This window comes from Pantoea sp. Lu_F5_004 (assembly GCF_051136245.1).
GTDB lineage: Bacteria > Pseudomonadota > Gammaproteobacteria > Enterobacterales > Enterobacteriaceae > Pantoea > Pantoea agglomerans.
Window position 1 is genome coordinate 112,488 of the sequence record NZ_CP194947.1, and the last position, 460,031, is coordinate 572,518.

The following is a 460,031-nucleotide window of genomic DNA, read 5'->3' on the forward strand; positions in this document are numbered from 1 at the left end:
CACAATCCCATAAGGCACCATGCTGCTCTGAAGCTATGCCGTCAGATACCTGCTGCTAAAACTGTGCACCGCGATGCAGTTATCCGTTGTCAGCAACAGACAGCAAACTCTTACTCCGGTAAAAGCTCCATTCAGCCCAGCAATTTTCAGGGTTGATATCGAAGTAACCGCGACATTCAGCCATGGCGAGAGCAACATCACGCGGCACTTCGATAGTTGTGGCATTATCACGGATGCTACTGACTTCCTGCTCAGTAAGCGGGCTTCCTTTCTCATTCTCAATTCTCATCAGTAATGGGATGAGGGCAGGTATAAAAACTATGCTCATGAGTCATTTCTCATATTATTAAAGGTTTGTGTCGCTACGAAGTCACTAAAATATGACCTCTCCGGAGTGCGATAAGTGGCATTTTGTAAAATTTGTCTTTCTGAAAAATATCAATTCATCGTCGTTTCTTAGTTACAAGGCCTGGAAATCAATTAACACTGCCCAGGCATACAGGCAGGTTTGTATAGCCCGGCTGGCTTGCCATAGATAAGGGTGAACATGTCGGCGCCATATTCTGGCTAACCGGCTGAGCCTGGGGCTGATTTTTATACTGGCTGTCATCGCTGTTCGTTGAGGATTTTCTTGCGGCCTGACGGCCCTTCTCACGCACGTAGGATGACGTGTAGTTATGGGCCTGGTATGCGCCGTAACCTGCTGCGCCCGCTGTAGCATATCTCGCCGTTCGCTTGGCGCTGGAATATCTCTTCTTGATTCTGGGTGTCGTTGTTTGTGATGAATAACCTGAACTAAAACTATGGCTGTAGCTTCTATGCCCACCCCCACCACGATGGCCGCGCGCATCAGCTGTAAACGAGGCCGCAATCAGTGACACTATAGTCAGACTTAAAATAATTCCCTTCATTACGGCTCCAGTATTTTCATATTCATTAATCATGTTCTCGTCAAAAATCACGATATCTTCAGCCAGATAAACAATTTTTTTAGATTTATTTAACTCGTTCAACGCTGCGCTATCCTTATGAGAGGAGGTGCCCATGTGTGGACGGTTTGCGCAGTACAGCAGCAGAGACGATTACTTTGAATCCCTGGAGCTGAAGCCCGATGAAATCACTTATGACCCAGAGCCCATAGACCGCTTTAACGTAGCTCCAGGCACCAAAGTACTCTTGCTCAATGAGCGGGATAATGAACTGCACTTTGATCCGGTTTACTGGGGTTACGGTCCGGAGTGGTGGGACAAACAACCTCTCATCAATGCACGTGGTGAAACCGCTGCGACGGGACGCATGTTCAAACCGCTGTGGGATCATGGCCGTGCCATTGTTCCTGCCAATGGCTGGTATGAATGGAAGCGAGAGGGCGATAAAAAACAGCCTTACTTTATCTACCACATAGAGAAAGAGCCGCTGTTCTTCGCCGCTATCGGCAAAGCTCCTTATGGTAAGGATCATGGGCATGAGGGTTTTGTTATCGTAACGGCAGCGAGCAATAAAGGCATGGTTGATATCCATGATCGACGCCCGCTGGTTTTAAGTGCGGATGCTGTACGCGAATGGCTCAGTGCAGAAACCACGTCGGAACGTGCTCAGGAAATTGCACATGAAGCCGCACTGCCTGAGAAGGACTTCACCTGGCATCCTGTTACAGCCAAAGTCGGGAACATCCACAATCAGGGTGAAGCGCTTATTAAAGAGATCAAGCCTGACTGAACAGGCCGATGAAGTGAGAGATTTACATAGTTTCCCGCACCGTTTCCCGATATAAAAACAGGATCACTCGTTTCTTAATCTGAGAGCGTTTATTTTGCAGCCAGACACTATGCGGTTGTTTCTTCGGCCAGTCACCCCATCAGATGCCGATGATCTTTACAGGATCTACGGCGACCCTGCGACGAATACGTTTAATCCCGCGGGCCCTCATCCGGATATCCAGCATTCACGGGAAGTGCTATCGCGCTCTATCAGTCACTGGGAATCAAATGGCTTCGGCAGTTGGGCTATCTCGCTTCGGGATAATCCAGAAAGAATCATCGGTTTTGGGGGATTGAGCATCAGAAGCTTTGCCGATATCACGATCAATAATCTGGGGTATCGTTTCTCCCCGGAAGCCTGGGGAAAAGGTCTGGCGACGGAATTTGCGAACTATGCGGTTAGTTATGGGTTCGAAGAGATAAAACTGTCTGAAATTTCTGCAGTCGTAAGAGCAAATCATCTGGCTTCACATAAGGTTCTGATTAATGCCGGCCTCCGGCATACCCGGGATATTTATGATGTGGAAAATGCGCCTGAAAGCATGCTCTTTAGCCTGAGTCAGGATGAATGGAATCAAAAACGGGGGTGAGGAGGGCATCTCCGTCCTGCTCAGTACCTATCGTTTCTGGTCAATCAGTGCGAGCTGTAGATGATGCTCTATAAAATTCGCTTTGAGCGCGCTGTAGCGTTGAGCATCGTTGTTACAGAGTGATGCTGCTTACACGTGCACGCGTCGCTATTCTGGAAGGGATTGGCTCCCGGGTTGCGTCTGCTGAGTTAACCTGGCTGTTGATCATGGCATCCCGAAGAAACTCAGTCTCGTCGGAGAATGCAATGGCTCAGGGACGATGGCAAAGAGAACCAGGCTCTGCTGTTCATAATCAGGACATCGGCTTTCTGGGCGATGGGAAAATTGTTAAACGTCTTGCTTCATGTGCAGCCATTTTGGATGCAGGATCAGGCATGGGGAAGTTCACTTGCCAGGGAATAAGCGCGAGCTGGCGGATGGTAGGTTCCTGAGAGTCGCGAGCAATTCTTTTAAACGCGCATTGTGTTAACGGTACATCAAAGGAAAAAATCGCCTTGCCGCGGCAGCATTAAATTACCGGAAATGGGTGTCAGGTAGCCGCTGCTGATTAAAGAGAAACGTGCCACGGCGCCGTTATTTCTCTGCCAGTAATTTTCAGTGACGATGATTATCAATTGTCAGAGTGACGCGGTTTGCCCGGCAGAAGAGCTCTGAATAGTGCACCGGTTTATCGTTCTGATCGTAAGCGATCTTACTGATGCGAAACAGCGGTTCGCCCAGCTCGCACTGCAACCTGAGCGCTTCCGCTTTTGTGGCGGTAAAAATATCGATGGTTTTTTTGTCGCTGACTACGCGACTGTCATATTTTTGCTGGAAAAGTTTATAAGTTGAAGCACCTGCGTGATAAACCTGATCAAAGCCGGGATAACGTGAGAGAGGGATCCACGAACAGTCGATGAACAGCGGCTCGTTATCAAGATACATCACCCGCAGCAGGCGAAACATTTCGCCGTTACCAGCAATATTAAGCCTTTCGCAGAAGGGATCACTACTGACTCGCTCCTGTTCAATCACTTCTTCACGCGTCGGCTTTCCCTGCGAAACACCAAAATCAGTAAAACCACTCACCGTTAGCAGCGCATTTTCAACCTTGTTGCTCTGCACAAAAGTTCCTTTTCCCTGCCAGCGGATCAACACGCCATCTTTAACCAGTTCCGTTATCGCCTTGCGAATCGTAATGCGGCTGACGTTATATAACGTGCATAAGTCGCTTTCGGTCGGGATCTGTTGGCCCGGCAGGTAAATGCCCTGTGCAATATCATCCAGCAGGCGTTGACGTACTGTGGCATAGAGCAGTTGATGTGAATATCGCGCCGTCGCTGGCATGAGTCGACCCTGACAGTTGAAAATAATGAAAGTGATTATAGGAGGCTTTATAGCGGAGTCATAGGGGCTGGCGCGCGGAGTGTCACGCCAACCCAGGTTTTACCAGGCGCCATGATAACTCAATGTCCGGGCGGCACAGTGCGATCCCTGCTTCATGGCCTGTGCGATTGGCTCACCGACAGCAACTGCGCAGAGAAAGCCTGCAATGTAAGAGTCACCCGCCCCCATCGTATCTACCACATCCACTGGTTCAGGCGGCATACGCCAGAACTGTTTTCCATCCCAGGCCAGGCTGCCATTTTCGCCCAGCGTGGCAATCGCGACGCCCGTGCCGCCCTCCACCACGGTTTGCAGCCGGTCACGCAGCCAGGCCGATTCGACATGCGCCGACGCAAACAGGTAATCAAGATGCGGCGGTAAGCTCTGCCACAGTGGGTTTTCCCATTTGTCGGCAAAGTCGAACGAGACGATTTTTCCAGACGCTTTTAGCACCGGCAGCGCCGCCTCAGCGTGTCCCCAGACCGCGGAATGGATCATATCAAAGCCGTTGAGCCATGCTATGTCTTCATGACTCAATGTAAAATCCGCCATAACACCTTCGGTGTAATCGCCCAAAATGCGATCGTTGTTGCGCAGCTCAACCTGGGTTTGCGCGGTCATGCCAGCTTTCGTGTGCAGATGAGAAATATCCACCCCTTGTTGCAGCAGGTCACGCTTCAGTATTGCACCATACGCATCATCACCCACCCAACTCACGCAAGCAGACTGCATGGCATAACGCCTGCTGTAGACTGCGACATTCACGGCATTGCCGCCGGAAAAGGCTTTGTTGAGTTGAGGATAGATATCCACGCAGTTATCGCCCACCGTCGCCAGGCGCATCATTCCGTCAGGTTGCGTTGCTTCACCTGCTGCTGCATCGTCCTTTTTCATTTCGCGTCTCCTGGTAGAAACGCCTGGTCTTCTTCAGACCAGGCAAAAGGATTAATACTCAACTAATCCGCCGTAGTAACGGCGATCGTCTGGGTTGTGATCTTTATAAATAGAGAGGTAATAGCAGAGCCACTCCATTGGGACGAACATCAGGAAAGGTGCCAGCCACGGATGCAGTCCCTGAGAAATTTCCGCGTAATCAATAACAATCACGTTGTCGGTACGCTCACGCACGAAGCGGATAGCCCGTTCGGTGGTATGGCGACTTTCATCGCTGCCAAGCAAAAACAGGAAAGGCACGCCAGGCTCGACGACCTCCAGTGGCCCGTGACGAAACTCGCCACTCTCAATCACGGAACCGTGTGTCCAGGTAAATTCCATTAAGGTAACAATGCCCTCTTTGTAGCCCAGCGGACGCAGCGGACCGGCCGATACGGTATAGATCATTGGCCACTGACTCGCCTGTTCGCCCAGCTGACGGCCTTTATCTTCCCATGTGCGCACCAGATGTCCCAGCGCTTGCGGCAACTTGCGCAGGTCGTTTTTGATTTTGCCGATCTCGGTATGCGGTGAGAGACGGGTAATCATCCCGATCACTACGCTGTAGCAGAGCAGCAGGTGAATCTCCCAGATGCAGTCCGCTTCATAGGCCAGTACATGATCAGCGGCCTGGGTAATCGGGCTGTCGTGATGTTTGGTGAAGGCAGCCGTCAGCGCGCCGCAGGCCGCACCCAGCTCCAGCGCTTTAATCACCTCCTCCGTTTTACCGTAATCAGAAACGCCAATGACCGCGCAACGCGCATCAAGACGATGCGGTGTGTTGTCACAAAATTCCCAGCCGGAAAGCGCATAAACCTGCAGGCTCGAGAAGCGATCGGCAAGGTGTTTTGCCGTCTGGGCCGCATTGAGCGGTGACCCGCAGGCGACGAAGTAGATGCGATCGATACCGCGTTGCACCATCTCATCAACGATGGCGTTAACGCGCGGTACATCCCGTTCCAGAATTTTTTCAACTTCCGGCACCATGTTTTCAGTGACCAGAAAATCCACACTGCGTTTATCAATATTCAACATGAAACAACTCTCCAGACAGGGTTAAGAAACGTGAGCCAGACGGCGATTGCGCTTTTCCCAGAAGGCGTAAGCGGGCAGACCGGTAGCGATGACAATCAGGGCACAAATAAGTCCAGGAACAGGCGCCCATACGAACGTGGACGCCACAAGAATCAGGCTGGAGGCGATAGCGGCGAAGGTCATCAGACCGAAGGCGGGCGTGCGCCACAGCGGTTTGTAATCTTCGCGTTTACGACACCAGATGATGGAACTGAAGGTGAGGGTGTTCTTAAAACACATCACCAGCGTGAAGTAGCCGAGCAGGCTGGTCAGATCGGAGACGAAGATAAAGAAAATGCCGAGTGCACACTGCAAAATGATTGAGACATCCGGCGTGTTGTACCGGGGATGAACGTGAGCAAAGCTTTTAAAAAAGAGATTGTCTTTGGCCATCGCATATTCCAGCCGGGGTTGATACATCACACAGCTGGAGAGCGATCCGAGGATGACAATAATGGCTGTCACGGCAACAAAAATACCTGCTACGCTGCCGAGCGCCGGAATGTAGGTGAGGGCATCGGAGATGGGCGTTTCGGATGCAGCCAGCCTGTCGAACGGCATCAGACCTGAAATCACCAGCGCTAACAGCGAATAGAGCACCAGAACCAGCAGACAGGAGCCAATCAATGCGCGCGGCATCGTTTTGCCCGGATTTTTGATTTCGCCTGTCATATAACAGATCGACGCCATGCCGGTATAGGACCAGCTTGTGGCTGAAATCCCCGCCAGCAGCGCCATAAAGCCTGCTGCAGCACTGGTAGTCGCCGCACTCTCCACTACGACAAAGTTGTCACCTTTTAGCCAGAAGATGCCGATGCCGATCACGATGACAAAAGGAATGATTTTGGCGATGGTGATCAGTGTCTGAAAGGTGGCCCCGCCTTCTACCGAACGCAGATGCAGCACCATAAAAGCCAGTATCAGCCCGGTCGCTACCAGCTTGCCGCTCAGCGGATCGAGGGGTATCAGAAAGCCCAGATTACTGACAATGGCGAGCGCCATGATTGAGAGTGAAGGCGCATCATTCGCCCAGAAGCTGGCCCAGCCGGAAAGAAAGGCCAGCGGACGGCTGCCGGCGTTTTTCAGGTAAATATAATCGGCACCGTTTTCAGGATAGGCTGTGGAGAGTTCCGCATAGACACACATCTGCGGAATGACGATAAGCCCGCCGATGACAAATGCCAGCACAGTAAGCCACGGCGTACCTGCCGCTTTTGCTACTTCACCAACCGAAACGAAGATACCGGAACCGACGGTGGTGCCGATGGAAATTGCCAGCACGGCCCAGAAGCCGAGCTTGCGTTGCAGATCCTGGCTTTCCATATCGCTACCTTTTTTAATTTTCAGGGTTGTAGGGTTAAGAGCAGCTCGTCGAAATAACGCCAGCAGAAAGCCGCATCCCCTTCAACGCCCGGGGGATGGAAAATCCGCCAAATGATGTAATAACGAGATGACTCATAACCAATATAACAACACATGATGAATATAAATGACGAGGGAGATCACAAATTCATCACAAGGAGAAACGGCGAGCGCTGGTTATTGAACAGGCGATTGATTTATAGAAATATTATTTTAAGACGGGTTAAAAAGGATGAGAGAGCGAAGCAGGTGTAAGCGCAGAGGCGCAGCTGACATGCGCGTCATAACACGGTAGATAGAGCAGCAAGAAAAAATGAGTAGGGGCAGGAGGCCGCCCCTGTTGTTTTAATTCAAATCAACGTTAAGCGCTGGTGCACCGAAGCTTATAACTTCAGCATTCGAGGCGGTAAAATAACCCCGCCAGAACGCTTCCAGTTGCTGAAGCATTTTGCCCGATCGATAGTTATTCTTTGCCTCCGTATCGATGAGTCCCGCGCCGGCGACAAAGACTTTTGCTCCCCTGAAATCAGTCAACAGGTTTTGCTGCTTTACCAGTTGCAAAACCTTATCAGGGGAGATCAGCCGCATCGTATTATTACGATAGAAGCTGTCGAAGGCGCTGTTTTCCAGCATATCTGAGATGAGAAAAATCGTTCGCGATGCTGCTTTATCCTGTGCCAGATCGTCACTGATGCGTTTCAGACTGTCCAGAATTTCACTCTTTGCGATGTTGTCCCCTTGCTCAGCGAAACTCTTTGCCATCAGGCCACCAATGGTTTTGCCAAAATAGACTTTTTGCTGACCGAGACACTGATCAAGGCTCTTCAGGCTCTCCATACCCAGGCTGTCGCGAATCTTTTTATCTGCCAGCAAGGGATCGAGCTGCCCATCGAATAGCCGCTGCATAAAATTATTCTGAAGCAGCGCCGAGAACTGATAGAGCACCATCCGATCGCCCGGCTGGGTAAAACGGAGGATTTGTTGCCAGCTGGCATTTTTGATTTCCCGCGGTACTTTTACCGTTTGATCAATAATAATCACCAGTTCGCGTCCGCTATCTGCCGGACGATAGTGACTTAACTTCGCGAAGTCATAACAGGCGGGAATATCATTACGGCTGGCAGCCTGAGCCAGGGCGGTCGCCCCGACTAACAGCAACAAACACCATTTGTTGATTTTCACTGCTTAGCCCCGTGCTTTATTGAGAAGCAACTGCACCTTGCGTCTGCTCAGCAGTGCAGAGAGCGGCAGTTCAAGATCGTCCGCGACCAGGCGTAACTCCTCGTCATCCAGCAGCGTCAAATCGCCCAGGGCCGCGACCCGCGCTTTATCGTCAGCATGGAGTGAGGCCGGCGTCGGCGCGTTCGCAGATTTCAGTGCGGCCATTGCTGGTGCTGTCGCGACGAAATCATGAACCTTAACAGTTTCTGGCTGAGGCTGAGCATTGTCGGTCGCAGCGGCCCTGCTGGCGGAAAACTGTTGATGTTCATCATCCGCTAACGCTTTATCACGCTGCTTACCCCGCACGTAATCATCAAATGTGCGTACATCATTCTGAGCGTTACTGGCGCTGCTGGCACGCTGCATCGCCATACGGTTCTGCAGGCTGGCCAGCTTATCCTGTGCATCTCGCTCAACGCGCTCACGCTGCATAGCGTACCAGGCCGCAAACTCGTCTGAGCTGCTGAAATTACCGATATACTTTGCTGCCAGTCGCGATTCAATCCCCACCAGCGAACGGGAATAACCAATCAGAATACCAATAATCTGCACGCCAATAAAAATCACCGACAGAATAATAAAGGTCAGTTTCGAAGCGAATACACGATTTTCACGGACTTCGCTGGCTGCCTTCTTATCCGCCTGCTGATTATCCTCTACCGCCTGTTGCGGCAGATCGAAGGGCGACGACGCATTAACAGATGCGCTCTGGCTGAATGGTGTTCCGTTTACCGCTTCCGTCTCAGCGGCATTGATGGTCGCAGCACGAATAAAATAGGCTCCCACCGCGAAGGTCATAATCAGTAAGAGTGTCACCACCGTCTGCACATACTGGGGTTTAGCCCCAATCCCATGCTGCACGCGATTCAACATTTGCAGATAGCTGGGGGCATCATCATCAATGCGGCTATTTTCCAGCGAAACTTCCGTGTTTTTCACCAACGCCTGTGCATTACCTTCGAGTCTGGCCTCTTTATGCCAGTAACGAATTTTACTTAGCAGCGTATTTTTATGCAGTTGGGTCCCCATTAAATGCGTTGCAGGAACCAGGATTACACCAATTAGCACTGAGACCACGATTGCAGAGAGTTCAGCCTGGTTCGCCGAAATATTGTTGGCAATAAACGGGGAGAGGACTAACGCGAAAATGAACGCTTCCAGAATCACTAAGGCAATGCTGCAAAGCCATAGCACCACACTGGTCGGCTTGCGCCCGCGTTCATCCACCTTGTTCAGATAATTTACACAGCGCTTATAAAAATCGGCATCCCGGTTTGAGGTACTGTGATGTTGATAATATTTCCCACACAGTGCTTCTTCGGCCGGATGCCATATTAACCCACCTGTGCTTTTACGGCGGGCTTCATGGCTGTGAGAAAGACGCGCGACATGTCCTATCAGCGGTAATGAACAGAAAAAGTTGAGGAAGAAATAACGCACTTCATCCCACCATTTTATGACTGCAAGTGTCAGTGCCAGCAAACCAAACAGTGGCCAGAAAATGTAGCGATAGGTCGCGATGGCCTGCATCAAACTATTGAAAATTTCCATTGATATTATCCGTTATCCACGCTGAGGAGCATATTCGGCCAGCCATGGCTGACGGTGATGGGTATAAAACAGTTGGCCTTGTTGCGCTTGAGATCCACTTTTAGGCAACAGCAGATCCACGCAGGAGAGAGGCTCATCGGCCGCGTTCTCAATATATATCCGGTAAAGAATGCTCTCTTCGCCTTCCCAGCTATTGGCAATCCCCGCCATTGCTTTAACGGACGCGCGGTTGCCTTGCGCATAGTTGGGGGTAATGATCACCTGTGGGTTGCGGGTGATTTCAGCGCCATTCTTCAGAACATAAACCGGCGTCAGCGTGACCAGATTGCCATTCACCAGGCCCGCCCATGCCCGACCATTCATACCAGGCAGATAATCACTCGTGTCATGACTTTCAATCGGTTTCCCGCTGGCCAGGTTTTTCGCCATCCCGCTAACGCGTGGCAGATCACTCATACAACTGCCTGTGACACTGCTGGCCTGCGCCTGATTAATCAGGCTAAAGCCTTGTGACACAGGTTTAAGATTGCTGGCGAGGCCCAGTGTATTGAGTGACGCGGGTTTGCCACCAAAATCGATAAAGTTTGATGGATTACTCTCCACTGATGACGCCGGTTTCGTGGGTTTCCGGGGATGCGCGCTGGCAGATTCCGTTATTGACGGCGCTGGGCGTCTTTTCAGGCGACCAGAAGATGCTTTTTTACTCGCGTCACTTCGTGATGATGAGGCTTTAGCCAGACTACTGTCAGCAGCGGAACTGTGGCGTAAATAGAGCGGATTATTATTTTCCTGCGCCAGACGCTGACGCAGTAACGCTTCGTTTGCTAAAGCAACGATCTCTACGCGACGATTCTGGGCACGGCCACCAACGGAGTCATTATCTGCAAGCGGACGGGCAGAACCGACACCCTGAAAGTAGAGCTGGCTGGCTTTAATGCCGCTCTGCTTCAGGACCAGTCCTACATTATGCGCTCGTGCTTCTGACAGCTGTTGATTGTATTCCGCGCTGCCTGTGGCATCGGTGTGACCGACAACCAGCAGTACGCCCGCATCATTCTGCTGGCCGCTGTTCATCGCCGCTGCAATCTTTTGCACCTGGCGGAAGCCGCTATCGGTCAATTCCGCGCTGCCCGTATTGAACATGGTACTGTCTTCTACCTGAGCGACAATACCCACCTGCGCCGCCTGACTTTTTTCCTGTGCGTTAAGCGCCTGCGTTGAAATCCGTATCTGCTCCTCCTGCGCGACTTTCGCCAGCGCTTGTTCACGGTTCTGCCAGACATTGCCGACCACGCAGCCCGCCATGCCGCCAGCTAATCCTCCCACTAATGCTTTTTTAGCGTCGTGAGTGACAAGATAAGTAATGCCACCGCCTAAGGCCGCACCACCAATACAGCCAGCAGCGGTGCCATAGTCACGGGCAAAATCGTGCATTGTTGAGCAACTTGACGTAAGTGAAACAGCCACTGCTATGCAAGCAGCTTTCCTGAGAAAGGGTAAATTCACATCTGTTCCTTGATTAAATAATCTCTACGGCTAATGAATTTTTAGAATTGGAATGAGAATTAAAAAGCTCAGGGGTTTATCGGCGAGTAGAGGAATAACTTTAGTTTTTCTTTATCTGGCGATGATCTGCTATTGAAAAACAGGAATAAAAGATGTGAGCGTTTTTTTTAAGCATTTATCGTATCCACATTAATAGCTAAGGATAACTGATAAGTGTGGATAAGAAGCCGGAGAGGATGTGAGGATTGCAGAGGACCCTGGAGAGAAGATGGGCGGATGACGAATATATTACCTGTTTCTGCATCGGAAAAATCAGAAGCGAACCCGTTATGGGAAGAACCGAAGTTGAGAATAACTATCTGAGTATTCAACAGCGCTCAGACCGGGTTAAAGAGTCTGATGCTTGTAAGAAATGGTTCTGCGGAATCATCGCTTCTTACCCCTTTCATTACTGTAATTTTATTCCCCGCTGCCGATAACAGATCCAGTACCAGCGAGCCATAGAAGCGGAACGTCGGTGATAACCTATTAATTCAAACATCGGGGTCTCTATGTATCGCAACAAAAAAATAAAATTAAGCGTCATGCTCACTGCGGCATTCCTTACTGTCATCTTAACGGGCGTTTTTGTGACAGGATTTGCCGGATTTAAACTCAATACGGCCAGCGATCAGCAGGAATTGACGCGCGCGCGGCTGGGCGATCTTCAGGCCCTGCAGACGCTAAAAGATAATTTAACTCAGCAAACTGTCCTTTTACTGTCCGTGGCTTCAGACACTCAGCCTCAGACAGAGGCCACTGTAAAAACCCAGTTTTCTGCGTTGCAGACCAACAGTGATAATACCACTGCGCATTTCCGGGAACTGATCAACGGTGCCAAAAGCATTCCGGGGATCAATCTTGCTGAAGTAGAAGAGGCTTCCACGCAATTAAATAAAATCGAAGTGGCAGCGGGTCCGCTTCATCAGGCAGAGCAAAACCTGTTTATGCAGAACGCTACTCCGTTCCCGGAAAAACTCCGTAGTGAACTGATCCCTGCGCTTTCGCACTACCGCAATGCAGTAGATGGGATGGTTGATTATCAGGCGAGGGTAACGAGTAAAACGGCGGAAACGTCCACGCAGGCGCTCTCCGGTGTCTATATGACTCTGGCTGGCCTGACTACCCTGTTTGTTGTGATGGGATTTGTGATGAGTGGGCTGATTACCCGCTGGATCAAAATTCAGCTGGGTGGCGAACCTTCTCATGCGCAGGGCCTGGCCGCTGCGATTGCGGCGGGCGATTTGACGACAAAAGTCACCCTTCGTCAGGGGGATACCGTCAGCATGATGGCTTCTCTGGATAGCATGCAGAGCAATCTGCGCGACCTGGTCTCGCAGATTAAAGACTCCTCCACTTCGGTAGCACTGGCAGCTGATGAAATTTCCCAGGGCAATACCGAACTCTCTTCCCGTACAGAGCAGCAGGCCGCCGCTTTGCAGGAAACCGCAGCCAGTATTGAACAGCTCACGGTTACAGTGAAAAGCAATGCAGCGGGCGCGCAGCAGACTGCGGATTCGGCGCGCGAAACCGCTGCGCTGGCGCGTTCGGGTGAACACGATATGCAGCGCATGTCAGAGACGATGAATGATATTTCAAAAAGCGCGGTGAAAGTCCGGGATATTACCTCCGTTATCGAAGGGATTGCATTTCAGACCAATATTCTGGCGCTTAATGCGGCAGTCGAAGCAGCGCGAGCGGGCGAACAGGGCCGGGGTTTCGCCGTCGTCGCGGGTGAAGTCAGGACGCTGGCGCAGCGCAGTGCAACGGCAGCCAGAGATATTAAACATCTGATCGAAGAGGCTGTGGCGCAGGTTGAAAGTGGTGTTGTCGTGGCAACCGGGACCGGCAAGAGCATTCTTGATATCAATGCTATGGTCGGAAAACTGGCCGTCGCGATGGATAATATCTCACTCGCCTCAGCTGAACAGATGCAGGGCATTTCACAGGTCAGCATTGCGGTAAACGAGATGGATGGTGTGACGCAGAATAACGCCGCGCTGGTTGAGGAATCCTCTTCCGCATCACAGTCGCTTTCAGCTCAGGCACACGCTTTACGTGAAGCAGTGAATGCTTTTCGCATTTAAGCGTCTGGTTGATGGGATACTTTGAAAGATACGGGAGAAGCGCAGCTGATTTATCCGTTTGATATTGACGAAATGGATGACCGGGAGCCATTTCTTTCAGATTAGTACAAGCCCTCCATTGGAGGGCTTTTCTTTTGGCGGACATTCCGGGACGCTCAGAGACTGAAATATTCAATGTAAACACATTGACCTCGCCCGTAAGTTTTAGCCTTTTGAAAAACAGGTTTTTTATGAGGGAAATCATGATAAATCACAAGATTAACCTCTACTTCCATGGGTCGGGCGCGGTTGAATTTAAATCAACACGTGGCATCACTGGCGTTTTACCATCGTAGAAAAATGCAGAGTTTGTGAAGGAGTAAACCTTACCCGTCATTTTAACAAGTATATGGTCATTAACCGCCGTTATGTCCGCATCGGCAGTATCAGCCTGAAGGAAAGGAGCCGTTTTAGTAATTACCTTCATGGGATTATCGAGTTGCTTATTCAGGTAGTAGCGATAAGTGTCGGAGTCAGTGGCACCTGCATCCTGATATTGAGTTATGTATAGCCAGACATCCCCGGAGAGTTGTTTCTGACGGATTAAACGGTCATCACGTGGCGCATTTTCGAAATACCACAGCATCCCAACGGTGATAACAATAATTATCAGGACAAGCGTTAATGTCCGATGCCCCCACTTAATAGCGGTGTCTATTTGCATAATCAATCCCCTGCTGAATCCAATACTGGTCGCGCGGGTCATCTCCATACGGGATATCCTGGTACCAATGCCCCCATCGAGGCTCAACTGTTCCCGCCCGGCTTTGTGCCCAGCCAGCACCCCGTAACAATATTTCTTCAGGTATTCCGGCAACAACGCCCGTGGCACCATAGTTAAAATTACCAAAATTTTGGTAGCTTGCCCCCTGCTGTTTATAGCCCCACGGTCCTTTATTGCGAACCTGCTGATAGAACCAGAAGTAAACAGGCGGTGAAGCCATATTGCGCGGCATGCCGCGGTAACGAGCTTCCTGAAGGTTTTTTGTTAATAATGAGAAGCCTCCAGGGGGCATGAGCGGAATTACAGCCATAATATTGTGTCTTCCTGACAAAATTGATAAGGCAAACTAACCTTATCAGATATCGTCAGACATGGCATCTCTGCCTGACAGGCAATAATACCGGGCTGAACTCTGGATGACATTACCTGTAGAAATTTATGTAAGAGGGAGTTAAGTGGCGGCAGGAATGTTTTTTCCTGCATCGGCCTGTCTGAGACTGGCTTTATCGTTAGTCCGATAAGTGCAGGCATGCGCGACAAAAACAGGGCTGGTCTGTACCCTTCAGCCAGCACTCTCATGAAGCTGAGCCCCCCAGCTAAAAAAAATTAAAATTTTTTGCATCCGTTTTCGCTGCTCATTCGTATTAACAGATAAGGGCGCTCTCGCCCTGTCCGTTAACTCAATGAGGGAAGTGAAAATGAAACCATTCCTGCCAACTCTGATTTTTTCTGCATTAGTCTTCAGTGGCGCCACTTACGCGGCGAGCATGGACAGCGACACGGTGATGGTCGGCGGTGCCGCCATGTACCCATCGAAAAATATTGTTGAGAATGCTGTTAACTCGAAAGACCACACCACGCTGGTGGCCGCCGTTAAAGCCGCCGGGCTGGTCCCGACACTTGAAGGGAAGGGGCCGTTTACCGTTTTTGCGCCCACCAATGCCGCCTTTGAAAAACTGCCTAAGGGCACGGTCGACTCCCTGCTTAAGCCAGAAAATAAACAAAAACTCACCAGTGTCCTGACCTATCACGTGGTCGCAGGAAAACTGGACATGAAAGCGCTGGAGAAAAAAATCAAAGCGGGAGGAGGCAAAGCCGAGCTGAAAACGGTCAATGGCGAATCACTGTGGGTGATGGCAAATGGCCCGCACAACATTCAGCTTAAAGATGCTCAGGGCAATGTTGCCAGTATCACTACGTATGATGTGAATCAGAGTAACGGTGTGATTGACGTTATTGATACCGTGCTGATGCCGTAAAGCGTTACCTATACTGTGTGTAGCCACTGATCGGGTGGCTACACCTTTAACAGGGAAGCCGATGACAAAAAATGTGCCCCATATTCAGGCCGATTTAATGAATCAGATAGCCGTCGGCGATAAAGCTGCTCTTGAGCAGCTTTATCGCGTTCTGTCGCCCCGACTCTATGGGATCATCCTGCGGATGGTGAGACGCCGCGACTGGGCAGAAGAGATCCTGCACGATACGTTTATCCATATCTGGCAGTCGGCAAATTATTACGACGATAAGCGCAGTGAGCCGCATATCTGGCTCAGCCACATCGCCAGAAATCGGGCGATTGACTTCCTCCGTAAACATGAAAACAGAAGCTGTTCCGTGGATGATATCAGCGAAGCGGAAGCGGGTTTCCAGACACCACTTCCTGCCGATGCAAGTCATGCGGAGGCGCGTCGCCTTCAGCACTGTATGGCACACTTACCCTCTGAACAGCGACAAAGCATTTCGCTCGCCTATTATCGTGGCCTCTCACAGAGTGAGATTGCGCTCTCCATGAGTCAGCCGGAAGGGACGGTGAAAAGCTGGATCCGTCGCGCGTTAACCCATCTTCGGGAGTGCATAGGCCTATGACCGGTCAGGAACAACATGATCTTACTGCCGCGGAATATGTGCTTGGTCTTACCGACGATGTGACCCGTCATCGGCTGGATAAACGCCTCAATGACGATTCAGTATTCGCCGCGGAGGTGCTGAACTGGCAGAAAGCGTTCAGCGGCATTGATCTGCTCACTCACGCCGTTATCCCGTCTTCTGCGGTCTGGCAGCAGATTGAGCAGGATCTTGGCCCGAATACTGGCGTCTCTGGCACGACATCAATCCGCAGGCCTCCTGGCTTCTGGCTCGGCTGGGGTCTGGCTGCGGCAATGGCTGGCGTCCTCATTTTCACCCATTTAAGCAAGCCGGATGCCCCACAGTCTCTGCAGCCGATTGCGGTACTCAGCGGCGCACAGCCCGATGCACAGTTTGTGGTGAATCTGGATAAGTCAGCTTCACTCCTTCAGGTTTCGGCACTGAACATCACGCTGCCAGAGAATAAAAACCTGCAGCTCTGGCTGATCAGGGGCAGTGCTCCGCCACAATCTCTGGGGTTGATCAATCACCGCGACAGTAACGTTTTCCGGTTACCGCCTGGCGATTTAGATAATCAGACGGTACTGGCGGTGAGTCTGGAGCCGGTGGGAGGGTCTACGCTCAGCGGGCCGTCCGGTCCGGTAATTTTCCAGGGCAAAGTTACGTTGCTTTAATCTTCAGGGCGCGGGTTCTCGGGCCGGGATTAAGCGGCAAAGGGGAGTGGATGGCTTTTCGAATGGCAAACCTCATCCTCTTGCCTTAACCAAATCAGGGGGAATGACAAAAGAATGGAAATCAGAGCGGCGTTGGAGTCTGATGCGGCAGGCATCAGTGAGCTGATACAGCTTGTGTCTATGCAATGTAATTTTTCAGAGACAGAGCCCTGTCCGCAATGGTTCATCGAGAGCACAAAGCCCGATGTGCTTCAGCCGTTGATTGTTTCAGATGACTATCTCTGGCTGATTGCCGTGGAAAGAGGTGAGGTGACAGGCGTACTCACCCTTTTCGAAGGCAATTTAGTTAAATACCTTTTTGTACATCCGAAATTTCAGCGAAAAGGGGTAGCGAGGGCACTCTGGCAGCGGGCGATTCCCGAACTGCGTTCAGAAATCAGCGTACGGTCTTCACTCTTTGCCATCCCTTTTTATGAGAAAAGGGAATTTAAAAAAGTTGGGGAGGTGAAATTTTTTAACGGGGTATCATTCCAGACAATGATCGCTCAGCTCTGAATTAAAAAAGAGATTTTTAAGTTCTCTGTTTCTGCAATAAAACGGCCCGGCCACGCATTTATCAAACCCGCTTTGAGGGTGAGTGAAACCGGGCCAACCCGCCTTCTTTATTTATACCCGCGTATATTCCCAGTATTCAACTCACTGACTTTCAGCGCCATTGCTGCCCGCTAATGCTATATCGGACGCGTGATTTGCGGCGTTTTTACACTTCATCAGCCTCTTTTTACGCCTTTTTTACAGGCCGTTCGGTTTAATTAAAGGCACCGGGCGTTTACGTGACAACGTTACACGATGGCAGTTAAAACCTGATTTACGCAAAAAGCGTCTGCAGGCATTAAGTGGACGGGGTGCACATTCATGAGTGGTTTTCTCCAGTTTATTATCCGACCTCCGATTAACAGCCGCTGGCTGCCAGGCACTGTTGCCTCTCCGCAGCGGGTTCTTAAGGAACACACCATGTCAGGCCTTATCCTTGTTTCTCATAATCAATGTCAACGATCGACGCTTAATGCAATTTATGACGGCATCCTTTCCCGTCAGGGAGGCGTCTGGATTAGCTGGGATGGTGAAAGCAGGGTGATGCCTCTGGATGCGTCAAGACCCTACGCCGTGCAGCAGATGGGCCAGTATGAAACCGTGACCTTCCCGTATACGCCGGGCGAGCTTAATGAGGGGTACCACAATTATATTCATAAAGGGCTCTGGCCTGTTTTTCATCAGCGTCCGGACATAGCCCGTTTTTCTACAAGCGGCTATCAGGAATATAAAAACATCAATAAAGCCTATGCACGCGCCATCTGCGAAAATGCCACACCCGACGATGTTATCTGGATTCAGGATTATCACCTGCTTGGCTGTGCCACTTATCTTCGTGAAAAGGGGCTGACTAACTCAGTGGGTATTTTTCTGCATCAGCCTTTCCCGGCTGGCAGAATGTTTGAAACCATACCCGAATGGCGCTGGTTCACTGACTCTCTGTTATGTTGTGACCTGATTGGCTTTCAGACCGTGCAGGATATGAATAACTTCCTGGTCTGGCTGGAGAGCGAATTCCGTATAGAACGGCTGGAGGCGCAAAGCTTTCGTGTTCATGGCCGGATTATCAGGGTGGGTGTGTTTCCGGTCGGAATTGACCTTGACGATGTCCAGTCTCTGCGTGAGAGCAACAGCTGTGCTTACATGGAAATGCAGTGCCGCGAAAGCCTGCCCGAAAATACCGTGCTCAGCGGCGGCCATCTTGATGAGAGTTCAGGTCTGCCTTACCGGATCAGCACTATGGAAGTGTTGCTGCGAAGACATGATTGCTATCAGAAAAATATCACGCTGTTGCAGCTGGCGCCTCCGGCAGCCGGACACGCACATGATGCGTCAGAACTCGGTCACGCTCTGGAGGCATTGTGCGGGGAGCTTAATGGCGTGCATGGCACAATGAACTGGTATCCGGTGAACTATCTGACGCACGCCTACAGCCGGGAAGAGCAGGCCGGTATCTATCGTGCCTCGCGCGTCGCGCTGGTGACGCCGTTAATGGCGGGCATGAGTCTGATGGCCAAAATGTATATCGCCTTACAGGACCCGAAAAATCCCGGGGTGCTTATCCTCTCGCAGTTTGCCGGTGCAGCCGAGCAGATGGAGGGTGCCATTATCGTCAATCCTTATGACCCTGATGCAATGGCCAGTGCGGTACATCGCGCATTGCAGATGCCGTTACACGAACGGCGGTCTCTGCATGCCCGTCTGATGAAGGAACTGCATATGCACAACAGCCATCACTGGGCTGAGTCGTTTTTGCGCATGCTGAACGCTGAGCCAGCCGCCCCGGAAGCCTTGCCGTCGCCTGCATTTTTTCCGCACCTGAGCAGTAGCCGGGCGCGGTATTGAGGTTTATAGGTTAAAACGGCGATTTTAAAAGGGATGGTGTGGACGACAAACAGCATCACGCTGATATAGAGCGGGGCAGGTAAAAATTTTACCTGCTTATTCATGTGCTCTTTGAATTTGCACTCGATAATATGAGGTTAAGGTCCTCATCGAACCAGGGTGTCACTACAGGTCTTAGCTTCCCGTGAGTGCAGCTATTCAGGTTCGTTCTGTCATCACGCTACGCAGTTCCTCTCTGAGCCAGCGCAGTGGCAAATCGTTATCAAACCGTTTATGCCAGAGCAGTGACAGGGCTATTTCCGGTGTTTCAACGGGTACCGGGCTACAGCATAAGCCGTAATGCGTTACCCACTCAACCGACAGCCCGGCGGGAACAGTGGCTAACGCGGGTGCGCACGCCAGCAGCGGAGGCAGAGAAGAAAAATGCGGCGTCACGTAGCGAATCGAACGTGCCTTTCCTGATGCCGCAAGCTGGTCATCGATGGCGCTCCAGTTCGCCCCTCGATAGGAAACCAGCAGATGATCATGCGCCACATAATCCTCCAGCGTCAGCGGTGCACGCAACGAAAGCTGTTCCGGGTGCCACAACGTACAAAAGTTGTGTGACACAATCTTCTCGCGCTGGAGCGTGGCGGGTGTGCTCTCGCCAACCGAAATGGCAAGATCGATCTCTCCACGCGCGACCAATTCTGCATCCCGGAAGGGATCGCTGGCCGTGACCTGAAGCGTCACGCCGGGAGCGGTGCGTGTGATGCGCGCATACAGTCCTGGCATCAGCCAGCGTTCAACCCAGTCGCTCATCCCCAGCCGAAAAACATGTGTCGCCTCAGAAGGCGTGAAGGATACTGGCTGAAACAGTACGTTCTGCATCTGTGCCATTAAAGGTCCCAGCTCAGCGATCAGCGCTTCAGCACGCGAGGTTGGCTCCATGCCTTTCGCCGTGCGCACAAACAGTGGATCGCTGAACATGACCCGCAACCGGGCCAGTGCATTACTGACCGCTGGCTGACCCAGATGCAGCTTTTCTGCCGCACGTGACACGCTGCCTTCCCGCTTCAGAACTAACAGCACCGTCAGCAAATTCAGGTCGATTCGATGAAAATCATTTTCTCTGATATTGAACATCAGTTTAATCAATTTGAGTGATACAGGTTGCGTAAGGATACTGCCCACCACGTTGTGATGAAACTTTCTGGAGAGATATTTATGAAAATTTTACTGATGCTGGTGGCGTCTCTTATTGCGTTCAGTCCGGTCTATGCTGCCGAACAGACCTCTGCACGGGATCAGCAAGCTCCGGGTTATTACCGGATGACATTGGGGAAATTACGCATTACCGCAGTTTCGGACGGCACGGTGACCGTTCCCCTGAATAAATTACTGACTAACATTTCGCCTGAAAAACTAAACCAGGAAATGGCCAGAGATTCGATGACGCCGCAGGCCGAAACATCAATCAATGCCTTTGTTATTGATAATGGTAAACAGCGCATTTTAGTCGATACCGGAGCCGGTGAGCTTTTTGGACACAATGGCGGACATCTGCTGACTAATCTGGCCGCCGCTGGCTATCCGGCAGAATCGATCGATGCCGTACTTTTAACCCATATTCATGCCGATCATTCAGGCGGTGTTTCACGCGCGGGCAAGCCTGCTTTTCCAAAGGCCGAAGTGTTCGTAGATAAACGGGATGTCGATTTCTGGCTTAATCCGGCTAACGTCAGCAGGGTAGAGGCGAGTCAGGTTCATACCTTTGCAGAATCTGAACGGACTCTTCGCCCGGTCATCAATGCTGGCCTGCTTAAAACGTTTATGGCACCAGCCACATTACCGGGGGGAATCCGTGCAGAGTCGACAGCCGGCCACACGCCGGGCAGCGTACTTTATCGGGTAGAGAGTGAAGGACAGTCCCTGGTGCTGTGGGGAGATATCATCCATGCCAAAGCGGTGCAAATGCCCGATCCTGAAGTAGCCATCCATTTTGATGTGAATCAGAAGCAGGCTATCACTACACGTGAAAGGGTACTGAAACAGGCTGCAGATCAGGGCTACTGGGTGGCTGCGGCGCATATCGCCTTCCCGGGCCTGGGCCATGTTCAGCATGAAGGTAACGCTTATCGCTGGGTACCTGCTAATTACACCACGCAGCTCGGGCAGTAAGGTTTTTTAATTTAGCGGCAAGCGGAACGGCATCATCGCTCTCTGCTAATCGCCGGACGTCAGCTGTTCTGGTGTTATGCCGCTAATCATTCAGGTCGTCGCAGCGATTCAGGCACATTTTTTCTGAAAGCACGGTAGTCGATTTTCCAGGCATTCAGCTTGTTATATAACGCTGTTCTTGAGATCCCCAGCAGTTGCGCCGACTGGCGCAGATTTCCCTGTTGTTCACTGACAATCTGTAAAATATGCATGCGCTCCAGGTTGTGCAGTGAGGATGGCATATCCCCGGCAACCTCATTAATTGAGATTTTCTGCAGCGATTCGGGCAAATCGGTTCGGGTAATCTCTAGCCCTTCACTCAGATTGACCACACGCTCGATCACATTTTCCAGTTCCCGAACGTTTCCCGGCCAGTTCCAGGATTGCAGACATGCCATTGCGTCTGGCGCGACCACTGGCGGAATACGCTTCAGACGCGTGCAGAGTGCCTGAATAAAAATGTTAACCAGCTCCGGAATATCTTCGCGACGATCGCGCAGCGGCGGGATCTCCAGTGAAATTACATTCAGGCGGTAATAGAGATCGCGCCGGAATGCGTTTTTCTCAACGGCTTCAGGCAGATTACAGTGGGTAGCCACAATAATACGCACATTCACTTTAACCGGCTGCGCCGCGCCGATACGCAGCACTTCGCTCTCCTGCAAAACACGCAACAGGCTGGTTTGCGCTTCGAGCGGCATCTCACCAATCTCATCAAGGAACAGGGTACCGCCGTCAGCCAGTTCAAACTTGCCCGCTGAACCGCCACGACGCGAACCGGTGAAGGCGCCATCGGCATAGCCAAACAGTTCGCTTTGCACCAGGTCGCGCGGTATTGCGCCGCAGTTCAGGGCGATAAATGCTTCATGCTGGCGTGGACTGGCATTATGAATGGCCTGAGCAAACAACTCTTTGCCGGTCCCGCTTTCGCCGCTGAGTAGCACCGTGCTGTCGGTACGGCTGCTGACGCGTGCCTTATGGATCGCCTGCTGCAGGGGCGGCGAGTGGCCGCGGATCATTTCAAAGGTGTAACTGGCGTTCACGCCCATCACCCGCCGCGTAATGGCGCGGATACGCTGATTTTCACGCAGTGACAGCACGCGCCCGCCATCCGGTGCGGGCATTAAAGATATCAGGCAGGATAGGGGATCAAGGCCTTCCGGCCTGAACTGCAGCTCAAGGTCATTGCAAAAAGGCATCGTCAGCAACGATCCGCCCTGCGGTTGCAGCAGTGCGTCAATGGGGGTGTCGTGTGGATCCAGCCCGCTGAAAATCTGGCGTGCATAGCGGTTAAGGGTTTTGATGCGGCCCTGTTTATCACAGACAATGACGCCCTCATTCAGCGTCTCCAGAATGGACTGCTGTTCAGCCAGCAGGCGTCGAAGCGTCAGCTGCTGCCCGACAGCTTCTGCTGCCGCCTGGACCGTTCCCAGAGTATGAGCATTAAAATTCTCCGGCGTGGCGGTCAGAGTCAGCACACCAACCAACTGGCCGCTGTCATCGCGGACCGGTGCCGCCGCGCACTGTCGGCGGCGTTTGCGCAGATCAAACTTCCAGTTCTCACCGCTCAGCACGTACACCAGCCGCTGTTCAATCAGGCAGCGCGCGGTACAGTTAGTGCCCAGTACCTCTTCACGCAGAATACTGCCGACGGGTGTCAGGTCGGCACCGCAAAAATGCAGCGTCACGCCCTGCGCGTCGGTAAGGTTAATGTGACCGTCCGGATTATAGGCGAGCAAATTTTCCATAATGCTACGCGCCACAAGAATCAGTTCGGCATTGTTCTCAAGAATCGTAGTCAGCTCACTGGCCGGCGGGGCGGTATAGATAAAGCGGTGTGGATCAATACCGTACTGCTGCGAACGCTGCCATGAATGCAAAATACTCTGTCGCAGCGCGGGTGGCTGTTCGCCCTGGGTAAAGCTCTGCCAGCTCTGCCACAACAGCGCGTCCCAGCTGTCAGCATCCTCTCTATCCGGCAGGCTGAAAATCGCATCGCTCTCATCTCTTAATAACCGTTGCTGATTCACCGGCCGTTCCCTCTAGGTTAAATGTCCATTTTATTGACATGTGAAGTTGACATGTAAACTTTGTTGCCGATTTGTGATCAGATACCGTGCCCATGCTCACAAAATTTCCCGGATTTTGGTTGGCATCTCCTTTGCAATGGTTGATGCCGTGATGTGAATCAAACAAGCCAAGGGAAATAAGTTGTTATGCGCAAACATAATTTACGCCTGATTCTGTTTATCTGTGCCATTGCCTCACTCAGTGGCGTGATTCTGGGTTATGACGCTTCAGTAATTTCCGGCGTTATCGATCCGCTGACAGAACATCTGAATTTAACTCCCTGGGAAAGTGGCTGGGCGGTATCAAATGTCATTCTCGGCTGCATCGCTGGCGCATGGGGCGTTGGCTTCATTTCAGATCGTATCGGCCGCAAATCAACACTAATCGTCACCGCCATACTCTTTGTGCTCTCTGCGGTGGGCGCGGCGCTGGCCAGTTCTTTGACAGATTTTGTTATCTGGCGACTGATCGGCGGACTGGCGGTCGGGATGGCCTCTGCGATTACGCCGCTTTATATCGCGGAAGTTTCACCGAAAGACTGGCGGGGCCGCATGCTCGGCCTGCAACAGATGCTGATGGTCGGCGGACAGGTGGCGGTTTATATCGTGAATTACCTGATAGCACGCGGTATGCCACATCAGTGGATTGTCAGTGAAGGCTGGCGCTGGATGCTGGCCTCCGGCGTGGTGCCCTGTGCGCTATTCCTGCTGCTGGTACCATTTATGCCTGAGTCGCCGCGCTGGCTGGCGCTGAACGGTAAAAAAGATCGCGCCCTCGACGTGCTGACCCGTCTTTCGAATGCGCAGCACGCCGAGCGACTGTTACAGGAGATCCTGACATCGAGTCAGCATGATAATGCCCGGACCAGCCAGCGCGGCATCCTGCGGGATGCGCGGGCACGCTATATCCTGCTGGTTGGCTGTGCCATTGCCATTTTGCAGCAGATCTCCGGTATCAACATCCTGCTCTATTACGCGCCGTCACTCTTACAAAACATCACCGGCAGTACCCAGTCTTCCCTTTTTCACAGCATCTTCCTTGGCCTTGCGCTGCTGGCTGGCGTGGCCGTTTGTCTGAGTACCATCGATCGTCTGGGCCGGACGCTGCTGCTGCGCTGGGGGGCACTGGGATGTGCGCTCTCTATGGTCTTCACCGCCTGGGCATTTATCGCCGATGCTGGTGGATTGCTGCCGGTGATTGGGCTGTTAGCCTTCGTACTGATATTTGGCCTTTCCTGGAGCCTGGGGGCCTGGCTGCTGATCTCTGAAATCTTTCCTAATCGTATTCGTGCCGTGGCGATGGGCTTTGCGTTTGCCTCAATGTACGTCGCGAATTTTATCGTTACCCAAAGCTTCCCGATGATGAACCGCAGCCGGGTGCTGATGGAACACTTTCATGGTGCCTTCCCGCTGATGTTGTGTGCGGTGGGATCGCTTATCGCATTCTGGTTTGTCCGCCGCTTTTTACCGGAAACCCGGGGCGTTTCACTTGAGCATATTGAGCCACTGATGCTCTCCAAATCCCGTCGTTTCGCCGCTGATGCGCAACGATCTGATCAACACCCGTCCTCGCCCGCCTGGGCTAAAGCGAAATAATAAGGAGTTTTTATGAACCATCAAACAGTGCGTGTGGGTTTAATTGGCGCAGGCCGCATGGGCAGTTTTCATGCCGAAAATCTGGCCTGGCGCGTGCCTGGCGCCACCCTGGCAGCCGTGGCCGATCCGTTCCCCGGCGCGGCGGAAAAGCTCGCCAGCCGGCTTGGGGTCAGCAAAGCGTACAGCGATCTGCATGCGCTGCTGCAGGATGATGAAATTGACGCCATTGCGATTGCGGCTCCTGCCCGGACACATGCAGAGTGGGTGATCGCTGCGGCCAATGCCGGCAAACATGTGTTCTGTGAAAAGCCGATGGCTGTGACGCTGGAGGAGGCCGATCGCGCTATCGCGGCGGCAAAACAGGCAGGCGTTGTGTTACAGGTAGGCTTTAATCGCCGCTTTGATTCCGGCTTTGCGGCGGCGATTGCGGCGGTGAAAAACGGCGAGAATGGGTCGACGCAGCTCAGCCGATCTGTAACCCGTGACCCGGGCCTGAACGATCCCGCCCCGATTCCGCAGTGGACAATTTTCCTTGAAACCCTCATTCACGATTTTGACACCCTGCTGCACTTCAATCACGGCGCGAAGCCGGTTGAAGTCTATGCGCTGGCAGATGCACTGGTGCGGCCAGATTTCAAAGATAAAGGTCTGCTGGATACCTCGGTTGTCACTATTCGCTTTGATAACGGCGCCATCGCGATTGCTGAGGCGAACTTTCAGGCGGTGTATGGCTACGACGTGCGTGGCGAGGTCTTTGGCAGTAAAGGCATGCTTCAGGCGGGCCACATCAATGCCAATCACTGCGTGCGTTACACCGCCAGTGGAATTGCGGTGGAAACGTCACGACTGGATTCAGATCTGCTGCGCGAAGCGTACGTGGCAGAAATGAGTGAGTTTGCCCGCTGTATCCGCAGCGGTGAAACGCCCCGCGCCACCGGCGAAGACGCGCGAAACGCGCTGGAAATCGCGCTGGCCTGTATCGAATCCGTGCAGCGCAACCTGCCCGTTAAGCTGGGAGTTCGCTGATGACCGGTTATCAACTTTCCGTATGCGCTGAAATGGTATTTCTGGAACTGCCGTTTGTTGAGCGCGTAAAACGCATTCATGAACTGGGTTTTGGCGTCGAAATCTGGGGATGGGCCAGCAAGGATATCGATGCGCTGGTCGCGACCGGTGCACGCTTTACCTCTATGACCGGTTATCTGAGCGGTAATCTGACGGATGAGACGGAAATCCAGCAGCTGCTGCAAAGCGCTGAAGCGTCGCTGGCCGTAGCTGCACGTCTCGGCTGTCCGGTACTGAATCTGCATGGCACCGGGCTTGACGAACGCGGTCTGCCGGTAAAACCCGTGACAACGGTAACGGGCGCAATGTGGCTGAAGGCCGCCGATACGTTGCGGCAGGTTGCGCTTCTCGGCGAACGAGCCGGGCGGGTTTTCACTCTCGAAAACCTTAACCTGCCGGTCGATCATCCAGGCACACCCTTTGCCCTGGCGTCTGAGACGCTGGCGCTGGTCGAAGCGGTAAACAGCCCGGCGCTGAAGATGAATCTGGATCTCTACCATGCACAAATTGGCGAAGGCAATCTGATTGAATTGCTGCGGCGCTGCGGCTCCGCTATCGGAGAAATCCAGGTTGCCGATGTACCTGGCCGCCAGCAGCCGGGCACCGGGGAGATCAATTACCGTGCTATCGCCCGGACCCTACAGGAGATGGGTTACAGCGGCACAGTAGCCATGGAAGGCTGGGCCAGTGGCGATAGCACAGCGGCTATCCAGCAGTTCCGCGATCACTTTACGTTGTAAGCGCAGTGCGTCGGGTATCTGCCTGTTGCCCGACGCAAAATAAATTTAATGAAAACAATAACAACCTCAACCCTACAGGAACACACTATGAACATCAGAAACCTCCTTCTTTGCCTATGCGTCCTGCTGTTTAGTGTCGGTGTCAACGCCAAAACCCTCACCGTTGGCGTCGCGCTGGCTAACTTCGATCTTAACTTTGTCTCTATTCTTCGTACCCGCATGCAACAGGAGCTGAAAGCCAGCCAGCTCAACAGCCAGTTTGTCGATGCGAAAGGTGATGTCGCGCTGCAGGTGCAGCAGGTAGATGACTTTATCAACCAGGGCGTAGACGCCATTATTCTTAATCCGGTCGATACCCAGGGCGTTTTACCGATGATCAACGCTGCAAAAAAGGCCGGTATTCCGCTGGTTTTTGTGAACCGGAAACCGGAAGTGAAATTGCCCGAAAACATGGCGTACGTCGGCTCTGATTCGGCGCTGGGTGGTGAAATGCAGATGGAAGCACTGGCAAAAAAAATGAACTACAAAGGCAATGTGGCCATTCTGATGGGGGCACTGTCGAATGAAGAGGCACGTGAGCGCACCCGCGCTGTGGAAGCCGTTATCAGCAAATATAAGAACATGAAAGTCATTGAGAAACAGACGGCGAAATGGCAGCGCAATGAAGCGGTAGATGTCGTGTCAGGCTGGCTGCTGAATCAGCGTCCGATTGATGCCATCGCCGCAAATAACGATGAGATGGCAATCGGTGCCATCATGGCGTTAAGCCAGGCGAAGAATGAAAAAATTCTTGTGGCCGGTATTGACGGAACACCGGACGGTCAGCAGTTCATTAAAAACGGCAAGATGGCGCTGACTATTTTTCAGGATGCCAGAGGCCAGGCCACGGGTGCAGTCCAGGTGACCAAAGCGCTGCTGGATAAGAAGAAAGTTGAGACGCTTAACTGGGTGCCTTATAAGCTGATTACGCCTGAGAATTACCAAAGCTTCTCTGCTGAGAATGCAGGATAATTTCTGGTTCAGAAATAACGTTAACCTCTCCTGTTGTTCACATGAAAGTAAATGACCGCATCTGACAAAAACGGACATGCGCGCGAGTTCAGGACCGCTTTAATTAAAAACGGAAAGCTGGCGTGCATATATTGTCAGTTTGCGGTTCTGATGTGTTCTCGCTTTATTCATTTCAGATGCCGTCGCGATCAGCGCAAAATGGTTTTCCGCTCAGATTTGACCATCTAAGAAAATTTCCCACAACGCTTCTACCGCCCGGGACATCCTCGCTGCGGGTCTGAACAGCCGGATCTCTATGGGTATCCAGAGTGCGCTCTCCTTATTAGCTGCTACGGCAATCGAGCCAGCATCAACATCCGACGCTGCCAGTGTTTCCGGCAGCCATGCGATGCCGTCTCCGGCTTTGACCATGGCGAGTAAGGTGGCAGCAAGATCGGCCGTGAAAGCAATATCCATTCCGCGTCTGGCCCGGTTAACCTGTGAGGTATTAGACAGGATGCGGCCCAGGCCGGATTCAGCAGAATAGGAGAGGAAAGGAAACTTCTTACCGCCTGACGCATGGAATAGAGGCTCACGCGTTGTCGGATCGCATCGTGAATACGGCTGTAAAACTTCCCGTCCAAGCCGGACGCTGAGATATTTCGACTGATCGAGATGGATGTGCATATGAGGATGGTAATAAGAAAGCAGAAATTGCGCGTCACCTTTCTCAATCATGCGCTCGCAGGCACTTAATGTGTCAGACAGCAGGCGAAATGATCCGAAGCGGGCAATTTTTTCGTTGTTCCGCATCAGTGCCGGAAAAAAAGAAAATGACAGCGCGTGCGTGGCGGAAAAAATAACATCCGGCCTGGCTTCTCCTGCGGCCTCGATAGATTCACTCCTCAGTGTATAAAGCGCACGAATAAGTTCCGGCACCTGCTTGACGAAAACCTCTCCGGCGCGGGTCAGGCTGACACCCCGACGGTTTCTTTCAAAAATCGGCGTGCCAAGCCACTCTTCAAGCGAGACGATTCTGCGGCTGAATGCAGGCTGTGTCACATATCGTGAAGCTGCCGCTCGGGAAAAATTGAGTGATTGCGCCAGCGCAATACAGTCTTCAAGCCAGGTTAACTCCAGGTGATGCCGATTTTGCATTACAGGCTGCCTCTTTGGCATTAGAACGGAATCCTTGTACTGCTTAGGATAATAGCAGACAGGACAATCAGGTCCCTTACACTACGTCACTTCATTATGCTGATGAATGCCGATAAACAGATGGCATGACATAACTGATTGCGTAGGTATTTTAGTAAAACAGTCTTTGACTGAGAACTACCGGAGAGATCATGCGCATCCTTGATGTTGTAGAAATTACCAAACCCATTGCTTCCCCTATTCGTAATGCGTACATCGATTTCAGCAAGATGACGACAAGCCTTGTCGCCGTTGTGACCGATGTTGAAGTCGACGGGCACCGTGTAGTGGGATACGGCTTTAACTCTAACGGCCGTTATGGCCAGGGTGGCCTCATCCGGGAACGCTTCCGTGACCGCATCCTGGAAGCCGATCCCGAAAGCCTGCTGAATGGCAAAGGTAACAACCTGGATCCGCATAAAGTCTGGGCTGTGATGATGAGCAACGAAAAGCCTGGCGGTCATGGCGAGCGTTCAGTTGCAGTGGGAACCCTGGACATGGCCATCTGGGATGCAACGGCAAAAATTGCAAACAAGCCGCTGTTCCGCCTGCTGGCCGAAATGAAGGGCGTTGAGGCTAATCCGCGCGTCTTCGTCTATGCGGCTGGGGGTTACTACTATCCGGGTAAAGACCTTGGCGCACTGCGACAGGAAATGCGCGGCTACCTGAACCACGGCTATAACGTTGTGAAAATGAAAATCGGTGGTGCCTCTCTGGACGAAGACCGCCGCCGTATTGAGGCCGTACTGGAAGAAATCGGCAGCGAAGCGCGCCTCGCCGTTGATGCTAATGGTCGCTTTGATCTGGAAACCGGTATTGCCTACGCAAAAATGCTGCGTGAATATCCGCTCTTTTGGTACGAAGAGGTTGGCGATCCGCTCGATTATTCTCTGCAGGCAGCCCTGTCGGAGTTCTATCCAGGCGCAATGGCAACGGGCGAAAACCTCTTTTCTCATCAGGACGCGCGAAACCTGCTGCGATATGGCGGTATGCGTCCGGATCGCGACTATCTGCAATTTGACTGCGCGCTCTCCTATGGGCTGGTTGAGTATCTGCGCACACTGGATGTGCTGGATCAGTTTGGCTGGTCACCGTCACGCTGCATACCTCATGGCGGCCATCAGATGTCCCTGAACATCGCCGCCGGCCTCGGTCTGGGTGGTAACGAAAGCTATCCTGATCTGTTCCAGCCTTACGGCGGTTTCCCGGACTCGGTAAAAGTTGAAGATGGCCATATTATTATGCCTGAACTGCCGGGTATCGGTTTCGAAGGCAAATCAGACCTCATTAAAGAAATGCGGGCGCTGGCTGAATAAGTTTCCGCTTACATTACGGCATGTTTAATGTCACTGCGCCCCTCGTTAAGCTGAGGGGCTGCGGGAAAATATCAATCTCTTAATTAACCTGACGCCTCAGCGAGAATAAGTTTATCTGAATCTGAGAGGAGAGGGCGTTATTGAACTGGCAAAGGGTAGCATTGTTAATAATTTCTGGTTGAAGAGCTGACTTTGATTTAAGCATAAACTCTGCCTGGGGGTATATCAGCCATCCGTTCAATTATCGACATTCAGATAGTCTTGCCGGGTTAAATATGAACTGGAAGTTTTATAAATATCAGTAAGTTAGAACCAACCATTAATTCTGGAGTTTTGCCTGTTTATCCGCGCCTTTTGCTCTAAGACTGCTCATTTCTCCGTAACATTCTTCGGGTAATGAATAAAAAATTTTGACTGATATTTAAAAGGATCTGAAATCAGCATTTCCTCCCCCTGCCACAGTGTTAAATGAGGAAGTTATTATGAGTGAGAAAACTCTCAAGGGTAATGCGCTTATCGGAAATAAACGCTGGACAATTATTTTACCTGCCGTATTCATCATGTATACCATTTCATTTTTTGATCGGGTGAATATAGGTATGGCGCTGCCCCATATAACAGCTGAAATGGGCCTGAGTCCTGTTGAAGCCGGCTGGCTTGGCGGCGCCTTTGCCTGGGGTTACGTCGCCACGCAATTTACCGCAGGATGGCTGGCTCTCCGTTTTGGATCACGGAAAATAATAGGCATCAGCCTGTTTCTGTTTGGGGCCTGCGCAATGCTTACTGGCCTGACGCGTAACTTCGGTGAACTGGTAGCGATCCGTTTCTTACTGGGCATCGCTGAAGGTCCAATTCAGGCCGCCACGGCCATGTTCCTTGCCCAGTGGTTTATGAAGCCTGAACGGGGGCGGGCATTCGGAATCTGGAATCTTAGCCTGGGTGCGGGCGCGTTTCTGGCCGGTCCGATATCTGGCTGGATCCTCGCACATCATAACTGGCGCATGATGATGGTGATTGAAGGTGCACCGGCCTGGCTGTTCTGCATCATCTGGTTTTATCTGGTACCTAAAAGTATTCAGGCCGCTGGCTGGCTGAGTGCCGAAGATCGGGATTATATCCAGAAAGACCTGGCGGCTGAGCAGTCAAACTACAGGAATGAGAAATCCGATCCCTGGTGGACCATTCTCAAAATACCGGCCCTCTGGCTGATGCTGATCGGCTACTCGCTGCATAGCATGCTCGCTTACGGTTTTACGCTCTGGCTGCCGACAGCTCTCAAAGGGTATGGCACGCTAAGTGAATTTATGGTTGGTCTCATCAGCGGGATGCCTTTCCTGATGACGATGCTGGGCATCTGGTATATCACCCGGCGTTCAGATAAGTACAACCAGGAGCGACGACTGCATGCCGCTATTCCCACCGTCCTCTGTGGTGTGGCATTACTGGCTGCCGCTTTTGTGCCGCTGTCATATTACTGGGCTCAGATAGGTTTGTTCATGTTTGTCGGCCTGACAATGAAGATGCTGGTGCCGCTGGTTTACGTCAGGCTGACTGAAATTCTCCCGACAAAGAAAGCGGTTCCTGCGGTGGCTTTTGTCGGCGCATGCAGCAACTTCATTGGACAGTTTGGCGGCCCCCTTGTTGCCGGATACCTCAAGCATCTGGGTGGCGGCACTGATATGACGCTGGCATGGGGTGTTCTGGGGCTGTTCTCAATTGTGGGTGGCGTGCTGTTTGCCCTTGCCGTGGGACGTGAGGAACGTATCCTAGACTTCAGCAAGGCATTCTCTGTGTCTTCAAACAGAGCAGTATCAACACGTCAATAATAAAGCGGAATCTTCACACAGGCATCGGACGCCCGATCAGGCAGGATGCGCGGATCAGCATTAAGTACTCTTGTGCACCTGTGGAATTATCATGCTCATCCCCGGCGTGTATCTCTCTCAACATCTGACAGTTACAGCCCGTACTTTACGGGCTTCAGAATGCCTACAATCCCACCAGCGTGATATGTTTCTTTGTTGTCAGCGCTTTATACAACGCTTTTGCCAGAGTGCCTGGTTCCACACCTGATTGAGCGCCCTCGGAATCGGTCCAGAACGATTTGATGCGCAGTATGGTGTTGATACTCGTTACGCGTTCCATTTCCAGCACGGCCAGCACAGGATGGCGCATTTCGCCATGTTCCTCTGTCGCATCCGCCTGGATCACTGCGGCGCGGGATGCCTGACTGTCAAAGATAACGTGGCAGCGTACGCCGTTCAGGCTGAGTATGCCGATGACTTCATAAAGGCACTGAACAGCCTCTGCACTGTAAGATGCGGGCACAACAAACATAACAGATCCTTCTGAAGTGAAACTTAATGAGCAGCCAGCATAGGCGAACTGTAATCAGAGGAGAAGTTACTGTTTTTGAATGAAAAATGTAGAGTTCAAAGGTTACGATAACGCGCGTTATTTTCACTCCAGTTTTAGCTGGCACTATCAGTAACTGAGGTATAAACCAATCATGGCGGCGGGGCGCGGATTTGACTTAAGGAAAGGCCCGAAGGTGGCAGGTTTATCGTTCCAGTCGGGAATGTATTTATCAATACACGCAACGCGTAAGCTCTGTGCTTCAGCCACTAAACAGGATTAACATCAGATTAAGTTTAAGATTTTTCGCGCTCTTCAATTACTCATCTCTTAATCCTGCCGTCACGTTTAACCAGTAGTCAGCAATCTATAATCAGGTGCTGACTTACAGACAGGTGTTTTCCGTGCAACAGAACCGTTAGCAATAGCAATAGCAATTGACTTTTTCCTGATAAGCCAGGCGAGCCGCAGTGAGGGCCAGCGCACCTCTGCTGCTGCCGGGCCGTCCTCTCGCCGCCTACGCGGTACCTTCGGCTTTAACGTCGCGCCGACGAACCGTTCGGGGATCGACCCTCCCTGGCCAGCCCCTGAGCGGCACCAGACTGCGTTATCAACTGTCGCTTAACTGACTGGCATCAGGGGCCGAGGCCCCATATTTTTTTCAACCGCTATTCAGGTAAGGCGTAAACCACCACCTGATCGCCCACCTGATCCTTCAGAATGGTATTACCGCCTGCGACAAACGCCACATACTGACGGCCTTTGTACTCATAGACTGATGGGTTCGCTACCGCAGGGGCTTCAGCCTGATCGGACCAAAGCTCTTCACCACTCTCTACAGAGTAGGCCCGAACTTTTGCATCCATTGAGGCACCGATGAAAATCACGCCGCCCGCTGTCACAGCCGGGCCGCCGATGGTCGGGGAGCCCCAGCTTTCTGGCATAAAGAAGCCATACTGCTGCGATGCGCCAACAGGACGACGCCATTTGACGTCACCGGTATGCATATCAATCGCCACGATTTCACCAAAAGGTGGCTGCCAGCACGGCATGCCCAGCCAGTTATTGGCAACCATCAGGCGCAGGCCGTAAGGCGCGCCTTCCTGAGGAGCAAAACCGCTTTCATTGCCGGAACCGTTATCCGCTTTTTCATAATCTTCGCGGCTGTAGAGCTTCACATACTGCACAATGTGAGAGGTGTTGACGATCGCAATCTGTTTTTGAGGATCAAACGCGACGCCGCCCCACTGAACGCCACCTGCACTGTCCGGATAGGTCAACGCGCCTTCGCCTTTGGTGGTAGGCGGCGTATACATCCCTTCATAAGTCAGCTTATCCCAGAGTCGTGAACACTGACCGGCACCCACAACATCCGCCAGTTTCCAGATCGCTGGCTTTTTCGACTGATCGAGCAGCGGTGCCGGTTTGGTGGGGAACGGCTGCGTTGGCGAAAGCACTTCGCCCTCTACCGAGCCATCACCCTGTGGCACCGGACGCTCTTCAATCGGCCAGACATCTTCGCCGGTCAGACGGTTCACCACAAACAAAAAGCCCTGCTTGGTGGCCTGAATCAGTGCCGGAATCTGTTTGCCGTTTACGGTGATATCCATCAGCGTTGGCGCAGAGTTGATGTCGTAATCCCACACGTCGTGATGTACCCACTGACGGGACCAGACGACTTTACCGGTATTGATATCCAGCGCAGTAGTCGAGGTGCCAAGCGGAATAGGCGCTGTGCGGTTGCCGCCCCAGTAGTTAGGAGACGGGGATGAGACAGGCAAATAAACCAGACCGTGCGCCTCATCAGCAGACATATGGGTCCAGACGTTAGCCGTACCAGTACGTTTACGGACGTCAGCCGGAATGGCTTCAAATGTCCATTCGCGCTTGCCGGTCTGCGCATTGACGGCAAACACGGTGCCCGGAGGCGCTTCAGCATACGCCCAGTCTTTACCCGCCCAGCCAATCAGCAGGTGGTTGCCAACCACCGTTGGTGGCTGTAATACAGAAAGAGGGTATTTAGCGTTAATGGTGTTCCACTGATTGAGATCTAATATGCCATTATCTGCAAAGTTGTTGCACGGCTTACCTGAGTCGGCATCGAGCGCAAAGAGCTTGCCATCCACGGTTCCCATGTAAACGATCTTCTGACACGCCTGCCCGTCGACCGGATTTTTAGCCTGCCAGTAGGAGACGCCACGGTTTTTCAGAACCGGCTGTGTCAGCGCTTTACGTGAGGATCTAGTGTCATAGTGCCATTTCTCTTTACCTGTACCGGGATCGAGTGCAATCAGGCGATCAAAAGGGGTACCAATGTAAAGTGTCTGGTTGGCAAAAATAGGGGTGGCTGACCAGACGGTAGCTGGCGTGCCGCCTTTACCATCCGAGACATCGCCGGTATGAAATTCCCAGATTTTCGTTAATTTGCTGACGTTGTCAGCATTAATCTGCGTGAGAGGGCTATATTTCTGCGCGTTCAGCTGGCCATGAAAGCTGTCCCAGGTAGCAGAAGAGGGCACCAGTGAGGTCGATGGATGAGTCGCAGAGGCGACGGTCTCTGCGTCTCGCTTGCCCGTTGACGCATCTTTCGTGGTTTTTGTGGTTCCTGGCGCTTGTTGATTAGCCGCATCTGCATTGACTTTTTCCCGCGCGCCCATTGAGGCTTCCGCAGATTTATCCTGCGCCTGAAGTGTCAGCGGGTTAAGCAGCAGCGCCAGGGCCGTGATGCTGATTTTCATTACTGGAAAATATTTAATGTTATGCACGAGTGGTTCCTCAGGCTTTGACGCGATGGTTATGGCGGACGGAATTATTGTTCAGCGTAATCAGACCAACAAGGCCAACCACCATCGCTGCCGTGATGATGTACTGATGCAGTAGTGCGGCTGCAAAACCGATACCGAACAACACAACCAAAGTCAGAATAATTAAAGTAATGCGCGCAGCGCGACCTGATGCACCACGCAAAAGGAAGGTCAGTAACGCCAGCACCACGTTGGCGATTGCGACACCCAGTGCGCCGATGGTGCCAGTGACACCGGTAAGTGGCGTCAGCCACGCATACAAAGCCACCGCGAAACCAATCACGGCCGCCAGTAGCAGCAGTAAGCTGCCCAGGCGAGAGGGTTTAGATTGCAACATACCAGGAAATCCCTTGTGAAATTGATTAGCCATTAAATATGGCGCATTGACAGTTTTGTGCGGCTTTTTTTCACCTGATAGTGATAAAAACATTGCACCATAAAATTGAGCGCACTGCTGGCTGGCTGAATCAGATGCTATGTGTTTTGTTCCAGGCGGGTGATCTCTTTTTGAGCCGCCATTGGGTCAGAAGATGTAATTATGGATGCCTCCTATGATCAAAAGACTGAAGTAACCCGATTCGAAATAGACAGACTTTCATTTTTGATGCGGTTCTGGTTTGTCAGAAGCACTCTTGCCCTCCGGGCTATCAGCCTTGCTCCGGGTTGCGATCAGGCTGGCAGTGAAGATCAACACCAGGCATATCAGCACCTGTTCGCAGCTGTGAATACCGATGATGCCGGTCAGGTCGCACAAGACGGGAGGCGCGTTTTTCCGGGACGTGCATCAGGGCAAGCGGTTGATCCATTCTACCTACCGCCCAGACTGCACACTCACAGACAATGATGCTCAGTGTCTGGCACTTAGCCACCAGAAGCTCATCTGGCGGTATCAATCACTTCAGAAACCCGGTGTGCGGATTTATTGAGTGTCCATCAGTTTAATGCGGGTTAATGCGGGTATTCGTCCACGATGGATTATTCATTTGCAGGGATGTGCCTCATAATTTCACTACCGGCTGCTCAGGATCCGTGCCACATGCCATGGTTCACATCTTGCTGGGCGGTTTGCAGCAAACCTATCATTTTCCTGTCATTTATCGTCTTTACGCTGTCAGCTTTCCCTCATGGATTTTAATATTATGAAAATAAAAACGATTTCTTTGGTTATCAGTTGTGCGCTCTCATTTTCTGGTCTTGCGGCGCAACCTCAGGCTGAGCACTATATCGTCAGTTTTCCGGAAGGTACGCGCGTGAGCTACAGCGGCGCATTCGCCAGTGCGTTTCCGGATGGTTTGCCGGTGGGAATCGGCTCCGGTTTGCTGTTTACCGGTAAGCAGGGGGATGCGCTCACCTTCGCGACCGTCACCGATCGCGGGCCGAATGCCGACTCACCCGATGTGGGCAAACATGAGTCAAAAATTTTCGTCACGCCAGACTTCGCTCCGCTGCTGATGAATATTCGGGTGCAGAACGGCAAAACAGAAGCCACGGATGCCCGACCGCTGCATGACGACAAGGGCAATATTAACGGATTGCCGCTACAGGATGGTGTCATCGGCTCAACCAATGAAATTGCGCTAAGTGACACACTGAAAGTGCTGAAGGGCGATAACCGTGGTCTGGATACGGAAGGGATTACGCCGGACGGGAAGGGCGGCTTCTGGTTGTGCGACGAATATGGCCCGTTTCTGATAAACGTTGATCAGCATGGCAAGATTCTGGCGATTCACGGGCCGCAGGCCATGGCAGGGGAAAAATCCATTGCGGGCGGACTGCCTAATATTCTTAAGTGGCGTCAGCCTAATCGTGGTTTTGAAGGGCTTACCCGTATGCCGGACGGGCGTATTATAGCCGCGGTGCAGAGTACGCTGGATATTAACGGTAAAAGTAAAAAGCAGGCGCGCTTTACCCGCCTGGTGAGCTTCGATCCGGCGACCGGGAAAACCGCGATGTATGGATACCCTATCGACAGCGAGGCTTATAGTAAAAACAGCGACGCCAAAATTGGCGATATCGTGGCGCTCGATAATCAGCATATTCTCCTGATTGAACAAGGCAGCGATAAAAACGACGCGATGCGCAACCTCATCTATAAGGTGGACCTCAGTGCGGCTACCGATCTTGCCGCATTCGATAAGCCTGGTGAGTATCCGGAGTCTGACGACGAGAAAGCGCTGGCGCAGCGAGGCATTAAGCTCGCAGCTAAAACGCTGGTGGTCGATTTACGTCAACTCGGCTGGCAGCAGGAGAAGGCCGAAGGACTGGCGCTAATCGACAGTAAAACCCTGGCAGTCACCAATGACAATGACTTTGGCGTGAAAACGGTCATGCAAAATCCGGTGGAAGGTAAGAAGCGCAAGGATTATCGGCTGAACGAAAAGGGGGAACTTACTGTAGAGGGTAAGCCGGTTGCAACGACGATCGGCGTGAAGCCGCTGAAGAAACCGGAGTCGGACAGCGAGTTGTGGATCGTAACGCTGCCGGAACCGCTGAAATAAACGTTCTCCTTACCCCGGGCTGTCTGCGCTTAGTGCCTGATTTTCTGTAAAAAGGCAGGATTCAGCCCGGATTTGCCAGCGAAAGATCGGTCTGCGCCGTTTTGTTATAGCGGATGACAGCAGACCGATATTCGTTTAAGCAGTTAAACACCTTTGTACCGCGTTGCGGCGCTAAGCGTCACTGGCGAACTTTAAACGCCAGCCTGGCGTTTATTTTTTACTTTCAGTTAGATAACCGCTTCCGTCTGCATCCGAGCGCTTTCGATACCTGGCTACCCGGTCAACTACGGCTCAAGTCGGCAGGTTGCAGAGCGTGATTATAACATTGTGTAATAATGTGTTATCTGCCTCTTCAACAGACCCTCCCCACCGTGTAAGTTCTGGAGTCTCATACGTTTGTTGTCCCCATAATCCGCGGAGGAGAAAGAGAGTGAAAGCAACCGCAATGGCCGCTACAAGTCTGTTAATGCTGATGAGCAGTGTTCACGCTGAAGGTCTGACGACGTCGGCAGAGGGTAAAAACCTCGCCGTCAGCTTCGGCCAGCCCACTATCAAACAGGTGCTGCACTACCGAAAAATGTATGACAAAAAGCCGTTTCCGGATGCTGAGATTTATTATTACGACAACGGCACCTATAAAATCATTTCTCAGGGTGAAAACCACTACGGCGTTTACGTTATGCAGGGCAAGTTTGATGATGAAACTTTCACCGTGCGTTTTATCTCTCTGCCTTCTGCTGACTGGGGCAATAAAACCGCTTTTCATCAGTTAACCTTTATCAGGGGTGACGGGCAGAACGTCTTTATTCAGAATGCAATTGTGGATACGGGTGAAGCCATTGCGCAGCAGAACGGCACCTATACTCAGGAAAAAAACACCGTAACCAACCCGGTTTCTACCAGCTGGGAAAACAAATAATTGTCGGGTGGCAGCGGGTCTGCCACTCTGATCCAAAACCGGTGCCTGCCACGTTCCTCGCTCAGGATCGTATTAAGTTTTGGCTGGCGCACACCTTCACGCATTTATTTTTTTACTCAGAAAATGCATAGCCGCAATTAAATGCTTTATATTTCATAGCCTGATGTACATTTGCCCTGCCGCGCCCACGCCAGCAGTGTGAGCGCGCTGCAACAGGCAGAACCGGTAATCTGCCTGTGAAGGGTAACTCCTGCTTTTTTTGATAATGCCAACACTCATTATGTCAGGTCCTGAGGCGTAAATATGGACAGAGTTTCACCCCTGCTGGATGTGCAGAACGTCGCTTTTTCAGTCGGGGATCGTCAGCTACTGAAACCGGTCTCCCTGCAGTTATATCAGGGTGATTGCGTCTTGCTGACCGGCCCATCCGGAAGCGGAAAAAGTACCTTCCTCAAAATCCTTGCTTCGCTGATTACCCCCACCTCCGGGCAACTTTTTTTCAGGAACAGTGAGGTCACCACGCTAAAAGCAGAGGCCTATCGCCAGCAGGTCTCGTACTGTTTTCAGACGCCGCAACTGTTTGGTCAGACGGTATATGACAACCTGGCGCTGCCATGGCAGATACGCCGTCAGAAACCTCAGCGGGATAAACTTGTTGCTGCGCTGGAAAGCGTAAATCTCTCTCCGGATATGCTGAATAAACCTGTTGAACAACTTTCAGGCGGAGAAAAGCAGCGTGTCGGACTACTACGCAATTTGCAGTTTATGCCTGAGGTGCTGTTGCTGGATGAAGTCACCAGCGCCCTTGATGAAGAGAACAGGCTGTCAGTACTTTCATTGATTAACCGGATCTCAGCTGAAGAAAAGGTAGCCGTGGTGCGGATCAGCCATGATGTTAACGATATTCAGCAGGCTGAGCAGGTGCTTCGCCTTGAGCCGCCAGAAAAGGAGAATAAGCGTGAATCAGCATAATATCAGTGACACCTCGCTGTTGCTGTCACTGACGCTGGTCGTTATAGCGCTGCTTATCAGCCAGAAAGAAAAGCTCGGCATGAGCAAAGATATTCTCTGGAGTGTATCCCGGGCGATAATTCAGCTGGTGATTGTCGGCTTTGTATTGAAGTCGATTTTCGATGTTAATAATAGATGGCTGACGGTACTGATGGTGCTGTTTATCTGCGTTAATGCCGCGACCAACGCCCGTAAACGCGGTCGAAATATTGATAACGCCTTTACGATATCGTTTGTCGCTATTTTTAGTGGCACCCTCATCACGCTTACGATTCTGGTGCTGAGCGGGGCGATAGCGTTTGTTCCGATGCAGGTTATTCCCATCACGGGCATGATCGCCGGTAATGCCATGGTTGCAGTAGGGCTCTGTTACAGCAACCTGAACCAGCGCTTCAGCGACAACCAGCAGAAAATTATGGAGATGCTGAGCCTTGGCGCATCGGTGAAGCTGGCATCGGGCCGCATCATTGCTGACAGCATTCGTACAGCCATGATGCCGACGGTGGACGCTGCCAAAACTGTCGGACTGGTCAGCCTGCCAGGGATGATGTCCGGACTAATTTTCGCCGGAATAGATCCGCTCAAGGCGATTAAGTATCAGATTATGGTCACGTTTATGCTGATAGGGACTGCCAGTCTGTCAACGATCATTGCTGTCTATTTATCCTATCGTCGTTTTTATAATGCCAGGGCGCAGCTAAAAATATCGGATAGATCGCTGGATTAGTGAAACTGATTGGCGGATCTGAAGGTTATAGCTGGTGAGGAAAGTAAGTCTGTTATCAGACGCACTCGGTTGCTTGCGAGCGCTTAACTGACAGCAGAGTGCTCAGGGGATGCTGCAAAAAACTCCCCGCTGAATCTGAAATATCCCTGCAGGGTTCGTGCTTTGATTGTTCATCTGAATGCCTGATACACAACTGGCATTGGTGTTTAATTCTGCCTGTTCTGATAAAGGTCCCAGCGGTTGCCGTACAGATCTTCAAATACCACCACGGTTCCGTACTCCTCTTCACGAGGCTCCTGGGAGAATGTAACCCCTTTCGATTTCATGGCTTTGTAGTCTCGCCAGAAGTCATCCGTCTGCAGAAAAAGGAATACTCTTCCGCCGCACTGATTGCCAATAAAACCTTCCTGTCTTTCATTTGAAGCGCGAGCCAGAAGAAGATTGCAGTCGCTTTCAGGGTCAGGTGTAACTACAACCCAGCGTTTACCTGGCTGCGGTGTATCCTCAACAAGGGTAAAACCCAGCTTTTCGGTGTAATACTCAATTGCCCGATCATAGTCATCAACCACGATGGCCACATATCCCATACATCGCTTCTGCGTTCTCATTTCTGCTCCGTCATGTTTCAGGCCTGGTTGCCTTGAAACATTGTTTTAACACAAACGAGAATCCCGGAGTTGGGTGAATTGATTCAGTCATTACGGTATTCAGCCGTTGCATTAAAGATACATCAGCTGTCATCAGCCTATAATTTTTATAAATTCATGGCGCGGGTATCAAAAAATGTTTGAGGGATTTACTCATACACAAATCAGACTTTCTGAAGCAGTGCTAAATGTTCGCTATGGAGGTAATGGCCCTCCGGTTTTGCTGTTGCATGGTCACCCCCGTACCCACGTAACCTGGTCAAAGGTGGCCCCGCAACTTGCCAAATCTTTTACCGTGGTTTGTCCCGATTTAAGGGGATTTGGCCGCTCATCTAAACCTGCTGATGAGCCGAATCATGCTGGTTCTTCTAAGCGAGCTAAAGCGAAAGATTGTATTGAGTTGATGAGCCAGTTAGGTTTTGATCAATTCGCGCTGGTGGGACATGACAGAGGTAGTTATACAGCATATAGGGCCGCACTTGATTACCCTGAGCGAATTACACGACTTGCTGTAATGGATTGTATACCCATACTTGAAGCGCTCAACCGGTGTAATGAGAAGTTTGCCCGACAGTGGTATCACTGGTTCTTCTTCGCTCAGCCTGAAAAACCCGAGCTGGCAATTTTAGCCGATCCAGATAAGTGGTATGGAGGCCAGCCCGAAACAATGGGGAATGATGAATACATTGAATTCAGGCGAGCTATACACGATCCGGAGACTGTACATGGAATGATCGAGGATTATCGTGCCGGTCTTACTATAGACAAAGAGCATGAGCTTTATGATCGTCAGAATGGGCGATTGATTGAATGCCCGACGCTCTGTTTATGGTCAAAATATGATGATCTGGAAGATATTTACGGCGACGTATTGGGCATCTGGAAATCCTGGGCACCGCATGTTCGGGGTAAAGCGATAGCCAGCGGTCACCATATGGCTGAAGAGGCACCAGAAGAAGTTACGGCAGAACTCCGCTACTTTATGTCGCAGAAGAGTTAACATTCTCGCCTCAGGCAGCCGGAAGCCGTCAGTACAGAACGACTGATAAATTAATTCGTAAAAGAAAATTAATTTATCAATTATATGAACGTTTTATTCGTAATCGTATTATTTATCAAAAATCGACTACCTACCTTTTCTATTATCGCGTTTTTTCCTCTCCACTCGTTAAAAAGTAGAAAGAACTCATCTGCGCTGATGTCAAAATCGATAAGTATGCCTTTATAGTTTCCGCTGGTTAACTTAAGACGTGCATCATCCAGGGTATAAGCCTTCACTGTTTTCATGATGAGCCTGCAATCTGTTATTACTTCAGGGAAAATATTCATACCATGATCTATTTTTCTTAACACGCATGAGGATGTAAAAATAATTGATGTTTCATTACATTTAATGAACCGCTCACAGGTTTGAAGAAATAATAAGCTATAGTACGCATTGCCGCTTTTCATATATTGAGATTGCTCTCACGCAGAGCATGGGTTGTTCTGACATACCACAATAATAGCCCCAGCGTCGGCATTTCCGCCATTGACATCATTCACCGCTGTATCGTTATTGCTGCCTGCCACCGCCCAGTCTCGCAACGGCTACTCTCAGCCGTATTAACTGGCAGGGAAGCGATAGCGTTGATAACTCTGCGGAGTAACCCTTAAGCCGAACGCCAGATTGAAAGGGGGTTTAACAATTAAAGCACATTTTGGTTACACGGTCATAAACACAATGATTATTATTTGCTCGTCGCAGACAATAAGTTTTTCAATCCAAAACGTGAAGGATTATATCGATGAAAACTGTCAAAAATCTGTCACTTGCTACTGTCGCTGCACTCTCTCTGGTTTCCTTTGGCAGCCTGGGTCAGACCATTTCTGTTACCTCATTAACCATGGACGGTGCACAGGCAAAAATTGCCGCTCAGGCCCGTTCCCAGAATGAGCAGTATAAAATTCTGGAGGCCAGTACTAATAATCGCGTGCACATGACTGCTGAGCTTTACAAATAAAACTGCTTTGCCAGATGAAATCTCCGATAAAGCGGTAGCAATATTAATGCCGATCATTTCCGGTGATCGGCGTTTCTGCATTTTATTTTCCTGACACACATCCTGACTATTCCCTCTCTTGATAAGCCTGGCCACAGCCTCCTGTAACAAAAAATTAATCTAAAAAGAGTTTTGGTCAACGATGCGTTTAATCAGCCTGCCTGATAATCATGTTCTTGCATTACTTCTTACACTCCAGCGATGAGTAAAAGAGAGTCCCTATGAACTTCAGGTTTACAATGCTTGCTGCCAACAGGCGTTTGATGCTAAATGCCTGGGATGTTGTGGCATTTCCGCTGATTATCGGCTTGATAGCGATGGCGGCGGTTGGTTTTGATCAAACGTTGTTGCCGATTGAAAGTTTAAAAACTCAGGTTATTTCTCTTAACCCTGTGAATTTACCCGATTACGCCCTGCGAACCACGTTGCGCATGCTGGTGGCCATGCTGGCTTCACTGCTATTTAGTCTGATTTATGGCACGCTGGCTGCCAAAAGCCGCCGTGCTGAAAAAATATTGGTACCCATTCTCGATATTCTGCAATCCGTTCCGGTGCTGGGCTATATCTCTTTTACCGTGACGTTCTTTATTGCGCTGTTTCCTGGACAGGTACTGGGCGTCGAGCTGGCGGCGATCTTCGCATTGTTCACCAGCCAGGCATGGAACATGACTTTTAGCTTCTATCAATCCTTACGCACCGTACCTGCGGATTTGGTGGAGGTTTCCCGCAGTTTCCATCTGACAGCATGGCAACGTTTCTGGAAACTGGACGTGCCTTTTGCCGTTCCGGGGCTGGTCTGGAACATGATGATGTCAATGTCTGGTGGCTGGTTCTTTATCGTGGCCTCCGAAGCAATCACCGTGGGCAATAACGCTTATACACTGCCCGGCGTAGGCGGCTATCTGGCTCAGGCTATTCTGCATAAAGATATTCACGCCATAGGCTGGGTGTTGCTCACGATGGTGATTGTGATTCTGGCCTATGATCAGTTGCTGTTCCGGCCGCTTGTGGCGTGGGCTGACAAGTTTCGAATGGAAAATACCCGTTCGGATCGCGCGCCAACATCCTGGGTGCGCGACCTGATACGCCGAACCCGGCTGATTCAGCAGTTGATCAAACCGCTCCGCCTGTTATTTTCCACGATTGCGCGCATCGGCTGGCGCTGGCCTGTCGTAAGGCAGTTGCCGCCGGAAAAGAACATTCAAAGTGCCTCACGCCTGGCAGATCTATGCTGGGGCGCACTGGTTATTAGCGTCACACTCTATGTCGGCTACCGGGTGATCGCCTATATGCATGGCGAGATCACCCTGGACGATGTCAGCCATGTCTTTACCGCAGGGCTGATTACGCTATTACGCGTCACCCTGCTGATTATCATTTCATCACTGGTATGGGTGCCGCTTGGGGTGATGATCGGCCTGCGGCCTGCGCTGGCAGCAAAAATCCAGCCGGTTGCTCAGTTTCTGGCCGCGTTTCCGGCAAATTTGATGTTCCCGGTCTTCGTGATCGTGATTGTCCATTTTGATCTTAATCCGGACATCTGGCTCTCACCGCTGATCATTCTGGGCACTCAATGGTACATCCTTTTCAATGTCATCGCAGGCACCACGGCCTTTCCTAATGACTACAAGGAAGCCGCGACCAACTTCCATATCCGTGGCTGGCAATGGTGGCGTCAGGTGATGCTGCCAGCCATTTTCCCATACTACATAACAGGCGCTATTACTGCGTCAGGTGGGGCGTGGAACGCCAGTATCGTGTCGGAATTTGTGCAGTGGGGAAGCACCCAGGTTAAAGCACATGGCCTGGGCTCTTATATTGCGCAGATGACTGTCGCCGGGGATTTCCCAAAAATAATTCTGGGCATAGCCGTTATGTCGCTGTTTGTCACGCTGTTCAATCGTCTGCTGTGGCGACCTTTGTACAAATTCGGTGAATCAAAATATCGGGCAAACTAAGGGGAATTCAGATGATAAACAGCCAGGCATTAAAGAACACAGATGTGTCCAAAACAAAAGCAGAAGGTAGCGCTACTGTCCTCTCTGTTAAGGGAATTAAACACGGCTACGCGACCAATCATGAAGAGTTGCTCATCCTCGATGATGTCAATATCACCCTGAAGGAAGGCGAGATCGTGGGTTTGCTCGGGCGGTCAGGCTCAGGTAAATCGACATTACTACGTATTATCTCAGGACTGATTAACCCAGGAGCAGGTTCGGTTGACTATCTCGGCAAGCCGCTTAACGGTCCGGCCAAAGGGGTGGCAATGGTATTCCAGACCTTTGCATTATTTCCCTGGCTGACCGTTCTGCAGAATGTGGAAGCGGGACTGGAGGCGCTGGGTGTTAACGCATTGGACCGCAGAACACGCGCCCTGGCTGCCATAGATTTAATCGGTCTGGATGGTTATGAAAACGCCTACCCGCGAGAATTGTCTGGAGGCATGCGTCAGCGTGTAGGTTTTGCGCGCGCGCTGGTAGTTGAACCGGTGCTATTGCTGATGGATGAGCCTTTCTCTGCGCTGGATGTACTGACCGCTGAGACGCTGCGTACTGATCTACTGGATTTGTGGAATGAAGGGCAGGTGCCTATGAAGTCGGTACTCATCGTCACGCATAACATCGAAGAAGCCGTATTGATGTGTGACAGAATTCTGGTGTTGTCTTCAAACCCTGGGCGGGTGATGGCCGAGATCACGGTACCGTTTAAGCATCCGCGTAATCGACTGGATCCGTCATTCCGCCGTCTGGTCGATGAGGTCTATACGCGAATGACGGCCAAATCAGTTAATGACCCAGTTAAAAAGAGCCTGACCTTAGGCGCCCGCCTGCCTCAGGTATCGACCAACATTATAGCCGGTCTGATTGAAACGCTTGCGGCGGCACCGTATCACGGCAGGGCGGATATGCCGGATGTGGCCCGTTCACTGCATCTTGAAGTAGATGAATTATTTCCGATTGCAGAGATGCTTCAGGCATTGGGATTTGCCGATGTCAGTGAAGGGGATATCGTCCTTACTCCACCAGCGCGAATCTTTGCTGGGGCAGATACACAACCGCGTAAAGTGATGTTTGCTTCTCATCTTTTGCGTTACGTCCCGCTGGCGGCGCTGATAAAAAATGTCCTGGATGAACGTCCAGGACATCGTGCGCCACGTTTGCGTTTTGAGCAGGAGCTTGAAGATTTTCTCTCTGACAGCGCCGCTGAAGAGACTCTGAATAGCGTGATTAACTGGGGTAGATACGCTGAAATCTTTTCCTACAATGATCAGACTGAAATCTTCAGCCTGGAAGATGTGGAGTTCTGAGTTTTAACAAAAGAATGACGGCTGTTGTTTAAAGAAATCATGCGGTTTATGTGTGGGCCTGAAGTTACTCAGGCCCTGAGCTGCGTAATGACGTTTACTCTTTGATTTTAGCGTTAACAATGCTCATGCCTGCCGCATTGCTTCGTTTAGTCACGCGAACCGTTCCGCCGGCAAAATAATTGCCCACGGGTTCACAGACTTTTATCCGTCTTTGCAGGTCCGGGTCGTTAACCTCAACACCCGAACAGTCGTGACGCCCGCCGCCCGAAAACTCGCTATAAGCGGTATAGTTGCTGAGGGTGCCCGGAAGTAGCCAGATAACCGTGGTCAGCAGCATATAGCTAAAAAAGGTAACCAACAGAACTGACCCTGCGAAAAGTTTGATGTTATTCTTTATGCCGTTGACAGCCTCACCTTTACCCCATTTTTTAATAATTAAAAAAATAGACAGTCCCAGAGGCAGGACGGCACTCCATAGTGCATCAAGAGTGGATTGAGTAAGAAATGTATTGCGGTCAATTTCATTGCGCCACACAAAAAAAGTAAATATGCAGCCCAGCACTCCGGTAATTATCAGCACGAAACGGCGGGTTGAATAGGTATCCATTGGCAACTCTCTCCCTGAGTCTTAAGTATGTGGCGCTGATGAGCGGCAGTTCCCTGAACCGGTTAGTTCTCATGGTAAACCAAACGTCAGGCGTAATTGTCGTATCTTCGAAGGTTATCACGTCGGTCTTTCTTAAGACAAAAAGCATGAGCTTTATGATGATCAAAATGGGCGATTGTTTGTATGCCCGACACTCTGTTTATGATCATCTAGCCGGTACGCAATTTATTAAAATTCCATCTTACACCCCCATAGAACGAGTCCGTGTTCCTGCATTGTCATGTTAAGGTTAAAACTCTTCAACAACATGAGGATAGCAACATGATTGTCAGAACATGGCACGGATGCGTACCGGCCAGGCATGCCGAAGGCTTTGCAACTCACTTGCAGAAGACCGGTGTTGAACATTCAGTAGCGACGCCAGGAAATCTGGGAGCCTATGTACGCAGAGAACCCAGGGCGAGTGGGAGCATTTCTTCCTTGCGACGTACTGGGAAGATTCAGAAGCCATCAAAGCCTTTGCAGGCGACCAGTATCAGATTGCCGTTACCTATCCGGATGATGAACAATATGAGTTGTTATCAGATCCCTACGTTTTTCAGCATCATGTCCAGACTGTAATCCCATTATAAGTATTTGCCTGCCGCCGCCAGAAGGCGGCTAATCACTCACCTGTGTTTGTCCGCTGACTCAGCATTAAATTTTATCAGACGAAAAGCATGACTTTTAACACAAGTTTTAGATAAAGCCTTTTAATTGTAGATTGATCGATCTACAATCAATCGTCAGCACAGGAGAACCTTATGAAAGCATCAGCAGGCAGACCCAGAGAATTCGATCCAGAGACCTTCCTCAACACCGCACTTGAATGCTTCTGGCAGAAGGGATATCAGGCAACATCTATGGCTGACCTTATGAAAGCATCGGGTCTGGCAAGTGCCAGCATCTATAAACTTTATCCCGATAAGCGCGCTATCTACCTGGCTGCTTTGCAGCGATACATGGATGCAGGCATTTCAAGGACAGTGAAACGAAATGCAGAAATGTCGCCAGAAGCTGCATTACGAGAAACGCTGGAATTTGTGGCTCAGTTATCATCTGCTCCTGCCGGAGAGAAAGGGTGCTTTACTATTGCGGCAGCCAGCGAGCTTTTACCCGGAGACGAAGAGGTTAAAGGCAAAGTTTCCTGTAAATTTAACTTCTTAATTAACGAGTTAGAGAATATCTTAAAAAGAGGCCAGGATCAGCGGGTATTTCGCCAGGATGAAGATGCGCGAGTCATGGCTCAAAGCATTTTCATGATGCTGGAAGGTATGCGGATATATGGAAAACTCCAGCCAGAGATTGGAGATCTGAGAAAAAGTAATGACTTCATTGTCAGAACGATACTTTCAGACAACCATGACGTAACCGGCAATAGTGCGGTTAAGGCATCCGCATGATTGAAGTGGGCACCATTGTTCGGCGAAAAAAAAGAAGGAGAATAATGGTGGTAATTGAATATGCAGATGGCATGGCATTGTGCGACTGGTTCGATAAAGGACATTTTTTTAAAAGGCGTTTTCCACTGTCTGAATTAAAAATAGGCATACCTTATTCAGATTACTGGTCACTTACATAGAATTGGCATGATAGTGATCATTAAAGATTATTTGAATTTAGTAGCTGGTGTAAGTAATAGAAATTCAAAGCATTTGAGACTGGAAGTCCCGCTCAAAAGGCCTTGCTCTTGATGAGAAGGAGGAGATGAATCTATCGGCTACTCTGACGACTTTTTCAGTCCTGAAACACCTTAAATAGACAAGTCCACGCCCAGCCTGATGAGGAGTGAACCTTCAAAAAGACTAATATGCCTGCTAGCCGTTCTGGCAGTTCTCAGGAAAGCTTCCGTTTGGGCTGTTATAAAATCACTCTCTGGCTCACTATAACAGGGGCAGGCTTGTAGTGAGGGAGCATCTGCCAGAATAGGCGATGCAATGCTTCTTATTCCAGGCATTGCATTACATTGCAGTGCATTAAGCTATCCTCCTCACTTCTGGAGGGAATCATGAATAACAGCAAAATCGTCGTTTCTCTGACTTTGGCCATGTCTCTTTTTTGGGTTAGTGCATCTGAAGCTAAAACATCGAAGCAGTCCGATGATCAAATCCGTCAGCTCATCATCGAAGATTCAATCGCCGCCTATCCTGGTGTCTGCGCATGCCCTTTTAACGCAGCACGCAATGGCAGTAGCTGTGGCAGGCGAAGCGCATGGAGCAAGCAGGGCGGATATGCACCTGTCTGTTATAAAAAAGAAGTCTCAAAGGAAATGGTTGATGACTGGCGTAATAGTCATAACGCTTAAAAAATTTAGCGTCTGAATCTTATAGTCGGGAAGAGCGAAAGGGTAAGCTAAGTAAATTTCCTGAATAACCCGTCATCGCTTAAGTCTGTTGCTATTAATATCGCGGATTAATCATGCTAAAACGCAGTCTACCTGCTATTACATTTACTTATACAGGCATTAGTTTTTGATAAATCATTATTACCGTAACCGTCTGCCCTTAATTCGCCGTACTTTTGTGAGTCAACAGACTCAGGATGGTTATCACTCAGCGATTACCGGACATCACATTGCCCGGTAATCAGCTGATTTACATCGGTGCTACAGCCTCAGCTTATTTTTGAGATTGCTGATTTTGCTCAGCCTCTTTCTGTTTTTTCTTCGCCATATGATGACCGACTGCGCAGCCCGCTGCGGCACCGGCCACACCATGATGAGCAACATGACCTGCGACGCCGCCTACTGCGGCTCCCTTCAGACATCCCTGGGCATTAGCCTGTAAATTCACCGACAGAAACAGTCCGGTAGCAATAACAATAACTGATAATTTTTTCATCACTTAATATCCTGGTAGTTATAGTTGCAGGTTGAACTCAGCAGAGCATAGCCGCACTCTGGGGTGTTTCGCTGACCGGGATACAGGAATCACGACATTAGTTACCTGTCGTTACGCTTTTCACGCAATAAGGAGGCCGGTTGTCCTGCTTTTAATCAGCTGACTGGCTCGCCATTGTTATGAATTGATCAGTTATCATGAGAATGTTTTCCTTCGGCACAACAGATACTGTTGTCAGGCCAGAGTGAGTATCAGGTACTTTCCTGACTGCTCTTCGCAACTGAACTTCCCGCCCGGTACCAGCTTAATAGTTTTAACATTCACCCACCTCAACTTTGTTTCTCTACAAAGATACGAACGAGAGTGACAGGTAAAACCAAATCGCCACATGTTGTCTGAGCTGAAGTCGGATCTCCACCCGTACACTCATCGTTTGCATATCCAAAGAAGCTATCGGCATCGGGTTGATACAAAATCATACCTGTTGCCGGAGCAAAGCAGAGTGGTGCACTCTTCAATAAGGTAAACATCACCTGCCTGTACCCTGGCACATTAACCTGTAATGGAATGTCACAGAACGCAGAAAGGTTTGGGAGAGAACTATTTCCCGGCGGGCAGGGCTTAATTAGTAATAATTAAACGCAGGCTAAACAAAGGTGTGGATTAATTATTTTAATAGTCTTTGTTTAAGTTGCAGCCACTATCTGCATCCTGATTCGTCCTTAATAAATTCTTAATTAAATTCATTTATAAAAATCCTACTAAGTTCACGGAAAAAAATTATAAATAAAGCTTGCTCCCAAATGGGTAAAGTTGTTCAAATCAGACGCTGAACCCAGCGGGGTAAATATATTTGATGCTTCCCCCGCTTTTCCTGAATATAAACAAAATATAAATGAATGGTTTTTACTGAAATAATTACAGTATTGTTGAGCCTGGCGATAATTATCAGCCTGGTAAGGGTCTGGTTTACTGCCTGATAAGTTAGAGACGTGTTAGTGTCGGGTTCAGCAATCACCTGAGTTTTCCAGGTTGCTGATCAAAACTTATTTATCCCAGACTATTCAATTATCGTTTTGATTCTTCCTATTCGTGAAACATTTGTTAATGCTTTCCTTTTATCAACCAGGTCGAATGGCACTCTCATGAAAAATATACTCATTACCGGTTCAACAGGTTTTTTAGGCGGGGCAGTCGTAGCCAGTTTATTGCAGAACAGAGTTAAAGATCGCCTGCTGCTGCTGGTCAGGGACGAAAGCGTTGAAGGGGGATTAAGACGGCTTAAAGCAAACCTGAAAAACTTTGGTTTAAATGAGTCACTAATCAACATGATAGCCCAGGAAAATATTCTCCTGGGCGACCTGGCGTTGACGGAAAACTTTATTACTGACCCGCGGATTAATGACGTTACGCACGTGATTAACTGTGCGGCCGTCGCTTCTTTTGGCAATAATCCCTCTATCTGGAAAGTGAATGTTGACGGAACATTTCAATTTGCCGAACGAATGAGTCGTGTCGCGGGCCTGAAAAAATTTATTCACGTTGGCACCGCAATGTCATGTGCGCCTGAACCCGGCTCGCTGGTCACTGAACGTGAGCCAGGATCCCATCGGGAGCAGCATATTGTTGAGTATACCTGGAGTAAGGCCTCAATTGAAAAGCTGATGACAGAGAAGCTGCCTGGATTGCCACTGGTTATTGCCCGGCCGTCGATTGTGATAGGTCATTCCGATCAGGGGTGTCTGCCTTCAGCCAGTATTTTCTGGGTGTTCCGGATGGTGTTGGCATTGGGGAAGTTTACCTGCGACCTCGACGATCGTATTGACGTGGTTCCGGTTGATTACTGCGCGGAAGCGTTGGTTCTGCTTCTTGATGCAGAAGAGGTCATCAATGAGGTGATTCATATTTCTGCCGGAACACAGAGCAGTGTGACGTTTGCAGAAATTGATGAGGCGATGGCCAAAGCATCAGGGAGCAGGGCACTAGGCGTTAATTACCAGAAGGTGTCTTTTAAACAGCTTTCTGACAGCAGAAGAACGTTTAAGGATCTATTTGGTCCCTGCAACGAAAGGATTATGTTGCGCGCAATGAACCTCTATGGTCATTTCTCAAACCTCAATGTGGTATTTGATAATTCCAAATTGCTGCAACTTGGCATGAACAAGCCCTCCAGATTCACTGATTATCTGGATCGCTGCGTACTGACGACACGTGATTCAACGATTGCCGAGCTGATGCAGGTTGATTTTAAGTAGTTAAAAAAAGAAGCCCGGGAAAAAATGAAGGTTAGTATTTAACCGCAAAAAAAGCGCCTCCAGCCGGAAGCGCTTTAGTCGTTTAAAATGTCATTGTCAGACCCGCGTAATATGCGCGTCCCGGTTCGTTATAGGTTGATGCACCATCAGCTTCGCGATATAGCTGTTTATCCAGCAGGTTATTAATACCCGCATTAGCACGCAGATTTTTGGTGATGTCATAATTAAAATTGACCCCAAACACTGAATAAGCGCCGACTTCGCGATTCGACATTGAATTGTTTTCTGTGCGGGATTCCGCATACTGGCGTGGTTTCTGACGACCATACATTGTCCAGTTCAGATTAGTGGAGAAATCCTGCGTCACCTGCCAGTCCAGCATCGTATTGATAGTGTATTCAGGAATGATCGACAGCGGATTACCGGTCTTTTTATCCTTCGACTCGATCATATAAGTTGCGTTAGTCCGCCACTCCAGCTCGTCACTGACCAGCGGGATAGTGACATTGCCTTCCAGACCTTCCACTACCGCTTTGCCACCGTTACTCCATTGCAGGATATTGTTGCCATTAGAGGCGTAACCCAATACTTCCGTCCCGGAGACGATTTTGTTTTTATAGTCATTGCGGAACCAGGTGATACCCGCAATATAGCCATCCTGACTGAACTCGATACCCAGCTCTTTATTGATGCTGACTTCAGGATCGAGATTTTCATTACCCAGCAGATAGCAACTGCCACGGGTAACGTTGATCGGACAGCCATTTCCCCGCGTCGCCAGCAAATAGCCTTCGCTGGACTGATAAAGGTTAGGGGCTTTGAACGCACGGGCGATACCCGCTTTCAGGGTAAAACTTTCTCCCAGAGCCTGAGAAATATTGAGCGACGGACTCCAGTTCGCGCCAAAGGTGTCGTGATAATCAAAGCGCAGACCGGGGATGACTTCAGTGCTATCGGTCGCAGCAATATTATCTTCAAAATAGAGTGAGCTCAGCGTTGCGCTGTTTTTACTGTTGCGGCTGCCCGCATCACCACTGACACCATCGATGGATACGCCAGGCGCACTGGTGCCGTTCATTGAATTTGGATCGTTCAGCTCATCACGGTTCCACTCGGCTCCCAGCGTAACGGTCTGTTCACGCAGCAGTTCCAGCGGGAAGCTGACTTCGCCTCCAGCCCGGTAACTTTCAAAGCGACTGGTTGAGAACGTATTGCTGTTGATCCGGCCTTCACCCGCACCCGCCGTGCCTTCATTCAGGCGGGTGTTATTGGTTTTTTCATAGTTAAAGGTGAGCTTAGATTGTCCCCAGTCCCAGATGCCATTATGCGCAAGGCCCCAGGTCTGACGATACAGACGGTTGGTTTCTGAACCATCCAGAGATTCGATCAAGGCATTACCGGCACCGTTGCTGTACTGGGTATCACCGGCGTAGATGTTGCCCTGACGGCTGTATCCGTAGCTGAAATCCAGCACCTGTAATGGCGTAATCTTCCACGACAGCACGCTGTTGATGTCTTTATTGCGAACACCTTCGCGACCGGCGGCGGCAGAACCATTGTGCGACTGGTTAATGTCGAAAGCATCGCTGTCGGTTTTGTTGATGTTGCCATAGAGCCGCATGGTCAGGGCATCGCCCGCCAGCGGACCACTCAGGTTAAAATTAGCGCGGCGGGTTGCGCCTTCTTTATCATCTTCCGGCTGGTTGGTATAAAGCGACAGCGATCCGCTCCAGTCATTGGTCGGGCGTTTGGTAATGATATTAACCACGCCACCGGCCGCGCCGGAACCGTAACGCGCTGCCGCCGGTCCACGAATCACTTCAATCCGTTCAACCATTTCTGGTGGTACCCAGTTTGAGTCACCGCGGGAATCGCGCTCGCCACGCCAGCTATAACGCACCGAATTGCGCGAGGTGGTCGGCACACCATCGATCAGAATCAGCGTATTTTCCGGCCCCATGCCGCGAATATCGATCTGACGATTGTTGCCGCGTACGCCGTTGGCGCTGTTGCCGGTAAGGTTTACGCCTGGCATTTTACGGATAATGTCGGAAAGGTCGTTGACCGGTGGGTTTTTCTCAATGTCCTGCGAGGTGATCACCGAAACGCCAGGCTGCTGTTTCAGCTCCTGTTCAGCGGTGACCAGCATCGTCTCATCATCAGCCAGCTTTTCTGTCTCTTCCTGATTAGCGCCGTTAGCAGAGGTACTCAATAAACCGGCCAGCAGTAGCGCAACAGGGCGCTTATGGACACGCATGGTTACATTCACTTAGAAAATCTCCCTGAAGTATTAAGGTATGTAAGCAAATGCGTATGATAATGATAATAGTTATCATTGTATATCGCGGTAAGCCACCTTTACATTCCCTAACAATGGGCTATTTATTCGCCATAACGGTGAGCCAGGAGAGGGAAGTAACGGTAGTTTTACTTGTTGGTCATCACCCGAAAACTTCCTCAGATTTCGTGAAAACGCGTCTTTATGACTCCAGACTTATTAGGTCTGGAGTCACAGATAAACAATGGATAGAATGGCCCGCTCTTCAGTGACTAACAGGTATAAATGTGACCCCAGATCTGACACAGATCCCTGCGCGTTCAGCCCACGTAGGCCGCCATGTACTGATCTGGCTGGAGCAGGTTAAAAAGGCTTCGCTCAGCGAGCTGGATAATTTTGGCGATGAAGGCACGGTGGAGCAGGTCATGAAGGTCTGGGTAAAACTCTCGCTGCTGATCAGCCGGCGCCGTCCTGAGATCGCTATCTCCTCATTGCTGAAACATGTCCTGCCGAACATCGGTTCGCAGCCACTCAAAACGCTGAACCGTTTACGCCTTAACCGGCTCTATAACATTCTGATCGCCGACGGTAAAAAAGAGGAGGCGCGGCGGGTGTTCGCGCTGACTAAACAATTTCTCGCCTGGGCCGAGATGCAGGGCTATCTCGATCATTCACCCATCGCTTCAATGAAAAAGCGTGATGTCGCGGGTCGTGCTACGCCGCCGCGCAGTCGGCAACTCACCGATGCCGAGATCTGGGTGTTCTGGCATGGGCTGGATAACTGGGCGCTCTCGGAACAGGCGCGCTGGGCGCTGCGTTTATGTCTGGTCAGCGCCCGGCGGCCGGATGAAATTGTGCAGGCGCAGAAAGCGGAGTTCGATCTGCAATTAGGATTGTGGATGCAGGGTACGCGCAATAAATCGCAGCGGGAGCATGTGCTGCCCATTTCACCGCTAATGCGTCTGTGCATCGAAGCACTGCTGCGCGCCGCCGATCCGGACTCACCCTGGCTGGTGCCCGCGCCACGCGATCCGCAACAGCCGCTGTCAAAAGGCGCGCTGAATCAGGCACTTCGCCGGATGATCCGCGCTCCCCGTGGGCTGGGACTGGAGGCGTTTACCCCGCGCGATCTGCGCAGGACTGCGCGTTCAAAGCTCTCAGCGCTCGACACGCCTAATGACGTCGCCCGAAAAATCATGAACCATGCGCTGGAAGGAATCGATCGGGTCTATGACACCCATGACTATCTGAGCCAGATGCGCAGCGCCATGACTATCTTTTCGAACGCGGTTGAGCAGATTATTAGATGCGAAAGTTACCATCTGCTGCGTCATCGCTATGATGGCGAAACCCTCACGCTGGACGATCTCTCGGTCATGGCGATGTCACGCTAACGCTTATATCGGCAACTGTCAGAAATGGTAGCGCAGCCAGGCAAAATAGACGTTGCCGTTGTTATGGGTGCCGGGAATATAGGTCATCTGGAAATCGAGAGCGCCATAGCCGACAGAGGCCAGCGGCAATAGTGCAGGCACAGGAATATAATCCCAGTTGTGCCGTGCGGTAAAGCCCGCCGTGTAACCCGCACCCCAGTGAAAATTCTGGTCGGCCAGCGGACGCCATGTTGCCACCCAGCCATAGCCACCAAATGGCTCCCATTTATTAAAGGAGTCCTTAAACGCCATTAAGTAGATGCCGTTCCAGTTCCCTTTTTCATCGTAGCGGGAGATACCTCCGCCCGCGCCCCAGGGTCTTTCATTATATTTATTGATGTGTTCACGATCGTAAGTGGCCCTGTTGTGCCAGGTAATTGCGGGCAGATAAAAGTCGTAACCTTCAGGCTGCTGCCAGGTTGTGGCGACTTTATCACTGAAATTATCCCAGCCCGCACTCACGGTCTCCACAAGTGTGGCGGAGTGGACTGAAAAAACACTGAAAACGGTGGTCGTTATCAGCGTTATAAGTGTTGAAATTTTGCGCACGTACGAATTCCTGCAATATCTGGTGTTAAATAAGGTGATAAAAGATTTAAGGCAGATATTGTGGCATCAGGAGTGACAACTACAGTTCAATGAACGGCCATTACAGGATTTTATCTTTATCAAATAATGATGCAGCAGCCCTCTTTCTCTGACAAGTCAGCAGGCGTGCTGACCCTATAAATGCCTCCCTGCCTTTATCAACTTCAGGTAGCCTTTCACGCGCAGACAATTCCCTGAAAAAATTCGTATTGTTTGCTAACAAAATCTTGCAATGATAATCGCAATGCGTATATTTCTCATTTGTTTTAGAGGTTCATCACACCCGCGCGCATGCGCTCAGGGAAAGGTTTCTGGTTCCTCAAACCATAAGCAGGGCAGCGATGTCCGCAGGAAGCATGGTCGTGACAGTGGCAGCATAAAAACATAAGATAATTGAGGAATTAATGAACGCTTTCGATCTTCAACACCCCGGGGCGACGGGCACCTCTGCTCTGCAACGTCCATTCCGCTTCTCCTTGCTGGCTGTCATCGTCGCCTCGTCGCTGGCGCATAACGCTGCTCATGCCGCAGAGACCGGCACACCCGCTGCCAGCGATAACCAGACTATGACGGTCAGCGCGTCAGCCGATGATGCCGTAGCCGCTTCGCCCGCCACTGATTACAGCGTACCGGTTACCCGTGCGGGCACTAAAATGCTGGGCACCGTACGTGATGTCCCACAGTCAGTCAGCATCGTCAGTAAGCAGCGTATGGCCGATCAGCAACTCCAGTCACTGAATGATGTGCTCGCAAATACCACCGGTATTCGTGGTATCAGTGGTGATATGGATCGTACCAACTACTATGCGCGCGGCTTTATGATCGACAACTACATGGTCGATGGTATCCCTACTGCCTTTGCCGCTCGCTGGAACCTGGGCGATGCGCAGACCGATATGGCGCTCTATGAACGCGTTGAAGTGGTGCGCGGAGCGACCGGGCTGTTAACCGGACCGGGCAATCCATCAGCCGCCATCAATATGGTGCGCAAACACGCCGACAGTAAAGAGTTCGGCGGCACCGTCTCCGCCAGTTACGGCAGCTGGAATAAGCAGCGTTACGTGGCCGATCTCTCGGCTCCGCTCAGTGACTCCGGCAATGTTCGTGGCCGGCTGATCGCCGGCTGGCAGGATAACAACAGCTTCATAGAGCGCTACGGTGCCAAAAAACAGTTCATCTATGGCGTGGTTGACGCTGACCTGACTGACTCTGCCACGCTTTCGGTCGGCTATGAATTCAGCCAGGTCAATACGGATTCCACCATGTGGGGTGGCGCACCGCGCTGGTACACCGATGGCACGCAGATTCATACCCGACGCGGCTACAACACCGCACCTGACTGGGCCTACAACGATAAAGAGAACCGTAAAGTCTTTGTGAATCTGAAACAGGACTTCGATAACGGCTGGAACATCACGCTGAACGGCGCGCACAACGAGATGCGCCTGGACAGTAAGCAGAGCTATCTTGATGGCTATTTCGATCGTAACACCGGGGCGGGCGTCTCTTCCTATGCCAACTATCCGGTGGTAGGCGGGACCGGTTACAACACCGGTAAACGCAAAGTGGATGCCGTTGATGCCTTCGCCAGCGGTCCTTATGAACTGCTGGGTCGTCAGCATGAGCTGATGGTGGGGGTCAATTACACTCGTCAGGATAACAAGTACTTCAGTACCTTTGAGAATATCTCATCGGAGTCGCTGGGCAACTACAACGAGTTTAACGGTCAATATCCGGAATCGGCCTGGACGCCGCGTCTGCCTGCCAGCGACACCCAGCTGGTTCGCCAGAAATCGACTTATATGGCGACCCGTCTGTCGCTCGCCGATCCGCTGCACCTGATTATCGGTGCCCGTTACACCAACTGGAACCGTGAAACGCCAGGCGGTGAAATGGAAGAAAATAACACCACCCCTTACGGCGGATTGATTTATGATTTCGCTGAAAACTGGTCGGCTTACGCCAGCTATACCTCGGTGTTCCAGCCACAGGACTATCGCGATGCCAGCGGCGCTTTCCTGTCGCCCGTTATCGGCAAAAACTACGAGGCAGGCCTGAAATCTGACTGGATGGACAGTCGCTTCACCACCTCGATTTCGGTGTTCCGCACCGAGCTGAATAATGTCGGTGAAGCAACCACTCAGACGATTCAGGGTTCAGGCGATGTTGCCTACATTGGCCGTAAAGGCGTGGTGAGTCGTGGCGTGGAGTTTGAAGTCAACGGCGCATTAACCGACAACTGGCAGATGACCCTGGGCGGCACGCGCTACATTGCGGAAAACCGCGATGGCAGCACCTTTAACCCGCAACTGCCGCAGACCAGTTTTAACCTGTTCAGCAGCTATCGCCTGCCGACGTTGCAGCAGCTGACGCTGGGTGGCGGTGTGAACTGGCAAACACATATCTGGAATGATGTCGGTGGCCCGGAAGGCAATGGCACCTGGCGTGCCCGTCAGGGCAGCTATGCGCTGGTTGATCTCTTCGCCCGTTATCAGGTGAACAAAAATCTGTCGCTGCAGGGCAACCTCAATAACCTGTTCGACAAAGAGTATGACACCAACGTGGCCAGCTCTGTGGTCTACGGCGAACCGCGTAACTTCTCAGTGACCGCCAGCTACACCTTCTGATTTGTGTCGTTGTAAAGCCTGTGAAAAACGCCTCAGTTGAGGATTTTGAATCTTTATACAACAATATGGAATAAAGGATTTTATTTCAATTAACGTCCACATATCGACCACGCTAACAAAAAGCCCTGCATTGCGGGGCTTAGACCTTTGAGCAGGAGTGAATCACATCTGATTATCGCCGTAATGATTTTTAGGGAATGTTTTTGCCGGGATCGGAATGCTGAAGTCGGGTTTTGATTCGGTGATGATGGCATCGACTTCAGTCAGCATGCGGAAGGTGATCCCGCAGTAAAGATTGTTGCACTGATGATAGGCGAGACCTTTTTATCAAGATATTCACTGTTGCGCGTTCGGGCTGACGCGCCGCATTTTGGACAACGATACATGGCATAATCTCCCTTCCGGTTCCCGGGGATTATAGCGTTATGCTTCGGCATTGCTCAATTATTCCTCTGTCGCCGTGACCGTCCAGTCCGTCAGCCTGACTTCAAATTCCAGTGCCGTGTAAAATCCCTGCCGTGTCACGGTTTGCGTGGCCTTTGTGATGGTCTAGTCACCCTCATCAGTGTCTGTCTTGAAGCCGTACATGATCGCGTGCAGCTCCGGGTAAAGTTCTGCACGGCCGCGCGCCAGCTGCATGCTGAATTCTGCCGCACCCGTTTCAGTGACTGCCATTTAGCGACGGCTACTCGCTTTGCGGCAAGCTCTGTTTTAAAGGTCTGGCGCATCACATATACATTGCCTTCGGCACCGTTCAGATAATGGCCTTCACGGCTGCTGGATTTTGGGGCAGTGTTCTTCCTCTGCCCGCGCACCCGGGTTTTTCGCTTCTTCCCGAAATTGAGATCCAGCCAGTACGCTTCAACGCCGGTATAGACGTCACGGTCTGCAACCCGGAAGCTGTGGCTGTCGCCGCTGGCGCGGGTAATCATGACGGAGGGAAGAACGCGCCCGCTTACCGTTCTGCCAGTACCGGGCGTGAAAAACAGCAGCATGCCGTTTTTTATCGTGGTGGAGGCCCCGAGCATTTCAGCCATGCGGGTTAAAAAACTGATGTCTGATTCCTGGGTCTGATCGGCGTGTTCGATTTCCAGATTTGCCAGCTCGGTGCTGATGGCCGGTGTCAGGTTATACCGGCCAGCAATGGCGGACACGACATAGCTTACCGTGCAGTTATGCCAGTTGTATTCGCGCTTAACGTTGATGTCATCGCGAAAATCCGCGCTTTTGGCCGTAATGCTGAGGCGGTCAGGCGGGCCATTGTGGGCGACCTCATCCAAAACAAACTTACCTTTTTCGACCAGCCCGCCATTCTGCCAGCCAATGACGACCCGGATCTCCGTTCCCCGGCGCGGCAGCTGGGCTGACCTTTATACTGGAACATGGGCGGCGCTGTCATTCTGGGACGCGCTGGAATACATCGACGATCCCGAGGCTGCTATTATTCCGTGCTGAAAAATGGCTGTTTGTTTCTATTCCCATTTTTCACAATGCCGCTCATCTGTTGCGGTCGCGCCATTTCAGAAAGGATGAGCACATCTGGTATTTTACTCACGCGGGCCTGCTTCGCTGGTTTGATACGCAGGGCTTTGACTGCCGGGATTGGAACGAGGCTGAGACCGTACTGGGACGTGATGGTATTCATTCCTATGCATTCGAGCGTCGCCATAACCCTGCATAACACCTGACGCAATCATGCACCTGCTGACCGGCCCATTGCGGCCGGTTTTTTATGCCCGTTACCCTCTGAATCTTTACCAAATCCCATCTCGCCATAATCCCAATACTTGCCAGAGATAACAACGCACTATAACGCGTTCTAAGGGCACTTGGTTTTGACAGGGTGCTGCGAATTCCTGCGGAGAAATAGGCCGTACATGGCACAGCCAGCGCGGCAGGCTGGCCGGGCGGGGTGGGGTGGTCTCACCATGCTGCGTAGCGGGCGCGTGTCCCCCACCACACCTGCACGCAGTTTATGCGCGAAATCGTGCAACTTTCATACGTGTCAAAGCCGTGCCAGCGCTGGCGGAACGTGATAACTATAGGGGAAAATTTACTTTCAGAATTGCGTAAAATTGTGAAGCAATTTTAACGTATCTGGCGTTGCTGGTTTTTTATGCTTATAGTGACAATTTTCTACTGTAAGGGACTGCAAATGAGTATCCATTTTTCAGAATTATGGAATGCTCACCCGGAGGTAAAGGGTGATGAAAATCCGTGTCGTCGCAAGGACGGACATAAAGCTTTTGACGATCAATGTGCAATACGCATAGGCACGGCGCTGGCTCGATGTGGTTATGACGTTACTAAGTTACGAGTGCAGTTTTGCTGGCTACATCCTAAAAGCGAAGACCACATACTACGCGCTGAAGAGCTAGCAAACGCCTTAAAAAACGCTCGCATACCAGGCGTTTTTCCAATGGTGAAGGTCAGCGCTGATAACTTTGAGGAGGTGCTTAAAAATCAGCGTGGGATTATCTTCTTTAAGGACTACTGGCGACGGGGAAATGAAAGTTTTCTTAACCGCAGTGGTGACCATATTGATTTATGGAATGGGGACCGGCTGACAACAAAACTCAGTTATCTCCGTATCCAGTGGGGACTGAACGTCGATGGATTATGGTCGAGTTTTGCTAATGCTAAGGAAATCTGGTTTTGGAAGGTGATATGAGGCTTCTAAAGATCACGCTGTTTACTTTGTTTGGGGCTGTCTGTGGCGCTGGGTTAATGTACTTGCTAATGCCGCTAATCAGTCGTGTTTTTGTTGGCACCATATATGGCGAGGATCAGATGTCTCAAAACTTCGCGATCTTCCTTATCGGAGCATTAGTTCTGGCTGTTCTGGGGGCGTTTTCAGGCTGGTACTTTGCCAATAAACTGATTAAGCCTCGTCAATCATAGTGCAGAATGCCTTCATGCGCGTTTTTTAAAAAAAAGAGCCACTTTGAGTGGCCCTTTTAATTAGGTGATGCCTCTAATTGGTTGAATGTAATGTATAATTCTCGCTTTTGAGGCTTATTCATGGCCAGCGTTGCCGTTCATTGTCCCCGTTGTCAGTCTGCTCAGGTTTATCGTCATGGGCAGAACCCGAAAGGACATGCCCGGTTTCGTTGCTGTGAGTGCCACCGCGTCTTTCAGCTCACTTATGCTTATGAAGCCCGCAAGCCCGGGGTTAAAGAGCAGATCACCGTAATGGCTTTCAACGGAGCCGGGGTTCGCGATACCGCCAGGACACTGAAGGTCGGCATCAACACCGTTATCCGGACTTTAAAAAACTCTCGCCACGACGAGTAACATCATCTCCGGTAGTCCATGCTGATGTGGCGCTTATCTGTGAACTCGATGAGCAATGGAGCTTTGTCGGCCAAAGCCCGCCAGCACTGGCTCTGGTACGCGTACAACACAAAAACGGGTGGCGTGCTGTCCTACACTTTTGGTCCACGTACCTATGAAACCTGTCGTGAATTGCCGGCACTGCTCACGCCCTTTAACATCGGAATGCTGACCACAGATGACTGGGGGAGCTATGCCAGAGAGCTTCCGAAAGAGAAGCACCTGACCGGCAAGATTTTTACTCAGCGCATTGAGCGCAATAACCTGACGCTGAGAACACGGATCAAACGGTTGGCCCGCAAAACGATCTGCTTTTCACGCTCTGTTGAGCTTCATGAAAAAGTCATCGGGGCATTCATCGAAAAATACATGTTCTTCTAATTGGAGGCATCACCACCGAATGAATACTGAAGCTATCAGGCTGTCAAATGAGCTCGCTGAAGCGGTGCCGCTGCTGGCTGGCAGCAGTCAGCGCCAGGATTATGAAGAAGCACTGGAACTGGTCGAATATCTGATTGAACATGAGCCGGATAATCCGCTGGTTGACCTGCTTTGCGCGCGCATTGCTCACTATGAAGATAAAGATCCGGAGCTGGCCGAATTTAATGCACGTCAAAGTGAAATCAGCACAGGCCCCGGCATTCTGCGCGTGCTTATTGAGCAACACAATCTTAGCCTGAGCGACTTCGAAAATGAGATCGGTAAAAAATCGCTGGTTAGCCGAATCCTCAGCGGCGAACGTCAGTTGACTGTGTCGCATATCCGGGCATTATGCGCCCGGTTTGGCCTGTCGCCATCTCTGTTTTTTTGATTTAAGCGTGCTGCGATGGACTATTAAGATTCGATAAGTCTTTATATTTTATCGGTCCGTGCTCTGAAGAAACGCCTCAACCGAGGCGTTTTTCATCACCTCCTGAATCTGTACTCAGGTAAAACGCAGTGCCAGGTTAAAACCTTCTGCCGACTCCACCACAATCGCCTCGGGCTGCTCCTGAAAGGCAATGTCACCCGTCACCAGCGCGCGTTTCACCAGGGCGAGATCCTCCGTCTCAAAACCCAGCGCGACCATCCGGGCGCTGCCATCATAGTCTTCCGGCAGTGGGCCAAACCGCTGCTGCGCATAGTCTGCCGAAGCAAAACGAACCGTGGCAGCACCCGCGCGCAGAACAAAGGCCCCTTCGGGACAGGCGAGCACCTTAGCGGCCCCAAACAGGCGGCTATAGACCAGGGCTGAAAGCGCCGGATCCTGCGCGACAATCACAAACTCACTGATATTACGCACGCCATTGGGGTGACGCTGCCATGCCGGCTGCCATACCGCTTCGGGCGTCAGATGCTGGCAAAAAAAGCTGCGGCCATTGGGTACCAGTGAAGGGCGAATCCGCACGGTCCGAAAGCGCGCTTCACTCACCGAACCGTCGGGCAGGGTGACCGGTCGATGAAAAGCCGCTGGCGGATCGCCATCCAGATCCTGCCGTTGCAGATGCTGAAATTCACTCTCTGCATCGCTGCTTTTCCACACCAGACCGCTCAATCCCAGCGGCGTCTGCCAGAGATCGGCGCGCTGGCTCCCTTTGCCCGTCTCATAGCCCAGCAGTTCCAGGTAATTCTCACCAAAAATAGCCAGGTGATTACTCGATCCCAGCGAGTGATGACCCCGTTCAGTGAGCTGAAAGCCGAGCCTTCGGAAGCGCGCGCTGGCGCTGTCGAGCTGGTCGGCTACGTTAATCACCGCATGATCGAGAATCGGTTGTGGAACCTGAACTGACATAGCAGCACTCCTTTTTTTGTCATTGCGCCGCCACAATCTGCAACGCGCGCGGCACCAGCTGCGTGAAGTAGTCAACCGCCGGGCCAATCAACGCTTCATCAGGATCGAAGGCGGCGTGATGCAGACCAAATTCGCTGGCACTGCCGATGCTGACAAACGCCCCCGGCACCTGCTGCAGATAGAAGGCAAAATCTTCTCCGCCCATCTGCGGCGACTCAGCGTGCTCCGCGAGATAGCCACTCTGTTGGGCAACGTCCAGAGCAACATCCACCCAGCCTGGCGTGTTAATCAGGGCCGGCGGTCCTTCAGTCCACTCCAGTTCGGCGGTCGCACCAAACCCGGCGGCAATACCCTGAATCAGGGATCGCATGCGGTGCGGGATCTGCGCCCGGATTTCGCCGTTGTGGGTGCGCACGGTGCCCTCCAGTTCAACGCTTTGCGGCAGCACGTTCCATGTATTACCGGCGGTAAAGCGCGTCACGCTCAGCACCACCGTTTCCAGCGAGCTGAACACCCGGCTCGGCAGGGTCTGCAGAGCCGTTACGATATGGCTGGCAATTACAATCGAATCGATGCCCTCCTGCGGTCGCGCGGCATGGGCGCCTTTGCCCTCAATGCGGATCACAAAGCGGTCTACGTTGGCATAAAACGCACCCGCCCGACTGCGCAGCGTGCCCAGCGGCAGGTCGGGCGCATTATGCAGGCCGAATATCGCCTGAACGCCTTCCAGCGCACCGGCATCAATCAGCTGACGTGCGCCATTAAAGGTCTCTTCAGCGGGCTGGAACAGAATCCGTACCCGGCCTGGCAGCTTGTCTTCCTGCTGTTTCAGCTGCAAAGCCACGCCGAGCATCACGGCGCTGTGAACGTCGTGACCACAGGCGTGCATCACGCCCGGCTGCTGTGAGCGCCACGGGCGTTCGGTGGTTTCTTCAATCGGTAACGCATCAATATCCGCGCGCAGGGCGATCAGGGGTTCGCCATGACCGATTTCTGCCACGACGCCAGTTTTCAGCCCCAGCGGCAACAGCCGGATTCCAGCCTGCTCCAGCCAGCGGGTAATACGTTCCGTGGTGGCAAATTCATGATTCGAAAGTTCCGGATGCTGATGCAGTTCGCGACGCCACTGCACCAGTTGGTCGGTTAAAGGCAAAGTCATGATTATCCCTGTTTTTCCGGCAGAAAAGGTTCGCCCAGCGTCAGCATCAGGCGATTAGCCCAGGCAAAAAAGGCGGTTGATTGAATCAGATCGAGCAGGGCGAGCGTATCCAGACCCTGTTCACGCAGTGCAGAGAGCTGCGACTGTGTCGGCTGGGCAGGGGTCAGCGACAGCGCTGCTGAGAATGCGATGATCGCCTGCCAGCGCGCGGCGTGTCCGTGAGATAACACCGCGCCGGGTGCGACGTTCAGCAGCTTCTGTACCGCTTCATCCTGCTTTGAGAGCTGGCTGGCTTTACGCGCATGGACTGAGGCGCAGTAAATGCAACCGTTGACCTTACTTACCACGGTGGCAGCCAGTTCGCGCTCAGCGCGTGGCAGCCCTCCTGCGGTATAAAAAATGCCTTTATCGGTCAGGGTACGCTGCTCCAGCAACGGCAGATTGCGCGCCAGCAGGCGAAAATAGTCGGAGTCGGTGTGACCGAATTTTGCCAGTGTCGCCTGCTCTTCCTTGCTGAATTCCGTCAGCGGTTTTGCCGGCAGCCAGGGCTCCCAGCCGAGTTCCTGTTGCGTAAACGCGGTCAGGGCAGTTTTGCCGCTGGCGGTATGTAAGGCCTCGTGCCAGTGACCGGCGACTACCGGGGCAACCTCATCCGGTGCCTCATCGCCCTGTAAGCTGCGCAGACCCGCCAGCAACCGGCTCTGAAAACTGACAAACGCCACCAGCTGTGCCATTGTGACAATGCCGCGCAGGCTCCAGCCCGCCTGTTTCAAAGCCTCCAGATGCGCGGGAGCAGCAGTAACCGGCTCAAAGGTCAGGCGATGGGCAAAAGCCTGTGCCGCGTTGATCCGATTACTCCCGGCCAGACTCTCCTGTGGCTGGTAGTGCGCCTGCAGGCCGGGTTGTGCATGCCAGCCGGCAACCTGTGCGGCCAGCAGACGTCGCTCCGCCAGCGGAAAATCCTCATCACCCTGGCTAAACAACAGGGTGTAGCTACCCTGAGCATGTTGTGTGGCGGCGTGACGTGTCTGGCGCGCATGGGCCAGTTCGGAATCAGGATCGATATCTGCCAGTGTGGCGATCAAATCGTCAGGTTGATTCATGAAATTCTCCTGTGAGGTTCGCCAGCGGCACGAAGCGCGGGCGCAAGATGTTGGGCAATCAGTTCAATCGAGCGCAGCGTGTCGGCATGCGAAGGCTCAACCGAATGCACCTGAAATGAGATGTCGGTGACGCGCGCCAGTGCGCTGTCCTGCGCCAGCGAGTGCTGCACCTGATCGATGCCGCCAACATGGGCATCAAACTGCGCCAGCAGGTCATCAAAGCGTTCACCGCGTAATTCACCACGATACTGCGCAGCCTGCTGACGAATTCCCGGTTCAGCTACCTGACGGGCATAGCGGTCAGAATCGGCCACGAATGCGGTACGGGAGGCGAGGATGCGCGGAGGGGTTCCCGCAGGAAGTGCCGCAAGATAGGCATCGATCAGCGGATTCTGCAATGCATCCAGCGGTAGCTCAGGCTGGCCCGCCGGGCGCGGCTGGGTGCGGGACAGCATCAGGCCATGGCCGCCCTTAGCGGCACGGATTGCGCCCTCAACCGAGAAGGTGGCGATCCACACCCGTCCGGCAAGCTGCGGCGCGGCGGGATAGAGATGATTATCAGGATGCCCCAGTGAATCCCCGCGCCAGGCGCTGAGCAGCGTATGCAGATGGTCGGCAAAAGCGGCACCGCGCTCGGCAAAGGTCAGACCAAACGGCAAAAACGAATCCGGCGTGCCACCGGAGCCCAGCCCGATCTCCAGCCGCCCATCTGCCAGCAGATCCAGTACTGCGGCATCTTCAGCCACCCGCAGCGCATTTTCCATTGGCAGGGTGATGATGGCGGTGCCGAGCCGGATGGTGCGGGTCTGCGCGGCGACATGCGCCAGGAAGAGCAGCGGCGACGGCAGACCCCCCTCATCCTGATGAAAATGGTGCTGAGCAATCCACGCATTATCAAATCCGCAGCGTTCGGCATGCTGAATCTGTTCGGTGGCCAGCTGATAGCGCTGTTTCGCCGGCACCTTATCCAGCAGCCGGGTAAAAAATCCGAGACGTCGGCTCATGCTGACTCCTTGTGGGTTAAGGGAATAAGCGGAGGAATGGCAGCCATTAATTCCCGGGTATAAGGATGCTGTGGCGAACTGAAAATCGTGACAACGTCACCTTGCTCTGCGACTTCGCCCGCTTGTAACACCGTGACGCTGTCGGCAATCTGCCGCACCGTTGCCAGGTCGTGCGTGATAAACAGATAGGTCAGACCCAATTCGGCCTGGAGCTGCTGCAACAGGTCGAGGATTTGCGCCTGCACCGTGACATCCAGCGCCGAGGTCGCCTCATCCAGTACCAGAATTTCCGGCTTGCAGATTAGCGCCCGCGCAAGAGCCACACGCTGCCGCTGACCGCCGGAGAGTTCGTGAGGATGACGTGACAGCAGTGAGAGCGGCAGCGCCACCCGCGTGGTTATCGCTTCCACGCGCTCACGGCGCTGACTGCGGCTCAGCCGCTCAAAATTACGCAGTGGCTCTTCGATAATTGCATACAGCGTCTGACGCGGATCGAGCGAGGCAAATGGGTTCTGATAGACAAACTGGATCTTCCGCCGCAGCTGACGCAGCGCCTCGCCGCGTAATCCGTTGACCACGATGCCATCCAGCGTCACCTCGCCGCTGTCGGCGGTTTCAAAACCCATAACGATGCGCGCCAGCGTGGTTTTGCCGGAGCCGGATTCGCCTACCAGGGCATGCGTGGTGCCGCGCGCCACCTGAAAGCTGACCTGGTTCAGTGCCTGCAGACGCTGCTGTTTGCCCAGCGAAAAGCTTTTCATCACGCCGGTTGCCCGGATGGCGGGGGCAGAAAAACGGGCGGTTGCAGATTTAACTCTGGCGGGTCGTTGCGGTGCCGCATCATTCAGTAACTGACGGGTATAAGGATGAGCAGGCGCGCTGATAACCTGTTCAGTGCGGCCCGATTCCTGAATCTCGCCGTGACGAAACACGATAATACGATCTGCGCGTTGCGCCGCCAGCGCCAGGTCGTGGGTGACAAACAGCACGGCGGTGCGGGATTCCTGCCGCAGGTTGTCCAGCAGATCGAGAATGCGCTTTTGCACCGTGACATCCAGCGCGCTGGTCGGCTCATCCGCAATGATGATCTCCGGCTGCAGGGCGAGGGCAATGGCGATCAATACCCGCTGCTTCATGCCGCCCGACAGCTGATGCGGATACTGCTTAACCCGCTGTTCCGGATGGCTGAGGCCGACGCGCGTCAGCAGGTCAATCACCCGCTGCTGGCGCTGCGCTGACGGTAATTTCAGGTGCAGTCGCAGGATCTCTTCCACCTGTTCGCCGACCGTTTTCACCGGGTTCAGGGAATTACCGGGATCCTGCGGTACCAGACTGATGCGCGCACCGCGCAGCGTATCGAAGCGCTTTTGCGACCACTGACTGATATCCACGCCGTTGAGCAGAATCTCGCCCCCTTCGCGGCGGCCATTTTCCGCCATCAGACCCATTATCGCCTGTGCGGTGGTGGTTTTACCGGAGCCGGACTCCCCGACCAGCGCCACCATCTCCCCGGCGTTCAGCTCGAAGCTGACGTTATGTACCACCGGCTGCCAACGGTTGCCGCTGCGATAGCTTAGCGTCAGATTGTTGACCACGAGTAACGGTTGAGCGCTCATCGGCGTCCTCCTGAAAGTTGCTGGCTGATGCGGTTGGCTGCGAGCACCACAGCGACCACCACCACACCAGGAAAAGTGGTCAGCCACCAGGCGGTAGCCAGATAATTACGCCCTTCAGCGATTAACAAACCCCATTCCGGCACTGGCGGCGGGGTGCCGTAGCCGAGGAAACTCAGAGTCGACAGCGCCAGAATCGCCTGACCAAATTGCAGGGCGGCATAGGCGATCACCGGCGTCAGCGCATTGGGAAGAATGTGACGCCACAACACGCTGAAAAAGCGGCCGCCGCTGCCGTAAGCCGCTTCGACATACTCACTGTGACGGATGCGCACCACTTCGGCGCGTGCCAGTCGGGCGAAGCTGGCGATGGAGGCAATGCCCACTGCTAATGCGGCATTCAGGGTGCCGAAACCGAGTAAAATCAGCACGCTCAGAGAGAGCAGCAGCGCCGGAATCGCCAGCAGCACATCCACTGCGCGCATCACAATTGATTCAGTTTTGCCACCGATAGCCCCTGCCACCAGACCCAGCGCGGTACCTGCCAGCAGTCCGATCGCCACCGCCATGACGGCGGCGGAGAGCGAATGGGACGCGCCGTAAACGATGCGGGCAAAGAGATCGCGGCCGAGCTGATCGGTGCCGAGCCAGTGTCCGGCCTGTGGAGCGAGTCGCTGTGCACCCGCGATTCCTTCAATCGGGCTGACCTGGGTAAAAAGGGTCGGGAAAAGTGCTGCCAGTACAACCAGCAGCATGACTGAAACGGCGAGCCACAGGCCCGGCGAGAACTGTAAAGTGCGCCTCTTTGCCGCCACGGGTTGCCGCGCGGCAGCGTAATCAACCAGACTCATGTTGCACCTCGTAACAGCTGTAAGCGCGGGTCAAACAGCGGCATCAGCAGATCCACCAGCTGGTTGATCACCACAAAACCCAGTGCGGAGATCATCACCACCGCCTGCAACACCGCCACATCCTGATTGTTCACCGCCTGCTGCGTCAGCTGTCCCAGACCGCCCAGGCCAAACACCGTTTCGGTAATCAGCGCACCGGCAATCAGTTCTCCCAGCAGCAGGCCCGCCACAGTGAGCACCGGCAGCATGGCGTTGCGCAGGATGTGCCGCCACAGCACAGAGTGCTCGCTGGCCCCTTTGGCGCGCGCCACCGCCACAAATGGCCGGGTTGCAACCTCATCGATGCTGCGCAACAGAATCTGTGCCAGTGGCGCTGAGATCGGAACGGCGACCGTAATGATGGGCAGAATCAGTCCCTGCCACGGTGAGGGATTGATTACCGGGATCCAGCGCAACTGGAATGAGAAAAGCTGAATCAGGGCTATGCCGAGCCAGAAGGTCGGCACTGAGATAAACAGCGCGGGCAGTGACTGCAGCAGATTACGCAGGCCGCGCAGGGCAGGCAGCCGCGACAGTGTCGCCAGCACGAATGCCAGCAGTGTCGCCAGCAAAAAGCCGCACAGGGCCAGTCGCAGTGTGCCAGGCAGATTGCTGGTCAGCAGTTCACTGACCGGCACGCCCGCCTGCACCGAATAGCCGAAGTCGCCGTGCAGCATCGCCGCCAGTGTGTGCAGATATTGCTGCCACAGCGGGCTGTCCGCGCCATAGGCCTGACGCATCTCAGCAATCTGCTGCGGACTCAGGCCGAGATCCGGATTCTGAAACTTGATCAGGACCGCATCGCCAGGCAGCACCTGTAGCAGCACAAACGACAGGGTAAACGCGGCCCACAGGACCAATACACTCAGGCCAGCGCGTTGCAGCAGATAATGACGCATCCTCACCTCCGGTTACTGTTTTTCCAGCCAGGCGCCATAGAGCGTCGGACGGCCTACCGCTTCAAAACTGACCCCTTTCAGCCAGGGCGCACCGGCATAGACCTGCGGCTCTTCGAAGATCGGAATCACATAGGCCTGGTCCAGCAGGTAGCGCTGAACGTCACCGGTCAGCTGTAACCGTTTTGCCGGGTCAACTTCAGCGGAAATCGCAACCAGCAGCTGGTTAAGTTTGTCATCGCGGAAGTTTTTCACTTTGTCGCTGGAGCCGCCTTTCTGCAGCAGGTTGTCGCGGTTAGCCGGGTAGAAACTGCTTTTGATCACGTCGGGATCGGCACGGCCGACTTCGGTGACGTTCAGCGGGGTCTTAAGGGGATCGAGGTTATCCAGCGTTTTGCTGCCGGCATCGCCCGCTTTAACGCTGAGGGCGACGCCCGCCTGGCGCCACTGTTGTGCCACCAGTTGCAGCACCTCTTTGTTTTGCGGTTGCGGCAGCGATTCATAGACGGTTAGCGCCAGTCGCTGGCCTGCTTTTTCACGGATGCCATCGGCACCGGGTTGCCAGCCCGCCTGGTCCAGCAATGCCTTCGCTTTCGTCAGATCAAAAGTGAGTTTGTCCGCCAGATTGACGTAGCCGGCGGCGGTGGTCGCCACGACCGAGGTTGCCTGCGGATAGTTCGGCGAGAAGAGCGTCTCAACCACCTGTTTCGCATTGGTGGCGTGCAGCAGCGCCTGACGCACCCGGATATCGCTGACCAGCGGATTATCCGGACGGAAGCTGAGGCTGTCGTTTACGCCACGGGTCGGTGCGGCATAAACCGGGAAGTTCTGATCTTTAGCCTGCTTCTCATCGTAGGCCTGCACCTGACGGATCAGTCCTGCCTGACCCGCCAGCAGTGCACCGATGCGCACGCTGTCTTCCGGCGTCACGATCACTTTTATCGCATCCAGATTGGCCGGACCTTGCTGCTGAATGTTTTTCGGTCCCCACTGATAATCTTTACGTGCCACCAGATCCACTTCCCGACCGAGCTTCTCATCACTGACCACAAACGGGCCTGAGCCGATAATGTGACGGGCATCGCCCAGCTGATCGAAACTGCGCGCCAGTGTACTCAGCGAGACCAGGCCAGAGCCAATGGTGGCGGTGCCCTGTAAAAATCCGGGCGAGGGTTTTTTGAAATAGAATTTCACCGTCAGCGGGTCGATCACTTCGCTGCGTTCATAGTTATTAATCACTTCCGATACCGGCAGGCGCAGCGCTTTATTTCCCAGCCCGTAGGTATCAAAGTTTTTCGCCACCGCGTTCGCATCTAATGGTGTGCCATCGGAAAAAGTCACGCCAGGCCGTAATTTAAAGGTGTATTCGGTTTTGTCGGCATTGGTGGTCCAGCTTTCCGCAATCCAGGGTTCAACCTGCAGCGTTTCGGGATTCTGCCAGGTTAATTTATCGGTGATCTGATTGAGAATGCCGCCATTAGGGTAAAAGCCGCCGGCAGGCGGATAGAGGTTGGTATGTGCCTGCTGTTCAAGATAAATCAGCGTACCGCCTTTGACCGGTGCAGCCACCGCGTTAAAGGTCAGAGTCCCGGCAAGTAAAGTAAAAACCAGCGTTTGCGCGCGTGGTTTAAGGGGAAATAACGTCTTCATGGTGAATTCCTTTGTTATCAATTGCCTCAGCAGGCGGAATCATCATCGAATGACGCAACACACAGATAAAGTAACGATTTGGTCAAAGCTTATCTGAAAAAAATAAATGCGGGATTGGGTGGTTGATATTAGTCTGAATGGGATGACCTAAGATAAACGTTCAAAGTGTAAATCGGCATCCATTGCCAGAGCAGGGAGCCCATGAATAGAGTGTAAGATGAGGCAGTGTTGAAACAATGGACATGCCAGAAAACGCTGAAGTTTTCCGTTGCATAAGCACTGCCCCGTTTAGCTAAAATCGTACTTAAGTTATCGATAGACTTTTAAGTAGATCCTGCAATGCATATTCAGATAAGTCCTTTTTGGCTAAACGTAATCCGGGTGGCTTCATTCAGATCAATGTTTTTTAAAGCCTCAGGTTCTACCCAGATAATCTCCTGAAACTCTTCATTGAAGGTTATTGTTCGGTTTGCGCTCAGACAATCAAAGATAAGATAGATCATATAAATTTCTTCAGTCATTCCATCAGAATAGGTTTTGATTCTGACATCATCCCGAAACGTCTAGGGTGTGATATTTGTTATCTTGAGCGCCTCGCCTAATTCTTCCCTGATTTCCCGCTTTAATGCTTCTTCGATTGTTTCACCTGGCTCCATTCCGCCGCCTGGCAAAGCCCACTGTCCAGGAAAAACACCCCTGTCAGATGCCATTTTGCATAGCAAATATTTACCCTCATTTTGAATGACTGGGCACACAATGACTCTCTGTCGCATTACTTCTCCTTATTGATGTTAAAAATTCCAGATCTGAAATGGTCGGTTCAGAAGGCCGATAGTTGTTTTGTCATTTTTTTGATCATACTTACCGCTCAACAGCTTAGCGAGACAATGCTTTTGACACCGATGTCACAAAAGTGGCATTCCTGTTATAAAAACCAGGAAGCACTCTTAAGAATCCTCAAATCAGAAAGATTATAACCATGGACTTTGTAAGGGTATGGTGCGGCGATCACGCTTTAATGATGCCGTAATCGGATTCTTTATGGTTAGCAGTGCGGGCAAGTACTATATCGCACTGCTAAATATATTCGATTATTCCGCGCACAATTTCCGCTGGCCTGCACGCAGAAAAGCGCTGACCAGAACCAGCCACAGCAGACCGCAGGTCAGGTTTACCACACTGAAGCCGCCGGTGCCGTAACTAAAATACGCGGTTTTGGCTGCTTCAATGCCCAGCGCAATAATCAGAATACTCACCATGCCGAGCATCGCTGCCACGCTGCCTTTTCCGGCGCTGCTGGAAAAAAGCGTCATGCGATAGAGTCCGGCACTGACCAGCCCGGCACCGAAGCCGTAGAGGCTAATTCCGGCAGTCAGCCACAGATAGCTTTGCGGATTTAGCACGGTAGCGGTGACTGCGATTGCCAGCCCGCAGACCACCGGCCAGGCACCGAGCCGTAACGGCTGTTCAATGGGCAGACGGCTGGATAAGCGTCCCAGCGTCAGGTTGCCCGCAATCATGGCGGCGAAGACCGGCAGCTGTAATAACGCATAGTCGATGCGGCTGAGTCCCGCATCATGAATTAAAATCACCGGCGACAATGCGACCCATGCGATGCAGGGCACGGTGACCAGCCCGATGGCCAGTGAGCCGCGCATCACCTGACGATCCTTCAGCAACGCCGCGTAACCGCTGATGATTGATCGCAGCGACAGCGGTTTCTGCCGGTCACCTGCGGTTTCGGGCATCGCATACCACAGACCCGCCAGTGCCAGCGCTGCGACAGCGCCAATCAGCCAGAACAGTGTGCGCCATTCACCAACAGTAAGAAAAGCCGCGCCCGCCAGCGGACCGGCCAGCGGGGCCAGCAGGGCGACGTTGGCCATCAGCGCCATCATTTTGATGCTGAGCGATTCCGTAAATGCCTCCTGCACCGCCGCGTAGCCTACCGCGCCAATAAAACAGAGGCTGACGCCCTGCAAAAAACGCAGCAGGACGAACTGCTCAATGCTTTGCACCCAGTGCGTCGCCACACACGAGAGCATAAAAAAGGCCACGCCGCTGAGCAGCACCGGACGCCGCCCGATGCGGTCAGAGAGGGGGCCAAGCAGCCATTGCAGCATAATGCCACCGGCCAGATAGGCGGTGAGCGAAGTAGAGACCCACTCCGGCCCGACCTTAAATTCCTGAGTCACCAGCAGCATACCGGGCTGGATCATGTCGTGAGCGATATAGGTGGCGAACTCAAACAACACCAGCGACAGCGGAAAGATCAGATGTCGTCGGGTCAGTTGCGCGACCGGTTCGAAAAAAGCCATTACGGATACCTGCGATAAAGCCATTAAAAAAGCGGCCACCAGGGTGACCGCATAATTTCAGCGTGACAGTGTAACGCTTATTGCCAGCGGGCGATCGGGTTGATCAGCGTTCCGGCGAACTTGAGGTTCTCAGCGGGATCGGCGAGGTTTATCATCTGCTGATTATTCGCCAGCTGCAGGCGGTTCAGGCAGGAGCGGGTAAAGTCCGGCGCGAACATGTCATAGCGCGCGAATTTAGTGGCATGCTCCGGGTGCGCCTGCTGGTAATCCTTCACGCACTGCGCCACCGCCTGCCAGAACTCTTCCTCCGGCAGCGTTCCTGACTGATGCAGGATCGCGCTGATAAAGCGGAAGATGCAGTCAAACACATCGGTGAAGATTGAGAGCAGCTTCAGGTTCTCCGGCACATCCACCGCCAGACGCTGCACGCCTTCCGGCAGCACCGCATCCGGATTCATCACGGCGATCTCTTCGCCGATATCCTTCATGTATGCACTGACCGGCACGTTGTTCTCCAGCAGCATGATGAGGTTTTCACCGTGCGGCATAAACACCAGGTCATGCTGATAGAAGCAGTGCAGCAGCGGGCTGAGATAGCAGGTCAGGTAGCGTTCTATCCACTGCTTCGCGGGCAAACCAGAATCCGCTATCAGCGCAGGCAGCAGTGCCTGCTGATGGTGATCGACGTGCAGGAAAGAGGCCATGGTCATCAGACGCTGGCCGGACTGCAGGCTGGCCGCAGGATTATCCCGCCACAGCGCAGCGAACATCTTTTTATAGGCGGAGTCGCCTTTGATCGCCTGCTCATAGTAGCGGTTGTGATAGCCGACCGCCGCGACTTCGCGCAGGATGCGGAAATCACAGCGATTCAGCCACGCATCGCCAGCAACCAGTTGTTCCAGCCAGCCGTTTATCGCGGGCGTTGTCGCCATATAGTAGGGCGACAGACCGCGCATAAAGCCCATGTTCAGCACCGACAGGGCGGTTTTCACGTAGCGCTTCGCGGGCTGGCTGCGGTTAAAGAAGGTGCGGATCGACTGCTGTGCCTGGTAAGCATCGTCTCCGGTGCCCAGATAAACAATATCGTGACTGGCGATGTCCGCCGCAAACACGGTCAGCAGCTTGTTCTGCCACTGCCAGGGATGCACCGGCATCAGGATATACTCCTCAACCGCCAGTCCTTTATTCACCAGCTGCGCAGTAAACTGCTCCAGGGTGGTGTCGCCCAGTTCATCACGCATCAACTGCTCATAGCTCAGCTCGCTGAGGCTGGAGAAATGGGCGTTGCGGCGATGAACCGCGACCCAGATGAGGTGAACGGGCGCGGCGGCCTCGGGCGCATACGCCAGATAATCATGGGCATCAAAGCCAATACGCCCGTTGTTGGCAACAAAGCAGGGATGGCCTTCGGTCATCGCCGCTTCCACCGTCTGGAAATCGGCTGAGACCAGCGCCTGGCTGTCAGGATTATTCTTCTGCAGCTTATAAACGCTGCTGCATAGCGTGCTGCTGATCTCTTCCATGTAGGTCGCCAGCAGCGCCTGTGTAATACCGATCTCGCCGTTAAACTCCACGATAAACTTCAGCGCATCCAGCGGCAGATCACGACCGTTCTCCTGCTTGCGCAGTGAGCCGGCATCGATTTCCCAGTGATCCAGCGCCAGCCGCGACGCCCGGAAATGGTAGCTCGCTTCACCGCCTGGCACCGCAAGCTGATAGCTGCCGTTGCCCGACTCCTGTGGCGTAATGATTTTTTCATGCGCGAACTCGGCAATCGCTTTACGGATCAGCATGCGGTTTGCCTGCGCCCAGTGGTCGCCCGTCAGATGTGTACCGTTCATCAGCGAAGAGGGGGTGTTCATAGTCTGCGACTCCTGCAGTAACGCATGTTGATAATCTTCCCGCTGGCAAAAGGCCAGCCAGGCGGTTTTATGACCCATGTCAATGGTGTGCTGATAGCGGAACCCGGCACGCTTATTCAGCACATGAATCTTCTCATTGCGCACATCCGGCTCTACCACCACGCGGCGCACCTCGGGGCGGCTGAACATGTAGTCCATCACCAGCGTGAAGACCTGCCAGCTGAAGGCTTTGATCGGCTGGCTGGCGGGGGCAATCAGAATATGCATGCCGTAATCATCGGGTGCGGCAGGATAAAATTTGCCGACCTCGTCGTCGCTGGCGCGGTAGCACTCAATCAGGCAGACCGGCTGGTCGTTGCAGCAACCAATCAGCGCAGCATGGGGATCGGCTGCAGTCAGCGTCTGATAGAACTCAGCGACCTGATTCAGGCTCTGCTGCTGCATGCCCCAGAAGCGGGCGTAATCGCGGGTGACCCAGCTATGAATCAGCGGCGCATCGCTGGCGAGCATGGGCCTCAGGCTGAACTGGCCTGCGGGGCGGGCGGCGCTGAACAGTGTTTGTGAACTCATCTCAGTGCTCCGATTTAGCCGGGAAGGTCTGGAAGGCAATCTGACGCTCGATCGGGTAGACCTCGCGTCCTGTCAGTTCGCGCAGCAGCACCGAGTTGCGGTAGCAGGCCATGCCGAGATCCGGCGTAACGAAGCCGTGGGTGTGCAGTTCGGCGTTCTGCACGAAGATCTGATTGTGATAATCGATGCTGTAGTTGCGCTGTACGTCGTAGCGGCCTTTGTCATCCCAGCGCAGGCGGGCGTTGATGCCCTCTAAAAACATCGGTGGCTGGTAGTGATAGCCGGTCGCCATCACCAGTCCTTCGGTGCGACGGGTGAAGGTGCAATCCTGCTCCTCCTGATGCAGCGTCAGCTCAAACTCTCCCTGCGGCAGCCAGCGCATAGCGGTCAGCGCCGAGTGAGTAAACAGGTTAACGTTCAGATCGCCGTCGAGCTGTTTGACATACATCAGGTCATAAATATCGTTAATCAGGCTGCTGTTGATGCCTTTGTAGAGATTCTTGTGGCGCGCATTCAGTTCGTCACGGGTGCTGGCGGGCAGGGCGTGGAAATAGTCGACCCATTCCGGCGAGGTCATCTCCAGCGTGAGCTTGGTGTACTCCAGCGGATAGAAGCGCGGCGCGCGGGTGATCCAGTTGAGCTGATAGCCAAAGCGGTCTATATCGGTCAGCAGGTCGTAGTAGATTTCTGCCGCGCTCTGGCCGCTGCCCAGCACGGTGATGGAACGCTTCTGCTGCAGTTCGGCTTTGTTGACCAGATAGTGGCTTGAGTGCGTAAGGCGCTGGCGGTGCGGTTGACTGCACTCCGGCATCCAGGCTTTAGGCCCGGTGCCGAGGATCAGATGTCGTGCCAGATAGTTCTGTTTCTGGCCATTTCGGGTGTCGGTCACCTGGAGTTGATAGACGCCAGCCGTCTCATCGTAGCTGACATACTCAACGTGGCTGTTCCAGCGCAGATTAGAGAGCCGTGAACTGGCCCACTGGCAGTACTGATTATACTCTTTGCGCATCAGGAAGAAGTCTTCTCGGATATAAAAAGAGTATAATTTCCCCTTTTCCTTCATGTAGTTAAGCAGGCTGTAAGGGCTGGTCGGATCGGCGAGCGTCACCAGATCGGCCATAAACGGCGTCTGCAGATGGGCATTTTCCAGCATCATGCCGGTGTGCCAGTCAAAGCCCGGGTTCTCATCCAGGAAAAGACCGTTCAGCCCCTCAACCGGCTCACTCAGACAGGCCAGGCTCAGGTTAAAAGGACCGATACCGATACCAATAAAATCGTAAACGGAATTATTCATTTCAGAGCTCTCACTGTTTCGCCGCGTTCAGCGCAGACGCACGTACCTGCTCGCGGCCATAGTGCGCGATCAGGCTCAGCACATCTTCGATGTCGGCGATGGTCGTGGTGGGATTTAACAGGGTGAATTTCAGGTACTGACGCCCATCGACTTTGGTTCCGGCAATCACTGCGTTGCCGGAGCGGAAGAGCGCTTTACGGATAGCGGCGTTGATTTCGTCGATCTGTGCGTCGCTGGCGTTTTTGCCGGGCACGTAGCGGAAAATCTGGGTGGTCAGCTCAGGCGCGTGCAGCACTTCGATAGCAGGATGCGCAGTTAACCGCTCATGAGCCGCCTGTGTCAGCTCTATCAGCGTATCGAAAGCGTCACCCAGCGCCGCCGGACCCATCACGCGCAGGGTCAGCCACATTTTTAGCGCATCAAATCGGCGGGTGGTCTGAATGCTTTTGTTGACCAGATTCGGTGTGCCTTCCTGCTGGGCGCTGAGCGGATTCAGGTAATCTGCATGGTGCGTGACATGCTTCAGGTTGTGGCTGTCCCGCACAAAGAATGCACCGCAGCTGACGGTCTGGAAGAAAGATTTGTGATAATCGACGGTGACGGAATCAGCCCGTTCAATGCCATTCAGGCGTGAGCGATGATTCTCTGAGACCAGCAGCCCACAGCCGTAGGCGGCGTCAACATGCATCCACAAACCATAATCGTCACAGAGACGGGCGATCTCCGGCAGCGGATCGATGCTGCCAAAGTCCGTGGTGCCGCTGGTGGCAACCACAGCAATCGGGATCAGTCCTTCACTGCGACATTTCTCGATCTCCTTAGCCAGGCACGCTACGTCCATACGGTAGTGGTCGTCGTGATCAACGGCGATAACTGCGTCATAGCCCAGCCCTAAAATCGCCATCGATTTCTGGATGCTGAAGTGGCTGAGTTTCGAGGTAAATACCCGCCATTTCGACGCGGTCTCAGGCAGGCCGCGATGCTTAATCAGATGCCCCGGATGATGCGCTGCGCACCAGCTGTCACGCGCCAGCAGCATTGCCATCAGGTTGGATTGGGTGCCGCCGCTGGTGAAGATCCCATCAGATCCGGCAGGCAGACCGATGCGGTCAAGCGTCCAGTCGATCACCTTCTGCTCAATCAGCGTACCGCCTGCGCTCTGATCCCAGGTGTCGACCGAGCTATTCACCGCTGCCATAATCTGCTCAGCCATCAGAGAGGGCAGCACGACCGGGCAGTTCAGGTGCGCCAGGTATTTAGGGTGGTGAAACCAGACGGCGTCACGAAGATAGAGCTGGCTCAGCTCTGTCAGGGCGTCATCGTTATTACCCAGCGGACGATCGAGGTCGACCTCACTGAATTCCGTCGCCAGTTCATGGGGCAGGATACCGCTGAAAGGCTTCTCAACGCCGGTAACGGTACGGGTCATCAGCGCCAGCACCTCCTGAGTCTGCTGCGACCAGGCCGCCAGTTGCTGATCGTTAAAAATAGCCGTTTCGGCACCGCTGGCGTTGGATGCTGGCGCGAGATCCTGTGCCGCCTGAGTGGATGAGCGTAAAAGCATGTTCAGTTCCTGTGCGTTAATACCAGTGACCCTGCCGACGTAAGGTCAGCAGCGTTGGATGTCCGCTCAACAACTCCAGTAAACATAAAACTAACTAACCAGATAAAAACCCTGACCATTAAATAGATTAGAGTTTTCACCTCAAAAAGAGTAAATACCGCATATTATTTGTGGATTTGGCAGCGTTAAACGCTTTGTTATATGCGGATGAGAGTGTAAATGTTAATCATTATCATTCAATTGTTTTGTTGTTAAATTTTATTTATTAGTATGTCTAATGTTGAAAATGTGATGTTGATCACTTTTATCGATCGGAATAGTCCTTTTTTTACGAGGGTTAGTGCCAGCAATTCATTAAGGACTCATCTGTATGTGTTCCATGTTGGAAACATTAGCTTCGTGGGTTAGAATGTTTCCAACATGGAAAGTTTGAGAGAAAAATGCATATCATCTCAAGAGGGCCGTTCAGGGAAGCGGCAATAATTTATCCAAATCATGCTTCCGCACTGGATGCGGCTTATCTGGTCCTCAGGGACGAAAACTTTGCCACGCCAGATGCGCTGAAAATTCGCTTTCAGAGCCTTGACCGCATGAAGTACCGGGAAAAGTGGTGGGTAATCGATGTGGGCGGAAACAGCCTGAGGATCATGTTCTATGCTGACTTTGATCGAGGCAAAATTTTTATCAAGCACATCGTGACGCATGCGGAATATGACAAGCTGGTGAAGAAGTACCGGGAGAGTAAAGAATGATTACCGAAGCAATCCAGGCGACCAATGACCTGGTCAGAATTGTTCCCTTTCTGGGAGGCAGTACCGATAAAAGGGACTACGAGCAGGCGCTGGAACTGGTTGAATATCTGGTTGAGCACCAGCCGGACAGCCCGTTAGTAGAGATACTGTCTGATAAGGTCGCCCGATACGAAAACAGCGCCCCTGAGTTTGCTGCGTTTAACGCGCGTACTGATGCTATGCCGCGCGGAGTGGCACTTTTGCGGGTCATCATGGATCAGCACGGCCTGACTCAATCCTCTTTTGCGGATGAAATAGGGCAGCGCTCTTATGTCAGTCGTATCCTGCGTGGTGATCGCCCCCTGACGGATAAACATAAAGCCCGACTGGCAGCGCGTTTTAACCTGCCGTTTGAAGCGTTCGCTGAATAACTGAGCCTGAACTTATATGAGTGCGGTTGTTTTTCTGGAAATTGAATGATGAAGGTATTCCGCAAACAACCAGAAAGCGCTCATTGCCCTTTCTGGTTGCCATTAAGCGTTACTATTACCCTGCATTCGTTTCTACAGGCGCCTTCTTTTTAGCCGTAAAGTTATAAATCACTAACAAGCCAAAAATGCCGGTGATAATCATGGTGATGGTTCCCTTATCCATAAAGTGAGCCATATTACCCAGCAGGATGCCGGTGACGCCGAAGTCGGTATCCGAGAAGGTGGTGTTGGTCAGCCCTATCTGTCCGAGTACCGGCAGCAGGGCGACAGGCAGGAAGGTAATTAAAAGGCCATGAGCAAAGGCACCGCAAATCGCCCCACGCTTGCCGCCGGTCGCATTACCAAACACGCCAGCCGTAGCGCCACAGAAGAAGTGAGGAACCACACCCGGCAGAATTAATACCCAATGCAGCTGACCGAGAACAAACAGCCCCACCAGGCCACCGACAAAGCTGGAGATAAAGCCAACCAGCACCGCATTCGGGGCGTAGGGGAAGACAATCGGGCAATCCAGCGCCGGTCTGGCTTCCGGAACCAGTTTTTCTGAAAAGCCGGTAAAGGCAGGGACAATTTCAGCCAGGATTAAGCGCACACCCTGCAGAATGATAAAGACGCCCGCCGCAAAGGTAATGGCCTGGATAAAGGAGTAAACCAGGTAGTTCTGACCATTGCTGAAATTAGCCTCTACATATTCTTTACCGGCAGAAACCGACAGGATTAAGTAGATAATCATCATCGTCAGAGAGATCGAGATGGTACTGTCGCGCAAAAAACTGAGGTTTTTTGGCATGTTCATCTCTTCGGTAGATTTAGATCCTTTGCCTGCCAAAGAGCCGATCCAGCCTGATAAGACATAGCCAATTGTCCCGGTATGCGCCAGCGCGACATGGTCGCCACCAATGATCTTACGCATATAGGGCTGAGCGATTGCCGGGAAGGTGGCCATCAGAATGCCCAACAGCAGTGACCCGGTGTAAATAAGCTGAATACCTTCAAAACCAGCAACCGATAAAATAATCGCGATCATACAGGCCATATAGAACGTCACATGCCCTGACAGATAGATATATTTCAGTCGGGTGAAGCGGGCGACAACGATGTTGGCGACCATGCCGAAGGCCATGATCATCGTGGTAGGCGCACCATATTTTGCCAGAGCGATAGAGACCATCGCTTCGTTATTAGGAATGATGCCCTGAACATCAAACGCATGTTTGAAAATGTCGCCCAGTGGCGTCAGTGAACCGACCAGAACAGTCGCGCCACCTGCCAGTACCAGGAAGCCCAGAATAGTTTTTACCGTGCCCTTGATAACATCAGGAAACGGCTTCTTCTGCGCAATCAGTCCGAAAAATGCCACCAGTCCGACTAATATAGAGGGCACTTTCAGCACGTCGACAACGAACTGCAAAAGATTTTGAGTAAACATATTAACCTCGAGGGTAAGGTATTTATCTAATTATCAGCGTCAGTTTTTCTCAAAATACTCGCGTATTTTCTGCTCCACTTCTTTCAGGTCAATGATGTTATTGATGATGATGACCTTCTGTTCAGGAAGGTTTGCGCTATAGGCAATGTCTTTGGCCATAACAAAAACATCCGCCACATCGGGGGTGACAGAGCCGAGATCCGAATGTTCCACTTCAGCTTCAACACCGATTGTTTTAAGCACTTTCTTGATGTTCATTTCCATCATGAAGCTGCTGCCTAAACCTGAACCACATACCGCCATAATTTTCATATCAAACCTCATTAATTAATGATTAAAATTCGGGTTTCAACGGGCAGACTAAACGCCTGATAAAATCGTCATGAGCGCTTCTTTGCTGCTCGCATTGAATATCTGCGCCATGATCTCTTCATCGGACAGCACTTCCGCCAGCTGGGAGATCATTTCGATATGGCTATTACTGTCCGGTGCAGCAAACATGAAAATGGCCTTCACCGGGTCGTTCTCTTCGGAGTCAAACTTCACTGCTGTACCCAGCAGCACAATCGACAACCCCAGTTTGTGTGCGCCTTGTTCCGGGCGAGCGTGGGGCATGGCAATCTGCGGCGCGATGACAAAAAAGGGACCGATCTCCTCTTTTTGCTGAATAATCGCATCAATATAATCTTGCGATATTGCGCCCTCACTAAGCAGAGGACGTCCCGCAATAACTAACGCTTCCTGCCAGTCAGTCACGCTTTCAACATACTGGATTTTCTCGTTATCTAACCACTTAGCCAGGTGTGACATCGTCTTACTCCTCCTGTTTAAATGCGCAATAAAATTTAACTAAACGCATAAACCGTGTGGCGTTTGCTCGCTCCCGGTTGCGCATAACCCATCTCATATAAAATTTTCTCAACCGGAACAGGGTCTGTTGTGCATTCCGATTTTTCATAAATTCCTGAGTATGTACAGTCAGTTTCCCTGAAAACCCCCGTTATCACTTTTTTAGATAAACGTTCTTTCAGCAGATCGACACAAAAATCGAATGTAGTAAAACGACGTAATATCCTAAAAATTCATTATTTTCATTGGGTTATTAAAAAAATATTTTCTCATTGTTCAGATGGGGTTATATTTCACAACGTTCATCACATCTGTACATGTTAAAGGTGTCTAGTCATCCTGATGATGTCCTTCGAGGTGTACGGACACAACATGTAAAGTTAAAATATTGCTTATCAGGCTTAACATCAGTGCCAATTTGATAAGTTGATCACATATTCAGCTAGCGGAAGTGGTACTCATCCGGCAATGTCAGGCAGAACTGTACTGACACGGATTAGAGGGAGTCTGTCCTTCACTCAAACGGGAAGAAAGCCAATGGTTGATGGCATTACTGAAAAACAAAAAGAGGTTGTTGATTACATCCTCAATAAAATTAAGGATGATGGCCTTCGACCCGGAGAGAAACTGGATACCGAAATATCAATTGCCAAAAGCATCGGCATTACTCGCGCAACGGTGCGTGAAGCCACACGCATTCTGGTGGAGCAGCAGAGAATTTACCGGGTTAAAGGGTCGGGTATTTTTGTCGGTTCCACGGAGATGAGTAGCCAGGCGAACCGATATCATGTGCTTTCACCTTTTGATTACCAGGCTCAAAGAAATAGCCATAAAGGTGTAAGGAAAATCATTTCGGTCAGCATCATTAAGGTTCCTTCTGCTGATATAGCTCAGGCGCTGCGTATAAAGAACAGCGATCAGATCTATAAAATTTTACGCCTGATGTGTTTCGATGACATCCCGGTGGCTCTGGAACATATTCACCTGCCGGTTAATATGTTTAGCAGCATGGAGTTCAGCAAGCTGGAACTGTCAAAATATGCCTACATTGAAGAAGTTACCGGTAAGAAAGTGCAGCTAAGGGACCAGCATTTAACGGCCGTCAATCTTACGGATACACAGTCACTTACTCTGCTTAATTTAGCGGAAGGGGATGCTGTCATTCAGCTTAATGAAACCGTTTATCTCGACGACGGCGTTCCCTGTGAAGTGAATGTGGCGCTTATCAACACCCGATTTTTCCCGTTGAAACAAAATTCGCAACGGCCTTAGAAAAATAATCTTGTTTCTGGCCGCAATACTATTGCGGTGCCCGGATATGACCCTATCAGACCGATTCATGCCCGGTTTACACCTCTCATTACAGTAGAGTGTCTTAATTCCGGATAATGTATAAGGTCCTGTAAAACATCTGGCAGTTGCAATAAGTCATCTCTGACTCAATTACATTCTACATATGCTAATTTGCATATCTGGCGGCTCGCGTTTCTCCATCCTGTGAAAAAGGTACTTCAATATACTGTATTCATGCTGTCTGAAATTCCGGGAGCGCCAGCGCAAAAAACGCTTCATACGTAAGACGATTTTCTGCAATCCTTTGCCAGTTCACCGATTTTACTCACCTGAATATCAGGCAACGAATAGCGTTATACGCAAAATATCTGCCTGATTCCCTGTTTCATAGCCCGTTTGCCGCCTTTCACTTCTCACTGTTCTCCATTATGACGAAATCAATAATGCATAAAACAATATGATGTTTTACCAATGATCGACTGCGCAGCACACTGGTCTGCAACCGGAATAAACAAGGACCAGGTGAATGGCATATCGATTAAGTCTGTTAGATAAAGCGCCCGTGCTGCAGGGTGAATCACCCACCGCGGCTCTGCAGCGCACGCTGCAGATGGCGCAGCGGGCAGAGGAGTGGGGTTATCACCGCTTCTGGCTGGCGGAACATCACAACACCGGGCAGCTGGCCAGTCCTTCACCTGAGGTATTGATTGCCTGGATCATTGCCCAGACCCGACATATTCGCGTCGGATCGGGCGGGGTGATGTTGCAGCACTACAGCCCTTATAAAGTGGCAGAGAATTTTAATCTGCTCGCTTCGCTGGCGCCGGGCCGCATTGACCTCGGCGTGGGCAAAGCGCCGGGCGGGCTTCCACTCTCCACCCATGCGCTGCAACAGGGCATTGATGCCGCTAAAAAAGGGAGCTTTGCCGAACAGCTTCAGCTGTTGGATAGCTGGCTCAAGCCCGGTCAGACTGATCCTGACGATGAGGGTTTAGCCGCCACGCCACTGCCGTCACGTCCGGCGAACCGTTTTCTGCTGGGTGCCAGTGAAGAGAGCGCCCGGCTGGCCGCTAGTCTGGGCTGGCAGTTTGTCTTTGCCGCTCACCTCAATGGTGACCGCAAGTTGCTGGAGCATGCGCTGAGTACCTACTCCCGCCTGAGCCAGGGTCAGCGCGCACTGGTGGCAGTACAGGTGGTGGTAGCCGACTCACCCGCCGGGGCTGACCTGCTTGTAGCCAACCTTCGTCACTACCATGTAGCGGTGAAAGATGGCCCGAGCGTCAACGTCGCCAGCCTTGAGCAGGCGGAGCGCTATGTGCGTCAGGGCGGATACCGCGATTATCAGATTGAGCCGCGCACGCCGTCACTTCTGAAAGGCACGGCGGCGCAGGTTCATGCCCAGCTGGACGCGCTGCATCATAATTTTGACATTGATGAATTTGTTATCGACACGCCGATTACCGAGCCGGTTGCACGTCTTCAGTCACTTGAACTGCTGGCCACGCATCATCTGGTCGCAGCCTGAATCCCCGTCAGTGGAGAGTCATCATGAACCCTGAGTCACAACTGATTGAATGGCGACGCGAACTGCACACCTGGCCGGAGCTGTCGGGTCAGGAGTTCGCCACCACCGCGCGACTGCGGGGCTGGTTGCAGGCGGCGGGTATCCGGCTGCTGGACTATCCACTGGAAACCGGCCTGGTGGCAGAAATTGGCAGTGGAGAGACAGTGATCGCGCTGCGCGCCGACATTGATGCCCTGCCGATCCATGAGGCGAGCGGGGTGCGTTTTCACTCCCGCCACCCTGGCGTGATGCACGCCTGCGGCCACGACCTGCACAGTGCGGTCATGCTGGGCGCAGCGTTAACGCTCAACGCACAGCCCGATCTATTACCTGGCCGGGTGCGCATCCTGTTCCAGCCCGCTGAAGAGATAGCGCGCGGCGCGCGTCAGTTTATTGAGGCGGGGGTACTGGATGAGGTGCAGGCTATCTTCGGGATGCACAACGAGCCTTTACTGCCCGTCGGCACCTTTGCCACCCGCAGCGGGGCGTTCTACGCCAACGCTGACAAATTTATTATCCGCGTCACCAGCAAAGGCGCACATGCCGCGTATCCGGAGCAGGGTGTCGACAGCATTGTGACGGCCAGCCAGATTATCCAGGCGTTACAGGGGCTCACCAGCCGCAGTTTCAACGCCCTGGACAGTCTGGTACTGAGCATTACCCGCATCGACGGCGGCAAAAGCTGGAACGTATTACCCGGCGGCGTTGAGTTTGGCGGCACGGCCCGAACCCACGATTTACAGGTGCGCGCCGAACTGGAACAGCGGGTGCGCACGCTGGTTGAGCACTTCGCCGCAGCCAATGGCGCACAGGCAACCCTGAGCTGGCATCCTGGTCCGCCAGTGCTGATCAACGATGCGCACTGGGCGACCTTCAGCAGCGAAGTGGCGCAGCAGGCGGGCTATCGGGTGCAGACCGCCGATCTCCATCTGCTGGGTGAGGATTTTGCCTTCTATCTGCAACAGGTGCCGGGGGCGTTTGTCAGCATCGGCAGCGCCAGTGACTTTGGTCTGCACCATGCCAGCTTTACCCCGGATGAGGCGCTTATTGCGCCCGCCGCCGACTACTTCGCCCGACTGGCCCGCCAGGCGCTGCAACATCTTAATGCGCGATGTCGGGAAGCCATTCTGAACTGAATTCATCTGCAACCCGCTAAATCACGACGGTTCTGACCACCGTCGTCGGGCATCGCTACGACTAAAAAAGAGAGAGCATCATGACCACAAGACAACTTCGGCTGGGTACCATTCTGCATGGTGCATCGGGAAACATGTCCGCCTGGCGCCATCCGGCGGCGCAAGCCGATGCCAGTATTAATCTGGATTACGCCAAAAAAATCGCCCGCAAGGCGGAGCAGGGCAAACTCGATTTTCTGTTTGTCGCCGACGGGTTGTTTATTAACGAAAAGTCGATCCCGCACTTTCTGAATCGCTTTGAGCCACTGACGCTGCTCTCGGCGCTGGCGGGGGTCACTGAACATCTGGGGCTGGTTGGCACGGTATCGACCTCTTACAGCGAGCCGTTCACCGTGGCGCGTCAGTTTGCCAGCCTTGATCATCTCAGCGGCGGGCGTGCAGGCTGGAACGTGGTGACGTCACCGCTGGAAGGCTCGGCCAAAAACTTCTCACGCCAGCAGCACCCGGAGCACGCATTGCGTTACCGCATTGCCGATGAGTATCTGCAGGTGGTGAAAGGATTGTGGGATTCGTGGGAGCAGGATGCTTTTGTCCGTGATAAGGCGAGCGGACAATTTTTCGATCCGGCGAAGCTGCACACGCTCGATCATCACGGTGATTTCTTCCAGGTGCAGGGGCCGCTGAACATCGCCCGCACGCCGCAGGGTCGTCCGATTATCTTCCAGGCGGGCGCGTCCGACGACGGTAAAAAACTGGCGGCGCGTCATGCTGACGCCATCTTCACCCATCAGCCGACGCGTGAAGAGGCGCAGGCATTTTACCAGGATGTGAAACAGCAGCTGGTGGCGAATGGCCGTCAGCCAGACGATTTGCACATCTTCCAGGGTGTCAGCGTGATTGTTGGCGATGATGCAGAGGACGTGGAGCGCCAGTATCAGACCACGGCGGCGCTGGTGTCGATTACCGATGCGCTTAACTACCTGGGGCGTTTCTTCGACCATCACGACTTCTCTCAGTATCCGCTGGATCAGCCGTTCCCGGATATCGGTGACATCGGTCAGAACAGCTTCCGCAGCACCACCGATGAGATCAAACGCAAAGCACAGCAGCATGGGCATACCCTGCGCCAGGCCGCACTGGAAGCGGCAACGCCACGCCCGCTGTTTCACGGCACGCCGGAAGAGGTGGCGGATGGCCTGCAGCTCTGGTTTGAAACCCAGGCTACTGACGGCTTCATCATTAACGGCGGCACGCCCGATACCTTTGAACGTTTTGTCGACCGCGTAGTGCCGATTCTGCAGGCTCGCGGCCTGACGCGCCGCGATTATCCCGGCAGCACGCTACGTGACAGCTTCGCCCTGAAACAACCCGTTAATCAGTTCACCTCACAATAAGAGCACAAGCCATGAACAAAACATCGCGTCTTATCGCCCTGCTTATTCTGGCGGCCAGTAGCCATGCGCTGGCTGAAGATACCAGCGTCTCCTATAACGGCCAGCGCGTCAGCCTTGAAGCTAACAAAGCGCCGATCAATACCGTGAAGAATCCGGAGGCGATCGCGCAACTGCCTGCGGGTCACCATTTTGTGGTGCCGGGTTCCTTTACCGTGGCGGTCGCCGCGCTGAACTCCCCGCCGTTAACGGTGTTTTCCGATGACAACAAAACGCTGCTTGGCAGTGAAGTGGATATTGCCCGGCTGGTGGCTGACAGCCTGGGATTAAAACTCAACGTGGTGCCAGCGTCCTGGGAAGACTGGCCGCTGGGCGTGGCCTCGGGCAAGTATGACGCGGCGATCTCCAATATTACCGTGACCAAAGATCGTAAAGAGAAGTTTGACTTCGCTACCTATCGCAAAGATTCACTGGGCTTTTATGTCAAAACCAGCAGCCCGATAAAGTCACTGACCAAAGCAGAAGACATTGCCGGGCTGAGGATCATTGTGGGATCCGGCACCAATCAGGAGGCGATTCTGCTGGCGTGGGATAAAGAGAATCAGGCTAAAGGTCTGAAAGCCTTCACGCCGGTTTATACCAAAGATGATGCCGCACAGACGCTGGCGCTGCAGGCAGGCAGGGCCGATGCCTACTTTGGTCCCAATGTGATTGGTGCCTGGAAAGCGGCACTGACCGGTAAAACCCGTCTGGTCGGCAGCGTCGATGGCGGCTGGCCCAAAGCGGCGCACATTGCCGTTACCGTGAAGAAAGGCAGCGGTCTGGCGGAACCGATCAGCACCGCGCTGAACGGCGTGATCGGCAACGGTGACTATCAGAAGGTGCTGAACCGCTGGGGTGAAGGCGTTGAGAAGATCGATCGTTCTGAAATCAATCCCGCCGGGCTGGGCGACTAAGGAGCTGACCATGAGTGAATCGACTTTTCGCGAAGTTTCACCCGACGCGCCGGAGTTGCAACCGATCCTGGGCGGCCTGTTTGGCGAATATTCCGCACGCTATGGCGACTATTTTTCCCGTCGTAATGAGCAGGAGCAGGAGCTGACCGAATGGTATCTGCCGCCGCAGGGGCTGTTTATCGTGCTGGAGCGTGACGGAGAGATCATCGCGATGGGCGCTTACAAACCCTATGACCCGCAGACCGCCGAGCTGAAGCGCATCTGGACCCGCAGCGATCTGCGTCGTCAGGGGCTGGCGCTGGTGGTGTTACAGGAGCTGGAGCGTCGCGCCTTACAGGCGGGTTATCAGCGGCTGTTCCTTACCACCGGCTTCCGTCAGCCCGAGGCGGTGCGGCTCTATACCGGTCACGGCTATCAGCCACAGTTTGATCTCAGCGGGGATCTGGAGCGTTACGGCCAGCCGCCGCACGACGGGCGACTGCGTTTTATCAAAGTGATCGGCGTCTATAACGTTGCTGCGGCGAGTTAAGGAGTGACCATGAGCAAACATCAACATCTGCAGGTGGTGCCGGCACGCTACCCGGCACGCACCGCAGGCGCTATCGTTGCGCTGTTTATTCTGGCAGGCGTGGTACAGTCAGTGGCCTTTAATCCGCGCTGGGAATGGAGCGTGTTTGCCCGCTGGTTCTTTGATCCGGTGATCCTGCACGGTCTGGGCCAGACGCTGCTGCTGACGCTGCTGGGTACGATATTCAGTCTGTTTCTGGGCGGTCTGCTGGCGCTGGCACGTCTCTCCTCATCGTGGCTGCTGAGCACGCTGGCATGGGGTTATATCTGGCTGTTCAGGTCACTGCCGCTGATTGTGGTGCTGATCATTCTTTATAACTTCTCCTATCTCTACGACACCCTGTCTGTCGGCATTCCGTTTACCGGACTCTCCTGGGGGGCGTATCAGACGATTAACGTGCTGGGGCAGTTTCAGGCAGCTGTTATCGGTCTGACGCTGGTGCAGGCGGCCTACAGCGCGGAAATTATTCGCGGCGGGATACTCGGCGTCGATCACGGTCAGGTGGAAGCCGCGTCCGCGCTGGGTCTCTCCGCCACACGCCGCACCTTCCGCATCATTCTGCCGCAGGCGCTGCGCGCCATTATTCCCACCGCGTTCAACGAGATCATCAGTCTGGCAAAAGGCACATCCGTGGTTTATGTGCTGGCGATGCCGGAGCTGTTCTACACCATCCAGATGATCTACAACCGCAATCAGGAAGTAATCCCACTGCTGATGGTTGGTGCCGCCTGGTATCTGATTATCACCACCGTGTTGTCCGTGATTCAGTACAACGCCGAACGCTGGATGGCCCGCAGCGTCACCCGTGAACCGCAACCGTCGCGCTGGCGACAATGGCGCAACCGCGCCACGCCACTTCATCCGACCGAGGAGATCAGCCATGTCCGAAGCCATTGATTACCGCACCTCACACACTACCGGTGCCATCAGCATCACCGGCGTCAGTAAACGATTTGGTAAACATAAAGCGCTGGATGATGTATCGCTGTCACTGGCACCGGGGTCCGTCACGGTGATCCTCGGGCCGTCCGGCTCCGGTAAATCCACGCTGCTGCGCACCATCAATCATCTGGAACGGGTCGACGAAGGATTTATTCAGATTGATGGCGACTACATCGGCTATCAGCAGCGCGGCAATAAGCTGTATGAACTGAAAGAGAAGGCGATTCTGCGCCAGCGCATCAACGTCGGCTACGTGTTCCAGAACTTCAATCTGTTCCCACACCTCAGCGTGCTGGATAACCTGATTGAAGCGCCGATTGCCCATCGTCAGTTAACGAAACCGGAAGCGATACAGCGTGCGGGCGAACTGCTGGATATTGTAGGGCTGCGGCATAAAGCCGATGCGTGGCCGCGTCACCTGTCGGGCGGGCAGCAGCAGCGCATCGCGATTGCGCGTGCGCTGATGCTCAATCCACGGGTCATGCTGTTTGATGAGCCGACCTCGGCGCTGGACCCGGAACTGGTGGGCGAAGTGCTGGATGTGATTAAAAAGCTGGCGCGTTCCGGCACCACGCTGGTGATTGTGACACACGAGATCGGCTTTGCCCGTGAAGTGGCGGACAGCGTGGTCTTTATGGTGGATGGCCGGATTGTAGAGCAGGGCAGCACCACCCAGGTGCTCAATAATCCGCGTCATGAGCGCACACGACGGTTTCTGGCGCGCGTGTTATGAGGGCATTAACGTTAACGGTTCTGACGCTGCTTCCGGCGCTGGCCTGTTCTGCGGCTGAGAAGCTCGATGTCCTGCACAACGAGACGCCGATTCATGCACCGGCCAATCCGCAGGCTATCGGTAAAATTCCGGCCAATTACCGCTTTATCGAACCGGGCACCCTGACGGTCGCCACCTCGGCGACCAACTCGCCGCCGCTGTCGCTGCTGGCGTCTGACAACGTCACGCGGATCGGCAGCGATCCCGATATCGCCAGACTCCTTGCTGATAGCCTGGGCCTGAAACTCAGACTGGTTCCGGCTTCCTGGGAGGACTGGCCACTGGGCATCAGCGCCGGGCGCTATGATGTTGCGATGTTCAATATTGCCGTGACCGAAGAGCGTAAGAAGAAGTTCGATTTTGCGACGTATCGCGCCGACAACCATGCTTTTGCGGTGAAAAGCGACAGTAATATCAGCAAAATTAATAGTCCGGCAGATATTGCCGGTAAGCGGATTATCGTCGCCTCGGGCACCAATCAGGAGCGTATTTTACTGAGCTGGGATGAGCAGAACCGGGCTAAAGGTCTGCCTGCGGTAACGCCGGTTTACCTTACCGATGATGCCTCCGCGACGCTGACGCTGCTGTCGGGACGGGCAGATGCGATGTTTGGCCCTCACTCGATGGCGGCCTGGAAAGTGGCGTCACGCGGACAGACAAAGCTGGTTGGCAGCGGACCGTTTCGCGCCTGGGTCGCCGTGACTACCAAAAAGGGCAATGGCCTGGCACCCGCGCTGCAGGCTGCGCTGGATGGCACCATCGCAGGCGGACAGTACCAGCAGGTGCTGGCACGCTGGGGCGAACAGGATGAAGCCATCACTCAGTCCACGGTGAATCCACCCGGTATTGTTTACTGAGTCTGCAGAACCGGCCGCAGCAGGCGGGCCGGTTCTGCGCACTTCAACCTGATGAGCACAGAATTGAACTACACTCTCCAGCGTTAGTGATTTATCCTGCCCGCCTGTTTCCGTAAAATCCTCACTGCGTGGCGGAGTAATTGACCTGGAAGCCCCATGAAAATCAGATTCCTTTCTGCCAATGAGCAAAAGCTGGCGGAGGTGCGCAAAATACTCGAACCTGTCGGGGTCGAAGTTCTGCCCATCGCCCGTCGCATCGAAGAAATTCAGACTGAAAACGAACTCGACCTGGTACGCGACAAACTGACCAAAGCCTTTTCGCTGATTGGGCGACCGCTGTTTGTAGAGCATACCGGCCTCTATCTGGACGGCCTCAATGGTCTGCCCGCCGGCCTGACCCGCATCTTCTGGAACCGCCTGGACGCTGAGCGCTTTACCGCGCTGGTGCAGGGGCTCGACAGCCAGGCCGTGACGGCCAAAACGGTGCTTGGCTACTGCGATGGTCGCAAAATGTACCAGTTTTCGGGTGAACTGCGCGGCACCATCGCCGCGAAACCTGCCGGAACGCGCGGCTTTCAGTGGGACTGCGTCTTTATTCCCGAAGGCTATGAGCAGACGTTTGCTGAAATGGGCGAACTCAAGAATGAGATCTCGATGCGGCGTATCGCGCTGGATCGCTTCGCCACCTTTTTAAAAACCTCGCGGGGCATGGCATGAAACCTGAACTCAAACGCGCCTATGATTCCGGCAAACTGATTCTGTTTGCCGGTGCCGGTATTTCGCGCAATTTTGGCCTGCCCGAGTGGCATGAACTGATTGCGCATCTTGCTAATGAGCTGGGTTACGATCCAAAAATCTTTAATACCTATGGCACGCACCTGTCGCTGGCGGAGTATTACAAACAGAAAAAAGGCTCGCTTGGACCGCTGCGCAGCTGGATGGATCGCGAATGGCATCGCCCCGATATTGATGTCCGCTCTTCTGAAATTCATACCATGATTACGCAGGGTAACTTCTCGCGTATCTACACCACCAATTACGATCGCTGGCTGGAAGCGGCGCATGAAGCGCACGGCGTACCCTATTACAAAGTGGCCAACGCCGCGGACCTGGTCTCTCTCACCGAAGATAAGCGTCACATCATCAAGCTGCACGGTGATTTTGATGATGACACCTCAATCGTGCTCGATGAGAGCAGCTATTTTGAACGCCTCTATTTTGATTCGCCGCTCGACATCAAACTGACTCACGATGTGATGGGCAACTCAGTGCTGTTTGTCGGCTACAGCATTAGTGATTTCAATATTCGCCTGCTGTTTTATCGTCTGACCAAGATGTGGGGCCGCACCGGGCTGGCAACCGCCCGGCCAAAATCGTACCTGTTCACTAACCGGAACAACCCGGTGGCTAAAGAAGTGCTGGGGCAGTGGGGGATCGAGGTGATCGTCTCGGAAGAGGACGATCCCCGTAAGGCGCTGGCGATGTTTCTTGAAGAGCTGCTGGTGTAGTCGCCCGACCTCGCGACGGAGAATGCGTCAGGAAAAATGAAAAAAGCCTGTGCCAGGATAAGGTTAGCCCGCGCACAACCGATAAACTCTATTCTCTGCTGGCAAAGCATGACCGGCATGATATACTGTATGTATACACAGTACCTGAGGGCGAAAAGATGGCTGTTGAAACAAAATTTGTAGTAGTCAGAAAGGGTGAAGAGAAGATGACGTTTGCCAATAAGAAAGAGGCCGATGCCTACGACAAAATGCTCGATATGGCCGAAGCCTTCACCGACTGGCTGTTACAGCATCAACCTGTAATGGAAGAATCTCAGGCGGAAACGCTGGGCCTGCTGATTGCAGAGCAGAAAGATGCGGTTCAGCATATTCTGCGTACCAGCAAACTGCCGGAAGCGGCAGCAGCCGTCTCTCAGCCAGAAGCTGTGTCAGACGATGGCATAGCTGAGCAGTCAGAAGAGCCTCCTGTAAAGAAAGTACGCGCCGTTAAAGCCGCGTAACTGCCCCAACGCCGGAAGCGAACCTTCCGGCGTTGCTGTTTCTGAATAGCGGTTTGAGCTGTTCTCCTGCTAACCTGGCTATAGATCGTTTTTCTTCCCGGCATTTTATCCTGCACAACTGCCTGCGATTTTTCCAGTATGTCATTATGACCCTGAAGTTTTAATCCTCCTGTTCTGTATCAACTTTAACGTCTCTGGCAATCATCTCGCTGGTCGTCATAGAATAAACCGGAAAAAAATAAGCCAATTATACTGCCTGCACTTATCTCTCTGACCTGAAGTTAAAGGCAATAATATTCATTTCATGCCAGTTAGCTCTGAAGCGTCACTGTCTCAGATATTATCATTTCCTTTTTTGACACTATCTAATGCTTTTCATTAAATTCGTTAGTGAGAAAGGTTATCTGACTTGCAGTTATTAATGCTAATGCGCGTGGTGAAATAATGATTGCTGTGAGGGGGGAGGGAATGATCGTCACCATTAAGCGTTAATTAGCTCACACTTTATGAAAATATAAATTTCAGCACTACTCAATATCAAAAGGCAGTGATAGAGTGGCCCTGTTTTCAGCGAAGGGTTGTTACTGGACAACAGGCAAAACCTAAGCGTTCCACGATGTTTACCGTTGTGGAGCGCTTAGGTTTTTTTTTGCCTTAGATTTACTCTTTTTGGGCGCAGTATATTGATAATAAATGGAAATTTAATCGACTGGTTCAGGGTGGGTAAATTATGCATTTGATGACAGGAGACTTGACACTCTCTTGCGAGCTGTTACGCAATTAAAATTAAAGAACAGGTTGCTAAAATGAAAATTAAAAGCATGCTGTGCGCGAGTGCATTATTAATCTTTTCACCTTTATCGATAGCGCAGGAATGGAACGGAAAAGCATTAGGGTTCGAATCCCCGCCAGATCCTATTCTGGGTGAAATGTCTGGCCTGCGTAAAATGCTTAATGATAATGGGTTTGCCTATAACCTGGGCTACCTGAATGAAATTGGCTGGAATGGCGGCGGTGGATACAATCACGACTCACACGTTGCCTATATCGATCAGTTCGCATTAACGTTTAATCAGGATTTGTCGCGCTGGACGCATATTCCCGATGCGCGTATCGAAGCGAATATCGTAAACCGTAATCACAACGACGATCTGACCACCCGACGCGTGCAGGATCCTCGGGTGAATTTTAACGATCTCACACAGGAGAGCTGGGGTGGGCAATCTATTACCCGGCTGGGCTGGCTTACCTTTGCTCGCAGTTTCGATGAGCGGCGTATGACATGGCGTATCGGAATGATGAACAAGGTTCAGACATTCGATCAGATCATACCCTGTGACTTCCAGATGCTTTCGCAGTGTGGCGGAAAATCCGCTAACTCACTGACCTGGAACAACTGGAACGTGCACACGTGGGGAACCACGCTCGAATACCGGTTAACGCCGACTGTAACGTTAAAAGGCGGTGTAATGGAGCAGAATCCCGATGCTTCCAGTCGTCATCACGCCTGGAGTGGCTCCACCAGGGGCAGCAAAGGCGTATTGCTGCCGATGGAAATCGAAGCCCGCCCGGTCATTAACGGTCTGCCTGGTGCCTATAATCTGGGCGTGATATTCACCAACGCCCCGCAAACAGACCTCTATCGCGGTAAGTCTGGCGGCGCAGGGGCAAGTGACCCCAGCGGTTATGATCACCATAACCGAACATGGTTTCTTTACGCCGGTCTTAACCAGCAGTTGACGCATCATCAGCATGACGCGAGTCGCGGATTAAGTACATCCTTCAGCATGAGCCTGGCCGATCAGCGCACTAACTATATGCATTCGGTCTATGCGGCTTCGCTTCGCTATCGGGGTCTGTTTGACGCCCGTCCTGAGGACTGGATAGGCGTTGGCCTGACCTGGACGGTTATGAGCAGTCAGTATGCGCGTAACCAGCGCTATATAAATATGAACAGGGGCGTTTCTGATTATAACGATGCTGCTTATCATCCTGTTCCTGGTCATTCGCTTAATGGTGAATTCTATTACCGATTCCGTCCCTTTTCCTGGCTGGAACTGCAACCCGGGCTTCAGTACTGGCATCGTCCAGCGGGTATCACCCATACGCAGGATGCCTGGGTGACTGAACTCAAAACGGTGGTTACTTTTTAAGTTAATAAGAGGATTTCGATCGCTGTCACGCTTTTTGCCCTGACAGATTGAGGTCACGACGAAAACTGATAGAGTGCCCGAACTGGATTGTTACTGCTTAGGCAGGCAAAACCTGACTTCTGGCCTCTGTCGGATGTCAGGTTTTTTTGTTTCTGGGGTTCCGATGAAAATCGCCAAAATTCTTAATAACAACGTGGTGATGGTTCAGGATGAGCAGGGACGCGAGCAGGTCGTGATGGGGCGTGGACTGGCCTTCCAGAAGCGTATCGGTGACAGTCTCAACGCGGCGCACATTGAGAAGGTATTCGCGCTGCAAAGTGATTTGCTGGTACGTCGGCTTGAGGAGTTGTTACACCAGATCCCTCCTGAAGTGATGACCACCTGCGACCGCATTATTGATCTTGCAGCACAACGTCTGGGGAAATTGCAGGAGAGCCTGTATATCACGTTGACTGACCACTGCTACTTTGCCATTGAACGGCAGAATAAAGGCCTGGCGATTAAAAATGTGTTGCTGTGGGATATCAAACGCCTCTATCCCAAAGAGTTCGAACTGGGTCAGGAGGCCAGGGCTATCATTTTACGTCGTCTGAATGTCGAACTGGCTGAGGATGAAGCCGGGTTTATCGCGCTGCATCTGGTGACGGCGCAGCTCAATAATGAAATGCCGGAAGTGATGCATGTCACCCGGGTTATGCAGGAGATTCTGCAACTGGTGAAGTATCAATTGCAGCTGGAGTACAATGAATCGTCGCTGAGTTACCAGCGCTTTGTCACCCATCTGAAGTTTTTTGCTCAGCGGATGCTGACGCGTACCGTGGTAGACGATGACGATGTGTCGCTGCATGCAGCTGTAAAAGATAACTATCCCAAAGCCTGGAAATGTGCGGTGAAAATCGCGCAGCATCTGCAACAAAGCTATCAGCGTGAGCTGACCGCGGAAGAGATCATGTTTCTCGCCATTCATATCGAACGGGTAAGAAAAGAGGGGCAATAAGCTCCATAAACTGGATTGTTACTGCTTAACGCAGGCAAAACCTGAGCGCGGCTTCTGAAAGGAGGAAGTTCTCAGGTTTTTTCATTTTTGGCTCAGTTAACTGATGTCCTCAGGCATCGGTTGTAAGGAAATCGAGATGGAATATCACACGCTGGCGCAGGATATCCTCAGCCATATCGGTGGCCGGGAGAACATCGTAAGTCTGGTTCATTGTGCCACCCGGTTGCGCTTCAAACTGAAAGACAACCATAAAGCCGATGCTGAAGGACTGAAGAAAAATCCGGGTGTCATTATGGTCGTTGAAAGCGGTGGGCAGTTTCAGGTAGTGATTGGCAACCACGTTCACGATGTCTGGCTGGCAGTACGTACTGAAGCGGGCCTGACTGAGGAACCCTCTTCAGTGAAAGAAGAGGATGCGGTCGCGGGTAATCTTTTGAGTCGCCTGATCGACATTGTGTCCGGCATTTTTACCCCGTTTATTGGCGTTCTTGCCGCCTCCGGTATTCTTAAAGGTTTACTGGCGCTGGCCGTGGTCTGTGGCTGGCTTTCTGTTCAAAGTGGAACGTATAAAATCTGGTTTGCGGCAAGTGATGCCCTGTTTTTCTTCTTTCCACTGGTGCTGGGCTACACCGCGGGCAAAAAATTTGGCGGTAATCCCTTTATTACCATGGTCATTGGCGGGGCGCTGACCCATCCGACGATGATTGCAGCTTTTAATGCCAGCCAGCAATCCGTTGCCATAACGGACGCGTTTCTCGGCATTCCTGTGACCTGGTTTAATTACAGTGCGTCCGTTATCCCGATTATTCTCGCCGCGTGGGTAAGTTGCTGGCTGGAAAAGCAGAGCAGCCGGCGACTTCCGGCATCCATGAAAAACTTTTTTGCGCCACTGATCTGCCTGAGCGTCACTGTACCGCTGACCTTTCTGGTGATTGGCCCACTGGCCACGGGCTTAAGTCAGATGCTGGCGAACGGCTACCAGTGGATTTATGCGCTGGCACCCTGGCTGGCTGGCGCCGCACTGGGCGCGTTGTGGCAGGTCTGTGTGATTTTTGGTTTGCACTGGGGACTGGTGCCACTGATGATCAACAATCTTGCCGTACTGGGGCATGACTCAATGCTGCCCATGCTGTTGCCTGCTGTCATGGGCCAGGTTGGCGCGGCGCTGGGGGTGTTTCTGCGTAGTCGGGATGCGCGGCAGAAGATGCTGGCGGGTTCATCCGTGACAGCAGGGATCTTTGGTATCACTGAACCGGCCGTCTATGGCGTTAATCTGCCGCTGCGCCGTCCCTTTATCTTTGGCTGTGTGGCGGGCGCTATCGGCGGTGCTATTGTTGGCTTCAGTAGCACCCACGTTTATTCATTTGGCTTTGCCAACATTTTTACCATCGCCCAGATGATCCCGCCTGGCGGTGTTGATTCAACCTTATGGGGCGGTATTGCCGGGACGCTAGTGGCGTTGATACTGAGTTGCGGCATGACGCTGGTAGCGGGTATGCCCCGTAAAAGTACGCCAGACGCAGTGAGCCCGGTTATCCCAGGCGAAGATGACATTCTGTCACCGATGACAGGCACCGTACTGGCGCTTGGTCAGATTCCCGATCCGACTTTTGCCAGTGGCTTGCTGGGCAAGGGCGCGGCCATCATACCTTCGGATAATAAAGTCATTGCACCCTTCGCTGGTGAGGTTGCCTCCCTGTTTCAGACCCGACACGCCATAGGACTGCTGAGTCACAGCGGGGTTGAGCTGTTGATCCATGTGGGTATCGATACCGTCCGTCTCGGCGGCAAACCTTTCACGGCACATGTAAAAGTGGGCGACACGTTCAGTGCCGGCGATCTGCTGATGGAGTTTGATCGTCAGGCCATTCTTGATGCCGGATATGACCTGGCAACACCGATCATTATCACTAACAGCGATGAGTATCCTGAGGTGATGACTGTAGCAGGGACCGCGGTCACTGCAGGTACGCCTTTACTCAGCGTCACTCGTCAATAAAAGGAGAACAGGATGAAAACTTTCCCGGATTCATTTTTATGGGGCGGTGCTGTTGCCGCTAATCAGGTTGAAGGCGCATGGCGTGAAGAGGGCAAAGGCCTCTCAACCTCCGACGTTCAGCCACAGGGAATCTTTGGCCCGGTATCGGAGCGCGTTGAGGGCAGCAAAAGCCTCAAAGATCTCGCGATCGACTTTTACCACCGCTACCCGGACGATATCAGGCTGTTTGCAGAGATGGGGTTCAGCTGTCTGCGGGTTTCAATCGCCTGGACGCGCATATTCCCGAACGGTGACGAGCAACAGCCCAACGAGGCTGGTCTGGCCTTTTATGACCGGTTATTCGATGAGCTTGCCGCACATCACATCACTCCACTTGTTACGTTGTCACATTATGAGATGCCCTGGCACCTGGTGAAGCAGTATGGTGGCTGGGGTAACCGTCAGGTGATTGGCTTCTTTGAGCATTATGCCCGCACGGTGTTTGCCCGCTACAGGAAGAAAGTCAGACTCTGGCTGACCTTTAACGAAATTAACATGTCTCTGCATGCGCCGATGACCGGCGTGGGTCTGCCGGAAACCAGCAGCAAAGGTGAGGTGTATCAGGCGATTCATCATCAACTGGTCGCCAGTGCGCTGGCGGTGAAAGCCTGCCGCGAGATTAACCCGGACGCCAGCATTGGCAATATGCTGCTGGGAGGGCTGGTCTATCCACTCAGTTGTAAGCCTGATGATGTGCTGGAAGCGCTGCAGGAGAACCGGAAATGGCAATTTTTTGGCGATGTTCAGTGCCGTGGTGTTTATCCGGGCTATATGTTGCGGTTCTTTCGTGAGAATAATATTCAGCTGGATATCACGGATGCCGATCGTCAGATACTTCAGTCGACCGTCGATTTTATCTCGTTCAGCTATTACATGTCCGGCTGCGTGACCGCCGATGAGGCGCTGAATCAGCAGATGCGGGGTAACATTCTGAGCATGGTGCCCAATCCTCATCTGCAGTGTTCTGAATGGGGCTGGCAGATTGACCCGGTGGGCCTGCGGACCTTGCTGAATATGCTGTGGGATCGTTATCAGAAGCCGCTATTTATTGTTGAGAATGGACTGGGCGCCAAAGACATACCGGATGCAACTGGCGTCGTGCAGGATGACTATCGCATCAGCTACCTCAACGATCATCTGGTTCAGGTGCGTGAGGCCATTGACGATGGCGTGGAGGTCATGGGTTATACCAGCTGGGGGCCTATCGATCTTGTCAGCGCATCAAAAGCCGAATTGTCTAAGCGTTACGGTTTTATTTATGTTGACCGTGATGACAGTGGGGAAGGTTCGCTGGCCCGCAGCCGTAAGAAAAGCTTTTACTGGTATAAAGAGGTCATTGCGACCAACGGGGCTTCACTTAAAGGGTAATTTCCGCGCTCGGGAGTACATCGCGGCGACAGTGATGTACTCCCGGTCAGCAGTCAAAACAGCCCGGCTCAGGGCGTCTCGCGGTTGTTAACCTGATAGCGGGTACTCCTGCCTCCGCCTTCGAGCCGGTAAAGGCAGCCTTTTTCAACCAGATCGGCCAGATGACGGGTCGCGGTTGCTTTACTCACTTTGGCGACCTTCTGATACTGGCTGGCGCTGATCCCCAGTTCGAAACCCTGCTCGCCGCCATCCAGCAGCCGGTTCAGCACTTTCACCTGTTCCGGACTCAACCCCATCCCCTGATGCCGCAGCCAGAAACGCGCTTTCATCTGAGTGCGATCGATGACGTTCATCGCCTGTTGCAGACTCTCATCCAGGATATCAAGAAACCACACCAGCCAGTGGGTGATATCCAGGTCACCTTTCTGCGTCTGCTCAAGGATGCGGTAATAACCGGCACGCTGCGTCAGAATGGCGGGTGACATGGCATACAGCCGGATGCTCTGACTGTCGGCCTGCGCCAGCGCCAGATCGGTTAACGCACGCGTGATACGACCATTGCCATCATCAAAAGGGTGCAGGGTGACAAACCAGAGATGGCAGATGGCGGCGCGCAGTAACGGGTCCAGCATCACATCATGCTGACTGCTGTTGAACCACTCAATAAACTGGTTCAGTTGCGGCTCCAGCCCCTGTCGCGGCGGCGCTTCAAAATGCACCGTGGGACGATCGATGCGACCTGAGATGACCTGCATCGGCTCACTGCCGCGCAGCATGCCGACGCTCAGGCGCTGCACCGTCCACTCATCGGCGGGGAAAAGCCAGCGGTGCCACTGACAGAGACGCTCAGGCGTCAGCGGCTGGCTGCGGTTATTGATGGCATCGAGCATCATGGCGGCCAGGCCTTCTGAACGATCAGAGACCGGATAGGGTTGCTCTTCCGTCACGCCTAACCGACGCGCCAGCGATGAGCGGACCGATTGCACATTGACCCGCTCCTCTTCAATCGCGGAAGAGGAGAGGATATTACTCAGCAGGGTATCCAGCGTCTGGGTTTCACTGTCTGAATGCAGGCTGGCACGTCCCAGCAGCAATCCGCGCTGCTGCTGCAGATGGCGCAGGCGCGGTAACAGCACGGCGTCCTGCCACTGAAAATGGGGCCAGTCCGGCTGTTGCCAGATCCAGGTAACACTCATAATCGGCTCACGCTGAGGATGGATGAGCCGAATAAAAGAGGCTATTCGGCTCACGGAATGAGTCGATAATAGCGAATATTTGGCTCACAGGCCAACCCGGCGGAAGTGAGGGCAAAAAAAAGGACCCGAAGGTCCTGTTTGCTTAGCGGGAGAACTGCATAAAGGTGTCTGAATAGTAGTGAACGATCCAGGCGACATATGCCAGCCAGACAACCATCCCAACAGCTAATCCTGATTTACCGATCATTGTTCTATCTCCACTGCGATAAGGGGGCTACAGCAACTGTTGACATAAACTGACAGTAATAGCGTCCGGCAATATTGTTGCAGATCAAAAAAAGGCCGTTCATTCGCAGCGCCATTTTCCCTTTGCGATCAACTTCCCGTAATCACGCACTCTGAGACCCCTGTCACGGCGAGATCACGCCCATTAAAGTTCAAAAAAACGCCGCCGATAGATGATCTCAGGAGCACCATAACTACAAGGAGGTATTGAACCAGGTAAATTTCAGGGGAAGCACTATGGTCAGTCAGTTAACACATAAGAAAAGAATGAGTACCCGTGCCCAGATGCTGATCATGGGTGGTTTAACGATAGTGCTGGGATTTACCGTGACTATTGGGGTTCTCAGCTGGCAATCGGGCAAAGAACAGAAAGAACTGGCCGAACAATATCTGCAGCAGATTGCGCAGAGCCGTGCCTTACAGGTGCAGCAGGAATTGAGCCATGCACGTGATGTTGCCAGTCATCTCGGACAAAGTCTGATTGCCTTGCCCCACGTCGGTATTACCGATCGCAAAGCGGCTGATAAGGTGATGGAGTATGCGCTGCGTGCTAACCCTGACTATCTGTCGATGTCAGTGATATTTGAACAGAACGCGTTTGATGGCCGTGATGCCGAGTTCGCTTTACAGCCAGGTCAGGCACCGCAGGGCCGCTATGCCTTTTTTGTCGATCGTGACGCGTCAGGTACTTACTCGATGCATCCGCTGCTCTCCTATCTGACACCGGGTCAGGGCGATTACTATCTGATCCCGCAAAAAACACAAAAAGATACGCTCACCGAACCCTATAGCTATGCCTATAACGGCGTACCGACGTTGCTCACCTCCGTCGCCGCCGCGATTATCGATCAGGGCACCTTAAAGGCGATCGTTACCTCTGACATTTCACTGGCATCACTGCAACAGAAAGTGAATCAGATCAAACCCTGGCAGGGAAGCGGCTATGCGCTGCTGCTTTCAGGGGCTGGGAATGTGGTCTCTTCGCCGGTGAAAGATGAAGCCGGGAAGCCCTGGAAAGGCGAAAAAGAGGGTTTTACGTCGAAAGTCGTCCAGCGATTTGATGCCGTGCTGGGTGAAGACGCTTTAGTCACCTGGCAGCCGGTGGTGATTGGTAACAGCGACAAACCCTGGTATCTCGGCGTCGTGGCGCCGGTCAGTCAGGTGATGGCCGCCTCAAACCGGCAACTGATGTGGGCGGTGATCCTGATGGTTGTGAGCGTTCTGCTGGTCGGCGCGGTGCTGGGCATGCTGTTCAGCCGTAAAGTGCTGCGTCCGATTGGCGGCGAGCCGGTTGAAGCGGCGCATATTGCGCTGGCCGTTGCCGATGGCAAACTGGATAACCGGATCGCGGTGAAAAGCGGTGATAGCAGCAGCCTGTTCTTTGCGCTTCACACCATGCAAAGTCAGCTCCGGCAGATTGTCGGGCAGATTAAAGATTCCAGTGAATCGGTACGCCAGGGAGCGGGCGAAATTGCCAGCGGCAACCTCAATCTGGCGTCCCGCACCGAACAACAGGCCGCCGCGCTGGAGCAGACCGCAGCCAGCATGGAGCAGATCAGCGCCACGATTCGGCTGAATGCCGATAACGCGCAGCAGGCGACCAGCCTGACTGAAAACGCTACCCACATCGCCAGTCGTGGTGCCTCGCTGGTGGGTGAGGTGGTGCAGACCATGGCGCAGATCGATGACAGTTCGAAAAAGATCGGCGACATTACCACCATGATCAACAGCATTGCCTTCCAGACCAATATTCTGGCGCTGAACGCGGCGGTGGAGGCTGCACGTGCCGGTGAGCAGGGACGCGGTTTTGCCGTGGTGGCTTCTGAAGTGCGTAATCTGGCCCAGCGCAGCGCGAACGCGGTGAAAGAGATCGGCGCACTGATTGAAGAGTCGAGCGTGCGGGTCGAGAGCGGCGTCCGGCTGGTGAACGATGCCGGTAAAACCATGCAGGAGATGATGCAGGCGGTAAATTCGGTGCAGGGCATTATCGGTGAGATTGTCACAGCATCAAGCGAACAGGCGCGTGGCATCAGCCAGGTAACGATTGCCGTCAATGAAATGGATGGTGTCACCCAGCAGAACGCCGCGCTGGTGCAGCAGATGTCGGCTGCCGCCAGTTCGCTGGGAGATCAGGCGCAGCAGCTGTCACAGACGGTGGAGCAGTTTCATCTGGCGTAAGGAGGCGGCTCAGGGAGCATACGCCTTACGCAAAGACGCAAAAGCGCCATCCGTGGCGGCTCAACGCGGGCCATCCCTGGCCCGCGATGCTTTGCTACAGGCGTTTGCTCCCATCGCTTAAAGCGGTTTTGCCGCCTGCATTCAGTGCTGACTTCAGATTAATCACTGCTCCGTCAGCCGCACACCGCTGCTGGCATCAAACAAGTGCATTTTATCCGGATTAACGGTCACCGGCAGCGTGCCGCCAGGCACGGCATCGCTACGGCCGGTCAGTTGCATATGCAGCGGGAAACCCTGCCAGTTCAGATGTAACAGGGTCGATTCGCCGGTGATCTCAACAATATTGACCGCCGCCGGTTGCCCGCTGGCATCAAAAATCAGATCGTGCGGACGTACGCCAAGCGTGACCGGCTGATCGGCCTGCTGCTGTGCCGCACTGTGCCAGCGACGCGGCAACGGCAGCCACTGCTCGCCACAGCAGACGCCAGGCAGCCCATCGCGTGTCTGGAAACGGGCATCCAGCAGATTCATCGGTGGTGACCCGATAAACCGCGCCACGAAGGTGTTTACCGGGCGGTCATAAATCGCCAGCGGCGCACCCTGTTGCACAATGACTCCTTCTTTCATCACCACAATCTGATCCGCCAGCGTCATCGCCTCAACCTGATCGTGGGTAACATAGACCATGGTGGTTTTGAAACGCTGATGCAGCGACTTAATCTCGGCCCGCAGCTCCATGCGTAACTGCGCATCAAGATTTGAGAGCGGCTCATCAAACAGAAACACCTGCGGATTGCGCACCATGGCGCGGCCCATCGCCACGCGCTGCCGCTGTCCCCCTGACAACGCCCGGGGATAACGCTGCAGCAGCTGATCGATGCCGAGAATGCCGGCAATGCGGGCGATTTTGCTTTTTTGCTCCTCGCGCTTCACTTTTTTCACCTGCATGTGAAACGCCAGATTCTCCGCAACGGTGAGATGCGGATAGAGCGCATAGCTCTGAAACACCATGGCGATATCCCGGTCAGCAGGATCGAGATCGTTAATCTGTTTTTTATCCAGCATGATCGCCCCGTCAGAGACGGTATCCAGACCGGCAAGCAGCCGCAGCAGGGTTGATTTGCCGCAGCCGGAGGGGCCGACCAGCACAGTGAAACTGCCATCAGGGATGGTTAAATCCAGCGGGTGCAGCACGCTCTGTTTACCGTAGCGCTTCGCCACCTGTACAAGTTCAACACTGGCCATGTTCAGCGCACCTCATTTGATAGTTGGAGTTGTTGCCAGCTGGGATAGCGGCGCGGAGAGCTGCTTATCGCCTGTGATGCCACTTCAATGCCCCAGCGCAGCGCCGTGTGCGATGGCTGGTGATAGAGCAGTGCAGTAAGAAAACCGGCATTAAAACTGTCACCGGCCCCAATGGTATCTACCACCGTCACCGGCTGGGCAGCAGCATACTGCACAGAGGCGGAAGACCAGAGACGTGCGCCCTCTGCGCCACACTTAATCACACAGCCGCCGCGACCACTGAGCCGGGCCGCCAGCTGTTTACCGCTTTGATCCAGCAGTTCTGCGCCCGATAAGCCCAGCGCTTCCACCTCGTTCAGCAGCAGCCAGTCACAGTCCGCTAACCAGTTGCCAATCTGTAAGCGAAGCCCATCGCTCCAGCCCGCAGGCGGCCAGCCGGTATCCACGGCGACACAGAAGCCACGCTGTTGCAGCGCGGCCAGCAGCGCCGGATAGTGATCATAGAGTTCCAGACAGAGAAAGGTGCCGCACAGCAGTACGATGTCGCCCGGCGTCGCCTGCGACGGCAACTGGGCCAGCACATCGTCCGCGGTCAGCACGGTAATATGGCCGTGATTGCTGAGAAACGAGCGTTCGTTATCGGGATGGGTCACGCCTACCGTCAGCGAGGTTTCACAGGCATAGCGCGGCCAGTATGCAGCGCTATGAGGAAAGTGACTGGCGAGCCAGTGACTGAAGCCATCGTCGCCCTGATTGGCAATGGCCCGATGCGGCACCTGCATCGCCTCCAGCGCCAGCGCACAGTTACCTGCAGACCCGCCGGGACGTAACTCGCTGTGCTGCAGCATCACTTCCGTGCCGCGCTGCGGCCAGTCGCTGAGCGTACTCATAATTAAATCGACATTAATATTACCCACCACATAGAGGGTGGGCGTGAGGGTAGTGACCATAGTTATCCCTTACTTCCGCCGCTGGTGAGACCGCTGACCAGCGTCTTCTGCAACCAGATGGCAATAAACAGTGGCGGCACCGAAGCCAGAATGCCGATTGCCGCGATCAGCCCGTCATCGGTCGCGCGTCCGGCGGTAAAACCGGCAATGGCGACCGGCAGGGTCTGTGCCGAAATATTGCTGGTGAACAGCAGCGCGTAGAAAAACTCATCCCAGGCGAGCAGCCAGCCGAACAGCGCGGCAGCGCCCAGCACCGGCTTTGCCAGCGGCAGCGTAATGCACAGCAGAACCTGCCAGAAGCGCAGGCCATCAAGCCGTGCCGCCTGTTCTATATCACGCGGCAGCGAGTCGAACTGGTTCTTCAGCATCCAGGTCAGAAACGGCAGGATCAGTGAACAGTAGACCATCACCAGGCCGGGACGGGTGTTGAGCAGCCCCAGTTGTTGCAGCAGAAAGTAGAGCGGCAGCACAAACGCCACGGGCGGCACCATATAGATCGCCAGAGCGCCGGACAGCCATGCATCGCGACCGCTGTAGCGTGAAAAGCTGAACGCCGCAGGTATCGCCAGCAGCAGCGAGATCGCTGTGGCCACCGTCGCCACCAGCAAACTATTGCCCAGCGCGTGCAGAAAAACGTTGCCGGGCTGATTAGGTGCCAGCGAAACCAGCCCCTGATAGCGACTGAAATCCCACTGACGCGGCAGCCACTCCAGCGGCACGCGGGAGAGATCGCTGGCAGAACTGACGCTCATCAGAAACAGCCAGCCCATCGGGGCCAGGATGCTGACAGCGACCAGCAGCGCAGCCCCGTAACGCAGCACCCGTCTCAGTTTAGTTTTCATAAGCGGTACTCCGGCGGCGCTGATGCCATAACATCAGCAGATAGAGCGTGATTAGCAGGGCGCACATCAGGGTCATCAGTATCGCGTAGGCGGCACCGCTGCCGGCACGCAGATAGCTGAACGACTCCTGATAAACGAAAAAGCTCAGGGTTTTGGTGCTGTCCACCGGCCCGCCGCGCGTCATCACATAGATGATGTCGAAGATTTTAAAGGCATCAATGGTGCGTAACACCAGTGCGACGCCGAGCGGAGCAACAATCGCCGGGAAGGTAATCGCCCGAAAACGCCGCCAGGCGGAGGCTCCGTCCAGTCGTGCCGCTTCAAACAGATCCTCGGGGATCGACTGCAGCGCCGCCAGCACCAACAGTGTGACCAGCGGATAGTTTTTCCAGATATCCGCGAACATCACTGCATTGAGCGCCGCCTCCGGCGATCCCAGCCAGCTACGATAGCCGTCAATGATGCCGAGCTGGCTGAGCAGGGCATTGATGCTGCCGTAGTCAGGGTTGAAGTTGAGCCGCCACATCATGGCATTGACGATGGTCGGTAGCGCCCAAGGCAGAATCACCAGTACACGCAAAACGTTGCGCCCGATGAATTTCTGATTCAGCAGCAGCGCCACCAGCACGCCGATAATTCCTTCAACGGTGACCGACACAAGGGTGAAATAGAGTGTGCGCCAGATCGACGCCCGAAAGTCGGGATCGCTAAGCGCATAGAGATAGTTTTCCAGCCCAATCCAGGCAGGTGTTTCACCACTGCCAATCAGCGCAGCATCGGTAAAGCTGAGCCAGATGGTACGCAGCAGAGGCCAGGCGGTTAACAACAGCATTACCAGCAACATGGGTGCCAGCAGCACCCATGCCTGACGCTGTTCGCGTTGACGCAAACTCAGCATCATGACTCCTTAACGCAGCCGGGCGGCGCTTTTATCAACCGTCGCCATCGCGTCCTGCGCCGGGGCTTTACCCAGCAATACCTGCTGTAACTGCTGTTGCAGCTGGTTCGACAGACGGGAATAGTCTGCGGTCTCCGGACGTGACAGCATCACGTTTAGTGATTTGTCCGCCGCGGCAATCAGGCTCTCCTGATCCTTTTTCACCGCCTCATCCTGATAAGAGGATTTCCAGATCGGCAGGCTGAGCTTCGCATACTGATTCTGTACCGGCTGCGAGGTCATGTACTGAATGTACTGCCACGCCTCGTTGGCATGGGTGCTGCCTTTGGTGATCCCCAGGCCCATTGAGCCGTTCACCGCACCGACTTTTCCGGGTGCATCGCCAGGCGCAGGCATGATCCCAACGTCGCCCGCCACTTTGCTCTGCTTCGGATCGTTGGCCATGTTGTACATGTAGGTCCAGTTCAGCGCGAAAGCCGCATCGCCATTAGAAAACGATTTACGTACATCCTCTTCCAGATATTCACGCGACGCCGGGTTACTCAGACCCTCATCAAGCGAGCTTTTCATCAGGTTAAGCGCCTTGAGTGAAGCCGGGCCGGAGAAGTTAAGCTTGCCGTTCTGGTAGAACTGACCACCAAAGCCTGAAACAAGCGTGGTGTAGTCACACACCAGTGCCTCAGCCTGGGACCAGCTCCAGACCAGTGGCCAGGTGACAATCTTTTTATCCTTGATGATCTTCGCGTCATCCAGCACCTGCTGCCAGGTCTGAGGCGGCGTGGTGATGCCCGCTTTAGCCAGCATCGCTTTGTTGTAGTAAAGGTATTTGGTGTCGAGGATCCACGGCATACCCAGCGTTTTGCCTTTGTAAACCACGGTGTTCATCGCGCCCGGGAAGACCTTCTCTTTATCCTGTGGCGTAATGCGTGCGCTGACATCCTGCAGCAGATCGAAACGGGCGAATTCCGCTGGCCAGATGGCATCGAACAGCACCACATCATAGCCATTGCCGCCTGCGCCACGCGCCGCCACAATCTTGTCGTGCAGCGCCTCATAAGGAACAAACTCCAGATTGACGCTGACATCCGGGTGCTGCTTCTGAAAATTTTGCGTCATCGCGCGGATATCATTTTCGCTGTAAGCCGCCTGGGTCATAAACAGGGCATTAATCTGGCTGGCCGCCGCCGCGCTGCCTGCGCTTAACATCAGTAAGGCGGCAAAACCGGCTTTTAGTTGGGGTAGGTAACGTTGTGACATGGTCTTCTCCACTGTGCAGCAACAGGCTGTCGGTTAATTAAATCAATTTGATTGATTTAATCGGGGGCGTAATTTTGGTCAGTGGGTGAACTGACCTGTCTGAATCTAAGCAAACGGCGTGCCAGAACGCCGGAGGGCATAGCAACATAGCCGTAACAACGCTGAAACTCAGACTGCGCTTTTATGGCAAAATTGCCTATCCTGATGCGCGAGAATTGCGTGCAGCATCAAAGATATTGTTTGCCCGAATGCTTTCGGAGACCAATACTGTCGGGTCCCGCTGAAATGGAAAACAACATGAAAACCTCGGGTACCAACCTTGAACATGCGCGGGCGCACAACCGACGTGTGGTGATTGAAGCCATTCGCCTGCACGGTGAACTGACCCGTGCCGAACTGGCCCGCATGACGGCGCTGACGCCGCAGACCGTCTCGAATATCGTGGCGGAACTGGAACAGGCCGAACTGCTGACCAGCCGCCAGCCACGCCGCAGCGGGCGTGGTCAGCCCTCAATTCCGGTTACGCTCAATCCCACCAGTGCCTGGTCGATCGGCATTCATCTTGATCACCAGACGCTGCTGCTGGTTCTGGTCGATCTCAGTGGTGAAGTGCATTTCCGCCGCCTCGTTCTGGTGCAAAAGCCTCAGCCTGCTGCCACCCTGGCGTGCATTGCCAGCGTGCTGGAGGAGATGCGCGCCTTCCTGGGTACTCAGTGGCAAAAAGTGCTGGGGATTGGCGTGGTGATGCCAGGGCCTTTTGGTGTGGAGGGCATTTCATCAGTGGGGCCGACCACGCTGAACGGCTGGGAGCAGGTCGATATCGAGGCTGAACTCGCCACCATTAGTGGTCTGCCGGTGACGCTGGAAAATGATGCTACGGTCGCCGCCATCGGCGAACGCTTTCACGGCACAGCGCGCCACCTGAACTCCTTTATCTATCTCTATATCGGCACCGGCCTGGGGGCGGGGATCTTTACCGATGGCCATATCTATACCGGCCACGCCCATAATGCGGGCGAAATCGGACACATCGTAGTGGAGCCGGGCGGTCGCGACTGCTACTGCGGAAATCAGGGCTGTCTGGAGCGTTACGTCTCGCTGCAGGCCGCCTATGAATTCTGCGGTCTCGATCCGATGCGGGCGCTGCCCGAAGATCTGTTGCAGATTGAACCCGCGCGTTTTACCGCATGGATTGAAAATGTGACGACGCCGTTACGTCAGGCGATCAATATTCTGGAGTCGGTGTTTGATGCCGAAGCGGTGATTATTGGCGGGATGATGCCTGCGCCGCTGCTGGAGCAGATGGTACAGCGATTGCCACCGCTTTATCAGTCGGTGCGCGGACGTTATCTTAATGATATGCGACTAAAAATTGGCATGACCGGCAGCGATACAGCCGCTCTCGGCGCCGCCGCTTTACCGATTTTCGATGAATTTAATCCGAAGTTTCAGGTGCTGATGAAGTAGGCAGGGAAAAGGGCGCTGCTGCAGGCAACAGCGCCACAGGCATTAACCCGGGTAGATACCGCGATCTTTACGCGCCATCAGAATACGCTCACAGGCCACGATATAGGCCGCGGTGCGCAGCGAGCACTCTTTCTCCTTCGACTTTTCCCAGACGTGTACCATCGCTTCCGTCATGATCTTGTCTGAGCGACGATTGATCTCATCTTCGCTCCAGAAGAAGCTGGCCATGTCCTGAACCCACTCGAAGTAGCTGACGGTCACGCCACCGGCATTACAGACCACGTCCGGCACCACGATAATGCCGCGGGTGGCCAGCATGTCATCGGCATCCGGATAGGTCGGGCCGTTTGCGCCTTCCAGCACGATTTTGCAGCTCAGGACTTCAGCACGCTCACGGGTAATCTGACCTTCCAGCGCCGCCGGGATCAGAATATCCATCCCTGTGGTCCAGAACGCCTCTTTATCAATGCTCTGCGCGCCAGGGAAACCGGCAATCTGCTTATTGGCGATTTGCCATTCGCTCAGGTCAGCCATGTTGATGCCCTCGGCATTAAACAGCGTCGCGGTGTGATCCTGAATCACTACCACACGAGCGCCCGCCTCATCAAACAGACGTGCCGCTTCGCTGCCAACGTTACCGAAGCCCTGTACTGCAACGCGTGCGCCTTCAATCTCAATACCTGCACGGCGTGCCACTTCGCGTCCGGTAATAAACACGCCGCGACCGGTGGCTTTTTCACGCCCCAGTGAACCGCCCAGATGAATCGGTTTGCCGGTGACGACGCCGGTAATCGTTGTGCCGTGGTTCATGGAGTAGGTGTCCATCATCCACGCCATCACTTTGCTGTTGGTCCCGACGTCTGGCGCAGGAATATCTTTTTGCGGCCCGATGATGATGCCGATCTCACTGGTGTAACGGCGTGTCAGTCGCTCAAGTTCACCATCGGACAGTTTGAATGGATCAACGCGGATGCCGCCCTTAGCACCGCCATAAGGCAGGTTAACCGCCGCACATTTGATGGTCATCCATGCGGAGAGCGCCATCACTTCATTAAGGTCGACATCCGGATGGTAGCGAATACCGCCTTTACCTGGGCCGCGCGAAAGGTTGTGCTGAACGCGATAGCCTTCGAAATGGCGAATCGAGCCATCATCCATCTGGAGAGGAATATCAACAATCAACGCACGTTTTGGATGACGCAAAGTATCTATCCAACGCGAAAGGTCGCCCAGATAGGGCGCAACCCGGTCGATTTGCTGTAAATAGGTGGACCAGGCAGATGTGCTGCTTTCAGACGCATAAGATAACTTATCCATAAAAAACCTTTCTTAATGAAGTTATTTATTGTGTGGAGCCGTGGATGGAGAGCGCATTGCATTGCGCCGACATAATCTAACACTCCTGAAACAAATAAGATGTGGCATCAGCCATGCGACAACGCAGCAATGCCCTGTTTTAGGGCAGGGTGAGTGAATAGATTAGTATTGCTGACCCGTCACAGGCGAATAAAGATGCGCGTGAAGTGCGTATTTTCTGCATAGGACGGGAAATATCGCTATCTTTCAGATCTTTGAGGGCGTTCAAAAAGTTAAATAATTGGTCGTAACGCTGTTGACTTTGCTGCACCAATTAAGTGCATGAGAATAAGTAATCAAAGGATTACATAAAGTAATGGATTGGGCGTTAATAGCGCAGGCTAATCAGGTATTTAGAAAGGAGAATGGGTCAGGGCTGAGGAAGGGAGAATAACGGCCAGCGCAGGGGCTGGCCAGAATGAGTTTTACTGATGCAGAGCCTGTTCGGCTTCTTTCAGTTCCTGGCGGGCGTCAGCCAGTTTATCTTCGCGCTTCTGGATCTTGCTGGCGCTGCGTCCTTCTGCTTTCGCTTTCGCCAGTTCCTCTTCGCGTTCCTGTACCTTCAACTTTTTCTCTGCCACTTTTTCCTGACGCTGCTTTAGCAGACTGCTTTCGGTACAGTTCTGATTCACTTCGCTCAGCGCTTTTTCAAGGCCGGCAACCTGGTGGGTATTATTGTGCTGGCGGGCAAAAGAGAGCTGAGTCTCAATCTCCTGCTTTTTGGCTGCACAACCTGTCAGGTCAGAGGCCGCGTGCGCAGGAGTATAAGTCAGGGGTAACAGGAGAAGGCTGAAGGTCAGTAAGGTCTTTTTCATCTTAGTCTCGTCAATGAGTCAGGGTTGTGGCACCAGTATACGGAACCACCTTAAGAGATTCTTAACGAAAAAAAATATTTACTGGCGCGGAAAAACGGGGGTAAAGACGGAGCTGCCTGCTTTCAGGCAGCGCTGGAGGCCCTGGATTGGGAAAATTGCAGATTACAATCAGGTCCACTAAGCATTACCGGATGACCATCCTGACTCTGCTGTTCAAAATAGTCCTGCATCTGCTGGCTGATGCCGGCACCACACCACATCACATGATGCTGATGGAGATCAGTTTTAACGGCTGGCTGACCAGAAGCACGCGAGTCAACCTCGACATTAAAGCCCATCGCAGTAAGACGAATGGCTTCAAGCCAGATTTCGGTTTTATCCAGTACGCTCACCGCTTCCAGAAACAGGGGAATGGAGGATTCGTTGCGCGATGAGGCGCGCATGACTTTATCCGCCTGCTGTTGAACAGTTTGCTCAAAACGGTTGAGACGCCGTGACGCTCCCCGACGGAGATCGGTGTAAAGCCAGGCGCTTAGCGGCCGCAGCAGATTAATGACGAAATCATCACCGCTATAATGGCTGGACATTGTGTGCATCTGACGTGAAAGCGACAGCGGTGTGCCAAATTCAAGTTGCCAGAGCAGGTCGCCTTTGCGCGCCGCCCAGCCAAAGGTGGTAACCGTAGAAGCAGACTGCTGACCTTGCCAGATTTCGTCGAGCGTCGCGCCAGTGGCTGTTAAGCCAACCAGGGTCTGGATTTCACTGAGGTGATGTTCACTCCAGCGTTCCTGATACTGCTGCGGCGTCAGTAATCCCTGCTTCATCCAGCTCTTCAGGTTCGCAGGATGGGTGCCGGTTATGGCGCAAACAGTATCGGTGGTATAAGAATGCATATCGTGCCCTCTGTTGAGGGAAAGGCCGCCGGGATTAACCGGGGATGAACCACCACTATGAACCTTATAACAGACGATTAACAGAGGCAGAGTTAAGGCAAACTGGCGCTATGTGCCTGTGACGCTACGCTTATTCGTTGTTATTCTCTGATTAAATTTATGCTGATCAGCAGGTTAAAAGCACTACGATCAGGCAATAAAAACACTGTGTATTTATTCAGTAAATATTCTTTACGCAAATATACCTGGAAATCAGCACATTTAAGCCGTTTTTAAGAGCATGCCGACTCTTCTCCCCCTTACATCCTCCTGCTAAATCGCTAAAATAGCGGGTTCTGATGATCAGGAGAAAGAGTGCCCAATGCGTTATCGTTATACTCTCGCCGTTGTGACGGTTGCTGCTGTGCTGGCCGGCTGCGCGAAGAAAAATGCCGCCAGCGATGCGCCAGATGAATTTGCTGCTGGCCCGACGCAGATTGATGTCTCACACATCAAGACCCGCACAGATGATGGCTCCAGTGTATTCCTGACTGTAGATGGTAAAGACGCCGGCAGATTGCCCAACGGCGAAAGCATGCTGCTGCATGTTCCGGCCGGAAAACACCAGGTGGGCGGCTATGTCCCCACCCTGTTTGGTATGGGTCGGGTGACCATTGCGCCGGTCGAAGTGACCACGTCACCGGACGATGTCAAAAAGGTGGCTTATACGGTCACACGTAATAAAGCGACCTTTGTTGAGAACAAGGACGAGCAGGGCTAAGTGGATGACGGCGGAGAGCCTGGCTCTCCGCTGGAAGGGCTGACGCTATAAGCCCAGTTCGCTCAGTGAAGGATGGTCGTCAGGACGTCGGCCCTGCGGCCAGTGAAACAGCCGCTGTTCTTCACTGATTTTCAGATCGTTAATGCTGGCATAACGCTGCTGCATTAAACCCTGCTCATCAAAAGCCCAGTTCTCGTTGCCATATGAGCGATACCACTGCAGTTGCTCATCATGCCATTCATAGGCGAACCGCACCGCAATCCGGTTCTGGTCAAAACTCCACAACTCTTTAATCAGCCGATACTGCTGCTCCCGCTGCCATTTTTGCTGCAGGAAGGCGATGATTTCTGCCCGGCCGGTCAGAAAGGTATCACGGTTACGCCACTTGCTGTCCGCTGAATAGGCCAGAGCGACTCGCTCCGCATCCCGGCTGTTCCAGCCATCCTCAGCCAGCCGGACTTTTTCTATCGCCTGTGCAGCCACAGTAAATGGCGGTAAAGGCGGACGTGAGTTTTCCAACTTTCTCTCCTTAACAGCGCAGGCAAACGCATTGTCAGCATTCGTTACAGTCGTATCAGAGTTCCAGGGCGTGAATCTGGCAGACGGCACGCGCCGCTTCCTGACCTTTTTTCACGAAATGCTGAGTATAGAAGTCGATAAACTCTGCCGATGGCTGGAAATTATGTGGCGTAAGTGACACAGAGAAGACGGGCACATTGGTTGTCAGCTGCGCCTGCATCAGACCACTTACTACAGCCTGCGCGACGAAATCATGGCGATAGATGCCGCCATCCACCACCAGTGCTGCACAGACAATCGCATCGTATTTGCCGGTCTGCGCCAGGCGTTGCGCCAGCAGCGGCATTTCAAAAGCGCCCGGAACATCCCATGTCTTAATCTCATATGAGGTACCGCGGCTTTCCAGTTCCTGTTCGAATCCGGTCAGAACCTGAGAAACGATTTCGCTGTGCCAGTTAGCTTTAATAAAGGCGACTTTCAACGGCTGCATGACTTACTCCAGTAAAAGGTGACATCCAGTGGTAACGGGCCAGATTGCGCCTCTGCACCCCGAATCAAAAATAGTGAGCCCGGCAGGCCAGTAACCTGCTGACAGCCTTCACTATACTGTAATGTAAAGAGTCTGTGTCCATCATTGTGATTATATGTAAATAACTGAGCGATGGATTACCCGCTTATGCTGTAGCAAAAGCCCGCAACGCCTCCTGCAAGGCATTCCACACGCACTCTTCAGTCCGCAAAACCGCCTCACACCCCGCTGTTTGCGTAACAGCTTCCAGTTACGTTATTGCTTAAATAAAATACTGGATATTTGAACAGGTGTTTGTATAATTAATCGACTGCCCGCCGGGTATTGGTAGCGTTAGCGAGGGGTGAACCCATGATGATTTCAACTGAAAGCCTCAAATCTCTGGAACAATCGGTCACAATGAGCAGCCGTGAACTGGCTCAGATGACCGGTATTACACACGGAGAAGTGAAGCGGTTAATCAAAAGTCTGGAGACGGCTCAGCGTCTCTCCCAGCCGCTCAGCGTGAATGAGTATGAGCGGGAAGGGGAAGTGCGTCAGGAGTACCGTCTGTGCAAGCGTGATTCGCTGCTGGCCGTGGCTCGCCTGTCGCCAGGTTTCACTGCAGAAGTGCTGGATCGCTGGCAGGATCGCGAGAAGACGACCCATCTGCCTGACTTTACCAATCCGGCTGAAGCCGCTCGCGCCTGGGCTGAGCAGTTTGAACAGCGTCAGGCGGCGGAGCAGCAGCTGGCTCTCTCGGCACCCAAGGCGGCGTTCTTTGATAACTTCGTTGAGGTTGATGACTCGCTGGGTTTTCGGCAGCTCTGCAAAATGCTGAAAGTGAAAGAACCTGAGTTCCGCCAGTTTCTGCTGGAGCGCAACATCATGTATCGCGCAAAAGGCACCCTGACGCCGCAGCATTACCATCTGCAGGCCGGCTACTTTACGCTGCATACCGGCACGGGCGAAAATCAGCACGCTTTTTCTCAGGCACGTTTTACGTCTAAAGGGGTGAAATGGGTCGCCAGTCTGTGGGCAGGGCATCTCTCTGCTCAGCCAAAAGGCGCAGCCGCGTAACCCTTCCTGTGACCTTGCGGGCAGGCGCGGATGTAGCGGATGTATAAGTGCTGGCAGATGTGCCGGTAAAAGTGCAGATATAAAAAAGGCCGCAACAGAGTGCGGCCTTTTTTGATCGTTAATGATCGATTATCGGGCGACTTACCAGCCTTTAATCGCATCACCCTTGTAAACTTCTTCGGCTTTGGCCGCGACTTCCGGTGACTGCAGCGCAGACTTCAGCTTCTGAATTTTATCGCTGTCTTTATTATCTTCACGTGATACCAGCGCATTGACGTAAGGCGATGAGGCGCTTTCCATAAATAAGCCATCGCGATGTGCTGATAATCCAGCCTGGGCTGAGAAGTTAGTATTGATAATCGACAGAGTGACGTTTGGATCATCTAAGGTGCGGGTCAGCTGTGGTGTATCCACTTCAACCAGCTTCAGGTTTTTTGGATTTTCGATGATATCCAGTGAGGTCGGTAAATAACCCACATCCGGTTTGAGTTTAATCAGACCCTGCGCCTGCAGCAGCAGCAGGCTGCGTCCCAGCGTAGTGGCTTCGTTAGAGATGGTGATAGTGGCACCATTCTGCAGCTCACTGATGTTCTTGATTTTGTGCGAATAGGCAGCAATCGGGAAGACGAACGTTTTACCCACCACCGCAAATTTGTAGCCGCGCTCTTTAGACTGGGATTCCAGATAAGGCAGGCTCTGGAAGGCGTTAGCATCAACTTCTTTGTTATTCAGCGCTTCATTTGGCAGTACATAGTCATTGAAGTTAAGTACTTCGACATCCAGCTTGTATTTATCCTTCGCCACCTGCTTTACCACCTGCCAGATTGCTTCATCAGGCCCGGTATTAATTGCTACTTTAACTTTGTTATCGTCATCTTTTGAGCAGGCGGATAATAGTAGAACAGAACTGGCGAGTAATGCCGTAAACAGACCTTTCATTATCAGAAATCCCTCAGGTGGTTGATGGCTTCAAAGATAATACAGATCTCACAGGTTGCGTACTGACTGAGGAATATATCTTATAACCACAACGCAAATATTGAACATTAATTAATCAGCGATTCAGCCAGTCCGGTAATGTCCGGTTTTCATCCCTGTGTTCGCTGGCGGAAAATTCCTGTTAACAGGCTTATTAAAACGCAGGCGGGCATCAACACAGTTTTCTTCTAAGCTTACCTATCGGTCACTACTGGCATTCTATTGATTATTAACAGGGATTAACCATGTCGAAGCAAGATAACGAAATTAACGCGGTTGAAGTGATGCGCAGCAGCCAGGCCTGGAACGGTGAAGTGATTGAGGCCTATCCCACCGGCGAACCTGAGCTGACCGTTATGCGGCTGTCACTGCCTGCCCATACGTCATTACCCTGGCACACCCATCCAATGCCTAATGCGGCGTTTATTCTTTCCGGCACCCTGACTGTTGAGGACAAAGAGAGCGGCGAACAGCGCACTTTCCATGCGGGTGAAGCCCTCAATGAGACGGTCAACAGCGCGCATCGCGGTTACACCCTGGATGAGCCAGCCGAACTGGTGATTACCTATGCCGGTGTTAAAGGGCAGGAACTGACCGAGCCATTGCCGGGCGAGCCTGAAGAGTTTTAAACATCCTTACTTCATAATGCACCACAGTAGCGCCACCGGGCAGGCTGAACATATCAGTCACAAGCTTAAGGTGGATTTCGCTAAGCTTTGATGATCTGTGTTTCGCGCCCTTAAAGCGATATGCTGACAGGGCGCAAAGTCATCCGCGACAGAAAAGGCATTTACTCCCCGCCAAACCCCGCTTCCCGCAGCACCGCTTTTGCCTGCTCCGATTCTAAAAAATCCGCCAGCCGACGCGCCTCTGGCGTAATGATCGCACAGGCGTAACGCGCAACAGGATTGAAAGCTGCAGGGATTTCAACGACTGTCAGCCCGGCAATCTGGCTCAGGGCCGCCCGATAGCTGGCATAACCGATAAACAGATCCGCCTGATCCTCCAGGATAATCCATTCTGCCGCCAGCCTGCCTGCGGGAATCGGTCCAGAGTCACGCCCACCCACCAGTGCCTTTGCGCGCTGGCGCACCGCTTCACCAGCGTTGCCCATCCGGGTGAAAAGGGTCTGCGCGTAGTCGCCAGAGGGATCGGCTGTGGGTGTAGAGGTTGCGATCCGCAGTGTGTCGCGGGTCAGTAGCTGATACCAGTCGTCTCCCGCCTGTAGCCGATCGCTGCGAACCGTGATGCAGAGTTTATTGGTCGTGAACGGTATGACTGCCAGCGCTCGCCCAGCGTTCAGCAATTTTTGCGGATGCTCCTCACTGGCTGAAGCAAAGAGATCGCAGGGCTCACCGGCTTCAATCCGTTCGCGGAGCAGACCGGCGGGGCTAAACCGGGTTTCAACTGGCTCAGGAAAGTACGCCATCAGCGCGGGCCAGACCGCTTTCAGGCTGCCCGCCGCCAGTGCGCGCATCACTCTGTTCCCTGATAAGCGGTGCGATAGAAGCGCTGATACCACTTATTGGCCAGCTTATTCATGTCCACATCCTGAAATTTCTGTGGATAGAGTTTTTTCGCCATCCACAATTCGCCAATCCCCATCGCTTCCGGCATTGGATAACCCCATGCTTTGGCGTAGTCCGGCATCAGCCAGACGCGATGATTTTTTACCGCGTCGATAGCCTGCCACTGCGGTGAGCTGTTGATTTCATTCACGACGGAGGGATAGCGAGCCTGCACAAAAATCACCTGCGGATCCCAGGCGATTATCTGCTCCATCGACACGGTTTTGAATCCCTTTACGGTCGCTGCGGCGACGTTGACCGCGCCCGCATGCAGCATCATCAGGCCGGTATATTTCCCTGATCCGTAGGTGGTAAGTTCCGGGTTCGCCATATAGGCGCGAATGCGTTTCTCCGCCGGAACATCCTTCAGGCGATCGCTGACGATTTTGCGGCCCTGATCGGTGGCCGTAATCAGCGCTTTTGCTTCTGCCGGTTTATTGACGATCTCGCCGATAAGCGTAATCCCTTCACGCAGTCCTTTGTCATAGGCCATTTCCTCGTCGCGGATAGACGGGTTCATTTTTGCCTTTTCACCCGGCTCATCATGACGCAGTGAGATAGCCACCACCGGAATGCCCAGCGCGGTAATGCTGTCGATCATCTCATGCGGCGCATAGTTAGTCACAAATACCACCTGCGGATGCAGCGCCACCAGTTTTTCGGGATCAACATGCGTCAGATCCCCCAGTGTCGCTTTCTGATTCAGCTCGGGAGCCAGGCGGGCATAGCTGTCACCAAGTTGCTGCTTCCAGTTCGCCATCACACCGACGATTTTATCGGTCGCGTGCATCTGCACCAGCAGGTTAAGCGTCTGATGCTGAAGCACCACAATACGATCAACACGATCCGGAATCGTGACCTGGCGGCCTGTCTGATCGGTTATCTGGCGCGATGCCTGGGAAGAGAGCGGAAGGAGTATCAGTAAACCGAGTGTGCATGCCTGCCAGAAGCGCTTCATTAACTATCCTCAAAATTCGTTATGCAGTGGATTATATAGCGATAAGTGACAGGCGTCACGGTCCGGGTCTGCATTCCGGCATAGATGTGAGTATGAAAAGAGACTGACTGAGGGTTCTGATATCTCTTGCCTGCCCGGCACTGATTATGTGCAACGCCCGTTACTGACTCACCATCACAGTGCCTTCGTGATTTTCCTCCCTCTATTTATCTGATTTATCATGATTAAATTTCTGGCACGCCATTTGCTGAAGTCTGAACAGTAAGCAGCGTTCGACACAATTGATAGCAAATAGCTGGCTAGGGTTCCGGTTCACGCAGGTGAATGTCTGGTCCGAGAGCTGGCGACCTCTGCGAGGTTACACGGCGGGACAAAAGCCCGGGAGACAGCGGCACCAGATGGTGTCTTGCGCTGCTCCCGTTTTTTTGTGCCAACCAGAGGTCAACCATGAAGAAATCACCCCTCCTGACGCTTATTCTGTCGCTGATGCTGCTGGTCAGCGCGCCATCTTTCGCCGCGGTCAAAAAAGAGTTCAATATCTGCTGGACTATCTATGCGGGCTGGATGCCGTGGGGCACCATCAGCAACGAGAAAATCATCGATAAATGGGCCAGCAAATACGGCATTAAAATTCATATCACCCAGCTCAATGACTATATCGAGTCAATCAACCAGTACACCGCGGGTCAGTTCGACGGCTGCACCATGACCAACATGGATGCGCTGACCATACCTGCGGCGGGCGGCATTGATTCCACGGCGCTGATCACCGGCAGCTTCTCCGATGGTAATGACGGAGTGGTGCTGAAAGGCGTAAACAAAAAACTCAGCGACCTGAAAGGGATGTCTGTCTATCTTCCTGCGCTGTCGGTTTCGCACTACCTGCTGGTTCGCGGTCTGGAGAAGGCCGGTTTACAGGAAAAAGACGTTAAGGTCGTGAACACCTCCGATGCCGATATCGTCTCCGCCTTTGGTACCAGCGGCGTGCAGGCGGCAGTTGCCTGGAATCCGCAGCTTTCAGTGATCAAGAAAACCCCACAAACCACAGAAGTGTTCAGCTCATCGGCCGTGCCGGGCGAACTGATTGACATGATGGTGGTGAATACAGAGACCCTGAAAGATAACCCCGCGCTGGGCAAGGCGCTGACCGGTGCCTGGTTTGAGATGATGGCGAAAATGCAGGCCGGTGATGCGCAGGCGCTGAGCGCGATGGCTGCCGATTCCGGTACTGACCTCGCCGGATACAAGGCGCAGCTGAAAACCACCCACCTGTTCTGGACCCCAGCCGAAACCCAGACATTTGTTTCTTCTCCCGATCTGGCGAAAACCATGCAGCGCGTCGCCGCGTTCTCCTTTGATAAAGGATTGCTGGGCGAGGGGGCACAAAGCGCTGACTTCATCGGCATGAGCTTCCCTGGCAACATCACCGTCGGTGATACAGCGAACATCAAACTGCGCTTTGACGACAGCTATCTGAAGATGGCCGCTGCGGGCAAGCTGTAATCACCGATCTCAGGAGTATTTGCCATGCGCCACATCAACCGCTATCCCCGACAGGGAATGCGCCTGACGCTGATGCTATTACCTTTTGTATTGCTGATCGCCGTCTGGTTTATCAGTTCGGCGGTGCGTCTTGAAGCCAACCCACACGACAAACTGCTGCCCGGCCTGTCACAGATGATCGCCGCCATTGATCGGATGGCCTTCACGCCGGACAAGCGCAGCGGCGAATATCTGCTGTGGGCGGATACGTGGATTAGCTTAAGCCGTCTGCTGACCGGCCTGGCGATCTCTTCACTGATTGGTCTCTGCATCGGTGTTGCTGCGGGCGTCTTCCCGATGAGTCGCGCGGCGCTGTCACCCTTTATGACCGTGGTGTCGATGATCCCACCGCTGGCGCTCCTGCCGATGCTGTTTATCGTCTTCGGGCTGGATGAGCTGTCAAAAGTGATGCTGATTGTTATCGGGATTACGCCGATGCTGGCGCGCGACCTGGAACATCGGGCGCGGGAAATCCCCGCAGAGCTGTTTATCAAAGCACAAACCCTGGGGGCGAACAGCTGGACGGTGGTGCTGCGGGTTGTGCTTCCGCAGCTTTTATCGCGGCTGATCACCTCGCTGCGGCTGTTGCTGGGATCCGCATGGCTTTTTCTGATCTCCGCCGAAGCTATTTCCGCAACCGCCGGACTGGGCTATCGCATTTTCCTGGTTCGTCGCTACATGGCGATGGATGTGATCATTCCCTATGTCATCTGGATAACGCTGCTGGCGTGGCTGATGGATCTCGCGCTGCGTCAATTGCACAAAGCCTGTTTCCCCTGGGCGGAAGGAGGCCGGGAATGAGTTTTATCGATATCAAAAATATCTGGCAGGAGTATGGCGACCACGTGGTGCTGGAACGCATCAATCTGCAGGTCAAAGAAGGTGAATTCTGCTCGCTGGTGGGCGCGTCCGGCTGCGGTAAGTCGACATTTTTACGCCTGCTGCTGGGTCAGGAAAAGCCGACACGGGGATCGATCACACTGGATGGCGAACAGCTGCGCGCGGAACCCGATCGCAGCCGTGGCGTGGTGTTTCAGCGTTACTCCGTTTTCCCTCATCTCAACGTGCTGGATAACGTCGCCATTGGCCTCGAACTTCCGGCTTCACCGTTTACTGGCCGGCTGTTTGGCGCCCGAAAACGCCATGCCCGTGAGCAGGCAAAACAGATGCTGGAGAAAGTCGGGCTGGGCCATTCTCTCAATAAATATCCGGCGCAGCTTTCGGGCGGGATGCAGCAGCGGCTGGCCATTGCGCAGGCTTTTGTGATGCAGCCGCGCGTACTGCTGCTGGATGAGCCTTTCGGCGCGCTGGACCCCGGCATCCGCAAAGATATGCATGCGCTGCTGCTCCAGCTCTGGAGCGAAACCCGCATGACGGTGTTTATGGTCACTCACGACCTTGCCGAAGGCTTCAATCTTGGCACCCGGCTGCTGGTTTTCGACAAAGTGCGCATCGATCCTCAGGCCCCCAATGCCTGGGGCGCGCGTATCACTTACGACATCCCGCTTAATGAAACGCGGCTGTCGCAGCTGGCAACCCGCAACAAAAACAACATTTATCCCCTCAAGGAGACCGCTCAATGACCGCACTTTTTCATTCAGCTCCAAGCCTGCGCGAAGAGCAGCTGCCTGGCGGAGGGCACACCTCGCTGATTTTGCGCAAAGGGCAGATCCTGCGCCTGACCGACATCGAGGGCGGCGCGAACGTCAGCATGATGATGCTAAATCCCCACGAGAAAAGTGAACGCCTGAATCTGCCGGACACCCTGAAAGGCCAGCATACGGCTCGCCTGACCACCGGGCACTGTTTCTACTCCGACATGGGACGGGTACTGGCCGCGATAGTGGCGGATAGCTGCGGCTGGCACGACCCGTTTGGCGGCGTACTCAACGCTGCGGAAACGCACCATAAGTATGGAGCCGGACGCTATCAGGAGCTGCGCAACGGCTTCTACCGCAACGGCACCGATAATCTGTTGGTTGAGATGGGCAAATGGGATCTGGGTCTGGAAGATCTGCTGATGGTCGTCAACTTTTTCAGCAAGGTCACGGTTGATGAGGAGGGCCGCTTCCGGTTCAGCGCGGGCAACAGCCGCGCCGGCGATTTCACTGAACTGTTCGCACCCATGGACGTGCTGATCGTGCTGACCGCGCTGCCACATCCGCAGGATCCCGCCACTGACTATCTCCCGCGACCGGTACAGCTGAGCTGGTATCAGGCCGACGATATGCAGGCCGTCAGCGAAGCGATGGTCACGCGCGGTGAAAACCAGCGCGCGCTTCATAACACCCAACTTTTTGCCCTGTAAGGAGGCTGAGATGACCCTTATCCACTCTGATCGTCGTCCTGAAGATGCCGTCTATCGCCACGTGATCCCGGCAGGCGAACCGTGGCTGTTCGAAGTGAAAAAAGGGCAGACGCTGCGCCTGCTCGACCTCGAAGGGAATCAGGCAATTGATACCCTGTTCTATAACAGCGATAACCCGCGGGAACGCTACGATCCTCAGCGCACGCTGCGTCGTCAGGGAAACGTCTATCTGACCACCGGCAGCGTGCTCTATTCGAATCTCGGCAATCCGCTGCTGACTATCGTCGCCGACACCTGCGGTCGTCACGATACCCTGGGCGGAGCCTGCTCGCAGGAGAGCAACACCGTGCGCTATGCCCAGGATAAGCGCTACATGCACAGCTGTCGGGATAACTTTCTCTGCGCCTGCCTGCACGATGGCCGCCTTCACAAACGTGATATCGGTGCCAACATCAATTTTTTCATGAACGTTCCGGTCACGCCGGAAGGCGGTCTGACCTTTGAGGATGGGCTATCGGCGCCCGGTAAATACGTTGAGCTGGTAGCCGAATACAATGTGATGGTGCTGATCTCCAACTGTCCGCAGCTGAATAATCCCTGTAACGGCTGGAACCCCACGCCTGCCGAAGTGCTGGTGTGGAACTAAGCCAGCGTTGCCATGGCGAAAAGCGGGAATGAGTTTCTCAGCCTTTTGCGCCAGACCTCTCAACACACTACCGGCGCACGCCTGTTACGTGCCGGTCAGCCCCGGGGACGGCCCCAGGGAATATCGAATTTTGCGGGACGACCCGCATCCCTGAGAGTTCGCTTATGTTTGATACCTTACTGATTGCAAATCGCGGTGCTATCGCCTGTCGCATCCTGCGCACGCTGCGTGCCATGCAGGTGAAAGGGGTCGCCGTTTACTCTGAAGCCGACCTGAGCAGTTTACATATACGCGAGGCGGATGTGGCGCTAAGCCTTGGCGAAGGCCCGGCTGCACAAACCTATCTGGTGACGGAAAAGATTATCGCCGCTGCGCAGCAGAGCGGGGCGAAAGCGATTCATCCTGGCTACGGTTTCCTTTCGGAAAACGCCGCCTTTGCTGAGGCGTGCGAGGCTGCCGGTCTGATTTTTGTCGGCCCCACACCGCAGCAGTTGCGAACTTTTGGCCTGAAACACACGGCCCGCGCGCTGGCGAAAGCCGAAGGGGTGCCGCTGCTGGAAGGCAGTGAACTACTGGCGGATATCAGCGAAGCCCGCCGCGCCGCAGAAATGGTCGGCTATCCGGTGATGCTCAAAAGTACCGCGGGCGGCGGTGGGATTGGTATGCGTGTGTGTCGTGATGCGAATGCGCTGTCAGAGGCGTTTGAAACGGTCCAGCGCCTCGGCCAGAACAACTTCAGCGATGCCGGGGTATTTCTCGAAAAATATATCGAACGCGCCCGTCATCTTGAAGTGCAGATTTTCGGTGACGGAAAGGGCGAGGTAATAGCGCTGGGCGTACGCGACTGCTCGGTACAGCGGCGTAACCAGAAAGTGATCGAAGAGACGCCAGCGCCGAATCTGCCCGCAGGTATGGCGGAGGCTTTATGCGCGGCGGCTATCGCGCTGGGAAAAGCGGTGAACTATCGCAGCGCCGGAACGGTTGAGTTTGTCTATGACAGCGTGGCGCAGCAGTTCTATTTTCTTGAAGTGAATACCCGGCTGCAGGTTGAACATGGCGTCACGGAGCAGGTGTGGGGCGTTGACCTGGTGCAGTGGATGATTGAGCTGGCAGCAGGCGATCTTCCTCCGCTTCATGCGTTAGCCGCCACGCTGAATCCTCAGGGCCATGCCGTGCAGGCGCGAATTTATGCGGAAGATCCGGGGCGGCAGTTCCAGCCTTCGCCAGGGCTGTTAACCCAGGTCCTCTTTCCGGCAGCCGACGGTAAAACCCTGCGAATTGACCGCTGGGTGGAAGCGGGGTGCGAAGTCCCGCCATTCTTCGACCCGATGCTGGCAAAAGTTATCACCTGGCGCCCCACCCGCGAGGAAGCCATCGTCACCCTGGCACAGGCGCTGGCGGAGACCCGTTTCTATGGCGTCGAAACCAATCGCCTCTATCTGTTGCAGATTCTGGCCTTCGCGCCCTTTACGGCTGGCGAACCCTGGACCCGCTGCCTGGAGCAGCTCGCCTATCAGGCGGCAACGGTGGAAGTGGTGAGTGCCGGAACCCAGACCAGCGTTCAGGACTATCCCGGACGTCTGGGATACTGGGCGGTGGGCGTGCCGCCGTCGGGGCCGATGGATGATCGCGCACTGCGTCTGGGCAATCGTCTGCTGGGCAATGAGGAGGGTGACGCCGCGCTGGAAATCACCCTGAATGGACCCACCCTGAAATTTAATACTGAGATTCAGGCGGTGATCTCTGGCGCGCCGCTCACTGTCACACTGGATGGCGTCGGGCAGTCAATGAATTCTGTATTTACCATTCCGGCCGGGGCAACGCTGAAGCTGGGCGCAATAAGTGGCGCGGGCGTCAGAAGTTATCTCTGTCTGAGCGGTGGTATTCAGGTGCCGGACTATTTAGGCAGCAAAAGCACGTTCACCCTTGGTCAGTTTGGCGGACATGCCGGACGCGCACTGCGCAGCGGTGACGTGCTGCATCTCGCTCCGCGTTCCGCGAGCGCAACCGGAACGGAACTGCCCGTCGGACTGCACACAGAGCTTGCCACGGTGCGCACGCTGCGCGTCATTTATGGTCCGCACGGTGCGCCTGAATTCTTTGCGCCGGAGTATATCGAGACGTTCTTTGCCACAGAATGGGAAGTGCATTTTAACTCCAGCCGCACCGGCGTTCGCCTGATCGGGCCAAAGCCAATCTGGACCCGCGACAGCGGCGGTGAAGCAGGGCTGCACCCCTCAAACATTCATGACAACCCGTACGCGATCGGCGCGGTCGATTTTACCGGTGATATGCCGGTGATTCTGGGGCCGGATGGCCCGAGCCTTGGCGGGTTCGTCTGCCCGGTGACGGTAATCGAGGCGGACCTCTGGCAACTGGGACAGCTCAAAGCCGGTGACGGAGTGAAGTTTGTCGCGGTGGATATCACGACCGCCCGCCAACTGGCAGAGGGCCGACGCACCGAACTGACCACGCTTCAGCCACAGGAAACAGACTGGCAGCCTGCACCGCTGATTTCGCCCATCGTGATGACCTGCGGCGAAGCGGATAAACGCCTGGTGGCGCGCCTCTCTGGTGATACGCATCTGCTGCTGGAGGCTGGCGAGCCGGAACTGGATCTGGTGTTACGTTTTCGCATTCATGCGTTGATGCAGGCGCTGGAAGCGCAATCCCGCAACGGCATTATTGATATCACGCCGGGGATCCGCTCGCTGCAAATCCACTTTCAGCCGGAGACCCTGACGCCCGACGTGCTGCTGATGTGGGTGCGCGGTGAGTGGGAGAGGGTCTGCATGAGTGATGACCTTCAGGTTCCCACACGCGTAGTGCATCTGCCGCTCTCCTGGGACGATCCGGCCTGTCAGAAGGCCATCGAAAAATATATGACCACCGTGCGGCAGGATGCGCCGTGGTGCCCGAGTAATCTTGAATTTATCCGGCGTATAAACGATCTGCCGGATGAGCAGGCTGTCTGGAACACGGTCTTTGAAGCCAGCTATCTGGTGATGGGGCTGGGCGATGTCTACCTCGGCGCGCCGGTCGCCACGCCGCTGGATCCCCGTCATCGCCTGGTGACGACAAAATATAACCCGGCCCGCACCTGGACAGCGGAAAACTCGGTTGGCATCGGCGGTGCCTATCTGTGTGTGTATGGCATGGAGGGACCGGGCGGCTATCAGTTTGTCGGCCGCACGCTGCAGATGTGGAACCGGTATCATGAAGTCGCCGATTTTGGCGGTAAACCCTGGCTGCTGCGCTTTTTCGATCAGATCCGCTTTTATCCGGTTCCGGCCAGTGAGCTGTTGCAGATTCGCCGCGATTTTCCCCTCGGTCGCTATCCGCTGCGCATCGAGCACAGCACGCTGCGGCTGGCGGAATATCAGGATTTCCTCGCCCGTGAAGCGGAGAGTATCGGTCTGTTTCGCGATCACCAGCAAGCCGCGTTCCATGCGGAACGTGACCGCTGGATCGCCAGCGGCCAGGCCCATTTTGACAGTCAGGATAGTGTGGCCGATGAAGGCGGCGACGCGCCGCTGCAGCCGGGCGAGCAGGGGGTAGAAAGCCCGGTTTCCGGCAATTTATGGCAGGTGCAGGCGACGGCGGGCAGCCGGGTGCGGGAAGGCGATATTCTGGTGGTGCTGGAGTCGATGAAAATGGAGATCCCGCTTCTGGCGCCGTGCGACGGCGTTGTTCAACAGGTCAGCGTGCAGCCAGGCAGCGCTGTACGCGCAGGGCAACGCGTGGCGGTGATTGTTGAGGATAATGCGGAAGGATGATGACACCTGATCACCTTGTGGCGCAGTGATAATCTGCCCCTGCGCCTGCTGAGGGTTCCAGACTGGCGGGCGCAGGCTAGTCCGATCACGGCGACGGGCTATCCGGCGCTCGCGCCCAGTTGGCTTAACCAGCTGATCATCGCCTCACTGCCTGGCTGGCTCAGGGTGCGTTGCGGCCAGACAAGGTAATAAGGTTTGCTCAGCGGCAGGCAAAGATCATCCACTACCACCAGATCGCCCCGCGCCAGTTCCGCCGCGATAAGGCGTCGCTGCCCCAGCAGCACACCAGCTCCCGCGACGGCCGCATCAATCGCCAGCGAGGTCAGATTAAAGGTGAACGCGGGCTGCGGCAGAGGTTCGTCCATGCCTTTAGCCTGAAACCAGCTTCGCCAGTCAGGCAGAAAACGGCCTTCATTACCCCAGTCGAGGTGGATCAGGGGCGCCTGGCTTAAAATCGTTTCCGGCGTAAAGCGATGTAACAGAGCAGGACTGGCCACCGGCAGCACGTCATCATGAAACAACTTCAGCTTATCTGACTGCGGGTAACGATCCTCACCAAAGCAGATCACGAAATCGGCAGGCATCGCGGTGAAATCGACCTGAGAATGCGTACCGTGTAACGAGAGATCGATATTCGGGCAATGGTCGCGCCAGCTCGCCAGCTGGGGCAACAGCCACTTGGACGCCAGCGCCGGTAATGTGTAAACCGTGAGTTTTGGCGCACTGGCCGCATGGCGGATGTTTTGCTGACCGAGATGCAGAATATCAAACGCCTCGGTGACATAGCGCAGATACTCTTTTCCGGTTTCGGTCAGCATCACGCCGCTCTGCGTACGTAAAAACAGGGCGCTGCCGAGTTGCTCCTCCAGCTGGCGAATCTGCTGACTGACTGCCGCCGGGGTTAAGGCCAGTTGAGCGGCCGCTTTTGCCAGGCTGCCCAGTTCGGCAGCCACTTTAAATGACTGTATGACGCTGATCTTTGGCAACCGTGGCAATTGGGCAGGCATTAACTCTTCCTTATCAGGGCATTAAGTTTTTATCGTTACGCAGCGTTGCAGGCGACCGGTAGAGTAACATCACACCTGCTCATCATGAGAATTGTTGCTATGTCTGGTTCCCTTGTTCGTCTCGATCTTCATCCACTGGCCGATCATGGCTGGCGTCAACGTTGTCGTGAGCAGTTAAACCAGTCCGGCGCGCTGGTACTGCGGCAATTTTTAAAACCACATGCTTTAGAGGCGATCATCGAAGAGGGCAATGCACAACGTCACCAGGCTTATCACAACCGCAGCAAGCACAATGTCTATCTGATGAAACCTGATAATGCTTTCAGTGCTGAGCATCCGCGTAACAGGGATGTGATCAGCACCAAAGGCTGTATTACGGATGATGTGATCGCTTCCGCCTCGCCGCTGCGTCAGCTGTATAATGATGAGCTGTTCAAACATTTCCTGTGCGATGTGCTGGGTGAAAAAGCGCTCTATTCCTATGCTGACCCGCTTTCCTCGATCAACCTGCACTATGCATCACACGGGCAGGAACTGGGCTGGCACTTCGACAACTCCTCATTTGCAATCACCTTACTGGTACAGAAACCGCTGGCGGGCGGCGTGTTTCAGTATGTGAAAGATCTGCGGGATGCCGATGCCGGTGAGATGAACTTCGCAGGCGTTGAAGCTGTGCTGGAAGAACGCCAGACCGTAGACGCGCTGGAGATAGATGCCGGGGATCTGGTGCTGTTTCGTGGCCGTAATTCGCTGCACCGTGTGACCCCAACTGAAGGCGAGGTCACCCGGATGCTGGCCGTGCTGGCTTACAATACGCAGCCGGATATAGCGTTGTCAGAAACCGCGCGCATGACCTTTTACGGCAGACTATGACATCACGGCGTGTCTGCAAGAGCACGCCAGCCGCGCAGAAAGATTTGCTGCGTGCGGAAAGCCACTAACGCACGCCAGTCCGCATCTTCTGGCCAGAACCCCTCGACCTTCGTCTGAAAAAGCGTACCGATTAAGTTGGTAGCATTTCTTACCGAAGGTATTGGCATCATAAAAATTAATTTTAATGCATGCTAAAGTAGCATTGTTATTTTTGGGGTTAAAGGAAATACCGGTTAGATACCTTATGACTGCACCACATGGAAGGGGGATAACGAAGAGTATAAGAAGTGAAATTATTGATGGTAACCTTGCACAAAGAAGTTCATACGGATTGATATATACGGAACTATTGGGCTGGGTAGACCTTGGACATGCACAGGGTACAGATATCCGAAATTTATGGGCGCAAATGCTGCGTGGTGAGTCCCAAAGCGGACCAACTTATGATGTTACATATAAACAGTCAATGGTTGGCCTTAAACGTCGTCTGACAGTCGGTAAATCAATCACCTGGCGCCTCAAAAAAGGCCTGCGATATCATCAAAAACAAAGCATTGCTCTTGCCATGATGATAACGGTAGCCAGAAGATTTGAGGGGCTCCAGGGTTCTTTTCCTTTCAGTTTGGCTAGCGATAGCGGGTTCAGCGGTGAAGATCTGGTATCAGACCTTCTCGGCTTTTACCAGGTTATGTCGTGTATGAACAATGTGTTCAGCTACCTGAAACCGATAAGCAAGGAAGAGGCTCTAAAACGGTGGGATCATTATGGAAAAATAGGCTCGTGGAAAAATGAAACATTCAAACCGCTGCTGTTCCCAGATCCGGTTCGTTCCCCCAACGGCAGACCACACTTCGGACAATTGCCAGACTTCATGAAAAGCGTCACGCCCTATAACAGGTGGACATCTGAAGATGTCGGTATTGTTGACCCTAATCGGGGTTTTATCCGTTTTGGCAGGGGAGTACCACGGGTATGAAAAAGTCACTAAAAATTACGCTGGCCGTTCTGATAGTATGTGTAACGGGTCTTTTTTATGGTTTGCAATATCTCAGCATGGAGTTCTCTGACGGTGCTAATTACACGGAAAAAGATAAGCGAGAATATAATTTTTATACTCCGAAATTGCTAAAAAATATGCCTCGTGTTAGTAGCGTCTACAGCTTCCATTATAGTAATGTGTCCGGACCCAATCCCGCACTGATTCATCAAGTGATTTTTTTTGGCACAACAGATTTGTCGAAAATTAACGCCTATCTGGAAAAGAACGGGTTTAAAAAAACAGAAATGTGCAATAAAAATAGAGATTGCTGGGTTGACCAGGATCCCAACATGACAGTATCGGTAGGTTTTGTGGAAAACCCGGTCGCCATCCTGATCGAGATGGTAGATAAGGCAGGATAAAATTGACGAGATTAGGCTAGGAATAATAAATTTCGTAAGCCCGGCTGATGTCGGGTTTTTAGAAAGCTAAAACACTAACTATATCATATAAAAAAACCTCAAAAATAAAAGCCAATTAAAACAGTGTATTTATCAGGACAGGGGAATAAGTAACCCCCTATAAGTCTAAAGAGGATGATATTTAATCAGATATTAAATGCTTATGATTCCCCGATGCTAAATAATCAATTTTATGCGGTTAAAGTCAGCTCAAATAAATTAATTTCTAACCCATCAGAATAATGTCATGGATGCGCTTATTTTCTGCTGGAGTGCGCTAAACGTTCATGCAGGAAATCTATAAACGCGCGTACTTTTTCTGGCACATGACGAGTATTAGGGTAGAGCGCGTAAATTCCCTGTCGGGGGAATTGATGATCGGGCAGCAGCCGTACTAATCCACCTTTATCAATCTCATCCTGCACCAGCCAGGCGGGCAGAATCGCCACGCCAGCACCGGCTAAAGCAAAAGCGAGTAAAGAAGAGGCACTGTCAGCCGTGATCATGGCAGGCTGAAATGCGCTCATCAGCACAGACTCGCCTTCGGGCGTGGTCACCTGCCAGCTGAGTGGCGTCGATAAACGGCTATGCGCAATCCATTTTGCTGACGCGAGATGTGAAAGATCCCGGATAGACGCTTCATTCAGGCTGTTGAGATAACAAGGTGCAGCGACCGCCAGGATATCAAACTGATCGATAAGGCGGGCGTGATGACTGGAATCGACAAGATGGCCAAGTCGTATCGCCACATCAAAGCGGCCGGCAATCAGGTCGTCATTTTTTGATGAAGAGACGTGATGTAAGCGTAACTGTGGGTGTTGGGCTGCAAAGTCAGCCAGGGCAGGGACGATCACACGAGCGCCATATTCCAGAGTGGTTGTAATCCGGAGTGTCCCGCTTAATCCAGCGTGATCACTTCTTACATCCTCTAATACGCTTTCCGCATCCTGAAGAAGCTGAAGGCAGCGATGATAAAATCTTTCACCCGTGTCAGTGGCTGAAACGCGTCTGGTGCTCCTGATGAGTAACGAGACACCCAGCTCCTCTTCAAGATGTTTAATATTGAAACTCACAACGGCTTTGGTTAACCCGAGCGTCTGAGCTGCTCCTGTAAAACTGCCTGCCTCGACTACCGCGACAAAGATCCCCAGCCGCTGCATATTGATCATCCTGAACTCCGTTAGCGACATCTCATTGTCAAAATACCTTTGACAGTGTAACAACGGAAAGTGAATTTATCTCAATAATCTAAGCACCTATACTGCGCGCCTTACGCTGATCTGTCTGGGAAAAAAATGAGCTATCGTGTGCGCGTAGCCAGTGTCTATCTGCTGGGATTTTTTATTGATCTGGTCAACATGTTTATCGCTAATGTTGCTTATCCTGAGATTGGCAGACATTTTGATGCCCCCGTTAGCCAGCTGGCATGGATCAGTAATGGCTACATCTTAGGCCTGACGCTGGTCATACCGCTCAGTAGCTGGCTGGTACGGCGCATGGGCGCAAAACGTCTGTTCATGCTCTCACTGCTTATTTTCATTGCGGGCACCTGTGGGGTGGGGGCATCAACGTCAGTTTCTCAGCTCATCGTTTTCCGATGGATACAGGGTATCGGCGGCGGACTGTTGATCCCCATCGGTCAGACGCTGACCTATGCGTTATACAGGAGTAATGAGCGTGCGAAGTTATCGTCAGTCGTGATGTTAATTGCACTGCTGGCACCCGCCTTGTCGCCAGCTGTTGGTGGATTAGTGGTTGAGAGTTTTAGCTGGCGCTGGGTTTTTCTTGCGAGCCTGCCGCTCGCGGTTGGGGCATTGCTGCTGGCGGGATGCTGGCTCAAAGCAGACAGACCGGCGAACTCATCTGAACCGCTGGACCTGGTGGGTTTAGTCAGTGGTTGTACCGCGCTCACGCTGATCCTTGTCGGACTGACATATCTGGGCGATGCTGACAGGCTTTATCAGGGCGCGATGATGCTGCTTGCTGGCATCCTTACTCTGACGGGCTATGTGTGGGACGCACTTCGAAAAAGCCATCCACTCATTAACCTGCATCTGATAAAGGATCCGCTCTTACAAACCGCAATGCTGATCTATCAGTTTATACCAGGCGTGTTCACCGGCGTCAGTATGATCACTATGCTATACCTGCAAAATCAATTGGGTATGCATGCCAGCTTTGTTGGCGCGCTCATGCTGCCATGGTCTCTGGCTTCCTTTGCGGCAATTAGTCTGACAGGAAAGACGTTCAACCTCTGGGGACCACGCCCGCTATTTATCACCGGCTGTCTGTTTCAGGCTCTGGGTATTGGTCTACTGGCGCTGACTGGCCAGACATCGGACACCTTAGTCTGTGTCCTTGCTTTCGCCTTAATGGGGTTTGGCGGCAGCCTGTGTAGCAGCACGGCTCAGAGTTCTGCTTTTATTCACATCACCGACAGCGACCTTGCTGATGCCAGCGCACTCTGGAATATCAATCGCCAGCTCAGTTTTTGTCTCGGCGTTACGCTGGTCAGCCTGCTGTTCAACCTGATTGCGAATAGCGGCATGCCTGAAGAACACGCTTATCACCTCTGTTTTGTTATAGCGGCATGCAGCGCTGTGATTCCGCTTCTGTGCTGTTTACGCATTTCAAATCAGAAGGTTATTCCTATGCTTAAAAGGGACCAAACATGAACCGTTATTTTAAGGAAGTACTGGAGGCCCACGAATTGATTAGCAACTGGCTGGGTAACAAAGAAGCACATGATGATGTATGTGAGGAACTGTTAGCGCGTTTTAGTCCTGCATATTCCATGGTGACACCGGGCGGTGCCTTACTGGATTTCACGACACTAAACGGGTTTTTCCGCACTCAGCGCGGTGCACGTCCGGGTATAGTGATTGATATCTGCGACATGCAGATGGTTGCTGAGAGTGAAGGAAGCGCCACTGTTATATATAAGGAGTTGCAGCAGCTTCCGGGCCAGGAGGCCACGCTGCGGTTTTCTACGGTTGTGTTCGAGGTAAATGATGCTGGCAAGGTTTTGTGGCGACATCTGCACGAGACTTCATTGCCGCAGTGATAGATGCTGTCGATTCGCAGTGCGTCAGGGCGCGACGGGTTGAGAGCAACAGCGAGCAGGCTGAACCGCGTCTCTTAAACCAGCGATGCTCGCAACTATCTGTCCGGAACAAATCGCCGCAAAAGAAACAGTGGTGGTGAGACGACGGCTCTATTTATCGTGAAAATTCCGCACCAGAGGCCATTATACAAGGGGCTTCAGCAGGTTGTCTGAAGCGCCCGAATAAGGTTAGCTTAGAGCTTTAGCCTTTATGTTACCGCTTTGCCTTAAGTGCGCATAATCTATCTTATGTTAAATTAACGATAACGTAGTCATCCCCTCTTATCCTGTCTGCTGCTAACCAGTTTGATAATGCTGAAATAGTGGCGAAATCGCGCTTTATGGAAGCACCAGCCCTGCATTTAACGCCCCCTGTCAAACAAGACAACCCACAGGCAATTGTGTAATCATTCAGGAAATTTGCTGCTCTGGTTCTGCACCCATGCTCTCAGTGCCTTTTCCTGTCATTACACTTCTTGCTCTGCTGTTGCTGATGGCAGCAATCTATTCCGGAAAACAACGTAACAACGGCACGCTGCGTTTTCTTTCTGCCTGTATCGTTCTTATTTCGATTAATACGATTCGCTGGGAGTATGACTCTGAGATTTTGAGAAATGTGCAGAGTGTGTTGGCAATGTTTTTACCTGCCATTGCATGGCACAGTTTCGTCCCGCTAAGCGAAGAAAGACGCAAACATGACTTACTGATTTTGCTTGTACCCGCAACAGTATCGCTATTGATCAGGCTGGTATGGGTGCCTGCTACAGACTTCATCCTCAGTCTGCTTTTTTTCAGCTATGGATTCGCCCTGCTAAGAAAAGCAGTGATTAGTGGAAAACCTACAAGGCTCAATACGCTGGGCGCAATAGCTCAGCATCGTACTTTGACTTTTTTCGCAGGCAGCTTTCTGTGTCTCTCCGCGCTGACAGACCTTCTCATTGCAACTGACTTTGGTATCAGCGGTGGAAAACATGCCACTTCGATCATCCTCATCACTCAACTTGCGCTCTTGCCCATTGTCGGCACGATTATCTTCGGCTTTTTAAACTCATCCCAGCGCTTCGAACCTGTTATCGGGCAAAAAAAAGACAAGATCGATGATCCAGCGGCAGATATGACTGAGTTATATATGATGCTCGAAAAACAGGTCCATGAAACAGAGCTCTATCTGAATCCCGATTTGACGCTTGCTCTACTCGCAAGGAAAACCGGCATACCCGCCCGCAATTTCTCTGCAGCCGTTAACTCGGTTAAGCAGTGTAATGTATCTCAGTGGATCAATGGTTTCAGAGTTGAACGGGCAAAAGAGCTACTGCTTAACACTTCTTTGCCCGTTACTCATATCATGCTGGAGTCCGGATTCATGACTAAGTCTAATTTCAATCGTGAATTCCAGCGCCTTGCAGGCCTCTCCCCTAGTTTATTTCGTCAGCAGGCGCGTGATAACTCAGGGCAGAATCCAGAAAATGTGTGATTTTAGTCGTTATCAGTTGATGTAGTTCTGATCGGCTAACCCCCCTGTCGTCCTGACAAACAATGCCATCGCCCGGCGTTTCATCGTCAATAAGTTTCTCTGAACCTGGTTTACATAACTGCATAAAACTGAAATGAGTCGCACCCTTGATGATACTGAATTGTCGCAATGATCCGCGCATTTTATCAGCAAGATACTCAGATTCCTCAGAAGCAGGCAACTGACCCAACTTGTCATTACTGGCCGCGAGAATAAGTACGGGTATGTTAATTTTTCTCAGGCTATCAGGGGTAAAACCTGGCGCTAACCCTGCATCAAGTGACACGACGGCTTTGATTCTTGTATCAAGATTGTCAGATGACAAAAGTTTATGCGCAGTAACGTCATCTATTCCCAGTTTGGTTGTCAGCTTACAGTCACCACGAAGGACATGCTGCTGACAGTCATTGAGGAACAATAAAGGATCAAAACGCGCTCCAGCCAGCGACATGACTGTCCATCCTCCAAGAGAATGCCCAATAGCCGCAATGCGCTTATCGTCTACTGTGCCAGATAAGTCAGAAGATCGACCGACGAAATCAATTACCCGGGAAATGTCACCAGGACGACGCCATAGTTTTCTGGCGTCTTCAGGATTATGATTAAAGGTCGTCGTGCCGGGGTGATCAGGCGCAGCCACAATGTATCCCTGAGCGGCCAATGCTGCAGCAAGCCAGGAAAGATTTTTCCAGCTTCCATTAAATCCATGTGAAATCAATACAAGTGGATGCTTTCCCGAAACGGGTGTGGCGTTACGGATAATCTCAACGCCGACAAAAGCGACATTTTCTCCAACAGTTTCACTTACTCCATTCTGAATCGCCGGATACCACACCGCTACTTTCAGAGGCTCTCCCTGGGTGTCTGACACTGTCATCTGGCGAAAACCCGGAGATGCCTGGACCTGCCAGCAGAAAAGTAAAACCGATGCTGCTATAAACACTGTTCTGAACATCATTGATGCCTTGCTGTGATAATTGAAGACCTGTTTGTAATCTGCCACAGCGTACGAATGCGTCCTCTTACACGATCCAGGTCTTCAAATTTGCAAAATCAGTGATTATTTATCCGTCTGCTTCAGTTTCATGGTACTGCTCACACCCAGCGGCAAGTCAATAGTATCCATAGCGCGGCAGCCTGTAAGTCATAAAATCCGTTCTCAAATCTGAAAACAAAAATCCCGACACGCGATATCACGTTATCGGGATTTCATTCATTCCAGTTACTCTTTCGCTATCGGCGTCTCGCTTACATCAATCTTCGTGTCACCCTGAATGCCCTTAATGCGTTTCTCAACGTCATTAACCTGCTCGCTGCTGTGCAGCAAGGTGTACGTCAGATCAAATGTTGTGCTCGCACCCGGTTGCAGTTGCTTCACACGTTTTTGTTCACGTTCAATGGTGACCGGATAGGCGTAACTGGTACCAGGTTCGATGCCGGTCACGTAGCCCTGTTTCAGGGTGTCGGTATTTTTCCATAAGGTCAGCATCGGGAGCTGACGCGTATCGAACTGAATGGATGCGCCGCTATTGCCCGCTTTATTTATCACCGCAGCGACGGTCTGATGATTGCTGTCTGAAAGTGGCTTGATGTTGAACACCATCTCATCGAAGTCTTTGGTCGGACCTTTATAGGTCTGCCACTCTTTTAGCCCGGCTTTCGCGTAGTCGTTGAACGGGCTGATGCCGGACATCGGCGCCAGGAAGCGTGCGCCCTCTTCCAGAATCGGTTTGCCGAAATTGCTGTGATAGATGATCTGGTAATCGTGCGGATAGTCGGCGTGGTTGGTTAACACATCATGCAGGCTGAAACTGTTGCTGCCTGGCACGTAACGCAGCTCGGTCATGGTCTGCAAATCAGCTTTCTTAAAGGTGCTCTCTTTAATCAGGCCGCGAATACGGATTTCGTGTGGTGCCGTATCGGCCACTTCAACTTCCAGCTGAGAAACCGGCGTATTACCCGCTTTACCGTGCAGCGTATAGATTCGGCCTTCATCGGTGACCGGATGACCGGTCCATTCGTAGCCGCAGCGCACCATCATCTCGTTGAAACCATCCAGCCAGCCCAGACCGTTGCGGCTCTCAAGATTGATGTAGGCAGGATTGACGACCTCTTTAACCGGTGAATCCCAGCCCATGCGGGTGCCAAAGCCTTCAACACGCAGTAAATTCATGCCACGTGTCGGGCTTAGCGTGATGGTCAGGCCATCCTCGCTGCGGATTGTCAGTATTTTACTGCCTTCCTGCTTGCCGCCATGCAGGACTTTCTGTTCGATGCTGAACGGTTTGCCCTGAGACTTCAGCTCACTGCTGGAAATCTTCCAGTTTCCCTGCTCGGTGCCCTGTTCAGCACTCGTCAGCACCCAGGTTTTCGCCGCTGCAGAACCTGAAACCAGCACTGCCAGTACCGTTAACGCCAGTTTAATCTTCATAAGTCATCCCATTAGCTGAATCGTTTTTTCATTCCGTAAGGGAAATTTACTTAATGGGACTGAAGATAAACGTGATGATGCTCACCTGTTGAGAAAAGGCAGTGAGTTAGCCCTATTATTGTGGACCAAATCACAGTGATTACGGCCAGAGAGGAATAAATACAGCGAACCAGGTGAAATTTGCTGACATTAGCTTTATTCGATTCAGCTCAAAATGAGGGATCTGATAAAAGATGGCTGATGAAGCACAATTAAAAAAAATTTAAAAAAAATCTTCAACCGCGCAACTTTTTCCATTTTTAAACGAACCTGTTATCAGGGACGTCAGACAACTCCGTCTGTTCGTCAATGGAGAGAGTAAAGCCAATGAAAAACACCCTGAAAACCCTGGCCGTCGCTACGCTGCTGGCACTGAGTGTTCCGGCAACATCTGCTTTTGCAGCGTTACAGGTCGGTGAAAAAGCACCGGACTTTAAGCTGGAAGCCGCGCTGGCCGGTAAATCGACCACCTTCTCATTGCAACAGGCGTTGCAGAAAGGCCCGGTTGTCCTCTACTTCTTCCCTGCTGCTTTCAGTGCAGGCTGTACGCTGGAAGCACACGATTTTGCTGAAGCGACCGATGAATTTAAAAAGGAGGGTGCGACCGTTATTGGCGTGACGGCGGGTAATACCGATCAGATTGCGAAATTCTCGCAGCTTGAATGCCGTGACAAATTTACCGTCGCAGCCGATCCCGGTGCCAAAGTGGCGGCAGAATATAAGAGCACCATGGAGATGAAGGGTCAGAAACTCTCAGACCGTACCTCTTATGTGATTGCGCCGGATGGCAAAATCCTGCTGAGTTTCACCGATAAAAATCCTGATACGCATATCCAGAAAGCGATGGATGCCGTTAAAAAATACCGTCAGGCCAATCCGGCATAACTTCATCTTCAGAGCAGGTACATCATGCTGACTGCGATTGCAGCCGCCTTCCTGGGCGGCATTATTCTGAACCTCATGCCCTGCGTGTTTCCGGTGATCTCGCTGAAAGCACTGAGCCTGATCCGCCATCACGAATCACCTTCCCACGCCAGAGCCGAAGGCCTGGCCTTTCTGCTGGGCGTAGTCGTGACGATGGTCGCTCTGACCGCAGTTCTGTTGCTGGCCAGGGCGGGCGGTGCATCGGTGGGCTGGGGATTCCAGCTGCAATCGCCGCTGGTCATCGCCGCGCTGATTCTGGTGATGCTTGGGTCGGCACTGAACCTGCTCGGTCTGTTTGAAGTGGGATTATCGGTACAGCGGGTTGGCGAAGTGGGAGGCGATCGCGGTGGTTTAGTCGGTTCAGCACTGACTGGCGCGCTGGCCATCATTGTCGCGACGCCCTGCAGCGCGCCCTTTATGGCCAGCGCGGTAGGCTATGCGCTTACCCAGCCTCCGCTGATCAGTCTGGTGATATTTATTTCACTGGCGCTGGGCTTTGCTGCGCCCTTCACTCTCATCTCATTCTTCCCGGTGCTGGCGCGAATTTTGCCAAAACCGGGTGCCTGGATGATCACGTTAAAGCAGGGGCTGGCGTTTCCCATGCTGGGCGCGGTGGGCTGGCTGATCTGGGTACTTGAACGTCAGGCGGGATCGGCGGCACTGGCTGCCATTCTGGCCTGCTGTTTACTGTTTAGTTTCGCCGCCTGGCTGTATGGCATGGCGCAGAAACGCCGTATGATGGGACAGCGTCATTGGGTGCTGCATGTGGCGACCGCATTCTTCCTGGCGCTGGTCGTAGTGCCGTTACTGAACCTGAACAGGTTTGCCGAGGCTCCGGCTGAAAAGGCAACCGCCTCACAGGCTGCCGCCGCTGTGGCGTGGTCGCCCCAGAACGTTGATGCCATCAAAGGTCAGGGCAAGCCAATACTGGTGAACTTTACCGCATCATGGTGTATTACCTGCCAGGTTAACGATCGTACTTCACTTTCGACGCAGGCGGTAAAAGCGGCGATGGCGCGAACCAACACCATTTATATGGTCGCGGATTCCACCAAATACAATCCCGATGTTGAACAGGCGCTGAGCGATTTCGGACGCGGTGGATTACCGCTCTACGTGGTATATCCGGCTGACGGCGGTAAACCTGAGGTACTGCCGCAGGTGCTGACGCCTGGCATTGTGATTTCAGCGCTGAATCAGGCAACAGAAAAAGGAAATAAATCCTGAGATTACTGATGAAACGATTGCCTGGCGCGTGGTCAGGGCGCGGCGACAGTATGCCGAACAGCTGATGATCGATGTCGGAAACTGATCAACGAGCACAGCAGTGGCCAGCATTAATGGCCCGGGCGCAGGCGGGTGACAGAGCTGCCTATAACCAGTTACTGAAAGCGATGGTTCCTGCCATCCGGGCACTGGTATGCAAAAAAATCCGTGATGAGGGACTGGTTGAGGATGTCATTCAGGAGACATTGCTGGCGATTCATCGGGTGCGGCATACCTACGATCCGCAGCGTCCGATACTCCCCTGGGTTGCTGCCATCGCCTCTGCCCGCGCCATAGATGCGCTGCGCCATCGCGGCCGCCGCCAGGAAGTACAGGATGAGGAAGAGCTGCAACGACAACCCGCTGCAAGTGCAGAGTCCTCAGCCGATACGGATATCCTCTCCGGGTATCTGGATAACCTTCCGCAGCGCCAGCGGGAGATCGTTGAATCCGTGCATCTGCGCGAGCAGAGCCTGGCGCAGGCAGCAGCTGAAACCAATCAGTCGCTCTCTGCGGTTAAATCTCTGTTGCATCGCGCAATGGTCAACCTTCGTAAATATGGACGGGGTCATCATGAGAAATCATGACCAGTTAATTAATCAGCTCAGCGCGTCTGCGCAGCCGGTGCAGCGCGTCTGGCCCACCGCCTGGCGCGTCGCGGGCTGGATTGCGCTTGCCCTGCCCTGTGGCGCGCTGACCAGCTGGGCATTTCACAGCCGTTTCACCGACTGGTCTCAGCCTGGCGCGTTATTCGCGCTGGTTGCCCTGCTACTGTCACTTATCATCGCGGGCAGCACGCTGGCTGCCGCGTTTACGCTGAGTATTGCAGGCAGAAAACCGATCAGCCTGCGCTGGCCGCTGCTGATGGCGATGATGTGGCTGGTGCTGAATCTGATCAATATGTCATCTTCAGCACCGCCATCGGGCGCGAACCGGTTGGGTGAAGGGATGCACTGCTATCTGTTTATGCTGTCGGCCAGTGTGCCGATGATGCTGATGTCCGTGTTCGCCCTGCAGCGCACCCGATCCCTCTATCCCGCGCGCAGTCTGGCGCTGAGCGGCTGCGGCAGTGCGTTTACCTCATCGATGCTGCTGTCGCTGTGCCACGATACCCATCTGCACGCCATCGATTTTTCTATGCATCTGGCTGCGGGCATCACCATCGTGGCGCTTACGGTGCTGGCAGGCCGCCGCTGGGTCAGGCTGGGAGAGTAATGGCAGGCCGCTTCCATTCCTCCTGAAGATGACTCCGCGCCCCGTTCAATCAAATTCTGTCAGGAGCGCCTGCTGGGTAATTTTATGCATTTTCCCCCGCGCGGCTACGGCCCAGATCCAGGGTCAGAGAGACCGCACCGACGATCAGCATCAGCGCCATAATCAGTGAAAAAGAGAAAGCGAGATGCGTGTAATGCGCCACGTAGCCAATCACGGCTGGCCCGCTCAGTACCCCCAGGTAACCCAGAGTAGTAATGGCAGGCACGGCGACCGACTGCGGCATCACCGTCTGACGTCCGGCGGCGGAGAACATTACCGGCACGATATTGGCGCAGCCTGCGCCGACCAGGGTATAGCCCAGTAACGCCAGCGGCCAGGAGGCGATAAAGGTCACCATCGCCATGCCCGCCGCGGCAACCAGTGCGCCGCCCAGCACAACCGGTAAACGTCCCAGCGATGAGATAATCCGATCCCCGGTCAGACGCGCCACGGTCATCGCAATGGCAAAGCAGGTATAACCCAGTCCGCCCAGTGACGCCGGAATGGCCCGGACATCGGTCAGATAGACAGCACTCCAGTCCAGCACGGTGCCTTCGGTCAGGAAGACGGCAAAGCAGATGATGCCGATAATCAGTACGCTGCCGCGCGGAACAGCAAATACCGGGCCTTCAGCGGGGTTCGCGTAGGTCAGTAAGCCCGGTGCGCTGACCAGCGTCATGATAATCACCGCCGCGACCGCCAGCAAACAGCCGGTCAGCACGCTAAACCCCATCGCCAGCAGCAGCGTCATAAAGCCCGCGCCGGCAATCCCGCCCACGCTGTACATGCCGTGAAAGCCGGACATGACTGGCTTCGCCGCCTGCTTCTCCACCAGAATCGCCTGGATGTTCATGGCGCAGTCGGTTACTCCGATGCCGACGCCAAAAACCAGCAACGCCAGCGCCAGCAACAGCGGGTTGCTCAGCACCGACAGCCATGGCGTACTGATGATGACCAGGGCAACAGCGACCAGAATCACCCGGCGGCAGCCAAAGCGGCTGGTCAGCCAGCCCGTCACCGGCATCGCAATCAGCGCGCCAACGCCAAGACAAAGCAGCAAGGTGCCGAGTTGCGCCTCATTAACGCCGGTATTGCCGCGGGCGAAAGGCACAATCACCGCCCAGGTCGCGGTGATAAATCCGGCTATAAAAAAGATGATGCGTGTTGCCAGCGTGGAAGAGACGTTATTAGCCATTGCATTCCTTTGAGGGATGTCAGGTAGAGCTGACAGGACTGAGAGACCGCTATTGACTCCCTGCCCGGCAGTGAACGATTATGCTCACTATAGCTCGATTGTGAATATTTTGAGGTTTATATGCTCGATTATGCAGCTTTCCCGCAGCAGCGACAAGCGCTGATTCGTGAGTTATTGCAGGACAAAGGACGGGTGGTCTGCGCTGACCTTGCACGGCAATTGGCCGTGTCAGAGCACACAATCCGCCGCGATCTCCATGAACTCAGTAAAGAGGGTTTATGTAAAAAGGTCTATGGCGGTGCGGTGTTACAGTTGCAGGAGGCGGGCAGTTTTGTCAGCCGGAAAGCTCACGATCATGCAGCAAAAGCCCTGATCGCGCAGCGTTGTGCCAGCCTGGTGAAAGCCAATAGCTGCATCTTTATTGATGCCGGTACGACCAATCTGGCGCTGGCACAGGCGCTATCACCAGATTTGAATATCACCGTCGTCACCAATGCGCCCGATATTGCTGCGCTACTGATCAACCATCCTGTCGCGGAGTTGATTATGCTGGGCGGGCAGATACAGAAAAGTACCGGCGGCGCGGTCGGGCAAACCGCGATCAACCAGATCCAGGGCATTCTGTTTGATCAGGCGTTTATTGGCGGCTGCGCCATGAGCCCGGAGGCCGGTCTGACCGGTTTTAACTATGCGGATTGCGAATTCAAGAAAGTCGCAATGGCGCAAAGCAATCAGGTCATTGTCGGGCTGACCGCGGATAAAATCCCTGCCGTGGCGCGATTCAGCGTGGCGAAATGCCGTGAAATTTCAACGCTCGTAGTGGAAGAGAAACTCGATAAAGAACTGCTTAAGGCGTTTGAAGCGGAAGAGATGATGCTTATCACAATCTGATACGGGGTGATTGAATAAATCGTGTCGCAGCCGAACCCGATGAACGCACCCTGCCCTGGCTGTACTAATAGTCGACAAATGCGTCCCCGAAGCTGCCAAATCCCAGGGTTTGGCGTAGGCTGAAAGCTGACAGGTTTCACTACACAGGAGATCACGATGCTAAATGAAATAACAGCACAATGCCACTGTGGCGCGGTGGCGTACAGGGTGACGCTGAAGGATGGATTTAATACGGTGCGCCGCTGCAACTGCTCGTTTTGCCGGATGCGCGGCGCGGTGGTGGTATTTGCGACAAAAGTGGCGCTGACACAGGGCGAAGCGCAGCTCACAGAATATCGATTCAATAGCAAAGAGGTGGGCCACTACTTCTGTTCCGTTTGCGGCATTTACACCTTTCATCAGAGTCGCTCACAGCCCGATCAGTTCGGAGTAAATGTCGCCTGCCTTGAGGGAGTTTCGCCGTTTGACTTCACCGATGTCCCGGTCTCCGATGGTATCAATCATCCAAAAGATGGCGGCGCGGGCGGTATAGCCGGTCATCTGATCTACACCCCCACGCAATCCGGAACGATCGCAGGCTGAACTACTCCCGTGTGGGCTTGCCACTGAAGCGGGTAATCGGCTTCTGCTCTTCACGGTCGATCTGTTGTGAGAAGACTTCAAGCGCCGCGAAGATCGGGCGCAGTCCGCGCCACAGATCCTCATCATTGAGTAACCGGATAATGCCGCGGATACCCGGCGCGGCTTTTTCCTGCCGGGCCTCATCGCGCGCCGGTTTAACGGCCATCGCGGCATCGCGAACCGCCAACAGCAAATGATTAAACCGTTCTGGCGGCACGCTGCCCAGTGTCATCATCAGCAACGAAAGGTTCTGTAAAGCGCTCTGGGTGCCTGGCTGATTAAGGCCCGAGACCAGAATTTTCCCCACCTCGCTGTTTGATTTAACCAGATCGTTCGCCAGCCGCAGAAAACCGTGCTGGTGAAGATTTTCGATTAGCTCATCCATCGCCTCCCGGGCGGTTGGCTCGGTACGTGCAGGCGTGACCTGATACTTCATCCGTTCTGCCATTAGAATTTCTCCGGTTTTTCAACATGTTCAGGCGGTTCCCGATAGCCTGCCTGCTGCCATTTTTGCTCTATCGGCAGATGATCCAGTGGCGTACGACTGCCGTGACGGAAATTGTGCAGCGGCACCGGATTGGGCTGCGACCGGCGATCAACGCGCTTCATATTTACGGCAATCTCTTTATAAGCCGGTGTGTTGACGTCGGGATCGTGATGTTCGCCAGTCAGAGCGTTGACGCCATCTTTGCCGTGATGAATCGGCATAAACAGCACGTTGCCTGCCACGCGCTCAGTGATCACAACAGGCACATCCAGCGATCCGCGCCGCGAGGTAATGCGTACCCACTCTCCTTCGTTCAGCGCGCGCTCGGCGGCCAGCTCCGGTGAGATCTCAACAAAGGCATTAGGCGACAGCGACATCATGCGGCCACCCTGCCCGGTCTGATTCATCGACTGGAAATGTTCAAGCATCCGGCCATTATTCAGCAGCAGATTATACTGTGAATCCTCCTGCTCCGCGGGCGGCTGCCAGCTCAGCGGATAGAGTCGTGCTTTGCCATCCGGGAAGTTAAATCGTTCTGTATAGAGAAGCGGCGTGCTTTCCCCGCCGGCGCTGACCGGCCAGAGCTGTGACTGCCAGCCGACCAGTTGCTCGTAGCTGACGCCCGCGAAAATCTCCGCTATGCCAGCGGCTTCCGCCATAATTGCGCCCGGATTTGGATAATACCAGGGATGACCGAGACGGGCGGCGAGATCGGTAAAGATCTCCCAGTCGGGACGACAATCGCCCAGCGGTTTCATAGCAGGTGAAAAGTGCTGGATCCGCCGCTCGGTGTTCACGAACGAGCCCTCTTTCTCCACGCTGGGCGCACCAGGAAGCACCACATCGGCAAACTCGGCTGTGCGTGACATGAAAATGTCCTGTACCACCATAAATTCCAGCTTACTGAAGGCTGAGTGAACAGAGTTTGAATCTGCATCCGCAAACGCCGTCTCTTCACCGGTGATGTACATGGCGCGGATTTTACCTTCACCGGCCTGCTGCACCATCTTAAAATTATCTGCACCAGGCTGATCGGAAAGCGCTTCAGGCGAGACGCCCCAGGCGCGCGCCCATTTTTCCCGAACTGCGGGGTCAGTGACTTTTTCATAACCTGGATAAACATTACTCAGGCAGCCAAAGTCGCTGGCGCCCTGCACATTGTTGTGTCCGCGCATGGGAAAGCCGCCGGTGCCAGGCCGGCCATAGTTGCCGGTGACCAGCAGCAGGTTCGACAGCGCCGTACTGGTGTCAGCGCCATGGCTGTGCTGGGTAATCCCCATCGCCCACAACACACAGGCGCTACCCGCCTGGCCGATCATTTCCGCTGCTTCAATCAGTTCTGATTCACTCAGCCCACATGTCTCACTGGCAAAAGCCAGCGTAAAGGGAGCGAGTGAGGTGCGGTACTCATCGACCTGGTTGACGCGTTGCGTCAGGAAAGCGTCATCGGCATAACCATGATCAAACATATATTTCGCCATCGCCGAGGCCCAGACCAGGTCAGTGCCGGGTCGGATGCGCAGATAGCAGTCAGCCCGTTCCGCCATTTCATGGCGGCGCGGATCAACAACCAGCAATTTCTGACCGCGATGTTTGTGGCTCTGTTTGATGTGCGAAGCAATCACCGGATGGTTCTCAGCCAGATTGCTGCCGACCAGCACGATCAGTTCGGTCTGTTGCAGATCCGCTATCGTCCCGGCATCGCCGCCGTAGCCCACCGTGCGGAACAGCCCTTCTGTGGCTGGGTTCTGGCAATAGCGCGAGGAGTTATCGACATTGTTGGTGCCGAAGATTAAACGGGCGATTTTCTGAGTGAGATAGGCTTCTTCATTGCTGGCCTTGCTGGAACCGATAAAGCCAATCGCATTGCCACCATACTTCTGCGCAACGCCCTGTAATCCTTCGGCTACCCGCTGCAAAGCTTCTTCCCAGCTGGCGGGCCGGAAACGACCGTTTTCGCGGATCAAAGGGGTTGTCAGGCGCTCCGGGCTGTTGACGAAATCCCAGCCGAATTTACCTTTAACGCAGGTCGAGATGCCGTTGGCCGGCGCTTCGGCAACCGGCTGAACTTTCAGGATATGGCGGTCACGGGTCCAGATTTCAAAGCTGCAGCCCACGCCGCAATAGGTGCAGACGGTTTTGGTGCGTTTGATCTCTGACTGGCGCAGCGCCACATCGATTTTCGAAACGCCGGTAATCGGCTCCATGCCGATGCTGTTTTCCAGCGTTTTAACAAAGTCGATCAGCGGACGCTTCAGCCCCTCATCCATCGCGGTAAAGGGTCCAGCGTCTGGCTGCATGGTTTTTTCCAGCAGCGCATTGCACGGGCAAACAGTGACGCAGTGCCCGCAGCTCACACAGCTGGAACCGGCGATTTCCGTTCCGCCATCCCAGAGCACGCGAGGATGTGCCTGGGTGTAGTCAATCGAAAGTGTTTCGTTAACCTCGACATTCTGGCACGCCTCGACACAGCGACCGCATAAGATGCACTGGTCAGGATCGTAGGTGTAAAACGGATTGGAATGATCTTTTGCGTAGGGCTTGGGCTCATGAGGATAGTACTGAATCGGAATGTGCATATCTGCCACGGCATTATGCAGCGTGCAGTCACCGGTGTTGTGCTCACAGACGGTACAGTAAAGCTCATGACGATTGAGCAGCCGATCCATTCCCTCCTGCTGCGCGGCCTTAAGCGCACTGCCTTCACTCTGCACCTCCAGCCCCTCTTCAGTGCGGAGCGTGCAACCGCGAACCCGCTCGCCATTGGCATCCACCCAGCAGACATCACAACTTTGCAGCGGCGGCAACGCCGGGTGGTAACAGACATGAGGTAGCTTTTTCCCGTGAGCATCCAGAAAATCGATTAGTGGTTGATCAGCTAACCCTTTTAACCGTTCACCATTAAAGAGAATGGTGCAGTAATTTTCACTCATATAAGCCTCATGACGATATTGCGACGAGCTTCCGACTGGAAAATATCCCTCTATTTAAGGGGTTGCCTCACAAGCTTAGTGAGGATTATCAGCCGTGCCATGAATACCGCTACGCTTATTGAGGTTACTTGCTGACAGACAAGGCTTTTTTAAATGTAATGACTTTTTACTGCGTGAAATCCGTCGTGTTTTTCTGGCACGTCAGCTATGAATGTGAGCGGGATTTATTGTGCTGTTAAGCGATAACTGCTCGATGGATTAGGTGATGATTAAATATTAGCCATTAAGGTATGTTGTAACTACGTAAATAGACATTCCCGAAGTTACCGTACAAGTCAAAGCAGACGGCTTAGCCTTCCGCTTTGACCTGGTCAGGCATTCTCATATGGGTGGCTCCAGAATTAGAAATTTCATCGGTATGTTAAGCCGCGCTTGACATTTGTAAGGATTCCGTTAATTTCACACGGTGCCAGGAAGCACAGATAACAAACTTAAACAGGGATGACGATGAAAAGCCACGCTGACTATCCTCTCTTTGCATTTACCCTGCACACTTTAGGCTGCGGGATAAGGACTGATTCGCTTTTCTGTGATGCGTCGCCATCTATTGCGCGACTGGCAGCTTATTGCCTGGCCTGCAGGGAGTCGAAAATAATCGACCGGAAAGAGTCAATTAATTATTCCGCATAAACTGCCCCATGTTTTAAATAACCCGCACTTAGCGGGTGCTGCACTATTTTTTTAAATAATTTATTATAGGGATGTAAATCATGAACGCTTTTAACCATAAAAAAAATGCCCTTTCATTAGGGGTAGCCTCTTTCATTGTCAGCCTCTCCCCCGCAGCCTGGAGTGCCGGGTCATACAATGATGCACAAATCATTTCAGGTTCCACTTATAACGATGCGGAACTCTATTTGACGCAGCTCCCCGCTGTAAACAACATCACCCTGACCGGTGAGAGCAATTTTTATATCCAGGGCGACGGGATGGCTTCTGAGACGCTGGTTACTGATAACTCTCGTATTTCAGTAGTCCGTTATGACAATGATAATCCGTCTGATAACCCTGGTATCCGCAACACCACCGTTAATGGCTCGGGCGAGATTGACATGGGCATCGGTTCCGTCTCTACGGGTCAGTTGTTTATTGGCCCGCAGGCTGAATTAGATATTTCGAACAACGATATTAACTCAACTGACGTTACCGTTAATTCTCCGGTCTCTGGTGCGAATGTTTATATCGAAAACCTGACCCTGGCAGGTACGATGGAAATTGGTCCGTCATGGATCGGCGATGGTAAAGACGGTGATGCACCGCTGCCGGATAAAGTCGGACCTGAACTGGTTACGCGTATCGATAACCTGATTATGCAGCCCGGCAGCCGGGTTGGCCTGGCTGCCTATACCTCTGGCGCGCAGTTCAATCAGCTCGCGTTAAAAAATCTTTCCGGTGAAGGCACTTTTTATCTGACGACAAGCCTGGCCGATGCGGCGAGTGACAGAATAACGGTTTCTGAAAAAGCAACCGGACGTTTTGGAATCGTGGTTGATGATAGCGGCCGGGAAATTGCTAATCCCCGTAATGTGCAGCTGGTTTATATCAACAGCGGCGATGCGCGCTTTAACTTACTCAACAATGGCGGCGTGGTTGAGGCGGGTGTCTGGCAATATAAGCTTTATAGCAAAACAGAGAACGGACATACCGAATGGTATTTAGCCGGTGGTAAACCGGGAGAATTACCGTCGCAGGATGAGTCACAACTGGCAGACGCTTTGCAGCAGGCAGGATTTGCCCAGCCGCAACTGAGTAACAGTGCTCAGGCGGTTATTAATCTGGCTACCGCGCCCAGAGTCATTCTGGATGCGGAAACCAGCACGCTGCGTCAGAGAATGGGCGACCTGCGTCGTCAGAGTGGCGACACAGGCGTCTGGGCGCGTTACCTTAATCAAAACTCCCGCCTTGATGACAATGGATACAGTGCGTTTCGTTCTTCTCTGAATGGCATGCAAATCGGGGCTGATAAACAGCGCGATATCGGCAACGGCACGCTGTTAATGGGTGCTTTTACCACCTTCAGCAAGACGACAATTCAATCTGATCACAATGATAACGGCAATATTCGCAGCTACAGTGGCGGCCTCTATACCACCTGGTTTGATAACAGCGGCTTATATGCCGACCTGCTGGTGAAAGCTAACCATCTCAGCAATGAAGTGACCACCAGCATGAACGGCGGAAGCCGGGTCAAAGGAGACTACGACCAGAACACCTTCACCACTGCCGCCGAAACAGGTTATACGCTGGCATTAACCGGGCCGTTCAAAGTCACGCCTTATGGCAGGGTGGCATACTCGCGCATCGGAAAAGCGAACTACAACCTTGATAACGGTATGGAGGCAAAAGTTCACGCCGCCGAGAGTGTTCAGGGTGAAATCGGTACGCTGCTTGAGAGTGAGTTTAGCGTGCTGGATCACAGCGTAAGGCCTTACGCCAAAGTTGCCGCTGCCCGTGAATTTGTTAAAAGCAACCAGACAGAGATCAACGATGTGGCTTTCAACACGCACTATGCCGGCAACGTGGGTAAATATGGTCTCGGCTTAACCGCTGATGTTGCCCGTAACGCCTCGATCTACTCTGAGGTGACATACCAGAAAGGCAATAAGGTCGAAACCCCTGTCTATGCAACCGCAGGCTTCAGATTGAGCTTCTGATAGCCTACAGCGCCCGCCATGCCCTGAACCGTTCAGGGCATAGCTCTTATCTGATGCCGCTGGGCTGTCCCGCCCCCTATCTGCCGTACCGCTTAATACCTGAATTAATTTCTCAGCGTCACTTTCTTATTGCGTATTCAGTTCTGCTGAAACGGTTTAATCAGATTAACCAGCTTATGGACTATTTCCGCGCCTGCTCAGTACTATTCTCCTGACTACTATTACGGAAGCAATATATGGCACGAATATGGTGATTAAATGACAACCTAAATCATTCATCGCCAGCAAGCAGCCACTCTTTTCGCAACCGATCGCTCATCATTTAACCATACCTATCAGCCATTTATCTTAATTTTAACAAGCTGACAATTATAAGATGATAATGATAACTGTTATGGTAATATCCTGTTAACCCTGCCCGACACTTTCTCATCAGGGCCTCTTTACGCGTCATGCTTAATTAAATTATCAGTAAATACCTGGCTGAAATGAGGTCCCTATGAATCCCATCGTTTATATCGTTGACGACGACGCTGCTGTGACTGCTGCACTGCGTAATCTGCTCACCGCCGACGATTACACGGTTATCTCTTTTTCTTCGGCTGATGATTTCCTGGCTCACACTTTTACTCCCCTTCCCTGTTGCCTGATTCTGGATATTAATCTGCCGGGCGCAGATGGATTTGATGTCGCACAGGCACTGATCGATCGTGGCTACGCCATTCCCACTATCTTCTTAACCGGCTTCGGGACGATTCCAGTCACGGTGCGGGCGATGAAAACCGGTGCTTATGAGTTTCTGACTAAACCTGTCGATCCCGATCGTATTTTGCAGGCTGTCTCAGAAGCCTTACAGATCGCCGGGCAGAATATGGCCTCTTCCGAGGAGCGAAGGGAGATACTTGAGCGACATCAGACCCTGACACCGCGTGAAAGCGAGGTCATGCTGCTGGCGATTAGCGGCCTGCTGAATAAGCAGATCGCCGCCGAAATGGGCGTCAGTGAGATCACAGCTAAAGTTCACAAGCGGCGGGTGATGGAGAAGATGAAGGCGCGGTCGCTCACCGATCTGGTGCGGGCGGCAGAGCGGCTCAATATTGATCATACCCGCCGCCGCTAAGGCCAGGCAGACACCTGGCCTCAATACGATTATCCCAGTGGCAGAGTGAACCAGAAACGGCTGCCGCCTTCCGCCCGGTTCTCTGCGCCTAACTCACCACAATGCTTTTTGATAATTCCTTTGCTGATGGTTAATCCCATGCCCATGCCACTTTTCTTCGTGGTGTAGAACGACTCAAAAATCCGTTCACGCACGCCATCCGGCAAGCCGCAACCGCTATCCAGCACCTCAAAACGCAGCGTGTCCGGGGTCGGGTTCTCTGACGTCAGCCGCAAAAGCGCCGCGCGCGGTAAATCGTCGGACATGGCATCGATGGCATTGATCACCAGATTCAGCAGCACCTGCTGAATCTGAACGCGGTCGCAATAGATATCCGCCTTTGCGGCCCTCAGTTTCAGCTCCAGCGAAATTCCGCGTCGCTCCAGCTCCACCCGGGAGAGCGCAAGAATATCGCGGGCGATCAGATGCAGGTTTTCCGAGGCAAAGCTCGATTCATGATTGCGGGTCAGCGCCTGCAGGCCACGAATTATCTCTCCGGCACGTTTTCCCTCTTTGATAATCTCATCCAGACTACTGCTGGCATTCTTCAGCATCGCCGGTTCACGCTTTAACCAGCGCAGGCTGGCACCGGCATTGGCCACGATCGACATCAGTGGCTGGTTAATTTCGTGCGCGATTGAAGCGGTCAGTTGCCCGACTGTGGTGGCGCGCGTTACACGGGCCAGATCCGCCTGGGCTATGCGCGCGGCATCTTCTGCCTGGCGCTGCGAGGTGATATCGGAAATGGTGCCGAAGTACTCTTTCACCTCTGGGAAGTTTTCAACCGGCTCTCCGATGCCTTTGATATAGCGGCATTCGCCATCCGGCCTGAGCACACGGAACTCAGCCTGCATACTGCGTCCCTGACTGACGCTGTGCGTCACCAGTTCGCTGATGCACTCATAATCATCGGGATGAACTCGGGTCAGAAAATCTGCCATCGACAACCCTTTTTGATGGGCTGGCAGGCCCAGAATACGGCCATACTCTTCAGACACCATCATCATGTCCTCTGCCACTTCCCAGCGCCAGGTACCGGTATGACTGATCTTCTCGCCGAGCATCAGTGAGGTTTTGCTGGCGCGCAGCTGCTTTTCAACCCGTCGCCGATGGTTGTTCTCCTCCAGCAGTTCAGCGTAGAGGCGCGCCGTCTCCAGCGAAACTGCCGCCTGAGCACTCAACGTTTTAACAATGTGGGAGTGCTCAGCCGTGAACGCATCGGGCATCAGGCGATTCTCCAGATAGAGCACCCCAACCATATTGGCCTGCCTGAACATCGGAACACATAATACCGCAGCGCCCGAGGCCACCAGGTAAGGATCCTGACTGAACGGACTAAACTCTTCCGGCTTGCCAGTACGTATCTCCTGACCGGTACGGATCACCGCGGCCAGTACCGATAGCGGCAGGTCAGTTGCGACGGGGCGCTCTTTGACAATCTGCACCCGCACGCCATCAGCCGTGCTTTCTGCCCAGGCCTGCGTTTCCGGAAGCGTACCATCCAGAATCCGGATAAGCCGACAGCGCTGGGCACCGGCCCGTTCCAGCAGGATGCGCATCAGGGTATGAATCAACCGATCAAGGTTTATCTCCTCGGTCAGGGCGCGCACGGCGGTCAGCACACTCTCCAGGTCGTAGAACGAGGCATCCTGCGTAAAGGGAATGGTCGCCACCGCGCTGTTTTGCATCGGCGTGGTCAGATGCGGATAGTGCTGCTCAAGCTGGCGTACCATCGCCAGCGCGCCCCAGCTCTCCCAGCTTCTCATCGACGCTTTAACGTAGGCATCGGCAGCGGTATCTAGCTGTAATGCTTTGCAGTAGCGGCCAGCCAGCTGATTCGCCAGCGCATGAATGTGCAGATATCCCCCCTGTCGGGAGAGACAGATCGCATTTTCATACTGCTTCAGCGCCTCGCCCGTGTTGCCCGCAAGACGGGCACACTCTGCCCTGAGCAGGGCATATTTATCAGCAAACAGTCCGGGATTGAGGTCGGCCCAGCCCGCAAATTTGTCCAGATCGCAGCGCAGCGTGTCGCTGTCAGCCGCACCGGGCTGCAGGCTCAGCGATAGTGCGCTGTAAAAATGCATATCCATCAGGTAGATGTAAGCGGGCACTGCGCTGGTCAGCGGACGAATTTCTGCAAAACAGCGCAGCGCCTCCCGGTATTCTGCCGCAAAGAAATGCGCCATTCCCTGATACAATCCCGCCCAGAACAGCACCATCGCTTTTGGACCAGAGATCACGCCCGGCTCGCTGCCCGCCACCAACGGCAAAGCGCCGTCGCGATCGCCTGCCCTGAACCCGTTGCTGTTCCGCAGTTGCATCACCAGTTGCTTCTGCATGACCAGCACGTTCTCGACATCGGGATAAAAGGTTTTGCGGGTAAAAGCGAGTCCGCGCTCAATGGAGGTCATGACCGACTCCAGGTGATCGCCGCGTGTCAGCGTGTTCATGATCTGATGACGCAACGAGAGGCAGGCAAAGGATCGATCACCGTGCATCACCGCAACGCGAAAACTTTCACGGGCACTCTCCACGGCGACATCCAGCGGCTGCGTCCAGATCCCAAGTTGATCCAGAGGCAGCAGCGTGCGGGCTTTATAGCGGGTAAAGTCGTGCTGCTCCACCAGCTCACGGGCCACCCGGCCGCAGGCATAGCCAAAATGCCAGGCCTGATAGCGTTCGCTGATCAGCACGCTGAACCAGGCGAGACCAAAAGCAGAAGCACCGGTCACGCCGTGATCCAGCGTCATCTCCAGCATCCGGCAGACCAGCAACAGATGCAGCTGCGTGCAGTCGTAGGCCGAGACAAAAATGGTGCTGGCCATCAGGTTCAGCACCGACTCAGTTTCCTGATCGTTGTTGCGTGGCAGGTGGGAAAAAGCCGCTTGCGGGGAATCGCCGATCCGCGCCCTGATCGCCTGCCAGGCGGCGTCAATCTCCGCGTCGTCAGGATCACGCCTGAAATGCACTCCAAATACCGCCAGCCAGGCGAGCGCAGTTTCCAGCGCCAGATGGTTGTCGGACTGGCGCATATGAATTTCAGCAGAGAGACAGGCTGCCATCGATTTTTCACTGAGGGTGCCCGGCTCACTCAGCAGTCGGGTACAGAGCTTTTGGGCGGTAGTGAGATTTCCATGCAGAAACTCGCACTCCGCCTCATCGATGCCCAGCATAAAGTCATTGCCGTTCACCATTCGCTGGCTGAGTTGCTGGGCGCTGCGCAGATAGCGCAGCGCCGAGAGATAATCTCCGGCACGTTTCGCTCCCTGCGCAGCACGTAAACAGAGGGGATAATAGCGTTCACGATCTGCGACGCTGAGCGGCAGTTCAGCAATCATGCCGATGTGATAAGCCGCACGGAACAGCGTCTCACTGTGATCGGCATTTACCACCGCGGCCGACAGCCATGCCGCCGCCTGTTGATGAAGAGAGTGTTGCTGCCGGAGGTCGAGCAGTAAAAACGCCGCGTTATGCACCCGGTCGTGGGTAAAGGCGTAGTTCCCGCCAGTCAGGGTTATAAAACGGCCGCTGACGGCAGGCTCAAGCTGCTGCAGAATCCGCGATACGGACGTCGCGTTGATATGACTTAACAAAGACAGTTCACCGCTGGCCCCCAGACAGGCCAGCGAACCCAGCAGCTGACGTGTTGCCTCCGGCATCCGCGCCAGCTGATTTAATACCAGTGTCGCCACATTGTCGGTGTACTGACGCGCAATCAGCGCCTGGCTGTCGTAATGCCACTTCAGCGGGTTCTGGCGATAGACAATCACCCCATCATCCACCGCCTGACGGAAGAACTCCTGCATCGAGAGCGGATTACCGCCGGTTTTCTCAAAGATAATCTGTGCCAGCTCACGATTGCCGCCGGGACGGGTATGCTGCATCGCCGCCAGCCAGCGGGTGATGCTTTTAACGCTGAGCGGCTGCGGCGTCAGCGCCACGACCCGTGCCGCTGACGCTCTGAGCCTCAGCAGAAATCCGGCAATCATCGGACAGGGCATCGACTCACCCTCCCGGAAAGCGAGCACCAGCATAAAGGGCAGATGCTCATTACGGGTAATCAGATTTTCCAGCAGTTGCAGCGTGGCATTGTCTGCCCAGTGAACATCATCAATCAGCATCACCAGCGGACGGCCCGGCGTGGCAAACGCCTGGATAAGCGCAGACGCCATCTGATTAAACTGCTTGCGGGCGTCCGGGGCATGGCGCACCACCGGCTGCACCGTCCGGATATTCAGCAGCTGTTTTAATTCAGGCACCAGTTCAATGGCTAAATCGGTATAGCCACCCAGCAAGCGCAACAGGCGAACCCGCCATTTGCTTAGCTCCAGGGCTGACAATCCCAGCAGATAAAGCGTGACCGTGCGAAACGCTGAGGCGACTGCGGCATAAGGTGCGGCAGGCGAATGTTGATCGGCCTTGCTGGCGGCCAGCAGAATCTGTCGGTGCTGCAGGGTTTTCAGGGCGGAAGCGATAATGGCGGACTTACCCGAGCCGGGCGCACCACTCAGCATCACCAGGCTCTGCGTGCCGGTACGGTTGACCGCATCCAGCGTCGTCAGCAGCACGCGAGCCTGCGGATGTTGCGTGAAGAGTGTCTCGGGCCGGAAACTGGTGCTGAACCGCTCCTGCAGACCGGGCGTGAACGGCGCAATGGTGTTTTCTGCGGTCAGCGTCGCCTGACAGCGGCGTAAATCAGCCATCAGTCCCTGCACGGTCTGATACCCGTCAGCAGGTGACTTTGCCAGCAGACGCAGCAGAATCACAGAGAGCATCGGCGGCACATCCTCTCTGACCTGTCCGGCTGGCCGGGGTGCGCTGGCGATGTGATGATGAATCCACTCCGCCTCCCCCGCATCCGGTGAGCCAAACGGCAGCTTACCGGTGAGATATTCATACAACACGACACCCAGGCTGTAGAGATCGCTGAGGCTGCTGACCGGATGCGGCGTGCGGCCGGTATGTTCAGGTGACATATAGGCCAGCGTACCGCCTGAGACGCGCAGGCTGTTTTTTTCCGCCGACTGCGCCGCCAGCGAGGCGAGACCAAACCCGCCCAGCCGGAACCGGCCATCATCACTGATAAAAAAATGGCCCGGCTTGATATCACCATGCACGATGCCCTGATGATGCGCCTGGCCGAGCGTGTAGCAAAGCTGCAATGCAACCTGCAGGAAGTCAGCGATTTTATCGGGAGGGGTCGCGAGATTATTCGCCAGGGTGCGAAACGGAAACGTCGGGTAGATCAGCGCATAGCGGTTGAGGTAGCGGGTGGTGCCCGTCGCGGTGATGGCCCAGCGGGGCGAAAGATAAGCGGCCAGCGCTCGCTCATTTTTCAGCCGCTGCGTCGCCTGAAACGTGACGTCGTCACTCTGTCCGGTGGCGATTATCAGCGACTCACCTGAGTGGCGGCGCGCCAGCATCCAGAGCAGACAGCCATCCTGCGCCAGCGGCGTCAGCGTGTCGAAATCTTCAATCGCGATCCCTGCGTCGTCACTCTCCTGAAAATTAACCGAAAGCATGCTCATCAGCGCACCTTTCCCTGAGATAACTCGCAACGGATCAGTGTCAGCAGCGTATCAACATCAATCGGCTTTCGCAAAAAAGTCACGGCACCTAAGGCAATGGCATACCACAGGGTGGTCTCTTCCAGATCTGCCGAGATAAAAATCACCGGTGGCAGACCTGCCCGCTGTTTCAAAATAGTGAACAGCTCAAAGCCGGACATGCCCTTGAGTCCGACATCGATGATCAGCATGCCCACCTCTGAAAGCGCATCGTCATCGCTCAGCAGCGCCTCACCTGACTCAAATAATCGGGTCGAATAGCCGTCTGAATGCAACAGATTGCTGAGTCCACTGCGGACCGCGCGTTCATCATCAACAATGACAATACGCTGTGACAGCGCCATGCAGTTATCCTCTGAAACGCCTCATCGTACGGCACGCGAGGACTTAAGGGTGGTTATCGCCATCGGGTGGCGGTGTCCCACTGATTTTTGGCACACACTCATGGCGAAACCACTTCAGCGTCACCGGCTGCCGGCGGAACAGACGCGTACCCAGCGGAATCAACTGCTCGCCCACCAGCATGCCAAACAGCCCCACTAAAGCAATAACCGGAGGTGCCGGAGCATTCACGTTGATCAGGGCATAGATTACCCCGGCAAGCAGCCCCACCGTGAGAGAAATAATGTAGGATTTCAACATGTTCAGCTTACCCGCGAAACAGGTGTAACAAACGGCGCATCGGATCGCTGCAGGGTGGTCGCATGCTCTGCGGGCAAGACCGCGTGCACCAGCGCCCCACCCAGCAACATCCCCAGCAACCCTACCAGCGCAATCGCGGGCGGAGCCGGTGAGCGCACCTTTAGCAGGCCGTAAAGCAGGCCAATCAATACCCCTGCAGCCAGAGAAAGAAGTAAAGGATTCATAACCAGACTCCTGTTATGCCTGCTGACCGGCAGACGTAAGCCGATCAGCAGGACGCCCCTTAGCGGACCGGTGCGTGAACCGGTGCCAGGGTACGGTGTTCACTTTTCTGACGTGACGGCGCTTTGTGTACCATGGTGTAGGCATAATCCACACCAATGCCATAGGCACCTGAATGCTCTTTGGCGATGTTCATCACCGCATCGTAAGTGTCACGGTTGGCCCAGTCACGCTGCCACTCCAGCATTACCTGCTGCCAGGTCACCGGCACTACACCCGCCTGAATCATGCGCTGCATCGCGTAGTCGTGCGCTTCTTTGGTGGTGCCGCCTGACGCATCCGCCACCATATAGATTTCGTAATCCCCTTCCAGCATTGCGCACAGCGCAAAGCTGTTGTTACACACTTCCGTCCAGAGACCGGACACCACCACTTTTTTCTTGCCGTTCGCGGCCAGCGCATCACGCACTTTCTGGTCATCCCAGGAGTTCATTGAGCTGCGTTCCAGAATGTCCTGACCCGGAAACACATCCAGCAGTTCAGGATAGGTGTGGCCCGAGAAACTTTCGGTTTCGACGGTGGTAATGATGGCAGGGATATTGAAGACTTTCGCCGCCTTCGCCAGCGCAACGGTGTTGTTTTTCAGCACCTGGCGGTCAATCGACTGCACGCCAAAGGCCATCTGCGGCTGCTGGTCGATGAAAATAATCTGGCTGTTATGTGGCGTGAGGACTTCAAGCTTAGCGTTGGACATGCGTTCACCCATAGAGGTTATGTAACGGAATTTTCGCCAATTGGCGCGGAGCAAAAGGACGGTCAGTGCAGGTTTAGCCTCCTGCTGCTGGCTGTCTGGTCGCAGTGTAGGGCGACGGGCGAAGGCAAACTATTATCTCTGCGTATAACTATACGAAGGTATAGGTATCCCTCTGTATAACTAGACGACGCATTAGCCCGCTCACCATAATCCGGCTTATTCGTGCCCTGTTATCTGCGGCACTTCCTGTCCCGCACTACGTCGGACAACCCCGTTGAGGAGGATCTATGGTTATGCTGGGTAAAGCAGAACTGATACTGACCCATGGCAAATTTCATACTGTTGACCGCAGCAATCCGGTGGCAGAAGCCGTTGCGATTCGTGATGGCAAATTCGTTGCGGTAGGCACACTGGCAGAGGCGATGGAGTATCACTGCGACGGCACCAAAGTGATCGATCTGAAAGGTCACACTGCCGTGCCAGGCCTGAACGATTCCCACCTGCACCTGATACGTGGTGGTCTGAACTACAACCTTGAGCTGCGCTGGGAAGGGGTTCCGTCGGTTGCCGATGGGCTGAGGATGCTGAAAGAGCAGGCGCTGCGCACGCCGTCACCGCAGTGGGTGCGTGTGGTAGGCGGCTGGACCGAGTTCCAGTTTGCCGAACGACGGATGCCGACGCTGGATGAGATCAACGAGGCTGCCCCCGATACGCCGGTCTTCGTGCTGCATCTTTATGACCGCGCCCTGCTCAACCGCGCAGCGCTGAAAGTTGTCGGCTACACCAAAGAGACACCGAATCCGCCGGGTGGCGAAATCCAGCGCGACAGCAACGGCAATCCCACCGGCCTGCTGATCGCCCGTCCCAATGCCATGATCCTCTACGCCACCCTGGCCAAAGGACCGAAACTGCCGCTGGAACAGCAGATCAACTCGACCCGTCAGTTTATGCGCGAGCTGAATCGACTGGGTCTGACCAGCGCCATTGATGCGGGCGGCGGCTTCCAGAACTATCCCGAAGATTACGAAGTGATCGCTGAACTGCATCAGAAAAAGCAGATGACGCTGCGTATCGCCTACAACCTCTTCACTCAGCGTCCGGGTCATGAACTGGAAGATTTTGAGAAGTGGACAGACATGCTGACGCCAGGCCAGGGCAGCGACTATTTCCGTCACAACGGCGCAGGCGAAATGCTGGTGTTCTCTGCCGCCGACTTCGAAGATTTTCTGGAGCCACGTCCGGACTTAGCGCCTGGCATGGAGGATGAGCTGGAGCGTGTGGTGCGTCATCTGGTGGAACATCGCTGGCCTTTCCGTCTGCATGCAACCTATGACGAGTCAATCAGCCGGATGCTGGATGTCTTTGAGAAGGTCAACCGCGATATTCCGTTTAATGGTCTGCACTGGTTCTTTGACCACGCGGAAACCGTCACTCAGCGTAATATCGATCGTATCAAAGAGCTGGGCGGTGGCATTGCAGTGCAGCATCGCATGGCATTCCAGGGCGAATACTTTGCTGAACGCTACGGTATTGAAGCCACCCGCCATACCCCACCGGTTCAGAAAATGCTGGAAACCGGCGTCCCGGTCGGACTCGGCACCGATGCCACCCGCGTCGCCAGTTATAACCCCTGGACCGCGCTCTACTGGCTGGTTTCCGGTCGCACCGTGGGCGGCATGCAGATGTATGACGTCAATGCCCGCCTTGACCGTGAAACGGCGCTGATGCTCTGGACACAGGGCAGCGCCTGGTTCTCCAGCGAACAAAATAAAAAAGGTCGGATTCAGGTAGGTCTTCTGGCGGATCTGGCCGTGCTCAGTAAAGACTTCTTCAGCGTGCCGGAAGAGGAAATTAAAGGCATTGAGTCAGTGCTGACGGTGGTGGATGGCAATATTGTCTATGCCGCCGGATCGTTCAGCGCGGATGCGCCGCCCGCTATTCCGGTTCTGCCTGAGTGGTCACCGGTGGTGAATGTGCCAGGTCACTATCGCAGCGCTCCGCCGGTTGCGCAGAGCCGTGTGGGTATGATGCCCGCTGTGCACCACTGCAGCGGCCCCTGCGGTGTTCATCGCCACTCGCATGAGATCGCCCGTGGTTCCAGCGTTCCGGTTGCCGAAGATAACGCCTTCTGGGGCGCGCTCGGCTGCAGCTGCTTCGCGTTTTAATCATGAATAACGCTATCACTCAATCGCCCCGCATCAACGCGGGGCTGTTCTTCCTGCGCCTGACCGGCAGTCTTCTGCTGTTACAGGTGCATGGACTGCCGAAAATTCTGCATTTCAGCGAAGAACTGACGCGTATAGAAGACCCGTTTGGTCTGGGACCGATGATGAGCCTGCTGCCAGCGATAGTGGCAGAAGTCATCTGCCCGATCTTTATTATTCTCGGCTGGGGTAGCCGGATTGCCTGCCTGCCGATCATCGCGGTGCTGCTGGTCGCGATGCTGGTGGTACACCCTGGCTGGTCACTGGCGGAAGGCCAGTTCGGCTGGCTGCTGCTGATTATCTTTACCACGCTGGCGCTGACCGGGCCTGGCGGCTGGCGAATCGGCGCGGTGAAACATCAGGGGGTTCGTCATGGCGCAGGTTAATGATATCCACCAGCTGGAGCAGGAGCAGCCTGAGGTCCAGGCCGCTGGCGAGATTTCGCCGTTACAGCCGCTACGCAGGCCGGTGTTTCGCATGCTGTGGATCGCCACCGTCGTCTCCAACATAGGTTCATGGATGAATGATGTGGGTGTGAACTGGAGCATGCTGACGCTGAGTGCCGATCCGCTGGCCGTGGCGCTGGTGCAGGCAGCCAGCAGCCTGCCGATGTTTCTGTTCGCGCTGCCATCAGGCGTGATGGCGGATATCGTTGACCGCCGCAAATATCTGCTGTTTTCCCAGCTATGGACCTTTATCGCCGCCTGTGGACTGACGGTGCTCGCCTGGACCGGCCATGTCACTCCCGAGGTGCTGCTGGTGGCAGCCTTCTTGCTGAGCGCCGGTGCCGCCATGAGTTCGCCGCCATTTCAGGCGGTAGTGCCGGATCTGGTGTCGAAACCGGAGCTGGGCGCGGCCATCGCCCTTAACTCACTGGGCATTAATATCAGTCGGGCCATTGGCCCGGCGCTGGGTGGCCTGATCCTCTCGTTCACCGGTCCCTGGATGGTTTTCCTGCTCAATGCGCTCTCAGTGCTGGGCGTCGCCTGGGTGCTCTGGCGCTGGAAGGCGGAGCCAAGCGTGCAGCGCCTCCCGCCCGAGCACTTCTTTCCGGCGGTGCGTGCCGGACTGCGCTACGTTCACGCGGCACCGGTGTTGCGTAATGTGCTGGTGCGAACCTTTGCCTTCTTCCTGTTTGGCAGCGCGGGCTGGGCACTGCTGCCGCTGGTGGCGCGTCGTGAACTCGGCCTTGGCCCTGGCGGCTACGGCATCATGCTGGCCTGTATCGGTGTCGGCGCGATTACCGGCGCGGTGCTGCTGCCACGCCTGCGTCGTCGCCTGAGTTCCGATCGCCTGATGGTACTCGCCACTCTTGTTTTCGCCCTGACCATGCTGGCGCTGGCTTTTGTACGCCACTTCTGGCTACTGAATGCGTGTGAATTTTTTACCGGATTTGCCTGGATTGCCGTGCTCTCGACGCTGAATCTCGGCGCACAGCGCAGCGCCGCGAAATGGGTGAAAGCCCGCGCGCTGGCAGTCTATCTGACGGTGTTCTTCGGCTCCATGACCGCCGGCAGCGCACTCTGGGGACAACTCGCTTCGCACTTCAGCATTCCGCTGTCGCTCTGCATCGCCGCACTGGGCATGGTGCTGGCCAGCAGCACCGTCTGGCGCTGGCGGCTCGACCAGGATCCCGACCTCAATCTCGATATGATTGGTGATGGCGTCAACGCGCCCGCACTGGATATTCGTCACGAACGCGGCCCGGTGATGGTGAATTATGAATACCGGATTACTATTGATGATGCACATGCCTTTACCGTCTGCATGCAGGATATGCGGCGGGTCAGACGTCGCGGTGGCGCCATCAACTGGTCACTGTATGAAGATATTCTGCAGCCCGGCATTTTCGTTGAGACCTTTGTAGTCGGCTCCTGGGTTGAGCATCTGCGTCAGAAAGAGCGCTACACCATCAACGACAAAAAGATAGAGCGGCGGGTTTTCGCTTTTCATCAGGGTGAACATTCTCCCGAAGTTCGCTATCTGGTGGCGCCAGCATGACTGGCACACCTTCTTTCATCCATCACGTCATACAGAGGGCAATACCATGAGCACCTTTAAAACGACCGACGGCACACAGATCTACTTTAAAGACTGGGGCACCGGTAAACCGGTTCTGTTCAGCCACGGCTGGCCGCTGGATGCCGATATGTGGGACAGCCAGATGAACTTCCTGGCGGAGCACGGTTATCGGGTTATCGCCTTTGACCGTCGTGGTTTTGGTCGTTCTGATCAGCCCTGGACCGGTAATAACTACGATACCTTTGCTTCTGACATCAACGATTTAATCACCCATCTCGACCTGCAGAATGTGACGCTGGTGGGTTTCTCAATGGGTGGCGGCGACGTCACACGCTATATCGGCAGCTATGGCAGCGATCGCGTCGCGGCACTGGTGCTGCTCGGTGCCGTCACGCCAATCTTTGGTAAAACGGCAGACTACCCGCAGGGTGTCGATATGTCGGTGTTTGAAGGGATTCGTGATGGCCTGCTTAAGGATCGTGCGCAGTTTATCAAAGAGTTCGCAACGCCGTTCTATGGTACCAATGCCGGACAGACCGTTTCTGATGGCGTCATGACGCAGACGCTGAACATCGCACTGCTCGCTTCGCTGAAGAGCACCGTTGATTGCGTCACCGCTTTTGCTGAGACCGATTTTCGTGCTGACGTAGCGAAAGTGAATGTGCCGACGCTGGTGATTCATGGCAGCAACGATCAGATCGTTCCGTTTGAATCCACCGGCAAAGTGGCGGCGGAGATGATTGAGGGTGCTGAACTCAAGGTTTATGACAATGCGCCGCACGGTTTTGCGGTGACGCATCAGGATCAACTGAATCAGGATCTGCTGGCGTTTCTTAACGCGCAGTGATGCAAAAAAACTGCGCGGTGGAAGCCGCGCAGTTTCAGACTGCATCTGACCGCAACAAATAAGCTCAACGCGCAGATAACACGGCCAGAAGAGGAAAGCGTCCTGCGCCAGGGACGGCGCGGGTCGAGCAGTCATGGATGACAGCTTTTGCGTCTTTCCGATCTGGCCGTGTTTTCTGCGCAGACTCGATCTCAAAGCTGGCATTGGCAGATTTAGTCAACAATCTTAAACTGCGCGGTGGAAGCCGCGCAGTTTTCATTTTAACGGGTTGGATGATTCACTTCGTTGGGACGCAGATCGAATAACAACACCTCCGCTCCATCACCGTGACTGAACGACAGCGTTTTCTCATTGCGAACCCGCGCACCGTCTCCGGCATTAAATTGCAGGCCATTAACCCTGACACTGCCGCGCGCCACATGAATATACGCATAGCGGTCGTCCGGCAGAGTGATTGTCTGCTGCTCATCCCCCTGGAATAGTCCCGCATAGATGCGAATATCCTGGCGCACCCGTAATGCCCCGTTTTCACCTTCCGGCGAAATAATCAGTCGCAGATTACCGCGTTTATCCGCTTCGCTGACGGAGACCTGCTGGTAGCCTGGCGGACTATTTTTCTCTGCCGGCACCACCCAGATTTGCAGAAAGTGAACACCCTCGGTGCCCGAGTGGTTGAACTCACTGTGAGTCACACCGCTACCGGCACTCATCAGCTGCACATCCCCGGGAACAATCACAGAGCCGGTGCCCATAGAGTCTTTATGCTCCAGCGCGCCCTCCAGGACATAGGAGATAATCTCCATGTTGCTGTGAGGATGGGCGCCAAAACCGCGACCTTTGGCTACCCTGTCATCGTTGATCACCAGCAGATCTGAGAAGCCCGCCTGCTTTGGATCCCAGTAATTTGCAAAAGAGAAGGTGTGACGTGAATTCAGCCAGCCGTGATCGCCCACGCCGCGTTGCTCTGACAATCTTTGCTCAATCATATTCTGCCCCTTCGTTGATTCGGGAAGTGCGAATGCCCTTCGATGGAAACAGCATATAAGTAAACCAGGCAGTCACACAATGGTGTGAAATGGCAATGACTGTCGCGTTTTGGTGGACAATAAAGACGAGGTTATAGCGGGGCCAGGTTTTGCGGATTAATCCTTCAGCTACTGGCTCGCACCACCAGCTCTCCCTGCATGATCACACATTGTGGCGGAGAGTCGGGCCGGGTAATTTTTTGCAGCACCAGCTCACAGGCACGACGGCCAATCTCCCTGGAGGGCTGAGCCAGAGTCGTCAGCGGCGGCGATACCATGTCAGCCAGTTCACTGCCGTCAAAACCCACCACGGCTATGTCCTGAGGTATCCGCAGACCCGCCTGCTGTATCGCCGCCATGGCACCCGCTGCCAGCGTATCGGAAACCGCAAACACGGCGTCCGGTCGTGTCTCGCCCGCCAGCAGCTGATTCATCGCGGCTTTACCGGCGCTGAAGCTTAACTCACTGGCGTAAGCGATGGCCTGCCAGGCGAGTTGTTGCTCTTTAAGTTGATGTGCGTAGCCCTGCTGACGCAGGCGGGCATATCGGTAGCGGAGGTCGTGATTGATCAGCGCAATGCGCTGACGTCCCTGTCCGGCCAGATAGTGCACCACTGACTGCGCAGCGACGTCATCATCAATCCCGACGCAGGAGATCTGGCCATTATCATCATGTTCGGCGCACTGAACCCAGGGTGCCGTGCCTATCAGCTGGCTCAGCTCCGGCAGTTTGCTGAATGCATCCATGGTGATAATGCCATCCACCATCTTGCCGGAGAGCAGTTGCAGGCTGGATCGTGAACGGGCAATATCCGCGCCCGAGTTACACAACAGGATGCGATAGCCATTTTTCTCCGCCTGCTCCTCAATGCCTTTGACCACCTCCGCGCAGAACGGGTTAGAGATATCGGAAACCAGAACCAGAATCATCGAGCTGCGCGCCGTACGCAGCTGGCGCGCCAGCAGGTTAGGCTGATAGTTGCTCTCTTCGATCGCCTCAAGCACTTTCTGCCGGTTAGCCGGTTTTACGCTGTCGCTGTTATTCAACACCCGGGAAACCGTGGCGACCGAAACACCCGCCATCCGGGCAATTTTCTGAATAGACATAGCGATCCCTCTGTTTTAAAACTCACCCACAGAAAACCTTTGAATCTATGCCGCCTCAGGCGTCACGATCCAGACCCAACTGATGGCGTACCGAAGGGGCGTTTTCTGCTAAGGCAAAATCATCAAAAGCGCGCTCAGCCACCGGGATGATATGCCGGCGGATAAACTCCGCCCCTTCGCGCGCCCCGGTCTCGCCATCCTTCAGACAGCATTCCCACTCCAGCACCGCCCACCCGTCATAGTCGTACTGGGCCAGTTTGCTGAAAATACGGCTGAAGTCGATCTGACCATCGCCCGGCGAGCGAAAGCGTCCGGCGCGCGCCAGCCATGGCTGATAACCGCCATACACTCCGCTGCGTCCATTTAACTGGTACTCCGCATCCTTAACGTGAAAAGCTTTGATACGCGGATGATAGAGGTCGATAAACTGCAGATAGTCGATGTGTTGCAGAAGAAGATGGCTGGGATCGAACAGGATATTACAGCGCGGGTGGTGATTCACCTCCGACAAAAAGCGCTCAAACGTGACACCGTCATGCAGGTCTTCACCGGGATGTATCTCATAACAGAGGTCAACACCGTGATGGTCAAAGCTATCCAGCACCGGCAGCCAGCGGCGCGCAAGCTCAGCAAACGCCTCATTAAACAGTGCTTCATGGTGTGGCGGCCAGGGATAGAACCAGGGCCAGGCGAGCGAGCCGGAAAAAGTGGCATGTGCGCGCAGGCCGAGTTTTTCAGACGCGGCAGCCGCACGCTTCAGTGTAGCGATGGCCCATTCGGTGCGCCGGGCAGGATCGCCTCGCAGCGCAGCAGGCGCAAAATTATCAAAAGCGAGATCGTATGCGGGGTTCACGGCAACCAGTTGCCCTTCCAGATGCGTTGAAAGCTCACTGATCTCCAGCCCGAAACCGGCGAGTGTTCCCCGCACCTCGTCGCAGTAAGTCTGGCTGACCGCTGCCTGCTCAAGGTTGAAAATAGCGGGCTGGTGGCAGGGGATCTGCAGTGCCCGGTATCCGAGCCCGGCGGCCCACTCCGCCAGCCCCGCCAGTGAGTTAAAAGGCGGCTGGGTGGTGATGAACTGTGACAGAAAGATGCCGGGTCCCTTAACTGTTTTCATCTGTGACTCCTGAGTTCAGTAACCGCTTAATCACGGTATTTGAATGAGAAGAAGAAAATAATCGCAATCACCGCAGCAGCCACGGCAGGGATCCACCAGAATATTGCCCAGCTCTCTGCGCTGGCGTTACCCGCCACCAGCTGATTGTAGAGCGCACCGGAGATTTGCGATCCCAGCAGCATGCCGATGCCGTAGGTGAACATCACCACCATGCTCTGCGCCTGCCCCTTGACCTTTTCACCGGCGATCCGATCGGTGTAGATGAATCCCACCACAAAGAAGAAGTCATAGCAGACGCCATGCAGCAGAATGCCCAGATAAATCAGCGTGCGCGTCTCATCACTCATGCCCAGCGCGAACAGTGCATAGCGGACAAACCACGCTGTCATACCAATCAGCAGCATGACTTTCACGCCAAGACGGCGGAACAGCAGTGGAATGATTAGCATGAAAACAATTTCAGACATCTGTCCCAGTGACATCAGGGTGCTGACTTCCCGGATACCGGCATCCGCCAGCCAGGAGGCGGTAAAGGCGTAGTAGGTGCCGAGGGGAATAGAGATCAGGGTGGCACACAGCGCAAAGACCAGGAAATGACGCAATTGCAGCAGTGCGAAGGCATCGGCGCAGAAGAGATCGCGGACTTTTAACGGCAATCCTTTGGCCGGTGCCGGAGTATGTGGCAGCGTCAGGCTGTAGATCGCCAGCAATACCGAACAGAGCGCCGCCAGCTGGAACACTGCCACGCTGTCAGCAATGCCGGTTACGCCGATAAAGATGCCCGCCACGATCCAGCCGATGGTGCCGAAGACTCTGACAATGGGAAAGCTTTTCTCGCTGCTGGCGAGGCTGTGAAACGCGATGTTATTTGAAAGCGCCAGCGTCGGCATAAAGCAGAGCGTATAGCCAAACAACAGTGCGATCAGCTGCGCCCCGTTCTCCGCGATTAGCGCCTGGGGCACGAACCAGAGAATCGCTGCGCCCGCCAGGTTCATCACCGCCATCACTTTCTGCGAGGGAAAAAAGCGATCCACCAGCATGCCGAGCACAAACGGCGAGAGAATCGAGGCGATGGGCCCGGCCGAAAACGCATCCCCAATCAGCAACGGCATGTTGTGACGAGTCATTACCAGCCCAAGCGTCACCGACCAGCTGCCCCAGATAAAGAACTGCATAAACATCATCAGAGAGAGGCGCGGCACCAGCAGCTTATGCTGCACCTGCTGGCCTGCTCTCTCCTGCACTGTTGCAATCATGGGAACCTCACGAATAAGTAATCGATTACATTCTGATTACTCACAACGTAAACGAATGCAGCCGACTGTTCCTTCGCCGCGATCACAAATTATTAACTCTGCGTTATCACTCTGGAAATAATAAGGCGACGCCGGGCGGGCCGATCAGCGACTGGCATTGACTACCCGCGCTTTACGGAAGCGGTAACGCTCATACAGCAGCGAGTAAAGGCCGCCAGCCACCACCAGAATCGCACCCATCACCGTAGTGGAGGTTGGCAGATTGCCGAGCAGCAGATAACCCACCGCCACTGACCAGATTAAGGTGGTGTAGTCGAACGGGGCCAGCAACGACGCTTCGGCATAGCGCAGGCTCAGAGTCATCAGAATCTGAGTGATACCGCCCAGCAGCCCACATCCCACCAGTAACGCCAGCTGATTGTCATGCGGCACTTTCCAGCCACCTGGCAGCGTGACCAGCGACGTTAAGGCCGTGGTGATAGCGAACCAGAAAGCGATGGCGCCCGGCTTCTCTTTGCCGTTAAGAAAGCGGATCTGCACCAGCGCACAGGCGGTACAGAAGGCCGCCATCAACGCCAGCAGAATACCCGCCGATGCAGAAAGGGAAAATGTCGCCTGGCGCGTTAGCGTGAGATGCCCGGAGAACATCACCAGAATACCGCTGAAACCGGTAAAGACCGCGACCCAGCGTATGGTGACGCACTTTTTCCCGCAGCAGCAGCGCCGCCAGCAGCACGGTAAACAGCGGCGCGGCATAGTTGATAGCCGTGGCGTCGGTCAGAGAAATGTAGAGCAGCGACAGATAACTGAAATAGAGACCACCGGTTCCGGCCAGACCGCGCACAAAATGCCCGCGGATATTGCGGGTGCGAATGCCATCCAGCACGCTGCCCTGCAAGCGCAGCCAGATTAGCAGCGGCACCAGTGCCAGCAGCGATCGAAAAAATATCACTTCGCCGACCGGTATCGCCCCATCGAGTTCTTTTACACAGGCCAGCATCAGCGTGCTGCTTAATGCAGCGGTGATCTTCATCGCTATGCCAGCGGAAGCGTTCATACGGTTTTTGTTCTCTCAAAGGGAAAATAAGCAGGGGAATCAGCACACTCCTTATCCATATTGTCATAATGTCCTACTCCAATCTGCCGCGATTACCCTGCAGACGGCATTTTATCTTTTTTTGTCGCAGCATCACGGCATGAAGAGGCATGTGGGCCCGCTTCACGGCTGATACACTCAGCCTTCTGCCCTGCTTTATGGGCCTCTTCTCTTAAGGAACGGGAGTCACCGATGTCCACGCTGCGTTTACTGTTATCTGAATCCAACGATCCCTGGTTTAACCTGGCGGTAGAAGAGTGTATTTTCCGCCAGATGCCGGCCACCCAGCGGGTGCTGTTTTTGTGGCGTAATGCGGAAACGGTGGTGATCGGACGGGCACAGAATCCGTGGAAAGAGTGCAACACCCGACGCATGGGGGAAGATGGCATCCGGCTGGCACGTCGCAGCAGCGGCGGTGGCGCGGTGTTTCACGATCTCGGCAATTGCTGTTTTACCTTTATGGCCGGCAAGCCGGAGTATGATAAAAGCGTCTCGACTGAGATCATCCTGCGCGCACTGACTTCGCTTGGCGTACCCGCGGAGGCCTCTGGCCGTAACGACTTAGTGGTGAACACCGCTGACGGGCTGCGCAAGATATCCGGTTCAGCCTACCGTGAAACGCCGGATCGCGGTTTCCATCACGGCACTATTCTGATGGATGCCGACCTCTCCCGCCTGGCGGATTACCTTAATCCGGATGTGAAGAAATTGCAGGCGAAAGGGATTACCTCAGTGCGTGCCAGAGTGACCAATCTGGCGGAGTTAACGCCGGGTATCAGCTATCAGGCGATCTGCTCCGCCGTGACGGACGCATTTTTCAACTATTACGGTGAACGCTGTGAACCGGAGAGGATCTCTCCCGACGCCCTGCCCGATCTGCCGGGTTTCACAGAGCAGTTCGCTAAGCAGAGTAGCTGGGAGTGGAATTTCGGTCAGGCACCCGATTTCTCGCACCTGCTGGACCAGCGTTTTGTCTGGGGCGGTGTGGAGATTCATTTCGATGTAGAACGCGGCGTGATCAGCCGCTGTCAGATCTTCAGCGACAGCCTCAACCCCGCGCCGCTGGAAACGCTGGCGCAGCGGTTGCAGGGTGTGATCTACAGTCCCGATGCCCTTGAACCGGTGCTGAATCAGCTTATTGCAGATTTCCCGGAGCAACGTGCGGAGCTGACAGAATTGCAGCAGTGGCTGGTCGCCAGCGTGCGCTGAACATTTTTTTACTGGCCCGCGCGGATATCTGTCGCTGGCAAAAAACATCGCGTAAGCATCCGGCAAATCATAAACGCAAAAAACCCGCACAAGGCGGGTTTTAATTAATTATCAATATCAGGCTTATCTGCTCAGGCTATTGCCTTCACGCGATAATAAGCGCTATTGATAATTAAGGCTTACATAGGGACAACGTTTGCCGCTGAAGGACCTTTAGCGCCGTTTTCAATAGTGAATTCGACCTGCTGACCTTCGTCCAGAGTTTTATAATCGTTGCTCTGAATTGCAGAGAAATGTACGAATACATCTTTGCTGCCATCCTGAGGAGAGATAAAACCGAAACCTTTACCAGCGTCAAACCATTTTACTAAACCAGTCATTTTATTAGACATCGATAATTCCTTAATTTATGAGCCACAAAGTGGCGAAGATGGCCTGTCTTTCAGAAGGTAACTTACCAGGCTTTTAGGAGGAGACTCATGAATAAGGGTATCTTGTGATATCGCTTGCACTGAGGACTGCTTTACTAAAACTGCTTTGATAAGGTCTGTGTTCCAAACCGATGAAGCTATTAAGCCACGCCTCACCGACATTAGCAAACATTATTTTAATTTACTTTTAACATCCAGACGTCCGGAGCGCCTTTGTTGATTTCCCGAGCATTTTGAAATATCAGGGATGACATAATGATAATTTTCGCTGAACGGTCAGAGAGTAAATAATAGTGCGGTTAATCATTGCTGAAAAATAATACGGCGGCCCTGTACTAATAAAGCGCAGCGATAAACAGTATCGCTGCGCCCTGCTTTACTCATATCAGGCCAGTTGAGTCTGCTGACGGGCAGCATGTCGCGCCGTGAGCACAAAGACCATCAGACCGGCCACGCCCAGCGCAACACCCACCCACGCGGTGGAGATCCAGCCATAGCCCAGCGACACCGTCAGGCCCCCAAGATACGCGCCCATCGCATTGGCAATGTTCAGCGCCGAGTGATTCATCGCAGCCGCCAGGGTTTGCGACTCGTTGGCGACATCCATCAGGCGAATCTGCAATGACGGCAGCAGCACTGAGCAGGTGCCGATCAGGAACGTAGCCAGCAGGCCAGTTGCCACATGCTGAACCAGCACCGGGAAGGCCAGCATCACCAGCACGTTCCATAACAGCGTCCAGCCAATAATATTCAGCACCGGGCCATCAGCCAGACGGCCCCCCACCAGATTACCGATAATCATTCCCAGCCCAAACGCCACCATCGCCCAGGGGATCAGCGAGGGGGAGATGCCAGCAATGTTAATCAGCGTCGGCGCGATATAACTGAAGATAGCGAACATCCCTCCAAATCCTACCGCCCCTACCAGCAGGGTCAGCAGCACCTGCGCGTTTTTCAGCGCGCCCAGTTCCCGCAGCGGATGCGCATCCACATCGCCAGACGTGTAAGGGACATAGCGACCAATCAGCAGGCAGGTCAGCAGACCAATTGCGCCCACAAAGGTGAACACCACGTGCCAGCTAAATAACTGCCCTATCCAGGAGCCCAGCGGCACACCAATCAGGGTCGCTACCGTCAGTCCCAGCATCAGTGACGCCAGCGCGCGGCCACGACGTTCAATTGGCACCAGCGAGGCGGCTACCAGCGACGCCACACCAAAGTAGGCGCCGTGAGGCAGCCCGGTCAGAAAACGCGCCACGAGCAGGCCGTGATAGCTGTCGGCCATCGCGCTGGCAACATTACCGATACTGAACAACGCCATCAGGATCAGCAGCAGCGATTTACGCGCCATTCGCGCCGCCAGTACCGCAATAAATGGCGCACCGACCACCACGCCCAGCGCATAACTGGCAATGGCGTTGCCCGCCTGCGGCTCGGTAATCGCAAGGGAGCGTGAAACATCTGGCAGCAGGCCCATCATGATGAACTCACCGGTACCGATGCCAAAGCCGCCCAGCGCGAGGGCCAGTAATGCCCAGCGGACAAAACCGGCATCGTCGGTTTTATGATTTTTTCTTAACAAAATTGATTCCCAATGGCCAGAACTGAAAAAACTGAAGTGAGCCGGAGAGAGAAAGCAGAGCGTGTTCCCATCCGGTTGAAGCGGGCAGACTATAAAAAGTCAGGCTGCGCTTAGCAACCCATTTATGTGATCTGGCGCACAGTGAAGGCTGCGGTAACGTGGGCATTTATCCGTGCCACTCTGGCGCATAGCGACCTGTTTAAGATCACAATCCGGAAAGCTACGCAGGCCCGAGTCGGGAATCTCTGTTTAACTGACCTCTCAGCGCTTATTTTGCATAACAGGAATCACCAGATGACGAGCAGAGTTATCCTTCTTACCGGTGCCAGCGGGCGAATCGGGCGCACTTTCTTTGCGGCCAGCCAGAACAACTACCGTTTTATCCTGACCGATTTACGTGAGCCGAATTACGCGATACCCGCACCCCATCGTTTTATTGTGGCGGATCTGTCACAACCTGGTGCAGCGGAGAAATTACTGGCTGAAGAGCCTGTCGATACCGTCATCCACCTCGCCGGTATCCCGGATGCGCAGGCCAGTTTCGACGATCTGCTGCCCGCCAATATTCTCTCTACGACCTGGATACTCAAGGCTGCAGCTGAGCACCGCTGTCGTCGTCTGGTCTTTGCCAGCAGTGCGCAGACCATTGAGGGCTACCCGACAGATGTGCAGATACATCCTGGCATGGCTGTTTCGCCCGCGAATCTCTATGGCGTCACCAAATGTTATGGTGAAGCACTTTGCGCCTTCTATGCCAGCCAGCACGGGTTGAGCTGTGTGGCGCTGAGAATCGGGGCGTTTGAACCTGCACTGGATAACAGCCTGCATAATGCGCGGGATTACAGCGCATGGCTGAGTCCGGAAGATGCCGTCAGATTGCTGACTGGCGCTGTCGAGGCAGAGAAGATCACCTTCTTTATTGGTTACGGCATTTCCGATAACCGTTTCAAACGCTTTGATCTGACACAGACGCGAGAAGTGCTGGGCTATACGCCGTCTGATAACGCTTTCAGGGCCTTTTCGCCGGGGGAACTGGATTATTAACCCGTCCCTGACGCCGTGACCGCTGCCAGTCTGCAAACGGCTGTTTATTCTTCATCTCTGTTGCCGCCGGCCCGTCCGGCGGCGGCTTCACTCTCCCGGCAGAGTCAGCACCCTTAACAAAGCAGTGGCTGCTTAATCTGTTCGAAAGTCATCTGCCGAGCGCACCGGATGCAACCTGGCAACTTTATGCTTCATTCTGGCAGATGGCTGCGCATCACGAAGCCTATGCCGCGCTGGCAGAACAGATGACGGCAGCGTGGCAGGCGCTGGTGGAAGAGATAATTCATGACGGTGTCACAGATGGAACGCTGCGTTGTGCCGATATTCCACGCACCGCCCGGCAAATCAGTGCGATGCTAAACGGCTATGCCGATTTGCTGACTATCAATCCGTCGGAGATAAAGGCAAGCGAAGGGATGGCTGACTTAACGCAATTTATTGATCATCTCCTGTCGTAACGTGGATCTGACGCATTATAAAGGCTTTAACAACGCCAGATTTTAATTAAATGTTAATAAAAGGTTTATTATTTTAATTAGTCTGCGCTTTTAATCCGCTATAAATGCAGGTTCTTCAGTCAAACTGACTTATGCTTTTTCCATCTGAGAAGGCCCCTTTTTGATAGCGTTTTGCCCCGGAAACAGCTATTTACACAGATTATTATCATTGACTTAGCACGCTCCGCGCCGGGTAAGCTGGTGTTTTTACGCCATTTATTAACAACGGACTAGCGAAGCGGCAATAATGTATACGTTCACAAACTCACCAAATGATTGATTCCTATAGCAAAGAATCTGTTATCTGCCGATAAAATTAAACGTTGAGTCGGACCTTAAAAACACCTATATTGGCCGCGCTTAAAACACATACCCCCATTTAAATACATTTATTCAACTGCGACGCTACGCCCGTCCCGGTTGTAGGAGAGATATGATGACGGATAAAGTCCGTATTGATAGTTTGAATGCACAGAACTTAAACGCAACCAATGAAACCTATTTAGCCCGTCAGGCTGAATTTGAATCAAACGTTCGAAGTTATCCTCGCAAATTGCCGTTCGCGATTGCGAAAGCACAGGGTGTCTGGATCACAGACGTCGAGAATAATCAGTATCTCGACTGTCTTGCAGGTGCCGGAACGCTGGCATTGGGTCATAACCATCCAGACGTTCTGCAGAGCATTCAAAATGTCATTACCAGCGGCTTGCCGTTACATACTCTTGATTTAACTACGCCGTTAAAAGATGCGTTCTCTGAGTATCTGCTCTCGTTATTACCGGGCCAGGGCAAAGAGTACTGCCTGCAGTTTACCGGCCCGTCGGGCGCAGATGCCGTTGAAGCGGCGCTGAAACTGGCGAAAAAACACACCGGCCGTTCCGGCATCATCAGCTTCTCTGGTGCGTATCACGGCATGACCCACGGCGCGCTGTCGGTTACCGGCAACCTGTCACCAAAAGAAGCGGTCGATGGCTTGATGCCGGAAGTGCAGTTCATGCCTTATCCGCACCTCTACCGCTGCCCGCTGGGCATTGGCGGTGAAGCGGGCGTGAAAGCGCTGACCTATTACTTCGAAAACCTGATCAACGACGTTGAGAGCGGCGTTCGCAAACCGGCAGCCGTCATTCTGGAAGCGGTTCAGGGCGAAGGCGGTGTTAACCCGGCTCCGGCTGAGTGGCTGCAGCGCATCCGTAAAGTGACCAAAGAGCATGGCATTCTGCTGATCATCGACGAAGTGCAGGCGGGTATTGCCCGTACCGGTAAATTCTTCGCCTTTGAGCACGCCGGTATTGAGCCAGACATCATCGTGATGTCAAAAGCGGTCGGCGGCGGTCTGCCACTGGCGGTACTGGGCATTAAGAAAGAGTTCGACGCCTGGTCTCCTGGCCACCACACCGGCACCTTCCGTGGCAACCAGCTCGCAATGGCGACCGGCCTGACTACGCTGAAACTGCTGAAAGATAATAACATCGCTGACAAAGTCGCTGCACAGGGCGAATGGCTGAAAGGCAAACTGGTCGAGCTGCAGCAGCGCTACCCGGTGATCGGCAACGTGCGTGGTCTGGGTCTGATGATCGGCATTGAGCTGGTGAAACCTGACGAAGCCGCTGATCACATGGGCAGCTTCCCGGCAGACGGCGAGCTCTCCGCGCTGGTACAGAAAAAATGTTTTGAGAACGGCCTGATTCTGGAGCGTGGCGGACGTCACGGCAGCGTATTACGTCTGCTGCCTTCCCTGCTGATCACAGATGCAGAACTGGACGTGTTTATGGATAAATTTGAAAACGCCCTGCTGTCAGCTGGCGTGAAACCAGTTTGAGTGGAGTGAATGCAATGTCCCGGTTAAACCCGATTCTGGCGGCCTCAGCACAGAGTACCGAGGCCTACCAGCAGGCGATTGCCCAGAGTAGCGCGGCCGTCGTGAAGTGGCTGGAACAACCTGAGATGTATCAGGGAAAAACCGTCGCAGAGCTGCGCGAGCGCATTAAGCTGGACTTCAATCCTCAGGGCCTGGGCAACCAGGCCGCGATTGAACGCGCCATTGAGTACTTCCTCAAAGACAGCCTGTCGGTTCATCATCCGCAGTGTGTGGCGCATCTGCACTGCCCGAGCCTGGTTATCAGCCAGGCGGCGGAAGTGCTGATTAACGCCACCAACCAGAGTATGGATTCGTGGGACCAGGCACCTTCAGCCACCCTGATTGAGATGAAGCTGATTGAGTGGCTGCGCACCCAGGTGGGTTATCAGCCCGGCGACGCGGGTGTGTTCACCAGCGGCGGCACCCAGAGTAACCTGATGGGTCTGATGCTGGCGCGTGACGCCTGGTTTGCCCGTCAGGGTCATTCTGTTCAGCAGGATGGTTTAACCGGCGATCTGAAGAAGATTAAAGTCTTCTGTTCAGAGAATGCGCACTTCTCAGTTCAGAAGAACATGGCGCTGCTGGGTCTGGGCTATCAATCCGTAACGCAGGTGAAATGCGATCGCTTTGCCCGCATGGATATGGATGACCTGCGCCACAAGCTGGCAGCCTCCAAAGCCAACGGTGAAAACATTTTGGCGATTGTTGCCACGGCGGGTACTACCGATGCCGGTGCGATCGACCCCCTGCGTGAAATCGCGGCGCTGGCAGCCGAAGAGAACATCTGGGTGCACGTCGATGCGGCCTGGGGCGGCGCACTGCTGCTCTCAGAAAAGTATCGTGACTATCTGGATGGTATTGAGCTGGTCGATTCCATTACCCTGGACTTCCACAAGCAGTTCTTCCAGACCATCAGCTGTGGTGCTTTCCTGCTGAAGGAAGCGCGCCACTATGAGCTGATGCGCTACCAGGCGGCCTATCTGAACTCTGAGTTTGATGAAGCGCAGGGTGTGCCGAATCTGGTGTCCAAATCCCTTCAGACCACCCGCCGTTTTGATGCACTGAAACTGTGGATGGGTCTGGAAGCACTGGGTCAGAAACAGTATGCCGAAATCATCGATCACGGTGTGACACTGGCGCAGCAGGTTGCACAGTACGTTGATGAGCAGCCTGCGCTGGAGCTGGTGATGAAACCGCAACTGGCCAGCGTGCTGTTCCGCTATCGTCCGGCGCATCTGGCGCACTTCAGCAGTGCGGATATTGCGCTGCTGAATCAGCGCATCGGTGATGCCCTGCTGGAATCGGGCCGCGCCAACGTTGGTGTAACCGAGTTCGATGGCGTGACCTGCCTGAAGATGACCCTGCTGAATCCGACAGTAACGCTGGAAGATATCAAAGTGTTGCTGACATTGGTGGAAACCACGGCACAGCAGCTGGTGTAAATACTGGAAATAGTGGCGTTAAGGTCACTATCAGAGGCGCCTCAGGGCGCCTTCTCTTTTTCTGTGTTTATCCCTTTCATTCATCGGTGAGGCTACAGTGCCTGTGAGCTGGTTTGCCGGACACCTCCGCCTCTGACCCTTTTGTGTAGCCCCTATCCAATCTTGTATTGACTCACCCATTCGGCACAAAACTCCAGATACGCGAGTGTGATGGCTGAAGGATGTTTGTGCCGGACATAGACCAGATGTAAGGGCATCGAGTGAGTCGGATAATCGGGCAACAACCGCACCAGCTTCCCGCTCTCCACATCAGGTTTCACTAAAAAATCAAACAACAGCGATACTCCGGCACCGCTCAGTGCGTAATGGCGCAGGCCCTGCGTGTTGTTGGAGGAAAAAAACGGCTCAAATTTTACCTTCTCGTCTCCGGATACCCACTCAAAGGAACCACTGTTAAGCCCTTCCCAGCTGGCTATCGGACACGTCGCCAGCGCCGCCAGCGTCTGCGGATGTCCAAAGCGTTCAGCCAGTTCAGGCGTGGCAACAAACCATGCCTCGACATTCATAACCGGTTTGGCAATCACATCTTCGGTATGCAACTCGCCCAGCCTGAGTGCCACGTCAATGCCATCTTCAAACAGATCCACCACTCTTTCCCCTGAGTGGCAAAACACTTTGATATCAGGATAACGTTGCTGAAACGCATGCAGCAACGCCCACCAGATGGTGAAGTCAGGCGGCACCGATATTCGCAGTTTGCCCGCCAGTTTGTGCGCAGACCTGACCGTTTTGGTGGCCTCTTCCAGCAATTCCAGGCCAGGTCGCGATTGCTCAAAGAACTGTTGTCCTTTGTAGGTCGGCCTGACCCCTTTCTTTGATCGCTCCAGTAACTGCACACCCAGTGCCTGCTCCAGCTCATTCACTTTCCGCACCAGCGTAGAAATGGGGATAGCTGTTCTCTCACTTGCCGCTGAAAAGCTGCCTGCCTGAACGACCGCAATAAAGAGTTTTGTCGCGTTGAGATCCATTATCTTTCCATATCTGGCAAACATGTACCCAATTCTGACCATTTACTTCTTATTTTCAACTATTAAAATCCCTGTTTTGGCTAAGAGAATAAAAATAAAACGGCCAGTAAAAAATTCTTATTTCTAACGAATAAGTCTGGCTACACAGTATCCGGATAAGGAAAAACTATGAAAAACCGTGTGACAGAAATTCTGAATATTCGCTATCCCATTATTCAGGCACCCATGTACTTTCTGACCAATGCAACGTTTGTTGCCGCAGTATCAAACGCAGGCGGATTAGGCATAATTGGCCCCAACGCCGGGCAGGATACATTGCCGGACTCTCGTTTCATGGCGCTGGAGCGCATGCGTGAGCAAATCAGAAAAACGAAACAGCTGACCGATAAACCTTTTGGGGCAACCCTGATCAATGGGCCGGATATGAGTTTCTGGCGACCCACCGCTGAAATGTTTGTTGAAGAGAAAGTTGAGGTCGTTTTAGTTAATGAGCTGCTCGATGCCGAAATATTCGATTTTCTGAAACAACATCGAATCAAAATCCTTTATCGTGCGCTGACGCCTGACGTAGCCAATTCACAGCAGGCCGAAAAGCTTGGCGCAGATATCATTGTCGCCACCGGATTTGATGAAGGCGGCACCGTGCCATTACGCATTATTGGAACGTTCAGCATCGTGCCCATGATCGCTGACAGTGTGAAAATTCCGGTGCTGGCGGCAGGGGGCATTGGGGATGTGCGGGGCGTGCGTGCAGCCATGGCGTTAGGTGCAGAAGGCGTCTGGATAGGCAGCCTGTTTTTAACCGCACAGGAGAACCCGGCAGATGAGAAGGTCAAGCAGCTGATTGTTTCATCGAGCGCAGAAGATCTGCTACTTTTCCGCACCCTGCCCGCTTATTACCGGACATTGCCAACGCCGCTCAGCCCCAGGCTGGCAGAGCTTGATGCGCAGGGTGCTGACCGTGAAACCCTGTTCACTGCAATGAATGGCTACCACTCTTTATGGCAGGCGATGCGACTGGGCAATTTTGACAAAGGTGTTGTTTCGACAGGCACCGGCATCTCGATGATCAAATCGGTGCGAACCGTTGCAGCCATCGTCGCCGATCTGGCACAGGATTTCATTATACAGCCGGAGAAACAGAAATCTGACGACACCGTTCTCAGTCTGTAATCTGTTTAAAGTTAGGGATGAACGTCGCCACCCTCGGGATCCGGTTGTCGGATGAGTCCGGACCGGGTCCAGCACGCTGCCCGCCGTGTTGAACTGTGGACCGTTATTCAGCTTTTCCTCTTCGCAGCCTGAAGCCATACAGGTTCAACTCTTTTCAGTCAAACAGACAGCAGGGAAATTAACAGATTTTATTCCCTCATTTAGATTTCGTTTATTTCATAATTTGCATGACGCCTTTATTTCAGCAGAGTCTGAAAAACCGCATCGCGATCAATATATAAAAATTTTAATTCAGCCATAATTAATCAACGCTCACGTTAAGTCACTGATAAAAGTGAATAACATATTACAGATAAGAATAGTTTAATCCCACAGGAATTAACGCTTATGCTCCTGCGTAAAATAGTTATCATTCTTCTCGGTATGATTATGGCTGCTGTCATCATTATTGCCGACAACCATGCTCATAAAGTTAATTGCCGTGATCAGGTTTTCACTTTGCCATCATCGCAAGGTGAATTACTTCGCTGAATCCTTCTCTCCAGCATCCTCTTTGGCTTCAGACCCTTTGACGGTGTTGATGACGCGTGAAGACCAGAAACTTTGATCCGGCTGAATCGCTTACGGGATAAAACCCTGTTACATCGACCTGAACAGAGCGGCACGTTACGCCAGTGAGATTACAACTGCATTTCTGATCAGCAGGCTGGTTTGTTACCCTTCCCGGCAGCGATGTAAATAAAAATGCTGCATGACGCTAATGCAGCCTGAATTTTCCGCTCAGCTTGCTTGCCCACACTCAGCGCGATGGTGGCTCATCCAGCAGCCGCAGGTGGTCATCTTTGTTCAGGGTCATCAGCGCAACAATACTGACCAGCGCAGTCGCCATCACATACCAGGCGGGGATATCGGGATTACCGGTCTCTTTAATCAGCCCGGTGATGATCAATCCGGCACAGCCGGAAAACACCGCGTTAGAAAGCGAATAGGCCAGACCCAGTCCGGTATAACGCACCCGCGTCGGGAACATCTCTGCCAGCATCGCAGGACCCGGTCCGGCCAGCAATCCGACCACTCCGCCCGCGATAAACACCACCAGCGCTTTCAGCAGCAGCCCGGTGCTCTCTGCCTGAAGTATGTTAAGCAGCGGCAGAGAGAGCACCAGCAGCAATACCGCCGCTGTCACCATTACTGCACGGCGACCGATCCTGTCGCTGAGCATCCCGGCCGGGATGATGGTGGCAGCAAAGCCCAGGTTCGATATCACTGCAATCAGCAACGCCTGGTTAAAGCCGGTGTGCAGCGATGCCTGCAGGTACGTCGGCATAATCACCAGCCAGGTGTAACCGGCAGCGGACCAGACCATCAGCCGGCAGATACCGAGCAGGATCGTTTTCAGCGTATCGCCAAGGCTGGCGTCAACTTTTGCAACGGGTTTTGCCTGCTGCTGAATAAACGCCGGGGTCTCCTCCATCTGAACCCGCAGCCAGAGCGCGATGACACCCAGCGGCAGAGCAATGAAGAACGGAATGCGCCAGCCCCAGCTCAGCATCTGCTCCGGCGACAGCAGCAGTGAGAGCAGCGCCACGATGCCCGCACCAGCCAGTAATCCCAGCGCCACAGTAAAAGATTGCCACGCCCCGTAAAGGCCCCGCTTACCGCGCGGCGCAAACTCGGTCATCAGCGATACCGCCCCGCCATACTCACCCCCCGCGAACAGGCCCTGCAGAATACGCAGACCGGTCACGATCAGTGGCGCCAGGATGCCTATCTGGGCGTAGGTGGGTACCAGGCCGATAGCCGCCGTCGCCAGCGTCATCATGATCAACACAAATATCAGCGTGGGTTTGCGCCCGATACGGTCACCCATCCGGCCGAAAATGATTGCACCGAGTGGACGGAAGAAAAAGGCGATGGCGAATGACGCATAGGTCAGCAGAAGCCCGGTCAGCGCTGACTCCCCTTCCAGCCGGAAAAAGTTCTGCGCTATCACGGTGGCAAGAAAGCCATAGACCGCAAACTCATACCATTCAATGAAATTACCTACCGAACCGGCAATCAGAGCACGTTTACGGCTGGCGGAGCTGAGCAGATTATCGACGGGCACAGACATGGCAGGGGATCCTTTTTGAGCATCATCAGTCGCTTATGATTAGCACAATCGCCGCACGCCTGCGCACTCTTCTGCCTGTCACGTTAACTCAGACACAGAAATCTGCGCTTAACGCGCCACGGCACGCCCTTTTTCACCTTCACGCCTTGCACAACGGCTTTACGATTGTCAGGATGTGCGGCATTGAATGAATCAGGCGGATAGATGATGAACGCACAAACCTCAAAAGATCCTCTGCATGGCGTAACGCTGGAGATGCAGATAAACAGTTTAGTCGCGCAGTATGGCTGGGCGGAGCTGGGAAAACGGATCAACATTAACTGCTTTAAAAGCGATCCGAGTGTTAAATCAAGCCTGAAGTTTTTGCGGCGCACGCCCTGGGCGCGGGCTGAAGTCGAAGCGCTTTATCTCGCCTCGTTAAAAGAGGAACCGGCCTCCCGCGAAGCACCGTCTGAAGAGGCGGATCAGGCACCCGCAGAAGATCCCTGGGGCAACTGGCGCGGTAACCAGCCGGAGTAACGGGCAGACAACGCGGCAATAAAAAAGCCCGCGCAGGATACCTGTGCGGGCTTTTTTTACGTCAGGTCGCTGTTACAGCGCCATGTCGTGCTTCGCTGAAGGCGCTGACTGCTCAGGCTGTGCTGCTGGCGCCTCGGCTGCTTTGCCATCCATGTTGATAACCGGCGGCGTGGTCAGCTGCAGAGTCGCAGCGGTGTCATTCCATACCTGCTGCAGCATCGGCACGTTGTCATTCAGTTTCTGACCGTAGCCTGGGATCATCTTGTGGATCTTGGCCTGCCATTCCGCTGACTTAAACTCTTCCGGGAACAGTTTCTGCATCACGCTTAACGCGATAGGCGCAGCGGTCGATGCACCGGGAGAAGCACCCAGCAGTGCCGCCACGGTTTTCTGCTGATCGGTCACAATTTCCGTGCCCAGTTTCAGCACGCCACCTTTGTCAGCATCTTTCTTGATGATCTGTACGCGCTGACCAGCCTGAATCAGTTTCCAGTCCTCTTTCTTCGCGTCCGGGTAGTACTCTTTCAGCGCTTCGAAGCGATCTTCTTCTGTCAGCATCACCTGGCCAACCAGGTATTTCACCAGGTCGAAGTTATCCATGCCCACGTCGGTCATTGGCACGATGTTATGGGTAGTGGTGGTGCTCAGCAGGTCAAACAGTGAACCATTTTTCAGGAACTTGGTTGAGAAGGTCGCGAACGGTCCAAACAGCACGACGCGTTTGCCATCCAGATAACGGGTATCCAGATGCGGAACGGACATCGGTGGTGCACCGGTAGACGCCTGACCGTAGACTTTCGCCAGGTGACGAGCGGCAATCGCCTTGTTTTCCGTTACCAGGAATGAACCACCGACCGGGAAGCCTGCATAGTTTTCCGCTTCCGGGATGCCGGTCTTCTGCAGTAATTTCAGCGCGCCGCCGCCAGCACCAATAAAGACATATTTCGCGTCAACCGCACGCTCATTGCCGTTTTTGGCATCTTTAATGGTGACGTGCCATGAGTTATCACCGTTACGTTTGAAATCGGTGACTTCAGACGAGGTTTCCAGACGGAAGTTGTCATTCTTCTTCAGACTGCCGATGAGCTGACGGGTAATTTCGCCGTAGTTTACGTCGGTGCCGACTGGCGTCCAGGTTGCGGCCACTTTCTGCTGGGGATCACGACCTTCCATCACCAGCGGTGCCCACTGCTCGATCTGCTTGTGATCGGTAGAGAACTTCATGCCCTGGAACAGCGCGGTTTTCTGTAACGCCGCATAGCGTTTAGTCAGGAAGTCGACGTTGTCGCCCCAGACGAAGCTCATGTGTGGCGTTGAGTTGATGAAAGAGCGCGGATCGTGCATCACACCCTCTTTGACCTGCGAACTCCAGAACTGGCGTGAAACCATGAAGGCTTCGTTGATTTCCAGCGCTTTCGTCACGTCGATCGAGCCGTCTTTACGCTCTGGCGTATAGTTCAGCTCCATATTGGCAGAGTGACCGGTACCGGCGTTATTCCAGCCGTTAGAGGATTCCAGTGCCACACCATCCAGCTTCTCAACCATGATCTGTTTCCAGCCAGGCTGCAGCTCTTCCAGCATGGTGCCCATTGAGGCGCTCATGATGCCGCCACCAATTAACAGGACGTCGGTTTTTTCTGGTGAAGTTTCAGCATGCAGTGCTGAAGAAACTAACAAGGCCGCGAGGGAAAGAGTGGGAATAACTTTCTTTGAATTCATCATTTTAATCTACAGCTCAGACGGTACTGGTTAAAAAAAGTCCTTAAAGTTTAAAATAATGTTATTTGTGAGTTAATGTGAAAATAGTTATAAAATTAAAAATAGCAATTTAGCCTTAATTTAATTACAAAAGGCTTACTCAATTACTCACATATTTTAACCACACATTAAGGGTGTCCTTTGAATTATACAATCCCCTAACACAAATATTGTTCTCCGGTGATTGCCCGCGCGCAGACCGCTAAAACTGTACTGATGCGGTCAGTTAGCGTATGTTTCCGGGCGATCTCCCACCCGTGCTGAACGCCAATGACAAGCCAACCACAGAACCGACATGCCGTGACTAAACGACCCATGAAACTCAGTACCCTGACCACCCTGATGATGACTGCGGTTATCGTCACCGTGCTGCTTGCTGTCCATCTGCTCTATTTTGTGCAGATCGATAACTTTGCTCAGTCGCATCTTAAAGATAAGGCGATGGCGGTGGCACGCACTCTGGCAGACAGCCCTGAAGTCCAGCGTGGGTTGCTGTTACCGGATGGCAGCAGCCAGATTCAGCCACTGGCTGAAGCCGCGCGCAAACGCAACGGCCTGCTGTTTGTGGTGGTGACGGATATGCGTGGCATTCGCTTTTCACACCCAAACGCGGCGGTGATTGGCAAACATTTTGTCGGCAACGATATCTATCCGGCCCTCAGCGGGCGGGAAAATGTGGCGGTAAATCACGGCGTACTGGTAGAGGCACTGCGGGTATTTACTCCGGTCTATAACGCAGAGCATCAGCAGATTGGTGTGGTGGCGATCGGCATCGCGCTGAATGATGTAGCGGCGCAGATTGCCAAAAGCCGATGGAACATTGTCTGGACTGTCTTATTTGGCGGCCTGGTTGGCCTGCTGGGAATTCTTATTCTGGTCAGACGCCTGAAGAGCATATTGCTCGGGCTGGAGCCGCATGAAATTTCCAGCCTGTTCGAGCAGCGTCAGGCGATCCTCAATTCTATTAAGGAGGGTGTGATTGCGGTAGATGATGAGTCACGCGTCAGCCTGATTAACCACGCGGCGCAGCAGCTACTTCATGAGACCACCCGCAAGATGCCATTAAGCGGCGATCTGATTGCTGAGGAGAGCGTGATGCACCGCCATCAGCAGGATGCGCTGCATGCGGGCAAAGCCTGGCACGATCAGGAGCTGACGCTGGGTAATCGCATCCTGATCAGCAATACCGTGCCGGTTCGCAGTCGTGACCGCATTATCGGCGCGGTGACCACCTTCAGGGACAAGACCGAGATCAGCCAGCTGATGCAGCGTCTGGACGGCATGGTAAACTATGTAGACGCGTTACGTGAACGGTCCCATGAGTTCATGAATAAGCTGCATGTCATTCTGGGCCTGCTGCATATGAAAAACTATGCGCAGATGGAAGAGTACATCCTGAAAACCGCCAACGCCTATCAGACGGAGATTGGTTCGCTGCTGCAAAAGATCAAATCGCCCATCATTGCGGGTTTCCTGCTCAGCAAAATCAACCGGGTGACCGATGAAGGCCATCAGCTGATTATCGATGAGGCGAGTTTTCTGCCCGACTGCGGCAGCGAGGAGCAGAGCGCGGTATTGATTACGGTGCTGGGCAATTTAATTGAAAATGCGCTTGAGGCGCTGGACCCGGAAACCGAAGGAGAGATCCACCTCATGCTGCATTATCAGAATGGCTGGTTAGCCTGTGAAGTGAGTGATGACGGACCCGGGATCGACGCTACGCAGCTCAGCGCCATTTTTGAGCGTGGCGTCTCGTCAAAAGGCGAAGATCGCGGTGTCGGGTTGTTTCTGGTTAAACAGCAGACCGAAAGCCTGGGCGGCAGTGTCAGTGTCGAGTCGGAACCGGGTGTATTCACCCAATTCTTAGTACAACTTCCGTGGGAGAGAGGAATGATTACCCAATGATCAATGTGTTAGTTGTCGATGATGACGCCATGGTAGCCGAGCTGAATCGCTGTTATATCGGGCAGATCCCAGGCTTTACCTGCTGCGGTACCGCCTCAACCTTACAGCAGGCCAAAGAGCGGCTGGCGCAGGCCGAACCTCAGGTTGATCTGATCCTGCTGGATATCTATATGCAGCAGGAAAACGGTCTCGACCTGTTGCCGGAACTGCGCAGCGCAGGACGTCCGGTTGACGTGATTATTATCTCGTCAGCAGCAGATGCCGCCACCATCAAAACCTCACTCAACTATGGTGTGGTGGATTATCTGATCAAGCCTTTCCAGTTTGCCCGCTTTGAAGAGGCGCTGACTGGCTGGCGACAGAAAAAATCGCTGATGGATAATCATCAGTTCTATCAGCAGTCGGACGTTGATCAGCTGTTGCATGGCAATCCGCCGGGGGCCAGCGAGCAGAAGCGACTGCCGAAAGGATTAACGCCGCAGACGCTGCGCACCCTGTGTCTGTGGATCGACGCCCATCCGGGTACCGAGTTCTCCACCGACGAACTGGCAACCGAGGTGAATATCTCCCGCGTCTCCTGCCGCAAGTACCTGATCTGGCTGGCGCAGATTAATATTCTGTTCACCAGTATTCATTATGGGGTTACGGGCCGTCCGGTTTATCGCTACCGCCTGCAGCCGGAGTATCACACCTTACTCAAACAATATTGTCAGTGAACCAGCCGGTAATCGGTGTCCAGTAACTGAAAAGAAAAGTGACGTTGTGACGAGCAGATCACCTGCCTGTCACGGGTCACAAATATCGCTTCAATGCCCGGTTGCTCTGCCAGGCAGGCAATGCCCTGTTCAACGCCGAGGCCGTAAAGCAGTGTGGTGTAGATGTCGCCATCCAGTGACCGGTCAGAGATCACAGTGACGCTCATCAGGTCGTTATCCAGCGGATAACCGCTACGCGGGTCGAGGATGTGGTGATAACAGACGCCATCCAGCTCGAAATAACGCTCATAGATACCGGATGTCACCACCGAGCGATTATTCACGCCGATCACCCCGATCAGCTCATCGGCCTCACCAAAAGGTTTTTTCAGGCCGATTGCCCAGCCAGTTTCTTCTGGCGGCGCACCCACCGTCTGCACATTTCCGCCCAGATTAATCAGCGCACTGCTGACCTGCTGCTGGCGCAAGAATGCCTGCACAACATCTGCGATATAGCCCTTGGCGATGGCGCCCAGGTCAATCTCCATCCCAGGTCGCGCCAGCATGACACTGCGGCTTGCGTTATCAAGAATAACGTCATGCGGATTCGTCAGCGCCTTGCGCGCCTGAAGTTCTGTCTCTGATGGAACACGGTGGCCCTGAAAGCCGATTTTCCAGCACTTCACCAGCGGGCCGATAGCCAGATTAAACAGGCTGTCGGGCAGCAGGCTCACCGCATGCGCACAGGCAATCAGGTCAAACACCGGCTGACTGACGATCACCGGATGCTGCCCTGCCGCGTGATTAATCGCCATCACTTCCGACGCCGTGCGGTTAACCGTGAAGAGATTCTCCTGCTGTTTAATCAGGCGGAAGACCTGTCCGGCCAGGGTCTGATTATCGTCGAAGAGTTTGAGCAGGATGGGTGAACCCATTAAGACAGCGGAGTAAGCATAGACACGCGCATCAGTTAACATAGGCGACTCTGCTTTAGAAAGAAAAGAGCGGCATCCGCAGGGCGGATGCCGGAAACGACCCTTAACGTCGGGCGTAAGCGGCGGCGTTACCACCAGCCAGAATGCCGAAGATAATGATATCGGCGACTGCGTTACCGCCGATACGGTTCGCGCCGTGGATGCCACCAACGACCTCGCCACAAGCCCATGCGCCGTTAATCACCTGTTTCTGGCTGTCCAGCACCGCGGTGGTGGTGTCGATGGTGACGCCGCCCATGGTGTGGTGTACGCCCGGAGCAACACGAATCGCGTAGAACGGCGCTTCACTCAGAGGATGACGCAGCGCGGTCTGGCGACCGAAGTCTTCATCTTTCTGCATGATAACGAAGTTGTTGTAACGGGCCAGCGTGGCTTCCAGCGTATGATGCTCGCTCATGTTGAGTTTCACCGCCAGTTCCGCCACGGTTGGCGCGCTGACCACAAAGCCTTTGGCGATGTATTCGTCAGCCGCTTTGTTATTCATCCGCACCTGCTCGTCAAACACAATCCAGGCACTCTTCTCTGGCAAGGCGATAATCTGCGCCGAGACTTTGTCGCGGGTTTCCATTTCGTTGTAGAAGCGCTCTCCCGCCTGACTGACCAGGATAGCACCGCCGCCACGAATGGATTCGGAGACCAGATAAGAGGTGGTCTGTTCAACCGTTGGGTGAATCTGGATTTCGCCCATATCCACGGTTCCGGCACCAATTTTTTCCAGCATTGCAATACCGCTGCCGGTGGCGCCTTTGTGGTTGGTGGTGACAAAGCCATCGAGTTCAGGGCGATATTTCACTACCAGTTCACGGTTAGCACTGAATCCGCCAGTCGCCACAATCACGCTTTTCGCGTTCAGGATACGGCTGTCGTTGTACTCATCGACCACTCTCACACCCGCTACCGCGCCGTTCTCATAGAGGATTTCTGAGACTGAGGTTTCCAGCAGGACTTCGATGTTGCGGCTGTTGATGTTTTTAACCAGACCGCTGATCAGGAAGCCCCCCACCGCTGAACGATCCGCCGGACGGTGGGTACGATCGATGCTCATCCCGCCGGTAATGGTGATGTCGTTAAGCTCAATGCCGTGATTCGCCAGCCACTCAATCGCCTCCGGAGCCAGTTCTACAAACTCACGCAGCAGCACCGGATTATTTTTAAACTGACCGCCTTTCAGCGTCTCCTCGTAGAACAGCTCTTTGCTGTCTTCGATGCCTTTGAGTTTCTGGAAACGGGTTTCAGCGGCGTTCATGCCCACTGAGGCTTTAATGGTGTTACCGCCGATGGTCGGCATCTTCTCGATGATGACCACGCGCGCACCTTCATCGTGCGCCTGAATCGCCGCCGCAAGACCGGCGCCGCCGCTGCCCACAATCACCACATCGTAATTCTGCGGTGCGTTAGGGTTGCCGCCCTCTTCAATCACATGCTCTTTGCTGGAGGTGGTCAGCGCGCGTGAAACCGCTTTTTTCAGCGCCTCACTCTGGGTAGTCGCCCCGGTAATCGCATCGACGTGCGGGCTGTTAGCCACCAGGATGCGGCTACGCAGGCTTTCAAAGGTGGTGGTGAAGTCCACATCCAGGGTGTCATCCGGCACCAGCGAGATGTCGGTGATACGGTCAGTATCCAGCGTGACGTTGATTTTCAGTTTCAGCGCTTCGGCTTCGACTTTTTCCTGATAGACGCCCGCTTTGTATTTACGGCCCGATTCACTCATGTCGCGGATCATCGCATCGACCAGGGAGAAGCGCCACAGCGGTTCCGGGATCTGCAGCTCTTCGCGTTTGTTGCTGTCGATGTAGAGATCGAGGTGTTCGTTATTAATGATGCGGTCAGCCCAGTTCGGGTAAGCGATACAGGCTTTACCAATCGCTACCAGATCGTAGCCTTTTTCCAGCGCCAGCTCGGCATCGGCTTTATTGACGACGCCGCCAACACCAATCACCGGTACTTTTGCCAGCACAGGCGAACGCATCGCGACGAATTTCTCAATCAGCGGCGTCGGGTCCTGGGTATCGACAATTGACGGACGCAGCAGCTGACCTACCGAGAAATGGACGTAATCGAGTCCGCGCGCCGCCAGTTTTTCCAGCAGATAGAGCGTGTCGTCAAAGCGAATGCCGGGCACTTCGATCTCTTCCGGCGAGAAGCGATAGCCGATGATGAAAGAGTTATGGGCGAAGCGCTCAGCCATCTTGTGAGTGATTTCCAGCACCTCCAGCGGGAAGCGTGCGCGGTTATCGCGGCTGCCGCCCCACTTGTCATCGCGCTGGTTAGAGTTCGGCGAATAGAACTGCTGAATCAGGTAGGTGTTAGCACCATGAATCTCGACGCCATCGAAACCGGCCTTGATAGCGCGGTTCACCGCATCACCAAATTTGGTGATCATGGTTTCGACTTCTTCAGCGCTCAGCGCCAGGGGTTTGGTTGCCCCTTCACGCGGTGCCGCGATGGCGCTTGGCGCAACCGGCGTTTTGCCGCCAATCAGCTCCGGTTCGACCATACGGCCGCCGTGATAGATCTGCAAAATGGCCGTAGAGCCTTCAGATTTAATCGCGTCCGCTATGCGTTTCAGACCAGGAATTTTGTTGTCGCTGTCGATAGCAATGGCACCCGGAAATGCCGGGCCACGGTTGTCAATAAAGCAGCATTCAACGATCACGGTTCCGATGCTGCCTGCACGTGCGCGATAGTACTCGACCAGCTCACTGGTGACCGTACCATCATAAAAACCGGTACAGGTGGTCATCGGCGCCATTACCAGTCGGTTTTTCAATACAGCGCCGTTAGGCAGGGTCAGTGGATTAAGGATGGGGGTGAGAGATTTCATTGCGATAAACTCCAAAATTTAAAAGTCTGGAAATTTTTTAGCGGACGCAAATTATCGCTTAATTAAGTGGTCCGATGTCATGAGACTAATATACCCTTTTCTTTGCTTTCATAAGCGATAAATTTACTTTTTTAACTTTTAAATGATTTAGAGTTTTTATTTGCCGGATGCAGGAAGTGCAGTTATATTAATTGTTAACCATGGGTAACCAAAAATCAACTATTCATTTACATAAAAAATAAATCGTTTATCATCATGCGGTTAAAGCAAGGCGTCCAGTTTTCATGAGCTGGTGATTTGTCGACCAGCTTCACAGAACTGTCAAAATGTCGATGCCGTAAATATAAATAAAAAATAAATGTTAAAAATGGAGAATAATGAATTAATTTCTTTGATCTGGATCAAAATCTATATTTGCAAAAATCGCATCATATTTACATGGATTTAAAAATGCAGCTCAATAGCTAAGCAGCAGATTAAAAAAATCAGTGCATCGCGGTTTATTCACACTATTAAGAATAAGAAAGAAAGTCATCAGTGAAGGTCCGGGGCGCAAATCGCATTCTTCTTAACTTGCAGATAAAATACTATGAAACCACTCTCAGCTGTAACTGAACCCCCAAAAGCCGCACCTGCGGCGCCGGATAAAAAGAAAGCTATCATGCTTGCTCTGCCGGTGCTCGTTGCCGTGTTGCTGTTGCTGGTGCCCACACCAGCCGGACTCGAACCCTACGCCTGGCACTTCTTCGCCATCTTCGTCGGCGTGATTGTCGGGTTGATCTTTGAACCCCTGCCAGGCGCAGTGATCGGCCTGACCGGCGTGGTAGTCATCGCGCTGTTCAGCCAGTTTCTGCTCTTCAGCCCGGCTGAACTGGCTAACCCGAAATTCAAAGTCGCCAGTGAGTCGTTCAAATGGGCAGTCAGCGGGTTCGGCAACTCCACGGTCTGGCTGATCTTCGGTGCTTTTATGTTCGCCGCAGGTTATGACAAAACGCAGTTTGGTCGCCGCCTGGCCCTGATTCTGGTGAAGTATCTGGGTCGCCGCAGTCTGACGCTGGGTTATGCCATTACGTTTGCTGACCTGCTTCTGGCGCCCTTTACGCCGTCAAACACTGCGCGCAGTGGCGGTACCATCTACCCGATTATCGCCAACCTGCCGCCGCTTTACGGCTCTAAACCTAATGACCCGAGTGCCCGTAAAATCGGTTCCTATCTGATGTGGGTAGCGATTACCGCGGCCTGTATTACCAGCTCCATGTTCCTCTCTGCGCTGGCACCCAACCTGCTGGCACTGGCACTGGTAAAAAGCATCGTCGGTTTTGATATCTCATGGGGCATGTGGTTCCTGGCCTTCCTGCCGCTGGGTGTGCTGCTGATTCTGACCATGCCGCTGCTGGCTTACTGGTTCTACCCACCTGAAGTTAAAATCAATGATGAAGTGCCGAAATGGGCCATCGCTGAACTGGAAAAACTGGGCAGACTGACCCGCAATGAAATCCTGCTGCTGGTGTTTGTGGTCTGCGCCCTGCTGATGTGGATTTTCGCCACCTCGTGGATCGAACCTGCCATGGCTGCGCTGCTGGTGGTAGTACTGATGTTGTGGACCGGCGTACTGACCTGGAATGACATCACCAGTAATAAACCGGCCTGGAACACCTTTGCCTGGTTCGCCACCCTGGTGGCACTGGCCGACGGTCTGGCCCGTGTCGGCTTTATTACCTGGTTAGGTAAAGAGGGTGGCATGCTGCTGCAGGGTTATGACCCGCAGGTTTCGGCCGTGGTGCTGTTAATCGCCTTCTTCCTGCTGCACTACCTGTTTGCCAGTACCACCGCACACACCACCGCGCTGTTACCGGCCATGCTGACCATTGCAGCCTCCATTCCGGGCATCAATATGCCGGTCTTCTGCCTGATGTTGTGTACCTCTCTGGGTGTGATGGGCATCATCACGCCTTACGGTACTGGTCCAAGCCCGATTTACTACGGCAGCGGTTATCTGCCTACCAAAGACTACTGGCGTCTGGGAACCATCTTCGGTGCCATCTTCTTAGGCTCCATGATGCTGATTGCCTATCCGTGGATGGTGTGGTTGTTCTGACGGATACAACATGCAGATCAACGCGTTATAAGATACCATTCCTGCACTTCCCCACCGCACCCGCGGTGGGGAAGCATAATAAACAATTAATTCGCCTATGATGTTGCGCCCCGCAGCCTGTCCGCGGAGGTTCAGCCGGTCATTAAGTGAGAAAAAATGTCGAACAAGCCTTTTGTCTATCAGAACCCTTTCCCGCTGTCCCACGAAGATACCGAATACTATCTGCTGAGTCGTGAGCATGTCTCCGTCTCCGAGTTTGAGGGTCAGGAGATCCTTAAAGTCGATCCGCAGGCGCTGACGTTACTGAGCCAGCAGGCGTTCCACGACGCCTCTTTTATGCTGCGCCCGGCCCACCAGCAGCAGGTCGCCTCCATCCTTGATGACCCGGAAGCCAGCGACAATGATAAATATGTCGCCCTGCAGTTTTTAAGGAACTCTGAAATTGCCGCCAAAGGCGTGCTGCCAACCTGTCAGGATACCGGCACCGCGATCATCATGGGCAAAAAGGGCCAGCGCGTCTGGACCGGCGGCGGTGATGAAGCTGCGCTGTCACAGGGTATCTACAACACCTATATCGAAGATAACCTGCGTTATTCGCAGAATGCCGCCCTGGATATGTATAAAGAGGTGAATACCGGCACTAACCTGCCAGCGCAGATCGACCTCTACAGCGTGGATGGCGATGAGTATAAGTTTCTCTGTATCGCCAAAGGTGGTGGTTCCGCCAATAAAACCTATCTCTATCAGGAAACCAAAGCGCTGCTGAGTCCGGGCAAGCTGAAAAATTACCTGGTGGATAAGATGCGTACCCTCGGCACCGCGGCCTGTCCGCCCTACCATATTGCGTTTGTCATCGGCGGCACCTCGGCTGAAAGCACTCTGAAAACCGTGAAGCTCGCCTCAACTCACTATTACGACGGGCTGCCCACTGAAGGCAACGAGCACGGTCAGGCGTTCCGCGACGTTCAGCTGGAGCAGGAACTGCTGGAAGCAGCGCAGCAGCTCGGCCTCGGTGCGCAGTTTGGCGGCAAATATTTTGCACACGATATCCGCGTGGTGCGTCTGCCGCGTCACGGCGCCTCCTGCCCGATCGGCATGGGCGTCTCCTGCTCGGCCGACCGTAACATCAAAGCGAAGATTAACCGTGAAGGTATCTGGATTGAGAAACTGGAAGCCAACCCAGGCCGCCTGATCCCGGAAGCGCTGCGTCAGCAGGGCGAAGGTGAAGCGTTGCAGGTTGATCTCAACCGCCCAATGGAAGAGATTCTGGCGCAACTGTCCTCTTATCCGGTTTCAACCCGCCTGTCACTGTCCGGCACCATTATCGTGGCGCGCGATATTGCACATGCAAAACTCAAAGAGCGCATCGATAACGGCGAAGGATTACCGCAGTACATCAAAGATCATCCGGTCTATTACGCTGGCCCGGCCAAGACGCCTGAAGGTTATGCTTCTGGTTCACTCGGCCCGACCACTGCCGGTCGTATGGATTCCTACGTGGATCTGCTGCAGGCGCACGGCGGAAGCAAGATCATGCTGGCGAAGGGCAATCGCAGCCAGCAGGTGACGGATGCCTGTCATAAACATGGCGGCTTCTATCTCGGCAGCATTGGTGGTCCGGCAGCAGTGCTGGCGCAGCAGAGCATCAAAAGTCTGGAATGCGTGGAGTATCCCGAGCTGGGAATGGAAGCGATCTGGAAAATCGAGGTGGAGAACTTCCCTGCCTTTATCCTGGTCGATGACAAAGGTAACGATTTCTTCCAGCACATTGAGCGCGCGCACTGCGCGAAATGCGTTAAGTAAAACCTGCGTTAAGAATGCAAAAAGTCCCGGATTCGGGGCTTTTTTCTTGGAAAAATCGGGGGTCGTTTCGTTGCCAGACTGTGCCTGAGTCGTAAACACATTCATAAACCAAAGCGGAGTTAATCCGGCAGCAACTCATAAGCTTAACGCACAGGGAACACGGTCAGAGGAGGAAAGCGTCCCGCGCCAGGGACGGCGCGGGCCGAGCGTGTCATGGATGACGGCTTTTGCGTCTTTCCGATCTGACCGTGTTCCCTGAGCACGGCTCAATCCTGAAGCGATACGAGCCCGACTTTCACTATAGATTAAAACCCCGAACGTTTTTTTTAGCCCCGCTGCAACCGCTGCAACGCCACATCAATCTGCACATCACCTTTGGTGAGTTCAATGATCTGATATTTAATCGCCGGATTTTCGATCAGGCCGACCAGTGTCGCCGCCACATCTTCGCGCGGGATCTCACCATACGGAATCGCCAGATCGGCATGAACCCGACCCGTACCGGCTTCATCGGTCAGCGTACCCGGTCGCAGGATCACCCACTCCAGCTTACTCGCCACCAGTTCAGCATCCGACAGACGTTTCACCCGCATGTAATTCTCAAATCCCTCTGAGGGTGTTTTACCGCGACCCGCATCCGGGAAAGCGGAAACCAGCATAAAGCGTGATACCCCCGCCTGCTCTGCTGCGGCTACCGCGAGCTTCAGTCCTTCTCCGTCGATGGCATTGGTCAGCTCGATCCCGGCACCGCCCGCACCCGCCGTGAAGACAGCAACATCGTGACCGGTCATCAGATCTGCCAGTGTCGTCACGCTCAGCTGCTGAATATCGCCAGCCACCGGTTTAGCACCAGCGGCCTGCAGCGTCTCTGCCTGTTCCGGTTTGCGGTGCAGCGCCGTTACTGTATGGCCTTTACTGCTCAGCTGACGGGTCAGCTTTTGGCCCACTTTGCCCGCTGCGCCGATAATGAAACATGTCGACATAGGATCCAATCCTCTATTTACTGATTGAGTGCCAGAGTATAGCTAGCAGCCAGAAACAAAACAGGCGCCTGATGCGGCGCCTGCTGGGTTATTGCGGAATCACTTTTTCCGCTTTCAGCTTATCAAACAGCTGAGTAAAGGAGTCGAGCGTGCTGCGATAGCCGGTGAAGCCCGCTTTGCGGCTCTTACTCATATCGGTGAAGGCTTCCATCGGACGTCCCAGGTCGGCATCGGTATGCCACCAGGAAGCCAGCCTGGTCACATCCGATTCACGCAACTGATGCTGCTCTGCAATCGCCTGCCACGCACTGGCGGCTTCCTGCATGCGATCTTCCAGCGGCATCATCTGCGCCGGGTATTCCGCTGCTTCAATGCCGAAATAGTCAGCCAGTTTTGGCCACATCCAGTTCCAGCGGAACACATCGCCGTTTACCGCATTGAAATCCTGATTAGCGGCATTGGGTGAGGTCGCCGCCCAGTGCAGCTGCTCAGCCAGCAGACCGGCATCGGTCATGTCAGCCACACCGTTCCACTGCTCGGGTGAGCCAGGGAAGATAAACGGCCAGCCCTTCTCTTTACACAGCGTCGCGTAGACCGCCAGCGTCTGACCCATATTCATCGCATTGCCCACGGCATAACCGATGATGGTGTGTGGGCGATGCACACTCCAGCGGTAGTCATACTTTTCTGCGCCAGCAAACACTTCATCTTCCTGCGCGTAATAGAAGTTATCGACCGGCTGACGGCCCTGCTCTTCACGGAACGGCGTGACCGGTACAGCGCCTTTACCGTATGCTTCAAACGGACCCAGGTAGTGCTTCAGTCCGGTAACCAGCGCCACATGCGAACCCTGTAAACGGTCGCCGAGTGCTTCAATCACATTCCGCACCATGCCGCCGTTAACGCGGATATTCTCTTTTTCATTTTCCTGACGCGCCCAGACGCTAAAGAAAAGCGCATCCGGTTTCACTGTCTTCAGCGCGTCACGGACGGCATCTGCATCGGTCAGATCGGCCGTCAGGCTGGTAACACCTTCAGGTACCGCGCCACGTCCGCGTGACAGACCGCTGACCTGCCAGCCTTCCTGCTGTAATTTATCTGCCAGTGCGCGACCAATAACGCCACTGATGCCCACAATCAAAGCGTGCTTTTTCATTTGATTTCTCCTCATTTTGCGTAATGCTAAGCCTAATAGAGAATTCAGTTCTTATCTCTGGCATTTATTCACAGCATTCTCAACCTGAGTTCATTAATCGATGCACGATCATCGCCTCAAAGATATTCTGCCGTTTGTTGCCAGCGTAGAGTGTGGCAGTTTTACCGCCGCTGCGGAGCGTCTGCACGTGACCGGATCGGCGATCAGTAAAAGCGTCAGCCGCCTGGAGACGCGATTAGGCTCGCGACTGCTGGAGCGCACCACGCGGAGCCTGCACCTCACCGACGCGGGCAGTGCCTATTACCAGACCTGCCTGCGCATTCTGGAGGATCTGGCCGAAGCCGAAGCGGTGCTGGCGGCACAGCGAACCATTCCTTCCGGTCGCCTGCGCCTGGCGGTGCCCACCACCTATGGCCGCCTCAATGTGTTGCCGCTGCTGATGCCCTTTTGTCAGCAACACCCGGAACTGGCACTGAGCCTGAGTTTTTCTGACCGCTTTGTTGACCTGTTTGAAGAGGGCGTGGATGTGGCGGTACGGATCGGCGGCGCGCCCGACCTGCCTGCTTCTCTGGGCTGGCGTAATATGGGCCGCGAGCAGATGCAGTTCTGTGCCTCACCCGCTTATCTGGCACGCGAGGGACGACCTGAAGATGAGGCGGCGCTGCTGAACCACCGCGCCATCCTCTATGAGCGTGTAGATGGCAGCAGCAAACCCTGGCTGTTCACCACCGAAGATGGTCAGCCGCACTGGCGCGAGGTGCCGTACCGGCTGGCACTGGGCGACGTTGATGCCCAGCTGCAGGCTGTCATCGCCGGGCTGGGTGTGGCACAAATGCCCTCGTGGCTGATTCAGCATGCCGTGAAACAGGGCGACCTGGAGATTATTTTGCCGCAGCTGCAGCCCGACGGGCTGACGCTGAGTGTGGTGTGGCCACGCCGTAAACAGTTCCTGCCTAAGGTCGATGCACTGTTATCGGCGCTCACCGCACTGGAAATCCGCTAACCCACCCTGCTATCTGTTTATCGCGGTTGGGATGTTTCATCCTGACCGCGATCATTTACTCTTTCCAGCCGCTGATTTCCCCCTGTTCTGCCCCATCTGAACCGCCGGTAACTTATCACTCTCCCCTATAACCCGCTTAATTTAAATGTTTTTATTTTTGCTCTGATGGAATCCCATCAAAATAAAAATGGCGGAAGGGTTGAGCTCACATAATGAAAACTAAGTTTCAAATATAATTTAACCCGAAATAAAAATATCAGTAGGGTGATGTCTTCTTCATGTTCTGACGTTTTGTCTTTGCCGTTATTACCAGGAGTATTCATGGAAAAAGAACTTTATATCTCGTCGAACCCGGCATCCGGTCCAAATAGCACCACCCGCACCGAGCCTTTTGTGAAGATTATTGCGCTGGTCGCCACCCTGGGTGGATTGCTGTTTGGTTATGATACCGGTGTGGTCTCGGGCGCGTTGCTGTTTATGCGCGGCGATCTGCATCTCACCCCATTTACCACCGGACTGGTCACCAGCTCCCTGCTGTTTGGAGCAGCCTTCGGCGCGCTGGCAGCCGGTCATCTGGCGGATGGCCTCGGCAGACGACGCATTATCATTGCGCTGGCGCTTATCTTCGCTTTTGGCGCTGTCGGCTCGGCCCTGGCGCCAGATGTCACCTGGATGATCGCTTCTCGCCTTTTTCTGGGCTTTGCCGTGGGGGGTGCTGCCGCGACCGTGCCGGTCTACATCGCAGAAATCGCCCCCGCCAACAAACGTGGCCAGCTGGTCACCCTGCAGGAGCTGATGATCGTCAGCGGTCAGCTGCTGGCGTACATCTCCAACGCCACCTTTAACGATATCTGGGGCGGAGAAAACACCTGGCGCTGGATGCTGGCGCTGTCGATTGTCCCCGCTGTTCTGCTCTGGATCGGCATGATTTTTATGCCTGAAACCCCGCGCTGGCACGTGATGAAAGGTCGCAGTCAGGCAGCGCGTGAGGTACTGGAAAAAACCCGTGCCGCCGACGATGTCGAGTGGGAACTGGAAGAGATTGAGGAAACCATCGAAGAGAACCGTCAGCGGGGCAAAGGCCGCCTGCGCGATCTCGCCACACCCTGGCTGATGAAAATCTTCCTGCTGGGCGTGGGTATTGCCGCTATTCAGCAACTGACCGGGGTGAATACCATTATGTATTACGCCCCCACCATGCTGACCGCAGCCGGACTGAGCAACGATGCCGCGCTGTTCGCGACCATTGCCAATGGTGTGATTTCAGTGGTGATGACGCTGGCGGGTATCTGGTTAATCGGCAAAGTGGGACGTCGTCCGCTGGTGTTAATCGGACAGATGGGCTGCACCTGCTGCCTGTTCTTTATCGGGCTGGTCTGCTGGCTGATGCCGGAATACCTCAACGGCACGGTCAACCTGCTGCGGGCTTATCTGGTGCTGGCGGGCATGCTGATGTTTCTCTGCTTCCAGCAGGGCGCATTGTCACCCGTTACCTGGCTGCTGCTGTCAGAAATATTCCCCGCCCGGATGCGTGGCATCTGTATGGGTGGTGCTGTCTTCTCACTGTGGATCGCCAATTTCGCCATCTCCATGGCCTTCCCGCTGTTATTAGCCGCATTTGGTCTGTCCGGAGCCTTCTTTATATTCGCGGCTATCGGCATCGGCGGTTCTGTTTTTGTTGTGAAGTTTATTCCCGAGACCCGGGGAAGAAGTCTTGAGCAGGTCGAGCACTATTTCTATGCGCTTTATAACGGCAACAGCAAAAAATAGTGCCTGAAACATCCGTATTAAATAACTCACGGCCCGCGTCATTACGCTGACTACCCGATTGCTATTAACACTGTACCCCTACATTCAAGGAAATTGTTATGAGCCTGAATATTCCCAACGCGCGCTTTTGCATCAACCGTAAAATTGCGCCCAGCCTCACCCTTCCGCAGTTTTTTAAACTGGTCAGCCAGCTCGGTATCCATAATGTCGAACTGCGTAATGATATGCCCAGTGGCCGCGTCACCGACGATCTCACTGGCGATGAGGTAAAAGCCCTGGCGCGTGAGTCAGGCATCCGGATTGTGACCATCAATGCGCTCTATCCCTTTAATCAGCTGAATGAAGAGGTGCTGCAACGCACCCGCCAGCTGTTAAGTGATGCGCAGGCGGTCGGCGCTGAATCGCTGGTGCTCTGCCCGCTTAATGACGGCACGCCGATCAGCGCTGCCGACACTGTAAGCGCGCTGAAAGCCCTGGCCCCGCTGTTCGCTGAGGCAGGTATTCAGGGGCTGGTGGAACCGCTGGGCTTCCCGCAAAGCTCGCTGCGTTCGGCGACTCAGGCTCAGACGCTGATCCATGAAGCGGGAGTGCCGTTCAGATTGCTGATCGATACCTTCCATCATCATCTGTTTGAAGATGCGGAACAGACTTTCGAACAGGAGATCGATATTCAGCAGATCGGTCTGGTTCACCTCTCCGGCGTCACCGACCCGCGCCCGGTTAATCAGCTTACCGACGAAGAACGCATCATGCTCAGCGCGGAAGACCGCTTGCGCAGCAAGCAGCAGGTCGAGCGACTGGAGAAAATGGGTTACACCGGCCTTTACGCCTTTGAGCCGTTTTCCTCAGTGATGAACAGCTGGCAGGAAGCGGACATTGCCCGCGAAATTCGCGACAGCATCCAGCTGTTAAACCACTCAGCTTAAGGAATTATCATGACTATTAATATTGGCGTCATCGGCACCGGCGCAATCGGTCGCGAACACATCCGCCGTTGCAGCACCGTGTTACAGAATGCGCGCGTGGTGGCGCTTAACGATATCAACCGTGACAACTGCCAGCAAATCGTCAACGAGCTGACGCCGGAAGCGCGTATTTATGACAATGCGATTGATCTGATTAACGATCCGCAGGTCAATGCGGTGCTGGTTACCTCCTGGGGCCCGACGCATGAAGCCTTTGTGCTGGCCTGCATTGAGGCGGGGAAAGCGGTGTTCTGCGAAAAACCGCTGGCGGTCACCGCACAGGGCTGCATGAACATTGTGGAAGCAGAAATTAAGGCCGAACGTCAGCTGGTGCAGGTCGGATTTATGCGCCCTTATGACAGCGGCTATCGCGCACTAAAAGCGGTGATCGACAGCGGCGAAATTGGCGAGCCTTTGATGCTGCACTGCGCACACCGCAACCCGGAAGTGGGCGACAGCTACACCACCGACATGGCGATCACCGACACGCTAATCCACGAACTCGATGTGCTGCGCTGGCTGCTGAATGATGACTATGCCAGCGTGCAGGTGATCTTCCCGCGTAAAACCCGTAAGGCGTCGTCACACCTGCGCGATCCGCAAATCGTGCTGCTTGAGACCACCAAAGGGGCGCGCATTGATGTCGAAATCTTCGTGAACTGTGAATATGGTTATGACATTCAGTGTGAAGTGGTGGGTGAAAGCGGCATTGCCCGCCTGCCGGAACCGGTCTCTGTGCAGCTACGCAGTGCGGCTAAGCTCTCCACCACCATTCTGACTGACTGGAAAAAGCGCTTTATCGATGCGTATGACGTGGAGTTACAGGCATTTATCAACAACGTCATCAGCGGTGAGATGACCGGTCCCTCCGCATGGGATGGCTACGCCGCCGCGGTGGCCGCTGATGCCTGCGTCGCGGCCCAGACTTCCGGTGAGATTGTGCCGGTCACTATGCCAGTAAGACCAGCGTTTTATCGCTGATAGCAACACTGCACGGCGGGTTCCGCCGTGCATTTTCCTCTCCGTTTCATCTTTTCCAGCGGCTCTTCACGCATCATCGGTAACAGGATAAAGCCGCCAGGCAGGACATGGAGTCATGCCGGCCTGAGAACGCGCAGCACTGCCCACTGTTAACTCATTATCACGGCGCAGTAATCACAATTGCCACACGCCGATTTTGCGCGCGTCCCTGCGCGCTATTGTTACTGGTAACCGGTGCACTCATGCCTAATCCACGTGTGATAATATTTTCGCGCGGTATAGCAGCCCCTTCCGCCCACTGTGCCGCGACTGCGTTAGCTCTTTTTAGCGATAGCTGTTGGTTATAATCCGGTTTGCCATAATTATCGGTGTGCCCGTCAATTCGCACATGCTTAATACCGGTCGACGCCAGGTTTTTTGCCATCCCCTGAATGTTACTTTTGCTGGAGGGTGTAAGTTCTGATTCGTTTACACCAAACAGGATCTTGTCTGATAAGCCTAATCCCCAGCCTTCCCTATTTTGAGTGAATCCCGCACGCTTCATCGCTGCGATCTGCGCCTCACTAAAACGTTCTTTAGACTGACAACCAACCAGCGCCAAAATAAGCAGCATCAGGGAAATATTCTTTTTCATCTTTAAGCCTTATTTGTTCGCTTATTTTTGTACATATTCATGTCAGCGCGTTCGAGAATCGACTCAACCGTATCGCCGTGTTGTGACCAGGCGTAGCCAATGGTAACCGAGGTGTTTATCGGCGTACCTTCTGCAAGAATGATTTTTTCCATGATGAGGTCATGGATGTCCTGCATGAGTTGTTGTAATTGCTCCTCACTGACCTGACTGCTCACCAGCATGGCAAATTCATCCCCACCTAACCGGGCGACTAAATCCTGTTCAGATGCCAGTGATAACAGGCGCGCCGCTATCGCTTTTAGTACCTCATCCCCGGCCGCATGGCCCCAGTTATCATTGATACTTTTAAAGCGATCGCCATCAAGAAAGAGTAAGGCAAAACGCTCCTCAGCATATTGCTGGTCGAGAAGCCGGGAAAGGTGAGCAGCAAAGGCGCTGCGGTTTGCAAGACCGGTTAACGGATCCTCCAGCGCTTTGGCTGCCAGCGAGCGATTATCCCGCATAAGCGAAGCCTTCAGCGATTGCATTTCCCTCAGCAACGAATTCAGGTCATCTGAAAATAGCTGAAACTCACTCGTCGTGCTCTCCGGTATACGCAAGGAAAAATCACCGGAATGAATCACATAGTGAATCGAACTGGTAATGTTGCGCAGCGTAGCGAGCATACCCCGATGCAGAAATTCACTCAGCAAAAGGGAGATAATCAGTACACATAGCATACCGCTGGTCAGAATCATGAAGGAGTATCGAATGAAACTCACCGCGCCGGTCACGGTGCCTTCCAGCGTTAATGTACCGACAGCAACGTCAGAGTGAATGATACTGACGTTAAGCGGTTTAAGATAAATCCACTCACGCAATAACCGCGAATACCAGCCCGTCTGCTCCTGCTGAGCATGCCAGTTGACCAGAACAATTTGATCTTTAGTGACCAGTTTCGCAGACGCGTACATCCCTTCATTGCCGAGCCGGGCAATTTTATTGTGCGCATCGTAACTGTCGGAAAAAACGGTCGCAGCGGTCAGCGTGGTGCTGAGGGTTGCGCCGATTAATTCAAGGTTTCGCTTCTCGTAATTTTTAATAAATAGCAGCGACGTGGAGGAGAGCAACAGCCAGCACAACAGTAATATCACCGCAGCGTTGATGGTGCTTATTTTTCGCAGTTTATTGCGTATCGATGATTTTTCATTTTTTAATTTATCGAATTTCATTTTATTCGCTTCTCTCGCGGGACAGCAAAAGCACGTCCGGACTTACCCTGACACCGCTTCTGGCAAGCGAATCAAGGTTAACGGAAAAAAGCGTATGGCCCGGATGAAAAATCAGGCAAAACGCGGCGCCCCGCGTGCAATCCGCATTGTTCTCCGCGAGGGTAAGGACGGCTCTGCCCTTAAACTGCTGAATCAGGTCCACCTGCTGTTGTGACGTCTGATCGCCGAAATAGACGGCGTCGCATCTGTGCGACGGCAGCTCGCCTGCGCTGGCAAGATAAACAACGGTAAATGTGGCTGCCGCTGAGGAGGCAGTGTCCGGCAAGGAGAGATGCCGGGCTGAAGAAAAAATACATAATTGAGGCGGTTGTTTTAAGCCGGTCCATTGGGTGAAGCTGATAATACCACTGACGATATCATTGGCTTTGTCATCTTTTATTTCGGCACTGGCAATATGAGGAATAAGCAGCAGCAAAATAAGTCCCGTATAAACGAGTTTGCAGATGTGGCGTATGAAAAGCAGCACATCGACTTCATGATGAATTTGATATTTATCGATCATACTGCGTTCCCAAAAATTTTACGCATGGCAGGACGCTTTAATAAGCGTGGAAATATTAGCATAGCGCTGATTAAATTTGTACTTCTGGTTTGGTTCGCCACATACCCTGTTGTTGTATTTTTATCTGGCGTAAGAATCACTGTGCTATCTGTCAAAATAAGGTTTTAAAATTTCTTCTGTCCAGTGCATAAAGGCTCTGACACGCCGCGACAGATTTCGTCGGTGTGCGACAACAAAAGAGGCACTGAGCGGCTCAGGACGCAGATCGGGAAGGACTTCAACCAGCGCACCGCGCTCAATATAGGGTGCCAGTGTGGAGTAACCGCCCTGGATCAAGCCCAGCCCGGCCAGGCCCGCCTCATGATAGGCCGGTACGCTGTTGACCCTTATGGCGCCGGGTAACATCAGCAATTGATAGCCGTCATCCGCCGGATACTCCCAGCCATCTGGCTTCGAACCAAAGCTCCGCTGGTAATGAACCATCTGGTGTCCCTGACTGAGCAGATCATCAATCGTCTGCGGTACTCCGAAGCGCGCCAGATAGCTGGGACTGGCAGCATTAATCATGCATAGTTTCCCCAGCGGGCGAGCAATAAGCGTGTCATCAACGATTGGCCCCAGACGGATGACACAATCAAACCCTTCATGCACTAAATCAACGCGCCGATCGGTACTTGAAAGCTCGATCTCCAGTTCAGGGTGTGCCTCCAGCAACTGCGGCAGCGCGGGGATCACCATACATTGTGCCAGCACGGCTGGCATATCAACGCGTATTCTTCCCCGCAGTGACATCCCCTCGTGAGAGAACATGGACTGTAACTCTTCGGCTTCCGATAGCAGATCGCGTGCGCGTGAATAAAAAGCCCGTCCATCTTCCGTTAATTGCACGGTTCGCGTGGTGCGATGCAGAAGCGTCGCGCCTGTCTCCCTTTCGAGTTCGCGCACCACTAATGAGGCGCGTCCTTTCTGAATACCCAGGCTTTCAGCTGCCTGAGTAAAACTCTTCATTTCCGCCACGCGTGCAAAAATAATCAGCGCCTCAAGGTTTTTCATTGTTCACCTTAGGAGTAACAGTGCGTTAATTCTTACGTTATTTATCACCATATTAATGGGTAATAGACTGCTTTCACACCGCGGATATTGCAGAACGCGATCTGAACGTTATGAAGGGGAATCGTCTCTCTGAAGGCTTAACGCCGTTGCGAACTGCCATGCAGGTTTATGTACATAAGCACTGGCTCAGATCACTGCCGATTCCGCGGCAAACATGGCTCAGAGTACCGGGAAGCACTCAGTGAAAAGGTGGTTACTCACCACTCAATGCGTTGACCCGAAGGAAGAGTTGAAAGCTTAACCCCCATTCCGGGTTTGGTGCACGCCAGTCGCGCTGCCTTACGCTGGATTTTACCCCCTGTCAGGAAGGAAAAGAGAAATGAACAAAGGTTATTTAATCGCTCACGTGACCGTATCGGACCCTGTCGCATACGCTGACTATGCCAGAGCTGCAGGCGAAGCCATGCAGGCGTTTAATCCGAAGATCGTTGCCTGGTCAGGACAGTATGAAAATCTGGAGGGCGAGGCGCATGAACGGCATGTGGTGTTTGAGTTTGAATCTTTTGCCGAAGCCAGACGTTTTTATGAAAGCCCTGCGTATCAGGCTGCCAGGCTTTTACGTGCAGGGGCTGCGCACGGGACGTTTGTGCTGGTTGAAGGGGCCAGCCTTTAGACTCCTCACCATCATGTGCCGATGCAGACTCCAGCGAACCTGGGGCCCGCAGGATGTCATCAGCATGCTGAGTAGTGCCGGGATTTACCGGAGAAAGCGACGAGGGATATTCTGACAATTGACGCTACCTGACCACCGTGCCGGTAAGGTAGCGTGCAACAGGCAAGGGGGTGGCTGTTTCTGACTTAATGACTTCCGCAGATCGCTTTCATCCCCCCTCTGTTTTCATCAAAGCAGCACCGATAAGGTTTTCGTACAGGCGCTCACTTTCTGGGCAGGCGCAGGCCAAAGATAGTGTGCCCGTTCTCATGCCGGTAATAAGCACGTCCGCCATGTAAAGCGGCGATTGCGCGCACCAGCGACAGTCCCAGCCCGCTTCCCGCCGTATGACGGACGTTATCGCCCCGCCAGAAGCGTTCAAATAATTTTTCAGGTTCCTCCAGCGCTTCGCCCGCGTTCGACACCTCAATCTCAACGTAGTCAGCGTGATGACAGGTACTGACCTGAATCGTGCCTTTTTCTGGTGAGTAACGAATGGCGTTGATCAACAGATTACTCATCGCACGCTGGAACAGCATTTTATCCGCGGTGAGGCGGCCTGCGGCGCTCAGCTCAATGACCTTCTCATGCTCTTCCGCAACCGGTTCCAGGAAGTCGATCAGCGCTTCCAGCGCGTCCTGCAGCAGGAAGTCCTGTTTATTGAGTCTGATATTGTGGTGCGTGGCGCGAGCCAGGAAGAGAATGTTTTCAGTCAGACGCGACAGACTCTCCAGCTCTTCAATGTTGCCTTCGAGCAGCGTCTGATATTCAGCGGCTGAGCGTTCATGACCCAGCGCGACCTGATTCTGGCCCAGTAACACATTAATGGGCGTGCGGATTTCGTGCGCCAGATCGTCGGCAAACTGGGTCAGACGGATAAAGTCCGTGGATAAGCGCTGACGCATAGCGTTAAGCGCATTGCCAATCGGTAGCAGCTCCTGCGGGATAGCCTGTAGCGGCACGGGCTGATTTAACCGGTCACTGGCCGTTTCTGCCACGATCTTACTTAACCGGCCGATCGCCCTTAGCCCTCTGCGAATCAACAGCGGACTGACAGCGGCGCACAGCAAAATGGCCGCCAGTGAAACCAGAATGCTTTGCTGGCGATAACGCTCCAGCATCAATGCCCGCTCCCGCGCGACCCGGGCAAGCGTAATGGTTACCGGCCCGAGCGAGGAGTTTGCCTGCAGGCTTAACGCCGACGCTTCCGTCTTATCCGCATTGATCCAGCGGTGCAGCTGTTTCTCACTGGGTGGCGTACTGACCGGCGTGGGGGAGATCGCAGGCAACGTTATCCCGGTATGATTAATACTGACGTTTTGCTCATGCTGCGAGCGGATGCTGAGAATGTCCTGATGGATATCGACCATCCGGTTGAAGTAGAGCGGCAGCGAGCTGGGATGGGCACCATCTTCAAGTAGTTGTCTTAACTGCGCCGCCCGATTAATCAGCGTTTGATCGTCCCGCCAGACCAGTTCGCTGCGTAACGCTTTATACAGAATCAGGCTGATGCCGCCACAGGCCATCGCCATGATTAGCGTAAAAATCGCCGTCAGCCGCAGCGTCAGAGAAGGGCTAGTCACTCTCGCCTCCTTTTTCTGACAGGCAATATCCCATGCCCCTTACCGTAGTGATGAGCTTTTGAGGAAAGGGATCGTCGACTTTACGGCGCAGACGGCGGATAGCAACATCAACGATATTGGTTTCACTGTCGAAATTAACACCCCAGATTTCGCTGGCCAGCAGCGTCCGGGGCAGAATCTCACCGTGACGGCTGGCGAGCAGCCATAACAGCATGAACTCTTTGCGCGTCAGCGTCAGAGTGACACCGTCACGCACAACCTGAAAGCGCGCTGAGTCCAGCACCAGATCGCCTACCCGCAGTACGCTACTGTGCGGCTGCTGCTGCCGGAGTTGATTCCTTACCCGAGCCAGCAACTCCCCAAAAGAGAACGGCTTAACCAGGTAATCATTTGCCCCCAGTTCCAGCCCTTTCACCCGATCATCCACCGAGTCTCTGGCGGTCAGGCAAATCACCGGAATCTGACTGGCGGTACGCAGGGTTTTCAGCACCTGCCACCCATCCATTCCCGGCAGCATAATATCCAGTATCACCAGGCTGTAGGGATGTGACAGCCCCAGATGCAGGCCATCCCGTCCGTCTGCGGCGTAGTCCACGATATAGCCCGCTTCTTCCAGCCCTTTACGCACCCAGGCGCTCGCCTTCTGGTTATCTTCGATCAGTAATAGTTTCATCGGCGCAGTTTGCCATGAAATTTATGACCGCCCCAGCGTTTCAGCGCCAGATGACAATATGGTCATCTTTCTGACAGGCAGAACGAACAACCGCACAGGTATAACAGCGGGGTGATTAACACCGGAGTATTAAAAAATGAAAAAGAGCCTCACTGCCCTGACCCTCGCCACGCTGCTTGCCGTTCCCGCGGTCACCTTCGCGGCCAGTAAAAATCCGCTGAGCGTTCACGTACTGAACCAGCAAACCGGGCTGCCGGCCTCAGAGGTTGAGGTGATGCTTGAGCAGAAACAGGGGGAAAGCTGGAAAGTACTGAATACCGCCAATACTAACCAGCAGGGTCGGATTGATGCCCTTTGGCCAGCAAAGCCCTTTGAGGCAGGAGACTATCGGGTGATTTTTAAAACCGGTCACTATTTTGCGGCACACCAACAGCAGAGTTTCTTCCCTGAAATCCCGGTGGAGTTCCATATCACCAATACCACTACTACCTATCACATTCCATTGCTGCTGAGCCAGTACGGATATTCCACCTATCGCGGGAGCTGAAATAAATGAAACGTTTACTGCTGGCATTGATGCTGACAACCGGACCTGCCGTGGCGCTCGCTGCTGAGCCAGCCTCCGTCTATGACATGACGCAGGCGCTGAGTAATCAACTGGCAACGGAGGCCTTGTCCGCCTGCCATAACATGAATCGTCAGGGCGTAGTCGCCGTGGTGGATCGGGGTGGAAATCTGGTCACGCTGATGCGTGATGACAACGTGGGGCCGCACAACACTCAGGCGGCATGGCGTAAAGCGTTTACTGCGCTCTCCACCAAAACGCCGACCAGACAACTGACCATAAAGGCGCAATCCTCACCGGAAAGCGTCAACCTGAATACGGTTAATGAGCTATTGCTGCTTGGCGGCGGCGTACCGGTGCAATATCGCGGCCAGTGGATCGGCGCTATCGGCATGGCGGGCACCGGCGGCGCGGAATCCGACGATCAATGTGGGACCGAAGCGATTAACAAAGTGCTGGGTAACAGCAAACAACCGTAATTATGATGAACGCGCGGCGGGTATTATTCCTGCCAGACACGGGGAAAAAGCTGTTCCCCGTGTTGTTTAAATAAGTCGCCGCCAGAACGGTTGCTTTGTGCCAGAAGCTGACATAACCTATACCGCGCAAAGAGGATCATGATGAGCTGAACAGCTCTGAGTGCGTATATATTGTGATTCTGATCAATTAAAATACTACATGTTGCGTTTTTAGAGCCTGAATCAGTATAAATCACAACCTGACATTTCTGGAGGGCATTATATGGGTAAAAACCAGCACGTGGTTCCTCATAACGGTGAGTGGGCAGTAAAAGGGGCAGGCAATATAAAAGCGACCTCTGTACATGACACACAGCAACAAGCTATCGATGCAGCTCGTTCGATTGCACGAAACCATGGTAGTGAATTGCTCATTCATGGACGGGATGGCCAAATCCGTGAAAAAGATTCTCATGGCAAAGACAAATACCCCCCCAAAGGATAGCCAAAATTCATAATAAAGAGGGCCGACAGGCCCTCTTTATTATTTAGTTAAATTTAGAACTATTCTCACTGAGCCTTTTACGCGCCTGCGCCCAGAACAATCCTGACATCAGATTTTATTAAATTAGTTTAACCCCGGAATATTTACGCCGAACACCTGCAGTAGCAGAATAATATTCAGCGTCACGATTATCACCGTGCCAATTATCGACAGCATTACCGTTAATTTATTATTGACAAACTCACCCATAATATCCCGGCGACAGGTAAACAATACCAGCGCTATCATCGGTGCTGGCAGAGCCAGACTCAGAACAACCTGACTGTAAACCAGCGCATCTGTTGCATTCACTCCAAGTGAAACCACTATGAAGGCGGGTATCATGGTGACCAGACGGCGTAACCATACAGGAATGTAGAACCCCACAAATCCCTGCATAATCATCTGACCCGCCATAGTTCCCACCACAGAGCTGGAAATGCCCGATGCTATCAGAGATAACAGGAATATCCCCGCAGCACCAATACCCAGCAAAGGGGTCAGAGTGTGATAAGCAGTCTCAATTTCTGCAACATTACTGTGTCCGGCATGGAATGCACTCGAAGCCATGATGACCATCGCAATATTGACCAGACCTGCGATAGTCAGTGCTATTACAACCTCAATGTTTGAGAAAGACACCAATTTGCGGCGTTCAGATGAATTTTTTGCCGGACTACGGTTCTGGGTTAATCCTGAATGGAGATAAATAGCATGTGGCATAACGGTTGCCCCGATAATACCTACGGCAATAGTTAACGCCTGGGCATCCGGCAGTTTCGGATTGACCATGCCTAAACCAGCAGCAGCCCAGTTAACCGGTGCAATAAACATCTCAATCAGATAACACAGTGCAATGACAGCAACCAGTCCACCAATCATCAGTTCTAAAGGCCGGTATCCACGTTTTTCAATCATCAGCAACATGTAAGTGATCAGCGCGGTGATAGCCATGCCTGGTAATAACGGGATATGGAAAAGAATTGATAGCGCCAGCGCCCCGCCAAGAAACTCTGCCAGATCGGTTGCCATTGCAGCGATTTCACTGACAGCCCACATGCCCCATACCACCGGTTGAGAAAACTGGGCACGGCACATTTCAGCTAAATTTTTATTAGTGGCGATGCCGAGTTTCGCCGACAGTGCCTGGAAAAGCATGGCGATAATGTTGGCCATCACCACCACCCACAGAAGGGTATAACCGTACTTTGCTCCTGCCTGTATATTGGTCGCAAAGTTGCCGGGATCCATATAGGCGATAGAGGCAATGACTGCAGGTCCAGCGAAAAGTAATGTTGACGTCAGACGATGACGACGCCCGGATAACACTTCTGTAATCGAACGATTTGTTCTTTCAGTTAAGGTTGTAGGCTGACTGGATCCAGACATAACGTTACTACCCCTGTTTCGCTTTTAACGTGTCTCTCGAAACAACAATATAGCACTGGCTATACTTCATAGCAGAAGCTAATTATATGGTTAAATTAGTAGCATTTTGTATCCGAATGTAAAGGAGAGATGAATGACCTGTTCCATTGGTTAACTGCCGCGATACCTGCGATACACGCGGTTACGGCATGGTAAGTGTCCATTTTGCTTTTATAGTGGACCCTCTGTTCAGTAAGTTTGTCTGCTTCCTGTCTGCGGACAACAGATGTCAGCTGCAACGTCATATGACAGCGTGGTAATAGCCTCAGACCTGCTCAGGAGATTTTGCTCTCAGCTGACATCTGCTTTTCAAATCGAAATGTCTGCTGCATAGTTTGCGCCAGTAGTTCTGTCGATTTATCTTCATAAGATACGGCGCTGGGTATGAAGAGAATGTTATGGTCCGGAATAACTGGCATTAATTCGGGAACCTGCATCAGTCCTGAAACCTTTCCACGATCAATCAGACTGACGGTCTGACCTGCCTCAACGTACTTCCTCCAGACGCTGAATAGGAACACAGACTGCTGCAGGGCTCTTATGGAACTGCCCGGCAAGTGCGCTGAGTTTTCCGGTTCGTACAACTGCATGGAAAGCAGAACACTATTGTTCAGGGCATGAATAAAATAGCCCCTGGCAGGCTTTATTCCTCAGAGGCTGGCAAAAAATCATATCCACCCCATAAGCCTGAACCAAAAGTAATCCAGCGGTACAAGAAAAATGAAGGTAGCGGTCGCCAGAGCAATACACAGTCGAATACCGGATGCCAGAGGGACACGAGCCATTACCATGGCCACAACAATTGGTGACGCCTGATAGGGAAGAACGGGTGTTGAATATCCGATGACCTGGATCATGATGACAGCCGGCAGTGAAAAGCCGGAGGCATGGGATAAGGTTTCCGCAAGCGGCGTATACAGAGCAGGTACCCCATTTGATGTGACAAAAAAACTCAGCAAACTACTGAATCCTGCAAGAGTACCGAAACTGATTAATGGTGATTCCGGAGAGATTGGAGCAATTTTTACCAGTTCTTGTCCAATTATCATGCCAATACCGGATTTCGATACTACCGTAGCCAGACCCAGAATTCCGGCCACATAAATACAGGCTCGCATGTTGAGCCCGTTAGCAAATTCGTCGCCACTCAGGAAGCCGCCCCGGGGCAGAAGGCAGAGGCATGCGGCAGCAAGGCCGACCCATGCGGCTGGGATCCCATGGATGCTGTCCGTGCACCAGAGAATAAGAGTTGCGGCAAGCAGGAAGGCGAGCCGCTTTGCCGCCGGTGACAGGGGGTCTTCTCGCTCAGTAGAACTCAGTATTTCAGGCGTTGCCGGGAAAAGGAAATAAAGGCAAAAAGTAAGAATCACTCCCTTCAGTATACCCAGAATAGGTGCATGCAGGGCGAGGTAAGACACGTACTGAAAATGTTGCCCATAGCTGCTGAAAGCCGCGCCCGTCATAACGAGATTAGGAACATTTGCCGGGAGAATACTGGCCGAGAGCTGGAAGGTGCCGAAGCCTACCGCCAGAGCCAGAGCGATGCGTCCACGACTGCCTTCCTCAAAACCCGCGCGGTCTGCAACAGCCATTACGATTGGCATAAGGAGAGTAATGCGCCCCATGTTTGAGGGCATAACGAACGCCAGGAGGTAGGTGAGAATTACGGTGCCGGCCAGCATTTTCAGCCAGGAACCGCTGACGAGGGGGTCAATCCTGCGCGCAATAAAATCAGCGATCCCGACCTTCCGGATCGCTGTTCCGATAATGAAACCGCTGAGGACCAGCCAAAACGCGTCTGACTGAAAACCTGCAAAAATTGTGTCGGATGGGGCTATTCTGAGGATCATCGCTGACGCAAAAAAAATCAGCGCCACCAGATATTCCGGCAGAACCCGTGTTGCCCATAACGTGATCGTCACCAGAATGACGGCCCCGGGTATGATTAAAGCGGATTGTGACAATGTATCGAACATAATGTATCCCGGAAAAATGTACCTGAATTTTTAATTGAAGCATCCAGCTATCGCAGAGCGCGTATCCGCCTTCTTACACCAGCCATCGGCATTCCAGTCGGAGCATGGACAAAAAGCAGCTTTTTTGACGAGCACACAGCGCGAGGAAGCGTCGGTAGTAATGGCCGATGTAATGCGGATTATCATTTCTGTGAATCACCGTATTTTTCTCAGCACGGGGGCCGCCTTAATCAGGTTCTGCGGGCATGAGCCGCAGACCGGATTTCCGTTGTACAGTGCCATCTCTGCCCGGTAGCTGATCGGGGAGGCTAATGCTATGAGCTTTAACGGGCCGGATATGCTGGCTACTGACATGAGAACCTAATACAGGTCCTGTTTGCCTCGGTAAAACTATGATGGTCCCCAGCAAGGCTGGCTCAGAGCATTTTTCACGGGTTACCTGCGTCTTCAGCCGGGGCATTAAAGTGCACATCGCACTGTGGGCCGAAACACTTTATCTGCTGGCAGCCTGATTTCCCGCTAAGGCAGTTGTGATAAACATGCATATTGTGAAGCCTGACATTGAATACAGTGTCCATGTGTATGCCGTAATCAGCATTGTCATAAACCTCAAGATTACTCATGTACACGTTGGTCATATGAGAGCCGCGAATACCGTGTCCTCGTGGACTACCGTAAAAGCCGCCGCTGTTTTTACTGGTCTGAATCAGTCGTACATCGGCCACCCGGCGAAGATAAATATTATGGAAATAGTCTTTCAGGGTGTTACCGTTGTTATGGAGCTTCAGGTCTGTGGCCGTTACATGCTCCGCGCCTTTAATGTGGATCCCATGGCTGCTGTCTTCAACTTCAACGTTCTGCAAAGTGATATCGCTGCAGCTGGTTTTTTCACCCGCTGTAGGATCACCACTGCAGTCAAAAAACAGCCCTATCTGGTCGTTCCTTAAATCCTGACTTTCAGGACGCTGGTCAATCGTACCAACCAGTTTTACGTCCTTTATTGCAACATGGGTGACCGCGGTTGCGTGCAAAAGCGGCGCATTTATCCTGCTGGCGACTGACGGACTCCAGGTAATGACTGACTGTGGTCCGGTGCCTTCAAGCGCGACGTTGCTGGCAAGCTCCAGTGACTTTTCAAGAAAATAGGTCTGAGGAGTCAGATGTACGATCCCACCGCCTGCCCTGGCAGTAGATTCCACACATCCCTGGAGATCATGATTAGCTGTGCATTCAAGGCTTGCTGAGGCCCGTGCTTCATCAACACAGGTAATCAGAAACAGTGAAACGAAAAAGCCAGAAAAGCGCATAGAATTTTTCACAAAATTGTTCCTGTTCAGTCTGATAGTCACCGGATAAAAAGCCTGATACCCAGCAGGCACATTACGCCGCCACCTATTCTGTCCAGCCAGCGCTTGTAACTGATATAAATACGACGTGGCCTGTCGGCTGAAAGCAGGCAGGCCACAAGTGCATACCAGAGCGTATCTATGCAGAAAGCCATCAGGGGCAGCACAACATACAGCACCGGCGAAATATGCGATCCCAGCGTAGCCGCGAAAATACTGCCAAAAACAATCGCGGTATTAGGATTGCTCAGCTGAGTCAGCATGCCGCTAAGAAAAGCATGAGGCGCATAAACGGCCTGAGTATTATTCTGATGGATGTTGTCTTTCCTGTCAGAGCTGAACAGCAATCGGATACCCAGCCAGAACAGATAGGCTCCCCCGGCAATTTTAAGCGCCGAATAAAGCCACGGCACCAGAACCAGCAGCGAATGAAGGCCGGCCAGAGCCAGAACCGAAAAAATCATGCACCCCGTTCCCATGCCAGCCGCTGCCGCCAGGGCACACCTGCGGGAGGAAACAACAGCCGTACGCGCAATCATAATGAAGCTTGGCCCCGGGCTCATTGCACCCAGCAGGATCGCACTGCCGGTGGTCAGCAAAGCTAAAAATGAGTCAGTCATTATTTATCACCCTGGATAAGACCTATGTGATGCACCACGCCCCGGAGCGTGGTGCGTAAACCTTCTTAAGTGCGGGTGTGGGTATAGTGGTCAGCCAGCTTATCCAGAAAAGTAAACAATGCCTGGTTCATCTCCCGGTAATCGTGGGCCCGCAGTTCTGCTGGAGTGTCTACAAAGCGGTATTCTGCGGCGCGGCTGAGATCTTTCTCAGAATTTGCGATCAACAGTTCAACCACCTCAGTCGTCAGTTCCATATGGCACTGGAAACCATAAACCAGGTCGCTGTAAGCAACAATCTGACGCGGGCATCCTTCACTGTGAGCAATAACAGTGGCCTCTGGCGTCAGGCCCGGCATGTCGTTATGCCAGTGACCTACGTCAAGTGTGCGCCCGAAGTGGTTAAACAACTCATGCTGCATGCCCTCTTCAGTCAGGGTAATTGGAAACTTACCGATCTCTTTTTCAGGGCTGTGTGAGAAGCGGGTGCCGAGTGCCTCGCCGATCAGCTGCGACCCCAGGCAGATGCCGATAACGGCTTTTCCTGCTTTGACGGCAGCGGCGATGGTGCGTTGCTCTGCCAGGGCATCAAAGTGAGGACACTCTGCCGTGGTTGTAGCCGGATCCTGCGGTCCGCCCATTACGATGAGAAAATCAATATCCTCGACACTTGCCGGAAGCGCATCGCCTTCGTAAACCCGGGAAAAGGACACATCGTGCCCCTGGCTGGCTGCCCATTGCTCATAGGCACCTGGCGCTTCAAAGCTTTCGTGAATAATGAAATGTACGCGCATATAAACTCCGTGAGATTAGTCAGTCAGCACACCTGACCGGGTGAATTCATTTACTGTGAAGCTGCAGACATTGCTCCGGTAAGCGCCAGAGCGAACTTTCCGGCTTCTGCTGCGTCAAGATCAGAAACCGTGATACGCAGGCCATGAGCAGGCCGGGATAAACCAAATACTTCCCCTCCGCGTATCAGCCATCCTTTAAGCGCCAGATGCATTACCAGTCGCGAGCTGTCGCTGATAAGGGGTACCCATACATTGAGACCATCGTGGCGGTCAGAGACCTGATAATCGTGATACCTCAACAGATCGGTCAGTACCTGACGACGTATTCGGTAGGTTTCTCTGACGCGGGACAGGTGCGAATCAAAACCCGGTGACGTCATCGCACTGGCTGCAACTTTCTGAATGATGTGACTGACCCAGTTCGTACCGGCGTTCAGCCTCTGCTGCAGGCGTATTGACGTTTCACCATCGCTTGCAACAAAGGCGAGACGCAGATCCGGGCCAAGAAACTTTGATGTGGAACGAATCAGAGCCCAGTGTCGCGATGTTTCAGGAATAATGTGATGGTAGGTTTCCGTTGAGAGCAGTGAAAAATGATCATCAACAATGACCAGCACCTGCGGATAGTCAGAGAGAAGTGTCCGGATATGTTGCGCACGACGCTGGCTGAGACCGAATCCGGTTGGATTGTGCGCGCGCGGCGTTATGATCAGCGCTTTGACACCCGACTCAAGCTGTTCCGCCAGTTGCTCTGGCTGCATGCCCTCTTCATCAACTGGCACGCATGCAGCCTGCAGCCGGTTATGCATCAGGGTGCTGATGCTGCTGAGAAAGCAGGGATCCTCAACCGCAACCCGGTCTCCGGAAATCAGATAGCAATTCAGCAGACGCTCAACTGCATCAACCGCTCCGCTGGTCAGGTTCAGTTCAAAAGCCCCGTTAATATCAGACTTCATCCAGCTACGGCCAATAGCCTCAAGTTCAGCGCTGACGCTGCGTTCCCCATACAGTCCGGCACGCGTGCCTGCCAGTGACAATTCAGGCAGAAAACTGGTACAGGGATTTCCACCCGCCAGATCACGCAGTGCCATGTCCGGTGACGTTCCTTCCATCGCAACGGCAGGCATGACAAATCCCCGTATCACCGTGCCATTACGTCCTTTTGAAATGGCAAAACCCGCGTCGGTAAGGCGCTTATATGCCGTCGCTACCGTATTGCGGTTTACTTCAAGAGAAACCGCAAGGTCACGCACTGTCGGCAGCGCCTGCCCTGGTTTGAGTTCACCTGACTGAACCAGTGCCCTGACCTGCTCAAAAATCTCACCTGATGTCTTACCTGATAGTTTCATTGATCTATGACAATAATTTATTTAACCTAGGACAATAATAATCACACTCACTGCGGGCTGTCTATAACAATGAAACAGGGTGAACACAATTCCGTCAGCAGTACGCTTTTCTCTGCTGACAATACGCAGCCGCGGCATGACATGCATAACCGCTGGCCTCGGGCAGAAAGCGTCGATGACTTTCGCAATAACCTTCAGGCGGTGCGCCAGCGCATCCAGAATGCGTGTCTGCGCAGCGGCCGCGTCGCCAGTGACGTCCGGCTTTTACCTGTCAGTAAAACGATGGATGAAGCGCATATCCGGCTGGCCTGTCAGGCCGGGTGTGACTTTCTCGGCGAGAATAAAGTGCAGGAGGCCTGGCTTAAATCGCAGGCAATGTCCGATCTTACCGACCTTAAGTGGTCCGTTATTGGCCACCTTCAGACCAATAAGGCAAAACTGGTCGCGAAATTTGCCTCCGAGCTTCAGGCGCTTGACAGCCTGCATACGGCAGAAGCGCTCGACCGGCGCCTGCAGGCAGAGGGACGTGCGCTGGATGTGTTTGTTCAGATAAACACGTCACATGAACCCAGCAAATATGGCCTTCATCCTGATGACGCAGAGGTGTTCCTGCAACAGCTGGCGCCCTTCAGCTCTCTTCGGGTTAAGGGGCTGATGACACTTGCCGAGTTCACGCAGGATGCCGCGCGCGTGCGTGCGTGCTTCATCCGTCTGCGCACGCTACGGGATCGGCTTTGTGACCGTGCACCTGCGGGTATTATCCCTTCGCAGCTTTCAATGGGCATGTCCGGCGATTTTGAGATAGCGATTGAGGAAGGGGCTACTGTCGTTCGCGTCGGTCAGTCAATCTTCGGGGCCCGGAATCTGTCCGATGACCATTTCTGGCCGGCACAATGAATACAGAGAGCTATTACGCCCGTTTGCGACTGCCAGACGTCATTTCTGTACAGTCGCAGGTTATTCGTGGCTGTGTGGGAAACAGCATCGCGCTCCCTGCCCTGACAAGGCACGGCCTTGATGTGCTTGCAGTGCCTACGTGCATTTTCGGGCATACCCCCGACGGGCAGCCGAAGACCGGGGGCGAAATGCCGGCCGCCTGGTTCAGGGCATTTCTGTCAGATATCAGCAGACGGGGACTGGATACCGGGCTGCGTGCTGCCATAACCGGCTATCTGGGTACGTTCTCTAAAGGTGAAGAGCTTTTTCAGTGGCTGTCCCGATGTCTGATAAAGCGACCCGATCTGATGATCGTGATGGATCCTGTTCTGGGTGATGAAGACACCGGTTATTACGTGGAGTCAGTACTGACCAGCTGTTACCGGGAAAAACTGCTGCCGCTGGCGACAGGGCTTAGGCCCAATCTTTTCGAGCTTGAATGTCTTACCGGACGGGAGCTCAGGGATGAACGCGATATCGCTCAGGCAGCAAAATCACTGATTTGCGGAAGGACACGCTGGGTTGCCGTTACGAGTGCCATCCGGAGCCCTGATAACCGCAAAGTGGGTGTCATGTGCGTGACGGCCAGCAGCTATTTTGTCATCCATCATGATTTTTATCCCGGCGCTCCTAAAGGAACTGGTGATCTTTTTACAGCTGAACTGACCGCTGCGCTTCTGCGGGGCCTGACTCTTGATGACGCGGTTAAATCAGCCTGTGCGATGACCCGTCAGAGTATCGTGGAAGCGCTGGAAAGCCGTTCAGAGCAACTAAAACCAGCTTCATCATACTGAGGATGCACGATGAAAAACGTACGGCTCACTTTCAGTCTGAAAGGTATGCCTGCAGGAACGCTGGATATAAGTGGAAGTGCGGGTGCTGAACTGGCCGTACTGATGACATCGCTACTGAAGGACAATCCTGACTGGAACATAACCCGGTCAGAGAAATGCGGAGAAAAACGCATCCTTGAAAGTACACCACAGGGTATCCGGCTGTTAAGCAGTGAAAACCTGTATCAGCAGTCAGACATGCCTGACAACAGGTAAACAGGCAACCCCGGCATGCCTTTTGCCGCATTATGACATCACATTAAAGGCAGCAGAGAAGAGGCAAAAGATGATTTTATAATCCGGGAAAATCACTGTCGCGGGCCCGGCAAAAACCGGACTGTCTTTTCATAAGCGGGCCTTGCTCCTGCCTGATGCGGCTGGCACTTTTGGTGCCCGGGAATAAAAAATATTTGCAGAAAGTGAGACCACAATGTTTAGCGAAAACAAACCAGCCTTAGTAACTTATCGCGGCAGCGTGCGTGAAAACTCGCATATTGCTCACGTTGCAGTGGCCGACAGCTCGGGGCACCTGCTTTTTACATCCGGGGATCCTGAGCGCATCACTCTTGCCCGGTCGACGGCCAAACCTTTCCAGGCAGCCGCCATACTCAGGACCGGCGCGGTGCAGCATTTCGGGCTGGGCAGGCAGCATCTCGCGCTGATGTGCGCCTCTCACAGCAGTGAGCCGGTTCACATAAGATGCGCACGTCAGATACTTGAAAAAATCAGCATCGGTGAGCGCTGCCTGGCCTGTGGCGGGCATTCGCCCCTTTCACCGGAGGTCAGCCGTCAATGGATAAAAACGGACTTTACGCCTACCGGCATCTGTAATAACTGCTCAGGAAAGCATGCAGGAATGATAGCCGGCGCGCTGATGCTGACGGGCTCTGCAGAGGGCTACTCTCATCCGGACCATCCTATGCAGCAGCTCGTTCAGGAAACGGTTTCTGACATCACGGGCCTGCCTCAGAAATCAGTTCAATGGGCGACAGACGGCTGTAACCTGCCGGCGCCGGCCTTTCCGCTGCGTACTCTTGCCTCGTCTTATGCCAGGCTTGCTGCCGGCACAACCGCCTCATGGCCGCATGCTGCATTACTGAACGTTCTGTATGAAGCGATGGCGGATTATCCAGAGCTTATCGGGGGCCGGGGACGATTCTGCACTGTACTGGGTGATGTATTCAGCGGCGCACTGGTCGGCAAACTCGGCGCGGATGCATGCTACGCAATTGCAGTGAAAGCATCAGCTCAGACACAAAAACTCGGTGCATCAGGGGCACTCGGCATCGCGGTGAAAATTGAAGACGGCAGCGTTGAAGCACTGTATTCGGTCATATGTGAATTACTGACGACGCTTGGCCTCAGCAATGAAAAATCGACCACGGCGCTTGAGCCGTTCCACTTTCCTGAAATGCGTAATACCGCCGGCGAGGTTACCGGTCACAGAACCTTTGAATTCTGAGCGTTGACTCAGGAAAAAATACCGGCCAGTGGTGCAACAAAATCACAGCTACCCGGTTATTCCGACAGCAGATCTGACGCCGGAGAGATGATGACGAGCAGCTCGGCATTCCTGCCGCCATGTGAGCGTATCCTGTGCGGCTTCAGCCCGTTAAAAGAAAAGGAGTCGCCGGTATTCAGGATAATCTTCTGGTCCATCAGATCGACTTCAACTGCGCCTTTGTGGACAAACATAAACTCTTCACCGGAATGCTCCTTAAAATTACTGTCGGAAAATTCATCGTCCGGACAGAGCATAAACGCCAGCAGATTTCGTTCGGCTGCCTGCCTGGTGAGCATGACATAATTGAGCGCATTCTGTCCGTCTGCAGGCTGTCTGCGATTCTCTGCCCGCTCAAGATGATACTCACTGTCTGACGATAACCCGACGCTGAACAGTTCTTCCACACTGACCCCCAGGGCCTTAGAAAGCTTCAGTGCAGTCGATATTGAAGGCTTGCTCAGTTCACGTTCAACTTTGGACAGGTAACTCTTGGTCATTCCGGTTTCGGCTGCCAGCACGTCGAATGTTATCCCTTTCTTTTTTCTCAGTAATTTCATCCGGATATTCATTTTCTACCAGCATTTTTTAATTTGTTAAATGTATTAACTTGCAAATGACACTTTGTGTCATTTAAAGTCATTTGTGTCATCTGGCGTTTTCAGTCAGAAGAATAGCACAAAGAGAATTTTTGTCTTTAACGCGTTACACGCGGAGGTATCAGATGGCTCAGACACTGGAAACACCAAAAGAACAGCTGATCAGGGACGCAATTCGTCAGATGCAGGAAAATCTGGCCGATAACGCCTGGTCACTGCGGCAGAAGCTTGCGCTGACGTGCCGGATTTTATTTGAACACGGTCATGATTCCGGTATTGCAGGGCAGATTACTGCCCGCGGTCCGGAGTCAGGGACTTATTACACCCAGCAGCTTGGTCTGGGATTTGATGAAATTACCGCAGGCAACCTGCTGCTGGTTAACGAGGATCTTGAGGTTCTCGAAGGCCGCGGTATGCCTAATCCTGCTAACCGCTTTCACAGCTGGGTGTACCGTGCACGTCCTGATGTGAACTGTATCATTCATACGCATCCGACACATGTTTCTGCACTTTCTATGCTGGAGGTGCCCCTGCAGATATCGCACATGGACCTCTGCCCGCTGTATGACGACTGTGCTTTTCTTGAAGGCTGGCCGGGCGTACCTGTCGGGAATGAAGAGGGAGACCTCATCGCAGGTGCGCTGGGAAGCAAGCGCGCGGTATTACTTTCGCATCACGGCCAGCTTTCAACCGGTGCAACGGTTGAAGAAGCCTGCTTTATTGCGGAGCTCATTGAACGTGCGGCAAAACTCCAGCTTCTTGCAATGAGCAGCGGCGAAATCAAGCCCATTATTCCGGAGCTTGGACGGGAAGCCCACGACTGGATTTCAAGACCGAAGCGTTACTCTGCAGCATTTAACTATTTTACCCGTCAGATCCTGCGCCACCACGCTGACTGTTTAAACTGATTTTGAATACAGGGTTCATTTATGACAACACCACTCATTCACGGCATTATTGGTTACACCATTACTCCCTTTACCAGTAATGGGGAAAAACCGGATCTGGAGGCGCTCGGTGCCTCAATCGATCGCATGATTGACAGCGGCGTTCATGCCATCGCTCCGCTGGGAAGCACCGGTGAAGGCGCATATCTCAGCGACGCTGAATGGGAAGAAGTCAGTGAGTTCAGCATCGAAATAGTTGCCGGACGCGTTCCCACTATCGTCAGCGTTTCCGATCTCACTACGGCTAAGTCTGTACAGCGCGCACGTTATGCAGAAGCGAAAGGCGCAGACGTCGTGATGGTTTTACCTGCCTCTTACTGGAAGCTGAGCGCGGATGAGATCCTCGGTCATTATCAGACTATTGGCAGCAGCATCAGTATCCCTGTCATGCTTTATAACAACCCGGCAACGAGTGGCATTGATATGTCCCCTGAGCTCATTTTGCGTATTGTGGATGAAGTAGAAAACGTCACGATGGTAAAAGAGAGTACGGGCGATATTCAGCGTATGCATAAACTTTATCAGCTCAGTGAAGGACAGATACCTTTCTATAACGGCTGTAATCCTCTGGCGCTTGAAGCACTGGCAGCTGGCGCCGCAGGATGGTGTACTGCCGCTCCCAACCTCATCCCGCAGCTGAATCTGGATTTGTATCATGCTGTGAAAAGTAACGACCTGAATAAAGCACGCGACATTTTTTATAAACAGTTGCCGCTGCTTGATTTTATTCTTAAAGGTGGCCTGCCGGCCACAATCAAAGCAGGTCTGCGCCTCAAGGGTCTTGACGCTGGCGATCCGCGCCTGCCTGTCAGACCGCTCAGTGACGCGGGCTGCCAGCAGCTTAAAAATATGCTGGATACGCTCTGCTGAAAGGCCAGGCTCCTGTAACAGCCCTGACCTTACCTGTGGTTTGCTATCGATTCCGTAATACTGTGCGTTGAATAAAATATACCTGCCATAAATGGCAGGTATATTCATATCTGAGCCCCCTTTTTTACCAGGTTTCTTTACCGGGAATTATAGGATGTCAGCTTCTTCTATCACTCCTGCCAGCCTGTCCGTAGCTGAGCATGCATTTGTATAGCGTCGTGGATGCCGGTAATACCCTAAGCCGCACCAGTCTTGTCACACCCAGCCTGTTGAAAATACTCAGCACCACCGGCTCCATTCTGACCAGAGATGACGCTGGAAGGGCTGTGCGATTAACACCTGGCCTCTGACTGGCCGCAGCCTTTTAAAGCGCAACCCCGCCTAACGATGCTGACCGGGTGCATGTTCAGGAGAAATCATGATCGGTTCTGTCAAAGTGAAGCGGGGTAACAGAAATGTGACCAGACCGGACCGCGGCATTCTCGGTGTCAGGCGGTTCAGTCTGCGCCGACCTTTCCAGCGTCAGCCAGGCATAGGGTACAGATCGGGGGTCCTGACGAATAGTTACGCCAGTACCCGTTAAGTTACCGCGCCCCTGAGTTGTAGTCATAATTCCTTTGATTTCATCAGGTGCGGTATCCGGAAAATTGATATTTAAGCAGGTCTGAGTTTTCCAGGGCTTTGCCAGTACCTGCCTGAGTACACGTTCTGAAGCTTTTTCGGCAGTGTCCCATCTCACATTCTCAGCGCTGGTAAAATGCTGACTCAGAGCAACTGAGCGAAAGCCGAGAAGGATACCTGTCATGGCTGCACCTACTGTCCCGGAAAACACTGTCTCATTGCCGAGATTAGCTCCTCTGTTTATTCCAGACAGAATAAAGTCAGGTGGAGTCGACAACATAAGGTGCCGGATGGCCAGCACAACGCAGTCCGCTGGCGTACCCTCAATGCTGTACTGTCTGTCCCCCTTCTGCCAGAACCTGACCGGATGATGCAGCGACAGTGACTGAGAAGTACCGCTTCGGTCTCCTGAGGGTGCTACTACCCAGACTTCTTTGGCCAGAGTTCTGGCAACCCGTGCCAGCGTGCTGAGGCCGGGGGCATCAATACCATCATCGTTAGTCAGTAAAAGTCTTTCACAGATAAAGTCTGACATAAAAATTCTCCGGTCACAGGATAGAAGAACAGAAACAATCGTGTAATCTGTTACCTATGAAACTATAGCAATCACCTTGAGGTATTAACATGCCTAATCCGGATCAAATAAGTGAATTCCGTTTTGAGCTGACAAGGCTGACAAAGCGGTTAAGGCAAATTTCGCAGAATGATCCTCAGACCTGGTCGCGAATGCTCGTAATCAGTGCGATAGACAGAATGGGAAATGATGTCACGCCTTCCGAACTTGCCAGGGCTGAAGACATTTACAGCTCAAATCTGGCTGCCCTTCTTAAACAGCTTGAAAATGAAGGGCTGGTAGAAAGACGGTCTGATCTGTCCGACCGCAGAAAAGTCAGAGTACGGTTAACAGAAAGCGGAGAAAAAGAGCTGGCGCTGAGCAGGAAAAGAAGAGATGACTGGCTGGAACAGGCGATCGTAAAGGCGTTGACAGAAAAAGAATCAGAGGCACTGTTAAACATTACGCCTTTTCTTGGACGTATTGCTGACATTACTGAGTTTTGAGCCTTCAATGAATCAGGAACCTCTCTGTATGCTAACTATGGGGGAGCAAGCCTGAGCTAACAGAAATAATGACCCCATGGCGGTAGTACTGGTTTCTTAAACAGCTCTGGCCGGTTATCGCTCATAGCGGATGTCTCCCGAGGTTAGGTCAGCTATGTGCCAGGAGCGGACGTTGCTGATTTTAATCTTCAAACAGGATCGGTATAGGCGACAGATGTAACAAATGACGATTAAACTTCCATAGAGTTTTTAAGGAGAATAAATTTCATATGCGAATTCCAGATTATCCTTCACAAGATTCTGATAAGTGGGCCCAGGTAGATGCCTGGTTTTCTGAAAAGCTCGCTCCTGAAGATGTAGATTTAAAATACGCTCTCGCCAATAACACAGAACAGGGATTGCCCACACATGATGTCTCTGCTTTACAGGGAAAAATGCTGGCGATTTTCATTCAAATGTCGCGTGCCGTCCGTGTTCTTGAAATAGGCACGCTTGGGGGGTATAGCACCTTATGGATGGCCCGGGCTCTCCCACCACATGGAAGCGTAACGACAATTGAATTCAACGAGCACCATGCAGAGGTTGCTCGCCAGAATATAAACAAAGCGGGGCTGGCTGAGCGTGTCACATTGCATAGAGGAGCGGCACTTGATGTCTTACCCACACTTGATGCTCCCTTTGACCTGATTTTTATCGATGCCGATAAAGTGAATAACCCCCACTATCTTGAATGGGCTATCAAACTGTCGAAACAAGGCACTGTTATCGTAGGAGATAACACTATGCGCGGTGGCAGTGTAATCGACTCCAGTAGTGAAGATCCGAACGTTAAAGGTCTGCGAAAATTTGTCGAAATGATTTCTGAGGATGAGCGCCTTGAAGCGACAGCAGTACAGACTGTTGGTGAAAAAGGATGGGATGGTTTCGTCATGGCTATCGTTAAAGCCCGATGATGATATTTATCATTAGGAAAAACTCACTAACCGCCAGCTTTTAGTCACAATTTCTAAATGATTATCAAAGCTGTGCTGCTCATAATGTCTATGAGTTATATCCAAAATGTCCGCTTCTCGCTCATAGCGTACATATCTGAATTGCTTAATTGAGCGTGTTAACATCTGAAAAGCGCAGGATTGACCAAGTTGTACGCTATAAGACACGATTGAAACGACGCTTCTGGTGTGTCGGCAGATTTAATCCAAGAACCGGGCTGAATTGTTAATGGCTGCAATGATACTAAACCCTACCTCAGCTGTGGCGTTTTGTTAGCTAAAAGGAGTAAACATGGAAGTAAGGGTAGAACTGTGTCCGCCAGATGAATGGGAATCCATGGTGAAAATTTTTACCGAAATGGAAGAACACTATTATGGTAAGGGCATCATTCAGGAACCACTGTTGAAGAATTACCTCCGCAATCGACTGTTCAGTCAGCTCTCCGGTACTCTGGTGCTCAGGGCTCGCTGCGACGCTCATATCGTTGGGCTGGCGTGTTGCAATATTCTCTACCCTTCTCCCCGGTACAGTGGCCAGCTGCATATCAAAGAGCTTTATGTCTCCAAGAATGAGAGAGGAAAAGGTACAGGGAAATCCATAATGCGCTTTATGGCGAAACTTGCTCTTGAACATGAGTGTCGTAGCCTCAGCTGGAATGCCGAGAAATCAAACGCCGGAGCAAACCGTTTTTATCAGTCTTTAGGGGGCACAATAAATAATGGTATTGTGAATTATTATCTTCATGGTGAACTCCTGCGTAAACTGGCTTCCGACAGTTCGGCAGAGCCTGGCAGCTGTACTGGTTAAGCTATCGCACTGATTTGGCTTGCCAGGAAGGCAGAGGAAATCTGCAGAATGTTGATGCCGTGTCCGCTCTGTGCCAGTAGCGGACGCTGAAGCCGTAATACCATCTTTGCATGATGCAACAGATGACGGTATGTGCATATTTTTCGTAAGGTAAACAAAATCTGATCGGGAATTCATCAACCACCAAGGATAATTGCCCATGCCAACTCCCACACTTACAACAGATCGGTTGCTTTTGAAACCATTAGTCGCCGAAGATGCTAAGCAGATCCAGACGCTTTATCCCCGCTGGGAAATAGTCCGCTATATGGTGGCATCGGTCCCCTGGCCTTATCCAGAGAATGGTGCAGAGAATTACGTCAATAACGTTGCTCTGCCTGACATGGCGAGAGGAATTGCATGGTTCTGGACTATCAGAAATCGTGAGATACCAGATAAAGTCATGGGCTTGATCTGTCTTTACGATGAAGAAGATAACAATCGTGGATTCTGGCTCGCACCGGAATATCAGGGTCAGGGCTATATGCGTGAGGCTAGTATTGCGGCTACAGATTACTGGTTCAATGTGTTGAATAAGCCGGTGTTACGCGCACCTAAAGCAGCCCTTAACAGCCGCTCTCAACGTATTTCGGTCACTAGCGGAATGCGGCTTATCAAAACTGTTAAGAAGGAGTATGTCAGCGGCCTTCTGGATTCTGAGCTTTGGGAAATCACCCGCGAAGAGTGGAATGCTCGAAAATTTCAATGATACCAGGAATACCACGTCCGCTTCGCTCTCATAACAGACATGCCGGTCCACTGGCTGCTGCCTGCCAAAAGCGGAGCTCTATAAGAGCTGTAGAAGGTCAACTACCACGATGCTTCTCTAATCGAATAAAAGCGTCATCTAATGTTGTCTTATTACCCCAGCCGAGTTGCATGTAGAATTTGGCCGCACGGCTGTTTTTATCTGTTTCCAGCCAGGCAACTTCGTGATGTTTGAACAACTCTTGTTCCGCAATCTTTGTAAGTCTGCGACCGATGCCTCTGCCTTCATAGGCAGGAAGGACAAAAAGACCATAAAGCGAGCCTTTCTCCCTTAAAATCATCGAAAAACCCACCACTTCATCATCATCTGTTGCAACCCATGCGCAACGACTCTCTTTGATCATATTGCTCACGGTAGTTTCGGTGATGCCCATCTCCCGCATCTCTTCACGGCTCAGATGATTTTCGGCGACTGATGTTCTGACAGTGAAAATACCTTCAACGTCAGACAATTGAGCTGGTCTTATATGTATATTCATTAGTCTTATTCTATGTATGACAAAGATAAATTTTAATCATATCCTTTACAGAATGATTGAACTTTGAGCGAAATCGCTGCTGCACATCATCTCCGCTGCTCGCTCATATTGGACGACCATAATCACATCTCCTAACCCAATGGAGATTGAGCATGACAACATTCCCATGGAACAAGGGCCGTCTTATTGGCCAGAAACGGCCTCTTCAGATCTCTCATATCTGGGGAATCCGTATCAGACTTGAGCTGGAAGGAAAAGTACGCGATTTAGCTCTGTTTAACATGGCTCTGGACAGTAAACTTCGGGGCTGTGATCTGGTTAAGCTAAAATTTTCTGATGTGGCCTATGGGCACTCTGTTTCGGGCAGAGCGACAGTGCTGCAGCAAAAAACGGGAAGCCCCGTTCAGTTTGAACTGACTAAGGGAACCAGAGAGGCTGTAGCCGCGTGGATTAATATGGCTCATCTACGTAGTAGCGACTATCTGTTCCAGTCCCGCGTCGGTTCTTCACGACATATCTCAGCCAGGCAATATAACCGTATTTTTCATGGATGGATTGATAAGCTAGGTCTCGACGAGACTCTGTACAGTACGCATTCTATGCGAAGAACCAAGCCATATCTGATCTATAAAAAAACGAAGAATCTTCGAGTGATCCAGCTACTGTTAGGTCACAAAAAACTCGAAAGTACAGTTTGTTATCTCGGTATTGAAGTGGATGATGCCCTGGAGATATCTGAGTCTATTGAAGTTTAATTTGTGAGGGCTGCAACAGCAGCCCTGTGCCAGAAGCGGACGCCAGTATCAGGAACCGACAAGGGGCATTACGGCGCTGAAAGTAAGAGGCCAAAATTTTGAGTAAGGCACACATATTTTTAGCGAAGACAGCAGAAACCGCCTTTTGAAAAACTTTCCGTTACCGGCACACTGTATGAGGGAGTTTGGACGCAGCAGCACAATTCCTGACGGCACGCGCAGCGCACATGGCAGAAATGGTGGCATGTGCCGTAAGTAACGCATTCATATAAATAAAAATTTTCCGACGCAGGATGATGTATTCCATATGCATTGCCTGCGTAAAAATGACTTCTGAATACGCTTCTTTAGGCTGTTCAGTTAAGGGTATGGCAGGATTTATGCGTCTGTAACCGGCTACGTCGGGAACACGGCGCCGTTCAGCATTGGTGTGACCCTCAGCGTCATCCGACGCCTCCATGCCGCTAAAGCGGCATTAACAGACATACTTCGCATTGTTCGTCGTCTCTGCCGATGATAGTTTCAGGGCTCATTTATTTGAGCATTAACATCAGCGACCGATTCGGTTTGCCTTTCCCATCGATTAATGACCAGCGGAGCAACAATGTTACCCAGTACGTTCAGGGTTGTGGTGCCGCTATCGATAATGCGGAATATGCCGGCTATCAGTGCGACGGCATCCAGCGGAAGCCCTGCTGAAGCCAGCGTAGCTGAAAGGATGAGAATGGCAAAACCCGGAACGCCGGCGGCACCCTTTGAGGTCAGCACCATGGTGACGACCAGAATAACTTGCTGCATCAGTGTCAGATCAATGCCGTAGAGCTGCGCGACAAATATGGTTGCAACGCCAAGAAAGATCGATGCGCCATCCAGGTTAAACGCATAGCCTACCGGTACAACAAAACTGACGATACGGCCCGGTACCCCATACCGCTCCAGCTTATACATCAGCTGAGGCATAACGGCAGCCGACGCTGCGCTTGAAAAGGCCAGTACCAGTTCCTGGCGGAAATGTTTTATCAGTCTGAATACGTTTTCACCAATCAGAGCGCAGATCCCCCCCAGCACAATCAGGGCGAACAATATCAGGCCGAGATAAACGGTACCGACAAGCTTTAGAAGGGGCAGAAGCGAGGCGAAACCGAATGTTGAGACGGTGGCACCAATCATACCGAACACGCCAACCGGCGCGTACGCCATGACAATGGAAACCACGCGGAACATACCGTCCGATACGCTTTGCAGAACGCCCAGAATCGGAGCTGTCTTTTCGCGCGGGAGTCCGTTAAGCGCAATGCCAAACAGGACTGCAAAGAACAGGACCGACAGCAGCTTGCCCTCAGAGAGCGCAACAAACAGGTTATCCGGCACGATGTTCTGCAGGATAACCAGTGCGCCGCGTGCCGGCTCCATTTTCATGTGCCCGGCACCGTGCGCCATTCCCTGTATGCTGGTGCCTTCTCCCGGCGCGATCAGGTTGGCCAGGACCAGTCCAAAAATGATGGCAATCCCCGTGACGGTAAAAAATAGCCCAGAGATTTGACACCCATTCTGCCGAAGGATTTATTGTCTCCGCTGCCGGTTATACCCAGAATCATGCAACAGAATACGATCGGTACCACGACCATCTTCATCATTTTGATAAAAATATCGCCGAGCGGCTTAAGGATTTCGTGACTGACCCACTGCTGATATTCCGGATGCGTATTGAAATACCACCCCACGACTATTCCCAGTGCAAGTCCGATAACTATCTGCCAAACCAGTGTTATTTTTTTCATGTCCAGCCCTCAGATTAAACAGCGTAGCCTCTGCCAGAAAGCAGCAGCAGGCACGCGTGATACAGTCGGGTGAAAAACAGTGAGGCGCGACCTGAAGCCGCGTCTGGGGTCTATTTAGCGAAGAGCTGGCTGATATCTTTGAACGCCTTGAATTCAAGCGCATTACCGCAGGGATCAAAGAGGAACATGGTGGCCTGTTCACCGACCTGGCCTTTAAAACGGATGTAAGGCTCAATCACAAACTGAGTGCCAAACGACCTGAGGCGTTCAGCCAGGTCCTCCCATTGATCCCACTGCAATACGATACCGAAGTGCGGCACTGGTACGTCGTGGCCGTCAACGGGATTTGAATGGACGCTTTCCTGAGATGCGGTTTTGGGGTGTTCATGGATCACCAGCTGATGACCATAGAAATCAAAATCCACCCATTGTTCGCTGGAGCGGCCTTCACTTAGTCCGAACACCTCACCGTAAAAATGGCGCGTGGCTTTAAGGTCATAAACAGGAATTGCCAGGTGGAAAGGAGAAAGGCTCATTTGATGCATCCTCACAGGGGAGACGCTGCTGTCGGGCAGCTTAACGTCTGATTTAAGTTGAGCAATGCCGCGTGCTGAACCAGATAAGTGTCTGGTGTGACATTAACATTACCGTCACAAAGGAGATTATAAATAAATTTATTTGATTAAAATCAATATATATCTTTATATATTACAAATTATATTTGAGTGTGGGTGAGCTTTGATTCGTGAACTGAAAACGTTTCTGATAGTTGCCAGGGAAGGGACCTTTGCGGCGGCAGGCAATAAAATCGGCCTGACTCAGGCCGCGGTCAGTGCCCAGATGCAGCGACTTGAGGCAGACCTGAACTACCCGCTGTTCGACCGTTCGGGGAGAAATGCACGCCTGAACCAGAACGGGCTTCAGCTTGTTGTTCAGGCGCAGGAGCTGATGACCCTCTATGACGGGCTGGGGGAGAGACTGCCCCGGAAGGTGCCGGGTAAAACCGTCACGATTGGCGCAATTGCCTCCGTACAGCGTACCCTGCTTCCGGATGCGCTGACGCTGTTCAGTAAGCAGAGTTCCGGCTGCCGTATCCGGGTTGTTCCGGGTTTATCAATGGATTTAATCAATCTCGTCGATGCCGGTGAGATTGATATGGCCGCCGTACTGAAACCCCCTTTCCCGTTACCGCAGGCCCTGCAGTGGAGCGCCCTGGCACACGAGCCGTTTCATCTTATTGTGCCTAAAACCGTGACCGGTGACGATATAGCCGGTCTGCTGACCGGACAGCCTTTTATCCGATACGACCGTTCGTCATTCGGCGGACGCCTGGTAGACCGTTTTCTGAGAGAAATGAAATTTGCCGTCACTGAAATCTGTGAGGTGGACGAGCTGGAGGCTATTCTTAAGCTGGTGAGCAACGGCGTGGGTGTCGCCCTGCTGCCCCGCATCGCTGCCTGGCAGCGCTGGCCATCCTCTGTCAGGGCGATTAGTCTGGGTGAGAAGGTGTTTTATCGGGATGTCGGACTGATCCATCGCCCGCTCGAACATCTGGAAGATGATGTCAGGCGCATTTCAGAACTGATCATCATGCTGGCGGGGCGCAGCCGCCGCCAGCTGCCGGCCTGACTTCAGTTACCCACCTGTTGATTATTTCTCCGATGCTCCGGGCGTTTCCGCTGGCGCATCCGCGATCTCAATGGCGTCACCGGTAGTGTAGAAATGGCCGCCGGCAATATAATGCAGGCTGCGCTGGTCTGCCGGCAGATGCTCAAACTGCCAGTGCCCGTCCCGGAAGAAACGGCTGTCTGCCCACGCGGATTTTATCTCCCCGATAAACAAATCGTAGGTCTGCTGATTATGCTCTTCGGGGATGAGTTCACAGTAAAGCCAGGCGGCACACCCTGATACCAGGGGGACGTCAGTACCGGGCAGGCTGAACAGGGATACGCCCGATCGGGTGAGCTTATCTTTCTCACTGAACAGAGAGTGCGAACCGAGGTGATAAACCAGCGACGCCTGAGACGCCAGCGGTACCTGGATCACAAAGGATCGGCTCTGCTCAATCAGCCTGCGGGTGAAGGCTCCCTTGTCCAGCACCACGGTAAGCCTTGCGGGCTCAAATTCCAGACCGCATACCCACGATGCCGCCATAACGTTTTCAGTGCCGTCGTGCCGGGCAGAGACCAGCGTCGCCGGACCGTGATTGATAAGCCTGTAAGCTTTTGCAAGGTCTACCGCTTTCATAAACTGATTCATACCTGCTGCTCCGCTGAGATTTTAACGGTTTTCAAGGAAGCCGGCCAGGCTGTGGTGTCCGGACTCGATCAGATTACTGACCACGGCCGCCAACTCCTGCGCATTATCATGGGCACGGACCTCAAAACTGGCCTGCCAGGCAATAACCGTTACGTTCTGCCCGGTCAGGGGAATGAGGCTGACGGTTGCGACATAGTTATTGACCGGCAGCGGCGATTCAATAAAGCGATAGGAAAAAGACTGACGGTCTTCATCAGCCATCAGCAGCTGCTCGCGAAGAATTTCACCGTTTTCAAGCACCAGCCTGCGCCGGCAGCCCGGCAGCCCCTCCGGCTGATTATCCTCAATTTCACTGCTGAGGATCGACGGATGCCATTCACTGATGCGGCCAAACTGACGGAGGGTCTGCCAGACGCGGTCTGCGTCAGCATTTAGAGTAGCGTTGAATTTAACAACGGGCATAAGGGTTTCCTGTTAAATAATGTTGGTCATTTCGGCTGCGGGTATGATGCTGATGCCAGCCTGTGGCTGCAGGATCGCCTGCATAAGACGGGCGGCGATTTCCGCTGCGGGGTTGAGATGCCAGCGCCGCGGCAGAAGCGGTGCGAACGCCGTGAGAGTGATCTTCAGCGCCATTTCGCCCGGTCGCGCTTCCTTTCTCGCCCCGCCTATCACGCCGGGCCTGACGAAAGTCAGCGAGCGGAATCCCTCCTGCATCAGCGCATGCTCAAGCTCACCTTTAACGCGGTGATAGAAAAACCGCGAATCCGGATTTGCGCCGGCAGCCGAGGTCAGGGCAAAAGCAGTCGCGCCCCGGTCCCGCGCCAGGCGGGCAAATGCCAGCGGATAGTCATAGTCAACCAGCCTGAAGGCATCCCGGCTTCCGGCTTTTTTGAGCGTCGTGCCGAGTGCACAGATCACCGCGTCTGCGACCCACTCCTGCCCGGATGCGCTGGCATCCTGACTGATTAGCGGATTGATAAGCTTTGCTGTGCCGCTGGCGGACTGCAGCGACAGTGGCTTTCGCGTGGGCGCAATAATCGCGTTAATGGCGGGGCTGACCAGCGCCTGCCTTAGAACATGGCTGCCAACCAGGCCGGTTGCACCGAGCAGCAGCAGCCGGATCCCGGTCGTCTGCGTGGAAGGATTAGCCACGTTAATGGCCCGCCATCTTCTGTACAGCTTCGCGTACAGGATCTTCTCCTGCAGTCAGCTCAATAATGACGCGACTGACACCGGGGTGCTCAATAATTTCTGCCAGCGTGGCCGCCACGTCATCACGCGAGACATCACCGTAGGGAATGGCAAGTCCTGCACGGACCAGGCCGGTGCCGGGATCATCACGCAACGTACCGGGCCGTAAAATCACCCAGTCCAGATCGCTTTGCGCCAGCGCGACGTCGGCCATTTTTTTGACCCGCATGTAGTTTTCGAACGTGTCAGAAACAGGCTGTCCTCTGGAAGCTTCCGGAAACGCGGAAACAAGAAGAAAGCGGGATACCCCGGCCTGCAGAGCAGCATCTACGGCCGTTTTAAGCCCCTCACCGTCTACTGCATTCGTCATTTCCGGACCGCCTTTACCGCCGGCTCCGGCGGTAAACACGACTATGTCACTCCCTTTCAGATGAGCCGCCAGCGCTGCCGCATTAAGCTCAGTCAGGCTGCCCCTGACAGGCTCCGCACCCGATTGTCGTAATAACGTCTCCTGCACCGGTTTACGGAACAGGGCACGCACAGCAAATCCTCTGTCTGTCAGTATCTGGCTCAGGCGCCGACCAACCTGACCTGCGCCACCAATAATGAAAACCTGGCTCATAATTCGCTCCTTACTGTGTCTCAGGCGTCCGTTACTTCAGCCTTCAAACTGGTGATAGACTTTAGCGATCACCTGCCAGCGCCCGTCTATCTTAATCAGGGTCAGATAGTCGTTGTAATTTGCGCCAATGGCGTCATTTTCCATATCAACCCGCACGACAGCGGTGGTCGGCGTGATGGCCAGCACATCCAGCCGGGTCACGATATCCGGCGCACTGCCATTTTCACGTACGAAGGCGTACAGATTTTCAACCGGCCCCCCCAGCAGGCTGCCGTTGGTAAAGCCGTACATCACCGCATCTTTATGAAAAGCTTCGGACACCGTTTCCGCATTGCCGGTACGCAGTCCTTCAACATATCGGCCTGCCGTTTCCGTAACGGCCTGGTAATCCGCCGTGGGTACCGCTTTGATATTTTTACTCATTTTCGTTTCCTTTTTTACGCAGCGCGCAGGATTGCAGGCTGTCGTGGTCAGTTAACCGGACGGCTGTCAGGGAGCAACGTGGGTGTGGTAAATCTTGCTGACCACGATCCAGCGGCCGTTTACCTTCAGAAGGTTGAAAAAGTCGGTAAAACGAAAGCCCGAAATGTCATCGGTATCGATGCGGGCACTGGCGGCCGTTCCGACAATATCTACACGTACAATGGCGGCCTTCGCTTCGGGTGAAGGACGGAAGGCGGTGTCGATGGTGTCAAACAGTCCCTGAATCGGACCTCCGCTGAGATTGCCGTCGCCGTCAACGCCAAAAATAGTGGCCTGTTCACTGAAAGCGGGTTTCATCAGCTCACTCTTCGCCTGCTTACCCCCCTCGTTGTACTGGTTCAGTACGTTCACAATAGCGTTGTAGTCCTGCAAGTAAGTCGCGTCACTCATCACTTTTTCTCCTTTTAAATAAACCGGGCATCCTTTCAGATCCCCATCTTTTTTCTGATGCTTCGCTGAAGCAGATAGAGGAGCACCAGGCCCACTGCGGCGGCAGCCAGGCCGGGTAACATCATGGTGTCCTGCATAAATTCCATGGGGGAGAAATCCCCCCGCGTCAGCGTCCTCACGTCTGACACTGAAGCACCTGCGCCGGCATAAATAAATGTGCCCGGTATCAGGCCCGGCACCGTTGCGGCCAGGTATTTTTTTAACGACATACCGCTCGCGCCCAGGCCATAGTTCAGCGGCGCAAACGGCACGACTGAACTCAGGCGAAGCAGCAGCACCAGAACGATTCCGTTGTGCTGCGACAGGGTAAGTGCCCGGTTCAGGTAGTGGCTACGGGCAGCCGCTCGCGAGGCCAGCGGAAAGAGCCGGCTTCTGGCCAGTCCGAAAGCGATCAGTGACGACGTCAATCCAGCCAGCAGGGCTATCAGCGTTCCACCCGTTACGCCAAATAACCATCCCGACAGTGCAGTCAGCAGAGAAGCCGGGAAGAAAAGCAGCGAACCTGCGACAAAAACCGCATAAAAAAACCCGATGCCGATCCCGCCGGTATTCTGAAGGTAAAGGCTCAGTGTTGAGATAAAGTCTGCCACGGTGCCACCTTTATTCTGTAGTGATCACTATTTAATGTTATTTATTGTATAGTGATCGCTATGTAATGTGTCAAGCAAATGATTGAGACCCGTATGAAAAACCATGAACGTCCTGAAGCCTTGGAAAAGCCTAAAGGCCGGCCGCGAAGCTTTGACCGTGATAAGGCGCTGCTGAAGGCGCTGGACCTTTTCTGGCGCAAAGGCTTTGAGCCGGCATCGGTTGCTGAGCTTTGCGCTGCGATGGAGATTAACCCGCCCAGCCTCTATTCGGCCTTCGGCAACAAGGCCAGCCTGTTTCTGGAAGCCGTGAATTACTATGAGCAGGTTTACTGGCAGGCAACCTGGGCGCGGCTTGAAGAGGCACAGGACATCGTGAAGGCCATTGACCGATTCTTCAGCGAAGCAGCCGATATCCTGCTTTCCCCCTCAGTACCCTGTGGCTGCATGGTGGTACTTGCAGCGATCAACGTCTCCGCTGAGTCGGCTGATGTGGTCAGGGCGGTCAGCCTTCTCAGGCAGGAGGGAAAAGACCTGTTTGAAAAACGATTATCCAGAGCGGTGAAGGAAAAGCAGCTGCCCGTGGAAACCAATACCGCCGCGCTGGCTACCGTTCTGAACACCCTGCTGGAGGGGATGTCGATCGAGGCGAAAGACGGCGCCACGCCTCAGAGCCTGAAAATGATCGGCCAGCATGCCGTCAGGCTGCTGCAGCCACTCAGCAACAGATCGCACAAAATGTGACAGGCATTACTAGACGACCGGTCAGTTTTTAAATAGAGTAGTCGCACTATGAAAAAACAAACGACAGATACGCGTCAGCACATCATTGATGTGGCACGGGCGATTATTACCCACAAGGGCTACAGTGCCGTCGGGCTTTCCGAGATAGTCCAGGCTGCCGGTATTCCCAAAGGCTCGTTTTACTACTACTTCAAATCCAAGGAAGAGTTCGCAGAAGCGCTGCTGGCGCACTACTTCAGCCACTATCTGCAGGAGGCAGACAACCAGCTGAGCGGTGCCGGAACGGCGAGAGAGAGGCTGCTGCGCTACTTCGCCTTCTGGAAGACGACCCAGGGCGCAGACCTGCCGGAAAGCAAATGCCTGGTGGTCAAGCTCGGCGCGGAAGTCTGCGATCAGTACGACAGCATGCGACAGGTGCTGGCGACCGGCACCCAGGAAATCGTACAAAAAATCGCGGGCTGTATCCGGCTGGGTCAGGAAGACGGTTCGCTGGCTGCGGTGAGCAACGCCGGTGAGCTGGCTGAAGAACTTTATCAGCTCTGGCTGGGCGCCTCCCTGATGGCAAAAATCCACGACCCGGACAACGCCTTCGGCAACGCAATGAAGGCACCAACACGGCTGCTTGGGTAGCCGTGTTTTTTTACTCATTAACTAGACGACCGGTCAACTATTAAGAGGTTTACATGACTGACAACAGTATCCGTACCGATTTATTTTCCCCCGTCGCGATGGGCAGCCTTGAGCTGACTAACCGCATTGTGATGGCACCCGTTACCCGCAGCCGTTACGGTGAGGATGGCGTACCTGATGAACTGCATGCGACCTACTATGCGCAGCGCGCTGGTGCCGGCCTGATTATTTCAGAAGCCACGAACATCTCGGCTCAGGGCCGCGGTTATGCCGCCACGCCGGGCATCTGGAATGAAGAGCAGGTCGCCGGCTGGAAAAAAGTAACGGACGCGGTCCACGCTCAGGGCGGAAAAATCGTCTGCCAGCTGTGGCACGTTGGCCGCTTTTCAAGCACAGAGCTGCAGCCTGACGGTGCAAGTCCGGTTGCGCCATCCGCTATTAAAGCCGAAGGCCAGACCTACACCGTGAACGGTTTTGTGCCGGTATCCACCCCGCGCGCGCTCGAAACTGAAGAAATCCCCGGCATTATCGAACAGTACAGACTCGCAGCAGAGAACGCCCTGCGGGCTGGATTTGACGGCGTAGAGGTGCACTCTGCCAACAGCTACCTGCTCGATCAGTTCCTGCGGGACTCCACCAATCACCGTACCGACAGCTACGGCGGCTCCATCGAAAACCGGGCCCGCCTGACGCTGGAAGTGACAGAGGCCATCGTTAACATCTGGGGTAGTGACAGAGTCGGTATCCGCCTGTCACCGGTCACGCCTGACGCCGGGAATACCCCACCGGACAGCAACGTGATGGCGATGTATGGCTACCTCATCCAGCAGCTTAACCGCTTTAATCTGGCCTACCTGCACTTTGTCGAAGGCGCGACGGCCACCTCGCGGGACGTGCCTGCCGATGTGGATATGGATGCGCTGAGCGCGCAGTTCACCGGTCCGTTTATCGGCAACAATAATTACGACCTTGAGATGGCCATCAGCCGCCGGAACGCGGGAATTATTGATGCCGTTGCCTTCGGCCGCCTGTTCATTTCCAACCCGGACCTGGTGAAGCGCCTGCGTTACGGTGCCGAACTGACCATTGCGCCGAAAGAAGCGTATTACGGCGGCGGGGCTAAGGGCTATACCGACTGGCCGGAAGGAAAATACTGATAGTAAAAACCGGCGGAACGACTTCCGCCGCCTGTACCTGATAAAGAAGGATAAGAAAATGAATCACCTGCAGAACAAAACGGCTGTCATTACCGGCGCGTCATCGGGCATTGGCGCTGCAACGGCACTGGAGCTGGCGCGTCACGGCGTGAATATCGTTGCGGCCGCACTGGACCAGGACGGCCTCGACAGGGTAATAGAGAGCATTAAATCAGAGGGCGGTCATGCAGCTGGCCTGGTAACCGACGTAACACGGCCGGAAGATACTCAGGCACTGGTGAAATACGCCACGGAAGCTTTCGGTCCGGTTGAGATCCTTATCAACAACGCCGGCCTGATGCTTTTCTCAAGCTGGAGCGACGTAGTCTGGGATGACTGGAATAAAATGGTCGACGTCAACATTAAGGGATATCTGAACGCGATTGCCGCTGTCCTTCCGGGAATGCTGGAGAGAAAAGATGGCCAGATACTTAATATGGCCTCCGTGGCGGGCCATCAGGTTGATGCAGGCGCGGGCGTTTACAGCGCCACTAAATTTTTTGTTCATGCGATGACGGAATCGATGCGCAAGGATCTGGGTGTGAATAAGGGCATTCGCGTGAACACCATCAGTCCTGGCGTCATAAATACCGGCTGGGCCGATAAGGTCAGCGATCCTGAAGGCCGCAAGATCGCTCAGGAACTGACTAAAATTGCTATCAGCCCGCAGGATGTGGCCAGTGCTGTGGTGTATGCGCTTAATCAGCCTAAAAATGTGACGGTTAATGACCTGATTATTTCGCCCACCCGGCAGAACTGGTAAGACACAGATGGCAGCCTCCCGGCTGCCATCCTTATCGGGTATGGGGATCACCGTTACAACGGCAAGCTCAGCCAGTCAGCAGATTAAGCATTTCTTCTGAACTTAGCGCCTACGGGATAAGAATCAGCCTCTCCTCCCCCGTCTCCTCATTCCAATCTGGCTGACATTTGAAAGTGCGCAAGTTCTTACCGATGTATCGAATCCCCCTTCCAGGCTCGCGGGCAGCAACTGACCTGCCGCGGCTATCAGCTCATGAACGGAAAGACTGCCTATGCCGCTACCCAAAATTTCAAGGCCTGAGCTGCGAAGCGAGGCGGCAGAGACGTTAATGGTTTTCCCGGTCACAGAACCCCACTGCACGAACCACAGACGTAGTTATCCAGGCCGTGAAACGCAATCTGTTACGGCCAGCGAGGTGAGATCAGAAAGCGCTACCGTGTGAGGCAAGAAGATCAATTAGAGGCTCTGCGCCTGGTAACCGGTTCTGTTGTGCTCCTTCTGGGCAATTCGCTTAATATAAAAGCGGCTGTGCGCATTACTGAGGCTGGCACAGGTTCATCAGGACGAGCAGGAACGCGAAGATAAAAGAGAACGCAGCAAAACATGCCCAAACGTCGCGCTCAGACAGAGGGGCCACGTATAAAACTCGTTCAAGAAAAACGCGACAACAACCGTTCACAGATACCAACAGGTGACAGTCCCTTGCAGCGACGCAGAAAACACGCAGAGAAGAAATCTCAGTGCTCACTGAAATCATGCCTTCTAATCCAGCTGACTGCTGTATTTAATTTTGATGGCTAGCCAATGCCACATTTAAATACTGAAAAATATGCATGCCTGTTATATTTCACTGTTTACAGAACATACATTTAAACAATGTAACATTTAAAGGATATTCTATCATTATGAAAACTAACTGATAGTTATTCCTAAGGCTACCATTAACTCTGTAATTTGCTCAATATCCATCTGTGTACCTTCGAGATTGGTGCGACGAACATCAAGATCACCCAGGATAGCTCCTCGTAGATCACAATTCGTAATATCCCCTGAACGCCAATTAAAATTTGTGAAATCCCCGCCTGACAAGTCGGAACCACTAAAATTTGCGCCCATAACAAGAGTACCATTCCAACAGTTTTCCCAAAGTTCACATTTTTCAAGTGTGACCCCAGTGAAGTTAGCCCGAGTGAAATTATTCTTAATAAGGTATGCTGAACAAAAGAAGAAGCGATGGCTAATTGCTTTCATAAATTTAGCATTCCGAAAATCAGTGCCTATTACGCAAAATTCCCGAATTTCAATACCGAATAAGTCAGCGCTAATAAATATACACATCGTCAAATCACACTTCAAAAAGCTGGCGTTTTTAAGTATAGCACCTGTAAAGTTGCAGCCCGAGTCACCTTCTGAAAAGAAAAAAATACAATTTACAAAATGGGTATCTCTGAGGTTTAGCCCGGAAAAATCACAATCGAAAAAACTGACATTTTCAAATTCCATCCCAGTAAAAAAATCGGAAGTAAAGGTGCGGTTCTTATATATATTCATAAAATTAATGCCCTCTATTTAATTAAAATCCAACTCTTGCATGATACCATGTAAATAGAAAAAGCATCCAGGATCAACGTAAGCATTATAATGTGATAAAATCATTCATCTTTAGTATGTAAATAAGACGTAATAACCGAGCGGCTTGAGAATTTCGTGACGGACCCAATGCTGATATTCAGGATACGTATTGAAATATCATCTCACCATGCCCCCAGTAAAAGGCCGATAACTATCTGCCAAACCGGTGTTATTTTTTCATGACCAGCCCTCAGATTAAACAGGGCGACCTCTACCAGAAAGCGGCAGAAGTCACGCGAGATACATTCGGGTGAAAATCCAGGTGGCACGACTTGAAGCCGTGCTCAGAGTATTATTTTGATAAAACTGACTGATATCCTTGAATGCCTTAAATTCTTAATGACCTGATTATCTCGCCAACCCTACAGAACAGGTAAGCGGCAGCCAGCAGGCTGCCATCTGAATCTGGTATAACTTATCTGCTTTCTGCCACTCTGTCTCAGGGCACAGAAGAAGCGGCATGATCAGTCAGTAAACAAAAGCGCTAACTCTGTTCTGAGCGCTTACGGGATAAGAATCAGCCGGTCGTCGCCGGTATCCTCATTCCACATTCTGCCCACGTCAGAAAGCGCGCAGGTCCGCACCGGCGTATTGAATCCCCCCTGAGGAAGTGCATTCAGCAGCTCGCCAGCCCCATTAACCAGCGCCTGAACCGAAAGACTGCCTATGCCGCTACCCAGTATCTCAAGGCCGGAACTCCGAAGCGAAGCCGCAGAAAGGGCGATTGATTCTCCTGCCGCGGAACCCAGCTGAATATATCGCAGCCGCGGCTCTCCCAGTCGCGAACCGCGATTTGCCGTGGCCTGCGAGATTATTCTGCTTGCTGGCTCCCCCCAGAGGTAATCCAGAACCACATCGACCCCACCGGAGAAAACCTGCTTCAGTGCTTCATCTGCAAATTCATCCAGCACGATTTTTTCCACACCTGCCGGCAGCTTGTCCAGCTTTTGCCGGTCACGCCCCGTTGCAATGATCCGGCCTGCGCCAAGCCACGCGGCTATCTGAACGGCCAGCCCGCCCGCTGAGCCGGTGGCACCATTAATCAGTACCGATTCACCACGCTGAAAACCGGCTCTCAGCGTCAGGGCAACCCAGGATGAAAGCCCTGCGGTTACGACCGCAGCAGCCCGTGCATCGCCCACACTTTCCGCAACCGGAACGACTGATCGTGTCGATACCAGAACCTTATCGGCCATAGAACCGAATGGCGATTTGGGAAAAAGGAAGTAAACCTGTTTACCGTCCGGATCAATGCCCACGCCATCAATTCCCGGGATAAAGTTCGCCTCTGCGGTACCCGAGTAGTGCCTGCCTGCCGCGAGGCTTTTCACAATAGGACTCAGGGGTGCGGCCAGCACACGAATCACAACCTCACCTTCACCGGCAACCGGTTCAGAAAAGTAGCCATATGACGGTGGTGCATCAAAACGGGTCACAACAGCAGCACGCATAGTTAATCCTTACGAGGCAACATTATTGCTCATTGATGCCCGGTTTACGGGCGCGATTGAGGCGGCTCAGCTGAAGGCCGTCACGAATATTTAACCCGATCAGCGTCAGGTTCAGCGCCCCTGCAATCAGCTCAAGCACCTGAACGCTGTAAAAAGCGCCGTCAAACTGACCTGCCCTGGCACGAATCCACAGGAAAAGGGCTGATGGCACCAGTACGAACAGACCGTTTATGCCGATGACAGGCGTGCGGCGGCGTTTCCGCTTAATCAGCGGATGATTGACCCTGGCACCCATCGAAAAGCCGGTAGCCGCTGTCAGCCCCATCAGCGGTACAAACGCAAGAAGGGCATAAGCAATTAACTGCTTCACTTCGGCGACTGCTATAGCCGACAGAAAAAGTTCGGTGATGATTGTCGAGGTCCAGAACGTTGCCAGAAACAACGCTGACAACATGGAAGCGGTAGCATGAATCCTGCGTTTCATAGGCACTGCTCCGCCAGAGACTTTTCGTGAGTCTCAATGAGACTTTTCAGAACATGCTCCGCCGTTTCCAGTTCGGCTGCGCTGAACTGTCCCGCCATTTCGGTTGCCTGATGCTGCCATCGTGCATTAACGCTGTCATATATTGACTGACCTGATTCGGTCAGCGCATAAAGCGGCGATCGCTTGTGCATTGGATTGGGCTGCGTTTCCATCAGTCCGGACTCAACCAGTGTATTGAGCTGCTTCTGCGCACCCTGCCGTGTAACACCCATAGTCAATGCAATCTGAGGCGCGGTAACTGGCCGTTGTGCCAGTGCAACTGCACCCAGCATTCGCCAGCGTGTGCTGGTAAGCCCGTCAGGCAGGACAAATCTGTCACCCCACTCTGTCAGGGCGCCATTAAGCCGGAATACGTTTAGAATAACCTGCGTCAGTTGATCCGCTTTTGAATATGCCATAACCCCTCCTGTTGTGGTAACAGGTTTGCATTATGGTAACTAGTTGTCAAATAACATTGTTTGAAATTCAGACATTCTTATTTTACGTTTAGATATCTCAGAACTTTTTTTACGTAAGCTACTGCGATGTAGGCTTTTTATTCAGCACAGACATGTCTTTCATACGGATAACTGAAACTCCGGGTTTTGCTCATATCAAGCTCAGCACAATCTTTCAGAGTGATGAATGAGTATTGTGATATCACTACCGGACTCAGGTATGTGTAATAGAGCAGCAATAATCATCGCAGAATGCAGTTTTCGTTTTCAGTACGCCATAACATCAGTGCACCAGTTTTCTCATCAGGGCACCGATGGTCACCATTTTCGGCTTGTCACGCAGACATAACTCATCGTAGAGATTGCACATCCATTTATTGTGAATTTTTCCGCATAAGGCTGACATGTAAAGCTTTGCTCTTAATTGAGGCGGACCGATTTTAGACATACGGGGCGGCTGCGTACCGACGTGCGTGAACGCTTTTCGACAGGCACCGTACCCAGAAAAGCTGCAGCCTGCTCAGCTGACTCAAAGTTATGGCTGCGGAGCACAACAAGCATATGCATTCCCAGCGGAGGACCTACAGAGTCAATTGATGTCAGCAGATGTTAATCCTGCTTCAGTCCAGGCCTGAATGCGCGCGTTGATCTGCCGCAGAACTGAAAGCCAGGCAGGGGCCATAAAAGGCTTCCGATAGCTTTCAGTGAATATGTCCGCTCCTCGCTCTTAGCGGACATCTGACTGTTACCAGCCCCTTTTTTTCAGGAGCGGACGTTCATGATTTTGAGATAAGCATAAAAGTGCATACGATTTCAGAAAGCATTAACTGCCTGGTACCGATTACAGAGACAGGCCGGACTCACCAATAAAATCGACAAAGCAGCGTATTCTCGGTGAGAGATACCGGCTGGCTGGCCAGAGTGCCGAGAAAACCCCCTGCCTGGTACAGCTACCTGGCAATACCTCTTTCAGTTGCCCCGTGTCCAAAGATTCGCGAACGACAAAACCGGGCACATAGCAAATCCCCATACCTGACAGGCTCAGGCGAACAGAAGCCTCTATATTATTTACGGTCAGAACAGAGGCTGTCCTCAAGTCAGCACCCGGGCACATACCGCGCAGTTCCCAGGGCTGGAGCAGCCCCGTTGAGGGAAAACGAAAAGAAATGCACCTGTGCATCGTTAAATCCGCTGGCGAGCCGGGTACGCCATACTCATTCAAATAGGCAGGGCTGGCGCAGAGCACAAAACGAAAATCTCCAACCTTTTTAGATTTCAGTCGGGAGTCCGTTAGTTCACCGCTTCGTATGGCCACATCAAATCCTTCATCAATGATGTTTACCAGCCGGTCGCTGAAATCGAGATCGAGTTCTACATGAGGATAACGGCAGGAAAAGTCCGGCAGAAGAGGAAGGATCAACCTGTAGCCAATGGCAGGAAGTGAAACCCTGAGCTTCCCGGCAGGCTGCGCTAAGCTGCTCGTCAGTTCTGACTCCGCCTCCTGTAATTGCTCAAGGATATGCTGGCACCGGATTAATAAAGCAGCCCCTTCCGCTGTCAGACTCACGTTTCTGGTGCTGCGATTTAAGAGACGTACGCCCAGTTTATGCTCAAGTCTGGCGACATTCTTCCCGACTGCTGAGGCAGAAATCCCAAGCAACCTTGCGGCCTGTACAAAACTCAGCGTCTCCGCTGTCCGGACAAACGAAGTAAGAGAGGTCAGACTGTCCATTGATTATAAACTTAATGTCCGTTAAGAAGAGATTTTCAGTGTATTTATTCACTCTGATGTCTGCAATAACATTGCTGAAGTTTGTTAACCCATCCGCTTTTCGGAAACATAAGGTCACCCAATGGCAACTTCAGCCAGAACACCCAGTCCATATGCCAGGAATATGGCAGCCTTTTCTGTCTATCTGGCGGCTGTATTGCTGCCGTTAAGCTTTACCGGTGGTGTAATCTCCACGCCGGCAATACAACAGGCTCTTGGCGGCTCGCCTGCCGCGCTGTCGTGGCTGACGAATGGATTTATGCTGACTTTCGGCAGTTTTTTGTTGTCAGCCGGTGTTGCTGCGGATGTTACTGGCAGAAAGCGCATTTTTACCGCAGGCTCAGCCCTGTTTTGCCTGAGCAGCGTTATGATCTGCCTGACACAGGATATCTTTATGGCTGGGTTGTTCAGGTCACTGCAGGGTCTTGCGGCGGCCTTGATATTGGCCAGCGGCAGCGCTGCACTGGCCCGTCTTTATGAAGGTACGGACAGGACACGGGCCTTCAGCATACTTGGCACTATGTTTGGCGTGGGCCTGGCGTTCGGCCCTGTGTTGATGGGTTTCATTACGGATGCTTTGGGCTGGAGATGGTTGTATGCCATGTTAGCTCTGCTTTCAGGCATTGTAATTTTGACCGGTGCTGCGTTTCTGCCAGCATCAGAGGAGAGCGGACATCAGAAACCAGACGGCACAGGATTAATCATGTTTACTGCAGCCCTGATGTTATTTACATCAGCGGTGATGCTTATACCTGCCTTTGGGTTTTTATCGTTTCCCACACTCGCCCTTTTCATTTCCGCCATGCTGCTTTTCAGCGGGTTTGTAGTGCGTTGCCGGGGGGTTGAAAATCCTGTTCTGGATATCTCTCTGCTGCTGCGCCCGCGCTTTGCCGGCGTTCTGCTACTGCCGATAGCAACATGCTATTGCTATGTTGTGCTGCTGATTATTATTCCGCTGCATTTTATGGGCGGTGACGGGATGAGTGAGTCCCGGAGCGCTTTTTATCTTATGGCGCTGACGTCTCCAATGCTGGTTTTCCCGTCCATTGCCGCACTGCTGACACGGTGGTTTTCTCCGGGAACCGTTTCAGCTGCGGGACTTATTATTGCATCAGTCGGGCTGCTTTTCCTCGGATACGCACTACCGGGTAACAGCAGTAATTTTCTTGTGCTTTCACTGATTATAACGGGTACCGGCGCTGCGCTTCCATGGGGACTGATGGATGGTCTGGCACTTTCAGCTGTATCTGTGGAGAAAGCGGGCATGGCCGCAGGCCTCTTTAATACCGTTCGCGTTGCCGGTGAAGGGATCGCTCTGGCGATGGCGTCAGCATTTTTAACAGAAATGAATGATTTGAATCTGAAAAACACCGTTCACGGGTATGCGCCAGAGGTCATTCACCAGGCTGCTGCATGGCTGGGTGGCGGCAGTACTGAGCAGGCCGCTGCGATGTTACCCGGTATTTCACGATTATTGCTTCAGGACAGTTATGACACTGCGTATACGTTTCTTTTTAGAGTTCTGGCTGCTGTCACGCTGATTTGCGCGCTAATGGTCTGGATCACGCTGGGTCGGCAGAGGCAAGGCTGTGCTGCAGGCAATTCGCTGACCAGAGATGAGTGAAAAATCCTGATCGAATAAGGTCGTAAGCGTTCATTTCATCACGTCCGCTTTTCGCTCATAACGGGTATTATCCGATGTCAGACCGCTCTATTCCAGGAGCGGACGTTGTTGAGTTCACAGAGCATGAATTCATGAAAACAGGAACGTCATATTTTGTCTTGATTAACGCGGGATGAAAGCTCCTCATGGCTCTCTTTTCGTTCACTGTAGCGATCGGCAAGGTAACCGGTCTGTCCCTTGAGTATGAGGGTGATTTTAAACAACTCTTCGGCGACATCGACGATACGATCATACCAGGACGAGGGTTTCATTCTCCCGTTCTCATCAAATTCCTGCCATGCTTTGGCCACGGAAGACTGGTTGGGGATCGTAAACATCCGCATCCAGCGTCCCAGAATTCGCATCTGGTTCACGGCGTTGAAAGATTGCGAACCGCCGCATACCTGCATGACCGCCAGAGTTTTTCCCTGGGATGGGCGAACGGCCCCTTCGCTTAAGGGAATCCAGTCGATTTGTGCCTTCATCACGGCACTCATTGCCCCATGCCGCTCCGGGGAACTCCACACCATCCCGTCACACCACCTGACCAACCCGCGCAACTCGGTGACTTTTGGGTGCGTATCCGGGGCGTCGTCCGGCAGGGGTAAACCTGAAGGGTTAAACAGTCTGACTTCCGCTCCCATCGCCTCCAGCAGGCGACCTGCTTCCTCTGCTGTAAAACGACTGTAAGAACGCTCTCTTACCGAGCCATACAGAATCAGAATGCGTGGCGGCTCATGGAGCTGCAGACGTTCAGCAATATGCTGATCGAAGCAATCAGCGTTCAGGGCAGGAAAGTGCTCCATTTTTTCTCCTTCGGGTGGCTCTGGTGATTTCAAAATAAACACATATGATTTAACATATATGTATTCTAAAGGGAATGGAGTAATAAATGCTACAGCCTGTTCAGCTTTTTAAGATCCTGTCGGATGAAACCCGGCTCGCAATTGTCATGCTTCTCCGGGAATCGGGCGAACTGTGCGTATGCGATATATGTGCGGCTACCACTGAATCACAGCCTAAAATTTCCCGTCACATGGCTATCCTGCGTGAGGCTGAACTGGTACTGGACCGTCGGGAAGGAAAATGGATTCACTACCGTCTCTCACCCCACATGCCCGCATGGGCCGGCGAGACGATAACGACGGCATGGCACTGCCTGCGCGATGATGTGCGTGAACGACTGGAAAAATCCGCATGTACTTCTTGCTGACAAGCTTAATCACATACACATAGGCATATATAAAGGAGTCTGAACATGTTTCTGGCAGGAAGTATCTTTATACTCACGCTGGTCCTGGTCATCTGGCAGCCCAGAGGCCTCAGCATTGGCTGGAGCGCAAGTATCGGAGCCGTGCTGGCGCTGGGAACGGGAGTCATCCACTTTGAAGATATCCCTGTCGTCTGGAATATCGTCTGGAATGCAACAGCGGCGTTCATTGCGGTAATCGTCATCAGCCTGCTGCTCGATGAGTCTGGTCTCTTTGAATGGGCCGCACTGCATGTTTCCCGCTGGGGTAACGGGCGCGGTCGCCTGTTGTTTACGTGGATTGTACTGCTTGGCGCTGCTGTTGCTGCGCTGTTTGCTAACGACGGTGCAGCACTGATACTGACACCGATTGTGATTGCGATGCTGCTCGCTCTGGGGTTCAGCCAGGGAACGACACTGGCATTTGTCATGGCTGCAGGATTCATCGCTGATACCGCCAGCCTGCCGCTGATTGTCTCTAACCTGGTAAATATTGTCTCGGCGGATTTCTTTGGCCTGGGCTTTACGCAGTACGCCTCCGTGATGGTTCCTGTGAATCTGGCAGCCATTGCTGCCACGCTGGTCATGCTGCATCTCTTCTTCCGCCGCGATATCCCTGCCAGATATGACGTCTCACTGCTGAAGATTCCTGGCAGTGCGATTAAGGATCCTGCGACGTTCAGGGCTGGCTGGATTGTTCTGCTGTTCCTGCTGGTCGGTTTCTTTGTTCTTGAGCCGCTGGGGATCCCTGTCAGCGCTATAGCAGCAGTTGGCGCAGCGGTGCTGTTCGTGGTGGCAAAGAGGGGCCAGGCCATTAATACCGGGAAAGTGCTTCGTGGTGCGCCCTGGCAGATCGTGATTTTCTCGCTGGGTATGTATCTGGTCGTCTATGGCCTGCGTAATGCCGGACTCACTGAGTATCTTTCTGCCGTACTCAATATGCTGGCAGACAACGGTTTATGGGCTGCCACGTTCGGCACCGGCTTCCTGACTGCCTTCATGTCGTCGGTGATGAACAATATGCCGACGGTGCTGATTGGTGCGCTGTCCATTGACGGGAGTACTGCGACTGGCGTCGTCAGAGAAGCAATGATTTACGCCAATGTGATTGGCTGCGATTTAGGTCCCAAAATTACCCCAATCGGGAGTCTGGCAACCCTGCTGTGGCTGCATGTACTGGCACAGAAAAACATGAGCATTACCTGGGGATATTACTTCCGGACAGGCATAATTATGACCCTGCCGGTGCTGTTCGTCACTCTGGCCGCGCTGGTATGGCGGCTCTCTATCACTTTGTAATGAGATACTGATATGAGCAACATTACTATCTATCACAACCCGGCCTGTGGTACTTCACGTAACACGCTGGAGATGATCCGTAACAGCGGCACCGAACCAACAATTATTTATTATCTCGATACGCCACCGACACAAGAAGAGCTTACCAGGCTGATTTCAGAAATGGGGATTTCTGTACGTACATTGTTGCGTAAGAACGTTGAGCCTTATGAGGAGTTGGGTCTGGATGAAGATAAATTTTCTGATGCGCAATTGATCGATTTTATGCTTCAGCACCCGCTCCTGATTAACAGGCCGGTAGTAGTGTCACCGTTAGGGACACGACTTTGCCGTCCCTCAGAAATTGTGCTGGATATTCTCCCTGAAGGTCAGAAAGGTTCATTCACCAAAGAGGATGGAGAAAAGGTGACTGATGAGGCAGGGAGACGGTTTAAGTAACCTGGCTAGTTCACATTAGCGGACACCGGGCGTCCGCTTCTCGCTTATAGCGGCCCTTCCAGAGCGTAGATCTGCTGCGTGCAAAAGCGGAACTCAATGAGAGCTATAGAAGATCAACTATCACGTTGCTTTTCTAACCGGATGAAAGTGCCATCCAGATTTGCTTTATTACCCCAGCCGAGTTGCATGTAAAATTTTGCCGCACGGCTGTTTTCTTCGGTTTCCAGCCAGGCAATTTCGTGATGTCTGAATAACTCCTGTTCAGCATGCATAGTAAGTCTGCGACCTATCGTAAAAAATATTTCCTCAAATGGGTATTATGAGGCGCTGCATGGCAGGGTCTTTAAAAAAGATATTTTCTTTGGCTATTGGTAAAAACTCTTTCTGGAATTATTTAGTTTAAATTTTGAGACATATTAATTCCGGTAATATGAAAGCCATTCTTCTGATACAGTGCTTTGGCTGAGGCATTATTCGGCGCTACCCTAAGTCCGACTTCATCGATGTTCATTATTTTTAGCAATCTTTTCATTTCGCATAAGGCCAGACCACCGAATCCACGACCGCGCCAGTCAGGATAAATGTAGAAATCACTTATCCAGGCTGATGACCCGGTGATCGACAACCAGAGGATGCCAATAACTTCCTCTGGTTCATCAGGCTGTTGGATACACCACAGCTGATTAGCCGGGGTCACAACGCCCTTTGTTAACACTGTATCAATAGATTCTATGGCTTTGATTCGTGCTTTTTCGGAGAGATATCCCCGATTGTTTTGCAGATCCTGCGAATATTCATGGATGAAAAGAGAACGATAGTTTTTGAATTCTTCTTCATTCATATTCCTGAGAGTAATCACATTATCTTCCTGATGAGGTAGTTATGTGTTGAAGATATCACCTGGAAACTGTTTTTCAAGCTTCTCTGTTAAGGAATATTTTCTCTGCACGTATGAATCACCACTGAGAATGGTGATATTCCAGAATAGTGAGTAAAACGGCACTTACTGATTATTGCTAAGCTCCGCTTTTTGCCGTAGCGCCTGTTAACCAGCTTCAGAAGTTAACCAGCCCCTTTGCCATCACACTCAGTCAGCAGACCCGGAACGCTGCGCGGTCCGGGGATCTTAAAATGTCTCTGAAATTATATGCTTTGCGTTCCTTCAGCTGATGACGAGACTCTGACCCGGAATGCAATAACCAGCGCGGCAGAGAGCATGATACAGGCTGCAGTAATGAACACCCCCGTCACCCCGTTGAGGCCATATATCAGACCACCTATTGCTGCACCCGCGGCAATGGAGGATTGCACGGCGGCGACCACCATACCCCCTGCGCTCTCGGCCTCATCGGGAAGAGTCCGGGCGACCCAACCTGACCACGCCACCGGTATGCCACCAAATGCCAGCCCCCACAGCATGACCAGCGCTGTAAGCCCGGCGATTGATAACGGCAGAGTGATCATACCCAGTGCCGCTGCTCCCACCAGAGCAGGCATAATAATCAGCGTAAAACGCAGGCTGCGTTCCATCAGCCACCCTGCGGACAGTGTCCCGATAAAGTTAGCAACGCCAAACACCAGAAGTATTAATGCCAGCCCTTTTGCGTCTATGTGTGCGAGTCCTTCCAGCGCAGGCCGTATATAGGTAAACAGTGCATACTGGCCGGTGTGTGCAAGCACGCACCCCAGCATGCCCACAGTCACGCCCGGCCTCTGAAGCAGAGAAAATACGGATGCCGTCCTGGTCCTGACTACCGGCGGCATTCCGGGCAGCGTCAGCCACTGAAAAATGAAAGAGATTGCGCCAACCGCAGCAGCGGCAATAAACGCGCTACGCCAGCCAGACAATTCGCCCAGATAACTTCCCAGCGGTACGGCAACAACAGTACCTACCGCGATTCCACTAAAAATGATCGACAGCGCCCGCGGTACCAGCCTCTCCGGCACTAGCCTCATCGCTACCGCCGCTGCCATACTCCAGAATCCACCCAACGCGATACCCAGCAGGATGCGCATTGCCAGCAGCATGACAATACCTGAAGAGAGCGCCACGAGCAGATTTGAGAAGATCATAAGGGCAGTAAAGCTCAACAACACGACGCGCCGGTCCAGCGCACGCGTTAATCGCGGTAACAGTAAACCGGCGAATAACGCAATCACCGCCGTCACTGTTACGGCCTGTCCTGCAAGAGACTCTGATACCCCCAAATCCCGGGCGACAGGCGTTAATAAGCTGGCAGGCAGGTACTCTGCAGTGAGCAGGCCAAAAACACCCATGGTTAACGAAAAAACCGCAAGCCAGGCTGGCTCGATTTTCTCATCTCTTTGCACTCTTTCTTTGTTAACCCTGATAGAAGTTTCATCCGTCATTTTTAAGTCTCCTGGAAAGTCGTTTCAGGAGAAGAAGTCTATTCAGGCGCAGCTGGATGATCTATGCTCTGAACCCCTCACTTTTTTACCCAAAACCCGAATATGCCTATGACTTCATCCTTCGCTCTGTCATCAGAACTCATCAGCGAGCTGCTTTCCGGCCTGCGGCTCTTCGGCGTGCGATATCAGCGTATCCAGACGGGTGATACGTTTGGCCTGAACTTCTCAAGCAGGCCCGGTCATGCTTATCTGCACTACGTCGCTGTGGGGGAGATGGTGCTTCATAGTGCAAACGGTGAAGTTCTTACGCTTTCAGCCGGAGAGGCTGTATTTCTTCCTCACGGCGAACGGCATCAGCTTTTGTCGGTAACAGCTGCCGACGTGCTGGATATCGACAATATCGAAACGGCACCACTGGATGAAAAAGTGAGTGGGATTGATACCTGCCCGAGTACTCAGGAAACGCCAGGCGCTGTGCTGTTTTTTGGTTGTATGAAAATTGATCTGGGAAGCATGCAGCGGCTGGCGGATGTGCTGCCTGAAATTATGCATGCCGATGCAAAGGGGATTCAGTGGCCGGGACTCATGCATATACTTGATGCGATGAAGCGTGAGATATGCTCCGGACGCGTGGGCTATGCAGGTATTCTCGCCAGGCTTGCCGATGTGGCTGGAGCGATGTTTATCAGAGGATGGGTGGAAGATGGTTGCGGCAATAGCCCTGGCCTGGCTGCAGCACTGCGCGATCCGCGTCTGGCTCAGGCCATCCTGGCGATTCACCGTGAACCGGGCCGGGACTGGAGCGTGGCAGAACTCGCTGCCGAATCGCATATATCCCGATCCGCATTCGCCGAAAGATTTCAGACCACCATCGGCGTCCCACCGCTACGGTATGTAACGGAAGTAAAGATGCATCTCGCTGTTCGCTGGCTGTCGTCAGAAAACATTACCGTCGACACCGCATCGCAACGGTTAGGATATTCCTCTCAGGCTGCTTTCAGCCGGGCTTTTAAGCGTGTAACGGGCAAGTCTCCAGGCGCGGTTCGTTTACTTAGCTAATGGGATTTATCCCAGGCTTAGTGCATCAAATTATTTAAGCTCATTTACTCAGAATTACGGCTTCAGCACACGCTGCGTGAAAAAATCGACCAGTGCACGGATCTTTGGTGAGACGTGTTTACTGGCAGGCCACAGGATGTGAAAAGTACCCTGCCACTCAATAAATTCATTGAGTATTGGCACAAGAGTGCCATTTGCAACCAAATCACGGACAGCAAAATCCGGCAGGCTGGCAATTCCCAACCCTCGCAGGGCAAAGCAGACGCGCGTTTCTATGTTATTGCACACCATCGTGACGGGAAGATTCAGATTATCGGCATCGCGCAATGGCCATTTCTCAAGCTTCCCGGTGTGTGAGAAGCGGTAGTGCAGGCAGCGGTGTTCCATCAGGTCGGCAGGATGCTGAGGTGTTCCTTTTTCTGCAAGGTAAGAGGGAGAAGCAACCAGCATCTTACTGAAATAGCCCAGCCGTCTGGCCGACAGGCGTGAATCGGCAGGTTCACCGGTGCGGATAACAGCATCAAATCCCTCTTCGATGACATCCACCAGATTGTCAGTAAAATCCAGGTCAAGACGAATTTCCGGGTATTGACGCATGAAGTCGCCCAGCACCGGTAACATTAGCGAACTCACCAGCGGCAGACTGATACGCAGACGACCGGAAGGTTTTTCTCTGGACTGCGAAAGCTCCATCTGAGCCGCTTCAATTTCGGCAAGAATACGCCGGCAACGTTCAAGAAATAACGTTCCTTCCGCGGTCAGGGTAATGCTGCGCGTGCTTCGGTGAAACAGCCGGACACCCAGTTTTTCCTCAAGACGGGCAACATTTTTCCCTACTGCCGAGGGCGAAAGCCCTAACAGGCGCCCGGCACTGACAAAACTGCGTGTTTCTGCAACCTGCACAAATACGGTGAATCCACTCAAACTATCCATATTGCGTCCCATTAGAGAAATTTATTCCGCAGTAAAAGGAACCTCACCCTGGTTTTTCTTTAATTCGTGCCTGGCTAAGGTTACCACTCTTACAACTATTCACGGAAATAGCCGATGCACACTCTTTCAACACCTGCGAAAGTCTCCTCTGCGCTGGAAAAGGTCATTGATGATGCGATTAATCATCAGCAACTGACAGGAGCCGTGGTGCTGGTTGCCCTGCACGGAGAGGTCATACACTGCATTGCAGCAGGTATGGCTGATCGCGAGAATGACCGGCCGATGTCTGTCGACACCCTTTTCCGCCTCGCCTCTGTGAGTAAACCCATTGTCTCCAGTGCTGCGATGGTTCTGGTGGCTCAGGGTAAGCTGGGGCTGGATACCAACATCCGCCAGTGGCTGCCAGATTTTTCACCCAAACTCGCCGAAGGAACCGCGCCTGTTATTACCGTACGTCAGCTGCTGAGCCATACTGCCGGACTCGGCTACCGTTTTTTTGAGCGTGACGAGGATGGGGCTTATGCACGTGCAGGCGTTTCAGATGGAATGGATAATTCTGCCGTAAGCCTGGCGGAGAATCTGCACCGTATCAGCCAGGTTCCTCTGCTTTATTCGCCGGGAACCGCCTGGGGTTACTCGCTGGCTACCGACGTGCTCGGCGCAGTGGTTGCCAGCGCATCTGGTACAACGCTCAGCGTCGCCGTTCGTGAGCTGGTTACTGACCCGCTGGCTATGTTCGATACCGGTTTTGTCGCCAGGGATGCTACACGCGTCGCCACCGCTTACGTCACCGATTCGCCCTCACCACATCGACTACAGGAAGGGGAAATTATACCGGTCTTTCCTGAAACCAGCGGGATAGTCTTTAGCCCGGCACGTATCTTTAACCCGCACGCTTTTCCTTCAGCGGGCGCTGGTATGGTGGGAAGCGCAGGTGATTTTCTACGCCTCCTTGAAGCGCTGCGTGACGGCAACGAAAAGCTGTTGCCACACGCAATGGTGGCTGAAATGGAGCGGGATCAGACTGCAGGGATGGCGCTGCCGGACATGCCGGGCGTGGGCTTTGGGCTGGGATTTTCAGTGCTTCGTGACCCGGCCCAGGCTGCTTCACCAGAGTCAACCGGCACCTGGCGATGGGGCGGGGCTTACGGTCACTCCTGGTTTGTTGACAGGCCACGCGGCCTGAGCGTGGTCGCTTTTACCAACACGCTTTATGAAGGGATGTCGGGTAAGTTTGTAAACGATCTGCGCGACGCGGTATATGCCCAATGAGAATCCAGACGATGGCGAATCCCGCCAGTAACCGGTTACCGTTATCACCTCTGCTCGCGCTGGCGCTGGCCGGATTTATTACCATTCTGACCGAAGCGTTACCGGCCGGAATGTTAACGCAGATTGGCTACAGTCTTGCGATTTCAGATGCGCTCGTCGGCCAGCTGGTCACCGTCTATGCGCTGGGCTCGCTGCTGGCCGCCATTCCGGTCACCCTCTGCACGCAACATTTGCGGCGGCGTCCCCTGCTGCTGTTTGCCATCGCTGGCTTTGCTCTGGCCAACACCGTGACCGCCTTTTCTACCAGTTATGGATTAACACTGATAGCACGTTTAACGGGCGGCGTGTCAGCAGGGCTGCTGTGGGCGCTGATTGCCGGTTATGCCGCGCGCATGGTTCAGGATTCGCTTAAGGGGCGGGCTATCGCAATCGCGATGGTTGGCACACCGCTGGCTCTGTCACTGGGAATCCCCCTGGGAAGCTGGCTGAGTGAAGTTATCGGCTGGCGTAACTGCTTTTATATCATCAGCGCTATGACTGCAGGCCTTATCGGTTGGGTCATTATTAGTGTACCTGACTTTCCTGGTCAGACCTCCCTAAAGCGGGTATCTCTGGGACAGACGCTGAGGCTGCCCGGTATTCGGCCGGTCCTCGCCGCCACACTGATATTCGTACTCGCACACAATACCCTTTACACCTATATAGTGCCGCTGTTACAGGCAGTAAACATGGCTGACCGCGTTACTACGGTATTAATGGTATTTGGTGTCACTTCGCTGATCGGGATCTGGGCTACAGGCACCATGATTGACCGCTGGCTGGGCGAATTGACCCTGGCTTCTACCCTGCTATTTGCCCTAGCGATGCTGGTCATGGCACTGGGCAACCCCTTAATGACCTATCTCGCCTGTGGCATATGGGGGCTGGCATTTGGCGGAGCAGCGACACTTTTTCAGACCGCACTAGCAAAGACCGCGGGTGCCGCAGCCGACGTGGCGCAATCAGTTCTGGTCACAGCCTGGAACCTGGCGATTGCCGGTGGTGGACTCGCAGGCGCCGCCCTGCTTAAGGGAGCAGGTATCGCATGGTTCCCGCCGGTCTTATTGATTTTGTTGGTGCTGACGGGGCTGATTGTCTGGTCAGCACGACACTCAGGCTTTTCATCACGCCCTCCTGACTAAACAGCCAGCATCGCTTCTCTGTCCAGCCTGATCCTTAAGCGCGGGCAGTAAGAAAGATGAGTGCAGTATCTGAACGAGAGCGAGAGTCAGCAACAGTGCTGTTGAAGAGAAAGCCAGAAGTGAATCGGTGGCAGCGTTTTTTTTATCCAAACGATTAGGTACTAATTGCTTATTTCAACCTGATCAATGGTTTGATAAACAACGACAAAAAATAATAAAACCTGATACCAGGCAGATTCATTCATGGCAAACACATTAAAGACATAAATAGTGTGTCTTCAGATAGCCTTCACTCAAAGTGGGTAAATTTAGTGAAAACGTAAGAACTGAAGCCACAGCAATAAAGACTGCCGGTGAAAAGGAGGGTATGTTTCGTCATGGCTGTAATTAAATCCATGTAATTAGCTGTCTTTCCAATCCAGGGATCGATCGCCGCAAGGTACTTTACTATACCACTCGCTGAGAAGTGGTGGACGCCAGGCCCTTATAGATTAGTGCATACTTCTTCAAAATTAAGGATCAAAAATGAAACGTAGAATTATGCTGCTGGATGTCCTTCCTGATGAGTTATCAATAAAAGAAATAGCAGGTTACATTTCTCCGGAGATCGCGCTTATCGTCAACCTGCCGCAAAACGGTTGTCACGCATACCAGGCGCAGCGGCATTTTGAAAGCGTGAGTATTAACATCCACGATGAAGAACAGATTCTGGCGGTTGCACGGCAATTTGGGGGATTCGATGCGATTAAACTCAGGAAAAACGTACCCCTGAGGAAAGAGTTACTATGCGCACTAACCGCTGATGACCTTGCTACACGGTTAAAAGTTATTGGTCAGGCAGGAGTCGGCCTGAATCATATTGATACCGGCGCGGCTGAAGAACGTGGAATCGATGTTTTTAATACACCTGGAGCAAACGCAACAGCTGTTGCTGAATTCACCTTGCTACAGATGCTCGCCCTGCTGCGCCAGACTAACTGGCATCAGGATCAGATGCGAAGAGGCCACTGGAGTAAGTCAGCACGGCCTCCTGCGCGCTCGTTAAGTGATATCTCTGTTGGGCTGGCAGGCAGTGGTGCTATATCCAGGGCGCTGATTGCACTGCTGAAACCTTTTCAATGCCCGGTTACCGTTCTGGGTAGTTCCCGCTTCACGGATAAAGATGCAGATGAGCTTGGCGTCATGAGGGCTGATGACCTGCTGGCTTTGCTCAGTGGGAATGACATGATCTCTCTTCACCTGCCTTTGAACTCTGATACGCATTATATGCTCAACGCATCGGTCCTTCCCTGTATCAGAAAAGGGGCGTATTTACTCAACATGTCCCGAGGCGGACTGATTGATGAGACGGCCCTTGCAGCTTTTATGCAGCAGCATCCAGGATGGATTTCAGGTGTCGCCCTGGATACCTTCGAAGCCGAGCGCGAGCCCTTTTATTCTCCATTACAGGAATCAGAATATGCGCTTCTCACTCCCCATATCGCGGGCACAACGGAAACTGCCCTACTGACTTCTGCTCTCAGAGTTCAGCAGGGCATTCTGTCCAGACTGGCAGCGGGTGCAGAAAAATAGTTAAACAGGCTTAAGAACCGGTTGGTATTACTGAAAGTCACGATTAAGAACTCTCTGCTCTGCAAAGCATTAATCTTGTGGATTCGGTGAGAAGGTTATTCGTTACACAGCCTGTACAGGGCAAAGTTCATCAGGCAGACGGGAACATCTCTAACAGGCTTACCGCCATTAAGATATTCACCCCCTGAATGATGTCATGCTGTCCCTCAGCTATTTACCTGAACGCATGCGGATATCTTTAAGAGGTAATACAGCCAGCGGAGATGATGAGTTGTCCTGATTCATTTTCAGGGTAGCTTATTTTCTTTTATCATCGATAAAACCGTATCAGAGGCGTTATGCCACGGTTCAAGAACCTGCATCTGCGCAAGAACTTCAAGTCCCTCAAGTTTATAAAGGCCAGATAGTGCAATTTCTTTACCCAGCTCATCCAGACCCGCAGAATTCTTATAGTCTGCATATTCCACGAAGTCCCTGAAGCCGTTGAGGACCAGCCGTCGGGCTATATCCTCTGTCAGCCCTTTCTGCACAAACCAGCTTTACAAACCTTCTGCGAGGAAGTAGAACCAGCTGTTCATACCCATGCTGGCCGTAGCCAAATCAAATTCTGCTTCATCGGTAAACACAGTTAGCTGGCCTAGCCGGTTAAACAGGGCCTGAATATCATTATCGGCAGCCGTCAGGAGCACACTCGATTGGTTAATTTCAGCGGCGAAGGCGAGCATCAGCCTGACACAGTCAGTATGTCTGAATAAATCACGCAGCTTCTGAGTGGAAATAGCCGGTACAAGAGAAATCAGGGTTTGCGGGCAGCGTAACTGTATCTGAGGCGCTATTTTCCTCAGATAATGATCTTCCCCGCCGAGAATAATGACATCAGCTTCATCGACGACATCCTGGTAACTATCCAGCGTCCAGCAGGGCAGATCTACTGAAAGTTTTCGCGCACGTTCGTTGTTTCCACAAAAAAGAAATATCTGTGAATCCGGAACAGCACGAAACAGCCCCCGTACCAGTTTTTCAGTTAACGCATCCACATCCAGAATACCGATCCTTTTCATCCGTCCCCCGCCATCAGTTCCATTTCGTCATGTTTTCAACGGTGCAAGATCAGCGATGCCTTTGACCCGGTGTGTAGTGAGGCACATCGAAGTTTACTGCTCTTAAAGCGCCTTTTTATCGGTTTCTGACGGCTGCCAGCCGCCTCCCAGCGCCCTGAATGTCGCGACGGCGGCGCGGGCAGACTCTGTCTGCGCCTGTGCTCTGGCATCAGAAATCTGTAAAAGTGTTTCATCATTGTGAAGGACGTCTATCAGGCTTGCCGTTCCCTGCCGGAAGGCGACAAAAGACGACTGGCGGGCACTGGCAAGGGATGCTTCACCTTTGACCAGGGTTGCGGTCTGATTTTCTCGGTTAACCAGCGCGGAGAAGGCATTTTCAACATCTTCAGTGGCACGCAATACAGACAGACGATAGGCAGCAAGCGCTTCCGCTTCCTGCCCCTTAGCCTGATCTATCTGAGCATTGATGCGGCCAAAATCAAAGAGCCGCCAGCGGAGTCCCAGCACGCCTGCCGACTGGCTGGCACCGCTGGAGAAGAGGTTATCCCCCGACACAGCTGTTGCGCTGCCGAGTAAGGCACTGAGTGAGAACTTCGGATAATACTCGCTGATGGCGACACCGATACGCGCACTTGAGGCAGCGAGATGACGCTCCGCCACGATAATATCGGGTCTCCGGCGCAGCAGGTCGCCAGGCGTACCCGTTGATGCGATCAGCGGAGCCTGCGGAATGGTCCCGGCTGAAGTCAGCTCAGTGCGATGCGTACCGGCTGGCGTACCGAGCATAACGTCCAGTGCATTCATGGCAGCATCTATTCCTGTAAGGAGCTCCGGCACGGTTGCCTGAACCTGCGCCAGTTCGCCTTCGGACTGCCGGACCTGATATTCGGGAGCCACTCCTTTGCTGTGCAGAAGCTGGACTTTTTCCAGCAGTTCCTGCCGGGTTCTGACCTGAGCCTCAGCAATTGCCAGGCGGGCCTGTAATCCGCGCAAGGTGATATAGATATCGGCAGTCTGGGCAGCAACCGCAAGACGGGTGGCGGCTACGCCCGCCTCTGACGCCTGATAATCAGCCAGTGCTGACTGGCGGCCGCGCCTCAGGCCACCGAAGAGGTCAATCTCCCAGCCTGCATTAAGGTTGGTTTCATAAGCATTGCCGTAGCGGTTGTAATCCGGCGTCGAACTGAGAACCTGCCCCAGCGGGGTTTCAACCGACTGATAAGCCCGTGAAGCCTGTCCGCTGACATTACCCGATGGCAGCAGCGCAGCTGTTGCCGCGCCCAGACCTGCACGCGCCTGCGCCATGCGGGCAGATGCCTGAGCGATGTCGAGATTCCGGGCCAGCGCATCCGAAACCAGCCGACTCAGCAGAGGGTCATTGAAGCCTTCCCACCAGACGGCAAAGTTAGCCGGGCGGGTTGCGCTTCTCTGCTGCATGGCAGACTGATACCGATCCGGCAGGGGCACGTCAGGGCGGTGATAATCTGGCCCGACAGCGCAACCGGCCAGCAGCCCGGAGCTGACCATCAATGAGAGGGTACGTAAGGAGAACATTAAGAGTCCCTGAGATAATCCAGAATTGTGACTACATTACCAAATAGTCACTAGTTGTCAATCTGACTATCTCGCGGTGCGGTTTCAGGAATGACCAGATCCATGACCCTCTGCTTTACGGCTTCCTCAGCGGTGCTGTCATCAGCCTGAAGCAGAAACGTGTTTTATCCTGAAATTGTGACTATTGACATTAATAGTCACTGGTCTGAAAATGCGTTCACTGTCATGCTTAATGAATAAGGTAACCTATGCTCAGGCTCAAACCTGCCACCCTTGCTCTCTGCCTGTTGCCGCTGGCCCTGGTGGCCTGCGGCGACCCGTCCGGCGCCGACGATCCGCGTACTCAGCCTCCCCTGGTCAGGGCTGCTACCGTGGTGAGTGCTGCCGATGCCTACCGCGCGTTCACCGGCGTTGTTGTGGCACGCACCCAAAGCGACCTTGGCTTCCGGGTAGAGGGCAAAATTCTTGAGCGTCTGGTCGATACCGGCCAGACCGTTAAGCGTGGACAGCCCTTAATGCGTCTGGATCCGGTTGACCTGAGTCTCCAGGCGCAGGCGCAGGCACAGGCCGTTGCGGCTGCGCGGGCTCGCGCCAGACAGGCAACGGATGATGATGCGCGTTATCGCGGGCTGGTCGCTGCAGGCGCTGTTTCTGCGTCGGCGTACGACCAGATAAAAGCCGCCGCAGATTCGGCCAGGGCCGAACTCAGCGCTGCTCAGGCTCAGGCCAATGTCGCCCGTAATGCAACAGGTTACGCCGTACTGCTGGCGGATGCGGACGGCGTGGTCATGGATACATTAGCCGAACCCGGACAGGTCGTTGCGGCAGGCCAGCCAGTCGTCAGGGTGGCGAGAGCAGGCCAGCGTGAAGCCATCGTACAACTGCCCGAGACGCTGCGGCCGGCAATTGGCAGCGAGGCGCAGGCCACGCTGTATGGTTCAGCAAAGCAGTCTGTTTCCGCCAGGCTGCGTCTCCTTTCCGATGCGGCTGATCCTGTAACGCGGACTTTTGAAGCAAGGTATGTGCTTGAAGGCGCGCTGGCCAGCGCGCCGCTCGGCTCCACCGTTACGCTGCATATAGCAGAAGATAAAATGCCCGGTCAGGTATTACAGGTACCACTGGCAGCGATTTATGACCCGGGCAAAGGTGCTGGCGTCTGGGCTATTTCAGGCAAGCCGGCCAAAGTGTCATGGCAATCTGTCCAGGTGCTCGGCTTGGGGGACGATGCAGCCAGCGTAACCGGTGGCCTTCGGCCGGGCGATCAGGTAGTCGCGCTGGGGGCACATCTGCTGCATGACGGAGAAGCAGTGCGAATAGCGCCACCACCCAACAGCGCTACTGCTGCCGGGAGTCAGCCATGAGCAGCGGGCGTTTCAACCTTTCCGCGCTTGCGGTTCGCGAGCGTTCAATCACCCTGTTCCTCATTATTCTGATTACTGTCGCCGGTATTCTGTCGTTCTTCGAACTCGGACGGGCTGAAGATCCGCCGTTTACCGTCAAGCAGATGACCATTATCTCTGCCTGGCCGGGTGCAACCGCCCGGGAAATGCAGGATCAGGTTGCCGAGCCACTTGAAAAGCGTCTGCAGGAGCTCAAGTGGTATGACCGCAGTGAGACCTACACCCGTCCCGGTCTGGCTTTTACCATGCTGTCACTGCAGGACAGCACGCCGCCGTCAGAAGTGCAGGAGGAATTCTATCAGGCACGTAAAAAGCTGGGTGATGAAGCTAAAAGCCTGCCGGCGGGCGTGATCGGACCGATGATTAACGATGAGTTCTCTGACGTTACCTTTGCGCTCTTTGCGCTTAAGGCTAAGGGGGAGCCACAGCGCGTACTGGCCCGGGATGCAGAATCGCTGCGCCAGCAGCTTCTGCATGTGCCCGGCGTAAAAAAGGTCAACATTATTGGTGAGCAGAGTGAGCGGATTTTTGTCTCGTTCTCTCATGACCGGCTGGCCACGCTCGGTATCTCGCCGCAGGATATCTTTTCCGCGCTGAACAGTCAGAACGTTCTGACCCCTGCCGGTTCGATTGATACCAGCGGACCCCAGGTCTTTATTCGTCTTGATGGTGCCTTCGACAAACTGGAGAAAATCCGCGAAACGCCTGTTGTAGCCCAGGGCAGAACGCTGCGTCTCTCGGACGTGGCAACGGTTGAACGAGGCTACGAAGATCCAGCGACCTTTATGGTGCGTAACCAGGGAGAACCGGCTCTTTTGCTGGGCATCATCATGCGTGATGGCTGGAACGGTCTGGATCTCGGTAAAGCGCTGGATGAGGAAACGGCCAGAATCAATCAGGGTATGCCACTTGGCATGACGCTGACCAAGGTTACCGATCAGTCCGTCAACATCAGTTCTGCCGTTGATGAGTTCATGGTCAAGTTCTTTGTCGCCCTGCTGGTGGTAATGGTGGTCTGCTTCGTCAGTATGGGCTGGCGGGTGGGCGTCGTGGTCGCCGCCGCCGTGCCACTGACGCTGGCTGTCGTTTTTGTCGTGATGGAGGCTTCCGGTAAAAACTTTGACCGCATCACGCTGGGTTCCCTGATCCTGGCACTGGGTTTGCTGGTGGATGACGCCATTATCGCCATAGAAATGATGGTGGTGAAAATGGAGGAAGGCTACGACCGTATCAAAGCGTCCGCCTATGCCTGGAGCCATACGGCGGCGCCGATGCTGGCGGGTACGCTGGTTACGGCTGTGGGCTTTATGCCCAACGGGTTTGCACAGTCCACCGCCGGCGAATATACCAGCAACATGTTCTGGATTGTGGGCATCGCCCTGATCGCCTCATGGGTGGTAGCGGTGGTCTTTACGCCTTATCTGGGCGTGAAAATGCTGCCGGAAATCAAAACGGTGGAGGGTGGGCATGCTGCCATCTACAACACCCGTCATTACAATCGCTTCCGGCGCGTACTGACTCGCGTTATCGCGAAAAAATGGCTGGTAGCAGGATCGGTTATTGCCATCTTTACCGTCGCTATTCTCGGTATGGGGCTGGTTAAAAAACAGTTTTTCCCAACCTCAGACCGTCCGGAAGTGCTGGTAGAAGTTCAGATGCCTTATGGCACCTCAATCGAGGAGACCAGCGCCACGACTGCAAAAATCGAAGCGTGGCTTCAGAAGCAGAAAGAGGCAAAAATCGTCACGTCCTATATCGGCCAGGGGTCACCGCGTTTTTATCTGGCCATGGCACCCGAACTCCCTGACCCCTCGTTTGCAAAAATTGTGGTGCTGACGGACAGTCAGGAGGCGCGTGAGGCGCTGAAGTTCCGGCTGCGCGAAGCGGCGGCTCACGGACTGGCACCAGAAGCGCGCGTCCGCGTGACACAGCTGGTGTTTGGTCCCTACTCGCCCTACCCGGTGGCTTATCGCGTTATGGGTCCGGATCCGAACATGCTGCGCGCTATTGCAGACAAAGTGGAGGCGGTAATGCAGGCCAGTCCGATGATGAGAACCGTCAATACGGACTGGGGCCCGCGGGTGCCGACGCTGCATTTCACGCTCAATCAGGATCGTCTGCAGGCCGTGGGTCTGACCTCAAATGCTGTTGCACAGCAGCTTCAGTTCCTGCTTTCAGGCGTTCCGATCACATCGGTGCGTGAAGACATCCGCTCTGTGCAGGTTATGGGACGCGCGGCGGGCGACATCCGGCTTGATCCGGCCAAAATAGCGGGCTTTACCTTAGTCGGTTCTGCCGGTCAGCGTGTTCCGCTTTCACAGATAGGGGAAGTCGGCGTCCGCATGGAAGATCCGATTCTGCGTCGTCGCGATCGCACCCCGACAATTACGGTACGTGGCGATATCGCTGAGCACCTGCAGCCACCGGATGTCTCCACCGCCATGCTCAAAGAACTGCAGCCGGTAATCGACAAACTTCCGGCTGGATACCGTATTGAGCAGGCGGGCTCTATCGAGGAATCCGGTAAAGCGACAAAAGCGATGGCACCGCTGTTTCCGATAATGATCGCAGTGACGCTGCTGATTATCATTCTGCAGGTACGGTCGATGTCAGCGATGGTGATGGTTTTCCTTACCGCCCCACTGGGGCTGATTGGTGTGGTGCCTACGTTACTGCTGTTTAACCAGCCGTTTGGCATTAATGCCCTGGTTGGCCTGATTGCGCTGTCGGGCATCCTGATGCGTAACACCCTGATCCTGATCGGTCAGATTCACCATAACGAACAGGAAGGACTTGCACCGTTTGATGCGGTGGTGGAGGCAACGGTACAACGTGCCCGTCCGGTATTGCTGACGGCAATGGCCGCCATACTGGCATTTATTCCGCTTACGCACTCAGTCTTCTGGGGAACCCTGGCTTATACCCTGATTGGCGGCACGTTAGGCGGCACCGTTATTACGCTGGTGTTCCTGCCCGCGATGTACGCGATCTGGTTCAGAATTCGCCCTGAGACACCGACGCCTGCTGACAAAAAAGCCCTGACCTGATGCTGACGCAGCAAAGGGTGTGAATTCCTGAATAAGGGATTCACGCCCTTTAACCCAGAGAAGTGAATGAAGAGGTTTCAACGCATGGTTCTTGAATGTCAAAAGCGAATAGTCATGACAGGTTGCAGCATTGTCAGTGCTTTCAGGTACGATCCCGGAAAGGTCGGGTACCGGTATATGAAGGAACGCTCGGGTTTAACAAGCCTTTCTTCTGAAATCAGTGAAAGGACCGGTATTACCGTAGCAGGACAGGTTACTTCTCTTACAAAAGACCCTGTTGCAGGGCATGAGCCGGAGCGATTCCTCCCGACTGATCTTGTGGACTTAAAGTCACGCGCTAGCGCCATAACGCTAGCATTATCTGACGTCTTCGGTTCTGGTAACGTCAATGCCCGCATATTGTTTCGCCGCTGGGAGGCAACACCATGAGCGAATTTTATCTGCTAACGCCGTTTTCCCGTAAATCGGTGGTCGTTTCAGTGCCTTACGGTCAGGGTTTCTCATGAAGCCAGAACAGTCTACTCCTGTCATCCGTCCTGAAGCCGAACAGACCCAAGGACAGCAGCTGACAGGAAAAATTATCGCGTTACTGGCAGGACTTTCAGCCATTGGCATACTCTCTACTAACATTATCCTTCCCGCATTTCCTGATATCGGGGAGCAGTTAGGCGTGTCATCACGCGAGCTTGGTCTTACGCTATCGAGCTTTTTTATCACGTTTGCTCTGGCGCAGCTGGTTGTCGGTCCGCTTGCAGATCGTTTCGGGCGCAAGAAACTGGTACTGGGCGGCCTTTCAGTATTTATGGTGGGAACCATTGTGGGAGGGCTTGCCGGTTCACTGGAAATGCTGATAACCGGTCGGGTGATACAGGCGCTGGGCGTATGCGCTGCCGCGGTTCTGTCCCGCGCCATTGCGCGTGATTTGTTTACAGGCGAAAGATTAGCGCGGGCACTTTCCCTGACCATGATCGCCACAGCGACAGCTCCCGGCTTCTCACCCTTAATAGGCAGCGTATTAGCCGCCACGCTGGGCTGGCGAGCAATCTTTATTGCGGTGGGCCTGGCGGCTTTTGCCGTCGCCGTTTTCTATGCCAGTGCATTAGGCGAAACGCATCCTGCCGAACGACGTGCCGCGCACTCCATTCCCGGTGTCATGGTTGCCTACGTTAAGCTGGCGCTGAATACAAAATTTATCCTTCCGGCAATGTCTGTAAGCCTGTTAATGAGTGGTCTGTTTGCGTCATTTAGCGCTGCACCTGCCATCCTGATGGGCGGTATCGGGTTGTCATCACTTCAGACCGGCCTCTATTTTGCTTCAACGGTGTTTGTGGTCTTTGCAGCAGGTATGGCATCACCACGCCTTGCCCATCGTTATGGCGCACAAAACATTACCCTGGTCGGGATTCTCATAGCACTGTCAGGTGGTGGCCTGTTGCTGATTGGCCCGGCAGCGCCAGGACTGGGCTGGTATACCCTGTCAATGATTATGTTCCTCTGGGGTATGGGGCTGGCCAATCCACTGGGTACAGCTATCACTATGGGTCCATTTGGACATCAGGCCGGTCTGGCATCCGCTTTGCTCGGGTTTCTGTCCATGGGTTCTGCCGCCGTAACGACATGGCTGGCCTCTGTGCTGGCTTTCCCCGCAGTCACCTCATTAGGAGGTATACAGGTAATAACCTGCTTTATCGCTTTTCTTCTTTTCTCACTGCGCTGCCAGTTAAAGGCATCAGCATAGAGAAAGTTAATTAACTCCAGAGACTGTCGGTAACAACATCCCTGCAGGTGTAAGGGTGCGAACAGGTCTGGTTCGGCACTTTCACGAAGCTGGACGGGCAAGGCTGTGGTTCTCAGGAATGGCTCTATCGACGCCAGCAGATGGAATCCTGAGTGTCACGCGCCAGCCAACGAGTAAAAAGACGGTTGGTGATTGGGGAGATTCAGCGATGAAGGATGGCAAGTATTTCTCACAGTGGCCGACTATCTGATGCGGCTTCTTAACAGGCCGACTGTCACCCGGATAACAGACGTATCCGGGCCTTATTTAACTTAACGAGTAAGATTTCAGTAAAGCATAGAAAACCCCAGAGCTAATCAGAATAATGAAAGTGCCCTGTATGCATCTGGTTTATTTATGGGTGTGAATGCGCTGGTGAAGTGGGTAAAGTCTGAACCTGAAGATCGGATATATTTTACTCAGATGCCGGAATAATAAATCGCGGACTGCTTACATAAATAAAATAAAGAAGTAACAGGCCGGGCAGTGTTTAATACTGCCCGACCTGCGACGCCAGTATTAACGGATGAATAAATGCAGATCCGGAAACCAGGGGGGTTGATTCCACAGATGCAGTTATCCGTCAACCGTTATACTGCGTCAATCGCTCTTACGTCCGCCGCCATGGCTATGTTCGCCACCTTTTTTACCGGCTTCAGACGCCTTTTCACGATCGTTGGCGAAATTTCCGCCGCTGTTTTGTCCACCTTTTTTGCCTGCTTCAGAGGCTTTTTCAGGATTTTCTGCAAAGTTACCAGAACCACCGCGATGTTCAGTCATAAATACCTCTCTTTAATCAGTAAGTAATTTTAACTTCCGCGTAAATGGCAGCCGACAATATAAACTTCACGTCAGTCACCATTCATTAAATAAGCATAGACACTCTAAATGATAATGCAAAAAAAAATTAAAGACGAAGCGCTAAATTAAACCAAGCCAGTCGCTGTTGCCGTCACGCTTATTTAAAAAATTTCTTTGCAGACATATAAATATATCACCATCGATTTTTAACGAGACGGCAATAATGTATATGGGGCCCGGCTGGGGCATTTTTCCGGGCCTGAAAAAAGGTCATCGTACGAACATGTCGATAATCAGATGCCGCTGAAATTTACCCGGTAACGCTATAGCGGGCGCACTGCCCGAAAAGCCTGCCTGATCAGGCCCGTTTAAACCCTCTGCGGTTTGATAACACGGGCTGGGTTAATGGGGGGAATTTCCTCATACGCTTTTATGTTTTCAGTATGAGCGGGCTGAAGCCCGCCCCTGAATACGCCTGTCGTCAGACATATCCCATCATTTTCAGCAGCGACTGCACCTGATTCATCGCTTCGCTGCGGTGGGTGACGCCCAGCTTCTGATAGAGATTGCGGATATGAGTTTTGATGGTGGTGGAGGCCACCGCCAGCTCACCGGCGATTTGATCGTTGCTGTAGCCCGAATAGATCAATCCCAGCACCTGCCATTCACGCTGCGTCAGGGGACTGGTTCGGATCAGCTCCGGCACGTCAGGATGGTTAAGCAATCGGCTGACAAAGCCTTCATCAAAATGAGCGAATTTGTGACGGTGATATTTATTGATCTCCAGCAGGATGCGCCGGGCGCGGTGGCTGTCCAGCTCATTCAGGGTATTCAGCTGAATCAATTGCCGCAGTTGCTGCGCCATCATCTCGCCTTCAATCACGAAATGGCTGATAAAACCGGTGCTGCGCGCCAGTTTCAGCGCCTCTATCAGGACACGCTGCGCCTCCGCTTTGCGGTCGGTCTGCCAGTAGATCTGATTCAGCAGCAGCAGATTACGGTTTAAATCGCTCATCAGGCGCAGGGCACGGGCATTCTCATTCAGCTCCTCCAGCACCACTTCCGCCTGGCTCACATCACCCAGCAGGATCTGCGCGCGGGCGATGTTCCGCCATTGTCCCTGCAGGAAATGGTTATTGGCAAAGGCAGGTTTAGGCGTCTGCCGCATCCAGTCGCGGGCGTTCTGGCTGTCGCCGGTCAACTGCCAGTAAATCACCCGGACTTTGTCGGCATTGGCTATCCAGTCGCTGTGCCAGTTGCCATTGTTCAGCAGGTTTTCCAGCCGGTTCAGGTAGCTGCGAGCGTTATCCAAATTGCCACGGGCCAGTGAGCACTGCACCAGCAATCCCAGACACTGAATCTGCTGCTGCGGCTGGAAACCGTTCAGTACTTTGATGCCTTCCCGGGCCGCCTGCTCCGCTTCTTCCAGTCGTCCCCAGGCCCACAGCAACTGAGCGCGAATGCGCAGCAGAAACTCGTGCAGCGGGAACTGCGCCAGGTGCTGTTCGTCGACCAGCACAAAGGCGCGGCTCTGGATCTCATACGCTGCCTGCAAAAAACCCTGAGCAAACAGAATCTCGCTCTGCTGAATCAGGCTCCAGAGGGCGTAGTGCCAGACTTCATCGCGCCGCGCCATCTGTTCGGTCTGCCGCATCAGTTTGAGTGAATCATCCAGCTCGCCTTTGCAGTGCATCACTTCACCATGCACTGAGGTTGCCACAATGCGGCTGTAGTGACGGCTCGCTGGCAGAGTGTCGAGCGCCACTTTCGCCAGCCGCTCCGCTTCATCGGTATTGCCATCGTTAATCGCCACCTGGGCGCGCAACGCATTAAATTCACCGCGCAGTGCTGCATCGATCTCGCAGCGGCTGGCCTGTTCAAAACGCGCCAGCAGACTGTCGACTTCGGAGAAGCGATGCTGACTCTGCATCAGCCAGGCCTGCAGCAGCACCAGCATTGGATTTTCCAGCATCATCTCCCACGGCAGTGCTTTCAGGGAGTTTTCCAGCAGCGGCAGTTCGCTCTGATTAAACAGCGTCCACGCGTGCTTCAGCAGCACGTCCCGCAGCATAGTGGCGTCGCCAGAGGCGAGCGCATGATGAATCGCCTCGCCGGGAAAGCCCTGCGCCATCCAGCTCTCTGCCGCAGCCCGATGCAGCGCGGGCAGCTCCGCCGCCAGTTCCCACTGACAGCGCTGACGCAGGAAGTTACCAAACAGCGGATGGTAGCTGAACCAGCAGCCGGAATCGTCCATGCGCTGCAGAAACAGACCCTGACGCTCAATCTCTTCCAGCCGCATCTGGCCGTTCTCTTCGCGGGTGACACAGGCGATCAGTTCATCGTTCATTGAACGCAGCAGCGCGGTTTTCAGTAAGAAATGGCGGGTAGGCAGATCGACATTATCCAGGACTTCTTCAACCAGATAATCGGAGAGGTGGCTGGCATTAATGCCGGAGAGACGCCGTGCGGAATGCTGAGCCGAACTGGCACCCTGTCGCGCCGACAGTACGATCAGTTGCAGCGCAGTAGCCCAGCCCGCTACATCATCACAGAGTCGGCTGCTCTCTTCGCTTTCCAGCGGGGCCGCCAGTCGGCAGTCAAAAAACTGTCGCGCCTCCTGGTGGGTAAAAGCCAGCTGCTGGCTGCCCAGCTCAATCAGTTGCTCACGCACCCGAAGGTTGGCGATACCGAGCTGCGGCAGATTACGTGACATCAGAATCAGCGTCAGATTTTCAGGCTGATGGCGCAGGAAAAAGCGCATCGCGTCGTGGATCACCGGATTGGTAATCAGATGGTAGTCATCAACGATCAGCCATAGCGGCTGCTGCCACTCCACCAGCTCGATAAAGAGCTGAGAAAACAGCGCATTGAGATTCACATACTGCCGCTTCTGGGCCAGCAGTTCACTGCGCGGACAGCCACCGTGGGTGGCCTGTTGCAGTGCAGCAATCAGGTAATCGGCAAAGCGTTCCGGCTGATTATCGCCCTCATCTAAAGAAACCCACCCCAGATCGCTTTTCCCTGCCGCCCACTGCGACACCAGTGTGGTTTTACCGTAGCCCGCCGGACTGGTGACCAGCACCAGCCGATAGTTACCGGCAGCGGTGAGTTTTTGCAGCAGTCTCTCCCGAATCACAGTGCCTTCAAGACGCACCGGGCGGCTGAGTTTAGCGGGTATTAACATGGGCGCGCGTTTCTCCATTTGTCGAGCGCATCATTATTTTACGCTTCGTAATTATTCCTTACACAGGTTCAGCATTTCGTCAGATGAATGCAAGCAAACCCATTAATTAAACTTTACAAAAGCGTGCGCAATCACACTCCTTCAACGATTTCGGATTAGCCTCATCCTCTCCACCCTCCCCATCCTCCTCCGCTAATTCTTTGCAGGAGGATGAGCGAGGGTTTCCGCGCGGGCAGACTGTCGCCACATTGACCCATTTTCCGTTTTTACAGGACATCAACCATGACACAGCCCGATTTCAACCCGATTCAGTTCAACGCTGCCCTGACCCGTCAGTGGCAGCGTTTTGGCCTGCGCGATGCGCAGGAGATGACCACGACACAGTGGTGGCAGGCACTCAGCGGTGCGCTGGCCGATATGCTGGCCGCGCAGCCTGCTCCCCCGGCCCCGACAGAACTACGCCATGTTAACTATCTGTCGATGGAGTTTTTGATCGGTCGCCTGACCGGCAACAACCTGCTGAACCTGGACTGGTATGACGCGGTCAACGAGGCCCTGGCCGCATGGGATATCTCACTCACTGATGTGCTGGAAACCGAAACCGACCCGGCGCTGGGTAATGGCGGCCTGGGTCGTCTGGCAGCCTGTTTCCTGGATTCCATGGCGAATGTGGGTCAGCCCGCTACGGGCTACGGTCTGAACTATCAGTACGGTCTGTTCCGGCAGCGCTTCGAACAGGGCGCGCAGATTGAAGGCCCGGATGACTGGCAACGCGATCGCTACCCGTGGTTTAACCATAACGCCGCGCTTAACGTGCGGGTCGGACTGGGCGGTAAAGTGGTGACGGTTGCGGGTCAGCCACAGTGGCAACCGGCGTTTGAACTGCTCGGTGAAGCCTGGGATCTGCCGGTGGTGGGTTATCAGAATGGTATCAGCCAGCCACTGCGTCTATGGCAGGCGAAACATGCCCAGCCGTTTAACCTCAGTCGCTTTAACGACGGCGACTTTCTGCGCGCTGAACAACAGGGTATTGATGCTGAAAAACTGACTAAAGTGCTCTACCCCAATGACAATCATCAGAACGGTAAAAAACTGCGTCTGATGCAGCAATATTTTCAGTGCGCCTGCGCACTGGCTGACATTCTGCGTCGCCATCATCGGGCCGGACGCAGCATCGAAACCCTGGCCGATCATGAAGTGATCCAGCTTAATGACACCCATCCGACGCTGGCCATCCCGGAGCTGATGCGTCTGCTGCTGGATGAGCATCAGCTGAGCTGGGATTGCGCCTGGCAGATCACGCAGCACACCTTTGCCTATACCAACCACACCCTGATGCCGGAAGCACTGGAGTGCTGGGATGTGCGTCTGGTGCGCAGCCTGCTGCCGCGCCATATGATGATCATCAATACCCTGAACGCGCAGCTAAAAACGGCTGTCACGGCGCGCTGGCCAGACGATGAAGCGAAGTGGGCCAGACTGGCGCTGGTGCATAATAACCAGCTGCGGATGGCGAACCTCTGCGTGACCAGCGGGTTCGCGGTCAACGGTGTGGCGGCGCTGCACTCGAAACTGGTGGTGCAGGATCTCTTCCCGGAATATCACCAGATGTGGCCGGAGAAATTCCACAACGTGACCAACGGCATTACGCCGCGCCGCTGGATCAATCAGTGCAACCCGGCGCTGAGTGCCCTGATCACCCGGACATTGCAAAAACCCTGGCTGAACGATCTCGATGCCTTGCAGGGGCTGGAAGCCTTTGCGGATGACGCCGCCTTCTGCGCGGAATATCGCGCCATTAAGCAGCAGAACAAAGTCGCGCTGGCGCACTGGGTGAAACAGCGGACCGGCATTGAGATTGACCCCACTGCGCTGTTTGACGTACAGATCAAACGACTGCATGAGTACAAACGTCAGCATCTGAGCCTGCTGCACATCATTGCGCTGTGGCAGACGCTGGTCACCGATCCACAGGCTAACCGGACGCCGCGCGTGGTGCTGTTTGGAGCCAAAGCCGCGCCCGGCTATGCACTGGCGAAAAACATCATCTATGCCATCAACAAAGTGGCCGGGGTGATCAATCAGGATCCCCGCATCGGTGACCGTCTGAAAGTCGTGTTTATTCCCGATTACAACGTTTCCGTCGCCGAGCGGCTGATTCCCGCCGCCGACCTTTCCGAGCAGATCTCCACTGCCGGTAAAGAAGCGTCCGGCACCGGGAATATGAAGCTGGCGCTGAATGGCGCACTGACCATCGGCACACTGGATGGAGCGAACGTTGAGATCGCTGAGCAAGTCGGCAGCGAAAACATCTTTATCTTCGGGCATACCGTGGAGCAGGTGGTGGCGTTAAAAGCCAGTGGCTATGCTCCGGCGCAGTGGCGTAAAAAAGACCCGCAGCTCAATCAGGTCTTACAGGCGCTGGAAGATGGCACCTTCAGCCAGGGCGACTGCCACGCCTTTGATGCAATGTTGCAGAGTCTCGGCCCGGAAGGCGGTGATCCTTATCTGGTACTGGCTGACTTCCAGCCCTACCTTGACGCACAGGCGCAGGTAGAAGCGCTGTGGAGCGATCAGGAGGCCTGGACACGTGCCACCATCCTCAATACCGCACGCTGTGGCATGTTCAGCTCCGATCGCGCTATCCGCGATTACCAGCAGCGCATCTGGCAAGCGAAACGCTAAGGAACGCCATGAAAACAGATCCGGTTATGGACGATTTCTCCCGGGCGGGCATCGCCGCTGAGTATATCAATGCTCACGGCAAGCCACAGGCGATCCCGACTCTGACCCGCCAGCGTTTGCTGGCGGTGATGCAGCCTTCCCATTCGCTGAGCACGCCGCTGCCACCGGTGGTGATTTTTCGCAGCGGCGATCTGCTGAGCCTGTCGCCACAGCTCGCTGACGATGCCCACTGGCATCTCACCACTGAAGCGGGTGAAATCAGCTCAGGTCGCTGCCAGCCCGCTCAGCCGCTGCATCTGCCGCCGCTGCCTGAAGGCTATCATCAGCTGACGCTGCAACAGGGCGCGCAGCAGTGGTCGTGCCGGATAATAATTGCCCCGGCCCGCTGTTATGAACCCCCGGCCCTGCTGGCAGGTGAGTCATTATGGGGCGCCTGCGTGCAGCTCTATACCCTGCGGTCGGCGGAAAACTGGGGAATAGGCGACTTTGGCGATCTGCGCCGGATGCTGCCGGAGGTCGCTGCACGCGGCGGCGCGTTTATCGGTCTTAACCCTATCCATGCGCTGTTTCCCTCCAGCCCGGAGAGTGCCAGCCCTTACAGCCCCTCGTCCAGGCGCTGGCTCAATGTTCTCTACATCGACGTGGGCGCAGTCACTGATTTCCGGCAGAGCGCTGCCGCTCAGGCCTGGTGGCATCGTCCGGAAACAGAGCAGGCGCTGGAGCAGGCTCGCGCAGCAGAATGGGTCGATTATGCGGCGGTGACCCGGCTGAAAATTGACGCGCTGAGGCTGGCGTGGCCGCAGTTTACTCAGCGTGACGCCAGCGATCCCGAGGTGCAGGCGTTTAATAGATTTATACGTGAAGGAGGCGAGAGTCTTCAGCATCAGGCGCTGTTTGATGCGCTGCACGCCGATCAGATAGCGCAGGATAGTGAGCGCTGGGGCTGGCCGGTGTGGCCGGAGGCGTTGCAGGATCCCGGCAGTCCGGCCGTGCAGGCCTTCCTGCAACAGCACGCCGATCAGGTGCGCTTCTGGCTCTGGCTGCAGTGGCTGGCCGCGAAGCAGTTTGCCGACAGCTGGGACATCTGCCAGCAGCAGCAGATGCCGATTGGCCTTTACCGCGATCTGGCGGTGGGTGTTGCGCAGGGTGGCGCAGAGACCTGGAGCGAGCGCGATCTCTACTGCATGGATGCCAGCATCGGTGCGCCGCCCGATATTCTCGGCCCGCGCGGCCAGGACTGGGGATTGCCGCCCATGGATCCGCAGGTGATGCGTCAGCGCGCCTGGGAGCCATGGATCGCCCTGCTGCGCGCCAGCATGCGCCACTGCGGCGCACTGCGCATTGACCATGTGATGGCGCTAATGCGGCTGTGGTGGATTCCGGCCGGTGAGCGTGCCATGCACGGTGCCTACGTGCACTATCCCATCGACGATCTGCTGGCGATTCTGGCGCTGGAAAGTCAGCGTCATCGCTGCATGGTAATTGGTGAAGATCTCGGTACCGTGCCGGAAGCGATTGTCGATAAGCTGCGCGATGGCGGGGTCTACTCCTATAAGGTGCTCTATTTTGAGCAGGAGTCAGGCCAGCGTTTTCGTCCGCCCGCCGAATGGCCACGGCAGGCAATGGCGGTCGCGACCACTCACGATCTTCCGACGCTGCGTGGCTGGTGGCAGAGCGATGATTTGACCACCGGCGCGCAACTCGGACTCTATCCCGACAAAGTGGTGCTGGCCGGGCTGTATCAGGATCGGCTGCGGGCGAAGCAGGCGCTGCTGCAGAGTCTTCATCGGGTCGGTGCCCTGCCGAAACGTGCCGGACGCGATGCACGTCGCACCGGCATGAGCAAGGCATTAAACCGGGCGATGCAGTGCTATCTGGCTGATAGTCACAGCGCCCTGCTGGGACTGCAACCGGAGGACTGGCTGGATATGGCGGCGCCGGTCAATATTCCGGGCACCAGCGATGAATATCCGAACTGGCGACGCAAGCTCAGCGCCACGCTGGAAACGCTGTTCAGCGATCCTGCCACTGACACGCTGCTGCGTGATCTGACGGCACGCCGGAAGCGACTACTGCGCGATTGAAGGTTAACGCGCGACTCAGATTCGTCTCTGACGCAGCCTGTTTTACATAATTTTCAGTTATTACAGCGTGCGGGCCGGCAACGGCTCGCACTCTGCTACTGTAATCAGCGCCTCTCAACAGTGATAAGATCACCCTGAGCACGAGCGTCTGAAAAAAGCACACCGGATTCTGTTCAGGATTTAATGAACTTAAGAATTTGTATTCGCCCAATCCTGAGATTGCTTTAACAGCAATGCCCAGTCGTCAGGTGGATAGCCGTTATGCAACATTCCTGAAAATACTTTATAGGCGTCACGCTTACTGCCATAAGCACGTTTGGTCTCAGCGTCATTCATCCATGCAAGAATGATGGTTTTATGTTGCTCGCTGAATCTAAAGAACAAACGATACTGCATCAAAAACTTTGCACGAAACCAATGCTTATTTTGTTCTCCCAGCGTATCGCCCTGGCGAAACTTTGCCTGATGTGGATCGGCGCAAATCTCACTATTGATAACTTTAAACACAGCAGCTAAAAGCTTAGTCGTTGCTTTTCGCTGGTAACTTTCAGGATATTTAGCCCTGAGTAACTCCACTTCATTGGTCAGCGCAATCAGCTGCGATTCAAAACAGGGATGAACATAAACGTGCCATCCATTTATAACCGTGCTGTCTTCCATACTTAATTACTCATCGTCCATGAGTGGAGCATCCAAATCAACGTCCATACCTTCGGTCAACGATGTAATGCGAGTTAATAATCCTCGATCCAGCGTTTTAATATTTGCAGGTGTGTTGCGTATGTCAGCAGCAAGAAAACTCAGAAAGCTCGCCATCACTGGATCATCATCAGTCACCGTTTCCTGACGGGTAATAAGGACTTTGCCGCCCGGCAGAACAGCGTATTCGATATTCTCACCAGGTTGCAGATTCATCGCATCACGAACTGCGGCAGGGATAGTGGTCTGACTGCGGGCTGTCAGTTTTGATGAAGCACGCAGAGAGATGTTTGCATGAGTCAAAGTTCCCATTGCGGATTCTCACTAGGAAAAAACAAGATAGCGCAACAGTAATGCAAGTGCATTGGCAATGCAAATGCATTGATCGCGATAAGAGCGAATGTTTTGTTACTAAGTCTTCATTAAAAGTTTCTGATTACGCTTTTCCGTATCGACTGAAAAATTGGCACCCTGTTTTATTTCCTGCCAGACATCAAACTCTTCGCGACTGATAAGCACAGCAGCAGAGCCGCCCCGGCGGGTGATAATCACAGGCTCACCCGCCCTCACGATATCCATGATTTCAGCAAGATATTTTCGGGCCTGTGTTGTCGTGTAACTTCGCATTTAGCCTTTAGAAAAGTCATCCCTGAAACAGCTTAGTTAGCCTATATTCATCAAACGCTATTGCCCACAGCATGACTTACGCAATGCGTAAAACCACGCAAAAAAATCATGCAATCAGGATCTCTGCAACAAAAAAAGGTGCGCCGCAGCGCACCAGATGGAACAACATCAGTATTGTCGGGGCAGTTTCACCCCTTGCCTTTAACACTACTGATAAAGGTCTGCCGGGCAGAGGTGGAACCCAGCCGCTCGGCTTCATCCAGCAGTTTCAGCGCCTTATCGATATTACCGCTGTTCACCGCCTGTCTGATCTTCTGGTTAAAGTAACTCTCGGTATCGCTCATGATCGGTTCCGCACGGGCTTTTGGCGCGGGCGCTGCTGAGGGTGCAGGCGCCGGTGCTGCGCTGTACGCGGACGCCGGTGCGGTATTGCCGACGGTCACCGCGCTCGGGCCGGATGAACCAAACAGCGGCCCGACCAGAATGGATGAGCCGGAGCTGGTCTGCATCTTCAGCTTGATTGTCCCTTCCCGGCTGTGGCGGGCGACGGGATCGGGAATATCCGGTACCGCATGACCGGTGCCCTGGGCGTAGGCCTTGGCCGGGTCAAGCAGCGTGGTGGTTTGTGTCAGATCGCTGTCGGTGGTGAACACCAGCAGGTAGATTTTTTGCTGACCCAGCGCCGGGGTTAATTTCATCACCCCTTCCAGCCGATCTGCCGCCATCACGCCCGGCTTCTGATAGGTAAAGTAGCGGCTGGGGAACCAGGCCGCAGGACGCAGGTTTTCATCAAGCACCAGCACGTTCGGTGCGAAAACCTGACCGTTCGCCACTTCACTGCTCAGCGTGAGCGTCAGTTCGCCGATATTGGCGGGCAGACTGTAGGCCGCGACCGGACCGGCAATGTGTGGCGCATTCAGCGTCTGTCCGCTGTTAGCAAGTTTTGTGGTCTGTGTCTGAGAAGCAGCCAGCGGTTGCCAGCTCAGGCGTTGCAGTGTCTCGGGTGCCACGACCGGTGCGGACGAGAGATCCTGCGGCACCAGATTGACATCCGCCAGGGCGGGAAGCGCGTGTCCTGTCAGTAACGCCGCACTCAGGCAGAGTGCAGCCAGTTTTTTCATTTTCATTATGTCTACCTTATTGCAGGCCGCGGCGTGAACCAGGCAATGGCACTCCGCGACCAAAGAGATCCATCAGGCGCAGGCGCGCCTGTCAGAAAAGGTGCTGGCTTACCACCAGATTTCCATCTGCGCGCCGAAGGTCACTTCATCGTCTTTACCACGGCTGTTGGTCAGGATGCCGTTGCCGCTGGTGTCCGCAGAGGCGAAGGTGGTGAGATCGCCTGAGTTATCTTTGTTGTAACCCCACTTTTCATCCCATTTGGCGTAGGTCGCGAACAGACGCAGAGCCGGACGTGACCAGATGCTGTCGCCCGCCTGCCACTGCTGCGCCAGCGTTACTTTGTACTGGCCGTTGCGCTCGTTAGCCTGCTGCGATTTGACGTTGTCGTAGCCCAGTTCCAGCAACGTGCTCATAATCGGCGTCCATTTGTACATCGGACGCACACCCACGGTGTACCACTCGGTGCCGCGGTTGTTGTCCAGATCGATGTTCTGGTACATAGCGACGTACATCAGATCCCAGCGTTCGGCCAGTGAGATCGCACCGTGGTCGAGGATGCGATACATGTCACCATTGTTGTTGAGGCTGGTGCCCTGCGGCACGCCTTTGCCCTGAGAGGTCAGCGCATCGGTGGCATATTGCAGCACGAATTTGTTGTAGCCCTTCAGCATGCTCTGGGTATGTTCAGCAGTGAACATCCAGCCATCTTTAGAGGCACCCTCTTCCAGACGATAGTCGTCACGGGCGTTGGCACGACCGTAGTCGACACCCAGCTCCAGCACGCCGTTGGTGTTGGTTTCCAGACCGGCCAGACGCACATCAAACACGTCGTTGGCAGTGCTGGTGGCGAAGTCACGGATACGATCGCTGGAGAAGGTGTAAGAGCCGCCAGCCTCAGACGAACGGGTTGCGGCGAAAGAGAGTTTACCGAAGCCGAGATCGACATCTTCCAGACCGGCACCTGGGCCCGAGATATCCCAGTAGTAGAAGTCGATCATATGGACGTCATGACGCTGATAGAAACGCTTACCGGCCCAGATGGTAGAGCCTGGCAGCGCGTCGATCAGGTTTTTACCTTTTACGTTGGCTTCACGAAAGGCGGGCGATGTGGCTTCCCAGTCATTCTGCTGTGCCACGGAGTAAGCCACGTTGGTGTCGAAATAGAAGCTTTTGTCGCCCTCTTTCCACACTTCCTGGCCTAACTTCAGTTCGGCGTAGGTTTCACATTCGTTGCCCAGACGGTATTTACTTTGGGCGCCGGTGGCCTGGAAACATTGCTGTTCACCACCGCTGCCGGTCCAGCCAATGCCGGAACGGGCGTAACCGGTAAAATCAACCGCCATCGTCGGGGCGGAGAGGGTTCCCACCGCGACGGCAACGGCGATGGGAAGTTTGCGCAGAGTTAACATTTTCTATCTCCTGAGGTCATTGCTTTTATTGTTTTTGGCAGGGCTATACACCCGGCTCCTGATACAGCCTGCGGCACGCGCTCCCGTCCTCGCGGAACAGGTGACAACGCTCGGGCGGCAGGCCAATACCGAGGATGGCGCCCTCTTTTACCAGCACGACGTCCTCCTGGCGGTAGACCAGGTTCTGACGGATAGCGGGAATCTCGATGTGGATCTGTGTTTCATGCCCCAGCTGTTCCACCACCTGCACTTCCCCTTCCAGGGTGACGTCGGCGATATCGCTGGAGAGCAGATGTTCCGGGCGAATACCCAGTGACATGTTGCTGCCGACCTGCACACCGGCGCTGTCAACCGGCAGCCAGACCAGCTGCTGATTCGGCAGCCGCACCTGAACCTGATCGATGGCGGTGGCGGTCACTTTGACCGGCAGGAAATTCATTTTTGGTGAGCCGATAAAACCGGCGACAAAGCGGTTGGCGGGATAGTGGTACAGCTCAAGCGGCCTGCCGACCTGCGCAATGCGTCCGGCGTCCAGCACCACGATTTTGTCGGCCAGCGTCATCGCTTCGATCTGATCGTGGGTGACATAAATCATGGTGCGCTTGAGGCGCTTATGCAGACGGGAGATCTCAATCCGCATCTGGACGCGCAGCGCGGCGTCAAGGTTCGACAGCGGTTCATCCAGCAGGAAGACGCGCGGTTCCGCCACCAGCGTGCGGCCAATCGCCACGCGCTGACGCTGCCCGCCAGAGAGGGCTTTAGGCCGGCGATCGAGCAGATGCGCCAGTTGCAGAATCTCCGCCACCTGATTGACCCGCTGATGGATCTCCGCTTTTTTCACCCCGGCCAGTTTCAGGCCAAAAGACATGTTCTCCGCCACCGACAGATGGGGATAGAGCGCATAGGACTGAAACACCATGCCGATGCCGCGTTCGGCAGGTGGCACTTCATTCATGCGCCGGTCGCCGATTAACAGCTCGCCGCTGGTGATAGTCTCCAGTCCGGCAATCATGCGCAGCAGCGTCGATTTGCCACAGCCTGATGGGCCGACGAAAACAACAAATTCCCCTTCACGAATAGTGAGATCGATATCTTTCGACACCACCGTATCGCCCCAGGCTTTCGTGACATTGCGTAACACAACGCTCGCCATGATCCCTTCCCTCTTAGCTGCATAGTCGTGTCTGCCCAGCGGCAGACGAGTTCCGGGGCTCACTATGCGAGAGGAAACAGACGGTAACATCCTCCACCGCAATGCAATCCACTGGGGGAGGAGGCGGGAGGAGGAGAAACGCGGGCTGACGCCGCGGCCCGCACGCTGCCGCGCTTTTTTGTGATCGCTAACGCAGACCCGCAGGAATTTTTGCCGCGTAAGCGCCCGCTTAAGGGGCTTTTTGCCAGCGCGATCACAGCGGCAGGCCGAGGGGCGTAGAACAGAGGAGGATGAGAAGCCCTGGCGGATAAGCACAATGATGCCGGTACAGCATTCACCACTTCCGCTAACAGGATGGATTTATGACGATGAAAACCGGAGCAAGAATTCTGGCCCTTTCTGCCCTCTCTGCCGTGCTCTTTTCGGCCAGCGCGATGGCAAAAATTGAGGAAGGTAAACTGGTCATCTGGATCAACGGTGACAAGGGCTACAACGGCCTTGCCGAAGTGGGTAAGAAATTTGAGCAGGAGACCGGCATCAAAGTTACGGTCGAACATCCTGACAAAATGGAAGAGAAGTATCCGCAGGTCGCAGCGACCGGCGATGGCCCGGATATTATCTTCTGGGCACATGACCGTTTCGGCGGCTATGCGCAGTCCGGCCTGCTGGCTGAGATCACGCCGGATGCCAGCTTCCGCGAGAAGATTTTCCCGTTCACCTGGGACGCGGTGCGCTTTGACGGCAAGCTGATTGGCTACCCGATTTCCGTTGAGTCGCTGTCACTGATCTACAACAAAAAGCTGCTGCCGAACCCGCCAAAAACCTGGGAAGAGATCGCCGGTCTCGACAAGCAACTGCGCGCCAAAGGCAAAAGCGCCATCATGTTTAACCTGCAGGAACCCTACTTCACTTGGCCGCTGCTGGCCGCAGGCGGGGCTTACGCCTTTAAGCTCACCGACGGGCATTATGACGTGAAGGATGTCGGCGTCGATAACGCCGGAGCTAAGGCGGGTATGCAGTTCCTGGTCGATCAGGTTAAAGCCAAAACCCTGAATGCGGACACCGATTATTCGATTGCTGAGGCCGCCTTTAACAAGGGCGAAACCGCCATGACCATTAATGGTCCGTGGGCGTGGGGCAACCTCGACAAAAGCGGCATCGACTATGGCGTCACCGAATTGCCAACCCTGAACGGTAAACCGTCGAAAGCTTTTGTCGGCGTGCTGAGTGCCGGGATCAACGCCGCCAGTCCTAACAAAGAGCTGGCGAAAGAGTTCCTGGAGAATTATCTGCTGACTGACACCGGTCTGGAGGCGGTCAACAAAGATAAGCCGCTGGGTGCCGTGGCGCTGAAATCTTTCCAGCAGACGCTGGAAAAAGATTCGCGTATCGCCGCCACCATGAACAACGCCCGTCAGGGTGACATCATGCCAAATATCCCACAGATGGCGGCATTCTGGTATGCGATGCGCACCGCCACCCTGAACGCGCTGGGCGGTCGTCAGAGCATCGACGCCGCACTGAAAGATGCTCAGGCTCGTCTGAAAAAGTAATTCTCCCCTTGCAGCCGGGGCAACCCGGCTTGAGTGACCGTTAAGGAAAACCGCATCATGTCAGGAAAACCGAAAACGCGCAGTGTGCTGTTGAAAAGCGTTCTCATCGGGATCTGCTGTCTGCTGGTCGGCTATCTGCTGGTGCTGATGTACGCGCAGGGCGAATATCTGTTTGCGTTGCTGACGCTGATCCTCAGTGCGACCGGACTGTGGATTTTTGCTAACCGTCGCGCGTACGCGTGGCGTTATGTCTATCCCGGCGTGGCGGGAATGGCGCTGTTTGTGCTGTTCCCTCTCGCCTGCACGATTGCCATTGCCTTTACCAACTACAGCAGCAGCAACCAACTCACCTTTGAACGGGCGCAGCAGGTTTTGCTGGGCCGCACCTTCCAGTCGGGTGAAGCAGTCAGTTTTTCTCTGTTCCCGGCCGGCGATCGCTGGCAGTTAGTGCTGAATGATGGCAAAGACTATGTTTCACCGCCGTTTCAGTTTGGCGCTGAACAGACGCTGAAAATGACCCCTGCCGCGTCACCGTCAGGTGAACGGGCGAACTTCAGAGCGATTACGACCCATCGTCAGGCACTGAGTCAGATCCGGGCGGAACTGCCGGATGGTCGTCAGTTGCGGATGAGTTCACTGCGCCAGTTCTCCGGCACCCAGCCACTCTATCGGGTTGGCACGCAGGATGAGCTGATCAACCAGCAGAGTAACGCGCGCTATCGCGCAAATCCGCAGACTGGTTTCTACCAGGCGATTAACGCCGACGGCAGTTGGGCGAACGAAACCTTAAGTCCCGGCTTTACCGTGAATACCGGCTGGAAAAACTTCGTGCGGGTGTTTACTGACGAAGGGATTCAGAAGCCGTTCCTGGCGATATTTGGCTGGACGCTACTCTTCTCGCTGATCACCGTGGTGCTGACCGTCGCGGTGGGCATGGTGCTGGCCTGTCTGGTGCAGTGGGAGGCGTTGCGCGGCAAAGCGGTCTATCGGGTGATGCTGATTCTGCCCTATGCCGTTCCGGCGTTTATCTCGATCCTGATTTTCAAAGGACTGTTTAACCAGAGCTTTGGTGAAATCAACGTGATGCTCAGCGCGCTGTTTGGCGTGAAGCCCGCCTGGTTCAGCGACCCGACGCTGGCGCGCACCATGCTGATTATCGTCAACACCTGGCTCGGTTATCCCTACATGATGATCCTCTGTATGGGCCTGCTGAAGGCGATTCCGGACGATCTCTATGAAGCCTCGGCGATGGACGGTGCGGGACCGCTGCAGAACTTCTTCCTGATTACCCTGCCGCTGCTGCTGAAACCACTGATGCCGCTGATGATCGCCAGCTTTGCCTTTAACTTTAATAACTTTGTGCTGGTGCAGTTACTCACCAACGGCGGGCCGGATCGCCTCGGCACCACCACGCCAGCCGGTTATACCGATTTGCTGGTGAACTACACCTGGCGCATCGCCTTTGAAGGCGGCGGCGGGCAGGACTTTGGTCTGGCTGCTGCCATTGCCACGTTGATCTTCCTGCTGGTGGGTGCGCTGGCGGTGATTAACCTCAAAGCCTCGCGGATGAAATTCGACTAAGCGCCTGGCCCGACAGGCGTCATGGTTGCAGGCAGTCCGGACGCAAAGAGCGTGGAACAACCGGAACCTGGGATGTGAGGATTGTGAACACTGCCCGGGTTCAGACTGACAAATAAAATAGCCTGATGGACCAGGCTCTGAGGAGTTGTTATGGCTATGGTACAACCAAAATCGCAACGGCTGCGTCTGTTCACCACGCATCTGCTGCTGCTGTTATTTATCGCGGCGATTCTCTTTCCCCTGCTGATGGTGATTGCGATTTCGCTGCGTGCCGGGAACTTCGCCACCGGCAGCCTGATCCCGGAGCAGATCTCGTGGGAGCACTGGCGGCTGGCGCTGGGTTTCAGCGTGGAACATGCGGATGGCCGGGTGACACCGCCGCCCTTTCCGGTGCTGCTCTGGTTATGGAACTCGATCAAGATTGCGGCAATCAGTGCGCTGGGCATCGTGGCGCTCTCTACCACCTGCGCCTATGCGTTTGCCCGTATGCGCTTTACCGGCCGTGCCAGTCTGCTGAAAGGGATGCTGATTTTCCAGATGTTCCCGGCGGTGCTGTCGCTGGTGGCGCTCTATGCTCTGTTTGATCGTCTCGGTCAGTATCTGCCCTTTATCGGGCTGAATACCCACGGTGGGGTGATCTTCGCCTATCTGGGCGGTATCGCGCTGCATGTCTGGACCATCAAAGGCTATTTCGAAACTATTGACGGGTCACTGGAAGAGGCCGCTGCGCTGGATGGCGCAACGCCGTGGCAGGCGTTCCGGCTGGTGCTGCTGCCGCTGTCGGTGCCGATTCTGGCGGTGGTGTTTATTCTGGCGTTTATCGCTGCGGTGACTGAAGTGCCGGTCGCCTCGCTGCTGCTGCGCGATGTAAACAGCTACACCCTGGCGGTCGGGATGCAGCAGTACCTCAATCCGCAGAACTATCTATGGGGCGATTTCGCCGCCGCGGCGGTGCTCTCCGCGATTCCGATCACTCTGGTTTTCCTGCTGGCGCAGCGCTGGCTGGTGAGCGGTTTAACCGCGGGCGGGGTGAAAGGCTAAAACGATCATCATTGTACGTTGCCACTACTTACACAACGCCTGTTGTGGTTGAAGGATTCGGCGGCCTGCGGGCCGCCTTTTTTATGCTAATCCGATTCCGACGCACGGCTGCCTGCCACCAGCGCCACAACCATGGCAGTGATCGCCTGCTCTCCTTGCGGTTTGCTGACATCGCCGCGTGCCACCGCGCCTGCGATGGCATCCGCGCCCCCCAGCAAGCCCCACATGCCGGCTTCCGGAATACCGCTGCTGCCTGCCAGAGGGGCAAACCAGCGCTGACAGCGGGCGATAAAGTCGAGCTGATAGTGGCGTTTGATGGCAGCCAGTTCCGGTGAGGTGCTGAGCGCTGACAGCAACTCAGGAATCTCACGCCCTTCCGTCATCACACAATCTACATAACAGGCCGCAAGTACTTCCGCTTTTTGTTGCATCACCTTCGGCGCGGCATTCATCGCCGCTTCCATCTTTTCGGTCTGGCGACGATCAAAATCGTCATACAATGCCGCCAGCAATCCATGACGGGTGGTGAAGTGGTCATAAACCACCGGTTTACTGACCCCCGCCGCGTCGCCGACTCTGGCCAGCGTCAGTGCCTCGCTGCCTTCGGTTTGCATTATCTGCCACGCGACGTCTGATAACTGCCTGCGTCGTGCCTCGCGTGACAGACGCTTACGGGGTGTTTTTTCAACGGTCATGTTTTTCCTGATGGGCGAACAGACGCTGGCCCAGTTGATGCGCCAGCTGATAGTGAGACTCAGGATAGCCTTCATCGCCGCTAAGCAACAGTTCACTGGTCACCACCGGCGCACCGCAATAGTCAAAGATGCCGTGATCAATCTGATTCCGCATGCTGGCGAAATAGCCGCGCCGCAGAAAGGTTCGGGTATCCGCCGCGCCAATCGCAACCAGATGCACGGGAAGATGGCCGAGGCGTTTTACGATATGGCTATCCTGCTCATCAAAGGCCCAGCCCGCGATGAAGACGCGGTCTATCCAGCCTTTAAGCTGTGCCGGGAATGACCACCAGTAGACCGGATAGACCAGCACCAGCGCAACAGCACGATCCAGCCGCTGCTGTTCTGCCAGCACATCGGGCGGCGTCGGCACCAGGCCGTTGAAATGTCTGTGATCGCTGAGCGTAAAACGCGGATCAAACCCTTCTGCTGCAAGATCGGCCTGTTCAGCCGTATGGTGGCCTGTCGCGATAATGCCCTGCGCCAGCTGGTCCGCCACGCGGTGGGTGTGAGCGTCCTGATTAGGATGGGAAGTCACTATTAATGCATGCATCGTTGTCACCTTACCTGATTAGCCATTAAGCTACTAAAGGTAAGTTACTATTGGTAGGTTAGCAAGCGGCGACCACTGATCGATTCGCTGACCGCATTTACTGTTTAAAAGCAGCCGTCACCAGCAAGGCCTGCTCCAGCAGATGCTGATCGAACGTAAAGGGAAGATGCGCCAGACTGGCAGAGGGGAAATGGATCTGCTGCGCAATCTGTCTCACCCTGTCCGCGTTAATCGCCGCAGGCAGCGTCAGGGGCGAGTGGAAACGGCGCAGCAACGCCAGCAGTTCAGGCTCTACCTGCTTACCCTGCTGTTCAATCCAGGATTGTACCAGCAAGCTGAAGCCGACCTTTTCGCCATGCAGCCAGTGATGCAGTTCCGGCTGGTGAGTCAGACGATCGTGGATGATATGGGCAAAGCCGGGGGTCGCCATCGCATCCTGAATACTGTTAGCCAGCCCCGCCAGCACAATGTTGGCTTCAATCACTTTCTCCAGCGCCGAGGTGACCTGCTGCCTGATGTTATCGGCCACCGCCGTTTCGCCCCAGCGTTTCAGCACCGTAACCGCCTGCCAGGCGGCTGCGACTTTGAGATCCAGCGCCAGCTGGTGCGGCGTCTGTCGCTGATAAGGCTCAAATTCAAACCATTTGGCCAGCGCATCCACGATCCCGGCCCGCAGATAGCGTACCTCGCTGCGGGCGATGACCTCGCTGTCCACCAGAATCCGCTCCGGCATGGCATTTAGCGGCTGGCTGCGCAGATGGCCGCCGCGCTCATCATAGATAATTGCCAGCGGAGACCAGGCGGCACAGGTGGCGGCCAGCGTGGCGAAGTTAACCAGCCGGATCTCCGGCAGCGCATCGTTGACCGCTTTGGCGCAGTCCAGAACCCGCCCGCCGCCGACTGCCAGAATCAGGGTAGCGCCGTGCGTCTGCACCTGCTGTTGCAGGGCAGCAATCGCCGCATCGGTACACTCACCGGTCAGGGTGTCGAGCTGCCAGCGGATCCCCGCCTGTTCCAGACTTATGCTCATGTCAGGATTCACCGCCTGCCAGGCGCGCGGCGAGGTAAGGATGTGAATATGCGAGGCAAGCGGCCGGATAATTTCTCCCACCCCGGCCCGCAGCCCTGGCCGTTGCAGATAGCCTTGTGGCGACATCACGCGAAACATGGTTGCTCCTTATCGACGATATGCCAGCGAGCGCACCAGCCGGTCGCCGAGTTTCTGAATCAGCATCACCAGCGCCAGCAGCACCACAATGGTGGCCGCCATGATTTGGTTATCGAAGCGCTGATAACCGTAGCGAATTGCCAGATCGCCCAGCCCGCCACCGCCAACCACACCCGCCATCGCCGAGAAGCCAATCAGCATCACAATCGTCAGGGTAACGCCCGCCACCAGCGCGGGAAGCGCTTCCGGCAGCAGCACACGGCTGACGATATGCCACAGGGTGCCGCCCATTGATACCACCGCTTCTATACGGCCGCGGTCGACCTCATCCAGCGCGTTCTCCACGATGCGGGCAAAAAAGGGAAATGCCCCCAGCGTAATCGGCACAATGGCGGCAGTGCTGCCCAGCGTGGTGCCGACCAGCAGACGGGTAAAGGGGATCAGCGCAATCAGCAGCACCACAAACGGCAAGGCGCGTCCGGTATTTACCAGCGTATTCAGCAGCAGTGAAATCGCGCGATTGGGCAGAATGCCTTTTGGCCGGGTCAGAAACAGCAGCACGCCCACCGGTAGCCCTATCGCGACCGTGAAAAGGGCCGCCAGCAACACCATGTACAGTGTTTCGCCAGTGGCGTTCAGCAGCAGTTCCTGAAACCGCTCACTACTCATGCTACGCATCGGGTTAATGCCTCACGCTGATATTTTTCGATAAACGCCCGGTCTGCTTCGCCATCCTTCAGCAGCATTTTGCGCAGACGTCCCTCTTCACGTCCCATGATCTGGCTCAGGCTGCCGCTCTCAACCAGCTGGCCATTTTCAAGCAGCGCCGCTCCGTCACAAATCCGCTTCACCACCGCCATTTCATGGGTGATCAATACAATGGTGATATTGAGCTGCTGCTGAATATCGGCCAGCAGATCGAGAATCGAGGTGGTGGTTTCGGGATCCAGCGCGCTGGTCGCCTCATCACACAGCAGATAACGGGGTCGGGCGGCCAGCGCGCGGGCGATGCCGACGCGCTGTTTCTGTCCACCGGAGAGCTGCGACGGCCAGGCCGCCGCAAAAGAGGCCAGACCCACCAGTTTCAGCAGCGATGCGACCCGCTCGCGGCGTTCAACCGCAGGCACACCGGCAATCTCCAGCGCCAGATCGACGTTGTCCTGCACGTTGCGCGAATGCAGCAGATTGAAGTGCTGGAAGATCATCCCCATCTGCTGTCGCTGCTGACGCAGTTGCGCCAGGCTCATCGCAGCGAGATCCTGCCCGTCGATTTCAATCAGGCCGCTGGTGGGACTCTCCAGCCGATTGAGGCAGCGCAATAGTGTACTTTTGCCCGCTCCGCTCCGGCCGAGGATGCCAAAGATGGTCCCCTCTTCGATGGTGAGTGAGATGTCCTCTAACGCTGGCGCAGATGCGCCAGGATACTGTTTGCTGAGATGACTGAGTTTAATCATGCTGCTGGTCCGCGACCGGAATCACTGAGCCCTGATAATTTTTACGGATAAACTCCGCTACCTGCGGCGAGCGCAGATCTTTCGCCAGCTGTAACACGCGGGGATCTTTCGCCAGTTCTGGCGTCGTTACCAGCAGGTTGGCGTAGGGATTATGTGCTGCAGACTCCAGTCCCAGCGCATCTTTCGCCGGGGTCAGACCGGCTTCCAGCGCGTAGTTGCCGTTGATAATCGCGGCATCCACATCATCCAGCGAGCGTGGCAGCTGCGGCGACTCAATCTCAACGATCTTAATTTTCTTCGGGTTCTCACTGATATCTTTCGGCGTCACCAGCGTCGAACCCGTTTCACCCTGCGCGTTGAGTTTGATCACCCCTTTGTCCTGCAACAGCCAGAGTGCGCGGCTCAGGTTAGTGGTGTTGTTCGGTACCGCAATGCTGGCCCCTTCAGGTAGCGCCGCTAAACTTTTCACCTTACGCGAATAGATACCCAGCGGCTCGATGTGAACACTGGCGGCCACGGCAAAGGTTTTCCCCAGCGCCTTCTCCTGATCTTTCAGGTAAGGCAGATGCTGGAAGTAGTTGGCATCCACATCCCCGGCGGCCAGCAGCTCATTGGCATTCACGCCCCCGCTCAGCTCAACAATTTTGAGATCCAGTTTCGGGTCCAGGGTTTTGACATACTCCAGGATTTCCGCATGGGGCAGCGGATCGGCCGCTACGCGCAGCGGCGCGGCCTGTAAACTCTGGGCAATCAGCAGTGAAAGACCGGCCAGGGCCAGAAAGCGCTTTTTAATCATCATCATTTATCTCTTATCGTTATCAGTGGGTGTTGTGTTCAGGGTAGAAACGCCGGGCGACTTCCGGATGCGAACGCAACCGGCCTTTAAGGTAGTTCCAGCCCACTTCGCGCAGCAGCGGGTTAAGCGGATCGCTGCTCGGTCCCTGTGCCAGTTCAGCCAGTTGAGGAGGCAGTTGATAGATCGGCACCACGGCGTCGAGTTGCGCGCCCAGGAAAAAGGCGATGGATAAGCGCTCGCTGCTCTGCGGTGGCGACACCACACGATGCACCGTCGCGCGCAGATAACCGTTGGTTGCCAGTTCCAGCAGCTCGCCAATGTTCACCACAAACGCGCCCGGCAATGGCGAGGCATCGATCCAGTTGTCCGGCGTCACTTCCACCTGTAAGCCCGGCTGGTCATCCTGCAGTAACATCGTCAGAAAGCCTGAATCTTTGTGCGCGCCAACCCCCTGGCGTGATTCGCCCTCCGTGCGGCCCGGATAACGGATCAGTTTGATATGTTCGTTGGGATAGTCGCCATAGAGGTTATCGAAGGCGTTGCGCGGCAGATTCAGTGCCCCGGCAAAGGCGCGCAGCAGCTCCAGCGCCACCGCTGTCATCTGCTGCTGCCAGCGGGTGACCACCGTTTGCAGTTCAGGTAAGGCTTCAGGCCACTGATTCGGCCCCTGCATCCGTTGCCAGGTGGGTGAATCGGCGGTAACGGGCAGCGCTTCCCGTTCCGCACCAATATCAAACTGCTCGCGATAGTCGGGCTGGCTGCGGGTTATTTCCACGCCCGCCAGGTTATAGCCACGAAAATGCGGCGAGTTAGCCATCGCCACCGCGGATTTATCCGCCTGCGGCAGGGCAAAAAATTTTCGCGCGACGTGCTGAACCTCATCTAATAATTCACGGTCGATGCCGTGATTGATTAAATAGAAGAAGCCGACATCACGCGCGGCCTGGCTTAATTTTTCCAGGACCTGTTGCTGCTGCTGTTGATTACCTGACAATAATGCGAAATCAATTACCGGCAATTCTGCTGTGGTTAACGCGCTCATGATTGACACTCTGTTGGCATGGAATCGCCTTACACTGCCATTTCATTTATGCGTTAACTACCAACTAATCCTGCTATGGATATGCGATGGATGGGAATATCCCACCATGCCGCGGGCATACCACCCGCAGATTACTCTGCGCTCCACGCCACGAAGGCCGGCGGTAACCACGCCGTAATCTCAGGCAAAGGCTGCTGAAAAAGCGCAATCTCGACAAAACAGGTCTGCGCGCTGCACCCCTGGCCGAGTCGCGAACTGCCGCAATCCTGAGTCAGCACATTGGGATTGCCGTGTTTATCCAGCGGCTGGCCCTCCTGCTGATCGAGCGGGTCATACCAGGCGCCGGTCGACATCTGTACGACACCCGGCAGGATATCCTGCGTCAGATGCACGCCCGCCAGCAGCGCGCCGCGTCCGTTAAAGACTTTTACGATGCTGTTCTCCTCAATACCGCGCGCAGCAGCATCTTCAGGATGCATCCAGAGTGGCTCACGCCCGGCAATTTTGGTGGCCCGGCTGACCCGTCCATGATCGTACTGACTATGCAACCGGGTCCGTGGCTGGCTGGAGAGCAGATGCAACGGCCACTGCTGCTTTTCCTGCTGTTGCGCCTGGTATTCCGGCGCATACCAGCAGGCAAATCCGGGCGCTTCGTCATACCCGAAATCGGCCACCTGCTGAGAGAAAAGTTCGATTTTCCCCGACGGCGTGCTGAGCGGGGCTGACTCCGGGTTATCACGAAACGCTTTTAGCAGGATCTGCGGCGTCTCCGGCGCGGGATACTCCACCACTCCCTGTGACCAGAACGCCTCAAATGGCGGCAGTTCGATGCCCTGCGCTGCCGCGCGTGGCCGGGAATCTTCATAGAGTGACTGAAGCCACTGGCGCTCATCACGTCCCTGCGTAAAGGCGTCAGCAAAACCGAGCCGCTGCGACAGGGCGGCAAGAATTGCGTAGTCCGATTTTGCCTCGCCAAACGGCGGCAGATGCTGCGGCATGGCGATGATAAAACCGTCGTTGCTGGCGCTGCCGATATCCTCACGCTCCAGCGACGTGGTCGCAGGCAGCACGATGTCGGCAAATTTTGCCTGCGCCGTCCAGAACTGCTCATGCACAATCACGGTGTCCGGCCGCCGCCAGGCGCGTATCAGCTTGTTGATATCCTGATGATGATGAAAGACATTGCCGCCCGCCCAGTAGACCAGCCGGATGTCGGGATAGACCCGCTGTTGCCCATCAAACTCATATTGCCCTCCAGGATTGAGCAACATGTCGGCGATGCGTGCCACCGGAATCGTCTGCTGCACCGGATTATGGCCGGCGGGCAGACGAGGCCCGGAAAACTGTCGCCGGGCGGCACCGGCCAGATTGGTTGAGGCGTAACCAAAGCCCAGCCCGCCGCCGGGCGTGCCAATCTGACCCAGCAGAGCGGTGGTCGCAACGGTGGCCCAGAAAGCCTGCTCGCCCTGCCGCGCCCGCTGCACTGACCAGGCAATATTCACCATCGTTTTATGCGCCGCCATCTGCCGTGCCAACGCACGGATCTCTCCCGCCGCCAGCCCGGTCAGCGGTGCGGCCCATTCTGGCGTTTTAGCTATCCCGTCGCGTTCACCCAGCAGGTAGGCGGCATAGTGGTCAAAGCCCACCGTGTAACGTTCTGTGAATGGCGCGTCATAGAGAGATTCAGTAATTAACACCTGCCCGATTGCCAGTAACAGCGCCGTATCGGAGCCGGGCTGTATCGCCAGCCACTCCGCATCCGCCACCCCAGCAAGATCGTTTCTGACCGGACTGATGTTGATAAACCGGGTGCCATTCTGCCGTAGCGTGGTTAACCAATGGGAAAGCGCATGGTCGTTAGCCCCGCCGCCATTGACCTGCGCATTGCGCAGCGGCAACCCCCCGATAGCCACAAACAGTTCGCAATGCTCTGCCAGAACCGGCCAGTGGGTATGGTGACGTTGTAACTCATCCAGGTTGCCGATGATGTGCGGCAGCGTGCGTTCACCGGCCGCAATGCTGTAGGTGTTGGTGCTGGCGATGTAGCCGCCATAGTGATTAAAGAAACGATGAAGCTGGCTCTGGGCATGATGGAAACGTCCGGCACTCGACCAGCCGTAAGAGCCGGCGTAGATCGCCTGATTGCCGCGCTCTGTTTTTACCCGCCCCAGCTCCTCCGCCACCAGCTGCAACGCAACATCCCAGCTCACCTCCACAAACGGCTCTTTGCCGCGCCCGCCGCGGGATGCGCTTCTGTTCTGTAAATAACCGAGTCTGACGGCCGGATTTTTGACCCGGGTTTCGCTTTGCACCGCGCCAGGTAACGACTGCCCGATCGCAGAGGGATTACGGTCCCACGCCACCGGCCTGACCGACGTCAGCGTGTCCCCTTCGGTGGTGACGTGATACGTGCCCCAGTGCATAACGGCTAAATCATTCTTTTTCATGGCTCACTCGCGTCGGATACGGCGCGAGAGACGCGTACCCAGGGTTTGCAGTAGCTGGACAATGACAATCAGCACCAGCGCAGTCGAAATCGTGGCAAAGGCATCAAAGCGCTGATAACCGTAAGTGATGGCGAGGTCGCCAATGCCGCCGCCGCCTACCGTGCCCGCCATCGCCGTCGCACCCAGCAGGCCGATGGTGGCGGTGGTCAGGGCTAACACCAGTGACGAGGCGGCTTCCGGTATCATGAAATACCAGATGGTCTGCAGCGTGGTGGCACCCATCGCATTGGCTGACTCCAGAATGCCCTCATCCACCTCCAGCAGCGCATTCTCCACCAGCCGCGAAATATAGGGTGCAATAAATATCACCAGCGGCACAATGGCTCCCGCCGTACCGATGGTGGTGTTCACCAGCAGGCGCGTCAGCGGAAGAATCGTGATCAGCAGAATAATAAACGGCAGTGATCGGATGATATTCACGATCGGGTTCAGCAACTGATGCACCAGCCGATTTGGCTGTATACCACCCGGACGGCAGATCACCAGCACAATGCCAAGCGGCAGTCCCAGCAGCGAACCAAACCCCAGCGACAGCGCCACCATAATCAGCGTGTCCTGCATCGCCGTCAGGAACTGATCGCCGGTAATGGCGGTTTCAAAGAGTTCTGAGATCACTGATTTTCACTCCGGTCGCGATGAGAAACTGGATGGCCGCGTCGCGCCGGGCGGGCTCGCCTTTGATCTGCACAATCATGAAACCCAGAATGGTACGCTGTACTTCCGTCATGCTGGCGAACAGGATATTCACTTCAACCTCATGTTCACGGATCAGGCGATTGATGATCGGCTGTTGTGCCGTGCTGCCGACAAACTCCAGCCGCAGCACGTCGACTGCCGGATGCTGGCTTAACAGCGCCAGTGTCTGCTGTGGCAGACGATCGTGGATGACGGACTGCACAAAGCTGGCGCTCACCGACTGTTGCGGCTCAGCAAACAGCGACAGGACATCGCCCTGTTCAACGATGCGGCCCTGCTCCATCACCGCCATCCGGTTGCAGATCTTCTGGACCACCGACATCTCATGGGTGATCAGGACAATGGTGATGCCGTAACGCTGATTAATCTCCTGTAATAGCAGCAGAATCTGTACCGTGGTCTGGGGATCCAGCGCGGAGGTCGCCTCATCACACAACAGAATCGCGGGATTGGTCGCCAGCGCGCGGGCAATTCCGACGCGCTGTTTTTGACCGCCGGAGAGTTCATCCGGGTAGCTGTGGGCTTTGTCGCTGAGGTTAACAAACGCCAGCAGTTCCGCCACGCGGGTAGCGATAAAATCTTTATCACGGCCCTGCAAAATCAGTGGGATGGCGACGTTGTGAAACACTGTTCTGGCATTGAGCAGATTGAAGTGCTGGAAGATCATGCCAATCTGCTTTTTGACCTGAATTAAGCGCTTTTTGCTGATCCCTTGTAACGCTTCACCCTGCACCTCAACCGAGCCGGATGTCGGGGTCTCCAGGTGATTAATCAGGCGCAGCAGCGTACTTTTTCCGGCTCCACTGGTGCCGATGACGCCAAAGATGTCACCCTGGTTGATGCGCAGATTAATCTCCCTCAGCGCCTGCACTTCTGCACCGTTACGCGCAAACGTTTTGCTGACATGGCGAAACGAAATGGCTACCTGACTCATTTGAAATAATCTGGCAGCAGATAGCCCGCATATTGCGCATTACCGGTGATATAGCTTTTAAATTCTGCTGAGTGGTAGCCGGCAATAATGTCACGGGCAAACTGAGCCTGCTTATTTTTACCGGCTACCGTCACTACGTTAATAAACTGGCTGGTTGCCGCTTCCAGTTTCAGTGCCGAATTGAGTTTCATACCACTGGATACCGCGAAGTTGCCCTGAATAACTCCATAGTCAACGTCGGGAAGTGCACGCACCTGCTGGGCGTTATCCATCTCTTTAAGCACGATTTTGTAGGGGTTTTCCGTGATATTTTTCTGCGAAAAAGTGGCAGCATCGCTATCGGGGCTGATTTTGAGCCAGCCGATGCTCTGAAGTAACAGCGCCGCCCGGTACTCATTTGAGGGCTGGTTGGGCACAGAGACCGTGCTGCCCGGCGCGGGTTGAGTCAGCGTTTTCACGCGCCCAGAGTAGAGCCCCATTGGCGGGGTCGGCACCTGCACAATCCCAACGTTATCAATGCCAAGCCGGTCATTAACCGACTTTAGATAGACGGGATGCTGCATGATATTGGCGTCAATCGTCCCGCGATGAACAGCATCATTAACCTGAATCCCATCACTGAAATCTTTATACTCCAGGATGTACCCCTGCCTGATTAATAAGGGCGCGACGCCTTTTTCAAACTGCTCTTTATAAGGCCCTGGATTAAATCCAATCTGTATTTTCTTCTGGTCGGCTGCCTGAGCGGCAGAAATAAAAAGGCTGGCGGTGGTCAGTGCCAGAATAATTCCCCGGGATGTGATCTGCATTGTTTGCCCTGATTCATTATTGTGAGAGCGATCGATTTAATCACAGCCATCGCGGAGAGGAACAGGCAAAACCCAGCCGCGGCTTTGGCTTATTTATGCTAACGATAGTCACACGCTGAATATTCGAATCCCTGCAAAGAACAGTGTTATTTCTGCTAAAGATTTTAATGTCAGCTGTGTCATTCTTCCCCGCTTAACACTGTTTATTGCGGGAGAGATATGGCGGAGTTTGCAGCTTCAGAGATGGTCGCAGGGCTCGAAGAGAACCTCTTCAGCATGCTGGAAAAGCAGGCAGCACAACTGGATGATGCGCTGTTACCGCTGATCGATCTCTCTTCCGGCAGTCCGCGTCAGCCGACGCCGCCCGCGGTAATCGCTTCATTACAGGCTGCGGCAGCGAAACCGGAGAACCATGAGTATCCCTCGTTCTGGGGCAAACCCGCGCTGCGCCGTGCTATCGCAGCCTTTTACCAGCGTCACTACGGCGTCACGCTCGATCCTGAAACTGAAGTGGCGCTGTTCCAGGGCGCGCACATTGGCGTCAACGGTTTTCCCCGCGCCCTGCTTAATCCGGGTCAGGTGTTGATCTCTACCGATCCCTGCTATCCGCTCTACCGCTCAGCGGCCCGTCAGGCAGGTGCCGATTTTTATGGCATTCCGCTGGAGGCGTGCAATGATTTCCTGCCCGATTTCACCCAGGTGCCAGACGATATCGCGGCGCGTGCCGGTCTGCTGCTGCTCAATTATCCCCATAACCCCACCGGCGCACTGGCGACACCCGCGCTGTTCGCCGACGCGCTGGCCTTCGCCCGCCAGCATCATGTTCCGCTGATTCATGATTTCGCCTATGCCACGCTGGGCAGTGAGTCGGGCGAACAGCCGCTGAGTATGCTGGCACAGCCCGATGGCAAAGCCTGGGGCGTGGAAATCTACACGCTGTCAAAAAGCGCACTCATGGCAGGCTGGCGGGTGGGATTTGCGGTGGGAAACGCCTCGATGATTGCGGCATTTAAAAAACTTCATACTCATAGCTACAGCACGGTGTATGGCGCGGTGCAGGATGCCGCCATCACCGCGTTGTCGCTGCCCGCTGAACAACTCACATTGCTGGCAGAGCATTACCATCGGCGGCGCAGAGTGATTTTAGCCAGGCTGGCTGCGATGCACTGGCCGGTACGCGCCCGTCAGGGCACCTTTTTCCTCTGGCTGGCAGCGCCAGCTGGTTTCACCGGGGAGCAGTTCGCCGCCCTGCTACTGGCACAGTGTCATCTGCTGGTGGCACCGGGTAACGGGTTTGGCGCCGCGGGTCGTGATTATATTCGCATCAGCCTGACAACCGGGACGGAGCAATTACTGCAGGCGCTGGATCGCATCGACGAACTGAAACTGTTTAAGTAGCGCATCAGCACCGGACAATCAGATCCATGATAACCCGAGTAATAACCGCACGATATTACCAAATGTTCAGACCCGTAAGCAGGCGTGAATAAGTTCACCATGCTGGTTTTGTCAGTAAATGCAGTTATTTCGGCTGAAAACTTGCAAAAACTTACAATCGTAGTCTAGAGTTTACCGGCTGCGGTTTCTGCCGCTTCACTTAAAATTATTCGGCTTCTTATAGCTTTCATTTCCACGGTTTCTTCTGAACATTGTTTGCGGCTGCGAAAGCTATAAGACTCCTTCATTGATGCACCTGAGGAGAATATGGACACCAGAAACTCATCGTCTGAACACCCAAAGAAACATTTCTGGAACAGGAAGCAAAAAGAGCTGACTGTTGACGACATTACCGTAATCGACAACGACATGCTGAAGCGGGCAGTTGGCGCGGCTGCGTTAGGTAATGCGATGGAATGGTTCGACTTTGGCGTATACAGCTATCTCGCCGTGATCATCGGCAAAGTCTTCTTCCCGGATGCCAACAACGCGGTGCAGCTGATCGCCACCTTTGGTACGTTTGCGGCGGCCTTCCTGGTCCGTCCGATTGGCGGCCTGGTATTTGGCCCGCTGGGTGACCGCATCGGACGGCAGAAAGTGCTGGCGATGACGATGATCATGATGTCAATTGGTACGTTCTGTATCGGACTGATCCCGGCTTACTCTTCAATAGGCATCATGGCACCGATTCTGCTGCTGGTGGCACGTCTGATTCAGGGCTTCTCAACCGGCGGTGAATATGGCGGCGCAGCGACCTTTATCGCGGAGTACTCCACCGATAAACGCCGTGGCTTTATGGGCAGCTTCCTGGAATTTGGCACCATCGGCGGTTATCTGATGGGTGCCAGCCTGGTCACGGTGATGACCACCGTGATGTCGAATGAGGCGATGATGTCCTGGGGCTGGCGCGTGCCGTTCTTTATCGCCGCGCCGCTGGGCCTGTTTGGTCTCTATGTACGACTGAAGCTGGAAGAGACTCCGGCCTTCCAGCAGCACATGGAAAAACAGGAAGCGCTGGAACAAAGCAAGCCGCGTCTGACGCTGATGCAGATGCTGAGCAAATACCGCGCACCGATGATGAAATGTATCGGTCTGGTGCTGCTGTTTAACGTCTCTAACTACATGCTGACCTCGTATATGCCGAGCTATCTGACCGGCGTGCTGGGTCTGCCAGAGTTAAGTGGCCTGCTGCTGGTGATGGTGGCGATGTTCGTAATGATGCCGTTGACACTGCTGTGGGGTCGCTGGACTGACCGCATCGGTCGTCGTCCGGTAATTGCGTTTGGTGCGGTGGGTCTGATCCTGCTCGCCATCCCGAGCTTTATGCTGATCGGGTCAGGTAATATGTGGGCGGTATTTGGCGGCCTGATGATTCTGGGTGTACTGCACACCTGCTTCAGCGGCACTATGCCTTCGACGCTGCCAGCGCTGTTTACTACCGATATCCGTTACAGTGCGCTGGCCATCGGCTTCAACCTGTCGGTTTCGCTGTTTGGGGGTACGACACCGCTGATTACCGCGTGGCTGGTGGATACCACTAAAAACAATATGATGCCGGCTTACTACATGATGGGCGCGGGCGTGATTGGCCTGCTCACCATTCTGACGGTACGTGAAACAGCCCGTCAACCGCTGACCGGTTCATCTCCTGCGGTGGCGACCAAAGCGGAAGCGCATCGCCTGATCGACAAGCTGCGTAAGCGGCACAAGCCATCAGCGACCGCCGCGAAATAATTGCTCTGACACCCTGCTCTGCAGGGTGTTTTTTTATCTGCCGTCCGATCTGTTTACCCAGCTGATTTAACTGCCCTGAAACGCGCGACTTTCGCCCGATTGCCACACAGCGCCATGCTGCACCAGCGGCGGCGATGCGCTTTGGTGCGATCGTAAAACCACAGTGTACAGGCGGGATGTTCACAGCCACGGACTCTGCTTAAGTCCTCCTGCGCCAGCAACATCGCAGCCTGTTCCGCAACCTGTCCCAGCCGCTGCATCACGCTCTGGCCCGCATAGACCCGCCTGATTTTTAAGGTGCCCGGCTCCCCGGTCATTTGCAGATGGCTGGTCGCTTCTCCCAGCCAGGCGTTCAGCGCCTGAATATCAACGCCCTCTCCCGCTTTAAGCTGCTGCACATTGTCACGAATGATCTGACGTAACTGACGCGCCGCCTGCAACAGCGCACCCGGTTCATACTGCGGAGCCGGGGCGTCTGGTGCCAGTCCGGCCTGCTGTAGCCAGGCTTCAACATCCTGATCGGTTTGCCAGAAGTCGTGCGGCTGGCCCTCCACGATGGCCAGGGTATTGATGAAATCCAGCGCCGGATTATCGGCCAGAAACCACGGTCCCTGGGCGGTGTGTGATTGCGTTTCCGCCATGATATTGCCTCCCTTGTTAACTCTGTTGATGCCACTGTAACCGACAAAAGACCATTTGAGTAGTTACACCGCACTTATTGTAACCATTATAAATTGATTTGACAGGTTACATCCTGGCTGCATAATGACCCTGAGTAACCATATAAATACTATTTAACCAGTTACAGGAGTTCAGCATGCGTGATCAATCCATTTCGTACCGTTACCAGCAGGCCGATGGCGTCAATATTTTCTATCGCGAAGCAGGCGATCCTTCCCTGCCGGTACTGCTGCTGTTGCATGGCTTTCCCACCTCTTCACATCAGTTCCGCAATCTGATCCCGCTTCTGGCCGATAAATTTCATCTCATCGCACCCGATATGCCGGGCTTTGGCTTCACTGAAGTGCCTGCTGAGCGCAACTATTCCTGGACCTTCGATGCGCTTGGCCAGACGCTGACCGCCTTTGTCGATGCACTGGGACTGGAACGGTATGCGATGTATGTTTTCGACTATGGCGCACCTGCCGGTCTGCGACTGGCGCTGGCTTACCCCGATCGCGTCAGCGGACTGATATCACAAAACGGTAACGCCTATCTGGAGGGATTAGGAGAGGCCTGGGCGCCGGTCCGCGCCTACTGGGACGATCCCAGCGAAGCAAATGGTCAGGTGATCCGTGACGCCATCCTGACGCTGGAAGGGGTGAAATGGCAGTATCTGCATGGGGTGCGCGATCCGCAGCAGATCGCCCCGGAAACCTATACCCTGGATACCCTGCTGATGGAGCGCCCCGGTAACAAAGATATTCAGCAGGCCCTGTTTCTGGATTACGCCAGTAATCTGAAACGTTATCCGGAATTTCAGGCATTCTTTCGCCAGCAGCAGGTGCCAACGCTGGTGATCTGGGGCAGGCACGATCCGTTCTTTATTCCACCGGGCGCCGTGGCCTGGCAGCGCGATAATCCACAGGCGGTGGTCGAGATGCTGGATAGCGGCCACTTCGCGCTGGAGACCCACACCCATCACATTGCGTCGCGCATCTGCGAGATGTTTAGTGGCGACTGACCCGCTGCGCGCAGAGGCAGGCTATTCAGCGCTGCCTCTGCCAACGTGCAGGTCATTCATTGCTAAAGCGGCCGACGGTGCTGGCCGCACCCAGCGCATGGCCTTTCAGCTGTGCCACCAGCTCTGCCTGGGTTAACCCCGCTTTCAACTGACCCACCGGCAAATCGGTGGCGATCAGCACAAAGTTATAGTGATGCAGACCACTGCCTGCAGGCGGGCATGGGCCATAATAGTGCAGCGTCCCTGGGGTATTTTTTCCGCCGGTGTAGTCCTTGCCCTTTGTCAGCGCCCCCTGCGCAAATGACGAGCGGCTGGCGGGAATGTTATAGGCCACCATGTGGGTAACGCCAAGCCCTTTGGCCCCGACCGGATCGGTCATCAGAAGAGCCAGACTGCGGGTGCCAGCCGGAATCGCAGACCAGTTCAATTCGGGAGAGATATTCTCACCGGTACAGGAAGGATTACTTTTATTGGCACCGGCAAACTTTTTATCCAGTAGCGCATTATCGCTGAAGTCCTGTGATTGCAGCGTAAATACCGACGCCGCCAGCGTGGTCATTGGCAAAACGGCCAGCACCGTCGCGCAGAGTAATTTTTTCACCAGCTACTCCTTATCAGATTAATCAAGAGATTATGTTCCGGATGGATTGCGTCACTGCCTGATTACTATAACGGCTTTAACGCGATTGACCCGACTGACCACCAGTTGAGGGGTAAGGAAACGGCAAATCTATGATCTCCGTCGCGCTGGCTGATAAAGCTGACGCGTTGCCCTGTGACGCATTACCCGATATAAGTTAACGCCTCTGGCTGAAGTTACGCCTGAATCATTGTCACTGTCACCGATAAGTGGACACTATGCAGATTGAAGATCTCCGGATTTACGTTGCGGTAATGCATGCTGGTAACTTTACTGCAGCAGCTGAGCATCTGATGCTATCGAAACAGTATGTCAGCCGCCGCATGGCTGCGCTGGAGGCATCATTGGGGGTACGACTGCTGATCCGTAACACCCGTAAGCTGTCTGTAACGGATGCAGGTTTACTGTTCGCGCAACATGCTCAGCGCATTCTGGATGAGATTCAGGAAGCGCAACTGGCGGTGTCAGAGCAGCAGCAGGCGCTGCGCGGCACCTTCCGAATCAATCTGCCGATGTCCTTTGGCATGAGCCACCTCTCCCCCCTGATTGCCGAATTTCTGAGCCACCATCCATCATTGCAGTTTCATATTGAGCTGGCTGACCGCTATGCCGATGTGATTGGCGAAGGCGTTGATATGGCGATTCGCATCGGTACGCTGGCGGATTCCACGCTGATTGCCCGTCCGCTCGGCGAGCTGAAGCGGGTTATCTGCTGCAGCCCCCGCTATCTGGAACGGGCTGGCACGCCGCAGCAGCCAGAAGCCTTGCTGCAACACGCCTGTCTGCGCTACGGACGTGAAGGTCAGAATGGCTGGGAACTGCAGGTCAATGGTAAACCGAAGTGGCTGGCGGTTCAGGGACCGATGGTGAGTAACAATGGCGAGGTCCTGCGTGATGCCGCACTGGCAGGATTAGGACTGGTATTGTTACCCGCCTTTATCGTTGAGACAGCCCTGCAACGCCGTGAGCTGGTGACCGTGCTGGACGACTATCTGCCGCCCCCGCTCTCCCTGAATGCGGTTTACCCGCAGCACCGTCAGCGCAGCGAAGTAAACCGCCAGTTACTGGCCTTTCTCCAGGCGCGTTTAGCGTCGTGACAGCACTATAGTTTTTTTAATGCCGCAAAGACTCTGGCGACAGCGACGGCACCCGGATCAGACACGCCGTTGAGGTTAGCACTGTTAAGATAAGATGATCGGCCCGCTTTTGCTTTCCCCATGCTGGCGGTTGCATCACTGCCCTGCTGTGCCGCATCAGCCGCCTCTGCCAGCGATTTACCCGCCACCAGCGCCTCGATTGCCGGTTGCAGCGCATCAATTAGCGTACGATCTCCTGGTTGTGCCCCGCCATACTGCTTCATCTTCTCCAGACCCTGTTGCAGGGCCGCGGGCAGCGCATCGCCTTCGGCCAGCTGCTGCGCAGCAGCGGTGAAAAAGATCGCCATCAGTACGCCGCTGGAGCCGCCCATCACGGTCGCCAGTCGCTCACCCGTCACCGCGAGCAGATCGGGCAAGGCATTTAACGGCAGCTGATTATCTGCACATTCGCGCTGGATCTGACGTGCGCCAGCAGCAAAGGTCGAACCGGTATCGCCATCACCGACCTGCGCATCCAGTTTGTTCAGCTCGCTTTCGCTGGCGATCAGCGTTTCACAGATGCTGTTAACAAACGCAGCGACGGTCGGGTTATCTGAGGGTTGCGCCGGATGCGCTGTTGCCTCTTTTGTCGCGTTAACTGGCTGCAGCGGTGCGATTTTAACCGCCTGAACCCAGCCGGTGACCTCAACCGGCGCGCAGATCGCCTCCTCGAACAACGGCGTCAGCGTCATGGCGGTGACGGAAAAGCCCTTCATGTCCAGCGCGGTCATCAGCGGAGCCGGGCCAATCAGATAATCACTGCCACGGCTTAGCGGCGACTCAATCAGATCCCGCGTGACCAGACTCATCTCCAGCGCGGACATGCCGCCAAGATTATTGACTAACAGCGCACGTGGCTGATCGTTGCCCGGCATCACTTTCTCCAGCAGATGCTGCACAATCTGCTGACTGTTTTGCGTCTGCATGACGTCAACGCCCGGTTCGCCGTGAATCCCCAGCCCCATTTCAACGCTGCCGTCTGGCACCCGCTGGCCGGTCTGTTCATCCGGCAGATGGCAGCTTGAAAGCGCAACGCCCATGGTGGCGATAGCACGACTGGCTGCCTCTGCTGCCTCGGTCACCGCCGCCAGGTCATCACCCCGCTCTGCAACAAAGCCCGCCACTTTATGCACCAGCAACGTGCCCGCTACGCCGCGTGGCTGAGGGTTATCGGGCAACGCAACATCATCACCAACAATCACCATATTGACGCTGAATCCCGCTTTGCGCGCTTTTTCTGCCGCCAGACCGAAGTTGAGGCGATCTCCGGTGTAGTTTTTCACAATCAGCAGACATCCCGCCTCACCGGTAATATTGATGATGGCGTTGTACACCGCGTCAACGCTGGGAGAAGCAAAAACATCGCCACAGACGGCAGCCGTCAGCATCCCTTTGCCGATAAAGCCGACATGGGCCGGTTCATGGCCTGAACCGCCACCGGAAATCAGCGCAACCTGCTGTTTTTGCCAGTCATTACGCATCACGATGCGAATGCGCGGATCGACCTGCAACCGGACCAGATTGCGCCACGGGCTGGCGTAAATCATGCCATCTAACGCGCTGTCGACGAGATCATCCTTTTTATTCATTACGAATCGGGTCATGTCTTCTTTCCTCATAGGCATGCGGGTTTGCTGATGACCCAGTGTTACATACCTCTGACGACAGTGAGAAATCCATCAACAGGTCTGTAGCCTGATTTCAGACATACCGCACGAAAACCAGCGGACACAGGTACAGTGATTTTTACTAATTGATTGATTTTTATCAAATGTCTTTACCTGAAAGTGAGAGGTTCTGCGCAGAACATGAACCGGAGATCACGGATGGTAAAAATTCATTTGTTAACAGAGGATGTTTTAATGACCCAACGTATGATTCTCAATGAAACCGCCTGGTTTGGTGCTGGTGCTTTGCGCCATTTGCCGGAAGAGGTACAACGTCGCGGGATGCGAAAAGCATTGATCGTCACTGACAAAGCGCTGGTCGCGGCGGGTGCGCTGAAGCGGGTGACCGATCTGCTGGCGCAATATCAGCTTGACTGGGCGGTGTATGATGAGGTGGTGCCGAATCCTACCATTCGGGTTGTGCAGCAGGGTGTTGCGGTGTTCAGAGAGTCAGGTGCCGACTACCTGATCGCCATTGGCGGTGGCTCACCACAGGATACCAGCAAGGCGATCGGCATTATTATTAATAATCCTGAGTTTGAAGATGTCCGCAGTCTGGAAGGCGTCAGCCCCACCCGTCATCCGTGCGTGCCGATCATCGCCATCCCGACCACGGCAGGCACCGCCGCAGAAGTGACGATTAATTACGTCATTACCGATGAAGAGAATCGCCGTAAGTTTGTCTGTGTCGATCCCCATGACATTCCGAAAGTGGCGATCATTGATGCGGAGATGATGGCGAGCATGCCAGCCTCGCTGAAGGCTGCGACTGGTATTGATGCCCTTACTCATGCCATTGAAGGCTACATCACACGCGGAGCCTGGCCCCTGACCGATATGCTGCACCTCAAAGCCATTGAGATTATCAGCCAGTCACTACGCGAATCGGTGGCAGGAAACATTGAGGCGGTTGAGCAGATGGCGCTGGGACAATATGTGGCCGGTATGGGTTTCTCCAATGTTGGTCTTGGTCTGGTGCATGGCATGGCACACCCGCTGGGCGCCTTTTACAATGTCCCGCACGGCGTAGCCAATGCCATTTTGCTGCCGCAGGTGATGGCGTGGAATGCCTCAGGCACTGGCGAAAAATATCGCGACATTGCCCGTGCAATGGGTGTGAAACAGGTCGAGTCATTATCGCTGGATCAGGCGCGGGAAGCGGCGGTCGCCGCGGTGCGTCAGCTCTGTCGCGATGTGGGTATTCCCCGCTCGCTGCGTGAAGTAGGCTTAAAAGAGGCGGATATTCCTGCACTGGCACAGGCCGCGCTGGATGATGTCTGTACCGGCGGCAACCCACGTACGCCGGACCTGGAGGACGTGATAGCGTTATACCGCCAGAGTTAAAGCGCATATCCTTTAGTGATGCAGTGCCGATAACAGGCCCGTCCACGCTGGCGGGCTTTTTTTAACGTCATGGCAACGGTTAATCCGGGAGTATTCGCCAGAGGTTGTTGAGTCTGGCTTACGGCATCAGCAAAGGTTTTAGCCGTGTTTTCCTCGCCTGGTTTCAGCCTGAAATCGCCCGCTGCTACGGTGAAGTTCAGCGAGCGAATCAGTTGCTCTGACTCATGATTTCTTTAGATGCTAAACCTTGATTCACTTGATCTGGATCACAAAAATCCGCATCATGCGCAGCGAAAACCTTAATGCCGCTGCGGAGATATCAATGACACTGTACCAGGGTATGCTAATTTTCTATGCCGTTGTGGCATTGATCGCTACGCTGATCACGTTCTTCATCGCCAAAGATAAGCTGAGCATCAAACTGCTAAGCGCCTTTCTGGTGGGTGCCACCTGGCCGATGAGTTTTCCTGTCGCGCTGATGTTTGCTCTGTTTTAATTGACATTATCCCCTTAGATACCACACTCAGGTAAGACGTCCCTGACCTGCAAACCGCCGATCACCGACGTGGCCTTGTTCATGACGGTTTATAAGGAGCGGATATGCGCGTTATCAGTGTGATGATTCTGTTTTCTCTTCTCAGTGCCTGTAGTGCCCCGTGGCACGCTGAAAAACCGGTTCCGGCGGCCGAAACCCGCCAGCAGACCTGCCAGCCAGGCTCCAATCCCAGCCAGAACGACTGCGGTCATTTCCCTGAACCTGAATTCCATTGATCCTGTCACAAGGCGATCGCTGCTGCGAGATCTCAATTGCGCTATTTCATCGCATAACAAGGCTTTACACGCAGCTAACCGGTCAGTAAAGTAGCGCCCAGACATCAATTCTGATGCGTAAGCGTTAACGTCAACCAACGCCCCCGCAGCACTGCTGCATGTGATGATCCCTGCCATGATGCCTGTACAACACCCCGCTAAACCTCTCGCTGCGTATTCCAGCGCCACATTTTTTTTGTTCGTCCTGCTGCTGACCGCGGCTAATCTTCGTGCGCCCATTACTGTCATCGGCCCGGTACTGCAGGATATCCGCCAGACCTTTGGCCTGAGTGTCGGTGAAGCGGGCCTGTTTAACTTTATTCCACTGATGCTGTTTGCCCTGCTCGCCCCACTGGCCGCCTGGCTGGGAAATCGCGTCGGGCTTGAGCGCAGTTTATGGGGCGCGCTATGCCTGATCACTGCCGGTTCGCTGTTGCGCTGGCAGTCTGCTGAAGCGGCATTGTGGAGCGGAACGCTGCTGCTCAGCGCAGGTATTGCCGCCGCCAACGTGCTGCTGCCGCCACTGATTAAACGCGATTTCACCGCCCACACCGCTAAATATATTGGCCTTTATGCCGCCACCATGTCGATTACTGCCAGCCTGGCATCAGGCATTGCCGTTCCGCTGAGCCAGCTGTCAGCGGCAGGCTGGCGACTCTCGCTGGTTGTCTGGGCGCTACCCGGGCTGGTTGCGCTGCTCGCCTGGCTGCCGCTGTTACGTCACCGGCGGTCAACCGCAGCGCCCGCAGATGCGCCCGTTGCATATCGCCATCCGTGGCGAACGGCAGGCGGCTGGCAAATTGCACTGTTTATGGCGCTGCAATCGCTGGCGTTTTATACCCTGATTGACTGGTTTACGCTGTTTGCCCAGGATAACGGCTTCAGTCAGGCCCACGCAGGCTGGCTGCTGTTCTGGTATCAGGCAATTGCGATCGTCGCTAACCTGGGCTGCATGGTGGCGCTGAAGCGGGTAAAAGATGCCCGGCTTACCGCGTTCATTGCTTCATCAGGCATTTTCCTCGGCATGCTGGGCTTATTGCTCAATCCGCAGTGGGCCGTCATCTGGCTGACTCTGGCCGGGCTGGGTGCAGGCGCATCACTGGTGCTCTGCCTCTCACTGTTTAATCTGCGAGCCACTCATCACCGTCAGGCGTCACAGCTGTCGGGCATGGCACAGTGTGTCGGATATGCGCTGGCGGCACTCGGCCCGCTGTTCTTTGGCGTGCTCCATGAGCAGAGCGGTAACTGGACGCTGCCCTTTAGCGTGCTGGCAATGCTGAGCCTGTTACAGATGTTGCTGGCTCCGCTGGCAGCGCAGTCAAAAACCATTAGCTGAAAATGCGGCGGAGCCGTTAACAATAAATGACTCGCCGATCACGGATACTTAGCATCACGGGTCAGCGGGAATCGACGGGAGAATGTGCGTGTCTGAACTGAATAATGCTCTGCTGCAGGAGATCCTGGATCAGGTACGTCCACTGATCCATCAGGGAAAGGTGGCTGACTATATCCCTGCGCTGGCGGATGTGGCTGCCGATAATCTGGCGATTGCAGTTTGCCTGCGTGACGGCACCCTTTTTCAGGCGGGCGATGCTGAGACGCGCTTTTCGATTCAGTCGATCTCCAAGGCGCTCTCTCTGACCGTAGCACTGACCCGCTATGAGGACAGCGAAATCTGGCAGCGGGTCGGCAAAGAGCCTTCTGGCCAGCCATTTAATTCACTGGTTCAGCTGGAGCTGGAACAGGGCAAGCCGCGTAATCCGTTTATTAATGCCGGTGCGCTGGTGATTTGCGATCTGCTGGAAACCCGACTGACCGCCCCGCGTCAGCGAATGCTGGAAATTGTGCGCCAGCTGAGTCAGCAGTCCGATATCAATTATGATCGCCACGTTGCCCGCTCCGAGTTCGAACATTCGGCCCGCAATGCAGCCATCGCCTGGCTGATGAAGTCGTTTGGTAATTTCGATAACGATGTCACCGGCGTGATGCAGACCTATTTCCATTACTGCTCGCTGTCGATGAACTGCGTTGAGCTGGCCCGCACGTTTATCTATCTGGCGAATCAGGGCAAAACGCTGGACGGTAGCCAGATGATTACACCACGTCAGGCGCGGCAGATTAACGCACTGATGATCACCAGCGGGATGTACGACGGCGCAGGCGAATTCGCGTGGCGGGTCGGGATGCCTGCTAAATCGGGCGTGGGTGGCGGGATTATTGCCATTATCCCTGGTGAGATGAGCATTGCCGTCTGGTCGCCTGGGCTGGATAGCGCGGGTAATTCGCTAGCGGGTACCGCTGTGCTGGAATTGCTGACTGAGAAGCTGGGGCGATCGATATTCTGAGGCTGAGCGCGCAAGTCACAGGCTCGCCGTGATGAAATGCGGCGGGATTCCCTTGATTTCGGGAAGCTGATTTTGCATTTTCCGTGTAGTGTGCTGGCGATTTGAGTCGTCAGCGATAATCAGAACTCAAAAAATTTATTAGTGCGAAATCTGCGCCAGATCGTCTTCATTCAGACCAGTCATCTGCATAACGGTATTGCGATCCATGCCACTATGCAACATGGTACGGGCAATTTTGAATTTCGCCTCATACTCACCTTTTTCAAAACCGATCTGTATGCCTTCCGAACGTCCTTTTTCAATGCCTCTTTTAAGACCTATCTGCTCAAGCTGTTGTGCAATAGTCATAAGTACATCCTCATGTTGTGGCACACGCAATGCCAGCTCCCGTACAAAGGCTTTGGCGTCCGATGTTTCGCCCGCCTGTACGATGTAGTGTACCAGCGTTATCACCTGTGATGAAGAGTGATAGCCAGCCTGCAAAATGGTTACCAGCCTGTCCATCATTTCAGCCAGATCACGCTGCCGGATATGCTTCTGCAAAAGGGTCAGGGCCGCCATGCTGCGGTGTTGCATGATCTCATCGTCAGGGATCAGCGTGACATCGACCAGCGGAAAACTGCGGCTGTATAGCCTGTACGCCAGCGCCGGGTCGTCGAACTCATCCAGCCACCGGGTCGAATAGGGATAGGGAGTGCGTCTGCCATTGTAAAACAGGACGGGAATCACCAGCGGCAACCGCTTATGGCCTGCTTCAAGATGGCGTTGCATGGCAGCCACTGCATAACGCATCAGCCGAAATGCCATATGTTTGTCTGGCACAGACTGATGCTCAATGAGTACATGGATATATCCATCGCCAGCGGTTGTTTTAAGACTGTAAAGCACGTCGCTAAAGTACTGACGAAGGTCATCCTCGACAAACGACCCCGACTCCAGCTTCAGCGTGCTGAGATCACAGCGTACGCGCAGCTCTGGCGGCAAATGCAGCTCCATGAAATCCCTGGCAATATCCGGCTGAGTCAGAAATTGCCGGAATGTGGCATCATGGGGCACATGTGTGCTGTTCTTCTTTTTCACTGGCCAGAATCCTTTCTGTTCCTGAAGTGCTTACAACGGCTGATTCAGCCAGTTAAAGGCGCTAATTCCTGTAGCGCACGAACGTTTAAAGTCCTGATGGAAACAATGAAATTAATACCCTGATGACTAAACCGCGTAAAACGCTTTACCTGAATTCTACGAGATTGCTCTGAATATCAACCCATGTTGGGCATTAAAAACTATGCCACCTGACTCAGTTCACGACATTAATTGGCTCGCCCTGAATAAAGGCCGCGATATTGGCCATCACACCAGCCACCAGATTCTCCACGCCGCTGCGACTTGCCCAGGCGATGTGCGGTGTCAGCAGCAGAGTTGGCAGATCCGCCAGCAGCGGGTTATCCGGAGCGGGCGGTTCGCTGCTCAGCACATCCAGCGCCGCACCACCAATCTGCCCCTGCTTTAAGGCGGCAGCAAGATCGGCCTCGTTAATCAGTCCGCCACGTGCCGTGTTTATCAGCAGCGCCTGTGGCTTCATTTTATCCAGCGCCTCGCGATCAATCATCTGGCGGGTGCTGTCACTCAGCGGGCAGTGCAGCGAAATGATATCGCTGGTCGCCAGCATCTGCTCAAAGCTGACATAACCGTCACGCACCCTTTCACTGCCTTTTCGCTCGGCATACTGCACCTGCATTCCCAGCGCCTGGGCCAGCCTTCCGACCGCCTGGCCGATGTCGCCTTTGCCCACGATGCCCAGCGTGGCTCCGCCAATATCCCCTATCGGCTGATGATGCACACAGAAGTGCTTAGCCTGGGGCCAGACGATGCGGGTATTGCTGGCATAAGCCATCAGTTGACGGCGCAGGGCAAAAATCGCGGCTATCACCGCCTCTGAAACGCTCTGAGTCGAATAGCCTGGAACATTACTGACCACGATGCCGCGTGCGCGACAAGCATCAAGATCGATACAGTCATAGCCCGTCGCTGCGACACAGATAAAACGCAGTTCAGGCAGTTGTTGCAGTGTGTCTGCCCGCAACGGCACCTTATTGGTGATAGTGACCGTTGCGCCCGCCAGCGAAGACACAATGTCATCAGCCGGGGTCTGCGCGCGAATCTCCCAGTCAGCCTGCTGTTGACCGGTCGGCAGGGGTACCGGCAGCGTGCCACCATCCAGCATTACAATTTTCATGTTTACTCCTTCATCGGGTTTGGTTAAACCGCAGGCGAATCATTAATGTTATTTGTATGTACGCTGCGGGTAACAAGTAAGTTAAATGATGCTGAAATTAAAGTGAAAATGTTCAAAGAGTGCGAATTTTTTCGGAACAGATGCCACTTTATTTAACCCTTTTATCCCCTTCGCGTTACACTGCCGCCCTGAATTCTGACCCCTTACATCCGTTAAAATAATGCCGAGATCTTCACTCAGACAACGACTCACCGCCGGTATTGCGATACTGGCCGTGCTGCTGTTGTTTGTTGCACCGATGATCTCAAAGAATCTCGCTGAGCATCATGCCACGATGCAAGGCGCTTCGATCATGAGCGCAGAGATGCCGATGATGGATCATCACAGCGAGATGTCGATGGCTGATCACGGGATGATGATGGGCCCGGGCTTTGCCTGTGGCTACTGCGATCTGCTGGTGCATGTTCCGCTGATGCTCTGGGTTTTTATCCCGTTTATCTGGTGGATGTGCCTGATCAACCGCGCCCCGCCGCCAGCGGCTATCAATCCACCCCAATGGCGACGGCTGTTGCGTCTTCATCGACCGCGCGCGCCACCCTTTATCACGTCACACTCACTGCTTACTAATCCGATTGCGTGACAACGTCACATCATCGTCTTTGTCTTTTGAAAAGTGTGGAATGTTATGTCCTCTTCTCAGGAAATGTCCCCTGCACCGCGCGGCACGGTGTTTAATCTCTTTCGCCGCCTGCATTTTTATATCGGCCTGTTTATTGCGCCGTTTATTTTTGTCGCGGCACTCACCGGCACGCTCTACGTTCTGACACCGCAACTGGAACAGGCTATCTACCATGATGCCCTGACTACCGACGCACAAGGTGAGGCCCAACCGTTGTCCGCCCAGATTGCCGCTGCGCGAGCCCGTGCCGGTGAATCAGCACGCATTTACGCTGTGCGTCCGGCACCCGGCCCGCAGGATACAACCCGCGTGCAGTTTGCCGAGCCACAGCTTGGCCCATCGGAATCACGATCGCTGTTTATTGACCCCTACACCCTGCAGGTGAAAGGCGATTTGACGGTGTATGGCACCAGCGGTGTGTTGCCGCTGCGCATGTGGCTGGATCAGCTGCATCGCGGCCTGTTGCTGGGTGATTTTGGTCGTAACTACAGTGAACTGGCAGCTTCCTGGCTGTGGGTCGCCGCGCTGGGTGGTATCGTCTTATGGTCCGGCACCCGGCCACCGCGCACCCGCAACAAAGCACGGAGCGGCTTCGCGGCAACCCGTCACTGGCATGTCACGCTGGGGCTGCTGCTGGCAATCGGTCTGGTGTTCTTTTCAGTAACCGGGCTGACCTGGTCACAGTGGGCGGGCAATAATATTGAAAAGATGCGCAGCGACTTTGGCTGGAAAACGCCGCAGGTTAATACCGCGCTAAACGGCAACGCGCCCGCTGAAGCCGCCGATCCCCATGCTGACCATCGCGGCGCGATGGAAGGGATGACGATGTCCGGAATGACCATGCCGGCCAAAATCGCCGCGCCTGTGATTTTCAATCAGCCGAATGCCAGCTGGGATCAGGCGCTGGCAGCGGCGCGTCAGGCTGGACTGCACGCAGCGAAACTGGAACTACGCCAGCCTAAGAACGCTGAACAGGCGTGGACGGTTTCGGAGATTGACCGCAGCTGGCCAAGCCAGGTCGATGCGGTTTCAATTAATCCGACTGATTTTAGCGTGGTCGACCGCGTTGAGTTTGCCAGCTTCCCGCTGGTGGCGAAACTGACCCGCTGGGGCGTGGATGCGCATATGGGCGTGCTGTTTGGCCTGCCTAATCAGCTGATTCTGGCGCTGTCTGGCTTTGGACTCTGCACAATGATTGTGCTGGGCTACCGCATGTGGTGGATTCGTCGCCCGGCTGTTCCGCAGCTCAACCCCTCGCAGACGCTGTTATCCGCCTGGCTGGCGCTGCCGCGCTATGCGCAGGGCACCAGTCTGATAGTGATGCTGGCGCTGGGATATGCCCTGCCCGTTATGGGTATCAGCCTGCTGGCGCTGGTGCTGCTGGATATTCAGCGCTGGCGCAGCGCACAGCGCGCCGCAGTCGTCCGCGTGGATGTCGCTCCGGACAAACAGTCGCCGCTGGCCATCGTCCAGTCGCGTTTTGCCGGAAAGCGTAAAGAGATGCGCTATTTTCTGCGCAGCGTGACGGTGCTGGCGCTGATTGTCATTACGGTGATGGCGAATGCGATGATTGGCGGAGTGATTGATCAGTATCAGATCCCCTTTAGTCACTGGTCGCTGACCATGTATATCACCCAGGCGATGATGATCCTGCTCTACTCCACGGTATTTACCGGGCTGTTGTCGATTCCACTCTGGTATTTCTTCCTCGGTGAGAGCGACGAACAGGGCAAGTAGGCTGGCAAGACACCCTAAACTCTATTATTCAAAATAACTGACGAAGCCGGGCAAAACTCCCGGCTTCTCAATTTCCGCCTGAGGTCTATGATCGTTGTTATGAGTCACTTTATTTGAGAGCAAATCATGAACATTGTGCGAGCTAATCCTGAACAATTGTTTGAGTACGGTCCTTTTACCGTCCGTCGCCAGCGTCCTGGCGAGGCGTTAAGCCCGCTGGTCAGTGTTGATCTGATGTCGCTAAAACTCGATGCCCGGATTCCGATGCAGCAGCATCAGGATGAAGAAGTTTTCACCTACCTGTGGCGTGGTTCGATGCAGCATCAGGACAGTAATGGCGAACGTACCCAGCTCTCTGCTAAACGCGTGATGGTGGTGAATGCGGGTGATGGCGTTCAATACGAAGAGTCGGTGCCGTTGTATGAAGCGGAACTGTTACAGGCGGTAATCCGGCCTGCACAGCAGGGCGGTGAAGCGATGACCCAGGTGCTGGAGCGCGATCAGGGCATTATGACTAATGGCTGGACCGAACTGGCCGGGCCGGAAGAGTCTGATGCGCCGCTGGAACTGCGCCAGGAAGTCTACATCTTCGACACACTGCTGGAGCGCAACCATACGCTGGACGTGCCGTCGATGCCGGGCTTTGTCGCTTATCTCACCGTGCTTGAAGGGATTATTCGCGTCGGCGATCAGCGACTGGGTCGCGGTGATGCCGTCAGCGGGCTGGATTCCAGCATTGAGATCGTGGGCGATCGGGATGCCAATCTGGTCTGCTTCCTGGTAAAGCCCGATAATTTTGCATAACAAAGCGCGGGGGCTTTCCCGCGCTCAGGTCCTGCTTAATACAGATTAAAGCGCGCTACGTTGCTGCATCGCCTGAACCCGTTTATAGGCATGATCGAACTGACGTACATCATCGCGAAGCCAGTGGCGTTGCGTCAGCGGTGCATCATCCAGCGCCTGCGGCAGCGGCACACCCGCCAGCGATCCCCGACAGCAAAAGGCGCGTGCCAGCGTTGGGGTGGCAATGCCGATATAACGGGCAAATTCAGGTAATGTCATCAATGCTGTACTCATTTCCCACCTCCTGTAAACACATTCTCCCCTGCATTTTCAGGCCAAATCCTGAATGCTTTTATTGATCTGAAACATAGATGTGGTACTAATCTTCTGCCTGCTAATGAAAGCGTTCACCGCGCCTGACGCAAACCGTGAAAGAAGTGAGGAACCCGTGCGCCATTATGGATTGATGATTGCCCTGCTGTTTTCCGGCTTTGCCACCGCCCACACCCTGACCCCCGGTCAGCCTGTACCACCTGTCTTCGTTGCCGATAAAGGCGAAATGGTGCTGAATCAGGGCGACATAAATTATCTGCGCTGGAACAGTCAGACCCTGACCGGAAAAGTGCGTCTGGTGATTCATGTGGCGGGTCGTCTTTCAGCGAAGGATCAGAGTGCACGATTAATCGAAGCCATTCAGCAGGCCAGCCTGCCGCGTGACCGTTTTCAGACCACCACCATCGTGAATACTGACGATGCGCTGCCTGGCAGTGCCATTTTTGTGGTGCGCAGCATCGCTTCCAGTAAAAAAGCGGCACCGTGGCAGCAATTCATAATCGACAGCAGTGGCGTAACCGCGCACAGCTGGCATCTTAAGCCGGAAAGCGCGTCCGTGGTGGTGATTGATCCGGCAGGCATTGTGCGCTTTGCTAAAGATGGCGCATTATCTGCGGAGGATGTCGCCAGCGTGATGAAACAGCTGCGCGCATTACTGGGTTAATTCACGCATAATGCCCGTCCGGCAATCGCTGCAAAACGCGGAATGCTGCTGAATTCTCCGACATTTTTATTATCGTGAACTACTCTTAGTTGTAATGGATTAACCCGCCGTTCTTTGAAAACCTGCCAACTATGCTATGGCAGTCGGGGACGATTATTGAAGATGGCATCGAATCATTCGACCTGCTGTGACTTCCTCTGTAGATAAGGACAGCCATGATGACGGTCTGTGCAGAACAACACGTCAATTTCATACACAGCGATGCAGCCAGCCTGTTGAACGACATTGAGCAACGGCTTGATCGGCTTTTACCGGTTGAAAGCGAACGTGACTTAGTGGGCGCTGCAATGCGCGACGGTGCGCTGGCACCAGGGAAGCGAATTCGTCCACTGCTGTTGCTGCTGGCAGCGCGCGATCTGGGCTGCAACGCAACACCTGCCGGCCTGCTTGATCTCGCCTGCGCGGTGGAGATGGTGCATGCCGCATCACTGATTCTGGATGACATGCCCTGCATGGATGATGCGCAACTGCGTCGCGGGCGTCCGACCATTCATTGCCAGTATGGTGAACATGTCGCAATTCTGGCCGCGGTGGCCCTGCTGAGTAAGGCATTCGGCGTGGTCGCTGCGGCAGAAGGCTTAACGGCAACCGCCAGAGCAGACGCTGTGGCAGAATTATCTCACGCAGTCGGCATGCAGGGGCTGGTGCAGGGGCAGTTTAAGGATCTCTCCGAAGGTGACAAGCCACGCAGCGCTGACGCCATTCTGATGACCAATCACTATAAAACCAGCACCCTGTTCTGCGCCTCCATGCAGATGGCCTCTATCGTGGCTGAAGCCTCAGATGAAGCCCGCGAACAGCTGCACCGTTTTTCGCTTAATCTTGGTCAGGCTTTCCAGCTATTAGACGATCTCACTGACGGCATGGCCGACACCGGTAAAGATGCCCATCAGGATGACGGGAAATCAACGCTGGTGAATCTGCTGGGGCCACAGGCGGTTGAAACGCGACTGCGCGATCATCTGCGCTGCGCCAGCGAGCATCTGTTATCGGCCTGCCAGGACGGTTATGCCACACACCATTTTGTTCAGGCCTGGTTTGAGAAAAAACTCGCTGCCGTCAGTTAAGGATGCTGCATGAGCCACTTTGCGGTCATTGCACCGCCCTTCTACAGCCATGTGCAGGCGCTTCAGTATCTAAGCCAGGCCTTAATCGCACGCGGACACCAGATTACTTTCATCCAGCAGACGGACGTTAGCGCGCTACTCACCGATAGCCGTATCGGCTTTTTCCCGCTGGGTTTAGCCTCGCATCCGGCGGGCAGTCTGGCTCACACCCTGCAACTGGCAGCGCATCCTCTCGGCCCCTCAATGCTGAAACTGATCAATGAGATGGCCCGCAGCACCGATATGCTCTGTCGTGAACTGCCCGTGGTGCTGAGTACCCTGGCGGTTGATGGCGTGATCGTCGATCAGATGGAGCCAGCCGGTGCACTGGCGGCAGAAGCGCTGAACCTGCCTTATGTTTCGGTTGCCTGTGCGCTGCCACTTAACCGTGAAGCAGATTTCCCGCTGGCTGTGATGCCGTTTGACTATGCCAGGACCGATCAGGCACGGGAACGCTATCGCACCAGTGAAAAAATCTATGACTGGCTGATGCGGCGTCACGATCGGGTGATCGCCCGCAACGCTCATGCGATGGGATTAGCACCACGGGAAAAACTGCATCACTGTTTTTCACCGCTGGCGCAGATCAGCCAACTGATCCCGGAACTGGATTTTCCCCGCCAGGCGCTGCCCGATCATTTCCATTCGGTTGGCCCGCTGCGTACCACTGAACCGGCACCCGCCGCATCTCAGCCTCGCTACTTCACGCATGGCGACAGACCGCGCATTTTTGCTTCACTCGGCACGCTGCAGGGACATCGCTACGGCCTGTTTAAAACCATCGTCCGCGCCTGCCAGGAGATCGATGCTCAGTTATTGCTGGCGCATTGCGGTCGGTTGTCACCTTTCCAGGCGGAGAAACTGGCGCAGGCCAGCCATGTTCAGGTGGTCGATTTTGCCGACCAGGCGGCTGCACTGGCGCAGGCCGATCTTGCCATTACGCACGGCGGCATGAATACGGTGCTGGATGGAATTAACCATCTGACGCCGCTGCTGACGATCCCGCTGGCCTTTGATCAACCGGGTGTGGCTGCCAGAGTGGTCTGGCACGGTATCGGACGTCGCGCCTCACGCTTTACCACCAGCCACTCCATGGCGCGTCAGCTCCAGACCTTACTGGCGGATGAAAGCTACGTTCAGCAGATGAAAACGCTGCGTACCGCACTTCGTCAGGCGGGTGGAACAACCCTTGCGGCGGACATCGTCGAACAGGCGATGCTGACCCGCCAGCCGGTGCTCACCAGGAGAGACTATGCCGCGGTATGATCTGATTCTGGTGGGCGCGGGACTGGCCAATGGGCTGATCGCCCTGCGCCTGCGGCAGCAGAGGCCCTCCATGCGTATTCTGCTGATTGACGCCGAACGTGAACCGGGTGCTAATCACACCTGGTCGTTTCATGCGGAAGATCTCACTGAAACGCAGCATCGCTGGATCGCTCCGCTGGTGGTACACCACTGGCCTGAATATGAGGTCCGCTTTCCCCAACGCAGTCGCAGTCTGAACAGTGGCTATTTTTGCGTGACTGCGGAGCGCTTCGCGCAGGTCATCCGCGACAGGTTTGCGCCGGATCTGCTGCTGAATACCCGGGTTGCGGGCATCGCTTCACGCGCGGTTACGCTGGACGATGGCCGGGTGCTGGAGAGTGACGCAGTGATTGATGGCCGTGGCTACCAGCCCGATGCCGCGCTGCGCATGGGCTTCCAGTCGTTTGTCGGACAGGAGTGGCAGCTCAGCGAGCCACATGGCCTGACCGCGCCGATCATCATGGATGCCACGGTAGATCAGCAGGCAGGCTATCGCTTTGTCTACAGCCTGCCCTTTTCTGCAGACACCCTGCTGATTGAAGATACCCACTACATTGATAACGCCACGCTGGAAGGCGATCGCGCCCGTCAGAATATCCGCGACTATGCCGCGCAGCAGGGTTGGCAATTAGACCGCCTGCTACGCGAAGAGCAAGGCGCATTACCCATTACGCTGACCGGCGACGTGGCCGCCTTCTGGCAGAAACGCGATTTGCCCTGCAGCGGTTTGCGTGCCGGTTTATTCCATCCCACCACCGGCTATTCTCTGCCGCTGGCGGTCGCGCTGGCTGACCGGCTGGCGCAGATGCAGATGTTTACCTCTGAGACCCTGCACACCACCATTCAGCAATTCGCCAGTCAGGCCTGGCAGCAACAGCGCTTCTTCCGCATGCTGAACCGTATGCTGTTTCTGGCGGGCCCGGCTGACCAGCGCTGGCAGGTGATGCAACGTTTTTACGGCCTTCCCGAAGGTCTGATCGCCCGTTTTTATGCGGGAAAACTCACTTTGCCTGATCGGCTGCGCATCTTAAGCGGCAAGCCCCCGGTCCCCGTTCTGGCGGCGTTACAGGCTATTATGACTCCTCACCGTCAACAGGCGATGCAATGAATAGAACTACAGTAATTGGCGCAGGCTTTGGTGGTCTGGCACTGGCCATTCGCCTTCAGGCGTCAGGCGTTCCCACCCGACTGCTGGAGCAGCGTGACAAGCCTGGCGGCCGGGCTTATGTCTATCAGGATCAGGGCTTCACGTTTGATGCCGGCCCCACGGTAATCACCGATCCCAGCGCCATTGAAGAGCTGTTCACCCTGGCGGGTAAAAAGCTCTCTGACTATGTCGAGCTGATGCCGGTGAAGCCGTTTTATCGCCTCTGCTGGGAGTCCGGCAAGGTGTTCAGTTATGACAACGATCAGCCCGCGCTGGAAGCGCAGATTGCCGCGTTTAATCCGCGTGACGTTGAAGGTTATCGGCGCTTTCTGGCCTATTCCCGAGCGGTGTTTGCTGAAGGCTATCTGAAACTTGGCACCGTGCCGTTTCTGTCATTCCGCGACATGCTGCGGGCCGCGCCTCAGCTGGCAAAACTTCAGGCGTGGCGCAGCGTTTACAGCAAAGTGGCGAGCTACATTGAAGATGAGCATCTGCGTCAGGCCTTCTCTTTCCACTCACTGCTGGTGGGCGGAAATCCGTTTGCCACTTCCTCAATCTATACCCTGATTCATGCGCTGGAACGTGAATGGGGCGTCTGGTTCCCGCGCGGTGGCACGGGCGCGCTGGTGCAGGGCATGGTGAAACTGTTTGAAGATCTGGGCGGCGAAGTGGAACTTAATGCCAGCGTTGCCCGGCTGGAGACCCAGGAAAACAGGATCACCGCGGTGCACCTGAAAGATGGCCGGGTCTTCCCGACCCGCGCGGTTGCCTCCAACGCAGATGTGGTTCACACCTACCGCGAACTGCTGAGCCAGCATCCCGCTTCGCAGGCGCAGGGGCGGTCACTGCAGAACAAACGCATGAGCAACTCGCTGTTTGTGATCTATTTTGGCCTGAATCATCATCACGATCAGCTGGCGCACCACACGGTCTGCTTTGGTCCGCGCTATCGTGAGTTGATTGATGAGATCTTTAACAAAGATGGCCTGGCAGAGGACTTCTCGCTCTATCTGCATGCGCCCTGCGTGACCGATCCCTCACTGGCACCGGAAGGCTGCGGTAGCTACTACGTGCTGGCGCCGGTACCGCATCTCGGCACCGCCGATATTGACTGGTCCGTTGAAGGTCCGCGCTTGCGCGATCGCATTTTCGACTATCTGGAACAGCACTACATGCCGGGCCTGCGCAGCCAGTTGGTGACGCATCGCATCTTCACGCCGTTTGATTTCCGCGATGAGCTGAATGCGTATCAGGGCTCGGCCTTCTCGGTGGAGCCGATCCTGACCCAAAGCGCCTGGTTCCGGCCTCACAACCGCGATAAAAATATTAATAATCTCTATCTGGTCGGTGCAGGCACCCATCCTGGCGCGGGCATTCCTGGCGTGATTGGCTCGGCCAAGGCTACCGCAGGATTAATGCTGGAGGATCTGGCTTGAATAGTCCGTCACTGCTCGATCATGCCGTAGACACTATGGAAGTAGGATCGAAAAGCTTTGCCACCGCGTCAAAACTGTTTGATGCCAAAACCCGACGCAGCGTGCTGATGCTCTACGCCTGGTGCCGTCACTGTGATGATGTGATTGACGATCAGGTTCTGGGATTCAGCAACGATACGCCATCGCTGCAATCCGCCGAACAGCGCCTGGCGCAGCTGGAGATGAAAACGCGTCAGGCCTATGCCGGATCGCAGATGCATGAGCCCGCCTTTGCTGCCTTTCAGGAGGTGGCGATGGCACACGATATTCTGCCTGCTTACGCTTTTGATCATCTGGCGGGGTTTGCGATGGACGTGCATGAGACACGCTATCAGACGCTGGATGATACGCTGCGTTACTGTTACCACGTTGCGGGCGTGGTTGGCCTGATGATGGCACAGATTATGGGCGTACGCGACAACGCCACGCTGGATCGCGCCTGCGATCTCGGTCTGGCGTTTCAGCTGACCAATATTGCGCGCGATATCGTTGAAGATGCTGAAGCGGGACGCTGCTATCTGCCCGCTGCGTGGCTGGCTGAAGAGGGACTGACCCGAGAGAATCTCGCCGATCCGCAAAATCGCCAGGCATTAAGCCGCGTCGCCCGTCGGCTGGTGGAAACGGCAGAGCCCTATTATCGATCGGCGTCGGCTGGCCTGCCGGGTTTACCGCTGCGTTCAGCATGGGCGATTGCTACCGCGCAGCAGGTCTATCGTAAAATCGGTATGAAGGTGGTTCAGGCGGGTTCACAGGCGTGGGATCAACGCCAGTCCACCAGCACGCCAGAGAAACTGGCACTGCTGGTGGCGGCATCGGGTCAGGCGGTTACTTCCCGGGTGGCGCGTCACGCTCCACGCCCCGCTGACCTCTGGCAGCGCCCCGTTTAACGCCATGACGTTCTCGCAGCGTCGCCTGCAGTTTTGACAGCGGCGGCGCGTAAAGAAAGCCAAACGAGACACAGCCCTCTTTGCCTCGTACCGCATGATGCATGCGGTGCGCCATATAAAGCCTGCGTAAATAACCCCGGCGCGGAACATAGCGGAATGGCCAGCGCTGATGCACCAGGCCATCATGCACAATAAAATAGAGCAGGCCGTAGAGCGTCATACCCGCACCGATCCACTGCAAGGGCCAGACACCCGTGCTGCCCAGATAAATGAGCAAAATCGACAGAGCCGCGAACACCACGGCATAGAGGTCGTTAACCTCAAACCAGCCTTTATGCGGTTCATGATGTGACAGATGCCAGCCCCAACCCCAGCCATGCATAATGTATCTGTGCGCCAGTGCAGCCGTTATCTCCATTCCGATAACAGTGACCAGAACAATCAGGGCATTCCAAATCCACAACATAGTTTCTCCCGAACATGCATCCTGCAAAGTGGCGCAGAGGTTCAATTTTAACAGAGATTGGGGAAAACAGCGGGTCGGGTGTGCCGGTTTTAACGATTGCTGCAGGAGATAGCCCGGATAATGATTGTGTCAGCGCTCAGGGTAGAAAAGTGTGGCGCATTCAGCATGCATCACACCGTTCCCACCTGTAATGCACAGTCTGAACAACCTAGTTATAAACCAGGTTAAAGGTCACTGTGCTGTCCGCTTTGCCCGCCATAACCTGCCCGTCGGTCTGAATATATTGCGCGTTAAACGCCATCGACTTCGTCTGATTGGGTGAGGAGATCGTCGTCAGCACCGGCAGTTGATCGGTCGGCACATTCAGAGGGACCCGCTGGCCTTCAGGAACCTGCAGGCCCGACCCATAGGTCAGGGCAATGCCCACACCTGAAGCAGAGTTGCTCTGTGGCGTCAGGCTAAGGGCATCCTTATCACCCGCGGTAGTCATACCGAAGAAGCCCACTTTAACCGCTGCACTGTGTTCACACATCACCTGAATCTGAAAACCTTTTTCACTTCCCGCCCGGCTACCGATACCGCTAAACTCCGCCTTACTCACTTTTCCCATCTCTACATTAATCACGGACCGGGAGGTGACAACAGCACAGCTGCCATATTGCACGGTAAAGCTGGAGAGGAAGATCTGCGGCTTATCATTGATCGGCTGACTACTGGCTGCACTATCCCCCACCTTCAAGCTGGCATTGCCAATATTCACCTGACCGACATTGGCCGGTTGATTGCCTGGATTAAGGGGCGATTGCTGGCCCGGGATTTTATAGAAGACCACATAGGACTGAAGTGTAATGTCATGAGCAGAATTCAACTGTGGGCCGGTCTGTGAATTACAGATCGAGCTGATTTTGCCCTTGCCGCTGGTATCAGAGAAGGTACCGGCGCACCAGGATGGCTCCCTGAAACCGATAGCGAATCCGATGCTGTCTGCTCCCGGCATACGATATATTGGCGTATTATGACCGCCCGCAATATTCGTCTGTAAGCCGGACTCTTCGGCGTTAATCTCAAACCCCAGATCCTTGTAGTTATAGCCCTGCTCACCGCTGTTTTTATTACAGGTGAAGGCATTACTGCTTTGCAGAGGCATCTGCGCAGAAATGGGTGTGCCATCGGCTGCGCCCGGCACATAGTTGACGTTTTGCACCTGTACCACAACCTGACTGATACCCTGACAGGACTCCTGCCCCAGCGCCTGCATACAAACCAGCGCCGGGATCATCACTATGATCCCTGTCATTAGTCGCTGAACTGATTTCATCTTAAATTCCTGTGGATTACTGACAAACCGCAGAGACCAGCCTGACCGGGTTAGAGCCAGTGGCGGCTGGCAGGCGAAACGGTGCGCGACAGCTTTTCTGCCCTCCCTCATCCTGCCAGCTCACCACGATGACGCCCTTAGCCGGTACACCGCTCAGATAAAGTTCCCCTTTCTCGGCCACGATACCGCTGGTACTGCTCTCTTTACCCGCGGCGGCAAGTGCGACCTGGCCAGCCGCACCGAAGGGCGGAAAAGTATCCTGCCAGGTAAGGGTGAACAACACCCTGTTACCTACGTGGGTGGCATAATCGGCCATCACAATCGCTCCACGCGTAGGGATAGCCTTTTGCCCATCCAGTTCGACGTCAACGTTGTCGGGCAACGTATCCGTTTCCAGCTCGATAGCGTTTTCCTGGTAAGGCGAGAGGGAAGGCACAATCGCATAACCACGGCCATCAGTGACCACTTTGCTGCCGCTCTGGATGCCCACATCTGCCGTATCCGGTACCCGGACAATCGCGAAAGTATCACCCAGCGGCTGGCTCAACGTAATGCCGTGTTCATGCGCGACGATCCCGCCCGACAGGCCATAGTTAAACTGGCTGCTGCGCCGATCGTGACTGACCCCGACACTGACGCTGCCGCGACTGCCGCGATAGTCCAGCGAGCCGTTGCTGTTCACGTTCTGTCCCTGACTGTCATGGCCCTGTTGCAGGTTGTAGTGCAGGCTATCGTCCTGCAACGCGCTGCCCGAAAGGCTGACCTGCTGAGACACATCGCCATCATTGGTGGCATTCATGCTGTAGCTGACGGAGCTGTCTGGTAGCAGCGCGCTGAAGGGGATGGAGACATTAAAAGAGACCGCACGATCAGCTTTACGGGCGCTGGTCGAGTCGGTGTAAAACCAGGCAATGCCCCAGGAAATGGCTTTGTAATTGCTGTAGAAGCCCAGATGTAATGTGCGATCTTCATTGTCTGATCGCCAGTAGCGCTGCACATACGCGGAGGCACTGAGGCTGCCGTAATCACCGATACCCTGAGAGACTGAAATTTCTGAGCGACTGCGTTTATTTGCCACATAGCTTGCCGGACTGGTCATCGCATTGGCCTCGCTGAAGGCGTAAAAACCGCTGGAGGAGTAGCGATAGCTTGCCATGCTGAAAGAGGTATTGGTGGAGGCGAAATTTTTCTGATATTGCGCACGCAGCGACTGACCACTCCGGCTTTGTCCTTCAGGCATACGGGTTTTTGCCAGAGTCACATCGGTTCCCAGCGAGCCAAAATCACCCAGGCTTTTACCCAGGCCCGCCGCCACAGCGTGATAGTTTTGCGCAACCTGCAGGCCACCAAAGGCGGTAAAATCATGTGGCAGTCCGTAGAACAGCGTGGATTGCACAAATTCAGGCGTACGCAGGTTGCTGCTGCCTGAGTAATGATAACGACCGCCACTGACGCTGTATTTCAGATGCCCCTGACGCAGCATATAAGGCACGGCAGAGTAAGGCTGAGTGAAGGAGCGCACTGAACCATCACTTTCATGGATAGTGATGTCGAGGTCACCGCTCTGGGACGTGGGATAGAGATCTTTGATTTCGAACGCGCCGGGTGCGACCACGGTTTCATAAATCACATAGCCGTGCTGGCTTACCGTTACCCGCGCATTGCTATGGGCGATGCCGTGGATCAACGGGGCGAAGCCGCGCTGGCTTTCCGGAAGCATGGTGTCATCAGACATGATCTGCATACCGCGAAACTGCACGCTGTCAAAAACATCGCCGGTCGTATAGGTGTCTCCTACCCTAAACTGGCTTTTCAGTGCCTTAAGATCCCGCTCCAGAAAGGTGGTTTGAGACTGCCATTGACTGACCTGATCGTAGCGCCATGTGGACGTGTTACGCAGCCGCCATGCACCAAGATTGGCCCCGCTGCGCAGGCTGAGTAGCGTCGAGTTCCAGCGGTCACGCTGATTGCGGCTGCTGCTGCCAGAAAGGGTATAGTTCACAAAAGCAGCCGATACACCCTCATCCCAGCGTGCAGGATCGACATAATCGCGATCTTTCACCATCAGCGCGATTTGTGGAATTGAAAGGTTTAACTGCTGATGTGCGAAATCAAAGTGGGTCGATGCTTCGGGAATGAAATCGCCTAACTCTTCGATGGCCTCATCTCTTTTCAGATGGGTGAGCGCGGAAAAACCGTTGACGTTCACCCCCATCGCGGCCAGCTCTGCCACCGTCAGTTGCGGAACCAGCCCGGCTCTGCCCTGCACGAAGCTGACATCCCGGCTATCAATAACTCTGTTGTTGAGCAACAGCGTGACATGATAAGTGCCGGGTTGCTGTCCGCCCTCACGAGCAAAATAGTGGAGATCGGTGGCGTGATGTTGATCGGATGAAAATTCCAGCGCCGCCGGGTCAAAATAGTCATCCGCGCGAGCACCACGCGGCGGGCAGAACAAAATCAGCATTAACCAGGGAGAGGCATAAAGCGGCTTTGCGTACCTTCTGTTTCCTCTCTGAGCGTGCTGATTAACTTTCACTGATGATGGTCCCGGGTTTAAAACAAAATAAATTACAAATAACAACTAGCGCGTACGTTGTTCGGTAATGCCGCCATAGTCGTTGATTGCAGACCAGGTCACTGCGCCGGAATCAGCGACGCGCCAGTGCCGATCTTCTCCAGGGCCAATCATGCCAGGATCCTGTATCTCGTGATGATTAACGCTGAGCGAATAAAATGAGACAAAGTAAGGCGTTGGGTTATGCACAATCAGCTGATTGCCTTCATGGCGGAATGAGAGTTGCTGCCAGGCATCAGCCGGATTACCCGGCAATCCTTTTGGCCGATAAAAAAGCTTAAATTTCGATTTAATATTGACCTGAAGCTGGTTACTTTTCTCGCGCGGCGTCGGTGAGATAGATTTCACATTCAGCCAGAACACCGATTCACGATCTTTCGGCAGGGGCATCCCCAGATAATTAATCCTTAACAGATTCTCTTTTTCCGCATCAAGCCGGAATAGCGGTGGCGTAACAATAAATGGTACCCGGGAATGATTATTTTGATCAAAGTTCTCTATCCAGGATTCAACCAGATACGGCGTATTTTTATCCTGATTGGTGACCGAAAGTGTTGCCTCCTTTTTGCCTTCCACAAAAATAATACGCGTCCCTCCCATTACCACACCCGCATGGGCAGCCATGCTAAGCATGCACGCAGAAAAGAGTGAAATAAGTCTTATTACCTTAAACATAGATATTTGTGCCATTGATATTTCGGAGGGGAAGCAGGGTTACCCCTGCTATTAATCAGTTATAAATCATCACAAAGTTAGAGACTGAGTTGGCAGCACCGACGGCAATTGGCGCACCATCGCTTTTATAATCGGCAAAGAAATTTAAGTCGGCAGAACCTCCCTCTTCAGCCGCCACCATGTTGACTGCTTTGGAGACAGATCCAATCGCAATTGGCGTGCTGCGGTCAGCTTCATAAAGTTTAATTCCCACGCCGGACGCGCCACCGCTGGTAACTTTCAGCAGGGAGTTGTCACCGCTATCTTTGTCGCCATCAAACAGGACAGCCACCGTTTTAACTGATGAAGGACAATCCTTCACAGAGATAGTGAATGGCGTTTCCGTAGTTTCGTTACGGCTTTCGAAATACGATTTCGCCCATTTACCTAAATCAACGCTCTGGTTTTTACTGGCGGTAGAAACGTCACAGGAAACATCGGTAATTTCGCCGGTAAATTTCACTTCACCACCGGCACCCTGTGTACCGGCTGCTGCTCCCGGATTAGGAGTAATCGGTGATGGACCATCAGCAGGCGTGGCTAATGCTGATCCGGACACCATAAGGCCAGCCAGTGCCACGGGCAGAATATGTTTTCTGATATTCATCAAACCTGTCTCTTTTTAATACATGCAAAGTGGCTGTAATTAGTCACCTGATGGATAAATATGCATTTACAGAAATGCGCCAACATAACAACCCGAGGTTTATTATGTTGCTGCTATATTAGCCTCTCACAGCTATATAAAAATTAAACGAGACGTTTAGGTTCTTACACAGAAGATATACATTGGCAGTCTTCCTTGATCTACATCAGTTTAAGAAGGTGAAAAATTATTTATTGAAAATAATATTTTTACTAAGAAGGCAATTAATATAAACCTTAAATATACAACCATTCCAGAATGCGAATATATAAGTTGGCCGCCGGGGAAATTATGCGATAGTGGAAGTTCTCAGCGGTGATTAGCAGCGGCTCACCTCGGGTTTTACATCATCAGCCACACCAGGTTTTCGACTTGCGTGATTTTCACTGATGCCGCGAGCCAGTCAGCTCAAAGCAAATCGTGACTTATGGGAGTACGAAAAGCGTGGCGTGCCGCGGTCATTAACTGACTGGCGGTGACGGTCGTAGGTAATCGCATCAGAATTTTGCTCGCCTGCCAGTAACAGAGCAGCATGACCTCATCCTCCTCTTTTTCAGCCAGTTCATGCAGCCGGGCGCGCAGTGATAACACATCAATGGTCTGCTGCTCGTCAAGCATGTCAGAGATTGTCTGATTGATGACGTGATGGAGAGTTTTCCAGGTGAGATCGGTATGCAAAATTAACCTCTTCTAACGCTTATCAGCTCCGGGCAAACAAACAGCAGTGAAGCAGCTTAAATGGCTGCATCCTGCAAAAGATTGCACACTGCTGACAACTATAGCTGTACATGGGCGGCTACGCCGTGCCAGCAGTTGAAAATGCCAAAGTTGGTAATTCTAACGACTAATGGACCTGCCTGTCGCGTATTACACGCGACTCATCAGCTGATTGCTGTTTTTTGTAACAATTACAGCTGATTCTTAACTGGCTGATGTCAGAGGGATTTGCCAGGGTAAACAGGTTTCCCGTCTCGTTAATGTTCAAGGAGTTGTCGATGAGTCAGCACGCTGATGTACTGGTATGGGGCCACGGCCCTGAGATCTTTGAAGTCTTTCTGAAACCCACCTGTCCTTTTTCGGTGCGCGCCTTCAATAAATTCGACGCGTTACTGGCGCACGCGGGTGAAGAGAACATCACCCTGAAGATCCGTCTGCAATCACAGCCGTGGCACCTCTATTCCGGGCTGATAGTGCGCTATATCCTTGCCGCCGCCTGCGAAAGTAAAGAGACCGCGAAAAAGGTCATGCAGGCGGTAGCCGATCACCGTGAAGAGTTTGAGTTCACCGATCACTGTACCGGTCCGAACCGCGATGCCACGCCGAATCAGATCCTCGCCCGCCTGAAAGAGGTCAGCGGCGTGGATGCCAGCGCCGCATTTGATCAGCCCGACCTGCAGAAAGCCATTAAATGGCACTGCAAGTATGCGCGTCAGAACGGTATTCACGTTTCACCGACTTTTATGGTTAACGGTCTGGTACAGCCCGAAATCAGCAGCGGTGACGATATAGCGCACTGGGCAAGCTTTCTGATTCGTTAATCTTAGTGCGCGGCTGTACCTGGCCGCGCCAGACTGATTCTCTCCTTTGCGACCCCACTCACGTGTTAACTCAATATCCTGATAATTAAGCCTGTTTTCCTATGTGGAGGCCGGGTAAGCTGTACCGCTATCAGCAGCAGACGGTGGGAATACAGCCGCTGCCGCTGTTCATCTTAACGGCACCGCTGGCCTGCATGGCGATAACCTGACGTTACGCCGGGCCCGCAAGCCCAATTCATTGAGGATTTGCTGATGACGATGACACTGCAACAACTGCAGGACAAATATCCGGGCGCCTTCACAGATGCATTCGGTGACTCCCCGGAATTAGCCAGCGAGCTCGCAACGCTGATTATTGCCGGTAAGAAAGTGGCCACCTGCGGGTCGTTGCGGAGCTGGCAGGATCAGGAAGCATTGCCTCAACCGGGCGGTTACAGCATTGTTCTCAACGGCGAACAGCAACCCGTCTGCGTGATCCGCACCACCGGCTTGTTCCTGACGCGCTTTGACCGCGTGACGCCCGAGATGGCGATGCTGGAGGGTGAAGGCGATCTGAGCCTCGACCACTGGCGTCAGGAACATCAGCGCTACTTCGAGCGTGAAGGCTATTTTCACAGCGAAATGGAGCTGATCTTCGAGACGTTCCAGCTGGTTGAGGTAGTCTAAACCGGCACGCTACAGCGTGTTTGCCGCCACCAGCGCCAGCCGCGTAATCCCCCGCGCGGCGAGGTTCTCAGCCGCCTGGGCTGCGCGCATGCCACTGGCACACACCAGTACCACACGCTGATCGACCGGCGGCTGCCAGTCCGCTATCTGCTGCGGCAGAATCCGCACCACCCGATCGGCCACACTGACCGGTGCCTCTTCCAGGCTACGCAACTCCACTATGCAATCAGCCTCCATCAGCATGGCCCGATCGATAAAGGGCGTGCCGGGCGCGTCAGGTTCAGGTGCGTCATCAAAACGAAACTGCCTGATATGCCAGTCAACAAAGTCACAGTGGATCATGCAGCCGAGCGGCGATGGCGTCAGTTTTAACAATACGCTCAGCGCCATCTGCGCCTGCATTGCGCCCAGCGTTGCTACCGCCGGTCCCATTACGCCTGCCGTATTGCAGTTACCCGAGGCCGTGGGCAGCTGCGGGAACAGCGCGCGATAGCCAGGCGCACCGCCACAGAATCCGCCAACATAGCCTTTGCGTCCCAGCACCGAGGCGCAGATCAGCGGCAGGCCTGCCGGATAACAGGCGTCGGAGAGCTGATAAGTCATAGCGAAGTTATCCGCCGCGTCCACTACCAGATCGATCCCCTCCAGCGCCTGCGGCAGTTGACTGGCGCTTAGCGCGTGAGGATGCGCCTCAACGCGACAGTCAGGATTGCGCTGCGCCAGCGCACGCTGAGCGCAAAATACTTTCTGCTGACCCACATCGTCGACGCCAAACAGCGTCTGCCGGTGGAGGTTGTGCAGTTCAACCCGATCGCCATCGTAAAGACGGATAAATCCCACACCCGCACCTGCCAGTAACGGCAGCAGCGTTGCACTAAGCCCGCCCGCCCCCACCACCAGCACCCTTGCCCTGCTCAGCCGCTGCTGCCCCGCTTCACCAATCTCTGGCAACATCGTCTGTCGCTGATAACGCTCCATCTTTGCTCCTTAACTGAATTGTGCCAGACCAAAAATGGGCGTAGAGGCAGACGCCATGTCGCGCTGCTCCATCAATCCCGCCTGAAACGCCTCGTGTCCGCCGTGGATCGCAGCAGCAAAGGCACCGGCCATGCGCACCGGATCGCGCGCTTTTGCCACCGCCGTGTTGAGCAGCACGCCATCAAAACCCATCTCCATCGCCTGAGCCGCCTGGCCAGGTGCGCCAATGCCCGCATCAATAATCAGCGGCACATCTTTAAACCACGCACGCATAGCGCGCAGTCCCTCGATATTCCGCAGCCCCTGGCCGGAGCCGATCGGCGCGCCCCAGGGCATCAGCACTTCACAGCCCGCTTCCAGCAACTTTTCGCCGACAATCAGATCTTCCGTGGTGTAGGGAAACACCTGGAACCCGTCAGCGCAGAGAATTCGCGCAGCTTCAACCAGGGCAAAAGGATCGGGCTGCAGCGTGTCGGCATGGCCAATCACTTCCAGCTTGATCCACGGTGTGTCGAACAGTTCGCGCGCCATCTGCGCCGTCGTCACCGCCTCTTTCACCGTGTGGCAGCCCGCCGTATTCGGCAGAATACGTTTGTTGAGCTGTTGCAGCAGCGTGCGGAAAGCGCCGCCTTCACTGCCTTCCCGCCGCAGGCTGACGGTAATAATCTCCGCGCCAGACGCGTTGATCGCCTGATGCAGAATGTCCGGTGACGGATAACCGGCCGTGCCAAGCAGAAATCGGGATTGCGGAGTAAATTGATAGAACATGGTTAACCTCCCTGCATCGGTGACAGGATTTCGAGCTGGTTGCCCGCCTCAAGTTGCTGGCTGGTATAGCGGCTACGCGGTACAAACTCCCCGTTCAGCGCGGTGGCGACGGTCCGCGGATCGATCTGCTGCTCCGCCATAAGCTCCGCCAGCGTCGTTGCGCTGGTTTCAATCGTGCGTCCATTCAGTTCAACGCGCATGAGTTATCTCCTGAGTCAGTTGCAGCATAAGTTTTTCAGCCATGATCGGGGCCAGCAAAAAGCCGTGGCGGTAGAGGCCGTTAAGTGAGAAACGGCCATTTTCGTAGCGGACTTCCGGCAGGTTCTGCCGGTAAGCAGGACGCAGACCGGTGCCGCTCTCCACGATCCGCGCTTCGGCCAGCGCCGGATGCAGGCTGTAAGCGGCGCTGAGCAATTCCATCATCGCCCTGGCGCTGATCGGGCTGCTGTCGTGGCTTTCCACCATGGTGGCACCCAGCATGAAGTGGCCTCCGGCGCGCGGCACCAGATAGCAGGGAAAGCGCGGGTGCAGCAGCCGTACAGGACGGGAGAGTTGTACGTCAGATGTGTGCAGGATCACCATTTCGCCCCGCACGGCGCGCAGGGCTGGCTGCCGATCGGTGGCGTGGATGCCACGGCAGTCGATGATTTTGCCGCCGGGTTTACCACTGTGAAAGGGGACGCCAGCCTGTTGCAGTTTGTCGCACAGTTGCTGCAAGGCGCGGCGCGGATCGAGATGCGCCTCTGCGGCGAAAAACAGGCCGCGGGCAAAGCGGTTTTCCAGCGCGGGTTCAATGTCACCGGGTGAAACCCACTGATGCTGCTGCGTCATGCTGGCGAAGCGCGTCAGTTCACGGCTGTCACGCGGCGGAGCAACCACCAGCGTGCCCTGCTGTTCCACGCCATCAACGCGTTTCGCCCACCAGCTGGCCGCGTGCTGGCCCCATTCGATCACCTGTGGCGGTGCGCTTTCTGCTTCACACCAGGGCGCGAGCATGCCGCCCGCCCAGTGCGAGGCCGCACGGCAGTCAGGCTGAGTAATAACTTCGACCGTTTCTCCCCGCTCCAGCAGCAGCGTGGCGACACAAAGCCCGGCAACGCCGCTGCCGAGCACCGACCAGCGGCTCATGGTATCCACCGGACAGGAAAAGAAAGATTCAGGATGAGATTTTTCAATTTGGCCTCGTTATCAGTTAACGAAGACCCGTGATACAGAGGGAAAAGGCAGGAACGTCGCGAATGCGCCCCTGCGGCAAGTATCTGATGAGATACCCGTCTTCCTACGCCAGTATCAACTGGGTCAGGTTCTAAGGGTCGCTAAGCCGCGCGGTGCGCTATTAGCCTCTCAGTCTCTCTGGCGAGACTCCCCTGACGGATTTAGTTGTAAGTTAAGCAGACAGCTTCGTCAAGCAGACTGCATAGAACCGGGTCAGAAAATCGGACTTAACCGGCAGAACCGAAATGCCAGTCAGTTGCGGTTGCCAGCGTCACAAAGGGTCCCGCCAGCGTCTGGTTGTGATGCGCAATAATCTTCTCCGCAGAGAGGTGGGGATTATCGACGGTGGTGTGCGCATCGGAAATCAGTACGACGCTAAAACCCAGCTCCGGGGCTGCCCGACAGGTGGTATCAACACAGAACTCCGTTTTCATCCCCGCAATCACCAGTTGTTTAATGCCCTTTTGCCTCAGCTGAAGCTGCAGGCCAGTATCCCTGAAACAGCTGGGATATCTTTTGGTGAAGACGACATCACTCTGCGGGTTAACCTGCAATTCCGGGATCAGGCGCGTCAGCGGGCTTTGCTCGTTAAAAGGGGAATCATCCGGGCCGATATGGCGTGCAAAAAAGAGAGGGACGGCAGAATCCCGGGCTTTAGTAATGAGAAGTGAGATGTTCGACAAAATCGAATTTGCGGCAAAGGGAGCCTCGGGACCATTAAAAAGGCCCTGCTGCATGTCGATAATTAAAAGTGCACTTTCAGATGTAACCATGACCTGTCTCCATTCAGTTTTTAAGAACGGAGAACAGCTCCCCGTCCGGTTCGGCGGGGAGTGAGAATCTGTTGTGTCAGGTGCCAGTCACAGAGTCGCTCACGCCGCCGCCAGGGGCGGTGGTGGTGGTGACGGTTGTGAAAGACTGAACTGACATAAACATTTTCTGACCCTGAGTTAATGCGTTAGGTGAAGTCACCCTCATAAGGATGGCGCTGACATCTACATTACCCTGTACGCCGTCGCTTTTAAAGCGCCTGCAGCGATTGGGTTACCGCGTCGGTTATTTCACGTATGCGCGGTTCGGCGCGGCGATAGTAAGTCCATTTCCCGACTTTGCTGGCTTCAACCAGCCCCGCATTGTGAAGCGCTTTCAGGCATAACGAGGTGGCGGGCTGTGATAAGCCCGCCTTGTCCTGTATGAGGCTGGCACAGACGCCATACTGATCGAAGGGATAGAGCTGGGTATAGCCCGCAAACGCTTCGTCAGGATTTTTAAGCCACTTCAGCACTGCCACTCTGGTCGGGTTGGACAGTAACTTCAGGGCATTTTCGGGGGACATGCCGCCTCACAGAATATCAGGATGGGTAAAATGGATAGTCAGTATAGCCTTTCTCAGTGCCGCCATACAGGGAGGCGTGATCGACCTCATTCAGCGGATATCCTGATTTAATCCGCGCGGGCAAATCGGGATTAGCGATGAATGAGCGGCCAAAACCAAACAGGTCGCCCCAGCCTTTTTCCAGCACATGCTGCGCTTTTTCAGCCGTGTAGCGACCCGAATAGATGATCGGAGAGCGGAATGTTTCCCGCAGCGCGACACGGAAGCTCTCTGGCATCTCCGGACTATTGTCCCAGTCGGCTTCAGCAATGGAGAGATAGCCAACTTCCAGCTCGTTCAGCAGTGCTGCTGCGCGGATGTAGGTCGCGTGTGGATCACTTTCAACCAGGCCGAGATAGACGCGCTCTTCGTCGGTACTGGTAAACAGAGGCGCAAATCTGACGCCAACGCGGTGGCTGCCAAATACCGAGCTGACCGCCTCAACGACTTCTCGCAGGAAGCGCAGACGATTCTCAGCAGATCCGCCATATTCATCCGTACGGAAGTTGGTGTGCTCAGAAATAAACTGGTTAATCAGATAACCGTTGGCGGAATGCAGTTCCACACCGTCGAAACCGGCCGCTTTGGCATTCTCCGCCGCGCGTCGGTAAAGCTCTACGATCTCTTTAACTTCCGATGTAGTCAGTGCGCGTGGCTCGCTGGGTGCGGTCAATATGCCGGCGCCGGGTCCGGTTTCAATAAATACCCGGACGTTATCGGCTGCAATGGCTGAAGGGGCAACGGGTGCCTGCTTGCCCGGCTGCAGTTCATTATGCGACACGCGGCCAACATGCCAGAGCTGGCAGAAAATCGTGGCCCCTTGCTGATGTACTGCCTCTGTTACCTTTTTCCAGCCGGCGATCTGCGCTTCGCTGTGGATCCCCGGCGTCCATGCATAGCCCTGCCCGCGAGGCTCAATCTGGGTGCCTTCGGTGATCATCAGTCCCGCGCTGGAACGCTGGCGGTAGTACTCCACCATCATCTCGCCGGGAATGTTGCCCGGTTGTTCACTGCGGCAACGCGTCAGTGGCGGCAGTACAATGCGGTTACGAAGCTGAAGGTCGCCCAGACTCAAGGGGGTAAAAAGTGACGGCATGACAAAAAATCCTCTGATGTGTGAAGAGGCGACATTATATTTACACATTTAAATTTGTAAATGTGTAATCTGTGCTTTTTGTCCAGGGCGGTATCGGTGGTTTCTGGCAGAGGGTCACTATCAGGGTGGCGTGCTGACAGCGCGTGGATTAACAGTCTCTCAGCGCAGCGCCTGACTGCGTAACGTCAGGAGGAGATCCTGCAGACCCCGCTTTCAGGCAAATTGCTTCGCCGGGACGGAGGTGCTGTCTGCAGGATCATAAGAACATCAGGAGGCGTATTTTTCAGTGAACGCCTGCCACTGCTGATGATAAACCTCCAGTTGACTGAGTGCGCCATCAATGGAGAGCTGTGCTTTGTTGTCAGGATTCGGCGTGGCACGAATCAAATCGGCAAAGGTGCTGAAGACAGAGTCCATATCACGGCCCGACTTGATGGCTTCCATCATCCCGGCCAGCTCCACCTGTGGCCGTGCGGTAACGCTCTCAACCTGGCTGAGATAATCACGTGCGCTCTCCTGCATGTCGCGTGTTCCATGACGCATGGCTAACGTCAGCGTATCCTGTGCTCCCAGCAACGTCTGACGTTCACGAATGGCGACTCTGAGGCTTATCATCTCATCAGCAATCTCATTCGCCTGCTTCTGGTTATCGCCGGAGACATATTTTTCTATCAGTTTATGGAGCTTAGACTGCGTCAGGGTCAGCGCCATGGCTTCCGAGGTATCCGAATTGTCGTACTGATTACGGCCCACCTGGCCTTCAGCCAGCACCTCATGGAGTGCAGCGGCAAACTCATCCATAGCGGTCTACGTATTGGCAGCCGCGCATTTATCCATTTCAGACAGGGTTAATTCAGAGGAGACGTTGTGAATAATGCACTTCCATTAGACGCGCTTGGGCCACGCATTTGTATTATGGGTCCCTCGAACAGCGGAAAATCGACCTTAGCTGAGGCCATTGCTCACAAAACAGATCTACCCGCGGTTCATCTGGACCAGCTTCACCATATTCCGGGCAGTCAATGGGTGCCAAGAACACCGGCAGAATTTCTCCGTTTGCATGCTGAGGCGGTGAGTCAGGAAAGATGGGTGATGGAGGGTAATTACACAAAATGCATTGAAGAACGATTCGCTCGTGCCACCAGCTTAATTCTGCTGGATGTAAAAGTGACAGTGGCACTGCTGCGGTATATTCGCAGATGTTACTCATCCACGCCGCGTATTGGCGGTCTGAAGATGGGCAGAGAGCCGATGACCCTTGAGATGCTGAAATATATGATCTGTACTGCCCCACAAAATCGGAAGCGGCATAAAACGCTTTACGACCAGGTCAGACTGCCAAAACTTCTGCTTCCTTCTCCCCGCGATGTCAAAGCCTGTTCTGACTACTGGGGATTACAGCTAACGAATAATGATCGATGAACGCAGGCTGCCGGAATAACGTCTGTTTTCCGTTAATGGGGTCGCTTTGACTCAGTAACCTTTTTTGAAAAAAAAGAAGCACCACTGCCCTCAATCAAAAAGCATTAAGCTCGTCAGAAGAGAGTCCAGCGAATCTACCGACCCGGCATGATTCGTCTCTGAACGGGTTGTGTCCCAGGGCATGGCGTCATCAGTACAATAATCACCTGTGCACTGCATATCAGCAGGCTCACTGAGTAAACCAACCGGAAGCCAGATATAAGGCCTGCCACGCAACCGGTTAGGCACTGTAGAGCCACAACTGGCGCAAAAATCGTTGCGATAACCTGTGGGTTTGCGCCATGACGCGATCTGGTTCTCACCGGAAATCCAGCTGAAGTCACTCTCTTTTACGATCGTTGCTAGGTTATAGCCGGTTCCGCTCTGTTTTCTGCACAGAGAACAGTGACAACGGTAATAGCGCGTGGGGGTTATTGATATTTCGAAAGCAACGGTTTCACACAGACATGCGCCTTTCATTTCATCATCCTGTTCACTCACATTCCTGGTTTGTCTGACTACCTGCGCGACCATAGTGGTGTTTGGGTAAGAGGCTGCTGAAGCGCTACCGCAACCCTGTCATTTTAATGCCGCTCCGGCTCATTGCATGATCTTTTGCAGTTTTGGGCCAGAAGCGGATAACCCCTCGTACACCTTCATCAGTACTAACTGCGGCTGAATACCAGTTTCAGCCCTGCCAGCGCAAAGCAGCAGGCTAATAGCGCATCGAGTCCGCGACGAATGCGACGGTAGAATGCGCCCATCATGGCAGTTGAGAACAGCAGAGCATAACCGCCGAACACAACCACGCAAATCACCGCACAGCCGCAGATGATTATCGGCAGCGTGGCGGCGACCACATCCGGCTTCAGTGCAAACGACATAATGGCCACCCAGGTAAGAATCGCTTTGGGGTTGCCGATATGCATCAGGATACCCTGACGGAACAGTCTGCCATACGCGACACGCTCATCGCTGGCTTTAAAATCGCTGGCCTCAGTGCGGCGTAAAGCAGATTTGCCGGCTTTAAACGCCAGCCATAACAGATATAACCCTCCGCCAATTTTTAACACGATCAGCAACTGTGCAAAGGTTGCCAGCACGGTCAGCACACCGCAGGCGGCGAGCAGCGCCCAGAGCATCGAACCACTCACGACACCCGCAGCCAGCGCCAGTGCGGCACCTCTGCCCTTTTTCATTGCCGTTCCCATTATCGCCATATTACTTGGCCCGGGACTGGCTGTAGCGACAAAGTAGGTGGTGAAGATCAGGATTAATTCGTGCGAAAGCGCCATGATGTCCTCTGCGATGGATTGTTATTAATCTGTTATATCGGCTGACGTACAAATTTGCTATCTCCTGGTTCGTTGCGGCTTCGTTTCTCGCTTTAAACGGTCTGCAGCAATCAAAAGTTTTCCAGAGATAGCGGACTGCCCGGCAAGGGTCGGCAGCAGCATCAATGGATTCCCTTTCAGGGACAACTCAGGGTCGTTTACGGTCATCCAGACGCAGCTGCAAAAATGTCAAATCCAGCCAGCGTCCAAACTTAGTTCCAACCTCCGTCATTCTGCCAGACTCAATAAATCCCAGTTTTTTATGCAGGGCAATGGATGCCGCATTTTCCGATTCAATCGCCGCCACCATAACGTGCTTCCCGGCTTCGTGAGCAAGCTGGATAAGCCCCTGCATCAGGGCGGCACCCGCGCCTTTACCTCGTGCAACTTTATGAACATAAACCGAATGCTCAACCGTATGACGATATCCGTCCCAGGGACGCCAGTCACCATAAGAGGCATATCCAAGGACGTTAACATCATTGTCTGTCGCCACAATCACAGGAAAACCGGCCTGCTGGCGGCTGTTTATCCACGCGATGCGGTTAACCACATCAATACGATTTTCATTCCAGATCGCGGTGGTGTTAAGCACCGCGTCGTTATAAATCTCTGCGATGATTTCAGCATCGCTTTCTACAGCCGCACGGATAATCATGGTGGACACCCCTTTGCTCACTCACTAAAGTAGATGAATTGTTCACTATGATAGTTATCCATTATGTTAGATAAAAAGTCCAGCAAAGAAGACAACCTGAATATCCGCATCGGTCAGAAGGTAAAAGAGGAAAGGGAAAAACGCGGCTGGTCACTTACCGAGCTGGCTGATAACTCAGGCGTTTCACGGGCGATGATCCATAAGATTGAGCGTGGGGAGAGCAGCCCGACGGCGGTTCTGTTAGCGCGCCTCTCAGGCTCGTTTGATATGACTATTTCACAGCTGCTTGCTCAGACTGAAGTGCAAACCGGGACGCTGGTCAGGCATGAAAATCAGCCGGTGTGGCAGGATCCGGAAACCGGCTATCTGCGTCGCCACGTTTCACCGGGCGAGATGCCGGTCGATCTGGTCAGTGTCGAACTGCCGGCAAATACCGCTGTGCCGATGCCGGCAATATCATACATTTCAAGACGCCAGCTGATATGGGTAATTGAAGGGACACTGACTTTTGAAGCAGGTTCCAGCACCTATGAGATGGCTGCTGGCGACTGTCTGGAACTGGGCGATCCGGCTGATTGCGTGTTCAGAAATAAAACGACTAACGGCTGTCGATATGCCGTTATCGTACTCCGGCCTGCCTGAGCAGGCAGAGGGCATAACTCCCTGAGTAAATCGACCATTGGCAGAGGGATGATTGTCACTCAGTCCGGCTAGTGATCGCCTTTCAGGAATCAAATCGCCAGCCGGACTGAATCTGCTCAGGGAAAGATTATTTCCCCAGAATCTCTCTGCGGACGATCTCAGCGCCCGCACTTAACGCATGCAGTTTGCCATTGGCAACCTGACGCGGCAGTGGAATCATGCCGCAGTTGGTTGAAGGATAGAGATTTTCAGCATCCACAAACTGCAGCGCTTTGCGCAGCGTGTTTGCCACTTCTTCAGGTGTCTCAATGGTATGAGTTGCCACATCGATGGCACCGACCATCACTTTTTTACCGCGAATCAGCTCGATCAGATCCATCGGAACCCGCGAGTTCTGACACTCCAGTGAGACAATATCGATAGCCGAACGCTGTAATTTAGGCAAGACCTCTTCGTACTGACGCCACTCTGTACCCAGAGTTTTCTTCCAGTCGGTATTCGCTTTAATGCCGTAGCCGTAGCAGATATGAACCGCAGTTTCACACTTCAGACCTTCGATGGCGCGCTCTAACGCGGCGATGCCCCAGTCATTCACTTCGTCGAAAAAGACGTTAAACGCAGGCTCATCAAACTGAATAATATCCACGCCAGCGGCTTCTAATTCTTTGGCTTCCTGATTCAGAATCTTTGCGAATTCCCAGGCCAGCTTTTCGCGACTTTTATAGTGATTGTCATAAAGGGTATCGATCATCGTCATCGGACCCGGCAACGCCCACTTAATAGGACGATCGGTCAGCTTACGCAGGATTTTCGCATCTTCAACAAACACGGGCTTCTGACGTGAGACTTCACCCACCACGGTCGGGACGCTCGCATCATAGCGATTACGGATTCGAACCACTTCACGCTTTTCAAAATCCACACCGCTGAGGTGTTCAATAAACGTCGTCACGAAGTGCTGACGGGTCTGCTCGCCATCGCTGACGATATCAATACCAGCCCGAACCTGATCGTCCAGACACAGACGCAACGCATCTCTTTTGCCGTCGACTAACTCTTCATTCTGCAGTTTCCAGGGTGACCAGAGCACCTCTGGCTGCGCAATCCAGGAGGGTTTAGGCAAGCTGCCAGCAGTAGATGTCGGTAATAAGGTTTTCATAGCAGGTGACCTTCTATATTTAATTAATCAAAGAACGGATTCAGCAGACCATTGCGCGAGAAGCGTCTGATTCGGCTTAATAAAATGCGTCTCAGTAAACTTACCCTGTTCGACGGCCAGGCGGCTGCGTTCTTCGCGATCGTAAACAATCCGGGTTAACGAATAATCCTGATGCTGCAGCGTGGGCTGATAGCACTGTCCCGCTGCAGAATTCGCGTTGTAAATTTCAGGGCGATAGATCTTCTGGAAGGTTTCCATGGTGCTGATGGTGCTGATCAGCTCGAGATTGGTGTAATCGCTGAGCAGGTCACCGTGGAAATAGAAAGCCAGCGGCGCAACACTGCCCTGTGGCATGAAGAAACGCACTTTCAGACCCATTTTTCCGAAATAGAAGTCAGTCAGGGAAGGTTCATCCTGCTGATATTCAATGCCCAATACCGGATGCTGATTACCGGTGCGCACGTAGGTGTTTTTGCTCGATACACTCAGGCAGATAACCGGCGATTTACTGAAGTTCTCTTTATAGACCGCTGAGTTCACGAAACTTTTGAAAATATTGCCATGCAGCTGACCAAAATCATCCGGCAGGCTGAATTCAGTCTGACCTTTGTTATGTTCTGACAGAACAACGCTGAAATCATAATCACGCACATAGGAAGAGAAGTTATTGCCGACAATCCCCTCGCTGCGCTGACCGGTTTTATGATCCACGATATGCGTTTTTAAAATCTCAATCGCCGGGAACGATTCGTCGCTGCTTCCGGGACGAAGATTCAGCTCAGCAGAAATAATCTCAAGTTCAACAGAGTACCGGTCGCCCTTTGGATTGTCCCAGTGCGCCAGAGAGTTGAAACGATTGTCGATCATCACCAGGGCGTTGTGCAGGTTTTCCTGACGTTTTTCGCCGCGCGCTAAATTAGCGAAGTTAGTCGTCGCCCGCGTATTTTTCGAAGGATTATAGTTTTCGTCGAAACGAATGCGCTTGAGGGTAAAGGCTAAGTTGTTCATCGCTATCGGGTATCCTGGTCGCTGATATGCGTTGTTGCATTTAAGGGTTATCCAGCGTAGCTAGCCCTTTACAACTATTCATATGACTCAAAGTTATTAACAATTCTTACTTTATGCCTCAACACACGGTTGAAAAAAAGTGATTAAATTTCAATGAACATGAAGGAAATTCATGTTGAGGCCGTAAAGCGGGGAAATTTTCATGAGGCTGCGAGCCTTTTAACACCTGAGGTAAAATCCGGGTGTAAAAAGTCTCGCATAAAGAGGGATTAGCAAGAGATGTCAGAGGTGGCGTGACCTTTCATCTCTACTTATTGGATGAGGCTTTCATGATCCCATAATCAGGCACGCCAGCGTGCTGTTAGTCATTTAGCGGAAATCAACCGATTCCCACCCGCAGAGCGTTAAAACGCAGCACGGATGCGGCAACTGATACATCCCGGTCATGGCCAGGCAAGACGACTAAATTTTATAAACGTTATCACACATTACTTTATGTGCGCCTGATTTTATCGAAAGCCTGCAGGCTGCCTCTTTCATCAGTTTTCCCATCTCACTGTCGCGCATCGACTGCGTCAGACGAGAAGCCGGACCGGTTAATGCCAGCGCCGCGAGCAGTTTGTTACCTTCACCAAACACCGGTACGGAAAATGCCGCGATATGCGGATCGCGGATACCTGACGTGAACAGCGGGAGTTCAGGTACAGAGTCAAACAGGGGTTCATTCAGCCCCCAGTAACGAAGCACCTGTCCGATGGCAGAATTATCCAGCGGCAGATAAGTGCCGGGCAGACGTGTTTCACGCAGTCCTTCAGAGGGCTCCGCTCTGAAAAGACAGAGTCGTTGACCGTTTTCAATCACATACCATGTGGCGCTTTCGCCTGTCGCAGTCGCCAGTGCGTGAAGTTCAGGCTGAACGATACTGGCCAGATGAAAGGATTGTTCATAGAGCTTGCCCAGATAAAGCAGTCTTGGCCCAAGGGTATAAACGCCATTGTCGCGACGAATGACATAGTTCATGCGCTCAAGTGAGTTCATCAGACGATAAACTGTCGTTTTATGGTACCCCGAAAGCTGCGCCAGCGCGGTCAGCGTCAGTGATTCCTCACCAGGCCTGAAACAATCCAGCAGCGCCAGCGCTTTTTCTACGGCAATTACGCCTTCATTCCCCATCGGTACGTCCTCCTGTTTGCGACGGCAGGCAGTTTACCGCGCAATTTGTGATTCACATCGTATTTACATCACAAATGAATGCTTAACACTGGTGCGAACTCAATTAACATCGATATAGTAGTTTTATATTGTACAACTTAGTTGTTCCTGGTAAAACAAAGAGGATTAATCTATGCCCCATGCAGAGAATACCTTCATCAATCGCGACATTATCCGTATCGCACCAGAGCGCGTAAAACAGGCTGCTCAGTTTCAGGCGGCGATCCTTGCTGATGTTGCCGGACGACGCGGAACGCTGCACGGTCGCGTAAAACCTGTGTCCCCCACAATGAAAGTCGCCGGACCGGCTATCACTGTCGAGGTGAGACCGGGCGACAACCTGGCAATCCACGCCGCGCTGGCGATTGCCCAGCCGGGCGATGTCATTGTGGTCGATGGCAAAGGCGATATCAGCTGTGCATTAATCGGTGAGATAATGTCCACCCAGGCAGAAGCCTCCGGCATCGCCGGAATTATTATTGATGGTGCGGTGCGTGACGCCGATGCACTGAGCGCAAACGGCTTCCCGGTTTTCTCTGCAGGCCTGAATCCCTGCGGCCCGACCAAGTCTATTGCGGGACGCGTTAACTACCCGGTTTCTGTGGCGGGCGCAGCCATTCAGCCTGGCGATCTCGTCATCGGGGATATTGATGGCGTGGTGGTTTTGCCGCGTGAAGACGTTCCTGCGTTGCTCGAACTGGCGCAGAAAAAACTCGATTTCGAAACCAGCCGTATCGCAGCCATTCGTGATGGCGACCTTCGCGCGCCGTGGTTAGAGAAAGCCCTGCAAACCGCTGGCATGCTGGTCGATGGGGAGACGCTCTGATGACAACCTCTTCTCCCGTGATCCTGGTGACGGGCAATGACCTGGCACCGCAGGCAGTAAACCTGCTTAGTGACTTCAGCATTGTTTATGCCGGCAAACAGCCCAGCGAAGATAGCCTGTTCCAGCTCTGCCAGCAGCATAATCCTGTGGCGATTATCGTCCGATACGGAAAAATCAACGCCCGCATTATGGATGCCGCGCCTGACCTGCGGGTTATTTCCAAACACGGCAGCGGCATTGACGTTATCGACCAAAAGGCGGCGGCTGAACGTCATATCAGTGTTCAGTCAGCGCCGGGTGCCAACGCAGCGGCCGTGGCCGAGCATACCTGGGCGTTGATTTTAGCCTGTGCCAAATCGGTGATACCGCTTGATCAGCGCATGCGCCAGGGGCATTGGGACAAATCGACCCATAAATCGATGGAGCTGGAGGGCAGAACGCTGGGTCTGGTAGGGCTTGGCGCTATAGGTGGTCGTGTTGCCCGTATTGGCCGTGCTTTTGGCATGAAGGTGCTCGCTTATGATCCTTTTGCCCGAACCTTTCCCGATGAGTGTGAATCCTCCTCACTTGACGACCTGCTGCAACAGGCAGATGTCATTTCGCTGCACTGCCCGTTAACCGAACAGACGCAACAGATGATTAACGCTGAGAAACTGGCTCTGTTTAAAAAAGGCGCCATCCTGGTGAACACGGCGCGCGGTGGTCTCATTGATGAAGAAGCGCTGTTAGCGGCGCTGGATAATGGCACTGTCGCCTGGGCCGCACTGGACAGTTTTGCCACAGAACCCCTGACTGCGCCGCATATCTGGCAGAGTGTCGGGAATGTGATTCTGTCGCCACACATTGGCGGCGTCAGCGATAACTCCTACGTGAAGATGGGCACCGTCGCGGCCAGTAACATATTAAGCGTACTGGCAGCACCGATGAAAAATGAAAGTCCGGTAGCCTGAACCGCCCTCTCCAGCCGATCAGACAGGCAACAGCGCTTTCTGGTCGGCTGGTTAATAGGTAAATCTGCTGCAACAGAGCGTAATGCTTACCTGCCAGGTTTTCCGACACGAATCTTATTCTGTCCTATGCCGTCCTGGCTTACTTGCCTTCGCCCACATAAATGAGTTTATTACCCTTCAATCGTTAACGACTCTTCTCGCGTATTGAATAAGGTGGCTGCCTGCAGCGGTTTCTTTGAAGTGTTAATTGAAGGCATCTGTTATGAAGGATATGTCCGCTATGAGCGAAAAGTGGACAGGTTAACTGAAAGGAAGATGTCCGCTTTGTGCGATGAGCGGGCGTTAATGTCACCTTCACCAGAATAATCATTTGGTCGTTTAAACATCCTTTTCAGCTAAATTGAGCGGAGTGCGGTGAAAGTCGCACGCTCCGTTATCAGGAGAGCAAATGGCTATGCTTACATGGCTGTTAAGGTGAGATACTAAAAAGCGGATAAACTTTGCACTTATCCGCCCTGCTACATTCACACTATTCGCTTAGCCAACAATCTGATCGCCTTGCACTTCAATATTGTTCGCCAGATTCCAGCGGTTTGGCGAGGTTGCGATCACTACCTGGTGAATACGCTCAAACTGTTCAACAGTACCATCGCCTTTCACGCTAATCGTGTAGTTAATTTTGTCATAACCTGGTTTCACTTCGCTATCAAGGCCCATAAAACCGCGCAAATCTAAATTACCCGTGGTTCTGATTTCCAGTTTTTCGAGTATTACGCCTTCTGCGGCGGCAGCGATGACATAACCAACTGTCATACAGGCATTCAATGCGGCTAATAACAGTTCCTGCGGATTTGGAGCGCTTGCAACACCGCCCAGCGCGGAAGGTTCATCGGCCGCAATGATCATCGGCTTTTCCGCTATTGGCTGTGGCACACCTTGCACCGTCCATGGATTAACCGCAGCTTCGCTGCGCGTGCCACCACACCAGGTGGTAGTGACATCAAAACCGACAATACCTTTCTCAGAATTTTCAGCGACATCATCACGTAATGCGCCAATAGCCTGTAGGTCGATACCGTTAATCAAGTTAATCATGATTATTCCTCAAATTTCTTTCTCCGGCAGCCTGTTACCGCTACCAGCAACAATATTAGTTACGGCCAGCTGTCACGCCGCCATCAATATCCCAAATAGCACCCGTCACCCAACTGGTTTTATCGGACAGCAGGAAAGCCACAGTTTCAGCAATATCACGCGGCGTGCCCACACGGTTAATTGGGTGGAAACTGTTGAAGCTGTCCATGACGCCGTGGACTTCTTCTTTCGGAATAAAGCCTTCGTAAATCGGCGTCTGCACTACCGCTGGCGATACCGCATTCACACGTATTCCGTTGCCGCCAAGCTCAATGGCCATGTTTTTGGTCAGTGCGTGCAGCCCGGCTTTCGCCATGGAATAAGCGGATGATGGTGTGGCACCAATTGCCTGTTGCGCCCACATTGATCCGATATTCACGATAGAACCTTTGATTCCCGAAGCCAGCATGTTTTTCACAACATCGCGGGTGATAAAAAATGTCGCGCGGTTGATGCTCATATACATGTCGTAATCCGCTTCTTCGTGCTCGGCAAAAGGTTTCGGGAAGAATACACCGGCAGCATTCACCAACAGGTCGATCTCACGGTGTTCGGCATTGACTACGTCCATTACATGTTTCATACCATTGGTCGTCATCAAATCAGCGATGATGGTGGTAACCTGGCCCAGAGGTGCCAACGCTTCACGTGCTTCTTCCGCTTTCTCATGGCGATTACCTACCAACACCACGCTGCCACCTTGCTCCAGAACCACGCGAGCTGTTTCCAGACCCATACCGCTTGTGCCGCCAACAACCAGAAGTTTTTTACCTGCGAATACGTTGCTCATGTTTATCTCCAGAATAAATTCTTTGTTAGTTGATACAGAGAAGAAGCTTGTCTCCCTGTCGATGAAAAGAATGCCAGTCCTGCTCGACTACCACGAACCATAAGAACTACACATACGAGATAGAAAAACTATCTCGTTAACTTAAAGAGGCTCGATGCGTATTCTGAACAGACTGAAATGGTTGCAGGCTTTTGAGGCCACCTCTCGGCACGGTAGCTTTACGGGTGCTGCGAATGAACTTAGTGTGACGCCTGCGGCGGTAGGTCAACTCGTGCGGGCATTAGAAGAATGGGTTGGGCATCCACTTTTGACACGTATTCGCTCGGGCAATGAACGCCTGACGCTGATTACCGAAGCGCAGGATGCACTCGACGATATTACGGCTGGCCTGGATAAACTCGAAAGCGGGCTAAAAAAACTACGTGGCAGGAAAGCGAGATCGGTGTTGGTTGTCACTGCATCGCAAGTATTGGTGATGAACTGGCTGATGCCGCGTCTTCATAAATTTTCAGAACATAATGAGTTAATAGACGTGCGCCTGGATGTGGCGGACCGGCTTATCGATCTCAGCCATGGCGAAGCCGACATTGGTATTCGCTGCGGAACTGGTCATTGGAAAGGCTTAGTGGCCGACTGGATGATGGATGAGGAAGTCGTGATGATTTGCAGCCCTTCCGCATTGCCCGCCAATGAGCCTGCGAATGAGGAATGGTTATTTGAGCAAAAGCTGATTCAGGACGATACCCCACACCCCGGCGCTAACTTTCCGTCATGGGAAAGCGTGTTGCAAAAAGTGGGGCTCGAAAGCGTGCAGCAAACGCATCTTCATATCAACTCCACCGCCACGGTGATTCAGGCAGCGCTAAGTGGTCGGGGAGTTGCGCTAGTGCGCAAAGCCCTGGTGCAGCAGGATCTGGATATTGGCCGCCTGGTGCAGTTGTTCCCGGAAAACAGCTGGCCTATTAGCTGGTCATATTATGTGGTGAGTACGAGTGCGTCATTGAAGCGGCCGGAAGTGAAAGCGTTTCATGACTGGATGTTGAGTGATGTGCGAGTTAAATAGCTCTTCTTGCCCTCACACCATTCTGAACCTTCAACGAAATGGAGCATAATCACATCAGTCGTATAAAAAACAGACTTAGCGTGGGATATTTTCCGTTTTCCAGGCGGGCTCCCTATAGGCCGATTCAGGCTGCAATTTATGTATATATAAATATCAAATCAGTATTAAAGCTTTTTAAGGAGGGTACGTGCGCATTCGACCATCATCTCGACTGATCATTCTTTCGCCTGAAAATCGCGTCCTGCTCTTTATGTTCTGTCATAAAGATGGTGCTCTGAGAGGAAAAACATACTGGGCAACGCCAGGTGGAGGGCTTGAAAAAAATGAATCTTTCGAGCAGGCCGCTATACGCGAATTATATGAAGAAACGGGTTTGAGAAGAACATTAACAGGACCACAGATAGCATCCCAGACCTTCACAATGATGCTACCAAGTGGGGAGAATGTACTTGCTGAAGAGCATTTCTTTATGATTGATGCAAATACAGTTGAGCTCGACCTCTCAGGGTGGAGTAGCAATGAAAAGGAAGTCATACGCGATTATCATTGGTGGACAATAGAGGAACTCATACACACCAGTGAGACAATTTTTCCACGCGATTTAATCATTAACATACTTGAAAGCAAGTAAGCCGGACCTTCAACGTTAACTCAACATGATACCCTGAACGTCCGCTCCTGGCACAAAGCGGACCTGCGTCCAGGCTTATGTCTGCTATGGGCGAAGAGCGATTACTCACAGATCCCGGGCTTGATAATAAAGTGCTCTTGATTTTAATAAGATTATTATTTACCCATCCATAAGCCCTCTCTCGTTAGTGGCGTCATACTTGAAGAGTTCACCCTTCATTTTTCCCTGCCATCGGTTGATAAACTCTACAGTGTCGGTTCTTATAAGATGGGCACTAAGTGCGTCCTGACCCAACCAACGTTCTGATATAAGCAATCTTCCGGTCTGATAGTCCTCCACGGCAGCGTTATATGAAAGGTTTCCATGACGTTGTCGAACGGCATTAGCCAATAACTTAAGTTCTTTTATAAATTGTTCCAGGACAGAAGGATCAATGTACATATAACCGGAAATGATAAGCATTTTATTCTTCCTTTAACTGACTGCTACTCGCCCTCAGAAAATGGCTAATCAGGTTTGGGGTAATCAGAAGTTAGTCAGCACAATTTTTCCCTGGATACTTCCTGACGAAGCGCGCTGGTGTGCGGCTGATGCCATGGCTAACGGATAGGTGCTGTCAATCACGACGTTGATAATGCCTTTTTCCAGTAAAAGCCCCGCTTCGGATAGCTGCAGACCACTTGAACGCACTTGCGTTGTTGACACAGTAATCCCTTTTTGAGCGGCCTCAGTCTGCCCGGTAAAACTTAAAGGATTCACCAGAAATAGTGCTCCGCCCTCTCTGATACAGCTTAAAAAGCGCTCTATATGCTTTCCGCCAACAGCATCAATAACCAGATCGACGTTTTTCACTACATTCTCAGCGGCTACTTTGGTGTAGTCGATAAAATCATCCGCACCCAGTTCGCGCATAAGCACTTCATGACGGGAAGAAGCGACGGCAATGACTCTCGCACCCTTCCACTTCGCGATCTGAACAGCAATGTGCCCTACGCCTCCTCCTGCACCGTTAACCATCACCGTCTGGCCTTCAAGCAGGACCGGTTTATGGTTGAAAGATTGAAACGGATTGGGCGCATCATGGCCAACGTCGACAAGAAATTGCCACGCGGTGAGCAGTGACATCGGGGCACCCGCTGCCTGGATATGGTCTATTCCCTGAGGTTTTAACGCCACCTCTGATGCAGGAACGCTTACATAGTCGGCATAAGCTCCACTACCGGCCATTACCCCATCAGGAAAACGCACCATTGAATAGACTTCATCTCCGGTGCTGAATGCGGAAACATTTTCGCCCACGGCTTCTATGACACCTGAAACATCCGTTCCCAGGATTAAGGGAAAGTGGGGTTCGGGCCGCCACTCAGGCGGAAGCGCCCGATAGCCATCACGCAGATACAAGTCTGGTGGGTTCAGACTTGCGGCATGCACGCGCACAAGGACTTCGTCAGTCCCGATAGTTGGGCGGGGTGCATCTTCATACCTGAGATTTTCCGGGCTGCCAAACGCATGTAGCTGTACTGCTTTCATCATTTCAGTCATGGCAATTTCACTCCAACACAGATTCAGATGCCAGAATATGACCAATTGTGATGATTGATAATGGGGCTGGATTTCGCTTTAATATTGCCATGAAGGAACAAATAATCTTTGAAAGACTCACAGGTCTGATTGCATTCGCTCGCGCGGGATCGCTCGGCAGCTTTACCGCTGCCGCTCGCTCGCTTGCAGTGTCCCCTTCCGCGATAAGTAAAAGTATCCAGAGACTGGAGCAGCGTCTTGGCGTCACATTGTTCACCCGAACCACCCGTTCGCTGGTGCTGACTGCTGAAGGTCGTGAACTGCACGAGCGCACGCTGCAGTTATTACGCGATGCTGACGAGCTTGAGCAGGTCGCCATGCGATCGCGAGAGGAGCCAGCGGGAACGTTACGCATTGCGGCATCGTTTCCGATTGGTGTTCATGTGATCGCGCCTCTCCTTCCGCAATTCTGTGCACTTCATCCTAAAGTGACAATCGACTTAAAGCTGAGTGATCGCGTAATTAGCATTGTTGACGAGAGTATTGATATAGCCATCCGGATCGGCGACCTCGCAGATTCAAATCTTCTGTCGCGTCGCCTGTCGCCCTATCAGATAGGTTGTTATGCTTCGCCAGATTATTTGACCCGATGCCCGGAACCCGAACACCCCAATGATCTTATCGGGCATAAAACGGTTAATTTGCGATATCAAAATACGGGGCAGATTTTTCGCTGGCCGTTCCGGCTTGGCGAGCGGGAGATTGAAATTGTGCCACCATCTGCTGTCATCGTCGATGCAAGCGAGGCCGTTATCGCGGCTGTGGCTGCCGGTGCCGGGATAGGCATGGTGTCGAGTTTTATGGCTGCTTCCTGGGTTAAGCGCGGGGAGTTAGTGCCCCTTCTCACTGATTTTTCAGTAGAGCGGCATAATATTTCTGCGGTATGGCATGCGAGCCGGCGTTCAAATCCTGCTGTACGCGCCTTCATTGATCTCATGCTTAACAGTTCTGAACGCTCTTAAACTGGGTATTGTCAGTAAATCCCCAAAGGTAAGTTTTTTCCGCATCTGATACATAACAGACATCAACAACCAGCAGACTGATTCAGGTGATGACAGGATGTGGAATGTTTATATGGCAGAGATAAAGCCGGAAGAACCTGCCTGCAGATGCGCTGATAAGCTTCTGCAGGCGGGATTACTTTATTTACTGACTGACGAAGCGCTATTTTCAACGTCGATGGTTAACTCTTTTTTGCGGCCCATGACCAGTACGGCAATGCCCCCGATGCCACAGAGGATAGCCAGTGGCACCATAGCCAGCGTATGGCTGCCGGTCGCCTGATTGATAATGCCATAAACGTTGACCATCACCCCACCGCCGATCAGATTCGCCATCGCACCGATAGCCGCCAGACCCGCTGCAGCCGTTGTGGATGACATCCATCCCGATGCCAGCGCCCAGAAAGGTCCTTTCATTGAGTAGGCCCCGATTAATACCAGCGACAGGATTACTACACTGCCGGTCAGACTATTGGTGATAAAGGCTGACAGCAGGCCACCTGCAATTAAGAACAGCGTTAACGCGGTGTGCCAGCGACGCTCGCCGCTGCGGTCAGAACTTCTCCCCCAGATAATCATCAGAATGGAGGCCAGGCCGTAGGGAATCGCATTGACTAAACCGGTGGTGAAGTTATCCAGTCCAAACGATTTAAGCAGTTGCGGAGACCACACGCTCAGCGTTGAGCCCGCCGCAGACGCGCCTGCATAAATCAGCGCCATCACCCAGATATGTTTGTGACGCAGCAACTGCCACAAAGAGATATGACCTATTGCCTTCTTCTTCGCATTTTCGGCTTCGAGAGTGCTGTTCAGCCACTCTTTTTGTTCCTGATTTAACCAGCTGGCATTAGTGGGGCGATTGCTCAGTAAAAAGAAGGCTGCAATTCCCAGAATGACCGCCGGAATACCCTCCAGGATAAATAACCAGTGCCAGCCACGCATACCGTACCAGCCATCCAGTGACAAAATCAGACCAGAAATGGGCGATCCAATAAAGTTCGCCGCAGGAATGGCCACCATAAAGGTAGCAATCACGCGTGCACGGTACTTTCCGGGGATCCAGTAAGTCAGATAAAGAATGACGCCAGGGAAAAATCCGGCCTCAGCGGCACCCAGTAAAAAGCGCAATATATAGAGTGTATTGGCACTTTCAACAAAGGCGGTACAGACAGAGATGATACCCCACGACACCATGATGCGAGAGATCCAAATCTTTGCGCCAATTTTCTGCATGGCCAGATTGCTGGGTACTTCAAACAGGAAGTAACCGACAAAAAACAGACTGCTCGCAAAACCAAATACCGCTTTCGACAATCCTAAATCTTCGTTCATCTGCAACGAAGCCATCCCAATGTTGCCGCGATCGATAATAGCAATCAGATAACAAACAATCAGGAAGGGCAAAATGCGCCAGACCACCTTCTTAACGGTCTGCTGCTCAATATCGGCAGAGAAAGTCGTGATGTGCTGTTTTTCAGACATGATGATCCTCACAATTTTGTCATCGCTTGACGTGCAATCCGCAAAGCGCTTTGTTTTACTCTGTAAAACAGTAATGTACTGAGTAAAACCATTATCACGATAAAAATTCTTTCCCGCCGGAAGATGTAATCAGGTTGTGTTATTTGTCACAAAAAAGTATTCGTCAACCTTAGTTTATGTGACGAGTATGTCGTTAACGCGTGGAGTTCAGCGATCTTTTTAATGAAGTGACGACAGGAGAACCGGAAGGATTGAGAGGGAACAGAGTAATTTGAGTGCAGCGGTCGGGTTGTGAGGCCTTAGCGCTTGTGTGAAGGTATCAGCCAGCGTCCGGGAAGTTTGCATCTGATGAAGCACTCGTCTGCCCCTGTCGAACGGCCACATCATGAAATTCCCTGACCGATAACGGCGAGTTTCTCCTCACAGTATTCGATAACGTCATTATTCGCGGTGTTACGATGAAAAGAGAGGGATGCTATGAAATATAAAATTTCTGGCCTGAACGCCGGGCAATTTGCTCATCTTTTTGGACAGAGCGATGAATATCTGAAAAAACACCATGTAGTACGACAAACGGTAGAGTGCTATCCGGGTTATCCCGACAGAATCTCATTGTGCGATATCCCCGTTGGAGAAAGCGCCCTCCTGATTAATCACATCTATCAGCCTGCCGACACGCCCTATTTTGGTACTCATGCAATCTATATATGGGAGGGATGCACCCGGCAAGGCATTTACATCAATGAATTACCTGAAGTCCTGCTAAGCAGGACGCTGTCATTAAGGGCCTATGACGGAAAGCATTTTTTAAAAGAAGCGGATATGGCTGAGGGGAAAGTTGCTGAAGATCTCATCGGCCATTTTTTTGCCGACCCGCAGATTAGTTATATCCAGATACATAATGCGAAACGGGGATGCTATTCCTGCTGTGCAGAACGTTTTGAATGACGGTTTGTATTGAGAAGCCCTATCCGCTACAAGAAATTATTCGTCGCCAGGGTCGCTTTCGTATCATGACCCTGTGCTGAAGAGGGTGCTAAGAATTATGTCAGTAATCCTGCCCTATCCGATATGGCAAAAGGAGTGCCTGTTTCTGGAGGGAACGTGATGCGATTAGCGCCCGATTTTCTGATGAGAAACCTTGAATAGGCTCGGCGACTGAAATCATCCAATCGCAAGAAAGATTGTCAGGGCGCGGCATCGTGAAAACCCCGCCCTGACATTAAAGCTTAAACCAGCGCACTATTAATTTTAAAGACGCTGACACTGGCAAGCAACATTTCGGCCTGAGCCTGTAAGGCCTGCGCTGCGGCTGTGGATTGCTGAGAAAGCGCGGCATTTTGCTGAGTGGCCGCGTCCATATGGGTGACCGCCAGATTAACCTGATCGATACCAACACTCTGCTCATTACTGGCCGATGATACGTTTTCAATCAACTCGCTGACCTGATGAATACGTAAAATAATTTCCTCCATCGTTGTCCCCGCGTGTTGAACCAGTTCATTGCCCTGGCCGATTGAACTCACAGAACGTTCGATCAGGATACGCACATCCTTTGCCGCTTTTGCAGAGCGCTGTGCCAGAGCACGTACTTCGGCCGCAACCACCGCAAACCCTCGACCTTCGGTGCCCGCACGCGCCGCCTCGACTGCAGCATTCAGTGCCAGAATATTAGTCTGGAAAGCGATACCGTCAATCACCGTAATGATCTGGTTAATCTCGTTCGAGAACTGCTGGATCTCACTCATGGTGTGTACCACTTTTTCCACCACATTGCCGCCCTGACCCGCAATGGAGCGGGCATCCTGGGCAATATTGCTGGCATGATATGCGTTCTGCGCGTTGTTTTTCACCACCGAAGTGAGTTCATCCATGGAGGCAGCGGTTTCTTCAAGTGCGCCAGCCTGCGCCTCGTTACGTGAGGAAAGTTCCTGGCTGCCCTGCGCGATTTGAATTGACGCAGAGGCGATGTTTTCCGTACCGGTACGTACACCAGCGACGATTGAAGTCAGGCTGCTATTCATTTCACGCAACGCTGTCATTAACTCTGCGGTTTCGTCACGTCCGTTTGGACGAATAACGGTCTGCAGATCACCTGAAGCCACGGTGCGCGCAATATTGACTGCTTCGCGTAATGGATGGGTAATGCTGCGGATTAACCAGACAGTTATCACTATGCCGGAAAGTAAAATACCGGCCATGGCGATCCATAAGGTCATACGGGTTTCACGATACTGAGCAAGGTTTTGCGCTGTCAGTTGCTGATTGAGTTTTTGAGCATGTGCCAGCGTATGATGAACGACATCATCAATCATTTTGGTCGGCTCACGATCGATGCCATTGACCTGGCTATCAACCAGCTGGGCGCTGGCGAGGTTATGCGTGTCGTAGTTTTGCAGCGCAGCGAGATATTGTTGTCTGAGCTGGGCGTGTAGCTCAATCGTCTGTTTCACCTGCGCCGTATCCATCCCAAGCTCGGGTTGCAGTATCAGCAGTTTATGGAGCAGTGCCTGAGTTTTGTCACTTTGCGTCAGAAAGGCCGTTTTGTATTTGTCAAAAACACTCTGGCCTTGTGTGCCGCGTAAGAGGGCATTTTTCCACTCCTGTACCTGAATTTTAAACTGAACCTGTGCATTACGTGCAGTATCGATGCTCTCTGCGACACGTGTTTCGCTTGCCATGATGTCAATATTTTTTTGCAGAGCCTGCGCATTCAGGGTTATGCCCCTCAAACCGACAATCATTGTCGCCAGCAGCAGGATTGCTGCCATCACACTGAGTCTTTGCCCTATCGTAAAATGATTAAGTTTCATATTTTTTCCGTGGTGAAAACAATAATGCACCGGCAAATCCCGGTACAACAGTTATCGTCACGGTCAGGCATGGACTTTATGGCTGGGGGAAGATTGATGGCATAATTTCATGTAAATAAGCGTCTCTTTTAAGCTGATAGAGGCTGAATATAAGCTATGAATTAAAGTTTAAGCTGCTGGCTGCTCCGTTTTGAAAGGCACTATTGGTCGTTATCAACAATCAAGTCATCACAAAAACTCGTGTGGTCAAAGCAAAGAAAATATGGGAAGTCAGCAAACTTGCTAACGCTATGCCACTATTAACTTGTGTAATATCATGGCGGATAACAGTTTTGTGCGCTTAATAATGCAGGTAGCGTGCCTGATCATTAAATCCGCTCTATGCGGAATTGATAATCAGTCACTGGGCATCCCGGCAGAGATAGTCTACTCAGAGACTTTCTTAATAGGATAACTAACGAGTGGTTTGATCTCTTTAAGCACAAACATACTCTGCATTTCTTTAATTCCTGGCAATCTGCGTACCACTGACATTGCAAAATCAGCATAGGAGTCCAGATCTGAAGCCACAACCTGTAGCAGAAAGTCAGCATCCCCACCGATGCTATAACAGGCAACCACATCCTCAAGGGCAGTCACTTCCTCTTCAAATTTTCTGGCCTCCGCTTCGCTATGGCTGTCAATGACGACCCGAATGAAAACCATTACTCCCAGCCCAATTTTCTTGCGGTCAAGAACAGCACGATAGCCCTGAATCACTTTATCTTCCTCGAGCTTACGAACTTTGCGCCAGCAGGGAGATGCTGAAATATTTATCTTCTCCGCCAGTACCTGGTTAGTTACCCGGGCATCGTCCTGTAAAATTTCGAGAATTTTCATATCTGTCGAGCTAAGCGTCATAAGGGGAAATTCCTTTCTTTATGGAGGAGGTATAGGGTTACTTTTACCTAAAAACAGGCATTAAGTAAATAATATAGGTAACAATTTTCCGCCTTCCTGTTGCATAATATATTTAATTTCCCAGGCGGTTATTACAAACAATATAAGGGAAAACTGAATTCTGATTTAATGCATATGATTCAATTTAATTTAAAGAGTGCCGGGAGCTGGTCATCTCTGGAAGAGAGGATCGGATAGAACACTGCGCGCACATGAAAATTAAACTTGTCATCTGCGTAGTTAAATCAATGCAGCAACATCCGCCCTGGAATAATCGAACCTCCACTTTAAACGTTAAACCAACTGATAAAAAGGATGCACATCCTTAACCATTAATTAGCCTTTTATAAGACAACCATTGCTCAGAACCAGTCATTTTTGAACTATCATCTCTGATGCATTTTTTCAGATTGAATTTCAACAGGAATAACTATGTCAGGAACTACTGAAATAATATCTTATATTGCTGCACTCGGTTTAGCTGCAGCAATTCCGGGTCCGGGGATGACCGCATTAGTCGCTCGCAGCGTGAGTGGGGGCGCAGTGACGGGCTTTACGATGCTGGCCGGTCTCATTCTGGGAGATTTGATTTATTTATCTGTTGCGGTATTTGGTCTGGCGATGATCGCTCATACTTATACCTCTCTCTTTACGCTAATTAACTGGGCTGCCTCGCTCTTTTTATGCCTGCTGGCATGGCAGTTCTGGTGCCACCAGCCTCAGGCAATAAATATCGATCAAAAAGTGACAAAACGAGAACTGGCATCAGCCTGCTTTTCAGGACTGACCATAACGCTGGGAAACCCTAAAACCATCGCTTTCTATCTGGCTATACTTCCTCTGGTTATCTCTCTGGATAATGTATCTTTTCAGATGTGGGGAGGACTGCTGGTTCCGCTTACCGTGTTAGTCCTTTTGAGCGTGGGAGCCGTTTTTATTTTTGCAGCCCTCAGAATACGCCATCTCCTGACCAGCGCTAAAGCGCAACGACTCCTTTTCCGTTCAGCCGGTACCATCATGATGCTGGCCGCGGCTGGAATGGTGGTAAAGACTCTTTAGCGTTCATTACCACCTCCTCTGCCTCAGGAAAATGGGGCCGGTCTCGTGGTCTTGATAGAAAATGATCAAGCTCTGGCCTGGTTATCAGGCAATAAGCAATAAATAGTAAAAGTGATTCCAGCCAGAAAAGCCTGAGCGTCAAAAGCAGCTATCTTCTGATAGCTGCTTTTTTGCCTTTCAGATATCCCATTTTTTAATGCTTACGTTCCTGCTTCAACGTTTCCTGACTATGCACCAAGACCGCATTAGCGGCTAACCCTGTACTTCACATCTATAATTCAGTGACTCAGGCCCATGTGCCCGATCCGGCTAGCCGATTAATCAGCGTGGGGGTGGCTGGACGTCGTAGTGTCAGCGATACATCGATATTCACTCCCCTGATGATACCGGCCTGGTTTAAGACGCTCATCATTTACAGAAATAAGGATGCCTCATGATCTTTTCTCTCAAAAATCAGGTTGCGCTGGTTACCGGTGCCAGCTCGGGTCTCGGCTATGCCTGCGCAGAAGCACTCGCTAAAGAAGGTGCCTCTGTGGTGATTAACTACCATAGCCAGGCGGAACCGGCCGGGGAGCTGGCTGAGAAAATCCGCGCCGATGGAGGCCGTGCAATTGCTGTCAAAGGAGACGTGTCTAAAGAGGCGGATGTAGAGAATCTTTTTGACCAGACAATCAGGGAATTTGGCAGGCTGGATATCCTGGTGGCGAACTCAGGACTCCAGAAAGATGCCCCATCCATTGAGATGACGCTTGAGGACTGGAATACCGTTCTGGACGTGAACCTGACTGGCCAGTTCCTCTGCGCGCGTGCTGCGTTGCGTCAGTTCAAGCGTCAGGAGCATCGCCAGGACATCAGCAAAGCTGTCGGTAAGATTATTCATATGAGTTCGGTTCACCAGCTCATTCCCTGGGCCGGACACGTCAACTATGCCGCATCAAAAGGCGGCGTTGACTTGCTGATGAAAACGCTGGCTCAGGAAGTGGGTGAAGAACGTATTCGTGTCAATGCAGTGGCACCCGGCGCTATCGCTACCGCCATCAACGAGGAAAGCACCCAGGGTGAAGCGGGCAAAGCGCTGTTAAAGCTCATCCCTTACGGGCGTATCGGTGCGGCTGAAGATGTGGCGAATGCCGTCGTCTGGCTTGCCAGTGATCTCTCTGATTACGTTCATGGCACCACGCTTTTTATCGATGGTGGAATGAGCCTTTATCCCGGATTCCGCGACAATGGCTGAGTGATGCGTCACTGTCCCTGGTGGGTGGCCGACTGATTAATAGCCCGTTGATGGGAATGGTATCCGGAACGGGAAGTCCGGATTACGCATTCTCGCCGTTCATAATAAACGCCAGCGGGCTGGTGCGTTCAGTCCATGCCGCAATCGCTTCAGTAAGGTTGAACGGGAAGAGCATCGATTCAATCTTTACAGCTATCCGGGCTAAGCAGACGCGTGCGGCAGACCTCCAGAATTTCATCAGCAAGCCCGGAACTATCCGGGCAGGCACGCGAAAGCATCAGGGCACCCACAAGATGCGCGAGCGTATTGATCAGATCCGGACGGGTGACCTGTTCCGTTTCTAAAACGGCAAGCTGTCGTTCAATTCCGGCCGCAAAAGTCTCGCGGATGGATTCAGACTGGCGCGCTGCATCGGTGCCCAGGGCCGACATGACACACCCCTTTGCCATATCATCGCGATGCTGCCGGGAGAGATAATATTCAATAAACGCTTCCCGACTCGCCCCTTCAGTTTTCTCAACAGACTTCGCGAAGCCGCAGTTCATCGCTTCGGCTAACAAATCGGCTTTCGACCCAAAGTGCTTGTAGAACCCGCCATGCGTTAACCCTGCGGCTGACATCAGTTCAGCGACGCCTACCCCATCGTAACCCCGCTCACGAAAAAGTTCTGACGCCGTTTCAACGATTCGGTTCCTGTTTTCGCGAACCTGCTCTTTTGACACTTTCATCTTTTCCTCCTGAAACTGAGCTTAAGTATACATTGATGATGATCATAATCAAACCAGTTGACTTTAATGATTACGATCATCATCATTAAATCAGTTTACTGACCCGCTAATCCGCAAAGGAATAACCATGACGAATCAATCCTTATTTCAGCCCTATGAACTGGGATCTGTCACGCTTGCTAATCGCATCGTGATGGCCCCGCTGACACGTAACCGGGCAGGCGCAGGTCTGGTGCCAGGTGAACTGGCAGCGACTTACTACGCTCAGCGTGCCACAGCAGGATTACTGATTACCGAAGCTACGCAGATTTCAGCAGAGGCGCAGGGCTATCAGGATACGCCGGGGATCTACACGCAGGCCCAGATTGAGGGCTGGCGTAAAGTCACAGACGCGGTTCATGCCAGAGGCGGACGGATATTTGTGCAGTTATGGCACACAGGTCGAATTTCACATGTCGATTTACAGCCAGAGGGTGCCGCACCAGGCGCGCCGTCAGCTATCCGTGCTGAAACCAAAACCTTCGTGAACAACCATTTTGTTGATGTTTCAGAACCCAGAGCGCTTGAGCTGAAGGAAATAAAAGGCATTGTTGCCGATTTCAGAAAGGCATCAGCCAATGCGATTACCGCAGGTTTTGATGGCGTAGAGATACACGGAGCAAATGGCTATCTGCTTGAGCAGTTCCTGAAAGATGGTGCCAATCAGCGCACCGATGAATATGGCGGTTCAGTTGAGAATCGTGCGCGTCTGCTACTAGATGTCGTGGAGGCCGTGAAAGATGAGATCGGCGCAGCGCGGACGGGCGTTCGCATCTCACCGGTCTCACCTGCTAATGCAATTTCATGCAGCGATCCGCAGCCACAATATGACTACCTGGCAGAGCAACTTGATGCTTCAGGTATCGTTTATCTGCATGTCGTTGAAGGCGCGACGGGAGGTCCCCGTGATGCCTCACCGTTCGATTACGCTTCGCTGCGTCGCCGCTTTAAAAACACCTACATCGGCAACAATGGCTATGACCTGGCGCTGGCGTCTGACCATCTTGCAGAGGACAAAGCCGATTTGTTCGCGTTCGGTCGCCCCTTCATTTCTAACCCCGATTTCGTCGAAAGACTTAAGTCGGGAGCACCTCTGGCCCCGCTTAATCCTGAAACACTGTATGGCGGTGGTGCGGAGGGCTACACCGACTATCCATCGCTTAGCGGTAACAGTTAATAACGCTTCAGGTAGCACGGTTAACCCTGCATCGCTAACGGCGATTTTTATTAAACAAATGAAGAAGATAAAATTATGACTCGTACATCAGTCCTCATTACAGGCGCTTCAACGGGTATTGGTGCTGTTTACGCTGAGCGCTTTGCGCGTCGTGGACATGACCTTGTTCTGGTTGCTCGCGACAAATTGAAATTAGAGGCGCTTGCTGAACGGCTGCGACAGGAAAATCATATTTCCGTCGATGTGCTGCCTGCCGACCTCACGCTGTCGAGTGATTTAGCTACTGTTGAAGCACGCCTCCGGGAAGACACGCGGATAGGCACTCTTATCAATAACGCAGGTATCGCTCAGTCCGGCACGTTTACCGAGCAGACGCCTGATTCCATCGAACGCCTTATCGCGCTTAACGTCACTGCCCTGACGAGACTGGCCAGTTCTGCAGCGAGCCGGTTCGCAGAAGCCGGAGAAGGTTCGATCGTCAATATCGGTTCCGTAGTCGGTCTCGCCCCGGAATTTGCAATGACGGTTTACGGCGCAACAAAAGCCTTTGCTCTTTTCCTCTCTCAGGGAATGAACGTTGAGCTCTCTCCAAAAGGCATCTATATCCAGGCGGTGCTCCCTGCAGGTACATACACCGAAATCTGGGATCGTGCCGGTATCGACATCAGTAACGCTTCAAAAATGATGGAAGTGGGTGAACTGGTTGACGCCGCTCTGGCGGGTTTTGACCGCCGCGAGCGCGTGACGATTCCGCCATTACATAATGCTGAGCGCTGGGATGTTCTTGATGCCTCCCGTCAGGGTCTGCTCTCGGACATCAGGCAGGAAGAGGCCGCAGAGCGATACAAAACCCTTTAGCTAAGTCCAGCTCAGCAGAACCTTTTCAGGGTTCAGCTGAGCGGTAAATCGACCATGAATCTCTTAATGCGTCTCTCTTCTCTGAAGGGAAACTGAACCCAATCACACGAGCGTATCCATAATGAGTCAACAACGTGTAGCACTGGTAACCGGCGCCTCTTCAGGTATCGGTGAAGCCTCTGCCAATAAACTTTTAGCCGCGGGTTACAGGGTATATGGCACCAGCCGGCGTGGCCCACAACCAGGACAATACGCCTTTCCACTACTGGCGCTGGATGTCACGGATGACACTTCGGTGAAGAGTGCCATTGAGGAGTTGATTCGGCTGGAGGGGCGAATCGATCTCCTGGTGAACAACGCCGGTTTTGGGGTAGCGCCAGCGGCGGCGGAAGAGAGTTCAGTTGAACAGGCGAAGCAGATCTTCGATACAAATTTTCTGGGGATTGTCAGGCTGACGCGCGCCGTGCTGCCTCACATGCGTCGTCAGGGCAGCGGGCGCATCATCAATATCGGTTCAATTCTGGGGATCGTGCCGTTGCCGTATGTGGCCCTCTATGCGGCCAGCAAACATGCAGTTGAAGGGTATACAGGAGCGCTTGACCATGAACTGCGCACGCTGGGCATCAGGGTTTCTGTCATCGAACCGGCATACATAAAAACGCAGTTCGAAGCTCACAATATTGAACCGGATGCAAAACTTGAAGAGTACGACCGTATCCGCGCTAAGTTAACCAAGGTGGTCAGTAAGGCAATGGCTGAGGCGGAAAGTCCGGAGGTAGTAGCGGAGGTGGTGGTCAAAGCGGCTCAGACTTTACGCCCAAAGGTACGCTACACGGCAGGAACGCTGGCCGCAAAATTGAATTTCATCCTCCGGTTTGCCCCGGCAAAACTCCTGGATAAGGTCGTGCGGAACAGCCTTCAGCTGGATGCCAGAAATTAAAAAATCACATTTTCGCGACTGGCCGCCGGTATCCGCTATCTGTTATTTCAGTCGTCTCCGGTTTCGTTGAATGAAGGCATGAGCATATTAACCGGCAAATCCTTATTCCATTATTTATTACGTTGCTCCCGGGAGCTTTTTTTGCTCAGTAACAGAGGCACCTGAGAAGACTTCAGTGCTAAAAATCAGAGGATAAACACCAAATGAAAACCAGGACGATGCGAGCCTTTACGTTTAAACGCTACGGGAAATCACCTGAGCTGGGATTTGAAAATGTAGATTACCCTTCTCCCGGTGCCGATGAAATCCTGGTAAAAGTCTATGCCGTTGGTCTGAATCCCATTGATAACATTATCCCCAGCGGAATATTCAAACCGATTCTGCATTTTAAACTTCCGGCGACGCTGGGCAGTGATTTGTCAGGCGTGGTTATTGCAACAGGAAGTCGGGTGACACGTTTCAAGCCGGGCGATGAAGTCTTCGCCAGCATTTTCGACACGGGAACAGGTTCACTCGCCGATTTTGCACGCATTCCTGAACGTCTCGCGGCTCTTAAGCCCGAAAATCTGGATTTCATTGAGGCTGCTTCGCTGCCGATGGTTAGCCTCACCGCCTGGCAGGCGTTTACAGAGAGAGCACATCTGCGGCCAGGACAAAAAGTATTTATTCCGGCAGGTTCGGGAGGGATTGGCACTATTGCGATTCAGCTGGCGAAACATCTTGGCGCCAGGGTAGCGACGACGACCAGTTCAGCCAACGTAGAGTGGGTGAGTCGGCTGGGCGCAGATGAAGTAATTGACTATAAAAAGCAGGGATTTGAAAAGGTGCTAAGTGGCTACGATCTCGTACTCGGCACGCTGCGGGGGGATTCCATTGAAAAAGCCATGCAGATTCTTAAACCTGGCGGAAAGATACTTTCTCTGGTCGGTCCATTAGACGTTAAATTCGCGCGAGCCCGGCAGCTCAATATCTTGCTGCGGATGATATTTGCCCTGATGAGTCGCAAAATTATGCGACATTCAAAAAAGCGCGGTCTGGATTATTCATTTCTCTTTGTTCGTCCTGATGGCGATCAACTCACCCAAATCGGCAAACTTATAGAAGCAGAACACATCAAACCGGTGATCGACAGGGTGTTACCATTTGCAGACACAAAAGATGCCCTGGCTTACCTTGAACAGGGACATGCAAAGGGTAAAGTCGTGGTTAAAATTCATCAGGAATAACAATCAGATCTGACGTGGAAATAATCATTAACCCTGGCGGTAGCGCCTGAAGTCAGAATGCTGGCCTGCTAACTAAGCATCTGCTTCCCAGACCCCGTTGTCGTTATGCACTCTGTGTTAATGTTAACGTCATACGGTTTTGCTCTGAGGATTGCGACATGTCTCCCTTTTATCAACTTACTGCCACCAGCCTGAATGGCCAGCTTATCCCGATGGCCGACTACGCTGGCAAGGTGGTTCTGGTGGTAAATACCGCCAGCCATTGCGGATTCACGCCACAATACGCAGGTCTTGAATCGCTCTATAAAAAGTACGCCGCTCAGGGGCTGGTAGTGCTGGGTTTTCCCTGCAACCAGTTCGGAAAGCAGGAACCCGGCGGTGCCGAAGAAATCGCGCAGACATGCCACATTAACTTTGGTGTGAGTTTTCCGATGTTCGGGAAAGTTGAGGTCAATGGCACCTCAACGCACCCGATATTTCGTTACCTGAAAGATGAATTACCCGGCGTGCTGGGTGGTCGTATTAAGTGGAACTTCACTAAGTTCCTGATCGGGCGCGACGGCAAACCGATCAAACGATTTGCCCCGACCACTACCCCGGAGAAAATGGAATCCGCCATTCTTGCTGCTCTTTAAGTGAGGTGTTTTACCATCTCACTGTCAATGACGGGATTACCAGTAAACTGTTTCTTTCCGCTCCATCTGGCAGTGCCTGTAACTCATCCACGTCTGTTCCGGGCCAGAAGCGGACGTTACTCACTGTGAGAAGCAGAACGCATAGCAGCGCTATGCCCGGTTTGGTCAGTCAGTCCGGATATAACCGCCAGAATCAGCGCTATAACCGAGAGTATCGCACCTGCCCAGTCAGGCGACTGAAGACCAAAGCCGGCCGCTATAACTGCCCCTCCCAGCCATGCACCCAGGGCATTACCGAGATTGAAAAGACCTATATTAACGGCTGCAGCCAGCGTCGGAGCCCCTGCCGCCCGCGCTTTGTCCATCACCAGTTTCTGGATGGGGGACACGGTCGCAAACCCAAACGCAGCCATCAGAAAAATACAGACCGCTGACATGACCTGGCTGTGGGCAGTAAAGTTAAATACCAGCAGGACTACGGTCTGAGCGGCGAGGGTGACGTAAAGCATCGGCATCAGCGCGCGATCGGCATATCTGCCGCCCAGCTGATTACCGACAAATAGCCCCAGACCGAACAGCAGCATCAGCCATGCCAGGCTGCTTTCGCTGTATCCGGCCAGCCCGATCATCATGGGTGCGATATAGGTAATGGAGGTAAAAAATGCACCCGGCCCAAAGACCGTTATGCCCATCGCCAGCAGAACATTGACGTTGCGGAAGACATTAAACTCGTGTGCGAAATTAAGGTTCTCCGGACGGGGCTGATGCGGGATAAGCATGCCGACGCTGATAACCGCAACAACTCCAATTGCGGCAATAACCATAAAGGCATCGCGCCAGGAAAGATGCTGCCCGATCCAGGTACAGACGGGAACACCAATAAGATTTGCTACGTTCAGCCCCATGAACATGAATGCAATCGCCCTTACCCGCTTAGACGGCGCAACCATATCGGCAGCAATGATCGAACCAACACCGAAGAAGGCGCCGTGAGTCAGAGACGTGATGATCCTGCCCAGAATGGCAATGCCCAGCGTGGGCGCAAAGGCCGTAACGAGGTTACCCGCCACAAACAGCAGCATCAGGAAAACCAGCATGGCTTTTCGGGGCACTTTTGAGCCCAGAATAATCAGGGCCGGCGCGCCAACAAAAACACCCAGCGCATAAGCCGTTGCCAGATTTCCGGCCACGGGAATAGTAACGTTGAAATCAGCGGCAATAACGGGAAGCAGGCCGGCAATGATGAAGCTGAAGCACGGCCCGGGACTGGAACTTTTTGAAATGAAGGGGCCAGAGCAAAGTCAGCCCGTGCGCCCCAGCGATTACGGCCTGCAGCATTTTGCCGTTTACGTTGATGACATCAACGAGGCTATCAGCCTGTTCGTGCAGGCTGGCGGGAAAATGTTTACTTCTCCTCAGCCCCTGATGTTTCCAACTGAGGTGGGAGAGAATAACTTTTTCTGCTATGGCCGCACGCCGTGGGGCAGCGTCATTGAACTGATTTCTTTACCTTCAAAGCTGCCGTATGAAGACCATACCTCTCTGCGCCGCTGGAAGCCCTGAGTGTAACCGGGTGCGCCAGCGCAGGCGTACCCGTAAATCCTAAACGTCCGCTTCTCGCTCATAGCTGACTTGCCCACGAATAATCTCCGACTCATACCCACGTACAAGACAGTTGCTTGCAGCTGGAGTGGCTGGTTTTCCAGGCGGCCCCTATAACGCCGCCCCGGCACGTATCACATACATGTCCGAGAGGGCCCACTTCTGGTTTCACTATGAATGTTGACACCTGCAACATCCGCTCACAAGAGTGTGAAAATCATCCCTGAAACCGATTAAGGTTCACAAGTTGTCGCAGCATCTCGATATGAATCGGTTTATCATTAAGCGCCGGTATGTAAGTAAACGATGTACCACCCGCATGCATAAAAATCTCCCTGTTCTGCTCATCAAGCTCCTCAAGCGTTTCTAAACAGTCTGATGCGAACCCCGGGCTGATTACATGCAGGCTTTTTATTCCTTCATTCGGTAGATTTTTAATTGTCTCATCAGTAAACGGCGTTAACCATGGCTCTCTGCCGAATCTTGACTGGAACGTCATCAATATTTTCAATGACGGCATATTGATTGCTTCAATGAGTAATTTTGTCGTTAACTCACATCTTTCCTGGTATCGGTCCCCCTCTTTGACAAACCTCACCGGTATACCATGATATGAAATCAACAATGCATCTGGAATGCCGTTAGCTTCGAAAGATGCCTGAACGGATGCTCTTAACGCTTCAATGTAGGCAGGGTGATCGGCATAGTCATTGATGAAGTTTATGGAGGGTGTATACCGGTTCTTCATTATCTGCAGGTGACGGCTCACGCTATCCCAAACAGAAGAAACGGTCGAAGATGAAAACTGGGGATACAAAGGAATGACGATAATTTTATCGACGCCTTTTTCCAGTAGCCTGTCAATTGCACCACCTATACCCGGCTCGCCATAACTCATCCCCAGCTCGACAGGCATACCTGTCACTTCTTCAAGCGCACGGGCTTGCCTGACGCTGTAAACCATGAGAGGAGAACCTTCCTCCATCCAAATCGAAGAATATAATTTCGCCACTCGCCTTGCACGTAATGGGATAATCACGCCATGTAGAATGGGGCACCAGATGATTCTTGGTAAGTCAACCACTCTGTAGTCATGCAGAAATTTAGATAAAAATTTCTTTACCTCAACAGGCGTTGGTTCTTTTGGTGTTCCAAGGTTAACAATCAAAACACCCTGTTTATTCGTCATCAGGTGGGACCCTCAAGGCCATTGTCACTAACTCACTCATGCCAGTCACTCCGTAGCAGTTTGTCTTAAAGGCCTCAATTTGAGCTCATTTTGTAGAAATAATTGAAATGCAGATTTACTGTTTCACGGCTTATGATGCTATGAATCGGATTGCTGTCATCGCTTTTACTCAACGATCATGATTTTAGGACATATCATCAGTGAAAACATTACTTTCTCTATCGTCAGATTTAACCAGTGCGGGGCTACGCGACGTCATCATTGAAGTCGGGGTGTGGAGGAGTTAGCTGGAGGAGGTGAGAAAACCGTATCTGGATGCCCGCGCAGATGCATGCCTTAGGCTTGATCTTTTTATGCGTATAAGTGATAAAGGCGACTGACCTGCTCCCTGTTAATTCTTACAGAACGCTTTTAGCAATGTCCGTTACTCGCTCAAAGCGGACTGACATGCCTCAACAGCTTACCACTGCTTTACCAGGCTGGACGACGTTGCCTGAACTCGTTTCGGGTAATGTCGTCAGCAGGCGAGCCGCGCAGCGGTGCGACAGCTAAATTTAATAGTTACAATATACTAATGCGATTTAATAACCGGCGGAGGATTAGGCCGGCGAACCGGCCTGAGGCATTATCAGATGGCGCAATAAACGCGCGCTTCACGTGGCGTGTAGATACCAAACGTCACCACGCTCAGTAAGCCATTAACAAACGTCTGCTGCACTTCAACCCGGTTAACTTTTTCCTGGCCGCCGCACACCTGCGCCGCATCAATGCTCTTACGCTGACCGATACCTGAAACAAAGAACGGCTGGCTGGTGGTTTTCGTCGCCGCGCCAACTTGATTCTGTTTCATTACGAAAGTCTGCTGCGCACAGCCGGTTAAACTCAGAGCCAACAACGCCGCAACACAAAGCTTGTTCATAAATATCCTTATCGCCTGAAATGACAAAATAAATGCTGAGTGAAATCATCACTCAGCCAGCAATCAGGCTATCGACAACGAAAGCGGAAACTTGAGAAAAATTTTTAAGTACCCCTAACGGATACGTTTTGCTGAATAGTAAAGCAATAAAAAAAGCCCCTGCACAGCAGGGGCTTTTTATGTTTACCGCAGCGTTTCCGCTTAGCGAGTCAAATCGTAAAAGAACTTTTTGACGCCATCGAGAAAGCTTTTTGAATGCGGACTGTTCTTCTCGCCCGCCGCACCACCAAAGCGCTATTCCGGCTCACGCAGCAGCGACTTATGCTTCTCGCTCATAGCGGACCCTGGGCTGCCGTCAGTACGCTTTGTACCAGGAGCGGACATTGATAATATTTCAATGGCATTAAAAATTAGGAAGCAGGACAATCTCTCGGGAGAGGTTGCGTTGGCTTTGATATTTTTAATAGATTCAGAAATATTCCGTTTCGTGATTAGAAATCCATATCAAGATTGAGCTACGATAGTCGTCTTTAGTGGAGGCGATCAGCGAGCATTTATCTGCATTACCATCAGCGGTGTAAGCACAGCTTTGCTTCAGTCGGACAATTAAGTCCCCTGTTTTTGATACGCTCTCTGAGTCAACAAATTGCGCACTTCCGGATGGATAAAAGATACGCGTGTCCTTCCGATCTTTATAGTTTCTTATACGCACAGGAAATTGGCTATTGTGATATTCATATCGCTTTACAACTTCGCCCGTGTCTTTGTCCGCGATTGTTTCAAGCAATCCGCGCACATTATAGCTGAGTACATAATTGCCTTTTTCATTCTCAAGCTCAGTGATTTCGCAGCGTTCATTGATTTTTCCGGTAATACTCTGACCTTTAAAAGAGGTCAGTACACCATCTTTGTTTACCAAATGGAATTCATGGCCATTTGCCTTATCAACCATGTTGATATTAGTAAAGCACCCGTTACGATCGTATCTAACTTCTGTCATCGCCTGAAGTTTACCGTAAATATCTCGGATCCACTGGAGGCTATGTTTTACGTTCCCGGTAGTTGCATCATGCTCGAACAAAAGAGCAGCATTTAAGACTGCTGGTTTGAATTGAGTAAATGCAGCGACATTAAATGACATTGCCAAAAGTAATAGACTTAAAAGCAACCTTGCTTTCATTATTTATTCCTTTATTAGTAGGATCGCACTCTAAGGTGGTGGGGCAACTCAAGTTATCAAATTCTATGCGTAAAGACACGAATAATCGAGATGCTTCCATGTCACAAGTTAAGCGACCGCTTTTCGCTCAAAGCAGCCAGTCGATGCGCTAACATCACGTTTTCAATCAGTCACCGTTTACTGCGCTGGCGAACGTGTGCGTAACTCCCGCGATGTCTGTTCCTCTGGGCTTCCTTTCTTCCCATAGAATGCCGATTGGCATGCAGTACTGTGCAGGATTTAATCAGGAGAATTTATTGCTTGCACTGGCGGGTCAGTTTGAAAGCGCCTATCCGTGGCAGACAAGAAAACCAGCGGTGTGGGCTGGTCGCTAAAGACCCTTTCAGAAGCATCGCCTGATGCTTTTTTCCAGAACGTGTAAGCGACGACTTCCTCTCTGCTTTTTTTTGTCTCTAAAATAGCGGGGAGAGGCGACCGGCTCATAAAGTCACCTGGACAACTTTAGCTCACTGCTTACGGTTGACATGACTCTCCGTAACAGGCATACCACTTTGTCAGTTTTGCCGTTAGCGAACAGGTGAACAACCGGGAACTTACGCTATCAAACGATCTGATGTTGTGAGTATTTGCGCTCGTCGTCAGAAGCGGAATAATATCGATATCGGTGGGTTAGACTGTTGAAGTAACAACTCAGGTCTGAAAGATCAGGAGATTAATATGCAATCAGTTCGCCTCATGGATAACGGATACGAACCTCATGTGACACAGGAGGAAGGTAAACTGATTTACTCATTGCCTGTCGATTCTGGTTTTATCAGCTATGAGTTTGCCTTTGAGATCAGCCGGCACGATCTGGATATTCTGCTTTCCGATGATTACAGACGTGCCGTGCTCGAAATTACTGCGCATACCTTGCTCCAGCGTTCGACGCTAACAGGCTATGACCGCTTTACCCAGAAAGACTTCGATAAATTGGTCACGAATACCCTTCACTCCACACCCGATTTCCTGCAAACATTCATTTCTCAGATAAGCCATGAACATCACATTGTTATTGAGCATTACGTTAAAGAAATCATGGACCGACGTTCTGCCTCACAATGAATACAATGAGTACTAAAGAACACATTTAAACTTTTTGAAGTGAAAGCGACTGTCCCTTCAGGTGGGATATAAAGTGCAAAACAGTGTCCTGCGATAGCTCTACACCTGAACATTCAGATAAAGGGAGGTTTTACAGAGTGAGTTGTGAGTTCTGTCAGGATCTATGTGTTAAATACGTTATACGGGAACCTCGTCAGTTGAGCCTGGCAATACGTATTGCACATAACGCAGTTAAAGAAGAGATCATTTCCGAAGTTTCAACCATCAATAACTGGAATCAGTACACCTTTTCTGAATGTGCTGAACAGATGATTTGGGGCGATATCGTTGATTACCATTTTGCATGTAATCATTGCGGAACCTCGTTCGTGCTGGGAGCTGAAACCTATCATGGCAGTGGGGGTTACTGGTCTCCCGAAAGTGAAAAACCAACAGAAATAATACACTGACGCAATGAATTGCCGTACGCGGAGTTCCGCGAAGTCACTCAGACCAGTTCATCACAGACGTTTGAGGGAATTCAGTAGCCTGTCTCGCACCTGGATGTTGGTCATCAGCAACAGACTTCTTTTTGTGCCTGAAACAGAAAATCTTTCTGCCGTGGCACGCGGTTTCAGAATATAAGACGGGTTAATCAGGCGTTCAGGAAATGTATCCTTGCGGGAACAGCCGGCAAAGCGTTAAACGTAAGATCCATTACCGTTAAATCCGGAAGGTCATACCAGCAATCATTTGCATCGACTAAGGCTCTTCTGACTCAAAAAACTGATACGACCCATCACGTCGGGCTTTGGCCTGGTACATCGCTTTATCCGCGTTTTCGAATAATATTTTGGCCGATACCGTCCCGAAACGGGCAAGGCTGATACCGATAGCCGCGCCAATGCGCACGTCCATATTATCAATGGCGAATGGCGCGTGCAGACTTTCAATAATACGCAGGGCAATGGCAGCGGCTGTATCGCGATTTCTGCACTTTGCCGCCACAACAAATTCATCTCCGCCCAGTCGCGCCAGTGAGTCGCCCGGACGCATACAGCGTTGCAGCCGTTCACTGACCTGCTGCAGCAAGGCATCCCCTGTCGCGTGGCCCATCAAATCGTTCACCGCCTTAAAGCCATTAAGATCGATAAACATCACCGTCGTGTAGGCCTCATCATCCACCTTCGCCAGCATGCGCCCGACCTGGTCGTTGATCCAGGTACGATTATGCAGCCCGGTCAGCATGTCCAGCGTTGCCAGCTTCTCCAGATTGCGCATCCTCTCTTTGTCTCGCGTAATGTCGCGCGACACCAGAACTGCACCGATATTTTTGCCGGTAGAGGGATTGATGACGCCACAGGCTTTGGTGCCCAGAATGATGTAGTGGCCGTCACGATGCAGCTTGCGCACCTCAACGACGTCCGGCAGTACTCCTCCATTAAAGATGCAGGCGAGTGCTTCAGAAGCGGGGCCGCGGTCATTGGGATGCAGGAAATCTACCACCAGCTGACCGACAACTTCTTCGGCTGTCCAGCCAATCATTTCGCTATAAGAGGGCGAGATTGAAACGTACCGGCCATCCGCGTCGCAATGGGCAATCAGATCGGTGCTGTTTTCAATTAACAGACGATATTCTGCCGCCGTGCGCAGCGCATCTTCCAGCGCTTTACGCTGTCCGGTCACATCCAGAATGAAGCCGTTATACTGCAGACGGGACGTGCCAGGCTGGCGATCCGGCAGGCCAGATACAATGACCCGACGCGTCTTGCCATCCAGACAGTTGATCGGCACTTCAATATGAAAAGGCGTCAGGAAATCAAGCGCTGCGGTCAGTTGCAGCGCGATCTTTGCATCGTCGTCGGCCTGTGCCAGTCTCAGCCATGAACTCAGCGTCACACCCTTCAGTTCAGGCATCAGACCAGCAGGGCTTTCCTGACTGGCGACGCAGATACCCTGGGCGTCTGTAGACCAGACAGCGGTAAAAGAGGGTTTGATCATTGTGTTCATGGCGGCCGGCTCCGACGTGGCTGACGATATTAAACAGGCTCAGTACTCGTCGCTACAGACCTGATTATAACCGTTAATGTCCGCCTGTAGCTGAAGGAGGATCCGGAGACAGGTTCATCATTGCGAGAATACCCGCCATTGACGACGGCTGACGCTGCGCTTGTCCGTCTGCAGCTGCTGAGGTGCCGCCCTGCCCGCACAAGAGTGAGCGAACCCGGGATTCAGTGTCAGAAGTATGAGCCAGTGTTTATCGGCCGATCGGGCCAGAATCTTTAATGATGCCACCTCTGCCAAAAGCGCTGGGGTATGATTATGTTGATTAATAGCAACCGGATAATCAGGCGTAAATTCACTTTACTGTTTTAGTCGTCACAATCCCTTTTTGCAGCCCGCAGCAAACGCAGGCTGCAACGGTCAGCTGACCAGACCTGGATCAGTCTGCCGTATGTGTGTGATAGATCTTGCTGACCACGGTCCAGCGATCGTTCACTTTCAGCAGGTTAAAAAAATCAGTGAAACGGAAACCAGAAATGTCGTCAGTGTCGATGCGGGCACTGGCGGCAGACCCAACAATATCTACGCGCACGATAGCCGCTTTTGCTTCGGGTGAAGGATGGAATGCGGTGTCGATGGTGTCAAACAATCCCTGAATTGGACCGCCGCTGAGGTTGCCGTCACTGTCGAGACCAAAAATGGACGCCCTGTCGCTAAAAGCGGGCTTCATGAGCTCGCTTTTAGCCTGCTTACCTCCTTCGTTATACTGATTGAGCACTGCCACGATGGCGTTATAGTCCTGCACATAGGTCGTGTTATTCATCTGTTTTCTCTCCGTTCTGATTAATAAGGTATCCCTTCAGACACCCCGCTTTTGGGTGATATTTTCTGACACAGACATGTACCGACTCAGCGCGACAGCAGCCTGCCGGGGGAGCGAAGGCGTGAACAGGGCGAGCCACTGTGTCGATTTAATTCTGTAGTGATCACTAAGTAATATTATTATTGTATAGTGAACACTATGTAATATGTCAAGAGAATGATTGAGGCCGTCTATGAAAATGCCTGACCAGCCTGCCATCACTGAAAAGCCGAAAGGTCGGCCACGAAGCTTTGACCGTGATAAAGCGTTGCTGAAAGCGCTGGATCTGTTCTGGCGCAAAGGTTTTGAGCCGGCATCGGTTGCCGAACTTTGCACCGCCATGGGAATCAACCCACCCAGCCTCTATTCCGCCTTTGGCAACAAGGCAAAACTTTTTCTGGAGGCCGTGAACTACTACGAAACGAAGTACTGGAAAGCGACCTGGCTGCGGCTTGAGGAGAGGCAGGATATTGGTGAAGCGATTGACGGTTTCTTTAGCGAAGCAGCCGATATTCTGCTCTCCCCTTCAGCGCCCTGCGGCTGCATGGTGGTGCTGGCAGCCATCAATGTTTCAGCAGAATCGACGGACGTTGTCAGGGCGGTTAGCGTTCTCAGACAGGAAGGGAAAGATCTGTTTGAAAAACGGCTGGTCAGAGCGGTTCAGGAGAAACAACTGCCCGCAGATACCAATACCGTCGCGCTGGCTACCGTTCTGAATACGCTGCTGGAAGGCATGTCGATAGAGGCGAAAGATGGTGCGACGCTTCAGAGCCTGAAATTGATCGGCCAGCACGCCACCCGACTGCTTCACCCGCTCACAATCAGAAACAGATAGCATGCAACAGGTTAAAAGTTACTAGACGACCGGTCAGTTTTTCACTAGAGTGTGCACATTATGAAAAGAAACGTGACAGATATGCGGCAGCACATCATTGATGTGGCCAGAGCGATCATTACTCATAAGGGTTACAGCGCCGTCGGGATTTCCGAGATTGTAAAAGCGGCAGATATCCCAAAAGGCTCGTTCTATTACTACTTTCCCTCGAAAGAAGCGTTTGCAGAGGCGCTGCTGGAGCACTACTTCAGCCACTATTTGCTGGAAGTAGAGCATCAGTTAGGCGGAACAGGAACGGCGAGAGAGCGACTGCTGCGCTATTTTACCTTCTGGAAAACGACCCAGGGTGCAGACCTGCCTGAAAGCAAATGTCTCGTGGTCAAGCTGGGGGCGGAAGTCTGCGACCAGTACGAGAACATGCGGCATGTGCTGGCCACGGGCACCCATGAAATTGTGCTCAAAATTGCTGCCTGTCTCCGGCTCGGTCAGGAAGATGGCTCCCTGCCCGCCTTAACGGATGCCACTGAACTGGCAGAAGAACTCTATCAGCTCTGGCTGGGGGCTTCCCTGATGGCGAAAATCCACGATCCTGACAAAGCGTTCAGTCAGGCAATGAACGCAACAACACGGCTACTCGGGTAGCCGGTTTTTTTTATCCAATTACTAGACGACCGGTCAACTATTAAGAGGTTTATATGACTGACAACTGTACCCGTACCGATTTATTTTCACCTGTTTCGATGGGCAGCCTTCAGCTGTCAAACCGCATTGTCATGGCGCCGGTCACGCGTAGCCGTTACGGTGAAGAGGGTGTGCCTGATGAACTCCATGCTACCTACTATGCACAGCGTGCCGGGGCTGGCCTGATTATTTCTGAAGCCACCAACATCTCTCCGCAGGGACGCGGCTACGCCGCGACACCGGGGATATGGAGCGAAGAGCAGGTAGCTGGATGGAAAAAGGTCACCGGGGCAGTCCACGCCAAAGGCGGCAAAATCGTCTGCCAGTTATGGCACGTGGGCCGTTTTTCAAGCGTGGAACTGCAGCCTGACGGCCAGCGTCCGATTGCGCCATCTGCCATTAAAGCTGAAGGACAGACTTATACCGTAAACGGCTTTGTGCCGGTATCGACGCCACGTGCGCTGGAAACAGAAGAAATCCCCGGCATCATTGAGCAATACAAACGTGCAGCTGAAAATGCCCTGCGTGCCGGTTTCGACGGCGTTGAGGTCCACTCTGCCAACAGCTACCTGCTCGATCAGTTCCTGCGTGATTCCACCAATCACCGTACCGACGCCTACGGTGGCTCTATTGAAAACCGCGCCCGCCTGACGCTGGAAGTGACAGAAGCCATCATCAACATCTGGGGCAATGACAAAGTCGGTATCCGCCTCTCTCCGGTCACGCCTGATGCCGGTAACACCCAGCCAGACAGCAATGTTATGGCGATGTACGGCTACCTCATTCAGCAACTTAACCGGTTCAGCCTGGCTTATCTGCACTTCGTTGAAGGCGCGACGGCCACATCTCGTGATGTGCCTGCCGATGTGGACATGGACGCGCTGAGCGCACAGTTCAACGGTCCGTTTATAGGCAATAACAACTATGACCTTGAGATGGCCATCAGCCGCCGCAACGCCGGAATTATTGATGCGGTTGCCTTTGGACGCCTGTTCATCTCCAACCCGGATCTGGTTAAGCGTCTGCGTTACGGTGCCGCGCTGACCATCGCGCCGAAAGAAGCCTATTACGGCGGAGGTGCAAAAGGTTACACCGACTGGCCGGAAGCCAGCTATTGATAACGGTTTATGGCGGGTGACTACCCGCCCCTTTCACCAGAAGGAGAATCAAAATGAATTACCTGCAACAGAAAACATCCATTATTACAGGTGCATCCTCCGGGATCGGCGCGGCTACCGCGCTTGAACTTGCGCGTCATGGCGTGAATATTGTGGCGGCAGCACTGGACCAGAATGGTCTCGATACGCTGGTACGCCAGATAGAAGCTGAAGGGGGACGCGCTGTCGGCCAGGTAACCGATGTTACGCGTCAGGAAGATACCCAGGCGCTGGTGAAGTTCGCCAGTGATACTTTCGGCTCGGCAGACATACTGATTAACAATGCGGGCCTGATGCTTTTTTCAAGCTGGAGTGACGTTGCCTGGGAAGAGTGGAACAAAATGGTCGACGTCAACATCAAAGGCTATCTGAATGCCATTGCCTCTGTGTTACCCGTTATGCTGAAGAAAAATGAGGGACAGATCCTGAATATGGCATCGGTTGCAGGTCATCAGGTGGATGCGGGTGCAGGGGTTTACAGTGCAACAAAATTCTTCGTCCATGCCATGACAGAATCGATGCGCAAAGACTTAGGGGTTAATAACGGGATACGCGTCAACACTATCAGCCCTGGCGTAATCAATACCGGCTGGGCCGATAAAGTCGGCGATCCTCAGGGCCGTAAAGTGGCTCAGGAACTGAATAAATTAGCTATCAGCCCACAGGATGTGGCTAATGCGGTGGTGTATGCACTAAATCAGCCGCAGAACATTACCGTCAACGACCTCATCGTCTCTCCCACCAGACAAAACTGGTGATATCCGGATAACAGCGTCGGGGTTGCCACGCCATCCACCCTGTCCTGATGCTGATTATCAGGGCAATACTGCCCCGGTATGGCTCGCACGCCCTGATGCTACTTTTTCTGCAATTTTTACCTGATTAAGCCGCCGGGCTATCACTATTTGCATCGCCTGAAAATTAAGAAAAAAACAGAGCAACTCAGAATTAATTCTTATAGGTTAACAGGAAAAACAGCCCAAACACCGCACTCCGACAGAGCAAATATTACATTAAATCATAGGGTAAATGCCGGTTTGGTCATTGACAAGCTGTGATCAAAATTCCTGTCATAGTTTTCTTTAGCTTAACCTTTTCTTAAGATTAATCTTATAACATCGTCTCTGTATTAGCCCATGTTGGGCTGTTCCGGAGTCTCACCCTATGCAAAATAACAACACAGCTTCTCACTCTCTCAGTAAAGTTCCGGCCGTTACCGCGGCTTTCTGGTTGACCAAAATCGCTGCGACTACCCTGGGTGAAACCGGCGGCGATGCGGTGACCATGTCGATGAATCTCGGTTACCTGACCGGGACATTGATCTTCGCCATCATCTTTCTGATCGCGGTGGTGGTGCAGATAAATCGCCACAGTTTCAACAAATGGATTTACTGGTTCACCGTGGTGGCCACAACCACGGTCGGCACGACGATGGCAGATTTTGCCGATCGCTCACTGGGCATAGGGTATTTAGGTGGCACCGTGCTGCTGAGCACCCTGCTTATACTCTCTCTTTTCCTGTGGAAAATCACCTGCGGTACGGTTGCGGTCAGTTCAGTGAGCAACGGCGTCACAGAGAGTTTTTACTGGGTCACTATTATGTTTTCACAAACCCTGGGCACGGCCTTAGGTGACTGGACGGCAGACACTGAAGGGCTTGGCTACGATGGCGGGATCCTGCTGTTTGTTGGCGCGCTGGCAATCATCTGGGCGGCCAGTCGCTTTACTTCACTTTCGCGTACGGGGCTCTTCTGGGCGGCCTTTATCCTGACCCGACCACTGGGTGCCGTGGTCGGCGACTTTCTGGACAAACCCCTTGCCTCAGGCGGACTCGCGCTAAGCCGCTACGGTGCCTCACTGACGCTGGCGCTAATCATCATCGCTCTTCTGGTGATACTGCCCCAGCGTCCGGCGATGAAGACCGCCACGGCGAGTTAAAAACATTACTGGCAGATTTACAGATAACGCATCGACTTAAACGTAGTCAGGGCCGCCAGCGATGGCGGCTTTTTTATTTTCTTATGCGTAACAGGCTACATCAGACAGAGCGCTCAAAGGAGACGATTTGACCATCGGGTGCAGCAGAGAGTACCGGCAGGCTCTCTGGTGGCTCAAACATCTTCACCCGAAACGCAGTGTTGCTGGCATCAAGGAAAACGGTTCTGAGATGACGGTTACAGATGAACCATATTTCATCGCGGTCATTTGAAAGAATGTAGTAAGCATCTGATGTTTCAGAGGGGTTAAAACAGCCCAGCGCGCGATAAGCCGTCTGTGGGGTAAAACCGCTGGAAAGCGGCAGCGGCCTGGGGCCATGCGCTAACTCTTCGATCCTGAGATAAAGTCCCTGTTCAAGCCACAACATAATGTCACTCCCTGAAAGTAGAGAAACCGGGCTGAACGTGTCGGCTGCATTACCGCGAAGCAGAATGCCCATTCACTGACCGATTTAGTGATCGGATAATTTTTCCGGCATGCAGAAGCGTTATCCTGATCTGAGCATAGCAGCGGTGCGTTCTTATGCTTTTTTTATCTTCTTCCGGTTCTCTGCTACTCAAGACGACTGGCGAGCAGCCGCAGCTGCTCAGCAATCTGCTTCAAATCCCGCTGCTGCTGACCGGCGATACCCGTCGAGCTGCGCACCACCAGTTTTGCCGGAAGGATAGAAGAGGAACGCTGCTCATCATGCTCACTGGCTAACAACAGACGCGCGACCGCCTCTTTGCCCTGTAAATCAAGATCGAGCGACACCGTGGTCAGCGCCGGATGGAAGAAGGCACTTTCATAGGTGTCATCGTAGCCAATCACCGAAATCTGCCCCGGCACCGCTACCCCGCGCTGATGCAGCGCGCTCAGCACGCCCAGCGCCATCTGATCGTTTCCCACCAGCAGCGCGCTGAACTCCGGCGCTTCACGCAGCAGTTGCAGCACGCCGTTGTAACCACTTTGCGCATCCCAGTTACCGTGGCTGACGCTGACCGGCTTCAGACGATAGCTCTCCAGCGTATCCAGCCAGCTCTTTAACCGCAGATTGGCAGAAACGGACTCCTCTGGCCCGGCCAGCAGAGCAAATTCCCGATGCCCCTGCTCATAGAGATATTTGACACTGGCACGGGTGCCGTCAGCCGGGTTAAACGAAACATTAAACACCGCGCTGTAGGGATCAACATCAAGAAACAGGCACAGGATATCGTCGTTCTCCTGCACGATCCGCTCCGCATCACTGCTCTCCAGCGGGACGTTGATAATCACCTTATCCACGCGCTGCGACTTCAGCTCATTGATACAATTCTGCAGACTTTGATTGACGTTCTCATCAATCATGGCGATCAGCACCTGATAGTCAGCGGCATTGGCATATCGTTTTACCGCAGCGGCCACCTGCGAGGGAGCATGCAACGCCAGCGATGTGGTCACCAGACCCAGCGTTGTGCTCTGCTTACCCACCAGCTGTTGCGCCAGTCTGTTTGGCACGTAGCGCAGGATCTCAATAGATTGCTCCACCTTGCGCCGCGTTGATTCTGAGACGTTTGCCGACTTATTCAAAACCCGCGAAACCGTCTGATAAGAGACGCCAGCATGGCGGGCGACATCCTCTAAGGTGGCATTTTTTGATTTCATAATTCGCATCCCTGATTACCGATGGCGGAATGGTATCACAGCAGCCGAATAAGCCAGGTTACCGCAGTCACATTGCGCAAATAAAAAGTAAAAGTCATACCTTCACATCACGAGATTTGGTGATCTGATTCACTAATCGTTACAAATACCGCCTCTTTATTTGCACTGCATCACACATTATCGCGATTTTGTTTGTCACCCATCTAACAAAAAGCGTTAACTGCCGCTGTCATGTGAACGTATTACAAATAAAATTGAGGATAACATGGAAACAAGGTTACGTACTGCTGCTGTGGCGCTCGCTGCGGCCCTGACCTCCCCGACGCTCTATGCTGCTATCGACAACATTGATTTCCATGGCTATCTGCGTGGTGGCGTTGGCGTATCGCAGGATGGCGGTATTGAAGAGTATCAAAAGAACAAGATTGGCCGTCTCGGCAACGAAGCTGACACCTACGGCGAGGTTGAGCTGGGCAGCGAAGTCTACAAAAAGGATGACGTCAGTTTTTACGTCGACACCATGGTCAGCATGTTCTCCGACGGTTCTAACGATAACGAAACCACCCTCGGCGACGATGCGCAGTTTGGCTTGCGTCAGCTCAATCTGCAGATCAAAGGACTGGTGCCGGGTGACAAGAATGCGGTGATCTGGGGCGGTAAACGTTACTACCAGCGTCACGATTTGCACATCATTGATACCAAATACTGGAATATCTCCGGCTCCGGCGCGGGTATCGAAAATTACACTCTGGGCCCGGGCGCGATCTCCTTTGCCTGGATCCGTGGCGATGCCAATGACGTCGATTACCGGGTCGATGGCGATAACGACGTCAACATTAACTACCTGGATCTTCGGTATGCTGGCTGGAAACCGTGGAGCGGTGCCTGGACCGAGTTTGGTATTGATTACGCCATGCCGAACACGACCAAAAAGCAGGAAGAGTATGGTGGCCTGTATGATGCGGAAAACGGCGTAATGCTCACCAGTGAAATCAGTCAGGATATGTGGGGCGGCTATCAGAAACTGGTATTCCAGTACGCCAATAAAGGCCTGGCACAAAACATGATTTCACAGGGCGGCGGCTGGTATGACATGTGGAACGATACCCGCGATGCCACCGGCTACCGCGTAATCAATACCGGCCTGCTACCGATCACCGACAAGTTCTCTCTGAATCAGGTCTTTACCTGGGGTTCAGCGGATGATGTCACCGCGCAGACCAGCAAAAGCACCCTGTTGTCGCTGGTGGGACGTGGTCAGTATCAGTTCACGCAGTATGTCCGCGGCATCGGCGAAGTGGGTAGTTTCTGGCAGAAAGATGAGAACAAAGTGGGCAGCGACTACAAACAGGCGGGTCAGAAATATACGCTGGCGCTGGGTCTCGCAGCCGGTCCCGAATTTATGTCACGCCCGGAACTGCGTCTGTTTGCCTCTTATCTGAATGACTCAGAAGACGGACACAGTTTCCAGGACAACACCAGTAACAACACCTGGAACTTCGGCGTACAGGTCGAAGCCTGGTGGTAACCGAGCAGTCTCCTCATTGTGATCATTGTTAAGCTCTTATGCAGGGGTTTATTTGGATAACCGGCGACGGTTATCCATTTTTTTTACTCCGGCTGAAGTGGCTTAAAGAATCGGGCTTCCAGCAACTGACGCAGCTGGTCGGACTGCGTACCAAAGATGGCATGAACTTCCTGCCCCAGAATCACCACGCCAATCGCCCCCGCCTTCTGTAATCCTGCCGTATCCACCGCCCTCAGCGATGTCACTTTCACCCGCAGCCGGGTTAAACAGGCGTCCACCTGCTGAATGTTTTCACGCCCGCCAAAGCACTCTACAAGACGCTCCAGCAGCGCACTGTCTATCTCAACCTCTTCCGCCGTCAGCGGCTGCCGACTGAAATATTGCTTAAATGATTTCAGACTCACCATGTTGTTCTCCTCCAGATAATAAAAAGGCGGGCTGCTGCCCGCCACTCACGACTGATAAACGAAAACGAGGGGGACTGGCTTCAGGGCACTCACAGAAAATACACTCTTCCTGCCCTCAAACCCTATTCCCCCGCCACAAAGTCCGCAATTAAAGCCACGGCAGAACTTTCCACACACAACTCCCATGCGCAAAGCTCAGCCTGTCAGCAAACCTAACCAAACCAGCTCGATATCAACTGTTCCCGTGACCTGCCGCCACAGACAGTGCCCAGACTCAAAGCGATGGGGGCATATGCCCCCTGAGCCTGCGCTCACCCTGCCAGCAAACGGCATTCAACTAACTTCAAAGGCTTGCGTCTTCAGTTAGCGGCACACTCAGAACGCGACATCCCCACGGCGCCAGCACCAGCGATCCCCCCACAACCGAGCCATCGATCAAATCGCTGAGCCCGGCAGGCAACGACAGCTGCTGCACCTGACCGGTAAAATTCTGCACAAAAAGAAACGCCTGTTCGCCATCAGTGCGCCGCTGAACGACCACACCCGGTGGCAGATCAATCGCCAGCGCGCGTGGCAACGCCAGCTGCTTAATCAACGCACCATAAAAATCCCGCTGGAAAGACAGATCATTACGCGACGCAATATACCAGGCTTTGCCCTGACCCACGCGATTCACCGTCACCGCCGGGGTACCGGCATAAAAATCGCTCTCATAGCTGGCCAGCGCCGTTGCCCCTTCCAGATGAATATGCTCGCAAAGCTCTCGCGCCTGATAAGGCCCACTCAGACCCAGCTCATTGCCGCGCACCCCGCGCACGCCATTGAACTCCTCATCAGTCAGACTATCGATCTCTTCTGACCAGATGCCGAGCAACGGCCGCAACGGCCCCGGGAAGCCACCGGGATAACACAGATCGCTCTCATTTACGATGCCGCTCCAGTAGCTGGCAACGAAATGCCCGCCCTGCTCAAGATGCTGCTCCACCCGCGCCGCAAAACCCTCCCGCACCATATACAGCATCGGCGCAATCACCAGATCGTAACCGCTGAGATCGCAGTCGCCGTTAATTACATCCACCGCAACGCCCTGCTCCCAGAAAGCACGGTAGTGCTCGTTCACTGTGCGCTCATAATGCAGTCCGAGATTGCGCGGCCCCTGCGAGTTATCCATCGCCCAGCGACTCTCCCAGTCAAAAATAATCGCCACCCGCGCCTCAACCCGGCTGCCCATCACCGGCGTCATCGCGGCCAGCATCCGGCCCAGCTCACTCACCTCACGACCGGTGCGCGTATCAAGATGACCCACATGATCGACCACCGCGCCATGAAACTTCTCGACCGAGCCGCGGCTCTTACGCCACTGGAAATATTGCACCGCGTCCGCACCATGGGCCACCGCCTGCAGTGACGACAGAATATGCATCCCCGGCTTCTTCAGCTTGCTGGTCGGCTGCCAGTTGGTGGCACTCGGCGTCGACTCCATCAACACGAAAGGCTTGCCCTGCTTCAGGGTGCGCATCAAATCGTGGTACATCGCGGTATAACAGGCGAGCGTGGTCTCATCCTTCTCGTTATGCCACATCGGGTAGCTATCCCAGGAGATAAAATCGAGCACCGGTGCCAGCTTCCAGTAATCGTAGTCGTAGAAATATTCCATAAAATTGGTGGTCGCAGGCAGATCGGGATTGGCCTGCTTCAGCGGTTTAATCTCCTCACGACAGAAATCAGTAACCTGATCGGTCATAAACCGCCGCCAGTCCAGATTCAGACCGTGAATCGACATCTCACCCTGTGGCGCTGGCGACACAATCTGTGACCAGTCGCTGTAGGTATGGCTCCAGAAATCACTCCACCAGGCGAGATTCAGGTTCTCCAGCGTCTCATAACGGCGCTGCAACCAGCCGCGAAACGCCTGCTGACAGCGATCGCAATGACATTCTCCGCCATACTCATTGGAAATATGCCAGCCGAGCACCGCCGGATGATGCGCATAGCGCGCCGCCAGCCGGCTGTTCATCGCCTGCACTTTCTGTCGATACACCGGCGAGGTCATGCAGTGGTTATGACGGCCACCATGCAGAGCCGGTACGCGATCGCGCCCCACACGCAGCACCTCCGGGTAAGCCTGCGACATCCAGGCTGGCCGGGCCCCGCTCGGGGTAGCAAGAAATACAGAAATCCCCTGCAGCCAGAGCGTGTCAATAACCTCATCCAGCCAGCCAAATTCATAGCGCCCCTCTTCCGGCTCCAGCTTCGCCCAGCTGAAAATACCCACCGACATAACGTTGCAGTTCGCCTGCTTCATCATCATTACATCGTCATCAATAATGCCCGGCTGGTGCGCCCACTGTTCCGGATTGTAGTCAGCACCATGCAGCAGCCGGTTAACCCGGGCGCTGAGCGGGGGAAATTTATTCATACCTGTTCCTCAGAGGTAGACATCAGCGTTTGCGCTAATAGTTAATGAAAAACCTGCAGCGAAGGCAGCGCCTTGCCGTGACAGTCAAACAGCGCCTGGTTTTCGCGGGCGTTACCCTGTTTCCATTCGTCGTGGATATATTTCATGCCAGCGGGCGTCGCCCAGGTATTGCCGGGCGCAGGGATCCACGCCGGTTCCCAGTAGACGACACCCTTGCCGCGATGGTCCGGCACCGCCAGCACCGCTTTAATCAGGTCATGCAGATAGGCCGCCTGGCCTGCTACGCTGCCGGGATAGCCACCCGCCTGCTCCTCTTTGGCCTGGAAACTGTTCTCCGCGCTATCGCAGTTTTCCAGCGTGTAGCCATAGGCTGCTTCCACCACCATCACGTCTTTGTCATAGCGCCGGGAGATATCATCCATGTTGGCTTTCAGGGCGCTGATGGGGCCGTTCCAGTAGGTGTACATCGACAGGCCAATCACATCGAATGGCACATCACGCTTAACGATCTCGTCGAACCACCAGCGGAACATGTCGTTCTTTGTGCCCTCAGCCAGGTGCAGCATGATCTTCACCTGATGCGGGTCGCTGAGGTTCTCACGCACCCCGCGGATCCCGGCTTTCAGCAGACCGGCCAGCCGATCAAACTCACCGCCGTTCTGGCCCCAGCTTTTGCCTTCCGGCCAGAGCATGCCACCGTTAAGTTCATTGCCAATCTGCACGATATCCGGCATCACACCTTCCGCTTTGAAACGGGCGATGGTGTCGCGGGTGTAGTCATGAACCCGGGTTTCCAGCTGCGGAAAAGACAGCGACTGCCAGGCTTTGGGCTTGAACTGCTTGCCTGGATCAGTCCAGAAATCGCTGTAGTGGATATCCAGCAGCAGCTTCAGGCCCGCCGCTTTAACGCGCTTCGCCAGCGCCAGCGTGGTCGCCAGATCGTTGCCACCACCACCGTAGGTCTGACCGCTGTCGTCGCGGGGATCCACCCACAGCCGCAGCCGGATGGTGTTGATGCCGCTGGCTTTCAGGATAGCGATGGCATCCTGCTGCTGGTTATCTGCGTTGTAGAATTTCGCACCCTGCTTCTCCAGTTCAGCCAGCGATGAGATATCCGCACCTTTGATAAAATCGGCTGGCCACGGCCCGGCAGAGCCGATGACTGGCTGATCGGCGGCGAGCAGCGGTGTCGCCCAGGCAAGCGCCAGAGCGAGAATCAATGTTTTTGGCGTCATGATTTATCCTTTAGTACTGCCTGAGGCCAGGCCAGAAACGAAGTATTTCTGCAGGGCCAGATAGAACACCGCCACCGGCACGGCGATCAGCACGGCACCGGCGGCATAGGTGGTGTAGCTGGCGCCCATTTTTTGTGAAACCAGGTTATAGAGGCCAATCGGCAGCGTGAACTGCTCTGGCGTACGCAGAATGGTGCTAGAGAGGATGAAATCGCCCAGCGGGCCGGTGAAGGAGAACAGCGCCACTACCGCCAGAATCGGCTTCGACAGCGGCATAATGATCTCAACAAAGATGCGGAAGTTACCCGCACCGTCCATGCGCGCCGACTCATCCAGATCTTTGGGAATCGAGTCGAGATAACCCTTCATCAGATAGGTGTTCATCGGGATCATCCCACCAACGTAGATCAGCACCAGCGCCAGATGGCTGTTGATCAACCCCAGCAGCTGCGACAGCACGAAAATCGCGATCAGCGCCGAAAACTGCGGGATCATCTGTAACAACAGAAACAGCATCAGTCCGTTCTGCCGCCCCTTGAACCGAAAACGGGAAAAAGCGTAGGCGGTACAGCTGACGCTGATCAACGTCAGCACCATGGTCAGGAAACTGATTTTCATCGAGTTCCAGTACCACGTCAGGTAAGGCACAGTGCCATTGAACAGGTCGCGGTAGTGCTGCAGCGACGCATTCTCCGGAATGATCGAACTACTGAGCAGGCTGTTACCTGCATTCAGTGATGCTCCTACTGTCCAGACCAGCGGATAGATAATGATGGCCGAGACGGCCAGCACCACCAGCCAGGTCAGCGACAGGCGTATCCACCTTTCGCGTTTAATACTGCCGGACTTCGCCATAACTGCTCCCTTACGCCATCTCATCTTGTTTAAACGACCGGGTCGCGCGGAACTGCCACAGCGCCAGACCTACCACGAAAATCGACAGCAAAATGGTGATAGTGGCGGCGATAGCATATTGCGACGACGACATGGTGAGCTTGTAGATCCACGACACCAGGATATCGGTTCCTCCGGCATTCGACCCCGCCACCGCCGGACCGCCGTTGTTAAACAGATAGATGATGTTGAAATTATTAAAGTTGAAGGTGTATTGCGTGATGATGATCGGCGCAATGGCGTAGAGCACCAGCGGTAGCGTGATGGTTTTCAGCCGCGTCCAGGCGCTGGCACCGTCCATGATCGCCGCCTCATAGAGATCGTCAGGGATCGCCTGCAGGACGCCGGTAGTCATCGCAAACACAAACGGGAAACCGAGCCAGGTCTGCATCATAATCAGCGCAGTTTTGGTCCAGAACGGATCGGTCATCCACGCTTTGGGTGCAATGCCAAAGAAGTCGAGAATGGCGTTGTTGATCACCCCAAAGCTGTCGTTGAACATTCCGGCGAAGACCAGAATGGTGACGAAGCCCGGCACCGCCCACGGCAGGATAAAGATGGTGCGGATCAGCGGTTTAAAGCGCAGGTCCTTCTGATTGACCAGAATCGCCAGCATCACGCCCACGGTGCACTGCAGCGTGGTAGCGAGCAGTGTCCAGACCACCGTCCACTGCAGCACGTCAAAGAAGGTGGAGCGCCAGATCGACAGGGTAAAAATGTTGATGAAGTTTTTGAATCCCACCCAGTCCACCAGCTTCGCCGGTGGCGTGTGATAGAGGTTGTAGTTGGTGAAGGCGATGGCGAAACCGAACAGAATCGGAAACACCACCACAAACACCAGCAGAATAAAGCCGGGTGAAATCATCAGATAGGGGAAGCCATCGCGCAGCAGTAACTGATACTGCTGGCGCACGCTGTTCAGCTGCTGACCCTTGTCGCGCTTAACGCCATTGACCCAGGCATCGCGCATTGACACTCCCCAGACTGCCACGCCGAAGGCAGCAATCAGCACGCTGATAATGCCCTCGGCCAGCAGGAAAATGGAGTTATCACGCGGCACCGATTCGCCCAGCGTATAGAGCCCCCAGAATCCCTCACGCAGAAAATCGTGGAAAACGCCGGTAAAACTGCTGAGCAAAATCAGAAAACAGAGCCCTTTAGCCCACTGGCGGTGGTAAAACTGGCCGAAGCCAGGCAGCAGTGCCAACACAGCACCGGTGGTCGCATGACGACGCGGACGCTTAGCCGTCACCAGATTGTCATCGGAAGATATAGCCACACCCTGATCCTTATCCTGTACGGTTATCCCGTGAACCTGCATTACTGGTTGCTGGCCTGCATCGCTTCTATCTGCATGGTGATCTGCTTCACTGCATTATCCAGTGCCGCTTTTGGCTCCTGCTTGCCGGATACACTCAGCTCAAGGGCAGCATTAGCTGGCCCCCACACTTCCTGCATTTCCGGCACGCCTGGCATCGCTGACGCACGCGCCGCCTGCACCGCGACCGCGTTGGCCTTCTCATCATCTTTGATAATCGGATCGTTCATCAGCGCGGTGACCGGTGGGATCTCCTGGGTTTTCTGATAACGCTCTTTCACGTACTGCGGCTGGTTGATGAAGGTGAGGAACTTCTGCGCCAGCGGCTGATCTTTGCTCCAGGTAGAGACCACGTAGCCTTTGACGCCCAGGAAGGAACTCATCGGCTTACCGTTAGGCAACAGCGGCAGCGGTGCCACGCCATAGTTGATTCCGGCAGCCTGATAAGGCTGGAATGCCCACGGCCCATTGATCACCGCCGCCGCTTTTTTCTCGGTAAACAGCGAGTCGATGGCGTTGAGACCGTTGTCGCCCATGATGCCGCCTGGCAGCAATCCTTCACTGAAGAAGCGCTTGAGATAAGTCACCGCTTCCACGCTGCCTGGGGTGTTCAGACCGATATCCTGAGTGTTAATGGCGCCTTTGGCGTCTTTGCCAAAGATGTAAGAGCCCATCGGGGCCATCACGCCCCAGCTGTAATAAATCTGGTCAAACTTAGCGAGCAGGCCATACTGCTTCGTCTCGCGCTGCTTCTGTGAGAAGGCACGGTATTCCTCCAGCGTTTTCAGTGGTGACGGCAGCAGATCTTTGTTGTAAATCAGCACCAGCGTTTCCACCGCTTTGGGTACGCCGTAGACCACATTGTTCTGTGTGAAAGCCGCCATTGCTGAGGGGGTGTAAGCGCTCTGCTCTGCCGCATCAATTTTCAGCGGTGCCAGTAATCCCTGTACGACCGCGCTACCGAGCTGGTCATTAGGGATCACCAGGACATCCGGGCCAATACCCGCCGGGCCATCCAGACGCAGCTTCTCAATCTGCTGTGCAAACGGCATCTCCTGAACTTTCACTTCAACGCCGAACTGTTTCTGAAAATCGGCGATCGCCGTTTTGATGCCGTCTGATTTTTTAATGTCTTCCCAGACGGTAAGTTGCTGAGCGGCCCAGGCGGATTGATTAAGCATCAATGCGGAAAGAAGTAGCGTAACGCTGATTTTGATTTTCATTACTGGCCTCGTGTGAAGGTATGACATTTTAAGCTGTCATTTGCTGATGTTCTTTTTTCAGGCACATGCTGAACAAGGAATTATTGAGCATATGAAGTGTGAATAACGTATCGCATTTGAGCCATACGCTACGCGGAATGCGCACCGCGCTCCAGCCCGTTCGCATCAATGTGTGATCGCTATTACAGAAATCAAAATCAGCGGTAGGGCGCACCCTGGCGGAACGATATAGTCAGCGCAGGCACCATCAGGGCTGAGGTGTAAAAAGACAAACTGTTATACGTCGTACATTTTAGCCGCCAAATCCCTTGCCATGAGGATCAGCATGTCCAGCATCAGATTGAGAAACGTCACCAAACGCTTTGGTAAAACAGAAACGCTGAAAAATATCGCGCTTGATATTGAGGCCGGTGAGTTTGCGGTCTTCGTCGGTCCGTCAGGCTGCGGTAAATCCACACTGTTGCGGCTGATCGCCGGGCTGGAAGAGATCAGTGACGGTGAGATTTTGATTGGTGATGAGGTCATGAATGATGTCGCACCCTCGCACCGCGGAGTGGCAATGGTGTTTCAGTCTTATGCGCTTTACCCGCATATGACGGTGGCGGAAAATATCGGTTACGGCCTGAAGGTGAACGGCCTGCCGAAAGCGCAGATTCAGCATCAGGTAGAGATGGTGGCGAAGACGCTACAGCTTGCGCATCTGCTGGATCGTAAACCAAAGCAGCTTTCCGGTGGTCAGCGTCAGCGTGTCGCCATTGGTCGCGCAATCGTGCGTAACCCCCGGGTGTTTATGTTTGATGAGCCCTTATCGAACCTGGATGCGGAACTGCGTGTCGATATGCGGCTGCACATCGCGAAGCTGCACCAGGAGCTGAAAACCACTATGGTCTATGTCACGCACGATCAGACGGAAGCAATGACGCTGGCCGATAAGATTGTGGTCATGAACTACGGCAAGGTTGAACAGGTGGGTTCACCGATGGAGCTCTATTACAACCCGATTAACCGCTTTGTCGCCGGTTTTATCGGCTCACCTAAGATGAACTTCCTGCCTGCGCGCGTGGAGCAGTGCGGCCCTGCAGGGCTGGTCGCCCTGATCAATGACGGCGAACATCGGCTGCAGCTCCCCTCGCCCATCCGCCAGTTGCAACCAGGTGATGAGATCACGCTGGGTATAAGGCCGGAACAGTTGCAGATCAACGGCGATGCACCACTGAACATCAACTTCCACTGCGAAGTGGTTGAGCGACTTGGCAACAACACCTATCTGTTTGGTCAGAGCCACGGCCACGACGGCTTCAAGATGCTGCTGCCCGGCGATGTGCATTTCCGTCCTTATCAGACGCTGCGCCCCACCTTCCATCCGCACCACTGCATGGTGTTTGATGCTGAAGGTGCGCGAATCAGCGCGGATATAGCGATGCCGCAGGTTCGCGCAGCCTGAAGCAGATGTTTGCAGGGCGTTAACGAGAGGCCGGAGACGGCCTTTTCTGTTTTCAGGCCTGGCATAACGCCTGAAGAAAGAGCTCTGGAAAGGGGTTTGCGGGCAAGCCTTGATGACGCGCAGAAGCATCAGCCCGAGCTTAAGCCTGAACATTGTTCAGACAAGGCATTGCAGGTGTGTTCTGAGTAAACTCATGAACCCCACCGGCAACCCCTTCTCCGGGTCGATCAGCTAACCGGGCTTATCGACTGAGGCCTTACTTACCGAGGATATTATTTACTGCTTTCAGGTGGCCAGCCTTGTCTTTGTGGTTTGAAACCACCTGAATAACGGTGAATTTCTTGTTGGCGGCTGCCAGCAGAGTGGCCTGCTGCACATCGTTGCCACCCATTTTGTCGGTGGCTTCAATATGATAGACCGGCAAACCGTTGGCATTTTCAGTTTTCTCACTGATCACCGTATAAGACGGTGAAGCCTGCTTCTGCTTGTCTTTGATAGACTTCCCGCCTTCAAGAAAATCAGCGTCACTGCCACCACGCGCAATCACCGGGATCTCTTCTTCGCCAATGATCAATACGCGTTTTTCCTGCTTGTTCACATACATGGTACCCGGTCCGCCGCCCGGCACAGGCTGCTTTTCATAGCCCTGCAGTTTGAACGTCTGTTTGCCATCCAGCAAAGAGATCGTCTGTGTCTGCGTATTTGCAGCCTGCGCTGTTTTCGCTTCGGCAGCTGATGCGATCATCGGGGTGCTGCCAAGAGCAGCGGTCAGGCAGAGGGCACCCATAATGTTTAATGATTGACGTAATTTCACCGTGAACTCCTTCGTGTAGTGGATATTTCCATTTCACTGGCACCACATCAGGTGTCAGCGAGGCAGAGGTGTTATCGGGTCAGGTCGTAAATACAGATCCCTGAGCCGAGCAGAAACAGAATAATCGGCCAGTAGAGAACGGGAATAAAAAAGAAGTTGTGGGTTTTTTCAGGGGCCATCATTGGCTGGCTTTTCGTTGCCTGGGCAAGGGAGTCCAGCCATTTTTCCTGCCGGAGCACCCAGACAAAGGCCGCGCAAAAAAGGGCAGAAACGATCAGCGTAGCCCCTGTCGCCCATAGATGTGCGACAAAGAAACCGTCGTAGTAATAAATATCTAACAGCCATTTACACAGGAGGTAGGCGGCACAAATTAATACTGCGACGAAAAAACCCACTCCGCTCCATGCGATCATCTTTATATCCTTCTAAGGTGTGAGGAACGAGGAATATTTTTTTTGAAAATTAACATATTTTTATCATTGTGGCGATATTTTCTTTGGTGCTAATATCAATTACATCCAGCACAGAAAATGTCCGGCCTGTGCAATTTTCACATTGCTGATTCTGATGGATTTATTTTCAAATACTGCTGTTTAACCTGAGCCGGCACCCGTGCAGCTAATTGCGCACCCAGGGTACTGCATGGCTATTTGTACCGTACCGATATTATTTTTGTGCGAATTAACGCGGCTTCTCTGTTTTTAAAATTCGTACGCGCTGTTCTGGCGGTCGATGAGCACCATTCATGCGGCTGTCATCCGTCTGAAACAGTGTCGGTCTCTGTAGTTTTCTGCGCAGGATTTTGAGGAAACCATGAATCAACCTATTGAAAATAATAATAGAATTAACGAAACCAAAGAGTACAGTGCGAAATGGCAAACCCGATTTGATTTTTTCGACCTTCATGGTGCTCCCAGTACACCAGGCTTCAGACAGGCATTGAAACAACTGCCTTTCAGGCAAAAATTAAAAGTGAACATGAATTTAATTGCCTTCCTTTTCGGCCCGATTTATCTGTTCGCACTCGGCCTGTGGAAGAAGAATATCATGCTTATTTTAATTATGGTGGCTGTTTATACTATTCTGATCATCGCCTTAGCGATAGCGGGCATGGAATTTCCACGGTATCTTCAGGTTGGCCTGGGCTATGGCTTTAATGCCCTGTACGGCATGAGCACCAATTACAGTTATTACCTGAAAGAGAAAAAAGGCGATAACGGCTGGAATCACTTTAAAGGGATTCGGTGGTAATTTTTTCGCACCGCTCTGATGGTAAAATATAGAAATAGGGTGTATCGGGTGCAGACAGGTGGTGGGGGTTAGCCCTCAGTCAGGAGACCAGACAAAATAAGTGATGCACACTAACTCAAATTAGTGCTGTTGCGGCAGAACCACCGGAAGCCGCGAGGGAAATAACCTGACGGAAAAGAGAAAAATTGCCGAAAATATCCGGCTATACCTTTTCAAAACGGGTTCAGACTGGCTTATAATCGCTCTGCAATAATTATAATATCGTGAAGCTCGCATAAATGTTTCAGCACCGTTTAACCGGGGCCAGGATATCCTTTTCGGAATTTCCTGATAGCGGCAGCTTCTCCCTTTCATAGACATGCAGGAAGTTATTATTTTGAATACATTAACGGAATTGAAAAAGGGTTATCTAAAGGTATTTTTCTGGCTGCTATTCACACTGTTTCTCGTCCCCGTCATTACCCTGTTTTTTGCTGAATATGGCAACAAACAACTTGATCAGCAATACACGCAGTTCTTCATGGACGATGCGCGGGAACAACATCAGGATACGGATAAACTACAGGCGTTTCTGCAGCAGAACCCGCCTTCCAGTGTCTGCGGCCCGGTAGATGAAAATCTGCAGGATTACAAAAACGCCGTCTGCGAACCGCAATCCGAACTGTGGCAGTTCTACATGATGGATAAAGTGGCATTCTGGACACTGATCGGCAGCGGCGCTGTCCTGCTGATGGTGTTGCTGTTCAGTGCGCTGGCCTTTAAAAGCCGCCAGGGACAGGTTATCAGTCTGGCGCTGGCTCGCAAGTTCCTGATGCTGGCCTGTTCGCTGGAAGTCATGGTACAGGGCGGCATGCTGGTATGGCTCTCATTCTGGGGCACCGCCTTCTTCACGCAAACCTACTATCCAAAACTGGTGATGGCAGTAGGACTGCTGGTGCTGGCCGGTATGTATTACATGATTAAAGGCATCTTCAAAAAACCCCCACCGGAAGAGAGTATTGAAGGCGAAGTCGTGACCCGCGAAGCGGCCCCGGCACTCTGGTCACAGATTGATATGCTGGCCGCCAGAGTGGGCACCACGCCACCCGATCATATTGTTGCGGGTATCGACACCAACTTCTACGTGACCGAAGCTCCGCTGAACGTGAATGGGAATCCGCTCACTGGCCGTAAGCTCTATGTCAGTATTCCGCTCCTGCGTCAGCTCACCGTTGCGCAGGCTGATGGCGTGATGGTCCATGAACTGACCCACCTGCATGAAGGCGATACCGCCTCCGGCGCATTACTGGGACCGAAACTGCACCGGTTTGATCTCTATATGCAGCTGATGGGTCAGAATGTGGCCACGCTGATCGTCTTCTATCCGCTCTATCTTTATCGCATGCTGTTTGAACTGGCGTGGCAGCGTAACAGCCGTGAACGTGAATTTGTCGCGGATCGCAATGCATCAACGCTGGTCTCCCCTGCCGCGATTATCGAATCACTGATCAAAGTGTCTGCGTATGCCAGCTACCGGAATGAAGTTGAGCAAAACTTCTTTAATAACCAGACGCTGCACGAAAATGAACTGGGGATCAGTAAAGCGATTGCTGCCGGTTTGCCAGAACATGTCGCCTCTCCGGACTTCATCAGCGTCATCCGTGAGCAGAATGTGCCGCACCCGTTTGATTCACACCCGCCGCTGGCGGAAAGGATGCGCAACGTAGGGTATGAGATTAACGAAGCTGACTATGCAGCGATCGCCGCCGATTTCCCGGCCCAGAGCTGGGTCGATCTGATGCCGGTTGCCGACGAGATTGAACAGCAGTTGTGGCAGAAATATGAGCGCGACTTCTCTTCTGTGCATGAGGAGAGCCTGGCCTGGCGCTATCAGCCTGACGGTGAAATGGAAACCGCGCTGGTGCTGAAGCATTTCCCCAATGTTCCTTATACCCTGAAAGATGGCTCGCAGATCGTCATCACCTGGCAGGGCATCGTGTCGCCAAAAACCGGCGAAGTGCTGGAGTGGGATAACGTTAAAAACATCAACGTCATTCGTAGCTTCGGCCGGGATAAGCTCTACGTGCAACATGTGCAGCCAAACTCGCAGGGGAAAAAACGCAGTGAGATCCCTCTGCCGGGCCTGAAAAAGGAGATTGAAGCCTTTAAAAACACCCTCGGCTATTACTGGCATCGTCATCAGACAGTCAGGGCGTTGCTGAAAGAAGAAACGGCGGCAGCGACGCAAAGCGCATAACCCGTTTGTCATCGGCTCCCTCATCGCAGCTGAAAAGGGAGCCAATGCGAACATCCATTTTCAATCTCTATTTCTGACCACATAAATAAAGGAACGATTGTGTTTAAAAGAGCAAGCAGGGCCATGATACCCGGGATGCTGGTGACTGCCCTTGTGCTGCCGCTGGCAGCATGTGACAACAGTGACAAAGCGGATGCAAAACCCGCCCCGCAGAGTCAACCCCAGACTGTTGCGGAGGATAGCGCTGCGCAACTCACCACAAAATTAAACGCCTATGTGGGTTGCTTTAACACTACGGATGGATCGGTTCGCGATAGTGCCCTGCGCTATGTGAGCTGGATGGCGAATGCTGAAAAGGGGCCAACCGGCAAAGAGCGCAGCGTCAACGTACTGGGCGAGGTTACGCCTTATGAACTGGAGAGCTGCACTAAAGCCATCAACGAGGCATCGAAGGCTAAACCGGCTTTACCGGCGCTGGATGCTGCAGCAACACAGTATCTGACGGATTTAACGACATTGCAGCCGCTGGTTTCGCAGGCTCATCTTTACTACAGTCAGGAAGATTACAAGGATGATGGCTTCGCGAAAGCCAGGCAAATGCATCCGCCACTCATGAAGGCGTTTAACAGCTTTATGAAATCCAGCGACCAGTTCGGTGCCGAAGTTGAAAAAGAGAACAATGAGGTCGTTGCTGCGCAACTCGTTGAGATTGAAAAGTCTGAGGGCCGTCATAGTCGCTACTACCGCCTGGCATTAGTCACACAGGCCAAACCACTGGCCACCCTGTTTACCTCCTCCGCTCCCGACGTGGCAGAGATGACAAAAGCGATTGATGCTTACAGTACGCTGCTGAATGAGGCAGAAAAGGCAACGGCCAGCGAAGCGGGCAAGCCATTAACCTGGTCCATCTTCCAGGATAATGCCGGAACCTTCCTGAAAGACTGCAAAGATCGCATGCGTCGGATTCGCGATAAAACACCTTACAGCACGGGTGAGCAGAGTCTGCTGAAAGGAAGCGGCAATTCTGGCTGGATGGTATCGGGTTCACCGATGCGCGTTTTAAAATCCTATAACGAACTGGTTGAGGCCGGTAACCGCCTGTAAGCTGAATACCTGCCCCTCTTGCCTCCGGGCAGGCTTCGTCAGTCGGGCTGTTGCGTGCAACCCGGCTGACTCTGCCACATGCCGCGAAAAACATAAAAATGTTCACGCGCCAGCATTTCGTTAAAACGTCATGCCAGGCTAGTGTGCTGGATGGATCTGAGATCCGTGGCAAAGCGTATCCCTGAGCAGGATGCCCGCTGCATCAGATTTTCTGACTGTAAAATTTTTGACTGAGAGGAGCGAGAGTGCAAGCAAAGGTCGGCGATATCTACAGCGTGTATTCCCCGCAGTTGCAGCAGTACGTCGCCTGTCAGGTGACACACCTCCAGCAGCCTGCTAATGCCAAAGGCAAAGTCCTTGCAGCCATACTCCAGCTCGACTGGGCAGGTTATCATTTGCCTGACAGGGCGGAGGCCAGCCGTATGCAGCCTTTGCGCTGCAGCTACTATTTTGTCAAAGACAGCTTCGATCACGGTTATGTCTCCGCCAATGTTCCACCGGGACATGTGCTGATTGCCAACCTGCCGCCGCTGGCAGATCAGGAAGTAAACGCCTACAAGTTCGGCTGGGACGTGGGAGACAGTCTGGTTCGTCAGCGAAACTGGGAGAAGATCGACCCGGCCAGCCGTACGCGGTTTAAGGCTGCTTCAGGCGCGCACAACGTGGTTGTCGGCGGCCAGACACTTCGCCAGGACACCACCCGTATCAATGACCACCTCCTGCAAACCCTGACCGATCTCTCTGAACTGGATCGCCTGCCCTGCCTGATGACCATCGAAACCAGTCATGGCACCCCGGAACTGATGGCCTATATACAGCAGCATGACTTCATTAATGAGCTGCACTGGCAATCCGCTGTCGTCAGCGAAATCGATGTCGGGGCGACCCGTCTGTCGCGTTTTATTCTGAACCCGGAAGGCGTCAGCCGCGTGCGTCTGAATCCTGATCTCTCCCTGCTGTCACTCACCGCAACGCCTTCGTCAGGTTTTCAGGTAGAGGCTGATCAGGAAGGGCGCAACCTGTGCCTGCAATGTTCGCAGGCTTTGCCTGTGCTGCAGGGTATTGACCGGCTCAGGGCATTGTCACTGACAGGCGTTAAAGAGATTGACCTGGCGCCAGTCGTTGAGCGCTTTCCCTGTTTAACTGAACTGCGCATCTGGGGAAATCCCGGCGTAGCCAGCAATATGCATCGTATTGCCGCACTGCCACAGTTGCAGATGCTGACCTTCTTCGACCTGTTTGGCTTCAGCGCGGCTGACTTTCCCTCACCAGAAGCGTTGCCCAATCTCTCATGCCTGTGGATGACCAGCGTCCCGCTTGACGTGATCAGCTCTGTCAGAGCCGCTTATAAAAAGGCGGCAACTCAGGGGTTGGATCTCTCGCTGAGTAAAGCACGCAAGCCGGAATGGCTGGCTGAGAATCTGCACAATCCGTTCCGGGACTGGGATGGCCGCGAACATATTTCGGCCACTTATGCCAAAAAAGCAGCGCTGGCTTACAAAAACCTGCGGGCTGCCACGAACAACATCGATAGCAGCATGGATGTGGCGAGCCTGTTAACCGCCGCCGTAACCGCCTACACCGAAGCCTTTAATCTCATCGACCGGCGTTCAAAGGCGATCGAGACGGTCGAGCGTGAGGAGATCTACAGTGTGCTGTGCGATGTTCTGAACCCGCTGGAGCAGAAACTGGGCGAGCAAGGCGCCACGCTTGTGGATCAGCCGCGGTTGTATCAGCTGTTCGACCAGTTACGCGAATTCTGAGCCATCCCGATGATTCAGGCGTGTTCCGCCACGCCATAAAACCGTTATTCGCCCCGATCACCTTATGCGGCAAAGCGTTAAGACGCGAGTTGAGAAAGGATCGCGGGCGGGAGAGTCTGCAGACCTCTCTTTCCCGGCCAGCCATTCTGCTGTTTATGATCGGGTAATGGCGGTTAAAGTCAGCTGTGCATTGGGTTTATCCGGAGATATTACCCTGCCCTTTACGCAGTCCGTTCAGGAGTGCCTGCGTCGCGCCAGAAGCTTTTCCGGAAGGCGAACAGACCAGCCCGAATTCACGGTGCAGAGGCGGAATGACCGGCATCACTGACAGGCCGCGCCGTTCCGCTGGTAGGGCTGATTCCGGCACCAGCGCGACCCCCATGCCTTCACGCACCAGCATGCAGGCGCTGATCCAGTCGCGGACTTTTACCCGCACGTCAGAGAGGTGGCATCCTGAGTGTTCAATCAGGCTTTTGCCATTAACGACGCATCCGCCTGTTGCAAGCACAAAGGGCTGGTCTGCCAGTTCCTGCAGGGTTATACCGTTCGCGCCTGACTGACCGATGTGCGGAGCGCTGGCTGGCATGACGGCGACCCATGCGTCCTGTCCCAGTATCACCTCAGCACGTCCGGGTACGGGGTTCATTATCACCCCCAGCTCAACGGTGTCCGCTGCAAGCCACTCCTCAACTTCTTCATCCGTCCCTTCCAGCACCACCACCTCCATGCCCGGATGCAGACGCCTGAAGTTACGCAACAGCCCAGGCAGGAGTGTGGACGTCACAGAGGGAAAGCTGGCAAGCCGAATGCGTCCACCCTTTAAACCCCGGCTCTCATCAGCCAGCACGCGGATGGCGTTGAGCTGCGACAGCATAATTCTGGCATGTTCAATGACCTGCTCTCCCAGCGCAGTAACACCGATGTACCGACGCTCACGCACGAATACCGGGAACCCGAGTGACAATTCTAACTGGGCGATAGCCTGGCTGGCACCGGACTGTGTCATGCCTGTCGTTTCAGCAGCACGCGAAATATTGCTGGCATCGGCCACCGCCACCAGCAAGCGCCAGTGCAGAAGATTCATCATGGTTATCAGTAGCCCAGCTAATAGTTAATTATTGAAGTATTAATTTTACAGAATCCTCTGCGTTAAGCACAGTCTGTTCCGTAACGACAAAGAGAATCTCACATCGCTTTCAATGTTAACGGAGAAGACATGAAACTTTATTACGCCCCGGATACCTGTTCGCTGTCACCCCATATCGTGCTGCGTGAACTCGCACTGGAGTTTGAGCTGGTTAAAGTGGATAACAGGAGCAAGCTCACCTCTGACGGACGCGACTTTCGCCTTATCAACCCCAAGGGCTATGTTGCTGCACTGGAACTGGACGACGGGCAGATACTGACTGAAGGGCCGGCGATTGTGCAGTACCTCGCCGACCTGAGGCCGGAAAGCGGGCTGGCACCGCCAGCAGGCAGCTGGGCGCGTGTTCGACTGCAGGAGTGGCTGAACTTCATTACCAGTGAAATCCACGCGGGTTCCGCTCTGTTGTTCAACAAATCGCTGCCCGAGGCTGTCCTGTCACTGTTTCGTGAAAAACTCTTCCGGCGGTTCGACTTTTTGCAGGATACGCTCGCCGAAAAAGCGTTTCTGATGGGGCCATCATTCAGCATTGCTGACGCCTACCTTTTCACCGTACTGGGCTGGTGTAAGTTCTTCAGCATTGAACTGGATCGCTGGCCTGCGCTGGTGGCATACAGAGCAAATATCAGTGCGCGCCCTGCTGTACAGGCGGCATTACGTGCAGAGGCGACGCAGTAAGCGCGGACAGATTGGTGGCCTGATGCCAGAGTATGAATAACCGATCCTTGATCTGCTGCTGGCGCCTTGCGTAACGGTAGTCTGGAGCCAGAAGCGGACGGAAATTTATCGTTTCACCGGGAACAGGTTAGTATCTCCAGACTGACCTTTTAGCGGGGAGTCGGCTTTATGATTAACAACACCAGGGCGGAAACCTCTGTCATCAGGCATGCCGACAGGAATTTTGACGTCACGTTATTGAAGGTGAATGAAGCCAGCCAGTGCATCCTTTTTGCGGCAGGTGCTGGCGGAAGTCCATTGCGTCATCTTGAGCTTCTGCAGACCTTTAGCCGCAATGGTATTTCAGTAGTAGCGCCCCATTTCGAACGGTTAACCTCTTCCACGCCCTCAAAGGCTGACTTACTGGAACGCAGCCAAAGGCTTGTCCTCGCCCGCGATGCGTTTTGTCAACATTATGCCTCGATTTCCGGCGTCGGACACTCACTCGGCACTGTGATTCTGTTGATGCACGCCGGGGCGACGGCCTGGACTCGCACCGGAGAGAAGGTGACATATGCAGGCAGACAGGATTTGAATCAACTGGTGCGTTAGCGCCACCTGCGGATTTTTTCAGAGCACCCTCGGCCCTCGCCTCCGTGAAAGTGCCTGTCAGGATCTGGACTGGCGAGCAGGACACCCTGACACCGCCATCGCAAGCGCTGTTCATCAAAGATGAATTAGATATTCGAACTAAGACGGATCTTTGCGTGGTGAAAGATGCCGGGCATTTTACCTTCATGAACATCCTGCCGCCGCATATCATTGACACCCACCCATCACGCGACGCCTTTATTCTCAATCTGGGAGAAGAGATCTCCCGTTTTGTCACTGGCTGGATGGCTCAGCCAGATAATGAATCACCTTAATTAAACCGATCCCTCTTTTTCAATTACCAGCACGCGGGCGACGCCCTGTGGACGGGCAATATGCTCTGTCCCTTCACTGGCATAAAAAATATCACCGGCGTTGAGTACCCGGCTTTTAACTTCGCCCTGATCTTTATAATGCATTTCAACACATCCATCCATGACAGCAAAAACCTCCTGACCATCGTTGATGTGCCACTTATAAGGCTGATCGGTCCAGTGAAGTTTCACGCTGACATTATCGAAGCTGGCAATATGCTGTGAGTCCCAGGCCTTCGAGCCGGTAAATTCCTTACTGCAATAAAAATTCATTTTAACTCTCTCAACAGAAGTGATTTACGCCATCGACATCATCAATATCAGAGAGAGTTGATGGATTCTATACGTCAGGCATCTCTTGTCCTGATCTGTCCTCTGGTTGTCCGTTTAGGGGCAGAGCGGGAAGGTCGCAATACTGTTCAGGCAAACCCGACACCGCACATGTCCGCTTTATGCCAGAGCAGGCGTTGAGGGTATGGTAATGTGTTCACGATTAGCCACAGGGATACTTCTGAACAGTTATAGGCTGAAATCGCATGGATGACGAATCGCCTCTGTTCATACCAATGCCAAAGGTCTGTAATGAAATCGATAAATCTGCAAAGTCTGTATCGTTCTGCCAACGAGAACACCGTCTCCATCTGGTCGGAAAATGCAGGAGTTGGAACAGTTAAACAGGGAAATTACTACGATCCTGTAAAGCTGGCTCTTGCAGCGGGCATTCAGCCGCCGGTGTCCTTTGATGTCTCACGTCTTATTTGTGAATTACAGCAGCTCACAGAGGATGATCCCCTTGCCGATATTCTGCCCACACAGGGTTTCCATTTTACCTTCCTGCCCCTTACCCTGCCGCTCTATAACGAAAACGAGCCATTGCACGAAAAAATCGATGAATTGACGAATATCTGGAGCGAATTTGATGCGATAAAAATTGTTATCAGAGATCTGCGGTTAGTTGCATTGCCCAGTCAGTTATTGCTTGCGGGGATCCCTGATAGTTCGGCAATAGCCATGCGCCACTCATTCTGCGAAAAAGTTCTGGATTCGCACTGGAAAAATGAGTTGCTGATGCGTCATAACGGCAGCCCATTACCGGCACCCTTCTGGCACAGCACGATTCTGCGCTATGGCGCTGATTTTTTACCCGCATCCGTTCGTGAGTTTATTTATGGACATCAGACCATTAATTTTGGGGATGTAGATGGAGATTTAAAACTGGTGAGGGTCAACTACAACTGGACAAAATGTTATCCGTTGGCGGATTAATTAAGACGAAGTAATTACATGATAAATAAGATGTCTTAGTTTCCTCTGCCTGCCCTCGCGTAAACGTTTCAGAAGTGGGTAATACGCCCCTGTTTTCGCTCATAACAGTCATTAACCCGCACACATTTCGCTCTATACCTGACTACCCTCTCCGGCTGAAAAAACAGAGCCTGCGCGCAACACTTTCTGTCTTTCACAACCCTGATATCGTTAGCCCTATGGCGCCTCATTCACATCATGTCACTTTTTACACGAGTAAAAACCTCAGGAAATTTAAAAAACCGCCGCGAGCTGCCGATAACCTCAGGTATCGAAACTCTGTACGCAGGAAACAACATCCATGTCACCATCCGACACCCATAGTAAGCATCAGGAAATTGGCGAAATTACGGCGCGTGCTGGCTTCATCCTGCGGCAGCTTCGCGACAGTCTGCAACAGCTGGGGCTTGATAAAACCATCGCCGATGTGGCGGGAAGCATCCCTAACGCCCGTGAAAGGCTGGGTTATGTCGTCACAATGACCCGCGAAGCAGCAGAGGGCGTAATCAACAGCGTAGAAATCACGCAGCCTCTGCAAACCGATCTGGGAGAAAAAGCGGAGAAACTCACGCAACGCTGGGATGCCACTTCCGGTACGCTGTCAGACAAAGAACAGACCCAGGCATTAGCTGCAGATACCGTTGCCTTGCTGAATGATGTCCCCCGTGTCACGGGTCTGACGCAACAGCAGTTGCACGCGATTATGATGTCTCAGGGCTTCCAGGACCTCACAGGACAGATTGTGCAGGCTATGATGGCCGTGCTGAATCAGGCTGAGCAGCAACTGATACAGGTCATCCGCGATAATACTGGCTCACACAGCACCACCGAGCGCACTGCGCCGTCTAAACCTTCCTCCGTACCAGAGACTCCTGCCAGTCAGGATGATGTGGACGACCTGCTGGCCAGTCTGGGAATGTAAGCCGACCCGAAGAAAATACGCGATTTGAAATGACAATTAATGATTAAAGGGTCTGCGCAGGACAAACAGTTCGTCTGACAGCAAACACGCTATTGCGGCTAAATGTCCGCTTTGCGCTATTAGCTGACACGATTTACCTATCGGCCCGTTGATAAACAGGGTTCTGACCAGGCCAGATTGCAGAATCTGGCACTTCAGAAATAAGAGCATAAAAAGGAATGGTATAGTCTCTTATTCGATTTATTTTCCCATATTTATTATATGACGGTAGGAAATATATATGGCATAAAAGCATTAAAAGAACACTCAAAGGAGTGACGTTATGTCGCTTTATGACCTTAGAATTGAATCACATGCATTACCAGAGGCCTGGCACTCTCAGGTATTAGGCCACATTGGCACAGCGAATCTCAAAGTTTTACGAATGGATGAACGCTCTGTAATTGAAGAGGTACATGAGTATGACGAAGGGTTACTGGTCATTGATGGTCGTCTTGAACTGAGCGTGAAAGGAAAACAAATCTCTGTAACTTCTGGCCAGCTTTATGTAGCCAAAGCTGGGATTCCTCATACTGTAAAAAAAGGCAGTTTTGGCACCCTGGTTATCATAGATTTGCCAGAAACACGAGTAGCCTAACGATAGTTTGTCCGATATTTGCTCAGAAGATAATTTGCCTGATGCAGATGTCCGCCTTATGCCATAAGCGGACATTTATGAAAGTTGCAGTAGATTACACGCTGCGATGTTTCTCCAGTTTGATATCGGTATCGTTAATCTCTTTTTTATTACCCCAGCCGAACTGCATGTAAAATTTCGCCGCGCGACTATTTTTATCGGTTTCCAGCCACGCAACCTCATGATGTTTAAATAATTCCTGCTCGGCGAGAAAAACCAGCCTTCGACCTATACCTCTGCCTTCATATTCCGGGAGAACAAAGGCCGCAAAAAGACAGCCTTCATCCGGCAAAATCATTGAAAAGCCGACTATTTTGTCGCTTTCAGCCGCCACCCAGGCGCAAAGACTCTTTTCAATCATATCGGCCACGACGCTTTCGGTGATCCCCAACTGACGCATTTCTTCACGACTCAAATAATTCTCGCGTACTGAGGTCCTGACTTCGAAAATACTATCAACATCAGAAGCCCGGGCTGTTCTTGTATTTATATTCATTAGTCCTACTCCTTGTATGACAAAAATATTTTTTGATGATGATGCCTGACACTCCCTTAAACGAACCATAAAATTTTGAGCGAAAAGGCTGTTAAACGGCAGGCCGTCAAAGGCGGCACTACCTCAAAGCCTGCGTAATGAATGAAGCCGTTATGATAAGAACGTTGCGCAATAAGAGCTCAGCCGACTTTAACTCCGCACCGTTTCTTCACAGTGACGCCTCATTAACTAATTTGAGATAGCGGGAGCCCGATATGTTTCTACCGCTCACCACGCAGACAACTTTACGCCCGCTCAGTTCTTTTGCATAACGGATGGCTGCCGCAACTGCGGGTACGCCTGAAGGCTCTACAACATGGCTGTGCAAATTAAGCATTAACAGCATCGCTGCTTTGATTTCGGCTTCTGAAACCAGAAGAACACGATCGACGCGATCGCGTATAAGTGGCCAGGTCATCGCTTCAGGCTCTATATAGCCACTTATGCCTTCGGCGATTGACGACGATATTTCCACTGGGATCGCCTCACCAGTTTCTTTCCAGCGCGCAAACGTCGGACTTGCTTCACTCTGCACTGCCCACACTTCGGCTGCGGGGTTTATGCCCTTGATGGCTGTTGCGATACCGGAGGCCAGCCCGCCGCCGCCAATGTTTACGAGAATAACGTCAGCGTCTGGCCAGTCTTCCATGATTTCCAGACCGACGGTGCCGCCTCCGGCAATCATCTGCTGATTATTATAGGCTGAGACGAACGTAGCGCCGGACTGTTGCGCTTCGACAATGGCTTCCTGCCTTGCATCTTCAATGTTGTCAAAAAACGTAACCTGCGCACCATAACTTTTCATTGCAGAAACCTTAATCGGGTCTGCTGAAAACGGTAAGAATATGGATACGGGTATGCCTGCCGCATGTCCCGCACAGGCAAGCCCTAAACCATGATTCCCTGCCGTCGGGGCGATGACGCCGGCACGTCGCTGGTCTGCATTAAGACTGGCAAGAACGTTTGCAGCACCTCTCAGCTTAAAGCTACCCGTATGCTGAAGATTTTCCATCTTGAGCCTGACCTCCGTCCCGACAAGAGCAGACAGCGGGTGCGAAAGCTCCAGCGGAGTTTTGCATACTGTTGATTTAATTCGCCCGGAAGCTGCATAAATATCTTTCAGCGTGACACTGTCTGTTAGCCTTTGTCTGTGGTTTGTCATAGTATTCCCCTAAAGTTATATAAGAAAATGACTATATAGGCGATTGGCTATATGTACAACTCAAAGACATTAATGGCCGATATTTTTCGTGCCCTTGGTAATGAGCATCGGCTCGTGATTGTTGAATGGCTGTCCGACCCAGAGTCACATTTTCCGGTGCAGCAGGACGGCGATCTGGTTAAGGATGGTGTGTGTGTCGGATTTATCACCGAAAAAATTGGTCTGAGTCAGCCCACCGTGACAGGCCATCTGCAAATTCTTGCTAAAGCTGGGATTGTGACATCGAAACGTATCAAGAACTGGGTGTTCTATAAACTTGATCGTCAACGGATGGATGAAGCAACGGCAATGTTGTCTGGATATGGGAAGCAGGCGACTGGTTCACCTGAACAGCCATAATCGGTCAGTATGTGTATTTACAGGGCACTAAATCCAGTGTGTGTGTATATCTCGCTCCTGCCGTGCCCGCCTTTCAGATAAATTTATTCGGTCATCGTTATCTGTTGTCATCTTCTGCAAAACTGCCGTTTAAATTCAGAAACTACCCCGGCTGATGACCAGCGTGTAGGTTTGGGTCCGCTTTTCGTTCAAAGCGGACCTTATGACCTAACTTTCTGTACGATCCGTGCCTGAGGCGGCCATAAATTACATTCAGATGCGCTAAGAAATATTGAGCCGCTTATTTTTCTTCAGGATGATTCGGACATATTTGAGAATCGACTGCGCATGACACGCCAGGTGTTCTGCCGCATCCCGTCAACCAACCTGCCCCATCCAGGCAGGTGGAATGCTTTTATTAGACGAGATTCACCAGGGTGCGCGCTCTCCATCCAAAAAGAATCCTGCGGTGATTGTCTGGGATGCTTCAGCAGCGAGCCAGACGATCCCCCTGGCCGCCTGGGATACAGTCCGGTAACCGGTATGTCCGTTAAAATCGGTGGCCGTATATCCCGGGTCAACTGCGTTTACGCTGATGCCATACTCAGACAGTGAATTGGCAAATGCCACCGTAACGCCATTTAATGCCGTTTTTGAACTGGTATAGCCCAGTGCCGCTACCTGAGAGTAGGGATGCGCTTTGTCAGATACCCATTCCAGCGATCCCAGCCCGCTGCTGACCATGATAATCCGGGGTTCCTCGCCCAGTTTGAGCAGCGGCAGAAAAGCCTGCGTTACTCTGATGACGCCGAAAACGTTGGTGTTATACACCGTCATAATATCGCTGATGCTCTGTGACTCAGGCGCGATGGGCCAGGTTCCGGGAATACCCGCATTGTTGATCAGCACATCTAGTTTTCCATCTTCTGACTTTATCTGCCCGACGGCCGCATCAACACTTTCCTGGTCTGTCACGTCAATGATAGCCAGCCGCGCTTTAATGCTTTCCGACAGCAACCGGCTGACAGCATCCTGACCGCGCACCCCATCGCGGCAACCCAGCCAGACATTAAATCCCAGTTTCCCCATCTCTCTGGCCGTTTCAAAGCCAATACTTTTGTTTGCGCCGGTAATTAAAACCGTTCTCTTCTTCATGTTGTTGCCTCAGTGATTTATGCAGGAGTATCTGAGTTATAAATCTCTCAGAGCTGTTTGATAAGAGGCTGCAATACGAATACGCTGTTCGGAAAGGCGAACAGTAACGGAAGTTGAGATGGATGATGTCGCGATATTTCTTGCCGTCTTCAGGGGTCAGGGTTTCCGGGCCGCGGCTAAAACGTTAGGCCTGGCACCCTCAACGGTCAGTGAGAGGATTACCGCGCTGGAAGTCAGTCTGGGCGTTCCGCTGTTTATCCGCACAACCCGCAGCGTAACGCCCAGCGAAGCAGGCCGGATGCTGGCCGATCGCATGGCACCTCTGCTGAGCGAAATGAGATCGGTGATGAATGACGTGGCAAGTTCTCAGCGGGAGGTGCGCGGGCTACTCAGGCTGAACGTGACGGGTGCGGTGATGGTCGATATTCTTCCGCCCCTGCTTGAGCAATTTCTCGATCGCCATCCGTTGCTGCGGGTGGAGATTATGGTGGACGATCGCCTTGTTGATGCCACGGCGGAAGGCTGCGATGCAGGCATACGCTATGGCGAACATCTGGCCCGGGACAGTGTTGCCGTTCCTGTCGGCCCACGCCGACAGCGTCTGGCTCTCGCGGCGGCACCCGACTACCTTGCTTCGCGCGGTCTCCCCGTTCACCCGACGGCATTGGCCGAACATCACTGCATTCGCCTTAAGTATTCCAGCGGCGCGCTGATACCCTGGGAATTTGAACGCAACGGAGAAACCGTCAGCGTCAACCCTGCTGGTCGCCTGATTATCGGTGTCAATGGCGCTTCAGGCGCAATTGAGCTGGCAAAAAAGGGTCAGGGCATTATCGGCGTCTTTGAAAACTGGCTGCAGCCCTGCTTTACGACGGGTGAACTGCAGCCTGTGCTTTCGGAGTGGTGGTCCGAATTTGAAGGTCCCTGGCTCTACTTTCCCAGCAGCTTTATGTCAGCACCTCTGCGCGCTTTTGTAGATTTTCTGAAAGAGGTACAGTCAATGCCTGAACCGCTCAATTGACTGCAGTAGCAGGCCCGCCAGTCGATATTGAGCTCGGCTAACAAGCGCACCTCTGTTTTGACGGGTTGTGGCAGGTTAAAGCGCACCGGAGGTATGGGTCGCGTTTCAGACCGCTTTGTGCCAGAAGCGGACCTTGCTAACCTAATGCTATGTTTTTCTAAAGGAGCATGTAAGTGACCATGTTCAGTTATCGGCTAGTCGTCCGATATATAAGCTAAAGATGCGAAGTGCGATAAAGGATAATGCATGAGGGAACTGACTGAATTAATTGCTCAGCAAAGCTCTGGCTGGCTTATGGTGCAGCAATGGCTGAAAGAAGCGAACAATAATTATGAAGTGCTTCCCTGTGACCCGACGCTCGCAAGAACTGCCTTACATCAGCTTCAGGTTACAACGCTCTCCCCGCTAGGCGCTGTGTTATACGAAACGGGAGGCATCTTGGTTGATAATGGCTGGTTGCGGATTTTAGGCTCTGGTCATCACAAGCTGGCACGAGCTCTGAATCGCCACGGGTTTAACAGACACCTCAGAGTCATTTAAGATGGCTTAAAGAGAGGTGCCCATGAGCGGTAAGCGTTATCCCGAAGAGTTTAAAATTGAAGCAGTCAAACAGGTTATTGATCGCGGTCATTCTGTTTCCAGCGTTGCAACACGTCTCGATATCACCACCCACAGCCTTTACGCCTGGATAAAGAAGTACGGTCCGGACTCATCCACTAATAAAGAACAGTCAGATGCTCAGGCCGAGATCCGCCGACTCCAGAAGGAGTTGAAGCGGGTTACTGACGAACGGGACATATTAAAAAAAGCCGCGGCGTACTTCGCAAAGCTGTCCGACTGAGGTACGTCTTTATTCGTGACAACTCCCGTTGCTGGCCTGTTCGTCTGCTCTGCAGGGTGCTGGATGTTCATCCCAGTGGCTTTTACGCCTGGTTTAAGCAACCGTATTCTCAGCGCCACCAGGTAGATCTGAGACTGACGGGACAGATCAAACAGTTCTGGCTGGAGTCCGGTTGCGTTTATGGTTATCGCAAGATCCATCTGGACTTGCGGGATAGCGGGCAACAGTGCGGAGTGAACAGAGTCTGGCGACTGATGAATCGTGCCGGGATAAAGGCTCAGGTCGGGTACCGGAGCCCGCGGGCACGCAAAGGCGAGGCCAGTATCGTATCGCCCAACAGGCTCCAGCGACAGTTCAATCCGGATGCTCCGGATAAGCGTTGGGTAACGGACATAACCTACATCAGGACCCACGAAGGCTGGCTGTATCTTGCTGTGGTTGTTGATCTGTTCTCACGCAAAATTATCGGCTGGTCAATGCAATCCCGGATGACAAAGGATATTGTCCTGAACGCACTGCTGATGGCTGTATGGCGGCGTAATCCCCAAAAACAGGTGCTGGTTCACTCGGACCAGGGCAGTCAGTACACAAGCCATGAGTGGCAGTCGTTCCTGAAATCACACGGCTTGGAGGGGAGCATGAGCCGTCGCGGTAACTGTCACGATAATGCGGTTGCAGAAAGCTTTTTCCAGTTGCTGAAACGCGAACGGATAAAGAAAAAGATCTACGGAACGCGGGAAGAAGCCCGCAGCGATATTTTTGATTACATCGAAATGTTTTATAACAGTAAGCGTCGGCATGGTTCGAGCAATCAGATGTCACCGACAGAATATGAAAACCAGTATTATCAACGGCTCGGAAGTGTCTAGATTATCCGTGGCGATTCAAACTTACCGGCTACGTAAACGTCGAGCGGGTTGTCTGTCCCATTAAAGCGAGCCAGATGAACTTTAGTGCATTCAGGTGTTAAGTCTGGAATAAGGTTTTGAAGATAATCAAACAAAAGCACTGCGTACCACCTCACAGTTAATAGTTATGCATAGCCTCTACAAGGTCTGGTGCCGGGCAGACGTGAACAGAAATCAGCGTTCACTGGAGTCTGTAATGGTCAAGCCGACCTTAGCCGTAACGCTGGCAGAGGAAGTTAGAAATACATACTGTGATTTAACAGGTAAAGTTTCTGTTAAATCAACCTAAAGGGGCTGCTTGGAAAACGGAAAATATCCTACGCTAAGCCTGTTTTCTGTACAAACTACTATCCACTGAGCGTAATGCGCGGTATTTACCCCTGTCCCAATATGAGGTTTTTTCGCCAGACGTAATCTCCGCTCAGGTTGATATGTAATTACAGAACGTCTTAATACCGGGCTAAGCGCCAGTGCTAGTGCTAGTGCTAGTGCTAGTGCTAGTGAATTTAATACAATCCGACATACCATACTCAGGGTACAAGCAGGGCAGCAACAATTCTGAATACAGAAACGGCTTCAGACGCTACTGACTTTGACCGTCCGCTTTGTGCCAGAAGCGGAAGTTGCACATGCACTCCTATGTTAAATACTAAAAGCCGTCATAGATGGAACATTATCCTAGATTCAGTAGTTAAAACTGAATCTAGGATAGCGAATGTTCAGCATTTCAGAAGTAGATAAAGGTGATTCTGACCTACTGTGGCTGGTAAGCGAACTCGATGCCTTTCAGAACGCGCTATATTCTACAGAAAGTAATCACTGCCTGGATCTTTCAACAGTTACTGATGAGCAGCTCCGGTGCATTATCGTACGTGATGAAGGTGGCTTACCTGCAGGTTGTGGTGCTTTGCTATTTCATGAAAATGGCTCAGCTGAGATTAAGCGGGTTTATATTCGACCGGAATATCGGGGCAGGAAGCTCGGAGAACAGATAGTCAGCGCGATCGAGACGATTGCTTCAAAAAAGAATTCGAGCCTATTGCAGCTTGAAAGAGGGATTCACCAGCAGCCGGCGATAGCACTTTATCGTAGATGCGGTTATGAGATATGCAATCCATTCCCACCTTATGCAACAGATCCGTTGAGTGTTTATATGTGCAAAAAAATTCTTTAAATTCATGTTCTTATGGTAATTAAAGGTATAGATGCAAAGTTATAATGTCCGCACCCCCACCTATGAACAGGCTATCTGGTTTTATCGGAGAGGCTTTTTCATTGAAGGTGATGTGTGAGCCACAAAACCATTCCGTTCATAAAAGGGTATCGCCTGCTGTCGGGCATCAAGGAACACGAAGTTCATATCCCTGCTTTCTGATTCAGTAGTGGCAAAATCCAGCAATTTTTTCCCTATCCCTTTGCTTCTTAAAGCCTCATCTACGATCAAATCATCAATATGGAGATGTGATCCTCTGGCCAGAGTATGAACGGGACGGAAACCCATCAAGCCAAGCATTTTCTCATTGCCAAATGCGCCAACAAGTTCATAACCGTTCAACGTCTGAATTCTGACGCTTTCGATAAATTTTTCTTTGGAAATGTTCCGTAGCTGTGAAATCAGACTGTAAGCATGATCCCATTCTAGCGGCAGTAACTTTCTGATTGAAATGTGCATAGTGCCTTCATTTCCATATAGGTTTCTGATTTTATAAGCTTATGAGCAATAATTCGCAACAGTGAAGTTATGTTCAACCTATTGGAAACCTTCAGCTGTCAAAAGTGAAACGTCTGCTCTTTACTTAAAGCAGAACAAATTTTGATAATTTGATGCTGATCTTCCTCAAGAAAGTTGACCGGTTCACTCTTCTCTGTAGAAGACGTTAATAACCATGTGATAATTATCTACGTTTCTATCCGCCGTTCCGCGAGTGCATGCCTTGCTGCGTTTGATGCCCATCCATCTGACTGGTCATGATTTTCAATCTCTGCCTCTGCTATCGGCGTTACACGGATCAGCGGAACTGAACCGAAAGGCAAACCTTCAATCTGACGAGCATCACGGCTGAGAATGATGCGGGTCATAGGTTTATAGTCGTCGGTAAGAGAGCAAAACAGTATGGCTCTATATTTTTCAACATCGGCAGCGACCTGATAGCCGTCGGCAACGAGATCCCCCAAGCTAATTAACAAATGAGCCCAGTCATCAATCTGCTGGCTGGTATTATCTGAAGCATCCAGCTCCATGAAAAGTTCGCATTCTACGCCGTTTTCCGGGTCTGCAATGCCGGCCCAGGGCGTCGAGAGACCATCGGTAGCTAGCGTTAATTTGGTGCTGCTTTTGGTACTGAGTACCCGGCGATGGGGCCCGAACCACTTCGTCTGGTTGTGTACGTTTGCGTCATCTCTTTCAGCAATAAAGCTATCTGACACGTCGCCATACCTTTTCCAGAATGCTCGCCTTGCGACAGCGGCAGCCTCATACATCGGACTCAGAGGACCGCGCGGCACTATTGTCTCATCGAAAATTGTGTCAACCGTAACGTGCCCGCGCATGAACGGTATTTTAGACTTAGTCCAGCGAACAATAACCTTATTAAAGGACTGTATCTGTGATGCTTCGAGTTTATCGACAACGTTGCAGACCCTCTGAAAAACATGGTCACCAGCAGTAATGTGACTCCCATCAGCATACATGTAACCTCCATATTGCGAGGAAACACCAGCCTGTTCCGTAATAAAGAACCATTCACCGTTCACAGCGCCAATGGGTGCCTTGTCTAATGCCGGGCGTAAGTCCCTTGCCGCATCAGAGTTTGAATATACAGTCATGCCTGTCCCTTATCTTCATTCCTTATGTATCTTGCTTGTTTTACGCTTTTCCACACCTGAGCGTTGCTAAACTTACGGCCCGATAAGTTTAAAAATGATAAAACGATTGTAGGGCGTTAGTCTAAAAAAGATGAGAAGGCTCTTAGATAATTACCCCTTCAGTCAAGAAGGCAAAACCGGCTGCTTTGTACCAGAAGCGGAACTTGCTTACATTGCTATGTCAGTTTGCTGGGAGCAGGTCAGATAGGCTTTTATGACCTTTTCAGACAGGGTCGTATCAGGATTAATTTCTGATACTGACTGGCGTGGTTTTTTACATCATTGAATGTCAGACTCCATCAACCAGGGAGGATGAAACCTCTCTTTTTTATTACGTCAGCTGCACCCAGTGGCACGCCACCTGATGGCCGGGGCGCATTTCGCGCAGTTCCGGAATTTCTGTGCGGCAGCGTACTGTTGCCTGCGGACAGCGGGAAGAGAAGCGACAGCCCGAGGGCGGGCGCGAAGGATCCGGGATTTCCCCCTGCACCACCGGCACGGATAAGCTTCCAGGAGCGAGCGTCGGCACCGCCGCCAGCAGCGCCTGGGTGTAGGGGTGAAGCGGCTGGCTGAACAGCGCATCGCGGCTGGCAGTTTCCACCAGTTTCCCCAGATACATAACTGCTACGTCATCACACAAATGCTCCACGACACCGAGATCGTGAGAGATGAACAGGAAGGTGACGCCATGGTCATCACGCAAATCGGAAAACAGGTTAATGATTTGCGCCTGAATAGAGACATCCAGCGCCGAGATGGGTTCGTCGGCAATTATAAAATCCGGGTTGAGAATCAGCGCTCTGGCGATGCCGATACGCTGGCGCTGGCCGCCGGAAAACTCATGGGGAAAGCGATTGTAATGCTGCGGCGCCAGTCCACAGATTTTCATTACCTCCAGCACTTTGTCGCGCAGTTCTTCTTTGCTGCACAGCGTGTGTTCCAGCATTGCTTCCCCAATTGCATCACCTATTCGAATGCGTGGATTCAGCGAGCTGTAAGGATCCTGAAATACCAACTGGATTTTCGGGCGCAGCGCGCGCATCTGTTTCGGCGTCAGGTCCTGCAACTCCTGACCACGATACTTCACGCTACCTGCCGTTTTGTCATAAAGCCCCAGCAGCGTGCGTCCTACGGTGGTTTTACCGCTACCGGATTCGCCCACCAGGCCAAAAATAGTGCCAGGTCGAATGTTAAAACTGACGCCGTCCACAGCGCGTAGCTGTCCGGTTTCCTGACCAAAAAGCCCGTCGCGTAGCGAGAAATGCTTTTTCAACTCGTCCACTTCAATAACATATTGCTGGCTCATGCGATCGGCTCCGCTAACTCACTGTGAATACATGCGGCTTGCCGCGTATGCCCGATCAGCGGCGGAATGACCGCGTGGCACTGCGCGGTTCTACGTTCGCAGCGATCATAGAACGCGCAGTACGGCGGCAGTTCGGCCAGGTCAGGCACCTGTCCGGGAATGGAGTAGAGGCGGCGTCGGTGCTCGCCCGGAACAGGGCGCGATGCGATAAGCCCTTTGGTATAAGGGTGCAGCGGGTTGTGTAGCACATCGGCAGTCGGGCCTTGTTCAACGATGCGCCCGGCGTACATCACCACGACATGTTCCGCCATCTGCGCGATAACCCCCAAATCATGAGTGATCAGCATCAGCGCCATCTGCTGCGCCCGCGCCTGGTCGCGCAGTAAGCGCAGGATTTGCGCCTGCACGGTGACATCCAGCGCCGTGGTTGGCTCGTCGGCAATCAGCAGCTTCGGCTGGCAGCTTAACGCCATGGCAATCATGATGCGCTGTAACATGCCGCCGGAAAGCTGATGCGGATAGCAGCCCATCAGACTCTCCGCACGCCCGAGTCCGACATCGGTGATCAGTTGCGTGGCGTGCGTCCAGGCCGCTTTTGGTGTTTCGCCGCGATGGCGTATCAGCGGTTCACAAAGCTGCTCGCCAATGGTCAGCACTGGATTGAGCGCTGTCATCGGCTCCTGAAAGATCATCGCTAATTGATTACCACGCAGATCGGCCATTTTCGACGGCTTCAGGGCAAGCAGATCGGTGCCCTCAAAGCGGATTTCTCCGCCGTCGATACGCGCAACCTGCGGCGGTAACAGTCCCATCAGCGACATGGCGGTAACGCTTTTGCCGCAGCCAGATTCACCAACAACGCCAATGGTTTGCCCTGCCTGAATGGTAAAGGAGACATCCTGTACAGCGCGCACACGCCCCTGCTCGCTGGCGAAGGAGATGGATAAGTTATTAAAGGTAATTAGCGGCTCGCTCATTTCAGGCTCCGTTTCATCTTCGGATCCAGCGCATCGCGCAGGCCATCGCCCAGCACATTAATAGCGATGACGGTGAGAAAAATGGCAATGCCCGGCGGCATCCACAGCCATGGGCGGCGCTGAAAGTCGATCAGGCTGTTGGCCGCGTCCATCATATTGCCCCATGAGGGCGTTGGCGGTACGACGCCAAGGCCGAGGTAGCTAAGCGCGGATTCCATCAGGATGGCGTTGGCCACCGCCATGGTCGCCATCACCACCAGAATGGGTATGGTGTTCGGCAACAGATGACCGAACAGGCGGCGGCGCGAAGAGAGGCCCAGGACCTGCGTCGCCAGCATAAAATCGCGTTCGCGCAGTGACAGGATTTGCCCGCGCACCAGCCGCGCCAGCTTCGGCCACTCCAGCAAGCTAAGCATCACCACTACCATGTAGATGCGCGAATCAGACGAAAAATCGAGCTCAGACAACATCGCTCCGGCAACAATCAGCAGCGGCAGGCTGGGAATCGTCATCACCAGATCCGCCATGCGCATAATCAGTTTGTCCGTCCAGCCGCCGGCATAGCCGGATACCGCACCCAGCAGGTAGCCCAGAGCCACCGAAAGTAGCATGGTCATCAGGCCAATAATCAGCGAGATACGACCGGCAAGCAGCAGGCGGGTATAAATATCGCGGCCAAGAAAATCGGTGCCCAGCCAGTGTTCTGCGCCAGGCGGTTTGTTGATCATCAGCGCATCGGTGGCGTCATCTTTCCACGGCGACCACACCGGCCCCAGCACGCACCAGATGGTCATGATTACCAGCAGAACCAGGCACAGCATCGACAGATGATTGTGGCGCAGCGCTTTCCACGCCTGGTGCCACGGAGAAGGTGTGGCCTGCGCCATCGCCGGAATTTCCGCCTTGCGTAAGCGGCGATTCGTTGAGAAAAGGGAACCGAACATCACGACCTCACGCGAATGCGCGGGTCGGCCCACGCGTACAATATATCGGCAATCAGGTTGCCCACAATGGTTAATACCGCCAGAAACAGGGTGAACCCCATCAGCACCGGATAATCGCGGGCGGCCAGAGAATCAATATGAATATGCCCTGCGCCCGGCCAGTTAAACACCTTTTCGGTGATGATCGCGCCGGAAAACAACCCCGGCAGCTCAAAACCTAACAGGGTGATGATTGGCAGCAACGCATTGCGCAGCGCGTGTTTAAGGATCACTGTGCGTTCGCGCAGCCCTTTAGCACGCGCGGTGCGGATAAAATCCATCTTCACTACGTCAAGCATGCTGGCACGGAAATAGCGCGTCAGGCTGCCCGCCTGCAACATCACCAGCGCCATGACCGGTAACACCAGATGCGCCGCAACCTGCATCACCCACACCCAGCCGTTATCGTCGCTGCCGGTGTTGGTCATGCCGCCCACTGGCAACCAATGCAGATCGACTGCGAACCACTTAATAAGCAACAGGCAGAGAAAAAAGGTCGGGAAAGACATGGCAGCGAACACCGACACGCTCACCAGATGATCGAACAGCGAATTGGGTTTCAGCGCCGAGGCAATGCCCACCGCAAGCCCGATGCTCCAGTAAAACACCAGCGCAACGCTTGCCAGCAGGAAAGAGTTCCAGATGTACTGGTTAAGTAGCTGACTCACCGGAATTTGGTATTGCAGCGAGAACCCCAAATCGCCGCGCAGCAACTGGCCGAGCCAATGCAGATAGCGGGTAAGGATCGGTTGATCGAGTCCATAAATAGCTTTCAGTTCGGCGGCGCGGGCAGCGGTGAGGGTAATGTTACCGTCGATAAAGTCGCCTGGCGTTTTCGCGAAAAGCATAAAAATAATCAGTGATGCGAGCAGCAGCATTGGCAGGGTTTGCAGCAGTCGTCTGAGGATAAAATTTCGCATAGCTTTCTCATGACAACTGCCGGGAGACCCGGCAGTTGTTACTGTTATTTAATGATTTTCACATCCGGCAGGCTACCGGTCAGCCCGTTGTAGATATCTGGTTTAAAGCCGGTGACGCGGGCACTACTGGCCGACAAAATCTCGCGGTTACCCAGCAGAATCACCGGCGGATCGTCCGCCAGCACTTTATACAGTTGGTGATAAATCGGTTTGCGTTTTTCCACATCCAGCACCGCATTACCTTCGTTGATCAGCTTATCAACCTGCGGATTGTTATAGCCGGACTCTTTCGCTTCCGTGCTGTAGTAATCCCACACGCCATCATGTGGATCGTTGAGTGTGCTGGTGCTGAAAGAGGCCAGGTCATAGTTACCGGCTTTACGCTGTGCCATGAGTGCGTTGAAATCCACCACCTGCGGCTTCAACAGCACGCCAATCTGCTGCCAGTTCTCTTTGGCGATGGGGATCAGCGCATCATTCAGCACTTTCTTGCTCACCAGCAGCGTCAACTCCAGACGTTTACCGTCCTTCACGCGGATGCCATCAGGCCCCGGTTTCCAGCCCGCTTCATCAAGAAGTTTCTTCGCCTGTGTCGGGTCAAATTTGTATGGATTCACGCCATCAGTGTTATACGCCCATGAAATCGGGGCAATAGGTTCAATTGCCACTTTTCCATAGCCCTGATAAACCACATCAATCAACTTCTGGCGGTCGAGACCATAAATCAGCGCCTGACGCACTTTCACGTCCTGCAACGCCGGGCGACGTACGTTGAATTCAACTTTACTGTAGTCACTGGAGCCAAACAGGTTGATATTGGCGAAGCCCAGCATTTTCAGTTGTTCGATATCATCAGGGCGAGAAGTAAACGAGTCGTAATCGGTTTCGCCGGTCTGGAACAACTGGAAGTTAGTGGACGGGTTGGTTACGCGGTAGATAAAGCGCGGCGTCGGTGGTGTGCCGCGGTAAAAATGGGTATTGGCGTGGAAACGAATCTCCTGGCCCGGAATATATTTGTCATAGACATACGGTCCGCTGCCCAGCGGTTTACCGTGCAACATGCGCAGATAGTCGAGATTGCCGCGCTGATACTCTTTCCCATAATACGCTTTCGACAACACCGGGCCGCCAATTTTCGCCAGCGTTGTCGCGCCAGGCTGCCCGGTGGTGACCTGTAATGTCAGCGGGTCGATCACTTTCAGGCCACTGACGCTATCAGCTTTTCCGGCTTTATACTCCGCGCCGCCCACAATGTTGGCGAGGGTGATGTCAGTATCGCCATCATATTTCGGGTCATGCAGCACGGTCAGGGTAAACACCACATCTTCGGCGGTGAGGGGCGAGCCGTCGCTGAAAGTCAGGTGTGGGCGCAGCTTAATGGTATAGACATTGTTATCCTGACTAACGCTCCAGCTTTCGGCCAGGCCTGGCACCAGCTTGCCGTGGCTATCCCAGTCAATCAGACGTGAGAAAATCACGTTGGTGACGTTTTCGTCCCAGCCGTTAACAAAGAAATAAGGGTTAAAAATACCCTGCGGTTCAGAGATACCAGCCACCACCGTGTCTTTACGCAGCTTAGCCACTGCCGGAATCTGGCTGGCATCGGTGGCTGGTGTAATGCCCTCTTTTAAGGGTATATCGGCGAAAGAGGCTGAAGAGAAAGCCACCATACTGCTGAGTAACGCGATTTTAAGCGCCAGAGTAAAACGCGTGGGTTTTGTTTTTATGCTTTTCAGTAGGATGGACAAAATGGCTCCCTCATCAAATGTTTGTATGGAATTTACAAATCATGACGAAAGATAAAAGTCGCACCGCCCCCTGTCTAACAACGAAACAATCTGGCTTATAGCAAATTATCATTAGTAGATTTATAAGAAAGCAATGCTTAATTTCATCTAAAGAAGATGAGACATTACGCGGGGCAGTCGAAGAGTTCTGATATCGTAAGGGGTTTGACAATCAATAATGTGAAAAACCACGGCACAGCGCGCCATTATTTGTCGAACAGGCGCTTGCGCTTGTCAGGCGCGATACCAAATCCCGTATATCCGATACGGATCTTCGTCAGCATGGAATCAGCCCGGAGCGGATGCGGCGCTGGTTCCTGCAACAGCACGGCATCACTTTTCAGGACTTCCAGAGAATGCAGCGGGTAAATATTGCCCTGCAGGAGCTGAAAAGCGGACGTGCGGCGACTGACGTAGCACTGGACAATGGCTACGAATCCCTGGGTGGGTTTGGTTACATCTACAAGCGGCTCACTGGCGCAGCTCCCACTCAGATTATAGTCATTCACCGGTTTACCACTACACTGGGGCCTATGTTTGTCTGTGCCAAAGAGCAGGGAGCGTGCCTGCTGGAGTTTACCGATCACCGAATGTCAGAGACGGAATTTCACGATATCCAGCGTTTACTTAACGCCAGGATTGTCACAGGCGAAGATAGTCATACCCGACAAACATGAAAGAAATCAGTGTTAAATGAGTCAATACGGAATTCTTGCTGTATGAAACAGTCTTTTTCCGATCCTGTTACTTTTTACATGCAGTTTTAGGTATTAGAAATCCCCACGTCCGCTCCTCGCTCACAGCGGCCGCTCATTTTTGTGACCAGTGATGATGCCGACACCAGTCGGCTTCATGGGCTGATCTGACCGCTACTACCTCACCCCGTGGCCCTTGCGCTTCCGGACTATCAGCCGGCTCTTCCTGTTGGCCAGCAGCCCGCATGGCAACCAGTCGACAGTAATTGCCAATATGTAACTCACCTGAAAACCCGTTTGCATACAGCCTCTCCACTCATTTGCATTTTTCAACCCTCCGGCGTCATTGTCCCCCTCCTTCAGCTATGCCTCCGCTGAAATATCGTATCAAGCATGAAGGTCACCAAAAAATTAACCTAACAAGTGTTAGACAAGTGTTGACGTGTGTTGATTTGACCGCTAATGTTTACCTACCTAACGTTAGTTAGATATCCCAACCATCAACCTGTAGGATCGACCATGACTGCTAAACTTCAGCTTTTTACATCACCTTCGGCCTTTCCTAATCCACAGCGCCTGCGGCTTTTCATGCACGAAAAGGGCATCGCTGACCAGTTTTCCGAGACCATCTATGACATGTCCCCTGGAGGAGAGCAGCGTGGCTGGCGACATTTGAATATGAATCCGTGGGGCGAAACACCTACCCTTGAACTGGCTGACGGTAGTTATATTTCTGAAACGGCTGCCATCGTTCGCTATCTTGATCAGGAGTATCCGGGCCGCAAGATTATGGGAGAAACAGCACTGGAACAGGGTCTGGATAATATGTGGGATAACCGGGTGTGGGTGCATATCCTGTACCGCATCGTTACAGCGTTCCACGTGTTGCACACCGGCCTCGGCTTCAAGCTGGAATTGACCAAAAATGAGGCCTGGGGTGAACACTGCCGTAAAGAAGCTTTGGCTCACGCCGCGCTGGTTAATCGCCATCTGTCAGACGGCCGCGAATGGCTGCTCGGCGGCGATGCCCCGACCTTCTCGGATATTACTCTGGCGACCGCGATCGCCTTCTCGAAATTCCCGGTCAATGCCACTCCACTGGACGAGCGTTTTGAGTTCTTAGATGCGTACTGGCAGCGCTGGACAAAACGTCCTGCCTTCCAGGCGGCCTACGCCGATCGCAACAGCGGCATTCCTGAGCTGGATTCGCCAACCCGTTAATAGCGCCACTCAATGTAAACTCCGGTACGCCGGGTTCGTTATCTACTGACTTTCCCGGTGACCAGAGTGCTTATGATAGCGTCGGCTGTCGATGTTACTTGCTAAACCATGATGGAATGACGTCTGCCTGAGCACCCTGGATGCATTGAACTTACTGTTTTCCATGACAATCACCCTGTCACCCGGTAAGCGTTTGCTGTAAATTAGCGTTCTCTATTTAAGAGATTATCCCAATACCAAAGGCATCAAGATGAGCGTCAACACCAGGGAAGCCATTTTGCAGGCGGCCAGGAAAATTGCCCAATCTCAGGGCTATAACGGTTTGAATTTCCGCGACCTCGCGCAGGATGTGGGTATCAAAGCGGCGAGTATTTACTACTATTTTCCAGGCAAAGCCGAGTTGGGTATTGCCGTTGCCAGAAGATACTGGGAGGACGGTGCGCTCGCGCTCGAGATGATCGAATCAGAAAGCCCATCACCCATTGATGCGCTGCGTCGCTTTCCTGAAATCTTCCGAAGATCACTTGAGGCCGAAAATCGTCTCTGCCTGGGCAGTTTCATGGGCGCTGAAAAAGAGACCTTACCTCCTGAAATGAATGCAGAAATACAGAAGTTTGCTGATGTGAACATTGCATGGCTGAACAAACTTCTCGTGGCTGCTAAGGTGTGCGATTCAGGTGAGAGTGAATCCAGAGCGCGTGCAATTTTCACGGCCATTGCCGGTGCCCAGCTTATCGCCAGAAGTCGCTCAGATATCTCGCTTTTTGATTCACTGGTGGATTCATACCGCGCCTTCGGACCTCTGCCAGAATAGCAACTGCCCGCCATCCGATTCAGTGAATGGGCGGTTTTCTGCACGCGCGCCCAATGCGGCGCGGCGTCCGGTAGCGTATGTGCTTTTCCACTCAGGAACTCACCCCTTTAAATCAATGTGCTACGGGCCAGAACGGATAGGCGCTGTGTGTCAGGCTGGACGGGGTGGAAAAGTGAGTTTGGCGCCACTTCGTGCAGCGCCATGCCGGACGCCACTTTCTGCAGTTCCTGAAACTTCGGGATCCAAAAATATTCATTCAGGTACAGGTTGCCGTAATAACTCTGCACGGTACGGGCGTTGGTGTCTAAGAAATACAAGCGCGCGGCGATGGTCAGTTGCATCTGATCCAACGGGCCATAGTCGCCCACTTATCACGCTTAATCCAGCTGTGCACGGTTGCGGATTTCTCTCCCAGCATTTCAGCAACGCGGGTGATGCGGTACCCCTGAGAGTACAGCAGTAAAGCCTGCCTACGGGGATCGCGTTCGTCGGGGGCGGATGTCATGTTCACGCAGCCCAAATACGGCCGCGACACCATTTGATCACAATAATGCGGCAGATTGCGCAGAGTTCCCCCCTCGCCTTTGATTTACGCTGTTATATCCTGGAAAAGATGTTTACATTTGTTCAGCAAAATTATCGGCCGCTCAGCAGAGCGTCACTGACCGACACGCGGATTGATCGCAGGGAAGAACAGCCGTTAACTTCATCATCAAAGTCATACCGCAAACAGAGGCAGGGAAAGAATGAGGGAGCTTGCACCCGATGGCATCACCGGGATGCCGTCACGGACGGCAGAGTATCTTTGTCGCCAGATCGCACGCCTGCTGAAAGGAGGAAGCCTGACCCCGGAGACCTGCCAGCGTATCTTTGCTTTCTGTGGAATCAGACCGTCAGATGCTCAGTGGCGTCAGTTTCTTATCCCGGTTCTTTCCTGTCTGGGATTACTGTCTCTGGTTGCCGGAGCGGTGTTCTTTATTGCCTGGAACTGGGCCTGGCTGCCGAAAATGGCGAAATTTGCCCTGGCCGAGCTGTTGATCGTCGCGCTGGCGGTGATTGTCTGGTGGCGCTGGTACAGCACGCTGGCACGCAACGCATTACTGGCGACAGGGTTAAGCTTCGGTGCCCTTTTTGCGCTGTATGGACAGATTTATCAGACCGGTGCTGACAGCTGGGAGCTATTCCGGGCCTGGTTATACGTTCTTCTGCCGCTGGCGCTGATTGCCCGGCAAAACAGCCTGTGGTTTTGCAGCTGGCTGGTCGCTAACCTGGCGTTCCAGCTCTATTACAACACCCTGCCGTCGTCACTGCTGGATCTCGCCGCGTCTGACAGTTTAACCAGGCTCCCGACCGCTGTGTTCTACGGATATCTGGCGTTGCTGGCAGCCTGCCTGATTGTCAGGGAAGCGCTGGCCTGGTACGCGATAACGCATCATCCCAAGAGCTGGCTGGCAAGCCGCTGGTTCTCGCGAGTCATGGCGGGATTTTTACTGCTTCAGCTGACCGCCATCGTGGCCGGGAACCTCTCTGACTGGGGCGGCAGTGACCACCTTCCTTATATCACCGGCGGTTGGGTGATCACCCTGCTGGCAGGTTATTACCTGTACCGTTACCGCTATCAGGATCTCTGCATGCTGACGCTGGGCATTGCCAGCCTGACCGTGGTTGGCTGTGCGCTAATTATGCAGTTATTTCTTTTAGCCTACGATACGGGTGATCTGTTTTTGACTGGCATCCTGATGGCATTCTGGGTGGTGGTAAATGGTTCAATTCTGCTGAAGTGGCAACGCAAACTGGTTGAAAAGGGGCCAATCGATCTGGTTCCGGCCAGGCTGACCTTACTGACAGACACTTTGCGTCAGCAGGGTTTGCTGAGCGCCTCACAGGTTGAGGAAATTAAGCAACGCGGTCACGCATCCGACCTGCCCTGGTATCTCAGGCTGGCGCTAAGCGTCGGAGGCTGGGTCGCAGCGCTCATCATTCTGTTACTGATGATACTGATGCTCTATGCCACTGCTCTGCTGGAAGACCCGAATGCTGCCACCCTTATTATTCCTTCGCTGCTGCTTGCCGCCATTGCACGTGGCCTGTTAAGCAGTCAGCGTGACGGTAAACATCATCTCGGGCTCGCATGGGCGATTGCGGCAACGTGCGGGCTGATAACTGGCGTTCTGCTGCAAATCCAGAGCAATGATGCCAGCTTTATTATGCTGAGTTCACTGACTGCCTTGCCGATCCTGGCCGCGATGGCGGTGGCTATGCCCGACCGCACTTATCGGTTTATGGCCATCACTGCCCTGACCTTTTTCCTGGTGCTGGCGGGCCATTCTGTGGCCCGGCTTTACCTGTCTCCGATGGCTGCACGCCTTGCTGTGTTCGTACTGGTGGCGGCAGTCGTATTTTTGTGGATGTGGAGTGTCAGTCATCAGTTGAGGTTACAGGCAGGGCCGTATGCTGACGCGGTACATCCTCTGCTGTATGGCATACCTTGTGGTCTGATGTTGCTGAGTTTCCTCGGTATAAACGCGGCGTATCTCACGGATTTCCTCTGGTCAGCATCGCAATTTTCCACGCTGCAGTCTGGGACCGGCACAGGGATCGCGGCTGGCTTAGTGCTGAGTGCGCTCAGTCAGAAAAGGCACAGACAGCCGCTGTTTTCGATCATCACGCTGCCCGCTGCACTTATCTGCGGGGCTGCCTCCCTCTATGCACCGGGTATAGGGCTGGGATTGTGGTTAATTCTGATGGCACGTTATCAGGGAAGTCTGGGGTTGCTGGTGGTCAGTGGCGGTTTCATGGTGCTGTATGTCATTGGCTGGTATTACTTCCTGGAGGTAATTCTGCTGCAGAAATCCCTGCTGCTGCTAGTCAGTGGTCTGGTTTTACTTGGGCTGGCATGGGGAGTCAAAAAAGTATTACCTGCACAAATCGGAGGTGCCAGTGAAAATGCATAAACAGAGCCGATGGCTGGCTGGCGCTGTGATAGCGCTGGCGCTGATAGCCGTCAATGTCAGCATCTGGCAAAAAGAGCAGTTGCTGAAGCAAGGTGCGGTCATGATTTTACCTCTTGCCCCGGTTGACCCGCGATCCCTGATGCAGGGTGATTACATGGCGCTGAACTATGCCCTCACCCGCCCGCTGGAACTAGCGTTGTATCAACAGGCTGAGTCCTGCGGCGCGACCCTGTCAGCGCCATGCCTGCCCACCAGCGGAACCCTGATTGTTGACCTCGATGCGCAGCGTCACGCGACTCAGGCCCGTTTTGATCAGGGTGAACCTCTGCAGCCAAATCAGCTGCGGGTAAAATACCATCAACATTATGGCTCGCTGACCGTCGGTACTAACGCTTATTTCTTTCAGGAAGGTCATGCCGACAGATTCGCGCAGGCGCGTTACGGGGCATTTCGGGTGGGAAGCGATGGCACAGCACTCCTGACGGATCTGCTTGATGAGCAGGGTAAGGTGATTCAGCCTTAACTAAGCGAGACGTACACTGCCCTGCCCCAAAAACCTGACAGGCGGCCTTAATGTCCGGATGCTCCAGTCAGATAGTCAAACGTACAACCTGCCGCCGCAAGCGTTGTTGTCAGATTTGCAAAGGTCATTTTTACCGTAGCCGTAAAATCGGGTTCCGGGGTGCCATTGTCTCGGCTGCCTGTCTGACCCGGGACAAACAGCAAATCGCCTGAACGGATGGCAGCAGCATAACCATGCTGCTGATAGCGGGCGAACTGAAGTCAGCGTTTTGCCAGAAGCGGACATGGCTTACCTATGCTGCTTTAATCTCAAGAGAAATGCCTGACCCTCTTTCTGACTTGAACTACAACATGTACGGACTACATTAAGATTTCTCATTTGATTCAGGAGAATTGGTAATGTTTAGTCATGTTCACGTTGGCGCGAGAGATCTCAACGCATTAGTGGCTTTCTATGAACCTCTGCTTGCGAAGTTAGGCTTTGAACAGATGCCAGAGGGTAATGGCGGTCAGGCTAAAGGGGTTGGCTGGAAATATCCTTATAAACGATGGCCTCAGTTTTACGTGCAGGTGCCTGAAAATGGCCTTCCTTCAACCTGGGGAAACGGTATGCAGGTCAGTTTTTTAGTCGCTTCTCAGGAAGAAGTTCAGGAGATTTGGCACCTCGCCATGAAAATGGGAGGTGCCGACGAGGGTAAACCTGGTTTCAGAGAATACGCTTCAGACTTCTACGCAGCTTATTGTCGGGATCCGGAAGGGAATAAGCTGTGCTTTGTCCACGCTCCTGAAGAATAAATGCAGAAGACCAGACCACTGTTCTCATGTTGTCTGTACAATCTCCGCCTGGCGCTTATAGGACGTCAGTCCCCCTTCTTCCCTGAGGCGGATATTTTCAGACAAGCAATAGCCCGGTGAAGCGTTATGGACATTGCTGGGCTGGCTCATCATGTCACAGACTGCCAGATAGAGGTGACCTGCAGGTTTTGCTCCTTTCAGGCCGCCCACGTGATACGGGCGTTGCTGACGCATGCCACACCTGAGCTGCCTTTATTGTCCAGCCAGAGTGATGGAGCAGGGGTTGATAAGGGCAGTATTGCAATGGTGCCGGTTAGTGATCCTGACTTCTGCTTTGCCAGATGATGTGCGATCAGATCCTTCTGCTCAGCAAAATTTCGATTTATTCAACAACGTCCGTTGCATCATTATGAAGTAATGATTAAAGCATCATTTTACCTCTAATTGATTTTGCTATAAGGTTCTTCTGCTCGCGCAACTATACAGAGGATGCTGCGCCGGAAGCCTGTTTTGCTATAAACCTCGCGACGAAAATTTAAGCGGATACGCTGCATCAATATAGTTACTCAGACATAGAGAAAATTATGACGAACATTACTAACGACAACTGGATTAGGGTATCTGTGATATCAGCAATATTTAGTAGTGTCGTGGGTTCATTACTGGTTTTAACCTATCTTTCCTGGGGAAAAAGCAGTACACCCGTAGTGGGTATGATTTTCACTTATTTTTTTATTGTCATGACGAGTATTATTGGGACCACGATGGGCTCTTTAATAATTGGCATGCCATTAGCGATGATTTCAAAGCGATTTTATCCTGACGCTTCCCTCAGGGGGAGCTTTTTTATCATATGCTCTGCACTCTTCATTTGGCTGGTTGTACTGGCATGGCCTGTTATCAGGATATGCGAAACGCCTTATTCGGATATTTTGCTTTTAAGCCCCTATGCTTTCTGTTCAGCAGCCGCACTTGCTTATCTGGTTTACTGGGATTTATGAGTATCATATCAATCAGGATCGGGGCAGAAGGACCGTTAAAAAAGGAATTAATAGTATCATTTTTCAGCCAGACATATGGAAACAGGTGAGTCCAGGGTGTCGGAATTCCCATGTTTTCCAGCCCCCCTGTGAGCAGTTTTAATTACAGACTCATCTGGATATTAATTAGATAATTCTTACGTGACAACACGTGATCACATTTTGCCTGCCAGATAATCATGGATTCTGCTCGAAATATTGTTTATCCATCTCGACAAGTTTCTTTTGTAATCCTGACTCCCCTTCAACCACTTCGTAAAATTTACTGTGAGCATAAAGATAAATACGCTCGGATGACGCAAACATAAACATGTCTGGTGAAGCCATATTTGTGAAGCGACTTTTCAATTCGGGCTGTAAAAAGATGACATCATTCCCAACCTGAGGATTATTTTGCCACTCAATAAAGATAGCGCTTTTCTATCCCCCTATTTACATCGGCTTTTTCTTTAAAAAAACCCAGTAGGTAATAGTATAAATTAAACCTGTAGTATCTACCGTGCCACACATGCAAAGAGCGTACTCATGATTACTTTTACTCATCCAGTAAATTACCACCCTATCGACTTGCACTGACTGAATTCAGTTTTTGGAACAATTAGCGCCATATGGTTTTCTGACATGCACTGTTTAAAAACCTGCTCTTTGTAATGCCCCACCTGTAAACCCAGCATGGTGCTGGACCGTTCCGCTGCATTCTTTTCAATGTAATAGCCACAATTTTCTTTGAAATCCTGAGGATTATCGCTATGAGACATCGACCATCTCAGCTGAGCTTCAGCTGCACCAGCTGACTGATGCTGAGGGGCGTCTTTTGCTGTTGTAGAGCCAGAAAAGAGTGGATTGCCCAGTAATTTCTGTACAAAGCGTTGGTTTTCACCGGTTATATGGCCGGTTTTACACAGCTGCAGATAGGCCTGCGAAAGGCGTTGCTCCTCAGCATTGGCAGCATGAGTGCATTCCTCCAGGACTTGTTCATTGGTCTTAGCCGGTTTTTTATCTGTGGATCTCCAGTAACTATTTTTAAAGTCCGGAACTGTGCCTTCAGTGGTGCCAAAAGGGCAAAGTGCACTGGCGCAACCCTGTAAAAACATGGGCACACACGTCAGCATCAGTACACGTAACAGGGGAAAGGCTTTAAGACTGCTTTTGTTCATTTTATTTTCACTTTGGTCAGCTGCGGACATGGTGTCTGAGCAATGTCATTTTTATGTACGTCGTTCAGATAATACCCGGTCTGCTGCACAAGGTATTCCGAATTCAGTGTTTCTGGTGCTGTACTCCTCGGCTGGCCACAAGTCTGGCAATGAACCACTGTCATCGGAAGCACATACTTATTATGTTCTCGACACTAAGCTGCCTGATTTACGCCTTATATGTTCCGCTTTTCGTTCATAGCTACCAGTAAGTTCCTTTGATTTCCTGAAGATGTTTCAGCCGCCGTTCTGCATGCCTGGTAAGAAAAGCAGCGTGTCCAGGGCTGCGCGGATTTAACGGTAATGGCTCTGATTTGCCTGAAAGTGGTTTGGTTATGTCAGTGCTGTATCCCGGCAGGCGTTTCTGAAAAGCGGTTCACCGGACAGAATATGCGGTCTATCCAGGAGGTGACTGTATCAATGCGCTGGGTCTCTGAGGCATAGATGGTGCGTCACTTTTTCAATGCCGGTTAAAGCAACAAAGCCAGCTCGTTCATAGAAAGTGAATGCCGATGGAGGAGCGTTTGTGTTGATAAAATCAAACCAGTGGCCAGAATCCTTAAGTATCTCACTGAGCAGGGCACTGCCAACCTGCCTTTTTCTCCATCCTGAGTCTACATAGAGATGTCGCAGACGTCCGATGCCAGTTTTTAGTGTAAACGGGTCGATGTTGAGTCCACACACGCCAATGATTAATCCATCTACAAAAGCCCCAATGAGTTTTTCTCCGGGTCTGTCAAAACGGTTGTGTCCGCTAAGCCAGTTATCTTCCAGTCGGCGCAACATGTTAAATCCTTCAGCCATGCTCTGCGATCTTAACTCAGCAAATCCTGGGCTGTCCGGGGTGATGATTGTGAAGTTGAACATCGTGAAAATCAGGACGTATAGCAGCTTTATTACCTGTTTTTAAAAAACTATTCGATTCATTTTGGGAACGTCAGGGCTGATGTAAGTATCCCGCTATATCAGTACCCGCCCGTTTTTATTATTTGGCGATGCCCATGTTTTGATGAGCCTCAACCTTCATGCTTTACAGCGTGGCCAACAGGAGAGCCTTATCAGGAGAGTTTATGACCGACACACTTAAACAGTCCTGTCACTTCTGTCGATCTTCATCAATGGTCAATGACGTAAATTCGAAAGGCACGGGCTGATCCTCTATTAACAAATTGTGGATAGCCGTGTTTGAAAAGCATGCCATAGGTGTCTGCAATTACTTCCGTTTTAGCTGCGTTATCCATGAAGGTGAGTGAATAGACAGCAATATCATCGACGTAGAAGGAATACACCATTCCGCGGGAACGAAGGCTGGATTGAAGCGCCGGCCCGGATTCCCAGAATGAAGGCGAAATTTTCACAGCTTTTCTATCAGTGATTTTAATTGTGCAATGACGGATTTTTTCTCATCCTCTTCTTCTCTACCGTAAGGACGGGTTGACTCGCGGATAATCAAACGCGTCGGCAGCAATTCACGGAGGTGCATCTGCGGTGCGGCCATCTGCTGGATTAACAACTCAACGGCCCGTTTACCCAGCTTGTTGAAATCCTGCGCAACGGTTGTGAGAGGTGGCTGGAAATAGAGGCTGTCCGCCGTATCATCATAACCGGTGACGGAAACCATCCTGCTGCCGGTGCGGTTCAGTTGCGCGAGAGCACTCAACACCCCGAGCGCCATTTGATCGTTCGCTACGACGATCGCGCTAATCCGCGTATACTGATGTAACAGTTCAAAAGCCTTATGCCAGCCACTGGCAGCACTCCAGTCACCAAAGACCGTTACCGCATTACTCACCCCAAGCCGGTGTAAAGTCTCACGCCAGCTGCTCAATCGCATACGCGCCGAAACGGAACTCTCAGGCCCTGCAAGCAGGCCGAACTCCCGGTGCCCCAGCTCCCAGAGATGACGGATGCAGGCTCCGCAGCCATCAAGGTGATCAAACCTTACGCAGCAGACATTAGTTTCCGGTGAGACATCTAAAAACAGACAGCAAATATCCGGGTTCTCATTCACCAGTTTTTCCGCAATGTTACCTTCAAGGGGCAGATTAATAACCGCGCCTCGGATATTTTGCGCGCGAAATTCATTCAGTCGCGCCTGAAGTGAGACATAGTCAGCCATCACCGGCATCGCGATAGCAACCTCCAGATGATGTGTACCTGCGTGACTTTTTATCGCAGCGGCGATTTGTGAGGGCGCATGCAACGTCAACGACGCGGTAATCAACCCGATAGACGGTGCCGACTTTCCCGCCAGCAATTGTGCTGAGCGGTTCGGTACATAGTGCAACGCCTGCATTGCACGGATGACTTTATCGCGAGTACGTTCAGTCACCACACCAGGTTTATTCAGTACACGTGAGACCGTCTGCTGGGATACACCGGCCTCGCGAGCCACATCTTCTAACGTTGCTGTACGGCGTTCCATCGTCTCCTCCGTTACTCGCTAACAAGAATGTCGTTCGCTAACATTTTATGTCAGAAAATCGACATTAAACTATGGTTTTCGCTCTGTTTCGTGATCGTCCGTGAGTTTCAATCTCACCATTGTTGCCGCTATTAACAAAATATCTGATAACTCATTCCATCTTGTCTAGCGAATGACATTTCACATTTATCCCACAGGTATACCTATGCGACATCACGCTTGCCACCTCTCCGGTGGACCTCTGTTTCATGACGTGCTTGCCCGTGAAGACTGGCAAAACCAGACCATTACACACCTGAACCGTTTACCGGCCCATCCGACCTTTGCCAGCTGGCGCGATCTTCGCTCGGCAAGGGAAAATCAGTTCTCTGCACACCGCCGCCTGCTGGATGGTCAGTGGCAATTTTCTTATGCCCGCAGCCCGTTTGAGGTGGATGCCAGCTGGCTGGAAAACGATCTGGCGGACAGCCGCAGTACACCGGTCCCCTCGAACTGGCAAATGGAAGGGTATGACGTGCCAGTCTATACCAACGTGCGTTACCCCATTGATACTACGCCACCACGCGTACCTGAAGAAAACCCGACCGGCTGCTACTCACTGACGTTTAGCGTCGAGGAAGACTGGCGGGCGAAAGGTCAGACGCAGATTATCTTCGATGGCGTGAACTCCGCATTCCATTTGTGGTGCAACGGCGAATGGGTCGGTTACTCACAGGACAGTCGTCTGCCCGCGGCCTTCGATCTCAGTGCGCTCCTTAAGGCGGGCGAGAACCGCCTCTGCGTCATGGTGATGCGCTGGAGCGCAGGCACCTGGCTTGAAGATCAGGATATGTGGCGGATGAGCGGAATTTTCCGCTCCGTCTGGTTGCTGAATAAACCAACGCTGCACCTTAGCGATGTTCAGCTCACTCCGCAGCTAGATGCGCTTTATCACGACGCCGAGCTGGAGGTCAATGCCACTGTCGCCGCCCCGACACCGTTGCTGGAAAAACTGACGGTGGCCGTTGAGCTGTGGAATGACACGCAACAGGTCGCCAGACATCAGCAGCCGCCAGGCTCACCAGTCACTGATGAACGCGGCAATTATGCTGAACGCACCGTGATGCGCTTGCCTGTAGAACGCCCGGCACTGTGGAGCGCGGAAACACCAAACTGCTACCGGGCCGTAGTCTCACTGTGGTGCGGCGATGAACTGATTGAAGCCGAAGCCTGGGATATCGGTTTTCGTCGGATTGAGATCGATAATGGCCTGCTGAAGTTGAATGGTAAACCGCTGTTGATCCGTGGTGTAAACCGTCATGAACATCACCATCAGCGCGGTCAGGTCGTCACCGAAGAGGATATGGTGCAGGACATTCTTCTGATGAAGCAGAATAATTTCAACGCTGTTCGCTGTTCTCACTATCCTAACGCGCCACGCTGGTACGAGCTCTGTAACCGCTATGGTCTGTACGTGGTCGATGAGGCTAATATCGAGACCCACGGCATGGTGCCAATGAGTCGTCTTTCCGACGATCCGTCCTGGTTAGCGGCCTGGAGCGCCCGCGTCACGCGGATGGTACAAAACAATCGCAACCACCCGTCGATTATTATCTGGTCGCTGGGCAATGAATCCGGCGTGGGTGGCAATCATGAAGCCATGTATCACTGGCTCAAGCGTAACGATCCGTCACGTCCGGTGCAGTATGAAGGGGGCGGTGCGAACAGCACGACTACCGATATTCTCTGCCCGATGTATGCCCGAGTAGAAAGCGATCAGCTTATCCCTGCGGTGCCAAAATGGGGGATTAAAAAGTGGATCAGCCTGCCTGGCGAGCAGCGCCCGTTAATCCTTTGCGAATACGCTCACGCAATGGGCAACAGCCTGGGAAATTATGCCGATTACTGGCAGGCGTTTCGTGATTACCCGCGCCTGCAGGGGGGCTTTATCTGGGACTGGGCCGATCAGGCCATTACTAAAACCTTCGATGATGGCAGTGTCGGCTGGGCGTACGGCGGTGATTTTGGCGATAAGCCCAACGATCGCCAGTTCTGCATGAACGGTCTTGTCTTCCCCGACCGTCGCCCTCATCCGTCATTAATTGAAGCCAAACATGCACAGCAATACTTCCAGTTTGCCCTGCTGTCGCAAACCCCGCTGCGCATTAGCATCACCAGCGAATACCTGTTCCGCCTGGCGGATAACGAGGAACTGCAGTGGCAGGTTCAGGCTGCTGGTGAAACGGTTGCCAGCGGCAGCCTGACCCTTGAACTTCTCCCTGAAGGACAGCGCGAGCTGACGCTGTCGGAGAAATTGACGCTGCCTGCCGGGGCCGAAGAGGTATGGCTGACGCTGGAGGTTATCCAGCCGCAGGCCACGGCCTGGTCCGATGCCGGTCATCGCGTCGCCTGGCAGCAGTTTGCCCTCGCAGCCCCGCTGGTTCTGCGGGCACCTCTGTCTGCAGGAAATGCTCCTGAGCTTGAGCGCAGTGACAGTGCCTGGACGGTGCGCAGCGGTGCGCAGCAGTGGGCGATCGACCGTCAAAGCGGACTATTGACGCATTGGCAGGTGGACGGCGTGGAGCAACTACTGGTTCCGCTGCGCGACCAGTTCATTCGGGCACCACTGGATAATGATATTGGCGTGAGTGAAGTGGAGCGCATCGATCCCAACGCCTGGGTTGAACGCTGGAAAAGCGCAGGCCTGTACAACCTCACCACCCGCTGCGTGCAGTGTGACGCGCATCGTCAGAACAGCAGCGTTGTTGTCGATAGCCGCTGGCACTACCTGAACGGGGATGAGGTTGTGATCGTCAGCCACTGGCAGATGACCTTTGACGCACAAGGCAAGCTGCACCTGACCATTGACGGCGAACGTGCTGGCACACTGCCGCCGCTGCCACGCATCGGGCTGAATTTTCAGGTACTGGATCAGAATAAACCGGTCTCATGGCTGGGATTTGGCCCGCATGAGAACTACCCGGATCGTCGCGCCAGCGCCTGTTTCTCCCGCTGGGAACTGCCGCTGGACGAGATGACTACACCGTACATATTCCCCACCGAGAATGGCCTGCGTTGTGATAACAAAGCACTTGACTGGGGGCGCTGGCACGTGGCGGGCGATTTCCACTTTTCCCTACAGCCTTACGGCACTGCGCAATTAATGAAGACTGACCACTGGCACTGGATGCAGCCGGAAAGTGGCGTCTGGATAACCCTTGATGGGCAGCACATGGGCGTCGGCGGTGATGACTCCTGGACGCCCAGCGTACTGCAGCAATGGCTATTGCTTGAAACACAATGGAAATATCAGTTAACGATTCATTTCCAGTAATAATCGAAGCGTGAGCCCCGGGCTTACCGGCATAACCAGATGGAACAGTCAAAATGAAACTCTCTGAACTCGCACCAAGAGAACGACATAACTTCATTTACTTTATGTTTTTCTTTTTCTTCTATTATTTCATTATGTCGGCCTACTTTCCTTTCTTCCCGGTCTGGCTGGCAGAAGTTAACCACTTAACCAAAACAGAAACAGGGATTGTGTTTTCATCTATCTCACTGTTTGCAATTATTTTCCAGCCGGTGTTTGGTCTGCTCTCCGATAAACTGGGGTTACGCAAACACTTGCTCTGGATTATCACAGTCTTACTGATTTTATTTGCGCCCTTCTTTATTTTTGTTCTGTCTCCTTTACTGCAGATGAATATTTTCGCTGGTGCACTGGTTGGCGGGATCTATCTGGGAGTCGTCTTCTCCAGTGGATCAGGGGCGGTAGAAGCCTATATTGAACGCGTAAGTCGGGCTAACCGTTTTGAGTACGGAAAGGTTCGTGTTTCCGGCTGTATTGGCTGGGCGTTATGTGCATCAATCACCGGTATTTTATTTAGCATCGACCCTAATATTACATTCTGGATTGCCTCCGGTTTTGCCCTGGCGCTAGCCGTACTGTTATGGATGTCACGCCCGGAAGGGAGCAACAGCGAGCGGGTTATCGACGCGCTTGGTGCCAACCGCCAGGCTTTTTCTATGCGCACCGCCGCCGAGCTATTGCGGATGCCACGCTTCTGGGGATTTATTATTTACGTTGTAGGTGTCGCCAGTGTCTATGATGTGTTCGACCAGCAGTTTGCTAACTTCTTCAAAGGGTTTTTCTCCAGCCCACAACGCGGGACCGAAGTGTTTGGCTTTGTCACTACCGGTGGGGAAATACTCAATGCAACGATTATGTTTTTTGCCCCTGCCATCGTTAACCGCATTGGTGCGAAGAACGCCCTCCTGGCCGCAGGCGTCATTATGTCGGCGCGTATTTTGGGTTCTTCTTTTGCCTCTTCAGCCACAGAAGTGGTTATCTTAAAAATGCTCCATATGTTTGAACTTCCTTTCCTGTTGGTCGGCACCTTTAAATATATCTCCTCCGCATTTAACCCAAAACTTTCGGCAACCTTGTTCCTGATTGGTTTTAATTTATCAAAGCAACTTTCGGGCGTTGTACTGTCGACATGGGTAGGCCGGATGTATGACACCGTAGGCTTCCATCAGGCTTATCTTGTTTTAGGCTGTATCACACTGAGCTTTACCATTATTTCCCTCTTTACCCTGAAAGGGAGTAAAACACTGCTTCCGGCAACCGGATATAACAGCGCCACCTGATAATAAGTGCCCACTTCACATAGCGGGCGCTTATCCTGGCCGGGTGTCTTATTCCGGGGTAATGGTTGTCGGCGACTAAGCTCCCGCGCTGCTGTATCGAAGGGGTGATCCTGGCAAAAAGGGTGGAGGCCCTGTTCAGGGCGGCGCCGCCCAGCCTGTGCCTGTCACTGACGTTTCGAATGTCAATGACGTTATGCTAACCGCAGAGAATGACGCCATCATGCCCTATTGGCAAGGTCCGCTTCGTGCCAGAAGCGGAAGTTCAGATAGTAAGCAGCACAGCCGTTCTGGGATTATAAAACATCTAAAACTATCCGTGATTATGGTCAGTCTGTATGTTCGTAACCTGTCTGATATGAAGTGTTTTTTTCTATCATCCTCGAGCACGTTTCTCCACCCCTGATGCCTGGCCGCCCCTCCCCCCGATAGGCGTTAAATCTTAAAGAGACACTTAAGGGTGGAAAGAGAGTTTACAGCAGGCAAGTAGCGCGGTTAGAGCCAGTAACAATACCGCCAACCCCAGAACAGACTGACTGAAACCAAAGCCTGCACTGACGGCGTTTGCAAGAACGGCCGCACTGCCTATCTGCAGGAAACCTATCAAACCGGAGGCGGTCGCAACCTGACCGTGCCTACTGCTGATCGCACCGGATATTGCCAGAGAAAGGCTGGAACCGTTTGCCAGGCTGACCAGGCACATAGGAAGCAGTATCATTAGTATACCCTGTTCAGCCCAAAACATTTCAACCGCATAAGCCAGACCGCCAAGCACAAAACAGACAATACCGGCAATAACAATATGATCATACTGCCAGTGGTTCAAAAGCCGCTTCGTTAAGAGATTGGCGCTGATAATTCCGACCGTTAAGGGGATATAAAGCCAGCCCCGTGTTTCTTCGCTGACTCTAAGTTGCGCGAATAAGAACGGCGACTGAGTCAGATAGATAAACCATGCGCTGTAAATGCAGCAGACGATAAGTGTGTAACGCCAGAAGCCCGGGTCTGAACACACTGTACTTAACCCTGAAAAAGGGGATGCAGTAACAGATGTGTTTCCGGGTCGTGTTTCGCGCATAAACAAGATCATCAGCATCGTAATCATCCCAAAAACAGCAACAAAAAAGAAATCTGCGTGCCATCCAAAAGTACTAGAGAGATGTCCCCCAACCACGGGGGCCAGGGCAGGCGACAATGAAACCAGTGGATAAATAACCGCGTAAACCCTGGCAGAAATGACCTTGTCACAGGTATCAGCGATCAGAGCACGACCAAGTACCAGACCCGCTGCGGCACCAGCCCCTTCCAGCAGACGAAAAAGCAGAAATGAAGGATAGCTGTCAGCAACGGCACATCCCAGTGAACCGACAATGTAAACCGTAGTGCCGGCCAACAGGACGGGTTTGCGCCCGAAGCGATCGGAAAACGGGCCATAGAAAAGCTGGCTTATGGCCAGAGCCAGTAAATAGACTGAAATGGTCTGTGAGATTTGCGATGGCGTGACGCCAAGTTCATGTGCCATATCTGGCATGGCTGGAAGATAAATATCAGACGCAATGAGTCCAAAAGCACTCAACATAGCAACGGTAATAATAAATGAGAGACGAGGCATCATATTCCCGGTATTGAACCTATTTAATAAAACAGAGCGCGTAGCTTAGCCATTGTTCCATTCTGCGAAAATGCACTACCATGCATGATATACCTGCAAAAATGCATTAAGGGGGGATAATGAACTGGGATGATGTCAGGTTTTTCCTGGCGGTACACCGTGCGGGCACGCTGCGCGGTGCAGCTGAACAGCTTTATGTTGATCAAACTACCGTCGGGCGCAGGCTTAACGCGCTTGAGAAGACGTTGGGCAGTAAGCTTTTCCTGAAGAGCAGTAATGGCTGGATACTGACAGCCGGCGCGCGAAAAATACTTTCTCTTGCAGAAGAGATCGAACGCTTGTCGGTCAGCTTTGAACGCCGAGTTGCCGGAGATGATGACCGGCTGGAAGGTGAAGTGCATGTCACGACCACAGACTCACTGGCCGTCGATTTTGTCCTGCCAGCAATTGAGCGGATTCAGCATATCTATCCAGATATTCGGGTTAGTCTGACTACCACTACCCGCTTACTGGACTTAGGCCGCCGTGAGGCGGATATAGCGGTACGCACGATCAGGCCAGAACAGCCCGATTTAATTGTCCGAAAACTCGCTTCAAGTGATGTGGGACTTTTCGCAACACAAAAGTATATTGATAACTTTGGCATACCAGAGTCAGGTAGTGGGTTTGAGGGACATCGTATTGCTCTTTACCAGCCAGGCATAACGCGCTCCCAGGATGATCTGCTGGCAGGAGAAACGCGGCATAAAGGGCGGGTGGTGGCAGAACTCGACTCCAGCATGATGTTAACTACCTTCATTCGTGCTGGGCTGGCCCTTGGAGAATTACCTGATTATCTTACAAAAAAGTATCGGGAGCTTATTCGCCTGTGGCCGGAGCGTGCGCGTAAAAATCCCTATGAGGTATGGCTGGTAATGCATCAGGATCTGGCGCATACCGCAAGAGTCAGAGCAGTAATGACTACGCTGGCTGATGAGTTTAATGCGTAAGAAAGCATGTTTAAGAAGGAGTGCAGGACATTGATATAACTCTTTAGAGCATGGGAGCTAAATAGTCTAAGCGCGGCCTCCGCTTTTCGCTCATTGCGGACGTTAGCCTTACGTCAGTCCGCTTTGTGCCAGAAGCGGACATTACAGCGGCAATGGTATTATCCTAAGCTCATTGCAATATCTGCTGTCTTTACTGACAGAAATTGCGGTGATGAACGGCTCCCAATACTAAATTTTTAATAACTTATAAAAAGTTTTCTGAAAAATTATACTCTTAGTTTGTTGCTCAAATTTGATCTCTGAGGATGGATTTTTATGGCTCTTGAACCAGAAATTGCAAATCTTGTAAACGATTTCATCTCTGCAGGTCGTCCGTCATCGCGTAATCAGACGTTCCGGGAACGTCGGGATGGTTATGTCGCAAGCACAGCACTGGCTGGTAGTACTGAGACACGCGTAAATATTGAAGACATGATTATTGACAACATACCGTTGCGTATTTTCTCGCCATTAAATGAAAAGAAAGTGTTACCTACGGTTGTCTATTATCATGGTGGCTGTTTTGTAAGTGGTGGTTTTTTAACGCATGAAAATCAATTGCGACAAATTGCTTTCCTGGGTGGTTGCCGTGTCGTTGCTGTGCAGTATCGTTTAGCGCCAGAACATACTTATCCTGCAGCACATGATGATGCTGAATATGCCGCTAACACTGTATGGAAACACGCACAAGTGTTAGGTATTGACCGTAATTATATAACGTTAATGGGAGATAGCGCGGGCGGCCATCTTGCTCTGATAACAGCGTTGCGAGTGAGAAGTGCAGGGCAGTGGTTACCCAGACAGCTAGTACTCATTTATCCTATGCTGGATGCAACAGCATCATCTGAAAGTTATAAGTTAAACGGCAGTGATTATGTGATAACTCGTGATACGCTAATTACCGGTTTCGAAGCCTATTTCCCTAACACTAATTTTGACCACCCTGACGCCAGTCCGTTATTCCGTAATGATTTCTCGGGGTTGCCGCCAATACATATCATTACAGCGGAATATGACCCCTTGCGCGATGAAGGCGAAGCCTTGTTTGTTCGCATGACACAACAGGGGGTAAAGTGCACGGCACAACGCTACCTCGGCGTCATCCACGGCTTCTTCCAGCTTGGAGGCATTAGCCAGACAGCACGTAATCTGATGCGGGACATTTGCTCCCTGCTTCGTTGAGTTGATGAGCGATGACATACTATTTTATCAGGTCATTACCTTATCGCTAAATCAGAAAAATAGCGGACCAAAGGTGAACCACGGCATAACGTCAGATTCTCGCTCATAGCGGACAAAGATAAAACCACCCTGGATCACGCATTTCAGGCCTGCCGCTTACACTGTAGGAACCGGAGATCACAGCCCCCGATTCTCTACCCTGGTTAAAAGACAACCTTCATAAGCCGTTCTGCGCTCAGCAGCCAAACTTGCCCATTAGCTTTTTCTTCATGCTCCGGACATAGAATGGCGTAAACTGCGACTTTATATGAGAATCCAGTCCGGTGTGGTTTTTAACAGGGCACATCGGAGCCAGATGCTGACATCCTGTTCTATAAACTCGTGAGTCAGAACCGTTGCCAGCGTATTCATCAGTGTCTGTTTAACATTCATGTTCAAGCGAACGTGCCTGACGGCTAAAGAGAACGATGTAAGTTCAGCTATTCAAACCAGGAAAATAAGATGTTTTTACCGGAAGCACGATTTACAAAAATCTTAACTCACTTCTCATTCCTGGCATGAGTCGTCAGCTGTTTGTTTCTCTGGATGGGCCCAAGGGAACCGGTAAAACCACCCTGCTGGAGTCCATTACGCAAGTGCTAAGAGCAGATAACAGGAAGGTGATCCGACTTAGCGAGCAAAAAAGCGATCCCTTCAGGGCGGAAACAATGGCGCTGGTTAACAGGCTCGCCAGAAATCCCTCCGTCGAACTGGAACGGGAAATTTGTGAACGCTTTGCCGTTAGCCGTGCCTGGATTTCACAGAATGTACTCACTAAACAGCCCGGGAACTGCATTATCCTGATGGATCGCTGGTATCCGTCTGATGCCGCGTTTCGGCGGATGATGCCCTTTGCAGAGATTTTGCAGCGAAACATTGAACTCAACGTGCGAGCACCAGACCTGCATGTCGGGGTGGTCACGGCACCTGAAGTTTCATGGGAACGAGCCGCGGCACGATCGCGTGGGCTGGGCAGTACAGTCATTCACAGGCTGGAAGAGCATGTCGCTTGCACCAGAGTGTTCGAGCAGGAGATGACCAACCACGGCTGGTTTTTATGTCGCAATGAAGGAACCATAGAAGAGGCAACGATGCAGGTCATTGCTGAAATCTATAAAACGCTTTGATGCCGAACAGGCATCGGTTTCTGGGGCTGACTCTCCGCCAAAAATTGCCAGTTAATAGCGCGTCCTGTTCCGTTTTGCACTCCCCTGTCCGGGCTTTATGAATATATCGCCTCTGCAGATTACTGTTTTCGGTCTTTGACACCAGAAAATAAACCCCATAACAGTCGCGTTATCATCTCTTCTTCGAAAATCCGCGCCACCTTTGATTTTTAACTCAAAAATCATCCACCTGAATTTTACTTGTCTGAAATCAACATTAGTCAGATTACCGCTGGCACAGATAACCCGCTTTCACTTATAAAATTGCTTTATTTTTCATATAAGGCACAGGGAATTGCGCTACGCATCAATACCATTTAATCACAATCAACTGGGCTGGCCTGCGGGTGAGCATTGTTTTCCGCCGCAGCCCATGCTGCGAGAGGATATCACTGCAGACTGGGTTATCGTCGGCGCGGGATTTGCAGGTGTTGCCTTTGCGCGCCGCCTGGCTGAAATTAAGCCCGGTCTGAAAATTATCATCGTCGACGCGCACAGCACACGGGAAAGCGCATCGGCACGTAATTCCGGATTTGTTATCGGTCTGCCTCATAATATTGGCAGCTCGACCGCTGAATTAAAAAAGGCCAACGCTTACCGTAACCTGCTTCAGGAAGGTATTCGTCAACTGGAGCAGGTTATTTCTCAGTATCATCTTCAGTGTGACTGGGAACAGGTCGGTAAATATCACTGCCAGGCTGAGCGTGGCAACGATCGTATTTTAAAGGAGTACGCCAGCCACCTCGATTTAATGGATGAGCCATGGCAGATGTCAGACAGCGAGGAGCTTTACCTTAAACTCGGCACGCGCTTTTACAGCAAAGGGATATACACACCAGGCTGTGTGCTGGTTAATCCGGCGCAGTTGATCGCCGGGCTAAGCCACTATTTACCTGAAAATGTTCAACGCTTCGATAACACGCCAGTGCTGGGGATTCGCTACGGCAGCATGGCTGAAGTGCTGTCACCGTTTGGCATCATCAAAACGCGAAAGGTGATGCTGGCCACCAATGCATTATCACCAGAGTTGCGACCAGGGCTTTCGCGTCAGGCTGCAATGGCGACCTTCGCCAGCATTACCGATCCACTGACCGATGAACAACTGGCGACTCTGCCTCCCATGCAGAGCTGGGGGCTTACGCCGGTTAATGCGATTGCCGGTGCAACCTTCCGTTTTACCTCAGACCGCCGTTTCCTGATTCGCCAGCACGTGATACCCGCACTTAGCGGTCAGGTGAATGCCGCGCAGACCTGGCAGGCGACCCGGCTGCATCAGCGCTTATTTCATAAAGTCTATCCGACCCTGGGCAGCGTAAAGATAACCCACACCTGGTCCGGCACCATCAGTGTTACGCGAAACGGCGCGCCTGAATGGGGCATGCTGAACAACTTTATCTGTACGGCGGGTGGCTGTAACGGCGCAGGCGTTTCAAAACAGACCGTGGCGGGCAGTCTGCTGGCGGATTTCATGATGAAACAGGACAACCCGCATATTGCGGATATGCTGTCGCTGGGCAAGGCCAGTTTCATGCCGCCATCGCCGGCGCTGGATATCGGCATAAAACTGTCACTGATGAAAGAGCGTTATCTGGGCCGTAAAGAGGTCTGATAATCCGTAACTGTAATGGTCGATACACGGGATATTGCTGAAGTGGCCGCAATTAAACTGATAAGGCGCAACCAGGCCGGCGAAGAATTACCGGTCGAAACGCTCAATCTCGTGGGGCCAGATACGCTGACCGGAGAAGAGGCAGCAGCAGCCTGGCAACAGCTTCTGGGCCGTCCGGTAATTTATGGAGGAGATAATCCGGATGCATTCGAAGCCAATATGGCGGAGTTTATGCCGCGCTGGATGGCGAATGAAATGCGGCTGATGGCTGAACGTTACGTCAGTGATGGGATGATTCCACAAGAGGGCGACCGGGAACGTCTGGTCACCCTGCCTGGCCGCCCACTGCATACCTATCGTGACTTTATTAGCACACTCCCCGGAGAGTAATCTGGATCTCTCAGGCTTAAGGACAAGCCTGCAGAGCAATACCGTGGACCAGATGCCTGAGCCAGAGCCACTATGCAAAAATATTCTCAGAACAATCTTTATCCAGAACTTCAATGCAGACAGATTATCCTTGCCTGGCGATTTAAACCGGCCAGTTTATGGCACGGTTGTTTTCGATAATATCCTGATGAGAGGGTGCATCACCCAGCGTCGCGAAACTGGCATAAAGCTGTGGCAACCGAGCCTGACCTTCTCCCTTTCTGGCCAACGCCAGAGCTCGCAGCATCACGGGCGCTTCCCAGTCACAGCAGTAACAAGGTGTGCAGGGCTGCTGACGCCATGATTCAGCGATAGTCCCAGAGAACACAGGATCAAAACCGGTGTCGTTAACCAGTGACATGGCCGTCTGCACAGCATCAGGATGATCCCCCGCTACGGCAACCGCCAGACGACCCCGACTTCCCAGCGGCTGGCCCAGATCGGCGAGCGAGTCGGCAAGGATATTATTAAAAGCTTTAACCACAGGGTGTCCGATCTGCTCCTGAACCCATTCGCTTTCGGTCTGCCCATCATCCAGTGCAGTAATCGGTGCGTCGCGCAGGCCAGGATAGTAGTTGCTGGTGTCGATCACCGGGACATGGGGTGGAAGGTGATCGAAAAGCCCATCAGGCAGGCTGCTAAGTGCCGGCAGCGGAATGGAGAGAATCACGGCTTCGACGTCTGTAACCGCTCCCCTGATGTCTGTGGGTTCTGCATTAATTTCACCCGCAAAAACACGCACGCCATCAACTCCACGTGAATTAGCGATTTTTACCTTGTGCCCCGCTTCACTGAGCTTACGTGCCAGGGTACCACCGATATTACCTGTGCCAATTACGCCGATTTTCATATTTCGCTCCTGATTCTGTGGTGAGTGAGATACCCTACATATTCACTGAATAAACAACAAGAACCGACAAAATAGTGGGTTACTAACCTGAAGGTAAGTATGGAAAGAGACTGGCGTTGTGATATTCCGGAGCAGCGACTGGTGTGGGCTCAGGCTACCACCGAAGCGCTGAAGATTATTGAAGGTAAATGGAAGACAATTATTATCTGTCAGCTTTTCGCCGCTAAAGGCCCGCTGCGCTTTTCAGAGCTGGAGCGCCGGATTGAGGGCGTAAATCAAAAAATGCTGATCCAGCAGCTTAAGCAACTGGAACAGGATGGCATCGTGACACGCACGGTTTATCCCGAAGTTCCACCGCGTGTTGAGTACTCACTTACCGATCTGGGAAAAGCGCTTGGGCCATCAATGACTGCTCTGATTGACTGGGCCTTCCTGCGTCGTGAAACGCTGGGTCTTGATGGCTCCTGAAGCTCGCAATTCAAGCCAGTTATACCGATGTGTCTGAGCGCAGAAAACGCTTAAAATATCCTCTCAGGCACGTGGTTTTTCTTAACATGAGTATGAGTTTAAACGCTTCAGGAACCGCGCCCGGAGTGGAAATAGCTCGACAGTGACTTCACAGGAGAGCAGCTCCGTCAGCATGGAGATCGATCCTGAATGCATGTCACTTCACCAGTCAGATGTCACCTGAACGGGTCATGCCGACCGCTGGCCACAAAAATCGCTCTTCATGCGTGCTGTCGAAATCGGGATCGGTATAGATGTGAAGCCGCTTAATTTTAAGCCCATCGAACTGGAAAACGTTACAGTAACGGCCTTCAGAGCGACCCTTTACAGGCCAGGGCGTTCCGTTAGCGCTGATTCCACTCTCAAACCCTTCAACGACAACGTGATCGCCCGCAACCAGAATATTCATCCGCTCGAAGTCGTGCTCGATCTTTTGCAGGGTGCTCATCATTCCCTGAGCGGCGCGAGCCACTTCAGCTTTTCCGTATCCTACACCGAACTTTGGAAAGTAGATCTGAATGTCGTCTGTCAGAAGATCCACCATTGACGAATCGCCCGAGTCGAGTTTGCGAAAGTAGTCCTTAACAACTGTAACGCGCTGGTTTTGCTGCTCTTCGTTCACACTCTTTCCTTCTCTGTTTCGGGCCAGACGCTATCATCTGCGCCAGCAAAAAAATTTAATACTGGTCGTTACAGTATTATTAGTACAGAGTTGGACGCGGGCCGTCAATTTTTTTATAATGACCGTTATAGAATTGGAGGCTAAATGGGAAGACATCGGGAATTTGACGCGGAGGTCGCTTTAGAAGCAGCCCTGGTGATGTTCTGGAAAAACGGTTACGAAGGCACCTCCTTTGATAACCTGACACGTGCGACGGGCGTTGCGCGTCCGAGTCTTTACGCCACCTTTGGAAACAAAGAGAGCCTTTTCCGTAAAGCGCTGGAGAGATATGAAGTCAGATATATGGCTTTTATGACCGGAGCACTCCAGGAACCAAACGTTCATGATGCGGTGCGACTCATTCTTAATGGCATGCTGGATACCCACACGCTCGGTGGTGAATGCCGGGGATGTCTCGGTATTAATGGCGCTCTGGCATGTTCAGAGGGGGCTGAGATCATTCGCCAGGAATTGATCACTCGCCGCATTGGCTCGGAGACGGCTTTGCTGGAGAGGCTCAAACGTGCAAAGCACGAGGGCGAGCTTTCTTCATCCGCTGATTGTGAAATGTTAGCGAAATACCTTATGACTGTAGCGCAGGGCATGGCTGTTCAGGCAAAGGCTGGCGTAACGAGAGAGAAACTCCAGCCGATGGTGGATTATGTCATTTCTGGCTGGTCCCGATGATCCCGTAACAGCACTTGCGGATAATTCGGAACCAGCCAGCCTGGTTACATCGCCATGTGCTGGGCGGACTTCAGATGCTGTTCTACAACAGGGGTATGCGCGTCAGCCAGCGCCTTCACATCCGGATCCTTTATCTTCGTCGCGTCGCTCTTCAACGTCGACAGCACCATCTTATGATCCATTATTCCGGCGTTTTCCATATACATTTTGTCAAAGGCACCGCCGCTCTGCTTTTCCAGCTTGTCGGCCATGGCCTTATGTTTAGCGTCTGGCGCAGTCGGTAATGTCACCTCTTTTTGCTTAGCAACCGCCTGAACTTTTGTCAGGGCACTGCCATGATCTTCGACCATCTTCTGTGCAAAGGTTTTAACTTCTGCACTTTGTGTTTTGTTCAGCGCAATTTTGGCGGCGGCAATTTCATTGATATTGGCCTGCGCCATATCCTTCAGTGCTTTTTCATCACCAGGACTGAGCTTGTCATTCTTTACGGTCTGCGGTGTATTTCCACCCTGCGGGGCGCTTGTCTGCGTCTCAGCCTGTACGCTGGCAGTGCTGAAGAGAGCGACGACAGCTGATATAGCCAGCCATCCTTTATAGCTTTTATTAGTTTTCATTTTGAACTCCTGCATATTATGGGAAGACCGATATCAGAAAAATTCTGCTCACAATTACCTGCTCCGTCTCATGAGTTGTCATGTTTTCTACCTCACTTAAGGTGTCTTATGTAGCAGAGTGATTAAGCGTTGTACTAAAATCAGGTAATCGCAACTATAAACAATGAATTGCAGCAGCATAAAAATAAAGATAATGTATTCCGCCTCGCTTAAAGCCGAAAATTTATCTATTGTTAGCAAGGATTTCAGCATAAAATTTATACGAAATATCAAAACATCGTACAGCTTTTCTTTGATTACTTTGAGATAATTCTTAAGATTGCTATGTGGTTGTCGGCCGTTTAATGCTGGGTAATAACTAACAGGTGACATAATAATGTGAAGAGGTTGAACTCATATTACCTCCTTACATCGCTTTAAATGTTCTGGTTCAGAATATCGAGTGATTTTGCATGCCGTCACATGCAATCGCAAAAAACCAATGTAGCCCGCTAAATGCGGGCTTTTTAATTTTCATACTGTCGCATATGGTTGCATAACATCGCCTATTTTCTTTGTACCCAAGGTTGTACCCAAAGCATTTTTAACGATCCAGTTTGGGTACAAAGCATTATTCAATATTCAGGTGGCACTATGGCAAAGCTGACAGATATTCAGATATGGGCATGGATTAAGGCAGGGGAACGGTTTGAAGGACGCTCAGACGGTCATGGTCTTTATCTGCGCTACCGGGCAGGGGATAAAGTCCCTGTATGGCGCTTCCGGTATCAGTACGCCGGAAAGTCGCGAGTTATGCTGATTGGTTCTTATGGGGAAATGTCATTAGCCAAAGCAAAGGAGACAGCTAAAGAGCTTTCTGCCCGTGTTGCCCTCGGCTTTGACGTGGCCGGGGAAAAGCAGGCACGCAAAGCTGACGCGCTGGAGAAAATAGAGCAGGAGAAAAACGCGCTCCGGGTATCAGAATTAGCCGCCGAGTATTTTGAGCGGCAAATCCTTGGGCGGTGGAAACATCCCGATATTCTGCGCCGCCGCATTGACAAGGACATAAACCCCAATATAGGCCATCTCAAGATAGAGGAGGTTCGCCCCCGACACATCGACGATATGTAGCAGAAGATTGTCTCTCGCGGAGCGCCTACCATCGCTAATGACGTACTACGCTGGACTCGCCGTATCTTTGACTACGGTATCAAACGACATATGCTGGAGATTAACCCCACCGGTGCTTTTGAAGTTGCCGATGCTTGTGGGCAGGAGAAAAGCCGGGAGCGCTGGTTAACCCGCGAGGAACTTATTCAGTTTTTCCAGGCTATGCGCATGGCTAAAGGGTTCAGCCGTGAGAACGAACTCACCATGAAGCTGATACTCTGCCTGTGTTGTCGCAAAATGGAGCTGTGTGGCGCTCCGTGGAGCGAATTCGATTTAGATGGGGCTGTGTGACACTTACCCACAGAATCCGCTAAGAATGGCGATGCTATCGATATTCCGCTACCACCGCCTGCGGTTGAATGGCTCAGAGAATTACACAGCTTTTCCGGCAACAGTAAATGGGTACTCCCTGCCCGGAAGATGCAGCACCGCATGATCCCCCATATTCAAGAAAGCACCCTGCCGGTAGCTCTGGCAAAAGTACGCCTTGAAATGCCAGTCGTACCCAACTCCACTATTCATGACTTCCGGCGCACTGGTCGCACCCATTTAGCGGCGCTGGGGGTGGATGCCATTGTTGCCGAGCGCTGCCTGAATCACCGTAGCAAGGGCGTGGAAGGTATCTATAACCGCCATCAGTATTTTGATGAACGCCGGGCAGGGCTGGCACTGTGGGCTGATCTGCTGGTGGCGCTGGAGCATGGAGAAGATTACAACGTGGTATCAATAGCAAACAGGAAGTAATCTACATGCGCGTATGTGCGAGCTTTATTTTACTTGCTTCACTGTTTCAGTAAATAATATCTATATATAAATCAGAAAATTAACTGAAAAACTTTTTAAGAGGTTGTTTCACACCCTGCCCGTAAATTAACTTGCAAATATCAATATAATCAATTGATTTAATTGTTAAATAATGTTTATTTTGCAAGGGAGGGGTTGCAAACGCACGATATTAAACACTTGTCAGAGTTCGGTATGGGTGAGGACGAAGTAACGAAGGCCGAGAGCGAAGCAAAACCTGTTACGCCAGCGCCATCGGCGCAGGATATGACGTATGACGGTCAGGTGCAGCTACAGGCAGCGGCCAGCAATCCGATTACTTCCATGACCAGCAACGCTTTCTGCAATTCATCCCGGCAGTTTTCGCAGCGTACAGACGTGCGGATAGACAATATTGAGATCCAGACGCAGGCCACCGATACGAAAGGCATTGCGCAGGAGAGCCCCGGCAATTTGAAAGATGCCACCTGGCATTTTGATGATGGGCTGAGAGCGTAAAGCGTACACTATGCCCCCTGCCCGTAATCGGTAAAAAATTACGGGCAGGGACTGTACAACATTTACACTCTGACCTTTCACCGCGTATTATTCCCTGTGAAGACCTCAAAGGACGATAACACAAGGAACGTATCACGATGGCCGCACTACAGTTTCCCTGCACCATATTCAAAACCCAAAACCGGATGGACGACTACGGCGCTAAAGATATGCGCTGCGGCGACTTAACCGAAGCACATTTAAAATCCCAGTACCGGTTGGATTACATTTCTGACCGGGTTGATCCCTGGACGCTTACCCGGCGTTCCTCAATGGATCGCCCTCAGTCCATGTTCTGCTGTAATCTGCGTGGCCAGGGTGAAAAGATTACCCGACAGCAGTGCGCCGCAATGCTGTTTGACGAGTTCCGCGATTTATCGCGCCTGTTCTCGGTATATGGACCTTACAGCCACCTCATCGAAAAGATGATTACTCACATGCAGAACGGCAACGGTACACCCTTCCGTGATGTGTCTCTGGACCAGGCCTTGAAAGAACATATTCTTAATGACAAGACGAGAAACAGTACCCGCCTTTGGTTGAAAGATGTATTTAAAAACCGCATTGACTGGGAAAATCAATACTTCCCAACACATAAAAAAGATGAGCTGAGAACGGCGATCATGAAAGGGAAACTGCCAAAATTCGACAGACTCCAGGATAACTTTAACGGCATGGGAATAACCGTTCATGATACCTGGGCAACGCATATCACGATAAAATCGCTAAATATTGATAATGACCACTACCGGGCAGTAGTGCATTACAAGGTACAGGATCACTTTGGTCTTGATGTTGACGATATTTCAAAATCCAAGTTCAACCAGTTCCGCTTTTTCCGTATCTGGTTTATGCTCCAGCGATATAATCAGTTTGAATTTAAACCATTTATGACGAATGTGGAATCCACTATCGAGATTACTGGTGGGCGCAATGAAATATAAAAATAAAAAACTCTTTGGCCTGTTTTTATTCGCTGGGTGCGTGCTGCTCAGTTACTGGCTTTGGCTATCACTGCGCCCGGTAGAGATTGTCGCCATTCACCAGGAAAATAATTATAGTGATATTTTGGTTAATAACTTCCCTTTTACCGATAAAGGAAAAATAGACTGGTGGCTGAAAAACAAGGATATGTTTAAGGAAAAATATGGCATTCCTAAACCTGATTCAGATGGTTATTTTATAGTCAGTTTTTGGGGTTTTGGCGATAGATACGTAGAAAGTGATGGTTATGACAGGCTATGTTTTAGTGATATGGAACCACCACTAAATTGTATTAATAAAAACTCCCTTATGTTTGTTAAGAACGGTAAAAATACGGGAATGTCTTTTTGGGTCGATGGCGGAATATATCGAGTTAAAGAAAACGGTAAGATGGTAAAAAGCGATTATGATTAGAGCCGCTCCCCTCGCGTAGGGACTGCAATAAAATCATCCGCGCGACCCAACCTTGCATCAGAAAAGCGGAAGTAGCAAAATATTCAGGAGGCTATCTCGACGGAGAGAAAAGCGGCAACGCCTTACCGCCTGCTTCACACCCTTTTAGTAAGGCGATTGCGTGGATGGCGAACGTAGCAAATGAGTGATTTTATCGCGCTATTTGATTATTACCCCCTTCCGCTGGCAACCAAACATCTTGGCTGTGAAGAAATAGAGTTACTTGTACTTGCTCATGCAGGGATGATCGCCTTCTATTTATCGCGCTGACCGACAGGCCAGACCCTGCCAGATCATTGAGGCCACCAGCGAACGCGAAGCGCGTAAAGCTCTTGCACCTCACTACATCCTTTCCCTTTCCGCCGTTCTGCCTATACAGGAGGTGCGCCATGCATGAGCGCGACATTCTGGACGTGTACACCAACCCTAAAGACATTTTGCGCCCGATTGCCGCAGCGCTTGAAGCTGCGCAGTTCATCGTACTGACCCGAACGGGAAAGATCTGGCTGCTGACCTGATCGCCTGAGCGCATGAAACTGCTGCTCACGCAGCAACAGCACATCGCGGGCATGGGGTGGAAAATGCTTAATCTCAATACCTTAAATCTTTTCACGTTACCGCTGAACGGTGGCGCAGCGGAGACAGCGCAAGACGATCTACGCCTGCCGGCCGCTGTGGGTGACGAGGCTCGAAACGACTATCTGCGCGGCGTAAGCGCCTTAGGCAATCTGCTTTTCTGGGCTTGTGAAAACCCCAACTACACCGACCATAAAGCCGATCTGCCAGCGCTGGGCGCGTTCCTGAAACATACCGCTGATATGGCGCGTGCCGCCGAGTTCATGGCGGGGAATCTTGAAGCACTGGCCAACGAACTGACTGAGGAAAGTGCTAATGCCCCAATTTAATGTAACCGGCTAAGGCACACGCTGACGCACTGAAAACAGCGGGCAGCAGGTCGTAAATGGGTCAGTATGCTGGCTGAAAGTCCAAAAGCGGCGCAGGAGGCCGTAGCGGCTGCAAAAAAGCGATGGAAAGCGCTAATTCCTGCACATGCAAGCGAACAGGCGGGGCGCGCAGCGGATTGTTTCGCCATTCTGGAAGCGGCGCTGATGCTCTCCCTTCCGTTGACAGAGTGGACGGCTACAGATTGCCGGGCAGCGGTAGAGCATAGTTTCAGGTCATGGATAGCCATTTACGGCACAGCAAATAGGGAACGGGTTCAACTGGTGGAGATGGTATCAAACTTCCTGCTGGTGAATGAAAGCCGTTTTGATTTGATCTACAGCGACGATATTTCGCAAATCCGGGCAACGGCAACGGTGGTGGCGGTCAGGGTAATGGTAATAGCGGAAACCCGGGTAATAACGGCAAAAGCGGAGAGCACGGAAACAAGGGGCATGGTAATGCGGGTCCGAAAGAAAAACATGGAAATCGTAAGAACGCAGGACGACCGGATCACGTCGAGTCAGATATCAACTACTCTCTTGCACGTAAACTTGCCGTCAATTATGGCCTTGTCGGCTATCAGTCTTTGCCGCCAGGAATAGCTAAAAAAGTTGCGCGTGGTAAACCTTTGCCTCTGGGTATCGCCAAAAAAAGTTTGCCATCATCGATGCTAAATGAGCTGCCCTATTACCCTGGTTACGAATGGCGAGCTGTCGGAGATAATCTTGTGCTGATAGCACTGAGCACCGCTGTCGTGACCGCCGTAATTAATGGGGTTTTCGATTAACCTTCAAAACTTTTTCGAATGGGTTAACTTTCCTGGTGGAGCGCCAGTAACACGCTTAAATGCTTTTCTGAAAGCGCTCTCCGACTCATATCCCAGTGCGGCAGAAACGCCTGAAATCGTCTCGCCTGAATTTTGCAGACGATCGCTGGCGAGCAGCATCCTCCGTTGCGTCAGAGATTCTATGGGCGTAATTCCAACCGTCTGACCAAAGTGTTTTGCAAATGCAGCGCGGGACATCCCTGTCTGTGATGCCAGCTTATTTAACGTCGGGCATGTCATCGCAGCGCCCGTCTCCGGTGTAAAGTGCCTGACAGGCAGATTGCCACTCACGCTTTATGCACTCTGTGACAGGCTCCGTTCGTCCCGCTGATCGGGAATGCGTGCAATCACCTTGATTTCAAAATCAAATCCCGCCAGCCATGTCACACCCACTGCTGTCCAGTTAGGATAGGGAGGTTGCGAAAAAACGCGCTGCTTTATCTGCATGATGGTCTCGAACTGATGCTCCGGATCGGTGTGAAACGTGGTGACATCGATCAGATCGTCAAAGGTACACCCTGCCGCAGCGAGCGTGGCTGCCAGATTCTCAAATGCCCGTTCAACCTGAGCAGCAAAATCGGGCTCCGCCGTGCCGTCGGCACGGCTGCCCACCTGACCTGAGACAAACAGCAGATCGCCTGAGCGGATAGCCGCTGAATAACCATGCTGCTCATAGAGAGCGTGACGATTTGCAGGAAAAATGGGTTCGCGAGTGATCATAGAATTTCCTCAATAGCCTTTAAGGGATTGCAGGATGCAGCGCACACGCGTTTGATTTAATATACGCGGCGTATGTCACATTAATCACACATACGTCGCGTATGTCAATTAATATACATCGCGTATGTGAAAGGAGAGTCTATGGCCGCTAAACGTCGCGCTGAAACAATGGAAGAGAACCGGGCAAAACTGGTTGCAGCAGCACGCACAGCCTTTGCCGAAAAAGGCTTTGCCGCCGCATCAATGGATGAACTGACGGCCAGCGTAGGTCTGACACGCGGGGCGCTCTACCACAATTTTGGTGACAAAAAGGGGCTGCTTGCGGCGGTCGTCGCACAGGTTGATGGCGAAATGGCCCAGCAGGCTAAAGCGGCAGCGTCCGGGGTGAGCGATGCGTGGGAAAAGCTGGTGGCGGAAGGCATCGCCTACATCCGAATGGCAATGGATGCCGAAGTGCAACGCATTGTGCTGCGTGATGGCCCGGCTTTCCTGGGAGATCCTTCCCAATGGCCCAGCCAGAACAGCTGCCTGGAAGCCACGCGTGAAACGATTACCCGTCTTATCGACAGCGGGATAATGAAGCCGGTCGACGCCGATGCCGCCGCTCATCTGCTAAACAGCGCGGCGCTGAATGCCGCACTGTGGGTTGCTTCCAGCAGCGAGCCGGAAAAGGCGCTGCCAAAGATGATCGACGTGTTCACACAACTGGCAGGCGGCTTGCGCCATAGTGCAATTTAACCCTGAATATTCACTGCTGCTTTCAATGATAGCCCTGTAGCTCTGAGTGCTGAGTGCTGACGCCTGCAACTCTTTCAGGCGCGGTGTCGTTTAATTCAGTGTGACAGCGGAATCAGGCCGCTCTCCTGATAGGTCGCAATCAGGTTATCAAAAATGGTTATATCCTGGCGCGTGCGGGCTATTAACTGCGCGCCGGCAACTGCGGTGTAGATTGCCAGCGCACGCTGCGCATTTTTCTCCGCGTTATCGGGCGACTTTTCGCAAAGGACCTCAGTCAGCCACTCGACGTTCGCATCGACAAAACACTGAACCTCACGCTTCACTTCCTCGGGCAGATCTTCATATTCCGCCGCCATAAAGCTGGAGAGACAGAGCCGGTTGGCATCTTCAAGTGACTTGCGGAAAATCTGCGGATAGCGCTGCAATGCTTCATCCGGTGAGGCACTTTGCTCGCGGATCGTCTTTAAATCCTCAGCCGTATCCTGCCAGTATCGGTTGGCGACCGCGGCTCCCAGATTGGCCTTACTGGCGAAGTGATAATAGATACTGGCATTCTTGATGCCTACCTCGTCAGCGATACTGCGAAAATTAATCCCGTTATAGCCATGATTCTGGGCAGCACTTTTTGCTGCGGCCAGAATGGCTTCCCGCGCGTTCAGGCTCATAACTCAGTTTTCCTTCAGGAGGTGGAAACGCATTATAAGGGGAAAATATTTACCTGCCAACTGGTAGACAGGGGTTGACAGAATAAAAGTTCAGCACCACAATCCATCTACCAACTGACAGGTAGGTAACTTAATCATGACTGATATCCACAATGCATCTGCAGTTCCGTCACTCCCCGCGATGAAGATTTATGACTGGTATGATGGCCCTTATCCTGCACGGGTCCGGATTGCCCTGGCGGAAAAGGGATTACTTTCTAAGGTCGAATTTATTCCGGTCAACCTGTGGAAAGGTGAGCATAAAAAACCTGAATTTTTAGCGATCAACTATTCCGGAACCCTGCCGGTTTTAGCGCTGAATGACGGAACGCTGATCGCTGAATGCACCGCCATTACGCAATATCTCGATGTGCTGGATGACAATCCGCTTCTGACTGGCGTCACGCCGGTAGAAAAAGGCGTTATCCATATGATGACCAAACGGGCTGAGATCGAATTTCTTGATGCGGTTAGCGTCTATTTCCATCATGCCACAGCAGGACTGGGGCCGGAGGTGGAGCTCTATCAGAATCCGGAATGGGGTGCGAAGATGCGTGAAAAGGCCATCAGAGGGATGCACTACTTTGACGGCGTTTTACGCTCGCAGCCTTATGTCGCGGGCAATACGTTTTCGATGGCGGATATCGCCGTAACCGGCGGAATGATTTTCGCGGCTTTGGTGAATCTTGCTGTTCCTGACGAGTGTCGCGCCCTGAAAGCGTGGTATGCAAAAATCCAGAGCCGTCCCAGCTATCAGCAATGGCAGGCAATGGTTGAAGCGGGCCGCCCTGCTGCTGCATCGTCTCAGGACCGGGCGTAAGATCGCGCTGATCGTTCTGGATAACGTGGTCTGGCTGCTGTAAAAAACCCCGGAAAATCTTCCGGGGTTTTGTGATCTCAAAACATGAAATCTCAGCGCGTCAGCCTTATCAGAATGCCGCTTCAGCCTGCATTGCGCTCAAAGTGGCTGTTCACAAAGGCGCGGCAGCGTGGCGAGATCGGATCGAGAAACACCTGTTCCGGTGAACCTGACTCCTCAATCATGCCCTGGTGCAGAAACACCGCTTTGTTCGACACGTCGCGCGCAAAGCCCATTTCATGGGTGACGATAATCATGGTACGTCCCTCTTCCGCCAGACTGCGGATCACCCGCAATACTTCACCCACCAGCTCCGGATCCAGCGCTGAAGTTGGCTCATCGAACAGTATCGCTTTCGGCTGCTGCGCCAGCGCCCGTGCAATCGCCACACGCTGCTGCTGTCCGCCGGAAAGCTGTGACGGCCAGGCGTCGCGTTTTGCATAGAGTCCCACTTTATGGAGCAGCGCTTCTGCTTCTTCAATCGCCTCTTTATAGCTGCGCTTCTGCACATGAACCGGCGCTTCAATGATGTTCTGCATCACCGTTTTATGCGGCCACAGGTTGAAGCTCTGAAATACAAAGCCGAGCTGCATTCGCATCAGCTTGATGCGACGGCGCTGTTCGCGGCTCAGTTTTTCGTCGGCGTTATCCAGGGTGACGTTCACCTCGCCTACCGCAATTTCACCTGCCTGCGGCACTTCAAGAAACGGGATGCAGCGTAGCAGCGTACTTTTTCCCGACCCACTGGCACCAATCAGCGATATCACATCGCCATCCTGCGCGGTCAGGCTGATGTCGTGCAGCACTTCGTGTCCCGCATAACTCTTTCTGAGATGACTCAGCATGATGGTAGGTGCGGTCATGAGCGTGCTCCAAAATAGTAAGGTGATAAGCGTCGTTCCAGCATCGATACGCCTTTGCTGACCAGCATGGTGAGTATCAGGTAGATCACCGCCGCGCTCAGGAACACCTCCAGCGCCCGGAAAGTGGAAGAGACTATCGAGTCGGCAATGCCGGTCATCTCCATCAGGCTGATAGTGCTGACCAGCGAGGTCGCTTTGATCATCGAGATGATCTCATTGCTGTAGGCCGGCAATGCCTGTCGAATCGCAATCGGTAAAGTGATGCGGGTAAAGATTTTATACGACGACATGCCCGAGACTTTAGCGGCCTCCAGCGACTGCTGACTCACCGCGCGCAGGCCGCCGCGCAGGATCTCCGAGGTGTAGGCGGCATCATTCAGGATCAACGCCAGCAAGCCGCACCAGTAGGGATCGCGCAGCAGCGGCCAGAACAGGCTTTCCCGCACCGCCGGTAAACTGCCAAGACCGTAATAGACCATAAAGATCTGGATCAGCAGTGGCGTACCGCGAAACAGCCAGACGTAGAAGCGACAGAAAACGCTGCCGACACGCGTCATGCGAAGCAGGTTAAGCAGCAGCGCCAGCACGCCGCCGCCAAAGAGTGAGAGCAGCGCCAGGTTGATGGTCAGCGGCAATCCTTTCAGCAGCGCCAGCAGCGTCTGCTGTAAAAACATGATATCCACGTGGTCTCCTTACCCCTTCACGCGCTGTTGACCGCGCATCGCAAACTTTTCCACGTAGCGGAAAACCATATCGGAACAGGTGGTGATAATCAGGTAGATCACCGCACCCACGCTGTAGAAGAAAAAGGACATCTGGGTGGAGTTGGCTGCGGTGGAGACCTGGTTCATCGTTTCCACCAGCCCGGTTACCGAGACCAGCGCCGACTCTTTAATCACCGATTGCCACTGGTTGCCCATGCCGGGCAGCGCAGTGCGTAACGCCTGCGGCACGATAATGCGGCGAAACATCATCAGCCGTCCCATGCCGGTCACGGTCGCCGCTTCCAGCGTTCCGCCGGGAATGGCGTAGAAAGCGCCGCGGAATACCCCGCTCTGATAGGCACCGGAGATCAGCCCGATGGCAATCGCGCCCGCCACAAAACCGTTCACATCAAACGGTCCCTGGAAGCCCAGCGCGGTGCCCACGGTGGAGACCACCTGTCGTCCACCGAAGTAGAAGAGGTAGATCACCAGCAGTTCCGGCACGCCGCGAAACAGTGTGATGTAGCCTGCGGCCAGTCGCTGCTGCCAGCGTGAACCGGCAATCTGCATCCAGCAGAGCACGCTGCCCAGCAATGCCCCCAGCAGCCAGGCGCAGAGTGACACGCTGACGGTGACGGCGGCGGCATTAAGCAGCACGCCACCCCAGCCCTCATCCCCGAAGCCCAGTATCTGCCAGTCAATATTCATCAGCATCAGCGGTTACGCTTTCGGCGCGACATCTTCGCCAAACCATTTGATCGACAGTTTGCTCAGCGTCCCATCTTTGATCATGGAGTCCAGCGCCTGATTCAGCACCTGCTGCAGCTCACTGTTGCCTTTACGCAGACCAATCGCCGAGCCTGCACCCAGCACGCCACCGGAGAAGCCATAGCCGCTGCTGCTGATCGCCTCAGCATGTTTTTTCACAAAGGCATTGAGGTTGGTACGAGATGCCATGACGGCATCCACCCGGCCATTCATCAGGTCGGCGAAGGTTTCAGGACCCGCCTGATAGGTGCGGATAGTGGCAACATCGCCCAGGTATTTCTGCAGGAAATCCGCCTGAATGGTGGCGACCTGCACCGCAATGGTTTTTCCTTTGAAGGTGGTTTTCAGATCGTCGATCGCTTTTTTCATGCCGGCGTCATTATCCGCCGTCACAATCGTGCCGCTGCCTGGCAGCGTGGCCAGCGGGCTTTTTTTCGCAGTCACAAAGCTGGAGACGCTGACGGTGTACTGATGGGTAAAATCGATCGCTTCAGCACGTTTTGGCGTTACGGTCACCGCATCGATCACCGCATCATATTTACCGTCGATAAGGCCTGGGATCATGCCCGACCATTTCTGGGCGATGATTTCATATTTAAAGCCAGCACGTTTAGCCAGCTCCGCCACCATATCCGGCTCATAGCCGACGATTTTGCCGCTCGGTGTGGTCTGGTTGAAAGGAGGATAAGCCGCTTCAGTTGCAAACTTCAGGGTGCCGAAATCTTTCGCCTGGCTGAACGCAGAAGTGGCGAGCAGCGCCACGGTCAGAGAAGCCGTGAACAGGCGGTTACGCATCATCATATAAACCTCATTTATTTATTATTAAGAGAGTAAATCAATTGCAAGGCGGGTCAGCGCCTGCGTCCCGGCGGTAATGCTGCGTTCGTCCGGCTGATAGTCGGAGTTATGCAGGTGATCGTCACGGCCCGGCGTGGCCGATCCAATATGAATCTGGCAGCCCGGTACCCGTTCCGTGAACAGTGAAAAATCTTCGGCACCAAAGCTGGCGCTGGGCTGCGCGATGATGGGCTTATCAAACTGATGCGACAGAATCTGTTCCAGTGAATCGATCAGGCGATCGTCATTCATCAAAGGCGGGACACCACGCTGGAAGTTAACCTCCACCCGCACGTTTTGCGCCAGCGCCACCCCTTCGCACATCCGTTTAAACGAGATTTCCATAGCAGCGCGTACTTCCGGCGACTTAGTACGGATGGTGCCCTGAAACAGGCAGCTATCGGGAATGATATTGTGAGTGGTACCACCCTGAATGTGCCCGATGGTTAATACGGCGGAGTGAGCGGGATCGCGTTCACGCGAGATGAGGGTCTGTAGCTGGCTGATGAGATGCACGGTCGCGATGATCGGATCGGTGCCCATGTGCGGACGTGCCGCGTGGGTCGATACGCCATGCACCGTAACGTCGAATTCATCGCTGGAGGCGGTACTGGCCCCGCGCGTCAGGGCGACTTCCCCCGCAGCCAGTTCAGGCTTGTTATGCAGGGTCACGGCCCAGTCGATGCCATCTGCCGCGCCGTCCGCAATCATCGCCTCAGCGCCACTTTCCGGCGTCTCTTCCGCGGGCTGGAATATCAGCCGGACCCGGCCTTTGAGTTGCTGACGATAGTGCGGCAGGATCGTTGCCACACCCAGCATCGTTGCGGTGTGAATATCATGCCCACAGGCGTGCATTTTTCCGGGATAGCGGCTGGCAAACGGCAGACCGGTCTGCTCATGGATCGGCAGCGCGTCCATGTCGGCGCGCAACAGCAGCGTCTTACCCGGCTCTGCGCCGTCGATATCCACCACTACACCGCTGCGGCCAACGCCGGTGCGGGGATTCAGTCCCAGCGCCTGCAGATAGTCTGTGACCAGACTGGCGGTGCGCAGTGTATCAAAGCCTAATTCCGGATGCGCATGGATATCACGTCGAATCGCCACTAACTGCGATTCAAGTTCATTAACTCTGGCTTTTATTTCCCCGGCCAGTCGTGCTTTTTCCTGATTCATAGCAGCCCCGGCAATATGCGATCGGCACTCTGCTGCCGACCGCTATTTTAATCTCATCCTGATGACGGACGTTGATGACCGTTTATTTATTCACAGCACGCGACAGAAAGCAACGCGCAACAGCCTGCTCTACATACTTAAAAATCAATAAGATAGTGTTAATTATTGGAAACCTGTATGAGATAACAGCGGATCAGCAATAATATTAATAATCCGCCACATGACATTACTTTCCCTACTGTCACTGAGCTGATATTTCACTTTTATCCGGAGAGGGAATAAAGAAGTCTGCCAGTATTTCCGCTAATTTCTCGGGTTGTTCGTCGGGAATAAAATGGCCGCAGTTGAGAACCGTTTTACTGCTTACCTGATGTGCTACGGTGCGCAGCGGGGTGGCCATATCGGGTATCGATCCCTGGTCGGCACTGACAGCCAGCAGCGGTAAAGCCAGTTTGCCTTTTAACGCGCGCTGTCGATTCTGCTCTGCCGACTGTGCGAAAGCGCGGTAAAAAGCCAATCCGGCCCGCAAGGCCCCGGGCTGCTGAAAAACGCGCAGATATTCATGACGGGCCGCCGCATCTATGCAATGTGGATTTGCTGACTTACGGTTAAAAAACCAGTCGAGGTAGATCGCCTCTCTGCCAGTGATCAGCGCTTCCGGTAAATCATCCACACAGTGAAATCCAAAATGCCAGGTTTTCCAGGCGCTATCACCCACCATTGGCAGCGAGTCAGGCAGCGTGATGCCGGGAATGCCGCCATCCAGCAGCGCGAGACGGCTGACCTTTTCGGGATGGCCTGCCGCCAGTGACCAGCCGACCCACGCCCCGATATCATGCCCGGCCAGATGAAAGCGTTCGATACCCAACTGGTTCAGCAGCGCCAGTATGCGCTCTGCCACGCTGTCAGTGTCGTAACCACTGGCTGGAAAGTCAGAATCACCCTGCCCTGGCAGGTCGGGTGCGATCACATGAAAGTGGCTGGCAAGCAAGGGAATAACCTCCCGCCAGGCATAACTGCTTTGCGGGAAACCCGCGAGCAGAACCACAGCCTCAGCGTGTTCACTGCCTGCGCTGAGGTAGTGCAGCCGCTGCGAGTCAATATTAATAAAGTGGTGCTGGTAGAGTGGATATACGGGCATAAAACCTCCAGATAATAAGGAAACGAACATTTCCTTAATGAGTAAAAAATTTAGTCGAGTAACTTCAGTGCCAGGGGGATGATGCTGGCATCGGGCCGGGTAGCAGCAACTTTACCGGCTACCCGCATCCCCAGCACGATGCAAAGCATCAGCGAAGCGGTGGCCTCTCTGTCCAGTGCAGGATTGACCGAACCATCCTGCTGACCCAGGCTGATTATCTGATGCAGATTCTGCTGGTTGCGTATTAGCGCCGCGCTGACGGCTCCGGCAAGTTCCTCATCCAGAGTTTGCAGCTCTACGGCGCTGACAGCCACCAGACAGCCGCGCTCACCTTCTACATCGCGCACTGAATCCACATAAAAATTGAGTAGCGCCGCCAGTTGCTCACGACCATTTTCACATTGCGTCAGCCGCGCCGCTAAACTGCTGTTACGCATTGAGAGATAGCGAGCAAAGACGTTTGCAAACAGCGTGCGCTTGTCGGTAAAAGCTTTATAGATGCTGCCGGTAGTGAGCTGCATAGCCTGGCCCAAATCGCCGATCGAGGTGGCGTGATAGCCCTTTTGCCGGAATACCAGCATTGCGCTGTCCAGTGCCGCATCGGTATCAAACGCCCGTGGTCGTCCCCGCTCTTTATAACGGTTATCGTTCATCGCAAACACCATTAGAGAATGATCATTTCCTTTAAGATAGACTGATTTGTCCGCCAGATAAAGGCTTACTTATGCCTGGGGCTCGCCTGGAAAAGGAACCCGCCCCTCACCATGACCTTTTCAGATAAAACACCGTATCGACGGCGCGTGAAAGGCTTAGGCCCAGACATGTTCGGCACGTCAGGCACGCCGTTTTAATCTCGCGTTATGTAATCAGACCCATCTGAGCCACGTATTGCCGATCTTGAGCAGGAGCTGGCATCTCTGGTTCAACTCAATGGAATGCCCTCTGGCAATATCCGCTTTTCCGCAGGGGAGCATGCAGCTCGAACTCTCGTATGACCGAAATTAAAACCTTTATCACGGGGAGTTTGAGAAGGAAGGAAAATCGTTACGTGTCAGAGTTGAAGAACAGATCACGTTTAATTTTCTATCAGAAAGAATCGATGCCGTATTATCGGGTTTTGGTATTGCCTGTGTTCCTGAAGATACGATCACGGAGTATGTAAAATCCGCAAAGCTAATTCAGATTCTGCAGGATTGGTGCCCTGCATTTCCCGGTTATTATCTCTGTTACCCGAGCCGTATACAGCATCCGCCCGCTTTTGCGCTGATGATAGATGCGCTTCGGCACCCGGAATAGCGGGTCTACAATTCGATGCAGACCCGCCTGAATCTTAACGGCCCACACGAGCCTGATGCTCAGGGGAGTAACGCTCGCCGACGATTTCTATCGTTTCAAGCGCCTCTTCTATCTGCCGCACGTCGTCCTGTGAAAGCGTGATGTCGGCAGCACCCAGGTTTTCATCCAGCCGG

General features: G+C 53.2%; 424 protein-coding genes, 18 pseudogenes and 2 riboswitches (1 of these 444 only partly in view). Of the genes and pseudogenes, 219 read left to right on the forward strand and 223 right to left on the reverse strand.

The genetic code is table 11. The features are described 5' to 3' along the window. Positions 1-79 precede the first annotated feature (79 nt). Both ACR8BN_RS19525 and ACR8BN_RS19530 read right to left on the reverse strand, forming a co-directional pair. On the reverse strand, positions 80-328 hold the full coding sequence (locus ACR8BN_RS19525; RefSeq protein WP_061703200.1) for a hypothetical protein: 249 nt from the start codon (positions 326-328) through the stop codon (positions 80-82). Between the two features lie 148 nt (positions 329-476). Next, positions 477-1,013, reverse strand: a complete 537-nt coding sequence (locus tag ACR8BN_RS19530) for a hypothetical protein (protein WP_434747746.1) — start codon at positions 1,011-1,013, stop codon at positions 477-479. Positions 1,014-1,044: 31 nt separating this feature from the next. On the opposite strand from ACR8BN_RS19530, the gene ACR8BN_RS19535 reads away from it, so the two are divergent. Together ACR8BN_RS19535 and ACR8BN_RS19540 are read left to right on the forward strand one after the other, a co-directional pair. Beyond that, a complete protein-coding gene (locus ACR8BN_RS19535; RefSeq protein ID WP_031591643.1) occupies positions 1,045-1,719 on the forward strand; it encodes an SOS response-associated peptidase family protein in 675 nt (224 codons plus the stop codon). 109 nt (positions 1,720-1,828) lie between these two features. Beyond that, on the forward strand, positions 1,829-2,350 hold the full coding sequence (locus tag ACR8BN_RS19540; RefSeq protein ID WP_434747747.1) for a GNAT family N-acetyltransferase: 522 nt from the start codon (positions 1,829-1,831) through the stop codon (positions 2,348-2,350). 594 nt (positions 2,351-2,944) lie between these two features. Here ACR8BN_RS19540 and ACR8BN_RS19545 read toward each other — a convergent pair. From ACR8BN_RS19545 to ACR8BN_RS19575, 7 genes are all read right to left on the reverse strand, one after another. Next, positions 2,945-3,676, reverse strand: coding sequence for a GntR family transcriptional regulator (locus ACR8BN_RS19545; protein WP_022624404.1), 732 nt, complete (start codon positions 3,674-3,676; stop codon positions 2,945-2,947). 99 nt (positions 3,677-3,775) lie between these two features. Further along, positions 3,776-4,561: a fructoselysine 6-kinase gene (gene frlD, locus ACR8BN_RS19550; RefSeq protein WP_069026943.1), complete on the reverse strand. Its 786-nt coding sequence runs from the start codon at positions 4,559-4,561 to the stop codon at positions 3,776-3,778. Positions 4,562-4,660: 99 nt separating this feature from the next. Further along, positions 4,661-5,683, reverse strand: coding sequence for a fructoselysine 6-phosphate deglycase (gene frlB / locus ACR8BN_RS19555; RefSeq protein ID WP_069026807.1), 1,023 nt, complete (start codon positions 5,681-5,683; stop codon positions 4,661-4,663). A 21-nt stretch (positions 5,684-5,704) separates the two neighbouring features. Continuing rightward, a complete protein-coding gene (gene frlA, locus ACR8BN_RS19560) occupies positions 5,705-7,045 on the reverse strand; it encodes a fructoselysine/psicoselysine transporter FrlA (RefSeq protein WP_235765317.1) in 1,341 nt (446 codons plus the stop codon). 384 nt (positions 7,046-7,429) lie between these two features. Then, on the reverse strand, positions 7,430-8,266 hold the full coding sequence (locus tag ACR8BN_RS19565; protein WP_434747748.1) for a hypothetical protein: 837 nt from the start codon (positions 8,264-8,266) through the stop codon (positions 7,430-7,432). Between the two features lie 3 nt (positions 8,267-8,269). After that, positions 8,270-9,856 carry a hypothetical protein gene (locus ACR8BN_RS19570; protein WP_434747749.1) on the reverse strand — a complete coding sequence of 529 codons (1,587 nt, stop codon included), beginning with the start codon at positions 9,854-9,856 and terminating at the stop codon, positions 8,270-8,272. 12 nt (positions 9,857-9,868) lie between these two features. Then, positions 9,869-11,290, reverse strand: a complete 1,422-nt coding sequence (locus ACR8BN_RS19575; RefSeq protein WP_167620275.1) for an OmpA family protein — start codon at positions 11,288-11,290, stop codon at positions 9,869-9,871. 623 nt (positions 11,291-11,913) lie between these two features. On the opposite strand from ACR8BN_RS19575, the gene ACR8BN_RS19580 reads away from it, so the two are divergent. After that, entirely contained in the window at positions 11,914-13,488 is a 1,575-nt protein-coding gene (locus ACR8BN_RS19580) for a methyl-accepting chemotaxis protein (RefSeq protein WP_163794122.1), read from the forward strand. Between the two features lie 265 nt (positions 13,489-13,753). Here the strand turns inward: ACR8BN_RS19580 and ACR8BN_RS19585 are convergent, their stop codons facing one another. After that, positions 13,754-14,191 (reverse strand): hypothetical protein, encoded by a 438-nt coding sequence (locus tag ACR8BN_RS19585; protein ID WP_031591659.1) that lies wholly within the window; start codon positions 14,189-14,191, stop codon positions 13,754-13,756. Next, positions 14,169-14,561, reverse strand: coding sequence for a polymorphic toxin type 44 domain-containing protein (locus tag ACR8BN_RS19590; RefSeq protein WP_434747750.1), 393 nt, complete (start codon positions 14,559-14,561; stop codon positions 14,169-14,171). The genes ACR8BN_RS19585 and ACR8BN_RS19590 overlap by 23 nt, the downstream gene beginning before the upstream one ends. Positions 14,562-14,949: 388 nt before the next feature. Between ACR8BN_RS19590 and ACR8BN_RS19595 the strand changes: the two genes are divergently transcribed. From ACR8BN_RS19595 to ACR8BN_RS19615, 5 genes are all read left to right on the forward strand, one after another. Next, positions 14,950-15,510, forward strand: a complete 561-nt coding sequence (locus ACR8BN_RS19595) for a fasciclin domain-containing protein (protein WP_010247012.1) — start codon at positions 14,950-14,952, stop codon at positions 15,508-15,510. 61 nt (positions 15,511-15,571) lie between these two features. Further along, positions 15,572-16,120, forward strand: coding sequence for a sigma-70 family RNA polymerase sigma factor (locus ACR8BN_RS19600; RefSeq protein WP_010670426.1), 549 nt, complete (start codon positions 15,572-15,574; stop codon positions 16,118-16,120). Beyond that, positions 16,117-16,794: an anti-sigma factor gene (locus tag ACR8BN_RS19605; RefSeq protein ID WP_115763988.1), complete on the forward strand. Its 678-nt coding sequence runs from the start codon at positions 16,117-16,119 to the stop codon at positions 16,792-16,794. Before ACR8BN_RS19600 ends, ACR8BN_RS19605 begins: the two co-directional genes overlap by 4 nt. Before the next feature lie 114 nt (positions 16,795-16,908). Further along, positions 16,909-17,349 (forward strand): GNAT family N-acetyltransferase, encoded by a 441-nt coding sequence (locus ACR8BN_RS19610; RefSeq protein ID WP_039389813.1) that lies wholly within the window; start codon positions 16,909-16,911, stop codon positions 17,347-17,349. Positions 17,350-17,808: 459 nt separating this feature from the next. Further along, the gene (locus ACR8BN_RS19615) at positions 17,809-19,233 is read left to right on the forward strand and encodes an alpha,alpha-trehalose-phosphate synthase (UDP-forming) (protein ID WP_434747751.1); all 1,425 of its coding nucleotides are present in this window, start codon (positions 17,809-17,811) and stop codon (positions 19,231-19,233) included. A gap of 198 nt (positions 19,234-19,431) precedes the next feature. On the opposite strand, the gene ACR8BN_RS19620 is transcribed toward ACR8BN_RS19615, so the two are convergent. Next, on the reverse strand, positions 19,432-20,358 hold the full coding sequence (locus ACR8BN_RS19620) for a LysR family transcriptional regulator (protein WP_115758173.1): 927 nt from the start codon (positions 20,356-20,358) through the stop codon (positions 19,432-19,434). 81 nt (positions 20,359-20,439) lie between these two features. Here ACR8BN_RS19620 and ACR8BN_RS19625 point away from each other — a divergent pair, with 81 nt between their 5' ends. Next, the gene (locus ACR8BN_RS19625) at positions 20,440-21,393 is read left to right on the forward strand and encodes an MBL fold metallo-hydrolase (protein WP_109651512.1); all 954 of its coding nucleotides are present in this window, start codon (positions 20,440-20,442) and stop codon (positions 21,391-21,393) included. Between the two features lie 86 nt (positions 21,394-21,479). On the opposite strand, the gene ACR8BN_RS19630 is transcribed toward ACR8BN_RS19625, so the two are convergent. Continuing rightward, a complete protein-coding gene (locus tag ACR8BN_RS19630) occupies positions 21,480-23,462 on the reverse strand; it encodes a sigma-54-dependent Fis family transcriptional regulator (protein ID WP_182686926.1) in 1,983 nt (660 codons plus the stop codon). Positions 23,463-23,648: 186 nt separating this feature from the next. Between ACR8BN_RS19630 and ACR8BN_RS19635 the strand changes: the two genes are divergently transcribed. The 4 genes from ACR8BN_RS19635 to ACR8BN_RS19650 all read left to right on the forward strand — a co-directional run bounded on the left by ACR8BN_RS19635 (position 23,649) and on the right by ACR8BN_RS19650 (position 27,913). Continuing rightward, positions 23,649-25,097 (forward strand): sugar porter family MFS transporter, encoded by a 1,449-nt coding sequence (locus ACR8BN_RS19635; protein ID WP_099257061.1) that lies wholly within the window; start codon positions 23,649-23,651, stop codon positions 25,095-25,097. A gap of 12 nt (positions 25,098-25,109) precedes the next feature. After that, positions 25,110-26,123: a Gfo/Idh/MocA family oxidoreductase gene (locus ACR8BN_RS19640; protein ID WP_115758100.1), complete on the forward strand. Its 1,014-nt coding sequence runs from the start codon at positions 25,110-25,112 to the stop codon at positions 26,121-26,123. Further along, positions 26,123-26,902, forward strand: coding sequence for a TIM barrel protein (locus tag ACR8BN_RS19645; RefSeq protein ID WP_182686924.1), 780 nt, complete (start codon positions 26,123-26,125; stop codon positions 26,900-26,902). The genes ACR8BN_RS19640 and ACR8BN_RS19645 overlap by 1 nt, the downstream gene beginning before the upstream one ends. An 87-nt stretch (positions 26,903-26,989) precedes the next feature. Further along, complete coding sequence (locus ACR8BN_RS19650) at positions 26,990-27,913, forward strand: substrate-binding domain-containing protein (RefSeq protein WP_031591677.1); 924 nt, start codon at positions 26,990-26,992, stop codon at positions 27,911-27,913. Positions 27,914-28,123: 210 nt separating this feature from the next. Here the strand turns inward: ACR8BN_RS19650 and ACR8BN_RS19655 are convergent, their stop codons facing one another. Then, positions 28,124-29,050 carry a LysR family transcriptional regulator gene (locus ACR8BN_RS19655; protein ID WP_434747752.1) on the reverse strand — a complete coding sequence of 309 codons (927 nt, stop codon included), beginning with the start codon at positions 29,048-29,050 and terminating at the stop codon, positions 28,124-28,126. Between the two features lie 191 nt (positions 29,051-29,241). On the opposite strand from ACR8BN_RS19655, the gene ACR8BN_RS19660 reads away from it, so the two are divergent. Further along, the gene (locus tag ACR8BN_RS19660; protein WP_434747753.1) at positions 29,242-30,405 is read left to right on the forward strand and encodes a mandelate racemase/muconate lactonizing enzyme family protein; all 1,164 of its coding nucleotides are present in this window, start codon (positions 29,242-29,244) and stop codon (positions 30,403-30,405) included. 482 nt (positions 30,406-30,887) lie between these two features. Then, complete coding sequence (locus ACR8BN_RS19665) at positions 30,888-32,231, forward strand: MFS transporter (RefSeq protein ID WP_083069750.1); 1,344 nt, start codon at positions 30,888-30,890, stop codon at positions 32,229-32,231. 163 nt (positions 32,232-32,394) lie between these two features. On the opposite strand, the gene ACR8BN_RS19670 is transcribed toward ACR8BN_RS19665, so the two are convergent. The 3 genes from ACR8BN_RS19670 to ACR8BN_RS19680 form a co-directional block, all read right to left on the reverse strand. Further along, positions 32,395-32,742 carry a hypothetical protein gene (locus tag ACR8BN_RS19670; protein WP_064703967.1) on the reverse strand — a complete coding sequence of 116 codons (348 nt, stop codon included), beginning with the start codon at positions 32,740-32,742 and terminating at the stop codon, positions 32,395-32,397. 686 nt (positions 32,743-33,428) lie between these two features. After that, positions 33,429-35,498: a pyrroloquinoline quinone-dependent dehydrogenase gene (locus tag ACR8BN_RS19675; protein WP_227438772.1), complete on the reverse strand. Its 2,070-nt coding sequence runs from the start codon at positions 35,496-35,498 to the stop codon at positions 33,429-33,431. 37 nt (positions 35,499-35,535) lie between these two features. Continuing rightward, positions 35,536-35,901, reverse strand: coding sequence for a hypothetical protein (locus ACR8BN_RS19680; protein ID WP_083069746.1), 366 nt, complete (start codon positions 35,899-35,901; stop codon positions 35,536-35,538). A gap of 802 nt (positions 35,902-36,703) precedes the next feature. Between ACR8BN_RS19680 and ACR8BN_RS19685 the strand changes: the two genes are divergently transcribed. From ACR8BN_RS19685 to fetB, 4 genes are all read left to right on the forward strand, one after another. Next, positions 36,704-38,062 (forward strand): esterase-like activity of phytase family protein, encoded by a 1,359-nt coding sequence (locus ACR8BN_RS19685; RefSeq protein WP_434747754.1) that lies wholly within the window; start codon positions 36,704-36,706, stop codon positions 38,060-38,062. Between the two features lie 430 nt (positions 38,063-38,492). After that, complete coding sequence (locus tag ACR8BN_RS19690; RefSeq protein ID WP_039389890.1) at positions 38,493-38,981, forward strand: hypothetical protein; 489 nt, start codon at positions 38,493-38,495, stop codon at positions 38,979-38,981. A 303-nt stretch (positions 38,982-39,284) separates the two neighbouring features. Beyond that, complete coding sequence (gene fetA, locus ACR8BN_RS19695) at positions 39,285-39,953, forward strand: iron efflux ABC transporter ATP-binding subunit FetA (protein WP_434747755.1); 669 nt, start codon at positions 39,285-39,287, stop codon at positions 39,951-39,953. Next, on the forward strand, positions 39,940-40,719 hold the full coding sequence (gene fetB, locus ACR8BN_RS19700; RefSeq protein WP_039389894.1) for an iron efflux ABC transporter permease subunit FetB: 780 nt from the start codon (positions 39,940-39,942) through the stop codon (positions 40,717-40,719). Before fetA ends, fetB begins: the two co-directional genes overlap by 14 nt. A gap of 206 nt (positions 40,720-40,925) precedes the next feature. Here the strand turns inward: fetB and ACR8BN_RS19705 are convergent, their stop codons facing one another. Continuing rightward, on the reverse strand, positions 40,926-41,327 hold the full coding sequence (locus ACR8BN_RS19705) for a VOC family protein (protein ID WP_031593814.1): 402 nt from the start codon (positions 41,325-41,327) through the stop codon (positions 40,926-40,928). A gap of 175 nt (positions 41,328-41,502) precedes the next feature. On the opposite strand from ACR8BN_RS19705, the gene ACR8BN_RS19710 reads away from it, so the two are divergent. The 4 genes from ACR8BN_RS19710 (at position 41,503) to ACR8BN_RS19725 (ending at position 46,715) form a co-directional block, all read left to right on the forward strand. Further along, positions 41,503-42,366, forward strand: a complete 864-nt coding sequence (locus ACR8BN_RS19710) for an alpha/beta fold hydrolase (protein WP_434747756.1) — start codon at positions 41,503-41,505, stop codon at positions 42,364-42,366. Between the two features lie 787 nt (positions 42,367-43,153). Continuing rightward, positions 43,154-43,369 (forward strand): YdgH/BhsA/McbA-like domain containing protein, encoded by a 216-nt coding sequence (locus ACR8BN_RS19715; protein ID WP_083069735.1) that lies wholly within the window; start codon positions 43,154-43,156, stop codon positions 43,367-43,369. Positions 43,370-43,629: 260 nt separating this feature from the next. Beyond that, complete coding sequence (locus tag ACR8BN_RS19720; RefSeq protein ID WP_083069733.1) at positions 43,630-45,366, forward strand: ABC transporter permease; 1,737 nt, start codon at positions 43,630-43,632, stop codon at positions 45,364-45,366. Positions 45,367-45,377: 11 nt separating this feature from the next. After that, entirely contained in the window at positions 45,378-46,715 is a 1,338-nt protein-coding gene (locus ACR8BN_RS19725) for an ABC transporter ATP-binding protein (protein ID WP_081325965.1), read from the forward strand. A gap of 94 nt (positions 46,716-46,809) precedes the next feature. Here ACR8BN_RS19725 and ACR8BN_RS19730 read toward each other — a convergent pair whose 3' ends face one another. Continuing rightward, on the reverse strand, positions 46,810-47,322 hold the full coding sequence (locus tag ACR8BN_RS19730) for a hypothetical protein (RefSeq protein ID WP_039389900.1): 513 nt from the start codon (positions 47,320-47,322) through the stop codon (positions 46,810-46,812). A gap of 321 nt (positions 47,323-47,643) precedes the next feature. Here ACR8BN_RS19730 and ACR8BN_RS19735 point away from each other — a divergent pair. The 3 genes and pseudogenes from ACR8BN_RS19735 to ACR8BN_RS19745 all read left to right on the forward strand — a co-directional run bounded on the left by ACR8BN_RS19735 (position 47,644) and on the right by ACR8BN_RS19745 (position 49,666). After that, positions 47,644-47,954: pseudogene (locus tag ACR8BN_RS19735) on the forward strand (antibiotic biosynthesis monooxygenase). A gap of 171 nt (positions 47,955-48,125) precedes the next feature. Next, positions 48,126-48,764 carry a TetR/AcrR family transcriptional regulator gene (locus ACR8BN_RS19740; RefSeq protein WP_434747757.1) on the forward strand — a complete coding sequence of 213 codons (639 nt, stop codon included), beginning with the start codon at positions 48,126-48,128 and terminating at the stop codon, positions 48,762-48,764. 644 nt (positions 48,765-49,408) lie between these two features. Then, the gene (locus ACR8BN_RS19745) at positions 49,409-49,666 is read left to right on the forward strand and encodes a hypothetical protein (RefSeq protein ID WP_405083319.1); all 258 of its coding nucleotides are present in this window, start codon (positions 49,409-49,411) and stop codon (positions 49,664-49,666) included. A 313-nt stretch (positions 49,667-49,979) separates the two neighbouring features. On the opposite strand, the gene ACR8BN_RS19750 is transcribed toward ACR8BN_RS19745, so the two are convergent. Then, on the reverse strand, positions 49,980-50,201 hold the full coding sequence (locus tag ACR8BN_RS19750; RefSeq protein WP_010247042.1) for a hypothetical protein: 222 nt from the start codon (positions 50,199-50,201) through the stop codon (positions 49,980-49,982). A gap of 1,145 nt (positions 50,202-51,346) precedes the next feature. Here ACR8BN_RS19750 and ACR8BN_RS19755 point away from each other — a divergent pair. Continuing rightward, a complete protein-coding gene (locus ACR8BN_RS19755) occupies positions 51,347-52,456 on the forward strand; it encodes an SDR family oxidoreductase (RefSeq protein WP_083069716.1) in 1,110 nt (369 codons plus the stop codon). Positions 52,457-52,538: 82 nt separating this feature from the next. Here the strand turns inward: ACR8BN_RS19755 and ACR8BN_RS19760 are convergent, their stop codons facing one another. Next, positions 52,539-54,713 carry a TonB-dependent siderophore receptor gene (locus ACR8BN_RS19760; protein WP_115758116.1) on the reverse strand — a complete coding sequence of 725 codons (2,175 nt, stop codon included), beginning with the start codon at positions 54,711-54,713 and terminating at the stop codon, positions 52,539-52,541. 308 nt (positions 54,714-55,021) lie between these two features. Here ACR8BN_RS19760 and ACR8BN_RS19765 point away from each other — a divergent pair, with 308 nt between their 5' ends. Next, positions 55,022-56,128, forward strand: a complete 1,107-nt coding sequence (locus ACR8BN_RS19765) for a tyrosine-type recombinase/integrase (protein ID WP_039389914.1) — start codon at positions 55,022-55,024, stop codon at positions 56,126-56,128. An 18-nt stretch (positions 56,129-56,146) separates the two neighbouring features. On the opposite strand, the gene pagP is transcribed toward ACR8BN_RS19765, so the two are convergent. Then, positions 56,147-56,716: a lipid IV(A) palmitoyltransferase PagP gene (gene pagP / locus ACR8BN_RS19770; protein ID WP_137228096.1), complete on the reverse strand. Its 570-nt coding sequence runs from the start codon at positions 56,714-56,716 to the stop codon at positions 56,147-56,149. A gap of 443 nt (positions 56,717-57,159) precedes the next feature. On the opposite strand from pagP, the gene fhuE reads away from it, so the two are divergent. After that, positions 57,160-59,382, forward strand: a complete 2,223-nt coding sequence (gene fhuE, locus ACR8BN_RS19775; RefSeq protein ID WP_434747758.1) for a ferric-rhodotorulic acid/ferric-coprogen receptor FhuE — start codon at positions 57,160-57,162, stop codon at positions 59,380-59,382. A 521-nt stretch (positions 59,383-59,903) separates the two neighbouring features. Here fhuE and ACR8BN_RS19780 read toward each other — a convergent pair. Together ACR8BN_RS19780 and ACR8BN_RS19785 are read right to left on the reverse strand one after the other, a co-directional pair. Further along, positions 59,904-60,662, reverse strand: coding sequence for a contractile injection system protein, VgrG/Pvc8 family (locus tag ACR8BN_RS19780; RefSeq protein WP_434747759.1), 759 nt, complete (start codon positions 60,660-60,662; stop codon positions 59,904-59,906). A 161-nt stretch (positions 60,663-60,823) separates the two neighbouring features. Further along, the gene (locus ACR8BN_RS19785) at positions 60,824-61,051 is read right to left on the reverse strand and encodes a hypothetical protein (protein ID WP_039389923.1); all 228 of its coding nucleotides are present in this window, start codon (positions 61,049-61,051) and stop codon (positions 60,824-60,826) included. Between the two features lie 486 nt (positions 61,052-61,537). Between ACR8BN_RS19785 and ACR8BN_RS19790 the strand changes: the two genes are divergently transcribed. From ACR8BN_RS19790 to ACR8BN_RS19805, 4 genes are all read left to right on the forward strand, one after another. Then, positions 61,538-62,053, forward strand: a complete 516-nt coding sequence (locus tag ACR8BN_RS19790) for a type VI secretion system amidase effector protein Tae4 (RefSeq protein ID WP_434747760.1) — start codon at positions 61,538-61,540, stop codon at positions 62,051-62,053. 350 nt (positions 62,054-62,403) lie between these two features. Beyond that, the gene (locus ACR8BN_RS19795; protein WP_370513284.1) at positions 62,404-62,676 is read left to right on the forward strand and encodes an IS1-like element transposase; all 273 of its coding nucleotides are present in this window, start codon (positions 62,404-62,406) and stop codon (positions 62,674-62,676) included. Between the two features lie 18 nt (positions 62,677-62,694). Then, entirely contained in the window at positions 62,695-63,096 is a 402-nt protein-coding gene (locus ACR8BN_RS19800) for an IS1 family transposase (RefSeq protein ID WP_418157176.1), read from the forward strand. 19 nt (positions 63,097-63,115) lie between these two features. Next, the gene (locus ACR8BN_RS19805; protein WP_031594344.1) at positions 63,116-63,526 is read left to right on the forward strand and encodes a helix-turn-helix domain-containing protein; all 411 of its coding nucleotides are present in this window, start codon (positions 63,116-63,118) and stop codon (positions 63,524-63,526) included. Positions 63,527-63,640: 114 nt separating this feature from the next. Here the strand turns inward: ACR8BN_RS19805 and ACR8BN_RS19810 are convergent, their stop codons facing one another. The 13 genes and pseudogenes from ACR8BN_RS19810 to ACR8BN_RS19870 form a co-directional block, all read right to left on the reverse strand. Further along, positions 63,641-64,486: a VOC family protein gene (locus tag ACR8BN_RS19810; RefSeq protein WP_434747761.1), complete on the reverse strand. Its 846-nt coding sequence runs from the start codon at positions 64,484-64,486 to the stop codon at positions 63,641-63,643. 19 nt (positions 64,487-64,505) lie between these two features. Then, entirely contained in the window at positions 64,506-65,645 is a 1,140-nt protein-coding gene (locus ACR8BN_RS19815; RefSeq protein WP_115388303.1) for an amidohydrolase, read from the reverse strand. Between the two features lie 2 nt (positions 65,646-65,647). Continuing rightward, positions 65,648-66,748 (reverse strand): alkylhydroperoxidase domain protein, encoded by a 1,101-nt coding sequence (locus ACR8BN_RS19820; protein ID WP_434747762.1) that lies wholly within the window; start codon positions 66,746-66,748, stop codon positions 65,648-65,650. Beyond that, on the reverse strand, positions 66,745-67,752 hold the full coding sequence (locus ACR8BN_RS19825) for a putative FMN-dependent luciferase-like monooxygenase (RefSeq protein WP_064702860.1): 1,008 nt from the start codon (positions 67,750-67,752) through the stop codon (positions 66,745-66,747). Before ACR8BN_RS19825 ends, ACR8BN_RS19820 begins: the two co-directional genes overlap by 4 nt. Beyond that, entirely contained in the window at positions 67,749-69,368 is a 1,620-nt protein-coding gene (locus tag ACR8BN_RS19830; protein WP_434747763.1) for a dipeptide ABC transporter ATP-binding protein, read from the reverse strand. The genes ACR8BN_RS19825 and ACR8BN_RS19830 overlap by 4 nt, the downstream gene beginning before the upstream one ends. Further along, positions 69,365-70,216, reverse strand: coding sequence for an ABC transporter permease (locus ACR8BN_RS19835; protein ID WP_039389946.1), 852 nt, complete (start codon positions 70,214-70,216; stop codon positions 69,365-69,367). The genes ACR8BN_RS19830 and ACR8BN_RS19835 overlap by 4 nt, the downstream gene beginning before the upstream one ends. Beyond that, a complete protein-coding gene (locus tag ACR8BN_RS19840; RefSeq protein WP_434747764.1) occupies positions 70,213-71,154 on the reverse strand; it encodes an ABC transporter permease in 942 nt (313 codons plus the stop codon). Before ACR8BN_RS19840 ends, ACR8BN_RS19835 begins: the two co-directional genes overlap by 4 nt. A gap of 12 nt (positions 71,155-71,166) precedes the next feature. Further along, positions 71,167-72,801 carry a TIGR04028 family ABC transporter substrate-binding protein gene (locus tag ACR8BN_RS19845; RefSeq protein ID WP_434747765.1) on the reverse strand — a complete coding sequence of 545 codons (1,635 nt, stop codon included), beginning with the start codon at positions 72,799-72,801 and terminating at the stop codon, positions 71,167-71,169. A 347-nt stretch (positions 72,802-73,148) separates the two neighbouring features. Continuing rightward, positions 73,149-73,574, reverse strand: a pseudogene (nudI, locus tag ACR8BN_RS19850) (nucleoside triphosphatase NudI). A 318-nt stretch (positions 73,575-73,892) separates the two neighbouring features. Then, the gene (locus ACR8BN_RS19855; RefSeq protein WP_434747766.1) at positions 73,893-75,119 is read right to left on the reverse strand and encodes an MFS transporter; all 1,227 of its coding nucleotides are present in this window, start codon (positions 75,117-75,119) and stop codon (positions 73,893-73,895) included. A gap of 77 nt (positions 75,120-75,196) precedes the next feature. After that, on the reverse strand, positions 75,197-77,551 hold the full coding sequence (locus ACR8BN_RS19860; protein WP_434747767.1) for a GNAT family N-acetyltransferase: 2,355 nt from the start codon (positions 77,549-77,551) through the stop codon (positions 75,197-75,199). Position 77,552: 1 nt separating this feature from the next. Continuing rightward, a complete protein-coding gene (locus ACR8BN_RS19865) occupies positions 77,553-78,845 on the reverse strand; it encodes a lysine N(6)-hydroxylase/L-ornithine N(5)-oxygenase family protein (RefSeq protein ID WP_039389956.1) in 1,293 nt (430 codons plus the stop codon). Between the two features lie 10 nt (positions 78,846-78,855). Then, a complete protein-coding gene (locus ACR8BN_RS19870) occupies positions 78,856-80,409 on the reverse strand; it encodes a pyridoxal phosphate-dependent decarboxylase family protein (protein ID WP_434747768.1) in 1,554 nt (517 codons plus the stop codon). A gap of 440 nt (positions 80,410-80,849) precedes the next feature. Between ACR8BN_RS19870 and ACR8BN_RS19875 the strand changes: the two genes are divergently transcribed. Next, positions 80,850-81,161, forward strand: a complete 312-nt coding sequence (locus ACR8BN_RS19875; protein WP_010247063.1) for a type II toxin-antitoxin system HigB family toxin — start codon at positions 80,850-80,852, stop codon at positions 81,159-81,161. Continuing rightward, positions 81,158-81,571 (forward strand): helix-turn-helix domain-containing protein, encoded by a 414-nt coding sequence (locus tag ACR8BN_RS19880; protein WP_031590724.1) that lies wholly within the window; start codon positions 81,158-81,160, stop codon positions 81,569-81,571. The genes ACR8BN_RS19875 and ACR8BN_RS19880 overlap by 4 nt, the downstream gene beginning before the upstream one ends. Before the next feature lie 115 nt (positions 81,572-81,686). On the opposite strand, the gene ACR8BN_RS19885 is transcribed toward ACR8BN_RS19880, so the two are convergent. Genes ACR8BN_RS19885 through ACR8BN_RS19895 form a run of 3 tightly spaced genes read right to left on the reverse strand, consistent with a single transcriptional unit; the run spans position 81,687 to position 83,870 of the window. Further along, positions 81,687-83,060, reverse strand: coding sequence for a PTS ascorbate transporter subunit IIC (locus tag ACR8BN_RS19885; RefSeq protein WP_031590723.1), 1,374 nt, complete (start codon positions 83,058-83,060; stop codon positions 81,687-81,689). Positions 83,061-83,099: 39 nt separating this feature from the next. Then, entirely contained in the window at positions 83,100-83,372 is a 273-nt protein-coding gene (locus ACR8BN_RS19890; protein ID WP_003855084.1) for a PTS sugar transporter subunit IIB, read from the reverse strand. A gap of 48 nt (positions 83,373-83,420) precedes the next feature. After that, positions 83,421-83,870, reverse strand: coding sequence for a PTS sugar transporter subunit IIA (locus ACR8BN_RS19895; RefSeq protein WP_069026758.1), 450 nt, complete (start codon positions 83,868-83,870; stop codon positions 83,421-83,423). A gap of 576 nt (positions 83,871-84,446) precedes the next feature. On the opposite strand from ACR8BN_RS19895, the gene ACR8BN_RS19900 reads away from it, so the two are divergent. The 16 genes from ACR8BN_RS19900 (at position 84,447) to ACR8BN_RS19975 (ending at position 101,952) form a co-directional block, all read left to right on the forward strand. Further along, a complete protein-coding gene (locus tag ACR8BN_RS19900; protein WP_163794180.1) occupies positions 84,447-85,181 on the forward strand; it encodes a GntR family transcriptional regulator in 735 nt (244 codons plus the stop codon). Between the two features lie 547 nt (positions 85,182-85,728). Then, positions 85,729-86,727 carry an MsnO8 family LLM class oxidoreductase gene (locus tag ACR8BN_RS19905; protein ID WP_434747769.1) on the forward strand — a complete coding sequence of 333 codons (999 nt, stop codon included), beginning with the start codon at positions 85,729-85,731 and terminating at the stop codon, positions 86,725-86,727. A gap of 23 nt (positions 86,728-86,750) precedes the next feature. Then, a complete protein-coding gene (locus ACR8BN_RS19910) occupies positions 86,751-87,902 on the forward strand; it encodes an amidohydrolase (protein ID WP_434747770.1) in 1,152 nt (383 codons plus the stop codon). Between the two features lie 80 nt (positions 87,903-87,982). Further along, complete coding sequence (locus ACR8BN_RS19915) at positions 87,983-89,296, forward strand: LLM class flavin-dependent oxidoreductase (protein WP_022624348.1); 1,314 nt, start codon at positions 87,983-87,985, stop codon at positions 89,294-89,296. An 11-nt stretch (positions 89,297-89,307) separates the two neighbouring features. After that, positions 89,308-90,249, forward strand: a complete 942-nt coding sequence (locus tag ACR8BN_RS19920) for an ABC transporter substrate-binding protein (protein WP_031590717.1) — start codon at positions 89,308-89,310, stop codon at positions 90,247-90,249. Between the two features lie 10 nt (positions 90,250-90,259). Further along, on the forward strand, positions 90,260-90,778 hold the full coding sequence (locus ACR8BN_RS19925; protein WP_031590716.1) for a GNAT family N-acetyltransferase: 519 nt from the start codon (positions 90,260-90,262) through the stop codon (positions 90,776-90,778). Between the two features lie 9 nt (positions 90,779-90,787). Then, positions 90,788-91,714, forward strand: a complete 927-nt coding sequence (locus ACR8BN_RS19930) for an amino acid ABC transporter permease (RefSeq protein WP_031590715.1) — start codon at positions 90,788-90,790, stop codon at positions 91,712-91,714. Next, positions 91,698-92,492 carry an amino acid ABC transporter ATP-binding protein gene (locus tag ACR8BN_RS19935; RefSeq protein WP_033763548.1) on the forward strand — a complete coding sequence of 265 codons (795 nt, stop codon included), beginning with the start codon at positions 91,698-91,700 and terminating at the stop codon, positions 92,490-92,492. The genes ACR8BN_RS19930 and ACR8BN_RS19935 overlap by 17 nt, the downstream gene beginning before the upstream one ends. Then, on the forward strand, positions 92,489-93,388 hold the full coding sequence (locus ACR8BN_RS19940; RefSeq protein WP_064702873.1) for an ABC transporter substrate-binding protein: 900 nt from the start codon (positions 92,489-92,491) through the stop codon (positions 93,386-93,388). Before ACR8BN_RS19935 ends, ACR8BN_RS19940 begins: the two co-directional genes overlap by 4 nt. 156 nt (positions 93,389-93,544) lie before the next feature. After that, positions 93,545-94,105: a non-canonical purine NTP pyrophosphatase gene (locus tag ACR8BN_RS19945; RefSeq protein WP_010247077.1), complete on the forward strand. Its 561-nt coding sequence runs from the start codon at positions 93,545-93,547 to the stop codon at positions 94,103-94,105. Next, the gene (locus ACR8BN_RS19950) at positions 94,102-94,896 is read left to right on the forward strand and encodes an SIR2 family protein (protein ID WP_010247078.1); all 795 of its coding nucleotides are present in this window, start codon (positions 94,102-94,104) and stop codon (positions 94,894-94,896) included. Before ACR8BN_RS19945 ends, ACR8BN_RS19950 begins: the two co-directional genes overlap by 4 nt. Positions 94,897-95,054: 158 nt before the next feature. After that, positions 95,055-95,396 (forward strand): YebG family protein, encoded by a 342-nt coding sequence (locus ACR8BN_RS19955; protein WP_434747771.1) that lies wholly within the window; start codon positions 95,055-95,057, stop codon positions 95,394-95,396. A gap of 806 nt (positions 95,397-96,202) precedes the next feature. Then, positions 96,203-97,549: a carbohydrate porin gene (locus ACR8BN_RS19960; RefSeq protein WP_434747772.1), complete on the forward strand. Its 1,347-nt coding sequence runs from the start codon at positions 96,203-96,205 to the stop codon at positions 97,547-97,549. 163 nt (positions 97,550-97,712) lie between these two features. After that, on the forward strand, positions 97,713-98,546 hold the full coding sequence (licT, locus tag ACR8BN_RS19965; RefSeq protein ID WP_069026750.1) for a BglG family transcription antiterminator LicT: 834 nt from the start codon (positions 97,713-97,715) through the stop codon (positions 98,544-98,546). A 136-nt stretch (positions 98,547-98,682) separates the two neighbouring features. Next, entirely contained in the window at positions 98,683-100,545 is a 1,863-nt protein-coding gene (gene bglF, locus ACR8BN_RS19970; RefSeq protein WP_434747773.1) for a PTS beta-glucoside transporter subunit IIABC, read from the forward strand. A 12-nt stretch (positions 100,546-100,557) separates the two neighbouring features. Then, entirely contained in the window at positions 100,558-101,952 is a 1,395-nt protein-coding gene (locus ACR8BN_RS19975) for a glycoside hydrolase family 1 protein (RefSeq protein WP_434747774.1), read from the forward strand. A 68-nt stretch (positions 101,953-102,020) separates the two neighbouring features. On the opposite strand, the gene ACR8BN_RS19980 is transcribed toward ACR8BN_RS19975, so the two are convergent. Then, positions 102,021-103,148 (reverse strand): Fic family protein, encoded by a 1,128-nt coding sequence (locus ACR8BN_RS19980; protein WP_434747775.1) that lies wholly within the window; start codon positions 103,146-103,148, stop codon positions 102,021-102,023. A 522-nt stretch (positions 103,149-103,670) separates the two neighbouring features. Between ACR8BN_RS19980 and ACR8BN_RS19985 the strand changes: the two genes are divergently transcribed. Further along, a complete protein-coding gene (locus ACR8BN_RS19985) occupies positions 103,671-105,611 on the forward strand; it encodes a methyl-accepting chemotaxis protein (protein ID WP_434747776.1) in 1,941 nt (646 codons plus the stop codon). A gap of 162 nt (positions 105,612-105,773) precedes the next feature. On the opposite strand, the gene ACR8BN_RS19990 is transcribed toward ACR8BN_RS19985, so the two are convergent. From ACR8BN_RS19990 to ACR8BN_RS20010, 5 genes are read right to left on the reverse strand one after another with little or no spacing between them, the layout of a single operon-like run. Next, a complete protein-coding gene (locus ACR8BN_RS19990; protein WP_031590703.1) occupies positions 105,774-106,856 on the reverse strand; it encodes an ABC transporter ATP-binding protein in 1,083 nt (360 codons plus the stop codon). Between the two features lie 2 nt (positions 106,857-106,858). Next, the gene (locus ACR8BN_RS19995) at positions 106,859-107,806 is read right to left on the reverse strand and encodes a carbohydrate kinase family protein (RefSeq protein WP_163658671.1); all 948 of its coding nucleotides are present in this window, start codon (positions 107,804-107,806) and stop codon (positions 106,859-106,861) included. Between the two features lie 2 nt (positions 107,807-107,808). After that, positions 107,809-108,648, reverse strand: a complete 840-nt coding sequence (locus ACR8BN_RS20000; protein ID WP_069026746.1) for a carbohydrate ABC transporter permease — start codon at positions 108,646-108,648, stop codon at positions 107,809-107,811. After that, the gene (locus ACR8BN_RS20005; RefSeq protein ID WP_022624334.1) at positions 108,638-109,546 is read right to left on the reverse strand and encodes a carbohydrate ABC transporter permease; all 909 of its coding nucleotides are present in this window, start codon (positions 109,544-109,546) and stop codon (positions 108,638-108,640) included. Before ACR8BN_RS20005 ends, ACR8BN_RS20000 begins: the two co-directional genes overlap by 11 nt. 9 nt (positions 109,547-109,555) lie before the next feature. Further along, positions 109,556-110,803, reverse strand: a complete 1,248-nt coding sequence (locus ACR8BN_RS20010) for an extracellular solute-binding protein (protein ID WP_115764473.1) — start codon at positions 110,801-110,803, stop codon at positions 109,556-109,558. A gap of 297 nt (positions 110,804-111,100) precedes the next feature. Between ACR8BN_RS20010 and ACR8BN_RS20015 the strand changes: the two genes are divergently transcribed. Beyond that, positions 111,101-112,270 (forward strand): ROK family transcriptional regulator, encoded by a 1,170-nt coding sequence (locus ACR8BN_RS20015; RefSeq protein ID WP_039391599.1) that lies wholly within the window; start codon positions 111,101-111,103, stop codon positions 112,268-112,270. Between the two features lie 42 nt (positions 112,271-112,312). On the opposite strand, the gene ACR8BN_RS20020 is transcribed toward ACR8BN_RS20015, so the two are convergent. From ACR8BN_RS20020 to ACR8BN_RS20030, 3 genes are all read right to left on the reverse strand, one after another. Continuing rightward, positions 112,313-113,587: a Glu/Leu/Phe/Val family dehydrogenase gene (locus ACR8BN_RS20020; protein ID WP_109651633.1), complete on the reverse strand. Its 1,275-nt coding sequence runs from the start codon at positions 113,585-113,587 to the stop codon at positions 112,313-112,315. A gap of 464 nt (positions 113,588-114,051) precedes the next feature. Beyond that, entirely contained in the window at positions 114,052-114,441 is a 390-nt protein-coding gene (locus tag ACR8BN_RS20025) for a DUF1090 domain-containing protein (protein WP_109651636.1), read from the reverse strand. 122 nt (positions 114,442-114,563) lie between these two features. Next, positions 114,564-115,334, reverse strand: a complete 771-nt coding sequence (locus ACR8BN_RS20030) for a MerR family transcriptional regulator (RefSeq protein ID WP_039389144.1) — start codon at positions 115,332-115,334, stop codon at positions 114,564-114,566. 361 nt (positions 115,335-115,695) lie between these two features. Here ACR8BN_RS20030 and ACR8BN_RS20035 point away from each other — a divergent pair, with 361 nt between their 5' ends. Beyond that, complete coding sequence (locus ACR8BN_RS20035; protein ID WP_031590690.1) at positions 115,696-116,094, forward strand: hypothetical protein; 399 nt, start codon at positions 115,696-115,698, stop codon at positions 116,092-116,094. Between the two features lie 45 nt (positions 116,095-116,139). Here ACR8BN_RS20035 and ACR8BN_RS20040 read toward each other — a convergent pair whose 3' ends face one another. Continuing rightward, entirely contained in the window at positions 116,140-116,613 is a 474-nt protein-coding gene (locus ACR8BN_RS20040) for a DUF1348 family protein (RefSeq protein ID WP_039389142.1), read from the reverse strand. Between the two features lie 55 nt (positions 116,614-116,668). After that, positions 116,669-117,103 (reverse strand): 6,7-dimethyl-8-ribityllumazine synthase, encoded by a 435-nt coding sequence (locus tag ACR8BN_RS20045; protein ID WP_033773957.1) that lies wholly within the window; start codon positions 117,101-117,103, stop codon positions 116,669-116,671. Between the two features lie 390 nt (positions 117,104-117,493). Here ACR8BN_RS20045 and ACR8BN_RS20050 point away from each other — a divergent pair, with 390 nt between their 5' ends. Next, positions 117,494-118,201, forward strand: a complete 708-nt coding sequence (locus tag ACR8BN_RS20050) for a phage antirepressor KilAC domain-containing protein (RefSeq protein WP_031590684.1) — start codon at positions 117,494-117,496, stop codon at positions 118,199-118,201. Positions 118,202-118,342: 141 nt separating this feature from the next. Here ACR8BN_RS20050 and ACR8BN_RS20055 read toward each other — a convergent pair whose 3' ends face one another. Further along, the gene (locus ACR8BN_RS20055) at positions 118,343-119,140 is read right to left on the reverse strand and encodes a MetQ/NlpA family ABC transporter substrate-binding protein (protein WP_010247110.1); all 798 of its coding nucleotides are present in this window, start codon (positions 119,138-119,140) and stop codon (positions 118,343-118,345) included. Positions 119,141-119,424: 284 nt separating this feature from the next. On the opposite strand from ACR8BN_RS20055, the gene ACR8BN_RS20060 reads away from it, so the two are divergent. Next, positions 119,425-119,808, forward strand: a complete 384-nt coding sequence (locus ACR8BN_RS20060; RefSeq protein WP_031590682.1) for a cupin domain-containing protein — start codon at positions 119,425-119,427, stop codon at positions 119,806-119,808. A 161-nt stretch (positions 119,809-119,969) separates the two neighbouring features. Here the strand turns inward: ACR8BN_RS20060 and ACR8BN_RS20065 are convergent, their stop codons facing one another. After that, positions 119,970-120,656, reverse strand: a complete 687-nt coding sequence (locus ACR8BN_RS20065; protein ID WP_434747777.1) for a molybdate ABC transporter substrate-binding protein — start codon at positions 120,654-120,656, stop codon at positions 119,970-119,972. Then, positions 120,656-121,705, reverse strand: a complete 1,050-nt coding sequence (locus ACR8BN_RS20070; protein WP_434747778.1) for an ABC transporter substrate-binding protein — start codon at positions 121,703-121,705, stop codon at positions 120,656-120,658. Before ACR8BN_RS20070 ends, ACR8BN_RS20065 begins: the two co-directional genes overlap by 1 nt. 288 nt (positions 121,706-121,993) lie before the next feature. Beyond that, a riboswitch (guanidine-I (ykkC/yxkD leader) is annotated at positions 121,994-122,092 on the forward strand. Positions 122,093-122,152: 60 nt separating this feature from the next. Between ACR8BN_RS20070 and ACR8BN_RS20075 the strand changes: the two genes are divergently transcribed. The 6 genes from ACR8BN_RS20075 to uca all read left to right on the forward strand — a co-directional run bounded on the left by ACR8BN_RS20075 (position 122,153) and on the right by uca (position 129,977). Then, positions 122,153-123,208, forward strand: a complete 1,056-nt coding sequence (locus ACR8BN_RS20075) for a putative urea ABC transporter substrate-binding protein (RefSeq protein ID WP_434747779.1) — start codon at positions 122,153-122,155, stop codon at positions 123,206-123,208. A gap of 24 nt (positions 123,209-123,232) precedes the next feature. Then, positions 123,233-124,048: an ABC transporter permease gene (locus ACR8BN_RS20080; protein WP_010247123.1), complete on the forward strand. Its 816-nt coding sequence runs from the start codon at positions 123,233-123,235 to the stop codon at positions 124,046-124,048. Continuing rightward, positions 124,045-124,830, forward strand: a complete 786-nt coding sequence (locus ACR8BN_RS20085) for an ABC transporter ATP-binding protein (RefSeq protein ID WP_031590677.1) — start codon at positions 124,045-124,047, stop codon at positions 124,828-124,830. Before ACR8BN_RS20080 ends, ACR8BN_RS20085 begins: the two co-directional genes overlap by 4 nt. Further along, positions 124,827-125,555: an urea amidolyase associated protein UAAP1 gene (locus ACR8BN_RS20090; protein WP_137244421.1), complete on the forward strand. Its 729-nt coding sequence runs from the start codon at positions 124,827-124,829 to the stop codon at positions 125,553-125,555. The genes ACR8BN_RS20085 and ACR8BN_RS20090 overlap by 4 nt, the downstream gene beginning before the upstream one ends. Before the next feature lie 10 nt (positions 125,556-125,565). Continuing rightward, positions 125,566-126,201 (forward strand): urea amidolyase associated protein UAAP2, encoded by a 636-nt coding sequence (locus ACR8BN_RS20095; RefSeq protein ID WP_434747780.1) that lies wholly within the window; start codon positions 125,566-125,568, stop codon positions 126,199-126,201. Positions 126,202-126,365: 164 nt separating this feature from the next. Next, a complete protein-coding gene (uca, locus tag ACR8BN_RS20100) occupies positions 126,366-129,977 on the forward strand; it encodes an urea carboxylase (RefSeq protein ID WP_434747781.1) in 3,612 nt (1,203 codons plus the stop codon). A 98-nt stretch (positions 129,978-130,075) separates the two neighbouring features. Here uca and ACR8BN_RS20105 read toward each other — a convergent pair whose 3' ends face one another. Continuing rightward, the gene (locus ACR8BN_RS20105; protein ID WP_434747782.1) at positions 130,076-130,984 is read right to left on the reverse strand and encodes a LysR substrate-binding domain-containing protein; all 909 of its coding nucleotides are present in this window, start codon (positions 130,982-130,984) and stop codon (positions 130,076-130,078) included. A 99-nt stretch (positions 130,985-131,083) separates the two neighbouring features. On the opposite strand from ACR8BN_RS20105, the gene ACR8BN_RS20110 reads away from it, so the two are divergent. Continuing rightward, positions 131,084-131,857: a HalD/BesD family halogenase gene (locus tag ACR8BN_RS20110; protein WP_434747783.1), complete on the forward strand. Its 774-nt coding sequence runs from the start codon at positions 131,084-131,086 to the stop codon at positions 131,855-131,857. A 2-nt stretch (positions 131,858-131,859) separates the two neighbouring features. Here ACR8BN_RS20110 and ACR8BN_RS20115 read toward each other — a convergent pair. Continuing rightward, a pseudogene (locus ACR8BN_RS20115) lies at positions 131,860-131,973 on the reverse strand (DUF2817 domain-containing protein); the annotation flags it as partial. Between the two features lie 128 nt (positions 131,974-132,101). Here ACR8BN_RS20115 and ACR8BN_RS20120 point away from each other — a divergent pair. Further along, entirely contained in the window at positions 132,102-132,833 is a 732-nt protein-coding gene (locus ACR8BN_RS20120; protein WP_434747784.1) for a hypothetical protein, read from the forward strand. Next, entirely contained in the window at positions 132,830-133,258 is a 429-nt protein-coding gene (locus ACR8BN_RS20125; RefSeq protein WP_031590670.1) for a hypothetical protein, read from the forward strand. Before ACR8BN_RS20120 ends, ACR8BN_RS20125 begins: the two co-directional genes overlap by 4 nt. A gap of 296 nt (positions 133,259-133,554) precedes the next feature. On the opposite strand, the gene ACR8BN_RS20130 is transcribed toward ACR8BN_RS20125, so the two are convergent. After that, positions 133,555-134,466: a LysR family transcriptional regulator gene (locus tag ACR8BN_RS20130; RefSeq protein WP_031590669.1), complete on the reverse strand. Its 912-nt coding sequence runs from the start codon at positions 134,464-134,466 to the stop codon at positions 133,555-133,557. A 126-nt stretch (positions 134,467-134,592) separates the two neighbouring features. On the opposite strand from ACR8BN_RS20130, the gene ACR8BN_RS20135 reads away from it, so the two are divergent. The 3 genes from ACR8BN_RS20135 (at position 134,593) to ACR8BN_RS20145 (ending at position 137,874) form a co-directional block, all read left to right on the forward strand. After that, positions 134,593-135,972 carry an MFS transporter gene (locus ACR8BN_RS20135; protein WP_434747785.1) on the forward strand — a complete coding sequence of 460 codons (1,380 nt, stop codon included), beginning with the start codon at positions 134,593-134,595 and terminating at the stop codon, positions 135,970-135,972. Further along, positions 135,969-136,361 (forward strand): DUF4440 domain-containing protein, encoded by a 393-nt coding sequence (locus tag ACR8BN_RS20140; RefSeq protein WP_434747786.1) that lies wholly within the window; start codon positions 135,969-135,971, stop codon positions 136,359-136,361. Before ACR8BN_RS20135 ends, ACR8BN_RS20140 begins: the two co-directional genes overlap by 4 nt. Before the next feature lie 481 nt (positions 136,362-136,842). Beyond that, positions 136,843-137,874, forward strand: coding sequence for a helix-turn-helix domain-containing protein (locus tag ACR8BN_RS20145; protein ID WP_434747787.1), 1,032 nt, complete (start codon positions 136,843-136,845; stop codon positions 137,872-137,874). Here the strand turns inward: ACR8BN_RS20145 and ACR8BN_RS20150 are convergent. Both ACR8BN_RS20150 and ACR8BN_RS20155 read right to left on the reverse strand, forming a co-directional pair. After that, the gene (locus ACR8BN_RS20150) at positions 137,816-138,871 is read right to left on the reverse strand and encodes an alpha/beta hydrolase family protein (protein ID WP_434747802.1); all 1,056 of its coding nucleotides are present in this window, start codon (positions 138,869-138,871) and stop codon (positions 137,816-137,818) included. The genes ACR8BN_RS20145 and ACR8BN_RS20150 overlap by 59 nt on opposite strands. 264 nt (positions 138,872-139,135) lie before the next feature. Then, a complete protein-coding gene (locus ACR8BN_RS20155) occupies positions 139,136-140,344 on the reverse strand; it encodes an aldose 1-epimerase family protein (protein ID WP_434747788.1) in 1,209 nt (402 codons plus the stop codon). Between the two features lie 366 nt (positions 140,345-140,710). Between ACR8BN_RS20155 and ACR8BN_RS20160 the strand changes: the two genes are divergently transcribed. The 4 genes from ACR8BN_RS20160 (at position 140,711) to ACR8BN_RS20175 (ending at position 143,788) form a co-directional block, all read left to right on the forward strand. Further along, positions 140,711-141,268 carry a peroxiredoxin gene (locus tag ACR8BN_RS20160; RefSeq protein ID WP_425012089.1) on the forward strand — a complete coding sequence of 186 codons (558 nt, stop codon included), beginning with the start codon at positions 140,711-140,713 and terminating at the stop codon, positions 141,266-141,268. Between the two features lie 24 nt (positions 141,269-141,292). After that, positions 141,293-142,534, forward strand: a complete 1,242-nt coding sequence (locus ACR8BN_RS20165; RefSeq protein WP_137229498.1) for a protein-disulfide reductase DsbD family protein — start codon at positions 141,293-141,295, stop codon at positions 142,532-142,534. 71 nt (positions 142,535-142,605) lie between these two features. Beyond that, positions 142,606-143,160, forward strand: a complete 555-nt coding sequence (locus ACR8BN_RS20170) for a sigma-70 family RNA polymerase sigma factor (RefSeq protein WP_039389099.1) — start codon at positions 142,606-142,608, stop codon at positions 143,158-143,160. Then, complete coding sequence (locus ACR8BN_RS20175; protein WP_346459523.1) at positions 143,147-143,788, forward strand: DUF1109 domain-containing protein; 642 nt, start codon at positions 143,147-143,149, stop codon at positions 143,786-143,788. Before ACR8BN_RS20170 ends, ACR8BN_RS20175 begins: the two co-directional genes overlap by 14 nt. A gap of 82 nt (positions 143,789-143,870) precedes the next feature. Here the strand turns inward: ACR8BN_RS20175 and ACR8BN_RS20180 are convergent, their stop codons facing one another. Continuing rightward, on the reverse strand, positions 143,871-145,022 hold the full coding sequence (locus ACR8BN_RS20180; protein WP_425014378.1) for an MFS transporter: 1,152 nt from the start codon (positions 145,020-145,022) through the stop codon (positions 143,871-143,873). A gap of 120 nt (positions 145,023-145,142) precedes the next feature. Between ACR8BN_RS20180 and ACR8BN_RS20185 the strand changes: the two genes are divergently transcribed. Together ACR8BN_RS20185 and ACR8BN_RS20190 are read left to right on the forward strand one after the other, a co-directional pair. Next, positions 145,143-145,913: a DeoR/GlpR family DNA-binding transcription regulator gene (locus tag ACR8BN_RS20185; protein WP_434747789.1), complete on the forward strand. Its 771-nt coding sequence runs from the start codon at positions 145,143-145,145 to the stop codon at positions 145,911-145,913. Between the two features lie 156 nt (positions 145,914-146,069). Next, positions 146,070-146,495: a GFA family protein gene (locus ACR8BN_RS20190; RefSeq protein WP_434747790.1), complete on the forward strand. Its 426-nt coding sequence runs from the start codon at positions 146,070-146,072 to the stop codon at positions 146,493-146,495. Position 146,496: 1 nt separating this feature from the next. Here ACR8BN_RS20190 and ACR8BN_RS20195 read toward each other — a convergent pair whose 3' ends face one another. Beyond that, positions 146,497-146,982, reverse strand: a complete 486-nt coding sequence (locus ACR8BN_RS20195; protein WP_031590651.1) for a DUF1641 domain-containing protein — start codon at positions 146,980-146,982, stop codon at positions 146,497-146,499. Continuing rightward, a complete protein-coding gene (gene fdhF / locus ACR8BN_RS20200) occupies positions 146,982-149,954 on the reverse strand; it encodes a formate dehydrogenase subunit alpha (protein WP_434747791.1) in 2,973 nt (990 codons plus the stop codon). The genes ACR8BN_RS20195 and fdhF overlap by 1 nt, the downstream gene beginning before the upstream one ends. Before the next feature lie 770 nt (positions 149,955-150,724). On the opposite strand from fdhF, the gene ACR8BN_RS20205 reads away from it, so the two are divergent. Together ACR8BN_RS20205 and ACR8BN_RS20210 are read left to right on the forward strand one after the other, a co-directional pair. After that, positions 150,725-152,668 (forward strand): autotransporter outer membrane beta-barrel domain-containing protein, encoded by a 1,944-nt coding sequence (locus tag ACR8BN_RS20205; protein WP_434747792.1) that lies wholly within the window; start codon positions 150,725-150,727, stop codon positions 152,666-152,668. A 499-nt stretch (positions 152,669-153,167) separates the two neighbouring features. Then, entirely contained in the window at positions 153,168-153,788 is a 621-nt protein-coding gene (locus tag ACR8BN_RS20210) for a response regulator transcription factor (RefSeq protein ID WP_031590647.1), read from the forward strand. Positions 153,789-153,817: 29 nt separating this feature from the next. On the opposite strand, the gene ACR8BN_RS20215 is transcribed toward ACR8BN_RS20210, so the two are convergent. The 5 genes from ACR8BN_RS20215 to ACR8BN_RS20235 are packed head-to-tail and all read right to left on the reverse strand — an operon-like array spanning position 153,818 to position 161,015. Further along, positions 153,818-159,358, reverse strand: a complete 5,541-nt coding sequence (locus ACR8BN_RS20215) for an AAA family ATPase (RefSeq protein WP_434747793.1) — start codon at positions 159,356-159,358, stop codon at positions 153,818-153,820. Then, on the reverse strand, positions 159,358-159,741 hold the full coding sequence (locus ACR8BN_RS20220; protein ID WP_010670332.1) for a response regulator transcription factor: 384 nt from the start codon (positions 159,739-159,741) through the stop codon (positions 159,358-159,360). The genes ACR8BN_RS20215 and ACR8BN_RS20220 overlap by 1 nt, the downstream gene beginning before the upstream one ends. 43 nt (positions 159,742-159,784) lie before the next feature. Further along, on the reverse strand, positions 159,785-160,039 hold the full coding sequence (locus tag ACR8BN_RS20225) for a XapX domain-containing protein (RefSeq protein ID WP_031590644.1): 255 nt from the start codon (positions 160,037-160,039) through the stop codon (positions 159,785-159,787). A gap of 2 nt (positions 160,040-160,041) precedes the next feature. Beyond that, positions 160,042-160,263, reverse strand: coding sequence for a XapX domain-containing protein (locus tag ACR8BN_RS20230; protein WP_010247175.1), 222 nt, complete (start codon positions 160,261-160,263; stop codon positions 160,042-160,044). Between the two features lie 59 nt (positions 160,264-160,322). Beyond that, complete coding sequence (locus ACR8BN_RS20235) at positions 160,323-161,015, reverse strand: hydrolase (protein ID WP_010247179.1); 693 nt, start codon at positions 161,013-161,015, stop codon at positions 160,323-160,325. Between the two features lie 287 nt (positions 161,016-161,302). Here ACR8BN_RS20235 and ACR8BN_RS20240 point away from each other — a divergent pair, with 287 nt between their 5' ends. From ACR8BN_RS20240 to ACR8BN_RS20255, 4 genes are read left to right on the forward strand one after another with little or no spacing between them, the layout of a single operon-like run. Continuing rightward, on the forward strand, positions 161,303-163,180 hold the full coding sequence (locus ACR8BN_RS20240) for an amidohydrolase (protein WP_434747794.1): 1,878 nt from the start codon (positions 161,303-161,305) through the stop codon (positions 163,178-163,180). Positions 163,181-163,182: 2 nt separating this feature from the next. Continuing rightward, complete coding sequence (locus tag ACR8BN_RS20245) at positions 163,183-163,605, forward strand: DoxX family protein (protein ID WP_010670329.1); 423 nt, start codon at positions 163,183-163,185, stop codon at positions 163,603-163,605. Next, the gene (locus ACR8BN_RS20250; RefSeq protein WP_031590638.1) at positions 163,592-165,220 is read left to right on the forward strand and encodes an MFS transporter; all 1,629 of its coding nucleotides are present in this window, start codon (positions 163,592-163,594) and stop codon (positions 165,218-165,220) included. Before ACR8BN_RS20245 ends, ACR8BN_RS20250 begins: the two co-directional genes overlap by 14 nt. 46 nt (positions 165,221-165,266) lie before the next feature. Further along, positions 165,267-166,088 carry an alpha/beta fold hydrolase gene (locus ACR8BN_RS20255; protein WP_010247190.1) on the forward strand — a complete coding sequence of 274 codons (822 nt, stop codon included), beginning with the start codon at positions 165,267-165,269 and terminating at the stop codon, positions 166,086-166,088. Between the two features lie 260 nt (positions 166,089-166,348). Here the strand turns inward: ACR8BN_RS20255 and ACR8BN_RS20260 are convergent, their stop codons facing one another. From ACR8BN_RS20260 to ACR8BN_RS20280, 5 genes and pseudogenes are all read right to left on the reverse strand, one after another. Next, complete coding sequence (locus ACR8BN_RS20260) at positions 166,349-167,074, reverse strand: pirin family protein (RefSeq protein ID WP_052271575.1); 726 nt, start codon at positions 167,072-167,074, stop codon at positions 166,349-166,351. Positions 167,075-167,238: 164 nt separating this feature from the next. Continuing rightward, positions 167,239-168,219, reverse strand: a complete 981-nt coding sequence (locus ACR8BN_RS20265; protein ID WP_425012082.1) for a LacI family DNA-binding transcriptional regulator — start codon at positions 168,217-168,219, stop codon at positions 167,239-167,241. Between the two features lie 55 nt (positions 168,220-168,274). Further along, the gene (locus tag ACR8BN_RS20270) at positions 168,275-169,336 is read right to left on the reverse strand and encodes a sugar phosphate isomerase/epimerase family protein (RefSeq protein WP_279854006.1); all 1,062 of its coding nucleotides are present in this window, start codon (positions 169,334-169,336) and stop codon (positions 168,275-168,277) included. 26 nt (positions 169,337-169,362) lie between these two features. Then, positions 169,363-170,592 (reverse strand): MFS transporter, encoded by a 1,230-nt coding sequence (locus tag ACR8BN_RS20275; RefSeq protein WP_434747795.1) that lies wholly within the window; start codon positions 170,590-170,592, stop codon positions 169,363-169,365. Between the two features lie 144 nt (positions 170,593-170,736). Beyond that, a pseudogene (locus ACR8BN_RS20280) lies at positions 170,737-171,649 on the reverse strand (DMT family transporter). A 231-nt stretch (positions 171,650-171,880) separates the two neighbouring features. On the opposite strand from ACR8BN_RS20280, the gene ACR8BN_RS20285 reads away from it, so the two are divergent. Next, a complete protein-coding gene (locus tag ACR8BN_RS20285) occupies positions 171,881-172,897 on the forward strand; it encodes a lipoate--protein ligase A (protein ID WP_434747796.1) in 1,017 nt (338 codons plus the stop codon). Positions 172,898-173,076: 179 nt separating this feature from the next. Here the strand turns inward: ACR8BN_RS20285 and cspE are convergent, their stop codons facing one another. Both cspE and ACR8BN_RS20295 read right to left on the reverse strand, forming a co-directional pair. After that, on the reverse strand, positions 173,077-173,289 hold the full coding sequence (cspE, locus tag ACR8BN_RS20290; protein ID WP_003855207.1) for a transcription antiterminator/RNA stability regulator CspE: 213 nt from the start codon (positions 173,287-173,289) through the stop codon (positions 173,077-173,079). A gap of 424 nt (positions 173,290-173,713) precedes the next feature. Beyond that, positions 173,714-174,910, reverse strand: coding sequence for an MFS transporter (locus ACR8BN_RS20295; RefSeq protein WP_069026717.1), 1,197 nt, complete (start codon positions 174,908-174,910; stop codon positions 173,714-173,716). A gap of 294 nt (positions 174,911-175,204) precedes the next feature. On the opposite strand from ACR8BN_RS20295, the gene ACR8BN_RS20300 reads away from it, so the two are divergent. The 4 genes from ACR8BN_RS20300 to ACR8BN_RS20315 all read left to right on the forward strand — a co-directional run bounded on the left by ACR8BN_RS20300 (position 175,205) and on the right by ACR8BN_RS20315 (position 179,751). Further along, positions 175,205-175,954, forward strand: a complete 750-nt coding sequence (locus ACR8BN_RS20300; protein ID WP_434747797.1) for an NAD-dependent epimerase/dehydratase family protein — start codon at positions 175,205-175,207, stop codon at positions 175,952-175,954. Positions 175,955-176,082: 128 nt separating this feature from the next. Further along, entirely contained in the window at positions 176,083-176,412 is a 330-nt protein-coding gene (locus ACR8BN_RS20305; RefSeq protein ID WP_434747803.1) for a TetR family transcriptional regulator C-terminal domain-containing protein, read from the forward strand. A 472-nt stretch (positions 176,413-176,884) separates the two neighbouring features. Next, the gene (locus tag ACR8BN_RS20310; protein ID WP_434747798.1) at positions 176,885-178,270 is read left to right on the forward strand and encodes a diaminobutyrate--2-oxoglutarate transaminase; all 1,386 of its coding nucleotides are present in this window, start codon (positions 176,885-176,887) and stop codon (positions 178,268-178,270) included. Between the two features lie 14 nt (positions 178,271-178,284). Continuing rightward, positions 178,285-179,751 (forward strand): pyridoxal phosphate-dependent decarboxylase family protein, encoded by a 1,467-nt coding sequence (locus ACR8BN_RS20315; RefSeq protein WP_039389056.1) that lies wholly within the window; start codon positions 178,285-178,287, stop codon positions 179,749-179,751. Positions 179,752-179,903: 152 nt separating this feature from the next. Here ACR8BN_RS20315 and ACR8BN_RS20320 read toward each other — a convergent pair whose 3' ends face one another. Beyond that, the gene (locus ACR8BN_RS20320; protein ID WP_031592411.1) at positions 179,904-180,779 is read right to left on the reverse strand and encodes a LysR family transcriptional regulator; all 876 of its coding nucleotides are present in this window, start codon (positions 180,777-180,779) and stop codon (positions 179,904-179,906) included. A gap of 168 nt (positions 180,780-180,947) precedes the next feature. Here ACR8BN_RS20320 and ACR8BN_RS20325 point away from each other — a divergent pair, with 168 nt between their 5' ends. Beyond that, positions 180,948-181,952, forward strand: a complete 1,005-nt coding sequence (locus ACR8BN_RS20325) for an NAD(P)H-dependent flavin oxidoreductase (RefSeq protein ID WP_434747799.1) — start codon at positions 180,948-180,950, stop codon at positions 181,950-181,952. Positions 181,953-182,339: 387 nt separating this feature from the next. Continuing rightward, positions 182,340-182,483, forward strand: coding sequence for a hypothetical protein (locus ACR8BN_RS20330; RefSeq protein ID WP_434747800.1), 144 nt, complete (start codon positions 182,340-182,342; stop codon positions 182,481-182,483). A 268-nt stretch (positions 182,484-182,751) separates the two neighbouring features. On the opposite strand, the gene ACR8BN_RS20335 is transcribed toward ACR8BN_RS20330, so the two are convergent. Beyond that, positions 182,752-184,065: an MFS transporter gene (locus ACR8BN_RS20335; protein ID WP_434747801.1), complete on the reverse strand. Its 1,314-nt coding sequence runs from the start codon at positions 184,063-184,065 to the stop codon at positions 182,752-182,754. Positions 184,066-184,272: 207 nt separating this feature from the next. Between ACR8BN_RS20335 and ACR8BN_RS20340 the strand changes: the two genes are divergently transcribed. Next, entirely contained in the window at positions 184,273-184,584 is a 312-nt protein-coding gene (locus tag ACR8BN_RS20340; protein WP_010247254.1) for a VF530 family DNA-binding protein, read from the forward strand. A gap of 72 nt (positions 184,585-184,656) precedes the next feature. Here the strand turns inward: ACR8BN_RS20340 and mqo are convergent, their stop codons facing one another. Beyond that, complete coding sequence (mqo, locus tag ACR8BN_RS20345; RefSeq protein WP_434747599.1) at positions 184,657-186,306, reverse strand: malate dehydrogenase (quinone); 1,650 nt, start codon at positions 186,304-186,306, stop codon at positions 184,657-184,659. Positions 186,307-186,612: 306 nt separating this feature from the next. On the opposite strand from mqo, the gene ACR8BN_RS20350 reads away from it, so the two are divergent. Beyond that, the gene (locus tag ACR8BN_RS20350; protein ID WP_072044072.1) at positions 186,613-188,247 is read left to right on the forward strand and encodes a sensor histidine kinase; all 1,635 of its coding nucleotides are present in this window, start codon (positions 186,613-186,615) and stop codon (positions 188,245-188,247) included. After that, positions 188,244-188,963: a two-component system response regulator DcuR gene (gene dcuR / locus ACR8BN_RS20355; protein WP_009093030.1), complete on the forward strand. Its 720-nt coding sequence runs from the start codon at positions 188,244-188,246 to the stop codon at positions 188,961-188,963. The genes ACR8BN_RS20350 and dcuR overlap by 4 nt, the downstream gene beginning before the upstream one ends. Here the strand turns inward: dcuR and ACR8BN_RS20360 are convergent. Both ACR8BN_RS20360 and ACR8BN_RS20365 read right to left on the reverse strand, forming a co-directional pair. Continuing rightward, positions 188,957-189,919, reverse strand: a complete 963-nt coding sequence (locus tag ACR8BN_RS20360; RefSeq protein WP_434747600.1) for an FAD:protein FMN transferase — start codon at positions 189,917-189,919, stop codon at positions 188,957-188,959. The genes dcuR and ACR8BN_RS20360 overlap by 7 nt on opposite strands. A gap of 61 nt (positions 189,920-189,980) precedes the next feature. Beyond that, positions 189,981-192,761 carry a flavocytochrome c gene (locus ACR8BN_RS20365; RefSeq protein WP_031592419.1) on the reverse strand — a complete coding sequence of 927 codons (2,781 nt, stop codon included), beginning with the start codon at positions 192,759-192,761 and terminating at the stop codon, positions 189,981-189,983. 589 nt (positions 192,762-193,350) lie between these two features. Between ACR8BN_RS20365 and ACR8BN_RS20370 the strand changes: the two genes are divergently transcribed. Together ACR8BN_RS20370 and fumA are read left to right on the forward strand one after the other, a co-directional pair. Then, positions 193,351-194,859: an anion permease gene (locus tag ACR8BN_RS20370; RefSeq protein WP_434747601.1), complete on the forward strand. Its 1,509-nt coding sequence runs from the start codon at positions 193,351-193,353 to the stop codon at positions 194,857-194,859. A gap of 156 nt (positions 194,860-195,015) precedes the next feature. Then, entirely contained in the window at positions 195,016-196,662 is a 1,647-nt protein-coding gene (gene fumA / locus ACR8BN_RS20375; RefSeq protein WP_115064882.1) for a class I fumarate hydratase FumA, read from the forward strand. Between the two features lie 326 nt (positions 196,663-196,988). On the opposite strand, the gene ACR8BN_RS20380 is transcribed toward fumA, so the two are convergent. Both ACR8BN_RS20380 and ACR8BN_RS20385 read right to left on the reverse strand, forming a co-directional pair. After that, positions 196,989-197,645, reverse strand: coding sequence for an SDR family oxidoreductase (locus ACR8BN_RS20380; RefSeq protein WP_434747602.1), 657 nt, complete (start codon positions 197,643-197,645; stop codon positions 196,989-196,991). Between the two features lie 88 nt (positions 197,646-197,733). After that, positions 197,734-198,801 carry an SDR family oxidoreductase gene (locus tag ACR8BN_RS20385; protein WP_022624759.1) on the reverse strand — a complete coding sequence of 356 codons (1,068 nt, stop codon included), beginning with the start codon at positions 198,799-198,801 and terminating at the stop codon, positions 197,734-197,736. 100 nt (positions 198,802-198,901) lie between these two features. On the opposite strand from ACR8BN_RS20385, the gene ACR8BN_RS20390 reads away from it, so the two are divergent. From ACR8BN_RS20390 to ACR8BN_RS20405, 4 genes are all read left to right on the forward strand, one after another. Next, on the forward strand, positions 198,902-199,804 hold the full coding sequence (locus ACR8BN_RS20390; RefSeq protein ID WP_163844991.1) for a LysR family transcriptional regulator: 903 nt from the start codon (positions 198,902-198,904) through the stop codon (positions 199,802-199,804). Positions 199,805-200,125: 321 nt separating this feature from the next. Then, positions 200,126-201,574 (forward strand): sugar porter family MFS transporter, encoded by a 1,449-nt coding sequence (locus ACR8BN_RS20395; RefSeq protein WP_191922752.1) that lies wholly within the window; start codon positions 200,126-200,128, stop codon positions 201,572-201,574. 98 nt (positions 201,575-201,672) lie between these two features. Continuing rightward, positions 201,673-202,500 carry a TIM barrel protein gene (locus ACR8BN_RS20400; protein WP_424997590.1) on the forward strand — a complete coding sequence of 276 codons (828 nt, stop codon included), beginning with the start codon at positions 201,673-201,675 and terminating at the stop codon, positions 202,498-202,500. Positions 202,501-202,509: 9 nt separating this feature from the next. After that, positions 202,510-203,520: a Gfo/Idh/MocA family protein gene (locus tag ACR8BN_RS20405; RefSeq protein WP_434747603.1), complete on the forward strand. Its 1,011-nt coding sequence runs from the start codon at positions 202,510-202,512 to the stop codon at positions 203,518-203,520. Positions 203,521-203,680: 160 nt separating this feature from the next. On the opposite strand, the gene ACR8BN_RS20410 is transcribed toward ACR8BN_RS20405, so the two are convergent. The 4 genes from ACR8BN_RS20410 to ACR8BN_RS20425 all read right to left on the reverse strand — a co-directional run bounded on the left by ACR8BN_RS20410 (position 203,681) and on the right by ACR8BN_RS20425 (position 206,980). After that, positions 203,681-204,154, reverse strand: a complete 474-nt coding sequence (locus ACR8BN_RS20410; protein ID WP_109651757.1) for an OmpA family protein — start codon at positions 204,152-204,154, stop codon at positions 203,681-203,683. Positions 204,155-204,156: 2 nt separating this feature from the next. After that, positions 204,157-205,365: a diguanylate cyclase domain-containing protein gene (locus ACR8BN_RS20415; RefSeq protein ID WP_083069570.1), complete on the reverse strand. Its 1,209-nt coding sequence runs from the start codon at positions 205,363-205,365 to the stop codon at positions 204,157-204,159. Position 205,366: 1 nt separating this feature from the next. Further along, on the reverse strand, positions 205,367-205,927 hold the full coding sequence (locus ACR8BN_RS20420; RefSeq protein WP_083069568.1) for a YfiR family protein: 561 nt from the start codon (positions 205,925-205,927) through the stop codon (positions 205,367-205,369). Between the two features lie 144 nt (positions 205,928-206,071). Next, complete coding sequence (locus ACR8BN_RS20425; RefSeq protein ID WP_410010095.1) at positions 206,072-206,980, reverse strand: LysR family transcriptional regulator; 909 nt, start codon at positions 206,978-206,980, stop codon at positions 206,072-206,074. Positions 206,981-207,359: 379 nt separating this feature from the next. Here ACR8BN_RS20425 and ACR8BN_RS20430 point away from each other — a divergent pair, with 379 nt between their 5' ends. Beyond that, positions 207,360-207,653, forward strand: a complete 294-nt coding sequence (locus ACR8BN_RS20430) for a DUF1330 domain-containing protein (protein ID WP_031592432.1) — start codon at positions 207,360-207,362, stop codon at positions 207,651-207,653. Positions 207,654-207,916: 263 nt separating this feature from the next. Here ACR8BN_RS20430 and ACR8BN_RS20435 read toward each other — a convergent pair whose 3' ends face one another. Continuing rightward, positions 207,917-209,275, reverse strand: coding sequence for a heavy metal sensor histidine kinase (locus tag ACR8BN_RS20435; RefSeq protein WP_434747604.1), 1,359 nt, complete (start codon positions 209,273-209,275; stop codon positions 207,917-207,919). Next, entirely contained in the window at positions 209,268-209,948 is a 681-nt protein-coding gene (gene hprR, locus ACR8BN_RS20440) for a response regulator transcription factor HprR (RefSeq protein WP_434747605.1), read from the reverse strand. The genes ACR8BN_RS20435 and hprR overlap by 8 nt, the downstream gene beginning before the upstream one ends. Before the next feature lie 136 nt (positions 209,949-210,084). On the opposite strand from hprR, the gene uraH reads away from it, so the two are divergent. The 3 genes from uraH to ACR8BN_RS20455 all read left to right on the forward strand — a co-directional run bounded on the left by uraH (position 210,085) and on the right by ACR8BN_RS20455 (position 211,476). After that, positions 210,085-210,495: a hydroxyisourate hydrolase gene (gene uraH, locus ACR8BN_RS20445; RefSeq protein WP_064702938.1), complete on the forward strand. Its 411-nt coding sequence runs from the start codon at positions 210,085-210,087 to the stop codon at positions 210,493-210,495. A 5-nt stretch (positions 210,496-210,500) separates the two neighbouring features. Further along, a complete protein-coding gene (locus ACR8BN_RS20450) occupies positions 210,501-210,992 on the forward strand; it encodes a GlcG/HbpS family heme-binding protein (RefSeq protein WP_010247306.1) in 492 nt (163 codons plus the stop codon). Between the two features lie 262 nt (positions 210,993-211,254). Continuing rightward, complete coding sequence (locus ACR8BN_RS20455) at positions 211,255-211,476, forward strand: DUF2188 domain-containing protein (protein WP_434747606.1); 222 nt, start codon at positions 211,255-211,257, stop codon at positions 211,474-211,476. 123 nt (positions 211,477-211,599) lie between these two features. Here the strand turns inward: ACR8BN_RS20455 and ACR8BN_RS20460 are convergent, their stop codons facing one another. From ACR8BN_RS20460 to ptsJ, 6 genes are all read right to left on the reverse strand, one after another. Further along, complete coding sequence (locus ACR8BN_RS20460) at positions 211,600-212,904, reverse strand: Nramp family divalent metal transporter (protein WP_434747607.1); 1,305 nt, start codon at positions 212,902-212,904, stop codon at positions 211,600-211,602. Positions 212,905-213,611: 707 nt separating this feature from the next. Further along, entirely contained in the window at positions 213,612-214,919 is a 1,308-nt protein-coding gene (locus ACR8BN_RS20465) for an SLC13 family permease (protein WP_434747608.1), read from the reverse strand. 428 nt (positions 214,920-215,347) lie between these two features. Then, positions 215,348-216,238: a hypothetical protein gene (locus tag ACR8BN_RS20470; protein WP_434747609.1), complete on the reverse strand. Its 891-nt coding sequence runs from the start codon at positions 216,236-216,238 to the stop codon at positions 215,348-215,350. Between the two features lie 26 nt (positions 216,239-216,264). Further along, a complete protein-coding gene (locus ACR8BN_RS20475) occupies positions 216,265-216,885 on the reverse strand; it encodes a LysE family translocator (protein WP_434747610.1) in 621 nt (206 codons plus the stop codon). A 65-nt stretch (positions 216,886-216,950) separates the two neighbouring features. Then, entirely contained in the window at positions 216,951-217,676 is a 726-nt protein-coding gene (locus ACR8BN_RS20480) for a type 1 glutamine amidotransferase (protein WP_434747611.1), read from the reverse strand. Between the two features lie 50 nt (positions 217,677-217,726). Beyond that, complete coding sequence (gene ptsJ / locus ACR8BN_RS20485) at positions 217,727-219,025, reverse strand: transcriptional regulator PtsJ (protein WP_434747612.1); 1,299 nt, start codon at positions 219,023-219,025, stop codon at positions 217,727-217,729. 141 nt (positions 219,026-219,166) lie between these two features. Between ptsJ and ACR8BN_RS20490 the strand changes: the two genes are divergently transcribed. From ACR8BN_RS20490 to ACR8BN_RS20505, 4 genes are all read left to right on the forward strand, one after another. Next, on the forward strand, positions 219,167-219,922 hold the full coding sequence (locus tag ACR8BN_RS20490; RefSeq protein ID WP_434747613.1) for a YggS family pyridoxal phosphate-dependent enzyme: 756 nt from the start codon (positions 219,167-219,169) through the stop codon (positions 219,920-219,922). Further along, positions 219,919-220,755 carry a PfkB family carbohydrate kinase gene (locus ACR8BN_RS20495; protein WP_434747614.1) on the forward strand — a complete coding sequence of 279 codons (837 nt, stop codon included), beginning with the start codon at positions 219,919-219,921 and terminating at the stop codon, positions 220,753-220,755. The genes ACR8BN_RS20490 and ACR8BN_RS20495 overlap by 4 nt, the downstream gene beginning before the upstream one ends. A 9-nt stretch (positions 220,756-220,764) precedes the next feature. Next, the gene (locus tag ACR8BN_RS20500) at positions 220,765-221,010 is read left to right on the forward strand and encodes a hypothetical protein (RefSeq protein ID WP_434747615.1); all 246 of its coding nucleotides are present in this window, start codon (positions 220,765-220,767) and stop codon (positions 221,008-221,010) included. Between the two features lie 214 nt (positions 221,011-221,224). Further along, positions 221,225-222,256, forward strand: a complete 1,032-nt coding sequence (locus ACR8BN_RS20505) for an asparaginase (protein WP_434747616.1) — start codon at positions 221,225-221,227, stop codon at positions 222,254-222,256. Positions 222,257-222,312: 56 nt separating this feature from the next. On the opposite strand, the gene ACR8BN_RS20510 is transcribed toward ACR8BN_RS20505, so the two are convergent. After that, complete coding sequence (locus tag ACR8BN_RS20510; protein ID WP_434747617.1) at positions 222,313-222,867, reverse strand: helix-turn-helix domain-containing protein; 555 nt, start codon at positions 222,865-222,867, stop codon at positions 222,313-222,315. Positions 222,868-223,019: 152 nt separating this feature from the next. Between ACR8BN_RS20510 and ACR8BN_RS20515 the strand changes: the two genes are divergently transcribed. Together ACR8BN_RS20515 and ACR8BN_RS20520 are read left to right on the forward strand one after the other, a co-directional pair. Beyond that, positions 223,020-223,802, forward strand: a complete 783-nt coding sequence (locus tag ACR8BN_RS20515; RefSeq protein WP_434747618.1) for an aldolase — start codon at positions 223,020-223,022, stop codon at positions 223,800-223,802. Between the two features lie 21 nt (positions 223,803-223,823). Then, positions 223,824-224,711 (forward strand): dihydrodipicolinate synthase family protein, encoded by an 888-nt coding sequence (locus ACR8BN_RS20520; protein WP_434747619.1) that lies wholly within the window; start codon positions 223,824-223,826, stop codon positions 224,709-224,711. Positions 224,712-225,117: 406 nt separating this feature from the next. On the opposite strand, the gene surE is transcribed toward ACR8BN_RS20520, so the two are convergent. Beyond that, the gene (gene surE / locus ACR8BN_RS20525) at positions 225,118-225,867 is read right to left on the reverse strand and encodes a 5'/3'-nucleotidase SurE (protein WP_434747620.1); all 750 of its coding nucleotides are present in this window, start codon (positions 225,865-225,867) and stop codon (positions 225,118-225,120) included. An 89-nt stretch (positions 225,868-225,956) separates the two neighbouring features. Here surE and ACR8BN_RS20530 point away from each other — a divergent pair, with 89 nt between their 5' ends. The 4 genes from ACR8BN_RS20530 to ACR8BN_RS20545 all read left to right on the forward strand — a co-directional run bounded on the left by ACR8BN_RS20530 (position 225,957) and on the right by ACR8BN_RS20545 (position 228,939). Then, positions 225,957-226,391: a MarR family winged helix-turn-helix transcriptional regulator gene (locus ACR8BN_RS20530; protein ID WP_434747621.1), complete on the forward strand. Its 435-nt coding sequence runs from the start codon at positions 225,957-225,959 to the stop codon at positions 226,389-226,391. 269 nt (positions 226,392-226,660) lie between these two features. Next, positions 226,661-227,344, forward strand: a complete 684-nt coding sequence (locus tag ACR8BN_RS20535) for an O-methyltransferase (RefSeq protein WP_434747622.1) — start codon at positions 226,661-226,663, stop codon at positions 227,342-227,344. Between the two features lie 331 nt (positions 227,345-227,675). Next, a complete protein-coding gene (locus tag ACR8BN_RS20540; protein ID WP_434747623.1) occupies positions 227,676-228,191 on the forward strand; it encodes a GNAT family N-acetyltransferase in 516 nt (171 codons plus the stop codon). 199 nt (positions 228,192-228,390) lie between these two features. Further along, entirely contained in the window at positions 228,391-228,939 is a 549-nt protein-coding gene (locus tag ACR8BN_RS20545) for a GNAT family N-acetyltransferase (protein WP_434747624.1), read from the forward strand. 97 nt (positions 228,940-229,036) lie between these two features. On the opposite strand, the gene ACR8BN_RS20550 is transcribed toward ACR8BN_RS20545, so the two are convergent. Beyond that, positions 229,037-229,477: a GNAT family N-acetyltransferase gene (locus ACR8BN_RS20550; protein ID WP_143789552.1), complete on the reverse strand. Its 441-nt coding sequence runs from the start codon at positions 229,475-229,477 to the stop codon at positions 229,037-229,039. Positions 229,478-229,629: 152 nt separating this feature from the next. On the opposite strand from ACR8BN_RS20550, the gene ACR8BN_RS20555 reads away from it, so the two are divergent. Continuing rightward, a complete protein-coding gene (locus tag ACR8BN_RS20555) occupies positions 229,630-230,232 on the forward strand; it encodes a site-specific integrase (RefSeq protein ID WP_434747625.1) in 603 nt (200 codons plus the stop codon). A gap of 522 nt (positions 230,233-230,754) precedes the next feature. Here the strand turns inward: ACR8BN_RS20555 and ACR8BN_RS20560 are convergent. Together ACR8BN_RS20560 and ACR8BN_RS20565 are read right to left on the reverse strand one after the other, a co-directional pair. After that, a pseudogene (locus ACR8BN_RS20560) lies at positions 230,755-232,013 on the reverse strand (cation:dicarboxylate symporter family transporter). A 110-nt stretch (positions 232,014-232,123) separates the two neighbouring features. Next, entirely contained in the window at positions 232,124-232,549 is a 426-nt protein-coding gene (locus ACR8BN_RS20565; RefSeq protein WP_143789558.1) for a VOC family protein, read from the reverse strand. A gap of 202 nt (positions 232,550-232,751) precedes the next feature. Here ACR8BN_RS20565 and ACR8BN_RS20570 point away from each other — a divergent pair, with 202 nt between their 5' ends. Next, positions 232,752-233,642: a LysR substrate-binding domain-containing protein gene (locus ACR8BN_RS20570; protein WP_143990880.1), complete on the forward strand. Its 891-nt coding sequence runs from the start codon at positions 232,752-232,754 to the stop codon at positions 233,640-233,642. 21 nt (positions 233,643-233,663) lie between these two features. On the opposite strand, the gene ACR8BN_RS20575 is transcribed toward ACR8BN_RS20570, so the two are convergent. The 7 genes from ACR8BN_RS20575 to ACR8BN_RS20605 form a co-directional block, all read right to left on the reverse strand. Beyond that, positions 233,664-234,272 (reverse strand): flavin reductase family protein, encoded by a 609-nt coding sequence (locus tag ACR8BN_RS20575; protein ID WP_307746741.1) that lies wholly within the window; start codon positions 234,270-234,272, stop codon positions 233,664-233,666. Positions 234,273-234,293: 21 nt separating this feature from the next. After that, positions 234,294-234,734: an SRPBCC family protein gene (locus ACR8BN_RS20580; RefSeq protein WP_434747626.1), complete on the reverse strand. Its 441-nt coding sequence runs from the start codon at positions 234,732-234,734 to the stop codon at positions 234,294-234,296. Positions 234,735-234,746: 12 nt separating this feature from the next. Next, positions 234,747-235,427 carry an NAD-dependent dehydratase gene (locus ACR8BN_RS20585; protein WP_425025361.1) on the reverse strand — a complete coding sequence of 227 codons (681 nt, stop codon included), beginning with the start codon at positions 235,425-235,427 and terminating at the stop codon, positions 234,747-234,749. 1 nt (position 235,428) lies between these two features. Then, positions 235,429-236,088, reverse strand: coding sequence for an SDR family oxidoreductase (locus ACR8BN_RS20590; protein ID WP_143990884.1), 660 nt, complete (start codon positions 236,086-236,088; stop codon positions 235,429-235,431). Positions 236,089-236,124: 36 nt separating this feature from the next. After that, positions 236,125-236,511: a nuclear transport factor 2 family protein gene (locus tag ACR8BN_RS20595; RefSeq protein ID WP_143789575.1), complete on the reverse strand. Its 387-nt coding sequence runs from the start codon at positions 236,509-236,511 to the stop codon at positions 236,125-236,127. A 66-nt stretch (positions 236,512-236,577) separates the two neighbouring features. Further along, a complete protein-coding gene (locus ACR8BN_RS20600; RefSeq protein ID WP_143789578.1) occupies positions 236,578-236,961 on the reverse strand; it encodes a nuclear transport factor 2 family protein in 384 nt (127 codons plus the stop codon). 35 nt (positions 236,962-236,996) lie between these two features. After that, positions 236,997-237,611, reverse strand: a complete 615-nt coding sequence (locus ACR8BN_RS20605; RefSeq protein WP_434747627.1) for a TVP38/TMEM64 family protein — start codon at positions 237,609-237,611, stop codon at positions 236,997-236,999. Between the two features lie 93 nt (positions 237,612-237,704). Here ACR8BN_RS20605 and ACR8BN_RS20610 point away from each other — a divergent pair, with 93 nt between their 5' ends. The 5 genes and pseudogenes from ACR8BN_RS20610 to ACR8BN_RS20630 form a co-directional block, all read left to right on the forward strand. Beyond that, positions 237,705-238,352, forward strand: coding sequence for a TetR/AcrR family transcriptional regulator (locus ACR8BN_RS20610; RefSeq protein WP_434747628.1), 648 nt, complete (start codon positions 237,705-237,707; stop codon positions 238,350-238,352). 48 nt (positions 238,353-238,400) lie between these two features. Beyond that, positions 238,401-238,982: a TetR/AcrR family transcriptional regulator gene (locus ACR8BN_RS20615; protein WP_434747629.1), complete on the forward strand. Its 582-nt coding sequence runs from the start codon at positions 238,401-238,403 to the stop codon at positions 238,980-238,982. 53 nt (positions 238,983-239,035) lie between these two features. Continuing rightward, positions 239,036-240,139, forward strand: a complete 1,104-nt coding sequence (locus tag ACR8BN_RS20620; RefSeq protein ID WP_143789585.1) for an alkene reductase — start codon at positions 239,036-239,038, stop codon at positions 240,137-240,139. 58 nt (positions 240,140-240,197) lie between these two features. Continuing rightward, the gene (locus ACR8BN_RS20625) at positions 240,198-240,941 is read left to right on the forward strand and encodes an SDR family oxidoreductase (protein WP_434747630.1); all 744 of its coding nucleotides are present in this window, start codon (positions 240,198-240,200) and stop codon (positions 240,939-240,941) included. A 393-nt stretch (positions 240,942-241,334) separates the two neighbouring features. Beyond that, a pseudogene (locus ACR8BN_RS20630) lies at positions 241,335-241,472 on the forward strand (Tn3 family transposase); the annotation flags it as partial. A gap of 381 nt (positions 241,473-241,853) precedes the next feature. Here ACR8BN_RS20630 and ACR8BN_RS20635 read toward each other — a convergent pair. The 6 genes and pseudogenes from ACR8BN_RS20635 to ACR8BN_RS20660 all read right to left on the reverse strand — a co-directional run bounded on the left by ACR8BN_RS20635 (position 241,854) and on the right by ACR8BN_RS20660 (position 246,737). Further along, positions 241,854-242,492, reverse strand: coding sequence for a pentapeptide repeat-containing protein (locus ACR8BN_RS20635; protein WP_434747631.1), 639 nt, complete (start codon positions 242,490-242,492; stop codon positions 241,854-241,856). A 584-nt stretch (positions 242,493-243,076) separates the two neighbouring features. Continuing rightward, complete coding sequence (locus ACR8BN_RS20640) at positions 243,077-244,024, reverse strand: quinone oxidoreductase family protein (protein ID WP_434747632.1); 948 nt, start codon at positions 244,022-244,024, stop codon at positions 243,077-243,079. Between the two features lie 22 nt (positions 244,025-244,046). Beyond that, on the reverse strand, positions 244,047-244,508 hold the full coding sequence (locus ACR8BN_RS20645; protein ID WP_198425093.1) for a hypothetical protein: 462 nt from the start codon (positions 244,506-244,508) through the stop codon (positions 244,047-244,049). Further along, positions 244,505-244,966, reverse strand: coding sequence for a MarR family winged helix-turn-helix transcriptional regulator (locus ACR8BN_RS20650; protein WP_275103116.1), 462 nt, complete (start codon positions 244,964-244,966; stop codon positions 244,505-244,507). The genes ACR8BN_RS20645 and ACR8BN_RS20650 overlap by 4 nt, the downstream gene beginning before the upstream one ends. A 322-nt stretch (positions 244,967-245,288) precedes the next feature. Continuing rightward, positions 245,289-245,611, reverse strand: a pseudogene (locus ACR8BN_RS20655) (transposase); the annotation flags it as partial. Between the two features lie 235 nt (positions 245,612-245,846). Further along, a complete protein-coding gene (locus ACR8BN_RS20660) occupies positions 245,847-246,737 on the reverse strand; it encodes a LysR family transcriptional regulator (protein ID WP_434747633.1) in 891 nt (296 codons plus the stop codon). Positions 246,738-246,858: 121 nt separating this feature from the next. Here ACR8BN_RS20660 and ACR8BN_RS20665 point away from each other — a divergent pair, with 121 nt between their 5' ends. Beyond that, the gene (locus ACR8BN_RS20665; RefSeq protein WP_434747634.1) at positions 246,859-248,400 is read left to right on the forward strand and encodes an MFS transporter; all 1,542 of its coding nucleotides are present in this window, start codon (positions 246,859-246,861) and stop codon (positions 248,398-248,400) included. Positions 248,401-248,546: 146 nt separating this feature from the next. On the opposite strand, the gene arsH is transcribed toward ACR8BN_RS20665, so the two are convergent. Beyond that, positions 248,547-249,245, reverse strand: a complete 699-nt coding sequence (gene arsH / locus ACR8BN_RS20670; RefSeq protein ID WP_031592440.1) for an arsenical resistance protein ArsH — start codon at positions 249,243-249,245, stop codon at positions 248,547-248,549. Positions 249,246-249,331: 86 nt separating this feature from the next. Between arsH and ACR8BN_RS20675 the strand changes: the two genes are divergently transcribed. Genes ACR8BN_RS20675 through arsC form a run of 3 tightly spaced genes read left to right on the forward strand, consistent with a single transcriptional unit; the run spans position 249,332 to position 251,425 of the window. Then, positions 249,332-249,652 (forward strand): transcriptional regulator, encoded by a 321-nt coding sequence (locus ACR8BN_RS20675; protein ID WP_022624488.1) that lies wholly within the window; start codon positions 249,332-249,334, stop codon positions 249,650-249,652. 45 nt (positions 249,653-249,697) lie between these two features. Continuing rightward, entirely contained in the window at positions 249,698-250,987 is a 1,290-nt protein-coding gene (locus ACR8BN_RS20680; RefSeq protein WP_424998631.1) for an arsenic transporter, read from the forward strand. Between the two features lie 12 nt (positions 250,988-250,999). Beyond that, positions 251,000-251,425: a glutaredoxin-dependent arsenate reductase gene (gene arsC, locus ACR8BN_RS20685; RefSeq protein ID WP_191938966.1), complete on the forward strand. Its 426-nt coding sequence runs from the start codon at positions 251,000-251,002 to the stop codon at positions 251,423-251,425. A gap of 113 nt (positions 251,426-251,538) precedes the next feature. Here the strand turns inward: arsC and ACR8BN_RS20690 are convergent, their stop codons facing one another. From ACR8BN_RS20690 to ACR8BN_RS20700, 3 genes are all read right to left on the reverse strand, one after another. After that, positions 251,539-251,697, reverse strand: a complete 159-nt coding sequence (locus tag ACR8BN_RS20690; RefSeq protein WP_434747635.1) for a hypothetical protein — start codon at positions 251,695-251,697, stop codon at positions 251,539-251,541. 122 nt (positions 251,698-251,819) lie between these two features. Continuing rightward, positions 251,820-252,266, reverse strand: coding sequence for a GNAT family N-acetyltransferase (locus tag ACR8BN_RS20695; protein WP_220495243.1), 447 nt, complete (start codon positions 252,264-252,266; stop codon positions 251,820-251,822). A 302-nt stretch (positions 252,267-252,568) separates the two neighbouring features. Beyond that, positions 252,569-253,795 (reverse strand): MFS transporter, encoded by a 1,227-nt coding sequence (locus tag ACR8BN_RS20700; protein WP_434747636.1) that lies wholly within the window; start codon positions 253,793-253,795, stop codon positions 252,569-252,571. 108 nt (positions 253,796-253,903) lie between these two features. Between ACR8BN_RS20700 and ACR8BN_RS20705 the strand changes: the two genes are divergently transcribed. Next, positions 253,904-254,854 carry an AraC family transcriptional regulator gene (locus tag ACR8BN_RS20705; RefSeq protein ID WP_434747637.1) on the forward strand — a complete coding sequence of 317 codons (951 nt, stop codon included), beginning with the start codon at positions 253,904-253,906 and terminating at the stop codon, positions 254,852-254,854. A 54-nt stretch (positions 254,855-254,908) separates the two neighbouring features. On the opposite strand, the gene ACR8BN_RS20710 is transcribed toward ACR8BN_RS20705, so the two are convergent. Then, complete coding sequence (locus tag ACR8BN_RS20710; protein WP_434747804.1) at positions 254,909-255,787, reverse strand: LysR family transcriptional regulator; 879 nt, start codon at positions 255,785-255,787, stop codon at positions 254,909-254,911. A gap of 114 nt (positions 255,788-255,901) precedes the next feature. Between ACR8BN_RS20710 and ACR8BN_RS20715 the strand changes: the two genes are divergently transcribed. The 3 genes from ACR8BN_RS20715 (at position 255,902) to ACR8BN_RS20725 (ending at position 259,812) form a co-directional block, all read left to right on the forward strand. Further along, positions 255,902-257,059 (forward strand): serine hydrolase domain-containing protein, encoded by a 1,158-nt coding sequence (locus ACR8BN_RS20715; protein WP_434747638.1) that lies wholly within the window; start codon positions 255,902-255,904, stop codon positions 257,057-257,059. Between the two features lie 11 nt (positions 257,060-257,070). Further along, positions 257,071-258,240, forward strand: coding sequence for an MFS transporter (locus tag ACR8BN_RS20720; RefSeq protein ID WP_434747805.1), 1,170 nt, complete (start codon positions 257,071-257,073; stop codon positions 258,238-258,240). A gap of 525 nt (positions 258,241-258,765) precedes the next feature. Then, positions 258,766-259,812, forward strand: coding sequence for an NAD(P)-dependent oxidoreductase (locus ACR8BN_RS20725; RefSeq protein ID WP_434747639.1), 1,047 nt, complete (start codon positions 258,766-258,768; stop codon positions 259,810-259,812). Between the two features lie 287 nt (positions 259,813-260,099). Here the strand turns inward: ACR8BN_RS20725 and ACR8BN_RS20730 are convergent, their stop codons facing one another. From ACR8BN_RS20730 to ACR8BN_RS20740, 3 genes are all read right to left on the reverse strand, one after another. After that, positions 260,100-260,279, reverse strand: a complete 180-nt coding sequence (locus ACR8BN_RS20730) for a hypothetical protein (RefSeq protein ID WP_434747640.1) — start codon at positions 260,277-260,279, stop codon at positions 260,100-260,102. 72 nt (positions 260,280-260,351) lie between these two features. Beyond that, a complete protein-coding gene (locus tag ACR8BN_RS20735; RefSeq protein WP_434747641.1) occupies positions 260,352-260,873 on the reverse strand; it encodes an NAD(P)-binding domain-containing protein in 522 nt (173 codons plus the stop codon). A gap of 102 nt (positions 260,874-260,975) precedes the next feature. Beyond that, a complete protein-coding gene (locus ACR8BN_RS20740) occupies positions 260,976-262,427 on the reverse strand; it encodes an efflux transporter outer membrane subunit (protein WP_425015716.1) in 1,452 nt (483 codons plus the stop codon). A 248-nt stretch (positions 262,428-262,675) separates the two neighbouring features. Here ACR8BN_RS20740 and ACR8BN_RS20745 point away from each other — a divergent pair, with 248 nt between their 5' ends. From ACR8BN_RS20745 to ACR8BN_RS20755, 3 genes are all read left to right on the forward strand, one after another. Further along, positions 262,676-263,788 (forward strand): efflux RND transporter periplasmic adaptor subunit, encoded by a 1,113-nt coding sequence (locus tag ACR8BN_RS20745; RefSeq protein ID WP_434747642.1) that lies wholly within the window; start codon positions 262,676-262,678, stop codon positions 263,786-263,788. Then, the gene (locus tag ACR8BN_RS20750) at positions 263,785-266,874 is read left to right on the forward strand and encodes an efflux RND transporter permease subunit (RefSeq protein ID WP_434747643.1); all 3,090 of its coding nucleotides are present in this window, start codon (positions 263,785-263,787) and stop codon (positions 266,872-266,874) included. Before ACR8BN_RS20745 ends, ACR8BN_RS20750 begins: the two co-directional genes overlap by 4 nt. A gap of 502 nt (positions 266,875-267,376) precedes the next feature. Next, on the forward strand, positions 267,377-268,612 hold the full coding sequence (locus ACR8BN_RS20755) for a multidrug effflux MFS transporter (RefSeq protein WP_275103134.1): 1,236 nt from the start codon (positions 267,377-267,379) through the stop codon (positions 268,610-268,612). Between the two features lie 639 nt (positions 268,613-269,251). Here ACR8BN_RS20755 and ACR8BN_RS20760 read toward each other — a convergent pair. Then, entirely contained in the window at positions 269,252-269,431 is a 180-nt protein-coding gene (locus tag ACR8BN_RS20760; protein WP_031592455.1) for a general stress protein, read from the reverse strand. Positions 269,432-269,933: 502 nt separating this feature from the next. Further along, positions 269,934-272,636 carry an HTH-type transcriptional regulator MalT gene (gene malT / locus ACR8BN_RS20765; protein WP_033760251.1) on the reverse strand — a complete coding sequence of 901 codons (2,703 nt, stop codon included), beginning with the start codon at positions 272,634-272,636 and terminating at the stop codon, positions 269,934-269,936. 282 nt (positions 272,637-272,918) lie between these two features. Between malT and malP the strand changes: the two genes are divergently transcribed. Together malP and malQ are read left to right on the forward strand one after the other, a co-directional pair. Beyond that, positions 272,919-275,321: a maltodextrin phosphorylase gene (gene malP, locus ACR8BN_RS20770; protein ID WP_434747644.1), complete on the forward strand. Its 2,403-nt coding sequence runs from the start codon at positions 272,919-272,921 to the stop codon at positions 275,319-275,321. A gap of 8 nt (positions 275,322-275,329) precedes the next feature. Continuing rightward, positions 275,330-277,405, forward strand: coding sequence for a 4-alpha-glucanotransferase (gene malQ / locus ACR8BN_RS20775; RefSeq protein ID WP_191938954.1), 2,076 nt, complete (start codon positions 275,330-275,332; stop codon positions 277,403-277,405). 189 nt (positions 277,406-277,594) lie between these two features. Here malQ and ACR8BN_RS20780 read toward each other — a convergent pair whose 3' ends face one another. The 6 genes from ACR8BN_RS20780 to malK all read right to left on the reverse strand — a co-directional run bounded on the left by ACR8BN_RS20780 (position 277,595) and on the right by malK (position 282,415). Then, a complete protein-coding gene (locus ACR8BN_RS20780; RefSeq protein ID WP_010247344.1) occupies positions 277,595-278,065 on the reverse strand; it encodes a type II toxin-antitoxin system YhaV family toxin in 471 nt (156 codons plus the stop codon). A 6-nt stretch (positions 278,066-278,071) separates the two neighbouring features. Continuing rightward, on the reverse strand, positions 278,072-278,416 hold the full coding sequence (locus ACR8BN_RS20785) for a type II toxin-antitoxin system PrlF family antitoxin (RefSeq protein WP_033773852.1): 345 nt from the start codon (positions 278,414-278,416) through the stop codon (positions 278,072-278,074). Between the two features lie 99 nt (positions 278,417-278,515). After that, entirely contained in the window at positions 278,516-278,731 is a 216-nt protein-coding gene (locus ACR8BN_RS20790) for a type II toxin-antitoxin system Phd/YefM family antitoxin (protein ID WP_010247349.1), read from the reverse strand. A 188-nt stretch (positions 278,732-278,919) separates the two neighbouring features. Beyond that, positions 278,920-279,858 (reverse strand): maltose operon protein MalM, encoded by a 939-nt coding sequence (gene malM / locus ACR8BN_RS20795; RefSeq protein ID WP_039388987.1) that lies wholly within the window; start codon positions 279,856-279,858, stop codon positions 278,920-278,922. A 102-nt stretch (positions 279,859-279,960) separates the two neighbouring features. After that, positions 279,961-281,262 carry a maltoporin gene (locus ACR8BN_RS20800; protein WP_033760237.1) on the reverse strand — a complete coding sequence of 434 codons (1,302 nt, stop codon included), beginning with the start codon at positions 281,260-281,262 and terminating at the stop codon, positions 279,961-279,963. A 43-nt stretch (positions 281,263-281,305) separates the two neighbouring features. Continuing rightward, positions 281,306-282,415 carry a maltose/maltodextrin ABC transporter ATP-binding protein MalK gene (gene malK, locus ACR8BN_RS20805; RefSeq protein WP_150015485.1) on the reverse strand — a complete coding sequence of 370 codons (1,110 nt, stop codon included), beginning with the start codon at positions 282,413-282,415 and terminating at the stop codon, positions 281,306-281,308. Positions 282,416-282,777: 362 nt separating this feature from the next. On the opposite strand from malK, the gene malE reads away from it, so the two are divergent. The 3 genes from malE to malG all read left to right on the forward strand — a co-directional run bounded on the left by malE (position 282,778) and on the right by malG (position 286,590). Further along, a complete protein-coding gene (gene malE / locus ACR8BN_RS20810; RefSeq protein ID WP_208442999.1) occupies positions 282,778-283,968 on the forward strand; it encodes a maltose/maltodextrin ABC transporter substrate-binding protein MalE in 1,191 nt (396 codons plus the stop codon). A gap of 57 nt (positions 283,969-284,025) precedes the next feature. Then, entirely contained in the window at positions 284,026-285,549 is a 1,524-nt protein-coding gene (gene malF, locus ACR8BN_RS20815) for a maltose ABC transporter permease MalF (RefSeq protein ID WP_143789622.1), read from the forward strand. Between the two features lie 150 nt (positions 285,550-285,699). Next, the gene (gene malG, locus ACR8BN_RS20820; protein ID WP_010247369.1) at positions 285,700-286,590 is read left to right on the forward strand and encodes a maltose ABC transporter permease MalG; all 891 of its coding nucleotides are present in this window, start codon (positions 285,700-285,702) and stop codon (positions 286,588-286,590) included. Positions 286,591-286,676: 86 nt separating this feature from the next. Here the strand turns inward: malG and ACR8BN_RS20825 are convergent, their stop codons facing one another. The 11 genes from ACR8BN_RS20825 to ACR8BN_RS20875 form a co-directional block, all read right to left on the reverse strand. Further along, on the reverse strand, positions 286,677-287,285 hold the full coding sequence (locus tag ACR8BN_RS20825) for a TetR/AcrR family transcriptional regulator (RefSeq protein WP_083069542.1): 609 nt from the start codon (positions 287,283-287,285) through the stop codon (positions 286,677-286,679). Continuing rightward, positions 287,275-287,877, reverse strand: a complete 603-nt coding sequence (locus ACR8BN_RS20830; RefSeq protein WP_434747645.1) for an NAD(P)H-dependent oxidoreductase — start codon at positions 287,875-287,877, stop codon at positions 287,275-287,277. Before ACR8BN_RS20830 ends, ACR8BN_RS20825 begins: the two co-directional genes overlap by 11 nt. Before the next feature lie 97 nt (positions 287,878-287,974). Continuing rightward, positions 287,975-289,045: an iron-containing alcohol dehydrogenase family protein gene (locus ACR8BN_RS20835; RefSeq protein ID WP_434747646.1), complete on the reverse strand. Its 1,071-nt coding sequence runs from the start codon at positions 289,043-289,045 to the stop codon at positions 287,975-287,977. Between the two features lie 9 nt (positions 289,046-289,054). Then, a complete protein-coding gene (locus tag ACR8BN_RS20840; protein WP_022624728.1) occupies positions 289,055-289,723 on the reverse strand; it encodes a methionine ABC transporter permease in 669 nt (222 codons plus the stop codon). Next, positions 289,711-290,499: a methionine ABC transporter ATP-binding protein gene (locus ACR8BN_RS20845; RefSeq protein WP_052259238.1), complete on the reverse strand. Its 789-nt coding sequence runs from the start codon at positions 290,497-290,499 to the stop codon at positions 289,711-289,713. Before ACR8BN_RS20845 ends, ACR8BN_RS20840 begins: the two co-directional genes overlap by 13 nt. Then, positions 290,492-291,295 carry a MetQ/NlpA family ABC transporter substrate-binding protein gene (locus ACR8BN_RS20850; RefSeq protein WP_010670746.1) on the reverse strand — a complete coding sequence of 268 codons (804 nt, stop codon included), beginning with the start codon at positions 291,293-291,295 and terminating at the stop codon, positions 290,492-290,494. Before ACR8BN_RS20850 ends, ACR8BN_RS20845 begins: the two co-directional genes overlap by 8 nt. Positions 291,296-291,317: 22 nt before the next feature. Further along, the gene (locus tag ACR8BN_RS20855) at positions 291,318-292,337 is read right to left on the reverse strand and encodes an isopenicillin N synthase family dioxygenase (protein WP_033760224.1); all 1,020 of its coding nucleotides are present in this window, start codon (positions 292,335-292,337) and stop codon (positions 291,318-291,320) included. Positions 292,338-292,468: 131 nt separating this feature from the next. After that, the gene (locus ACR8BN_RS20860; protein WP_434747647.1) at positions 292,469-294,784 is read right to left on the reverse strand and encodes a molybdopterin-dependent oxidoreductase; all 2,316 of its coding nucleotides are present in this window, start codon (positions 294,782-294,784) and stop codon (positions 292,469-292,471) included. A 3-nt stretch (positions 294,785-294,787) separates the two neighbouring features. Continuing rightward, positions 294,788-295,405, reverse strand: a complete 618-nt coding sequence (locus ACR8BN_RS20865; protein ID WP_222940270.1) for a methionine ABC transporter permease — start codon at positions 295,403-295,405, stop codon at positions 294,788-294,790. 34 nt (positions 295,406-295,439) lie between these two features. Next, positions 295,440-296,474 (reverse strand): methionine ABC transporter ATP-binding protein, encoded by a 1,035-nt coding sequence (locus ACR8BN_RS20870; protein ID WP_434747648.1) that lies wholly within the window; start codon positions 296,472-296,474, stop codon positions 295,440-295,442. Continuing rightward, a complete protein-coding gene (locus ACR8BN_RS20875; RefSeq protein WP_434747649.1) occupies positions 296,471-297,283 on the reverse strand; it encodes a MetQ/NlpA family ABC transporter substrate-binding protein in 813 nt (270 codons plus the stop codon). Before ACR8BN_RS20875 ends, ACR8BN_RS20870 begins: the two co-directional genes overlap by 4 nt. Positions 297,284-297,502: 219 nt before the next feature. On the opposite strand from ACR8BN_RS20875, the gene ACR8BN_RS20880 reads away from it, so the two are divergent. Both ACR8BN_RS20880 and proP read left to right on the forward strand, forming a co-directional pair. Next, entirely contained in the window at positions 297,503-298,681 is a 1,179-nt protein-coding gene (locus ACR8BN_RS20880; RefSeq protein ID WP_434747650.1) for an aminotransferase class I/II-fold pyridoxal phosphate-dependent enzyme, read from the forward strand. 306 nt (positions 298,682-298,987) lie between these two features. Then, a complete protein-coding gene (proP, locus tag ACR8BN_RS20885; RefSeq protein ID WP_031594435.1) occupies positions 298,988-300,454 on the forward strand; it encodes a glycine betaine/L-proline transporter ProP in 1,467 nt (488 codons plus the stop codon). A gap of 53 nt (positions 300,455-300,507) precedes the next feature. Here the strand turns inward: proP and ACR8BN_RS20890 are convergent, their stop codons facing one another. Further along, positions 300,508-301,095, reverse strand: coding sequence for a CGNR zinc finger domain-containing protein (locus ACR8BN_RS20890; RefSeq protein ID WP_434747651.1), 588 nt, complete (start codon positions 301,093-301,095; stop codon positions 300,508-300,510). 176 nt (positions 301,096-301,271) lie between these two features. On the opposite strand from ACR8BN_RS20890, the gene ACR8BN_RS20895 reads away from it, so the two are divergent. Next, positions 301,272-302,138: an alpha/beta fold hydrolase gene (locus ACR8BN_RS20895; RefSeq protein ID WP_039388966.1), complete on the forward strand. Its 867-nt coding sequence runs from the start codon at positions 301,272-301,274 to the stop codon at positions 302,136-302,138. A 52-nt stretch (positions 302,139-302,190) separates the two neighbouring features. Here the strand turns inward: ACR8BN_RS20895 and ACR8BN_RS20900 are convergent, their stop codons facing one another. Further along, on the reverse strand, positions 302,191-302,739 hold the full coding sequence (locus ACR8BN_RS20900; RefSeq protein ID WP_010247409.1) for a YbhB/YbcL family Raf kinase inhibitor-like protein: 549 nt from the start codon (positions 302,737-302,739) through the stop codon (positions 302,191-302,193). A 257-nt stretch (positions 302,740-302,996) separates the two neighbouring features. Here ACR8BN_RS20900 and ACR8BN_RS20905 point away from each other — a divergent pair, with 257 nt between their 5' ends. Then, positions 302,997-303,875 (forward strand): LysR family transcriptional regulator, encoded by an 879-nt coding sequence (locus ACR8BN_RS20905; RefSeq protein ID WP_039388964.1) that lies wholly within the window; start codon positions 302,997-302,999, stop codon positions 303,873-303,875. Positions 303,876-303,880: 5 nt separating this feature from the next. Here the strand turns inward: ACR8BN_RS20905 and ACR8BN_RS20910 are convergent, their stop codons facing one another. Continuing rightward, the gene (locus ACR8BN_RS20910; protein WP_039388962.1) at positions 303,881-305,518 is read right to left on the reverse strand and encodes a dihydroxyacetone kinase subunit DhaK; all 1,638 of its coding nucleotides are present in this window, start codon (positions 305,516-305,518) and stop codon (positions 303,881-303,883) included. A gap of 258 nt (positions 305,519-305,776) precedes the next feature. Between ACR8BN_RS20910 and fucO the strand changes: the two genes are divergently transcribed. From fucO to glsB, 5 genes are all read left to right on the forward strand, one after another. After that, positions 305,777-306,925 (forward strand): lactaldehyde reductase, encoded by a 1,149-nt coding sequence (gene fucO, locus ACR8BN_RS20915; RefSeq protein WP_434747652.1) that lies wholly within the window; start codon positions 305,777-305,779, stop codon positions 306,923-306,925. A gap of 322 nt (positions 306,926-307,247) precedes the next feature. Then, entirely contained in the window at positions 307,248-307,421 is a 174-nt protein-coding gene (locus tag ACR8BN_RS20920; protein WP_010247416.1) for a GhoT/OrtT family toxin, read from the forward strand. A 104-nt stretch (positions 307,422-307,525) separates the two neighbouring features. Beyond that, positions 307,526-307,696, forward strand: coding sequence for a hypothetical protein (locus tag ACR8BN_RS20925; RefSeq protein ID WP_162849322.1), 171 nt, complete (start codon positions 307,526-307,528; stop codon positions 307,694-307,696). Positions 307,697-307,871: 175 nt separating this feature from the next. Further along, entirely contained in the window at positions 307,872-309,071 is a 1,200-nt protein-coding gene (locus ACR8BN_RS20930; RefSeq protein ID WP_434747653.1) for a CynX/NimT family MFS transporter, read from the forward strand. 82 nt (positions 309,072-309,153) lie between these two features. Continuing rightward, positions 309,154-310,080: a glutaminase B gene (gene glsB / locus ACR8BN_RS20935; RefSeq protein ID WP_039387742.1), complete on the forward strand. Its 927-nt coding sequence runs from the start codon at positions 309,154-309,156 to the stop codon at positions 310,078-310,080. A 138-nt stretch (positions 310,081-310,218) separates the two neighbouring features. On the opposite strand, the gene ACR8BN_RS20940 is transcribed toward glsB, so the two are convergent. Both ACR8BN_RS20940 and ACR8BN_RS20945 read right to left on the reverse strand, forming a co-directional pair. Further along, on the reverse strand, positions 310,219-311,160 hold the full coding sequence (locus ACR8BN_RS20940; RefSeq protein ID WP_434747654.1) for an Rpn family recombination-promoting nuclease/putative transposase: 942 nt from the start codon (positions 311,158-311,160) through the stop codon (positions 310,219-310,221). Positions 311,161-311,374: 214 nt separating this feature from the next. Then, a complete protein-coding gene (locus ACR8BN_RS20945; RefSeq protein WP_434747655.1) occupies positions 311,375-312,313 on the reverse strand; it encodes a D-2-hydroxyacid dehydrogenase in 939 nt (312 codons plus the stop codon). A gap of 220 nt (positions 312,314-312,533) precedes the next feature. On the opposite strand from ACR8BN_RS20945, the gene ACR8BN_RS20950 reads away from it, so the two are divergent. The 3 genes from ACR8BN_RS20950 (at position 312,534) to ACR8BN_RS20960 (ending at position 315,533) form a co-directional block, all read left to right on the forward strand. Next, the gene (locus ACR8BN_RS20950; RefSeq protein ID WP_434747656.1) at positions 312,534-312,953 is read left to right on the forward strand and encodes a DUF2946 domain-containing protein; all 420 of its coding nucleotides are present in this window, start codon (positions 312,534-312,536) and stop codon (positions 312,951-312,953) included. 45 nt (positions 312,954-312,998) lie between these two features. Beyond that, on the forward strand, positions 312,999-314,729 hold the full coding sequence (locus ACR8BN_RS20955; protein WP_434747657.1) for a DUF2534 family protein: 1,731 nt from the start codon (positions 312,999-313,001) through the stop codon (positions 314,727-314,729). A gap of 126 nt (positions 314,730-314,855) precedes the next feature. Then, entirely contained in the window at positions 314,856-315,533 is a 678-nt protein-coding gene (locus ACR8BN_RS20960; RefSeq protein ID WP_031593374.1) for a pirin family protein, read from the forward strand. A gap of 45 nt (positions 315,534-315,578) precedes the next feature. Here ACR8BN_RS20960 and ACR8BN_RS20965 read toward each other — a convergent pair whose 3' ends face one another. Further along, positions 315,579-315,806 (reverse strand): hypothetical protein, encoded by a 228-nt coding sequence (locus tag ACR8BN_RS20965; RefSeq protein WP_069026662.1) that lies wholly within the window; start codon positions 315,804-315,806, stop codon positions 315,579-315,581. Positions 315,807-315,978: 172 nt separating this feature from the next. On the opposite strand from ACR8BN_RS20965, the gene ACR8BN_RS20970 reads away from it, so the two are divergent. The 6 genes from ACR8BN_RS20970 (at position 315,979) to crtB (ending at position 322,489) form a co-directional block, all read left to right on the forward strand. Next, complete coding sequence (locus ACR8BN_RS20970; RefSeq protein ID WP_069026661.1) at positions 315,979-316,509, forward strand: YtfJ family protein; 531 nt, start codon at positions 315,979-315,981, stop codon at positions 316,507-316,509. A 218-nt stretch (positions 316,510-316,727) separates the two neighbouring features. Further along, on the forward strand, positions 316,728-317,636 hold the full coding sequence (locus ACR8BN_RS20975) for a polyprenyl synthetase family protein (RefSeq protein WP_143789702.1): 909 nt from the start codon (positions 316,728-316,730) through the stop codon (positions 317,634-317,636). Positions 317,637-317,645: 9 nt separating this feature from the next. Further along, positions 317,646-318,941 (forward strand): glycosyltransferase, encoded by a 1,296-nt coding sequence (locus tag ACR8BN_RS20980; RefSeq protein WP_434747658.1) that lies wholly within the window; start codon positions 317,646-317,648, stop codon positions 318,939-318,941. Continuing rightward, complete coding sequence (crtY, locus tag ACR8BN_RS20985; protein WP_137229615.1) at positions 318,928-320,088, forward strand: lycopene beta-cyclase CrtY; 1,161 nt, start codon at positions 318,928-318,930, stop codon at positions 320,086-320,088. Before ACR8BN_RS20980 ends, crtY begins: the two co-directional genes overlap by 14 nt. Continuing rightward, positions 320,085-321,563: a phytoene desaturase gene (locus ACR8BN_RS20990; protein WP_031593380.1), complete on the forward strand. Its 1,479-nt coding sequence runs from the start codon at positions 320,085-320,087 to the stop codon at positions 321,561-321,563. Before crtY ends, ACR8BN_RS20990 begins: the two co-directional genes overlap by 4 nt. Next, the gene (crtB, locus tag ACR8BN_RS20995) at positions 321,560-322,489 is read left to right on the forward strand and encodes a 15-cis-phytoene synthase CrtB (protein ID WP_031593381.1); all 930 of its coding nucleotides are present in this window, start codon (positions 321,560-321,562) and stop codon (positions 322,487-322,489) included. Before ACR8BN_RS20990 ends, crtB begins: the two co-directional genes overlap by 4 nt. On the opposite strand, the gene ACR8BN_RS21000 is transcribed toward crtB, so the two are convergent. The 6 genes from ACR8BN_RS21000 to ACR8BN_RS21025 form a co-directional block, all read right to left on the reverse strand. After that, a complete protein-coding gene (locus tag ACR8BN_RS21000) occupies positions 322,428-322,955 on the reverse strand; it encodes a sterol desaturase family protein (RefSeq protein ID WP_031593382.1) in 528 nt (175 codons plus the stop codon). The two genes, crtB and ACR8BN_RS21000, sit on opposite strands and share 62 nt — an antisense overlap. Before the next feature lie 208 nt (positions 322,956-323,163). After that, entirely contained in the window at positions 323,164-324,273 is a 1,110-nt protein-coding gene (locus ACR8BN_RS21005; RefSeq protein ID WP_434747659.1) for a fimbrial protein, read from the reverse strand. Between the two features lie 16 nt (positions 324,274-324,289). After that, positions 324,290-326,740: a fimbria/pilus outer membrane usher protein gene (locus tag ACR8BN_RS21010; protein WP_434747660.1), complete on the reverse strand. Its 2,451-nt coding sequence runs from the start codon at positions 326,738-326,740 to the stop codon at positions 324,290-324,292. Between the two features lie 117 nt (positions 326,741-326,857). After that, on the reverse strand, positions 326,858-327,526 hold the full coding sequence (locus tag ACR8BN_RS21015; RefSeq protein WP_069026655.1) for a fimbrial biogenesis chaperone: 669 nt from the start codon (positions 327,524-327,526) through the stop codon (positions 326,858-326,860). Between the two features lie 55 nt (positions 327,527-327,581). Next, positions 327,582-328,172: a fimbrial protein gene (locus ACR8BN_RS21020; protein ID WP_434747661.1), complete on the reverse strand. Its 591-nt coding sequence runs from the start codon at positions 328,170-328,172 to the stop codon at positions 327,582-327,584. A 447-nt stretch (positions 328,173-328,619) separates the two neighbouring features. Continuing rightward, positions 328,620-328,889 carry a hypothetical protein gene (locus tag ACR8BN_RS21025; protein WP_039387768.1) on the reverse strand — a complete coding sequence of 90 codons (270 nt, stop codon included), beginning with the start codon at positions 328,887-328,889 and terminating at the stop codon, positions 328,620-328,622. Positions 328,890-329,206: 317 nt separating this feature from the next. On the opposite strand from ACR8BN_RS21025, the gene ACR8BN_RS21030 reads away from it, so the two are divergent. Both ACR8BN_RS21030 and ACR8BN_RS21035 read left to right on the forward strand, forming a co-directional pair. Further along, the gene (locus ACR8BN_RS21030) at positions 329,207-329,749 is read left to right on the forward strand and encodes a DsbA family protein (protein WP_434747662.1); all 543 of its coding nucleotides are present in this window, start codon (positions 329,207-329,209) and stop codon (positions 329,747-329,749) included. A 252-nt stretch (positions 329,750-330,001) separates the two neighbouring features. Continuing rightward, on the forward strand, positions 330,002-330,415 hold the full coding sequence (locus ACR8BN_RS21035) for an ASCH domain-containing protein (RefSeq protein WP_010247476.1): 414 nt from the start codon (positions 330,002-330,004) through the stop codon (positions 330,413-330,415). A 9-nt stretch (positions 330,416-330,424) separates the two neighbouring features. Here the strand turns inward: ACR8BN_RS21035 and ACR8BN_RS21040 are convergent, their stop codons facing one another. The 8 genes from ACR8BN_RS21040 to ACR8BN_RS21075 form a co-directional block, all read right to left on the reverse strand. After that, on the reverse strand, positions 330,425-331,393 hold the full coding sequence (locus ACR8BN_RS21040; protein WP_434747663.1) for a HesA/MoeB/ThiF family protein: 969 nt from the start codon (positions 331,391-331,393) through the stop codon (positions 330,425-330,427). A 9-nt stretch (positions 331,394-331,402) separates the two neighbouring features. Next, positions 331,403-332,161 carry a thiazole synthase gene (locus ACR8BN_RS21045; RefSeq protein ID WP_010247482.1) on the reverse strand — a complete coding sequence of 253 codons (759 nt, stop codon included), beginning with the start codon at positions 332,159-332,161 and terminating at the stop codon, positions 331,403-331,405. Between the two features lie 2 nt (positions 332,162-332,163). After that, positions 332,164-332,361, reverse strand: a complete 198-nt coding sequence (gene thiS / locus ACR8BN_RS21050) for a sulfur carrier protein ThiS (protein WP_031593393.1) — start codon at positions 332,359-332,361, stop codon at positions 332,164-332,166. Further along, positions 332,351-333,289: an FAD-dependent oxidoreductase gene (locus tag ACR8BN_RS21055; RefSeq protein ID WP_115765086.1), complete on the reverse strand. Its 939-nt coding sequence runs from the start codon at positions 333,287-333,289 to the stop codon at positions 332,351-332,353. The genes thiS and ACR8BN_RS21055 overlap by 11 nt, the downstream gene beginning before the upstream one ends. A gap of 131 nt (positions 333,290-333,420) precedes the next feature. Continuing rightward, positions 333,421-333,540, reverse strand: a riboswitch (TPP riboswitch). A 63-nt stretch (positions 333,541-333,603) separates the two neighbouring features. Beyond that, positions 333,604-334,149, reverse strand: coding sequence for a cysteine hydrolase family protein (locus ACR8BN_RS21060; protein WP_434747664.1), 546 nt, complete (start codon positions 334,147-334,149; stop codon positions 333,604-333,606). Positions 334,150-334,397: 248 nt separating this feature from the next. Continuing rightward, a complete protein-coding gene (locus ACR8BN_RS21065) occupies positions 334,398-334,712 on the reverse strand; it encodes an ArsR/SmtB family transcription factor (RefSeq protein WP_010247494.1) in 315 nt (104 codons plus the stop codon). Between the two features lie 16 nt (positions 334,713-334,728). Next, positions 334,729-335,847 (reverse strand): alkene reductase, encoded by a 1,119-nt coding sequence (locus tag ACR8BN_RS21070; protein ID WP_033760155.1) that lies wholly within the window; start codon positions 335,845-335,847, stop codon positions 334,729-334,731. A gap of 267 nt (positions 335,848-336,114) precedes the next feature. Then, positions 336,115-336,648, reverse strand: coding sequence for a hypothetical protein (locus tag ACR8BN_RS21075; RefSeq protein ID WP_434747665.1), 534 nt, complete (start codon positions 336,646-336,648; stop codon positions 336,115-336,117). A gap of 66 nt (positions 336,649-336,714) precedes the next feature. On the opposite strand from ACR8BN_RS21075, the gene ACR8BN_RS21080 reads away from it, so the two are divergent. Beyond that, positions 336,715-337,269, forward strand: coding sequence for an AAA family ATPase (locus ACR8BN_RS21080; protein WP_434747666.1), 555 nt, complete (start codon positions 336,715-336,717; stop codon positions 337,267-337,269). Between the two features lie 90 nt (positions 337,270-337,359). On the opposite strand, the gene ACR8BN_RS21085 is transcribed toward ACR8BN_RS21080, so the two are convergent. The 3 genes from ACR8BN_RS21085 to ACR8BN_RS21095 form a co-directional block, all read right to left on the reverse strand. Then, a complete protein-coding gene (locus ACR8BN_RS21085) occupies positions 337,360-337,788 on the reverse strand; it encodes a GFA family protein (RefSeq protein ID WP_434747667.1) in 429 nt (142 codons plus the stop codon). A 185-nt stretch (positions 337,789-337,973) separates the two neighbouring features. Further along, positions 337,974-338,603, reverse strand: a complete 630-nt coding sequence (locus ACR8BN_RS21090; RefSeq protein ID WP_010247507.1) for a LysE family translocator — start codon at positions 338,601-338,603, stop codon at positions 337,974-337,976. A 187-nt stretch (positions 338,604-338,790) separates the two neighbouring features. Then, complete coding sequence (locus ACR8BN_RS21095; RefSeq protein ID WP_434747668.1) at positions 338,791-339,300, reverse strand: GNAT family N-acetyltransferase; 510 nt, start codon at positions 339,298-339,300, stop codon at positions 338,791-338,793. Between the two features lie 63 nt (positions 339,301-339,363). On the opposite strand from ACR8BN_RS21095, the gene ACR8BN_RS21100 reads away from it, so the two are divergent. After that, positions 339,364-339,942 carry a helix-turn-helix domain-containing protein gene (locus tag ACR8BN_RS21100; RefSeq protein WP_434747669.1) on the forward strand — a complete coding sequence of 193 codons (579 nt, stop codon included), beginning with the start codon at positions 339,364-339,366 and terminating at the stop codon, positions 339,940-339,942. A gap of 127 nt (positions 339,943-340,069) precedes the next feature. Here ACR8BN_RS21100 and ACR8BN_RS21105 read toward each other — a convergent pair whose 3' ends face one another. The 3 genes from ACR8BN_RS21105 to ACR8BN_RS21115 all read right to left on the reverse strand — a co-directional run bounded on the left by ACR8BN_RS21105 (position 340,070) and on the right by ACR8BN_RS21115 (position 343,282). Next, entirely contained in the window at positions 340,070-341,101 is a 1,032-nt protein-coding gene (locus tag ACR8BN_RS21105) for a methionine synthase (RefSeq protein WP_434747670.1), read from the reverse strand. Positions 341,102-341,128: 27 nt separating this feature from the next. After that, entirely contained in the window at positions 341,129-342,109 is a 981-nt protein-coding gene (locus tag ACR8BN_RS21110; RefSeq protein ID WP_039387792.1) for a DUF1852 domain-containing protein, read from the reverse strand. A 462-nt stretch (positions 342,110-342,571) separates the two neighbouring features. Then, a complete protein-coding gene (locus ACR8BN_RS21115; RefSeq protein WP_109651213.1) occupies positions 342,572-343,282 on the reverse strand; it encodes an IclR family transcriptional regulator in 711 nt (236 codons plus the stop codon). Positions 343,283-343,454: 172 nt separating this feature from the next. Here ACR8BN_RS21115 and ACR8BN_RS21120 point away from each other — a divergent pair, with 172 nt between their 5' ends. Continuing rightward, the gene (locus ACR8BN_RS21120; RefSeq protein ID WP_137229641.1) at positions 343,455-344,147 is read left to right on the forward strand and encodes an RraA family protein; all 693 of its coding nucleotides are present in this window, start codon (positions 343,455-343,457) and stop codon (positions 344,145-344,147) included. After that, positions 344,147-345,097 (forward strand): hydroxyacid dehydrogenase, encoded by a 951-nt coding sequence (locus ACR8BN_RS21125; protein ID WP_434747671.1) that lies wholly within the window; start codon positions 344,147-344,149, stop codon positions 345,095-345,097. The genes ACR8BN_RS21120 and ACR8BN_RS21125 overlap by 1 nt, the downstream gene beginning before the upstream one ends. Before the next feature lie 537 nt (positions 345,098-345,634). Here the strand turns inward: ACR8BN_RS21125 and ACR8BN_RS21130 are convergent. Together ACR8BN_RS21130 and ACR8BN_RS21135 are read right to left on the reverse strand one after the other, a co-directional pair. Next, positions 345,635-346,192, reverse strand: coding sequence for an OsmC family protein (locus tag ACR8BN_RS21130; RefSeq protein WP_434747672.1), 558 nt, complete (start codon positions 346,190-346,192; stop codon positions 345,635-345,637). A gap of 55 nt (positions 346,193-346,247) precedes the next feature. Continuing rightward, positions 346,248-347,021 carry an SDR family NAD(P)-dependent oxidoreductase gene (locus ACR8BN_RS21135; RefSeq protein WP_434747673.1) on the reverse strand — a complete coding sequence of 258 codons (774 nt, stop codon included), beginning with the start codon at positions 347,019-347,021 and terminating at the stop codon, positions 346,248-346,250. 154 nt (positions 347,022-347,175) lie between these two features. Here ACR8BN_RS21135 and ACR8BN_RS21140 point away from each other — a divergent pair, with 154 nt between their 5' ends. Further along, on the forward strand, positions 347,176-348,084 hold the full coding sequence (locus ACR8BN_RS21140) for a LysR substrate-binding domain-containing protein (protein ID WP_434747674.1): 909 nt from the start codon (positions 347,176-347,178) through the stop codon (positions 348,082-348,084). 187 nt (positions 348,085-348,271) lie between these two features. Continuing rightward, positions 348,272-348,715, forward strand: coding sequence for an NUDIX hydrolase (locus ACR8BN_RS21145; protein WP_143990943.1), 444 nt, complete (start codon positions 348,272-348,274; stop codon positions 348,713-348,715). A gap of 159 nt (positions 348,716-348,874) precedes the next feature. Here the strand turns inward: ACR8BN_RS21145 and ACR8BN_RS21150 are convergent, their stop codons facing one another. Both ACR8BN_RS21150 and ACR8BN_RS21155 read right to left on the reverse strand, forming a co-directional pair. Next, complete coding sequence (locus ACR8BN_RS21150) at positions 348,875-349,177, reverse strand: putative quinol monooxygenase (protein ID WP_143990944.1); 303 nt, start codon at positions 349,175-349,177, stop codon at positions 348,875-348,877. 63 nt (positions 349,178-349,240) lie between these two features. Then, a complete protein-coding gene (locus tag ACR8BN_RS21155) occupies positions 349,241-350,257 on the reverse strand; it encodes an NADP-dependent oxidoreductase (protein ID WP_064703004.1) in 1,017 nt (338 codons plus the stop codon). Positions 350,258-350,346: 89 nt separating this feature from the next. Between ACR8BN_RS21155 and ACR8BN_RS21160 the strand changes: the two genes are divergently transcribed. Continuing rightward, entirely contained in the window at positions 350,347-351,258 is a 912-nt protein-coding gene (locus tag ACR8BN_RS21160) for a LysR family transcriptional regulator (protein ID WP_143991012.1), read from the forward strand. Between the two features lie 180 nt (positions 351,259-351,438). On the opposite strand, the gene ACR8BN_RS21165 is transcribed toward ACR8BN_RS21160, so the two are convergent. Further along, positions 351,439-352,779 (reverse strand): MFS transporter, encoded by a 1,341-nt coding sequence (locus ACR8BN_RS21165; protein WP_129063392.1) that lies wholly within the window; start codon positions 352,777-352,779, stop codon positions 351,439-351,441. A gap of 477 nt (positions 352,780-353,256) precedes the next feature. Between ACR8BN_RS21165 and ACR8BN_RS21170 the strand changes: the two genes are divergently transcribed. Beyond that, positions 353,257-353,727, forward strand: a complete 471-nt coding sequence (locus ACR8BN_RS21170) for a DUF1203 domain-containing protein (RefSeq protein ID WP_434747675.1) — start codon at positions 353,257-353,259, stop codon at positions 353,725-353,727. A 281-nt stretch (positions 353,728-354,008) separates the two neighbouring features. Here the strand turns inward: ACR8BN_RS21170 and ACR8BN_RS21175 are convergent, their stop codons facing one another. Both ACR8BN_RS21175 and ACR8BN_RS21180 read right to left on the reverse strand, forming a co-directional pair. Further along, on the reverse strand, positions 354,009-355,592 hold the full coding sequence (locus ACR8BN_RS21175; protein ID WP_434747676.1) for a methyl-accepting chemotaxis protein: 1,584 nt from the start codon (positions 355,590-355,592) through the stop codon (positions 354,009-354,011). A gap of 426 nt (positions 355,593-356,018) precedes the next feature. Then, positions 356,019-356,492 (reverse strand): Lrp/AsnC family transcriptional regulator, encoded by a 474-nt coding sequence (locus ACR8BN_RS21180; protein ID WP_250862793.1) that lies wholly within the window; start codon positions 356,490-356,492, stop codon positions 356,019-356,021. A 471-nt stretch (positions 356,493-356,963) separates the two neighbouring features. Here ACR8BN_RS21180 and ACR8BN_RS21185 point away from each other — a divergent pair, with 471 nt between their 5' ends. Beyond that, positions 356,964-357,590 (forward strand): LysE family translocator, encoded by a 627-nt coding sequence (locus ACR8BN_RS21185; protein WP_307746996.1) that lies wholly within the window; start codon positions 356,964-356,966, stop codon positions 357,588-357,590. A gap of 433 nt (positions 357,591-358,023) precedes the next feature. Beyond that, complete coding sequence (locus ACR8BN_RS21190) at positions 358,024-358,824, forward strand: SDR family oxidoreductase (RefSeq protein WP_425023240.1); 801 nt, start codon at positions 358,024-358,026, stop codon at positions 358,822-358,824. 179 nt (positions 358,825-359,003) lie between these two features. Here the strand turns inward: ACR8BN_RS21190 and ACR8BN_RS21195 are convergent, their stop codons facing one another. Further along, positions 359,004-359,552, reverse strand: coding sequence for a TetR/AcrR family transcriptional regulator (locus ACR8BN_RS21195; RefSeq protein WP_109651238.1), 549 nt, complete (start codon positions 359,550-359,552; stop codon positions 359,004-359,006). A 127-nt stretch (positions 359,553-359,679) separates the two neighbouring features. Here ACR8BN_RS21195 and ACR8BN_RS21200 point away from each other — a divergent pair, with 127 nt between their 5' ends. The 5 genes from ACR8BN_RS21200 to ACR8BN_RS21220 all read left to right on the forward strand — a co-directional run bounded on the left by ACR8BN_RS21200 (position 359,680) and on the right by ACR8BN_RS21220 (position 364,427). Beyond that, positions 359,680-360,768, forward strand: coding sequence for an alkene reductase (locus tag ACR8BN_RS21200; RefSeq protein WP_434747677.1), 1,089 nt, complete (start codon positions 359,680-359,682; stop codon positions 360,766-360,768). A 75-nt stretch (positions 360,769-360,843) separates the two neighbouring features. Beyond that, positions 360,844-361,626 (forward strand): SDR family NAD(P)-dependent oxidoreductase, encoded by a 783-nt coding sequence (locus tag ACR8BN_RS21205; protein WP_434747678.1) that lies wholly within the window; start codon positions 360,844-360,846, stop codon positions 361,624-361,626. Between the two features lie 121 nt (positions 361,627-361,747). Continuing rightward, positions 361,748-362,566 carry an oxidoreductase gene (locus ACR8BN_RS21210; protein WP_039387816.1) on the forward strand — a complete coding sequence of 273 codons (819 nt, stop codon included), beginning with the start codon at positions 361,748-361,750 and terminating at the stop codon, positions 362,564-362,566. Between the two features lie 203 nt (positions 362,567-362,769). Beyond that, positions 362,770-363,792, forward strand: coding sequence for an NADP-dependent oxidoreductase (locus ACR8BN_RS21215; RefSeq protein ID WP_434747679.1), 1,023 nt, complete (start codon positions 362,770-362,772; stop codon positions 363,790-363,792). Between the two features lie 158 nt (positions 363,793-363,950). Then, positions 363,951-364,427: a glutathione peroxidase gene (locus tag ACR8BN_RS21220; RefSeq protein ID WP_434747680.1), complete on the forward strand. Its 477-nt coding sequence runs from the start codon at positions 363,951-363,953 to the stop codon at positions 364,425-364,427. 116 nt (positions 364,428-364,543) lie between these two features. Here the strand turns inward: ACR8BN_RS21220 and ACR8BN_RS21225 are convergent, their stop codons facing one another. After that, positions 364,544-365,710 (reverse strand): MFS transporter, encoded by a 1,167-nt coding sequence (locus ACR8BN_RS21225; RefSeq protein WP_115388163.1) that lies wholly within the window; start codon positions 365,708-365,710, stop codon positions 364,544-364,546. On the opposite strand from ACR8BN_RS21225, the pseudogene ACR8BN_RS21230 reads away from it, so the two are divergent. After that, positions 365,667-365,990 (forward strand): annotated as a pseudogene (locus ACR8BN_RS21230) (VOC family protein); the annotation flags it as partial. The gene ACR8BN_RS21225 and the pseudogene ACR8BN_RS21230 overlap by 44 nt on opposite strands. Before the next feature lie 256 nt (positions 365,991-366,246). Here ACR8BN_RS21230 and hemH read toward each other — a convergent pair. The 4 genes and pseudogenes from hemH to ACR8BN_RS21250 all read right to left on the reverse strand — a co-directional run bounded on the left by hemH (position 366,247) and on the right by ACR8BN_RS21250 (position 369,317). Next, positions 366,247-367,218, reverse strand: a complete 972-nt coding sequence (gene hemH, locus ACR8BN_RS21235; protein ID WP_031594330.1) for a ferrochelatase — start codon at positions 367,216-367,218, stop codon at positions 366,247-366,249. 628 nt (positions 367,219-367,846) lie between these two features. Next, the gene (locus ACR8BN_RS21240; RefSeq protein ID WP_010259114.1) at positions 367,847-368,137 is read right to left on the reverse strand and encodes a Bor family protein; all 291 of its coding nucleotides are present in this window, start codon (positions 368,135-368,137) and stop codon (positions 367,847-367,849) included. 201 nt (positions 368,138-368,338) lie between these two features. Next, positions 368,339-368,473: pseudogene (locus ACR8BN_RS21245) on the reverse strand (molecular chaperone DnaJ); the annotation flags it as partial. Positions 368,474-368,606: 133 nt separating this feature from the next. Continuing rightward, positions 368,607-369,317: a YnfC family lipoprotein gene (locus ACR8BN_RS21250; protein WP_033773736.1), complete on the reverse strand. Its 711-nt coding sequence runs from the start codon at positions 369,315-369,317 to the stop codon at positions 368,607-368,609. Positions 369,318-370,034: 717 nt separating this feature from the next. Between ACR8BN_RS21250 and ACR8BN_RS21255 the strand changes: the two genes are divergently transcribed. After that, positions 370,035-370,421 (forward strand): hypothetical protein, encoded by a 387-nt coding sequence (locus ACR8BN_RS21255; RefSeq protein WP_424997538.1) that lies wholly within the window; start codon positions 370,035-370,037, stop codon positions 370,419-370,421. Positions 370,422-370,558: 137 nt separating this feature from the next. Further along, positions 370,559-370,870: a hypothetical protein gene (locus ACR8BN_RS21260; RefSeq protein ID WP_163794350.1), complete on the forward strand. Its 312-nt coding sequence runs from the start codon at positions 370,559-370,561 to the stop codon at positions 370,868-370,870. 292 nt (positions 370,871-371,162) lie between these two features. On the opposite strand, the gene ACR8BN_RS21265 is transcribed toward ACR8BN_RS21260, so the two are convergent. Both ACR8BN_RS21265 and ACR8BN_RS21270 read right to left on the reverse strand, forming a co-directional pair. Continuing rightward, positions 371,163-372,410, reverse strand: coding sequence for a diguanylate cyclase domain-containing protein (locus tag ACR8BN_RS21265; RefSeq protein WP_434747681.1), 1,248 nt, complete (start codon positions 372,408-372,410; stop codon positions 371,163-371,165). A gap of 433 nt (positions 372,411-372,843) precedes the next feature. Continuing rightward, on the reverse strand, positions 372,844-373,227 hold the full coding sequence (locus ACR8BN_RS21270; protein WP_307747001.1) for a nuclear transport factor 2 family protein: 384 nt from the start codon (positions 373,225-373,227) through the stop codon (positions 372,844-372,846). A 232-nt stretch (positions 373,228-373,459) separates the two neighbouring features. Here ACR8BN_RS21270 and ACR8BN_RS21275 point away from each other — a divergent pair, with 232 nt between their 5' ends. From ACR8BN_RS21275 to ACR8BN_RS21295, 5 genes are all read left to right on the forward strand, one after another. Further along, positions 373,460-374,101 (forward strand): TetR/AcrR family transcriptional regulator, encoded by a 642-nt coding sequence (locus tag ACR8BN_RS21275; protein WP_307747002.1) that lies wholly within the window; start codon positions 373,460-373,462, stop codon positions 374,099-374,101. 60 nt (positions 374,102-374,161) lie between these two features. Then, entirely contained in the window at positions 374,162-374,743 is a 582-nt protein-coding gene (locus tag ACR8BN_RS21280) for a TetR/AcrR family transcriptional regulator (RefSeq protein WP_434747682.1), read from the forward strand. A 53-nt stretch (positions 374,744-374,796) separates the two neighbouring features. After that, a complete protein-coding gene (locus tag ACR8BN_RS21285) occupies positions 374,797-375,900 on the forward strand; it encodes an alkene reductase (protein WP_434747683.1) in 1,104 nt (367 codons plus the stop codon). 53 nt (positions 375,901-375,953) lie between these two features. Further along, positions 375,954-376,697 carry an SDR family oxidoreductase gene (locus ACR8BN_RS21290; RefSeq protein ID WP_434747684.1) on the forward strand — a complete coding sequence of 248 codons (744 nt, stop codon included), beginning with the start codon at positions 375,954-375,956 and terminating at the stop codon, positions 376,695-376,697. 406 nt (positions 376,698-377,103) lie between these two features. Continuing rightward, on the forward strand, positions 377,104-377,877 hold the full coding sequence (locus tag ACR8BN_RS21295) for a COG4705 family protein (protein WP_050679454.1): 774 nt from the start codon (positions 377,104-377,106) through the stop codon (positions 377,875-377,877). Between the two features lie 100 nt (positions 377,878-377,977). On the opposite strand, the gene ACR8BN_RS21300 is transcribed toward ACR8BN_RS21295, so the two are convergent. After that, positions 377,978-378,304 (reverse strand): hypothetical protein, encoded by a 327-nt coding sequence (locus tag ACR8BN_RS21300; protein ID WP_064703818.1) that lies wholly within the window; start codon positions 378,302-378,304, stop codon positions 377,978-377,980. 185 nt (positions 378,305-378,489) lie between these two features. Continuing rightward, the gene (locus tag ACR8BN_RS21305; protein WP_411556403.1) at positions 378,490-379,560 is read right to left on the reverse strand and encodes a LacI family DNA-binding transcriptional regulator; all 1,071 of its coding nucleotides are present in this window, start codon (positions 379,558-379,560) and stop codon (positions 378,490-378,492) included. 265 nt (positions 379,561-379,825) lie between these two features. On the opposite strand from ACR8BN_RS21305, the gene ACR8BN_RS21310 reads away from it, so the two are divergent. Beyond that, positions 379,826-381,088 carry a maltoporin gene (locus ACR8BN_RS21310; RefSeq protein WP_064703816.1) on the forward strand — a complete coding sequence of 421 codons (1,263 nt, stop codon included), beginning with the start codon at positions 379,826-379,828 and terminating at the stop codon, positions 381,086-381,088. Positions 381,089-381,171: 83 nt separating this feature from the next. Here ACR8BN_RS21310 and ACR8BN_RS21315 read toward each other — a convergent pair whose 3' ends face one another. From ACR8BN_RS21315 to ACR8BN_RS21340, 6 genes are all read right to left on the reverse strand, one after another. Further along, the gene (locus ACR8BN_RS21315; protein WP_010259145.1) at positions 381,172-381,495 is read right to left on the reverse strand and encodes a glucose PTS transporter subunit EIIB; all 324 of its coding nucleotides are present in this window, start codon (positions 381,493-381,495) and stop codon (positions 381,172-381,174) included. 343 nt (positions 381,496-381,838) lie between these two features. After that, a complete protein-coding gene (locus tag ACR8BN_RS21320; protein WP_434747685.1) occupies positions 381,839-383,914 on the reverse strand; it encodes a beta-galactosidase in 2,076 nt (691 codons plus the stop codon). A gap of 41 nt (positions 383,915-383,955) precedes the next feature. Further along, the gene (locus tag ACR8BN_RS21325; RefSeq protein WP_109651285.1) at positions 383,956-385,149 is read right to left on the reverse strand and encodes a glycoside hydrolase family 53 protein; all 1,194 of its coding nucleotides are present in this window, start codon (positions 385,147-385,149) and stop codon (positions 383,956-383,958) included. Between the two features lie 3 nt (positions 385,150-385,152). Next, a complete protein-coding gene (locus tag ACR8BN_RS21330) occupies positions 385,153-386,004 on the reverse strand; it encodes a sugar ABC transporter permease (RefSeq protein ID WP_033786803.1) in 852 nt (283 codons plus the stop codon). Between the two features lie 10 nt (positions 386,005-386,014). Further along, entirely contained in the window at positions 386,015-387,364 is a 1,350-nt protein-coding gene (locus tag ACR8BN_RS21335) for a carbohydrate ABC transporter permease (protein ID WP_434747686.1), read from the reverse strand. Continuing rightward, a complete protein-coding gene (locus ACR8BN_RS21340) occupies positions 387,364-388,584 on the reverse strand; it encodes an extracellular solute-binding protein (protein ID WP_163638891.1) in 1,221 nt (406 codons plus the stop codon). Before ACR8BN_RS21340 ends, ACR8BN_RS21335 begins: the two co-directional genes overlap by 1 nt. Positions 388,585-388,909: 325 nt before the next feature. On the opposite strand from ACR8BN_RS21340, the gene ACR8BN_RS21345 reads away from it, so the two are divergent. Further along, the gene (locus ACR8BN_RS21345; protein WP_064703812.1) at positions 388,910-390,028 is read left to right on the forward strand and encodes an ABC transporter ATP-binding protein; all 1,119 of its coding nucleotides are present in this window, start codon (positions 388,910-388,912) and stop codon (positions 390,026-390,028) included. Positions 390,029-390,284: 256 nt separating this feature from the next. Here the strand turns inward: ACR8BN_RS21345 and ACR8BN_RS21350 are convergent, their stop codons facing one another. Together ACR8BN_RS21350 and ACR8BN_RS21355 are read right to left on the reverse strand one after the other, a co-directional pair. Next, positions 390,285-390,842: a hypothetical protein gene (locus ACR8BN_RS21350; protein WP_064703811.1), complete on the reverse strand. Its 558-nt coding sequence runs from the start codon at positions 390,840-390,842 to the stop codon at positions 390,285-390,287. Positions 390,843-390,913: 71 nt separating this feature from the next. Next, the gene (locus ACR8BN_RS21355; protein WP_064703810.1) at positions 390,914-391,255 is read right to left on the reverse strand and encodes a hypothetical protein; all 342 of its coding nucleotides are present in this window, start codon (positions 391,253-391,255) and stop codon (positions 390,914-390,916) included. 400 nt (positions 391,256-391,655) lie between these two features. Here ACR8BN_RS21355 and ACR8BN_RS21360 point away from each other — a divergent pair, with 400 nt between their 5' ends. The 4 genes from ACR8BN_RS21360 to ACR8BN_RS21375 all read left to right on the forward strand — a co-directional run bounded on the left by ACR8BN_RS21360 (position 391,656) and on the right by ACR8BN_RS21375 (position 397,196). Next, on the forward strand, positions 391,656-392,093 hold the full coding sequence (locus tag ACR8BN_RS21360; RefSeq protein WP_434747687.1) for a DUF2628 domain-containing protein: 438 nt from the start codon (positions 391,656-391,658) through the stop codon (positions 392,091-392,093). 358 nt (positions 392,094-392,451) lie between these two features. Continuing rightward, a complete protein-coding gene (locus ACR8BN_RS21365) occupies positions 392,452-394,329 on the forward strand; it encodes a M48 family metallopeptidase (RefSeq protein ID WP_434747688.1) in 1,878 nt (625 codons plus the stop codon). Between the two features lie 135 nt (positions 394,330-394,464). Then, a complete protein-coding gene (locus ACR8BN_RS21370) occupies positions 394,465-395,433 on the forward strand; it encodes a YiiG family protein (protein ID WP_064703828.1) in 969 nt (322 codons plus the stop codon). Positions 395,434-395,678: 245 nt separating this feature from the next. Then, on the forward strand, positions 395,679-397,196 hold the full coding sequence (locus ACR8BN_RS21375; RefSeq protein ID WP_434747689.1) for a hypothetical protein: 1,518 nt from the start codon (positions 395,679-395,681) through the stop codon (positions 397,194-397,196). Between the two features lie 196 nt (positions 397,197-397,392). Here ACR8BN_RS21375 and ACR8BN_RS21380 read toward each other — a convergent pair whose 3' ends face one another. After that, positions 397,393-398,283: a LysR family transcriptional regulator gene (locus ACR8BN_RS21380; RefSeq protein ID WP_434747690.1), complete on the reverse strand. Its 891-nt coding sequence runs from the start codon at positions 398,281-398,283 to the stop codon at positions 397,393-397,395. Between the two features lie 129 nt (positions 398,284-398,412). On the opposite strand from ACR8BN_RS21380, the gene gstA reads away from it, so the two are divergent. Both gstA and ACR8BN_RS21390 read left to right on the forward strand, forming a co-directional pair. After that, positions 398,413-399,018 (forward strand): glutathione transferase GstA, encoded by a 606-nt coding sequence (gene gstA, locus ACR8BN_RS21385; RefSeq protein WP_434747691.1) that lies wholly within the window; start codon positions 398,413-398,415, stop codon positions 399,016-399,018. Between the two features lie 168 nt (positions 399,019-399,186). After that, a pseudogene (locus ACR8BN_RS21390) lies at positions 399,187-399,923 on the forward strand (alpha/beta hydrolase). On the opposite strand, the gene ACR8BN_RS21395 reads toward ACR8BN_RS21390, so the two are convergent. Continuing rightward, positions 399,924-400,235 carry a cupin gene (locus ACR8BN_RS21395; protein WP_115764326.1) on the reverse strand — a complete coding sequence of 104 codons (312 nt, stop codon included), beginning with the start codon at positions 400,233-400,235 and terminating at the stop codon, positions 399,924-399,926. Between the two features lie 309 nt (positions 400,236-400,544). Here ACR8BN_RS21395 and ACR8BN_RS21400 point away from each other — a divergent pair, with 309 nt between their 5' ends. The 3 genes from ACR8BN_RS21400 to ACR8BN_RS21410 all read left to right on the forward strand — a co-directional run bounded on the left by ACR8BN_RS21400 (position 400,545) and on the right by ACR8BN_RS21410 (position 402,826). After that, the gene (locus ACR8BN_RS21400; protein ID WP_434747692.1) at positions 400,545-401,228 is read left to right on the forward strand and encodes a hypothetical protein; all 684 of its coding nucleotides are present in this window, start codon (positions 400,545-400,547) and stop codon (positions 401,226-401,228) included. A 340-nt stretch (positions 401,229-401,568) separates the two neighbouring features. Further along, a complete protein-coding gene (locus tag ACR8BN_RS21405) occupies positions 401,569-402,189 on the forward strand; it encodes a protein phosphatase CheZ (protein WP_064703800.1) in 621 nt (206 codons plus the stop codon). Positions 402,190-402,511: 322 nt separating this feature from the next. Continuing rightward, positions 402,512-402,826, forward strand: a complete 315-nt coding sequence (locus ACR8BN_RS21410; protein ID WP_064703799.1) for a cupin domain-containing protein — start codon at positions 402,512-402,514, stop codon at positions 402,824-402,826. A gap of 94 nt (positions 402,827-402,920) precedes the next feature. Here ACR8BN_RS21410 and ACR8BN_RS21415 read toward each other — a convergent pair whose 3' ends face one another. Next, on the reverse strand, positions 402,921-403,361 hold the full coding sequence (locus ACR8BN_RS21415; RefSeq protein ID WP_162530325.1) for a GNAT family N-acetyltransferase: 441 nt from the start codon (positions 403,359-403,361) through the stop codon (positions 402,921-402,923). A gap of 208 nt (positions 403,362-403,569) precedes the next feature. Beyond that, the gene (locus ACR8BN_RS21420; RefSeq protein WP_430018734.1) at positions 403,570-404,562 is read right to left on the reverse strand and encodes a threonine ammonia-lyase; all 993 of its coding nucleotides are present in this window, start codon (positions 404,560-404,562) and stop codon (positions 403,570-403,572) included. Positions 404,563-404,634: 72 nt separating this feature from the next. Between ACR8BN_RS21420 and ACR8BN_RS21425 the strand changes: the two genes are divergently transcribed. Next, positions 404,635-404,961 carry an ArsR/SmtB family transcription factor gene (locus ACR8BN_RS21425; RefSeq protein WP_231115747.1) on the forward strand — a complete coding sequence of 109 codons (327 nt, stop codon included), beginning with the start codon at positions 404,635-404,637 and terminating at the stop codon, positions 404,959-404,961. 408 nt (positions 404,962-405,369) lie between these two features. Here the strand turns inward: ACR8BN_RS21425 and ACR8BN_RS21430 are convergent, their stop codons facing one another. Beyond that, the gene (locus ACR8BN_RS21430; RefSeq protein ID WP_434747693.1) at positions 405,370-406,095 is read right to left on the reverse strand and encodes an SDR family NAD(P)-dependent oxidoreductase; all 726 of its coding nucleotides are present in this window, start codon (positions 406,093-406,095) and stop codon (positions 405,370-405,372) included. Between the two features lie 118 nt (positions 406,096-406,213). Here ACR8BN_RS21430 and ACR8BN_RS21435 point away from each other — a divergent pair, with 118 nt between their 5' ends. The 4 genes from ACR8BN_RS21435 to ACR8BN_RS21450 all read left to right on the forward strand — a co-directional run bounded on the left by ACR8BN_RS21435 (position 406,214) and on the right by ACR8BN_RS21450 (position 410,039). Continuing rightward, entirely contained in the window at positions 406,214-407,116 is a 903-nt protein-coding gene (locus ACR8BN_RS21435; RefSeq protein ID WP_434747694.1) for a LysR family transcriptional regulator, read from the forward strand. A gap of 246 nt (positions 407,117-407,362) precedes the next feature. After that, the gene (locus ACR8BN_RS21440; protein ID WP_434747695.1) at positions 407,363-407,656 is read left to right on the forward strand and encodes a DUF2625 family protein; all 294 of its coding nucleotides are present in this window, start codon (positions 407,363-407,365) and stop codon (positions 407,654-407,656) included. 22 nt (positions 407,657-407,678) lie between these two features. After that, positions 407,679-408,826 (forward strand): IS3 family transposase gene (locus ACR8BN_RS21445; protein ID WP_434747518.1). Its coding sequence is split into 2 segments (ribosomal slippage): positions 407,679-407,916 and positions 407,916-408,826, totalling 1,149 coding nucleotides; the frame shifts between segments, so codons are not numbered across the junction. 754 nt (positions 408,827-409,580) lie between these two features. After that, a complete protein-coding gene (locus tag ACR8BN_RS21450; protein WP_434747696.1) occupies positions 409,581-410,039 on the forward strand; it encodes a GNAT family N-acetyltransferase in 459 nt (152 codons plus the stop codon). 81 nt (positions 410,040-410,120) lie between these two features. Here the strand turns inward: ACR8BN_RS21450 and ACR8BN_RS21455 are convergent, their stop codons facing one another. The 7 genes from ACR8BN_RS21455 to ACR8BN_RS21485 all read right to left on the reverse strand — a co-directional run bounded on the left by ACR8BN_RS21455 (position 410,121) and on the right by ACR8BN_RS21485 (position 417,586). Next, the gene (locus ACR8BN_RS21455; protein ID WP_434747697.1) at positions 410,121-410,537 is read right to left on the reverse strand and encodes a GNAT family N-acetyltransferase; all 417 of its coding nucleotides are present in this window, start codon (positions 410,535-410,537) and stop codon (positions 410,121-410,123) included. Positions 410,538-410,764: 227 nt separating this feature from the next. Further along, the gene (locus ACR8BN_RS21460) at positions 410,765-411,691 is read right to left on the reverse strand and encodes a hypothetical protein (RefSeq protein ID WP_434747698.1); all 927 of its coding nucleotides are present in this window, start codon (positions 411,689-411,691) and stop codon (positions 410,765-410,767) included. Between the two features lie 370 nt (positions 411,692-412,061). After that, complete coding sequence (locus tag ACR8BN_RS21465; RefSeq protein WP_033773706.1) at positions 412,062-413,036, reverse strand: ABC transporter ATP-binding protein; 975 nt, start codon at positions 413,034-413,036, stop codon at positions 412,062-412,064. Beyond that, positions 413,033-414,013 (reverse strand): ABC transporter ATP-binding protein, encoded by a 981-nt coding sequence (locus ACR8BN_RS21470; protein ID WP_434747699.1) that lies wholly within the window; start codon positions 414,011-414,013, stop codon positions 413,033-413,035. The genes ACR8BN_RS21465 and ACR8BN_RS21470 overlap by 4 nt, the downstream gene beginning before the upstream one ends. Continuing rightward, positions 414,010-414,957: an oligopeptide ABC transporter permease gene (gene opp4C / locus ACR8BN_RS21475; protein ID WP_033760940.1), complete on the reverse strand. Its 948-nt coding sequence runs from the start codon at positions 414,955-414,957 to the stop codon at positions 414,010-414,012. Before opp4C ends, ACR8BN_RS21470 begins: the two co-directional genes overlap by 4 nt. Next, positions 414,957-415,916 (reverse strand): ABC transporter permease, encoded by a 960-nt coding sequence (locus ACR8BN_RS21480; protein ID WP_033760938.1) that lies wholly within the window; start codon positions 415,914-415,916, stop codon positions 414,957-414,959. The genes opp4C and ACR8BN_RS21480 overlap by 1 nt, the downstream gene beginning before the upstream one ends. Positions 415,917-415,960: 44 nt before the next feature. Beyond that, positions 415,961-417,586: an ABC transporter substrate-binding protein gene (locus tag ACR8BN_RS21485; protein WP_434747806.1), complete on the reverse strand. Its 1,626-nt coding sequence runs from the start codon at positions 417,584-417,586 to the stop codon at positions 415,961-415,963. A gap of 311 nt (positions 417,587-417,897) precedes the next feature. Between ACR8BN_RS21485 and ACR8BN_RS21490 the strand changes: the two are divergent. The 3 genes and pseudogenes from ACR8BN_RS21490 to ACR8BN_RS21500 all read left to right on the forward strand — a co-directional run. Beyond that, positions 417,898-418,377 (forward strand): annotated as a pseudogene (locus tag ACR8BN_RS21490) (helix-turn-helix domain-containing protein); the annotation flags it as partial. Between the two features lie 540 nt (positions 418,378-418,917). Next, positions 418,918-419,619, forward strand: a complete 702-nt coding sequence (locus tag ACR8BN_RS21495; protein WP_134161212.1) for a glutathione S-transferase family protein — start codon at positions 418,918-418,920, stop codon at positions 419,617-419,619. Positions 419,620-419,869: 250 nt separating this feature from the next. Beyond that, a complete protein-coding gene (locus ACR8BN_RS21500; protein WP_425023250.1) occupies positions 419,870-420,433 on the forward strand; it encodes a TetR/AcrR family transcriptional regulator in 564 nt (187 codons plus the stop codon). 127 nt (positions 420,434-420,560) lie between these two features. On the opposite strand, the pseudogene ACR8BN_RS21505 reads toward ACR8BN_RS21500, so the two are convergent. Continuing rightward, positions 420,561-420,944 (reverse strand): annotated as a pseudogene (locus tag ACR8BN_RS21505) (terminase gpP N-terminus-related DNA-binding protein); the annotation flags it as partial. 235 nt (positions 420,945-421,179) lie between these two features. Here ACR8BN_RS21505 and ACR8BN_RS21510 point away from each other — a divergent pair. Both ACR8BN_RS21510 and ACR8BN_RS21515 read left to right on the forward strand, forming a co-directional pair. Then, positions 421,180-423,387 (forward strand): DUF4401 domain-containing protein, encoded by a 2,208-nt coding sequence (locus ACR8BN_RS21510; RefSeq protein WP_434747700.1) that lies wholly within the window; start codon positions 421,180-421,182, stop codon positions 423,385-423,387. After that, positions 423,380-423,910, forward strand: coding sequence for a GDYXXLXY domain-containing protein (locus ACR8BN_RS21515; protein ID WP_207091690.1), 531 nt, complete (start codon positions 423,380-423,382; stop codon positions 423,908-423,910). Before ACR8BN_RS21510 ends, ACR8BN_RS21515 begins: the two co-directional genes overlap by 8 nt. 68 nt (positions 423,911-423,978) lie before the next feature. Here the strand turns inward: ACR8BN_RS21515 and ACR8BN_RS21520 are convergent. Continuing rightward, positions 423,979-424,161, reverse strand: a pseudogene (locus tag ACR8BN_RS21520) (Rid family hydrolase); the annotation flags it as partial. A gap of 147 nt (positions 424,162-424,308) precedes the next feature. Between ACR8BN_RS21520 and ACR8BN_RS21525 the strand changes: the two are divergent. Continuing rightward, positions 424,309-424,704: a VOC family protein gene (locus ACR8BN_RS21525; protein ID WP_069026903.1), complete on the forward strand. Its 396-nt coding sequence runs from the start codon at positions 424,309-424,311 to the stop codon at positions 424,702-424,704. Between the two features lie 24 nt (positions 424,705-424,728). Here the strand turns inward: ACR8BN_RS21525 and ACR8BN_RS21530 are convergent, their stop codons facing one another. Continuing rightward, positions 424,729-424,938, reverse strand: a complete 210-nt coding sequence (locus tag ACR8BN_RS21530) for a hypothetical protein (protein WP_193586077.1) — start codon at positions 424,936-424,938, stop codon at positions 424,729-424,731. 350 nt (positions 424,939-425,288) lie between these two features. Here ACR8BN_RS21530 and ACR8BN_RS21535 point away from each other — a divergent pair, with 350 nt between their 5' ends. Further along, entirely contained in the window at positions 425,289-425,705 is a 417-nt protein-coding gene (locus ACR8BN_RS21535) for a hypothetical protein (RefSeq protein ID WP_434747701.1), read from the forward strand. Between the two features lie 590 nt (positions 425,706-426,295). Here ACR8BN_RS21535 and ACR8BN_RS21540 read toward each other — a convergent pair. The 4 genes from ACR8BN_RS21540 to ACR8BN_RS21555 form a co-directional block, all read right to left on the reverse strand. After that, a complete protein-coding gene (locus ACR8BN_RS21540) occupies positions 426,296-426,901 on the reverse strand; it encodes a hypothetical protein (protein ID WP_311976670.1) in 606 nt (201 codons plus the stop codon). Positions 426,902-427,357: 456 nt separating this feature from the next. After that, positions 427,358-427,807, reverse strand: a complete 450-nt coding sequence (locus tag ACR8BN_RS21545; protein WP_311976671.1) for a GNAT family N-acetyltransferase — start codon at positions 427,805-427,807, stop codon at positions 427,358-427,360. Positions 427,808-428,055: 248 nt separating this feature from the next. After that, entirely contained in the window at positions 428,056-428,298 is a 243-nt protein-coding gene (locus tag ACR8BN_RS21550) for a hypothetical protein (protein WP_208003379.1), read from the reverse strand. Continuing rightward, entirely contained in the window at positions 428,295-429,365 is a 1,071-nt protein-coding gene (locus ACR8BN_RS21555; protein ID WP_143990970.1) for a LacI family DNA-binding transcriptional regulator, read from the reverse strand. The genes ACR8BN_RS21550 and ACR8BN_RS21555 overlap by 4 nt, the downstream gene beginning before the upstream one ends. Positions 429,366-429,570: 205 nt before the next feature. On the opposite strand from ACR8BN_RS21555, the gene ACR8BN_RS21560 reads away from it, so the two are divergent. Together ACR8BN_RS21560 and ACR8BN_RS21565 are read left to right on the forward strand one after the other, a co-directional pair. Next, positions 429,571-432,678 (forward strand): beta-galactosidase, encoded by a 3,108-nt coding sequence (locus tag ACR8BN_RS21560; protein WP_311976673.1) that lies wholly within the window; start codon positions 429,571-429,573, stop codon positions 432,676-432,678. Positions 432,679-432,731: 53 nt separating this feature from the next. Further along, positions 432,732-433,997, forward strand: a complete 1,266-nt coding sequence (locus ACR8BN_RS21565; protein WP_311976674.1) for an MFS transporter — start codon at positions 432,732-432,734, stop codon at positions 433,995-433,997. A gap of 451 nt (positions 433,998-434,448) precedes the next feature. Here ACR8BN_RS21565 and ACR8BN_RS21570 read toward each other — a convergent pair whose 3' ends face one another. Then, the gene (locus tag ACR8BN_RS21570) at positions 434,449-435,609 is read right to left on the reverse strand and encodes a multidrug effflux MFS transporter (RefSeq protein WP_311977867.1); all 1,161 of its coding nucleotides are present in this window, start codon (positions 435,607-435,609) and stop codon (positions 434,449-434,451) included. Between the two features lie 116 nt (positions 435,610-435,725). Between ACR8BN_RS21570 and ACR8BN_RS21575 the strand changes: the two genes are divergently transcribed. The 5 genes and pseudogenes from ACR8BN_RS21575 to ACR8BN_RS21595 form a co-directional block, all read left to right on the forward strand. Then, a complete protein-coding gene (locus tag ACR8BN_RS21575; RefSeq protein WP_134161224.1) occupies positions 435,726-436,595 on the forward strand; it encodes a LysR family transcriptional regulator in 870 nt (289 codons plus the stop codon). A 315-nt stretch (positions 436,596-436,910) separates the two neighbouring features. Continuing rightward, positions 436,911-437,816 (forward strand): alpha/beta hydrolase, encoded by a 906-nt coding sequence (locus ACR8BN_RS21580; protein ID WP_134161226.1) that lies wholly within the window; start codon positions 436,911-436,913, stop codon positions 437,814-437,816. A gap of 557 nt (positions 437,817-438,373) precedes the next feature. After that, a complete protein-coding gene (locus ACR8BN_RS21585; RefSeq protein ID WP_434747702.1) occupies positions 438,374-438,982 on the forward strand; it encodes a dTMP kinase in 609 nt (202 codons plus the stop codon). A gap of 334 nt (positions 438,983-439,316) precedes the next feature. Further along, positions 439,317-440,630 carry an NAD(P)/FAD-dependent oxidoreductase gene (locus ACR8BN_RS21590; RefSeq protein ID WP_069026900.1) on the forward strand — a complete coding sequence of 438 codons (1,314 nt, stop codon included), beginning with the start codon at positions 439,317-439,319 and terminating at the stop codon, positions 440,628-440,630. A 15-nt stretch (positions 440,631-440,645) separates the two neighbouring features. Next, a pseudogene (locus ACR8BN_RS21595) lies at positions 440,646-441,020 on the forward strand (NmrA/HSCARG family protein); the annotation flags it as partial. A 142-nt stretch (positions 441,021-441,162) separates the two neighbouring features. Here the strand turns inward: ACR8BN_RS21595 and ACR8BN_RS21600 are convergent. Further along, on the reverse strand, positions 441,163-441,909 hold the full coding sequence (locus ACR8BN_RS21600; RefSeq protein WP_434747703.1) for an NADPH-dependent F420 reductase: 747 nt from the start codon (positions 441,907-441,909) through the stop codon (positions 441,163-441,165). Between the two features lie 99 nt (positions 441,910-442,008). On the opposite strand from ACR8BN_RS21600, the gene ACR8BN_RS21605 reads away from it, so the two are divergent. Further along, positions 442,009-442,377 carry a winged helix-turn-helix transcriptional regulator gene (locus tag ACR8BN_RS21605; protein WP_031594296.1) on the forward strand — a complete coding sequence of 123 codons (369 nt, stop codon included), beginning with the start codon at positions 442,009-442,011 and terminating at the stop codon, positions 442,375-442,377. Positions 442,378-442,585: 208 nt separating this feature from the next. Here the strand turns inward: ACR8BN_RS21605 and ACR8BN_RS21610 are convergent, their stop codons facing one another. Continuing rightward, positions 442,586-443,038, reverse strand: a complete 453-nt coding sequence (locus ACR8BN_RS21610; RefSeq protein ID WP_434747704.1) for a nuclear transport factor 2 family protein — start codon at positions 443,036-443,038, stop codon at positions 442,586-442,588. A gap of 144 nt (positions 443,039-443,182) precedes the next feature. Between ACR8BN_RS21610 and ACR8BN_RS21615 the strand changes: the two genes are divergently transcribed. After that, complete coding sequence (locus ACR8BN_RS21615; RefSeq protein ID WP_434747705.1) at positions 443,183-443,764, forward strand: TetR/AcrR family transcriptional regulator; 582 nt, start codon at positions 443,183-443,185, stop codon at positions 443,762-443,764. A 44-nt stretch (positions 443,765-443,808) separates the two neighbouring features. On the opposite strand, the gene ACR8BN_RS21620 is transcribed toward ACR8BN_RS21615, so the two are convergent. Then, a complete protein-coding gene (locus tag ACR8BN_RS21620) occupies positions 443,809-444,378 on the reverse strand; it encodes a DUF4142 domain-containing protein (RefSeq protein ID WP_031594299.1) in 570 nt (189 codons plus the stop codon). Between the two features lie 633 nt (positions 444,379-445,011). Between ACR8BN_RS21620 and ACR8BN_RS21625 the strand changes: the two are divergent. From ACR8BN_RS21625 to ACR8BN_RS21660, 8 genes and pseudogenes are all read left to right on the forward strand, one after another. Continuing rightward, a pseudogene (locus ACR8BN_RS21625) lies at positions 445,012-446,271 on the forward strand (tyrosine-type recombinase/integrase). A 195-nt stretch (positions 446,272-446,466) separates the two neighbouring features. Next, positions 446,467-446,808 carry a hypothetical protein gene (locus tag ACR8BN_RS21630; RefSeq protein ID WP_430018500.1) on the forward strand — a complete coding sequence of 114 codons (342 nt, stop codon included), beginning with the start codon at positions 446,467-446,469 and terminating at the stop codon, positions 446,806-446,808. A gap of 137 nt (positions 446,809-446,945) precedes the next feature. Next, positions 446,946-447,791 carry a YPO3983 family protein gene (locus ACR8BN_RS21635; RefSeq protein WP_434747706.1) on the forward strand — a complete coding sequence of 282 codons (846 nt, stop codon included), beginning with the start codon at positions 446,946-446,948 and terminating at the stop codon, positions 447,789-447,791. Continuing rightward, positions 447,781-448,245, forward strand: a complete 465-nt coding sequence (locus ACR8BN_RS21640) for a DUF943 family protein (RefSeq protein ID WP_430018502.1) — start codon at positions 447,781-447,783, stop codon at positions 448,243-448,245. Before ACR8BN_RS21635 ends, ACR8BN_RS21640 begins: the two co-directional genes overlap by 11 nt. 295 nt (positions 448,246-448,540) lie before the next feature. Continuing rightward, entirely contained in the window at positions 448,541-448,681 is a 141-nt protein-coding gene (locus ACR8BN_RS21645; protein WP_080707947.1) for a host cell division inhibitor Icd-like protein, read from the forward strand. Then, complete coding sequence (locus ACR8BN_RS21650) at positions 448,674-448,802, forward strand: hypothetical protein (protein WP_264704861.1); 129 nt, start codon at positions 448,674-448,676, stop codon at positions 448,800-448,802. Before ACR8BN_RS21645 ends, ACR8BN_RS21650 begins: the two co-directional genes overlap by 8 nt. Positions 448,803-448,814: 12 nt before the next feature. Then, entirely contained in the window at positions 448,815-449,189 is a 375-nt protein-coding gene (locus tag ACR8BN_RS21655) for a hypothetical protein (protein WP_235188772.1), read from the forward strand. A 389-nt stretch (positions 449,190-449,578) separates the two neighbouring features. Continuing rightward, positions 449,579-450,016, forward strand: a pseudogene (locus ACR8BN_RS21660) (anti-virulence regulator CigR family protein); the annotation flags it as partial. Positions 450,017-450,019: 3 nt separating this feature from the next. Here the strand turns inward: ACR8BN_RS21660 and ACR8BN_RS21665 are convergent. Then, a complete protein-coding gene (locus ACR8BN_RS21665; RefSeq protein WP_434747807.1) occupies positions 450,020-450,295 on the reverse strand; it encodes a helix-turn-helix domain-containing protein in 276 nt (91 codons plus the stop codon). A 54-nt stretch (positions 450,296-450,349) separates the two neighbouring features. Beyond that, a complete protein-coding gene (locus tag ACR8BN_RS21670; RefSeq protein ID WP_430018504.1) occupies positions 450,350-450,775 on the reverse strand; it encodes a RidA family protein in 426 nt (141 codons plus the stop codon). A gap of 141 nt (positions 450,776-450,916) precedes the next feature. Between ACR8BN_RS21670 and ACR8BN_RS21675 the strand changes: the two genes are divergently transcribed. Continuing rightward, a complete protein-coding gene (locus ACR8BN_RS21675) occupies positions 450,917-451,513 on the forward strand; it encodes a TetR/AcrR family transcriptional regulator (RefSeq protein ID WP_430018505.1) in 597 nt (198 codons plus the stop codon). Positions 451,514-451,608: 95 nt separating this feature from the next. On the opposite strand, the gene ACR8BN_RS21680 is transcribed toward ACR8BN_RS21675, so the two are convergent. Continuing rightward, complete coding sequence (locus ACR8BN_RS21680) at positions 451,609-452,178, reverse strand: TetR/AcrR family transcriptional regulator (RefSeq protein WP_033787231.1); 570 nt, start codon at positions 452,176-452,178, stop codon at positions 451,609-451,611. 136 nt (positions 452,179-452,314) lie between these two features. Between ACR8BN_RS21680 and ACR8BN_RS21685 the strand changes: the two genes are divergently transcribed. Continuing rightward, the gene (locus ACR8BN_RS21685; RefSeq protein WP_430018507.1) at positions 452,315-453,037 is read left to right on the forward strand and encodes a glutathione S-transferase; all 723 of its coding nucleotides are present in this window, start codon (positions 452,315-452,317) and stop codon (positions 453,035-453,037) included. Between the two features lie 122 nt (positions 453,038-453,159). On the opposite strand, the gene ACR8BN_RS21690 is transcribed toward ACR8BN_RS21685, so the two are convergent. From ACR8BN_RS21690 to ACR8BN_RS21720, 7 genes are all read right to left on the reverse strand, one after another. Further along, the gene (locus ACR8BN_RS21690; RefSeq protein ID WP_430018508.1) at positions 453,160-453,939 is read right to left on the reverse strand and encodes an ABC transporter ATP-binding protein; all 780 of its coding nucleotides are present in this window, start codon (positions 453,937-453,939) and stop codon (positions 453,160-453,162) included. After that, the gene (locus ACR8BN_RS21695; RefSeq protein WP_010246777.1) at positions 453,936-454,622 is read right to left on the reverse strand and encodes an ABC transporter permease; all 687 of its coding nucleotides are present in this window, start codon (positions 454,620-454,622) and stop codon (positions 453,936-453,938) included. The genes ACR8BN_RS21690 and ACR8BN_RS21695 overlap by 4 nt, the downstream gene beginning before the upstream one ends. A gap of 9 nt (positions 454,623-454,631) precedes the next feature. Then, positions 454,632-455,357, reverse strand: coding sequence for an ABC transporter permease (locus ACR8BN_RS21700; RefSeq protein WP_010246779.1), 726 nt, complete (start codon positions 455,355-455,357; stop codon positions 454,632-454,634). Between the two features lie 6 nt (positions 455,358-455,363). Continuing rightward, on the reverse strand, positions 455,364-456,212 hold the full coding sequence (locus tag ACR8BN_RS21705; RefSeq protein ID WP_189327956.1) for a transporter substrate-binding domain-containing protein: 849 nt from the start codon (positions 456,210-456,212) through the stop codon (positions 455,364-455,366). 21 nt (positions 456,213-456,233) lie between these two features. Further along, entirely contained in the window at positions 456,234-457,421 is a 1,188-nt protein-coding gene (locus tag ACR8BN_RS21710) for a M20 metallopeptidase family protein (RefSeq protein WP_163658768.1), read from the reverse strand. 241 nt (positions 457,422-457,662) lie between these two features. After that, on the reverse strand, positions 457,663-458,562 hold the full coding sequence (locus tag ACR8BN_RS21715; protein WP_182687110.1) for an alpha/beta fold hydrolase: 900 nt from the start codon (positions 458,560-458,562) through the stop codon (positions 457,663-457,665). A gap of 50 nt (positions 458,563-458,612) precedes the next feature. Beyond that, positions 458,613-459,227 (reverse strand): TetR/AcrR family transcriptional regulator, encoded by a 615-nt coding sequence (locus tag ACR8BN_RS21720; RefSeq protein ID WP_250862870.1) that lies wholly within the window; start codon positions 459,225-459,227, stop codon positions 458,613-458,615. Between the two features lie 213 nt (positions 459,228-459,440). Between ACR8BN_RS21720 and ACR8BN_RS21725 the strand changes: the two are divergent. Then, positions 459,441-459,858 (forward strand): annotated as a pseudogene (locus tag ACR8BN_RS21725) (LysR substrate-binding domain-containing protein); the annotation flags it as partial. Between the two features lie 34 nt (positions 459,859-459,892). Here ACR8BN_RS21725 and ACR8BN_RS21730 read toward each other — a convergent pair. After that, positions 459,893-460,031 (reverse strand): annotated as a pseudogene (locus ACR8BN_RS21730) (aldo/keto reductase); its annotated part runs 119 nt beyond the window's last position; the annotation flags it as partial.

Coding starts and splice junctions, on each gene's coding strand:
- ACR8BN_RS19525 (WP_061703200.1), bottom strand. CDS start 328: ATGAGCATAGTTTTTATACCTGCCCTCATCCCATTACTGATGAGAATT.
- ACR8BN_RS19535 (WP_031591643.1), top strand. CDS start 1,045: ATGTGTGGACGGTTTGCGCAGTACAGCAGCAGAGACGATTACTTTGAA.
- ACR8BN_RS19540 (WP_434747747.1), top strand. CDS start 1,829: ATGCGGTTGTTTCTTCGGCCAGTCACCCCATCAGATGCCGATGATCTT.
- ACR8BN_RS19545 (WP_022624404.1), bottom strand. CDS start 3,676: ATGCCAGCGACGGCGCGATATTCACATCAACTGCTCTATGCCACAGTA.
- frlD (WP_069026943.1), bottom strand. CDS start 4,561: ATGATGCGCCTGGCGACGGTGGGCGATAACTGCGTGGATATCTATCCT.
- frlB (WP_069026807.1), bottom strand. CDS start 5,683: ATGTTGAATATTGATAAACGCAGTGTGGATTTTCTGGTCACTGAAAAC.
- frlA (WP_235765317.1), bottom strand. CDS start 7,045: ATGGAAAGCCAGGATCTGCAACGCAAGCTCGGCTTCTGGGCCGTGCTG.
- ACR8BN_RS19570 (WP_434747749.1), bottom strand. CDS start 9,856: ATGGAAATTTTCAATAGTTTGATGCAGGCCATCGCGACCTATCGCTAC.
- ACR8BN_RS19575 (WP_167620275.1), bottom strand. CDS start 11,290: ATGCACGATTTTGCCCGTGACTATGGCACCGCTGCTGGCTGTATTGGT.
- ACR8BN_RS19580 (WP_163794122.1), top strand. CDS start 11,914: ATGTATCGCAACAAAAAAATAAAATTAAGCGTCATGCTCACTGCGGCA.
- ACR8BN_RS19585 (WP_031591659.1), bottom strand. CDS start 14,191: ATGCAAATAGACACCGCTATTAAGTGGGGGCATCGGACATTAACGCTT.
- ACR8BN_RS19590 (WP_434747750.1), bottom strand. CDS start 14,561: ATGGCTGTAATTCCGCTCATGCCCCCTGGAGGCTTCTCATTATTAACA.
- ACR8BN_RS19595 (WP_010247012.1), top strand. CDS start 14,950: ATGAAACCATTCCTGCCAACTCTGATTTTTTCTGCATTAGTCTTCAGT.
- ACR8BN_RS19600 (WP_010670426.1), top strand. CDS start 15,572: ATGACAAAAAATGTGCCCCATATTCAGGCCGATTTAATGAATCAGATA.
- ACR8BN_RS19605 (WP_115763988.1), top strand. CDS start 16,117: ATGACCGGTCAGGAACAACATGATCTTACTGCCGCGGAATATGTGCTT.
- ACR8BN_RS19610 (WP_039389813.1), top strand. CDS start 16,909: ATGGAAATCAGAGCGGCGTTGGAGTCTGATGCGGCAGGCATCAGTGAG.
- ACR8BN_RS19615 (WP_434747751.1), top strand. CDS start 17,809: ATGTCAGGCCTTATCCTTGTTTCTCATAATCAATGTCAACGATCGACG.
- ACR8BN_RS19620 (WP_115758173.1), bottom strand. CDS start 20,358: ATGTTCAATATCAGAGAAAATGATTTTCATCGAATCGACCTGAATTTG.
- ACR8BN_RS19625 (WP_109651512.1), top strand. CDS start 20,440: ATGAAAATTTTACTGATGCTGGTGGCGTCTCTTATTGCGTTCAGTCCG.
- ACR8BN_RS19635 (WP_099257061.1), top strand. CDS start 23,649: ATGCGCAAACATAATTTACGCCTGATTCTGTTTATCTGTGCCATTGCC.
- ACR8BN_RS19640 (WP_115758100.1), top strand. CDS start 25,110: ATGAACCATCAAACAGTGCGTGTGGGTTTAATTGGCGCAGGCCGCATG.
- ACR8BN_RS19645 (WP_182686924.1), top strand. CDS start 26,123: ATGACCGGTTATCAACTTTCCGTATGCGCTGAAATGGTATTTCTGGAA.
- ACR8BN_RS19650 (WP_031591677.1), top strand. CDS start 26,990: ATGAACATCAGAAACCTCCTTCTTTGCCTATGCGTCCTGCTGTTTAGT.
- ACR8BN_RS19655 (WP_434747752.1), bottom strand. CDS start 29,050: ATGCAAAATCGGCATCACCTGGAGTTAACCTGGCTTGAAGACTGTATT.
- ACR8BN_RS19660 (WP_434747753.1), top strand. CDS start 29,242: ATGCGCATCCTTGATGTTGTAGAAATTACCAAACCCATTGCTTCCCCT.
- ACR8BN_RS19665 (WP_083069750.1), top strand. CDS start 30,888: ATGAGTGAGAAAACTCTCAAGGGTAATGCGCTTATCGGAAATAAACGC.
- ACR8BN_RS19670 (WP_064703967.1), bottom strand. CDS start 32,742: ATGTTTGTTGTGCCCGCATCTTACAGTGCAGAGGCTGTTCAGTGCCTT.
- ACR8BN_RS19675 (WP_227438772.1), bottom strand. CDS start 35,498: ATGAAAATCAGCATCACGGCCCTGGCGCTGCTGCTTAACCCGCTGACA.
- ACR8BN_RS19680 (WP_083069746.1), bottom strand. CDS start 35,901: ATGTTGCAATCTAAACCCTCTCGCCTGGGCAGCTTACTGCTGCTACTG.
- ACR8BN_RS19685 (WP_434747754.1), top strand. CDS start 36,704: ATGAAAATAAAAACGATTTCTTTGGTTATCAGTTGTGCGCTCTCATTT.
- fetA (WP_434747755.1), top strand. CDS start 39,285: ATGGACAGAGTTTCACCCCTGCTGGATGTGCAGAACGTCGCTTTTTCA.
- ACR8BN_RS19705 (WP_031593814.1), bottom strand. CDS start 41,327: ATGAGAACGCAGAAGCGATGTATGGGATATGTGGCCATCGTGGTTGAT.
- ACR8BN_RS19710 (WP_434747756.1), top strand. CDS start 41,503: ATGTTTGAGGGATTTACTCATACACAAATCAGACTTTCTGAAGCAGTG.
- ACR8BN_RS19715 (WP_083069735.1), top strand. CDS start 43,154: ATGAAAACTGTCAAAAATCTGTCACTTGCTACTGTCGCTGCACTCTCT.
- ACR8BN_RS19720 (WP_083069733.1), top strand. CDS start 43,630: ATGAACTTCAGGTTTACAATGCTTGCTGCCAACAGGCGTTTGATGCTA.
- ACR8BN_RS19725 (WP_081325965.1), top strand. CDS start 45,378: ATGATAAACAGCCAGGCATTAAAGAACACAGATGTGTCCAAAACAAAA.
- ACR8BN_RS19730 (WP_039389900.1), bottom strand. CDS start 47,322: ATGGATACCTATTCAACCCGCCGTTTCGTGCTGATAATTACCGGAGTG.
- ACR8BN_RS19740 (WP_434747757.1), top strand. CDS start 48,126: ATGAAAGCATCAGCAGGCAGACCCAGAGAATTCGATCCAGAGACCTTC.
- ACR8BN_RS19745 (WP_405083319.1), top strand. CDS start 49,409: ATGTCTCTTTTTTGGGTTAGTGCATCTGAAGCTAAAACATCGAAGCAG.
- ACR8BN_RS19750 (WP_010247042.1), bottom strand. CDS start 50,201: ATGAAAAAATTATCAGTTATTGTTATTGCTACCGGACTGTTTCTGTCG.
- ACR8BN_RS19755 (WP_083069716.1), top strand. CDS start 51,347: ATGAAAAATATACTCATTACCGGTTCAACAGGTTTTTTAGGCGGGGCA.
- ACR8BN_RS19760 (WP_115758116.1), bottom strand. CDS start 54,713: ATGCGTGTCCATAAGCGCCCTGTTGCGCTACTGCTGGCCGGTTTATTG.
- fhuE (WP_434747758.1), top strand. CDS start 57,160: ATGAACGCTTTCGATCTTCAACACCCCGGGGCGACGGGCACCTCTGCT.
- ACR8BN_RS19785 (WP_039389923.1), bottom strand. CDS start 61,051: ATGGCGACGCTCGAATGCATAGGAATGAATACCATCACGTCCCAGTAC.
- ACR8BN_RS19790 (WP_434747760.1), top strand. CDS start 61,538: ATGAGTATCCATTTTTCAGAATTATGGAATGCTCACCCGGAGGTAAAG.
- ACR8BN_RS19795 (WP_370513284.1), top strand. CDS start 62,404: ATGGCCAGCGTTGCCGTTCATTGTCCCCGTTGTCAGTCTGCTCAGGTT.
- ACR8BN_RS19800 (WP_418157176.1), top strand. CDS start 62,695: ATGCTGATGTGGCGCTTATCTGTGAACTCGATGAGCAATGGAGCTTTG.
- ACR8BN_RS19805 (WP_031594344.1), top strand. CDS start 63,116: ATGAATACTGAAGCTATCAGGCTGTCAAATGAGCTCGCTGAAGCGGTG.
- ACR8BN_RS19810 (WP_434747761.1), bottom strand. CDS start 64,486: ATGTCAGTTCAGGTTCCACAACCGATTCTCGATCATGCGGTGATTAAC.
- ACR8BN_RS19815 (WP_115388303.1), bottom strand. CDS start 65,645: ATGACTTTGCCTTTAACCGACCAACTGGTGCAGTGGCGTCGCGAACTG.
- ACR8BN_RS19820 (WP_434747762.1), bottom strand. CDS start 66,748: ATGAATCAACCTGACGATTTGATCGCCACACTGGCAGATATCGATCCT.
- ACR8BN_RS19825 (WP_064702860.1), bottom strand. CDS start 67,752: ATGAGCCGACGTCTCGGATTTTTTACCCGGCTGCTGGATAAGGTGCCG.
- ACR8BN_RS19830 (WP_434747763.1), bottom strand. CDS start 69,368: ATGAGCGCTCAACCGTTACTCGTGGTCAACAATCTGACGCTAAGCTAT.
- ACR8BN_RS19835 (WP_039389946.1), bottom strand. CDS start 70,216: ATGAGTCTGGTTGATTACGCTGCCGCGCGGCAACCCGTGGCGGCAAAG.
- ACR8BN_RS19840 (WP_434747764.1), bottom strand. CDS start 71,154: ATGCGTCATTATCTGCTGCAACGCGCTGGCCTGAGTGTATTGGTCCTG.
- ACR8BN_RS19845 (WP_434747765.1), bottom strand. CDS start 72,801: ATGAAGACGTTATTTCCCCTTAAACCACGCGCGCAAACGCTGGTTTTT.
- ACR8BN_RS19855 (WP_434747766.1), bottom strand. CDS start 75,119: ATGGCTTTTTTCGAACCGGTCGCGCAACTGACCCGACGACATCTGATC.
- ACR8BN_RS19860 (WP_434747767.1), bottom strand. CDS start 77,551: ATGAGTTCACAAACACTGTTCAGCGCCGCCCGCCCCGCAGGCCAGTTC.
- ACR8BN_RS19865 (WP_039389956.1), bottom strand. CDS start 78,845: ATGAATAATTCCGTTTACGATTTTATTGGTATCGGTATCGGTCCTTTT.
- ACR8BN_RS19870 (WP_434747768.1), bottom strand. CDS start 80,409: ATGCTTTTACGCTCATCCACTCAGGCGGCACAGGATCTCGCGCCAGCA.
- ACR8BN_RS19875 (WP_010247063.1), top strand. CDS start 80,850: ATGCATATCATCTCAAGAGGGCCGTTCAGGGAAGCGGCAATAATTTAT.
- ACR8BN_RS19880 (WP_031590724.1), top strand. CDS start 81,158: ATGATTACCGAAGCAATCCAGGCGACCAATGACCTGGTCAGAATTGTT.
- ACR8BN_RS19885 (WP_031590723.1), bottom strand. CDS start 83,060: ATGTTTACTCAAAATCTTTTGCAGTTCGTTGTCGACGTGCTGAAAGTG.
- ACR8BN_RS19890 (WP_003855084.1), bottom strand. CDS start 83,372: ATGAAAATTATGGCGGTATGTGGTTCAGGTTTAGGCAGCAGCTTCATG.
- ACR8BN_RS19895 (WP_069026758.1), bottom strand. CDS start 83,870: ATGTCACACCTGGCTAAGTGGTTAGATAACGAGAAAATCCAGTATGTT.
- ACR8BN_RS19900 (WP_163794180.1), top strand. CDS start 84,447: ATGGTTGATGGCATTACTGAAAAACAAAAAGAGGTTGTTGATTACATC.
- ACR8BN_RS19905 (WP_434747769.1), top strand. CDS start 85,729: ATGGCATATCGATTAAGTCTGTTAGATAAAGCGCCCGTGCTGCAGGGT.
- ACR8BN_RS19910 (WP_434747770.1), top strand. CDS start 86,751: ATGAACCCTGAGTCACAACTGATTGAATGGCGACGCGAACTGCACACC.
- ACR8BN_RS19915 (WP_022624348.1), top strand. CDS start 87,983: ATGACCACAAGACAACTTCGGCTGGGTACCATTCTGCATGGTGCATCG.
- ACR8BN_RS19920 (WP_031590717.1), top strand. CDS start 89,308: ATGAACAAAACATCGCGTCTTATCGCCCTGCTTATTCTGGCGGCCAGT.
- ACR8BN_RS19925 (WP_031590716.1), top strand. CDS start 90,260: ATGAGTGAATCGACTTTTCGCGAAGTTTCACCCGACGCGCCGGAGTTG.
- ACR8BN_RS19930 (WP_031590715.1), top strand. CDS start 90,788: ATGAGCAAACATCAACATCTGCAGGTGGTGCCGGCACGCTACCCGGCA.
- ACR8BN_RS19935 (WP_033763548.1), top strand. CDS start 91,698: ATGTCCGAAGCCATTGATTACCGCACCTCACACACTACCGGTGCCATC.
- ACR8BN_RS19940 (WP_064702873.1), top strand. CDS start 92,489: ATGAGGGCATTAACGTTAACGGTTCTGACGCTGCTTCCGGCGCTGGCC.
- ACR8BN_RS19945 (WP_010247077.1), top strand. CDS start 93,545: ATGAAAATCAGATTCCTTTCTGCCAATGAGCAAAAGCTGGCGGAGGTG.
- ACR8BN_RS19950 (WP_010247078.1), top strand. CDS start 94,102: ATGAAACCTGAACTCAAACGCGCCTATGATTCCGGCAAACTGATTCTG.
- ACR8BN_RS19955 (WP_434747771.1), top strand. CDS start 95,055: ATGGCTGTTGAAACAAAATTTGTAGTAGTCAGAAAGGGTGAAGAGAAG.
- ACR8BN_RS19960 (WP_434747772.1), top strand. CDS start 96,203: ATGAAAATTAAAAGCATGCTGTGCGCGAGTGCATTATTAATCTTTTCA.
- licT (WP_069026750.1), top strand. CDS start 97,713: ATGAAAATCGCCAAAATTCTTAATAACAACGTGGTGATGGTTCAGGAT.
- bglF (WP_434747773.1), top strand. CDS start 98,683: ATGGAATATCACACGCTGGCGCAGGATATCCTCAGCCATATCGGTGGC.
- ACR8BN_RS19975 (WP_434747774.1), top strand. CDS start 100,558: ATGAAAACTTTCCCGGATTCATTTTTATGGGGCGGTGCTGTTGCCGCT.
- ACR8BN_RS19980 (WP_434747775.1), bottom strand. CDS start 103,148: ATGAGTGTTACCTGGATCTGGCAACAGCCGGACTGGCCCCATTTTCAG.
- ACR8BN_RS19985 (WP_434747776.1), top strand. CDS start 103,671: ATGGTCAGTCAGTTAACACATAAGAAAAGAATGAGTACCCGTGCCCAG.
- ACR8BN_RS19990 (WP_031590703.1), bottom strand. CDS start 106,856: ATGGCCAGTGTTGAACTTGTACAGGTGGCGAAGCGCTACGGTAAACAG.
- ACR8BN_RS19995 (WP_163658671.1), bottom strand. CDS start 107,806: ATGGTCACTACCCTCACGCCCACCCTCTATGTGGTGGGTAATATTAAT.
- ACR8BN_RS20000 (WP_069026746.1), bottom strand. CDS start 108,648: ATGAAAACTAAACTGAGACGGGTGCTGCGTTACGGGGCTGCGCTGCTG.
- ACR8BN_RS20005 (WP_022624334.1), bottom strand. CDS start 109,546: ATGCTGAGTTTGCGTCAACGCGAACAGCGTCAGGCATGGGTGCTGCTG.
- ACR8BN_RS20010 (WP_115764473.1), bottom strand. CDS start 110,803: ATGTCACAACGTTACCTACCCCAACTAAAAGCCGGTTTTGCCGCCTTA.
- ACR8BN_RS20015 (WP_039391599.1), top strand. CDS start 111,101: ATGAAAACCTCGGGTACCAACCTTGAACATGCGCGGGCGCACAACCGA.
- ACR8BN_RS20020 (WP_109651633.1), bottom strand. CDS start 113,587: ATGGATAAGTTATCTTATGCGTCTGAAAGCAGCACATCTGCCTGGTCC.
- ACR8BN_RS20025 (WP_109651636.1), bottom strand. CDS start 114,441: ATGAAAAAGACCTTACTGACCTTCAGCCTTCTCCTGTTACCCCTGACT.
- ACR8BN_RS20030 (WP_039389144.1), bottom strand. CDS start 115,334: ATGCATTCTTATACCACCGATACTGTTTGCGCCATAACCGGCACCCAT.
- ACR8BN_RS20035 (WP_031590690.1), top strand. CDS start 115,696: ATGCGTTATCGTTATACTCTCGCCGTTGTGACGGTTGCTGCTGTGCTG.
- ACR8BN_RS20045 (WP_033773957.1), bottom strand. CDS start 117,103: ATGCAGCCGTTGAAAGTCGCCTTTATTAAAGCTAACTGGCACAGCGAA.
- ACR8BN_RS20050 (WP_031590684.1), top strand. CDS start 117,494: ATGATGATTTCAACTGAAAGCCTCAAATCTCTGGAACAATCGGTCACA.
- ACR8BN_RS20055 (WP_010247110.1), bottom strand. CDS start 119,140: ATGAAAGGTCTGTTTACGGCATTACTCGCCAGTTCTGTTCTACTATTA.
- ACR8BN_RS20060 (WP_031590682.1), top strand. CDS start 119,425: ATGTCGAAGCAAGATAACGAAATTAACGCGGTTGAAGTGATGCGCAGC.
- ACR8BN_RS20065 (WP_434747777.1), bottom strand. CDS start 120,656: ATGCGCGCACTGGCGGCGGGCAGCCTGAAAGCGGTCTGGCCCGCGCTG.
- ACR8BN_RS20070 (WP_434747778.1), bottom strand. CDS start 121,705: ATGAAGCGCTTCTGGCAGGCATGCACACTCGGTTTACTGATACTCCTT.
- ACR8BN_RS20075 (WP_434747779.1), top strand. CDS start 122,153: ATGAAGAAATCACCCCTCCTGACGCTTATTCTGTCGCTGATGCTGCTG.
- ACR8BN_RS20080 (WP_010247123.1), top strand. CDS start 123,233: ATGCGCCACATCAACCGCTATCCCCGACAGGGAATGCGCCTGACGCTG.
- ACR8BN_RS20085 (WP_031590677.1), top strand. CDS start 124,045: ATGAGTTTTATCGATATCAAAAATATCTGGCAGGAGTATGGCGACCAC.
- ACR8BN_RS20090 (WP_137244421.1), top strand. CDS start 124,827: ATGACCGCACTTTTTCATTCAGCTCCAAGCCTGCGCGAAGAGCAGCTG.
- ACR8BN_RS20095 (WP_434747780.1), top strand. CDS start 125,566: ATGACCCTTATCCACTCTGATCGTCGTCCTGAAGATGCCGTCTATCGC.
- uca (WP_434747781.1), top strand. CDS start 126,366: ATGTTTGATACCTTACTGATTGCAAATCGCGGTGCTATCGCCTGTCGC.
- ACR8BN_RS20105 (WP_434747782.1), bottom strand. CDS start 130,984: ATGCCTGCCCAATTGCCACGGTTGCCAAAGATCAGCGTCATACAGTCA.
- ACR8BN_RS20110 (WP_434747783.1), top strand. CDS start 131,084: ATGTCTGGTTCCCTTGTTCGTCTCGATCTTCATCCACTGGCCGATCAT.
- ACR8BN_RS20120 (WP_434747784.1), top strand. CDS start 132,102: ATGACTGCACCACATGGAAGGGGGATAACGAAGAGTATAAGAAGTGAA.
- ACR8BN_RS20125 (WP_031590670.1), top strand. CDS start 132,830: ATGAAAAAGTCACTAAAAATTACGCTGGCCGTTCTGATAGTATGTGTA.
- ACR8BN_RS20130 (WP_031590669.1), bottom strand. CDS start 134,466: ATGATCAATATGCAGCGGCTGGGGATCTTTGTCGCGGTAGTCGAGGCA.
- ACR8BN_RS20135 (WP_434747785.1), top strand. CDS start 134,593: ATGAGCTATCGTGTGCGCGTAGCCAGTGTCTATCTGCTGGGATTTTTT.
- ACR8BN_RS20140 (WP_434747786.1), top strand. CDS start 135,969: ATGAACCGTTATTTTAAGGAAGTACTGGAGGCCCACGAATTGATTAGC.
- ACR8BN_RS20145 (WP_434747787.1), top strand. CDS start 136,843: ATGCTCTCAGTGCCTTTTCCTGTCATTACACTTCTTGCTCTGCTGTTG.
- ACR8BN_RS20150 (WP_434747802.1), bottom strand. CDS start 138,871: ATGATGTTCAGAACAGTGTTTATAGCAGCATCGGTTTTACTTTTCTGC.
- ACR8BN_RS20155 (WP_434747788.1), bottom strand. CDS start 140,344: ATGAAGATTAAACTGGCGTTAACGGTACTGGCAGTGCTGGTTTCAGGT.
- ACR8BN_RS20160 (WP_425012089.1), top strand. CDS start 140,711: ATGAAAAACACCCTGAAAACCCTGGCCGTCGCTACGCTGCTGGCACTG.
- ACR8BN_RS20165 (WP_137229498.1), top strand. CDS start 141,293: ATGCTGACTGCGATTGCAGCCGCCTTCCTGGGCGGCATTATTCTGAAC.
- ACR8BN_RS20170 (WP_039389099.1), top strand. CDS start 142,606: ATGTCGGAAACTGATCAACGAGCACAGCAGTGGCCAGCATTAATGGCC.
- ACR8BN_RS20175 (WP_346459523.1), top strand. CDS start 143,147: ATGAGAAATCATGACCAGTTAATTAATCAGCTCAGCGCGTCTGCGCAG.
- ACR8BN_RS20180 (WP_425014378.1), bottom strand. CDS start 145,022: ATGGCTAATAACGTCTCTTCCACGCTGGCAACACGCATCATCTTTTTT.
- ACR8BN_RS20185 (WP_434747789.1), top strand. CDS start 145,143: ATGCTCGATTATGCAGCTTTCCCGCAGCAGCGACAAGCGCTGATTCGT.
- ACR8BN_RS20190 (WP_434747790.1), top strand. CDS start 146,070: ATGCTAAATGAAATAACAGCACAATGCCACTGTGGCGCGGTGGCGTAC.
- ACR8BN_RS20195 (WP_031590651.1), bottom strand. CDS start 146,982: ATGGCAGAACGGATGAAGTATCAGGTCACGCCTGCACGTACCGAGCCA.
- fdhF (WP_434747791.1), bottom strand. CDS start 149,954: ATGAGTGAAAATTACTGCACCATTCTCTTTAATGGTGAACGGTTAAAA.
- ACR8BN_RS20205 (WP_434747792.1), top strand. CDS start 150,725: ATGAACGCTTTTAACCATAAAAAAAATGCCCTTTCATTAGGGGTAGCC.
- ACR8BN_RS20210 (WP_031590647.1), top strand. CDS start 153,168: ATGAATCCCATCGTTTATATCGTTGACGACGACGCTGCTGTGACTGCT.
- ACR8BN_RS20215 (WP_434747793.1), bottom strand. CDS start 159,358: ATGAGCATGCTTTCGGTTAATTTTCAGGAGAGTGACGACGCAGGGATC.
- ACR8BN_RS20220 (WP_010670332.1), bottom strand. CDS start 159,741: ATGGCGCTGTCACAGCGTATTGTCATTGTTGATGATGAACGCGCGGTC.
- ACR8BN_RS20225 (WP_031590644.1), bottom strand. CDS start 160,039: ATGTTGAAATCCTACATTATTTCTCTCACGGTGGGGCTGCTTGCCGGG.
- ACR8BN_RS20230 (WP_010247175.1), bottom strand. CDS start 160,263: ATGAATCCTTTACTTCTTTCTCTGGCTGCAGGGGTATTGATTGGCCTG.
- ACR8BN_RS20235 (WP_010247179.1), bottom strand. CDS start 161,015: ATGTCCAACGCTAAGCTTGAAGTCCTCACGCCACATAACAGCCAGATT.
- ACR8BN_RS20240 (WP_434747794.1), top strand. CDS start 161,303: ATGGTTATGCTGGGTAAAGCAGAACTGATACTGACCCATGGCAAATTT.
- ACR8BN_RS20245 (WP_010670329.1), top strand. CDS start 163,183: ATGAATAACGCTATCACTCAATCGCCCCGCATCAACGCGGGGCTGTTC.
- ACR8BN_RS20250 (WP_031590638.1), top strand. CDS start 163,592: ATGGCGCAGGTTAATGATATCCACCAGCTGGAGCAGGAGCAGCCTGAG.
- ACR8BN_RS20255 (WP_010247190.1), top strand. CDS start 165,267: ATGAGCACCTTTAAAACGACCGACGGCACACAGATCTACTTTAAAGAC.
- ACR8BN_RS20260 (WP_052271575.1), bottom strand. CDS start 167,074: ATGATTGAGCAAAGATTGTCAGAGCAACGCGGCGTGGGCGATCACGGC.
- ACR8BN_RS20265 (WP_425012082.1), bottom strand. CDS start 168,219: ATGTCTATTCAGAAAATTGCCCGGATGGCGGGTGTTTCGGTCGCCACG.
- ACR8BN_RS20270 (WP_279854006.1), bottom strand. CDS start 169,336: ATGAAAACAGTTAAGGGACCCGGCATCTTTCTGTCACAGTTCATCACC.
- ACR8BN_RS20275 (WP_434747795.1), bottom strand. CDS start 170,592: ATGATTGCAACAGTGCAGGAGAGAGCAGGCCAGCAGGTGCAGCATAAG.
- ACR8BN_RS20285 (WP_434747796.1), top strand. CDS start 171,881: ATGTCCACGCTGCGTTTACTGTTATCTGAATCCAACGATCCCTGGTTT.
- cspE (WP_003855207.1), bottom strand. CDS start 173,289: ATGTCTAATAAAATGACTGGTTTAGTAAAATGGTTTGACGCTGGTAAA.
- ACR8BN_RS20300 (WP_434747797.1), top strand. CDS start 175,205: ATGACGAGCAGAGTTATCCTTCTTACCGGTGCCAGCGGGCGAATCGGG.
- ACR8BN_RS20310 (WP_434747798.1), top strand. CDS start 176,885: ATGATGACGGATAAAGTCCGTATTGATAGTTTGAATGCACAGAACTTA.
- ACR8BN_RS20315 (WP_039389056.1), top strand. CDS start 178,285: ATGTCCCGGTTAAACCCGATTCTGGCGGCCTCAGCACAGAGTACCGAG.
- ACR8BN_RS20320 (WP_031592411.1), bottom strand. CDS start 180,779: ATGGATCTCAACGCGACAAAACTCTTTATTGCGGTCGTTCAGGCAGGC.
- ACR8BN_RS20325 (WP_434747799.1), top strand. CDS start 180,948: ATGAAAAACCGTGTGACAGAAATTCTGAATATTCGCTATCCCATTATT.
- ACR8BN_RS20330 (WP_434747800.1), top strand. CDS start 182,340: ATGCTCCTGCGTAAAATAGTTATCATTCTTCTCGGTATGATTATGGCT.
- ACR8BN_RS20335 (WP_434747801.1), bottom strand. CDS start 184,065: ATGTCTGTGCCCGTCGATAATCTGCTCAGCTCCGCCAGCCGTAAACGT.
- ACR8BN_RS20340 (WP_010247254.1), top strand. CDS start 184,273: ATGAACGCACAAACCTCAAAAGATCCTCTGCATGGCGTAACGCTGGAG.
- mqo (WP_434747599.1), bottom strand. CDS start 186,306: ATGATGAATTCAAAGAAAGTTATTCCCACTCTTTCCCTCGCGGCCTTG.
- ACR8BN_RS20350 (WP_072044072.1), top strand. CDS start 186,613: ATGACAAGCCAACCACAGAACCGACATGCCGTGACTAAACGACCCATG.
- dcuR (WP_009093030.1), top strand. CDS start 188,244: ATGATCAATGTGTTAGTTGTCGATGATGACGCCATGGTAGCCGAGCTG.
- ACR8BN_RS20360 (WP_434747600.1), bottom strand. CDS start 189,919: ATGTTAACTGATGCGCGTGTCTATGCTTACTCCGCTGTCTTAATGGGT.
- ACR8BN_RS20365 (WP_031592419.1), bottom strand. CDS start 192,761: ATGAAATCTCTCACCCCCATCCTTAATCCACTGACCCTGCCTAACGGC.
- ACR8BN_RS20370 (WP_434747601.1), top strand. CDS start 193,351: ATGAAACCACTCTCAGCTGTAACTGAACCCCCAAAAGCCGCACCTGCG.
- fumA (WP_115064882.1), top strand. CDS start 195,016: ATGTCGAACAAGCCTTTTGTCTATCAGAACCCTTTCCCGCTGTCCCAC.
- ACR8BN_RS20380 (WP_434747602.1), bottom strand. CDS start 197,645: ATGTCGACATGTTTCATTATCGGCGCAGCGGGCAAAGTGGGCCAAAAG.
- ACR8BN_RS20385 (WP_022624759.1), bottom strand. CDS start 198,801: ATGAAAAAGCACGCTTTGATTGTGGGCATCAGTGGCGTTATTGGTCGC.
- ACR8BN_RS20390 (WP_163844991.1), top strand. CDS start 198,902: ATGCACGATCATCGCCTCAAAGATATTCTGCCGTTTGTTGCCAGCGTA.
- ACR8BN_RS20395 (WP_191922752.1), top strand. CDS start 200,126: ATGGAAAAAGAACTTTATATCTCGTCGAACCCGGCATCCGGTCCAAAT.
- ACR8BN_RS20400 (WP_424997590.1), top strand. CDS start 201,673: ATGAGCCTGAATATTCCCAACGCGCGCTTTTGCATCAACCGTAAAATT.
- ACR8BN_RS20405 (WP_434747603.1), top strand. CDS start 202,510: ATGACTATTAATATTGGCGTCATCGGCACCGGCGCAATCGGTCGCGAA.
- ACR8BN_RS20410 (WP_109651757.1), bottom strand. CDS start 204,154: ATGAAAAAGAATATTTCCCTGATGCTGCTTATTTTGGCGCTGGTTGGT.
- ACR8BN_RS20415 (WP_083069570.1), bottom strand. CDS start 205,365: ATGAAATTCGATAAATTAAAAAATGAAAAATCATCGATACGCAATAAA.
- ACR8BN_RS20420 (WP_083069568.1), bottom strand. CDS start 205,927: ATGATCGATAAATATCAAATTCATCATGAAGTCGATGTGCTGCTTTTC.
- ACR8BN_RS20425 (WP_410010095.1), bottom strand. CDS start 206,980: ATGAAAAACCTTGAGGCGCTGATTATTTTTGCACGCGTGGCGGAAATG.
- ACR8BN_RS20430 (WP_031592432.1), top strand. CDS start 207,360: ATGAACAAAGGTTATTTAATCGCTCACGTGACCGTATCGGACCCTGTC.
- hprR (WP_434747605.1), bottom strand. CDS start 209,948: ATGAAACTATTACTGATCGAAGATAACCAGAAGGCGAGCGCCTGGGTG.
- uraH (WP_064702938.1), top strand. CDS start 210,085: ATGAAAAAGAGCCTCACTGCCCTGACCCTCGCCACGCTGCTTGCCGTT.
- ACR8BN_RS20450 (WP_010247306.1), top strand. CDS start 210,501: ATGAAACGTTTACTGCTGGCATTGATGCTGACAACCGGACCTGCCGTG.
- ACR8BN_RS20455 (WP_434747606.1), top strand. CDS start 211,255: ATGGGTAAAAACCAGCACGTGGTTCCTCATAACGGTGAGTGGGCAGTA.
- ACR8BN_RS20460 (WP_434747607.1), bottom strand. CDS start 212,904: ATGTCTGGATCCAGTCAGCCTACAACCTTAACTGAAAGAACAAATCGT.
- ACR8BN_RS20465 (WP_434747608.1), bottom strand. CDS start 214,919: ATGTTCGATACATTGTCACAATCCGCTTTAATCATACCCGGGGCCGTC.
- ACR8BN_RS20475 (WP_434747610.1), bottom strand. CDS start 216,885: ATGACTGACTCATTTTTAGCTTTGCTGACCACCGGCAGTGCGATCCTG.
- ACR8BN_RS20480 (WP_434747611.1), bottom strand. CDS start 217,676: ATGCGCGTACATTTCATTATTCACGAAAGCTTTGAAGCGCCAGGTGCC.
- ptsJ (WP_434747612.1), bottom strand. CDS start 219,025: ATGAAACTATCAGGTAAGACATCAGGTGAGATTTTTGAGCAGGTCAGG.
- ACR8BN_RS20490 (WP_434747613.1), top strand. CDS start 219,167: ATGCATAACCGCTGGCCTCGGGCAGAAAGCGTCGATGACTTTCGCAAT.
- ACR8BN_RS20495 (WP_434747614.1), top strand. CDS start 219,919: ATGAATACAGAGAGCTATTACGCCCGTTTGCGACTGCCAGACGTCATT.
- ACR8BN_RS20500 (WP_434747615.1), top strand. CDS start 220,765: ATGAAAAACGTACGGCTCACTTTCAGTCTGAAAGGTATGCCTGCAGGA.
- ACR8BN_RS20505 (WP_434747616.1), top strand. CDS start 221,225: ATGTTTAGCGAAAACAAACCAGCCTTAGTAACTTATCGCGGCAGCGTG.
- ACR8BN_RS20510 (WP_434747617.1), bottom strand. CDS start 222,867: ATGAATATCCGGATGAAATTACTGAGAAAAAAGAAAGGGATAACATTC.
- ACR8BN_RS20515 (WP_434747618.1), top strand. CDS start 223,020: ATGGCTCAGACACTGGAAACACCAAAAGAACAGCTGATCAGGGACGCA.
- ACR8BN_RS20520 (WP_434747619.1), top strand. CDS start 223,824: ATGACAACACCACTCATTCACGGCATTATTGGTTACACCATTACTCCC.
- surE (WP_434747620.1), bottom strand. CDS start 225,867: ATGTCAGACTTTATCTGTGAAAGACTTTTACTGACTAACGATGATGGT.
- ACR8BN_RS20530 (WP_434747621.1), top strand. CDS start 225,957: ATGCCTAATCCGGATCAAATAAGTGAATTCCGTTTTGAGCTGACAAGG.
- ACR8BN_RS20535 (WP_434747622.1), top strand. CDS start 226,661: ATGCGAATTCCAGATTATCCTTCACAAGATTCTGATAAGTGGGCCCAG.
- ACR8BN_RS20540 (WP_434747623.1), top strand. CDS start 227,676: ATGGAAGTAAGGGTAGAACTGTGTCCGCCAGATGAATGGGAATCCATG.
- ACR8BN_RS20545 (WP_434747624.1), top strand. CDS start 228,391: ATGCCAACTCCCACACTTACAACAGATCGGTTGCTTTTGAAACCATTA.
- ACR8BN_RS20550 (WP_143789552.1), bottom strand. CDS start 229,477: ATGAATATACATATAAGACCAGCTCAATTGTCTGACGTTGAAGGTATT.
- ACR8BN_RS20555 (WP_434747625.1), top strand. CDS start 229,630: ATGACAACATTCCCATGGAACAAGGGCCGTCTTATTGGCCAGAAACGG.
- ACR8BN_RS20565 (WP_143789558.1), bottom strand. CDS start 232,549: ATGAGCCTTTCTCCTTTCCACCTGGCAATTCCTGTTTATGACCTTAAA.
- ACR8BN_RS20575 (WP_307746741.1), bottom strand. CDS start 234,272: ATGAATCAGTTTATGAAAGCGGTAGACCTTGCAAAAGCTTACAGGCTT.
- ACR8BN_RS20580 (WP_434747626.1), bottom strand. CDS start 234,734: ATGCCCGTTGTTAAATTCAACGCTACTCTAAATGCTGACGCAGACCGC.
- ACR8BN_RS20590 (WP_143990884.1), bottom strand. CDS start 236,088: ATGAGCCAGGTTTTCATTATTGGTGGCGCAGGTCAGGTTGGTCGGCGC.
- ACR8BN_RS20595 (WP_143789575.1), bottom strand. CDS start 236,511: ATGAGTAAAAATATCAAAGCGGTACCCACGGCGGATTACCAGGCCGTT.
- ACR8BN_RS20600 (WP_143789578.1), bottom strand. CDS start 236,961: ATGAGTGACGCGACTTACTTGCAGGACTACAACGCTATTGTGAACGTA.
- ACR8BN_RS20610 (WP_434747628.1), top strand. CDS start 237,705: ATGAAAAACCATGAACGTCCTGAAGCCTTGGAAAAGCCTAAAGGCCGG.
- ACR8BN_RS20615 (WP_434747629.1), top strand. CDS start 238,401: ATGAAAAAACAAACGACAGATACGCGTCAGCACATCATTGATGTGGCA.
- ACR8BN_RS20620 (WP_143789585.1), top strand. CDS start 239,036: ATGACTGACAACAGTATCCGTACCGATTTATTTTCCCCCGTCGCGATG.
- ACR8BN_RS20625 (WP_434747630.1), top strand. CDS start 240,198: ATGAATCACCTGCAGAACAAAACGGCTGTCATTACCGGCGCGTCATCG.
- ACR8BN_RS20635 (WP_434747631.1), bottom strand. CDS start 242,492: ATGAATATATATAAGAACCGCACCTTTACTTCCGATTTTTTTACTGGG.
- ACR8BN_RS20640 (WP_434747632.1), bottom strand. CDS start 244,024: ATGCGTGCTGCTGTTGTGACCCGTTTTGATGCACCACCGTCATATGGC.
- ACR8BN_RS20645 (WP_198425093.1), bottom strand. CDS start 244,508: ATGAAACGCAGGATTCATGCTACCGCTTCCATGTTGTCAGCGTTGTTT.
- ACR8BN_RS20650 (WP_275103116.1), bottom strand. CDS start 244,966: ATGGCATATTCAAAAGCGGATCAACTGACGCAGGTTATTCTAAACGTA.
- ACR8BN_RS20660 (WP_434747633.1), bottom strand. CDS start 246,737: ATGGACAGTCTGACCTCTCTTACTTCGTTTGTCCGGACAGCGGAGACG.
- ACR8BN_RS20665 (WP_434747634.1), top strand. CDS start 246,859: ATGGCAACTTCAGCCAGAACACCCAGTCCATATGCCAGGAATATGGCA.
- arsH (WP_031592440.1), bottom strand. CDS start 249,245: ATGGAGCACTTTCCTGCCCTGAACGCTGATTGCTTCGATCAGCATATT.
- ACR8BN_RS20675 (WP_022624488.1), top strand. CDS start 249,332: ATGCTACAGCCTGTTCAGCTTTTTAAGATCCTGTCGGATGAAACCCGG.
- ACR8BN_RS20680 (WP_424998631.1), top strand. CDS start 249,698: ATGTTTCTGGCAGGAAGTATCTTTATACTCACGCTGGTCCTGGTCATC.
- arsC (WP_191938966.1), top strand. CDS start 251,000: ATGAGCAACATTACTATCTATCACAACCCGGCCTGTGGTACTTCACGT.
- ACR8BN_RS20690 (WP_434747635.1), bottom strand. CDS start 251,697: ATGCATGCTGAACAGGAGTTATTCAGACATCACGAAATTGCCTGGCTG.
- ACR8BN_RS20695 (WP_220495243.1), bottom strand. CDS start 252,266: ATGAATGAAGAAGAATTCAAAAACTATCGTTCTCTTTTCATCCATGAA.
- ACR8BN_RS20700 (WP_434747636.1), bottom strand. CDS start 253,795: ATGACGGATGAAACTTCTATCAGGGTTAACAAAGAAAGAGTGCAAAGA.
- ACR8BN_RS20705 (WP_434747637.1), top strand. CDS start 253,904: ATGACTTCATCCTTCGCTCTGTCATCAGAACTCATCAGCGAGCTGCTT.
- ACR8BN_RS20710 (WP_434747804.1), bottom strand. CDS start 255,787: ATGGATAGTTTGAGTGGATTCACCGTATTTGTGCAGGTTGCAGAAACA.
- ACR8BN_RS20715 (WP_434747638.1), top strand. CDS start 255,902: ATGCACACTCTTTCAACACCTGCGAAAGTCTCCTCTGCGCTGGAAAAG.
- ACR8BN_RS20720 (WP_434747805.1), top strand. CDS start 257,071: ATGGCGAATCCCGCCAGTAACCGGTTACCGTTATCACCTCTGCTCGCG.
- ACR8BN_RS20725 (WP_434747639.1), top strand. CDS start 258,766: ATGAAACGTAGAATTATGCTGCTGGATGTCCTTCCTGATGAGTTATCA.
- ACR8BN_RS20735 (WP_434747641.1), bottom strand. CDS start 260,873: ATGAAAAGGATCGGTATTCTGGATGTGGATGCGTTAACTGAAAAACTG.
- ACR8BN_RS20740 (WP_425015716.1), bottom strand. CDS start 262,427: ATGTTCTCCTTACGTACCCTCTCATTGATGGTCAGCTCCGGGCTGCTG.
- ACR8BN_RS20745 (WP_434747642.1), top strand. CDS start 262,676: ATGCTCAGGCTCAAACCTGCCACCCTTGCTCTCTGCCTGTTGCCGCTG.
- ACR8BN_RS20750 (WP_434747643.1), top strand. CDS start 263,785: ATGAGCAGCGGGCGTTTCAACCTTTCCGCGCTTGCGGTTCGCGAGCGT.
- ACR8BN_RS20755 (WP_275103134.1), top strand. CDS start 267,377: ATGAAGCCAGAACAGTCTACTCCTGTCATCCGTCCTGAAGCCGAACAG.
- ACR8BN_RS20760 (WP_031592455.1), bottom strand. CDS start 269,431: ATGACTGAACATCGCGGTGGTTCTGGTAACTTTGCAGAAAATCCTGAA.
- malT (WP_033760251.1), bottom strand. CDS start 272,636: ATGTTAATACCCGCTAAACTCAGCCGCCCGGTGCGTCTTGAAGGCACT.
- malP (WP_434747644.1), top strand. CDS start 272,919: ATGACACAGCCCGATTTCAACCCGATTCAGTTCAACGCTGCCCTGACC.
- malQ (WP_191938954.1), top strand. CDS start 275,330: ATGAAAACAGATCCGGTTATGGACGATTTCTCCCGGGCGGGCATCGCC.
- ACR8BN_RS20780 (WP_010247344.1), bottom strand. CDS start 278,065: ATGGAAGACAGCACGGTTATAAATGGATGGCACGTTTATGTTCATCCC.
- ACR8BN_RS20785 (WP_033773852.1), bottom strand. CDS start 278,416: ATGGGAACTTTGACTCATGCAAACATCTCTCTGCGTGCTTCATCAAAA.
- ACR8BN_RS20790 (WP_010247349.1), bottom strand. CDS start 278,731: ATGCGAAGTTACACGACAACACAGGCCCGAAAATATCTTGCTGAAATC.
- malM (WP_039388987.1), bottom strand. CDS start 279,858: ATGAAAATGAAAAAACTGGCTGCACTCTGCCTGAGTGCGGCGTTACTG.
- ACR8BN_RS20800 (WP_033760237.1), bottom strand. CDS start 281,262: ATGTTAACTCTGCGCAAACTTCCCATCGCCGTTGCCGTCGCGGTGGGA.
- malK (WP_150015485.1), bottom strand. CDS start 282,415: ATGGCGAGCGTTGTGTTACGCAATGTCACGAAAGCCTGGGGCGATACG.
- malE (WP_208442999.1), top strand. CDS start 282,778: ATGACGATGAAAACCGGAGCAAGAATTCTGGCCCTTTCTGCCCTCTCT.
- malF (WP_143789622.1), top strand. CDS start 284,026: ATGTCAGGAAAACCGAAAACGCGCAGTGTGCTGTTGAAAAGCGTTCTC.
- malG (WP_010247369.1), top strand. CDS start 285,700: ATGGCTATGGTACAACCAAAATCGCAACGGCTGCGTCTGTTCACCACG.
- ACR8BN_RS20825 (WP_083069542.1), bottom strand. CDS start 287,285: ATGACCGTTGAAAAAACACCCCGTAAGCGTCTGTCACGCGAGGCACGA.
- ACR8BN_RS20830 (WP_434747645.1), bottom strand. CDS start 287,877: ATGCATGCATTAATAGTGACTTCCCATCCTAATCAGGACGCTCACACC.
- ACR8BN_RS20835 (WP_434747646.1), bottom strand. CDS start 289,045: ATGTTTCGCGTGATGTCGCCACAAGGCTATCTGCAACGGCCAGGGCTG.
- ACR8BN_RS20840 (WP_022624728.1), bottom strand. CDS start 289,723: ATGCGTAGCATGAGTAGTGAGCGGTTTCAGGAACTGCTGCTGAACGCC.
- ACR8BN_RS20845 (WP_052259238.1), bottom strand. CDS start 290,499: ATGATTAAACTCAGTCATCTCAGCAAACAGTATCCTGGCGCATCTGCG.
- ACR8BN_RS20850 (WP_010670746.1), bottom strand. CDS start 291,295: ATGATTAAAAAGCGCTTTCTGGCCCTGGCCGGTCTTTCACTGCTGATT.
- ACR8BN_RS20855 (WP_033760224.1), bottom strand. CDS start 292,337: ATGAGCGCGTTAACCACAGCAGAATTGCCGGTAATTGATTTCGCATTA.
- ACR8BN_RS20860 (WP_434747647.1), bottom strand. CDS start 294,784: ATGAAAAAGAATGATTTAGCCGTTATGCACTGGGGCACGTATCACGTC.
- ACR8BN_RS20865 (WP_222940270.1), bottom strand. CDS start 295,405: ATGCAGGACACGCTGATTATGGTGGCGCTGTCGCTGGGGTTTGGTTCG.
- ACR8BN_RS20870 (WP_434747648.1), bottom strand. CDS start 296,474: ATGAGTCAGGTAGCCATTTCGTTTCGCCATGTCAGCAAAACGTTTGCG.
- ACR8BN_RS20875 (WP_434747649.1), bottom strand. CDS start 297,283: ATGCAGATCACATCCCGGGGAATTATTCTGGCACTGACCACCGCCAGC.
- ACR8BN_RS20880 (WP_434747650.1), top strand. CDS start 297,503: ATGGCGGAGTTTGCAGCTTCAGAGATGGTCGCAGGGCTCGAAGAGAAC.
- proP (WP_031594435.1), top strand. CDS start 298,988: ATGGACACCAGAAACTCATCGTCTGAACACCCAAAGAAACATTTCTGG.
- ACR8BN_RS20890 (WP_434747651.1), bottom strand. CDS start 301,095: ATGGCGGAAACGCAATCACACACCGCCCAGGGACCGTGGTTTCTGGCC.
- ACR8BN_RS20895 (WP_039388966.1), top strand. CDS start 301,272: ATGCGTGATCAATCCATTTCGTACCGTTACCAGCAGGCCGATGGCGTC.
- ACR8BN_RS20905 (WP_039388964.1), top strand. CDS start 302,997: ATGCAGATTGAAGATCTCCGGATTTACGTTGCGGTAATGCATGCTGGT.
- ACR8BN_RS20910 (WP_039388962.1), bottom strand. CDS start 305,518: ATGACCCGATTCGTAATGAATAAAAAGGATGATCTCGTCGACAGCGCG.
- fucO (WP_434747652.1), top strand. CDS start 305,777: ATGACCCAACGTATGATTCTCAATGAAACCGCCTGGTTTGGTGCTGGT.
- ACR8BN_RS20920 (WP_010247416.1), top strand. CDS start 307,248: ATGACACTGTACCAGGGTATGCTAATTTTCTATGCCGTTGTGGCATTG.
- ACR8BN_RS20925 (WP_162849322.1), top strand. CDS start 307,526: ATGCGCGTTATCAGTGTGATGATTCTGTTTTCTCTTCTCAGTGCCTGT.
- ACR8BN_RS20930 (WP_434747653.1), top strand. CDS start 307,872: ATGATGCCTGTACAACACCCCGCTAAACCTCTCGCTGCGTATTCCAGC.
- glsB (WP_039387742.1), top strand. CDS start 309,154: ATGTGCGTGTCTGAACTGAATAATGCTCTGCTGCAGGAGATCCTGGAT.
- ACR8BN_RS20945 (WP_434747655.1), bottom strand. CDS start 312,313: ATGAAAATTGTAATGCTGGATGGTGGCACGCTGCCGGTACCCCTGCCG.
- ACR8BN_RS20950 (WP_434747656.1), top strand. CDS start 312,534: ATGCCGAGATCTTCACTCAGACAACGACTCACCGCCGGTATTGCGATA.
- ACR8BN_RS20955 (WP_434747657.1), top strand. CDS start 312,999: ATGTCCTCTTCTCAGGAAATGTCCCCTGCACCGCGCGGCACGGTGTTT.
- ACR8BN_RS20960 (WP_031593374.1), top strand. CDS start 314,856: ATGAACATTGTGCGAGCTAATCCTGAACAATTGTTTGAGTACGGTCCT.
- ACR8BN_RS20965 (WP_069026662.1), bottom strand. CDS start 315,806: ATGAGTACAGCATTGATGACATTACCTGAATTTGCCCGTTATATCGGC.
- ACR8BN_RS20970 (WP_069026661.1), top strand. CDS start 315,979: ATGATTGCCCTGCTGTTTTCCGGCTTTGCCACCGCCCACACCCTGACC.
- ACR8BN_RS20975 (WP_143789702.1), top strand. CDS start 316,728: ATGACGGTCTGTGCAGAACAACACGTCAATTTCATACACAGCGATGCA.
- ACR8BN_RS20980 (WP_434747658.1), top strand. CDS start 317,646: ATGAGCCACTTTGCGGTCATTGCACCGCCCTTCTACAGCCATGTGCAG.
- crtY (WP_137229615.1), top strand. CDS start 318,928: ATGCCGCGGTATGATCTGATTCTGGTGGGCGCGGGACTGGCCAATGGG.
- ACR8BN_RS20990 (WP_031593380.1), top strand. CDS start 320,085: ATGAATAGAACTACAGTAATTGGCGCAGGCTTTGGTGGTCTGGCACTG.
- ACR8BN_RS21000 (WP_031593382.1), bottom strand. CDS start 322,955: ATGTTGTGGATTTGGAATGCCCTGATTGTTCTGGTCACTGTTATCGGA.
- ACR8BN_RS21005 (WP_434747659.1), bottom strand. CDS start 324,273: ATGAAATCAGTTCAGCGACTAATGACAGGGATCATAGTGATGATCCCG.
- ACR8BN_RS21010 (WP_434747660.1), bottom strand. CDS start 326,740: ATGCTGATTTTGTTCTGCCCGCCGCGTGGTGCTCGCGCGGATGACTAT.
- ACR8BN_RS21015 (WP_069026655.1), bottom strand. CDS start 327,526: ATGTTTAAGGTAATAAGACTTATTTCACTCTTTTCTGCGTGCATGCTT.
- ACR8BN_RS21020 (WP_434747661.1), bottom strand. CDS start 328,172: ATGAATATCAGAAAACATATTCTGCCCGTGGCACTGGCTGGCCTTATG.
- ACR8BN_RS21030 (WP_434747662.1), top strand. CDS start 329,207: ATGAGTCAGCACGCTGATGTACTGGTATGGGGCCACGGCCCTGAGATC.
- ACR8BN_RS21035 (WP_010247476.1), top strand. CDS start 330,002: ATGACGATGACACTGCAACAACTGCAGGACAAATATCCGGGCGCCTTC.
- ACR8BN_RS21040 (WP_434747663.1), bottom strand. CDS start 331,393: ATGGAGCGTTATCAGCGACAGACGATGTTGCCAGAGATTGGTGAAGCG.
- ACR8BN_RS21045 (WP_010247482.1), bottom strand. CDS start 332,161: ATGTTCTATCAATTTACTCCGCAATCCCGATTTCTGCTTGGCACGGCC.
- thiS (WP_031593393.1), bottom strand. CDS start 332,361: ATGCGCGTTGAACTGAATGGACGCACGATTGAAACCAGCGCAACGACG.
- ACR8BN_RS21055 (WP_115765086.1), bottom strand. CDS start 333,289: ATGAGCCGCTGGTCGGTGCTCGGCAGCGGCGTTGCCGGGCTTTGTGTC.
- ACR8BN_RS21060 (WP_434747664.1), bottom strand. CDS start 334,149: ATGGTTACATCTGAAAGTGCACTTTTAATTATCGACATGCAGCAGGGC.
- ACR8BN_RS21065 (WP_010247494.1), bottom strand. CDS start 334,712: ATGTCCCCCGAAAATGCCCTGAAGTTACTGTCCAACCCGACCAGAGTG.
- ACR8BN_RS21070 (WP_033760155.1), bottom strand. CDS start 335,847: ATGCCGTCACTTTTTACCCCCTTGAGTCTGGGCGACCTTCAGCTTCGT.
- ACR8BN_RS21075 (WP_434747665.1), bottom strand. CDS start 336,648: ATGGATGAGTTTGCCGCTGCACTCCATGAGGTGCTGGCTGAAGGCCAG.
- ACR8BN_RS21085 (WP_434747667.1), bottom strand. CDS start 337,788: ATGAAAGGCGCATGTCTGTGTGAAACCGTTGCTTTCGAAATATCAATA.
- ACR8BN_RS21090 (WP_010247507.1), bottom strand. CDS start 338,603: ATGGCGCTTTCGCACGAATTAATCCTGATCTTCACCACCTACTTTGTC.
- ACR8BN_RS21095 (WP_434747668.1), bottom strand. CDS start 339,300: ATGATTATCCGTGCGGCTGTAGAAAGCGATGCTGAAATCATCGCAGAG.
- ACR8BN_RS21100 (WP_434747669.1), top strand. CDS start 339,364: ATGTTAGATAAAAAGTCCAGCAAAGAAGACAACCTGAATATCCGCATC.
- ACR8BN_RS21105 (WP_434747670.1), bottom strand. CDS start 341,101: ATGAAAACCTTATTACCGACATCTACTGCTGGCAGCTTGCCTAAACCC.
- ACR8BN_RS21110 (WP_039387792.1), bottom strand. CDS start 342,109: ATGAACAACTTAGCCTTTACCCTCAAGCGCATTCGTTTCGACGAAAAC.
- ACR8BN_RS21115 (WP_109651213.1), bottom strand. CDS start 343,282: ATGGGGAATGAAGGCGTAATTGCCGTAGAAAAAGCGCTGGCGCTGCTG.
- ACR8BN_RS21120 (WP_137229641.1), top strand. CDS start 343,455: ATGCCCCATGCAGAGAATACCTTCATCAATCGCGACATTATCCGTATC.
- ACR8BN_RS21125 (WP_434747671.1), top strand. CDS start 344,147: ATGACAACCTCTTCTCCCGTGATCCTGGTGACGGGCAATGACCTGGCA.
- ACR8BN_RS21130 (WP_434747672.1), bottom strand. CDS start 346,192: ATGATTAACTTGATTAACGGTATCGACCTACAGGCTATTGGCGCATTA.
- ACR8BN_RS21135 (WP_434747673.1), bottom strand. CDS start 347,021: ATGAGCAACGTATTCGCAGGTAAAAAACTTCTGGTTGTTGGCGGCACA.
- ACR8BN_RS21140 (WP_434747674.1), top strand. CDS start 347,176: ATGCGTATTCTGAACAGACTGAAATGGTTGCAGGCTTTTGAGGCCACC.
- ACR8BN_RS21150 (WP_143990944.1), bottom strand. CDS start 349,177: ATGCTTATCATTTCCGGTTATATGTACATTGATCCTTCTGTCCTGGAA.
- ACR8BN_RS21155 (WP_064703004.1), bottom strand. CDS start 350,257: ATGACTGAAATGATGAAAGCAGTACAGCTACATGCGTTTGGCAGCCCG.
- ACR8BN_RS21160 (WP_143991012.1), top strand. CDS start 350,347: ATGAAGGAACAAATAATCTTTGAAAGACTCACAGGTCTGATTGCATTC.
- ACR8BN_RS21165 (WP_129063392.1), bottom strand. CDS start 352,779: ATGTCTGAAAAACAGCACATCACGACTTTCTCTGCCGATATTGAGCAG.
- ACR8BN_RS21170 (WP_434747675.1), top strand. CDS start 353,257: ATGAAATATAAAATTTCTGGCCTGAACGCCGGGCAATTTGCTCATCTT.
- ACR8BN_RS21175 (WP_434747676.1), bottom strand. CDS start 355,592: ATGAAACTTAATCATTTTACGATAGGGCAAAGACTCAGTGTGATGGCA.
- ACR8BN_RS21180 (WP_250862793.1), bottom strand. CDS start 356,492: ATGACGCTTAGCTCGACAGATATGAAAATTCTCGAAATTTTACAGGAC.
- ACR8BN_RS21185 (WP_307746996.1), top strand. CDS start 356,964: ATGTCAGGAACTACTGAAATAATATCTTATATTGCTGCACTCGGTTTA.
- ACR8BN_RS21190 (WP_425023240.1), top strand. CDS start 358,024: ATGATCTTTTCTCTCAAAAATCAGGTTGCGCTGGTTACCGGTGCCAGC.
- ACR8BN_RS21195 (WP_109651238.1), bottom strand. CDS start 359,552: ATGAAAGTGTCAAAAGAGCAGGTTCGCGAAAACAGGAACCGAATCGTT.
- ACR8BN_RS21200 (WP_434747677.1), top strand. CDS start 359,680: ATGACGAATCAATCCTTATTTCAGCCCTATGAACTGGGATCTGTCACG.
- ACR8BN_RS21205 (WP_434747678.1), top strand. CDS start 360,844: ATGACTCGTACATCAGTCCTCATTACAGGCGCTTCAACGGGTATTGGT.
- ACR8BN_RS21210 (WP_039387816.1), top strand. CDS start 361,748: ATGAGTCAACAACGTGTAGCACTGGTAACCGGCGCCTCTTCAGGTATC.
- ACR8BN_RS21215 (WP_434747679.1), top strand. CDS start 362,770: ATGAAAACCAGGACGATGCGAGCCTTTACGTTTAAACGCTACGGGAAA.
- ACR8BN_RS21220 (WP_434747680.1), top strand. CDS start 363,951: ATGTCTCCCTTTTATCAACTTACTGCCACCAGCCTGAATGGCCAGCTT.
- hemH (WP_031594330.1), bottom strand. CDS start 367,218: ATGACGAATAAACAGGGTGTTTTGATTGTTAACCTTGGAACACCAAAA.
- ACR8BN_RS21240 (WP_010259114.1), bottom strand. CDS start 368,137: ATGAACAAGCTTTGTGTTGCGGCGTTGTTGGCTCTGAGTTTAACCGGC.
- ACR8BN_RS21250 (WP_033773736.1), bottom strand. CDS start 369,317: ATGAAAGCAAGGTTGCTTTTAAGTCTATTACTTTTGGCAATGTCATTT.
- ACR8BN_RS21255 (WP_424997538.1), top strand. CDS start 370,035: ATGCAATCAGTTCGCCTCATGGATAACGGATACGAACCTCATGTGACA.
- ACR8BN_RS21265 (WP_434747681.1), bottom strand. CDS start 372,410: ATGAACACAATGATCAAACCCTCTTTTACCGCTGTCTGGTCTACAGAC.
- ACR8BN_RS21270 (WP_307747001.1), bottom strand. CDS start 373,227: ATGAATAACACGACCTATGTGCAGGACTATAACGCCATCGTGGCAGTG.
- ACR8BN_RS21275 (WP_307747002.1), top strand. CDS start 373,460: ATGAAAATGCCTGACCAGCCTGCCATCACTGAAAAGCCGAAAGGTCGG.
- ACR8BN_RS21280 (WP_434747682.1), top strand. CDS start 374,162: ATGAAAAGAAACGTGACAGATATGCGGCAGCACATCATTGATGTGGCC.
- ACR8BN_RS21285 (WP_434747683.1), top strand. CDS start 374,797: ATGACTGACAACTGTACCCGTACCGATTTATTTTCACCTGTTTCGATG.
- ACR8BN_RS21290 (WP_434747684.1), top strand. CDS start 375,954: ATGAATTACCTGCAACAGAAAACATCCATTATTACAGGTGCATCCTCC.
- ACR8BN_RS21295 (WP_050679454.1), top strand. CDS start 377,104: ATGCAAAATAACAACACAGCTTCTCACTCTCTCAGTAAAGTTCCGGCC.
- ACR8BN_RS21300 (WP_064703818.1), bottom strand. CDS start 378,304: ATGTTGTGGCTTGAACAGGGACTTTATCTCAGGATCGAAGAGTTAGCG.
- ACR8BN_RS21305 (WP_411556403.1), bottom strand. CDS start 379,560: ATGAAATCAAAAAATGCCACCTTAGAGGATGTCGCCCGCCATGCTGGC.
- ACR8BN_RS21310 (WP_064703816.1), top strand. CDS start 379,826: ATGGAAACAAGGTTACGTACTGCTGCTGTGGCGCTCGCTGCGGCCCTG.
- ACR8BN_RS21315 (WP_010259145.1), bottom strand. CDS start 381,495: ATGGTGAGTCTGAAATCATTTAAGCAATATTTCAGTCGGCAGCCGCTG.
- ACR8BN_RS21320 (WP_434747685.1), bottom strand. CDS start 383,914: ATGAATAAATTTCCCCCGCTCAGCGCCCGGGTTAACCGGCTGCTGCAT.
- ACR8BN_RS21325 (WP_109651285.1), bottom strand. CDS start 385,149: ATGACGCCAAAAACATTGATTCTCGCTCTGGCGCTTGCCTGGGCGACA.
- ACR8BN_RS21330 (WP_033786803.1), bottom strand. CDS start 386,004: ATGGCGAAGTCCGGCAGTATTAAACGCGAAAGGTGGATACGCCTGTCG.
- ACR8BN_RS21335 (WP_434747686.1), bottom strand. CDS start 387,364: ATGCAGGTTCACGGGATAACCGTACAGGATAAGGATCAGGGTGTGGCT.
- ACR8BN_RS21340 (WP_163638891.1), bottom strand. CDS start 388,584: ATGAAAATCAAAATCAGCGTTACGCTACTTCTTTCCGCATTGATGCTT.
- ACR8BN_RS21345 (WP_064703812.1), top strand. CDS start 388,910: ATGTCCAGCATCAGATTGAGAAACGTCACCAAACGCTTTGGTAAAACA.
- ACR8BN_RS21355 (WP_064703810.1), bottom strand. CDS start 391,255: ATGATCGCATGGAGCGGAGTGGGTTTTTTCGTCGCAGTATTAATTTGT.
- ACR8BN_RS21360 (WP_434747687.1), top strand. CDS start 391,656: ATGAATCAACCTATTGAAAATAATAATAGAATTAACGAAACCAAAGAG.
- ACR8BN_RS21365 (WP_434747688.1), top strand. CDS start 392,452: ATGCAGGAAGTTATTATTTTGAATACATTAACGGAATTGAAAAAGGGT.
- ACR8BN_RS21370 (WP_064703828.1), top strand. CDS start 394,465: ATGCTGGTGACTGCCCTTGTGCTGCCGCTGGCAGCATGTGACAACAGT.
- ACR8BN_RS21380 (WP_434747690.1), bottom strand. CDS start 398,283: ATGATGAATCTTCTGCACTGGCGCTTGCTGGTGGCGGTGGCCGATGCC.
- gstA (WP_434747691.1), top strand. CDS start 398,413: ATGAAACTTTATTACGCCCCGGATACCTGTTCGCTGTCACCCCATATC.
- ACR8BN_RS21395 (WP_115764326.1), bottom strand. CDS start 400,235: ATGAATTTTTATTGCAGTAAGGAATTTACCGGCTCGAAGGCCTGGGAC.
- ACR8BN_RS21400 (WP_434747692.1), top strand. CDS start 400,545: ATGAAATCGATAAATCTGCAAAGTCTGTATCGTTCTGCCAACGAGAAC.
- ACR8BN_RS21405 (WP_064703800.1), top strand. CDS start 401,569: ATGTCACCATCCGACACCCATAGTAAGCATCAGGAAATTGGCGAAATT.
- ACR8BN_RS21410 (WP_064703799.1), top strand. CDS start 402,512: ATGTCGCTTTATGACCTTAGAATTGAATCACATGCATTACCAGAGGCC.
- ACR8BN_RS21415 (WP_162530325.1), bottom strand. CDS start 403,361: ATGAATATAAATACAAGAACAGCCCGGGCTTCTGATGTTGATAGTATT.
- ACR8BN_RS21420 (WP_430018734.1), bottom strand. CDS start 404,562: ATGACAAACCACAGACAAAGGCTAACAGACAGTGTCACGCTGAAAGAT.
- ACR8BN_RS21425 (WP_231115747.1), top strand. CDS start 404,635: ATGGCCGATATTTTTCGTGCCCTTGGTAATGAGCATCGGCTCGTGATT.
- ACR8BN_RS21430 (WP_434747693.1), bottom strand. CDS start 406,095: ATGAAGAAGAGAACGGTTTTAATTACCGGCGCAAACAAAAGTATTGGC.
- ACR8BN_RS21435 (WP_434747694.1), top strand. CDS start 406,214: ATGGATGATGTCGCGATATTTCTTGCCGTCTTCAGGGGTCAGGGTTTC.
- ACR8BN_RS21440 (WP_434747695.1), top strand. CDS start 407,363: ATGAGGGAACTGACTGAATTAATTGCTCAGCAAAGCTCTGGCTGGCTT.
- ACR8BN_RS21450 (WP_434747696.1), top strand. CDS start 409,581: ATGTTCAGCATTTCAGAAGTAGATAAAGGTGATTCTGACCTACTGTGG.
- ACR8BN_RS21455 (WP_434747697.1), bottom strand. CDS start 410,537: ATGCACATTTCAATCAGAAAGTTACTGCCGCTAGAATGGGATCATGCT.
- ACR8BN_RS21460 (WP_434747698.1), bottom strand. CDS start 411,691: ATGACTGTATATTCAAACTCTGATGCGGCAAGGGACTTACGCCCGGCA.
- ACR8BN_RS21465 (WP_033773706.1), bottom strand. CDS start 413,036: ATGAGCCAGCAATATGTTATTGAAGTGGACGAGTTGAAAAAGCATTTC.
- ACR8BN_RS21470 (WP_434747699.1), bottom strand. CDS start 414,013: ATGAGCGAGCCGCTAATTACCTTTAATAACTTATCCATCTCCTTCGCC.
- opp4C (WP_033760940.1), bottom strand. CDS start 414,957: ATGTTCGGTTCCCTTTTCTCAACGAATCGCCGCTTACGCAAGGCGGAA.
- ACR8BN_RS21480 (WP_033760938.1), bottom strand. CDS start 415,916: ATGCGAAATTTTATCCTCAGACGACTGCTGCAAACCCTGCCAATGCTG.
- ACR8BN_RS21485 (WP_434747806.1), bottom strand. CDS start 417,586: ATGGTGGCTTTCTCTTCAGCCTCTTTCGCCGATATACCCTTAAAAGAG.
- ACR8BN_RS21495 (WP_134161212.1), top strand. CDS start 418,918: ATGACTGCTAAACTTCAGCTTTTTACATCACCTTCGGCCTTTCCTAAT.
- ACR8BN_RS21500 (WP_425023250.1), top strand. CDS start 419,870: ATGAGCGTCAACACCAGGGAAGCCATTTTGCAGGCGGCCAGGAAAATT.
- ACR8BN_RS21510 (WP_434747700.1), top strand. CDS start 421,180: ATGAGGGAGCTTGCACCCGATGGCATCACCGGGATGCCGTCACGGACG.
- ACR8BN_RS21515 (WP_207091690.1), top strand. CDS start 423,380: ATGCATAAACAGAGCCGATGGCTGGCTGGCGCTGTGATAGCGCTGGCG.
- ACR8BN_RS21525 (WP_069026903.1), top strand. CDS start 424,309: ATGTTTAGTCATGTTCACGTTGGCGCGAGAGATCTCAACGCATTAGTG.
- ACR8BN_RS21530 (WP_193586077.1), bottom strand. CDS start 424,938: ATGCGTCAGCAACGCCCGTATCACGTGGGCGGCCTGAAAGGAGCAAAA.
- ACR8BN_RS21535 (WP_434747701.1), top strand. CDS start 425,289: ATGACGAACATTACTAACGACAACTGGATTAGGGTATCTGTGATATCA.
- ACR8BN_RS21540 (WP_311976670.1), bottom strand. CDS start 426,901: ATGAACAAAAGCAGTCTTAAAGCCTTTCCCCTGTTACGTGTACTGATG.
- ACR8BN_RS21545 (WP_311976671.1), bottom strand. CDS start 427,807: ATGTTCAACTTCACAATCATCACCCCGGACAGCCCAGGATTTGCTGAG.
- ACR8BN_RS21555 (WP_143990970.1), bottom strand. CDS start 429,365: ATGGAACGCCGTACAGCAACGTTAGAAGATGTGGCTCGCGAGGCCGGT.
- ACR8BN_RS21560 (WP_311976673.1), top strand. CDS start 429,571: ATGCGACATCACGCTTGCCACCTCTCCGGTGGACCTCTGTTTCATGAC.
- ACR8BN_RS21565 (WP_311976674.1), top strand. CDS start 432,732: ATGAAACTCTCTGAACTCGCACCAAGAGAACGACATAACTTCATTTAC.
- ACR8BN_RS21570 (WP_311977867.1), bottom strand. CDS start 435,609: ATGATGCCTCGTCTCTCATTTATTATTACCGTTGCTATGTTGAGTGCT.
- ACR8BN_RS21575 (WP_134161224.1), top strand. CDS start 435,726: ATGAACTGGGATGATGTCAGGTTTTTCCTGGCGGTACACCGTGCGGGC.
- ACR8BN_RS21580 (WP_134161226.1), top strand. CDS start 436,911: ATGGCTCTTGAACCAGAAATTGCAAATCTTGTAAACGATTTCATCTCT.
- ACR8BN_RS21585 (WP_434747702.1), top strand. CDS start 438,374: ATGAGTCGTCAGCTGTTTGTTTCTCTGGATGGGCCCAAGGGAACCGGT.
- ACR8BN_RS21600 (WP_434747703.1), bottom strand. CDS start 441,909: ATGAAAATCGGCGTAATTGGCACAGGTAATATCGGTGGTACCCTGGCA.
- ACR8BN_RS21605 (WP_031594296.1), top strand. CDS start 442,009: ATGGAAAGAGACTGGCGTTGTGATATTCCGGAGCAGCGACTGGTGTGG.
- ACR8BN_RS21615 (WP_434747705.1), top strand. CDS start 443,183: ATGGGAAGACATCGGGAATTTGACGCGGAGGTCGCTTTAGAAGCAGCC.
- ACR8BN_RS21620 (WP_031594299.1), bottom strand. CDS start 444,378: ATGAAAACTAATAAAAGCTATAAAGGATGGCTGGCTATATCAGCTGTC.
- ACR8BN_RS21635 (WP_434747706.1), top strand. CDS start 446,946: ATGGCCGCACTACAGTTTCCCTGCACCATATTCAAAACCCAAAACCGG.
- ACR8BN_RS21640 (WP_430018502.1), top strand. CDS start 447,781: ATGAAATATAAAAATAAAAAACTCTTTGGCCTGTTTTTATTCGCTGGG.
- ACR8BN_RS21650 (WP_264704861.1), top strand. CDS start 448,674: ATGCATGAGCGCGACATTCTGGACGTGTACACCAACCCTAAAGACATT.
- ACR8BN_RS21655 (WP_235188772.1), top strand. CDS start 448,815: ATGAAACTGCTGCTCACGCAGCAACAGCACATCGCGGGCATGGGGTGG.
- ACR8BN_RS21665 (WP_434747807.1), bottom strand. CDS start 450,295: ATGACATGCCCGACGTTAAATAAGCTGGCATCACAGACAGGGATGTCC.
- ACR8BN_RS21670 (WP_430018504.1), bottom strand. CDS start 450,775: ATGATCACTCGCGAACCCATTTTTCCTGCAAATCGTCACGCTCTCTAT.
- ACR8BN_RS21675 (WP_430018505.1), top strand. CDS start 450,917: ATGGCCGCTAAACGTCGCGCTGAAACAATGGAAGAGAACCGGGCAAAA.
- ACR8BN_RS21680 (WP_033787231.1), bottom strand. CDS start 452,178: ATGAGCCTGAACGCGCGGGAAGCCATTCTGGCCGCAGCAAAAAGTGCT.
- ACR8BN_RS21685 (WP_430018507.1), top strand. CDS start 452,315: ATGACTGATATCCACAATGCATCTGCAGTTCCGTCACTCCCCGCGATG.
- ACR8BN_RS21690 (WP_430018508.1), bottom strand. CDS start 453,939: ATGACCGCACCTACCATCATGCTGAGTCATCTCAGAAAGAGTTATGCG.
- ACR8BN_RS21700 (WP_010246779.1), bottom strand. CDS start 455,357: ATGCTGATGAATATTGACTGGCAGATACTGGGCTTCGGGGATGAGGGC.
- ACR8BN_RS21705 (WP_189327956.1), bottom strand. CDS start 456,212: ATGATGATGCGTAACCGCCTGTTCACGGCTTCTCTGACCGTGGCGCTG.
- ACR8BN_RS21710 (WP_163658768.1), bottom strand. CDS start 457,421: ATGAATCAGGAAAAAGCACGACTGGCCGGGGAAATAAAAGCCAGAGTT.
- ACR8BN_RS21715 (WP_182687110.1), bottom strand. CDS start 458,562: ATGCCCGTATATCCACTCTACCAGCACCACTTTATTAATATTGACTCG.
- ACR8BN_RS21720 (WP_250862870.1), bottom strand. CDS start 459,227: ATGGTGTTTGCGATGAACGATAACCGTTATAAAGAGCGGGGACGACCA.